The 356,261-nt window shown below is 44.8% G+C and carries 352 protein-coding genes, 2 tRNA genes, 1 rRNA gene, 4 pseudogenes, 1 riboswitch and 1 other annotated feature (1 of these 361 only partly in view); of the genes and pseudogenes, 123 read left to right on the plus strand and 236 right to left on the minus strand.

All coding sequences use genetic code 11. From position 1 onward, the window contains the following. The 10 genes from ACE1TF_RS05880 to ACE1TF_RS05925 form a co-directional block, all read right to left on the minus strand. Positions 1-1,073, minus strand: partial view of a CpaE/TadZ family protein gene (locus tag ACE1TF_RS05880; protein ID WP_375015113.1) — the 5' portion only. 184 nt of this gene lie to the left of the window's left edge; only the first 1,073 of its 1,257 coding nucleotides appear in the window; its start codon is at positions 1,071-1,073; its stop codon lies beyond the left edge, outside the window. A gap of 22 nt (positions 1,074-1,095) precedes the next feature. Further along, on the minus strand, positions 1,096-1,824 hold the full coding sequence (gene cpaB, locus ACE1TF_RS05885) for a Flp pilus assembly protein CpaB (protein ID WP_375015115.1): 729 nt from the start codon (positions 1,822-1,824) through the stop codon (positions 1,096-1,098). Between the two features lie 30 nt (positions 1,825-1,854). Beyond that, positions 1,855-2,622, minus strand: coding sequence for a hypothetical protein (locus ACE1TF_RS05890; RefSeq protein WP_375015117.1), 768 nt, complete (start codon positions 2,620-2,622; stop codon positions 1,855-1,857). Between the two features lie 370 nt (positions 2,623-2,992). Next, positions 2,993-3,481, minus strand: a complete 489-nt coding sequence (locus tag ACE1TF_RS05895) for a hypothetical protein (protein WP_375015119.1) — start codon at positions 3,479-3,481, stop codon at positions 2,993-2,995. Beyond that, a complete protein-coding gene (locus ACE1TF_RS05900; RefSeq protein WP_375015121.1) occupies positions 3,478-3,855 on the minus strand; it encodes a DUF192 domain-containing protein in 378 nt (125 codons plus the stop codon). The genes ACE1TF_RS05895 and ACE1TF_RS05900 overlap by 4 nt, the downstream gene beginning before the upstream one ends. A 387-nt stretch (positions 3,856-4,242) precedes the next feature. Then, complete coding sequence (locus ACE1TF_RS05905) at positions 4,243-5,649, minus strand: VWA domain-containing protein (protein ID WP_375015123.1); 1,407 nt, start codon at positions 5,647-5,649, stop codon at positions 4,243-4,245. 133 nt (positions 5,650-5,782) lie between these two features. Next, a complete protein-coding gene (locus tag ACE1TF_RS05910; protein ID WP_375015125.1) occupies positions 5,783-7,627 on the minus strand; it encodes a S9 family peptidase in 1,845 nt (614 codons plus the stop codon). 191 nt (positions 7,628-7,818) lie between these two features. Next, positions 7,819-9,432 (minus strand): glutathione ABC transporter substrate-binding protein, encoded by a 1,614-nt coding sequence (locus tag ACE1TF_RS05915; protein ID WP_375015127.1) that lies wholly within the window; start codon positions 9,430-9,432, stop codon positions 7,819-7,821. Positions 9,433-10,461: 1,029 nt separating this feature from the next. Further along, on the minus strand, positions 10,462-11,412 hold the full coding sequence (locus ACE1TF_RS05920) for a ribose-phosphate diphosphokinase (protein WP_375015129.1): 951 nt from the start codon (positions 11,410-11,412) through the stop codon (positions 10,462-10,464). Between the two features lie 21 nt (positions 11,413-11,433). Next, positions 11,434-12,396 (minus strand): 2-hydroxyacid dehydrogenase, encoded by a 963-nt coding sequence (locus ACE1TF_RS05925; RefSeq protein WP_375015131.1) that lies wholly within the window; start codon positions 12,394-12,396, stop codon positions 11,434-11,436. Between the two features lie 128 nt (positions 12,397-12,524). Between ACE1TF_RS05925 and ACE1TF_RS05930 the strand changes: the two genes are divergently transcribed. Together ACE1TF_RS05930 and ACE1TF_RS05935 are read left to right on the plus strand one after the other, a co-directional pair. Continuing rightward, positions 12,525-13,187 (plus strand): type 1 glutamine amidotransferase domain-containing protein, encoded by a 663-nt coding sequence (locus ACE1TF_RS05930; RefSeq protein WP_375015665.1) that lies wholly within the window; start codon positions 12,525-12,527, stop codon positions 13,185-13,187. A 581-nt stretch (positions 13,188-13,768) separates the two neighbouring features. After that, a complete protein-coding gene (locus ACE1TF_RS05935) occupies positions 13,769-14,350 on the plus strand; it encodes a hypothetical protein (RefSeq protein WP_375015133.1) in 582 nt (193 codons plus the stop codon). Here ACE1TF_RS05935 and ACE1TF_RS05940 read toward each other — a convergent pair. The 4 genes from ACE1TF_RS05940 to ACE1TF_RS05955 all read right to left on the minus strand — a co-directional run bounded on the left by ACE1TF_RS05940 (position 14,347) and on the right by ACE1TF_RS05955 (position 17,986). Beyond that, positions 14,347-14,928, minus strand: coding sequence for a hypothetical protein (locus tag ACE1TF_RS05940; protein ID WP_375015135.1), 582 nt, complete (start codon positions 14,926-14,928; stop codon positions 14,347-14,349). The genes ACE1TF_RS05935 and ACE1TF_RS05940 overlap by 4 nt on opposite strands. Before the next feature lie 86 nt (positions 14,929-15,014). Continuing rightward, positions 15,015-16,310 carry a CitMHS family transporter gene (locus ACE1TF_RS05945; protein ID WP_375015137.1) on the minus strand — a complete coding sequence of 432 codons (1,296 nt, stop codon included), beginning with the start codon at positions 16,308-16,310 and terminating at the stop codon, positions 15,015-15,017. 27 nt (positions 16,311-16,337) lie between these two features. Continuing rightward, positions 16,338-16,652, minus strand: coding sequence for an AtuA-related protein (locus tag ACE1TF_RS05950; RefSeq protein ID WP_042404385.1), 315 nt, complete (start codon positions 16,650-16,652; stop codon positions 16,338-16,340). After that, the gene (locus ACE1TF_RS05955) at positions 16,649-17,986 is read right to left on the minus strand and encodes an acyclic terpene utilization AtuA family protein (RefSeq protein WP_375015139.1); all 1,338 of its coding nucleotides are present in this window, start codon (positions 17,984-17,986) and stop codon (positions 16,649-16,651) included. Before ACE1TF_RS05955 ends, ACE1TF_RS05950 begins: the two co-directional genes overlap by 4 nt. Before the next feature lie 197 nt (positions 17,987-18,183). Between ACE1TF_RS05955 and ACE1TF_RS05960 the strand changes: the two genes are divergently transcribed. Both ACE1TF_RS05960 and ACE1TF_RS05965 read left to right on the plus strand, forming a co-directional pair. Continuing rightward, on the plus strand, positions 18,184-19,527 hold the full coding sequence (locus tag ACE1TF_RS05960) for a sigma-54 interaction domain-containing protein (RefSeq protein ID WP_042404386.1): 1,344 nt from the start codon (positions 18,184-18,186) through the stop codon (positions 19,525-19,527). Positions 19,528-19,545: 18 nt separating this feature from the next. Then, the gene (locus tag ACE1TF_RS05965) at positions 19,546-20,427 is read left to right on the plus strand and encodes a LysR family transcriptional regulator (RefSeq protein ID WP_375015142.1); all 882 of its coding nucleotides are present in this window, start codon (positions 19,546-19,548) and stop codon (positions 20,425-20,427) included. Here the strand turns inward: ACE1TF_RS05965 and ACE1TF_RS05970 are convergent. Next, a complete protein-coding gene (locus ACE1TF_RS05970) occupies positions 20,424-21,266 on the minus strand; it encodes an HAD family hydrolase (protein ID WP_375015144.1) in 843 nt (280 codons plus the stop codon). The two genes, ACE1TF_RS05965 and ACE1TF_RS05970, sit on opposite strands and share 4 nt — an antisense overlap. A gap of 199 nt (positions 21,267-21,465) precedes the next feature. On the opposite strand from ACE1TF_RS05970, the gene ACE1TF_RS05975 reads away from it, so the two are divergent. The 4 genes from ACE1TF_RS05975 (at position 21,466) to phnE (ACE1TF_RS05990) (ending at position 25,161) form a co-directional block, all read left to right on the plus strand. Continuing rightward, entirely contained in the window at positions 21,466-22,356 is an 891-nt protein-coding gene (locus ACE1TF_RS05975; RefSeq protein ID WP_042404387.1) for a phosphate/phosphite/phosphonate ABC transporter substrate-binding protein, read from the plus strand. Positions 22,357-22,712: 356 nt separating this feature from the next. Next, complete coding sequence (gene phnC / locus ACE1TF_RS05980; RefSeq protein WP_081829494.1) at positions 22,713-23,564, plus strand: phosphonate ABC transporter ATP-binding protein; 852 nt, start codon at positions 22,713-22,715, stop codon at positions 23,562-23,564. Continuing rightward, positions 23,561-24,364, plus strand: coding sequence for a phosphonate ABC transporter, permease protein PhnE (phnE, locus tag ACE1TF_RS05985; protein ID WP_052398882.1), 804 nt, complete (start codon positions 23,561-23,563; stop codon positions 24,362-24,364). Before phnC ends, phnE (ACE1TF_RS05985) begins: the two co-directional genes overlap by 4 nt. Then, the gene (phnE, locus tag ACE1TF_RS05990) at positions 24,364-25,161 is read left to right on the plus strand and encodes a phosphonate ABC transporter, permease protein PhnE (RefSeq protein WP_052398883.1); all 798 of its coding nucleotides are present in this window, start codon (positions 24,364-24,366) and stop codon (positions 25,159-25,161) included. Before phnE (ACE1TF_RS05985) ends, phnE (ACE1TF_RS05990) begins: the two co-directional genes overlap by 1 nt. A gap of 1,446 nt (positions 25,162-26,607) precedes the next feature. Here the strand turns inward: phnE (ACE1TF_RS05990) and ACE1TF_RS05995 are convergent. The 6 genes from ACE1TF_RS05995 to ACE1TF_RS06020 form a co-directional block, all read right to left on the minus strand. Next, a complete protein-coding gene (locus tag ACE1TF_RS05995) occupies positions 26,608-27,513 on the minus strand; it encodes a nuclease-related domain-containing protein (protein ID WP_375015148.1) in 906 nt (301 codons plus the stop codon). A 69-nt stretch (positions 27,514-27,582) separates the two neighbouring features. After that, entirely contained in the window at positions 27,583-28,113 is a 531-nt protein-coding gene (locus ACE1TF_RS06000; RefSeq protein ID WP_375015150.1) for a hypothetical protein, read from the minus strand. A gap of 15 nt (positions 28,114-28,128) precedes the next feature. Further along, entirely contained in the window at positions 28,129-29,778 is a 1,650-nt protein-coding gene (locus ACE1TF_RS06005; protein WP_375015152.1) for a sodium:solute symporter family transporter, read from the minus strand. A 1-nt stretch (position 29,779) separates the two neighbouring features. Continuing rightward, positions 29,780-30,046: a hypothetical protein gene (locus ACE1TF_RS06010; RefSeq protein ID WP_375015154.1), complete on the minus strand. Its 267-nt coding sequence runs from the start codon at positions 30,044-30,046 to the stop codon at positions 29,780-29,782. Between the two features lie 118 nt (positions 30,047-30,164). After that, positions 30,165-30,638 (minus strand): GNAT family N-acetyltransferase, encoded by a 474-nt coding sequence (locus ACE1TF_RS06015; RefSeq protein ID WP_375015156.1) that lies wholly within the window; start codon positions 30,636-30,638, stop codon positions 30,165-30,167. Between the two features lie 53 nt (positions 30,639-30,691). Next, a complete protein-coding gene (locus ACE1TF_RS06020; protein ID WP_375015158.1) occupies positions 30,692-31,786 on the minus strand; it encodes a CaiB/BaiF CoA transferase family protein in 1,095 nt (364 codons plus the stop codon). A gap of 248 nt (positions 31,787-32,034) precedes the next feature. Here ACE1TF_RS06020 and ACE1TF_RS06025 point away from each other — a divergent pair, with 248 nt between their 5' ends. Continuing rightward, positions 32,035-32,955 (plus strand): peptidoglycan-binding protein, encoded by a 921-nt coding sequence (locus tag ACE1TF_RS06025; protein WP_375015160.1) that lies wholly within the window; start codon positions 32,035-32,037, stop codon positions 32,953-32,955. A 35-nt stretch (positions 32,956-32,990) separates the two neighbouring features. Here the strand turns inward: ACE1TF_RS06025 and ACE1TF_RS06030 are convergent, their stop codons facing one another. From ACE1TF_RS06030 to modA, 6 genes are all read right to left on the minus strand, one after another. After that, on the minus strand, positions 32,991-33,227 hold the full coding sequence (locus ACE1TF_RS06030; RefSeq protein WP_375015162.1) for a hypothetical protein: 237 nt from the start codon (positions 33,225-33,227) through the stop codon (positions 32,991-32,993). A gap of 20 nt (positions 33,228-33,247) precedes the next feature. Further along, positions 33,248-33,802: a small multi-drug export protein gene (locus tag ACE1TF_RS06035; protein WP_375015164.1), complete on the minus strand. Its 555-nt coding sequence runs from the start codon at positions 33,800-33,802 to the stop codon at positions 33,248-33,250. A 115-nt stretch (positions 33,803-33,917) separates the two neighbouring features. After that, positions 33,918-34,586, minus strand: a complete 669-nt coding sequence (locus ACE1TF_RS06040) for a hypothetical protein (protein ID WP_375015166.1) — start codon at positions 34,584-34,586, stop codon at positions 33,918-33,920. A gap of 13 nt (positions 34,587-34,599) precedes the next feature. Next, on the minus strand, positions 34,600-35,532 hold the full coding sequence (locus ACE1TF_RS06045) for a LytTR family transcriptional regulator DNA-binding domain-containing protein (RefSeq protein ID WP_375015168.1): 933 nt from the start codon (positions 35,530-35,532) through the stop codon (positions 34,600-34,602). Next, complete coding sequence (gene modB, locus ACE1TF_RS06050) at positions 35,529-36,203, minus strand: molybdate ABC transporter permease subunit (RefSeq protein WP_375015170.1); 675 nt, start codon at positions 36,201-36,203, stop codon at positions 35,529-35,531. The genes ACE1TF_RS06045 and modB overlap by 4 nt, the downstream gene beginning before the upstream one ends. Further along, positions 36,196-36,942 carry a molybdate ABC transporter substrate-binding protein gene (gene modA, locus ACE1TF_RS06055; RefSeq protein WP_375015172.1) on the minus strand — a complete coding sequence of 249 codons (747 nt, stop codon included), beginning with the start codon at positions 36,940-36,942 and terminating at the stop codon, positions 36,196-36,198. The genes modB and modA overlap by 8 nt, the downstream gene beginning before the upstream one ends. Before the next feature lie 156 nt (positions 36,943-37,098). Between modA and ACE1TF_RS06060 the strand changes: the two genes are divergently transcribed. The 4 genes from ACE1TF_RS06060 to ACE1TF_RS06075 all read left to right on the plus strand — a co-directional run bounded on the left by ACE1TF_RS06060 (position 37,099) and on the right by ACE1TF_RS06075 (position 40,328). Next, the gene (locus ACE1TF_RS06060; RefSeq protein WP_375015174.1) at positions 37,099-37,593 is read left to right on the plus strand and encodes an Lrp/AsnC family transcriptional regulator; all 495 of its coding nucleotides are present in this window, start codon (positions 37,099-37,101) and stop codon (positions 37,591-37,593) included. After that, positions 37,593-38,951: an aminotransferase class I/II-fold pyridoxal phosphate-dependent enzyme gene (locus ACE1TF_RS06065; RefSeq protein WP_375015176.1), complete on the plus strand. Its 1,359-nt coding sequence runs from the start codon at positions 37,593-37,595 to the stop codon at positions 38,949-38,951. The genes ACE1TF_RS06060 and ACE1TF_RS06065 overlap by 1 nt, the downstream gene beginning before the upstream one ends. A 288-nt stretch (positions 38,952-39,239) precedes the next feature. After that, entirely contained in the window at positions 39,240-40,142 is a 903-nt protein-coding gene (locus tag ACE1TF_RS06070; RefSeq protein ID WP_375015178.1) for a TraB/GumN family protein, read from the plus strand. Positions 40,143-40,178: 36 nt separating this feature from the next. Then, positions 40,179-40,328 (plus strand): PLP-dependent transferase, encoded by a 150-nt coding sequence (locus ACE1TF_RS06075; protein ID WP_152550297.1) that lies wholly within the window; start codon positions 40,179-40,181, stop codon positions 40,326-40,328. Positions 40,329-40,524: 196 nt separating this feature from the next. On the opposite strand, the gene ACE1TF_RS06080 is transcribed toward ACE1TF_RS06075, so the two are convergent. Beyond that, entirely contained in the window at positions 40,525-40,905 is a 381-nt protein-coding gene (locus tag ACE1TF_RS06080) for a hypothetical protein (RefSeq protein WP_042430691.1), read from the minus strand. A 967-nt stretch (positions 40,906-41,872) separates the two neighbouring features. Here ACE1TF_RS06080 and ACE1TF_RS06085 point away from each other — a divergent pair. The 4 genes from ACE1TF_RS06085 (at position 41,873) to ACE1TF_RS06100 (ending at position 46,895) form a co-directional block, all read left to right on the plus strand. After that, the gene (locus tag ACE1TF_RS06085) at positions 41,873-43,459 is read left to right on the plus strand and encodes an ATP-binding protein (RefSeq protein WP_375015181.1); all 1,587 of its coding nucleotides are present in this window, start codon (positions 41,873-41,875) and stop codon (positions 43,457-43,459) included. After that, positions 43,456-44,145 carry a response regulator gene (locus ACE1TF_RS06090; protein WP_042397322.1) on the plus strand — a complete coding sequence of 230 codons (690 nt, stop codon included), beginning with the start codon at positions 43,456-43,458 and terminating at the stop codon, positions 44,143-44,145. Before ACE1TF_RS06085 ends, ACE1TF_RS06090 begins: the two co-directional genes overlap by 4 nt. Before the next feature lie 113 nt (positions 44,146-44,258). Continuing rightward, positions 44,259-45,950, plus strand: a complete 1,692-nt coding sequence (locus ACE1TF_RS06095) for an SLC13 family permease (RefSeq protein WP_042397319.1) — start codon at positions 44,259-44,261, stop codon at positions 45,948-45,950. Between the two features lie 99 nt (positions 45,951-46,049). Continuing rightward, complete coding sequence (locus ACE1TF_RS06100; RefSeq protein WP_375015184.1) at positions 46,050-46,895, plus strand: GNAT family N-acetyltransferase; 846 nt, start codon at positions 46,050-46,052, stop codon at positions 46,893-46,895. A 42-nt stretch (positions 46,896-46,937) separates the two neighbouring features. Here the strand turns inward: ACE1TF_RS06100 and ACE1TF_RS06105 are convergent, their stop codons facing one another. Further along, positions 46,938-47,147 carry a hypothetical protein gene (locus ACE1TF_RS06105; protein WP_042397316.1) on the minus strand — a complete coding sequence of 70 codons (210 nt, stop codon included), beginning with the start codon at positions 47,145-47,147 and terminating at the stop codon, positions 46,938-46,940. A 206-nt stretch (positions 47,148-47,353) separates the two neighbouring features. Here ACE1TF_RS06105 and ACE1TF_RS06110 point away from each other — a divergent pair, with 206 nt between their 5' ends. Then, positions 47,354-48,859 (plus strand): AbgT family transporter, encoded by a 1,506-nt coding sequence (locus tag ACE1TF_RS06110; protein ID WP_375015186.1) that lies wholly within the window; start codon positions 47,354-47,356, stop codon positions 48,857-48,859. A gap of 213 nt (positions 48,860-49,072) precedes the next feature. Here the strand turns inward: ACE1TF_RS06110 and ACE1TF_RS06115 are convergent, their stop codons facing one another. Continuing rightward, positions 49,073-49,957, minus strand: coding sequence for a GNAT family N-acetyltransferase (locus ACE1TF_RS06115; RefSeq protein WP_375015189.1), 885 nt, complete (start codon positions 49,955-49,957; stop codon positions 49,073-49,075). A 185-nt stretch (positions 49,958-50,142) separates the two neighbouring features. Between ACE1TF_RS06115 and ACE1TF_RS06120 the strand changes: the two genes are divergently transcribed. From ACE1TF_RS06120 to ACE1TF_RS06150, 7 genes are all read left to right on the plus strand, one after another. Next, the gene (locus tag ACE1TF_RS06120; RefSeq protein WP_375015191.1) at positions 50,143-51,336 is read left to right on the plus strand and encodes an ABC transporter permease; all 1,194 of its coding nucleotides are present in this window, start codon (positions 50,143-50,145) and stop codon (positions 51,334-51,336) included. Between the two features lie 29 nt (positions 51,337-51,365). Next, a complete protein-coding gene (locus ACE1TF_RS06125; protein WP_375015193.1) occupies positions 51,366-52,058 on the plus strand; it encodes a metallophosphoesterase family protein in 693 nt (230 codons plus the stop codon). Positions 52,059-52,656: 598 nt separating this feature from the next. Further along, the gene (locus tag ACE1TF_RS06130; protein WP_375015195.1) at positions 52,657-53,211 is read left to right on the plus strand and encodes an RNA polymerase sigma factor; all 555 of its coding nucleotides are present in this window, start codon (positions 52,657-52,659) and stop codon (positions 53,209-53,211) included. Beyond that, positions 53,201-53,947, plus strand: a complete 747-nt coding sequence (locus ACE1TF_RS06135; RefSeq protein WP_375015197.1) for a hypothetical protein — start codon at positions 53,201-53,203, stop codon at positions 53,945-53,947. Before ACE1TF_RS06130 ends, ACE1TF_RS06135 begins: the two co-directional genes overlap by 11 nt. Continuing rightward, positions 53,948-54,814, plus strand: coding sequence for an ABC transporter ATP-binding protein (locus tag ACE1TF_RS06140; protein WP_375015199.1), 867 nt, complete (start codon positions 53,948-53,950; stop codon positions 54,812-54,814). Continuing rightward, positions 54,811-56,046, plus strand: coding sequence for an ABC-2 family transporter permease (locus tag ACE1TF_RS06145; RefSeq protein WP_375015201.1), 1,236 nt, complete (start codon positions 54,811-54,813; stop codon positions 56,044-56,046). The genes ACE1TF_RS06140 and ACE1TF_RS06145 overlap by 4 nt, the downstream gene beginning before the upstream one ends. Before the next feature lie 17 nt (positions 56,047-56,063). Further along, the gene (locus ACE1TF_RS06150; protein ID WP_375015203.1) at positions 56,064-57,182 is read left to right on the plus strand and encodes a hypothetical protein; all 1,119 of its coding nucleotides are present in this window, start codon (positions 56,064-56,066) and stop codon (positions 57,180-57,182) included. A 533-nt stretch (positions 57,183-57,715) separates the two neighbouring features. Here ACE1TF_RS06150 and ACE1TF_RS06155 read toward each other — a convergent pair. After that, entirely contained in the window at positions 57,716-58,945 is a 1,230-nt protein-coding gene (locus ACE1TF_RS06155; RefSeq protein ID WP_375015205.1) for an MFS transporter, read from the minus strand. A 246-nt stretch (positions 58,946-59,191) separates the two neighbouring features. After that, positions 59,192-59,956 carry a metallophosphoesterase family protein gene (locus ACE1TF_RS06160; protein WP_375015207.1) on the minus strand — a complete coding sequence of 255 codons (765 nt, stop codon included), beginning with the start codon at positions 59,954-59,956 and terminating at the stop codon, positions 59,192-59,194. A gap of 78 nt (positions 59,957-60,034) precedes the next feature. Here ACE1TF_RS06160 and ACE1TF_RS06165 point away from each other — a divergent pair, with 78 nt between their 5' ends. Continuing rightward, the gene (locus ACE1TF_RS06165; RefSeq protein WP_375015667.1) at positions 60,035-61,387 is read left to right on the plus strand and encodes a catalase; all 1,353 of its coding nucleotides are present in this window, start codon (positions 60,035-60,037) and stop codon (positions 61,385-61,387) included. 74 nt (positions 61,388-61,461) lie between these two features. After that, a complete protein-coding gene (locus tag ACE1TF_RS06170; protein ID WP_375015209.1) occupies positions 61,462-62,415 on the plus strand; it encodes an MsnO8 family LLM class oxidoreductase in 954 nt (317 codons plus the stop codon). Here the strand turns inward: ACE1TF_RS06170 and ACE1TF_RS06175 are convergent. Beyond that, on the minus strand, positions 62,407-63,108 hold the full coding sequence (locus ACE1TF_RS06175; protein ID WP_375015212.1) for a response regulator aspartate phosphatase: 702 nt from the start codon (positions 63,106-63,108) through the stop codon (positions 62,407-62,409). The two genes, ACE1TF_RS06170 and ACE1TF_RS06175, sit on opposite strands and share 9 nt — an antisense overlap. A gap of 243 nt (positions 63,109-63,351) precedes the next feature. Between ACE1TF_RS06175 and cls the strand changes: the two genes are divergently transcribed. Continuing rightward, a complete protein-coding gene (gene cls / locus ACE1TF_RS06180; RefSeq protein ID WP_375015214.1) occupies positions 63,352-64,809 on the plus strand; it encodes a cardiolipin synthase in 1,458 nt (485 codons plus the stop codon). An 848-nt stretch (positions 64,810-65,657) separates the two neighbouring features. Here the strand turns inward: cls and ACE1TF_RS06185 are convergent. Next, on the minus strand, positions 65,658-66,257 hold the full coding sequence (locus ACE1TF_RS06185; RefSeq protein ID WP_375015216.1) for a YitT family protein: 600 nt from the start codon (positions 66,255-66,257) through the stop codon (positions 65,658-65,660). A gap of 173 nt (positions 66,258-66,430) precedes the next feature. On the opposite strand from ACE1TF_RS06185, the gene ACE1TF_RS06190 reads away from it, so the two are divergent. Together ACE1TF_RS06190 and ACE1TF_RS06195 are read left to right on the plus strand one after the other, a co-directional pair. Then, positions 66,431-67,804 (plus strand): FAD-binding oxidoreductase, encoded by a 1,374-nt coding sequence (locus ACE1TF_RS06190; protein ID WP_375015218.1) that lies wholly within the window; start codon positions 66,431-66,433, stop codon positions 67,802-67,804. Between the two features lie 7 nt (positions 67,805-67,811). Next, positions 67,812-68,789 (plus strand): bile acid:sodium symporter family protein, encoded by a 978-nt coding sequence (locus ACE1TF_RS06195; RefSeq protein WP_375015669.1) that lies wholly within the window; start codon positions 67,812-67,814, stop codon positions 68,787-68,789. A gap of 541 nt (positions 68,790-69,330) precedes the next feature. Here the strand turns inward: ACE1TF_RS06195 and ACE1TF_RS06200 are convergent. Beyond that, on the minus strand, positions 69,331-70,455 hold the full coding sequence (locus ACE1TF_RS06200) for a S8 family peptidase (protein ID WP_375015220.1): 1,125 nt from the start codon (positions 70,453-70,455) through the stop codon (positions 69,331-69,333). Between the two features lie 208 nt (positions 70,456-70,663). After that, entirely contained in the window at positions 70,664-71,767 is a 1,104-nt protein-coding gene (locus ACE1TF_RS06205) for a S8 family peptidase (RefSeq protein ID WP_375015222.1), read from the minus strand. Positions 71,768-71,969: 202 nt separating this feature from the next. Here ACE1TF_RS06205 and ACE1TF_RS06210 point away from each other — a divergent pair, with 202 nt between their 5' ends. Genes ACE1TF_RS06210 through ACE1TF_RS06220 form a run of 3 tightly spaced genes read left to right on the plus strand, consistent with a single transcriptional unit; the run spans position 71,970 to position 75,631 of the window. Next, positions 71,970-73,043 (plus strand): endospore germination permease, encoded by a 1,074-nt coding sequence (locus tag ACE1TF_RS06210; protein WP_375015224.1) that lies wholly within the window; start codon positions 71,970-71,972, stop codon positions 73,041-73,043. Next, positions 73,040-74,494 (plus strand): spore germination protein, encoded by a 1,455-nt coding sequence (locus ACE1TF_RS06215; protein ID WP_375015226.1) that lies wholly within the window; start codon positions 73,040-73,042, stop codon positions 74,492-74,494. Before ACE1TF_RS06210 ends, ACE1TF_RS06215 begins: the two co-directional genes overlap by 4 nt. A 15-nt stretch (positions 74,495-74,509) precedes the next feature. Continuing rightward, on the plus strand, positions 74,510-75,631 hold the full coding sequence (locus ACE1TF_RS06220) for a Ger(x)C family spore germination protein (RefSeq protein WP_375015228.1): 1,122 nt from the start codon (positions 74,510-74,512) through the stop codon (positions 75,629-75,631). Between the two features lie 306 nt (positions 75,632-75,937). Here the strand turns inward: ACE1TF_RS06220 and ACE1TF_RS06225 are convergent, their stop codons facing one another. From ACE1TF_RS06225 to ACE1TF_RS06235, 3 genes are read right to left on the minus strand one after another with little or no spacing between them, the layout of a single operon-like run. After that, entirely contained in the window at positions 75,938-76,789 is an 852-nt protein-coding gene (locus ACE1TF_RS06225; protein ID WP_375015230.1) for a transglutaminase family protein, read from the minus strand. A gap of 30 nt (positions 76,790-76,819) precedes the next feature. Beyond that, positions 76,820-77,743, minus strand: coding sequence for an alpha-E domain-containing protein (locus ACE1TF_RS06230; RefSeq protein ID WP_042397258.1), 924 nt, complete (start codon positions 77,741-77,743; stop codon positions 76,820-76,822). Beyond that, positions 77,744-79,138 carry a circularly permuted type 2 ATP-grasp protein gene (locus tag ACE1TF_RS06235; RefSeq protein ID WP_375015671.1) on the minus strand — a complete coding sequence of 465 codons (1,395 nt, stop codon included), beginning with the start codon at positions 79,136-79,138 and terminating at the stop codon, positions 77,744-77,746. It abuts the gene before it with no gap. A gap of 255 nt (positions 79,139-79,393) precedes the next feature. Here ACE1TF_RS06235 and ACE1TF_RS06240 point away from each other — a divergent pair, with 255 nt between their 5' ends. The 4 genes from ACE1TF_RS06240 to ACE1TF_RS06255 all read left to right on the plus strand — a co-directional run bounded on the left by ACE1TF_RS06240 (position 79,394) and on the right by ACE1TF_RS06255 (position 82,787). Further along, positions 79,394-79,666 (plus strand): hypothetical protein, encoded by a 273-nt coding sequence (locus ACE1TF_RS06240; RefSeq protein ID WP_375015233.1) that lies wholly within the window; start codon positions 79,394-79,396, stop codon positions 79,664-79,666. Between the two features lie 44 nt (positions 79,667-79,710). Then, on the plus strand, positions 79,711-79,869 hold the full coding sequence (locus ACE1TF_RS06245; protein ID WP_193744632.1) for a hypothetical protein: 159 nt from the start codon (positions 79,711-79,713) through the stop codon (positions 79,867-79,869). A 410-nt stretch (positions 79,870-80,279) separates the two neighbouring features. Beyond that, positions 80,280-81,122 carry an STAS domain-containing protein gene (locus tag ACE1TF_RS06250; protein WP_375015235.1) on the plus strand — a complete coding sequence of 281 codons (843 nt, stop codon included), beginning with the start codon at positions 80,280-80,282 and terminating at the stop codon, positions 81,120-81,122. A 504-nt stretch (positions 81,123-81,626) separates the two neighbouring features. Beyond that, a complete protein-coding gene (locus tag ACE1TF_RS06255) occupies positions 81,627-82,787 on the plus strand; it encodes a M20 metallopeptidase family protein (RefSeq protein WP_375015237.1) in 1,161 nt (386 codons plus the stop codon). A gap of 964 nt (positions 82,788-83,751) precedes the next feature. Here the strand turns inward: ACE1TF_RS06255 and ACE1TF_RS06260 are convergent. The 4 genes from ACE1TF_RS06260 to ACE1TF_RS06275 are packed head-to-tail and all read right to left on the minus strand — an operon-like array spanning position 83,752 to position 89,108. Further along, positions 83,752-84,891 carry a mannitol-1-phosphate 5-dehydrogenase gene (locus tag ACE1TF_RS06260; protein ID WP_375015239.1) on the minus strand — a complete coding sequence of 380 codons (1,140 nt, stop codon included), beginning with the start codon at positions 84,889-84,891 and terminating at the stop codon, positions 83,752-83,754. Continuing rightward, positions 84,892-85,320, minus strand: a complete 429-nt coding sequence (locus ACE1TF_RS06265) for a PTS mannitol transporter subunit IIA (protein ID WP_042397249.1) — start codon at positions 85,318-85,320, stop codon at positions 84,892-84,894. After that, entirely contained in the window at positions 85,317-87,371 is a 2,055-nt protein-coding gene (locus ACE1TF_RS06270; protein WP_375015242.1) for a BglG family transcription antiterminator, read from the minus strand. The genes ACE1TF_RS06265 and ACE1TF_RS06270 overlap by 4 nt, the downstream gene beginning before the upstream one ends. A gap of 18 nt (positions 87,372-87,389) precedes the next feature. Then, positions 87,390-89,108, minus strand: coding sequence for a PTS mannitol transporter subunit IIBC (locus ACE1TF_RS06275; RefSeq protein ID WP_375015244.1), 1,719 nt, complete (start codon positions 89,106-89,108; stop codon positions 87,390-87,392). 195 nt (positions 89,109-89,303) lie between these two features. Between ACE1TF_RS06275 and ACE1TF_RS06280 the strand changes: the two genes are divergently transcribed. Genes ACE1TF_RS06280 through ACE1TF_RS06295 form a run of 4 tightly spaced genes read left to right on the plus strand, consistent with a single transcriptional unit; the run spans position 89,304 to position 91,452 of the window. After that, entirely contained in the window at positions 89,304-89,684 is a 381-nt protein-coding gene (locus ACE1TF_RS06280; protein WP_375015246.1) for a GntR family transcriptional regulator, read from the plus strand. Next, entirely contained in the window at positions 89,681-90,559 is an 879-nt protein-coding gene (locus ACE1TF_RS06285) for an ATP-binding cassette domain-containing protein (protein ID WP_375015248.1), read from the plus strand. Before ACE1TF_RS06280 ends, ACE1TF_RS06285 begins: the two co-directional genes overlap by 4 nt. Next, positions 90,552-91,223, plus strand: a complete 672-nt coding sequence (locus ACE1TF_RS06290) for a hypothetical protein (protein WP_375015250.1) — start codon at positions 90,552-90,554, stop codon at positions 91,221-91,223. Before ACE1TF_RS06285 ends, ACE1TF_RS06290 begins: the two co-directional genes overlap by 8 nt. A gap of 58 nt (positions 91,224-91,281) precedes the next feature. After that, positions 91,282-91,452: a hypothetical protein gene (locus ACE1TF_RS06295; RefSeq protein ID WP_375015252.1), complete on the plus strand. Its 171-nt coding sequence runs from the start codon at positions 91,282-91,284 to the stop codon at positions 91,450-91,452. An 850-nt stretch (positions 91,453-92,302) separates the two neighbouring features. On the opposite strand, the gene ACE1TF_RS06300 is transcribed toward ACE1TF_RS06295, so the two are convergent. From ACE1TF_RS06300 to ACE1TF_RS06355, 12 genes are all read right to left on the minus strand, one after another. Next, a complete protein-coding gene (locus tag ACE1TF_RS06300; protein ID WP_375015254.1) occupies positions 92,303-93,217 on the minus strand; it encodes a ketopantoate reductase family protein in 915 nt (304 codons plus the stop codon). Further along, on the minus strand, positions 93,214-94,605 hold the full coding sequence (locus ACE1TF_RS06305; protein ID WP_375015256.1) for an MDR family MFS transporter: 1,392 nt from the start codon (positions 94,603-94,605) through the stop codon (positions 93,214-93,216). The genes ACE1TF_RS06300 and ACE1TF_RS06305 overlap by 4 nt, the downstream gene beginning before the upstream one ends. A 22-nt stretch (positions 94,606-94,627) precedes the next feature. Further along, positions 94,628-95,014, minus strand: coding sequence for a VOC family protein (locus ACE1TF_RS06310; protein WP_375015258.1), 387 nt, complete (start codon positions 95,012-95,014; stop codon positions 94,628-94,630). Beyond that, positions 95,011-96,213: a Bcr/CflA family efflux MFS transporter gene (locus tag ACE1TF_RS06315; protein WP_375015260.1), complete on the minus strand. Its 1,203-nt coding sequence runs from the start codon at positions 96,211-96,213 to the stop codon at positions 95,011-95,013. The genes ACE1TF_RS06310 and ACE1TF_RS06315 overlap by 4 nt, the downstream gene beginning before the upstream one ends. Before the next feature lie 79 nt (positions 96,214-96,292). Next, positions 96,293-97,243 carry a nucleoside recognition domain-containing protein gene (locus tag ACE1TF_RS06320; RefSeq protein WP_375015262.1) on the minus strand — a complete coding sequence of 317 codons (951 nt, stop codon included), beginning with the start codon at positions 97,241-97,243 and terminating at the stop codon, positions 96,293-96,295. Next, positions 97,230-98,240, minus strand: coding sequence for a TauD/TfdA family dioxygenase (locus ACE1TF_RS06325; protein WP_375015264.1), 1,011 nt, complete (start codon positions 98,238-98,240; stop codon positions 97,230-97,232). The genes ACE1TF_RS06320 and ACE1TF_RS06325 overlap by 14 nt, the downstream gene beginning before the upstream one ends. A gap of 131 nt (positions 98,241-98,371) precedes the next feature. Further along, the gene (locus tag ACE1TF_RS06330; RefSeq protein WP_042397228.1) at positions 98,372-98,845 is read right to left on the minus strand and encodes a GNAT family N-acetyltransferase; all 474 of its coding nucleotides are present in this window, start codon (positions 98,843-98,845) and stop codon (positions 98,372-98,374) included. A 194-nt stretch (positions 98,846-99,039) separates the two neighbouring features. Next, entirely contained in the window at positions 99,040-99,840 is an 801-nt protein-coding gene (locus tag ACE1TF_RS06335; protein WP_042397227.1) for an ABC transporter ATP-binding protein, read from the minus strand. Next, on the minus strand, positions 99,840-100,871 hold the full coding sequence (locus tag ACE1TF_RS06340) for a FecCD family ABC transporter permease (RefSeq protein ID WP_042397224.1): 1,032 nt from the start codon (positions 100,869-100,871) through the stop codon (positions 99,840-99,842). The genes ACE1TF_RS06335 and ACE1TF_RS06340 overlap by 1 nt, the downstream gene beginning before the upstream one ends. Beyond that, positions 100,868-101,902 (minus strand): FecCD family ABC transporter permease, encoded by a 1,035-nt coding sequence (locus ACE1TF_RS06345; protein WP_375015267.1) that lies wholly within the window; start codon positions 101,900-101,902, stop codon positions 100,868-100,870. Before ACE1TF_RS06345 ends, ACE1TF_RS06340 begins: the two co-directional genes overlap by 4 nt. Beyond that, positions 101,877-102,926 (minus strand): ABC transporter substrate-binding protein, encoded by a 1,050-nt coding sequence (locus ACE1TF_RS06350; protein WP_042397220.1) that lies wholly within the window; start codon positions 102,924-102,926, stop codon positions 101,877-101,879. The genes ACE1TF_RS06345 and ACE1TF_RS06350 overlap by 26 nt, the downstream gene beginning before the upstream one ends. A gap of 205 nt (positions 102,927-103,131) precedes the next feature. After that, positions 103,132-104,391: an MFS transporter gene (locus tag ACE1TF_RS06355; protein WP_375015269.1), complete on the minus strand. Its 1,260-nt coding sequence runs from the start codon at positions 104,389-104,391 to the stop codon at positions 103,132-103,134. 49 nt (positions 104,392-104,440) lie between these two features. Here ACE1TF_RS06355 and ACE1TF_RS06360 point away from each other — a divergent pair, with 49 nt between their 5' ends. Further along, positions 104,441-104,608 carry a hypothetical protein gene (locus ACE1TF_RS06360; protein WP_375015271.1) on the plus strand — a complete coding sequence of 56 codons (168 nt, stop codon included), beginning with the start codon at positions 104,441-104,443 and terminating at the stop codon, positions 104,606-104,608. A 174-nt stretch (positions 104,609-104,782) separates the two neighbouring features. Here ACE1TF_RS06360 and ACE1TF_RS06365 read toward each other — a convergent pair whose 3' ends face one another. Then, positions 104,783-105,121, minus strand: a complete 339-nt coding sequence (locus tag ACE1TF_RS06365) for a GNAT family N-acetyltransferase (protein WP_375015273.1) — start codon at positions 105,119-105,121, stop codon at positions 104,783-104,785. 217 nt (positions 105,122-105,338) lie between these two features. Then, positions 105,339-105,605 (plus strand) — a binding site (T-box leader). Between the two features lie 17 nt (positions 105,606-105,622). Here ACE1TF_RS06365 and ACE1TF_RS06370 point away from each other — a divergent pair. The 3 genes from ACE1TF_RS06370 to ACE1TF_RS06380 are packed head-to-tail and all read left to right on the plus strand — an operon-like array spanning position 105,623 to position 108,546. Continuing rightward, positions 105,623-106,834, plus strand: a complete 1,212-nt coding sequence (locus ACE1TF_RS06370) for an MFS transporter (protein WP_375015673.1) — start codon at positions 105,623-105,625, stop codon at positions 106,832-106,834. Positions 106,835-106,850: 16 nt separating this feature from the next. Beyond that, entirely contained in the window at positions 106,851-108,137 is a 1,287-nt protein-coding gene (locus ACE1TF_RS06375) for a phosphotransferase (protein ID WP_375015275.1), read from the plus strand. A gap of 4 nt (positions 108,138-108,141) precedes the next feature. Beyond that, the gene (locus ACE1TF_RS06380) at positions 108,142-108,546 is read left to right on the plus strand and encodes a hypothetical protein (protein WP_375015277.1); all 405 of its coding nucleotides are present in this window, start codon (positions 108,142-108,144) and stop codon (positions 108,544-108,546) included. A 1,042-nt stretch (positions 108,547-109,588) separates the two neighbouring features. On the opposite strand, the gene ACE1TF_RS06385 is transcribed toward ACE1TF_RS06380, so the two are convergent. The 4 genes from ACE1TF_RS06385 to ACE1TF_RS06400 form a co-directional block, all read right to left on the minus strand. After that, complete coding sequence (locus ACE1TF_RS06385) at positions 109,589-110,734, minus strand: serine hydrolase (RefSeq protein WP_375015279.1); 1,146 nt, start codon at positions 110,732-110,734, stop codon at positions 109,589-109,591. Between the two features lie 49 nt (positions 110,735-110,783). Continuing rightward, positions 110,784-111,845: a serine hydrolase domain-containing protein gene (locus ACE1TF_RS06390; protein WP_375015281.1), complete on the minus strand. Its 1,062-nt coding sequence runs from the start codon at positions 111,843-111,845 to the stop codon at positions 110,784-110,786. After that, entirely contained in the window at positions 111,845-112,423 is a 579-nt protein-coding gene (locus ACE1TF_RS06395) for a TetR/AcrR family transcriptional regulator (RefSeq protein ID WP_375015283.1), read from the minus strand. Before ACE1TF_RS06395 ends, ACE1TF_RS06390 begins: the two co-directional genes overlap by 1 nt. Positions 112,424-114,150: 1,727 nt before the next feature. Further along, positions 114,151-114,918 carry a hypothetical protein gene (locus ACE1TF_RS06400; RefSeq protein WP_375015285.1) on the minus strand — a complete coding sequence of 256 codons (768 nt, stop codon included), beginning with the start codon at positions 114,916-114,918 and terminating at the stop codon, positions 114,151-114,153. 639 nt (positions 114,919-115,557) lie between these two features. Here ACE1TF_RS06400 and ACE1TF_RS06405 point away from each other — a divergent pair. From ACE1TF_RS06405 to ACE1TF_RS06420, 4 genes are all read left to right on the plus strand, one after another. After that, positions 115,558-116,097, plus strand: coding sequence for an RNA polymerase sigma factor (locus tag ACE1TF_RS06405; RefSeq protein WP_375015287.1), 540 nt, complete (start codon positions 115,558-115,560; stop codon positions 116,095-116,097). Further along, positions 116,081-116,812, plus strand: coding sequence for a hypothetical protein (locus ACE1TF_RS06410; RefSeq protein ID WP_375015289.1), 732 nt, complete (start codon positions 116,081-116,083; stop codon positions 116,810-116,812). Before ACE1TF_RS06405 ends, ACE1TF_RS06410 begins: the two co-directional genes overlap by 17 nt. A gap of 62 nt (positions 116,813-116,874) precedes the next feature. After that, positions 116,875-117,423, plus strand: a complete 549-nt coding sequence (locus ACE1TF_RS06415; protein WP_375015291.1) for a hypothetical protein — start codon at positions 116,875-116,877, stop codon at positions 117,421-117,423. An 86-nt stretch (positions 117,424-117,509) separates the two neighbouring features. Continuing rightward, entirely contained in the window at positions 117,510-117,890 is a 381-nt protein-coding gene (locus tag ACE1TF_RS06420) for a DUF4440 domain-containing protein (RefSeq protein WP_375015293.1), read from the plus strand. A gap of 305 nt (positions 117,891-118,195) precedes the next feature. Here ACE1TF_RS06420 and ACE1TF_RS06425 read toward each other — a convergent pair whose 3' ends face one another. The 3 genes from ACE1TF_RS06425 to ACE1TF_RS06435 are packed head-to-tail and all read right to left on the minus strand — an operon-like array spanning position 118,196 to position 119,519. Continuing rightward, complete coding sequence (locus ACE1TF_RS06425) at positions 118,196-118,498, minus strand: YolC/YozM family protein (protein WP_152548895.1); 303 nt, start codon at positions 118,496-118,498, stop codon at positions 118,196-118,198. Positions 118,499-118,511: 13 nt separating this feature from the next. Then, positions 118,512-118,868, minus strand: a complete 357-nt coding sequence (locus ACE1TF_RS06430) for a DUF4260 domain-containing protein (RefSeq protein ID WP_307189701.1) — start codon at positions 118,866-118,868, stop codon at positions 118,512-118,514. A gap of 9 nt (positions 118,869-118,877) precedes the next feature. Beyond that, positions 118,878-119,519, minus strand: coding sequence for a LysR family transcriptional regulator (locus ACE1TF_RS06435; RefSeq protein ID WP_375015296.1), 642 nt, complete (start codon positions 119,517-119,519; stop codon positions 118,878-118,880). Positions 119,520-119,748: 229 nt separating this feature from the next. On the opposite strand from ACE1TF_RS06435, the gene ACE1TF_RS06440 reads away from it, so the two are divergent. Beyond that, complete coding sequence (locus ACE1TF_RS06440; protein ID WP_375015298.1) at positions 119,749-120,075, plus strand: DMT family transporter; 327 nt, start codon at positions 119,749-119,751, stop codon at positions 120,073-120,075. Then, positions 120,075-120,383, plus strand: a complete 309-nt coding sequence (locus tag ACE1TF_RS06445) for a DMT family transporter (protein WP_375015300.1) — start codon at positions 120,075-120,077, stop codon at positions 120,381-120,383. Before ACE1TF_RS06440 ends, ACE1TF_RS06445 begins: the two co-directional genes overlap by 1 nt. Here ACE1TF_RS06445 and ACE1TF_RS06450 read toward each other — a convergent pair. The 7 genes from ACE1TF_RS06450 to ACE1TF_RS06480 all read right to left on the minus strand — a co-directional run bounded on the left by ACE1TF_RS06450 (position 120,348) and on the right by ACE1TF_RS06480 (position 126,627). After that, positions 120,348-120,860: a phosphoribosylanthranilate isomerase gene (locus tag ACE1TF_RS06450; RefSeq protein WP_375015302.1), complete on the minus strand. Its 513-nt coding sequence runs from the start codon at positions 120,858-120,860 to the stop codon at positions 120,348-120,350. The two genes, ACE1TF_RS06445 and ACE1TF_RS06450, sit on opposite strands and share 36 nt — an antisense overlap. 17 nt (positions 120,861-120,877) lie before the next feature. Then, positions 120,878-121,276 carry a VOC family protein gene (locus ACE1TF_RS06455; protein WP_375015304.1) on the minus strand — a complete coding sequence of 133 codons (399 nt, stop codon included), beginning with the start codon at positions 121,274-121,276 and terminating at the stop codon, positions 120,878-120,880. 109 nt (positions 121,277-121,385) lie between these two features. Beyond that, positions 121,386-122,237 (minus strand): AraC family transcriptional regulator, encoded by an 852-nt coding sequence (locus tag ACE1TF_RS06460; RefSeq protein ID WP_375015306.1) that lies wholly within the window; start codon positions 122,235-122,237, stop codon positions 121,386-121,388. Positions 122,238-122,829: 592 nt separating this feature from the next. Next, entirely contained in the window at positions 122,830-123,774 is a 945-nt protein-coding gene (locus tag ACE1TF_RS06465; protein ID WP_375015308.1) for a class F sortase, read from the minus strand. 22 nt (positions 123,775-123,796) lie between these two features. Beyond that, positions 123,797-125,143 (minus strand): Rossmann-fold NAD(P)-binding domain-containing protein, encoded by a 1,347-nt coding sequence (locus tag ACE1TF_RS06470; protein WP_375015310.1) that lies wholly within the window; start codon positions 125,141-125,143, stop codon positions 123,797-123,799. A 190-nt stretch (positions 125,144-125,333) separates the two neighbouring features. Then, positions 125,334-126,068, minus strand: a complete 735-nt coding sequence (locus ACE1TF_RS06475; protein WP_042397180.1) for an anti-sigma factor — start codon at positions 126,066-126,068, stop codon at positions 125,334-125,336. Then, positions 126,061-126,627, minus strand: coding sequence for an RNA polymerase sigma factor (locus ACE1TF_RS06480; protein WP_375015313.1), 567 nt, complete (start codon positions 126,625-126,627; stop codon positions 126,061-126,063). Before ACE1TF_RS06480 ends, ACE1TF_RS06475 begins: the two co-directional genes overlap by 8 nt. A gap of 220 nt (positions 126,628-126,847) precedes the next feature. On the opposite strand from ACE1TF_RS06480, the gene ACE1TF_RS06485 reads away from it, so the two are divergent. Then, complete coding sequence (locus ACE1TF_RS06485) at positions 126,848-127,714, plus strand: LolA-like protein (RefSeq protein WP_375015315.1); 867 nt, start codon at positions 126,848-126,850, stop codon at positions 127,712-127,714. A 511-nt stretch (positions 127,715-128,225) separates the two neighbouring features. Here the strand turns inward: ACE1TF_RS06485 and ACE1TF_RS06490 are convergent. From ACE1TF_RS06490 to ACE1TF_RS06535, 10 genes are all read right to left on the minus strand, one after another. Then, positions 128,226-128,426 (minus strand): hypothetical protein, encoded by a 201-nt coding sequence (locus tag ACE1TF_RS06490; RefSeq protein ID WP_375015317.1) that lies wholly within the window; start codon positions 128,424-128,426, stop codon positions 128,226-128,228. A 317-nt stretch (positions 128,427-128,743) separates the two neighbouring features. Then, positions 128,744-129,115: a hypothetical protein gene (locus ACE1TF_RS06495; RefSeq protein ID WP_375015319.1), complete on the minus strand. Its 372-nt coding sequence runs from the start codon at positions 129,113-129,115 to the stop codon at positions 128,744-128,746. Between the two features lie 6 nt (positions 129,116-129,121). After that, a complete protein-coding gene (locus tag ACE1TF_RS06500) occupies positions 129,122-129,715 on the minus strand; it encodes an alpha/beta fold hydrolase (RefSeq protein ID WP_375015321.1) in 594 nt (197 codons plus the stop codon). A 15-nt stretch (positions 129,716-129,730) separates the two neighbouring features. Continuing rightward, a complete protein-coding gene (locus ACE1TF_RS06505; RefSeq protein ID WP_375015323.1) occupies positions 129,731-130,252 on the minus strand; it encodes a DinB family protein in 522 nt (173 codons plus the stop codon). Positions 130,253-130,332: 80 nt separating this feature from the next. Next, positions 130,333-130,569 carry a hypothetical protein gene (locus tag ACE1TF_RS06510; RefSeq protein ID WP_375015325.1) on the minus strand — a complete coding sequence of 79 codons (237 nt, stop codon included), beginning with the start codon at positions 130,567-130,569 and terminating at the stop codon, positions 130,333-130,335. A 114-nt stretch (positions 130,570-130,683) separates the two neighbouring features. Continuing rightward, a complete protein-coding gene (locus ACE1TF_RS06515) occupies positions 130,684-131,079 on the minus strand; it encodes a DUF4430 domain-containing protein (RefSeq protein ID WP_375015327.1) in 396 nt (131 codons plus the stop codon). Positions 131,080-131,146: 67 nt separating this feature from the next. Next, entirely contained in the window at positions 131,147-131,401 is a 255-nt protein-coding gene (locus ACE1TF_RS06520) for a hypothetical protein (RefSeq protein ID WP_375015329.1), read from the minus strand. Continuing rightward, positions 131,391-131,834 (minus strand): hypothetical protein, encoded by a 444-nt coding sequence (locus ACE1TF_RS06525; protein WP_375015331.1) that lies wholly within the window; start codon positions 131,832-131,834, stop codon positions 131,391-131,393. Before ACE1TF_RS06525 ends, ACE1TF_RS06520 begins: the two co-directional genes overlap by 11 nt. 38 nt (positions 131,835-131,872) lie before the next feature. Continuing rightward, entirely contained in the window at positions 131,873-132,712 is an 840-nt protein-coding gene (locus ACE1TF_RS06530) for a class I SAM-dependent methyltransferase (RefSeq protein WP_375015333.1), read from the minus strand. A gap of 31 nt (positions 132,713-132,743) precedes the next feature. After that, the gene (locus tag ACE1TF_RS06535) at positions 132,744-133,295 is read right to left on the minus strand and encodes a Rossmann-fold NAD(P)-binding domain-containing protein (protein ID WP_375015335.1); all 552 of its coding nucleotides are present in this window, start codon (positions 133,293-133,295) and stop codon (positions 132,744-132,746) included. 416 nt (positions 133,296-133,711) lie between these two features. Between ACE1TF_RS06535 and ACE1TF_RS06540 the strand changes: the two genes are divergently transcribed. Next, positions 133,712-135,115, plus strand: a complete 1,404-nt coding sequence (locus ACE1TF_RS06540) for a M1 family metallopeptidase (RefSeq protein ID WP_375015337.1) — start codon at positions 133,712-133,714, stop codon at positions 135,113-135,115. A gap of 428 nt (positions 135,116-135,543) precedes the next feature. Here ACE1TF_RS06540 and ACE1TF_RS06545 read toward each other — a convergent pair whose 3' ends face one another. Beyond that, positions 135,544-136,050: a D-glycero-alpha-D-manno-heptose-1,7-bisphosphate 7-phosphatase gene (locus ACE1TF_RS06545; protein WP_375015339.1), complete on the minus strand. Its 507-nt coding sequence runs from the start codon at positions 136,048-136,050 to the stop codon at positions 135,544-135,546. Between the two features lie 54 nt (positions 136,051-136,104). Here ACE1TF_RS06545 and ACE1TF_RS06550 point away from each other — a divergent pair, with 54 nt between their 5' ends. Then, positions 136,105-136,827 (plus strand): class I SAM-dependent methyltransferase, encoded by a 723-nt coding sequence (locus ACE1TF_RS06550; RefSeq protein ID WP_375015675.1) that lies wholly within the window; start codon positions 136,105-136,107, stop codon positions 136,825-136,827. Between the two features lie 28 nt (positions 136,828-136,855). Here ACE1TF_RS06550 and ACE1TF_RS06555 read toward each other — a convergent pair whose 3' ends face one another. The 10 genes from ACE1TF_RS06555 to ACE1TF_RS06600 form a co-directional block, all read right to left on the minus strand. Next, positions 136,856-137,590 carry an SDR family NAD(P)-dependent oxidoreductase gene (locus ACE1TF_RS06555; RefSeq protein ID WP_375015341.1) on the minus strand — a complete coding sequence of 245 codons (735 nt, stop codon included), beginning with the start codon at positions 137,588-137,590 and terminating at the stop codon, positions 136,856-136,858. Between the two features lie 11 nt (positions 137,591-137,601). After that, on the minus strand, positions 137,602-138,336 hold the full coding sequence (locus tag ACE1TF_RS06560) for an SDR family NAD(P)-dependent oxidoreductase (protein WP_042397163.1): 735 nt from the start codon (positions 138,334-138,336) through the stop codon (positions 137,602-137,604). Positions 138,337-138,357: 21 nt separating this feature from the next. Then, positions 138,358-139,977, minus strand: coding sequence for an AMP-binding protein (locus ACE1TF_RS06565; protein WP_375015343.1), 1,620 nt, complete (start codon positions 139,975-139,977; stop codon positions 138,358-138,360). Between the two features lie 12 nt (positions 139,978-139,989). Further along, positions 139,990-140,790, minus strand: coding sequence for a 1,4-dihydroxy-2-naphthoyl-CoA synthase (gene menB, locus ACE1TF_RS06570; RefSeq protein WP_375015345.1), 801 nt, complete (start codon positions 140,788-140,790; stop codon positions 139,990-139,992). Positions 140,791-140,805: 15 nt separating this feature from the next. Beyond that, complete coding sequence (locus tag ACE1TF_RS06575) at positions 140,806-141,981, minus strand: acyl-CoA dehydrogenase family protein (protein ID WP_375015347.1); 1,176 nt, start codon at positions 141,979-141,981, stop codon at positions 140,806-140,808. Between the two features lie 187 nt (positions 141,982-142,168). Then, entirely contained in the window at positions 142,169-143,467 is a 1,299-nt protein-coding gene (locus ACE1TF_RS06580; protein ID WP_375015349.1) for a sigma-54 interaction domain-containing protein, read from the minus strand. Continuing rightward, positions 143,467-143,880 (minus strand): hotdog family protein, encoded by a 414-nt coding sequence (locus ACE1TF_RS06585; RefSeq protein WP_375015351.1) that lies wholly within the window; start codon positions 143,878-143,880, stop codon positions 143,467-143,469. The genes ACE1TF_RS06580 and ACE1TF_RS06585 overlap by 1 nt, the downstream gene beginning before the upstream one ends. Positions 143,881-144,006: 126 nt before the next feature. After that, the gene (locus ACE1TF_RS06590; protein WP_042397152.1) at positions 144,007-144,351 is read right to left on the minus strand and encodes a cytochrome C oxidase subunit IV family protein; all 345 of its coding nucleotides are present in this window, start codon (positions 144,349-144,351) and stop codon (positions 144,007-144,009) included. 5 nt (positions 144,352-144,356) lie between these two features. After that, entirely contained in the window at positions 144,357-144,974 is a 618-nt protein-coding gene (locus ACE1TF_RS06595; RefSeq protein ID WP_042397149.1) for a cytochrome (ubi)quinol oxidase subunit III, read from the minus strand. Then, positions 144,958-146,847, minus strand: a complete 1,890-nt coding sequence (locus ACE1TF_RS06600; protein ID WP_375015354.1) for a cbb3-type cytochrome c oxidase subunit I — start codon at positions 146,845-146,847, stop codon at positions 144,958-144,960. The genes ACE1TF_RS06595 and ACE1TF_RS06600 overlap by 17 nt, the downstream gene beginning before the upstream one ends. A 273-nt stretch (positions 146,848-147,120) precedes the next feature. Here ACE1TF_RS06600 and ACE1TF_RS06605 point away from each other — a divergent pair, with 273 nt between their 5' ends. Together ACE1TF_RS06605 and ACE1TF_RS06610 are read left to right on the plus strand one after the other, a co-directional pair. Continuing rightward, positions 147,121-148,293 carry a pyridoxal phosphate-dependent aminotransferase gene (locus tag ACE1TF_RS06605; RefSeq protein ID WP_375015356.1) on the plus strand — a complete coding sequence of 391 codons (1,173 nt, stop codon included), beginning with the start codon at positions 147,121-147,123 and terminating at the stop codon, positions 148,291-148,293. 19 nt (positions 148,294-148,312) lie between these two features. Continuing rightward, on the plus strand, positions 148,313-148,486 hold the full coding sequence (locus ACE1TF_RS06610; protein WP_193744625.1) for a hypothetical protein: 174 nt from the start codon (positions 148,313-148,315) through the stop codon (positions 148,484-148,486). A gap of 321 nt (positions 148,487-148,807) precedes the next feature. Here the strand turns inward: ACE1TF_RS06610 and ACE1TF_RS06615 are convergent, their stop codons facing one another. The 3 genes from ACE1TF_RS06615 to ACE1TF_RS06625 form a co-directional block, all read right to left on the minus strand. Beyond that, positions 148,808-149,482, minus strand: a complete 675-nt coding sequence (locus tag ACE1TF_RS06615) for a Na-translocating system protein MpsC family protein (protein WP_375015359.1) — start codon at positions 149,480-149,482, stop codon at positions 148,808-148,810. A gap of 1,135 nt (positions 149,483-150,617) precedes the next feature. Then, complete coding sequence (locus ACE1TF_RS06620; RefSeq protein ID WP_375015361.1) at positions 150,618-151,373, minus strand: hypothetical protein; 756 nt, start codon at positions 151,371-151,373, stop codon at positions 150,618-150,620. Beyond that, positions 151,315-152,865 (minus strand): amidase family protein, encoded by a 1,551-nt coding sequence (locus ACE1TF_RS06625; RefSeq protein ID WP_375015363.1) that lies wholly within the window; start codon positions 152,863-152,865, stop codon positions 151,315-151,317. Before ACE1TF_RS06625 ends, ACE1TF_RS06620 begins: the two co-directional genes overlap by 59 nt. Positions 152,866-153,255: 390 nt before the next feature. Here ACE1TF_RS06625 and pgsB point away from each other — a divergent pair, with 390 nt between their 5' ends. The 4 genes from pgsB to ggt are packed head-to-tail and all read left to right on the plus strand — an operon-like array spanning position 153,256 to position 156,762. Beyond that, positions 153,256-154,458, plus strand: coding sequence for a poly-gamma-glutamate synthase PgsB (gene pgsB / locus ACE1TF_RS06630; RefSeq protein WP_375015365.1), 1,203 nt, complete (start codon positions 153,256-153,258; stop codon positions 154,456-154,458). Positions 154,459-154,485: 27 nt separating this feature from the next. Then, a complete protein-coding gene (gene pgsC / locus ACE1TF_RS06635; RefSeq protein WP_375015367.1) occupies positions 154,486-154,941 on the plus strand; it encodes a poly-gamma-glutamate biosynthesis protein PgsC in 456 nt (151 codons plus the stop codon). An 18-nt stretch (positions 154,942-154,959) separates the two neighbouring features. Then, positions 154,960-155,085 (plus strand): hypothetical protein, encoded by a 126-nt coding sequence (locus tag ACE1TF_RS06640; protein WP_255357825.1) that lies wholly within the window; start codon positions 154,960-154,962, stop codon positions 155,083-155,085. A gap of 18 nt (positions 155,086-155,103) precedes the next feature. Continuing rightward, positions 155,104-156,762 carry a gamma-glutamyltransferase gene (gene ggt, locus ACE1TF_RS06645; RefSeq protein ID WP_375015369.1) on the plus strand — a complete coding sequence of 553 codons (1,659 nt, stop codon included), beginning with the start codon at positions 155,104-155,106 and terminating at the stop codon, positions 156,760-156,762. 477 nt (positions 156,763-157,239) lie between these two features. Here the strand turns inward: ggt and ACE1TF_RS06650 are convergent. Together ACE1TF_RS06650 and ACE1TF_RS06655 are read right to left on the minus strand one after the other, a co-directional pair. Continuing rightward, positions 157,240-157,437 (minus strand): annotated as a pseudogene (locus ACE1TF_RS06650) (GNAT family N-acetyltransferase); the annotation flags it as partial. A gap of 12 nt (positions 157,438-157,449) precedes the next feature. Then, positions 157,450-157,743 carry a hypothetical protein gene (locus ACE1TF_RS06655; protein ID WP_375015371.1) on the minus strand — a complete coding sequence of 98 codons (294 nt, stop codon included), beginning with the start codon at positions 157,741-157,743 and terminating at the stop codon, positions 157,450-157,452. 1,037 nt (positions 157,744-158,780) lie between these two features. Between ACE1TF_RS06655 and ACE1TF_RS06660 the strand changes: the two genes are divergently transcribed. Then, positions 158,781-159,965 (plus strand): MFS transporter, encoded by a 1,185-nt coding sequence (locus ACE1TF_RS06660; protein WP_375015373.1) that lies wholly within the window; start codon positions 158,781-158,783, stop codon positions 159,963-159,965. Between the two features lie 196 nt (positions 159,966-160,161). Beyond that, positions 160,162-160,842: a hypothetical protein gene (locus ACE1TF_RS06665; protein WP_375015375.1), complete on the plus strand. Its 681-nt coding sequence runs from the start codon at positions 160,162-160,164 to the stop codon at positions 160,840-160,842. A 60-nt stretch (positions 160,843-160,902) separates the two neighbouring features. Here ACE1TF_RS06665 and ACE1TF_RS06670 read toward each other — a convergent pair whose 3' ends face one another. Together ACE1TF_RS06670 and ACE1TF_RS06675 are read right to left on the minus strand one after the other, a co-directional pair. Further along, on the minus strand, positions 160,903-161,964 hold the full coding sequence (locus tag ACE1TF_RS06670; RefSeq protein WP_375015377.1) for a response regulator aspartate phosphatase: 1,062 nt from the start codon (positions 161,962-161,964) through the stop codon (positions 160,903-160,905). A 62-nt stretch (positions 161,965-162,026) separates the two neighbouring features. Continuing rightward, positions 162,027-163,328 (minus strand): Zn-dependent hydrolase, encoded by a 1,302-nt coding sequence (locus tag ACE1TF_RS06675; RefSeq protein ID WP_375015379.1) that lies wholly within the window; start codon positions 163,326-163,328, stop codon positions 162,027-162,029. Between the two features lie 202 nt (positions 163,329-163,530). Between ACE1TF_RS06675 and ACE1TF_RS06680 the strand changes: the two genes are divergently transcribed. Beyond that, the gene (locus ACE1TF_RS06680; protein WP_375015381.1) at positions 163,531-165,132 is read left to right on the plus strand and encodes a glutathione ABC transporter substrate-binding protein; all 1,602 of its coding nucleotides are present in this window, start codon (positions 163,531-163,533) and stop codon (positions 165,130-165,132) included. A gap of 59 nt (positions 165,133-165,191) precedes the next feature. On the opposite strand, the gene ACE1TF_RS06685 is transcribed toward ACE1TF_RS06680, so the two are convergent. From ACE1TF_RS06685 to ACE1TF_RS06735, 11 genes are all read right to left on the minus strand, one after another. Beyond that, positions 165,192-165,998, minus strand: a complete 807-nt coding sequence (locus tag ACE1TF_RS06685) for a sugar phosphate isomerase/epimerase family protein (RefSeq protein ID WP_375015383.1) — start codon at positions 165,996-165,998, stop codon at positions 165,192-165,194. Between the two features lie 13 nt (positions 165,999-166,011). Beyond that, positions 166,012-167,178, minus strand: a complete 1,167-nt coding sequence (locus tag ACE1TF_RS06690) for a dihydrodipicolinate synthase family protein (RefSeq protein ID WP_375015385.1) — start codon at positions 167,176-167,178, stop codon at positions 166,012-166,014. A 1-nt stretch (position 167,179) separates the two neighbouring features. Then, on the minus strand, positions 167,180-168,346 hold the full coding sequence (locus tag ACE1TF_RS06695; RefSeq protein WP_042397116.1) for a Gfo/Idh/MocA family protein: 1,167 nt from the start codon (positions 168,344-168,346) through the stop codon (positions 167,180-167,182). A 155-nt stretch (positions 168,347-168,501) separates the two neighbouring features. Continuing rightward, positions 168,502-169,563: an ROK family transcriptional regulator gene (locus ACE1TF_RS06700; RefSeq protein WP_042397113.1), complete on the minus strand. Its 1,062-nt coding sequence runs from the start codon at positions 169,561-169,563 to the stop codon at positions 168,502-168,504. Between the two features lie 67 nt (positions 169,564-169,630). Further along, positions 169,631-170,383, minus strand: a complete 753-nt coding sequence (locus ACE1TF_RS06705) for a sugar isomerase domain-containing protein (RefSeq protein WP_375015389.1) — start codon at positions 170,381-170,383, stop codon at positions 169,631-169,633. A 2-nt stretch (positions 170,384-170,385) separates the two neighbouring features. Further along, a complete protein-coding gene (locus tag ACE1TF_RS06710) occupies positions 170,386-171,549 on the minus strand; it encodes an N-acetylglucosamine-6-phosphate deacetylase (protein ID WP_375015391.1) in 1,164 nt (387 codons plus the stop codon). Positions 171,550-171,555: 6 nt separating this feature from the next. Then, positions 171,556-172,320 carry a glucosamine-6-phosphate deaminase gene (locus tag ACE1TF_RS06715; RefSeq protein ID WP_042397105.1) on the minus strand — a complete coding sequence of 255 codons (765 nt, stop codon included), beginning with the start codon at positions 172,318-172,320 and terminating at the stop codon, positions 171,556-171,558. Continuing rightward, a complete protein-coding gene (locus ACE1TF_RS06720) occupies positions 172,314-173,555 on the minus strand; it encodes a neutral/alkaline non-lysosomal ceramidase N-terminal domain-containing protein (RefSeq protein WP_375015394.1) in 1,242 nt (413 codons plus the stop codon). The genes ACE1TF_RS06715 and ACE1TF_RS06720 overlap by 7 nt, the downstream gene beginning before the upstream one ends. Then, the gene (locus ACE1TF_RS06725; protein WP_375015396.1) at positions 173,536-174,789 is read right to left on the minus strand and encodes an AGE family epimerase/isomerase; all 1,254 of its coding nucleotides are present in this window, start codon (positions 174,787-174,789) and stop codon (positions 173,536-173,538) included. The genes ACE1TF_RS06720 and ACE1TF_RS06725 overlap by 20 nt, the downstream gene beginning before the upstream one ends. A 17-nt stretch (positions 174,790-174,806) precedes the next feature. Beyond that, complete coding sequence (locus ACE1TF_RS06730) at positions 174,807-176,300, minus strand: sodium:solute symporter family protein (RefSeq protein WP_375015398.1); 1,494 nt, start codon at positions 176,298-176,300, stop codon at positions 174,807-174,809. A 151-nt stretch (positions 176,301-176,451) separates the two neighbouring features. After that, positions 176,452-176,775, minus strand: coding sequence for a 2Fe-2S iron-sulfur cluster-binding protein (locus ACE1TF_RS06735; protein WP_375015400.1), 324 nt, complete (start codon positions 176,773-176,775; stop codon positions 176,452-176,454). A gap of 135 nt (positions 176,776-176,910) precedes the next feature. Between ACE1TF_RS06735 and fmdA the strand changes: the two genes are divergently transcribed. The 3 genes from fmdA to ACE1TF_RS06750 all read left to right on the plus strand — a co-directional run bounded on the left by fmdA (position 176,911) and on the right by ACE1TF_RS06750 (position 179,357). After that, entirely contained in the window at positions 176,911-178,095 is a 1,185-nt protein-coding gene (gene fmdA, locus ACE1TF_RS06740) for a formamidase (RefSeq protein WP_375015402.1), read from the plus strand. Next, positions 178,092-178,364: an FmdB family zinc ribbon protein gene (locus tag ACE1TF_RS06745; protein WP_375015404.1), complete on the plus strand. Its 273-nt coding sequence runs from the start codon at positions 178,092-178,094 to the stop codon at positions 178,362-178,364. Before fmdA ends, ACE1TF_RS06745 begins: the two co-directional genes overlap by 4 nt. Positions 178,365-178,472: 108 nt before the next feature. Then, positions 178,473-179,357: a nuclease-related domain-containing protein gene (locus ACE1TF_RS06750; protein ID WP_375015406.1), complete on the plus strand. Its 885-nt coding sequence runs from the start codon at positions 178,473-178,475 to the stop codon at positions 179,355-179,357. Positions 179,358-180,184: 827 nt separating this feature from the next. Here the strand turns inward: ACE1TF_RS06750 and ACE1TF_RS06755 are convergent. After that, positions 180,185-181,195, minus strand: coding sequence for a PTS sugar transporter subunit IIC (locus ACE1TF_RS06755; RefSeq protein ID WP_375015408.1), 1,011 nt, complete (start codon positions 181,193-181,195; stop codon positions 180,185-180,187). Between the two features lie 280 nt (positions 181,196-181,475). Here ACE1TF_RS06755 and ACE1TF_RS06760 point away from each other — a divergent pair, with 280 nt between their 5' ends. Beyond that, positions 181,476-182,366 carry a glycine betaine ABC transporter substrate-binding protein gene (locus tag ACE1TF_RS06760; protein ID WP_375015410.1) on the plus strand — a complete coding sequence of 297 codons (891 nt, stop codon included), beginning with the start codon at positions 181,476-181,478 and terminating at the stop codon, positions 182,364-182,366. A gap of 366 nt (positions 182,367-182,732) precedes the next feature. Here the strand turns inward: ACE1TF_RS06760 and ACE1TF_RS06765 are convergent, their stop codons facing one another. From ACE1TF_RS06765 to ACE1TF_RS06775, 3 genes are read right to left on the minus strand one after another with little or no spacing between them, the layout of a single operon-like run. Further along, positions 182,733-182,903: a hypothetical protein gene (locus ACE1TF_RS06765; RefSeq protein ID WP_193744284.1), complete on the minus strand. Its 171-nt coding sequence runs from the start codon at positions 182,901-182,903 to the stop codon at positions 182,733-182,735. Between the two features lie 2 nt (positions 182,904-182,905). Further along, entirely contained in the window at positions 182,906-183,715 is an 810-nt protein-coding gene (locus ACE1TF_RS06770) for a class I SAM-dependent methyltransferase (RefSeq protein ID WP_375015413.1), read from the minus strand. Further along, entirely contained in the window at positions 183,715-184,248 is a 534-nt protein-coding gene (locus tag ACE1TF_RS06775) for a GNAT family N-acetyltransferase (RefSeq protein WP_042397088.1), read from the minus strand. The genes ACE1TF_RS06770 and ACE1TF_RS06775 overlap by 1 nt, the downstream gene beginning before the upstream one ends. Positions 184,249-184,333: 85 nt before the next feature. Here ACE1TF_RS06775 and ACE1TF_RS06780 point away from each other — a divergent pair, with 85 nt between their 5' ends. Then, entirely contained in the window at positions 184,334-184,603 is a 270-nt protein-coding gene (locus tag ACE1TF_RS06780) for a hypothetical protein (protein ID WP_375015415.1), read from the plus strand. Positions 184,604-184,627: 24 nt separating this feature from the next. After that, entirely contained in the window at positions 184,628-185,353 is a 726-nt protein-coding gene (locus ACE1TF_RS06785; RefSeq protein WP_042397082.1) for a sulfite exporter TauE/SafE family protein, read from the plus strand. Between the two features lie 7 nt (positions 185,354-185,360). Here the strand turns inward: ACE1TF_RS06785 and ACE1TF_RS06790 are convergent, their stop codons facing one another. The 14 genes from ACE1TF_RS06790 to ACE1TF_RS06855 all read right to left on the minus strand — a co-directional run bounded on the left by ACE1TF_RS06790 (position 185,361) and on the right by ACE1TF_RS06855 (position 198,483). Then, entirely contained in the window at positions 185,361-185,657 is a 297-nt protein-coding gene (locus ACE1TF_RS06790) for an NUDIX domain-containing protein (RefSeq protein WP_375015678.1), read from the minus strand. A gap of 398 nt (positions 185,658-186,055) precedes the next feature. Beyond that, entirely contained in the window at positions 186,056-186,571 is a 516-nt protein-coding gene (locus tag ACE1TF_RS06795; RefSeq protein WP_375015418.1) for a ribonuclease FAU-1 family protein, read from the minus strand. Beyond that, a complete protein-coding gene (locus ACE1TF_RS06800; protein WP_042397078.1) occupies positions 186,568-187,059 on the minus strand; it encodes a GyrI-like domain-containing protein in 492 nt (163 codons plus the stop codon). The genes ACE1TF_RS06795 and ACE1TF_RS06800 overlap by 4 nt, the downstream gene beginning before the upstream one ends. 332 nt (positions 187,060-187,391) lie before the next feature. Beyond that, positions 187,392-188,333, minus strand: a complete 942-nt coding sequence (locus tag ACE1TF_RS06805) for a hypothetical protein (protein WP_375015420.1) — start codon at positions 188,331-188,333, stop codon at positions 187,392-187,394. Between the two features lie 60 nt (positions 188,334-188,393). Beyond that, positions 188,394-188,534 carry a lmo0937 family membrane protein gene (locus ACE1TF_RS06810; protein WP_152548890.1) on the minus strand — a complete coding sequence of 47 codons (141 nt, stop codon included), beginning with the start codon at positions 188,532-188,534 and terminating at the stop codon, positions 188,394-188,396. A gap of 144 nt (positions 188,535-188,678) precedes the next feature. Then, complete coding sequence (locus tag ACE1TF_RS06815) at positions 188,679-189,401, minus strand: IucA/IucC family C-terminal-domain containing protein (RefSeq protein ID WP_042397073.1); 723 nt, start codon at positions 189,399-189,401, stop codon at positions 188,679-188,681. Between the two features lie 20 nt (positions 189,402-189,421). After that, complete coding sequence (locus tag ACE1TF_RS06820; protein ID WP_375015423.1) at positions 189,422-190,234, minus strand: ABC transporter ATP-binding protein; 813 nt, start codon at positions 190,232-190,234, stop codon at positions 189,422-189,424. A 12-nt stretch (positions 190,235-190,246) separates the two neighbouring features. Beyond that, positions 190,247-191,287 (minus strand): FecCD family ABC transporter permease, encoded by a 1,041-nt coding sequence (locus ACE1TF_RS06825; protein ID WP_375015425.1) that lies wholly within the window; start codon positions 191,285-191,287, stop codon positions 190,247-190,249. Next, a complete protein-coding gene (locus ACE1TF_RS06830; protein WP_375015427.1) occupies positions 191,284-192,243 on the minus strand; it encodes a FecCD family ABC transporter permease in 960 nt (319 codons plus the stop codon). Before ACE1TF_RS06830 ends, ACE1TF_RS06825 begins: the two co-directional genes overlap by 4 nt. Positions 192,244-192,302: 59 nt before the next feature. After that, positions 192,303-193,277 (minus strand): ABC transporter substrate-binding protein, encoded by a 975-nt coding sequence (locus ACE1TF_RS06835; protein WP_375015429.1) that lies wholly within the window; start codon positions 193,275-193,277, stop codon positions 192,303-192,305. Between the two features lie 103 nt (positions 193,278-193,380). Next, positions 193,381-194,904, minus strand: a complete 1,524-nt coding sequence (locus ACE1TF_RS06840) for an AraC family transcriptional regulator (protein ID WP_042397065.1) — start codon at positions 194,902-194,904, stop codon at positions 193,381-193,383. A gap of 148 nt (positions 194,905-195,052) precedes the next feature. After that, complete coding sequence (locus ACE1TF_RS06845; protein ID WP_375015431.1) at positions 195,053-196,063, minus strand: YncE family protein; 1,011 nt, start codon at positions 196,061-196,063, stop codon at positions 195,053-195,055. A 91-nt stretch (positions 196,064-196,154) separates the two neighbouring features. Continuing rightward, positions 196,155-197,666: a class I adenylate-forming enzyme family protein gene (locus ACE1TF_RS06850; RefSeq protein ID WP_052363419.1), complete on the minus strand. Its 1,512-nt coding sequence runs from the start codon at positions 197,664-197,666 to the stop codon at positions 196,155-196,157. Continuing rightward, a complete protein-coding gene (locus ACE1TF_RS06855; protein ID WP_375015434.1) occupies positions 197,653-198,483 on the minus strand; it encodes an SDR family NAD(P)-dependent oxidoreductase in 831 nt (276 codons plus the stop codon). Before ACE1TF_RS06855 ends, ACE1TF_RS06850 begins: the two co-directional genes overlap by 14 nt. A gap of 105 nt (positions 198,484-198,588) precedes the next feature. On the opposite strand from ACE1TF_RS06855, the pseudogene ACE1TF_RS06860 reads away from it, so the two are divergent. Next, positions 198,589-199,508, plus strand: a pseudogene (locus ACE1TF_RS06860) (macrolide 2'-phosphotransferase). Positions 199,509-199,594: 86 nt separating this feature from the next. Here ACE1TF_RS06860 and ACE1TF_RS06865 read toward each other — a convergent pair. The 8 genes and pseudogenes from ACE1TF_RS06865 to ACE1TF_RS06900 form a co-directional block, all read right to left on the minus strand. Then, positions 199,595-200,005, minus strand: coding sequence for a GNAT family N-acetyltransferase (locus tag ACE1TF_RS06865; protein ID WP_375015436.1), 411 nt, complete (start codon positions 200,003-200,005; stop codon positions 199,595-199,597). 7 nt (positions 200,006-200,012) lie between these two features. Next, entirely contained in the window at positions 200,013-200,705 is a 693-nt protein-coding gene (locus ACE1TF_RS06870) for a Type 1 glutamine amidotransferase-like domain-containing protein (protein WP_375015438.1), read from the minus strand. Positions 200,706-200,719: 14 nt separating this feature from the next. Next, a pseudogene (locus ACE1TF_RS06875) lies at positions 200,720-201,079 on the minus strand (GNAT family N-acetyltransferase); the annotation flags it as partial. A 12-nt stretch (positions 201,080-201,091) separates the two neighbouring features. Continuing rightward, a complete protein-coding gene (locus ACE1TF_RS06880; RefSeq protein WP_375015440.1) occupies positions 201,092-201,580 on the minus strand; it encodes a GNAT family N-acetyltransferase in 489 nt (162 codons plus the stop codon). Next, on the minus strand, positions 201,577-201,957 hold the full coding sequence (locus tag ACE1TF_RS06885; RefSeq protein WP_375015442.1) for a DUF4440 domain-containing protein: 381 nt from the start codon (positions 201,955-201,957) through the stop codon (positions 201,577-201,579). The genes ACE1TF_RS06880 and ACE1TF_RS06885 overlap by 4 nt, the downstream gene beginning before the upstream one ends. Positions 201,958-202,833: 876 nt before the next feature. Further along, complete coding sequence (locus tag ACE1TF_RS06890) at positions 202,834-202,968, minus strand: hypothetical protein (protein WP_255343751.1); 135 nt, start codon at positions 202,966-202,968, stop codon at positions 202,834-202,836. Then, the gene (locus ACE1TF_RS06895; protein ID WP_042397048.1) at positions 202,968-204,071 is read right to left on the minus strand and encodes a response regulator aspartate phosphatase; all 1,104 of its coding nucleotides are present in this window, start codon (positions 204,069-204,071) and stop codon (positions 202,968-202,970) included. The genes ACE1TF_RS06890 and ACE1TF_RS06895 overlap by 1 nt, the downstream gene beginning before the upstream one ends. A 39-nt stretch (positions 204,072-204,110) precedes the next feature. Then, entirely contained in the window at positions 204,111-204,374 is a 264-nt protein-coding gene (locus ACE1TF_RS06900; RefSeq protein WP_042397046.1) for a helix-turn-helix transcriptional regulator, read from the minus strand. 219 nt (positions 204,375-204,593) lie between these two features. On the opposite strand from ACE1TF_RS06900, the gene ACE1TF_RS06905 reads away from it, so the two are divergent. Further along, on the plus strand, positions 204,594-205,289 hold the full coding sequence (locus tag ACE1TF_RS06905) for a helix-turn-helix domain-containing protein (RefSeq protein WP_375015446.1): 696 nt from the start codon (positions 204,594-204,596) through the stop codon (positions 205,287-205,289). Positions 205,290-205,329: 40 nt separating this feature from the next. Here ACE1TF_RS06905 and ACE1TF_RS06910 read toward each other — a convergent pair whose 3' ends face one another. After that, complete coding sequence (locus ACE1TF_RS06910) at positions 205,330-205,644, minus strand: DNA-binding protein (protein WP_373900166.1); 315 nt, start codon at positions 205,642-205,644, stop codon at positions 205,330-205,332. A gap of 1,309 nt (positions 205,645-206,953) precedes the next feature. On the opposite strand from ACE1TF_RS06910, the gene ACE1TF_RS06915 reads away from it, so the two are divergent. After that, positions 206,954-207,211 carry a hypothetical protein gene (locus ACE1TF_RS06915; RefSeq protein WP_375015448.1) on the plus strand — a complete coding sequence of 86 codons (258 nt, stop codon included), beginning with the start codon at positions 206,954-206,956 and terminating at the stop codon, positions 207,209-207,211. Positions 207,212-207,229: 18 nt separating this feature from the next. Here the strand turns inward: ACE1TF_RS06915 and ACE1TF_RS06920 are convergent, their stop codons facing one another. The 4 genes from ACE1TF_RS06920 to ACE1TF_RS06935 form a co-directional block, all read right to left on the minus strand. Beyond that, positions 207,230-208,237, minus strand: coding sequence for a hypothetical protein (locus ACE1TF_RS06920; RefSeq protein WP_042397040.1), 1,008 nt, complete (start codon positions 208,235-208,237; stop codon positions 207,230-207,232). Further along, positions 208,227-209,105 carry an ABC transporter ATP-binding protein gene (locus tag ACE1TF_RS06925; RefSeq protein WP_042397035.1) on the minus strand — a complete coding sequence of 293 codons (879 nt, stop codon included), beginning with the start codon at positions 209,103-209,105 and terminating at the stop codon, positions 208,227-208,229. Before ACE1TF_RS06925 ends, ACE1TF_RS06920 begins: the two co-directional genes overlap by 11 nt. Further along, complete coding sequence (locus tag ACE1TF_RS06930; RefSeq protein WP_042397033.1) at positions 209,102-209,485, minus strand: GntR family transcriptional regulator; 384 nt, start codon at positions 209,483-209,485, stop codon at positions 209,102-209,104. Before ACE1TF_RS06930 ends, ACE1TF_RS06925 begins: the two co-directional genes overlap by 4 nt. Before the next feature lie 117 nt (positions 209,486-209,602). Beyond that, on the minus strand, positions 209,603-209,905 hold the full coding sequence (locus ACE1TF_RS06935) for a hypothetical protein (protein ID WP_375015451.1): 303 nt from the start codon (positions 209,903-209,905) through the stop codon (positions 209,603-209,605). 247 nt (positions 209,906-210,152) lie between these two features. Between ACE1TF_RS06935 and deoD the strand changes: the two genes are divergently transcribed. Beyond that, the gene (gene deoD, locus ACE1TF_RS06940) at positions 210,153-210,866 is read left to right on the plus strand and encodes a purine-nucleoside phosphorylase (RefSeq protein ID WP_042397030.1); all 714 of its coding nucleotides are present in this window, start codon (positions 210,153-210,155) and stop codon (positions 210,864-210,866) included. A 1,199-nt stretch (positions 210,867-212,065) separates the two neighbouring features. On the opposite strand, the gene ACE1TF_RS06945 is transcribed toward deoD, so the two are convergent. From ACE1TF_RS06945 to ACE1TF_RS06960, 4 genes and pseudogenes are all read right to left on the minus strand, one after another. Beyond that, positions 212,066-212,446 (minus strand): FAS1-like dehydratase domain-containing protein, encoded by a 381-nt coding sequence (locus ACE1TF_RS06945; RefSeq protein WP_375015454.1) that lies wholly within the window; start codon positions 212,444-212,446, stop codon positions 212,066-212,068. Continuing rightward, complete coding sequence (locus ACE1TF_RS06950; protein WP_375015680.1) at positions 212,443-212,946, minus strand: GNAT family N-acetyltransferase; 504 nt, start codon at positions 212,944-212,946, stop codon at positions 212,443-212,445. Before ACE1TF_RS06950 ends, ACE1TF_RS06945 begins: the two co-directional genes overlap by 4 nt. A 51-nt stretch (positions 212,947-212,997) precedes the next feature. After that, positions 212,998-213,474, minus strand: a pseudogene (locus tag ACE1TF_RS06955) (hypothetical protein); the annotation flags it as partial. Further along, positions 213,471-214,028: a hypothetical protein gene (locus ACE1TF_RS06960; RefSeq protein WP_375015456.1), complete on the minus strand. Its 558-nt coding sequence runs from the start codon at positions 214,026-214,028 to the stop codon at positions 213,471-213,473. The pseudogene ACE1TF_RS06955 and the gene ACE1TF_RS06960, both read right to left, overlap by 4 nt. 173 nt (positions 214,029-214,201) lie before the next feature. Here ACE1TF_RS06960 and ACE1TF_RS06965 point away from each other — a divergent pair, with 173 nt between their 5' ends. After that, on the plus strand, positions 214,202-214,618 hold the full coding sequence (locus tag ACE1TF_RS06965) for a hypothetical protein (protein ID WP_042397019.1): 417 nt from the start codon (positions 214,202-214,204) through the stop codon (positions 214,616-214,618). On the opposite strand, the gene ACE1TF_RS06970 is transcribed toward ACE1TF_RS06965, so the two are convergent. Then, on the minus strand, positions 214,613-215,233 hold the full coding sequence (locus ACE1TF_RS06970; RefSeq protein WP_375015458.1) for a hypothetical protein: 621 nt from the start codon (positions 215,231-215,233) through the stop codon (positions 214,613-214,615). The two genes, ACE1TF_RS06965 and ACE1TF_RS06970, sit on opposite strands and share 6 nt — an antisense overlap. A 31-nt stretch (positions 215,234-215,264) precedes the next feature. Then, positions 215,265-215,813, minus strand: a complete 549-nt coding sequence (locus ACE1TF_RS06975) for a TetR/AcrR family transcriptional regulator (RefSeq protein ID WP_375015460.1) — start codon at positions 215,811-215,813, stop codon at positions 215,265-215,267. 261 nt (positions 215,814-216,074) lie between these two features. On the opposite strand from ACE1TF_RS06975, the gene ACE1TF_RS06980 reads away from it, so the two are divergent. Both ACE1TF_RS06980 and ACE1TF_RS06985 read left to right on the plus strand, forming a co-directional pair. Continuing rightward, entirely contained in the window at positions 216,075-218,030 is a 1,956-nt protein-coding gene (locus tag ACE1TF_RS06980; protein WP_375015682.1) for an efflux RND transporter permease subunit, read from the plus strand. Further along, positions 218,023-219,846 (plus strand): YhgE/Pip domain-containing protein, encoded by a 1,824-nt coding sequence (locus tag ACE1TF_RS06985; protein WP_375015462.1) that lies wholly within the window; start codon positions 218,023-218,025, stop codon positions 219,844-219,846. Before ACE1TF_RS06980 ends, ACE1TF_RS06985 begins: the two co-directional genes overlap by 8 nt. 268 nt (positions 219,847-220,114) lie before the next feature. Here ACE1TF_RS06985 and ACE1TF_RS06990 read toward each other — a convergent pair whose 3' ends face one another. The 3 genes from ACE1TF_RS06990 to ACE1TF_RS07000 form a co-directional block, all read right to left on the minus strand. After that, on the minus strand, positions 220,115-220,528 hold the full coding sequence (locus ACE1TF_RS06990) for a type II toxin-antitoxin system death-on-curing family toxin (RefSeq protein ID WP_052363417.1): 414 nt from the start codon (positions 220,526-220,528) through the stop codon (positions 220,115-220,117). Further along, positions 220,528-220,818: an AbrB/MazE/SpoVT family DNA-binding domain-containing protein gene (locus tag ACE1TF_RS06995; protein WP_042397009.1), complete on the minus strand. Its 291-nt coding sequence runs from the start codon at positions 220,816-220,818 to the stop codon at positions 220,528-220,530. Before ACE1TF_RS06995 ends, ACE1TF_RS06990 begins: the two co-directional genes overlap by 1 nt. Before the next feature lie 643 nt (positions 220,819-221,461). Then, positions 221,462-222,703 carry a serine hydrolase domain-containing protein gene (locus ACE1TF_RS07000; RefSeq protein WP_375015465.1) on the minus strand — a complete coding sequence of 414 codons (1,242 nt, stop codon included), beginning with the start codon at positions 222,701-222,703 and terminating at the stop codon, positions 221,462-221,464. 55 nt (positions 222,704-222,758) lie between these two features. Between ACE1TF_RS07000 and ACE1TF_RS07005 the strand changes: the two genes are divergently transcribed. From ACE1TF_RS07005 to ACE1TF_RS07020, 4 genes are all read left to right on the plus strand, one after another. Continuing rightward, positions 222,759-223,052: a DUF3219 family protein gene (locus ACE1TF_RS07005; protein WP_375015467.1), complete on the plus strand. Its 294-nt coding sequence runs from the start codon at positions 222,759-222,761 to the stop codon at positions 223,050-223,052. Beyond that, on the plus strand, positions 223,042-224,019 hold the full coding sequence (locus tag ACE1TF_RS07010; protein WP_375015469.1) for an LLM class flavin-dependent oxidoreductase: 978 nt from the start codon (positions 223,042-223,044) through the stop codon (positions 224,017-224,019). Before ACE1TF_RS07005 ends, ACE1TF_RS07010 begins: the two co-directional genes overlap by 11 nt. A 56-nt stretch (positions 224,020-224,075) precedes the next feature. Beyond that, the gene (locus ACE1TF_RS07015; RefSeq protein ID WP_375015471.1) at positions 224,076-224,978 is read left to right on the plus strand and encodes an LCP family glycopolymer transferase; all 903 of its coding nucleotides are present in this window, start codon (positions 224,076-224,078) and stop codon (positions 224,976-224,978) included. 270 nt (positions 224,979-225,248) lie between these two features. Beyond that, positions 225,249-226,559, plus strand: a complete 1,311-nt coding sequence (locus ACE1TF_RS07020) for a hemolysin family protein (RefSeq protein ID WP_375015474.1) — start codon at positions 225,249-225,251, stop codon at positions 226,557-226,559. 664 nt (positions 226,560-227,223) lie between these two features. On the opposite strand, the gene ACE1TF_RS07025 is transcribed toward ACE1TF_RS07020, so the two are convergent. Further along, a complete protein-coding gene (locus tag ACE1TF_RS07025; protein ID WP_375015476.1) occupies positions 227,224-227,673 on the minus strand; it encodes a PH domain-containing protein in 450 nt (149 codons plus the stop codon). Positions 227,674-227,806: 133 nt separating this feature from the next. Between ACE1TF_RS07025 and ACE1TF_RS07030 the strand changes: the two genes are divergently transcribed. After that, positions 227,807-227,983 carry a hypothetical protein gene (locus ACE1TF_RS07030; protein WP_193744621.1) on the plus strand — a complete coding sequence of 59 codons (177 nt, stop codon included), beginning with the start codon at positions 227,807-227,809 and terminating at the stop codon, positions 227,981-227,983. A 739-nt stretch (positions 227,984-228,722) separates the two neighbouring features. Here the strand turns inward: ACE1TF_RS07030 and ACE1TF_RS07035 are convergent. Beyond that, a complete protein-coding gene (locus tag ACE1TF_RS07035) occupies positions 228,723-229,349 on the minus strand; it encodes a hypothetical protein (protein WP_238544827.1) in 627 nt (208 codons plus the stop codon). Between the two features lie 262 nt (positions 229,350-229,611). Beyond that, positions 229,612-230,022 (minus strand): HXXEE domain-containing protein, encoded by a 411-nt coding sequence (locus tag ACE1TF_RS07040; RefSeq protein ID WP_042404005.1) that lies wholly within the window; start codon positions 230,020-230,022, stop codon positions 229,612-229,614. A 157-nt stretch (positions 230,023-230,179) separates the two neighbouring features. Between ACE1TF_RS07040 and ACE1TF_RS07045 the strand changes: the two genes are divergently transcribed. Next, positions 230,180-231,172, plus strand: coding sequence for an alpha/beta fold hydrolase (locus ACE1TF_RS07045; protein WP_375015479.1), 993 nt, complete (start codon positions 230,180-230,182; stop codon positions 231,170-231,172). On the opposite strand, the gene ACE1TF_RS07050 is transcribed toward ACE1TF_RS07045, so the two are convergent. Beyond that, positions 231,126-231,587, minus strand: a complete 462-nt coding sequence (locus tag ACE1TF_RS07050; RefSeq protein ID WP_375015481.1) for a hypothetical protein — start codon at positions 231,585-231,587, stop codon at positions 231,126-231,128. The genes ACE1TF_RS07045 and ACE1TF_RS07050 overlap by 47 nt on opposite strands. Positions 231,588-231,745: 158 nt before the next feature. Between ACE1TF_RS07050 and ACE1TF_RS07055 the strand changes: the two genes are divergently transcribed. Next, the gene (locus tag ACE1TF_RS07055) at positions 231,746-231,973 is read left to right on the plus strand and encodes a hypothetical protein (protein ID WP_375015483.1); all 228 of its coding nucleotides are present in this window, start codon (positions 231,746-231,748) and stop codon (positions 231,971-231,973) included. Positions 231,974-232,011: 38 nt separating this feature from the next. On the opposite strand, the gene ACE1TF_RS07060 is transcribed toward ACE1TF_RS07055, so the two are convergent. The 5 genes from ACE1TF_RS07060 to ACE1TF_RS07080 all read right to left on the minus strand — a co-directional run bounded on the left by ACE1TF_RS07060 (position 232,012) and on the right by ACE1TF_RS07080 (position 234,167). Continuing rightward, on the minus strand, positions 232,012-233,001 hold the full coding sequence (locus ACE1TF_RS07060; protein WP_375015485.1) for a phosphotransferase: 990 nt from the start codon (positions 232,999-233,001) through the stop codon (positions 232,012-232,014). Between the two features lie 14 nt (positions 233,002-233,015). After that, positions 233,016-233,291: a hypothetical protein gene (locus ACE1TF_RS07065; protein ID WP_042403994.1), complete on the minus strand. Its 276-nt coding sequence runs from the start codon at positions 233,289-233,291 to the stop codon at positions 233,016-233,018. A 135-nt stretch (positions 233,292-233,426) separates the two neighbouring features. Beyond that, positions 233,427-233,549, minus strand: a complete 123-nt coding sequence (locus ACE1TF_RS07070) for a hypothetical protein (protein WP_375015488.1) — start codon at positions 233,547-233,549, stop codon at positions 233,427-233,429. A gap of 16 nt (positions 233,550-233,565) precedes the next feature. Beyond that, positions 233,566-233,949, minus strand: coding sequence for a DUF2178 domain-containing protein (locus ACE1TF_RS07075; RefSeq protein WP_193744822.1), 384 nt, complete (start codon positions 233,947-233,949; stop codon positions 233,566-233,568). A gap of 8 nt (positions 233,950-233,957) precedes the next feature. Further along, on the minus strand, positions 233,958-234,167 hold the full coding sequence (locus ACE1TF_RS07080) for a helix-turn-helix transcriptional regulator (protein ID WP_042403989.1): 210 nt from the start codon (positions 234,165-234,167) through the stop codon (positions 233,958-233,960). Between the two features lie 155 nt (positions 234,168-234,322). On the opposite strand from ACE1TF_RS07080, the gene ACE1TF_RS07085 reads away from it, so the two are divergent. Next, positions 234,323-234,850 (plus strand): TetR/AcrR family transcriptional regulator, encoded by a 528-nt coding sequence (locus tag ACE1TF_RS07085; protein ID WP_042403985.1) that lies wholly within the window; start codon positions 234,323-234,325, stop codon positions 234,848-234,850. A 64-nt stretch (positions 234,851-234,914) separates the two neighbouring features. Continuing rightward, the gene (locus ACE1TF_RS07090) at positions 234,915-236,036 is read left to right on the plus strand and encodes an MFS transporter (RefSeq protein ID WP_375015491.1); all 1,122 of its coding nucleotides are present in this window, start codon (positions 234,915-234,917) and stop codon (positions 236,034-236,036) included. Positions 236,037-236,821: 785 nt separating this feature from the next. Here ACE1TF_RS07090 and asnB read toward each other — a convergent pair. From asnB to ACE1TF_RS07105, 3 genes are read right to left on the minus strand one after another with little or no spacing between them, the layout of a single operon-like run. Continuing rightward, positions 236,822-238,690 (minus strand): asparagine synthase (glutamine-hydrolyzing), encoded by a 1,869-nt coding sequence (asnB, locus tag ACE1TF_RS07095; protein ID WP_375015493.1) that lies wholly within the window; start codon positions 238,688-238,690, stop codon positions 236,822-236,824. 19 nt (positions 238,691-238,709) lie between these two features. Further along, complete coding sequence (locus ACE1TF_RS07100; protein WP_375015495.1) at positions 238,710-239,459, minus strand: hypothetical protein; 750 nt, start codon at positions 239,457-239,459, stop codon at positions 238,710-238,712. Then, positions 239,452-239,997 carry an RNA polymerase sigma factor gene (locus tag ACE1TF_RS07105; protein WP_042403979.1) on the minus strand — a complete coding sequence of 182 codons (546 nt, stop codon included), beginning with the start codon at positions 239,995-239,997 and terminating at the stop codon, positions 239,452-239,454. Before ACE1TF_RS07105 ends, ACE1TF_RS07100 begins: the two co-directional genes overlap by 8 nt. 169 nt (positions 239,998-240,166) lie before the next feature. Between ACE1TF_RS07105 and ACE1TF_RS07110 the strand changes: the two genes are divergently transcribed. The 4 genes from ACE1TF_RS07110 (at position 240,167) to tenA (ending at position 243,983) form a co-directional block, all read left to right on the plus strand. Beyond that, entirely contained in the window at positions 240,167-241,774 is a 1,608-nt protein-coding gene (locus ACE1TF_RS07110; protein WP_375015498.1) for a gamma-glutamyltransferase family protein, read from the plus strand. Between the two features lie 84 nt (positions 241,775-241,858). Then, positions 241,859-242,428: a chromate transporter gene (locus ACE1TF_RS07115; protein ID WP_375015500.1), complete on the plus strand. Its 570-nt coding sequence runs from the start codon at positions 241,859-241,861 to the stop codon at positions 242,426-242,428. 3 nt (positions 242,429-242,431) lie between these two features. Continuing rightward, positions 242,432-242,968, plus strand: coding sequence for a chromate transporter (locus tag ACE1TF_RS07120; RefSeq protein ID WP_042403976.1), 537 nt, complete (start codon positions 242,432-242,434; stop codon positions 242,966-242,968). Positions 242,969-243,107: 139 nt separating this feature from the next. Then, positions 243,108-243,209, plus strand: a riboswitch (TPP riboswitch). 102 nt (positions 243,210-243,311) lie between these two features. After that, complete coding sequence (tenA, locus tag ACE1TF_RS07125) at positions 243,312-243,983, plus strand: thiaminase II (RefSeq protein WP_375015502.1); 672 nt, start codon at positions 243,312-243,314, stop codon at positions 243,981-243,983. A 231-nt stretch (positions 243,984-244,214) separates the two neighbouring features. On the opposite strand, the gene ACE1TF_RS07130 is transcribed toward tenA, so the two are convergent. From ACE1TF_RS07130 to exaC, 5 genes are all read right to left on the minus strand, one after another. Continuing rightward, on the minus strand, positions 244,215-245,123 hold the full coding sequence (locus tag ACE1TF_RS07130; protein WP_375015504.1) for a DUF4349 domain-containing protein: 909 nt from the start codon (positions 245,121-245,123) through the stop codon (positions 244,215-244,217). Positions 245,124-245,238: 115 nt separating this feature from the next. Then, the gene (locus ACE1TF_RS07135; protein ID WP_375015506.1) at positions 245,239-246,393 is read right to left on the minus strand and encodes a PQQ-dependent sugar dehydrogenase; all 1,155 of its coding nucleotides are present in this window, start codon (positions 246,391-246,393) and stop codon (positions 245,239-245,241) included. An 86-nt stretch (positions 246,394-246,479) separates the two neighbouring features. Continuing rightward, positions 246,480-247,421: an MBL fold metallo-hydrolase gene (locus ACE1TF_RS07140; RefSeq protein WP_042403971.1), complete on the minus strand. Its 942-nt coding sequence runs from the start codon at positions 247,419-247,421 to the stop codon at positions 246,480-246,482. A gap of 93 nt (positions 247,422-247,514) precedes the next feature. After that, complete coding sequence (locus ACE1TF_RS07145) at positions 247,515-247,877, minus strand: DUF779 domain-containing protein (protein ID WP_042403969.1); 363 nt, start codon at positions 247,875-247,877, stop codon at positions 247,515-247,517. A 15-nt stretch (positions 247,878-247,892) separates the two neighbouring features. Next, positions 247,893-249,413 (minus strand): acetaldehyde dehydrogenase ExaC, encoded by a 1,521-nt coding sequence (gene exaC, locus ACE1TF_RS07150; RefSeq protein ID WP_042403967.1) that lies wholly within the window; start codon positions 249,411-249,413, stop codon positions 247,893-247,895. 172 nt (positions 249,414-249,585) lie between these two features. On the opposite strand from exaC, the gene ACE1TF_RS07155 reads away from it, so the two are divergent. Beyond that, a complete protein-coding gene (locus ACE1TF_RS07155; protein WP_042403966.1) occupies positions 249,586-250,527 on the plus strand; it encodes an AEC family transporter in 942 nt (313 codons plus the stop codon). A 24-nt stretch (positions 250,528-250,551) separates the two neighbouring features. Beyond that, positions 250,552-251,004, plus strand: a complete 453-nt coding sequence (locus tag ACE1TF_RS07160; protein WP_042403964.1) for a prepilin peptidase — start codon at positions 250,552-250,554, stop codon at positions 251,002-251,004. Between the two features lie 92 nt (positions 251,005-251,096). On the opposite strand, the gene ACE1TF_RS07165 is transcribed toward ACE1TF_RS07160, so the two are convergent. From ACE1TF_RS07165 to ACE1TF_RS07255, 19 genes are all read right to left on the minus strand, one after another. Next, complete coding sequence (locus ACE1TF_RS07165; RefSeq protein WP_375015510.1) at positions 251,097-252,614, minus strand: response regulator transcription factor; 1,518 nt, start codon at positions 252,612-252,614, stop codon at positions 251,097-251,099. A 7-nt stretch (positions 252,615-252,621) separates the two neighbouring features. Next, on the minus strand, positions 252,622-254,394 hold the full coding sequence (locus tag ACE1TF_RS07170) for a sensor histidine kinase (protein ID WP_375015512.1): 1,773 nt from the start codon (positions 254,392-254,394) through the stop codon (positions 252,622-252,624). A gap of 28 nt (positions 254,395-254,422) precedes the next feature. Continuing rightward, positions 254,423-255,400 carry a bile acid:sodium symporter family protein gene (locus ACE1TF_RS07175; RefSeq protein ID WP_375015515.1) on the minus strand — a complete coding sequence of 326 codons (978 nt, stop codon included), beginning with the start codon at positions 255,398-255,400 and terminating at the stop codon, positions 254,423-254,425. A gap of 22 nt (positions 255,401-255,422) precedes the next feature. After that, positions 255,423-256,085, minus strand: coding sequence for a YesL family protein (locus ACE1TF_RS07180; protein ID WP_042403956.1), 663 nt, complete (start codon positions 256,083-256,085; stop codon positions 255,423-255,425). A gap of 11 nt (positions 256,086-256,096) precedes the next feature. Next, positions 256,097-257,398 (minus strand): Gfo/Idh/MocA family protein, encoded by a 1,302-nt coding sequence (locus ACE1TF_RS07185; protein WP_375015516.1) that lies wholly within the window; start codon positions 257,396-257,398, stop codon positions 256,097-256,099. Between the two features lie 26 nt (positions 257,399-257,424). After that, positions 257,425-258,273, minus strand: coding sequence for a carbohydrate ABC transporter permease (locus tag ACE1TF_RS07190; protein ID WP_042403954.1), 849 nt, complete (start codon positions 258,271-258,273; stop codon positions 257,425-257,427). A 17-nt stretch (positions 258,274-258,290) separates the two neighbouring features. Next, a complete protein-coding gene (locus ACE1TF_RS07195; protein WP_375015684.1) occupies positions 258,291-259,259 on the minus strand; it encodes a carbohydrate ABC transporter permease in 969 nt (322 codons plus the stop codon). A 118-nt stretch (positions 259,260-259,377) separates the two neighbouring features. Next, a complete protein-coding gene (locus ACE1TF_RS07200) occupies positions 259,378-260,682 on the minus strand; it encodes an ABC transporter substrate-binding protein (protein ID WP_052364109.1) in 1,305 nt (434 codons plus the stop codon). A 252-nt stretch (positions 260,683-260,934) separates the two neighbouring features. Next, positions 260,935-264,753: a bacterial Ig-like domain-containing protein gene (locus tag ACE1TF_RS07205; protein WP_375015519.1), complete on the minus strand. Its 3,819-nt coding sequence runs from the start codon at positions 264,751-264,753 to the stop codon at positions 260,935-260,937. Between the two features lie 30 nt (positions 264,754-264,783). After that, positions 264,784-266,202 carry a glucuronate isomerase gene (gene uxaC / locus ACE1TF_RS07210; RefSeq protein WP_375015521.1) on the minus strand — a complete coding sequence of 473 codons (1,419 nt, stop codon included), beginning with the start codon at positions 266,200-266,202 and terminating at the stop codon, positions 264,784-264,786. 13 nt (positions 266,203-266,215) lie between these two features. Then, positions 266,216-267,733: a tagaturonate reductase gene (locus tag ACE1TF_RS07215; protein ID WP_375015522.1), complete on the minus strand. Its 1,518-nt coding sequence runs from the start codon at positions 267,731-267,733 to the stop codon at positions 266,216-266,218. 19 nt (positions 267,734-267,752) lie between these two features. Next, positions 267,753-269,252: a UxaA family hydrolase gene (locus ACE1TF_RS07220; protein WP_375015524.1), complete on the minus strand. Its 1,500-nt coding sequence runs from the start codon at positions 269,250-269,252 to the stop codon at positions 267,753-267,755. Between the two features lie 11 nt (positions 269,253-269,263). Continuing rightward, positions 269,264-270,445 carry a Gfo/Idh/MocA family protein gene (locus ACE1TF_RS07225; protein WP_052363995.1) on the minus strand — a complete coding sequence of 394 codons (1,182 nt, stop codon included), beginning with the start codon at positions 270,443-270,445 and terminating at the stop codon, positions 269,264-269,266. Next, positions 270,438-271,502: a Gfo/Idh/MocA family protein gene (locus tag ACE1TF_RS07230; protein ID WP_042403290.1), complete on the minus strand. Its 1,065-nt coding sequence runs from the start codon at positions 271,500-271,502 to the stop codon at positions 270,438-270,440. Before ACE1TF_RS07230 ends, ACE1TF_RS07225 begins: the two co-directional genes overlap by 8 nt. Positions 271,503-271,518: 16 nt before the next feature. Further along, positions 271,519-272,337, minus strand: a complete 819-nt coding sequence (locus tag ACE1TF_RS07235) for a sugar phosphate isomerase/epimerase family protein (protein WP_042426292.1) — start codon at positions 272,335-272,337, stop codon at positions 271,519-271,521. Further along, positions 272,310-273,515: a dihydrodipicolinate synthase family protein gene (locus ACE1TF_RS07240; protein ID WP_052363994.1), complete on the minus strand. Its 1,206-nt coding sequence runs from the start codon at positions 273,513-273,515 to the stop codon at positions 272,310-272,312. The genes ACE1TF_RS07235 and ACE1TF_RS07240 overlap by 28 nt, the downstream gene beginning before the upstream one ends. Then, positions 273,512-274,681 (minus strand): Gfo/Idh/MocA family protein, encoded by a 1,170-nt coding sequence (locus ACE1TF_RS07245; protein ID WP_042403288.1) that lies wholly within the window; start codon positions 274,679-274,681, stop codon positions 273,512-273,514. Before ACE1TF_RS07245 ends, ACE1TF_RS07240 begins: the two co-directional genes overlap by 4 nt. Before the next feature lie 145 nt (positions 274,682-274,826). Next, positions 274,827-275,636, minus strand: a complete 810-nt coding sequence (locus ACE1TF_RS07250; RefSeq protein WP_042403286.1) for a helix-turn-helix transcriptional regulator — start codon at positions 275,634-275,636, stop codon at positions 274,827-274,829. 61 nt (positions 275,637-275,697) lie between these two features. Continuing rightward, positions 275,698-276,102 carry an HIT family protein gene (locus ACE1TF_RS07255; RefSeq protein ID WP_081829394.1) on the minus strand — a complete coding sequence of 135 codons (405 nt, stop codon included), beginning with the start codon at positions 276,100-276,102 and terminating at the stop codon, positions 275,698-275,700. 150 nt (positions 276,103-276,252) lie between these two features. On the opposite strand from ACE1TF_RS07255, the gene ACE1TF_RS07260 reads away from it, so the two are divergent. Beyond that, positions 276,253-277,143 (plus strand): sulfurtransferase, encoded by an 891-nt coding sequence (locus ACE1TF_RS07260; RefSeq protein ID WP_375015527.1) that lies wholly within the window; start codon positions 276,253-276,255, stop codon positions 277,141-277,143. A 557-nt stretch (positions 277,144-277,700) separates the two neighbouring features. Here ACE1TF_RS07260 and ACE1TF_RS07265 read toward each other — a convergent pair. Genes ACE1TF_RS07265 through ACE1TF_RS07295 form a run of 7 tightly spaced genes read right to left on the minus strand, consistent with a single transcriptional unit; the run spans position 277,701 to position 284,257 of the window. Beyond that, the gene (locus tag ACE1TF_RS07265) at positions 277,701-278,867 is read right to left on the minus strand and encodes a UxaA family hydrolase (RefSeq protein ID WP_042403280.1); all 1,167 of its coding nucleotides are present in this window, start codon (positions 278,865-278,867) and stop codon (positions 277,701-277,703) included. Further along, positions 278,833-279,150, minus strand: coding sequence for a UxaA family hydrolase (locus tag ACE1TF_RS07270; RefSeq protein ID WP_307189861.1), 318 nt, complete (start codon positions 279,148-279,150; stop codon positions 278,833-278,835). Before ACE1TF_RS07270 ends, ACE1TF_RS07265 begins: the two co-directional genes overlap by 35 nt. A gap of 5 nt (positions 279,151-279,155) precedes the next feature. Next, positions 279,156-280,562: an alpha-ketoglutaric semialdehyde dehydrogenase GucD gene (gene gucD / locus ACE1TF_RS07275; protein WP_042403277.1), complete on the minus strand. Its 1,407-nt coding sequence runs from the start codon at positions 280,560-280,562 to the stop codon at positions 279,156-279,158. A gap of 1 nt (position 280,563) precedes the next feature. Further along, positions 280,564-281,448 carry a fumarylacetoacetate hydrolase family protein gene (locus ACE1TF_RS07280; RefSeq protein ID WP_042403275.1) on the minus strand — a complete coding sequence of 295 codons (885 nt, stop codon included), beginning with the start codon at positions 281,446-281,448 and terminating at the stop codon, positions 280,564-280,566. Between the two features lie 22 nt (positions 281,449-281,470). Beyond that, positions 281,471-282,754, minus strand: coding sequence for a TRAP transporter large permease (locus ACE1TF_RS07285; RefSeq protein ID WP_375015531.1), 1,284 nt, complete (start codon positions 282,752-282,754; stop codon positions 281,471-281,473). Further along, a complete protein-coding gene (locus ACE1TF_RS07290) occupies positions 282,732-283,244 on the minus strand; it encodes a TRAP transporter small permease (protein ID WP_375015533.1) in 513 nt (170 codons plus the stop codon). Before ACE1TF_RS07290 ends, ACE1TF_RS07285 begins: the two co-directional genes overlap by 23 nt. A gap of 2 nt (positions 283,245-283,246) precedes the next feature. Beyond that, positions 283,247-284,257: a C4-dicarboxylate TRAP transporter substrate-binding protein gene (locus ACE1TF_RS07295; protein WP_375015534.1), complete on the minus strand. Its 1,011-nt coding sequence runs from the start codon at positions 284,255-284,257 to the stop codon at positions 283,247-283,249. 133 nt (positions 284,258-284,390) lie between these two features. Between ACE1TF_RS07295 and ACE1TF_RS07300 the strand changes: the two genes are divergently transcribed. The 3 genes from ACE1TF_RS07300 to ACE1TF_RS07310 all read left to right on the plus strand — a co-directional run bounded on the left by ACE1TF_RS07300 (position 284,391) and on the right by ACE1TF_RS07310 (position 287,015). Next, positions 284,391-285,233 (plus strand): AraC family transcriptional regulator, encoded by an 843-nt coding sequence (locus ACE1TF_RS07300; protein ID WP_375015536.1) that lies wholly within the window; start codon positions 284,391-284,393, stop codon positions 285,231-285,233. Positions 285,234-285,319: 86 nt separating this feature from the next. Continuing rightward, positions 285,320-286,081: an SDR family NAD(P)-dependent oxidoreductase gene (locus ACE1TF_RS07305; RefSeq protein ID WP_375015538.1), complete on the plus strand. Its 762-nt coding sequence runs from the start codon at positions 285,320-285,322 to the stop codon at positions 286,079-286,081. A 28-nt stretch (positions 286,082-286,109) separates the two neighbouring features. Continuing rightward, complete coding sequence (locus ACE1TF_RS07310) at positions 286,110-287,015, plus strand: fumarylacetoacetate hydrolase family protein (protein ID WP_375015540.1); 906 nt, start codon at positions 286,110-286,112, stop codon at positions 287,013-287,015. A gap of 236 nt (positions 287,016-287,251) precedes the next feature. Here ACE1TF_RS07310 and ACE1TF_RS07315 read toward each other — a convergent pair whose 3' ends face one another. After that, on the minus strand, positions 287,252-288,025 hold the full coding sequence (locus ACE1TF_RS07315) for a class I SAM-dependent methyltransferase (RefSeq protein WP_375015542.1): 774 nt from the start codon (positions 288,023-288,025) through the stop codon (positions 287,252-287,254). Between the two features lie 32 nt (positions 288,026-288,057). Between ACE1TF_RS07315 and ACE1TF_RS07320 the strand changes: the two genes are divergently transcribed. After that, positions 288,058-288,534, plus strand: a complete 477-nt coding sequence (locus tag ACE1TF_RS07320) for a hypothetical protein (RefSeq protein WP_375015544.1) — start codon at positions 288,058-288,060, stop codon at positions 288,532-288,534. 247 nt (positions 288,535-288,781) lie between these two features. Here the strand turns inward: ACE1TF_RS07320 and ACE1TF_RS07325 are convergent, their stop codons facing one another. Beyond that, a complete protein-coding gene (locus ACE1TF_RS07325) occupies positions 288,782-289,666 on the minus strand; it encodes an alpha/beta fold hydrolase (RefSeq protein ID WP_375015546.1) in 885 nt (294 codons plus the stop codon). Positions 289,667-289,741: 75 nt separating this feature from the next. Here ACE1TF_RS07325 and ACE1TF_RS07330 point away from each other — a divergent pair, with 75 nt between their 5' ends. From ACE1TF_RS07330 to ACE1TF_RS07340, 3 genes are all read left to right on the plus strand, one after another. Further along, entirely contained in the window at positions 289,742-290,638 is an 897-nt protein-coding gene (locus tag ACE1TF_RS07330) for a serine hydrolase (protein WP_375015548.1), read from the plus strand. Positions 290,639-290,659: 21 nt separating this feature from the next. Then, positions 290,660-292,015 (plus strand): serine hydrolase domain-containing protein, encoded by a 1,356-nt coding sequence (locus ACE1TF_RS07335; protein WP_375015550.1) that lies wholly within the window; start codon positions 290,660-290,662, stop codon positions 292,013-292,015. A 76-nt stretch (positions 292,016-292,091) separates the two neighbouring features. Next, positions 292,092-293,015, plus strand: a complete 924-nt coding sequence (locus ACE1TF_RS07340) for an AEC family transporter (RefSeq protein ID WP_375015552.1) — start codon at positions 292,092-292,094, stop codon at positions 293,013-293,015. 17 nt (positions 293,016-293,032) lie between these two features. Here ACE1TF_RS07340 and ACE1TF_RS07345 read toward each other — a convergent pair whose 3' ends face one another. From ACE1TF_RS07345 to ACE1TF_RS07355, 3 genes are read right to left on the minus strand one after another with little or no spacing between them, the layout of a single operon-like run. Continuing rightward, positions 293,033-293,503 (minus strand): GNAT family N-acetyltransferase, encoded by a 471-nt coding sequence (locus tag ACE1TF_RS07345; protein ID WP_375015554.1) that lies wholly within the window; start codon positions 293,501-293,503, stop codon positions 293,033-293,035. Between the two features lie 10 nt (positions 293,504-293,513). Then, entirely contained in the window at positions 293,514-294,254 is a 741-nt protein-coding gene (locus tag ACE1TF_RS07350) for an MBL fold metallo-hydrolase (protein WP_375015556.1), read from the minus strand. Positions 294,255-294,259: 5 nt separating this feature from the next. Continuing rightward, positions 294,260-294,739, minus strand: a complete 480-nt coding sequence (locus ACE1TF_RS07355) for a GNAT family N-acetyltransferase (RefSeq protein WP_042403250.1) — start codon at positions 294,737-294,739, stop codon at positions 294,260-294,262. A gap of 454 nt (positions 294,740-295,193) precedes the next feature. On the opposite strand from ACE1TF_RS07355, the gene ACE1TF_RS07360 reads away from it, so the two are divergent. The 4 genes from ACE1TF_RS07360 to ACE1TF_RS07375 all read left to right on the plus strand — a co-directional run bounded on the left by ACE1TF_RS07360 (position 295,194) and on the right by ACE1TF_RS07375 (position 297,051). Then, positions 295,194-295,268, plus strand: a tRNA-Asn gene (locus ACE1TF_RS07360). Positions 295,269-295,275: 7 nt separating this feature from the next. After that, positions 295,276-295,351: transfer RNA gene (locus tag ACE1TF_RS07365), tRNA-Thr, on the plus strand. 307 nt (positions 295,352-295,658) lie between these two features. Then, positions 295,659-295,757 carry a YolD-like family protein gene (locus ACE1TF_RS07370; protein ID WP_193744793.1) on the plus strand — a complete coding sequence of 33 codons (99 nt, stop codon included), beginning with the start codon at positions 295,659-295,661 and terminating at the stop codon, positions 295,755-295,757. A 379-nt stretch (positions 295,758-296,136) separates the two neighbouring features. After that, the gene (locus tag ACE1TF_RS07375; RefSeq protein WP_042403248.1) at positions 296,137-297,051 is read left to right on the plus strand and encodes a methyl-accepting chemotaxis protein; all 915 of its coding nucleotides are present in this window, start codon (positions 296,137-296,139) and stop codon (positions 297,049-297,051) included. Between the two features lie 1,139 nt (positions 297,052-298,190). Here ACE1TF_RS07375 and ACE1TF_RS07380 read toward each other — a convergent pair. Then, positions 298,191-298,508 (minus strand): hypothetical protein, encoded by a 318-nt coding sequence (locus ACE1TF_RS07380; protein ID WP_042403243.1) that lies wholly within the window; start codon positions 298,506-298,508, stop codon positions 298,191-298,193. A gap of 189 nt (positions 298,509-298,697) precedes the next feature. Here ACE1TF_RS07380 and ACE1TF_RS07385 point away from each other — a divergent pair, with 189 nt between their 5' ends. From ACE1TF_RS07385 to ACE1TF_RS07395, 3 genes are all read left to right on the plus strand, one after another. Further along, a complete protein-coding gene (locus ACE1TF_RS07385; RefSeq protein WP_375015560.1) occupies positions 298,698-299,732 on the plus strand; it encodes an ABC transporter ATP-binding protein in 1,035 nt (344 codons plus the stop codon). 65 nt (positions 299,733-299,797) lie between these two features. After that, the gene (locus ACE1TF_RS07390; RefSeq protein WP_375015562.1) at positions 299,798-301,357 is read left to right on the plus strand and encodes an ABC transporter permease/substrate-binding protein; all 1,560 of its coding nucleotides are present in this window, start codon (positions 299,798-299,800) and stop codon (positions 301,355-301,357) included. Between the two features lie 155 nt (positions 301,358-301,512). Beyond that, positions 301,513-302,214 (plus strand): hypothetical protein, encoded by a 702-nt coding sequence (locus tag ACE1TF_RS07395; protein WP_375015564.1) that lies wholly within the window; start codon positions 301,513-301,515, stop codon positions 302,212-302,214. A 249-nt stretch (positions 302,215-302,463) separates the two neighbouring features. Here ACE1TF_RS07395 and ACE1TF_RS07400 read toward each other — a convergent pair whose 3' ends face one another. The 6 genes from ACE1TF_RS07400 to ACE1TF_RS07425 form a co-directional block, all read right to left on the minus strand. Further along, positions 302,464-303,360, minus strand: coding sequence for a DUF5996 family protein (locus ACE1TF_RS07400; protein WP_375015566.1), 897 nt, complete (start codon positions 303,358-303,360; stop codon positions 302,464-302,466). A 179-nt stretch (positions 303,361-303,539) separates the two neighbouring features. After that, positions 303,540-305,417 (minus strand): TRAP transporter permease, encoded by a 1,878-nt coding sequence (locus tag ACE1TF_RS07405; protein ID WP_375015568.1) that lies wholly within the window; start codon positions 305,415-305,417, stop codon positions 303,540-303,542. A 37-nt stretch (positions 305,418-305,454) separates the two neighbouring features. Further along, positions 305,455-306,462: a TAXI family TRAP transporter solute-binding subunit gene (locus ACE1TF_RS07410; protein ID WP_375015570.1), complete on the minus strand. Its 1,008-nt coding sequence runs from the start codon at positions 306,460-306,462 to the stop codon at positions 305,455-305,457. An 18-nt stretch (positions 306,463-306,480) separates the two neighbouring features. Further along, a complete protein-coding gene (locus ACE1TF_RS07415; protein WP_375015572.1) occupies positions 306,481-308,082 on the minus strand; it encodes an FAD-binding protein in 1,602 nt (533 codons plus the stop codon). A 145-nt stretch (positions 308,083-308,227) separates the two neighbouring features. Next, entirely contained in the window at positions 308,228-308,974 is a 747-nt protein-coding gene (locus ACE1TF_RS07420) for an IclR family transcriptional regulator (protein ID WP_375015574.1), read from the minus strand. A gap of 92 nt (positions 308,975-309,066) precedes the next feature. Beyond that, a complete protein-coding gene (locus ACE1TF_RS07425) occupies positions 309,067-309,840 on the minus strand; it encodes an IclR family transcriptional regulator (RefSeq protein ID WP_375015577.1) in 774 nt (257 codons plus the stop codon). A 164-nt stretch (positions 309,841-310,004) separates the two neighbouring features. Between ACE1TF_RS07425 and ACE1TF_RS07430 the strand changes: the two genes are divergently transcribed. Genes ACE1TF_RS07430 through ACE1TF_RS07440 form a run of 3 tightly spaced genes read left to right on the plus strand, consistent with a single transcriptional unit; the run spans position 310,005 to position 312,818 of the window. Then, the gene (locus ACE1TF_RS07430) at positions 310,005-311,021 is read left to right on the plus strand and encodes a TRAP transporter substrate-binding protein (protein WP_375015579.1); all 1,017 of its coding nucleotides are present in this window, start codon (positions 310,005-310,007) and stop codon (positions 311,019-311,021) included. A gap of 16 nt (positions 311,022-311,037) precedes the next feature. Beyond that, positions 311,038-311,547: a TRAP transporter small permease gene (locus ACE1TF_RS07435; RefSeq protein ID WP_375015582.1), complete on the plus strand. Its 510-nt coding sequence runs from the start codon at positions 311,038-311,040 to the stop codon at positions 311,545-311,547. Then, positions 311,544-312,818 (plus strand): TRAP transporter large permease, encoded by a 1,275-nt coding sequence (locus ACE1TF_RS07440; RefSeq protein WP_375015584.1) that lies wholly within the window; start codon positions 311,544-311,546, stop codon positions 312,816-312,818. The genes ACE1TF_RS07435 and ACE1TF_RS07440 overlap by 4 nt, the downstream gene beginning before the upstream one ends. A gap of 78 nt (positions 312,819-312,896) precedes the next feature. On the opposite strand, the gene ACE1TF_RS07445 is transcribed toward ACE1TF_RS07440, so the two are convergent. Then, positions 312,897-313,283, minus strand: a complete 387-nt coding sequence (locus ACE1TF_RS07445) for a hypothetical protein (protein ID WP_375015586.1) — start codon at positions 313,281-313,283, stop codon at positions 312,897-312,899. 222 nt (positions 313,284-313,505) lie between these two features. Between ACE1TF_RS07445 and ACE1TF_RS07450 the strand changes: the two genes are divergently transcribed. From ACE1TF_RS07450 to ACE1TF_RS07470, 5 genes are all read left to right on the plus strand, one after another. Next, entirely contained in the window at positions 313,506-313,766 is a 261-nt protein-coding gene (locus tag ACE1TF_RS07450; protein WP_375015588.1) for a YciI family protein, read from the plus strand. 29 nt (positions 313,767-313,795) lie between these two features. Further along, positions 313,796-314,764 (plus strand): fumarylacetoacetate hydrolase family protein, encoded by a 969-nt coding sequence (locus tag ACE1TF_RS07455; protein WP_375015590.1) that lies wholly within the window; start codon positions 313,796-313,798, stop codon positions 314,762-314,764. Further along, positions 314,742-315,230 carry a DinB family protein gene (locus tag ACE1TF_RS07460; RefSeq protein WP_375015592.1) on the plus strand — a complete coding sequence of 163 codons (489 nt, stop codon included), beginning with the start codon at positions 314,742-314,744 and terminating at the stop codon, positions 315,228-315,230. Before ACE1TF_RS07455 ends, ACE1TF_RS07460 begins: the two co-directional genes overlap by 23 nt. A 32-nt stretch (positions 315,231-315,262) precedes the next feature. After that, positions 315,263-316,372 (plus strand): cupin domain-containing protein, encoded by a 1,110-nt coding sequence (locus ACE1TF_RS07465; protein ID WP_375015594.1) that lies wholly within the window; start codon positions 315,263-315,265, stop codon positions 316,370-316,372. A gap of 85 nt (positions 316,373-316,457) precedes the next feature. After that, complete coding sequence (locus tag ACE1TF_RS07470; protein WP_375015596.1) at positions 316,458-317,657, plus strand: FAD-dependent monooxygenase; 1,200 nt, start codon at positions 316,458-316,460, stop codon at positions 317,655-317,657. 311 nt (positions 317,658-317,968) lie between these two features. On the opposite strand, the gene ACE1TF_RS07475 is transcribed toward ACE1TF_RS07470, so the two are convergent. The 11 genes from ACE1TF_RS07475 to ACE1TF_RS07525 form a co-directional block, all read right to left on the minus strand. After that, positions 317,969-320,110 carry a M14 family zinc carboxypeptidase gene (locus tag ACE1TF_RS07475; RefSeq protein WP_375015598.1) on the minus strand — a complete coding sequence of 714 codons (2,142 nt, stop codon included), beginning with the start codon at positions 320,108-320,110 and terminating at the stop codon, positions 317,969-317,971. A 223-nt stretch (positions 320,111-320,333) separates the two neighbouring features. Further along, the gene (locus ACE1TF_RS07480) at positions 320,334-321,656 is read right to left on the minus strand and encodes a hypothetical protein (protein WP_375015600.1); all 1,323 of its coding nucleotides are present in this window, start codon (positions 321,654-321,656) and stop codon (positions 320,334-320,336) included. 181 nt (positions 321,657-321,837) lie between these two features. Further along, on the minus strand, positions 321,838-322,674 hold the full coding sequence (locus tag ACE1TF_RS07485; protein WP_375015602.1) for an alpha/beta fold hydrolase: 837 nt from the start codon (positions 322,672-322,674) through the stop codon (positions 321,838-321,840). Positions 322,675-322,687: 13 nt separating this feature from the next. Beyond that, complete coding sequence (locus tag ACE1TF_RS07490; RefSeq protein ID WP_375015604.1) at positions 322,688-323,572, minus strand: ABC transporter permease; 885 nt, start codon at positions 323,570-323,572, stop codon at positions 322,688-322,690. A 19-nt stretch (positions 323,573-323,591) separates the two neighbouring features. Next, complete coding sequence (locus tag ACE1TF_RS07495; RefSeq protein WP_375015606.1) at positions 323,592-324,542, minus strand: ABC transporter permease; 951 nt, start codon at positions 324,540-324,542, stop codon at positions 323,592-323,594. A 64-nt stretch (positions 324,543-324,606) separates the two neighbouring features. After that, positions 324,607-326,265 (minus strand): ABC transporter substrate-binding protein, encoded by a 1,659-nt coding sequence (locus ACE1TF_RS07500; protein ID WP_375015608.1) that lies wholly within the window; start codon positions 326,263-326,265, stop codon positions 324,607-324,609. Between the two features lie 21 nt (positions 326,266-326,286). Further along, complete coding sequence (locus ACE1TF_RS07505; protein ID WP_375015610.1) at positions 326,287-327,507, minus strand: dipeptidase; 1,221 nt, start codon at positions 327,505-327,507, stop codon at positions 326,287-326,289. A gap of 3 nt (positions 327,508-327,510) precedes the next feature. After that, positions 327,511-328,536, minus strand: a complete 1,026-nt coding sequence (locus tag ACE1TF_RS07510) for an ABC transporter ATP-binding protein (protein ID WP_375015612.1) — start codon at positions 328,534-328,536, stop codon at positions 327,511-327,513. Then, positions 328,533-329,465, minus strand: a complete 933-nt coding sequence (locus tag ACE1TF_RS07515; RefSeq protein ID WP_375015614.1) for an ABC transporter ATP-binding protein — start codon at positions 329,463-329,465, stop codon at positions 328,533-328,535. Before ACE1TF_RS07515 ends, ACE1TF_RS07510 begins: the two co-directional genes overlap by 4 nt. Positions 329,466-329,540: 75 nt before the next feature. Then, the gene (locus ACE1TF_RS07520) at positions 329,541-330,311 is read right to left on the minus strand and encodes an IclR family transcriptional regulator (RefSeq protein ID WP_052364162.1); all 771 of its coding nucleotides are present in this window, start codon (positions 330,309-330,311) and stop codon (positions 329,541-329,543) included. A gap of 558 nt (positions 330,312-330,869) precedes the next feature. Continuing rightward, on the minus strand, positions 330,870-331,082 hold the full coding sequence (locus ACE1TF_RS07525) for a WYL domain-containing protein (RefSeq protein ID WP_042404332.1): 213 nt from the start codon (positions 331,080-331,082) through the stop codon (positions 330,870-330,872). 115 nt (positions 331,083-331,197) lie between these two features. Here ACE1TF_RS07525 and ACE1TF_RS07530 point away from each other — a divergent pair, with 115 nt between their 5' ends. Next, positions 331,198-331,434, plus strand: a complete 237-nt coding sequence (locus ACE1TF_RS07530) for a hypothetical protein (protein WP_042404330.1) — start codon at positions 331,198-331,200, stop codon at positions 331,432-331,434. Here the strand turns inward: ACE1TF_RS07530 and ACE1TF_RS07535 are convergent. The 3 genes from ACE1TF_RS07535 to dacB all read right to left on the minus strand — a co-directional run bounded on the left by ACE1TF_RS07535 (position 331,431) and on the right by dacB (position 334,545). Then, positions 331,431-332,192, minus strand: coding sequence for a class I SAM-dependent methyltransferase (locus ACE1TF_RS07535; RefSeq protein ID WP_375015617.1), 762 nt, complete (start codon positions 332,190-332,192; stop codon positions 331,431-331,433). The two genes, ACE1TF_RS07530 and ACE1TF_RS07535, sit on opposite strands and share 4 nt — an antisense overlap. Positions 332,193-332,209: 17 nt before the next feature. Then, positions 332,210-332,608 carry a GNAT family N-acetyltransferase gene (locus ACE1TF_RS07540; protein ID WP_375015619.1) on the minus strand — a complete coding sequence of 133 codons (399 nt, stop codon included), beginning with the start codon at positions 332,606-332,608 and terminating at the stop codon, positions 332,210-332,212. Positions 332,609-332,694: 86 nt separating this feature from the next. Further along, positions 332,695-334,545, minus strand: coding sequence for a D-alanyl-D-alanine carboxypeptidase/D-alanyl-D-alanine endopeptidase (gene dacB, locus ACE1TF_RS07545; RefSeq protein WP_375015621.1), 1,851 nt, complete (start codon positions 334,543-334,545; stop codon positions 332,695-332,697). A gap of 242 nt (positions 334,546-334,787) precedes the next feature. Between dacB and ACE1TF_RS07550 the strand changes: the two genes are divergently transcribed. Then, the gene (locus ACE1TF_RS07550; protein ID WP_052364156.1) at positions 334,788-336,836 is read left to right on the plus strand and encodes a glycoside hydrolase family 3 protein; all 2,049 of its coding nucleotides are present in this window, start codon (positions 334,788-334,790) and stop codon (positions 336,834-336,836) included. Between the two features lie 86 nt (positions 336,837-336,922). Here ACE1TF_RS07550 and ACE1TF_RS07555 read toward each other — a convergent pair whose 3' ends face one another. The 9 genes from ACE1TF_RS07555 to ACE1TF_RS07595 all read right to left on the minus strand — a co-directional run bounded on the left by ACE1TF_RS07555 (position 336,923) and on the right by ACE1TF_RS07595 (position 344,302). After that, positions 336,923-337,327 carry a DUF4181 domain-containing protein gene (locus ACE1TF_RS07555; protein WP_375015624.1) on the minus strand — a complete coding sequence of 135 codons (405 nt, stop codon included), beginning with the start codon at positions 337,325-337,327 and terminating at the stop codon, positions 336,923-336,925. A gap of 21 nt (positions 337,328-337,348) precedes the next feature. Continuing rightward, positions 337,349-337,873 (minus strand): GNAT family N-acetyltransferase, encoded by a 525-nt coding sequence (locus ACE1TF_RS07560; RefSeq protein WP_375015626.1) that lies wholly within the window; start codon positions 337,871-337,873, stop codon positions 337,349-337,351. Next, entirely contained in the window at positions 337,857-338,318 is a 462-nt protein-coding gene (locus tag ACE1TF_RS07565) for a PH domain-containing protein (protein ID WP_375015628.1), read from the minus strand. The genes ACE1TF_RS07560 and ACE1TF_RS07565 overlap by 17 nt, the downstream gene beginning before the upstream one ends. A 36-nt stretch (positions 338,319-338,354) precedes the next feature. Continuing rightward, complete coding sequence (locus tag ACE1TF_RS07570; RefSeq protein ID WP_375015630.1) at positions 338,355-338,918, minus strand: hypothetical protein; 564 nt, start codon at positions 338,916-338,918, stop codon at positions 338,355-338,357. A gap of 19 nt (positions 338,919-338,937) precedes the next feature. Beyond that, positions 338,938-339,471, minus strand: a complete 534-nt coding sequence (locus ACE1TF_RS07575) for a hypothetical protein (protein WP_375015632.1) — start codon at positions 339,469-339,471, stop codon at positions 338,938-338,940. 674 nt (positions 339,472-340,145) lie between these two features. Beyond that, positions 340,146-341,432, minus strand: coding sequence for an ArgE/DapE family deacylase (locus ACE1TF_RS07580; protein WP_375015634.1), 1,287 nt, complete (start codon positions 341,430-341,432; stop codon positions 340,146-340,148). 650 nt (positions 341,433-342,082) lie between these two features. Continuing rightward, a complete protein-coding gene (locus ACE1TF_RS07585) occupies positions 342,083-343,084 on the minus strand; it encodes a peptidoglycan recognition protein family protein (RefSeq protein WP_052364176.1) in 1,002 nt (333 codons plus the stop codon). Positions 343,085-343,087: 3 nt separating this feature from the next. Next, on the minus strand, positions 343,088-343,459 hold the full coding sequence (locus ACE1TF_RS07590; RefSeq protein ID WP_375015636.1) for a phage holin: 372 nt from the start codon (positions 343,457-343,459) through the stop codon (positions 343,088-343,090). 399 nt (positions 343,460-343,858) lie between these two features. Beyond that, on the minus strand, positions 343,859-344,302 hold the full coding sequence (locus ACE1TF_RS07595; RefSeq protein WP_375015638.1) for an NUDIX hydrolase: 444 nt from the start codon (positions 344,300-344,302) through the stop codon (positions 343,859-343,861). A gap of 102 nt (positions 344,303-344,404) precedes the next feature. Between ACE1TF_RS07595 and ACE1TF_RS07600 the strand changes: the two genes are divergently transcribed. Then, positions 344,405-344,563, plus strand: a complete 159-nt coding sequence (locus ACE1TF_RS07600) for a hypothetical protein (RefSeq protein WP_193744182.1) — start codon at positions 344,405-344,407, stop codon at positions 344,561-344,563. A 256-nt stretch (positions 344,564-344,819) separates the two neighbouring features. Here ACE1TF_RS07600 and ACE1TF_RS07605 read toward each other — a convergent pair whose 3' ends face one another. The 4 genes from ACE1TF_RS07605 to ACE1TF_RS07620 all read right to left on the minus strand — a co-directional run bounded on the left by ACE1TF_RS07605 (position 344,820) and on the right by ACE1TF_RS07620 (position 346,568). Beyond that, entirely contained in the window at positions 344,820-345,380 is a 561-nt protein-coding gene (locus tag ACE1TF_RS07605) for an NADPH-dependent FMN reductase (RefSeq protein ID WP_375015641.1), read from the minus strand. A 103-nt stretch (positions 345,381-345,483) separates the two neighbouring features. Further along, entirely contained in the window at positions 345,484-345,693 is a 210-nt protein-coding gene (locus tag ACE1TF_RS07610; protein WP_375015643.1) for a hypothetical protein, read from the minus strand. Between the two features lie 13 nt (positions 345,694-345,706). Then, positions 345,707-345,925: a hypothetical protein gene (locus tag ACE1TF_RS07615; protein ID WP_042404409.1), complete on the minus strand. Its 219-nt coding sequence runs from the start codon at positions 345,923-345,925 to the stop codon at positions 345,707-345,709. A gap of 163 nt (positions 345,926-346,088) precedes the next feature. Then, the gene (locus ACE1TF_RS07620; RefSeq protein WP_152549174.1) at positions 346,089-346,568 is read right to left on the minus strand and encodes a YusW family protein; all 480 of its coding nucleotides are present in this window, start codon (positions 346,566-346,568) and stop codon (positions 346,089-346,091) included. 332 nt (positions 346,569-346,900) lie between these two features. Between ACE1TF_RS07620 and ACE1TF_RS07625 the strand changes: the two genes are divergently transcribed. Beyond that, the gene (locus ACE1TF_RS07625; protein ID WP_375015646.1) at positions 346,901-348,634 is read left to right on the plus strand and encodes an ABC transporter ATP-binding protein; all 1,734 of its coding nucleotides are present in this window, start codon (positions 346,901-346,903) and stop codon (positions 348,632-348,634) included. An 11-nt stretch (positions 348,635-348,645) separates the two neighbouring features. Then, positions 348,646-350,637: an ABC transporter ATP-binding protein gene (locus tag ACE1TF_RS07630; protein WP_375015648.1), complete on the plus strand. Its 1,992-nt coding sequence runs from the start codon at positions 348,646-348,648 to the stop codon at positions 350,635-350,637. Between the two features lie 43 nt (positions 350,638-350,680). Here the strand turns inward: ACE1TF_RS07630 and ACE1TF_RS07635 are convergent, their stop codons facing one another. Then, positions 350,681-351,670, minus strand: a complete 990-nt coding sequence (locus ACE1TF_RS07635; RefSeq protein WP_042404401.1) for a homoserine dehydrogenase — start codon at positions 351,668-351,670, stop codon at positions 350,681-350,683. Positions 351,671-351,766: 96 nt separating this feature from the next. Here ACE1TF_RS07635 and ACE1TF_RS07640 point away from each other — a divergent pair, with 96 nt between their 5' ends. Further along, a complete protein-coding gene (locus ACE1TF_RS07640) occupies positions 351,767-351,925 on the plus strand; it encodes a hypothetical protein (protein ID WP_375015651.1) in 159 nt (52 codons plus the stop codon). A gap of 69 nt (positions 351,926-351,994) precedes the next feature. On the opposite strand, the gene ACE1TF_RS07645 is transcribed toward ACE1TF_RS07640, so the two are convergent. Both ACE1TF_RS07645 and ACE1TF_RS07650 read right to left on the minus strand, forming a co-directional pair. Further along, entirely contained in the window at positions 351,995-352,360 is a 366-nt protein-coding gene (locus tag ACE1TF_RS07645) for a hypothetical protein (protein WP_238544855.1), read from the minus strand. A gap of 125 nt (positions 352,361-352,485) precedes the next feature. Then, on the minus strand, positions 352,486-353,415 hold the full coding sequence (locus ACE1TF_RS07650; protein WP_375015653.1) for a manganese-dependent inorganic pyrophosphatase: 930 nt from the start codon (positions 353,413-353,415) through the stop codon (positions 352,486-352,488). Positions 353,416-353,587: 172 nt separating this feature from the next. Between ACE1TF_RS07650 and amaP the strand changes: the two genes are divergently transcribed. Genes amaP through ACE1TF_RS07665 form a run of 3 tightly spaced genes read left to right on the plus strand, consistent with a single transcriptional unit; the run spans position 353,588 to position 354,902 of the window. Next, on the plus strand, positions 353,588-354,151 hold the full coding sequence (gene amaP / locus ACE1TF_RS07655; RefSeq protein ID WP_042404398.1) for an alkaline shock response membrane anchor protein AmaP: 564 nt from the start codon (positions 353,588-353,590) through the stop codon (positions 354,149-354,151). 13 nt (positions 354,152-354,164) lie between these two features. Next, positions 354,165-354,377, plus strand: coding sequence for a DUF2273 domain-containing protein (locus ACE1TF_RS07660; RefSeq protein WP_042404396.1), 213 nt, complete (start codon positions 354,165-354,167; stop codon positions 354,375-354,377). 33 nt (positions 354,378-354,410) lie between these two features. Continuing rightward, the gene (locus ACE1TF_RS07665; RefSeq protein WP_375015656.1) at positions 354,411-354,902 is read left to right on the plus strand and encodes an Asp23/Gls24 family envelope stress response protein; all 492 of its coding nucleotides are present in this window, start codon (positions 354,411-354,413) and stop codon (positions 354,900-354,902) included. 957 nt (positions 354,903-355,859) lie between these two features. Here the strand turns inward: ACE1TF_RS07665 and rrf are convergent. Beyond that, positions 355,860-355,976, minus strand: a 5S ribosomal RNA gene (rrf, locus tag ACE1TF_RS07670). Between the last annotated feature and the right edge of the window lie 285 nt (positions 355,977-356,261).

Genomic DNA, 356,261 nt, shown 5'->3' on the forward strand with positions numbered 1-356,261 from the left:
GATACTTTCATCGATAGCATTGATTCTAATTCCGAAATCGGAAAACCGATTGAATCGTGATATGCGTTTATAACCAGGTGACGATTTTGCATTGGTCGGTTTAGTTTCCTAATAATGTCAACTGTCGATAGCATTGACCAATTTGCCGACACGTCAGTTGTTGATACAAAAAACAATTCAGTTGCTACACTCATCAGAGATATATTTCGTTCTGACAAGTCTGTTGAAGTATCAATCACAATCGTATCGTAGTCTAAACTTTGCAGTGTTTTCAGTACTTTATCCGTTTGTTCTAATGTTAAAGACGTCATCTTTAGAGGTGATCCTGCATTCAAGATATCAAGTTTCTTCCCTTGAATTGACACGGTTTCTATTGATTGTTTTACAACCCCTTGAAGTTCATCTTGGTTTTGCCGGCCTTGTTCCAGATAACTGATTACTTCAGACAATCCCTTTGCGCGCTGGGGCAGATTAAAAGATACAGAAACATGTCCAAACAATGCAAAATCAACTAGTAATACCTTCTTTTCTTTTAATGCCAATTGAGCCGCTGTGTTAACCGCAATCGTTGTCGTTCCAACCCCACCTTTAGGAGAATAAAATAATGCAATTGTTTGCTCATTTTGTTCTTTAACCGCAGGGTTTACATTTGTAAAGATATCCTTATCTTTACCTTTAGGAATAAAAGATAGAATCTTCTGTGTATACGTACCGACCGGTGTATACTTATAGACGATATCAACATTTTCTTGAATTAATTCTGTCTCTTTTAATAAACTCAAGTTCTCCGTAATAATAATTACTTTGTTTAAATCGAGGTTTAGCACACGACTGTACCAAGCTTCATCATCATGTGTTTGCTTCTCTTCGAGTAATAGAACATCGATAGTATTGTGACCATACTGCTCAAACAATTCTTGGAGATTACCACCTGTATAAGCAACCTTAATGACATCATCGCTTGATTTATAGTATTCTATAAGATCTTCACGGTAGCTTCGATCCCCATGAATAATTGCAACATTCAGCTGCTGGCTGCTATTTTTTCTGCCCGGTATGAAATCTGTATCCATGCTCTTGACTCCTTACTCCGTGCTAGTTTTCCATCGTTGACTCATAGATGATATCCACGTCCTCTTGCTCCCCCTGTGATGAGTTAAGAACAAGGGATAACTCTCCGGCTGACTTAGCATTTGCTAAAGCGACAGATTCCTGTGGCGAAACCATTAATGTGATATGTTGTACCATACTGTCTTTTGCCAGGTTCCCTAATGCACTCTCGTCGAAAGATTCAACTTCATAGACTTCTGCATATTGAATGATCATCCTGGAATATGATTGGCCCGTTTCTTGCTCTTCACCCGTAAAAAGTACATCTACATAGTCACCGCTCTCCAAACTATTATCAACGGAAGCATGCGGTTCAAGAGCTAGCGTATATAAACGTATTTCATCAGGGATGAAACTGGAGCGATCAATTCGACCATCATCTGTCATAAACTCAGCTCTTTGTTCCTGAAATACAATCATCTCAGGGTCCATCTGCATCGGCTGTCCCTCGCTAATATCCTCACGAGTAATGGCTCCCACAATTTGATCAATTTCTACTACTCGATCTGAGATTAGAAGATCAGCAGATTGTGCCTCAACTGTAATCGTCGTTAACATTTCTTCAGTAATTTCGGTTTGTTCTGGAATATCTCCTTCTGCAACAATAATGGTTTCCGTTTGTTGTAATGAATCCAAGTATTGGTAGGTAAAGAATGCTATGGCACCACCGCTTAACAAGATAAGAATGAAGCGCCAACTAATTTTCGCAAGCATATTCACGTCCTCCTGATGTACAATATGCGACTATGCAAAGATTTTCTTACGTTCAATATTAAACGTTTTGTAATCAAACGCTTCTTGTCTGGATCGAAGATCAAAATAAAGAAGTGCATAAAATCCTGCTACAAACGGCATGATGACCAGGAAGGATAATATATATACGATAATATCTAGCCAAAGCGGATAAGTCGCAGTTAACATTCGTGCAACCAGTTCAAAAACCAATGTTATGAAATTTGATAATAGTAATACACTTAGCAAAAGACCTGTTACTTTCCAAAATGAGCCCTTTACTAAATCTCGGCTTCGTATAAGTGAAGATAATGCACCCTTTCCCTCAAAGGCAATCACTTGTGCATAAATACCTAAATATGCATATAGCAGTATCCCCGGTATTATTAAAAGTGCTAGACCAGCTGAAGTAAAGACGGCATAAACTATTGTTGCAGCAATAATAACAGGTATAACTTTTAGCGTTTTTAATAATCCGATGCGTACTTGCTGCCAATACGTAGCACTTTCCTGATTATAAATAAACAGATAGAAGACATGCACACTTATAATCGCAACAAGTATCGTGTTATTGACCAGTCGCAACGTATTCAATGTTACGCTATCAAAACCATTTACATAGGCGAGTTCAAAACCAATAAACAATAAGGTCACGAATATAGTTAATAAAATTATATTTCCTGGAAGTGATATAAGGAATATATCCTTTCCTCTATTCATCATCCCGCCGACCAGTCCTTTTACCTGTTGCGGCTGAACATGGGAACGACTTACCCTCATTTCAACCCACCTTCCTTATTTATTCTATAGTTGTTAAGAGCACCGACCTAAAGTTTCATGATCATCCTATAAAAAATAAATAATATTCCATCTATACCCATTTTTCTTGAAACATATTGCTAATTATAATACACATTTCATAGATTAGCTGAGTGCTTCGAATTTTTATACGTCAATATAGCATATATGCTATATTGACCCTTCTTTCTTAGTAGCTTACATTTGCTTAAATAGTGAGTTTCGTCATATTAATTAGTGCTTTTTTTATTGATATAGCAATAATCACCAATGAACATCGCTCTTTTTACTCATTTTAGAGGTTTCACTTTTCATTTTTATTAAGATAAAAAAAGGTACCCGATTGGGATAATCATTCATCACCAAGTTCTACATTGTGCTGATCAGCAACATCTTCCAACATTGCGTTAAATTCCAACTTCAAATTGTCTGATGCTTCCAACAGCTCCCCGCTTTCTGTCAGCAAATCTTGATCTCCCTGCTCTAACCCCTCAATTTCTATTTGCATTGCATCGTATTTATGTTCTACCGCGTCAATCAAAAGCGCATTCAATTGTTGAACATCTTCATATTCAAGCTCAATAGACTGCACAAACTCCCTTTTCTCTTCAAGTGCAGGTAAAGCTTCTTCATTTAGCGCTTGAATAATCTCATCCTCTGTTGCACTATTCATCGATGTGCCAAAGTTATTAATCATCGTTCCAAACTCTTCCTCTAATTGAGCGAATGCTTGTAAGTCTTCATTTACATAATCAACGAGTTCATCTGCGGTCCCAGATGCACCACATCCTGCCAGTACCAATGTAAAGCCAAGTATAGCTGCAGTAATTGTTTTGTTCATTCCACATCTACCTTCCTTTTCAATCCTTTAATTTGGATGTAATCATTAATATTTGTGTCTGTTTTTGCAAGCATTCCCTCCGGCAATTCAATAACAGCATTTGCACCATTAACTTTCCGAATCATCTTCCAAGGCTTAAGATTGTGAATACAATAGACGACTTCAAAGCGGTCACTTGAATCTAAAGCCACAAACAAACAATCAATTGTAAAACGCATGAAGTATGTGTGGATTTGATTGCATGGATAGAGCACTAATGCCGAATCATCGGTTAAAACCTTTTGACCTAATAACCCCCTAGTTCTGCTCCAACTTTTATCCGCAATATGAACTTTGGAAGCCAACCGATTCTGATTTCGAAGGTTAATAATCATTCCTTCACCAACTATTCCTTAACTTCTTCTCTTACATTTAGGCAAATCAAAGTCACCAATTGATTTATGCACTCAGCACCTTTAGAAAAAAGCCTTACAGTATAGTAAAGTACCATATCCGACATAAAATTCAAATGAACCTACGATATTATATAGATCTCAAGACATTACACTATTACAAATATCACAGACAAAGACTGAACAAACTCTCACACCTTCAATATTGAAGGACTTAGAACTAATGAAAATGTACCTGCACTGTAGCACACAATTTTTAGTGAATGGTTGGATAAGATTCTAAAGTCTCATTTTCCATTTATGCGATTACATTTTTATAAAGAAAAAATCATAGCGCTTAAAACGCCATGACTTTTCCTTTACTTTACATTATAAATCATCAACGTTCTCGTTCCGGATTGTTCGTAAAATGTCCGAAATCTCGTTCCTAGTCTCTGTTATGTTTGTTCGTTTTTCAGAATAAGATTCGTCAATGGCTTCATTGACAATTGATAACCGGTCTTGTATTAAACGGCGCAACTCATTGGATGTATCCGCTTCTAACCTTTCGTCATTGAGCATTTGTACAGCTTCATCGATCCTGCCTCTTTCTTGATTCCGAACTTCATTGGCATCATCACGCAACTCTCTAACCTCATCAGTCATATCCATTGAATCAGCTATTGATTCGTTGATGCCATCTCTTGCCCAGATAATCCAAGCAAAGTCACTGAGATTATCCAGCCAAGAATTTGTGATCTCTTCATCAAGTTCTTGTCCGGTATAGACCGAGGAGTATTCACCATCACTTACATTTGCAATCTCTTGTAATTGCTCATGTTCGTCGTCGGCAATATCAAACCCTAAGATATTCACTTCAAAGTCAATACCTGCATCTGGTAATGTCTCTGCAACCGCTACTGGGTCGCCGTCACACGTTTCAATGCCATCACTGATTACGTAAATAAAGTTAATCGAATTTTCATCCGCTTCATCAATTAAATCTTCTTTTGCCGCTTCAATTGCATCCGCCAACGGCGTCCAGCCTGTCGGCTCAATTGGATCAACTGCTTCATAAAATTCAGTCGGCTCTATTGGCGAAAGAGGATAAACATTCTCAATACCTTCACATGATTCTTGTTTCCCATCATTTGTATTATCACCCAAATGTCCGTACGCCTGCACCATTACGTTGACTTCTTCAGGGATATGCTGCACGAAATATGCAATCGCATCTTTCGCTAAATCCATTTTTTGACCGCCTTCAACTTCAGCAGCCATACTGCCGCTTGAATCAAGAAGGATGGCTACATTCACTTCTTTCTCCATTTCTTCTTGGATTTCTTCATCCTCTAAATCTTGAATCGGCCTCCCGTCTGGCAAGGTCAGCTCTTCGAAAATGAACTCATAATCATCAATCCTCGAAATCGGCTCTTCATAATCTGCCCCAAGAGTATGGACGATAAAATCAAGCCATTCCTGAGCACTTAAATCATCAGACTGCTCTTCCATCAAAGAACGAAATTCTTGTAAAATTTCTTGCTCAGTTTGTTCATAATTATCAACTTCATATTCTTTAGGAGATAAGTACTCTACTGTTAGAAAACCAGGATCCAATTGAATGATTGAATCTTTCTCCATTTCAAAAGATGGAATCTGCTCGTTGCTAGCATCGTCACTAGCTGATGTATCTGGCTGCAAATTTTCTTCGACTTCTTCCGTACTGTCACCGGTACATGCAGTCAACATCATTGCAGAAAACACCATAATGGAAAATTGCTTCATTCTGTTACTCATACTTTAGATCTCCTTTCCTAGGATTACAGGCAGTAGAGTACCATGATGTTTGTCATTATGTCAGCAAATTATCAAAACTTTTACTTTTTGATCCATTATAACCATGATAAAAGTTCTTTCTATTATAGATGCGTTATTTACCCATCTTCTCCCGAAACCACTCGATATTCTGTTCCATAATGGCGAGGCTTTGTCCGGGTTTGGTTGCTCCGTGGGGCATCTGTTTGAAGATCACCATTTTTACTTCTTGGCCGGTGTCTTTTAAGCCACGATACAGTTCGTAAGCGTTGGCAACGGGTACGCGCACGTCGGCTTCTCCGTGTTGGATGAGCGTTGGTGGAGCTCCGTTTCGGACGTAGGTCATGGGCGAGGTCCGGGCATAGATGTCAGGATCAATCCACGGATCGTTCGCTAAGTATTGCGGCGTGAATGACGTGATGTCGGTATTCGTATAGTACGTGTACCAATTTGTTACTCCTGCCCCAACGGATGCGGCTTTGAATCGGTCGCTATACGTCGCACAGAATGCGGCAATGTATCCGCCTTGACTCCACCCGATAATGCCGACGTTTTCGGGATCAATCATTCCTTGTTCGCCGAGCAGATCGATTCCCGATATCACGTCTTCGTAGTCCCCAATTCCGAGGTTTTTAACGTTGGCTCCTCGGAAAGATTCTCCGTATCCGGCACTGCCACGATAATTGGGTTCAAGTACGAGAAAGCCTTCTTCAATAAAGGATTCGATTGGTTGGTAACGGTTGACTCCTTGTAACGCGAAGGAGGTCCCGGCTGGGCCACCGTGTACGGCGACGATGAGCGGGTAGGTTTTGCTGTGATCCCAATCGGCGGGCTTAGAAAGTATGCCTTCAATTTCTTCGCCACCGGCGGTCGTCCACGTGATGATTTCTTTTTGGACGAGCTGTTTGTCGGTAAAGTGCGTGCTGTTATTCGTCACCCGCTGGTCGTCTATGTAGATGTCATACGGTTCGGTCGACGTTGCCCGTGTATAGGCGATTGACTCACCATTTGTCGAAGCGAGCATAACGACGCCATCGCTGCCGGCGTGCATCGGTTCAACACGTCCTGCCTCATCAACAAACCCGATGCACAGCTTCGTTCGCTCCGCCCACTGGATGAACATGCCGCGTGATGTCCAATTAACTGGCGTGACGTGCTCATCGATCGGTACATCGAGGGTTTTTGACGTTTTCGAACTCATATCATAAACCGCGAGCTGATTGTTGCTCGTATGCCGATTCGTGTCCCGAAAGTGTGTATAACATACTTTGCTCCCGTCCGGTGACAGGCGCGCGTTGCCCGTGCAATCCTCGACGAGCGTCTCCCAGCGTTCGGTTCCAAAGTCATACATCCGCACAGCCTGGTGAACCCCGTCCACAACCCGAGGCGTCGGAGCCGCACTGATTACAAGCCGCGCGCCCGACACCGCGAAGGAGTGGATGTGAACGTTCAACCCTTGCAGCAGCGGAACCGCATCGCCATCAAGCGATTGATAATAGAGTTCATGATAGCGAAAGTCCTCATCTTGATAGGTGTAAACGCCATATGTATCGTTGCGCTCTTTCTCGGTTTTGGATAACGGGCGTTTGCTAACGTAATAGATCCCGTTTCCGTCTGTTGCCCATTCATATTGCTCTACACCCTCATCTGCGGACGTGTGCTGAACCGTTCCCGTTGATGAAAGTTTCTGGATAAATATTTGGTCTTTCCCATCTATAGGCGATAAATACGCCACCGCAGCATCGTCAGGAGACCAACGCGGTGCTCGGCTATCGGTGTTGCCAATCGTCATCGGCGTGCTCAGATTCGTTTCACGGTTATATACACGCACGTGACGCCGGTATTCATTCTTTTTCCAGTCGGTCGTCCGCTCTTCAAATGCCACGTTTCTCCCATCCCCACTTAACGCTACATTCGGGTACTGCGGGATCTCGATGAGCTCTTTCGGTGATAAATACATGTCCTCAATCCTTTCAATCCGTTATTCTTCAGTTTCGCCGTAGGTTGTGGATAATCCTGCAAGAGGTTGTAAGAATTATTCACATATTCACGGAATTATCCACATTTTCAACAAAAAAGAGAGAAGATCCGCTCTTCCCCCTCAGGTTGTGCAAAATGAGAGCGCGCCACCATCACACTCTCGACTCATCTTTAGTATCCGCCAGACGCCTCGCCGGAAATCGTCGTTTCACGAAGGTCATACACCCCGTGCGGCAATTGAATAAACCCTTCTACATCATGGGAAATACCGATGCGGAACTCATCGTGCACAATCGGCAACATCGGCGCATCATCGTTCACGTGTTGGGCGACTTCGCGGTACATGTCAATTCGCGCATCATCATCCGTTTCCCGTCTTGCATCATCAAGCAATTGATCGACCTCTTCATTCGTATAGAACGTATTGTTGCCCGGAGGTCCGTGACTGTCCGTGTGGAAGAGCGCATACGTACCGTAATCCGCATCACCCGTCACTGTCGTCCAACCAAGAAGCACCATTTCATAGTTCGCCTCATCTGTTGCATCCAATAGCGCTGCCCACTCAATGAGCTGAATTGACACCGACACACCAATCTCAGAGAGCTGATCTTGAATGACTTCTGCCATTTGCATATTAATTGAATTGCCTGACTCAACGAGCAGTTCCGCTTCAAAGCCATCTTCGTAGCCGGCATCCGCGAGCAGCTCCTCCGCCGCGTCCACATCATACTCTATCGGATCAATGTCATCACTAAACCCAAACACTTGATAGTTCACGGGGCCGATCGCTTCCAACCCGAATCCTTCAAAAATTCCTTCTACGATCTCCGCCTTGTTCACCGCCATCGACAGCGCGCGCCTCACGTCAGGATCATCAAACGGTTCCGCCGTGTTGTTAAAACCGAGATAGTCCATCCGCAAACTTTCCACAGACGCAATGTCTCCATTTTCACTATTTTCTACCTGGCTCGTATTCGCCGGTTCGATGCTGTTCACTACATGGGCTTCCCCTTGATCTAGCATCGCAATCCGCGTTGATTGCTCTTCAACAATGCGGTACGTCGCTGAATCCAACGCGACCGGGCCGCGCCAGTAATCTTCATTTCGTGTTAGCACAACTTCATTTCCTTGCGACCAATTGTCCAACTCAAACGGCCCTGTACCCACCGGATCAATATCCAAGTTATGGTCTCCCGCCGCTTCTGCCTCAATCGCCGTTGGACTAATCATCCCACCTCCATCATGAGCAAGGTGCGCAAGCAATGGCGCAAACGGATATTCCGTCACAATCTCCACTGTATAATCATCGAGCGCGTTAACTTCTTCAATCATGTCATACATAAACGCACGCGGTGACGCCTCTTCTGGATCCGTCACCCGCTCGAGCGTCGCGATGACCGCATCCGCATTAAATGGCGTCCCATCCGTAAATTCCACATCCTCTGTTAAGTAGAACTCCCACGTATACTCGTCAATCTGTTCCCAATCTTCTGCCAGCGCCGGTTGCAACTCCATATCGGCATCGTGCTCAACCAAGCCTTCATAAATGTTCGTTCTCACATGCGTAGACGACGTATCATTCGACCCGTGAGGATCCAAGTCGACCACGTCCGAATCTACTGCGATGACAATATTGCCGCCATCTGCCGCGGCCTCTTCCCCTTCATCATCGCCTGCCGGCACATCTTCCGGCTCAACGTCACTGTCATCCGTACAAGCAGCCAGTGCGCCCGCGAGCGAAAGAACGACCGCTCCACCGACGATACGTTGCGTAAATTTTCTCATAATTACCCCTCCAAATATGTACTCCTACCATTCTACTACTGGGTAAAAGGGGACACAAGCGAAACGGCTGAGTCGACAGGTTTGTGCTGCGGGGGCGGGGGCAAAACCTGCCTCTCTCCCCATACGTGCAAAGGAACCGCTGTGCGTGCGCACGCTTTCGAGAAACTGAGCGGGGACAAACCCGACTCCTACCACCAACCCCGTACGTGCAACAAACCGCTGTGCATGCGCACGCTTTCGACATGAGAGTGCACGTGCACGGCTACGTGCGCTGCACGGACTAAATCGCTCGCGTCGCCTTGATTTTGTCCGGCTAGATGCGTTCTCCAGTCACAATTGCTCGCATCGCCGTGTTTTTGTCCGGCTAGGGGCGCTCTTCGGACACAAATGAACGCATCGCCCGGTTTCTGTCCGGCTAGGGACGCTGTGCGGACACAATTGCTCGCACCACCCAGTTTCTGTCCGGCTAACCCTAAGCAGTTCCGCATAGACGCAACAGACGCTATGAAAATCCGAAAGACTAGCAACATGTCGGCGCCTACGGCGCCGAAGCCAACCCCAGGAGCCTCAATTCGCTCGCTTTTTCTTCGGCACCACCGGTGCCGACAGCAAAATAGCACTTCCAGCTTCTCATCTTGCGAATCCAAAGCCATGCTCTATCCGGAGTGGCTCCTTGCTCTACGTAGCCTGCACAAACCACCTGGTACAGATGCAAGTGCTCGTTTTCGAAATGGGGCACACGGTCTTGGCTCGGGGTGCGCACGATCTCTACGTATAAATGCATGTGCACGTTTTCGACACGAGAGTGCACATATTTGACACCGATGTGCACGTTTTCGACACCTGAGTGCACACTTTCGACACAGAAGTGCACACTTTCGACACGAGAGTGCACATATTCGACACGAGAGTGCACGCTTTCGACACGAAAGTGCACATAACCGACACCCGAGTACACACTTTCGACAAACCGAGCCCACCCCGCACGCCAAAAAAACCCGCTGTGCACATGCACAGCGGGTTCCCCGATCAATCGAACAGCGTACTGACAGACACTTCATTGTGCACTCGGTTGATGGCATCAGCGACGAGTGGGGCAATGGACAGGCTGGTGATTTTGTCGCTCTGTTTGTCTTCGTCTAGTTCGATTGTATTTGTAATGACAAGTTCTTTGATTGGCGATCCTTCGATACGGCTGATTGCCGGACCGGAAAGGACGGGGTGTGTACAGCATGCATACACGCTCGTCGCGCCGTTTTCGATGAGCGCATTGGCAGCGAGTGTGATCGTCCCTGCTGTATCGATCAGGTCGTCAATGATGATAGCGGTTCGGCCTTTGAACTCACCGACGATGTTCATCACTTCTGCTACGTTTGGCTTTGGACGGCGTTTATCAATGAAGGCGATTGGCGCATCGAGGGCTTCTGCCATCTTGCGCGCCCGCACGACGCCTCCGTTGTCCGGAGCGACGACGACGATATCTTGTAGCCCCTTGTTGGCAAAATAATCGGAGAGAATCGGAACGCCTTGCAATTGATCGACGGGCATGTCAAAAAATCCTTGAATCTGCGGGGCGTGCAAGTCCATCGTAATGACACGTGTGACACCTGCAGTCTCTAACAAGTTTGCAATCAGTTTGGCTGTGATTGGCTCACGTGAACGGGCTTTGCGGTCTTGTCGGGCATAGCCGTAATACGGCATCACGACGTTGATGCGTTTTGCTGACGCACGTTTTAAGGCGTCAACCATGATAAGCAGTTCCATGATGTTCTCGTTGCCTGGATACGAGGTGGACTGTACGACGTATACTTCACAACCGCGTACGCTCTCTTCAATGGAGATTTGGATTTCACCGTCGCTGAATCGTTTGACCGAGCTGCGGCCAAGTTCACAACCTAAATGTTTGACGATCTCTTCAGTAAGTGCTTGATTCGAGTTTAAGCTGAAAATCTTGAACTTGTCATTTAAATGGTAATCCATTTCTACTTTTCTACCTTCCTGTTATGTCACGGGTGTGAGTGGCTCGTCTCCACTCAACACGTGAATTAGATTGTCGCAAACGAGATGGCACATTTGAAGACGTGTTGCGATGCTGGCGCTGCCGATATGCGGGGATACGGTCACGTACTTGGACGTGAGCAATCGATCGTCTTTAGGCAATGGTTCTTGTTCGAACACATCGAGACCTGCTCCCCAAATCTTTCGTTGCTCGAGCGCTTCATACAACGCATCTTCATCGACTAGTCCGCCGCGAGAAGTATTAATAACAATTGCATCTTCTTTCATTAAATCAATTTCTCGTTTTCCAATCAAGTGATGATTACTAGTACTATATGGCAAAAGAAGAACAATGTAGTCCGCTCGTTGGAGCAGATCGTCCATCTCGCTATATTTCGCGCCGATTCGGGCCTCGGCTTGTTCATTTCTGGAACGATTGTGGTAAAGAATGTTCATATCAAAACCGATCGCCCGCTTTGCGACCGCCTCGCCAATGCGCCCAAGACCAACAATACCAAGCGTTTTGCCATGAATGTCTTGACCAGTGAAGTGCATCGGTGCCCACGCCCCCCACTCGCCGTTCCGCACGATTTCTGACGTTTCCACAAGCCGACGAGCAGTAGCCATGAGCAAGGCAAACGTCAAATCAGCCGTCGTTTCCGTTAACACACCTGGCGTGTTCGTGACAGTAATGTTGCGGTTTTTCGCTGCGTCAATATCAATGTTATTGTAGCCGACCGCCAAATTTGCGACGATCTTCAATTGCGGTGCATGCTGGAAGACTTCTTCATCAATCGTCTCACTAAGCATGCAAAACAGTCCGTCCACATCGGCAACTTCTTCAAGCAGCACGTTGCGAGGTACGGGTTCGTCCGGGTCGTTCCACACTTTCACTTCAAATTGTTCGTGCAGTCGCTCCATCACTTCATCTGGAAGCTGGCGCGTTACGTAGATTTTCTTCTTCACAAACCGCACCTCCTCTCCTTCTATTTTCACTAGGAAAAACTTGGCTGTCAATTTATGTTTAACCTGCCTGTTCACGTGGAATAAGCCGACTAACAAGGCAAACGCCTTTTAGTGATATATTCGGAGGGATACAATTGACACAAATACTCATGGTTGTAACAAATGGACACACAATGGATAACGGACATCACGCAGGCATTTGGCTGTCCGAATTTGCGGAGCCTTATGAAGCGTTAAAAGCAAACGGATATGAAATTACAGTGGCGAGCCCGAATGGGACAGACTCTCCAATCGACAAGAATAGTCTTGGAGAAGAAGGCATTCCTTCAAGTTGGAAAGAGATTGCGGACCAGCTAACGAAGACCGTCCCGCTCGCCGACGTTAATAGCAACAACTATTCTGGAATCTTTTTGCCTGGCGGACATGGAACAATGTTCGACTTCCCAGATGATGAGAACTTGAAGCGGTTGCTGCAAGAATTTGCGGAAGCAGATAAAGTCATCGGCGCCGTCTGTCACGGACCTGCGGGGCTCGTGAATGCGGAGCTAAAAGACGGAACACCCCTCGTACAAGGGAAAACCGTTACGAGCTTCACAGACTCAGAAGAGCGCGGCGTTGAGCTAGAAGATCAAGTTCCATTCATGCTCGAGACGAAGCTGAAAGAGCGCGGTGCCTCGTTCGTAGTCGCTGACGATTGGGCTGAGCACGTGCAAACGGACGGCAAACTCGTCACCGGGCAAAACCCACAGTCCTCCATTCGCGTTGCCGAAGAATTCATGAAAGCACTCTAAATCGAATCAAGCTGGGACCGGAAATCTTTCCGGTCCCAGCTTTTTGTTTTGGCTAAGGAAGCCGCCGGTACCGACAGATCGGCGGTTTCCAGTACAGCCCTCCACCTTGCCCGGTTTTGTCAGGTTAAGAGGGCTAGGCGGTCCAAATCCCACGCATCCCCCAGAGTTTTGTCCGGTTAAGCCTGGGCAGTTCCGTATAGACCCAACAGACACTAGGAAAACCAGAGAGACTAGCAACCTGTCGGCGCCTGCGGCGCCGAATCCCAACCCCCTAGTTCCACGACTAGCTCGCTTTTTCTTCGGCACCATCGGTGCCGACAGCAAGAAGGCACTTCAAGCCTCTCGTCTTGCGCACTCAAACTTACGCGCTATCCGGAACAAACCGCCTGCTTCGCCCGCTTTTGTTCCGGCTAGGAGCGCTGGACGCACAACATTGCTCACGCCTCCTCGCTCCTGTCCCGGCCAGGAGCACTGGACGATACAGAACAACCGCCACGCTGCTATTTCGCGTTTCAACTTGTGCGATAACGGGGATACTAGTAGCGTTTGACTTCTATAGAGAATACGGCGGTGCGCAAACAATGTTTGATTTCCTGGATTTGTTACGATTATTGATTTCTGCTTTTGTGATTTTGCCTCTTGTTTCGCTCATTCGCGAGAGTGGCTATTATTTGGTGGCGACGCTGCTCGGCGCGAAGAATAAAAAGATTATTATCGGCTGTGGGCCGAAGTTGTTTAGTCTTCCTTCAATTGAAGTGAGGCGTTATTTCTTCATGTTCAGCTGGTGCCATTATGATGATATTCGCCCAGACCATAAGTTCTGGCACGCCCTCATTTATGCGTCTCCGATGCTGAGCAATATTCTCGCTGCGGTGATGGTGAACATCATGCTCGGGTTTGGGCTACTCCCAGGGGAAACGCTTTGGAATACATTTTTGTTCTATACATTTTATTTTGTGTTGTTTGACGCGTTGCCAGTGTATATGCCAGATGGCCAACCGACGAACGGCCGGGCGATTTGGGACCTCTTCCGCCACGATCGTTGGTACACGTCTGATAACCGAGACCGTGATGAACAACGGTCGACTGAAGAGCAAAAGAAAACGATGGAAAACCGCAAACGCGATGAAGCCGAGCGCGGGGACGTTGAAGCGGCACGCTAAAGGCGGTGCCATTCTTCCCCTGCCCACCGGGCGGCGAGCTGTTCTTCCCCAACACCTGTCATGCCATTGATGATAACCGAGACGTGCTCGGTCTGAAAGCGGAGGGAGATCATCCACATCGGCATGTAAGCGAGCTCTAATGAGAGGTGCTCATACTTCGGTCGTTCCCCGACATAGCTACGACTCCAACGGTTTTGCAGATCGATGAAATACGGCCGAGCAGCCTCTTTCGTTTCGATCACTCGGTCGACGACAGGCACATTGCCGAATGTGTCTTCTGAAACGGGCCACGCTTTGGGCAGACGGTCGCGATAGCCTGACACGGCATCAACGAATGCGTACACCGTTTCAATTTTAAATGGAAGCAATAATCCGCGATCGTACGTCACCTGCATGGTCGAAATCCAAAACGGGTGATAAAACTTCATTTTTTCGAAGATATAGTCGTCCATCTTACTTATACTGACGGTTCGTTGTAACCGGCGGTCAAGGTTTTTGTAGATGGCTGTATGCAAGTGTCCATCCGGGATTTCTTTAAAGTGACCGATGATGTTGGCATGCATCACGTGAGAACTCATGCACACGCCCCCTTTCTGTCACTCCCTTACTTCGATTAGAATCGCGGAATTCCTTTGATGAAAAATGACGGCTTTTGTAGAACGGTTTACCAAGCTGAAATTACACCGGTTAACAGTGCAAAAATTGCCATTACGAGCGTCGTTAAAAACGCCCATTTGAACATGAATTTCTGATGGTCACCTAAATCGACGCGGGCCAAACCGATTAATAGAAATGTGCTTGCCGTGAGTGGGCTGAGTGGAAACCCGACGGTCATTTGCCCGAGTACGGACGCTTGGGCGATTTCAATCGCAGGTACACCGTACATTTCTGCCGATGTAGCTAGGATTGGCATGACGCCAAAATAGTAAGCATCCGGATTGAACACGAGGCTGAGCGGCATGCTCATGAGTGCGACGAGTGCTGGCATGGAACCACCGATATCTTCTGGCACGATGTTAACGAGCGCGATTGCCATCTCTTCGATCATCCCTGTACCTGTCAGAATGCCTGTGAACACCCCAGCGGCAAAAATGATCGACAACACGGAAATCATGCCTGTTGCTTGCAATTGAATCTGGTCCATCTGATCTTTCGGGTTCGGGTAGTTGATCACAAGGGCAATGACAAAGGCGACGATAAACACAATTGGAAGCGGTAGCCATTGAAGCACGAGTGCGGCTAGCGCGAGAACGGTGAGCAATACGTTCGGAATGAGTATTTTCGGGCGCTTCATCTGCTTTTGCTCATCGGTCATTTCAAGCTCAAGGGAAAATTCGATGTCTTGAATGCCAACGCGATTTCGCTCTTTCTTCCCGATCCAATAGGCGACGAGTAGCAGCCACAGAAAACCGACAACCATCGTCGGTAATAGCGGAATGAAGATCTCCCCCGGATCCATTCCGATTGCGGTGCCTGCCCGGGCAGTCGGGCCGCCCCACGGCATGATGTTCATAAGTCCTGCGCCAAGCCCGACGACACCAGCAAGAACGATCCGACTCATGCCGAGTCGCTCGTAAAGCGGCAAGAGCGCCGGGATGACGATTAAAAACGTGGAAGCCCCTGAGCCGTCCAACTGGGCAATCATCGCAAACAATAACGTTCCGATGACGACCTTTAACGGATCCCCTTTGACGAGCCTAAGGATGCGCGAAAGGATTGGATCAAACATTCCCGCATTGTTCATCACCCCGAAGTAAAGGATGGCAAAGCCGAGCATCACACCAGTAGGCGCTACGAGTTGCACCCCTTCGAGCATGTATTCTCCGAGTTCGAGACCAAATCCCCCGATGAGTCCAAAAATGATGGGTACGAGTACGAGCGCAACGATAACAGATAAGCGCTTTGATAAGATGGAATATAAAAATACAGCAATTGTTAGAAACCCTAATAGTGCGATCATTTTAACCCCTCCTCATTGGTGAAGCGCTTACAATTTCACGTGCATTTGTAACAAGTGCCATCCGAGCGACTTCCCGTGAGCATCGAGCTCAAGTGCTGCGGCTACGCCACCTTTTCGCGTCCCGCGAATGACATAATGCACGGCAGCGAGCTGCGGTAGCAAGAAACATTCCACAACACCCGAGGCGATGCCTGTAAAATGTGCACGAACTTGTTCTGCACCAATTTGCTCGACAATCTGGTCATAGTACGTATCGTCATACAAAAACACGCTAATCGTCGTATCTTCCCCTTTATCTCCAGCACGTGCGTGCGCCACTTCATGTAACCGGATCGTTTTCATCGTTCGTCCACCTCCACTATGTTTACGTTGCTCTTGACAGCCGAGCGGCGTATCGTCGTTGAATACGCGGCAATCACCGGTCTCGTATACTTGCGAACCCCACCTGGACCTCCGGGTCCATTTAGCCAAAGGGATTCAACTTCCTCTCCAACTCGGTCTGCCATCGATCGACCTTCGGCACGGGCAGCAATGCGAAACATCACTTCATATGGCTCAGGTCGTCCAGCCGCGTCACCGTGCAGCGCGTTCATGCCAACCAAGTCGCTTTTCATATCTTGAGAAGCAATGCCCGCGTCCTTTAACCGCTGCTCAACGATTGCTTGCGCCATCTGCACCCGCTCAATTGCACCGTGACCGGCATAAGCGATAAACCCTTCACCTATGAACCCTTGATTGACGCCAAGTGTCACTTTGAAACTGTCCGTCCGGGCGTTGCCACTCCCCCCTGTTACGTGCACGCAATTCTGCTCTACTTCTTGAAATTGCACGTTCGAAAAATCGGCAACAACGTCTGGAGTAATGTACGTTGATGGGTCCATCACTTCATATAGCAACTGCTCTTTGCACGTTTGTACAGACACCACACCCCCGCTGCCTGGCGTTTTCGAAATGATGCCTTCGCCGTTTTTGAACACTTCGACGATGGGCATGCCGACATGCAACAAGTCATCCACTCGCTTTTTTTGCCCGTCTGCAAAGTAACCGCCGGTCACTTGTGCCCCGCATTCGAGCAAATGAGCCAACACCGTGCCTTTTCCGAGCCGATCCCAGTCGGTCAAGGACCAACCCCATTCATATACCATCGGCGCCAAAAATAACGACGGGTCCGCCACACGGCCGGTAATGATCACGTCCACGCCAGCTGCTAGGGCAGGAAGCATCTCTTCGACACCTAAATAAGCATCGGCAGAAATCCAGTCACTATGGCTAACCGGCTCTCCGGTTTCCCAAATGTGGGGGTCTTCTTTGGCAATGCTCGACGCGACATCGGCGCCAAGCACTGTCGCTACCCGCAACCCGTTCATGTTTAGATCACGGGCAACACGGACGACGACCCGAGCAGCGGCCTGAGGGTTCGCGGCGCCTAAGTTCGTGACGATGCGTACGTTCTTTCGCTTGCATAAGGCGAGCAACGCGTACATTCTCGCTTCAAAAAACTGGCCGTATCCTTTTTCGGGATCCTCCCGCTTTTCAAGGTGTGCTAACGCCGTCGTGCGCTCGGCCAAACCTTCCAAAACGAGATAATCCAAGTTTCCTCGCTCCACGAGTTTGACCGCCGCATCAATCCGATCTCCTGAATAACCCGCACCGGTGCCAATTCTAATTGACCTCATACATTACCCAACTTTCTACTCATTTTCTGTCCACTCATCTATTAAGCAAAAGTCGTGCCAACAGCGAAAGCCCAGTCGTATGCAAACGGTTCATCTTATTTCTAAAAACATCTATATAATTTCTAATAATTTAGAAATAAATAGAACATTCACTACAATCTTGATAAGATAGACAAAACGATGAAAGTTGGACCGTCATGAATCTACATAGCATCGTACATGCCATACAAGATGGGATACTCATCATTAACCGCGAAGGCATCGTCGAAAGAATCAATGAAGAATACACGAAAATCACGGGTGTAGAGGAAAGAGACATCGTCGGCAAACCGCTCCTCGATGTCCGCCCTGAAGCTCAACTTGTCCGAACATTACATGATGAAAACGTTCGCGTGGGTGTCCACCGTAACGTGAACGGCCGAGAATACGTCGTCGATATGGCTCCCATTTATGAAAACGGAGTCGTCGTCGGCGCAGTATCGGTATGTAAAGGGAAAGAAGAAGTGTTCAACCTTATGAATGACCTAAAGAAAAAGCAAGATACGATTGATCAGCTCGAGAAGAAAGTACAGGCCAGTTATCAAGCCACGTATACGTTTGAATCAATTGTCGGTCATGACCTTGGCTTGAAAGACTTCGTTCAGACCGCGAGAAAAGCAGCAGCGGTTCCATTCCCTGTGCTTCTCACCGGCGAAAGTGGGACAGGCAAAGAATTGTTTGCCCAAGCGATCCATCGTGCAAGTGACCGCGCCGATAAGCCATTTGTTCCGATTAATTGCGCCACCATTCCGGCTGATTTGATGGAGAGTGAATTGTTCGGCTATACGAGCGGGGCGTTTACGAGTGCGAAACATGCGGGCAAGATCGGACTGTTTGAACTCGCCACAGACGGAACGTTATTCCTTGATGAAATTGGTGAATTGCCGGTAACTCTGCAAAGCAAGTTGCTCCGTGTGCTACAAGAAGGGACGATTCGCAAGATCGGCGCGTTGAAGGAACAGCACGTGAATACGCGCATTATTGCTGCGACGAACCGCAATGTCGGGGAACTCGTTGCTCGTGGGGGATTTCGCGAAGACCTCTATTACCGCTTGGGTGTATTAAACCTGCATATCCCGCCGCTTCGCGAGCGCAAGCAAGACTTGGAGCCGCTCGTTCGCGGCTTTTTGCAAAAACATGCAACCTACCACCCCATTCACATTGAACCCCGGGCTTTTGACCAGCTCGCCGCTTACGATTGGCCGGGGAACGTTCGGGAGTTGCACAATGTGTTGCAGTTTAGTTTAAGCATGATGGACCGACGGGACACGGGATTGCATACGGTTCATTTGCCCGCACCGCTCGGCAATCACCGCGAACATTCCCGTTCGAAAGTAGGGTCCCTTCGTTCTGAGCTAAACCGAGCGGAATACGAGGTGTTGTCCGTCGCTTTGAAAAACTATGAAAGCACTATTGAAGGCAAACGAGCGGCTGCGCAGCAGTTGAACATTTCGCTAGCAACGCTCTATAACAAGCTGAAAAAACACGGGATGAATCCGTAATCTAAACCGGGGGCTTCTATGGACATTCGACATTTAACCTACTTTACCGAAGTCGCAAAGCACGCAAGCTTTACGAAAGCAGCAAGCACGTTGCACGTCTCCCAACCTTCGTTAAGCAAAACGATCAAACAGTTGGAGCGGGAATTAGGGGTGCCGTTATTCTATCGTTCTTCGAAAGAACTGCGCTTGACCGATGCGGGGGAAGCGGTACTCAAAAATGCGCAAAATGTGCTGGATGCGTTTCATAACTTGAAAGGGACGTTAAGCGATGTAGTTGAACTAAAAAAGGGAGAGATATCCGTTGGAATCCCTCCCATCATTGGGGCTGCATTTGTTTCCCCGCTCATTAGCCATTTCATTGAACATCATCCACTCGTCGACTTACGCCTCACAGAAGTTGGCAGTCTTGCGATTAAGAAGGGGATTAACGAAGGCTCTTTAGACGTCGGCTTTATATGTAACGTGCCGCTCCAAAATGAAGACTTTGAATGTCGCCCAATCCTCCACGATCCGCTCGTCGCTGTCATGCACCATGATCACCGATTCGCCTCCGTTGACGAGATTGCCATGAATGACTTGGAGAGCGAGCCGATCATTCTATATCGGAATGACTTTTCCTTGCACAAAGCGATCGTCGAGGAATGTTTGCGGAGTGGGTTTTACCCGAATGCCGTTTGCGAAAGTTCACAGAAAGATTTCATGATGCAAATGGTCGAGGCGAAGCTAGGCATCGCCTTGCTGCCTTTGCATATCGCCAAATCGATGAACCCAAGCGCATTAACGTACGTACCGCTAAGTGAAGATCCGCTTCATCTGGAACTCGTGATGATTTGGCGAAAAGATACGTACTTGCCATTCGCCGCCCGGGCGTTTTTAGAGGAAGCGAACCGTCACTTTTAATGCGTGTCGTGCATCTCTTGAATGAGTTCAGAAATGCTGCGAATTTTGCGGTCGCCGTATTGCACCGCGCCTTCTTCCAAATCAATATAGATGGCTTTCATCCCGATCGCTCCAGCGGGGATAATTTCGTTTAAGTAGTTGTCTCCAATGGAAAGCGTTCGTTCAGCTGACGCATCGTAGCGCTCCATAATTGTCTTAAACTGCGCTTTCGTATGTTGGGGTTTGCCAGCAGAAGTGACGACATCGGTGAACACGTCGGTCAAGTCGAGCATACTGAGCAGACGCTCCACGTCATCTGGCGTACTGTTTGTGAGCAACACGATCTGCTTCTTTTGACCGAGTGCTTGAAGTCCTGTACGTAGCCCTTCTATCACTGTCAATTCAAACTGATCGGTCGCCATATATTCTTTCGTCTGATGGTAGGCTGGTTGAGGGTCGCTCACTCCGTAGTGTCGTGCCGCTGCATTCGGAAGCCACCATCCATCACCAATGGCAATGAGTGTATCAAAGTCGAAGCTTACCGCACCCGGGTACACGGCTTTCCATTGTGCGGTTGGCACAAGGCCGCCGTCCCAGTCGGTCACCCCGCTGACTTGGCCTGTAAAGGGATCGGTTTCAACGACCCAGTCTCGCACAACGTCGTACGCTTTGCCGATGGAAACCGCATGGTTTCCTTTTTTCATATCGTCATAGTCTTGAAAAAAGTTGGCTCGTTTTTGTTCGGACAGTTCTTCTGACAGGCGTTTGGCGTAATGGTCGAAGTGGTCGGTATCTTCATAGAGGGTGCCGTCCAAGTCGAAGATGACGAGATCAATGTGTTTGAATGCGTTGTCGTGCATGGTTGCGCCTCCTTGGTCTTTTGTTTTAACGTAATCGATTTTGCGATTCTCGTCAATTTCTCCTATAATGATTGTTAATTTTGCGCATGTTTTTGTAAATTGTGTATAAAAAGTGAAGAAAGTTGTGGTAGAATTGTGTGGATTCATGTCGCACTAGCGACGCAAAATACATATCTTTCGGGAGGGGGAAATCGTACCAATGAGAAAGTATACGATTGCTGGTTCAGCAGTTCTCATGACGACGATTTTAGCAGCGTGCGGAACAGGGGCAGATGAAGTGCCTGACACGCTATCTATGGGGTTTGTTCCATCGCAAGATGCTAGCGAGTTGGCGGATACCGTTCAACCGGTAGCAGACAGATTAGCTGAGGAGCTTGGCATGGATGTCGAGGCTGAAGTTGTAACGAGTTATGTCGGTCTCGTTGAAGCGATGGGCAATGGCACGGTTGACATCGGATTCTTACCACCGCTTGGCTTTGTCCAAGCTGAAGAAGCACACGATGTTGAGGTGATGCTCAAGTCCGAGCGTTTCGGGGATTACGAGTACCTTGCACAGTTTAATGTAAGCGCTGATCGTGACGATTTGAACAGCATGGAAGACTTGGTGAACACAGAAGGCCTAACGTGGGCGTATGGGGATACGTCTTCAGCAGCAGGTTATTTGTTCCCGGCAAATGACTTGATGGATGCGGGCATTGACGACTTGAACAACCACTTCCAACACTTGCAACTTGGCGGTCATGATACAGCTTTAATGGCTGTTCTTGACGGAGAAGCAGACTTCTCGACGTCATTTGATGATGCGCGCGAGAACTTAGAAGAAGACTATCCAGACATTATGGAAGACATTAAGATTATTGAGTACACTCAACCGATTCCAAACGACACAATCTCTGCTCGTGCTGGATTGGATGAAGACTTGAAAGACGAAATCATTGCTGCATTTCTTAGCTTTAATGATGACGAAGAAATGCTAGAAGTTCTTGATAGCATTTACAACTGGACAGGCATTGCAGAAGCAGAATCAAGCGACTATGAAGTCGTACGCGACACGTATGAGCGCTTCCAAGAAGAAATTACACTAGACTAGTTGGAGGGGAGGTTCTCTCCCCCAGATTGGCTAGAAGCTATACTTTTTATAAAAAGCACTTATTTCGCAGTGCTACTCAATCAATATTTTGCCCATTACTTTTGAGCTAAAAAACAAAATATAGTATTCATATTGTGCAAAATAAAAAGGGGTGTAATGGTGGAGACGCCTACGGGATTAGCGTTAGCCGAAGATCATCGTGCGAAGCGCGATAGCTGAGGCAACGCCCGTGGCAAGCGTAGCCAGTACACCCCTACACTTCTATAAAAACAACATCTAGGGTTTTTAACAGCCTGTGGGGAGGTTCTCTCCCCTTTTTTTTAGAAATTTTTAACAGAAAGTAGGAAGAACGCTTTATGATTGAATTCAAAAACGTTTCTCTCACCTATCCAAATGGCCATCAAGGACTTAAGAATGTGAATTTGGAAATTAACCAAGGCGAAATGATCGTCGTTGTTGGTCTGTCCGGCGCCGGTAAATCAACGCTGATCCGCAGCATGAACCAACTCGTTAAACCGACTGAAGGAGAGCTGTTAATCGACGGGAAAAACTCCCTCAAGTTTAACGAACGCGAGCTGCGTGAAATGCGCACCGACATCGGAATGATCTTCCAAAGTTACAATCTTGTCCGCAGAATGAGCGTCCTTCGCAACGTCTTAAGTGGTGCACTCGGTCGTACAAACACGTTGCGCAGCATTCTAGGACTATTTAAGAAAGAAGACAAACAACTCGCGCTTGCCAGTCTTGACCGCGTTGGCATTGCCGAGAAAGCGTATTCACGTGCCGATCAACTTTCCGGAGGACAGCAACAGCGTGTCAGTATTGCCCGTGCCCTCACCCAGAAGACGAAAGTCTTCCTCGCAGATGAGCCGGTCGCAAGCTTGGATCCACCGACGTCACACATCGTAATGAAAGATTTACGCCGCATTAACCGCGAAGATAACATTACGATGATCGTCAACTTGCACTTTATCGATATGGCTATGGAATATGCGGATCGCATTATCGGCATGCGCAGTGGCGAAGTCGTCTTTGATGGTCCTGCATCCGAGGTGACTGAGAAGACGTTTGAAGACATTTATGGTCGTCCAATCAAAGAAGACGACATGCTTAGTGAAGATGCCGGAGCTGCAGAAAACGATATGCCGGGCGAAGATTTGGACGCCAAAGGAGAAACTGCAAGTAGCGAGGAGGCTGATTCGAAGTGAATCCAGCTTCCAAGCCGGGCAACTTCCCACTCATTCCCCGGCGGTCGAAGATCAATATTTTATCGGTACTCGCCGTCGTCGCACTTTTATACATAATCGCAGCTTACGTGACAAACGCTGCACCTGACCGCGTCATCAATGGATTGCCACAAATCTTCAACTTTGTTTTCGGCAACCTGATTCCTCCAAACTGGAGTTACTATGATACAGTCGCCGGCAGTTTGTTAGAAACGTGGAACATCGCACTACTCGCAACTACACTATCTGTATTTTTCTGTTTGCCGATCGCTTTTTTATCCGCGTCAAATATTAACACAAGCTCCATTTTGTATAATATCGTTCGCTTTGCAATGAACGTATTGCGTACGATCCCTGACCTCGTGCTCGCCGTAATCTTTGTCGGGCTTGTCGGAATTGGGGCCATGGCCGGAATCTATGCCCTATTCTTCTTCTCGGTCGGAATTTTAGCGAAGTTAATTAGTGAAACGATTGAATCGATTGATCCAGATCCACTTGAAGCCATACGTTCCACTGGCGGCAACACGCTACAAGTCATCTGGTATGGGGTCATGCCTCAAATTCTCCCGCATTACATTTCGTACAGTCTGTACGTGCTCGAGATAAACGTCCGTGCTTCCGTCGTCCTCGGTTTCGTCGGCGCAGGCGGGGTCGGCCTCATCCTCAATCAGCAACTCAACTTCTTTAATTACGGGAATGTCTCCATGATCATCCTCATGACCTTCGTCGTCGTTACCTTGATCGATGTTGTGAGCATTCGCTTAAGAGAGAGGATCGTCTAATGAGAGAACTCCAAATTACCAAACCAAAAAAGCCGCCAATGTATTGGGTGAAACTCGGAAGCATCGTTGCCTTTATCGTCCTAGCCTACTCGGTCGCATTCACGAGCATGGACCTCACATCCACGTTCCGCTTCGACCAAGCCGTGAACATGTTGCAACGCCTCGTGCTCGGCCCGTTCACGCACGACGTGGCTATCTCACGTATACCTGAACTGTTTATGATGATGATGGAGACCGTTGCCATCGCCTATGCCGGGGTACTCGCAGGTTCAATCCTCGCGATCCCATTCGCCTTCTTTGCCGCACGCAACATCGCAAAGAAAGGCTCGATCGGCGGAAAAGGCATCCTAAACGGCATCCGCTCATTCCCTGAGCTTTTGTTCGCCATCATCTTCGTATCCGCAGTCGGAATCGGCCCGCTCGCCGGTGTACTCGCCATCACGATCAACTCCGTCGGCATGCTCGGTAAACTCTATTCCGAAGTCATCGAGTCGATCGACCAGAATCCGATCGAAGCACTACGCGCCAGCGGCGCCGGCAAACTACAAATCATGTGGTACGGCGTGTTGCCGCAAGTCTTGCCTGAATTCATGAGCTACGCGCTTTATCGTTACGAAATCGACCTCCGTTCCGCCACCGTACTCGGTATGGTTGGTGCCGGCGGTCTCGGCGCCCCGCTCATCATCGCTTCCCGTTCCCGCGAATGGGAGCAAGTCGGAATGATGCTCATCATCATCATCGTCGTCGTCACCGTCGTCGACATTTTGAGCCGCAACATCCGAAAGCGCATCGTGTGATGTGGTTATGCTAGACGTGTGATGAGTCCCGAGGTAGTACGCTTTGTTAAACCCCCTCCCCGCCCGCAAATCTGCGTGCGAGGCGGGGGTTTTTGTGTTTTTTAGGGGGAGGAATAGGGCGCTTGGAGCTGGAGCTATACCCGATAGGGCTAGGCTTTAGGATGGGTGCGCGAGGGGAAAAGGCGAAAAGCCTATTTGCTGTCGGCACCGGGGGTGCCGAGGAAAAAGCAGTGTCGTTGTGGAACCATGGGGTTGGCTTCGGCACCGGAGGTGCCGACGTGTCGATAGGGGTTAGGATGGCTCGGGTTTCGGGGGTGCAGCCAGTTTGGCCGACGCGACCCTCCTAGCCGGAACAAAAACCGGCGACTCACGCGTTCTTGTCCGGACAACCCCCCTAGCCGGAACAAAAACCGGCGACAAACGCGTTCTTGTCCGGAGAGACCCCCCTAGCCGGAACAAAAACCAGCGACAAACGCGTTCTTGTCCGGAGAGACCTCCTAGCCGGAACAAAATCTGGCGACATCCGCGTTCTTGTCCGCACAGACCTCCTAGCCGGAACAAAAACCGGCGACTCACGCGTTCTTGTCCGGAGAGACCCCCCTAGCCGGAACAAAAACCAGCGACAAACGCGTTCTTGTCCGGAGAGACCCCCCTAGCCGGAACAAAAACCAGCGACTCACACGTTCTTGTCCGGACAACCCTCCTAGCCGGAACAAAAACCGGCGACTCACGCGTTCTTGTCCGGACAACCCTCCTAGCCGGAACAAAAACCGGCGACTCACGCGTTCTTGTCCAGACAACCCTCCTAGCCGGAACAAAAACCGGCGACTCACGCGTTCTTGTCCGGACAACCCTCCTAGCCGGAACAAAACTGCGTGATACGGGCTGGCTTACCTTAACATACCGGCTTGCTGTCGGCACGAGTCGTGCCGAGGAAAAGGCGGTATCGGTTAGACCTGGGGCCTCATGCACAGGGGTTGGCTTCGGCACCAGAGGTGCCGACGTGTCGATAGCTATTGGAATGTGCTTCACTAACGCTGATAGGCTCCAGTTCGGCTCTTCGCTCCCAGGTTCTGGTAGACTACTACCGATAACTGCCCGGTTCGGCTCTCCGCTCCCAGGTTCTGGTAGACTACTACCGATAACTGCCCGGTTCGGCTCTTCACTCCCAGGTTTTGGTAGGCTACTGCCGATAACTGCCACAGTTCGGCTCTTCGTTCCCAGATTCCGGTAAGACACTGCCGATAACGGCTCCATTTCGGCTCTCCGCTCCCAGATTTTGGAATCCCACTACCGATTACGGCCCTGGTTCGGCCTTGCTATTCCACATTTTGGTAATCCACTACCGATACGGGCTCCATTTCGGCACGATCTTCCCAGATTCTGCTAGGCTACTGCCGATATCCTACCCATTTCGGCACCGCAGACGAAATAGAGTCATTATTTTCATTGCTTGTGTCTGGCTATAAAGTAAGTTCCTCTATTGCTTCCTTTTTTTGTGCATGTTTTGATAAGCAAATTTCTAATAAACCTTCTTTCTCCCTCTCCACCGCACCAATCGAATATGGCACTCGTAGTTAGTTTTCGCTCGGGGAAAAGTTGCACAAATTCATGAATACTTCGACTGATGGCTACATGGACACTCTCTTGTGCTTCACATTTCATGCACTGAAAATATCGTCTTCGACGCTCCATCATCCCGGGACATCGCAAGCACACAACTCCTTTGCGTAGCTGATCATAAGAATACGATTGCTGTAGCGCAAAGGGATTGGTTGTGAGTTGCTTGAATGTTAATTTCGCGGCGAGTGCATGATGGCTTTTTGACAAAGGGGCAGTTGAGGCGTTGAGGGTACACAAAAATCGGTCAAGTTGAGATGTGAAAACGGCAGGTAGTTGCGGTGGGGCTTGATACAGCATGAATTCTGGGTTCATAAACATGAGGCGGTATTCAATAGGAAGTGTGTAGCCAAAGCTTTGGAGCAGCTGGCGCAGGAGGGTAACGCATCGTTGCAATTGGTGAAGCGGGTTTTTGATTTCATGGCCGCGGAGCGTGGACCAATAATCTCCATCCACTTTGTAATCTCCGCTATAATTTTTGGCATCAAGGATGAAGATCTTTTCGGGGAAAATAATTAAAGTATCTACTTGAAACAATGACTGTTTGTACTGGAGCCATAAATCATTGAGAATAATGCAGTCGCTCGTTACGGAATTGAGCCACTTGTCGAGCTGGCATTCGCCAACAAATCCTTTTTCCAAGCTATGCAAGTGCTCGGGTGCGTCAAGACGCATTCGTTTGTTCAACAGCCTTAACAACGTCAGTTCTGCTGATTTTTCTCGCTCGTCCACGTGTCACTTCCTTTCATGAAAAGTTACTCTCATTCTACTATAAAAAGGAGCTAGAGGGGTTCCCTCTAGCTACACTAACAAATAATAAATGCTAACAAAAAATAGAAACGACATAGCGACAGACAAGTACGCTCTCGTGCGTCGGAACTGCTGCGTCACTTCCATTACACGCACACACATGAGATACATCCACACCATTCCAACCAAGAAGGCTACGATTAGAAAACTGTTGGCGTACTCGATGAGTAGCGGGACGCCGAGAACACCTGGTATGAGTACGACGGGCATACTACGGTTCACTTCCCGCATTTTTCCCGGACCGCCGAAGCCACGTGCACCGGCCCAAAGAATTAACGTTAAGCCAAATTTTGTCACGATCACCATAAGGATCCCTAAACAAACGAGAAGTGTTGGGACAATGGCCATACCGATGAGTAACGAATCAAAGCTTGTGATGACCGAGCGATTGAGTAAGATCGCAATGAGCCCAAAGGCTACGCCAATCAGAATTAAAATGATACGGCTATAGTAGGTTCGTTTGTCTGATTGCAAGTACATCTCAAACGCACCACGGTCAAGGGCAATCATACGTAATACCATTTATCATCTCCTCCTTTACATATTCCATGGAATTAACGCCCACACCGCAACGACAAAACAAACAACAACAGCGACAGCGGGGCCAATCTTGCTGTTGTATCGATATGACTGAACATCTTTCCAACCGTGAATTCGTTCAACAAGCGCATGATCTCTATCTGTCGTTAAGCGAGACTTGAACTTAGGCATTCTATTTGTGACGTACGATACGACGATCATAATGATAAAGCTTAATGGCACAGCGAACATCGCACCAGAAATGCCCATTTCATTTGTTACATGGTGGTCTGTGAGGACAAGGCTCGGCACTACGAACGGAGACAAGAGAATATATACAATGCCTCCGATCACCGATGCTGCGATCGCTCCATAGCGATTGGCTTCTTTCCACCAGACGCCCAAAATGACGAGCGGCGCGATGGTCACACCGGCAAGCCCGAATGCCCAGAATATACTGACAACGAGAAATGAAGGTGGATTGACGGCTAGCAGTATGCTGGCGATTCCTCCAAGGAAAATTGCCACATAGCCTAAACGTACTTTTCCTTTTTGGGTTAACGTCGGTCGCAACGTCGTAATAATGTCTTCAGATAACAGTGCACCGATGGCTAGCAAGTTGCCGCTTAGTGTGGATACACCCGCTGCGATTGCCCCAGCGATAACGAGTGCAGCTACCCACTCAGGATTATAAACAATATTCAGAATCATCGTCAGCTTGTCGGCATCTCCTGCAGAAACGACAAGCCCTTGTGTTTCCGTCGCGTATACGCCAACAAATCCCATGGCGTACGTAGCTGAGAAAACGAGACCGGTGATAAATGCGTACCAAACCATTGCTGACCTCGCACTTTTCAAACTTGATGCTGTGTATACCCGCATCGCCAAGTGCGGCAAACCGAGTGCACCGATTGTGAGTGCAGGAATGAGGGCAAAGAACCATTTGGATGGATACTGATAATCAAAAAACGTCGGAAATGACTCAAGCATGGCTGGAACCATGTCTGAATAGAAAAGTGGTGGGAAAAACCAGCCTGCGCCTCCTAATGCCTTCATAATTGCCCCGAGTGGCACGATAAACATAAGGGCGATGATGACCATTTGGATAGCTGCATTATTCGTTGCGCCTGTCATACCGCCAATCGTAATGTAGCCAACGATGATGATCCCCCCAACGAACAGTCCCCATATATACGGTACACCGAGAAGTGTTTCAAACGCGACCGCTACACCGATCATTTGACCGAGGGCATACATAATGGAAATAATGATCATGAAAACGGCTGCGATGATACACGCCCGCACACCGTAACGCTCACGAATGAAATGAGTTGGAGAAATGACCCCCATCCGCCGTAAACTCGTTCCGTAAATAATTGTAATTAGCGGAATCGCCAAAATGAGCTGAATCCATAAGATAATGAGCGGCATTTGTAGATTAAGAATAAGCGCTGTAATTCCTAAAAATGTTGCCAAACTCATATACGTCGATGACATCGCCAACCCATTCGTTAATGCCCCGACTTGACCTCCGGCGACGTACAAATCTCGTACCGACGATTGTTTACGGTTGGACAGATAGCCAACAACATAAAACAATAGAAATGTCGCAGCAACTACGACAAGCCCAATGACGGGGTTGGATATTTGCCAAATCTCTTCATTCATGTCAGCTCACTTCCTTTCTCGCTTCGTCTTCTGTAACCTCATTCTCAATGTCATCGTCCAATCGATTCCCCATACGCCCTGCAACGATCGTCAACCCCCAAACGCCGAACCAGCCGAAAAGAATTGGAATGATGTAACTGACCGGAAACCCGAACAACAGCACCCCTTCAAACGGAAATACAGAAAAAAACAACCCAACATTCCCAACAACGATAAATGCTAACGCCATGAACAATGTGAACTTGACTTCTTTTTTGTACGTACGCAACGGCTCATCCTCCTTTTTTGTAAGCGGTTACAATTATACAATGCAAGTTTTGTACCAGCTTTTGTCGTTGAGTTATTGCTATTTGCATAAAGAAAAGATGTAAAGTGTATAGACACCTTTACATCTCTTCCATTAACAAAAATTCTGCTTTAGGGGGTCCCGGATTATTGAAGCGATCAACCGTAACAAAATTACACTTTCGGTATAAATTAATGGCTCGTTGATTGCTCCGGTTCACACTTAAACGAAAGCGATTCGGTTCAAAAGTTTCTCTACCATAGTGCAGTCCAACTTGGAAAAAGGATTGTCCGTACCCTTGCCCAGTGAAGATGGGATTCATGCCGAGGCCGATGTCAAGGGCGTCGCTTTTGTATACGCTATCCTTCTGGCCGCCGGGTACTTGTGCGTCATGACCGTAGCAAAAAAATCCGTACACCGTCCCGTCGGGGCAATGGTATACGTAATAGTTTCCATTTAACAATTCTTCAATTTGTTCGGGTACGTTTTCTAAGTTGTACATTGAATACGGCGGTTCATACGTCCAACTAATAATTTCTAGAGCCGCAGCTTTTGACATCGACGCGATCGTCATCGGGCATGTTCCTTCTATTTTTCCTTTAACATAGCTTAATTTTAGGCGATTGTCTACAGGTCTGAGGCATGATGTCGAAATTGTCCAGCATCTCCGGAGAATTTGATGGGAAAACCGGTTTGGAGCAGTTTGCCGAGTGCTGGGTGCTCGGTTTCGATGATCATTTGCCGTGCTTGGACTTGCGGGTTATTGATGGATTCGGCAACGCTAAGCACCGGGCTGACACACGTTTCTTCTATTGTGAGTTGTTCTATCCACTCGTCTCGTGTTTTGGTCTTGAATAGGTGTGCGAGTTCTTGTTTCATGGATTGTTGAACGTCCGCATTCCCGTTTAGTTGATCAATCCAATCTTCTTTTCCGATGCGTGAGCAGAAGTTCTTCCAAAATTTCGGTTCGAGAGCGGCGACGGCAATGTAACGCTCATCTTTCGTTTGATAAATCCCGTAGCACGCTTTCTGACCGGTAAGGCGGGTGTTGCCTCGCTCGGGTTCTGCACCACCGGCAAGGTATCCGTGTGTGACCGATCCGAGTAACGACATGACTCCGTCCATCATTGATACATCAACGTAGCGACCCGTACCGTCCTGACTGCGACTGACGAGCGCCATGAGTATGCCACTGAGCGCCATCAGCGCCCCTCCTGCGATGTCGGCAATTTGTACACCAGGCACGGCAGGTGGGGCGTCTGTATTTCCAGTAATGTCTACTAGACCAGAGGTTGCAATGTAGTTGAGGTCATGACCGGCCATGTTTTGGTACGGACCCGTTTGTCCGTATCCGGTGAGCGAACAGTAGATGATTTGCGGGTTGATCTCTTTCACGGTTTCATAATCGAGGCCGAGTCGTTTCATTACCCCTGGGCGAAAACTTTCCATAATCACATCTGCTTGTTTGCACATGTCGAGCAGTGTGTTTCTTCCTTCTATTGTTTTGAGATTCAGTTGAATGCTGTTTTTGTTTCGGTTTAGCGTTAAGAACCGGGTGCTCTGTCCGTTGATGATCGGTTCAGTCTCCCGGCCGTAGTCACCAGTCGTAGGCGCTTCGATTTTTGTCACTTCTGCACCGTAATCAGCCATCATCATCGTGCAATATGGACCGGGCAATAGGCGCGTGAGGTCGAGCACACGAATGCCATGAAGTACTTGCATTGACGTTTCTCCTTTTTTATTTCAGCTTATCCAAACAGGGAATTTCTTACACTTTGGAAAACTGTTAAACCAAAAATCAGCAAATCTATGTAAATATGTAACGAAAGTCAAACAATATCGCCATTCCATTACAACTCGATTTCAATCAGGTTAAATTAGAAGAATTTGCTTGTCTTTGGTTGCGATTGGTTGTTACGATTCACGTTGTGGAATGCGGTAACTGATTAAGACCACTAAGGAGGGTTACGATGTTTAAAGCTAGGAAAACTAAAGGAAACATTGCATATAGCCTAGGCTTTACAGCACTTGCTGCTGGTTTCGCGCTCATGACAGCGCCGATGACAGCAGATGCAAGTGAAGTACTCGAAAACAACGAAGATGTAGAACAACTCCAAGAGAAATTGAATGATAGAGGACTTCTCGACGACGTCGATGTCACAGGCGAGTATAACGCTGCGACGACAGACGCTGTTACAACTTACCAAGAAGAGCATAACTTGCTCACAGATGGGCTTGCTGGTGTACAAACACTTGGCGCGCTATCAAACCTAACACTTGAAGATGAGGGAGACCTCGTTGAAGAGCTTCAATCTGAACTTCAAGCAAATGGATACGACCCAACGTATGTTGATGGCAAATTCGGTCCATTAACCGAAGATGCATTGGTTGAATTCCAATCAGACGCTGGCATTGCCGCTGACGGTATTGCTGGACCAGACACGTTTAGCAACCTCATGTACAATGGGGCGCCAACAAAAGAAACGGAACCTGTAACTGAAACGGAAGAAACCGCATCCGCAGAAACAGAGTCCACGTCTGAAGAATCAACAACGAACAACACTGAAAATGAAACGAGTGGCGGCACAGAAGCACCAGAAGGCGCCACAATGACAATGGAAGCTACAGCGTACACGGCTGAGTGCGAAGGATGTTCTGGAATTACTGCAACAGGCATCAACTTATTGAACGACCGCAATGCCAATGTTGTTGCTGTTGATCCAAACGTTATTCCACTTGGTTCTACGGTTTACGTAGAAGGATATGGCGAAGCAATTGCTGGTGACACTGGCGGTGCGATCAACGGAAATAAGATTGACTTGCACATGGCTACGACAGAAGAAGCATTAAACTTCGGTCGCCAATCTGTAGAAGTAACTGTACTTGACTAATGGTTAAAGAGCGAAGGATCAAAAAATCCTTCGCTCTATTTTTTTGCCTTCGTGACAAGCGTCACGATGAGTACGACCGGGCTAATGATAAGTGTTAAGCTCCCAAATATATTGTATAGATTAACATTGTACATATTTAAGAAATTCACACCCCAGTCATCAAGTGTGCCTAAAAAGTTGTTCGTTCCTTGTGTAGGAAAGTTAATCCAATCCATGATTGCCATAATGACAAATATGGCGATCACTCCACTAATGGTATGCACCCACGTCACTCTCATCCACTCCTTATATTTTAAGGGTCAACGATATGGTCGAAGCCAACGAAAGCGCCAAATAGCGCACCAAGTACCCCCCATAAAACGATACTCACGACGTGCCAAAAAATAACGGTTTGTTTCTTTGCGCCTGCCGCTAAAGACGCGAAAGCAGCGATGTGTCCAGATGCATACAACGGCGTGAGAATGGCTAAGCCAGCCACTCCGTATTGCCGATACATCTTCCCTGCTTTCTCAAACCTTGAACGAATGAATCCCCCTTTTTTCTTTGTTTTCCGATTCCTCATTCTCTGAAATAACGCATCAAATGGGAGGATGATGAGCAATACGGAAATTACATTTCCAATGATTGCACCGATGGCTGCCACGACGACGGGCACACCGGTGAAGCTCGCGACGCCTCCAGCAAAGAATGCTTCTAAAAAAGGAACAAATGCGATCGCAACAACCGCAAGTGGTACGAGCCATCCGTTCACTTCTGAAAGTTGAATAACGAAGTCTTGAACAGAAATGAACACGCGTTGCATCGTGTCTAAAACGAAATTCATGTAATCTTCGATCACGACAGCCACCCTTCCTATCCTTTTTCTACTTCTAGTGTAGGTGGACGGGAAGGGTGCGTCAGCAAATTCGGGATACGAGGAGGGAATTGGGTAATGAACGGGGCGAAGCGAATAGTGGGAGGGACTAGAAACTGTGCTTCTTTTTGTTCAATAAATGCAGCGCAACGGGCACGCAAATGAAGGTGAATAACCAAAGAGTCAGGAATTCTCCGACAACTGAAAAGGGACTTGCAATAATGCTCTGGATTGCTTTGTCGAAATGAGCCATTGGCAATATTCCCGGTTCTGACAAGTTTTGATAAATTATTGCCTGGGAAATAAAAAGTAAAAAGACCGGTCCTTCCCAAAAACCAACTTCAAGTCGATTGTTGGAGAACGCTGCCGCCACAGCGCCAACTGCTGCGAAGAATACGGCAATGGGAAAGATAAAAACGACGATGCCAATGGCATGAATGATTGCAACTTCACTCACCCAAATGGCGAGCGTAATAAACACTACGGTAATGAATAAGGAAATCATCGCCTTCCCAGCTAAAAGCAAAAGAAAAGAGACCCCGCTTTGGTCAAATACGCGCCAGGCATGGAGCTCTTTCTCTTCGACAAGCAAGCTCGCCATGATCTGCATCGGCATTAAGACGAGTGCCAGCGCGATTATAAATGGCAAATCGGGTCTGTTATCAATCATAAAAATCATTAAAAACGTAGCGTACGGAACGAGCGTAATCCAATAGATGGCCCCATTTGTTAGGAGCTGATGGACTTCTTTGTAAAAAATCATTCTCCATAACCTCATCGTGCTCGTCTCCTTACATCTTTAACATGTCTCGTAACGTCGAATAGTTTCCTTTGGATAGCGGAACTTCGCTCTTCTTGCGGTCACCGAGCCGCAGACTATAACTATTTTTGCTCCATACAATGACTTCTCTTACCCGCTGCAAGTTAACGACAAATGCGCGGTGAGATCGATAAAAGCCATACGGAACAAGTCTGGATTCCAACTCCTTTAAAGGCAATGCAGACACGAACACTTCTTGGTTTACATGAATGAACGTATGCCCATCTTTACTTTCAACATAGTCAATTTCCAACGGATCAAATAAAATGAACTTGTCATCAACCTTCGCCGATATTTTCTCTAACTTCAACGGTGAGCCTGTTGTCACTTCTTCGGTTTGACTTGATAAACCACGCTCATGAAGTCGGTACGGCTTGCCATATTGCACCGCCTCTTCCAAAGACGTGCTCGTAAGCACAACATACCTTTTCTGAAGACGTTCGAGCACTCCTTGAAAAACTTGTTTCGTTTCACGGTCGACACCTATGATTGGCTGATCAAACAAATAAACATCGGCAGGCATAATTAACGCACGTGCATAATGCAAGCGGCGCTTTTGCATCGCTGTTAATCGTTTGATGCGACGGTCGGCGACATCTGTAAGCCCACACGCACGTAAAATGTCGGCCTCTTCTCGCTTGCGCCCGTACATGCTCGCCCACAGATGCAAATGCTTACGTGGTGTAAGGCGAGTGTATAATCCGTCAGACTGAAAGAATATGAACCGGTTCGGCACGGGTACATCAACGAATGACGGGTCTACATAACATTCATGAAAGGGCTCTAACCACTCCGTATCGCCGTGAAGCGCTACCGCTTCTCCGCGAACAACCGTAAAGTCTGCCTCAGGTAGGCGAACCGTATTCCCTTGAAGTTTCTCGTTGAAATGAAAGAATAAACTCAAAACGACCCTCCTGTTCCTCGCTTTAATCGCTGAACGACAGCAAGAAGAACGAATGCAAAGATGACGATTGAGCCGACCCAATATGCGGCAAGGGCGGTATTTCCCGACTCCACGGCAATATAGATGCTCGTCGGAACCGTCTGTGTCACCCCGTAAATGCTCCCTGCAAACATCATCGTCGCGCCGAACTCACCCATTGCCCTGGCAAACCCTAGCATATATCCCGAGATGAGTGTCTTCCACGTCATCGGTAGCGTTACATAAACAAACACTTGCCACTCTTTTGCCCCCATTTGGCGCGCGGCGGCTTCAAGTTCATCATCAATCGTTTCAAAGCCGTTGATTAAAAGCTGATAGATGAGCGGGAAAGCGACAACGGTCGCTGCAATGACCGCTGCGAGATATGTAAACACAATCGGTTGATTAAAAAGCAGCTCAAACCATTCACCGATCACACTTCTCCGACCAAAAATGACCAGTAACCCAAAGCCAATAACAGTCGGAGGCAAAACGAGGGGAAGCATGAGCGCTGTCTCAACAAATACTTTTCCACGAAAGTTTCTTTTCTTCATCCACCAAGCAAAAATGATCGCAAGGACGAAGGAGAGAATGCTTGCCAAAGCAACAACACGTATTGAAGCGAGGATGGGCGTCCAAAACGCTTCAATCATGTTGAACGCCGATCTCAAACCCATAAGATTCGAAAATATGTAACGGCTCGTCCGTCTGTACCCAGTCATAAAAGTGTTCCGCTCGTTCGCTAACATCCCCGATTAGACCGATCGGATAGACGATCGGTTCGTGGAAATCTTCCGGTGCGAGTGCAACCGATTGGACGTCCTCTGTACTTAGCGCATCCGTTTGATACACAATGCCAACATCTGCATTGCCTGTTTCCACATAAGTAAGTACTTGCCGAACATCTTGGCCGTACACAAACTGATCCTCAAGTTCAGTATGTAGATTCATATTTTCTAATACTTGAGCTGCATATTTCCCGGCCGGAACAGATTCAGGATGACCGACTGCAAGACCTTGGAAGTCTACTGTCATGAGGTCAGACCAGTCGGCAATCTCCATCTCTAGTGTTGATATGAGCTGCAACCGGTTACGCAGTAAAGAGGTGGTTTCACTAACTTCTCCTCGATCAACGAGCATTTCCATGTCAGATTCGGCTGCAGAAATAAACACATCCACAGGCGCTCCTTGCACAATTTGTTGCCTAAGTTGTCCAGAAGAGCCATAGTTCATGATCAGTTCCACGTGTTCTTCCTCTTCATAGATCTCTTCTATATCACCGAGTGCGTCGGATAAGCTTGCCGCTGCCATCACATGAACTTGCTCTGTCTCCTCACCACTCGCACACGCCTTAAGCATACTCGCCGCTATTATGATCCACACCTTTTTCATCCATCAACACCTCTTTATACTTTCATTCTAATGATTCTGACGAATAAATGAAAGCAAAGCAAAAAATGAATCTATTTACATATAAACGTAGTTAGACCTTCATTTATTTTGATTATTTGTTAATATTAAGAATAATTAATACTAGGAGGCGTCTTCATGGTAAAATTATTAGTAGATTATAAGCTCGACGATACCGACAGGGGGCTACTCGAACTGCTTCAACAAGAGTCACAGTTGTCGAACGTCGACTTGGCTCGCCGCATTAATCTCTCTCCTCCAGCGACACATGCCCGGGTCAAACGTTTAGAGGAAGCAGGCATCATTGAACGCTATGTCACGATCTTAAATAAAGACCGACTCGGCTTTGATCTGCTCTGCTTTATTTATGTAGGCATGAATGCGCATCAAAGAAAGCATATCGATTTCTTTCAAGATAAGGTTGTGCGTATGCCTGAAGTGTTGGAGTGTCATCACGTAACGGGCGAGTATGATTATATTCTAAAAGTATTATTGAAAAACAGTCATGACTTGAAGACGTTTATTGTTGAGAACTTGAGTGCATTGCCGAGTGTGACGCGAATTCAGACTAGTGTGTCGTATGGCGAAGTAAAATCGTCGACGGCGTTGCCTATCCAAAAGGAGGATTCATAATGACGGGTGTTCAAAAGTACATTGACCGAGGGATGGAAAAATTGCAGTCGGAAATGGCCCGCAAGCAGATGATGAAAACGAAGCGATTTGACACGATCGCCGCGCACGGTTTGTATGGGATGGAAGATGCGATGGCAAATCAGGGAAGCATTATGGAACCGCTTACCGTTTCACCAGCACAGCATTTCGAGAATTCCGATCATCTGGAAGCTGCGCTTTCTTATCAAACACCTGCGTGGGGGTATACGCGCATTCATAACCCGACGCTTCACTACCTTGAAGGCACACTTGCCCTACTTGAAGGCTATGGCTCAGACGTCGAGACGTCTGCGGTTATGACGAGTTCTGGAATGAGTGCGATCTTCATGGCAACGAATCCGTTTTTACAAGCGGAGACGGACGGTATGAACTTCGTTGCCGATGCGAAATGTTACGGAGGTACGTTCATGTTGTTCGATGAACGCTATCAAAATGAACGGGGCATTGACGTGCGTTGGGTGCAAGACACCGCCAATATTGATGCATGGGCGACGCGCATTGATGACGAGACACGCTTTCTCTATGTTGAGATGCCGTCCAATCCGTCTTTGACGGTGGCCGACCTTGAACCATTGGCGAATCTCGCCCATGATCATGGCATTCCACTCATCGTTGATTCGACACTTACAACCCCTGCCCTCATGCGTCCGATCTGCCATGGTGCGGACATTGTCGTGCATTCCATTAGTAAAGCAATCGGCGGGAGCGGATCGGCAATTGCGGGTGCCATCGTTGCCAAACACCATATCCCGAGCCGTGTCGGTACCGATGAAATGCGGGAAAACTTTACGGGCTACGTGAAGCTCTGGCCGATGCGCGACCACGGCACGTCACTGTCTCCACTAAGTGCTCACTTTATTCTAAACGATTTGCGTACGCTACGTACGCGCGTAGACGTAATGAGCAAAAGTGCGATGCGCGTTGCTCAGTTTCTTGAAGCACACGACAGGGTGGAAGCGGTTCATTACCCAGGTCTTCGCTCCAATGCTGGACATGCAACTGCCTCCAAGTATATGTGGCTCGCAGATGGCGACGAGTCTGGAAGCGCCGTCAATCGGTACGGTCATTTGATGAGCTTTATGGTAAAAGGTGGCGCTGAAGCCGCTCGGAATACACTTGATCGCCTCCAAATCATTTGGCGAGCGACAGATCTTGGCCGCCATAAAAGTGTTGCGGTTATCCCAGCCATTTCCACACACCAGCAACAAGGCGAGGAAGGCCGAGAACTTGCCGGCATTCCAGCTAACCTCATTCGCCTGTCCATCGGCGTAGAACACCCTGCTGACTTAATGGATGAGCTAGATCAAGCGTTAAGATAACGGCTCGGAGGATAGAATCCCCCTCGGAAGCATACGTGCGACCGGGTGGGATTTTTTCGGTTGCTTAGCAATATGTGGATCTGTGCGCTAGTTGGGGTAATCTGCGCGCTAGTTTGCTAAAAAGTCCACCTTTTTGCCGATTTTTTGCCAACTAGAGCGCAAAATCTACAAACTCGCGCGCAGTTTCTGGATCTTACGCTCTGTACAATTATTTTTATAAGATTATTCCGAAAATTGAAATCTTTTCATTCGTACATATACAAATCACTATGCTAGGAGTGTTCCTATATGTTTAAAAAAGCGACTTCGTTTATTATTGCACCCTCTCTGCTCATCGTGGCGTGTGATAGCCAAAGCTCAATTGGCTCAGAAGAGGATGATGGCGGTTTTTTGTGGAAAGTCGAGAGCGGGGATACGACCGTATACTTGCAAGGAACGGTTCATATTGGGCATGAAGATGGCTACCCGTTAAATGCAGCGATTGAAGATGCTTTTGAGCAGTCCGACGTCGTCCTGCCTGAAATTGACATAAACAACATTGACCAGCGGGAAGTCAATGAACTTCAATCGGATCAAACTTACCCTGAAGGCACAACGTTAGAAGATGATTTATCCGCAGAGCATTATGAAAAACTCGAAGAAATCCTGGACGGTACTGGTGCTGATCTTCACGTTAGACAACACGACCTGCCGTTTGTGATGACCTCTCTTCTCCACGGACTTCAGCGCCAAGATGGGGAGTACACGCACGAACATGGTGTTGATCAATACTTTCTAAATAGAGCAGAAGAAAAAGACAAAGAAATCCGTGCGTTAGAATCATATGAAGTTTATTATGAGGCAGACCAATTAGTCCCACACGAAACACACGTAACCCTTCTGGAGGAGGAGATTGACAACTTTGATGAGTCAGAGGAGGGAAGCAATGCCTCTGTTGAATTGTGGTGGGCAGGAGACCCAGACGCCTTAGCGGATGCATTCGAATACACTCCTGCTGAAGAAGAGTATTATGCGATTACCGGGGAGTATCGAGACGGTTTGATGGCAGACCAGCTCGTAGATATACTCGAGAAAGACAGTGGCCAAACGTATTTTGTGATCGTTGGGGGAAGCCACTTTGTTAATACACTGAACCCAACGATTATCGATTTCTTGGAAGAGGCTGAGTATACTGTTGAGCATGTGTATTAGGGAAGACTTCTCTTTCAAAATGCATCATGTTGCGAATTGAGTGGTTTTCAAACCATTTCCACACACCAGCAACAAGGCGAGGAAGACCTGGAGCTAGCCGGCATTCCTGCTAACCTCATTCGCTTGTCGATCGGCGTTAAGCATCCGACTGATATTATGGATGAGCTCGATCAAGCGTTAAGGTAACGGCTTGGAGGATAGAATCTCCCTAGGAAGCACTCGTGCGATCAGGTGGGATTTTTTTCGGTCGCTTAGCAATATGTAAATATGTGCTCCAGATGAGGCAATCTGCGCGCTAGTTTGCTTAAAAAGTCCATCTTTTTGCCGATTTTTCGCCAACTAGAGCACAACATCTACTAACTCGCGCGCAGTTTCTAACCCCCTACTCCAGCTCCAGCACTTCTTCAAATTGTTCGCCTTCTTCCATCGTCCAAATCATCGTCACTTCAATGGTGCGATCTTCATCTGTTAATGCACAGCCAGTACAACCGGCTTCGGTTGTAATCGCTGAGCTTCCAGAATCGAAAGTGGTTCCGAGTATTTCAAAACTGTAGTCTGTAAGAATATCAATACTTTCTACTTCATCGTAATTATCGGGCAAGTAGTGAAATGTGTAAAAGGCGGTTTCTTGGCTTTCATGTGCTTGAACGGCTTCGAATTCGATTTCCCACGTATCGCTTTCGGCATGTTTGAAAATCGATTGCTGGCAGCCGGCCAAGATGAGTATCAGGCCAATCCATAACCATGTGCATTTTTTTGTCATTGACACCACCCCTAAATTCGTACGATTTATTACTTATATTTTATATTATCATATAATTCTAACTAAAACATACTAAACTCTTTCTATGCACCGAGAAGAGGCTAATGAAAATCGCAACATAGAAACTAGAAACCTTACTATAGAATGACCAATGGTGCGATATCAGTCAAATATGCTATTAAACCTTAAAGAATCTTAGCATTGCGGTTAACATGGCTATCGAAAATTTCACATGCATCGGTACCGCTCGTTTGCGTTAACGAGTAACTGAGGCCTTATTCATTTCTATGGTAAAAGAGCAATTCGCTTTTTTTTAGTGACTTCTGAAACGGTTGTGTGCAATTGAACCTACCCGTAAAGTTGGAGTTAGCGACCCTGCAATTGCTGGCGGGCAGGTCAGGGTCGTTCTCGTTACGGCGAGGCGCTCGCTGGCGCACCGAAACAGCTCTACGGTTTACAGATTCTGTTCCAAGCTAGCAATTACGCCCCCTAAGATCGGTATATGCCGACGAACTTGGGCACAGTCCCCCTACCCGTCGCCACAACTCCTTATATACACCGGTTAGCCCGCCAGCCGCGCATTCCCAGATCAATAAAAAAAGGGGAAAAATAGAAAATCCCACATAGACCACTTTATGAGGGGATTTTCTTCAATCAGGCACCATTTTTTACAGGAATCCCCACATTGAAAGGTTAAATCCCCTCATAGAAGGTTATATGAGGGGATTCTTACCGATTGCAGCACGCCATGTTGTTCGAATCCCCACATAGGTCGGAGCCGATGTATCGCATTAACATGAAACTAGAGATTGGGATGCTGCTTTTTCAGTGACTTCGCGCATGAAAGCATTATTCACACCCTTCAAGAAACATCCACAGCTCCTGCATTTTCCAATTCCAAGATGGCACACGCCGCTTAATTTCCCTATAATAGACGTTATGAAGTTGTGCAGGGAGGGGGCAACGTATGAATCCAACGAAATGGCGTTTTCAGTATCGAATGATGCTGATTACTTCGTTGTTGCTGCTCGTAACTTTGCTGTTGGCGGGATTATTGATTGCCCAGTCGCAAGCGAATCAGACGCGGGAGTCGCTCGAGCAACAAGCGATGCTCAGCGCGACGCACCTTGCCGTGAATCCGCTCGTCATTTCTGCCCTCGTCTCTGACGAGCCAAATGCCGAGTTAAGTGAAATTGCAGCACGTTTACGCGAGGACAATGATTTGCTTTATATCGTTATTATGGATATGGACGGAATTCGGCTGACTCACCCAACGGCTGAACAAGTCGGGGAACGATTTGTCGGCGATGATGTTCACGCAGTACTTGCGAATGGCGATCGGTATACATCAGAAGAAGTCGGCACACTCGGCCCGTCGATGCGTGCGTTTCACCCGGTGATGAATGAGGAGAATCAGATCGGTGCGATTTCTGTTGGCATCTCCACTCAGCGTATTGAAGATTCGATTTTCCAAAGTCAACAGATCGTGTTTATTGCGACAGGGGTGAGCATGCTCATTGGTGCTGCTGGCGCATACCTTCTTGCTTTGCGTCTCAAACGCACGTTACATAACCTCGAGCCCGAAGCCATCGCTCAACGCCTGAAAGAGCGTGAAGCAATGCTTGAAAGTGTGCAAGAAGGGGTGATCGCAACCGATAATGAAGGAACGATCATCGTGATGAACGAGGCGGCAATACATGCACTTGAAAAAGATCACGTCGGTAAGCCGTTGAACGACGTGTGGCCGAAGTTCCCGATTTCAGAACCACTTTGGCACGACCGGAAAGTGCTCGATGACTTGCAAGTGTTCCAAGATACGCAAATGATTACGAACAGAATTCCGGTAAAGGTCGGTAACGATACGGTTGGTGCGCTCGTGACGTTTCGAAATCGGAATGAATTGGACAAGGCGCTAGAACGGTTGTCAGGGGTCGAGCATTATGCACAAGCTTTACGTTTCCAAACGCATGAATTTATGAACAAACTTCATGTAATCGGAGCGATGGTGCATACGAAGTCTTTTGAAGAGCTACGGGAATATGTTGATTACTTATCTGACCAATACAACGCTGGTATCAACGAAATTGCAACGTATGTTAAAGACATCACGCTTGCCGGATATGTTGCAAATCAGATCGACCGCTTAGAAAAAGCGGATGTGAACGTGACGCTCTCTGGCAATGGCGGCTGGCCAATTTTGACAGAGCCGAGGCATATTGATCGGTGGATTACGATCATTGGCAACGCGTTAAACAATGCGTATGAAGCGATGATTGGTCAAGAACAAAAACGGATGACGCTCTCTTTTGCCGCCAGTAACGATCAACTTGTTTTCGAGGTACAAGATAATGGAAAAGGCTTTGACACTTCCCAACTACCGGACTTGCTTAAGTCTGGGGTTTCAACGAACGGCGCTCATCGTGGGTTTGGTCTTACGATCATGACCAGAGCTGTGGAACAAGCAGGCGGAACGTATGCGTTTACCTCCTCAAAGGGAGAAGGAACGACATTAACGATCACAATGCCCGCTGAAGTAAAGGAGGACCACCGATGATTATTGTCGGGACGGTGGAAGATGAACCACTCGTCACTAAGTTTCACCAAAAATATGTAGAGATGCTCGAAGGCTTTCAATGGGCGGGGTCGGCAACGACACTTTCCGAAGGAAAATCACTCGTCACAAACACGGAGATGGATGTGTTGCTTTTGGATGTGTACTTGGAAAAAGAGAACGGTTTGGAATTGCTGCGCCACATCCGCAACCTTGACATTGACGTAGATGTGATTCTCGTCACATCAGCGAACGATCATGAAACCGTCCGTATCGGGGAACGTCTTGGGGTCGTTGATTACCTAGTCAAACCGTTCACCTTTCAACGGTTTCATGAAGCGATGTTTCGCTATCAACGTCTCGTGAGCGACCAACCGACGCTCTACAGCCAACATGAACTGGACCGCCGACTTCACAACTCAGATTATGATTTGGACGGCGACTTGCCAAAAGGGATTACGAAAGAAACAGCGCTTCGCATTTTGCACGCCTTTCATCACAATAACGAATGGTACACTGCCGCAGAACTGAGTACGATGACGAACATTTCTCACGTATCATTGCGCAAGTACTTGCGCTTTTTCGTTGAAAAAAAGTGGCTGGAAAAAGACCTCACCTATCAGCCGTCCGGTCGTCCGGTGCAACATTATTTATTGTCTTCACAAGGAAAACAACTACTGCAAACGTAACAGCCTTCTTTCAGGCTGTTTTTTCTTTTGCTTTCGTTTAATTAAAAAAGGTAGAAATTTGTCAAGAAATTGTGGAAAATGTGCGTAAGCGTTTTCAAGGGAGGTAATATTCAATGAAAGCTACATTTCAGACAACTTGGCAAAACTTATGGAAGCAACACCACCGAACAAAAGATCTTCTAAATATTTTTTCTTATAAAAAAGATGTCGATAAGGCGGCGAAGAAACGAGAACAGGATTCGCCCGACAACACCGCGAATGCACCTGGGAATGACGATAACGGGGACGACCAAAAGCCGAACAAACCGTACTCTCGTGCACAGCTTATTGGGTTATTGCTCGGTCCGACACTCTTTCTACTCATTTATTTATTCTTCGATCCTCCAGGGCTTGGACCAGACGGCGTTGCTGTACTTGCGGTTACGCTTTGGATTGCGACATGGTGGGTCACTGAAGCCTTACCGATTCCGGCAACATCTCTACTTCCCTTAATTTTGCTACCTACTACAGGGGCAATGGAAGGCGGGGACGTCGCTTCTGCTTATGGCGATGATATTATTTTCTTATTTCTAGGCGGTTTCTTCATTGCGACTGCAATGGAAAAGTGGAACTTGCATAAGCGGATGGCTTTATTTATCATCTCAGTCATCGGCACGAGTACCCAGCGTATATTGCTCGGGTTTATGTTAGCTACTGGTTTTATCTCGATGTGGGTATCCAACACGGCAGCGGTTATGATGATGATCCCTATGGGGCTTGCGATTACAGCCCAAGTCGCTTCTGCACTGAAAGGCAAACCTGAAGAAAAAGATTTTCCAAAGTTCGAGAAATCCCTTATCTTTGCTATCGGTTATGCCGGTACGATCGGCGGGGTCGGTACGTTAATTGGTACGCCTCCTAACATTATTCTTGCCGGTCAAATGCAGGAAATCTTCGGAATTGAAATCTCATTCGCTACGTGGATGCTGTTCGGGGTGCCGCTCGTTATTATTATGTTAGCGGTTGCTTGGCTGTACCTCGGTCGTATGGCCTTTAGAACGAGCATTAAGCACTTACCTGGCGGTAGAGAAGTGATACAAGAAGAGCGTCATAAACTCGGGAAAACGACCTATGAAGAGTGGATGGTCGGAATGGTGTTTTTACTCGCCGCCTTCCTCTGGATTACCCGTGGATTCTTCTGGTCAGGCGATGATGCACTCATCGTCGAAATTCCTGGCATCTCGGATGGACTGATCGCTGTTCTTGCCGCTGTACTTCTTTTCTCCATCCCAGCCGTTCGTGCTCAAGGAGGAAGAATTCTAACTTGGGCCGATTCTCGCGATATTCCTTGGGGAGTCCTCCTCCTGTTCGGTGGTGGTCTTGCCATCGCACAAGGGTTTACCTCATCTGGATTGTCCGATTGGTTAGGGGAGCAATTAACTGTTCTTGACGGATTCCACTTGTTTATTATTATTGCATCTGCAACACTACTCATCATGATGATGACAGAGATTACGTCAAACACTGCAACTGCAACGATGATTTTGCCAGTAGTAGCAGCACTTGCTGTTGCCCTCGACGTTCACCCATTTGCGCTCATGATTCCTTGTGCAATGGCTGCCAACATGGCGTTCATGTTACCAGTCGGTACACCGCCAAACGCCATTATGTTCGGTACTGGGAAACTTCGAATCATTGAAATGGTGAAAACCGGTTTTGCATTAAATATCGTAGCTACAATTGTCATCGTTCTTGGTGTCTACTTCCTCGTTCCACTCGTGTGGGGCATCGATTTATCCGTATTCCCAGAGACGTTACTTGATTAATGTATAATTTCCATCCGCTCATCACTCTTGTGAGCGGATTTTCTTATGCGTGCATGCTACAATGGCACTAAAACGCGTTTTAGAAAGTGGAGGCTTGAGATGATTCGACAGTTACACGCAGAAGATCGCTCAGTATTTGCGCGAATGCATACAGGCATCGAAGACGATTACATCTTACATATTTTTGACCGGCTCGTAACAGGAAATAGCTATTTATACGGATTGTTTATCGAAGAACAACTCGTCACCATCGGTGGCTTCACCATTTTCCAGAACACGTATGCCATGCTCGGACGCTTGCGAACCGACACCCGCTACCGCGGGCAGAACCTGTCCACAAAGCTGATGGAAACCGTCATTGACAAAGCCTTTTCCATTCCAGAAATACAATGGGTTGGGGCAAACACCCAAGAACACAATACGTCCGCCCGGCGAGTGTTAACGAAGCTAGGCCTCACACCGACAGCCACACTGCACGGAGCGACGACGCAACATCCTGAGCGCCTAACAAACGGAAGTGAGCGGTGGTCAGAAATCACCGACAAAACTGAAAAACTCCGATGGTTAGAGAAAGCGTACACGTCTTCAGGCAACGTCTTCCCGTATGAATGCTACTATCCGTTTCCGGCAACCCCATCATTATTTTCAGAAGACGACGTAGCAAACTGGCGCTTTTTTCAGAACGCAACTGAAGATCGCTTTTTCGTTGCGAAGAAAGATCAAAAGAAATACCATTATGTGCATCTTGCGTATCCGTGGCCAGATGCCGCCGATCAGCCCGGGTTGTGGGAAACCGTCACCACACTATTTGAGGAACAGACGAAAGAAACGGGTGACTTGACGTATGTTTGGTTGGACCTCACAAAAGAGATGGCCCGCACACTGCCTAGTGATCATCCGTTTGACCTCCCTTCTCCGTGGATCCTTCACGGCACGTATCGATAACAAAGACCGATCGAGCCTACGTGTGTAGGCTCGATCGGTCTTCTATTGTTGTTTATCATTGGCTTGCTGCTTCGCCCGATCTCTTCTTACCATATTCACAAAAATATCAATCGCAAATGAGAGAACGACAAACATAATAATGAGCGCATACCACGGCAGATCGTACCCAAGTACTCTCAGTACAACGATGAGCACAGCAGCGACGAGTAGATAGATCCACATGACTGTCCAATCAAACGCACGCTTTTTCATTGTTCAATCCCCTTGATTCAACATTCTCTAACTAGGATAAAAGAATTCAGCAACTTGTGCAACGAAATCGACCAGTCTACCGATCATTTCCATCAAAATAATTACCTATGACCGGTTGCATTCTAAATCAGAAGCAGATATAATTTTCGACATTATGTTCTGAATTTATCGAGATTTACCATTCACCAAGGATTGCGAGGCACCTCATGACGTCTGAAAAAAGTAAAAAATCACTCAAGTTTCTAAACACCATTGAACGCATCGGCAACAAATTGCCAGAACCGCTAATGATTTTTGTCATACTTATCGCAGCAGTTATCGGACTTTCTACCACCCTCGACTGGGCAGGGATGAGCGTTCTTCATCCTCAAGATGGCGAATTATTAGAAATCCGCAGCCTGCTCTCTGGAGAAGGCATTGAGTATATGGTCACGTCGCTCGTCGACAATTTCGTTGGCTTCGCGCCACTCGGGGTCGTCTTAACACTTATGATTGGCATCGGGCTTGCTGAACGTGTCGGATTGTTAGAATCCTTAATCAAAACACTCATGTTATCCGTTCCTGCATGGCTCGTGCCGTACATGGTCTTTTTTACAGGAAACTTTGCAACCGTTGCATCGGATGCCGCGTTTCTCATCGTTCCCCCACTCGCCGGAATGATTTATTACACACTCGGCAGACACCCTGTAGCTGGTATTATTACCGGTTTCGTCGGCGCATCCAGCGGTTACGGAACCGGTATACTGATTACATCAAACGAGCCGATGCTTGCCGGAATTACGAATGAAGCGGTCGCCATTCTCGGTGATGGCCGGATGGTTACCGCGGTCGACAACTACTTTTTTATGGTCGTTGGTGTACTCATCGTCACCCTCATCGCCGGTACGATTACGAGAAAAGTAACCGAGCCACGCCTCGGTACATTTGAAGGCACCACAACGAAAGAAATCAAACCCGTTTCAAGCGAAGAGAAACGGGCGCTAAAAATTACCGGCGTCGTGGCGCTGCTATACGTTGTGATAATCACTACACTCGCTCTTTTTCCAGGGTCACCGTTACAAAATGAAGACGGCGGGCTCGTCCCTTCTCCTTTTCTCGATGGAATTGTATCCTTCTTACTCGTCTTCTTTATCATCGTCGGTCTCACTTACGGATTTTCCATGAAGAAAATCTCAGGAACAGCCGATGTGATGCGATACTCAGGAGAAGCGATTGCGAGCGTTCGAAACTTTGTTGTCATCATCTTCTTTATCGCGCAGTTCACGGCGTTTTTTGATTGGACAAACATCGGTCTTTGGATGGCCGTCAACGGTGCTGAATTTCTCATATCCGTAAATCTTACCGGCATGGTCACGATTGTCGGCGTCATCTTGCTGTCCGCGATGATGACGCTCCTTATTACGAGTGGTTCAGGGTTGTGGGCCATATTAGCCCCTATCTTCGTACCGATGTTCATGCAGCTCGGCTACGACCCTGCCGTCGTTCAGATGGCTTATCGAATTGGGGACTCGGCAACAGGCATGATCACACCGCTCACACCATACATGATCGTCATACTCGGCTTCATCCGTGAGTGGGACAAACGAATTGGAATCGGGTCTCTCATCTCGTACACCTTACCGTACTCCATCCTCATACTCATTAGCTCAACCCTTCTTTTGCTCGGGTTCGCATGGCTCGGCATCCCGATTGGGCCAGGTGTTCATTTCTAGACGTTGCCCGGGGTTTTGCAAGCAAGGCAGCGAGTACCCGCAACGTTCTATGGTGTGATTTTCTACAATTGGACCCTTATCGTAGCTGAAATCTTACCATAGATGGATCAATGGTAAGATCTCTAGTTTCTATGGTGTGATTTCCAGCAAATCAGCAAGAAAAACAGCAAAAATCATCCTATAGAATGATCTATAGGATGATTTTTGTAAGGATTAAACTTGGGGCTTATACCAGTAAAACGAAAAATGGGAGTGTTCTTCAAAGCCGATATTCTTATAAAAAGAGTCGTCTGAAATGACGTATGCTTTTTTAGCGCCCATCAACCCGCACCGATGTAACGTTTCAAGAACCAATGCTTTCCCTAACCCTAACTTACGGTACGCTGGCTTTGTACATAATGGTTCAATATAAGCGTAGTCCGTTGTTTTGTCATACCAGCCCCCGCAATAAGCAGCAAAACCTGCTTGATTCTTCGCTACGATGTGAAGAGAAGAATCTAAATGTGGTGCCGTTAGCATTCTTTTCTGCACGTTGAGCGTTTTCTCGTCAAGAGGTAGAGGGCCTTCGTTTTCAAACCCTTCCCATAATACTTCATGGTGTTCATATAAGTCATTCTCTGGCTGCAAGTTGTGCAGTTGAAAGTCTGGATGTAATTCATAGTGTAAGTCAGCATTCTCTAAATCACATGCTAATACTTGTTCGGACTGTTGTGCAATTTCGAAGTTGTATTTTTCCAATAAAGCAATGCCAGCTTCATTTGCATCATTTACAGCAATTCCTAGACCTGTCTTGTCTTGAAAATTAGCAATCACATACTCCAGTAGTTGTTCTTCCAACGATTTGTACGCTGTTAGTGTCGCAAAGAAGGCTTCGCCATTATAATGATCGTACGTCGCTAACCCTACAACTTCATCATCGTCAAACCATAAACCAATCGTATCCAATGATTCAATATCAAGTTCTGGATGGAAAAACATCCACTCCCAGCGTGCCCAATTCCAATTAATGTTCTGGCGACTCTCATCATTCAGCTTGATAAGAAATTGACAGACCGATTGGTAATCATCGTGAGCGAAATTTCTGAATTCCGTTTTCATATATTGCACTCCAGTCTACCCTATTATTTTTCAATACGCGTGAAGCACTGTCCTCATTACATCATAAGATGCGCCTCTTACGAGTACAACAAGTTTTCTAGCTTGAAGACACGAATACGCAAACCGGAAGTTTATGGTATCTTTATGTAAACTACGTAAATTTAACTAAAGGTACAGGTGTATGAATGAGTGTAAAAACATTATGGGGTTCAAGAGTTCAGGAATATTATCGAAAGATGTTTCGGTACTATGCCATCATTGGAGCAAATGTTTTTTATTTCTTTCTGATCATTGGTAGTGTTCTCATTTATTTCTTTCATTTATTTGTGCAGTGGCTTCCTCCTGAACTAGCTGTTGAAGTCATTTTGTCACTCATTGTCACTTACATTTTAACCCAGACAAAAGTACGGACATTTGTTGAGAAGGCAGATATCCCCTTTTTGTTGCCATTAGAATCGCGATTAACACCGTATTTTATTCGATCACTCCTTTATAGTTGGGTAATTGATGTTAGTAAATTGGTGATTTTCTTAACGATTTTTATATCCTTATTTTTGGATACAACTTCTTTACATCTTCTCTTTCTTCTATTTATCGTGGCCATTGCTGGCTTTAACATCGTAATGAAGTGGATTGAACAATGGCTAGAGAACCGCATACAACTTTTGTTGCATCGGTTGAATCGTTTTCTTCTCCTTTATTTCATGGTTTATTTTCTGCTTAAAGATGACTGGATGTATGTACTGATATTCATGAGTGTACATGTCGTCTACATCCTTTATTTTATGAGAAAAAGAAGAACGTTGAATTGGCTGTGGCAAATTGATGAAGAAGAACGTGGCCGATTAAAAAACCTTAGATTTATTAACTTTTTCATTGATGTACCTAGTCTAAAACATTCTTTCCGGCGTAGACGATTGCTCACAATGATTGTGCAAAAGTGTATTCCCACCCGTCAGAGTCGTACATTCATCTATTTGTACGCACAGTTGTTTGTTAGACATAACGATTACTTTTACCTTTATTTGCGACTAACCCTCATTAGCATCGTTGTAAACTTTGCACTGCCAACAAGTGGTTGGGTTTTTCATCTGCTCATTGTATATATGACAGCTTCTCAAATCATCCCTTTACAACATCAACTAAAACAAACTGCCATGCTTTATCCAATCTCAAAAGCTCAAATAAAAGCCTCTTTCTTGAAGTTTGTTTTGATCATCTTATACGTACAATTATTTATCGTATCGGTCCCACTGTTTATTCATCTTTCTATAGCTAGCGTATTCGGTCTAGTCATCGGGAGTCTATTCGTTTACGTATTTGTGAATCACTTTCTCTCGAAGAGAGTCAATGTTTTAGAGAGTACTTTTAAAGAATAGGGAGTATAAAAGTATGGAAGGTGATCAAGATGAAGATTGCTGCAATATACGACATTCATGGTAACGATCGAGCGTTAGAAGCTGTTTTGGTCGACATCGAAAGTGAAAAAGTAGATAAAGTAATTGTTGGCGGTGACTTGGCTTGGGGGCCTCAGCCCAAAAAAGTGATGGATAAACTATTTTCATATAAAGACGAGTTTACTTTTATCATGGGGAATAGTGACAGAGAGATATTTGAATACTACCAGAAGCCGAAAAAAGCAGAAACTATGGTCGATGAGCTAAATCAATGGTGCGTTGAGCAACTATCCTCTGAACAACTTGACTGGTTAGGGTCGTTCACATTTTCACACATAGAAAAAGATCATCTTTTTGTCCACGGCTCCCCTAGAAGTGATACAGAAGCAATAAGGGCTGATACTCCAGAAAACGAAGTCTATGAGATGATAAAAGATGAAAGACAGCAAGTCATCATTTGCGGTCATACCCACATTCAATTTGAAAGAGACATCTTATCTAAGAAGGTTATTAATGCAGGTAGTGTTGGCTTACAGAGTCGAGCCAAAGGAGCTTGTTGGCTATTCATCGATTCAGACAAATATGAGCTTAGAGTATCCGAATATGATTACGAAAGTACAGCGCAAGAAATATTACTAGGCAATTGCCCATACAAAGAGGATTTTGCCGACCATATTAAAAACCCTCCAAATGAAGGTCCTTAATAATAAGTATCCTATTACAATGCACAGCCCCCCTAGCAACCACTTATCATGACCAATACGTAAAGGTTACAATTCCAAGTCTTGACTAAATTAGTTGTCTGCTACCTCTATTCGCTGGCACAACTCGGGCGGATATCTGTAGCCCAAACACTCTCCTGTCTACCGTTATGTGCAAACTATTGGAATCTTTATATGAGCGAAATACTTCAATCGTCACATATTTGCGTTTTTGAGTCATTTCACTTCGTAAAACGGTCCATTATTCACCTGGATTGTCACACAAGATCCGCCAACTGTCACACATAGCAATTTATGAGGCATTTGGCGTCATTAAATGACCGGTTTGTAAGGTGAATGGTCACATAAAAAGGGATAGGACGCCCCTTTTTTATGCCCAGCTTCAGAAAACATCGTCAACTCGAAACTCCAACCTAATCGCTGTGGGAACTTGTTGTAACAAGTTGTAGGTTTTCACCATTTCATAGACCGATCCCGCCCCCTTACCCCCAACCTATTAAATTTTTTTAAAATAACGCAAACAATTTGTCGCTAGATTACGAATATAAGATTAGGAGAAGTAAAAGGTAGGGTGAGAAGTTTGTCGCGTGAAAGAAAGCTCATTAAGAGAATACGAAAAAAAGGGCATCATGACGCGGCGAATGAGCTCGTCTCGATGTATTATACGGATCTACTCGGGTATGTGAAATCGAAGGTTTCCGATGAGGAGCTTGCTCGAGACCTTACGCAAGAGATTTTTATCCATATGCTAGAATCGATCCGCTCATTTGATGAAAGAAAGGCAAGCTTTCGTACGTGGCTTTATACGATTGCTTCCCATCGGGTGATTGATTATTTTCGCTCGAAAGCGTATCAACAAACGAAGAAAACACGATCAATAGACGTCGACGATCGCCAAAGTGAGGATTTCACAGAGCAGTTGTTTCGTTCATTTGAGGTGAATCGGGTTCTTGAACTTTTGCAAACATTCCAAGAGTCTGAGCAGCAGATCGTGCGAGGCAAATTACTGCAAGGTGAACGTTTTATCGACTTGGCAAAGAAAATGAACATGCCAGAATCAACGGTTAAAACGAAATATTATACAACCGTTAAGCGAATTCGGAACGCTTGGGAGGTAGATGGTCATGACGAGTGAGCACAGAAATGAAGAGGAGATTCAAACCATTGTCAGAAAAGGCATGAGTGACAATGACCGCTTTTACCGGCGATTGTTCAAGCTGTATCAAATGATTGGGTTTCGCCATCTTTTCTATGATCGACGCGAAGCGCTGTTTCTCGTCTTATCTCTCCTATTGTTCATGCCGCTCGTCGCTGTATTGTTTGCTTTTCTGAAAGAAGCGAGCGCAACGCACACCCTTCCTACCCTTAGTTTGCTGTTTATGGGAACGCCCTTTTACTTTTATGCCCACATGCTTCTGTTCGTCGCTTTAAAGATGGAGCAACCTGGCGTTGAAGTTGAACAAGCGACGCGTTTTAGTCTCGTGCAACTCATTGCTTTGCGTACACTCGTCATTGCGGTTTTCTCTCTCATCGGCATTATTTTGTTCGTTGTGTTCGCTAATGAACTTGGTGTACACATCCCCGTACTACAAGGGTTAGCTGTCGCCTCCAGCGGCTTGTTTCTATTTGCCTCGATCTATTTGACGTTAATGACGGCGAATCAGAAAAAATGGCTTTGGCATTGGGGGTTTCCTACTTTATGGATCGCCATGACTGTTGGCTTGTACTTGCTGCCAGGCGTGCCGCTCGAAGGCATCATTCAAATGGTTCCTACAGGTGTGTATACCGTTCTTGCCGTCGCTAGCTTTTATTATTTTTATTCACAAATTCAGGATCTTTTTGACGATACAAAACAAAAGGGTGAGGTCTAATTGTTAACGATTGAGAATGTGACGAAGAAGTACGGTTCCTTTACTGCACTAAAAGAGCTTTCACTGGAATTTGATACGGGTGTGTATGGACTGCTTGCGCCAAATGGTGCAGGCAAAACGACGCTCATAAAAATGATGGCCACATTATTGTTCCCAACGAGTGGTAGCATCCGTTTTGACGGTAAAGACATTTATCGGATGGGCGCGGCGTATCGCGATGTGATCGGTTATTTGCCCCAGCAGTTTGGCTACTACAAAAACGATACACCGACGCGTTACTTGCACTATATTGCCGCATTAAAAGGGCTGGACCGAAAAAAAACGAATCTCAAAGTTGAGGAACTGTTAGAGACGGTTGCACTCACGGAAGTGGCTCAGAAAAAAATGAAGAAATTTTCGGGGGGCATGATTCAACGGGTCGGCATTGCCCAAGCGCTATTGAATGACCCACAATTGCTCATTCTTGATGAACCGACCGCCGGCCTGGACCCGAAAGAGCGTGCTCGGTTTCGCAACTTGTTGTCCCGACTCGCCAAAGAGCGCACGATTATTTTAAGTACACACATCGTCGCTGACGTGGAATCGATCGCTAATGAAATTGTGATGATTAAAGATCAGGAACTCCTTTATAAAGAGTCCATCCATACGCTTTGCGGTCGCATTCATGGACAAGTATATGAAACAATGGTCGCCCATGAAGAGATGGACCGGTTTCGGGAGACGTATGCAGTCCTAGGTGAACGGCAGGAACAAGGGCATGTGCTCACCCGTTTTCACACAACTTCTCGTGCCGAACCGGGCTGGGAAATGGTAACCCCACGTCTTGAGGATGTGTTCTTAACAGTGTATCAGGATGAACGGCAATGAGTGTATTCGGTTATGAACTGAGGAAATTGTTGCGCTCACCCATTCTTCTATCGCTTGCCGGTCTGCTCATCCTACTCAATGTTCTCATCATTTCTTCCGCCTGGTACGACACGTCTGCCGCCGAAAGAAACGCCACAACATCGCTTGTGCAGACCCACGGGAATGCCCTCGATGAGAATTGGATGTTTGACGTTGCCGCTGACAATGAAGAGCGGTTAACAGCTTTTAATGAAACGCACAACACATCAATTGCTTCGGCGAACGATCAGTTGGCTCAAGGCATCGACATCACCGAGCCGTACGCTTTGGAACTCATTGAGCTTGCCGTTCGCGATGCCTATGTCGAAGAAGCACCACTCATCGATGAAGAGTATGAACAAATAACGATGACCGGGCTCGCTGAAGAAGCGATTGATCAATACGCACTCGAAGGAAACCAAGCCGAGTGGATGCACAATAAGTACGCCGCATACAGCGAGCGTTACGAAGCACTGCTTCATCAAGAAGAACATAAAACCGTGTTTTATCTCGGGCAGCAAACGCATGCCAGCCTTTATGAACACGTCTTTCGTTACTCGCTAATTGGGCTTTCAATCATCCTCACGTTGCTCACCGCTCATAGTGTGAATTATGAGCACGCGTACGGTACTGCACAGCATGTATACAGCACTGCGCGGGGTCGCCGTTTGCTGTTCACGAAATGGTTAGCGGTGAACGCCAGCAGTTTTCTCATTATTACAACGGTGTTGGCCATTTCTTTAACGGTCTTCTTTCTCACCTATTCCTTCTCTGGAATGTGGAATACGTATGTGAGCTCGTATTTCAATATCGATGGACCTCTTCCGTATTTGACGTGGTGGCCGCTTACGATGTTGACGTTTCTGATCGGGGCATTAATCGTCACGTACACGGTGCTCTTTATCATCGTGCAAATGGTCTTTTTTACGAGTGTGTTCATTCGTAACAGTTATGCCGTCTTTTTTGTTGTCTTGGTCGTCGCTGGTGGCTTCTTGTTACTCCCGTTGCTCGCCCCAGCCGGTTCCAATTTCCTGTTTTACGGGATGTATACGCCTGTGACGCTAATCATGAATCCGCACATGTGGTTCACTGCGACTGCACCACACACTGCAGCAAAAACGTATGAGGTCGTTACACTGCTCGTTTGGGGTGCGATTGCTTCGATTATGGTCACTGTCGCGTTTCGATGCTTCTCTAAACAATCGATTCATTAACAGAAAGGAAGAACACGATGCGTTTATTCATAAAAGAAGTTCGCCGCCTGCTGCAATGGCGGATGTGGCTTCTCTTTCTCCCAATCGCTGCCATTCTTTATATCATGAGTATTGAGTTTCATTTTCAGCACTTCCCTAACGGAAGTAATGCGTATTCTTACGAAACGGCTGAGAATCTCGTTCACGAATACGGGCTCGAGGTGACCGATGAGAACATGGCTGAATTTGCCGTACATCACGAACAGCAACTCGCAGCGGCAGACGCGGTCATCTCAAATCATCCCGAGGCAAACGACCTGAACGTCAGCACATACGACCGGGTGTTTGCGAATGACATCGACGAACGAGAGATGTCAGAGCTCCGGAACACGCTCATGGACAGTGCGGACGGGCTGTTTTGGTACATCCAGATGGAACGGAGCATTCTGGATCAATACCATTCTGACAGCGGACATCCTTCCTACACAGCAGCGGCTAATGAGCGAATTGCTGAAGGTGATGCACGAGGTGAACACCGGGCAATATTACCCGCACAAGTGATGGATAATTTTCATTCGCTGCTCTTTAACGGGAGCATACTCGCGTTGGTTGCGATTGTCGTGTTCATTAGCCCAGCTTTTTACCGAGACCATCATGTGCGGCCGCTTCAGTACGTCACAAAAAAAGGAAGACGCATATTCAGCTTGAAACTGTGGGCGGCTCTATTTGTCGGCCTACTGCTCACGACACTCATTCTCGGAAGTTTATTTGCCGGGTATGTGGTGCTAAACGACACGACCTTGTTCTGGGAAGCGAGCATCAACTCTTTCATGTCGCCAACATTTTTCTGGTATGACCTTTCCTTTCAAGCGTACATGCTCGTCTCCGTTGCCATCGTCTATAGCATCGTCGTGCTTATGGTCATCGTTACAAGTATCGTCTCCCGGCTTGCGGGCAGCTACTTGTCATTGCTCGGCCTGCTTGTGCCAAGTACGTTGCTGTTTATTATCTTCGCCTTACAAGACATCACAAGCTTCCTGTTCATCGTAACCGATCCCGCGACACTTCCATTTTTCGTGAGCGGAGGCGCTTTACTACTCGCAGCAATTCTATTCGTGTACCGCACACGCCGTGAGGCTCGGATGGAGATTGTATAGAAGCTTGATGTCGCCCGTGGATGTTAGATGTACGGATGGTTAGGGATTGGGAGTTTCTAGGAGTCCAGGGATCTAGGTCGCAGCCTTAACGATCTAGATCGAATGAACTTAACATTTTCCTCTTTGCGCAGTTTGTTCCAACTTGCGCGCAGATTCAATGCCCATAAGCGAGCAACCTGTTGGCCCCAGCGGGGCCGAAGCCAAATCGAACTCGGTTCGGCGCGACTCGCGCCGACAGCTTGTTGGTTCTTTGGGGCGAGGATCATAGGTGATCCAGTAATTTGTTCGCTAGTTCATAAGATTAGACCGCTTTTTCTGCGATTTCGCCAAACTTGAGAACCGTTCAGTCGCAACTCCAGCACAATTTCCACTTTACCAAGCTTGCCATTGATTCTTGATGAAATTCTTAAGTTCAACTTATATAGATCGTTTTTCATTCGTTTCGGCACCGTAGGTGGCGATGGTCGCCTGGGTTTTGGGGGTTTTTAGGAGATACGCGATCTAGATCGCTTTAATGAATCATTGAAAACCCTTTACCGCTCATATTTCTTTTTCATCAAGTACACCCCTAACGCTCCGACTAGAATGAGAATCGCTCCCCCTATATAGAACATCGTGCTTGGCGAGATCAATTCTAACCAAATACCGATGAGAAGTGTTCCTAAAGATGAGCCTACAGCGCCCATCGTATTCCAGTAACTAAATACTTTAGATATGTGATCTTCTTTGATGTTTTTCTGGATAGAAGACAATATGGGGATATCGGTGACTGGCGATGTGACTCCGCCGATGAAGAGGACAACAGCAATAAAAAAGGGATCTCCAGCTAAAGCCACACTAACCATCGCAACGCCGAATAATATTTCCCCTATAAATGCGACCGACATCGGCCGCTTCACCTTTAATTTCCCCATGATTAGACTGCCGACCATTTCACCAACACCATTAACAGCCATAAAAACACCAAACATCCCTGGCCCTCCACCTAAAGTGACGGTTACATATAGTGGAAGTGCAACTTGCAAAAGCCCCCTCCAAAAAAAGGTATACACGCCAAATGTCATCACAGTAAAATGAAGTGCCTTCTCTGTTCGTAAAGCGATGTAGCCTTCTTTTAAGCTAGAGAATAATTTCACATCTTTCTTTACACCGGACGAATGATCTTCATTTTTGTTCGATTTAATGAACATAATTAAAAATCCTGCGATTGCAAAAGATAACGCATTGATGACGAGAACGAAAGGCAAGTTGATCAGTGCATTGATGGGTCCAACTAATCCAGCACCGATAAAAAAGGATGGCCATAAAGTCGTTTGCAAAAGACCATTCGCTAGATTAATATTCTTTTTTCCAACCATTTTCGGTATGTACGCCTTACTTGCCGGAACAAAAAAAGGAGAACAACTCGTTAAAACAAAGGAAATTAACGCGATCATTGCGATTGATAGCGCATCAGCAATGTAGAGAACTGGTATAAGCAACACAAGAAAAAAACGAACAAAGTCTGTAATAACCATCGTTTTCTTCTTATCCCATTTATCTGCATAAACGCCACCGATAGGGCCAAACAAAATTCTAGGAAACGTACTACAAAAAGCGACTACACCGACTTCAAAAGGCGAAGCCCCTAAGTAAATCGCCAGAAATGTTACGGCAGTCATATGAATGCCGTCCCCAAGATTCGTCGTAACTTGGGCAATCGCAAACAGAAGGAAATTTCGCCTTTTTAATAAATTTAAGTAGCCGTCTGTCTTCTCATTCATTACTGTTCACCGAAGTTGCCATTTTTTGCAGAAATACTTTGCACCTCATCGATCGAGCCATCTCCTTTCCCATTTAGCACTCTAGCTTGTTGTGATACGTTGTCAGGGTCATTCGCGCAATATTTACTTTTTATTTAAAATTTTCAGCATATAATTCTAATACAACTTCCTCTGCTACATTCGCTATATATCGCTCACATCCTTCAATTTTCGGCTATCAGTGGTGAGGGAAACTCCCCCACCCCTTCACGATATCGATTCGACTTTCACCCAGTCTGTGCGCCCGTCTGCAGCTACTTTGAGGCCGTTTAGTTGCCCGCCGAATACGAGACCGCCGTCGATGCCGATTTTGGTTCCGCATTCGGAAAACCACGGATTGAAGCTTTTGTCCCGGTTTAAAATCTTTACCGGGGTATGGCCAAAGACAATCTTCTTTCCTGTTTGATTCGAACCTGTATGAAAGGGTTCACGAATCCACAAGAAATCTTCGTCTGTCCCGTCTCGCCAGTTCTCTTTCGACAAGTCGACGCCAGCGTGTACGAACAAAAATTGGTTCCATTCATAATAGAGGGGGCGTTCACTAAGAAACGTAACTTCCTCAGAGAATTCGGTTAAGAGCACTGAGCGAAATTCCGCAAAACTCAAGTCATTTGCTCCACTACTAGCTGTCATAAAAGATTGCAGCGTCTCTTCTCCTCCATTTCTTAAGTATCTTGCTTCATGTTCACCCCTCGTCCATTCCATCATCATTTCTTCGTGATTTCCTTTTAAGGCGATGGCTCCTTCTTCGACAAGTTGCATGACGTGCCGGACGACTTGTAAGGAGTCGGGACCACGGTCGATGTAGTCGCCAAGAAAGATCAGTGTCTCGGTTGCGGGGTCCCAATGTGTTAACAGTTGCAAAAGCTCGTCATAATTTCCATGGATGTCTCCAATGATGAATGCCCGGTCCATCTGATCAGCTCGCTTTTTCTTTTTAGTATAGCAAAAAGGGGAAGGTTCATAAATCAAGCCTCCTGCATCATAAGAATAACCATCAATTGTTATAGGAGTGATGGTGTGAAATATTCTAGATCAGACGGCATTCACGTGCGTGGGCTCAAGCAAAAGCGAGAGGCTCCTGTTTCTTATCCTAGCGACTTGCCTGCGGAGTTTCATTCGCAAACGATCGGCAACGACGGACCGGTACTCGAACAAGATAGCATTCTTCACGAAACGATGGAAACGTTTGTTCACGAAAAGATCATTGATCGTCCCGTGCATGTGAAAGGGTTTGGCGCTTTTGGATACTTTGAAACGTTTTACGCTCAATCTGATGATACAACGTTATGCTTTCTGCAAGAGCCTGGCCAACAAGTGCCCGTCAGCGTGCGCTTTTCTCTTGCAGTCAGCAATCAAGGAACACCGGACACGTCGCGAAATGTACGCGGGTTTTCGACGAAATTCTATACGGATGAAGGCATCTTTGATCTCATATGCAACCACCTCCCCATCTTCTCGGTTCGCGACCCGATTCGCTTTCCAGAAGCCATCCGCGCGTTTTTGCCTTCACCTACGAATAATTTGATGGACCCCAATCGTTTTTGGGAATTTGTTGCAAGAGCTCCGGAGTCGCTTCATTTTGTCGTACAACTCTACTCCGATCGTGGGACAGTGAAGAGTTTGCGTCATATTCCTGGTCATAGTGTGAATACGTACGTATGGAAAAATCGGGCGGGAAAACGGAAGTATGTAAAGTACCAGTGGATTCCGTTTGCTGGAGAGCAATACATTGATGCGAAAGAAGCGGCTGAACTCAGTGCACAAAACCCCGATTATGCAGGAAAAGACTTGTACGATACGATCGCTTCAGGTGAGCCGGTAGAGTACGGGCTTTACGTACAACTAATTGATCCAGACGACGTTCATCAATTATCGTTCGACCCACTTGATGATACGAAAGTGTGGGATGAAAATGTATTCCCGCTTATCCCCGTTGGAAAAATGGTGCTGGACACGAATCCGGATTCTTTTAAAGAAGAAGTAGAAAAAATTGCATTTTCTCCTTCAAACCTTATCGATGGGGCTGAACTGTCTGATGATAAAATGTTGCAAGGACGCGCGAATATTTATTCAGATTCACAGCGCAGACGTATCGGCCCTGACTTCCGAAGTGTACGTGTGAATGATCAAGCAAACTGGACACCAGATGAACTCGTGACGAGTGGAAACGGCCGTTATGTTGAAGGGGAGCTTCAACGTTCAAAGATCGCAGATCCGGATAACTTCTCTCAAGCGGGGACGTATTACGATTATCTATCACCAACAGGCAAACAACACTTGGTTGAAAATTTAGCCGCTGATTTGAAAACCATTCACTCGAACACTGCCCGTAGTGTGATTGACCTTTTTGAAGAAGCGTCACCTGAACTTGCCGAGTCAATACGCGCAAAGCTTCGCTAATCGTTTTTCTGAGCGACGTTTCATAAACCCTCTCTTTCGGGAACAAAATAGTTGTGAAAGAGGGGGTCATAACGATGCACTTAGGAATTCTAGATCAAATTCCCGCTCCTAAAGGGATGAGCGCCGAAGAGACGGTTGCGAAAACATTAGAACTCGTCGCCCATGCGGAACAGTTAGGGTATGAGCGCTATTGGTTTGCGGAGCACCACGCCACCCGAGGCATGACCTCAAGTTCACCGGAAATTATGATGAGTGCCACAGCTGCGCGTACCGAGCGAATACACGTCGGAAGTGGCGGCATTCTTCTCCCCCAATACAGTCCATACAAAGTCGCGGCACAACTTCTGCAACTAGAGGCACTGTTTCCAGGCCGAGTCGAAGGTGGGGTTGGTCGCTCACCTGGAGGCGGGGAATCCATTCGTCAACTGCTCGCCGATGGCAAAGACAATCAGTTGGACGAGTATCCCGACAAGCTTCGATTGTTACGGAATTTCTTGAGAGGAGAGGAACGAATTCGGGCTACACCACGAACTCGTGAAGCACCTGCCTTATATTCATTGGGACTTGGGGAGAACAGCGCAAAGCTCGCAGCTGAACTAGGTGTCGGCTATGTGTACGGGCACTTTATTCAACCTGGCAGAGGACGAGCATCCCACAGTATTTACCGAGCAAACAACAGTTCCAACACGCCCGCCCTCACTGCCATTTTTGTTATATGTGGAAAGGACAGAGACCATGCTGAAGAGCTCGCTTTAAGCCAAGACTTGTGGTTGTTAAATGTCGAGCGTGGTTTAGACAGTCGCATCCCTTCTGTCGAAGAAACAAAAAATACACCGTTATCCTCAAAATCAAAACAGCGCATCGCCGAAAATCGTCATCGGATGATTATTGGTGGTCCAAAAGAAGTGAAAGAACAGCTAGAACGACTGACCGAGGAATACGAGAGCGACCATTGGCTACTTTTAACCAACGTCCATTCATTTAAAGAAAAGACCCGCTCTTTTGAACGGATCTCTGCGTTATTTTAGAGGTGAGTACTGGTAACCGTTTCGAAATGCGAAAGGTTGCTTGTTCGTCTGTGTCGATCTTGCTCTTTTCAAAGAACGACTAAGCAACGATTCATAAACAGGCGGGCTACTTTTCGGCTCTTGTATACTAGCAAGCATGTTTTGGCTGCGTTTATACTCATTTTGTTGATCATAAGCGCCAAATGAAATATGTAAAGCTTCATTAAACTGAGTTTTGGCCAGGTTAACTTGTCCAAGCTTCAACAAATTTTCTCCCAATTGTAGAAAGAGAGCCGCTCTCTTCTTTCCACGAATGTTCTTCATATATAACTTTGCCGTTTGATAATGCAGGAGGGAAGCATGATAGTTTCTCTCCTCATAATTCAAGTTGCCTTCCATATAATGATACAAAAAATCAAGCGCTTCACTCGTCTCTTCCATTGCGTCTCTTTGTGGTTTTTCTTTCAAAAGCGTGTTCTGGAGTAGATCGTTTTTTATCATGTCATGTTTAAAGCGAATGATTTCGTAGTATTGTTTCGCTTCGTCAGTCAACTTGCAATGTCGGAGCATATGTTCCACATCACGTTGTTCACCGTCTGCTCGTTCGACATCTTCGTTCTGCACACTTTGACACCATTTTCCTAATTTCCTTATAATTTTCCTATCAAAAGCCACTCGCTCGGCACCTCCCAGTGATAATGAATGGCTCATCATTCAAACACGCCCGATTCATCACGCTATTCATAAACGAATCCAGGGCAGAAACCCTGGATTTTTTGCTTATAAATCATATATCTCCTCTTCAATATAATATATCTCTTACATTTTCTCTATAACAGACGATAAATAAGAGATTATTTATTGTTTTTCGACAACATCCGCTTCCTCCCGTTGGCAAATCGAGCAAGAATTCATTACAATGAAAGGAGGCTCCGGCTTGGAAAGGGATTTTGCCAAGTGTTTAATGAATTTTTTTCGCAACTGATTTCGATTGTACTTATTATTAATATTTTATTGGCGTTTTTCGTCGTGTTTGTGGAGCGTCGTGACGTTGGCGCAACATGGGCATGGCTTATGATTTTATTTTTTATTCCTATCGGTGGGTTTATCCTCTATTTACTATTTGGTCGGCATTTAAAACATCGAAATTTTTATAATTTATCAGCGGAAGAGCGCAACTACTTGAGAAATGCCGTAGACGAGCAAGTTGAGCAACTAAAAGACCATCAGGAGTTTTTGTTAGACCGAGACATTCACCATAAGTACGAACAGCTTATGCTCATTAATTTGCAATCTTCTACGTCAATTATTACGTCGGATAACAACGTCGAATTGTTTCACGAAGGGACCGATAAGTTCCGCACCTTGTTTGATGACATTCGAGAAGCAAAAAGAGAAATCAACCTCCAATACTACATTATTCAACGTGATGATCTTGGTCGTAAACTCCGCGACGTGCTCGTTGAAAAGGCAAAAGAAGGCGTCAAAGTGCGGCTACTTTATGATGCCATCGGTTCCCGGACGATGAGTAAATCTTTCTTTAAAGAACTGCTCGAACATGGCGGCGAGGCCGAAGCTTTCTTCCCTTCATTTTTAAAGATTATTAATCCACGGATTAACAACCGAAACCACCGTAAACTTTGCATTATTGACGGTAAAATCGGCTACATCGGTGGATTCAATATCGGCAATGAATATTTGGGCAAAAAAAAGAAATTCGGTTACTGGCGAGATACTCATTTTAAGATCACCGGTTCTGCAGTTGATCATATTCAAGGTCGTTTTATTTTGGATTGGAAACAAGCAACCAAACAAGATGAGATTGACATTACCGACATTGTGTTTGGGGATTATGAACATACCGGAACGAGCGCCGTGCAAATTGTTGATAGCGGACCAAACTCTGAAACCGAGCACATTAAAAATATGTACATCAAACTTATTATGAGCGCTCGAAACACCATTAAGATCCAAACACCTTATTTCATACCCGATGCAAGTTTCATGGACGCCCTAAAGATTGCCCTTCTTAGCAATATCGACGTCCACATTATGATCCCGAACAAACCTGATCACCCGTTCGTCTATTGGGCAACACTCGCTCATGCAGGAGAGCTGTTAAAATACGGCGCCAACATCTGGATATATGAAAAAGGATTTATGCATGCGAAAACGATTGTTGTGGATGAAGAAGTTTCCTCTGTCGGTACGACGAACATCGACCCAAGGAGCTTTAAATTAAACTTTGAAGTGAACGCGGTTGTTTATGATACAAAAGTCGCCAAAGAACTGCACGAACTTTTCCTACTTGATATGAAAGACAGCAGCCTGCTCACCGAAGAACGCTATGCAGAGCGCTCCTTATGGATCAAAACGAAAGAATCCGTATCACGGCTATTATCTCCGATCCTTTAAAACGAGGCACACCGACCGCAAGACCATTGAAAAGTCGCATAACCTTCTAAAACCCTCATCCCCAAAACAGCTTCATGTTTTAGGGATGAGCGTGTAGTGAATGATTGTGCAGCGATTGGAATATCATCGGGTTTCGTGATCTATATCGGATGAACTTAAGATTTTCTTGATTTGCACTGTTGGGTGTTGGGTTGGAAGGGGAGCTCGGTGCTATTTTACGCAGGTTGTTCCAACTCGGGCACAGATTCAATGCCCAAAAACGAGCAACCTGTCGGCCTGAGAGCGGATGAAGCCAAATCGAACTCGGTTCGGCGCGGCTCGCGCCGACGTCTTGCTAGGTTTTTGGCTTGGAAATGCAAGGGATGGTTCTCTGAACCCATTGCCGCAGGAGAAAGCGGCACATACAGGCAAGACGAACGGCCGTTCTGCGCGCAAGTTTGCGCTTTTCTCTGATTTCAGCGCCCATTTCTCCAAACTTGCGCGCAGTTTGTCCCAACTGGCGCGCAGATTCCAGGCTGAAGTGCCAACGACACGTCGGCCCCGTGGGGGCCGAAACGAAACCGCACTCGGTTCGGCGCGGCTCGCGCCGACAGGATGCGGGTGCTTCAGGGAAAAAATGTACATTTGACGCGGTAATCTGTTTCCGGTTTCACTCACTTTGCTACCTAGTTTATGAGGGTACACCGCTTTTCCTGCGATTTTCTCCTACTTGACATCCCAACTCGACCAAGGATTCTTGAAAGATATATTTCGTTCACCTTATGTAGATTAAGTTCGGACAGATTTGCTTTCACTAAAAAATTCGTTAGCCCCGCCGAACATCGGCGGGGGTTTTTATGACCCCCAAGCTACGCTCTAACCGCTTGTCGAGTACTCGTGTGAATGGCTTTTTTCGATAGACTAATCACGAGAGAGCATACAAATATGTTCACGATCGTTAAAAATCCGTTTTGAACGCCTAAGAGGAGAAATGATATGCTCGCGACCATCAGATCAAAGCCAAAAATGACTTTGCCTGGATCAATGGCATTCTTTTGCTGTAAGTATACGGCAAGTAACGTCGCCCCACCCATCGATGATTGGCTTAGGAAAATGACAACTGCCCCAGCACCGACGAGAAATCCTCCGAGTAAGGATCCGCTATACACTGATATGTCTTGAATAGGGATGGTTTGCAACCCTGCACTGATCCCCGTAACGAGCGTGACAGAGAGCAGCGAATGAAGCGTGTAAGAGACTCCTAATTTCCAAAGAGCTAAGATGAAAAACGGTAAATTAATTATGAAAAACATGACTGGAAAAGGTAGATCAATGAGCTCGATTAGCGTCAATGACAAGCCTGCAGCTCCAGATGTTGCCAGGTCTGCTAGGTTCGTAAGCTGGATGCCTACGGCAAGAACGAAGCACCCGATCAGGTTTAGTCCGAATCTTTTCATAGATGTTCCCACGGTACTCCCCCCTCCATAACATCTTATCAAAAGAACGGAAAAGAGGGATGGCCGTTATTGGATTACCTATCAAAAAGACAATGTTATAAAATCTTTCAAAAATTCATACCGTCATGAATATATTTCGTGTATAATGCTTTATAAACCTATACTTGTACAGGAGGGAAGGACAAATGTCCACTCTAGTCGGAGATTTTCAAGCGTTCTTAGATTCGTCACAAGTAACGACAAATGAAACAGTGCTTGAGTTACATAGCAAAGATGAATCCTATCATACACCGGTCAACCCAGAAATTGTCGTGTTTCCCCGCAATGCTGACGAGATTTCAAAGATTATGCAAGTCGCCAAAAAACATGATCGACCTGTCTACCCATTTGGTTTAGGTTCAAGTCTAGAAGGTTTGGTCATTCCAACTAGCGACGGCATTTGCATTGATTTTTCAGAAATGAATGCCATCTTAGATGTGAGAGAAGACGATATGCTCGTCACCGTACAACCTGGTGTCACACGAACACAACTGAATAAGGAACTGAAAAAGTACGGTTTATTTTTTTCGGTAGACCCTGGGGCTGATGCAACGATTGGCGGTATGGCTGCAACGAACGCGAGCGGCACAAGTTCGGTCCGGTACGGCATTATGCGTGACAAAGTTCGTGATCTAGAGGTCGTTCTCGCCGATGGCTCCATCATTCATACTGGAAATCGAGCAGCGAAATCCTCCTCTGGGTACCATTTGAATGGCCTATTTGTCGGTTCTGAAGGAACTCTCGGCTGCTTTTCTGAAATTACACTCGAAGTGAATGGCATTCCTGAACAAATCGTCGCGGGAAGAGCGGAATTCTCAACGATTGATGACGCTGTTAACGCCGTCGTCTCCATTCTTCACGCTGGCATCCCAATTGCTAGATGTGAACTCGTTGATGAGCCTTCTATTGAAAAAGTAAATCAGTTCAGTGATACAAACTATGCGCTCACACCGACTCTTTTTCTTGAACTTCATGGAAATGAAGCGGGACTCGAACAGGACCTCACATTCACGAAAGAGATTGTACGGGATTTCGGGTGTGAAGAAATTGAATTCGAGCTAGACACCGCCGCCCGCAACAAGCTCTGGGAAGCACGACATACGCTTGCTTATGCGTTCACACATAGCACACCGGGCAAGAAAATGATGGTCACAGATGTATGCGTCCCAATCTCAAGCCTCGCGAGTGCGATTAAACACGCACGGCAGCTTGTGGACGACTCCGGGTTCGAAGGCGGCATTGCCGGTCATGTTGGCGATGGCAATTATCATATCCTTCTCATGATTAATCCCGAAGATCCTGAAGATATTAGAAAAGCACAAGCATTAAACGAAGAAATCGTGGAGTTTGCATTAGAAGCCGGCGGGACGTGCACAGGGGAGCATGGCGTAGGGATCGGCAAACAGAAATATCAAAAGAAAGAGCACGGAGAAGCGTTCTTCGTTATGGAAAAGATCAAACAAGCACTTGATCCAGATAGCCGGTTGAACCCGATGAAGCTGATTCAAGTAAAGGAGTAAATAGATGATGAGGGTACTTAGTGGGGTCAGTTCATTCGCAGGAAGATTTTTTGCACTTTTCGTTATTGCTGCAGCAATCATTGCATTTCTTATTCCCGAACCTTTCATGCCGATCAATAGTTATGTTCCAATTTTATTAGGAATCGTCATGTTTGGCATGGGGATGACGATGAAGCCAGTGGACTTTAAGCGAGTAGCCAAACAGCCGATACCTGTCGCGCTCGGACTCGTTTTCCAATATACAATTATGCCGTTAACGGCACTTGCGATTGCCTACCTACTGAACTTACCTCCAGAGCTAGCCATCGGTCTCGTACTGCTCGGCTCAGTACCAGGGGGAACATCCTCAAATGTAATGGTCTACCTTGCAAAAGGGGATTTACCTTTATCAATCTCCATGACATCGCTGTCCACCCTCGTTGCGCCCATCGCAACGCCAGCTATCCTTTATCTTTTAGCGAGTCAATGGATGCCTGTCGAATTCTGGGCGATGTTTACGATGATTGTCCAAGTAATTATTATTCCGGTAACACTCGGTCTCCTCCTTCGCCGCTTCTTGCCGGTGATTGTTGAGAAAACGGTGACGGTAATGCCGCTCGTCAGTGTACTAGCCATCCTTGCCATCATTACTGGTGCTGTAAGCTCGAATGCAGAAACACTCGCAACTGCAGGATTTATTTCTTTTGTCGCAGTGATGTTGCATAACGGCGCGGGCTTGGCTTTAGGTTATACCGCTGCTTATCTCGTCCGATTGACACCAAGTCAACGAAGAGCGGTTTCCATCGAGATCGGCATGCAAAATACAGGACTCGGTGTGACACTAGCGACCGCGCACTTGTCTCCACTTTCAGTCATTCCAAGTGTCATTGGTACCGCTTGGCATAACATCACGGGTCCGATTATGGCAACATACTGGGCAAAGCGTCCGCTAAAAGAAGGAGACGCACCACCGCAACAGGGCGCAGACATTAACGTGAGTAAATAGCTGCTCGGCAAGCAAGTTAAGAACCTTGTTGAGCCCCTTGCAATAACAGACGGCTCAGGCTAGTTCCCCTGAGCCGTCTGTTTTATTGAGAAGTAGCCTGAGAATATGTTTACGCGCCGCCGAAAGGGGCACTGCTTTGTTACTCCAATTCTATTTTTTGAAAGAGCGATGCCGATAACGCTCGGTTTCGGTACTTCAATTCTAGTTTCTGGATGACTAATGCCGATACCCTCACTTATTCGGTATTTAAAACCCAGTTTATGGAAGTGTAGTGCCGATATCCTCACTTTTCCGGTACTTCAATCCCAGTTTCTGGATGACTAATGCCGATACCCTCACTTATTCGGTATTTAAAACCCAGTTTATGGAAGTAAAATGCCGATACCCTCTCTTTTCCGGTACTTCAATCCCAGTTCCCGGAAAACGAATGCCGATACCCGATCACCGAAAGTACTTCACTCTTTTATTCAGGGATGCTCCGACCGAACGCAATACAGCGCCCATTCGCTAGTCGCGAATGGGCGCTGCTCGCACGGCGTGTCTATTCGCCGAGTGCAGCTTCTGGATCAATAATGCCGGCACCGTACTCAAACGGATCACCTATTGAGTTGGCTGTATCAACAATGGTAGATTTTATTTCCTCAGGGGACGCTGTTGGATTTTGGGCAACTAATAACGCTGCAAGACCGGCAACGTGCGGCGCGGCCATTGACGTTCCATCTAAAGAATCATACGAGTTTGTTGGATACGTACTATATATATTCGCTCCTGGAGCCATGACGTCCAGCTCATTTCCTACGCTTGAGAAGCTTGCTCTTTGATCATTTGCGTCGGTTGCACCGACTGCGAGTACAGAGTCAAAAGCTGCTGGAAAACCGACGGTGCTTCCTCCGCCCCAGCCTGTTCCTTCATTTCCCGCCGCTGCAACGACAACGACGCCAGAACGTTCGGCATGGTCTACGGCCAATTCCATCGCTTCAGATCCTTGCGGTGAACCTAAACTCATATTGATGACATCCATGTTGTTATCAACAGACCAATCGATGCCGTCGATAATTCCACTCAAACTACCACTTCCGTTCGCGGCTAGTACTTTCACAGCATGCAAGTTCACATCCGGAGAAACACCTAATACACCTTCATCGTTATCAAGTGCTGCAATCGTACCTGCCACGTGAGTACCGTGTCCATTCGTATCCACGAGTGGGTCCTCATTGACGAAGCTCTCTCCTCCGACAACTTCCAAATCAGGATGGGCTTCATGAATCCCCGTGTCTAACACGGCGACGTCAACCCCTGCACCAGTATGACCATTCGCATGTACTGCTGGGGCTGAAATCCGGTCAATACCCCAAGGAACTTCTTGTTGATAGTGAGTGACTGTATGGTCCCTTTCCACAAAGGCAATGTTCTCTTCGTCTAGCAATGCTTCATATTCTTCTTCGGTTAGTTCGGCATGAAGCACATGAATGTGTTCAAATTCTTGAAGGATCTCAATGTCATAATTGTCTTCTAGATTATTTGCATCCATCGTTGAAAACTCTTCTAACCCGATTAGAAATTCCCCTGCTTCTTCACTGTTCGCTTGTACCCCACCAGCGGCACCAACAGCGAGAGCAACTGTCATAAAAGATGCTGTACCTATTCGACTTTTACTGTAACCCATTAGAATCCCTCCTATTGATTTGAACGTGCCTCTCGAGTATATGTACAAATTAGAAATTTTTCAATATTACATATATAGTCATTTTGTAGTGGGATACCACTAGATTTTGCATATTTAGTGGCTTGTCCATCCATTTCACCAAGACTTATAGATGAAAAACGGGCACCAAAATAAAAACGGGAGCATCGGCTCCCGTTCGTAATGATCTTTATTGCTGAAACGAAGATGACGGATTAATCATACCGTTTCCAAATTCAAACGAATCTCCTAAAGGATTGGCCGTATCTTTAATAATTGCGCGTATTTCTTCAGGGCTTCTTTCTGGGTTTTGTTGGAGCAAAAGCGCAGCAAATCCAGCAACTTGGGGTGACGCCATCGACGTTCCGCTCAACGTTTGGTAACCGCCATTCAAGTCGGTGCTATAAATCCCATCACCAGGCGCCATGACATCAAGTTCATAACCTACGCTAGAAAAATGGGCTCGTGCATCTTGTTGGTCAGTTGCGCCTACCGCAAGGACGCTATCATAAGCGGCCGGATAGCCAACCGTACTCTCGTTTCCATACGATGCTCCCGCATTTCCAGCAGCCGCTACCACAACCACACCTGCAGTTTCAGCGCTCGTGATCGCTTGTTCCAATACAAGGGATCCCATGGATGAACCGAGGCTTAAATTAATCACATCCATGCCTTGTTCTACAGACCAATCGATGCCTTGCACGATGCTATGCATGCTTCCTCCACCATTTGATGTGAGTACTTTGACGCCGTAAAGGTTAACGTCTGGTGCAATACCAACAACCCCATAATCGTTATCTAATGCAGCAATTGTACCGGCGACATGCGTGCCGTGTCCGTTATAATCGGTATGCGAATCTTCATGCACAAAGCTCGCACCATCAATGACATTTAAGTCGGGATGATTCACCTCTACACCTGTGTCTAACACTGCAACATCCACCCCTGCACCTGTAAAACCGGTCTGATGAATGGTCGGTGCCCCAACGTGCTCAATGCTCCACGGTACCGTTTGTTGTTCCACCGTCACTTCTTGGTCTGCTTCAACATACTCGATTGCAGACTCAGTTGTTAACGTTTGTACTTCTTCTTCACTAAGCGTTGCATACAGCACATTCATAGATTCATACTCATGAGAAATCTCGATGTTGAATGTCTCTTCAACCCATTCCTCTGAATGCTCCGTCCCGATAAAATAGTCGGCACGCTGTTCACTTGCTTTTGTATCATTTATGCATACGAGTGATCCAGCAATCGTAACACCAATCATTACCCCAGTATGTAAAATTTTCATGTTAACCTTCTCCTCCTTGTGTAGCCCATTACACAAAGATTGTAAAACGCTAACCCTCCAATATCTATATATAATATTTAGCAATCTTGTAGACTTTTTCTAATTATCCATTCACTTTGGCAATGTCATGCTTTTTGTACATAAATCTGGGATCAATGGTAAAGATAAATCCACCGAAGAATGCAAAGGTGGCTTCATTTTTATGGAAAGCAAATTTTTACAGCCGATCCATTTGTACATACTTATGATCATTTCGACAGGATTTATGGTCCACGTCCTCATCATCCCTAGCCTTTTATCGGTTGCAGGTCGTGATGCTTGGCTCAGTGTAATTGCCAGCTCAGCCTTGATTGCCATTACAGTTATTCTTGTGTCATCAATGAACAAAACATTAGATGGACGCAGTTTATTTACATTTTTAAACGACCACTACCCCCGTTTTCTCGTACAAATGCTGGCGCTCATTTTTGCATTCGTATTTATTGTTGAGGCATTTATTTCCCTGAAATTCTCCATCGGATGGACGTCGTCTAACTATGCATACGAAACACCGAACCTCATCATTTTAATTGGCTACATTCTCGTTTTCATTTATGCGGCAAGCAGGGGTTGGTTTGTGCTCGGTATCATTGCCCTTTTGCTTTTTCCAATCGTGTCGTCATTTGGGCTTCTCGTTGGTATCGGTAACATCCCAAATAAAGAATACTCCTTGATGTTCCCCGTGCTCCAAGAAGGCTTTGGGCCGATGTTGCAAGGGTTAGTGTACACACAAGCGGGGTTTCTCGAGATCTTCTACATTTTATTTATTGTGCAATTCACGAAAAAACGGATCTCCACAAAAGGTCTCTTCATCTCTGGAGCCATTCTTCTCATCTTATTGCTCGGACCACTCACAGGAGCCATTTCAGAATTTGGTTATGTTGAAGCGACGAATTTAAGCAATCCAGCTTATGAACAATGGCGTCTACTCACGCTTGGTCGCTACATTACCCGACTTGATTTCTTATCCATGTTCCAGTGGAATAGCGGGGCGCTCGTTCGTGTCGTCTTATTTACGATCGTAGCGAGTATGCTGCTCCCGCTTCGTAATCGCCGCATCTCGCTTTTACTCATTTACGCAATTCTATTTTTGGCGAATCTCCTCCCCATTCCGATCCATCAATTTCGAGTCTGGTTAACGGACTATTACTTTCCGTCTATTTTTTTGTTCCTATCTGCTTCATTGCTCGTATTCTTTATTCTAATTAAAAGTAAAAAGGAGGGAACGAAAGCATGAGCCGCCGCTCTTCTACGAAAGATTTGAAAGAGAATTTGCTCGAACATTTCCAAGATGTCGAAGATGTTCAGATTGTTGAACAGCGTTTTTTATCTGGTCGACAGCATTACAATTGCACATTCGTCTATTGCAAAGGATTGATCAACCATGACTTTATGGTGGATACCGTTCTTCCAAACTTGCAAAAAATGGTAGAGGACGAGACACGAATTGACGAGATGACTCTTAAAAGCATGTTTGACGTCACTGTTATGGAGCCGACAACATCACTTCTGGATGACATTGAAAAACAAATCTTTACAGGCAGTTTGATTCTTATTGACCATGCTTACAAACGTGTCTATTCCATTTCAATCGCAAAATCTCCACAACGAAATGTTGAAGATTCCAATATGGAAGTCTCGATTCGCGGACCACGGGATGGGTTTATTGAAGACGTTACGACGAATGTTGCTCTTATTCGCAAACGGCTAAGAACAAGCTCCTTAAAGGTAAAATCTTATACGGTCGGGACGCGCAGTCAAACAGAAATCAAACTCGTTTATTTAGGCGATGTCTTAAATCCTAAGATTCTCAAACAAGTCGAACATCGACTGGAGAACATTGATACGAGCGTTGTGACGAGTAGCTATCATATTGAGGAACAATTGTATGATCAGACGCACTCGCTCATCCCACTCGTTGAATATAGCGGTCGACCTGATTTTGTCGTTGAAGCGATCAATGAAGGGCGTTTTGCCATTGTCGTGGACGGCAATCCGAGTGTCCTGCTCGCTCCAACAAACTTCTCTCTGCTCATGCGCGCAGCCGAAGATAATCAATCAAGTTACATGTATGTAAATACGGAACGGTTAATTAGAATGGGTGCGCTTTTAACGAGTATTTTGTTGCCAGGCTTTTGGTTAGCGATTACCTCTTTTCAAATTGAACAGATTCCATTTCCACTTGTGGCGACCATTGCGGAGTCACGTTTAGGGTTGCCGATGTCTTCGGCGTTAGAAATGTTTCTCATTTTATTGTTTTTCGAGTTGTTCAAGGAGGCTGGCATCCGACTGCCGAGTGCGGTTGGACAAACCATCGCCGTACTCGGTGGGCTCATCGTCGGGGACGCCGCCATTCGAGCCGGGCTCACGTCTCCAGCGACGCTCGTCATCGGAGCCGTCTCCATTATCTCAAGTTATACATTGACAGACCAAAGCCTTGCCGGCAACTTGCTAATCATTCGCTTTTTTGTATTAGCGATGTCGGCTTATTTAGGGCTATTCGGCTTCTTCTGCAGCTTGTTCATCCTTCTTACCTACTTCGCATCTGTCACAAGCTTTGGTCATCATTTTATTACACCAATTGATCGGGGCAAAATCGAGGATACGATGAAAGGGTTGTTTCGCTTTTCCGTTCGTAAAGACAAGAAGCGCACCCTTGCATACCGACCGACCGATTCCGATAAATAAAAGGGGCGGTGATCTATGAAGTTCTTCACAAAACTAACCATTTGCTTACTCGCCTGTCTTTTACTTACGAGCTGTTGGGGGGCAAAAGAAATTCAACACCAATCGTATGTCACAGCGATTGGCATTGATTATGAGGACGATGAATACGTTCTCTATTATGAGTTTCTCAACTATAGTACTGTAGCCAAATCGGAAGCCCCTGGCCTTGGTGAAGGAAAGTCTGAAATTGCGATCGCCCAAGCAAGCGGCTATACACTAGAATGGATCGTCGGAGAAATTGAACGCGCCGCCGCCACTCCAATTAGTTATAGTCATATCAACACCGTTTACCTATCACCGAACGCGCTTGAGAAAGAACACTTAAATGTCGTGATTGATTTTCTCGGTCGTTGGCCATCGGTTCGGTACAATACGTGGCTATTCGCTTCCAACGCTTCGGTTGAGGATACAATGGCGAACAATAGTTTTTTTGATCGTGCACCGATCTACACATTCACATTCGACCCTGAAGAAATGCTGAACAACAACTCGTTTATCTCGGTAACGACATTGCAAGAGCTCGTGCAATATTATTATGAGCCGACGAGTACCGTGCTCATTCCGTCCATTAATATAGATAGCGAGACATGGCGAGATGAAAATCAACCCAATGACGCACTCGCCGTTGACGGTGGCTATTTCATTGCCGGTCAAGAGTGCAAAGGTTTTTTAAGTTGGGAGCAATTAAAAGGGATAGACTGGTTCGAGGCAGAGACGCGGTTATTGCACGTCGTGTTGCCGGATGATCGTATTTCTGCCGCCATCCAAGACCCGACAAGCAAGGTGGAGATCTTAGCAAATGAAGACACTCCAGCATTTGCCGTTACTATTACAGCAAATGCTGACGTATTTGCGAACCCGGATGAAAAACCACTTCGAGACATTCAAAAAATGCTAGAAGATACCATTGAAGAAGATATAAGAAGAACGTTTACTTACGGTGTAGAAATGGGGGCAGACATCTTGCACCTAACCGAAAAACCATTTCGCTTTCACCCAGGCTTGTGGAGCGTCGAGCAGTTGCAAAACCTTGAAGAGGACGCCCTGCAAAATGTAAACATTGACGTGCGCATTCAAACCGAAGGAGACTATCAATAGGGGTAATTACTTGTTATTTCATTACAGCAAAGGTGCGTGGTTGTGTCGTTTGGGTGCATTTCTTTGTCGGAAATGTGCGCTCTCATGTCGAAAGTGTGCGGTTCTTTGTCGAATCTGTGCACTTTCTTGTCGAAACCGTGCACTCCCGTGTCGAAAGCGTGCACTTCCATGTCGAAACAATGCACTCCCCAACAACGAACGTATTTAACAGCGCTTTAGGCAGATTTCCATCATCGAAATTCCAGCCACACCAAAAAAGACGGAAGTAAAGGCGCGTGCCTTTACTTCCGCCTTTTTGACATGACATTAAGATTCTAACAATGTGACAGACACGCTCACATCAAGGTTCTGATTTCCACCTCGATACACGCCTTGGACTGGACTCACGTCTGCGTAGTCGCGTCCAACCCCGACACGGATATGATTTTCTAGTGCTTCTACGTTATTCGTCGGATCGAGACCAACCCATCCGATGCCTGGTGCCATAAATTCGATCCATGCGTGACTGGCTGCATCCCCGACGAGTGCTGAATCTTCTCCGACGTAGAGATAGCCACTTAAATACCGTGCCGGAATGCCTTGTGCTCGAAGTACGCCAATCATGACGTGGGCAATGTCTTGACACACCCCAGATTTCAGTTCGATGGCATCTTTGGCGACAGTGTTCACATCTGTCGTTGTCGGGTCATACGTGAACTGGTTGTATAGGTATTCCATAAGTGATTTCGCAAATTGAACCGGATTCGGGATGTTTCCAATCTCGTTCCATACCTGTTGTACTTGCTCCATCGTCACATACGTATAGTTTGTTTGGCTGAGGAACGGCAAATATTGCGCTCGAAAGAGCTGAGAATTAAAAATATTTTGCATTGCTCCTGAATACGTCAACTGGTCGACAAAAGGGCTTCTTTGGATGCTTACTGTAGATGTTGTTTTCACTTCTAAATGCGTATGTGTTTCCGCAATATAAAACGTCTCGACCAAGTTCCCCCATAAATCTGTATGCTGTGCGGTAAGCGAGTGCGGTGTGATTTCTGTATGATACGCAAGCAGCCGCTGACACTCGTCCGTTTTCGGCATCAATCGGATCGTGTTCATACTTTGGTCTACCTGCGTATCATAATCAAAGCGGTTTAGGTGCACAATTTCGTATTTCACAACAAGCACTCCTCATCCCGTAATCGATTGTTACCTATTGTATTCACCCACTTGAAGAGGGGTGTAATAGGTTTTCAATTGGTCAATCTCTTCGGTTAGATCAATATCCTCAAACGCTAACTGCTCTACACGTTCTATAATGACATTAATCTCTTGAAAAAGAAACTGAGTATAGTTGGATCCTTGCGGCCCCTGCATTTTTTCAATCGCTTTGTTCGCACGTCTCACACAGTAATGAATGGAACCTGGGAAATCTGAATGCCCGATAATAAATGAAAGAATCGGTTTAGGATCCATTGTCGGATTCTTTTGCGTCATAAAAGCTTCGGTCCCGTTTACGAGTTGCAATGCTTGCCGCATATAATAACGGATTGAGCTAGGATCGCCTTCCAGTCGCTCGCTTATCGCTTGCAACGTCCGCTGCGTATACTCCGCTCGCTCCATCCACTTGCCCACCTTCATCATCTGATAAGGCATGCCCCGCATCGTCGTCGATTCAATGACCCCTTGTACCGATAAAGAAGTCATTTTTACACGTCGAAGCAAATTCTGCATCTGGTAATCGGTAAAGTCTTCGAACTTGGCAAACTTCACATCCAAATAGAAAACATTAATCACTTGCCACAAATCGTGGTTAATGTGGTCCCTTACACTTCGTGCATTCTCTCTGGCGGTACGCACACAATTAAGGACGGCATTCGGATTGTCTTGTTCAAATAGTAGATACTCCAACACTTGGTACATGGCAATGTTTCCGTTTTTTCTAATCTTCTCAGCTTCACCAGAAGAGGCTGCAATATTCAACGCAGTATCAAATTCTTGTTGGACGAGTAGATCATCTTCAGATGTTTCGAGAACTTGCACGAGTTGCACCGACAAGAGCCCAGCTGTTTTCTCAGCCCGCTCTATATTTCTTGACATCCAGTACAACGCATCCGCAACGCGTATGAGCATCTATACTTCCTCCTTTAGCACCCAAGTGTCCTTGCCTCCACCGCCTTGAGAGGAATTCACAACGAGTGAACCTTTTTTCAATGCCACTCGTGACAATCCTCCAGGTATGACTTGAATGTCTTTTCCACTCATCGCATACACCCGTAAATCAACGTGGCATGGGTAGAACTCATTGCCTTGAAAAGCTGGCGCACGACTTAGTTTTATCGTCGGTTGAGCGATATATTGGTGCGGCTCAGAAATGATTTTCTCTCGGAACTTATTGATCTTCTCGTTTGTAGAATGAGGTCCAATTAACATGTCGTAGCCTCCAGAAGCACCTACATTTTTGACGACGAGCTCATCTAACCGTTCCAGCACCCAATCTCGATGTTCTGGCTTTCGTAACGAGTACGTGTCCACATTTCGCAAGATTGGCTCTTCATTTAAATAGTATTGAATCATATCCGGAACGTATGCATACATTGCCTTGTCATCCGCGACACCGTTTCCTAATGCATTTACAATCGCAACGTTCCCTTGTGAAAATGCGCGATATAATCCTTCAACCCCGAGTAATGAATCAGGTCTAAAATGGGCGGGGTCCAAATATTCATCATCAATGCGGCGATAAATAACATCCACTTGCTTAAGGCCATAAATCGTTCGCATGAACACATGGTCATCTTTCACGACCAAATCTGGACTTTCTACTAATTGTATGCCCATTTGTTGAGCCAAAAAGACATGATCATAATACGCAGAGTTAAATACCCCCGGTGTAAGCAGAACAGCCGTTGACGCTGAACCGTTCGTACTATACTCCATTAAAGCTTTGCGCATATCATCCATTTGTTCTTCTAATGTGTATAACGCGTGTTGCTTAAAGAACTCTGGATACACTTGTCTCATTACATATCGGTTTTGAAACATGTAACTTAACCCACTCGGATTTCGTAAATTATCTTCAAGAACACGATATTCCCCGTGCTCATCACGAATGAGATCAATGCCTGATAAAAATAAATGGTTCCCTAGTGGGAATGACGTTTCTTTCAACTCTTTCAAATAGTATGGATTGTCATACACCAAATTCTTCGGAATCACTTCGTCATGAAGAATCTTTTGCTCGCTGTATATGTCATCAAGAAAAGCATTTAGCGCCTTTAACCGTTGCTTTACGCCCCGCTCGATCTCTTGCCATTCCTCACTGGAAATGATTATCGGAATAAAATCAAACGGCATCGTTCGTTCTGTGCCTGCGTTATCTTTATAAACTGTAAATGTGATACCTTGTCGCAAGAAAGAGGCTTGTGCTTGCTCGTGTTTGAGTTGAAGCTCTGCTGATTCAAACGAATCAATTGTTCGATGCAACAAACGGTAGTGGGACTTCACTTCACCTTGTGACGTGAACATTTCATCAAAATATGCATCTGTGTTATACGGCAGTAATTTCTTCACGCTCAATCATTCACCCCTTATTTTTATTTCCTCTTTCGTCATTTCCCTGATTTTTGACAATTGAAACAATTACAAACTGAATTATGAATAAACCCTGCACATCTGTGTAATAATATGGGTACCTTTGAATCAATTACATTCGAAAATGTTTTTGATTACGGTGGTGAGGGTAACGCTTAGTAAAACGTTTACAGAACGGGTGGTGTACCGATGGATCTGTTACTTGTGTCGCTAATTTTTATTGCGTATATGTGCATGATCTTTCCAATGACCCATATGCTTATTTCGAGAAACACTGATCCGCATGTTTATTATGTGTTACTTCCTACGCTCGTTGGTTTGCCGGTATTCTTTATGAGCCAACCTTTCGTACATGAAGCGTCGACACCTATCGTCTTTGCCGCATCAATGTTGCCATTTACAGCGATTGCTTCATCAGCAATGATCGGTATTTATTATTTGAAACTTCGGAGAGCTGCATAGCCCTCTTTTTTTTATGCATAATAAAGACATAAGGAGTTGAACTTATGTCTAAAAATAATAAAGAACAAAAGCACGACCATCAGTTCAGAGAAACGAAAAACCACGGGGAGCATCGTAACGGAAGACTAAGCCAGTTTAAAAATCATACGTCCGGTGATGGGGAAGAGCATAACGAATATTTAAGCAAAGAAGACGGCGAATAGAGGCAAGCCGATAGAACAAGAGACCCGTACTCTTGTTCTTTTTTGATGAGATGACCTACAATAGGTTTAGCGTTGCCGATTATCAAAGTCATCATTCACGACGTAGAATTGGTAAGCATTTAAACACGAATGCTTGATTTATGATATAGCACAAAATGAAGGCACCTTTTTGTCGCACCTAGAGGAGTGATTATGGTGGTAGCTGGGATCTACTTCGGATCTGCCATAAATGGAGCTCTCTCGAGACAAATTTCCACCATTAGGCCTAAACCGGTTTCATAACCTACTTTCTTTATTTTTTCGATCTTGATATGATCAAACTATCAACCTATTATGAGCTAAACGACGCAGTCTTTTTAATAGCCGTATTGGAATTCTTTTATTAATTATTTATCGATAAGGAGAAAGCTATGACTAAACACCAATCTCTTCTCGACACTTCCAACAAACTTTTTGCGATTCTTACAAAAGAGTTATATGTCAACACTGTATATATTGCTCGACGAGACGAGAAGGTGATGACTGTCATTAATGCCCGCAATGAAGACCGGACCATTGTGACACCATCCATGCAGGTGAGTTACGATGATTCCAATTGCCGATATGTACACGAGAGCTCGTCAGGCACACAATCATTTAAAAATCTGATGACCGATCCTGAAACGAAAAATCGTCCCATCACCGAACAGCTACAAGTGAAAACATTTTTGGGCGTCACGATCCAACGCATGAACGGGGTGCCGTTTGGAACGCTTTGCATTATGGATCCTGAAGAGAAGACGTTTACTGATGATCAGGTCGCCTTCGTCGAATCGTTTGCTTACGTATTGTCTTACATGATAGAACTTGATGAGACAATCCACGACTTAGAGCTCATTAGCGTTCCCATTATGCCACTCACACCGGAGTTAGCCATTCTTGCTCTCCAAGGAAACATTAATGATCGACGTGCGAACAAGATTATGGAAGATACGCTACACTATGCATCTGAAAAGCGGATTCACCATTTCGTCATTGACCTCTCAGAAATGCTTCACACGGAGCAAAGTTCAGTAGACTTGTTGAAACGGCTCGTATCAGCGTTGCGGTTAATGGGCGTCCGGGTCATTTTGTCTGGCATTCCTGTGTCTCTAGCCAAAGACAGCACGACGATTGAACTTTTAAACAAACTTGATGTTGACTATGTGAGTCGACTAGAGAGTGCCCTTCCTCGCTTAGGTTTCGAGATTACGAAAGTTGGCCCACAATCGTAAGCATGAGTCGCTGAAAAAAGGTCTCTCTTTACTTTCTCGGATTTAGAATTGCCATCTTACTTTAGTAAGAACGGGCCCTCCCTGAAAGCCTTGATGTAAAATCCCGCTCATCTGCTTCCATATTCTCTGGTTTGGAAGCAGACACTCATAGATTGGAACCAGAACTACACCGACTGCTCATTTTTAGTAGATCTGATTCCAATCGACTGTCTTTGGAAACAGATCATTCATTTAATGGCTCTACAATATTACAGCGCCTCATTATATATCCATTCACTCGTATTTAAATTTCTCCAAGTATAATGTAGAATATACTTCGGCCATATTGATCCCCCTGTTCATAATTTTCTTGGCGAAAACCGTGTAACAAGGGATCAATATCGCCCTTTTCCTTTTTCAGATGCCTCATTAAACTAAGAAGAAGTTACCCCAACCCCCCCTCTTTTATTCGAACTATTCCTTCAATTATAGTAGACTAGTATAAAAAGAAAGGTGGATTCCCTTATGACTACTCTCCAGTCGTTGTACCCGACCATTGTCGATTGGCGCAGACACTTACATATGCACCCTGAACTTAGTTTTGAGGAAGTGAATACACCCGCATGGATTGCTGACAAATTAGAAGAGCTCGGCTTAGAAGTAACCCGAAACGTCGGTGGCCGCGGCGTCGTTGCCAAGCTCTACGGCGCATCTGCCGGTCCGACACTCGCACTTCGTGCAGACTTTGATGCATTGCCCATTGACGAAGAGAACGCCACAACGTATCGCTCCAAAACCCCTGGGGTGATGCATGCGTGCGGGCATGATGGTCATACCGCCGCACTGCTTGGCGTAGCGACAGTGCTTGCTGACCAAAAAGAAGAACTATCCGGCACACTCGTGTTCATTTTCCAACATGCCGAAGAATTACCTCCTGGCGGTGCTATTGAAATGATTCAAGACGGATGTCTCGAAGACGTAGATGTTATATATGGCGCCCACATCGCATCTGAAATGCCACTTGGCACCGTTAATGTACGCTCGGGACCAGTGATGGCTGCGGTGGACCGTTTCAAGATTCATCTCCAAGGTCGAGGCGGGCACGGCGCGAAGCCACAGACAACTGTCGATTCCATCGTTGCAGGCTCCAAACTTGTAACCGACCTGCAACAAATTGTCGCAAGACGCGTGGACCCAATGGATAACGCGGTCGTCACTGTCGGTGTATTCCAAGCAGGAAAAGCCTTTAACGTAATAGCTGACTCCGCTGTCATTGAAGGGACAGTCCGTACATTCAAACCAGAAACACGAACTGCGATCGAAGAAGAAATTCGCGCAATCATTCAAGGCACAGAGGCGAGTACACACGTTTCTTGCACGGTTGATTACATTAACGGCTACCCGACTCTCGTTAACCATGAGTCAGAAACAGCCCTCGTCGGAAGCATCGCAAAAGAGTTGTTCGGTGAAACGTCTGTCATTAGCGGGCCCCCAATTCTCGGTGGCGAAGACTTCGCCTATTATCTAGAGCACAAACCTGGAAACTTCTTCCACGTCGGTAGTCGCACGGACGAAGAATACACACAGTATCCACATCACCACCCCCGATTCGATTTTGATGAACGCGTATTAGAGAGCATTGGTGAGATGTTCTTGCAACTTGTCAGTCACTATTTGCGGAAATAAATCCGCAACACCGCGTATACTAAAGGTGGCGATTCTTTCAATAAAATTGCCACCTTTTCTCTCGATTTCTACTTACATATTTCCACATGGTGACCGCTAGTTACCCAAGTAAAATTTCCGTAACGATAATTGGCATAAAGATAGAAGGAATCGTTGAATTCGCAGTATTGCTATATACACAATATGGGGAGACGTCGGCATGAAATGTTCAGACGACCGTTCGGTCTATCTCCGGTGCCGATGGTTGCTAGCTCTTTCTGGCGCGATCTATATAAGTTGAAGGAAAGAAGTTCTTCAAGAACCAATGGGAAGCTTCATAAAGTGGCAACTGTGCTCTAGTTGGGGAAATCCGTAGGAAAAGCGATATATTCTCATAAACTATGGAACAGATCCCCGGATCATGTGTACACCCGCCGACCCAAAGTACCCAGCATCCTGTCGGCGCGAGCCGCGCCGAACCGCGTACGGTTTCGCTGGGGCCGATGTGTCGTTGGCACTTCAGCCTGGAATCTGCGCTCCGGTTGTAACAAACTGCGCAGGAGCTTAGCGGCAGGAACGCCCAAGATTGTTAAACTAGGCAAACTTGCGCGTAGAAAGTGTAAACTAGCGCGCAAAATGACATCCAGCACCGCGCTACCCCTTGCACCCAACAGTACAAATCAAGAAAATATTAAGTTGATCCTATATAGATCGTTTCGGGGGTTATATAGATCAATAACCTCCTAATTATTCCCAAATACTATAGAGCCAGACGTTTATGTGAGCAAAATCTCACTTCTCCCCATACTTGGATGTCGGAAGTTTCCGCTAGCATAGCTCTCTCAGCTCAATGCAATAGCGAACGTACCGGGTTGTGTAATTTTGATTTCTTGGATATAGAGATTATCATCATTCGAACGAAGAACACAGCATATTAGCTAGAAAGAAAAAAGACCCACTCTGTTTCAGAATGGGCCTTTATCATCTACTTTTCTTGTTCTAAACGCTCTCTCACCAAGGCAGCTAGTGGGTGTTCACCGTCTAAGCCTGATACTTGAAGAAAAGCCTCATACGCACCGTATTGTTGCACGAGCTGCTCGAGTTCTTCACTTTCCGCATCGCCCTCAGCTCTGAAGAAAAGTGCCTGACAAATCGAGGCAATTAATTGATGTGGCACTTCGCCTTTCTCAGCTAATACACGGGCAGGTTTTACAAGTCGATCATCGCTACCTAATTTACGGATCGGCCCTCTGCCGACACGAGCTACTGTGTCTTCCAAAAATGGATTTTTGAATCTTTCAATGATCCGCTCGACGTACTGCATATGGGCTTCTTTCTCGAACCCATAGTCTTTAACGAGAACTTGGGCGGTCTCATGCAAAGCTGCTCGCACGTTCGCTTCAATCGCTTCGACTTGAAGCGCATCGAGAATCCGTTCTTTGCCAGCGTGAAATCCTGCATACGCGGCAACCGCATGCCCCGTATTAACGGTGAAAAGTTTTCGGTCAATGTATGAGTCGAGATCTGGGACGAGTATTGCTTCACCGAGTTCAACGTCATCTCCAACGAGCGCGCGGTCTTCAACGACCCATTCAAAAAACGGTTCAACCGTGACAGCCAGCGCATCTTTTTGTTGTACATTAGGAACAATCCGGTCAACGGCAGCATCTAGAAATCCGACAGTGCCTTCAAGTGTACGCCGCTCCCCTTCGGACAAATACTCAACCACATGCCCTTTTAACGTCGATGTCGCGCGGATCGCATTTTCACAGGCGATGATGTTCACTGGCGTGTGTCCGTCTCTTTGACCAAGCCCTTTAGCAATTAAAGGCGCGATGTGAGGGAGAATGTTTGGCCCAACAGCTGTCGTAATGATTTGTGCATTAGCGATCGCTCGAATCACTTGCTCTTGCTCATCACGGCTATTCAGCCCTGTTACACCTTGAACGTCAAAAGATTCATCAACGGCAGATGCAATTCGGACGGTGTACCTGCCCCGCTCTTTTAAAGCAGAGATCACTTCATCATTCACATCAACAAACGTCACCTGATATCCTGCATCACTGAGTACGGCTCCGATAAACCCTCTTCCTATATTCCCTGCACCAAAATGAACGGCTTGCATTTACTCATTCACCTGCGAAAAGAACTCGAGTACATCTTCGGCTGTTTCGGATTGCAACAATCGATGTACATTCTCTTCTTCAGAACATGCAATGGCAATCTTAGAGAGAATATCCAAATGTTCTCCGTCCTTACCGGCAATGCCAATCACGAGTTGCGCGGTGTTACCGTCCCAATCAATTGGGTCATTCAAGAGCAATACGGAAAGCCCAGACTGTTGGACTTCATCGCGAGAATCTTCCGTGCCGTGAGGAATGGCAAGCAAATTCCCCATATACGTTGATGTAATCTCCTCACGGGCATGCATCTTCTCAATATAACTTTCGGTTACATAACCTTCACGTACAAGAACGTCTCCTGCTCCAGTGATCGCTTCTTCGCGTGTTGCAGCTGTTGCGTTTAGTTGAATGTTTTCTTTTTTTAAGATCATGGTGATTCGTCTCCTTTTGCAATGGCGTCGGCTAAATACTCTCGACATGCCTCTTCTAGCCATTTTTTTAATTCGAATTGTGAGCCGATTCTTAGGTGTTCGGTTTGTTCTGGTGAGTCGATGAACAGTGTACTCAAGAAACTCATAAACCGAAGGTCGGACTGTGACATGTGTAACGGGGCGGCCATGATGTACACACGGTTGACCCGCTCTTCTTCCTCCCCCATCGATCGTAGCGACGCCTCCCGTTCCAAGTCAAACGCTTGAAGGAAGGGACGAAGCACCGTCTCGTCTCTTGCATGGTAGAGAGCAAGGCCCGTGCCAGGGATCGCCAATCCGCCTTTCGACTCTCGAGCATTGAGCGCTTCCACCCAACGTACGGCATTAGCGATACTTCCTTCATGCTCCAATTGTTCCGCGCTTTGCCGAAGCCCCGTCTCTACGTCTATTGCCTGAAAAATTGTAAACGACCCGGTCACATGAAACATCGCTGTCGCCAAATCTGCATACCGGGCGAATGGAACATTCCCCTTTGGTTGCGGTTTGCGCACATCACGACCGACCGTTAACAACGTATCGTCAATGTAGTGACGAATGGTTTGCACTTCATTTTCTGTAAGCACAGGACTTACATGAAACACTTGCTCATTATTCATTTCCATATTGACAGTGGAAATGATCAAGTCATACACCTTTCCCGTCCCTTCGTTCAAATCAAACATCGAAGCATTTTCGATCTTTGTGATTTCCGGGAACTCCTGTTGCAAACGGCTAGCGAGCATCTTCGCCGACCCGATGCCACTCGGACATATGACGAGCGCTGACAACTCTTGCCACCGTTTTCTACGCTCTAATACCGAGCCAAAATGCAACACAAGAAACCCAATTTCCTCATCTGGAATGCGAAGAGGGGCAAATACACGGTTCGCTTCCTGATCAACAGCCTGAAATAAATCGGTATAATCCCCTCGAAGTCGTTCGAGCAACGGATTCGTAATCTTCATATGTTGGCGGATCCGATACAGTGCAGGCTTCAAGTGCGCCAACAAATCTTGCAGGAGGACATGTTCATGGAACTGCACGCCAAGCGCATCTTCCACTCCGGAGATGAGCCGTTTAATCCGGGAAATAAGCTCACCGTTCGACTCCTCAAACGGTTGATCCGGCATGCCCCCTACCCTTGCTCCTCGTAAATGCATGACGAGGTAGCCAAACTCTTCTCGAGGAAGGGATATATCAAACTCATCTTGGAGAGCTAAACCGAGCTCATATGCATGGACGTACTCGTCGGTTTGCTCGAGCGCTTCCAATTGGTCGGTATCCATTTGAATCGCTTCTCCCATGCCGAGCCGTTCGATTGCAAGCGTCGTATGGACGACGAGGGCAATGAGTGACTGGTCAACCATATGCGGGAAGTGCTCAGCTTTGACACTTCTTACCGCCCCTAGCACTCGCTTTACCCGGCCTATATCGACCACATGAAGCAGTCGTTCCGTCACCTTTTCTTCCATCTGTTCATCGTGAACCGCCGCAAACAACGTCTCTTCCGTCAAGCGGCTCGATAAAATGCCACTCAGTGCCCGCCGCTTGTTCGTTTCCGACCCTTCCACCTCAATGCCATATCCACGGCGACGAATGAGCGACAATCCGTACCCGTTCAACCATTCCGCAGTTTTATCCAAGTCACTGCTCACCGTCGACGCCGTCACCCCAAGATGGTGCGATAGCGTGAACAACTTCACCGGTTCCCCGGCGGCAAGCAACTGAACGAGCAACACCCCTTGCCGCTCTTGTGACGTAAATTCTGCCGAAGACACCGACTCAAGGTAAGTGCGTAAAGCTTCCAAATCTCCTTGTAAGAAAACCGTGCGGTTCCGATTGCGAATCAACGTCAAGCCAAAAGGTTGGACGGTCCGCTCCAACGCCTTCAAATCCCTCTGAATCGTTCGAAGGCTAACCGAGGCATCTTCAGCCAATCGTGACAAACCGACCGGTTCTCCTGCAGTCACAAGTGTCGTGAGCAGAATACGTTCTCGTGCCGTCATGTGCATGAAGATCACCTCCGAATACTAGGATTGGTTTTTCAAACGCTCCACAAGGTCATTGTATTTTGGGCTATTTAAGAAATTATCAACGGAAATGTGCTCAGCGTCCGGCTGCTTCTCTTTCGCCCGAGCAGTCAAATCTTTATGCGTGATCACAAGGTCTACATCATCAGGAATTGCACTCACCGCCGTATTCGAGACGTCAACGCCTTCAATTCCTGCCTTTTTGAACTTGTCTTTGAGCATTGATGCACCCATCGCACTCGAGCCCATCCCCGCGTCACAAGCAAAAATAACTTTTTCGATCTTTGCGGTAACGTGTTGTTCGTCATTAGTTTTACCCGTTTGCAAGCCATCAATAACTTCTTGATAACGTGGGCTGTTCATAAAGTTATCGACCGATACGTGAATCGCATCTGGATGTTGCTCCTTCGCACGAGTCGTTAAATCTTTGTGCGTGATCACAAGATCTGCTTCGGTCGGAATGTTGCTAATCGACGTATTCGTCACATCCACCCCTTCGATGCCTGCCTTTTTCACACGATCTTTCATGACCGATGCACCCATTGCACTCGACCCCATACCTGCGTCGCAAGCAAAGATAATCGTTGAAACATCCGCATAACTTTTGCTCGTTCCATCAGACGATGCCTTCGCATTTCCCTTCATCGCAGCCATTTTTTCTTTCGCCTCGTCAAGGTTCTCTTCTTCACCTTTTCGGTCGAACTTAAGAATCGGTGCAGCAATCGCGAATGTGACACCGGCGGCGACGAGTACAGCAAGCAATGCGCCTAATGTGCTGCCACTTGCAGCAAACCCGAGGATCATAAAGATGCTTCCCGGTGCGGGTACACCTGTAAGCCCGACTTCAAGCAACTGGACAATAAACACACCGCTCATCCCCCCTGCAATGAGGGCAATGATGAGTTGTGGCTTCATCAACACGTACGGGAAGTAAATTTCGTGAATCCCCCCGAAGAAGTGAATAATCCCTGCACCGTAAGAAGATGCCCGGGCCGCGCCTTTACCGAAGATCATGAACGCAAGGAGAATTCCAATACCTGGACCTGGGTTCGCTTCGAGCATGAGGAGCATCGATTCGCCGAACTCTGAAATTTGACTAGAAGCGATCGGCGTAATGATGCCGTGGTTAATCGCGTTATTCAAAAAGAGGATTTTAGCAGGCTCGATGAAGACGGAGACGAGCGGCAACGCTCCAATTCCAATCATCGCATCAACACCGGCACCAAGCGCTGCGGTAAACCCTACGACGAGAGGGCTAATCGCTAGAGAACCAAGAATCGCAAAGACAGCGCCGATAATTCCGGCAGAGAAGTTATTAATGAGCATCTCAAAACCTGACGGGATTTTTCCATCCATCCATTGGTCAAATTTCTTAATCGCATAACCACCGAGAGGTCCCATAATCATTGCACCGATAAACATCGGGATGTCTGCAGCGACAATGACACCCATCGCTGCGGTGGCGCCAACGACACCTCCACGAAAATCATGTAACATCCGACCACCGGCAAATGCGATGAGCAGTGGCAATAAGTAGATGACCATCGGGTCAACGAAAGCTTCCAAAAACAGGTGAACATCCGATGTTTCGGGTAAGCTCATCGCGATGGCGGTAATAATCCCCCACGCAATGAATGCGCCGATGTTCGGCATGATCATGCTGCTTAGGTTACTACCAAATCGCTGAATTCGCGCGCGTACACTCTTCTTTTCAGCCATATAAAATACCCCCTTAATCTTTTTTGTTATGTATAGTGTAAGACGCCAAAACCGTTGCTACAACAAAAGGAAAACGCAATTCTGTCGTTTCTGTCGCGACAAAATTGAAGATCGGCGTTGACAAATACCTCGGCGTGCTATATGGTTAGTTACATAACCAACTAACCATTTAACCATAAAGGTGGTGAACTTCATTTGCGCCCAACATTGGATGACAAACGTCCGATTTTCCAACAGATCCGAGAAATGATTGAAGATGAAATCGTTGATGGCCGCTTGCTAGAAGAATCGCAAGCCCCTTCTACAAATCAATTGGTTGCCTACTACAAAATTAACCCGGCTACGGTTCTAAAAGGATTAAACGAGCTTGTAGACGCGAGAATCTTATACAAAAAGCGAGGGGTCGGTATGTTCGTTGCAAAAGGAGCAAAAGCAACACTGCTCAATGAACGAAAACAAGTATTTCAAGAAGACTACGTGGCACGCATGCTACAGGAAGCCAACCGCCTTGGCCTTTCTGTTGATGACGTGCAGCAGATGATCGACAGCATGAAAAAGAGAGGAGACGCAAAATGACCATTCAAGTAAAAGCCGAAGCCATTTCGCTTCGAAAGAAAAATAAGCAGATTGTGCAAAATATTAACTTTACGTTAGAAGGTAATAAGATCGTCGGCTTGCTTGGTCGAAACGGCGCAGGAAAAACGAGCCTTTTATCCATTCTTGCCGCTTTCCGCCCAGCAACAAACGGTCAGTTTCTTTTAAATGGGGAAGATGTGTTTGAAAACCCGAAAGCAATGGAACAAATCATTTTCGTCCGCGAGCGGAATGTCGAGTATGAAACCGAGAAAGTGAGCCGCTGGATTGATACCGCTCAACAGTTGCGCCCGAACTTTGACCGGGCGTACGCCGATGAACTCGCGAAGCGGTTCAAGCTGCCCCAAGATTCAAAGGTCTCTAAGTTGTCTCGGGGTATGCAATCCGCCCTGCACGTCATTATCGGCCTGGCGAGCCGCGCACCTGTGACGCTCTTCGATGAAGCCTATTTAGGGATGGACGCACCAGCCAGAGAGATCTTCTACGAAGAAGTGCTCCGAGACTTCGTTGAGCACCCGCGCCTCATCATCTTAAGCACCCACCTGATTTCTGAAATGGATGGGTTGTTTGAAGAAGTGGCCATCATTCATGAAGGCGAACTGCTCCTCCACGAAGGAAAGGAAGAAGTATTGGAGCGTGGCTACCGATTAACAGGTGATGCCGAGGTGGTGGATCAATTGGCTGAAAACAAACGCGTCCTCAAAACCGAATCACTCGGTGGCACGAAAAGTGTGATGGTTTATGGGGAGCTCGTGGAAAAGGATGAGCGGTTAGCGCGCTCGCACGGCCTGGAGATCGGCACGTTATCGTTGCAGGAACTGTTTATTCATTTAACGGAGGTGGACCATCATGAGTAATCATAGCAAGCTCGGTCTCGTATACCGAAACAGTCTTCGTGATTATGTGACGTGGAGTGCGTGGTTTGTCGGGATATTGATGTTCTTGTTCATCATTTCTAACACGTTCATGATTGCATTAAACGACGAAATGACGTGGACGTTTCTGGAAGGTGGATTATCGTCGGCGACAATTTTCATGCTCGTTCTCGGTACTCTTTCCATGGGCGGCTACGTCACTCAATACGTCTCCAACGGCATTACCCGTCGTGACTACTTCTATGGCAAGGTATTCACTGGAATGAGTGTAGCGGTTTTGATGACAGCCGTCGTTTTGTTATTCTCCCTCTTGTCTAATGGCTTCATTTCTTGGTTCAATCTCGAGGAAAACTTATCCGTACGTATCATTGACGGAGGGGTGGCTGCGGACTACGGAAACTTGGCGTGGCTCCGCCTGCTTCTCTTGCTCAACCTGTTCTTCTTCCTCGGCTGGTTCATTAGCGCTGGCTTTTATCGACATTGGCTGTTTGGTTCAATTAACATCATCATTGCTGTTTACATTGGAATTGTCGGAGATCATCTGATGAGTACCCTACTGGCCACAGCGATCTATTGCATCATTGCTATAGCTATCGTCATCTTTATCCTTAAAAAGATGACAATGCGGATAGAAGTGAAACCATAGAGGCCGCTTGCATGTTACACTAGTGGACGGAAATCATTCGTACAGATAGGTGAAGAACATGCTAGCACTACTCTTATTAATCGTGATTGTCTGTCAATTGGCAGTTGTAATCGGACAAAACAACAAGCTCATCGCACAGAACACTCACATTATGCAAAAACAAAATACGGACATTATCGATCAAAACGTAGAAATCCTCTCTCGACTCGATTCAGAGAAGCGCGACTAAACCCCCTGCCGTCATGCGGCAGGGGGTTTAGCTTCGGCCCATACGGGGTCCAATCTGTCCCCGAGTTAAGGTGTAACTGTTACCTATTTCGCTAAAATACCGTTTAAATTCTCGTTTTCACTGAAACTAGGGTACAGATTCATTCAACTTGAGAACAGATTACTCTCTCGCACAAAACCGAAAATAAACCGATCGATGTTTAGTTAGGGCGCTGGAAAAAGAATTTTCAGAGGACTCTCCGGAACAAAACAGAGTACCCCCGGAATTTTGTTCCGGCTAGAGGGGCTCTCCGGAACGAAAAGGAGAGCCGACGTTATTATGTTCCGGAGGGCGCTGGAAAAATAGTGAATCACTCATAAACTTACTCGTTAACACAATCCATCTGTTGAAATCCGTGTGGGGATTTCAACAGATGGAGCGTTGCAATCGTAAATTATCCCCACATAGAACCGTGATATGTGGGGATATAGCCTTTCTATGTGGGGATTCACGCTAAAAAGGGTTCCTCTATTTAAGAAAATCCCATCAAAGACAGAGTCTACGTGGGATTTTCTATTGATAACAAACGACACACCGTTATGCGTTCTTCAATTTCTATTTTTCAGCGCCTCCCCATTACTCAGGACTGGGCACTGACCAGGGCGCAGGGTGAAAATTCTACCATAGGCTAAGCAACGGTGCGATTTTAGCTGAATGTGCTCCCAAATTGAAGAAAATTCTACCATAGCCGGGTAATATTCATAGGAGTATCTAAGTAAAAGCTTCTCTCCGCCTACACCACTCGTTAACACGAATCATCTGATCCAACCCATTTAACGTTTACAATTCCCCTTTTTCAATGGCCTCATGTTTAATCGGTCGGGTGTTCCATCGCCCTCACTAAATGATAGAGCATGTCATTTACCGGCGTAGCAACGTTGTATTTCTTGCCGAGCTCGGCGGCACGCTTTCCGAAGTACTCATTTTCGGTCGTGCGCCCGGCTTCGATGTCTTGGAGCATAGATGTCTTCCCGTCGGCGCCGACTTGCGTCCACACATCCGTGAAGAACGTATCAATTTCTTCCACCGCTAGGGGAATGCCCGCTGCTTGCGCGACGAGGACGATTTCTCGCATGGCGCTTTTTGTGACGTGCAACAAGTCCATCGAATCACGAAGTGCCCCGTGCGATGCTCCCATAATCGCCGTGACCGGGTTCACTCCCGCATTTACCATAAACTTATGCCACAACTGATATTCCATATTTTCAGGGACAGCATGCGGGATGTTTGACTCGGAAAAGACGTGTGCCAGTCGCTCGACACGGGTGCTCAGTGCACGATTATCACGCTCACCGAAATAAAGGATGCCCGGATGGGTGTACGATATTTTGTTCTCCTTTTTCAACGCATCGATTCCGTTGGCGAGACCGTACAACACGCGGGACTCTTCGTATTGGGCGGCAATGACCGCTTCGCTATCAATGCCATTGAGTAGCGATAATAACGCGGTGTCCTCACCTACAAGTGGCTCAACAAACGTCACTGCTGCCTGCATTTGCGGGTTCTTCACTGTGAATATAATTACATCGATAGGCACGTCCACCTCTTTTGGTGTCGCAAACGTGAGCGGCACGCGCTCGCCGTTTACATAGATGCCTTCTTCTTCTGCTCGGGTTTTGCGCACAGCATCCATCACGCAATACAACTGAACATCGGGATTGTCGTGCAAAAGACGTGCATACACGGCGCCAACGGCACCAACCCCGACGAGTGCAATATTCATCATGCAGTCCCCCCTTTTCTTTCTTTGATTTTAAACAAGCCGAGCGTAAGCACGAGACCTACAGCAGCAAACAGAAACGATGCGAAAAACGCCGACTGCACACCTTCTAAAAACGTTAACGGGTTCTCGCCACCGGCTTCTGGTGCGGCTCTCGTAATGAACGAAATGATAAACACGAGCCCAATCGAACCGCCGAATTGCCGGGCAGTGTTCGTGATCGCCGTCCCGTGAGAGATGAGTTCATTCGGCAACGCGTTGAGGGCCGCGGTCGTGAGCGGCATGTTAATCATCGCAATGCCTGCCATAAAGAACATGAAAAGCACGGCGGTGATTGGGATTCCCGTGTCGGTTGACAACACGACGTAATACGTGAGCGTCGTTGAGCTGAGCAAAATAAAGCCGATGAGCGCGAGCCATAAACCGCCGTACCGATCAAACCATTTGCCGGCCACGAGGCTCATCACCGCGAGCGTCATCGCCCCTGGAAAGATAATGAGGCCAGAGTCAAACGCCGAGTACAACTGTACATTTTGCACAAACATCGGCAAAATCGTCTCGACGGCAATAAGCAAACTAAATGACAGGGCCGTAATGACGATGACAAGTGCAAACAACGGACGTTTGAACGTGCGCAACTCCAACATCGGCTTTTCCAAACGTAACTGTCTGAAAATAAAGAGGAGAAGTGCGACACTACCGATGCCGATCATGAGCATGGCGGTCGTACTTGACCCTGTACTGTTAAACCCGTACAAAATCCCGCCAAACGCGACGCTGGAAAGGAGCACGGATAGCACATCGATTTTCGCTGGGCGCTGTTCGGTAACGTTCTCCATGTATCGATAGATGAAACCCATTAATAATAAGACCGCCGGAAGCGTCACGTAAAACACCGCGCGCCAACTAAAGCTGTCGACTAAGAGACCGGAGATGACCGGACCGATCGCAGGCGCCACGTTGATGACAAGACCTACAAGACCCATCGCAAACCCCCGTTGTTCTCGGGGATACACGAGCAATAGCACGGTTTGCATAAGCGGCATCATCATGCCTGAACCGGCGCCTTGAAGAATCCTTCCGACGAGAAGCGTACCAAAGTTTGGCGCGAGCGCGGCAACAAGTGTGCCGATGAAAAAACTAAAGACCGCTGCCAGAAGCAGCGCTCGTGAAGTGAAACGGTCAATGAGGTACGCGGTAATTGGCACGAGGATCGCAATGGCGAGCATAAACACGGTCGTTAGCCATTGCACTTCTGTTGCGTTAATCTCAAAGTCACTCATGATTTGCGGAAAAGCGGTGATGAGTAAAAATTGATTAAGTACGGAAATAAATGATGCGGATAGTAAGATGCCGACGAGCAATCGTCGTTTTCCTTTTGTGTACGTCGTCATCGGCACCTCACCCTTTCAACTCCTACTTCCCACGTTCGACAAGCTGTAACATTTCACCACTCGGTCCTTTAAACAAAATCATCTTTCCACCGTCTAACGTCGGTTTCGTTTCTTCACTCAAGAAAGCGATGCCTTTATCTTGAAAGGCGGTGATCGTTTCTTCGATGTTGTCGACAGTGAAGGCTAAGTGATTGACGACACTCACCTCGGCATACGTCTCAGTCGGGTTTAAGTCACGAATGAGTTCAATTTCTACATCAGGTGTGTCTGGCAAGTAAAGAAATGCCATTTCTCGAATGTCGTTCGACCCTCGAAGGCGGAGCACAAAACCAAAGAGGTCTTCATAATAGCCGATTGACGTGTCCATATCGTTGACGATTATTGCTACATGTTCCATTTTACGAATCATCGTTGATCGCTCCTTTGAATGAGTACTACGTATGATAAAAATGCCAATGCGGATGTGGCAAACAGTATAAAGCCCATCGGGATGGCAGACGTTTCACTCATCCCAACAAGCGGGGCAACCGCGGCACCAATGAGGAGTGGAAATACGCCAAGCAGCGCACTCGCACTGCCTGCCCGGTGCCCTTCTTTTTCAATGGCAAGTGTGAATGAGCTCGTTAAAATCATCCCCATGCCGGTCATGTAAATAAAGATCGGTACGACAATCATAAACAGCGGCCCTTCAATGATCGTCATGACGAGCAGTACACTCGTAGCAGCAACGCCGATGATAAGCGCCGTATAAAGCAACGTCTGTTCGCGCACAACGCCGCTATAGCGCCCGATCACATGAGAACCAATCACCATTGCGAGGCCGTTAATGCCAAAGAGTACACTAAACATTTGCGGACTCACTTCATAAATGCTTTGGTAAACGAATGGCGTGCCTGCCACATACGCAAAACTGCCTCCGTGAGCAAAACCAAGGGCGAGGGCAAACCCCATAAACGTTCGCGTCCGCATTAAGTCATAAAACGTGGCGAGCGTATGCTTTAACGATCCTGGAGACCGACGCTCCGCAGGCAACGTCTCTTTTAAGCGGAAGAACACGATGAGCACGACGAGTAGACCCATCGCGGCAAGTGTATAGAATATCCCATCCCATTCCATGCCAGGAATGATCAGAATAGCACCACCAGCAAGCGGGGCAACGATTGGCGCAACGGCATTAATGACCATTAACAGTGCAAAAAATTTCGTTAACTCTTTTCCATCAAACACATCCCGGACGACGGCACGGGAAACGACGAGTCCTGCAGCTGCGGTAAACCCTTGCAAGAACCTGCCGATAATGAGCGTTGTAATGTTTGGTGCAAGCGCACAAACAACTGAAGCGAGCACGAATAGTGAAACTGAAATCATGAGCGGGCCGCGGCGCCCTCTCGCATCACTAATCGGTCCAATGACGAGTTGTCCTGCGGCAAGACCTAATAAACAAGCGGTTAAACTAGCTTGCACGAGTGATTGTGAGGTTGACAAATCACTTGCAATCTCGGGAAATGCAGGTAAATACATATCAATGTTGAGCGGCCCGAGCACGGTCAACATGCTAAGCATCATGGCGAGAGCAAATCGCTCTCTGCCTGTAGGGGAAGCTGTCATAAATCGTGGAACCTTTCAAAGTATTCTATTGTTATAGTTTAGCAATGTATAGCGCAAAGGGGAAGTAGGTTTCTTCGTTTCATGATACCGTTTGTTGCTCCGTATTTAAGCTTTTCTTCATCGGCCTCTTCCACAACCAGGCGACAACGAGCAGCAATACAACTGCACCGACAAACCGAAACAGTAGCAACCATAGTACGTTTACCCCGAGTGGCAAAAAGATTATCGTATCTTCAATGACCGCATGACAAATTGCAAGATACAATATAAGTAAAGTGAGCTCTCGTTTGCTGAAATTCTGTTCCTTTGCTTCCTGAATGATCACACTTGCCCCGTAGATCAACCCAAAGATCATGCCACTTCCTATGACGATCGCACCTCTTTGTGAAATGCCTAACGGTTGAAGAAGAGGCTTCATCCATCTCGTAAAGAAATCGAGCAACGATAGATCATAGATAGCTTGAATGACGACCATAAGCGGGATGACAATCATCGCCAATTGCAACACGGCGCCTAGACCCGCTCCAACCGCTTCTAAAACAATGCTTCCCCAAGCATCTTGATTCATCGCAGGCTCTACAACCGTGTAAGCTGCCTCTTCTCCCCCGTCTGGATACAGAAGATTCACAAGCATGCCAAAGAGCATCGCCATGCCGAGACGAACTGTCACGACAAGCCAGATGCTCACTCGAATCTCTTTTAGAAACGCCGATTCTAATATGAGGTTGTGGGAGAAACTAAGCATCACTGCGAGGATGAACACTTCTTTCATCGTCAAGTCCATCGCTAAAATGGAACCGATGCCTGCGTACAACTGCAAGTTGCCGAGCACAAAGGCAATGGCCGCTTCACCTGGCAGGCCAAACAACCTCGTAAACGGGGCTAACAGTTGCGACAGCTGGTCGATGACGGGTGTATGCCGCAAAATGACGATGAGCGTCGTAATCGGAAAAATAATCCTTCCGAGTTTCCACGTAGAATGAAGACCTTTGCCGAGTCCTTTTTTAACATCGATCTTAGCGCGGCTCAATCCAGTCCCCTAATGGCGCGCACGTATATGTAAAATCGACGAGTAGATGTTGAATCGGTTTGATGTTCTCAATAACAAACATCCGTTGTAGCCAACGGTCTTTCCCATCAAACCGCGGATGAAATGTGGACCGTCCATGAACCGTGACACGGTTATCCATAATCACAAGCTCCCCTGGTTGAATGACTTGAGACACAACCACTTTCTTGAGCGCATTTTTCAAGCATTCGAGCGCCCACTCCGCATCTTCACTCACCCCTTTCATTAATGAAAAATGGATCGTCATGGCGGGCTCCTCTCGACTCCCGCGTAAAACAGGGAGTGTGCGGGCTTTTATGTGTTGCTGCTCAAACATCTTTGTTGGCTGAATGCGAAATAACGGCGCTTCTAAAATAGCGATTGCCGTTTCTGGAACATGCTGAATCGCTTCTATTATTGAAGCTACCGGTGTTTCTGCCAACCCGTCATGATCGCTACGCAACCCGACTAATCCTAAATAATCCGGACGAAACGGATGGTAGGCATTCTCTGTATGAAAATCAAAGAACTTTTTAGAGCCTGTGTGTTCCGTCGTGTCGCCATCGGTTTCAATTGGACAGATGTTGTTGATGAGAATGCCGTCTTTTTCTTCTGTATAAATAATCGGATCTCCGAGCAGCATGAGCGTCATGAGCAATGTGTATTCGCTTCGGTATGTATGCTTATCTGTTGTTGGTTTGGCATCTTTTGGTGTGGGCGGTAAACTCGAGTCCACAGGGACATTCGTTAGCTTAATAAACCCTTTTCGATTCGGATTTCTCTGGAATTGTTGAATTCGCTCGCGAATAGAAGCAGGGAATTGATCGTTTGCTACTTTTATTACGTGTCGTAGATGGTCGGCCGGAATACGGTGGACATCGATTGGCGGGAGTTGATCAATGAGCTGTTCCATCCCGCGCCTTTCTGTTTCTGTTAACTGAATTATTGTCTCGTTCATCTTCATGTTTGAAGTTGTCATTGATGCAAGCACACTCCTTATTGTATCTTTTATACTAAATAATACTAACTTTCAGATTAATTTTACATAAAAAACTACTTTTTGTAAATGAATTCCAGTCCACAAAAAAGCCATGCCGTTTGGCATGACCTTTACTGAGCGTGGCGGTGCTCCGCTCTTTTTTCCATAAACACAAATTGTGTATCTTCAACATCTAATTTGCCTGTTTTGTAAATGGTGTACCCGAGTTTCTCGTACACAGCGATGTTCTTCTCTGACTGAGCACCTGTAAACAGACGGAACGTCACGTCGGTGAAGTGACTCTCAATCTCTGTCATGAGAATTTGTCCGATGCCTCGGTTTCGGCAGGCGGGGTGAACCATTAGCTTATTAATATAGCAAATGCCATTCTCTTCATAACCCCGGACTGAGCCGATAATCATGCGGTCTTCAACGTATTTGAGAACGATGTTTTTTTGAAATGAAGCTTTGGCTGATTCTAAATCTTCTTGCAAGGGCATGATTGTGTAGTCATTATAGATCTCCGCTTCGGATACGTACGCAAGCTTCTGTAAATTCAAGATCTCACATGCGTCTTCAATCGTCGCTCTTGAAATTAACTCCATCTGATCATCACCCGCTTTCAATTCCGAGTATTATAATGTGTTTAATATATTATATCGCACATTCATATAAATAGGAAGGGCTTTTGTCTTGTGACTCTTTACCCGTTTTTAGCGTATGTTATGCGCTTACATTTCATCTTAATCGAACTTGGTCTGAGAAACAAGAAGGGCGCGACCGAAATTCATCGCGCCGTTCATCGGATGTGATGCCTACCTTTCGGTATTATTAACGGTGACTTTGACACCGGATCTTGAATCACTTCACAGTCTAAATCAAAAATGTTCTTGATTTGTTCACTCGTAATGACGTCTTGCGGCGTCCCTTCGGTGACGAGTTCGCCTTGTTTCAAGGCGAACATGTAATCTGCGTAACGCGCGGACAAATTGATGTCATGAAGAACCATAAGAATTGTCGTTCCTTGTTTACGGTTTAAGTCGGTGAGCATATCGAGAATTTCCACTTGATACGTAATATCAAGAAACGTCGTTGGCTCATCCAGAAACAAAATGTCGGTTTCTTGCGTAAGTGCCATCGCAATCCATACCCGTTGCCGCTGCCCGCCAGACAATTCGTCAATGTTTCGTTCAGCCAAATCAGCGATGTTCATCATTTCCATCGCCTCTGCGACAGCGTGATCATCTGCTTTCGTTCGACTCCTCATGAATGATTGGTGGGGAAAGCGTCCACGTCCTACCAGATCCGCAACTGTAATTCCTTCAGGTACGATGGGTGATTGCGGAAGCAGGCCAAGCGTTCTAGCGAGCTTCTTTGGAGGAATCGTATGAATCGCTTTGCCATCCAGCGTCGTCACCCCTCCGACTGGCTTTAGTAACCTACTCATCGCTTTTAGCAAGGTTGACTTCCCACAAGCATTCGCGCCAATAATGACATTAATCCGCCCGTCAGGCACTTTCAGTTGGATGTCTTTAAGGATGGTTTTATTTTCGTAAGCCGCTTCAAGCCCTTCAACGTGAAGCCGATCTTTCGTCTTCATTACAGATTTCCCCTCCGATTCATGCGAATCAATAGATAAAGCAGAAACGGTGCACCCATCATCCCGGTAATGACGCCAACAGGGTAACGTACATCAAAGGCAAATTGCCCTAAAAGATCCGCACCGAGAACGAGGGTTGCCCCGACGAGACCCGAACCGATGATGCTCGGCGAACCTTCACCGGTTAGTCTTTTTGCAATCGGTCCTGACAAGAAAGCGACAAAAGCGATTGGACCGGTCACAGCTGTAGCGAGTGCGAGCATAATGACAGAGGCCACGATTAATACAATTCTCGTACGATCGGTTTGTACACCGAGGGAGAGAGCTGCGCTTTCACCGAGTTCTAGCATTAACAGGTGACGGCCGGTAAACACGAGCAACGGAATACAGACGATCATCGAAATCGCTAGCGGCACGAGCTGATGCATCTGCACACCATTTAAGCTGCCACTCATCCAACGCATTGCGTTTGGCAAGTCTTCCTGCGCACCGATCATGAGCAAATACAAGATGGTAGCACTTAATATTGCCTGGATACCGATGCCTACGAGCACAAGTCTTCCGATGGAAAACCCGTTTCCTCTCGATAAGAAATAGATTACGACAACCGTCACTAAACCAGCGATAATTGCTGAAACCGATACGGTTGCTCGGCTCGTTTGCAATAGGAGGATGCACACAAGAGCGGCGACGGTAGACCCGGCAGTAATTCCCAAAATATCAGGATTCGCAAGGGGGTTGCGAAGCATCGTCTGAAATGTGTTGCCTGCAATACCAAAGGCGATTCCTGCAAGTAATCCGGCAAGCATTCTCGGCAAGCGAATCGTTTCAATCGCAAACATCATCCCTGCAATTTCTTCCCCGAGCAACACCCTTACGACATCTTGAACCGGGTAGATAGTGTTACCGAGCATGAGCATCGCCGTGCATAACATGAGTACGAGAAGAAACAGCGCACTTGTCACGACTGCTCTTCGAGTAAATCTTCTTCTTCTCTCATTTCGTATACGGCCAATTGTCGAATTCATCATAATGAACGCACCTTCATCCGAACCGCAAGCATGATGAGAATCGGTGCACCGACAAACGCGGTGACAACCCCTACCTCTAGTTCCCCTGGACTGCCGAGCAGACGACCACTCACATCAGAAACCGTCAAAATGATTGCACCTGTCATTGCAGAAAAAGGAATGATTAAGCGTAAATCAGGACCAAGCAAGAGACGCACGAGATGCGTGGACAATAAGCCGATGAACCCAATCGGTCCAGCGAGCGCTGTCGCTGCCCCGCAAAGGATCACACCGGCAAATGCGGCAATCAGACGAAGGACGCCAATTCGCACACCTTGTCCCTTGGCGACCTCATCTCCTAAAGCGAGTGCATTCAAAGAAGACGCCGACATGATTGCAATTACAATGCCGACAATCAAAAACGGCAAGAAAATCATGATCGATTGCCAACTACCTGACCCGACACTGCCCACTTGCCAAAAACGAAACTGGTCCATCACATTCGTTCTTGGCAATATAATTGCGCTTACGATGGATGACAGCGCCGCACTCGTCGCCGCCCCAGCAAGCACGAGCTTGAGAGGTGTTGCTCCTGCCCTACCAAGTGAGCCTATGCCATATACGAACAATGCGGTTAGCATCGCGCCAACGAGGGCTAACCATATGTATTGAGATTGAGAGTTAATGCCGAGAAACGCCATGCCAAAAACGACAAACAATGCCGCTCCTGTATTCACACCAAGGATGCTAGGATCGGCTAGTGGATTCCTCGTTACGGCTTGCATAAGTGCGCCCGATATGCCGAGCGCCGCCCCGCAACATAAGCTAAAGACCGTTCTCGGTATTCTTTCTCGGACAACGCTTGCTGCATAGGAATCTGCTTCAGACAGAGACAAGCCACTCATCAATTCTTCCCAAGTTACCGCGCGTGAGCCAAAGGCAAGAGATAGCAGCGTAGATACGACCAAGAGCCCAAGCGTACAGATGAGCACGACGGGCACTTTGTTTCTACGCTGCTTCCCTTCCTTATTCTTCCAAGTTGTCGACAGCATCAGAGATGAGTTCCACATAGTCATCAATTGTATATTCAATCGAGAGTGGTGTCGGCGTTCCTGAAGCAGCAATTGCCGAGTTTCCACCAATCATAACGACTGAGTCTCGTTCAATGGCAGGAATTTGCCCGAGTCTAGAATCGGATTTTACGGATTCAAACAGCTCTTCATCTCCATAACCGATAATCAAGTCGGCACTGTTTAGCACGTCGGCATTTTCAGCACTCAAACTCAATGAGAAATCATCGGTATCCTCAATCAATTCGACAACTTCATCTGGGTATTCTAAGCCAAGTTCTTCAAGAAAAGCGACGCGTGTGTCTGCTGGCGTATACAAATGCATTCCAGAAAAATCATCTGCGGAGAAGTTCACCCACACGATGGATTTTCCTTCAATTTCAGGATGATCGTTCACTCGCTCCTCAATAAGCGCCTCCGTATCTTCAATGAGTTGTTCACCTTCTGCTTCCATTCCCATTCCTTGTGCGTTCATCGTCACTTGTTCACGCCAGGAAGTGGTCCACGGAGAAGTTGGATACGGAACGACAGGGGCGATCTCGCTTAGCAACTGATAATCCTCCTCTGTAATCCCTGAGTATGCGGCAAGAATTACATCTGGATTGCTGTCAGAAATCGCTTCGAAATCAAGTCCATCAGTATCTTGGTAAATATATGGGTCATCTTCGCCTAACTCCTCAAGCTTCTGAGCTGTCCACGGAAGTAGCCCACTTTCGTCCTCTACACCGAAGTTCGCTGCAGAAAACCCAACAGGAACTACATCTAACGCTAATGCAACATCTTGGTTCCCCCACTGCACCGTGGCGACGCGCTCAGGTGTTGACGGAATGGTCGTCTCTCCGAATGCATGCTCGATGACGATCTCTTCGCTTTGTTCTTCGGAACCGTTGTCTTCGCCCCCGCTGTCAAGTTCCGCTTCTGTTGCATTCTCTGATTCCCCTGAACAAGCAGACACAACGAGCATAGCCGCTAGCAATGTATGTACGTGCAAAATTGATTTTTTCATGATTACCTCCCAGTTAATTGAAAACGATTATCATTCTCGATAATCGTAGGGTCTTTTTTCACTATTGTCAATCTTTTTTTGAGAATCGTTTCTAAAGTAACCTTCCTTTCATGATGTTCTATGGATATAAAAAACGAGAACCCGCATGGGTAAATAGATGACATAAAACAAAACGTCCTCGGAATATTTTCCGAGGACGTTTTGTTTAACTTTTTTTTCGATACCAATACACAATCGGAATGAGCACGAGTGATAATACGCCACCAAACAGGGATAAGGCTGTGTAACTAGCCCCTGCAACGACCATCCCACTCATTGCGCCTCCAGTCGCACCGGCGAGCGCAATGAACACGTCAACCGAACCTTGCGTTTTTGCACGATTGGCAGTGGTTGTGTTGTCCACAATAAGTGACGTACCACTAATTAACCCTAAGTTCCAGCCGATGCCAAGTAAGGCAAGGCTCACAATTAATACGGTCAGATCATCTCCGGAGCCAAATCCGCCAATCAAACCCGCACCGAGCAAGGTTACTCCGGCAGCAACCGCCATTGAAATTCTCCCGTAACGGTCAACGAGATACCCTGTGAACAACGAAGGTAAGTACATCGCTCCAACGTGAATCCCAATAACGAGCCCGATCGCCCCCATATGGTGACCGTGATGTTCCATATGAACAGGGGTCATCGTCATAATGGCAACCATGACGAGTTGGGTGAGAATCATGATGAGTGCACCGGTAATAATGCCACGGTGTAACGTTTTCGGGGCTCTCTGCTCACTTTCTGTTTCGGCAACAGAGGTTTCAGCGGCTAACGCTTGAGCGATCAAAAACGGGTCTGGGCGAAGCAAGATGAACAGCACGAGACCGGCGAGTAAGAACGCAACGCCTGCAAGGATGAACGGTCCAGCTAGCGCAGGAACACCGATGGATAGGGCAAAATCCCCGAGCACATCGACGAGGTTCGGACCTGCCACGGCGCCAAACGTCGTCGAGACCATCGCGATACTAACTGCTTTCCCGCGTTGTTTCTCGCTCGCTAAATCGGTTCCGGCATACCTCGCTTGCAAGTTCGTTGACGTGCCCGCCCCATAGACGAACAGGGACAAAAACAGCAAAAAGACACTGCCTAAAACGGCAGCAAGTACGACGCCAAACGCACCAACAGCCCCTGCAAAGAAACCGAGAAATAGCCCGGTCCGACGGCCAAATCGTTGCGAGAGTCTACCGACAAGAAAGGCCGCCAAAGCCGAACCTAAGGTGAAGAGCGCTGCCGGAAGTCCGGCTAATGCTTCTGTCTGAAGCATTTCCTGAGCAAGCAAGGCACCGACTGTGATTCCCGCCGCAAGTCCAGCACCACCGAATACTTGAGAGAAACTAACGATAAAAAGTGTTCTCTTGTAAAGTTGTCTTTGTTTTTCCTTTGATTGAATGTATGATTGGATGACGGGGTCATTTTGTTTCATGATTTCCCTCGTTTTCGTAGATTCGAATATCTTTGAAGAGGTGCTCTAGTTGAAGACACTCTACTACATATCATCGGTCATATTTTTCGGTTTTGCAATGGTTTTATTCGGCCTCGGAACAGGGGTTTTAGGGTACGGTAGCTTCATCGGTCTCGCCATCATTTACTTGATTGTTGCGACGACGATGCATCGAGCTACCCCTGCATCGAGCTCCTAATGGTTACGATAGTTTTCGTCTGTACTGCCAAACGATGTTATTCGGTTCGTCGTGGAGGTTCTTTCCGCGAAAATCTTCTTCATAGTGAAACTGGCGTGCTTCGTAAAACGGGATGCCTTTTTGGTTATCTCGCTGTACGGTCACGACTTGATCTTTGGCTCCGAACTGTTGTTGTTACAGCGTTACGGCGTCAAGTAATTTCGAGCCAATGCCTTCATTTCGACGACTTGGATCTAAATAGATGACATACAATCGGCTCGTTTTGTCATCGATCATCCCGCCACCGGCAGCTCCTACGACCGCCTCACCGTCCAATGCCACAAAGTAACCGCCCCAGCGGGACGTCGGTGCGTTCACTTCAGTCGTAATACGCACGCGGTTGTAATACGCTTCGCAGTTCTTTTTGATCGTCTCTTCCGATAAGATTCCTTCAGACACATCTCGATACCCGGCGCGACATACGCGGATAATCCCTTCCACATGCTCATCACCCGCCAATTGGACATGTACCATTCCATCACCTCAATTTATTTTTGTAAATCGAAAAAGATGTTATCATTTCAGTAATCGCTTAAAAATTACAGGAGGAAATTAATGAACAAGGTGATACGTATAATAATTTTTCTATGTGTGCTTGCACTTATGGCATACGCAATCTTTTCACTTTTAGCATAGCACGCAATTTTTTGTTTACATACCCGCGATTGAACGATATGATATGGAGTAATTTATAAAGGCGATGAAAAGAAGAGTACATCCACACGCTGTCTACAGAGACCTCAAGTTGCTGAGAATGAGGGATGAGTTTGTGGGTCGAAGCAAATCTTGGAGCTGTGCAGAGGATTTATGAAATTTTTCGTAATGATGATGCAACGACTTCTCCCGTTATCGAGATAGAGTATCGCGGACGATTCTTCGCCCTGCCGTACTTGATAAGACTCCTTTAGCAATAGAGGAGTGAATTGAGGTGGCACCGCGATGACCGCTCGCCCTCAAAACCTATCGGTTTTGGGGGTGAGTTTTTTGATTGATTTTCACAAATGGAAATCTCCTTTGCTACTTTTAGCAGGAATTGGCATTTCCAATATTGGCGCTTGGGTGTACTTAATTTCTTTAAACTTAATGATCTTTGCTGAGACCGGCTCTGCATTAGCGATGGCGATCCTTTACACATTGGCTCCTGTTGCCGCCATTTGTACAAATGGATGGGCAGGCAGTTTTATTGATCGCACGAATACGCGTCGACTTATGATTGGACTGGATCTGTTTCGAGCGATGATTATCGCTTTGATTCCACTCGTTTCCTCAATCCCAATCATTTATTTGCTCGTTTTCATCGTCAATATGGGGAGTGCCGTTTTTCAACCAGCCGCAATGGTGTACATGACGAAACTAATTCCAAAAGAACAACGGCAACGGTTTAATGCACTACGAGGTTTCATTGATTCAGCAGGGATCTTAATCGGACCTGCAATTGCAGGTGTACTGTTTCTCGTCACGACTACAGAAATGACCCTATTCATCAATGCGGTTGCACTCGGATTGTCTGCCATTTTTCTTCTATTCTTGCCCAACGTTGATACAATGGATGATGAGGACCGAGTAAAAAATGTCACCTGGAAAGTGATCCTAGACGATGCGAAGGCCGTCGCAACGTTTAGCCGCTCACACATGTATATCTCGTACGTGTACGTTTTATTCTGTACGGTCACGATCTTCATGACGGCCATCGACTCCCTTGAAGCGGCGTTTGCCAAAGACGTTCTGATGATGACAGACACGTCGTATGGCTTGTTTCTCGTCATGTTTGGCATCGGTATCGTTTTCGGATCCACATTGAACGCGGCATTCACTAAATACTTGTCCTTACGCATACTCATTGGTGTAGGCACGCCGCTTGTAGGGATTAGCTATATGCTGCTATTCAGTGCTTCTAGTTTCATAATCGCCGTTATCGGCGGGCTTTTCATCGGCTTCTTTTTAACATTTGCGAACACCGGATTTTTAACTTTCTATCAGAACCACGTTCCTGCATCATTGATGGGCAGGTTTGACAGCTTATTCGGAATTTTTGAAGCGGTAATGATTATTTTCCTCACGCTCATCGTCGGGATCACCGCTGAAATGTACTCGATTCGGGCTGCCGGTCTGCTTACGAGCGCTCTGTTTTTACTATTCGGTCTGATCGTGCTGTTCTCGGTTATCGGGAGGGGGCGACAAATATAGTTCCAAGGGTTTTTTTATGCTTTATCAATTTCTCGTATATCATCAACCATCGAAAACGATGCTGTTTGACATTTCTGGTGAGTCATTGACGTTACCTTCTTTTACTCGAAAAGAATTTCATGCGGCAGAAACGACACCAATTCATACATTCTTTTACGACGAGTACGGCTTGAACACGAATGTGTTACAACGTATAAAAACGGAGGACAGTCGGATTGTTTACGAGGTGGAAGTGCTTGACCGCGAACCACTTCACCATCATGCAGAAACGTCTTGGACGAGTCCCTTTAGCAAAAATGCGCTTTTGCAATTAGAAAAAAGCGAGGCAGAAGTGCTTAAAAAATGGAAAGCTGAGTTAAAAAAGAAAACTTTTCCTTGGTCTGAGTATGGCTTTCGAAGTGAAATTGAGTCTTGGGCGAAAACTGTGCTCAATGATCCCGATGCTTTCTTTCAGCAAATAAGAAGTTGGAAAAAAGGGGTTTTATTAAAGGTTACTAGCTCTCAACAGAATGCCTATATGAAAGTTGTTCCTCCGGTATTCAAACATGAGCCGCTTGTACAAAAATATATGGACCGGTACGGGCCAGAGGTACTTGCGGTTGATTCGTCGAAACATGCGTATGTGATGCGTGAAATGCGAGGTGAACTGCTCGGCAACTCGCAGGCCGTTGAGTTTTGGGAAGAAGCTGCTCGCAGGTTGGCACAGTTGCAAAGGGCTTTCAGTGAAGACGAGGGACGTCACCGGCCGTCCATTCCTGACCGCAGTCTTGATGAAGTGATTTCTGCACCAATGCTCATTACTACTGTGCAAGCAGTGCAGAACTGGATTGCGCCTAAGGAAGTCATAAAGCTCCTTGCAAACGTACCCGCTGTTGTGTCTTTACTTTCGTTACTGAAAACGAAACAGCTACAGTCCATTGACCATGGTGATTTTTTTGGTGGAAATGTGATCATTGAAAACGACGAGCCTTTCCTTTACGACTGGTCGAACAGTTGTCTGACTCACCCTTTTTTGAGCCTCGTTCACTTTCTTGAAGAAGTGGAGGCCGAGTTCTTAAAAAGTGACAGCGAAGACGTGTTGCACGAGTATTTACAACATTGGACACACGTTGAGGGGTTTGAAGTGCTACAAGACGATTTTGCCATCATGAAGTTATTGCAGCCCATTTTCTATCTCGTCGTTCATGTGCAGTTCATCATGCCCGAACTCGGTCAAACTGCCGAAGACGAAGACATTATTGATCACTATTTAACTGAATGGTCTAGCAATGTATACGAGATCGATCAACGTTTGAAAGGATGATTCCATGTACGGCATCTCGCCACTCGTCGTTGTCGCTCTAGTCATTTGCTTTCTTCTGTATGTAGGTTTAAGTGTTGTATTCGGCAAAGTGTTTAGTGAGCAGGCTCGGAATAAGAAGCGAGTGTACACATGGACGTGGATCCTTTCTACACTCAGCTTTCTACTCGTTTCCTATTTGTTTTTGCAAAATACGATCCAAGACCATGTTGATATTTATGCGCATACCGATCAAGTCGATCACTATTTGCGCACACATTACCTAGATGAGGCGTACAGCCTCCAACCTGAATATCATTCTTCGTCCCGAGTTGGTGACGACCTCTCTGTGCATGTCGAATTCACAGATTCTGATCGTGAAACGATGATTGTTGAATCGAATTTAAGTGACGGCGTTGTGCAAGAGCCTTAAAAGGTTCATCTGCGTTTGGCATTACGTAAGTTCACCCCTATATCTATGGGTATGGGAGTGCTGAAAATCGAAGAATTTTTTAGGGACATCTGATTTAACAAGACGATGGAATGTTTAAGAATGCGTATGAAGTGAATCATCGTTTGAGTCTTGCGGCGGACTCGCTTGGAAATTATTGGAATACAATGATTTTTTTCGAGTTATATTAAAGAGATTCATTCGACTGCAAGATCGAGATTTTCACTAGAAATTCACAGCGACTCGCGAAGCGATATGGAATGAACGAAACACTTTCTTGATTCGCACTGTTGGGTGTTGGGTTGGAGGGGGAGCGCGGTGCTATTTTGCTCAGTTTGTTCCAACTGGAGCGCAGATTTCAGGCTAAATGCCAACGACACGTCGGCCCCAGCGGGGCCGAAGCCAATTCGAACTCGGTTCGGCGCGGCTCGCGCCGACAGGATGCTAAGTTTTTGGCTTGGAAATGCAAAGGATGGTTCTCTGAACCCGTTGCCGCAGGGGATGTCGGCACATGCGGGCAAGACGAACGACCGTTCTGCGCGCGAGTTTCCCCCATCTGCGCGCAAGTTTGCGCTTTTGAACGATTTTAGCGCCGATCTCGCCAAACTCGCGCGAAGTTTGTTCCAACTTGCGCGCAGATTCCAGGCTGAAGTGCCAACGACACGTCGGCCCCGCCGGGGCCGAAGCCAAATCGAACTCGGTTCGGCGCGGCTCGCGCCGACGTCTTGTTGGTACTTTGGGGCGAGGATGCATAGGTGATCCGGCAATCTGTTACCAAGTTTGTTCATTCTGTTCCCTAGTTTATGAGATTAGACCGCTTTTTCTGCGATTTTCCCAAACTTGAGAACAGTTCGGTCGCAACTCGAGCACAGTTTCCACTTTACCAAGCTTATTATTGGTTCTTGATGTAATTCTTTCGTTCAATTTATATTGTTCGATAACATCCGCGGGATGAGAATCTGACCATAGATGGTTCTACGGTAAGATTTAAGCCTAAAAAACTAGCAAATTTGAGAAAATCCCATCATAGTGAATCCCCACCAAACTGCCGAACAAGCTCTGCCCGCCTGGCATCGTTACCGACGACATCTAGCTGAAAAGCGAGGATGCTGTTTTCGAGCTTGATCGTTTCATATCCGAGCACGTCGTTAAAGAACGCCGCAATTTCGGTGCGATTTCCTTGTTTGTCTTCTGCGTACAGAGCGAAGGTGACGATGTAAGAGGTGGAACCACCTTTTCCACCAAGACGAGTGAATGTCGACCGTTTCTTCGAGTTGTTCAAAAGCCACTCTTCCAAGACCGGCTGCAAGTGGTCTTGAACCTCTTTTGCAAAATAACCATCTGAATTTATTTTCTGCATGATACTCGCGTATTCCCGCACCGTTGAACGTGTATCGCGCTTGGACACGATCTGGTCCAGTTTCTGATTATGCCATGCGTGCAACTTCACGTTGTCTTTGTACGAACCATCCTGATCATTTTTTAACTTTTCATGGATGGTTAACGCTTGTTGTTCATAGGCCTCGCTCGACATGGCATCCATAAGTGCTGGAATTCTCTTGGCGTCTTCCTTATCAAAAATCTTCAGATCGTTGGCCTTTGCCACTTCGTACGGAATGATCATACTAGAGACGAATGGAACGATCCGGTCATGGTTGGACAATCCGAGTCGTTCGCGATGGCGATTCACGCGTTCAATTCCTAACCGCATGAGTAAGTATTCGGTATTGGCGTTGGAGCTGTGAGAAATCATCCCTTTGGCAACGTCCTCCAATGAGACAGCCCCTTCTTGCAAACGGTCGTTTGCTTCCACATCTGTAAGCCAACTCGGATGAGCACCGCCATCTGTCTGAGGAATATGAAACCGGGCTAAGTCTGCGATGGGGATGCGCTCCGACGGATCAACATCTCCGTTTGCCGCCTGCTCTGCATATTCGATGGCGACGATGATTTTCACTGTACTCGCCAAGTGTCTCGGCTCATCAGCCTGCTCCTCAACGAGCGTTTCCCCGTTTCTCGTCACGAGCAGTGAAGAACGAGCTGGATGTTTACGAATGAACGTTTCGACGTAGTTTGCATCTGGCTTTTGCTGCCAACTGAGTAACCGCCATAACCCTATAACCGCGAGCAGAATGACGAGAATGACAGCGGCTAAGACCCAATAGATCAAATTTATATCCCCCTGAAGCAAGTCTTTTCCTTTATTGTAGCAGAATTCATCAAGTGGCTTGAATAATCCGAATCATCGCCTTGACCGCCGCACTATGCCCCCACCCGCTGCTTTGGTTCACAGTACCCGTAAAGAACAAATCCCTCTCTGGATTATAAAAGGCAAACGCGCCCGTTTGTCCCCAGAAACCGATCATTTCGTGAATCCGTTTGAATGGCGAGTAAATGCGCGGCACCCATAACTTCTCCAAACCAATACCATAATTAAAAGAACCTGGAAAAAAGATCAAACGCCATTCTTTTAACGATTCTAGCTGCTCTTTCGGGAAGAAATACCCGTTTGCGAATGCGCGCAAAAACTGCATCGTTTCTTCTGCATCTGACACGATGCCTCCTTCGGCACCAACCGAAGAAAAGTAAAGCGGCAGGCGAACCGTACTGGCTTTGTAATGGAGGGCGACTGGTTTCTCATCATATATATCGGTGTATACGTAAGTTTTCGTAAACCCTAACCGGTCAAAAATATAACGCTTGAACACTTCGGCAATGTTCATGTCTGTCTGATTCTCTATGATTCTGCCTAACAGTTGATAGTTCGTATCTGAATAGTTCACTTTCCCTTTTTCGCCGGGTTTGAATTTCGGTTTCATTTGTTTCGTTAACCTCACCACTTGCTCCAACGGCCAGCGTTGATCTTTGCCCGCGAACAAATCGTCGGCAACAGCCGTGCCGTCCGCACGTTTGTATGCAAAGTAATCTGGAATGCCTGACGTATTCGAGATAAGATGTTGAATGGTTATATCCTTTGAATAATCAACACCATCTACAACATGAAGGTCGGTCATCAAATCATCTGATAAGTACGTATCGATCGGATCACTCAGTTGCAACCTACCTTCTGCCCTTAACATGAGAACAACTGCTGTCACATATAACTTCGTGACACTTGCGATAAAATATTGATCTTGCGCTTTCAGATTCCCAGCTGCTCCCGTCCACGAAAAGTCGCCATCGCCTTGTTCTACACACAAAATGGCTCCCCAGTTATTTTTCTTATTTGCCATTTGCTCCACGGTAATCTGAAGAAAAGATCCATCCAAAACTCGGCCCATCATGCGTCCCTCCCTTTTCGAAGTCGGGCAGCGCGCACCACGTCTTCAGCGGTACTGTCCATCATCTCGATCATTTTATCCATATCGAATTCTTTCAGAAATAACTCATTTGCAACCATGACTGAGAACCCTGTCTGAAACGTTCTCATTTTGAACAAAATATCTTGAAGCTCTTCGTTAGTAAACTCTTGTAGCTCAGGATCGTCTCTCATCTGATCAATCAGAACATCCCCCATCCCCTCATCATAGTCTTGCAAATAATCATTTTGATTCATGACAAAGTCTTTAAAAAGGACTGGATACTCTTTAGCAAATCTGAGACTCGCAACCCCAATATTCGCAAACGGCGAGCGACTTGTTTCTTCTGCCAACAAGCGGTGACTCACGTTCACAACCTGCCCGATCACCGCTTGTTTTAACGCGTCTACATCAGTGAAATTCACATAAATCGGGGCAATGGAACTACCTAACTGATCCGCCACTTTGCGAATCGTTATCCCATCAATTCCTTCTGTTTCAGCAATTGCAAAAGCCGCTTCAACAATTTGATCCTTAGAAAACTTATTTTTCGGTGGCATAGAGACCTCTCTTTCGAATTTCACACGATAAATAACACATGATGTATATCATACATTATACATAATATGTATCGGATGTGTTCGTTTTTTTGCGCTTTTAGTTTTAGAAATTCAAAGGGGGTTGGGCTCTATGAAACCGTCTGCTTTATTTTTATAAATTGGGTAAACATTGATGTGAATATAAGCATAATTAACTGAGGGGTGCTTTGTAACTTTTTTATTTCTCATCCGTCATAAGGGTAACTATTGTATTTTATACGCGAATACTGAGTTCTCTTTTTTCCAGGAGAAGGTTATGACAATCAAACTGATAGCCGAACAAAAAAGACCATTCAATAAGCAAAACATTGGTACCAACAGATTAAGAACGGTGCTCCATTAGTCAGATCGCGCTGAAAGTACTAAGTGGTGAGAGGATTTCCTATGGACAGTTTGGCCAACCTGTTTACATTTTGCCCCAAGATCATCAGCGTTTGCGAGATGGCTCACTATATCCTTACTCAGACCAAGTTATTCTTTGGTCTAATCAATTGCGTAAGCAAATTAGTGACAAGGTGTTTTGTAACAAGAATAATTGGTCCTCCACACTTCCGCATACCCAACTGGTGCTCATCAATGGCCAATCAGGTTACATGCGTAAGTTAGAAAATACCACCGGTTGTATCAGTACGTTTGACTTCGAAATGGATTTCCTACCTGGAAAAGTCTTTAGAAATGTACAGGCAGCAATGAAAGACTTTACAGAATCGAAATACCTGGAATTCAAATTAGAAATGAATTTCAATATGGATATACGCTAATTGATATGAAAGACTAATGGTTAGAATGGCAAAACGTTTGCTTTCATCACACACCAATAGGAACGTGTTAAACACAGAAACGAAAAGTCTATATCCCGGAATTACAAGGGCAACTCAAACATTAATTGTTTTATATTACAGTATATTAGCTCTCGGGTGAGGAGATTTACTAGGTGCACAGCCTAATAAATCTTAGATTGTACGAGTTTAGAGTGTAGGTAGATCGTAGTAGAAAGATACAGGAGAGACTGAATAAATTTGATGTAAAAAAGAGGCTTCCAATGGGTCACATCCAGACGAGAAACTTACAATCTAGTTGGAATTTTACTTCGTGAGTCAAACAGCGATCCAAAATTTTGATCGTCTGAATCTAAGAAATCGAACGAGGACTACATGAACCATAGCCGGTAGTATGGTTTTGTGGGTGTCTTTCTTCAGTCTTAAGAGTTTGTGTGCAATTTGCTCATTCGACTGTGGGAGCACTCTTTTTTGTGTTGTGAAGACCTTTGGGGGCTAAGTCTGGTAGTTATGAAATCCGCTCATTTTTAACGATTTGTCGATATTTTGTTTATCTTTCTATAAAAAAGTGCTGTACCCAAAGTCTAATTTAAGACTTTATAGGACAGCACCCAACTATTTAAATAACAACCCACTTTCCAAGTTGATTTATAAGAATTGAAATTAATTCTATTATCATTCAATAACTTACAAATTCAATCTCTATTTTCATTGATGTATTTTGATATATTGATTAATTCTACATTAATTAGAATTAACCAACCTGCTAAAATGCCTATTAACAAAGTCTGTGCGCTTGCCAAATTCATATTGGAGGTGATTAAGTTTAGTAATCCTAATAGCGTTAGTGTCAATACTAATCCACCAAAAGCACTTAATATTAATTTAACTATTATATACACTCTAAATTCACCATTCAATTATCACTTCAGTTGTAGGCATTGAACTTGAATCACCAAATCCTGAAACGCTAATTGCTCCTGCAGAAATACCAACATTATTAAACCAGTTTGGTGTATTTGAATGCAAATAATGCCCATAAACTGCTGCGCGTGTACTACCATTGTCCAGTAACTCTATAGACATATTACCACTTTGGCTTGTACCACGTTCAAGGTCAAAAGGCCAAGCGTGTCCAGAATTATGAATTTCTGGGTCTCTAGGTGATCCTGTTGCTACACTTGTTGTATAATTAAACGTTGCTGTACTGGAATCAGATACGACGCCTGTATCATGGGTGATAGCCATCACGTCTCGGAAATGAGCAATAGGTGAATCACCCATAAAACTCCAACTGTTGACTGCTTCGTATGTTTCACTGTCTAATTGTGTAACTATCAATGCCATTTCCATCCAGTCTGTTGTAGAATAATCATCTCCTCCTTGAAGAGATTGTGAGCTTCGAGTGTGAGCTTGTGTTTCTGTAATTTCTCTGGCTTCTAACATATTACCTTGTTGGTCATACTCCATTTCCATATACGTAGTATCTATCCCAACTATTGCACTTTCATCTAGGTCAATAAATTTCTCATAAGTCTCCTTTGTGACGGTTGGTTCTGAAAAGCCAAACATTTGGAAGTGTTGTTGCTCAAGCTCTGTTAGGTTAACCTTTTCTTCTTCTCCAAACCAGCCAACAGTTCCAAAAGCAATGATTCCAGCCATGATAATTTGCTTCAAAATAAAACACTCCTCTAAGTTATAAGATATTTTTACCAATAATTATTGGTATATAGACCAATACCCTAAATAAACAGAAAATAAACTATTTATAAAATATTTTTGCGGATAAGTTTCATAAGCCAATGATTTCAACAACCTACTAAAAGCTAGCAGGAAACTGAATGTCTACAACAAGCAGATAAAAGTCATACTATCACTCTAAAACATAAAATTTTAATAACAGCTGGACGCTCCTTTAAACTTTTATTGCCAACGCATTAATTAATTGACAATGAGACGTTATGAAAAAATATCATATAACATAATAATTGGTTGGGCTTAACATACATCTCTGTGTCTGAGCCCAAACCTGGTACAACATACTTCAATAACTGTTCTTCTCTAGGAATTTGAATGATAGAAACGCTTCGATTGCCTTCTTGAGTAGCGTAGCCTGACAATCTACAGGCGCAATGTATTATACTACCCTAGGATTCTTCGGCCTTTAAGAAAAATATATCAAAACTACTGCCACTTGTTTATAATGCCCGTTTATGAAATCAATGGACCAGTTAATAAACCCAAACAACTCATTGTAACTTTTTCATTTCTCATCCGTCATAAGGATAACGATTTTCATTCAAGGAGGTGCATGGTTTGATAACTCCGGAAACTGACGAAGAGTTGCTGATTGTTGAGCTCTATGATATTCATTCTTACGAACTTATCCGCTATATTTATATGCTCGTGAATGATGAACTACAAAGTGAAGATCTATTGCAGGAGACGTTTATTCGCGCATGGAAAAATGTGCATCGATTGAACGAGATAGAAAATCCAAGGGCCTGGCTATTTAAGATTGCGCATAACGCTAGTATGGATTATTTACGAAAGAAAAAGCCTATTCACCTTATTGAAAAGTTTATCAAAAGTGTTCCTGACCCATCTCTTCAGCCTGAAAAATATATTCAAACGAAGGAAGAATCACGAGAACTCGTAGATCGAATAAATAATCTAAAAGATCGGTATAGAAAAATAATCTTATTACGGAAAGTTCATGAGTTTTCAATAAGAGAGACAGCCGATATTTTAAAGTGGTCAGAAAGCAAAGTAAAGACGACGTTACATCGTGCGATGAAATCTCTAGAAGATAGCTATATTCAGGCCGAGGAGGTGTACTATGAAAAGAAAAGTTAGAGATTCTAATGTTTTTTCTAAGATAAATAAGAATATGAACTGGGATGAAAAACGAAACGTTACTGTTAGAAATAGAATTATTCACTCTATAAGAAACAATAGACGCAGAAATTTCACTGTGAATCGCTCTTTTAAATATGCAGGCTCCATCGCGATATTTGCCTTTCTATTCATCGGAACGTTTGTCTATTTTACCAACATCGTTTCATATGAATATTCGGACACATTTCATGAGGTTGAACGTTCTGTAACTACGGATGATCGGAACGATTCGATCAGTTTCTCCGACACTGCTTTGGATCAATTGGAAGAGATTAATGATATGCCATTCGCAGTACTAAAAGATCTCCCTGAAAATAAGCAAATATTGCTAGACGTTTCCATTTTCGAGAGTGAGCATCGTGTGATCTATTCCACATACGGTTCTGTTGAACAGAAAGGGAGTGGGGAATGGGCCGTTGCCGTTATGCAAGAAGAAATGCCAGCATCATTTACAATTCAAGATCAACAAATTTATATAGAAGAGGAAATTGGAAATTCAAGAAATATTGAAAAACAGATAATAGGTGACCAAATCTTATATACCGACATAAGGGATGGGCAGCGAGACCAAGTATGGATTCCTAGCGAAGATTATTTGTTTAATATTAGTAATGAACGACTAACAGAGGAAGAACTTTATTCAGCACTAGCATCTTTAGAATTTATTCAATAAAATATCTTAACAACACCCCCACCTCCTGCTGTTGCGATATACTATCCTCAGGGGGTGTTTGTTTGCAATTCTTATTGTGGATGATTAGCGGATACGTGTTGCTATTTGTTCACGTTTGGGTGCACGAGCTTGGGCACTATCTTGTTGGCCGTTATGTCGTAAAAATTCCAAAAGAGAATATTCGCATCAAACTTACAGAGTACCCGCCCCATGTGGCACTTAAAGATGAGCACGGACAGTGGTTAAAGCCTGGTGATGAGCACGGCAACTATGTACATACCTATTTTAAATACGACACAGCCGGGAAGCACTCACTCATTTATGTGATGGGCGGCTTTATTTTTCAGAGTGTTTCGTTTCTTATCGTCGCTTTTTTCATCGTCTACTTGTTCTTCAATGAGCCCGGTATCTCAAACTTCATTGTTGGTGGCTCTTTTCTTTTCAATCTCGTTTACGTTGTAGGCGATTTAATTGGGTCTCGTGTGAAGCGAATGCCTATAGGAGACACGAGTGCGGCCTTGCAATTTGCACCTACTAAAACGGTAATGATCCTCAGTCTGCTACTCGCCAGTTATGCAATCGTCTATATTTATGTTGGGTTTTTCGGGTAGGTAGCTGCATTCAAGTTTCAACATTTAAGTACACACATTTGTCTGTTGAGAGTGCTGGTAAAAAACATATTACGAGGAGGACGACGATGAATTTCGAACGCACGCACGACGCTTTTATTCAGGATTGGCATGAAGCTATGCATTCGGGGGACACGACGAAGCTAGAAAACATGACAGACGATTACACCGTCGTATTTTACGATGAAAATGTTCTAGAACCTGCAACGTTCACGAAAGCAGAAGCGATTGCAGGCATGCGATCTTCTGCTGCTGATCTGAAAGGGATGGAAAAACGATTTGACGATCGCGTCATCTCCATGAAAACAGAAACACGTGCGGTTGTGTTTTATCGAATGCACATTATTCATGAAGGTCGTTCTTTAGCTGAGCTGTTTACGATTGAACATTGGACTGAAGAAGAGGGTCGATGGTTGCTCGCCGCTGAAATTCAGCAGAGAGTGAGGTAGTATAGGTTTCCTCATTTATTCACATGTAGGGCACAAATAATATTCTACAACGTGAAGCGGTCCGCTCGTAGACGGGAATCACCGGAGATCCAATCTACGTGGGGTTTTCAACATAAAGGAGCGTTGCAATCGTAATTTATTCCATCATAGAGCCATCTATGTGGGGATATAGCTTTTCTATGTGGGAATTTAAACAAAAAATGATTCCTCGTTAAAGGAAATTCCAACATAGACGTGTCTATGTTGGAATTTCCCTTTTTCAACGAACGAAAGCAACGCTTTCGATTGATCTATTGATGAATGTGCTATTGAAGTGACACCTCCTCGGCGACACTTACTCGGTAGTTACCTAGATCCCTATCGTTTAAGTTTGTGATAATTTCCTTCTTAACCCGGTCCGCGTCCTCATTAGCATCCACGTACACGTTAATCCGCTCCTCTTCCCCATCGATTTGATAGGCAGTTATTGCATTATCTTCCCACGCCCGGTCAAGAATCCGTTCAATTTCTTCGGCTTCCTGTTCGCTCGTATAATGAATGGTCGACATGTTAAGTTCTATGACGAAAAATACGACCATAGCCGTGATGACGACGAGATACCTCTTCATAACTTCCCCCACTTCACACCCGTTGCAGATGAGTATGCTTAAAGTCAGACGGGTACTTCAATCCATAACCTAGTGCCCGGTCCATGCCGATATGTGCGAGCCATATGACCGCTACCGCAAACACGACATTCCACCCGGTCATCGTGCTAACGAGCATAAGAAGGAGCGGAAAACTATACGTATGAAATACGTTATAGACGACCGCCCCGACTCGACGGTCTTTCAAATACCCGAGCGCAGATAAATCTGGGGCGAGCAAGAGCAGGAAGAACCACCACCAACTAAATCCTGTTGTCGCGTACAAATAAAGTGACACAACAAAAACAGCTCCCCCTTCGATATGTAACATTCGTCGATTCAAGACGTTCACCTTCCCAAATTAATTCAGTATATGTACTTCTTTTAAAAAAGCGTTCATGCTCGCCGACACCCACTTTTTCTCGTGATGCACGGTGAAGATGCCTACTTGATCACGGGGATGGGCCTCGTGCAATTCCTGCAGACTACCCGCTTGCAGCTCATTTTGCACAACGAACGACGGCAATAGAGAAACGCCTAATCCGCTCAGCACACATTGTTTTACTGCTTCGATGCTCGGGAGTTCAATCACTTTCCTCATTGATGACCTGACCCGTTGTTGCCAGCTACGTGTGCGTTCTGCAACAAACATCGTCTGCTCGGTAAGCGGGGTAGTGCTCAGGGCGCCAACGAACTTTAATTCTTCTACCCGGACGGTGCTCAACGTGACCTCACTAGGCTCCCAGTCAGCCATCTCTACTAAAAGGGCAACGTCATAATCACCATACTTTAGCTGAGTGATCAGATCGGCATAATCAACAGATTTCACTTCCAATCTGACATGCGGGTACTTCTCCGAAAAAGCCGGGATGAGTCGGGGCAAATAATAAATCATCAGTGATTCCGAGACGCCAATCGTTAGCTTTCCCGCCGGCTCATCCCCGTCACGTATTGCATCGATTGATTGCTCATACAGCTGGAGCATCTGTGTTACGTACGGCAAAAAACGCTCACCTGCATCCGTCAGCACCACTCGGTTGCCGAGTCGTTCAAACAGCGGCGTGATGAAAGCTACCTACCTCTACAATCGTTTTAAACGTAACCCATTGCCGAAACTCCATCCACCCCAACTCCAATTCAATAAAATTGAACAGATAATTCATTTATATCTATTTTACTGAATTTACTGATCGGCGTATAGTAGGTGTTAAAAGAACTAAAGGTGATGTTCGATGTTCTCGGTTTTATTATTGCTCGCTATTGGTTTTGAAGTGGTGGGTGCCACACTTATGCCTGCTGCAACAACGAACGGGTGGATCTTCTTTATTTTGCTCGGTTTCTGGTACGCGGCACTTGTTATCTATATTTTGCTCACGTTTCACTCAGAAGTCGGTATCACAAGCGCTTTGTTTACCGGGGGCAGCACCGTCCTCGTCGCCATATCTGGAATTATGTTTTACGAAGAAGTGTTGTCATTGAGCAAAGTGATTGGCATTGCCGCTATTATTGCTGGTGTGATTGGTATTCAGACCACGTTCGGTAAGGAGTTGAAAACATAATGGGGTACGTATGGTTAGCGTTCAGTTTGATGACCGCCATTTTGGCTAATGTCTTTGTAAAGACTGCCTATGGATTCACAAATCGAGCATCAACTGCACTCGCTTTTCTTTGTTACGGGTGGTGTGCTTACTTTCTAGTTTTGACCGTTTCTTATATGGAACTCGGTGCTTTATATGGCATTTGGGCAGGACTGACCGTCTCAGGAACCGCGCTCATCGGTATGAATTTTCTTAATGAGCGACGCTCAAAAAGAAAAGTTTTATCGATCGCTCTAATTATTTTCGGGGTTGTTCTGTTGCAACTCTAGTAAATACGTGATCTTCTCTTGATCTTTATCGTTGTTCTTAGTTGACCGATAACTGTCTTTGGAAGAAGCTTCATAGATGCGTAAGTATTGTTCGGCTGTTGGCAAATAGAAACACGCACCGGCTCGTTCTTGTAGCTTCAACTGCTCGATAGGAATTCCTGCAAACGCAGGAAGCGTATCAATAATCCCAAATTCAACTTCTTCTCCGTCTTTTAGAAACTGATGTTCATGTAAGTCGACGAGTCGATAGCCGAGCCCTTCCATCCGTTTCATAATCTCTGACCACTCATCAATGGATTTCTCTGCTGGAACTTCCCACCCCCTGGCATCTCCAGGCACATGAATATCCAAATCTCGTGCCTGCCAACTCCGCTCGGTGAGCACTTCCAAGCCAACACTGCCCATGAGTAGCGGGGTAATCCCCTGCTCATTTAACGCCTTGCAAATGATTGTAAACTGTTCAAACTTCTCATTCATCGGCTTCTCTCCATTCTTTACGGTGCAACGAGTTCAACTTTCATGCGATCAGGCCCTTCAAAGTAAACCGCATAATAATCGGGCCCTCCCGCGTACGGATGCTTGTCCTCATACAAAACGTTAAACCCCCGAGCTTTTAACTCCTCAGTCATTTCATCTACATGCCGACGAGAATCCGCGTGGAAAGCTAAATGATTCAATCCCGTCCGTTTACGGTGATATGGAACGCCCAAATATTTTTCTTCGGTTTGCACGAACACGATGTACGTGTCGCCCAACTTCCAACTTGCCCCTTCCGCCCATTGCTGAAATGGTTCATAGCCGAGCCCTTCGAGAAACCACCCCCAAAACTGTGACGCTGTATGTAAATCAGAGACGTACAATTCAATATGATGAAGCATTCCTCGTGTCAACATGTTCCCTCCTCCAATCTGTGAAACTTCCCAAGCCATACAATTCGACACATCATTGCAAATCCCTTTACAAAAAAGCAGCATCTGTGCGGACGACAGATGCTGCTCTTATCTATTTGACCGGAATCCAAATTTCAGAATATAAATCTTCACGATAGGGATCATCTTTTGAATACACTTCTAGCTCAGGGGTACCGGTGTGCTCATAACCGCTGGATGGTAGCCACTCGGAATAGATCTTTTTCCATACCGCTTGCATCGCACCAGGCATCGGGCCATGCACTTCAAAGACCGCCCATGTTGATGCTGGAATCTGGATGTGATTAAAGCTGTCAGAACGACCACCACCACTCGCCGTGCCAATCCAATACTCCACCGATTTTTCATTCTTCCCTACGCATAAACCGAGTAAACCGGATATCGGCCCGTCGTTCAGCGCAAACAGCTGATCGGTCGTACCTTCGCTAATTAATCGATCCCATCTTTTCGGAATCTCCTTGAAGTTCTCTCCGTTCTCTAATGAAAACGTCTCGTTCACGCCGACCACATCAAATGCTTCCTTCTCAACCATCTTCACATTCATTGGTTCTGCCCCTTTCAGGCTCACCTGGATGACCAGGCGGTTATAGGATGTTAACTTTCCCTTGTACGCGCGTGCTTTCGTAGGCGAAATTCCGTGATGCTTACGAAAAGCTTTAGAGAAAGCTTCGGGGGTTTCGTAGCCATATTTGTAGGCGATGTCGATCACTTTCGTGTTCTCCCTTGTCAACTCATGGGCAGCTAGCGTTAAGCGCCGCCGTCTGAGGTACTCGCCGACAGACATGTCCGTTAGTACCGAGAACACGCGCTGAAAATGAAAGGAAGAGAAGTTTGCTTCTTTCGCAATACTTTCCACCGATATCTCTTCCAGCAAATGATCTTCCATATAATCAATCGCAACTTGCAACGACTGGACCCACGTCATTGTACTCCCCCCTCTATAATCATCCTACCGCCCTTTTGTTGTACCATCTGGTCAAGATGTGCGCCCGTTGGACAGTATCATTATAGCGCAAAGCCGCGCCGAACCGAGTTCGGTTTCGTTTCGGCCCCGACGAGGCCGACGTGTCGTTGAGCACTTCAGCCTGGAATCTGCGCCCAAGTTGGAACAAACTGCGCCCAAGTTTGGCGAAATCGGCGCTAATTTCGTAAAAAAGAGCAAACTCGAGCGCAGATAGGGGAAACTAGCGCGCAGAACGGTCGTTCGTCTTGTCCGCATGTGCCGACATCATACAAATCTTTTGATGTTTTCACGCGGTTATAGATTGGTAGTCGCTTCTAACGAGACCGCTCAGCATGCGCGCAAACGGACCGTTCCACCACTCCTTTACAGCTAGCAACCATCGGCTCTTGCCTCCCCCCGCCCCATCAACCGCAACGACCTTCGCCGTGCGGTGCTTAGTGTCCGGGACATCTGCATGAATCATACCGCTTGCAATTACAATGCTTCAGCCATAACACACACCAAAAAACGTGCGGGTGCTTACAGCACCCGCACGTCATATCCACCCCAACACTTAAGCGTCCGCTTCTTCAGCTGGGTCAGATTCATTTCCAAAGTGATCGACGGCTTTTACGGTATAGTCCGTATCTTGATCGTTAACAAGAAATGATTTTCTCTCTAGCTGCGATACGCTTCCTACGTGAGTCTCTTCGCCATCTGCATCGATTTCATAGATTCGGTAACCGACAATCTCTTCATCTCTTACAGAGTGCCATGACAACAAATCGCCTTGAATCGTCAGTTCTGTAGGAACAGGTAATACCGGCTCCTCTTCTTCTTCTTCGACAAGCGATGTGTAGACGACAAGTCGTTCTTCATGTGTTCCGTTTTCTTGGTTGAATACCCCTGTACACGTAATCAGATTTAACTGTTTCTCATCCGAAGGTCCAAATATTTCTTCAACAGGAGAGTCATCAAATGGGTAGCGCTCCATCTCATCAACGATGAATTCGAGTTCTTCCCCATCTTCTCCCGTTACAAATACTTGGTCACCAGGTTCTAAGTCCCCCAAGTCGAAAAACACTGCCGGTCCCGTACGGTCATCAACGTGACCGGCCAATACCGCGTTGCCTGCACCACCTGGCTGTGTGCCTGGCTCATACCAGCCCACATCTTCTCCGTTATCGGGCACACCCATCTGCCCGTTTTCTAATTGTCCAACTTCAATGACTGGCGCATCAATATCGAGTGCAGGGATCGTCAAGCCTGTCGGGTACGTTTCCTGCGCTTGATTTGTATCCTCATACGCTTGATCGATGCGTGCTTCATCAATACCGAACTCTTCAGCAATCGTTTGATCTTCGTCGGGAGGCTCCATGGCTTCCGCCTGAGCTCTCACTTCTTCTTGTTCCTCTCGTTCTTCCTCCACGACACTACCCACATCCGCATCCTCAGTGAGGCTACAGCCGATGAGGACAAATGGACTGATGATGAAAAAGATAACCTGCCTTTTCCACATCGGCTCTCACTCTCCTATCTCGTTATGCTCGTGTGCGGTATCTGCGTACGCCAAAGTAACCAACTAGACCTGCCGTTGCACCAGCAAAGATCCAAGCCATCCACTGAAGGGAGATTCCATTCGCAGTGGCGCCACCCATACCTGTTTGTGGCATTTCTGGAACCATTTCGCCACCTTCAAACATATCAGGGTGCTGCGTAACAATCGCATCCGCTAGGCCTGCACCAATATCAAACGTAAATGCATAACCTTCTCTGAACGTATCAAATGAACTTGTGTAGTCACCTGCTGCATAGTAATCAAATGTCCCGAGTACTTGGCTCTCGTGCACATTCACAAGCTCAGTCGCATCCGCTGCTGGCAAGATACCTTCCGTTGCTGTATCTAAAAACATCCCAAATTCATCGGCAAACATGCTCAATTTATTTTCCGCTTCTTCTTTTGCCGCATCATCATTGTTTTTCGCTGCTACGACATATTCACTTTGAGCAAGAATGTGGTTTCCTTGCCAAATTTGCTCAAACTGCTCGCCGCCTTCTTCACCATAAACCGAAGCAATCGTTGCTTTTAAGTCAGCCGTGTTCTCATCTTCTGCCCAGCTTACAAAGTCCAAGTCTTCGCGTTCCTTAAATTCTTTAGACATGGATAACGTGGCAAGTGCAAAGTGTTCTGCGACGAGATTGCTCGCATCAGAGCGTAAGTTGCCCGCTTCGGTGTTTGGCACCGTACCGTCAAACATCTCTGGGTTTTGCTCGACAATTGCGCCTGATAGAGCTGCACTAATATCAAACATATGCGACAAGCCTTCACGGTACGTCATGTATGCTGTTTCGTAATCACCTTCTACATAGGCAGTAAACGCATCTTCCACTTGTTGCTCATGAATGTCTAACACTTCAATGGCTGCGTCACTTGGTAATTCGCCTTCTGTTGCTCCTTCAAGGAATTCACCGAACTCTACATAAAACGCATCCAGCATCGCCGATGCTTCTTCTTGGGCTGCCATGTCTTCATCTTTCACTGCTTGCACATAGTCTACAGTGTAATCATTATGTGCAGAGAAGATGCGGTCAAACTCTTCCGCGCCCTCATCACCGTAAAGTGTAGCGATTGCCGGTTTCATATCGGCTGCGTTTTGTTCAAGCGCCGCTTGTGCTGCTTCGGCACTTTCATCCCCATCGTATTGCTTTTGCATTGATAGTACTGCGAGTGCAAAGTGTTCCGATAAGAGATGATCCAATGTTCCTCTAAGTTCTACTGCGGGTGTCATTACTCCAGACATATTTTCTTCCGCATGAACCGTCTGCATAAACGTTGGTGTAAGCAATGAGACACTTAATGCTGGAATTAATACCTTTTTCAAATTCATAATCAAGCACTCCTCTGTATGTTTTGGTTTGCTAAGCTAACGCACAGAATGCTCAAATGGATCACTTTTTGGAAAAAAAGATTTTTATTGTTTTAGATTTTAGCTAAAAGGGGAAGTTCATTTATGTAGTTCGCAACGTCTAAAAACAAAAAAACCCGGCGGAGTGTTGCGCACTCTACCGGGAGCTACTTTATAATTCTTGCAGCAAGACGATTTCGCCTTCAGGTTGCTCACTCGTTTCATCGGGTTCGATCGTAATTGCGATCGTGTCAAAGCCCATCTCTGGGTCAATGTCGAAAGTGGACATGCCGCTGCCGTCTTCTCCTGGGGTAAATGTCCCCGCACGATACGGCTCTTCATCTTTGAGTAGCCACACTTGATACACTTCTGTATCTGCAGGCTGGCTCAGTTGATCAGCTTCAACGATCAACTGTTGGTGCTGGTCTTTGTCAACAAAAGACGCTCTCGCTTCAAACGGAATGTCTTCTGCGGATGGCTGTAAACTCAGTTGTTGCACGAGAGAGTCTATACTTACAGAAGGAATTTCTTCCCCTTCTTCTGGAGACGAAGCCAGTTCTGTAAACAGAAAGGCATTCCCTACGAGTGACAACATCAACGCCGCTGCCATCGTTGGCATAATCCATCTATTCTTTTTCTTCGGTTTGAATTCAACTGGTTCTGACACCTTTTCAGGTTCCGTTGGTGCTTTTTCCTCAAAGGCCGCAGATAGCACGCGCTCTTTCATTGACGGAGGAGGATCAATAGGTTCTGATAGAAATCCTAGATCACTCGTAAGCTCTTTGAGTTCATTTAATTCTTCTTGGCAGTCTGAACACGTTTCTAGATGCACTTCAAACGCTTGTTTCTCTTCTTCTGATAAATGCCCATTCATATAGTCGATTAAATGATCACAACGTTTACTCATGAGTAACCCCTCCTTTCTGTTCAATCTGCTCAATCGATTCTTTCAGATGCTTTAAGGCAAGCCTGAGACGCCCTTTTACCGTTCCTAACGGGATATCACACTGATCGGCGATTTTTTGTTGGGACAACCCTCGGTAATAAAATAAAACGATAACGTTTTGCTGCTCTGGCTTCAGTTGCTCGATCGCTTCTCGGACAACGCCTCGCTTCTCATTCCACTCGACTTGGTCCTCAACACTCGGATCAGGATCTTCCGCCATTTCTTTCGTGGCAATCTCCGATGCTGTTTCCCGCTTTTTACGAAGATGGTCAATTACCGTATTCCGGGTAATCGTCAACAGCCAACTCGAAAATTTACCTTTCGTCTCATCATATGAACTTTTCTGCGTCCAGATCTTTATAAATACTTCTTGAACAATTTCTTCCGAGAATTGCTGGTCTTCGGTCATCTTGTAACTAAAGGAATAAAGAAGTTTGCCGTAGCGATCATACATCAATTCCAAAGCATCTTTATCGCCCTGCCTTAGCCTGACATACACATCTACATCTTTTTTGGGCATCGGTATCTCCTTTTCGATCTGATCTCGATTTAGGGAGTAAAAATCGGAATATTGACTCTCTGCTGATTGTACATGGATTGTTGGAGAAATGCCAAATAAAGATGCTACATATTAAACGCAACACACACGCAAACGGATCACTTTTTCACAAAAACGTTACAAATGGCAAAATCCCGGGTATGAGACTTGTAGACTATAGAAAGAAAGAGGAGATTGACCTATGAAGAAGTTTTATTCACTACTTGGCGTTACTAGCTTAAGCCTCGTGCTGATCGCGTGCAACGGCGACGCCGACACATCTGAAGAAACCGACAACGAAACCGATGAAGAAACGACCGGACAATCGGATGAAGAAGACGACGTGGCAGAAGCCGATGACGACGGGGAAATGACTGTCGAAGAAATCATTGATGCCGCGATTGCTGCCGAAGACGATTTCCAGAGTATCTACTCGCATTCCGTGATGACGACAGGCGTTGATGGTGACACCGAAGCCGATGTACCAGAAGAGGAAACCGGCGTCGCCCAAGAAGAAGAGCTGATTGAATACATTTACCACCACGAAGACGGTTCCGTGAGCAATCGTATGGAGCGCATGATTGACGGGGAACCGACGGAGTATACCGCAGGTGACAGTGAATATACGCTCACCTATACCGAAGATGAGGACGTTGCCTACCGGGTTGAACAAGTAGATGTGGAGGGTGACCCCGCAGACGTCAATGTCCGGGAAAATCAATTTGATCAGATGATGGAAGATTATGAAGTTACTTTAGAAGGCGAAGAAGAAATCAACGACTACATGACGTATCATTTAACATTCAGTGACGAAGAAGAAGTTCGACACTACTGGATCGATCAAGATACATTTGAAGTCATCCGTCTCGAAAACGAACACGCCGAAAACCCGTTCCGCATCACCTTTGAAGTGTTAGAATACGAACTAGACATTGACTACGATGAAGCCTTCTTCCAACTCGAAGATGTGATCGGTGACGACGTCGAAATTGAAGATCGCGATCAAGACGAGCACCTAGAAGCAGAAATCGAAGACATTGAAGAAGACATCGAAGACGAAGATGAATAATCAAGCGAGCAAAAACGGATGTCCCGAAAAGGGGACATCCGTTTTTTATAATTATAAAACCACGTTGAGTTGCCCGTTGGCACCTTCGGTGCCGAGCATAATTGAAAGGGTGTGCTTTGTGACAATCCAACCTACAAACGGGGGCACTACAGGGCAGCAAACGTCTCATATACTTCATTTAGTGACAGTTCGCGAAGCTTATGTGGCAATCGAGGTTAAGAATGATGACTTTCGCTTGGCCCATCGTCACATACATCCGTTTTTAAGGCGGTTTTCGTATTTCTTTCACGCCCTGCCTCGTCCTTTTATAGTTGCCATGAACAACACGAACGAACGGTATTGATCTAAGCGTTGTTATCCGCTATGGGATGATTTTCCGAGATTTGACTGCGTACTAGGTTAATATCTCACCATAGAATCATCTATGGTGAGATTCTCTTCACACCCCAATATTCGGTCCGTACAAATGAAACAAGGACGGTTGCCGCACCGTCCTCATTCTTTTTTCCATTCAGCCCTCTTTTGCTGTGCCTTTGAACCTCGTGAAAAATACGATCAGTCCGACAACAAATGCTAGCAGCAACATCCATGTAGCCCCTGTTGATAATGGTACGACGTCGAGAAACGACAACACGACGATTACAGGCAACACGAACATCGCACCCAGCAACCGTGTGTACCGGGCATGTCGCATTCGTTCTTTAAAAGACAACCCATCCACCTCCAATTAAGAAAAATAAGAAAACAAACGGTCATAAACAAAAGGCAGTAGTACGAATATGGCAACCCCTACAGATACTACACATACTATTCCCAATCTCCAATTGGAACGCGACACTTCACCTTTTGACTTGGCAATGTTGAGCACGTTTATAATTGCTCTGACTGTAATGATAATAATCAAACCGGAAAATACTGTTGCGAAAAAGGCCGGCATAAACTCTACTCCTTATGTACCACTTTTTAAATTTTACAAAACATTCATTATACGAATATACTAGTAAAACTAAACTCTAATCTGATCGCGTACTACATGTTCTTATACCCGAAATTCGTGCCTCTTTTGACAGAATCCAAAAACACATCGATCTCCTCCGCAATTTGTTTCGAGTTTGTATAATGAAGATTGTGAGCGGCGTCGATGTGAACGAGTGTCGCATCATTTTGATTTTGCTGGAACGTCTGTTGAAATCCAAGCCACGTCGCCTTGTCCCATCCAGTCCCCTCGCCATTGGAGACGAATTGCAGCGTGGGGACGGACCGGTTCTGACGTGATACAACAACTTGTGCATTTTCCTTTATTAACCCCACTTCATTGACCATGTTCGTCGTTGATGTACGGCGATGTTGGAGCGCTCGATACATCTTTTCTTCGTGCTCAGTAAACGTTCCATACTCCAACACTTCCTAGGATACAAGACTTGGCACCCATCTCGTTAATCCGAGATTGGCAGCCACATTGCCGGCGTGGACAAGGGGCATTGGAATCGCCATGTTCTCATAGGCTTCGGGGGTCGCCATATCCAAGCCAATCAGTGCGGTCACTTCTTCTGGATATTGCTCTGTCCAATAGATCGCTTCGATGCCTGACATAGAATGTGGCACTAACACGTATGGCCCATCGACACCCGCTTGTCGCAGCGCTTCTCTCGTCTCAGCTAGTATCGTGTCAATGTCTCGGGACTGGTCGGTCACTTCACTAAATCCGTACCCTGCCTTTTCAATAACGACAACCGTATGCCGGTCGGCAAGCTCTTTATACAATGGCAAAAAGTCAAACACTGGCGCACTTGTGCCTCCCCCTGCCATAAAAATGAGCGTATGCTCCCCTGCTCCCTTTTTGTACACGTGCATGGCGCTACCGTGACGATCCACCATCTCTCCCATTGGCTGAATCCATGCTTCTTCTCGAACCAACTGCACTTGGTGATAAATGAAACTTACAAACAGAATACTTATGAAAATACTTACTCCAACACTAACAAAAATAACAATCCTCACACGCCAACCCATCGTTTAGGCATTGGCTTCTAGATGTCGTTTTATCAATTTGATTTGCCCACGGTGGCTAATCTCATCTTCTAGAACATGAAACCATAGGAAATAGTTATTGTACGGCGTACCATCTGGAAACTGTTGTTCTTTGTATAACCACTCATCCTCTTGTTGTTTTAGGAAATTGTAAGTTTCTTCTCGAACGTGTTTTAATTTTTGCAAATAATCGTCTACGGTGAAGTTTTTAATCTCTTCTCGACCACGCTCGCCGAGTTGCATCGCTGCCATCCACTCTTTCTCTTCCTCTTCGTTCATCATCCGCTCTTCAAATGACATCACTTGGTGCAAAAACTCAATCGAGGCGATATGTTGGAGCAACATGCCAATTGAATTACTCGTCGGATCGAGCAAGTAGTCCAACTGTTTATCCGTCAGCTCAGCTACTTCAAACTCCGTCATCATTCGCGTATGTTGGAGCATATACACAAGCTCCCCAATTCCTTTGTCATACCCATCTTGCGATTCAAATTTAGCATTAAACATCTCATCACCCTTTATTTTAAAAATTATCTACATACATGTTACCTTTTTCCTAACTTCAATGAAAAGGTTTTTTCACACACTTAGTACCTTTCCTGTTTGGAAAACAATCCCCACACGACAGCGATGAGACCGATTACAAACAGCGCAATCGCAACAATCACTTCTACCGAGTACACAATCCATAGTTGATAATAAATGAGTTCCCGTCCGAACATACCACTTGCCACCGTTTGTGAGACGGATGCCGCATTCAACACAAAGCCGTATAATACAACACTAGCCAATACGAGCGTTGAGCCGACGATAATTCCTTTCATAAGACCCCCACTTAGTTTTTGTCGTATACGACTCTATAACCTTTATATATTCAAAATAAACTAACTTTTCAGATGAAAAAAGCAGCCCATGAAATGGACTGACCAGAGTCTTGCTTACCACTCGGAAAAGTCGAAGTGCACATCATCGCCATCTTCTAGTTCAACGTCTTCGGCACCTTCGAACACTTCTTCATCGTTGATCGTGTACGTCCAAAAGTAACCGTCTGTTTCGTTTGAATCATAACCATTAATGCCTTCAATAAAAGCACCGTCAGCGTCCGTCACAAGATCGAAATTCTCGTCCATAATGTCCATTAATGAATCGCCTTCCGTAAACATGACCTCTTCTTCCTCGATGACCTCACCGCCATCTTCTGTAAGAAGAATCGTCGCTTCGAGCATGTCGTCTTCAGACACATCCGTATCTTCACCGGACTGCTGCTCTTGTTCATCGGTAGCACAACCGATGAGGAATACGGCTGCTAGACCGATCAAAAATCCTTTCTTCAAAGACCCTCACTCCTTTATTCTACCTCTGTCATTGTAGCAGAAATTCGGAGGGATCACCTAAACACAATTAGTTCGTATCATCATGTTTTACCCCTTCATCAAGAAACGGAAAAGTCGAAGGGTTCTCAGGCAATGGATTGCCATTTGGATAACCTTCTGAGAAGTTGGCGTCAATGTCATGAATTGAAAAACTTTCTGATACAGGCGTGACTTCAGATTCTATCACTTCCTCGGTTTGTTCATCGCTGTCTAAGCACCCGACAGCACAAACAGCAAAAAGAAGCGATAGAGGAAGCCATGTGTACAACCGTTTATACTTCATATTCACCCGTCACCTCAATCCGTTCATCAGTAGGGTTACCGATCACAACGCTATACAGCGCTGTTTCTTCCGTGACAAGATGGCCATCGATATGGGAGGATTCACCGTACTGCCAAACGATCGACTCGGTATCGTGGTTGTATAGCCCGACCATCACTTCGTTGGTTGCTTCAATGGAGAACGGCATGACAAACTCTGGCCCTAACGTAAAGCGGTTACTTGAAAGCGCAACTTCTTCTGCCTCGACGCCCCAATGAATATCGCTCATATAGTGACCACCGACAGCAGGCTCGTCCGCCATGTCACTGCCGATCAAAAACGGAAATGCGAAAATAGGGAGAAGCTGAAAACCTTTCACCGTAATCTCTCCTTCATCATTAAAGTTGATGTTTCTACTGCTTTTTTTCCCTAACACACCGAAAATAAAACTCATAATTCTGACACCTTACATAATGTAGGTATTTTGCACACCTACTCAAGTTCACGCCTTGCAATGACAGCGATCGTCTTGCTATTAACTGACCGTTCACGACCCCTCACATCTTCATAACAATTCTCGATGGAAAAGCCTGCCTCTTCAAGCTCTTGAACCAGCTGTTCTTCAGTGAAATATTGGTGCCATATGTTGTACGTCTCTACATGGTCATCCGTAATAACCGTTGTTTGTTCCAGCGTAATCTTTCCACTGTATTTCACATTTTGTACGAGCTCCACATACGGTTCTGGCGACCAAAAGCCTCCGTTCTCATGAGTCCTCCAAGTACGTGTTTCCGCAAACGCGTGATACTGATGTTCTGTAAAAACATCCAACAAGAGACGACCGCCCGGCTTTAAGCTTTTGCGAATATTTGTGAGCAACGTTTGCCGGTCCGGTTGGCTGAGAGCGCCTAAGTCACAATAAATTAAAAGCGCTGCGTCATATCGGTCAACCTCGTCGGTCTCCAAGTAATTCTCAAACCGATACTCGATGGGCAACTGTTGATTTTCCGCTTGCCCCCGCGCGTAGTTAATGGAATTTAATGAGAAGTCGACGCCCGTTACGCGTAACCCTTTTTTCGCTAGTCGCTCACAATAAAGACCTGGCCCTGAGCCGTAGTCGATGATTTTTGCTGAATCATTATTCACCAATTTTCCGGTAATAAACTCGACGGATTCGTCTATAAACGCAAACGAGCGACTCGCCCCGTCATGGCTTGGCTCCAAATGAGCTTCCAGTAAAAACAGAGCAATGTGCGGATCTTGCCAAAACATCTTCTCTGATTTTTCGAATGGAGTGGGTAGTTGCAAGCCTCGTATTAATTTTTGTGTCATCTATTGACTATCCTCTCATCTAATTGGCTAGTTAAGGTCGCTCGTCCCAAGGTTCTAACGTACCGACGACCGATACAGCTTGTTGATCTTTGATTCCTCGGATGACCCCTGCAGAAATCTCATCGTGTGTGAGCCATCTGGAAACACGACCATCATAAATAAAGCCTAGTTGAATGTCAATGAAGCGACATTGTTCAGAAACGATGTTCTGCTCTTTCTTAATCTGCTGAACATCATGGCTACTGCCACGAACCGTCACAAGCTGCCAGACGTCCGCTTGCATCCGGTCAATCTGTTCAACAATAAGAGAACGAGCCCCGGGCGCTGTCCCATGAATCCAAGCGACTACCGTATGAATCGGTCCAAACGTATCGTATGCCCTCTGAACCTCCTGTTTCAGCTGTTCTGAATCAGTGTAGTCAAGTTGCCGAGTACCCAGTGCCGCGCTCGTCTGTTCCAACCTGTGCAACCGTTGTTCATTCCTCCCAAATGCGGTGGCATGTGTTGCGTGCTCCGCGACCCATTTCGTTGCGCCAGCTAGCATTCCCGTTCCTCCGAAGATTAGCGCATGACCTAAATTCATTGATCTGCCTCCTTTAAAAATATACACCTAAAGCATCGCAAACATTAAACAAAGGTACATCGATGAACTGACTGACTTTTGCATCCGACATCCGTCTGACGATGATTAAGACCTTTGGTCAGAGGAGGGGGGGTGTTGTTTGTTACTCACGCGTTTAGCTCTCTCGTTTGCCAAAATAGTTATAAGAAGACTGCATAAACATCTGTCCAACGTGCGCTCTTAGTATTGTTAATACACTATAAACAATGATAGATCAAAGTTGCAGGGAAGCATTGTTCTCTTCATATGATGCAAACAAACTGATGACGCCATTCACAATGTAATGTAAGTAGCACTCTCGTTCAACATACTTATTCATTTATTGATTAAAACTATCACAATCTCTCCTAAAATTTTTGAGAGGGGTACTCTAATCTGTGCAGAAAGACTATACTAGGGCGGTGATTTTATTGATTAAAAAGATCCTTGTTTTGTTATCGATACCTTTTCTCGTGAGTTGTTTAAATCAGCACAACATGTCTGATTTTACACCGTCTGGTGTAGAGGCTGGAAGCAACAGTTATTACAACTTAAATCTTTCGATGGATGAATCTGATACCTTCAGTGCAGATGTTGAAATTGAAATTACAAATACTTCGAGTAATCGCTGGGAAAATTTACGACTATATTTTATCCCTAATGTATTTACCGAGCCTTATTATGAAGGTCAAGGCAACGCAGCTACTATAGACATTAAAGGCACTTACATTAATGGTTCTCCGAGTGAATTTCAATTGCAATACGATGAACTCTCTATCCCTCTCACTAAACCTTTACACCCAAGTGAAACGATCAACTTCAAAATGGCATATGATTTTTTGTTACCTGATGAAGGGTACCGCTTTACAAGAAGCGGGGAAAACCATCACCTGGCACAATGGTACCCCATGGTCCCGACTTATCAAAATGGCCAATGGAATAAAGAGCCCTTTACCGATAAAGGGGAATCATACCATACACCATTTAGTAATTTTGACGTCACGATTAACGTGCCCGAAAGGTTTTCGATCGTCACAAGCAGTGATCAAGATGACTTCTCTAAAAACCGTGTTTCACACCGTATGGACAATATAAAAGAGTTTTTTATAGCTATTATGGACAGTCCTCGTAAGGTAAGTACAAATGTAAACGGAGTGACCATCAACCTCTTCGGATTAGATGACACTGCAGATCTGTTTTTGAAAGAGACGCTAGAAGTAGCTGCAGAATCATTTGAATACTTTTATAGCAATATTGGACCATACCCTCACCAAGAGCTAGATATTTTACTTGATGGTATTGCGATGGAATACCCAGGGGTTGTAACGGCTGGAAGCATAGGGGGAGTTAGCACTCAAAATATCAGCGTCGACCATTTAAAAAATGTAATTGTACATGAAATTGCTCATCAATGGTTTTACGGCGTTGTAAGTAACGACCCTTTTCATGAAGCCTGGCTAGATGAAGGGATAGCAGAATTAGCCACACACTTATTTTTTGAAAATAAAGATGACCGCAACCCATTGGATAAGGAGTCATTAGACGAATTCAGTGAAACACCTTCTAACATCTCTTTAGATGATAAACGTGCTTCCAGTAATTATATTTATGGTAAATCATCTTTAAGTTTATATCTCCTTCTAGCCGAGATGGGAGACAGAGAACTCAAAGAGGAATTCTTGTCAGATTATTACCACATGTATCAGTATGAAGAAGTGAATACAAGTGAGTTTGTCAGATTCACAAAAAGATACTTTGATCTAGAAGACGATCGGTTATTTAACGATTGGCTTGATCTTTAACTATATAATAACAACCTCATATCAAAGAAATGAGGTAATAATGAATCAACGTATGAACTCAAGCATTTCAATCAAGTTTCACGTGGTGTTCAACAAAGAAGTCGCTTCCTGTTTCACACAGACCCCCGCTCCGGACACAAATTCCCTTTACCCTCGCTTTTGTGTCCGGCCAGAACCCCCGCCACGGACACAAATCCCTATTACACTTGCTTTTGTGTCCGGATAGACTCCCTCAACGGACACAAATTCCTCTTTCCCCTGCTTTTGTGTCCGGCCAGAACCCCGCTCCGGACACAAACCCCTCTTACACTTGCTTTTGTGTCCGGCTGGACTCCCGCCCCGTACTGGAACTGAATCCTACGCTCCTTGCCTCCCCGTTCCGACCAGCGCCCCATTCCCACCAAAAAGGAATACTCATCATCAACTCACTATATATACTTCAATAAATCCGCCACTCGTTCGAGCGTTGTGACCGCTGGGTCGTCTGACTGCACCCCAATGCCGAATCCTCGAATGCCTGCGTTCGTTGCTAGTTGAACGTCGACATCTGAATCTCCGATCATAAAGGATTCGCCCAACTTGATCGCCGGATACCGCTCGATCGCTTGCTCAATCATTTCCGTGTTCGGCTTGATGCAACAACACCCCGCGTCTCGGGCGTGAGGACAATGAAACACGTCCAGAATCGGAATGCTACGCTCTCTGAGCGTTGCCAGCATTTGACGATTCATATGCTCGTATTGCTCGGCAGTAATGTACCCCTCGTTAATGATATATTGATTCGTGACGATGATGACCTCATACCCTTTCCCGCGCACAGCCTCGAGCGTATCCATCGCACCCCGGATCCACACTGGCGATTCAACCCGCCCCCACTCCTTATCGGGAACATCTTCAATGATCGTTCCGTCGCGATCAAAAAAAGCAACCCTCATTCGAAACACCTCCAAAATCTATAGTATACTAGACGTATGAAAGAGGCTGATACTATCAAACATAACCCTTATGACGAACAAGCTTTTTTTGAGAAATACGAACAGATGGACCGCTCGAAGTATGGACTCTCAGGCGCCGGAGAGTGGTCAACGCTGCAACAATTGTTACCTGACTTTCATCATAACCGTGTGCTTGATTTAGGTTGTGGCTACGGTTGGCACTGTGTATACGCGGTAGAACAAGGAGCAAAACAAGTCGTTGGCATCGATGTGTCAGAGAAAATGATCGGGGTCGCCAAAGAAAAAACGGCGGGGATGGACAATGTGTCGTACGTACAGACTGCGATTGAAGACGTTCGGTTTGACGATGAGAGCTTTGATGTTGTGATTAGTTCTCTCGCCTTTCATTATGTTGAATCGTTTGATCGAGTCGCAAAAAACGTACATCGCATGCTCGAAACTGGAGGACAATTCGTGTTTTCCGTTGAGCACCCTGTTTTCACTGCGGCGGGTAGTCAACAGTGGCACACCGATGAAAAAGGGAACATTCAACACTTTCCCGTTGACCGCTATTTCTATGAGGGGGAACGAGACACCACTTTCCTAGGCGAAACGGTCAAGAAGTATCACCGGACACTCACAACGTACGTAGATACACTGCTCACGAATGGATTTCGGTTAGATCGCCTCGTCGAGCCGATGCCCCCTGCTTCATCAGGAATGGAAGACGAGATGCGCCGGCCAATGATGCTCATTGTGCGGGCGACGAAACAATAAAAGAGAGGTCCAACGCGGACCTCTCCCTTCACCCAATCATCGTGTAGCCGCCATTGACCGCGATCACTTGTCCAGTCACCCAGTTCGTTTGTTCAGACAACAGAAACGTCGTCATGTTGGCGACATCAGTACGATCCCCGAGGGTACCGAGGGGATATTGTTTGACGAGTTTCGTTTTTAGTGACTCATCAAGCTCTCCTTGGTCGATCATTCCAAGCGATACGGTATTGCATTGCACCCCGCTTCGACCCGCTTCTTGCGCGAGCGATTTCACAAAGCTCGCCGCTCCGCTCCGAGCAGCGCCAGACACGCTCAAGTAGCGATCGCCCGTACGGGCGGAGTCTCCAATCAGATTAATGAACTTCCCGCTGCCCCGCTCCATCATGTCGGGCACGAAACGGTGCGCCAAATTCATGACCGCTTGTAAGCATATGTCGATCTCTTTTTGCCACTCTCCACGTTCATAAGAGAAAAATGGTTTTAGCTGTGTCCAGCCAGCATTATTCACGATCGCATCGACCGGTCCAGTTGTTTCATACAACGCATCGACGTTCGCATAATCCCCGAGATCTCCACTCACTAATTGTACGTCCACACCGAGTTCACGGATTTCCTCTGCGGTACGCTTTGCTTCCTCTTTGGATTGATGATAATGCAGGGCAATGTTCGCCCCCGCTCCCGCCACCTCAAGTGCAATCGCTTTTCCAATCCCTTTGGCTGCACCGGTGATGAGTACGGTTTTGCCGTTCAATTGTACGTGCATATAAACTCCTCCTAAGCCATCGTTAACCCGCCATTCACTGACAACGTTTGTCCGGTCACATAACCGGCTTCTTCTGATGCAAAGAAGGCAACAGCATTGGCGATGTCTTCAGCTTCTGCCAACCTGCGGAATGGGATCGCTTTTTCCAACGCTTTGACGATGCCATCGTTGTACTCACTAATCTCAGCAAGAAGGGGGGTGTTACTCGGTCCAGGCGCAATGCAATTCACATTGATCTTATGACGTGCCATTTCACGAGCGAGCGTTTTCGTAAAGGACACGACGCCCCCTTTTGCTGCGGAATACACCGCCTCCCCGCTTGAACCGACGCGCGCCGAATCTGACGCCAAGTTCACGACTTTGCCGTGCCCTTGGTCAATCATGACTGGCAAAACGGCTTTACACGTATGAATTTGGCCCATTAAATTGATGGAGATGACTTTTTGCCAAGTGTCCGGTTCGCTTTTTAGAAACGGCTCAATTTTATCCCATCCGGCATTGTTCACAAGAATGGAAATCTTGCCAAAGTGATCCGCTGCCTTCTTTACAGCTTCTTCTACATCTTCTAATGAAGTGACGTCGCATGCAAGGGGTAAGGCTTCGGTGTCTAACAGCTCGGCGGTTTCTTTTGCTGAATCGATGGAAATATCGGTCACGACGATCTTCATGCCTTTGTTTGCGAGTGTCTTGGCAATCTCGCGACCAATGCCTCGTCCTGCTCCGGTAATAAATGCTACTTCGCTCATGTTGGTACCCTCCACGTTTCTCTATTGTTTAATCATGTCTCGAAGGCGGAATTTCTGTATCTTTCCGCTCGGTGTTCTCGGAAATTGTTCAAGCACTTCGACGCGCTCGGGCCAATATTGTTTGGCCACACCTTTCTCTTCTAAAAAGTGCTTAATGTCTTCTAGCGTAAGGGGTGTCTCATTTGGTTTCATGCCGATCATCGCACAAGCTCTTTCTTGCAGACGTGCGTCAGGCATGGCGACAATTTGGGCAATCTGAATGCTCGAATGTTCATAGAGCATATTCTCAACGTAGGCGACCGGGATGTTCTCTCCACCGCGAATGATAATGTCTTTATTTCTACCGGTGATGCGAATGTAACCGTCCGCATCAATTGTTGCCCGGTCACCGGTAATAAACCAATCGTTAATATGCTCACTTTCTGTGACTTCCGGTTGCTTTAAATAGCCGACAAATTGGGCAGGTCCCTTAGCGAGCAATGCCCCTTCAACATCTGGCGGGCACGGGTTTTCATACTCATCAATCGTTTTCACTTCCATATGAGGAAATGTCGTTCCATCTGTGCCCGTCAGCTTCTCAATGGAATCATTGAGCAACGTGAGCGTGACAAGACCGTTCTCGGATTGCCCCCAACCAGAGAGAATGGAAAATGAAACTTTTTCATTTGCCTCTTTCACGATTGCCCGAGGAATCGGTGCACCTAACGCAATAAATGCTCTAAAGGTTCGCAAATCATAGTTCTCCAACCCTTCAAACTGAACCATATCTTGCAAAAACGGGGTTGCGCTCGCTGTAAACGTAATGCGCTCTGTACTAATTTGTTCGAGAAATTCTTCTGGATTCCAAACGTCTTGGAAGACCGCTGTTCCACCGTAATGAATCGGCAGGCGTAGCCCGTAGCCAAAACCGGTTTGGTGGCCGAACGTGGACGGCATAAACATCACATCGTCATCAGTCAGCTTCAGGCGCTCAATCCAATAGTCAGTCGATACACAGAGCGTATTGTGCGTATGCATAACACCTTTAGGAGAACCTGTCGTGCCAGACGTAAAGATAATTTCGGTCAGCTCATTCGGGTCGTGGGTCATTGCTTGGAGTTCTTTCACGTCACGTCGTTCTTCCCAAGCAATATTCGTGAGGTCGGTAAACGCTTTCATGTGTGACGGCACGTTCTCTCCCACAACATACGTGTGCTCCAGTTGAGGCCAGTCATCCTTTAGACGATCGATCATGGCCGGGTAATCAAAGCTCCGGAATTCATCAGGCACGACGATCATTTTCGTTTCCGCCATCTTCACCATATAACCGATTTCTCTGTCCCGGTAAATCGGAATGAGCGGATTCGTAATCGCCCCAATCTTTGTGGCAGCGAGATGCAAAATGACAAACTCATTCCAATTTGGCAGTTGGATTGAAATAACATCCCCTTTTTTTAAGCCCGCTTCAAGCAAACCGAGGGCAACACGGTTGACGCATTGGGCCAATTCCGCATACGTGAATCGGCTTCGTTTATCAATGATCGCTTCTTTGTTCGGATAACGTTCAACCGCTCGATCAAAATAATCGAGAATCGTTTTGTTCGGCCAAATGTTCTCATACTGGGCAATGTATGCATCAGTTAACCGTGTCTCAAATGCCATTCTCACGCCTCCTTATTGGCGAAATTTGTGAAAATCAACCGGACGTTTTTCCAAAAACGCATTCTTTCCTTCTTCAGACTCTTTGGAGTCATAGAACATCGCGAGACTTCCCATCGCAAGCTGCGAAATGCCAGCAATATTGGCTGAGTCGGCATTGAATGAGTATTTCAGCATCTTAATCGCTGTTGGGCTTTTTTCGAGAATTTTTTCGGCCCATTCCTGTGCGGCCCCTTGCAATTCTTCTGGTGCAACGACTCGGTTCACAAGCCCCATCTCTTTACACTCGTCTGCTGTATATTGCTCACACAAATACCAAATTTCCCGCGCCTTTTTCTCACCGACGATTCTTGCGAGATAAGCCGAGCCGTAACCGGCATCATAACTTCCCACTTTCGGTCCACTTTGACCAAATTTCGCCGTTGATGCTGCTATGGTGAGGTCGCAAATGACATGGAGCACGTGCCCTCCTCCAATCGCATAGCCGTTTACAGCAGCGATGACGGGTTTTGGGATGTTGCGAATCGTATTGTGAAGGTTCTCGACCTCTAGACCAATACCGTTTCCAAGCCCACCACCGTAGTCGTATCCACCTTCGTCTCCTTTTTCTTTTTGGTCCCCACCGACACAAAACGCCTTCTCGCCTTCAGCAGTAAAGATGACGGCGCCAATGCGGTTGTCATCCCACGCTTCCCGAAACGCAGCAATCAACTCGCGAATCGTTTGGCCTCGGAATGCATTGTATACGTGGGGACGATTGATTTTTATCGTTGCAATTCCGTTGTTCTTTTCAAATACAATGTCTTCATACGTCATTAGTATCTCTCCTTATTATGTGGATGCTCCTGCAGGTGTGTACGAGCGATATTCTTTGCCAATAATGTCTTTGGCGATGACCATTTGATTGGCTTGTGCTGTACCGTCGCCAATCTCTAGACCAATCACATCACGTAAACGTTGTTCAAGTGGCATCTCTTTCGTGTATGCGTAATGCCCATTTAAGAGTAAACATTCATGAATGGCCTCTTGGCTATACAAAGGTCCGAGCCACTTTACCGAAGCCGATTCTTTTGAATGTTTTTTATTGTTATCTCTTAGCCATAACCCGCGATACGCTTGCCATTTGAGCATTTCTAGCTTGGAATAATGCGTCACGATTGGAAACGATACGCCTTGATACGTCGCTAGTGCCTTACCAAACGTTTTTCTCGTCTTTACATGTTCAATCGTCTCATCAAGACTTTGGAAAGCGGCGCCCACACATTGGAGACCAATGAGCAATCGACTAAGGTCAAATCCATTCATCACTTGCGCAAACCCTTTGTTCTCTTCACCAATTAGATGATTCGCCGGTACGCGTACATCATTGAAGTACACGGAGCCACGCCCAATCGCTACGTTGCCCATATCTTCGTATCCTCTGCTATCCACACCTTCCAAGTTGGACGGCACGATAAACGCACTAATTCCTCGGTTCCCAAGAGACGGGTCGGTCTTCGCAAACACAATAAACGCATCCGCTTCCGTCGCAACGGAAATTCCTGATTTCTCGCCATTTAAAATATAATCATCACCGTCTCTAAGCGCCGTTGATTTAATGCCACCAGCATCCGTACCCGCATCCGGCTCCGTAATCGCAATGCCAAATATACTCGTCCCTTCAGCAAGCGGCGGCAAATACTGATCCTTTAGCTCTTCACTCGCATGAGACGCAATGATTTCCCCGATGAGCGCATTAAGCATCACCGCATACGTTAAGTTAAAATCTCCCCGGCCAATTTCTTCAGCGGCAATCCCTGTCGTCACACAGTCCGCCTCACTGCCACCATATTCCGCAGGAATACGCAAGCCTGTAATGCCAACATCGCCGAGGCGCTTCCATAGGTGTCGCGGTGTAATCCCTTCGCGATCCCATTTTGTATAATTGGGGAGGAGCTCATCTTTTGCTAAATCTTTGAGCATCCTTCTAAAATAATCTTGTTCTTCTGTAAACGAAAAATCGAGCATCGCCATTTCCTCCTTTTTATCGCTGCTCATAAAAACTGCAAAGTTCGTGCCAGTTTCTCAACCTTGGGAAACCGGGATTTCCTCGATTAGCCATTCGCATAGTTGCGAACTTTTTCGCGAATGTGAGAATCAGATGTGCAAAAGGCAAAAAAAAAGCATAAGGAATGATCCTTATGCTTGAACGTTTTTAATCTACATTGTACTTCGTCATCTTGCGATACAAGCTTGAGAGGTGGATTCCAAGCTGAATCGCTGCCTTTGATCGGTCTCCACCTGCACTTTTCAACGCTCGCTGTATCGCTTCTTTCTCGGCGCTTTGCACAATTTCATCGAGACGCTGGTGCGTGTTTGAACTCTCAACAACGCCAACAGCCGTCGGATGGTTAGCGGCAGTTGAGAACGATACATGTTCGTGCTCAAGCCAGCTTCCTTCTGTAATGTTCATCCCCCGCTCGATAAATGCACGTAATTCTCGGACGTTGCCTGGCCAATCATATGCGAGCATTTGTGATTGTAGTTTCGGGGCAATATCCTCAACGTCGCGTCCGAGCATATGATTGAAATGTTCAATGAACGTGCGGGCAAGCGTCATTAAATCCCCTTTTCGCTCACGCAACGAAGGAACGTGCAGATCAAATACGTACAGTCGATAAAACAAGTCTTCACGGAACTTTCCGGCTTGGACGAGTTGCTGCAAATTTTTGTTCGTAGCGGCGATCACGCGGATGTCCACATTCACACTGTGCGTACCGCCTAGTCGCTCAACTTCTCGCTCTTGTAACACGCGCATGAGCTTGCCTTGCGACAAATAACTTAGTTCTGAGATCTCATCTAAGAATAGTGTTCCATGCTGGGCGAGTTCGATCTTCCCTGGTTTTCCACCCTTTTTCGCTCCACTAAATGCCCCAGCCTCATACCCGAAAATTTCAGATTCGAACAACTCGTCAGGGATGGCCACACAGTTTACCGCAATAAAAGGGTGATTACTTCTCGAACTGCTCTCGTGAATCGCTTGAGCAAACAGTTCTTTCCCGGTTCCACTCTCTCCACTTAACAACACGGTTGAATCACTCGTCGCAATTTTGGCAGCCAATTCTTTAACGTTGACTAACGCTTCGCTTTCCCCAACGATTTCACTCATCGTCGAAGAGCTCTTCTCTCGCTTCGCCCGAAACGCTGCATAGTTTCTCGCTACCCAATCTTTAAAGTTGCGTCGGTCAACTTCGTCAATTCGAAGCAGCACGTAATAAACACGGCATTCTGACTGCTCCACCATTCGAAATAAGCAAGCAACGTCGCCAATTTGACCTGCTATGATTTCACGATCAGCTTCTTGCTCATGAATTAATTGGTGGATATATTTCCCTAAACAACTCTCTTTATTTTCTAAAAAATGATCGCAAAAAGATTGACTCACATCAATAATCTTCCCTTTTGCGTCTGTGTAAACAGCTCCTAACGTCCCGCCTTCATGAATAGCACTCATCACTGTTCCACTTTCTCTGGAAGCAAAAAGACGACGACTTGACCTTTAATAACTTCTTTCTTTTTGGAGTTCCAACACGTCACTTTTTGTGTAATCCATTTGCGTTCTTCATTAATGTCAATGACTATCAACTCTACAGTAATTGGATCATGAATATGTACAGGTGAATAATAGACTAAATCTTTTTGGACGAGAATACACGGAACGCCAGGTAGCTTCGTGCTAATCACTTGTGTAATTAAGCTTTCTGCCAACAAGGCAGGTAGTATCGGTTCTGGATAAACGTCGGTCCACTCATTGTGTTGCTCGGTGTACACAGGCGAATAGTCTTGTGTCAGTTCCATACTTCGAATCACATCTTCTTCGGTGAATACACGTGTCAGTTGCGCAGTTTGACCATGAGACAGCCTCATCGTTTCTCTCCTCTCGATTTTTCCTCCAGTATAGCATGGACAAATCGTAAGAGTGTCAAGTGGCGCAGATTAAAAAAGGGGCACATCCCAATGGTGATCCTTGGGACAGCCCCGATGCTACGATGTTTAGTACTTGACAACACCAATTAGTAACATGAGTGCAACGATGGTTGGGATGACGAGAAATAACCCTGTCACCATAAAGGTGTTTGGCCACCCGTGGTCTTTCTCTTTTAGGTGCATGAAGTAGTACAACTGCAAGAACATTTGAATGACAGCAAGCACGATGATAAAGCTAACCGCAAAAGCAGCAGGCAAGAGGTCAGCGCCAACAGCGACAAACGCGAGCAGTGTGAGAACAATCATAAACGCAAAAGCGATATACTGAATGCGCTGTTCTTCACGATTCTTTCTTTGGTCCTCTTGAGTCATGGCACTTTTCTCAAAGGGTTCCGATAAGTTGTCGGCCATAGTGATTAACCCCCCATTCCCATAAGATAGACGACTGTAAAAATAAACACCCAAACGACGTCAATGAAATGCCAGTAGAGACTAAACGTATAAAATTTCGGTGCGTTTGTCAGTGTGATCCCAGCGTTGTTGTAACGTATCAATAGTAGAATAATCCAGCCGAGACCAAATACGACGTGAGCACCGTGCAGCCCGACAAGAGAATAAAACGATGAGGCAAACGCACTCGTTGTAAACCCTAAGCCGTAGTGTACGTACTCAACAAACTCATAAATCTCGAAGCCAAGGAAGGCAAGACCTAACAGTGTAGTCATCCACAACCACAGCTTCATTTTCTTAAATTCGTTTTTTCTCATCGCAAACATGGCAATCACGCTCGTCAATGAACTCGTTAATAAAATCATCGTCATTATAAAAACGAGAGGCATGGAGAAGATGTCGGCGGCTTCAGGACCTGAAGCCGTACCGTTTCGAAGACCGAGATACGTCCCGAAGAACGTCGCAAACATCGTCACTTCCCCAGAAAGAAATACCCAAAACCCAACAAACTTGTTCTTTCCTTCGGTCGTTGCTCGTTCCGGGTGAGCGGGCAACCCTTTCGAAAAATCAGCGGTTTCGCTCATCTGCCAACGCCTCCTGTTCCATAGCTTCGATGTTTTCTTTCGTAATGTGATACCCGTGATCTTCTTTCCAAGAATGCATCGCCATGGAGCCAAACATTAAAACCGCACCGATACCGACGACGATATACGGGTTAATCCAGGCGTCCATATGCAACATAATTAAACCAAACCCAACGATGAATGAACCTAGCGCGATGAGAAACGGGAAAAACGAGCCGTTTGGCATATGCACGTCACCGATTGGCTCTGCAGGTTTCATCGTTCCATCCCCGTGCACTTTCTCATAAAACAACGGGTCTAGCGACCGAACTTGCGGCGTTTGCGCAAAGTTGTACTCTGGAACAGGTGTATGGGTCGCCCATTCTAAAGTTCGACCGTCCCACGGATCATCGACCGGCTTGTCTGGTGCTTTCATTGCCGAGTAAACGACGTTGATGAGCAAGATGATAATCGCGACCCCTTGCATGTATGATCCGATGGAAGAGATTAGGTTCATTCCGTCCCAACCTTGATCAGCAAGGTATACGTTCACCCGTCTTGGCATCCCAATGAGACCCAAAATGTGTTGTACAAAGAATGTCAGATGGAAACCGACATAAAAGATCCAAAACATTATTTTCCCGAGCGTTTCATTCAAACAGTGCCCGAACATTTTCGGATACCAATAAAACGTTGCGCCTAATAGACCGAGAACAATCCCACCGAGAATAATGTAGTGGAAGTGGGCAACGACGAAATACGTATCGTGGTATAGGTGGGTCACTGGCGCCATTGCTAACATCACCCCGGTGACCCCACCAAGAACAAAGGTCGGTACAAAGGAGGACGCACAGAGCATCGCGGTCGTAAACCAAAGTTTCCCGCCCCACATCGTGAACAACCAGTTAAAGATCTTGATCCCCGTCGGAATCCCGATAATCATTGTTGCCAATGCAAAGATTGAATTCGTGATTGGCCCTAAGTTCAACGTAAACATGTGGTGAACCCATACCATAAACCCGAGAAACCCGATAATGATCGTCGCAAAAACCATCGCGGTATACCCGAATAATCGCTTCTTTGAAAACACAGGAATGATTTCTGAAATCATGCCGAATGCAGGCAATACAAGAATGTATACTTCCGGGTGACCGAAAATCCAAAAGATGTGCGGCCAAATCACAACATTCCCGCCCTCACTCGGAATAAAGAATTGTCCACCAAACATACGGTCAAGCATTAATAACGCAAGACCGGCGGCAAGCGGAGTGAACGCGAACACAATGAGCATGCTCGTCACAAACGATGTCCAGCAAAACAATGGCATCCGAAGCATCGTCATCCCAGGTGCTCGCATCGTAATCATCGTTACGATAAAGTTAATTCCTGATATGAGCGTACCGAGCCCGGATATTTGTAAACCGAGCACATAAAAATCAAGTCCTATGCCTGCGTAGTCTCGACTCGACAAGGGGACGTAGGCCGTCCAACCGGCATCAGGACCGCCCCCAAAAAACCAGGAAAGACTCAATAATAATCCTCCAAAGAAGAAAAACCAAAACCCTAATGCGTTTAAAAATGGGAATGCCACATCACGGGCACCGATTTGCAGTGGAATCATGTAGTTCATAAATGCAAACAAAAGCGGTGTTGCTGCTAAAAACAGCATAATGGTTCCGTGCATCGTAATAAATTCGTTGTACGTTTGACCACTTAAAATTGTACTTTCTGGATACATGAGCTGAATGCGGAAGATAATCGCCATCAACCCAGCTTTACCAAAGAATAGCGTTCCTGCCAATAAGTATAAAACTGCTATTTTTTTGTGGTCTACTGTCGTCAGTAAATCCCATAAAACACTCTTTTTCAGCGTTTCTGCAGCCTCTCTAACCACTCGATTCGCTCCCTTCATGCAAGTCTTGAACAGTTTGCCCCTAGCGACAACCATTATGCATACGAGAATTGAACAAAAAATAACCTTCCTCAATGCGCGCAAACATTGAAGAAGGTCATCATTAGAGAAATTCATCCCATAAAGGGACCAATCCTTGTGGTCGCCTTGACGTTCTCACATCAAGACAGTAATAGTATGTAATGATTCCCAGATATTTATACGTGTACGTTGTCCACATGATATGATATAAGAAATGCAAAAAGAGGTGATCGGATGTTACCGACGATTGCAAAACGAATGAACGACGTTCAATTTTCTAAAATTCGGGAACTATCGGAAAAAGCAAGACAGTTAGACGCCTCCGGCGTGCCTGTGTACAGCTTGACGCTCGGTGAACCCGACTTTGACACCCCAGAACCGGCACAAAAAGCCGCCATCAACGCAATGCGTGATGGGGATACGCACTATACACCGAATCATGGCATTCCTGCACTTCGAGAAGCGCTCGCTCAAAAGTTACTTAACGATAATGGCATTCGTGCCGAAGCCGATGAAATTATTGTTACAGCTGGAGGAAGCGAAGCGGTGCTTAACACCCTACTTGCCATTTTAAACCCTGGCGATGAAGTATTAATTCCGAGCCCGGCTTGGCCGAACTACGAGTCTGCTGCGCACCTTGCTGGTGCGACTCCGGTGCACATCCCGCTCTCAAAAATCGACAAGCGGCTAAGTGTCGATTTCAAGACGATTGAGGCCCACATAACGCCAAAGACGAAAATGCTCATCGTAAATTCGCCGCATAACCCGACGGGACTCGTGATGACTAAAGAAGAAATCCACCAGCTTGCCAATATTGCCAAGAAACATAACTTGATTGTACTTTCTGATGAGATGTATGAGAAAATTATCTCTGACGGCACTGAGCACGTGAGCATCGCCAGCTTACCTGGCATGGCTGAGCGGACCGTTACAGTGAATGGATTTTCAAAAGCGTATGCGATGACCGGATGGCGCATCGGCTACTTGCATGCTCCAAGTCCTTTATACCAAGGCATTTTCCGGGTACATCAATTTAACACAGCCTGCGTACCTGCATTCACACAAAAAGCTGCGCTTGCAGCAATGGAACGTGCAGGAGATGTTCTTGAATACATGCGTCATTCATTCGCACTAAGGCGAACCTTGCTTGCCGATGCTCTTTCCGGTACTGAACAGCTACAAGTCATGGAAGCGACCGGCGCCTTTTATCTTTTCGTTCGCGTCCACCATCAAGAAGCGAACATTCGCGATTTTGCGTTGCGCTTACTTGAGGATACTGGGGTTGCGACGGTACCGGGCACTGCCTTTGGAGACGCTGGTGAAGGATACTTGAGACTTTCATATGCCGCCTCTGACGATGTATTATTAGAAGCAGCGAAACGTCTCGTCAACTACGTTTCCCACTAAAACCCGCACGGAGGCTCGTATGGATCCACAGTTACGAAATGGAATGCTTATGGTTTTTATCGGTATGGTTTTGTTATTCACGACATTAATTATTGAATATCCATTGTGGCTCTGGGCGATGGTGCTTGCCACAAGCTTTGTTGTGGCGTTCATCGGCGCACGAAACTTATGGTTATTTATTAAACGGTCCTAACAAAGCGGCGGTGGCGACGTGCCCCCGCCGCGTTTTTGTCATCGATTGCAGTATGTACAAAACGTATAGCCTTGCTGCACGTAAGACGCACACTCTTGGTCAATGGATGTGAACTGCTTATCTTCGTGTAGGATGTGTTTGTGGTTACATTGATCGGTAATAAAACGTGTTTTGTGTATAATTTTGTTGTGATGGTCGATAAGATACGGATTCACAATACTTCCCTCCAAATAAAAAACTTTGTACACTGCAAAAAAAAGCCGAAAAGGAGTCTTCTCCTTTTCGGCTTATGTCCGACGCTATCGTCCGGCGCATTCCCACCTATGGTTTCAATGTAAATATAATGTAGCTTTTATCTCGTTGAAAATCCCAATCCACAAAGATATCCTCAACACCTCGTTTTAGAATTTCTTCAAAACCAGCTGCATGTAGCAGTTTCTTTTCAAGGTGTCTCTTTGTAATCTTAAGATGTTCTTCAAAACCTGTCCGAATCAGTTCCTTTTCAATCGTCACAAGAATTCCTTCACGAAAGACGACAAGCGTGCGATCGTTGGCAAAAAACGACTGAACCGATCGCGGCTGCTTCTCCGCCTCTTCGGTCACTCTGCAAATGGCCTCATGGACATTATCTTTTTCAGGGTAGTCGTCTTCTTCTTTTAATTCATTGGCATTAATCCTTGCCAAAATAATTCCTGAACGATTTGAAAGAGACCAGTCATAATACAATTCGTCTATTTCAGTATCTAGCCGTACCCGAAGGGTCGCTTTAATATCTGGCAATAATTCTTCCATTAATAAGTCTCTCGTTTCCTCAACCATCACGTTCTGATGTTTCGAAACGAGCACCCGCTCCATCGGTGCTAGAAAGTCTCGTAAATGAATAACAACATAGTCGGCTTTTATTGAAACGTAAACCGAAGCCGGTCCTTTACCGAAATTATCACGAAATAACCTTCCAATGTAACTGGATAGTTCAGATTGTATCGATTTCTCCATCGTGCTCATCCTTATTAGCTGTAGACAAAAACATTATTTTTTTCGTCCACTTAGTATTGTACGTGCATTAGTCAGAGCTGTAAAGCTCTAGAACATCTTCATAACACGCCTATACTATTCCCCTAGGCCTAAAGAGATAAACCAATTGTTAGTGTGGGTAGATGATTGAATTTCATGACTTTATTTACTCACATAATAAACGCAGATTTAGTAATAGTATTATTTATTAAATTACACACTAGGACGATGTTGCACTTGTAGTCTGGACTGCATAGTAGACACGGTGGCAGGGGTTCGCCACAGATGTCGCCCTTGTGCTCTGGAGTAAAAGCATCGGCCTACAGCGGAAAAAAACAACCAACTGTGTAAATTAGGAAAATGTGCAGTTCATTTCAAATAGATCAATTTGGGCGTGATCTAGATCACCAATCTCCTAAAAATATCCATATAATCACTCAATAGAAGTGTTTATGAGGCAAACAGTTCTTCAACATTGTAGAATAGCGATGTAAATTCAAATTGGACTTCTTTGCCTATTTTCATATTAGCAATCCCCGCTAGCACGGTCGCTCAACTCGATGCGAAAGCACGTGTGATGTTCATCTTCTATAGGTTAAGAAAATCATTCGTCTACAAGATAAGGATTGATAATGGGATTTAGCAGCGGCTTTTGAATCTAATTCAATATCTTCCACGAACAAAGTATTGCCACAAGACCGCGGGATGAAAGTCTTACCATAGCTGGTTTCATGGTAAGATTCCCTTTATTTTACGAGGCGTTTTGCTAAAAATCCTCCCATAGAGACAAGAAATCTTACCATAGAATAACCCATGGTAAGATTTCATCAAAAAACGCTAGCAAATTCGAGAATATCCTCCCATAGCGAATCACTACCTCATACAAATCCTACAGCGTTTATGTTAACGAGCAGTTGAAGTAATGTTCACTTCAAATATAAGAATGGGGGCGATGTTTCACTGATCTGAAGGATCACTCGTTTCAGCTAAATAAAATTCATCCATAATCTTAACCTTTTAACTTATGCGCTTATTGACTAATGCTTCTCTTTTGCACACGTCGTACGAAAACGCAACTCTCTCTGGCAGTGAATCACAGTGAAAGCTTTGAAAAACCCTATTTGATCGCATTTAACAAAGGCGGCAAATAACGAATCAAGTCATCTGATTGGTCTGATACGAACGTGCGCAGACTTTTCCGGTCCGCCTTTACCGATATGATCTCCATCAGTTCGGGCTCATTACCAGCCCTTCGTAGTCTCGTTTGATGCGCTTCAAAAAAGGATACAAATTCGTCTTTTCGCATCGGTATGTTAATTTCATAGATCACCGCGACCCATACATATGCTTCTGGATACACGAGGCAAAGAGGTCCAATAGACGTCACGTGCTCCATCATTTTTGTGGAAAGTCCGACTTCTTCCAGAACTTCTCGTTGAATGTTCCCAACAAGATCGATTTCACCGTTCACGACATCCGCATCATCAATTCCACCGCCGACACATTGGATTATGCGTGGTTTTGCCGTATGTTCACCCATCCTCCCGAAAATTAAATAATTATCTTTCGTGCGAATGAGTGCTGCCGGCGCTAAGATCGTGCAAGCCTCTTGCGGGTGTAACGTGCTGGACTTTGCATACAGGTGATGGGCGTAATCACTCGCTTTCATTGCGATGACGAGTTCGTCATTTGTATGGTGAATCGAATCAATGATGAAAAGTTCACCGCGAAAGAACTTGCCATCAGCATTTACCCGCTGCCAATGGGCATCCACCTGCTCTTGTGTAGCTACACTTAATGGCTCAGCGTCTTCGTTAATCGGCACATGAAATTGTGTTGGAACCGGAACAATGTTTAGTGAATGATCCCTCATACCATTTACCCCCTTTCAAAAAAGTTTTTCCTCCTTCCCAAAGTGGCGACTGTTCGAGTTGCCATCCGAGTTGGAGTAGACGGTGTTCTTGTCCTGTTTGCGTCATTACTTGTACACCGAGAGGCATTCCTTCAGACGTCTTGTACACCGGCAATGAGATCGCTGGTAACCCCGTCATGTTCGCAAGTTGTGTAAACGGAGAATACGTTAGGCTCGGCAAAAACATTTCATAAACTGCTTCAAACAGTTGTTCCGTTGACTTCTCCACAGATTCATACAAACGTTCAACTTCATTGTGAGTGTACGTCAACTCCCCAACACGCGGTGCGGAAAACGCCGTTGTTGGTGTGATGTACAAATCAAATGTATCTTGAAACCTTACCATACGGGCTTTCGCTTGATCCCAAGCCGATAGGCTACTCGCATAGCGAGCTGCGGAAAGTCTGTCTCCTAAATGACGCAACAGCCACGTCTCTACTTCAACATCCTCTCGCGTTACTGATCGCCCTAAGTCACGTTCTATTGAAGATAGTAGGGCAGCCATCTCACCAGCGTTCATCGTATAGTATTGTTCCATAAGCGTTGTGCCTTCAATGTCCGGACCGCATTCTTCAATGTAATGACCTTCTGCTTCTAACCAACGTACAACTTGACGTACAGCCTGTTTCGCGGCTTCTGAGACTGGTGTCCCGACAGGGGAACGATCGCTCCAAGCGATCCGAAGGTTTCGCTTTTCGGTTTTTGCCATTTGCTTCTCAAAACTTCCTTCATATATGGGCGTATGAAATGCGGCTTCTTTTTGATATACCTGAAGCTCATCCAACACTCGTGCGCTATCTCTCATAGAACGAGATAAAACAAAATCTATGGCCGCCCCTTGCCATTGCCTTCCTACCCCTGGACCGACGGGTATCCTCCCTCTTGTCGGTTTCAAACCAACAAGGTTTGTAAACGATGCTGGGATTCGAATCGAACCTCCCCCATCGCTCGCTGCAGCAATCGGTACAATCCGTGCTGCAACAGCTGCTGCAGCACCCCCACTAGATCCCCCTGGTGAGAATGCCTCTCCCCACGGGTTGCGGCTCGGTCCATAAACCTTAGGCTCGGTAATATTTTTTAAGCCGAATTCTGGCGTGTTTGTAAAGCCTGTCATCATAAAACCTGCTCGCTTGAGTCGACTAACAAAGTGACTATCTCTTTGCGCGATCCGGTGTGAAAGCAACGCTGACCCAGCCGTTATCGGTTCTCCTTGTATCGTATGTGATAGATTTTTAAGTAGTAACGGCACTCCGGCAAACGCTTCATTTTGAAAGCGACGTTCCTTCGCTTCCTTCCGCGCCCGGTCGTATCGCTCCTTCACAATTGCATTCAGACCTGGGTTCACCTCTTCTGCACGTGCAATGCTCGCTTCTACTAACTCATTTGCCTCGACTTGCCCCGTTTGGACGAGAGACGTCAGCCCAACCGCATCGAAGTTTGTATATTCTTTCAATTCTCTTCACCTCACACCGAATACTCGATCTATTTGCGATTCTATTCCCTTCTTTCAAGAGAGAGAAACAACTTTAGGTCATAGCTCCTGAGTTATGTTACAGCCATATCACAGTCAGATGACACCGTGATTTTCTAGATGAATCCGGGACTATTCTTAATCCTCATGCTTGACGCCAAACAGTTATTGGTAGATATTTCTAGATTTATCATCCAGATAGAGTAGGATGAGCAACCTATTTTAGTCGGTTTTTCATTATACACCAATAATAAACATTTGAATGCTTAATCCAAACGTAATGGTTTTTAATGTTGTTGTGATGGCACGTTTATCTTTGGTAGGTATACTGACGAGTGATGTCAATTGTACAAAGAATAAAGGAGATCATCTATGCTACTCATCGTCGCAACTTGCTTATTATCATTACTGGTCTTTGGCATTATAGAAAGCCATAAACACAACAAAAACGTTTCTTCGATTCCGATACGCATCAATATAAATGGTGTACGCGGAAAGTCTACAGTCACCCGCCTCGTGACAGGTGTTCTTACAGAGGCAGGGCTTAAAACGGTAGGAAAAACGACAGGAACACAGGCAAGAATGCTTTATTGGTATAGTGGTCAAGAAGAACCAATTGTTCGCCGCCCAGAAGGCCCAAACATCGGAGAGCAAAAACATGTGATGAAACAAGTCGCCAACCAAGATGCAGAAGCCATAGTCAGTGAATGCATGGCTGTCACTCCTGATTATCAGGTCGTTTTTCAAGAGCGGATGCTCCAAGCGAACATCGGTGTCATCGTGAACGTACTTGAAGATCACATGGACCTCATGGGGCCAACTCTAGATGAAGTGGCCCACGCCTTTACCGCCACCATCCCTTACGATGGTCACCTCATCGTCAACGACAGCCCCTACGTTCCGATGTATAAAGAAATTGCCGAGAAAAGGAACACCCGAGTCATTGTGTGTGACACAACCAAAATTCCTGAAGCCTACTTGCTTCAGTTTGACTATATGGTCTTTCCAGAGAACGCGGCACTTGCTCTTGCCGTCGCAGAAGCGCTCGACATTGATCGCGAAACAGCGTTTCGAGGCATGCTCAATGCTTGGCCTGATCCAGGATCATTACAAATCATGCCGATTGACCTTGACGATTCAACCCCTTCTTACCTCGTAAACGGCTTTGCTGCCAATGATGCGGCGTCAACCATTAATATATGGGACCGGGTAAAATCACTCGGTTACCCAACCGATGATGCGGTCATTATTATGAATTGCCGAAGCGATCGTTACGAACGCACAGAACAATTCGCAAGCGACGTATTGCCGTATTTGCCGTGCAGAACACTCGTCACCATCGGGGAAACGACGAATCCAATCGCTGCTGCGTTCGATCGTGGAGAGATTCCTGCAGACCAGTTCCTGAACTTAGAAAGCTACGACACCGCCGACATTATTGAAGAAGTACGCCCTTATATGAAAGACACCGTCATTTATGGCGTCGGCAACATTCACGGAGCTGCCGAGCCGCTAACAGAAGAGCTTAGAAACATGCAGAAAACAAATGAAGAAAAAATCGCAGTCCTACAATAAACAAACGTTTGATTAAGGAGACTCACCATGGATATCGCAGAAGTAACCGTCGCCCTCGTTGCCGGTGTGACACTCAGCTTATTTTTCGCTGAGAAAACAGGCATTGTTCCTGCCGGACTCGTTGTCCCAGGGTACATTGCACTCGTCTTGACCTCACCGCTTTACGCAACGTCTATTTTATTTATTAGCTTTGCAACGTACCTCGTTGTCATGCACATTATTAATCGCTTCACGATTCTCTATGGTCGTAGAAAGTTCGCGGCCATGCTTCTAACCGGCATTATACTCAAGCTAGCATTTGACACCGTGTTTAATTTCACACCTGCAGATGTTGGGAATTTGCAAGCGATCGGCTTGATCGTCCCAGGCCTTGTCGCGAATACCATTCAGCGACAAGGATTTGTAGCAACGATGGCAAGTACAACGCTATTAAGCGTAGCTACATTCGCGATTCTGCTTGTGTATCAACTATTGTTTGTCTAAAAAACAGGAGGGAATACCATGCAACAATCATTACCACTTAAAGAACGGTGCGTGCGTGCAGTAAAATACCAGAAAAAAGATGCTTCCGTTCAGACGATGATTGCGTTTGTCGCCACTCTACTCGTTTTGCTCGTTTTCATGTAGGAAAAGGAAGGGATCGTAATGAATCGAAGCCGAACCGAAACGATCATCGTCATCGTTCTCCTCCTCGTTGCGGTCGTTCTTTTGAGTTTAAATTTCACGAGCGATGAGCGAGATCACGAAGAAGATCGGACCGAAGTACCCGAAATGGAAACAGACACCCCATCAAATTCACGAGTAGATGGCGTCGGGGTCGCTACCGACCACCCTGTAGCGACAGAGATTGGAATGGAAGTTCTTGATCAAGGGGGGAACGCAGCTGACGCCGCTGTCGCCATCTCTTATGCCATCAGTGTTCTTGAACCTCAAGCATCAGGCATCGGTGGTGGCGGTCTGATGCTTGTCCATGCACCTGAAGAACAGGAACCCGTCGCTTTTGATTACAGAGAGACCGCACCGAATCAAAACAATAAACCAGACCCGGGCATTGGTGTGCCCGGGTTCGTCCGTGGCATGGAAAAGGTAAACGCGAACTACGGATCACAACCGATCGAGGACCTCATGGAGCCTGCAATAGAACTCGCCATGGACGGAGTGGATGTTTCTTATACACTTCATACTCACCTACAAAATGCGTACTCCCATATTGAGCCACAGACCGCAGATGTTTTCTTTCCAGGAGGTCGAGCAATTGAGCCTGGTGACCCGCTCGTCCAAGAAGAGTTAGGGCGAACACTGAAAACCATTCAAGAGGAAGGACCTGGTGCGTTTTATCATGGGCCGATTGGGGACCGGATCATTACACGCATTGACGGGTTAGGTCGTGAAGATTTGGCAGGATATGACGTCCAAGTTCGCCACCCAGTGCGTGCGACTTTTGCTGGAATGGATGTATACGCGGCGCCACCCCCTGCAGGGGGGACGATGCTCGTGCACGCTTTGCAAATGGCGGAGCGTTTGTCGCTTGACGCCTGGGCGGATAACCCATCCGAATTTATAAAAAGAGTCGGAGGGATTGCCCGCACCGCTTACGAAGACCGGGTTCAAACGATCGGTGATCCTGCATTTGTAGACGTGCCGCTAACGAACATCTTGGATTCGGATTACGCGGATAACCTTGCAAAAGAATTCCTTGAAGATACCGGTAAAGACCCGCTTCCTGAAGATATGGAAGGCGGAGAAACGGATGGGAACACGACGCATTTTGTAATCGTTGATGAGGATGGGATGATGGTCTCAGCGACGAACACACTGAGTAGCTTTTTTGGGTCGGGAATATACATGGACGGATTTTTCTTAAATAACCAGTTGGACAACTTTTCAGCGAGCACAACGTCTCCGAATCGCTATGAACCTGGCAAACGACCGATTAGCTATATTACCCCGACGATTATAACAGCTGATGGACAACCAAAAATCGGCATTGGAAGCTCTGGTGGCCGCCGCATTACGTCGACACTTACGCAAGTGCTCGTCCGCCACTTGTTAATGGATGAACCGATTGAAGATGCCATCGAAGCGAATCGATCATTCTATGATTTTCACTCCCCAACGATATCTGTTGAAGGTCGCATCCCTCCAGACGTCACCGAATCACTTGAACAAGAAGGGTATACCGTTGATCACACGAAAAGCGCCATTTACTTTGGCAGCGTGCAAAGTATCGTTGTCGATGACGAAGCCGGGATTATTACTGGCGGAGCTGATTCAAGAAGAGGAGGAGAGTGGGATGCCCACTAACCTCCTCTTCTTATTCTCTCTACAAGCTAAAGCAGCTTGGGCAACCTGAATGGCCTTTTTTTCGCAAGAACAAGGTCCGGTTTGTTCGATTCATTCATTGATACCACCTTCGTTACCACTTCTACTGACAAACTGACAGCTTTAACACGCCCGCCGGGCCAAGAGTCTTGTCCTACCTTCTCGCTTATTGGTAATCAACGCTTCAACGGTCTTGAAATCCAGTCTGCTACTAATCGATCGTTTCTTCCATTTAAAAATATGGCTCCGTTAACGTTCAATGTTGATATTACTCCAAAACAGAAATTACCTAATTTATGGAAATTATGTTTTTGGAATGTTTGCTTCTTCAACTAACCGACATATTAGTTGAAGTATATTCTAGTTTTCAATACATTTAATCGAAAAATTCCCCCGATTGCGGAAAAGCCTTTATGTTTTCTTATTGAAGTATGGCACCCGTTTCAGCTAGCTCAATATTCAGATATATAGAACCATCAAATCCTCATCGAAATACTTCCCATTAAATTTCAGGGCATTTCGTTCTACACCATAGACCTCGAATCCTACGGACTTGTATAACTTCATTGCGGATTCATTTACAGATACAACTGTTAAGTTTATTTGTTCTAAGCCAATACAATTTTTTGCATTCCTTATAAGTTCAACCATAAGTAATTTCCCTAAACCCTAGCCTCGACCTTCCGGTGCTACATACATCCCGAAAACATTCCCTTTATGATTGGTTTTAAGGCTGTCTTCACGCATAAAAGTAACAATCCCAACTAGCGAATCACTTTTATTAAAAGCACCTAGAACAAATTTATCTTTCGTTTGCTTTAATCGCTCTACGACAGTTTCAATTGGGGAATTTACTTCTCTTTCATGTGTTGAACCAAATGCTTCTGGATCGACTTTTAATCCACTTAATCGCAATTCTTGGTACAGCTGGGAATCAGACTTATTTAAAATACGAATATCCATTAACTGTTCACCTTAGTCCCTTTCGTTCACTTTTATCATACAAGTTATTGAACTAAACTGCACCGTTAGGTGAACAAACAGTAATGGTTATATCGTAAAACTATATAAGTTGAACTAAAGAATTCCTTGGAGAACCAATGGCAAACCAACCGTTAACAGCAAAAGCTCAACGTCATTGGAAATCGATGTTATTCGTTCATAGTAGATGCAGCAATGGATGGTTTCTATGAACACCGTTTAGTGTCACAATTAAGGACCTCTAGTAAGACAACTCCCCCCCATACAATGCCATTGATTAGAACGAAAGGCGGTAACGCCTGCGGAACAAGGGTCGAGACGAGCCCCCGCAGGTTATCATATTTTCACTGAAAAAAGGAAATCGAAAATATATAACAATGTTTCGTTTGCTATAAATAGAAAATCCCACGTAGACCCTGTCTATGATGGAATTTGCTTCAATGAGGAACAATTTTTAGCCGGAATCCCCACATAGAAAGGCCATATTCCCACATAAACGTTTCTATGATGGGATAATTGATGATTGCAACGCTCGATGTAGTTAAAATCCCCACATAGGACGGACCCACTGGTTCGCGTTAACGAGCAGTTTAGAGAGTGAGACGCATCTTTTCAGTCACCTCGCCGTAAGACTTAAGAGTCTAGCTAGTCCTCCGCTGCATAAAAGAAAACACGGGGGGTGTCTCTTCGCCACCGATGTTGCACTTGTAGTCTGGACTGCAAGCATCCGCCTGTAGTGAAAAGCAACAACCAACAGCGCAAATCAGGAAAACTACAGCTCACGCTATGTAGATAACGTAAGCCAAGTAATCTTCTTTAATAATCATGCTCGAACGCCCCATGACGAAGACCGTTCACACCACGGATGTTCTTTACATTCAATGCCGACTGAGGTTGATCGACGTTTTATGACCATGATGGGGTGCGCACAAACGCTAAACATGTGTGCAAATTTTGCTTCCTTTTTTCAACATCTAAAGAATTCATACGTGCTAAACTGTGAGGAAGGAGTGTTCACCATGACCGTATACCGAAGAGATCATCTAATTTATCTTGCCTCTGTTTTTTGTTTCTGGTTGGCTACTTATATTTATGTACCTGTGTTTAGCTTATATTTAGAAAATATCCGTTTTTCATATGAAGCCATTGGCATCATTCTCGGCAGTTACGGTGTGCTCCAAGTGGCCTTACGCTTCCCTCTTGGGGTACTCGCAGATCGGCTGTTATTCTTACGCAAATGGTTGTATGTATCAAGCTTTGCGATTGCGATTATTAGCGGCTTGATCCTCGTATTCTTTGAATCGTTTACGATGGTACTCATCGGTCGACTTTTAGCAGGCATGACCGCAGCGATGTGGGTTATGGCGACGATCATGTATGCCCAATATGTGAAAAAAGAGAATGCAGGAAGAGCAATGGGTGCCATGCAACTGTTTACCGTCCTTCCCCAGTTTGCAAGCATTCTAACTGCCGGCTTTCTCGTTGAATCGCTCGGATGGCTTTCGCCGTTTTGGGTAGGCGTTGCCGCCTCTTTCATCGGGTTGCTTTTAGCCGTATCAATTAAAGTGATCCCCGCCTCTAATGAAGAAAACGTTCGGTATTCGATTGGAGAGTATGTCACTCGTACACTGAAAACGAAACAACTGCTCCCAATCAGCACGATCGCTCTCATTACACACGGGCTAATGTTTATTTCCATCTTTGGTTTTACACCGAACTATGCAGCAACCCTTGGCATTTCAGAACAAGCCATCGTCTTGTTAATGACGGCGTTCTTTCTGCCACATGCCGTTGCATCACTCATTGTGACTGCGTATCATTTGAACCCGCACACAGAGCGTATTGTCATTTTAACTTGTATGGTATTAGCTGCTGTCATGTTCTTCCTTGTGCCATTTACGAATAGCTTATGGACACTATCCGCAACCCATTTCTTGATTGGTCTAGCACTTGGGTTCGTTCTTCCGATTTGTCTTTCACAAGTTGCAAGACTTGCACCAGATTCTTTAAAAACATCGGTGATGGGGTTTTTCCAATCGTATTATGCCGCAGGCATCTTTTTAGGACCGTGGATTGCCGGAATGGTCGCAGAAGCGTTTCAACTACACGCGGTATTTGTCTTCGCAAGTATTGTTGCAGTAATAGGTAGTATGATTACCCTCTACCTTATCAACGATCAACGGCAACGTGTTGCAAGAGATTAGTCTTAAAGACTCTTTTACTGATGTGTACATTCAGATAAAGTTACTTATCCGTCAAACAATTACGACTCAAAAGAGAAAACCTGTCCCATATGTCATTTGAAATACAAGGTTTCTCCTTTTGAAGTTGAGCATGATCCACAATTTCATAACGATATCTTCATCTTCATTTGTTGAGAGCATTTGAGGAGAACGAATCATGTTTAGTGCAACAGATTGGATTCGCTTGTTTATGGCTGTGTTAATCATCCTACCACTTGCAACAACCATTCGAGAGATGGGCTACTATTTAGCGGCGACCCTTTTACGGAGTAAGAAAAAGAAGCTCATTATCGGAAGCGGGCCCATATTATTCACGATCCCAACCGTAGAAGTCCGGCGATACTTCTTCATGTATTCATGGATGGAATACGAAGAACTAACGCTGAAAAGCCGCTTTTGGCACGGCTTCATCTATGCCTCTCCTATTATTACGACAGGAGTTTGTGCCGTTGTTTTGAATGCACTCGTACTGGAAGGAGTACTTGAAGAAAACATCTTTTGGAGCACATTTATTTTCTACTGTTTCTATTATGTTTTCTTTGACATCGTGCCCGTCTATTTGCCCGACGGCCAGCCGACAAACGGCCGGGCAATCTATGATTTAATCCGGCACGGAGAACGGTCTGATTTCAAAAAACAAGACGCCGAACGTTCTTATACAGCGTCGCAAGAAGAAACGATGCAAAATCGTGATCGCGATGAGCAAATGCAAGGAGATCACACGAATCCACAACAAAGCGAAACGCATCACGCGCACCGATCACACACCGAAACACAAGAAAAAACGAAAATCAACCGCGACCGTGATGAAAGAAAGCGGTCCGATCATACGAATTGAAAACGATGAGAGGCACCATACAGCCTCTCATCGTTTTTCTTTTTTCCCAATATCACTTCTTTAACCTCTCACTTCAAGTACTTTCCGCATGTAAAACAAGGCACGTTCATGCGCTTGCTTTTTTTCATAATGATTAACGAGCATTTTCAGTGCATCGACATATACATTTGTATGTGACACATCTTTCAGTGCATTAATGCCGTCATCAACGAGCGGTTCACTAGCGGGCTCGTAAAGCCCACGAATAATCGAACAAACTGCTTTGGTTTCCGAACAACCGAGTTCGTCTGCTCTTGCTTCCGCCCCGAGCAAGCGCTCTTTAGCGACAATATGATCATCAACCATATAACAAACTTTTGCTAACATGGCTTCCGTATTCGCACCAGCTGCTGATTGACGATAGTGATCATCAACGAGGGCAAGTTCTAGGTGCGGTTTTGCTTTTGCGTAGTTTTGTACTCGAATCCAGTATAGAGCAATGGATCGTCTGACGATCGGTTTCGTATGAGGAAGCTTTTCAGCATCGATGAGCACTTCTTTTAAAACTTTACTTGCTTCTTCGTGCTCGTCCACATGTACGTGGCTATCCGCTAGACAAAGCTTTGACTCAATCGTCTTGCGTAAGTATGCTTTTTCTTGTTCAAAAGAGGCAACCGCGTGCTGAAAAGCCCGCTTGGCAAATCGATGCATTCCAAGAGCATCATACGATTTCCCTAACCGAAACTTAAATTCCGCCCGTTCAATCTTGTCTTCAACATACATGAGCATCCGTTCCGCATTGCGGTAACGGTCAAAAGCATCTTCAAATTGTTCTTTATAGTAGTAGAAGTCTGCCATCATAAATTCAGATAAGAATTTCAAAAAGTAATCCAGCTCTGAATGCTCAGCTATGGCGAAAGAATAGTATGGATTTTTTTCTTGAAATTGTTTCACGAGCATTTCGTGTTTGTACGACACTAATTGGTAAAATGTAATGACCTTATGGTCTTGTTCCATCTGCTTTAATAAAGGGGAAATCGTCGCTTTCCATTTAATTGATTTATTTAGCTGGTACGAAGAAACGGCTTGATACCATTTGTTGATCTTGCCACCTACTTCTTGTGGTGCATATGCCTCTGGCATGTTCAGCCCTCCGAGAAAACACTAAAAGTTTAGAATAGTATAACACAATGTTCTCTCTCGTCCTATAACGTTTTTTCCTCACTCATCACACTGTCTACATACCGCTTTAATACTCTAGCACCGATGACACAGTCTTCTAGTGACGTCCATTCCTCAGGATGGTGGCTAACCCCTTTTAAACTCCGCACGAAAATCATCCCAACGGGCATCTGTGTACCCATGACCATTGCATCGTGTCCAGCACCACTTGCGATTTCAATCGCTCGATACCCTTCCAATTCAATCGCCGAGCTAATGTTTTGTTTTATTTCCTCGGCAACAGGAACTGGCTCAATGTTCAACGTTTCTGTAAACGTGACACATACATCGAGCTCATCCCCTGCTTGTTGTGCAACCTCTTTTACAGCTTGAAACAGTTGGTCTCTAGGTTCACGGTGAATATCTCGAACATCAACAACAAGGGTAACTTCCCCAGGAATTACATTCGACCCATTCGGCGACACATCGAGCTTGCCGACAGTAGCCACAGCAGTATCACTTACTCTAGTAGGTAAATCATAAACCGCTCGTACAAATTGCGAAGCAGCAACTAAAGCATCTTGTCGATCAGTCATCGGTGTGTTGCCAGCATGTCCTGCTGTTCCTTGAAATGAAATGCGCCAATATCTCGGTCCGGCAATACCAGAAACGATACCGACGGGGAGGTCTTCTCGCTCTAACACTTTTCCTTGTTCAATGTGAAGTTCAATGTAAGTCGTTCCGTCTTTGAACTCTCTTTTCGCTTGCACAAATTGTTCGATTGAACTTCCTCGCTCGTGCAGCACGTCTTCAAATGATTGCCCCGCCCCGTCTTTCAGCTGTTTTTGCACATCAAGATCTGCACCACCAATCATTGCTTGGCTGCCGAGCAAACCGCTTTGAAATCGGCTTCCTTCCTCTTCTGTAAAGACGATAATTTCAAATGTGCGAAGAGGGGTAACCCCTGCCTCCACCCAAGACTCAGCGACTTCTAATGCCGATAAAACACCAAGTGGTCCATCAAAGTGTCCGCCATTCGGGACACTATCCAAATGAGCACCACTGATTACCGCTGGAAGTCCCGGGTTTTTCCCTACTACCTTCCCGATGACGTTTCCTGCTCCGTCAAAACGAACTTCCATACCAATAGCTTTCATCCATTCGGCAACTTGTTTCTTTGCTTCCCATTCCTCATCAGAAAATCCAGGCCGGTGACTACCCCCGTCGTCTGTCTCACCAATCTTAGATAACGTGTGCAGTCTCTCCGCCATTCTCATTCCTGATATACCATCACGATCATACTTTTTGTTATAGTCTGATAATAATATCTCCCGAAAGCTTTTCATAATCCCTCTCCTTCAGCGTTTATTGTAAGAATTTTCATACATTATATCTACCTGCACTCGTTTTTCTTTCTCTATTATCTATTTTCTCAATTTTTTTGATTCTATTCTAATATAATGCTATGATAACAAATATTATGAAAGATTTCACAGAAAGGAGCTTTACGAACATCTTAGAAGAATTTACTAGAGGGGATTGGATCCGATGAAAAAAACATACAAAACAATTGCTGGAGGGTTTCTAGCGGTAACGATGCTTGCGGCTTGTTCAAGCGACCCAGAAGAAACGAGTAGCGACTCAAGCGCAACAGAAGGTTCTGAATCATCAAGCGAAGGTGGAGACGCTGTGCTTGCCATGGGATCTGACGCTGTCGATCTTGACCCACACGGCTCTAACGATACGTCTTCCAGCCATATTCGCACAAACATATATGAACGATTAGTCATGCATGATGAGAATACAGAACTTCAGCCTCATTTGGCAGAAGAATTTGAACAAATTGACGATCTTACTTGGGAATTCAAACTCGTGGAAGGCGTTACCTTTCATAACGGGGAAGAGTTTACTGCAGATGACGTAAAAGCAACACTTGAGCGTGCGGTTGCACCAGAAACGGCGAACCCACGTGTGTTTCTTTATGAAATGATTGAAGACGTAGAAGTTGTTGATGACTATACCGTTCACATCACAACAGAATATCCATTTGCGCCATTACCTGCCCACCTTGCCCATGACGGTGGTGGAATGATGAGTGCCGTTGCCATTGAAGAAGAAGAGAACGGCGAGCGCAACTTAGATATCGACCCGATCGGTACTGGACCGTTTGAATTAGACAATTGGGATCAAGGAAATGAAGTTGTACTATCGAACTATGCAGATTATTGGGGCGGTTCTGTTCCACTGGATTCCGCAACCTATTCTGTCGTAAGTGAACAACTCACAAGAATCGGTATGCTAGAAACGAACGAGGCGCATATCGCTGACGATGTTGACCCTACAAACGCCGGCACACTAGAGACGATGGATGGAGTTTCACTCTCCACTGTGGAAAGCTTGCGGTTGGATTACTTGGGCATGAACAATGAGGTTGAGCCATTTGATAACGTGGACGTGCGTCGTGCCATTACGAAAGCAATTGATAAATCGACCATTATTGAAGGGATCTTCCAAGGATATGGTACAGAAGCGGTCGGCCCAGTAAACCCGCTCGTAAATGGGTATAGTGACGGCATTGAACCGTTAGAATATGACCTTGAAGAAGCACAATCGATTATGGACGAAGCAGGATACGAAGACGGATTCTCTGCGTCACTTTGGTATGAAGAAGGCGACCAAGTAAGCAACCAATTAGCGGTCGTTATTCAAGACCAACTGAGCGAAATTAATATCGATGTAGACCTTCAGACGGTAGAGTGGGGTTCCTTACTTGACGCTACAGCTAATGGCGAGCACGACATGGTGCTCCTCGGCTGGACAACCGTAACAGCCGATGCGGATTACGCGCTATATTCAGTCTTCCACTCTGACATGCACGGCGGTTCAGGAAACCGTACGTTCTATACGAACGAAGACGTGAATGAGCTGCTTGAAGAAGGCAGAAGATCGACAGATGAAGACGAGCGCATGGACATTTATAAAGAAGCACAACAAATCATTATTGACGAAGCCACAATGGTCCCTACCGTACACGACGATTTCCGCGTAGGAGTCTCGGATACGATTGAAGGGTTCATACACTATCCAAACGGCGTGTTCGACTTACGCGAAGCCCGTATTGTTGGCGACGGTGTCGAGAGCGGATACTAATGACAAACCATAGAAGAGTACGGGGTGCAGAGCGTCCTGTGCTCCTCTTTTTTATACTGTCACACATATTTTAGAAACCGATCTTTCATTACCTGAAGCGTCTCATCTTCACGTTGGTCCCATATGTGTTGGTTAATAATCTCCACCTCAATCGGGCCTCCATACCCGCTTTTTTCTACAGCCGCGCGAATGCGAGGAATATCAATAACCCCGTCCCCCATCATTGCCCGCGCTTTAAACACATCCGGCAGCGGGACTTTCCAATCTGACACGTGGAAGCCGAGAATTGAGCCATCGGCACGTTGAATTTCTTCATATAGATTCACATCCCACCATACGTGAAACACGTCCACGACGACACCGACTTGTTCGGAGCCAATACGTTGCTTTAATGCGTTTGCCTCGCCAAGTGTCGTAATGACCGAACGATCGGCCGCATACATCGGGTGGAGCGGCTCAATACCGAGCTTCACACCATGTTCCTCGGCGAAAGGTACAATTTGCTCCATCCCCTCTCGCACCCACTTCCGACTTTCACTAAGATTATGACTACTCATACCTCCACAGACGAGGACGAGTACATCTGTACCTAATTCTGCCGCTTCTTCAATCGCCCATTTGTTGTCTTCAATATTCGCCTTGCGCTCGCTAATCGTCTCCGCTGGGAACATCCCACCTCGGCAAAGACTGGACACGTTTACACCTGTATCTCGAAGCAAAGCCTTCGTTTCCGTAAGGCCAAACGCTTGCAGCTTGTGACGCCAAATCGAGATGTGTGAGATCTCATAGCGCTCACACCCTTTGATCGCTTCTTCAAGCCCCCAATTTTCCGTCGTAATTTGGTTTAAACTTAGCCTTTGAATCATGACGATCGCCCCCTCACGAAATGCCTGCCTGTTGCAACACCAACCTCATACGCCGAACAGCAAGCTCTGGATTTAACAGCACATCCCCTTCGTCTGCCAGTTCAAAGATCCTCGCCAAGTGCAACACCGAACGGTGACTCTCTGCGCCTGCAATCATTCGAAAATGAGGCTGAAAACCGTTCAAATATGCCAAAAACACGACGCCTGTTTTATAAGAAAACGTTGGCGATTTAAAAATATGACGGGCGAGCGGGACCGTTTTGTCCATCGTTTCACGGTACGCACTCGTATTTCCCGCATCCAAGTCAACAAGGGCTCGACTCGCAGCCGGTGCAATCGCATCAAAAATCCCAAGCAAGGCGTCACTATAATGCCTGCCGTCTCCTTCAATCAATTCTGGATAATGAAAATCATCACCGGTATACATCCGAACAGAGTCTGGCAAACGCCTGCGCATCTCCACTTCCTTCGAAGCATCTAAAAGCGACAGCTTAATCCCATCCACTTTGCTCTCATGTTGACGAATAATGTTCAAACAACTGTCCATCGCTTCATCAAGCTGGTCACTGCCCCAATAGCCTTCTAAATTCGGATCAAACATATCCCCTAACCAGTGGAGGATGACCGGCTGTTTCACTTGTTCGAGCACCCGTTCATACACTCGAGCATAATCGTCGGGAGACGATGCCACACGCGCAAGCGCGCGGCTCGCCATCACAATAATTCTCCCGCCTTCTCGCTCGACGTGGGCGCACTGCTCTTCATACGCATGCACCACATCGTCCAAGCCAATAACGGGCGCCGGTAGCAGTTGGTCAGTGCCCGCACCACAAGCAATCTCACCCCCGACCGCGCGCGCCTCCTTCACCGAACGCGTAATCAACTCCTTCGCATGCGACCACCCGAGCCCCATGCCTCGTTGCGCCGTATCCATCGCCTCAGCCACCGACAACCCTAACCCCCAAATATGATGGCGATACGCCAGCGTATGTTCCCAGTCAATGCCTACATCACGAAGCGGATCATCAACGGCCCACGGATCTGCCACAACATGAACCGCAGAAAACACCTTTCTTTTTTTGATAGAAATCGGAGCCGTCGGCGCTGCCCATCGTTGGCTATTCACGGTGTACGTCTTCAGATGGCGATCTGCCGTCGGAAGTTGAATCGTTAGACTCACGTTAACGCTCACCTCCATCACGTTCAATCGACGGTACCTCTATCCATCGTTGTTCTTTTGAAGATTGCAAACCTAAATCCGCTAGCTGCGTTCCTTTCGCCCCTTCATATAAATCCCAAGGAAAGTCAGCATCTTCATACACATGTTGCAAAAACAATTCCCATTGATGCTTAAACGCATTCTCAAACACCGTATTGCTCGGAACATCTTCCCATTGATCTTGGAACGTGAACGGATTTTCCAAATCCGGATTCCATACCGGCTTTGGTGTATTAACGCGATGTTGTGTCTTACACCCTCGTAACCCTGCAACCGCACTTCCGTGCGTACCGTCCACTTGAATCGTGAGTAGATCATCACGGTTCACGCGCACCGCCCATGAAGAATTCACTTGAGCAACTACGTTGTTCGCCAACTTAAACGTTGCATACGCCGCATCTTCGGCCGTTGCTTTGTACGAGTTCCCATGCTCATCCACGCGCGTCGGAATATGTGTAGCCGCATACGCATTCACCGCTTCCACCGACCCAAACAAATCATCGAGCACATAGCGCCAATGTGGGAACATATCGACGATAATACCGCCACCTTCTTCCTGCTTATAATTCCAGGAAGGACGCTGCGCCTCTTGCCAATCCCCTTCAAACACCCAATACCCAAACTCCATTCGCACCGATAGAATATCGCCAAAGTAGCCTGATGCAATCAAATGACGAAGCTTTTGTACACCTGGAAGAAACAGTTTGTCTTGGACAACCCCGTTCTTCACACCGTTTCGATCCGCCAGCTTCGCAAGCGCCAATGATTCCTCAAACGAAGTTGACGTCGGTTTCTCACAATAAATATGTTTGCCTGCATTTATCGCCTTTTTCAAAGCTTTTGCGCGAAGATTGGTCGTTTGCGCATCAAAGTAGATGGTGTTGTTCACATCTTTGAGTGCCACGTCCAAATTCGTCGTCCACTCCGTGAAGCTGTGCGACTTCGCCAGCGCCTCTAGCTTCTCTTCATTTCTTCCTACAAGCACAGGCTCTGGCATTACAACGCTTCCATCCTTTAACCGAACCCCACCTTGCTCACGGATCGCCTTGATTGATCGAATCAAATGCTGCCTCGTCCCCATCCTGCCTGTTACTCCGTTCATGATGATCTTGCACGTTTTTGTCGCCATTACGAAGCCTCCTCTCTACAGTACACCTACTGTATTCGATTCAGCCGCCTGTGTCTTACTAATAGAGGAAAGCAGTTCTCAAAAAAGGAACTAGAGTGCGTACTCGCAAAAAAAGAACTCCTATAATCTTGGAGGAGTTCTTTTTGAGCACGTCGTCACACATTGCTTTCATGCTGCAAAATACAATACAACCCAGCACCCGTAGATGTGCTGAACTTTTTCTCACTAAATAATACGTGAGCTTGATTGAATGGAATCGCTAACGCGTTCATCTCCATGTAACTCATACACCCACGAATAAATGGCTCGGTCATCGGATAACTGCTGTCAATTAGCAAATGGTCTGGATTAAACAGATGGATCACTTGAACAAGCGCTTTCCCTAGAAGTTGACCCGACCGGTGCATTCCTTTTTCTGAATGCTGATTTTTCATGGCTTCATGATTGATTAACACTTCAAGACAACCCGTCTGTCCACACCGACACAGCTCCCCATCTGGATCAACAGCGATATGGCCGATTTCCCCAGCTGTTCCACTTGCACCGTTAACAATGTAGTGATCAATCATCATTGTCCCGCCAACACCATCGCCAATACTGACGTAGAACGTATACGGCCCCATTTCTTGAGGCGCATTTTCCATCGCATTAAGCGCACCCATATTAACATTATTTTGAATGAAAATTGGGAATGTAAAGGTATGTAGATCTATAAATGAGACATCTTTCCATCCTAAATGCGTTGAGCTGTATAATATGCTCTTTTCGTCATTAACAACTCCAGGCATTCCAATGGCAGCCCCCAGTATATTGTTATACGAAACGGCAACATATTCTAAAATTTTCATGATTTCTGCTTTCGTATCGTCGGGGTTATGATTAACGAATGAGAATACTTGGCTCTCTAACACCTCACCATAGTAATTTACAACTGCATATTCAATCGTTCGTTTACTAATCCCAATTCCAATTGCCCGGTAGCCATCTTCATGCATTGCAATTGCAATCTTCGGTCTCCCTTTTGTTCCCGTTGGTTTTATTCCTTTTTCCTTAACTATCTTCTCTCGTAAGAATTCATCAACGATGAGAGAAATCGTATTCTTGCTTAGACCCGTTTGATCTGCTAAGTCCTGACGTGTCGTCTCTCTTTGTTTTCTAATGAGCGATAGGATGGCTCGTTTATTTCGCTCCCTTAACATACCTGTTCCTTTTGACATGTTGTACTCTCCCATCCGTCAAAAAAGCTTGCCTTATTGATCGAGGCAAGCATATCGTACCATATCCCTATAAATGATGGATCTCTTTTTTAAAGCGTTCGATAAATTGAGCGTTCCACTCATCTCCGCCTTCGGCATTTCCACTCTTCCAGATCGGCGGTTGTATCCCTTTGCTTGATAAGATTCCTGTTGCTTCAATCATCATTGCATTTAAAATAAACGCATTGGCAAAAGTTGACATTGCACCTACCTTCTGGTCTTGACCTGCAATACCAATTACGGCGTCTCCAACTTGCACTTTTGAGTCCACATGGTAATCCACGAGTTCATGCAGATTTCGCTCTGATGGATGTCTTGCTGGATGTGTAGCGGGTGTTCCTTTTTCATGGTCAATCGATGAAACACCGATCGTTTTAATGCCCTTTTCACGAGCGTATAATGCGGCATCGATCGTTGCCGCATTTATTCCATATGCATTGACAATGATGAGTAGATCTCCTGTCTGTAGGCGTTCATTCTCCATGACAATGCGACCGTAACCTGGTGTGCGTTCTATTGCCATAGAACGTAGAGCACCGCTACTAAGCAATGTGCCTTCATCTAATATTGCACTGGCATGCATCAACCCGCCAGCCCGAAAGAAAATTTCTTGAGCTGCCAAATTCGAATGACCCCCTGGCCCGTACACATAGAATACTTTATCTTCCGTTACTTGATCAGCCACAGCTTGTGCTGCCTCTCGTATCGCTGTTTCTTCTGTTTCCAGTATCAGTGTAAGTATTTCATTAACTTTTGTGTAATACTGCGATGTTAGCATCATTTTCACTCTCCTTTTTTAAACACTTCTTCTCCACCTTTGTAAGTTTGCTCGACTTCCCAGCCATTGGTTACGGTTCGAAGAACAACAAGGTCCGCTGGCGCGCCAATTTGAATCCCTTTTTCCTGCGTGACTCCCATGTATTTGGCCGGTTGAACAGACGCTCTACACCAAGCTTCTGGAAATTCCATAATTCCTTTCTGAACGCAATGTTTTACGCCGTCCAAAAGATGACTGGCAGAACCAGCTAGTAGTTCTTCATTTTCGCTAAGGTGTAATTTCCCATCGCTCGTCAACGTCACTTCCCCACCAACAGGTGTCTCGTATGTTCCAGGTTTCATACCTGCCAATGCAACACTGTCACTAATGAGAATCATCTTTCTCACCTTCATTCGGTGGACGGTTTTAACTACACTCTCAGGGAGGTGGTGACCATCTGCAATGACCGATGCCCATAGTTCATCTTCTGCCAGTTGGTCCCACAAATAATTTGGATGTCTTGGCAACTCTGGATGTGCACCGTTACCGAGATGAGTGGACAGCGTTGCTCCTGCATGAACCGCTTCTGCAATTTGCTCTGAGTTTGCTGCAGTATGACCGATGGCAATTTTCACTCCGCTTTGAACGGCTCTCTTAATAAAATCAGTCGCCTCTTGCCATTCTGGGGAGAGGGTGATCATTTTTATTTCACCCTCTGCGACTTCTTGCAACCGACAAAACTCATCCCAACTCGGTGGCCTGACGTGCTCCTTCGCATGCGCTCCCCGTGGTCCGTCTTGACAGCTGATGAACGGACCTTCCAAATGAAATCCCCCAACCACATGACGATGCTCTATACACTTCAGTTGTTGGATATTTCCAGAAAAAATCTCAGTTAAGGCTTCATTTGAATTTGTAATGATTGTCGGATAAAAGCAAGTTACCCCAACTTCTGCAAGAGATTTGATGACTTGTGACCATTGTGTTTGATCTAATGGTTTATGATTAAAGTCAACGCCTTGATACCCGTTAACTTGAAGGTCTACAAGACCCGGTGCAATGATGGACTCATTAGATAGTTCATCGGATACTTCTTTGATAGCTGTGATAACCCCCCCCTCGATTTCAACCTCAATCTGTACATTCGACTCAAAGTGCTTTCCCGTGATGACATGTTTATTGTGAGTCATTTTGACTTACCCTCCAAAAGCTTCACTATCTACAAACAACGTAGCATCGTCGTGAGTTCTTAAAATACTAGCTGGACACGATGCGTGTATTGGACCGTTTAACATCTTTTTTACAGCTTCCTTTTTGGGTGAACCTGGTACAGTACAAACAATTTTTGCACCGGAGAGTAGCGTTGGAATTGTAAGTGTCACAGCATGCGTCGGAACTGCCTGGATACGAGGAAAACATCCATCATTCACTTGCTGCTGTCTACTCACTGAATCCAACTCTACTTTTCTAACTGCCTCTGAGTCGTGGAAGTCTGCAATGGGTGGATCATTAAAAGCAATATGGCCGTTCTCACCTACGCCCATGCACACTAAGTCAATCGCTTCCTCGCCCAATAACGTTTGATACCGTTTTATTTCTGCCGAAGGATCGACCCCTCCATTAATAAAATGAAACTGTTTAAACTGTACTTGGGTTGTTAAGTGTGATTGTAGGTAGGATTTGAACCATTGATCTGAATCTGCAGGCAACCCGATGTATTCATCCATATGAAAACCTACAATTTTTGTCCAATCAATCGCTTCATCACGTGTTAGATAGGCAAGAAAAGTATCTTGTGATGGCGCAGATGCAAAAATGATTCGAATCTCTTTCTTTGTTTGCTGAAGTTGTTTAATATACTCGGCTGCATGAATGGCCGCCTGCTTTCCCATCGTGTCACGATCCGAACATACAGCAAATGCTAGTTTCTCAACTTTACCTTCCTTTAAAACCTCTACCATGATGACTCCTGCTCCTTTGTTTCATTTATTTTCACAATTAACGAGTGTAGCTTATCTTCAAAGCGGGATTGAATATCCGTCGTTAGGGGACCAGGATAGCCAAAGTAGTACACCGATTCGTCTGCTTCATACCCACCTGATCGAATTTGATTCGCTGTCGGAATGTACCCGACCATCCCATTCGCACAACCTAGCGGCAGAAGATTGGGCTTCAGTCGTTTTAAGAATAACCCATACTCGTGAACGACTTCTGCGTTGCAAGCTAGCCATTGAAACGAGCCGAAGTCTATATAATGTAATTCAATGTTATACGCTGATTGATCTTGAACAATGTCCGGCCAATCTGGTACCTCAACGTCTTCTCTTGGTTGTCCAAACGTCATTGGCAGTGTCTCGTGGGCGGTATGTACATCTTGAATGTCACACGCCATCCCTTCTGATTCACAAATATTGATGACTTCTTGAAAAAATTGCTTCCCAAGATCTTGCATTTCTACGATTGTTCCTTTGACAAACTCTCCTTCGTCAACGAGGTTCGGGCGAATATCTCCGCTAAACCCTTGCAATATTGCTACAACAGCGTTAGGGAATTGCTCCTCCAATTTCTCGCAACAAACACCTGTATACTCTCCTGAAACAACATTCGCATCCGTTGATGTCGGGTGACACGTATGATGAATCCAAATTGCTCGCGGTTTGCCATCCAACGTCTTGAATTGGGAAACGGTGAGGTCACGATCGATAGAGCCAGAATTGTTTGGCATCATACAAACTTCACCATCCACCGACCGTCGCCGATTCACACCAATATGCGACTCACCTGCATACGTATAAAGCTCTACTCGCTCACTGCAGAATTTCGCTTGTTGCACACATTGCATCGTCGTTCTCATGACTTGATTAATGTAGTCTAGAGATGCCCTTCCAAGGTCAATGCTGAACCGTTGACTTGTTTGAGGAGCTGAGTGATTATGTGTTGCAGAGAATACGATGGACGCTTGTGGAATGTTGTATTCTTCTGCAATTCTTCGCTTCAATGTTTTAACACCATTATCGTCCCACCATAAGAAATCTCCAACAATTAAAAGTACATCATTCGCTTTCGTCTCTAGCCAGAAAGCACGTATATAAATATCTTGGTAAACGTCATCATAATTCCCTAACCGATGAGCAAACCCAGCAAGTTCGACCGGTGTTTTTGGCGTAATGTTTTTTTTACTTACCCCTAAACGCATAAGGCATCTCACCTTCCAATAATTGAATCACCAAAATATAAGCGCGAATAATATGAAACGGATCCTTAACAGGTAGCGCAACAACTTGGTTTAACGGTTCCCCTTTGCGATCACGAATTTGGATCCATTCTCCAATTGACTGATCTGGATGCGGGAACGTTTTGAACACATATGATTCTAATTTTTCATACCAATCTTTCCAAATACAATCACCGGAAAGGTTGCGGAGCAAAAGGGTTGTATACAACGCTTCTGCATGAGGCCACCATAATTTTGTATCCCAAGTAGCCGCGACTAACCATTCATAATGTGTATCATATTGTTCACCCTCCGGCTCTAAACCGTCCACATCGACAAAACGGAGCAAGCCTCCAAACTCGGTATCCCAGCCTTTTTTAAGTGCATGAACGCAGAGAGTTTCCAATTGTTCCAACGTCTCTACTCGTACATCTTCTTTTACGTATCTTAAACCGTGGATGATAAACCAAGTGCTTTCAAGCGTATGGCCTGGGTTGACGTGACGACTTAGCAATGATTCAGGATTGGTTGAAGTCATCTCAACAATACGATTCTCTTCTACTAAAGAAAGAATCTCATCAATAAACCGTTGAATATGAGAAAGATAATGATCTTTTTTTGAAATCTTTAGAGAAGTGGCCGTCTCATAAATTTCCGTGACAACGTTCAACAGAATCATAGGAACAGAATGAGACCGACTGCCTTCAGGAATTGGATAAGGATCGGTTTGAAAATTTCCACTATCAATGCGAGATAACAGTTTGGTGTACATCACTTCTACATCTGAAAAAATGGATCTGTCTTGCTTTAACCTTGCATAGGCATTGCATCCGAGCAACAGAAAACAATCGGCGAAAATACTCGTATCCATAAGATCATCAATTTTTGTTCCATCCTGCTCCACCGCAAAAACAGCGTGGCCGTTGTCTAACAAAGCATGCTCCATGAGAAATGTGAAGGTTCTGTCTGCGTAGTCCTCCCACGCCTCAGATAACGAAATGGAACCTTCTCTTTTTAATTGTAGCAGCCAGCAGCTCAGCCATAGAAACCTGCCTTGAGACCAAATGTATTTCCTTTTACTCACTAGCTGTTCTTGATCGTTCACAAAACAAGTAAACACTCCGCCGTAGTCACGGTCTACAGCCCGCTCCCAAAAAGGAAGCATACGCTCAATCAGTTCTTCTTTATACTTTTTGATTAATTGCTCATCTTCCAATTTTCATTCACAACCTTTTACAACGATTTAGAATATGAATCGGAATGTTTCACAGATTTTGTATTCAAAAGCTCTGCCACTTCAGGCTTGATTGGCTGATTACGACTCAAAATCCCTAGACCAATAAATACGATTAGCGATGTAACAACCGGCGAGCCTACCGCTAATGATAGAGGAACGTCTACGATTTTTGTTACGACGAACATGCTCAATCCAGCAATAACAGAAGCAATCGCAGCTTTTGAGTTGCAATATCGAAATGCTGGAACCAAACCGAGAATCATCGGCACAGAAATCGGTCCAATTAGTGCACCGAACCATTCAATGATAAGTCCAAATACTCCACCGAATTGCTCATGTTGTATTCCTATAATTAATGTTGCAAATGTAAAGATAAATGTCGTAATTCGTGCTAAACGTAGAGATTTTTTTCGATCCATACCTCGAAATTTTTTTGAGACCACAGGTAAAATATCTCTCGTAATTACCGCTGAAACCGTGTTCGCATCTGCAGATGTCATTGACATTGTCGCTGCAAACAAGCCCGACAACACCAATCCAACCAAACCAACCGGAAGTAACTCCATTGTTAGAAGTGCGTATGACTGCTGAGGATCTTCTAAGTTCGGTAATATTAGTGGTGCGGCCCACATTGGGAAAAACAAGATAAGCGGAATGACTAAATAAAGTCCAGCTGATAGCAATGCACTTTTCTTCGCGTCTTTAGGTGAAGGCGACGAAATATAGCGAGTGGCTAAGTTCCAAGTTCCCCCGTTGTAGCTAAGGAAAACAACGAAGAAATACAAAAGAACATATAACAACGTATACGGCTCATTAAACGCCTGTGTGTGACCTTCTGGAAGTTCACTCCAAATACCAGTAATTGAACTCACGCCACCCATCATGCTCATGACAACGAAGAACATTGTAAGCGCTGCCACCATTTGAATGACCAATTGCGCAAGATCCGTCCACACATCTGCCCACAATCCTCCGATTGTGATGTAGATTAAAGAAACCACGCCCGAAATTAAGATGCCATACTCAATCGGAACCCCTGTAAATAAACTAAGTAAAATACCTATCGCTGCCCATTTGGCACCCACATCAAACAGCTTTAAGATAACCCCTGACCACGCCATCATTTGCTGAGAAGCAACATTATAGCGTAAAGCTAGATACTCGGTTGGTGACTCAATGTTGTAATTCACACGTAATCTTGCCCACAACGGAGCAATCGTAAATGCACCAATAAGAACAGCCGCAACGATGACAAGCGCCCACCAGACATAAATTGTAAATCCGTGAGTGTATGCAATCCCTGCGTAAGCAACAAACACTGCCCCACTATACCCAGAGACATGATGAGAGATGCCCGATAACCACCAAGGTAACTTTCCTCCTGCTACAAAAAAATCTTTTGAGCCTTGCACTTTCCGAAACGACCATCCCCCAATAACGACCATGAGTACGAAAAAGAACACTACCACAACCCAATCCAATACATGCATGACAAATCCTCCCCTCGAACGGATTCTTAATTAGTCCTAGTTTATGACTAATTAAGAATTATCTTATAGCAGAGCAGGTTAGTTTGCAAACTATTTGTTAAATTTAATCACATAAAAAGCTGCTCAGCTCGTATAGCTGAACAGCCAATAATTAATCTACCGGACGTGGGCCTGCATCCAAACCTTCCGCACTCGCTGTGCGTATCGGTTTCACCGTCAAGTCAGACTGGACGCGAATTTGACAAGATAAGCGAATGTGATCTTCTTCAATTCCTCTTCGCTCTCGCACCTCTTGCTCTGCTTCACCAATTGGGCCGGGTTCGCCTGCAAGCACCTCACATCGACACGTCGTGCATTTCGCATTTCCACCACAACGGTGCAAAATGTCTATGCCATTGTCTTCCAATGCTAAGACAAGCTTCTTTCCCTCTTCTACTTCAAACGTACCTTTTCCTTCGACTGTAATTTGTGGCACAACAACATCCCCTTTCTATCTATAGTTGAAAGTCTACCATTAGTTTCGGAAATTGTGTAGAATGCAAAGGATTGACAATTCAGAATAGTTAATATAAAAATATAGAATACTCACATTTAAAAAGGAGAGATTCGATTGCCAAAAACATTGTTTAGCGTTAACTTATCAAAAAAGATGGACAAGCAAGCCGTTCCAGGCCACAATCGTTGGCATCCAGACATTCCAGCCGCATTCAGTGTTAACCCAGGCGAATCATTCCGAATGGAGTGCTTAGACTGGACAGATGGACAAATTTCAAATAATGACGACCCTTCTGACATTCAACATGTAGACCTTGATCGCGTGCACGTATTAAGTGGCCCCGCCTACGTAAACGGCGTAGAACCAGGGGATTTACTCGTTGTCGACATTCTTAACGTAGGGGCATTTCAAGATCACGAATGGGGGTTCAATGGCATTTTCGCCAAGGAAAATGGCGGTAGCTTTCTCGTTGATCATTTTCCCGAAGCACAGAAGTCAATTTGGGATTTTGAGGGCATCTATGCGACAAGTCGGCACATTCCAGATGTGAAATTTGCAGGCATCATTCACCCCGGTCTCATTGGCGTAGCCCCTTCTCACGAACTACTTTCGGAATGGAACCGCAGAGAATCTGCACTCGTAGACGAAGATCCTAACCGCGTGCCACCGCTTGCGAACCTTCCAAACCCTGAAAGTGTCGTGCTCGGCACATTACAAGGGGAAGATTTTGACCGCGTTGCAAAAGAAGGAGCTCGAACAGTGCCACCGAGAGAGAACGGAGGAAACTGTGATATAAAAAATCTTTCTCGCGGTTCACGAATCTACTTCCCTGTATTTGTCGAAGGCGCCAAACTCTCCGTCGGAGACCTTCACTTTTCGCAAGGCGATGGCGAGATCACATTTTGTGGTGGTATTGAAATGCCTGGGTGGATTGAATTGCACGTCGATGTTATTAAAGGCGGAATGGATAAATATAGCATCCTAAAAAACCCCGTCTTCCAACCAGGGCCTATGGATCCAAACTATAGCGAGTTTTTAACATTTGAAGGTGTAAGTGTAGATGATTCTTCAGGTAAACAAAGCTACCTTGATGCCAATATCGCTTATAAAAACGCATGTCTCAACGCCATTGAATACCTAAAAACCGTCGGCTACACCGCAGAACAAGCCTACATGATTCTAGGCACTGCACCCGTTGAAGGGCGTGTCGCAGGTATTGTAGACATTCCAAACGCATGCTGCACAGTCTCAATTCCAACAGCGATTTTCAACAAGAACATCTTACCGCAAAAGGAATGATCCTATTGATTTACTCTTTTTCGTGCCCAACATGTGGGCAATTTGAAGAAAGACACACAACTTCTACAGGGGACAAAACGAAATCATCATGTCCACAATGCCAGCAAACCGCCAAGCGAGTGTTCACTAAACCAAATACCTTTTCAATGAACCCACTCATTAAAAATAAAATCGATCGCGGCACAACACCAACCGTCACGAACACATCACAGCTTAAAGGTAAAAAGATTTCATCTTCAAAGCACAACCCACGACCATGGCAAATTTAATAAATCTGCGTTTTTCACGCAGATTTATTTTCTTAGAAAGAAGGGATTGTCCTGATCTTAAAACCTCTCATTACACCGCCCACGATTCAAACCCTCACCGCTCTGGAAGTGCGTCTCAACTTCCACCACCCTGCCTATCCACTCATTGAACGAGACCTTTCTCATGAACAAGCCGGCTTTGCTGGCGAACAGCACATGCAGTACTACTTCAGGCAGCAAAATACTCCGTCCCACGGTTACATCCATCAGCTTCGCCTCAACTCGTCCACTGACTTCTTTCAAATTGATACACTTCTTATTCACCCTCACGCCATGATCATCTTCGAAATTAAGAACATTACAGGTCAGCTGTCGTTTGACTTTGATCGTCAACAGTTGATTCGCTCAAAAGATGGACATACGGATATTTTTGCAGACCCAGTCCGGCAAGCATTTCAGCAAAAATCACAGCTCAAACATTGGCTTGGAAAACATAACATCACTCATCCACCAATTGAAGCCTATACCGTTTTGACGAACAGAAATGCAATGCTTGATCCGCTACCGCCCCACCCTTTTGCCAAACATGTGCTCCGGCCGGTGACGGCACTTGATATTCTATTCAACCTTAAGCCTACTTCCGAACCCCTTTTCCCACACGCTGAGCAACTTGCTCACCTCTTAACATGTAGCCACCAACCTTATGTTCTGCAGCCATTTAAACGCTACGACATCCAGCCTTCCGACCTTCATGCCGGAGTGCTATGTCCCCATTGCCCATGCGTAGTGATGCACTACTTCTACGGGACGTGGCACTGTAAAACTTGCGGGAAGCTCGACGCAAGTGCCCCCGTTCGCGTTCTCGAAGATTATGCTCGGTTATTCGGGCCGTACATCCGTTTGAATGAACTCGTGGCATTTCTCAAGCTCCCTGACCGCTTTGCCGCAAGACGATTCGTAAAAAAATTCAACTTCGATACGGCCGGAAGGTGGGTGAAGCTGCCAGTAAACTAGCCGGTACATGGGGAAGGAGGTGCAGGTGAACGCTTTCGACATGGGCGTGCTCTCCGGACACAATTCCTCGCACCGCCCGGTTTCTGTCCGGCTAGGAGCGCTCTCCGGACACAATTCCTCGCACCGCCCGGTTTCTGTCCGGCTAGGAGCGCTCTCCGGACACAATTCCTCGCACCGCCCGGTTTCTGTCCGGCTAGGAGCGCTCTCCGGACACAATTCCTCGCACCGCCCGGTTTCTGTCCGGCTAGGAGCGCTCTCCGGACACAATTCCTCGCACCGCCCGGTTTCTGTCCGGCTAGGAGCGCTCTCCGGACACAATTCCTCGCACCGCCCGATTTCTGTCCGGCTAGGGGCGCTCTCCGGACACAATTCCTCGCACCGCCCGATTTCTGTCCGGCTAAGGGCGCTCTCCGGACACAGTTCCTCGCACCGCCCGATTTCTGTCCGGCTAGGGGCGCTCTCCGGACACAATTCCTCGCACCGCCCGATTTCTGTCCGGCTAAGGGCGCTCTCCGGACACAGTTCCTCGCACCGCCCGATTTCTGTCCGGCTAACCCTGAGCAGCTCCGTATAGACGCAACAGACGCTAAGAAAATCCGAAAGACTAGCAACATGTCGGCGCCTACGGCGCCGAAGCCAACCCCAGTCGCCTCAACTCGCTCGCTTTTTCTTCGGCACCACCGGTGCCGACAGCAAGATAGTACTTCCAGCTTCTCATCTTGCGAATGCAAAGCCATGCTCAATCCGGGGTGGATCCTTGCCCTACGTAGCATGCACATGCATCTGTACAGATGCATGTGCACATAATCGACACCAAAACGCCCACTCTACTCTTCTTCGAGCTTCATATCTCCTGGCTTGATGAGTTTCATTTTGCGCATTAACTCGGAAAGGAGCAGCGCCACGAGGGCAGGCAATGTGATGTGGAACAGTAAGATGAGCATGAGCACTTCGAAGGTGAACCCCATCGATGTGAAGGTCATAATTTGGCCGACAAACCCGCTCGTCCCCATACCTGCACCTTCGGCGTTATTGATCATGCCGAATTGAACGATGGCAACAGGGGCGATTAGGATCCCTGCTAACGTCGGCGGAATGAGGATCCACGGGTTTTTGACGATGTTCGGCACTTGCAGCATAGAAGTGCCGACACCCATGGATACGAGTCCGCTCAATTTGTTTTCACGATAGCTACTTACGGCAAATCCAATCATCTGTGCGCAACAGCCAATCGTTGCCGCCCCTGCGGCGAGGCCGTCCAAATCAATCATGATGGCGATGGCGGCACTGGAAATGGGGGCGGTGAGGGCGAGGCCCATAAGAGCAGCGATAATCATGCTCATAAATAACGGTTCTTGTTCTGTTGCCCAGTTTACAACCGCACCGAACTCACGCATGGCACTATCGATCGGGGGACCGATGAGGGCGGCAACGGTATAACCAATGGCAATCGTCACAAATGGGGTGAGCAGGATATCAAATTTCGTCTCTTTGGATACGAGCTTTCCGAACTCGATTGCGATGAGTGATGCGACAAATGCCCCGGCAGGTCCACCGAGCTCAACCCCTGCTGCCCCGCATACAACTGCCGAGAACATGACGAGCGGAGGGGCGCCGAGGCCGTAGGCAACGGCGGCACCGATGGCAGGTCCTAATAAACTCATGGCGAGCAGACCCATATCTTCGAGAAAACCGATCTCCAACTGTTCTCCGACGGTACTAATAATTAAACCGATAAGTAGCGTAGAAAACAGACCGAGCGTCATGTAACTGAAGGCGGTAATGATGTATGTACGCCACGATATTCGAATTCCTTTTCTCTTTAAAAACGCTCGCATGCTCTGCATCTACTCCTCAACCATTTGATGTATTACATATTAGGACGCGTGTAGACGTATTGCAACACGCGCAAAAAACCAATTACAGAAATTCCGACAAATTGTGCAAATCATCAGCTTCAATGAGCATGATTGCCAATACTCGTGTGTTTGTTCACTTATTTCTAGAAATCATCCGAATTCTCAACGAAATCGTCTCCGAGTCGATTTGTACAATCTAGTATAGCATGATAACTTTTATAAAGACTTTAGACGCAAAACAACAGGAGGATAACGACGGATGAAGAAATTCGCAATCATATGTGCAGCAGCAAGCACAGCGATGGTACTTACCGCTTGTGGAGACACCGATGAAGATAGTGAAGAATCGTCTGCAAGTATTGGCGAACAAGTCGAATACGAGATTATTGGCATAGACCCTGGTTCAGTGATGATGGACACAACCGAGGAAGCACTTGATCATTATGGGTTGGATGAGTGGACGTTAACGAGTAGTTCGGAAGGCGCAATGGTCGCTGCTCTGGATTCTGCATATCAAGACGAAGAGCCGATCATTATTACGGCTTGGCAACCACACTGGAAATTTAATGCTTACGACCTTAAGTTCCTTGAAGACCCAGAGGAAGTCGTAACAGTTGAAAACGATGTGCATACGCTTGTGCGTAACGGATTAGAGGAAGATCTTCCCGACGTTCATCAGTTTTTAGATCAATTCCAATTTGAATTGGACGAACAACAAGAAGTAATGGAAATGATGGACGTTGATGAGATGGCTGCGGAAGATGCGGCACGCACTTGGCTTGAAGACCACCCTGAACGTGTAGAAGAATGGACTGATGGTGTTGGCGAAGGTGACGGTGAAGAAGTTCGATTCGTACTTGAAGCTTGGTCAGACGCACAAGCAGCCACGAATATGGCCGCTGTCATGCTTGAAGACCTCGGCTATACGCCGCACTTGAACGAAGTTGCAGTCAACATGATGTACGGCGGTCTTGCCACTGACTCAGCGGACGCGCTCCTTGCCGCTTGGTACCCAAACCAAACACCGCTTTTCGAAGAATTTGACGGCGATTTTGAAGACCTCGGCCCGAACTCAGTCGGAGCTGTGACTGGTGTTGCAGTGCCAACGTATATGGATATTGACTCTTTTGAAGAACTGCAAGACGAATAACAGGCGAATCATTGAGCAGGAGGTGGTGAGTAACCGCCTCCTTTTTTGTATCTCAAGTTTTGCGTAGACTCTTGAAAGAGTGTGCCACTTTCCTTGATAAGCCAAGTTGGCTTGCCCGAAAACAGCGGAAATCTGCCCGTGGCATCGTCTATGGAATGATTTTCGCTGTTTCTTTAAATAAGTTGATGAAAATCACACTATAGAAACTGAAAATCTTACCATAGAACTTCTAATGGTAAGATTTTCGCTAAATAGAGGCTTAAATGAGGAGAAATCAGCTCATAGACGTTCTGCCAGCCCCAACGCCCCAAGAGAAACGTATACAGGCGCAAAGGTCACTTGACCCTTGCGCCTGTACGTGTGAGGCTACCCAAAAAAGCTGGTAATGAACATGCCGACGATCGGTCCGATGATCGTAAAGCCTAGAATCACTGCACCAATAGCCAAAACGGGGGACAACCCTTTTTTCTTACGTTCTTCGGCAAGGTCCTGTCGTAGCCCGCGAATTTCTTCGAGTATTTCTTCTTCTTTATCCAACGTTACACCCCCCCTTTTTGCCCGATATAGAGGAGATGAGACGAACTGCCGAGCATGTAAGGGTTCGTTGCTTCTTTAATGAGCCACTCTGTCACTTCTCGATCTTCTTTCCGTGTTCGCCAATACGCCCACTGTTCTTCGGTAATCATTGTACCTACATTCGAACCGATCAATTCTTTCGTTTCGAACCCGAAAGATTCCATAAACGGAACAATGTTTTCAATGTCATAATAGTACGCCCCTGTAAACCGCCCTCTTTCAGCATGGTTGAACATACCGGTTTCATTGAATGACTTGATGGCCTGGAATTCATCATGTGGTGGCCATTTATGCGGGTTCGTGAGTGCATTTAATACGTGCCGTGTTCTCGGCATAAATGCCACGAAAATCACGCCTCCCATACGAGTCACACGGGCTAATTCTTGAACCGCTAGCCGCCGATCGGCTTCTTCTTGCAAATGATAGAGAGGACCAAGCATGAGCGCGGCATCAAAGGTATCATCTCGAAAGCCGGACAAATCTCTTGCATCTTTCGTATAAAACCCGTCCATCGACGCATGTACGCCTGCATCTTTTGCGTGTTGCTCGGCTTGTACGACCAACCCGGGCGTCAAATCCGTCACCGTCACAGTGTAACCACTGCCCGCAAGTGCGATTGCATACTTCCCAGGACCAGCGCCATTATCCAAAATCGTTCCGGATTTCGGCAAGTGCTTTCTCATATAGTGAAGATTCACTTGAAACTCTACGGGTTCGCGGTCCAACCTGCCCCACTCGTCAAACTGTTCATAGTAAGACCGGACTTCCCTCATCAAAGCTGCTCCCATTCTTCTCGTAAAACCCCCATACGAATGGAGTCATAGTAGTGATTATTATAAAACCGAACGTTCCGAATTCGCGCCTCCATCTTCATGCCAAGCTTCTCGGCAACACGAACCATACGCTCATTCCCTGACCAAGTCGTCAGACCGACACGTACGAGCGGTAGCGTCGAAAAGAGGTGATCCATCCAGAGACGTAGCGCCTTTGAACCACTGCCCCCACCCCACCACTCTGGATCGTAAATGCCAATGCCCATTTCCAACCAATTCTTCATCTCGTCCTCATAATAGTACGTGACCGTGCCAATGACAATGCCATTTGCCTCAATGACCCAACCGTCATCGGAATTGACCCACTCGTCTCTCCTTTCCAAAAATCTATTAAGAGGCATTGTACGATGCGTGAAGTACGGTGCGTCCCACTTTTTCCATTCGGGGTTCTCCTCGCGATACAACAACTCCCATAACCGCTCCATATCTTCGTCTCGAACCGGCCGAATCGTAATCTCTCCATCGGTGTACATTGAAATACCACTCCTTTTTATAAAATGATATCATTAATCTTTGAAAAATTGGGGAATAGGGACGATAGATAGCGGGAGGTGGCGAGTGTTGAAACTTTTGAGTTACGGGTATTGGAGAAAGGGCCAAGTTCGGGCGATCTTTGATCGATTTCCTGACTCGACGGTGACGTTTCGACCGATTGCCTCATTTTATTTTGTGTATATGATTGATTGGTCTGAGCGCGACTTGTATGTGACACGTGAAGACCTCGCGCAAATGGAGACGCTTATGAATGATGAGTTAGGACTAGGTGATGCCTATCGAAAGCGTAAACGTTTCTATTCAAGTAGAAAAAGTCATGATAGGCTTATGTAGACTGAACGTTGGGAGGCCTTTTCAATGACGCTCCTCTTTTTTATCTGTTTAATCTTTGTGGCGTCGGTGTTGCAAACGAGCACAGGGTTTGGGTTTTCCATCATGGCTATGCCTCTACTTCTGCTCATCTTCCCCCCACAAGAAGCGATTCAAATTAATATCATCTTAACGATCTTCATTTCTCTATTCCTTATCGGCAAGATTCGCGGGTCGTTGCATGCGCCTTTGTTAAAACGAATTATAATCAGTAGCGTACTCGGCGCGCCGCTTGGTTTCCTCTTATTTGTCACCGTGAACATTGACCTGTTTAAACTCGGCATTAGTGTCGTGTTATTGTTGCTCACCGTCTTACTCATCACGCGTGTATCCATTCGTCCCACGAAGAATAGAGATTATATCGTTGGCGGATTTTCTGGATTGTTTACGACGAGCATCGGAATGTCGGGCCCTCCGATGTTGCTTTATTTCACTGGCGGTGACGCTGAGAAGAATCGGGTCCGGTCAACAACGATTGCGTTTTCGCTTTTCATCAATACGTTTAGCCTCATTGCCCACATGTCACTCTTAGGAACGAACCGTATCGTTTGGGAAACGATCCTCTATTCCATTCCAGTTGTACTGATCGGCATCTTTGCCGGACAGAAACTGTTTGATTGGCTTGATCAAAAAACGTTCAAACGAATCTTATACGTCATACTCGGCGGAACCGGCCTATACTTACTCATTGAAAGCATTGTCACGATGATTTGATGAAGCCTCATTCGCTCCTCGTAACAATATGCAGTTGTTCTCGAGGGGCCTGTTGGACAAAATGCTTTTCAATAAACTCGAGCACCTGATCATTGCCCGGCATCGTCGCCTGCTCTTTTGCCGCTTCAATCGTTATCCACCGGTATTGGCTATGTTCATCATTTAAGACAATCGGTGTTGAGTCTTTCACAAGCCCGACAAACACCGGGGCGAGATAAATTTGATTTCGGTCCGGTGAATAGAACTGATCAAATGTATTGGACGTGTACAGAGAAACGTCTGTAACCCCCGTTTCCTCTTCAATTTCACGAAGAGCCGCTTCCCTTCCTCTTTACCTCCACCAATGTAGCACCACGCGCCTTGAAGGGGTGCGTCGTTTCTTTTTAATAGCAATACGTGGTTGTTCTTTAGCAGCACAGCTGCGATTCCTGAACTGTTGATCGGCACATTCACGATGCTTTCAATCCTTTCTAGGGCTTTGTTCCATTCAGCATTTTTCCATCGGCCAATTACTCTGCTCATAATAAAAGTCTGCAAATAGCTGTAGTGCTTCTTCGTAAGAAATGCCGTCATTCACAAAGAGGCTTGTTCGAGTGGCATTGCCTCAAACCCGTACGCCCCCTCTTCTCCCGCTACTTGAACCGATATCCCCGAGTGATGCGAATAACGATTTATCAGGAGTCGCAGCCTCAACAGCTTTTTTCATTTCCCCTGTCGATTGTCTTCCCCCTTTACCATATTTTTTAGCATCTGTTCAGATGTTCGAATAACAGCAGGAACAAGTGTGGGCAGTTCGGTTAATACACGATTTAGCGCATGCTCGACACGCCCGCCCTCGAAAACATTCATTGCTACAGGAAGCTCCTCCTCATCAAGCACAGCCAACCTGCCAGCCGGACAAACCGCAACATCAATAATGCGATCTTCATACAAGACATAGGATTCAGTAATTTCAGTTTGACCGACAATGTTGATGTAGGTGCCAATAAGACGGTTTCTTGTATCTCGAAATACATATACGTTGTACGGACGGTCGGTCCAATAAAAAGCACACGTACACCCACCTTTAGGAACGGTAAGTGTGAACTGATTCGACTGTATACGAAAAGGCTTCTCGATGTGATGGTACAATACTGCTTCTCGTTCAGGTCGCACGAAAAGCGGCACACACATGTACTCTTCAATCACACCATCGTACCGCTCTTTCCTCTCAATCATCGAAGCACCTTCTTGTAATTCTTATTGATGATGGGAATGCGAATTTCAAACCGATCGGCATCTGTTTCATACTTCTCATGCTTGATCGGCAACGCATCATAATACGATTGATCATTGCTCGTATACGGCACATACTTACTAGATTCAAGCCATTCGTTCACCTGCATATACGTGGCTTCAATGGACCCACCTTCATGGGCGGTTACGAGATACGTCATTTCTGGAATAACGAGCTCTACAAATCCTGGAGGCACCTCTTGTTCTTCACTCACATGAAACGCTGAGTAGTATACGAATCCGTCCGGCCGCGTATGGTAAGAGAGCCCGTATCTGACGTGCGGCTCTTTAATATCCACAAGCTCCTTCTTTCTTTGTATGGACTGCTCGATGAGCATGGGAATTTCTTCAATGCTTGTGAACGAGACGTCCAGTTTAAGACCAATAACCCGATAGTCAGGTAACGTTTGAACGTAAAAAATAGATCTCACCTCTAATTATTTTACTATTCATTATAATGAGTGTAGTTCTAGATCTCAACTTTATCCTTGGGTCATTTGCCGGGGCACGGTTTAGGGATAAAATCTTACCGTAGATGATTCTAAGGTAAGATTTCCCTTGTTTTACGAGACGTTTTACTAAAAATCCTACCACAGGAACGAGAAAAATTACCATAGAATGACCAATGGTACGAATCTCAGCCGAAAACGCTAGCAAATTCGAGAAAATCTTACCATAGTGGATGACTCCCTCAGCGTAGAAAAATGCGGCGCCTTACAGCCCCGCCCCGATCATTCAAACGCTACCTATAATTGTGTTCACCCTACTGAATTGCTTCCGGCATGTCATATACGCCACGTTCTTCAATGTGTAATCCCATGTCGAACCCGTCGTCTTCAAGTTCGTTCTTACGTTCTTCAGCTTCCTCAAACGTCACATAGTACCCTTCTTCAACAAACACACTGCTGTCTTCAGCGTGCAAAATTCTCACTTGTTCTCCACCCATCTCCTGAAAGTCTGTTTCCGCTCTTTGAATGTCCTCGACGGTCTCACCTTCAGGTATGGAAGCGGTTCGGGGTGAGTAAACGGTCGTGTATTCTTCTTCTGTTTCCATCTGGCGCACATCGGTGACGATCTTCGCTGGATTGTGCATTTCAAATATTTCAAATTCAATTGCTTCTTGAACGTACACTGCATATTGAATCGAAGCATCATCAAAATAAGGTACGGTCTCCATCTGAGAAAATAAGTTCATGTTCGATAAATCAGGCACATCTGCTGGCTGACCACGAATGCCACTTAACGTGTACACGAGTCGTGAAGGGTACGTTTCTTTCGTTACTTCAAAATCATTTGGGATGTCTACGGGATCTTCGATCTCGTCATATACCCCTTCATATATATCAAATACAAGCCGTTCATACTCATCATGAGTTCCTTGATCGATGTTCCCTACGACTCTACCATCTGTCATTTCTCCACCAGTAAATGTTCCAGCCTGCACATACTGATCCTCTTTCGTCGTGGCAGACGCATACTCTTCTCCTACAAGTTCTTTTACTGCTAGATCTGTATCTTCTCCATTCTCTTCAAACTCATCGTTTTCTTCGTTTGGATTCTCTTCTTCCTCAATCGCTTCTTGCTCCACGCTCGGTTCCGTCGATTCATCAAGATCCCCATCATTGTCAGATGCTATTTCCTCTACATCATTTCCACAAGCGGTTAACAAAACAACACCTAAAACTAGTGCACCCCATCTTCTCATGTTGTTCCTCCCTAAGGTTGTTCGTAAACAAATAAAGAAGAAGGTCTCCCTTCTTCTTCGCTACCTTCGACCGGTAATCATTTGGAATATAAGCACAACGAGTGCAACGATCAGTAGTAAATGTATGAGACCTTCACCAAAGCCACTAATGAAACCAAGTAGCCAAAGTACAAGTATAACGATAAAAATCGTCCATAACATGGTAGATTCCCTCCCGTTATTTTGAGGCATATGAATAGATGCCCGTATTACAGGGGAGTTAAACCGATAACTGTTCCAACCATTAATAATTGGGTCTATTGAATGAGTCATACTATTACTACGAACTGATTGAAAAGCCTTCCTTTACCGTTCTAACGGACAAATTACACACCGTTCTAAATCTTCTTTTTTATTTTCGATGCGATGAAATAAGCAGCACGTCTTGCGCGTACACGACGTTCCGTAAATCGCTTCTTCTCGTAAGTAAGGGGACATTGGGTTATGTGCGAGCCCAAAGAGCGATCCTTCTGCTTCTTTTAGAAAAGTAAAGTCAGATTGAATCAGAATTTTCTCCTCTACTGTCAAAGGAAGTTGTAACAACTTCCTATACACTGAATGAATACGAATCGCTGTATTTTCCCAAAGGATCCTTGAAGAGATCCGGACTTTCGTTAACGCTTGAATGAGAGGGGTAAAATGCTCTGTAAAAAATTGCTGTAAAACGGTTCGTCTCCATGCTTCTCGGTTCTCTGAATGACACATCCGCCATACACATTCGTTTTCATGGACACACAGCTTTTTTCGGTCGCCATTAAACACACACCCTTTCAGAGGCATCGCAAGTGCACAATGGTAGTTACCTAAGCTATACAGCAACGAGCCGACGGAAACACGAGCATAATATTTAATAAAGAGTGAGGCGGCAACTTTGATGTTCGGTGCTTCAATCCTCTCCATATACTCTGTTAGAAAATCACGACAACGTTGAGGATCGAGCATTTCGTCCATACGAAAGCCAACCGTCGATTGGGTGGATCGTTCAATTCCGAATGAAGACAGGTTATCTATGGTTACGGTATGACTCATTTTGTCTCACCCTTTCGAATTCAGCGTGCAAGTGTACGTACATCATTACGTCTAATCGCCTTTTTCCCGTACGGAATTGTCATCGGCGTACCCGTAACTGGATCAGGAATCACCTCACACTCCAGGGAAAATACCGCTCTCATCATCTCTGGCGTCACAACTTGTTCTGGCTTACCTTCTGCATAAACGGTTTGATCTTTAAGTGCGATCATATGATCAGCGTATCTCGCTGCCAGATTCAAGTCATGCAACACGATGACGACCGTTTTCCCTTCCATTTCATTTAGCGTGTGGCAAAGATCAAGAATCTCTATCTGATGGGCAACATCGAGGAAAGTCGTCGGTTCATCAAGGAGGAGAATCTCCGTCCGTTGTGCGAGAGTCATCGCGATCCACGCTCGTTGCCGCTGTCCACCTGAGAGCGATGCAATCGTCCGATCTGCAAGGTGTTTGACACCTGTTGAGGCCATCGCCTCGTTGACGACCTGCTCATCTTCAACAGACCATTGCTGCAATAAGCTCTGGTGAGGATAACGACCTTGTTTCACAAGCTGTTGCACGGTAATTCCCTCCGGGCTACTTGCGCTTTGCGGTAGAACGGCCAATTTCTTGGCAATTGTTTTCGTCGACAATTGCTGAAGTTCATCTTCCGCTAATCGAACGGTTCCTGCCATCGGTTTTAAAAGTCTAGCTAACGAACGTAATAGTGTCGATTTACCACACCCATTTGCGCCCACAAATATTGTGATCTTACCCTTTGGAATTTCGATATTTAAGTGATTAATAATCACGTTGTCTCGATATCCGAGTGTCAGAGATTCTGTTTGAATCATGTTCTCACCTCATTATTGATGACGGTTCCGATAGAGCAAGTACAAGAAGAAAGGTGCACCAATCGCTGATACAAATACACCCACCGGTACATCCAGAGGCAAAAAGGCCGTTCTACCAATTACATCTGCACTAAAGACCATCATTCCTCCAATCAATGCAGCCGCGGGCACAAGAACGGCAAAGGACTTGCCAAACAACAACCTTGCAATATGGGGTGCCATCAGTCCAACGAAGCTAATGCCACCTGCAAATGCGACGGCAACACCTGCCAACAATACACTTATACTAATCATCACGAACCGTTGCACTTGCATTCGTGCGCCGAGACTTGTCGCCACCTCTTCACCGAGCTGGTGGACGTGCATCGCTCGGGTCAAAAGCAAAGCGAGTGGAATGCAGACGATAACCCAAGGAAACATATGCCCGACATCGGTCCACGAAGCCCCGTACACACTGCCTGTCATCCATACGTATGCCTGACTACTCGTGTTCAATGGACTGAATACAATCATGAGTGTCGTTAATGCACTCAATAGTGCATTAATTCCAATCCCGATTAAAATAAGACGAATGGGAGAAATGCCGTCTTTCCATGCGAGCAAGTAAATGAACAGTGAAACGACTGCAGAACCAACCATAGCGGCCAGCGGTAACCAACTAAGAGACACGATACCGCCTAACGTTGTGATAAAGAACACAGCCGCAAGTGCACCTCCGCCTGTAATCCCAATAATGTCAGGTGATGCGAGCGGATTTCTTACCATTTCTTGCAATATTAAGCCGGACACTCCTAAAGCCGCTCCGGCAAACAAGGCAACGAGCATTCGAGGCAAACGCAAACTTTCTATAATGAACGTTGCCGATCCTACATCCATTCCTAGTACATATTGAAAAATCGTAATCGGGGATATCCAAGTGCTACCGAGCATTAACCCAATAGTCATCAGGACAATCATCGAGCAAAACAACAACAGCATCATGAGCCACGGCTTCAATTGGAGTTGTAGAGAGAGTGCGCCTGACGATGAACGTATATTAACGACCTTTTTCATGACTGCTTAAATCCTTTTCTCGCAATATAGATAAAGAACGGTGTGCCGAGCAACGCCGTAACGACACCAATCGGAATTTCTCTAGGCTGAATGGCTACTCTCCCAATAACATCTGCACAAAGCATAAGAATTGCGCCAATTACCATGCAGTAGACGAGCAACCACTTGTGCCGATGACCTACTAGGAAACGAGCGATATGCGGGACGATTAATCCTATAAAACCAATCATGCCTCCAACAGCTACAGCACCACCAGCGAGTAACACAGCAACCCCAATAATCATCAGCTTCACAACCCATACTCGTTGTCCAAGCCCTCGTGCAATATCATCTCCGGTATGCAACAAGTCCATCGGCTTGGCGATTAAAAATGCGAGTATAATGGCAATAAAAGTAATCGGCATAATTGGAAGAAGCATGTCAATTGATCGATTGGAAACCGTTCCTGCCATCCAAAGAAGAACGCGATCAAGGTTCGCTTCATTGGTGACGAGCAACCCTTGGGTTAATGAAACGAATAATGCCGTGATCGCTGTCCCTGCAAGTACGATGCGAACTGGTGATACATCTGGGCTACCGACGGTTCCAAGAATATAAACCATAATGGCTGCAGCGAGGGCACCCGCAAAGGCAAACCAAAGAAGTGCCGGCAACGCTTGAATGGAGAAAAACGAAATGGCAGCCACAACAAAGAATAAAGCACCGGCATTAATGCCAAACACTCCAGGAGAGGCCAAAGGATTCCGTGTTAACGCTTGGAGAAGTGCGCCAGCAACCGCAAGACTCACCCCTATAAAAATAGCGGATGCTGCTCGAGAAAGCCGGTGGTACAAAATGACGTGATCCGCATTGGTAGCGTCGAAGCTACGAACAGCTTCAAGTATCGCTCCAGGAGCAACATATTGCTGACCGACTTGAATGCTTGCATACACGGAAAGAATGAAAAAAACGATCAAGACGAAAAGTCCTAGTATTTTCGCCTTCGACGTTCGTAGCAACTCACGCATGCCTTCCCTTATTCTCCGTCTTCAAGTTCAAAGATTTCATATAGGTCATCAAGCATTTCGTTTGCAGCTATAAAACCTGCACCCATGCTCCAAATCACTTCATCGACCATCTCTACTTGATCTTGATCCACGGCCTCGAGTTCACCCCAAAGTGGATGGTCTGTCCATAACTGCCAAGCTTCATCTAACTCGTCTGCTTCTTGGTTGCTTTGCATATAGACAAAGAACATGTCGCTTTCAAGCTCCGGTATGCTTTCCGTGTTCGTAAGCTCAATAAATGTTTCATCGGTTTCATACGCCTGTTGCTGATTGTCAGGCATTTCAAACCCCGCATCGCTTAATACACTTCCCGGAAACCCCTCAACAAACAATCGCAACGAATCTGACCTAAAGTTAATTACAGAGCGTGTCATCGGCCACTCGTCTTGCGTCGATTCCATTTGCGATTGAAAGTCTTCAATACGTTCATCCCAATGATCCAACAACTGTTTTGCTTGATCTTCTTCCCCGAGCGTCTCTCCCATAATTTCTAACGTCGCCTTAAAGTCATTCAACTCTTCTAGCACAACTGTAGGAGCAATATCTGAGAGTTGCTCGTATACCTCTTCATGGCGGGATTGGGTTGCGATAATTACATCAGGTTCAAGCGCCGCAATTTCTTCTAAGTTTGGTTGAATCTCATCACCAACAATCGTACTCTCGCTCAAGTCATCTCGTAAGTATTCGTATACAGGCTGCTCTAACCAAGATTCGACAATGCCTACAGGTTCATATCCAAGTGCAACCGCTGTATCGTTCGCACCTTGAAATAAGGTAACGACATTCTCTGGTGTTTCCTCAAACTCTGCAACGCCAAGATGATGTTCTACTTCATACGCAGACATACTTTCTGCATCTGTACTCACTGTAGAAGTGCCCTCATCATCCCCACACCCTGCAAGAAGTATGGTCCCACCGAAAATTATATATGATGTTTTTTTCATAGTTTCCTCCACTTTCGTTGATAATGATTCTCATTACTGATTATATGACTATACGAACGAGAGAAACATAGACGAAAGTGACTTAACCCTGCATTATTCTGATTTAAGTGACGAAAAACTCGACCAACTTGTTGAGAAAGAGGTTATGAGAATAGGCATTATAACTCGTGTATAAATGCTTCGTATCATAAAGCGCGAATATGCGATTGTTTTGAACAGCCTTCAACAATTGCCATTGCTTGGTTTCCTTGAGTGTATGCAATTGTCTTTCGATCGCATTCTGATCAGGTAATCGGTCATGGCTTCGATACAACGTAAGAATGATATAATCCGCATCCATTCGTAGCAAATCTTCTAACCCTATTGGCCGTAAGTGGGCAATTCTTTCGACTTCTTTCGGTGCTTGAATATGAAGGTCATCGTAGAGCACGGCTCCCATATTTCTCATCCCATAGATGCAGTAGCCTTGTTCACCGACCCCAATAACGACGACAGTACCCTCTCCGATTTGAAGTTTGATGCGATCTCGAATGGTTTTTGCCTTCTCGTCATATTGCTTTAACCATTGCTTTGCATGCTCTTGCCGATGAACGATATCAGCCACTTGTTGAAAGTGCTCTCTCCACGTCGATGTATACGGTAAGTTAACAACCGGAGCAATGTTGTTCATTACATCAAGCCGGTTGCCGCTCTCTTGCAAAATTGAAGCCTTTTGTATAATCACATCAGGTTGAGCATCCAAAATCTTATTCACATCCGCTCGCTCCCGACCGATATCTAGTACACCGGCTTCTTTGAGTGAAATCGGATAAGATTCGTTCATGATTGCCGCATATGGAAAACAGTCCAACGCTAAAAGGTGACCGGTAACGAGATGATGAAGCGAGGCTACTTTCGTTGTTCTATTCCTCGTTTTCATATAATGATTTGGAGAGTATCCTGTTTGTTGTTTAAACTGTCGACTGAAATAGAATTCATCGTTATAACCAACTTTAAGGGCCACTTCCCGAATCGTTGCTCGGTTTTGTACTAAGAGCTGTTTCGCATGTGTGAGACGAACATGATTTAAATATGAAATCGGACTCTGTGCATAACGTTCTTTGAATACTCTCGAAAAATAGTCTCGGTTTAGACCGGCTTTTTGCGCAAGTTGTGTTCGCGTCATGGAGGTTGAGAAATATTGGTCAATGTATTGTTTAACCACTTCGAGCCGTTTTGACAATGTGTCATCATTGCCATCATTTATTTCTCCATAAATAATATATAAAATTTCATAAAAAGTGTATGTGGGTCTGTATCCATGAACTTCTTTCATATGAGCCAATGCAATCAATTGCTGAACCTTATGGACAAACTGCTCATTCTTTTGAAATGTCAGGCTAATTTTTTCCAATGGAACCTTTGACATCGATGCATTATGTTTATCTTTATCATACGCTTCACAAACCAATACATAATGAGCAGAGCGACTGCCTAATTGATCTACAGTCGTTACGCTACACGTATCTCGGTCGATCGTTATGTAAAAACCATCCTCGTTACTGACTTGTCCATTTTTCAAATGGATGGCCGTTACAAAATGAAATGTATATGAGTTTACCATCTGTAGAAAAGTCGTTTTGCTCATAAGATTCTCCTTCCCATTGAAAATGAAAATCATTATCAACATAATACCATGAACAAATTCCGACCTCAAATGCTCATCTTCGTGGAGAACGACGCATCCACCTGGGCTGGTAGCACTTCGGCACATGCGACCAGCCACAGGCAAAACGTTAAGGCAGAGTGATGATCCTCAGTGAATGGGCTTCCAGGGGCATCACACGAATGACTTGTTGTTGATCCATGTCCATTACATCAACAAATTTACGGTTTTTGTAGGCCAGATACGCGCGTCTCGTATACGGATTGAGTGCAACACTTACGAGTGTACGTCTTGTCGTCACCGTGTTTGCAATTGTATTCGTCACTACGTCTAAAACGGTAATGTATCCATCACCATTAGTTACATACACTGCATTCCCCACAGGGTCCAATTCCATTTGTTTCGGGCTGCCTCCAACGAGTATTTCATCTAGAAACTCCAAAGAATCGCCATCATAGATCGAGACCGTTCCCCCGTCATAATTTGACACGTACACAAGATTCGTCCTTTCATCGACCAACACGTCACTCGGATTGGCGAGTCCTTCAGTAAAAGGGCCTAGCACTTCATTCGTCGAACCGTTTACGATATTCAGCTCATTAGAGAGCCCCCCTCCGCTAACGACATACACGACATTCGATTTTGCATTGACTGCTAATGCTGTTAATCGACACGGGAACTGCCCTTTCCCGATGAGCTTCTCTTGTGTAAACGTGTGACCGTTAATGACAAACAGTTGTCCCGTTAACGTTCCAATATAGACACGGTTTGTCTTGAGGTTAAGGGCAATTGCCTCAGGACTTGGGAAAAGCGATTTAACCGTGATGTGCTTGATCACCTTTTCCGTCTCAGCACTATATACAGAGATCATATTGGGCGCTTCTCCTGGGGCGACGTACACAACGTTTCGAACCGGATCTACGGCAATTGCACGTGATAAAAAGGTCGCGGGTAACGTTCCAACACGTGTTTCTGTATGCCCTGCAAATACTGAAGTATTTCCTGTGGTTGGCATAAGCGTATACACTTTATTTAAGCCTGTGGGAACAGTTGGAGTGGTTGGTAACAGCGGGGAAGTGGGACGAGACAGACCATTAATTACATTGTTGTAAAGGACAATCCAGCGCCGACCATCTTTCATCCTATTCCTCCTTACATTCAAACTCTTATATAATATGTCGAAACGCTGATCGCCCGTGTAGGTCACAACCCTACAAAAAGCTCCCGGTTTTTTATGAAAACCAGGAGCTTTTGTATTGGGAATCCAACGTTTTTTTATCGATTTTACCGACGTTTGTGTACGGAAGCGCGTCCATTGAAATGAGCTGCCTTGGGCGCTTCGATGTTTGTAATCGTTCTTCCAAAAACGTGTGCACGTCATCTACCGTGTTATTTGCGTGGGCACCGAGTTCCACAAATCCGATGAGGCGCTCTCCATACTCATCATCTGAAGCCCCAATGACAGCTGCAGCCTTTACCGCCTCATGTTGCAATAATACCTGTTCCAACTCAATGGGATACACGTTCACACCACCAACAATGACGAGGTCATCCTTTCGCCCTAAAAGATAAAAGCGACCGTGTTCGTCAAACCAACCGACATCTCCCGTGCCACTACTCGACGATTGACTAGACCATGTGTTTACAATATGGATCTCACCCGTACTTCCCACTGGTTGCTGCTTATCACCATCCATGACAACAGCACGCATACCGCGGATTGGTCGACCGATTGTACCCGGTGACTCCTGTAAATCCCTCGGCGTAGCAATGAAGTTTAGCCCCGTTTCTGACGTTCCATATAAATTGTAGAGAACCATACCGAGCGTTTTTTCTGTTCTTCTAACGAGTGAATCGTCTAGTCTTGCCCCACCAGAAGCCATGCAACGGAGCGTTGTTAACTGCTCTGGGGGACACGTATCAAGTAAACGCTGAACGATCATCGGGACGACTGTCATCACATCCACTCGGTGATCGGAAATGAGCTTCCCAGCTGTTGTTGCGTCAAATCGCTTCGTAAAATAAAGCGTTTTACCTGTGATTAGAAACAGGAACAACACAGCAATGCCGTACCCATGATAAAGTGGTGTGGCAACGTATGCCCGTTCTCTATTCATAATTTCTAGCTTGGATATGAAATCAAGAAACGGATCGAGAAAGCGAAAAAGCGACGGCGAATGAGCAGCTGACTTCGGCGTCCCCGTCGTCCCACCTGTAAATAACACTAACCGTCCACTTGATTTGCGGCCGACTGAAGGCCGACCTGGTGCGGTTTCATTCAGCTGTTGCTCACAATTCCAAACCGCAATGCCCTCCGTATTTGGCTCCGCAGTATTGTCATGGATAATAAGGGTAAAGCTTTGTTCGTCATACAAATCTTGTAACTCCGGCTCCCTTAAACGAGAGGGTAATAAATAGACGTCGGCACCTAGCCTGGACACTGCAAACACCGTTGCCACAAAATCGATATGATTGGCACACATAAACGCCACCCGGTCATTATCCCGCACACTTTCGGCTAATGCTCGTAACTTCCTTCTCGAAAGGTTGAGCAGTTGATTGTACGTGATCGTCCGCTCGTCATCGGTCATCGCCTCATGGTGTTTATACTTTGCTGCGGCGATCTCTAAAAGTGTCATGAGATTCGATCCTGAACGAAACATGGCGATGACTAAATGAACGATCGTTATTGGCGATAGCATCCCGAGGTGACGGAGTACATTTAACAATTTAACGATCTGCATCGTTTCCCCTCCGTCCCGCTGAGTAATCTCGTAAATTCCTGCGATGAAGCGTTATGTACTGCAGTGGGGATAACCACCACGGGCGCACAGACGTCTGGCGCTTGTAGATTGCCCGTCCAACCCGGACAGCGACTTGGTCGACACTCATCGCCGGTGCTTTACCGTACGCTTTTGTCGGTTCAATCATCGGGGTGCGAACGAGTGGCAAATACATCGTTGTCACAACAACGCCTACACGTTCCAATTCTTCAGCTGCACTTCTAAGCCAAGCATCAAACGCTGATTTTGACGCCTGATAAGCAGAGAAATGAGGCATCGGAGGCAAGCATGCATTGATGGTAGACATACTAATCACGTGCCCCCCACTCTCCTCAAGTTCAGGCAGAAATGATAGCGTCAGATGAACCGGCGCAAAGTAGTTGATCACCATCGTCCTCGTAAAGTCGTGCATGCGGGACGCGGATTCTCGAACTGGTCGCCGAATGGAGTGCCCCGCACAGTGCACCAACACGTCAATTTGTGGAGAAACGTCACGAGCAAAATCAACAAACCGCTCCCGTGACACCTCCTCGCGAAGGTCGATACCGTATACGTCAATGTGTGCTCGTTCTTTATGCAATGATTGTTGGAGCGACGCTAACCGTTCTAGTCTTCTTGCCGCAAGAATGAGGTGGCAATCTGATTTGGCGAGAACCTTGACGAGTTGTTCTCCAATTCCCGAACTCGCCCCTGTAATGACAATGGTTTTTCCCGTCACCTCGTCATCAAGTTTCTGTTCATTTAGCTCGAGTCGCGGATATAATAATCGTTCGATCAACCGCATAGTACCTCCTCCCCATCCAATATTCCCATTGTATAATAAGAAAACGGCTTTTGGATATTTTAAACAAATAAGAACGTCTATAAAAATGAGGGGTTAGCGATGGACAAAAACGAGATTTATACGTTAGCAAAAAACAAGGGGCTAGACATTGACTCGTCAACAATCACACTTAATCAATCCGGTGTCGATTTTCTGGTCGCCCATGCCAATGACAATCATGGGCGCCGTTGGATTCTAAGAATACCGAGAAAAATTGAATCGATGCGACACGCCGAGCAAGAGAAAATGGCGTTGGACGTTATTTCAGAACATGTTCCGTTTCAAGTTCCAGTTTGGTCAATATTCTCAGATGAACTCATTGCTTACGAGCAGTTAAGCGGCACCCCTGCAGGCACCATTGATATGGAAAAACAAGCGTATGTTTGGCAGATCGATACCTTACAAATCCCTCCCGCTTTACCGACTCATTAGGAAGATCACTCGCAGCATTACACGCCGTACCGACAGGATCACTAAATAACACTGGCGTAGCCATTGTTGAAACCGGACAACTGAGGTGCTCAATGAAAGAAAGAATGATGACGGTGAAAGAACATTTCTCCATTCATCCTGGACGGTGGGAGTATTGGCAAGCTTGGCTCGCCAATGATGCGATTTGGCCTGAACATACAGGCGTGAAACACGGGGATCTTCATCCAGGTCACCTTCTTATTAACTCGGATAAACAAGTGACAGGAATGATCGATTGGACAGAAACCGGTGTCGGTGATGTGAGCATTGACTTCGTTGGGCATTATAAACTCTTTGGTAACACCGCGCTTCAAGACGTACTGGCTGCTTACGATAACGCTGGTGGCAAAACTTGGACGCAGATGGACGAGCACATTCGCCAATTGCATCAAGCAGAAGCGATCGTCGTCGCTGAATACGCCCTCGCCTCTGAGAGTAAGGACATGCACGAGATGGCCGTCCAGTTACTTCAAGTAAACCCATATGAAAACCACGGAAACGAGTCATAATATGAGACTCGCGTGCATACACATGTATCACAAATCGACGCGAAACAGGCCATTTTACACTTGTTTCGTGTCGATCGCTTCGCCCCTTAATATTTTCGGTACATTCCTTGAGACCGGGGAGCCGTAAATTGAAACCCGTACTGCTCATACAAGTCACTCGCCCGCCCGTCTGCAATTAAACTCACATACGAGCCTGGATATGTATGAGCATCAAGATAATTCGTAATCTCCGACATGATCACTTTTGCTAGCCCTTGTCCTTGATGAGTCGGCTTCACAACAATGTCGACAACTTGGAAAAACGTCGCCCCGTCACCGATCACCCTGCCCATTCCGATAAACGCCTCGTGATCATACAGACAGACGACAAACTGTGAATTCTCCAGCCCAATTTCTGCCGCTTCAATTGACTTTCCGCTCAATCCCCCATCAAGACGCAACTCGTTGTATTGTTCTGGACGTGGTGCAGCGTAGCTCACTTCATATTTATTTTTCATTGTTCACTCATCCTTTCTCTCCTAAAAAAATTGGTGTTATGCTTTTCTCTGCATTTAAGGACACGTGATAAGCGGATGCATCGGGTCGAGAAGAAACAACTTTTGCTAGTGTAGTGTCTGTATAATGCAGGGCAACGCCGTCATCAGCGGCGACACCGGCGATGAGCTGATGGTCGTTGATGAACTTCTGATAACTCGGCCGACGCTTCTCTTCCCCATCGTAATGGGGGCAATGACTACCCGCTAACCAACCAAGCCCTTCAATAACCTCTAATCCATCCCCATAAGAATCGGTCACGCCTTGTTCAAACCAGCAGATTGACCCGGCACTAAGGCCTGCCATTACAATTCCTTGTTGCCATGCTTCATATAAAATCTTGTCAACGCCCCATTCTCTCCATAAAGCAAGTAAGTTTTTCGTATTTCCACCTCCGACATAGACAATGTCTTTGTCTAAAATCCACGCTCTTAAGTCTCTCTTCGGCGGTCGAAACAACGACAAATGCGACGGCTCACAGTGTAAACGTTCAAAGGCAGCATAAAACCGGGCAACATAACCTTCTGAGTCCCCACTTGCCGTCGGAACGAGACAAATTTTCGGCCTCTCTTTATCCGACTGGTTCAAGATGTACTCATCGAGCAACGGATTGTCAGGCTCCATAGAGAATCCCCCACCGCCAAGAGCAATAATTTGCTTCATGTTCAAAACCTTCTTTATCCAAAAATTTGCGCCGCAATGGCGTAACGCGTGCTCGGTTCTTCTTTATTACTTAGACCATTTCTCACCATCATTTGCGCAGTGGCGTACAATTTGAAATGATTGTTGTGTAGCCAGTAATCAAGTTCAGGTTCAAAATGCGGTGTATCCATTCGAAAAGAACCCGTTTCTCCATGAACGAGGGAACAAATCATATGTGTCACTTGGCGCACGTTTTGGCAAACAATCGGTCCAATCATGACATTTTTTCTCGCACTTACCGACAGTGTATACCCTACAACTTTGTCATCTTCGATCCACACGAACGCCCGCTTTGCTGCAGCGATCCTTCTCTTTAGAAATTCATGTCGTGAGTCCCCAAAGGCTCGTTAGTCAACACGGACTACCGCTTCGAAGTCATCGGAATCATACGCACGAATATTCGGATGATTGCGTTCGTCAACACGCCCCCACACACCAACGTCCTGGCATACGTAGCTCGACACTTCAGATACCGGAACAAATCCTAATTTTTCATAAAGCGGTTGCCCTTGCCCTGTCGCAATCAATATCGTAGACGCACTTTCTGGCACAGCGTCCACACAAGCGACAGTTAACTGTCGTCCCAGGCCTCTCCCTCGCTCCGTCGGGTCGACCATCACAAGACCGAGCGTCGCAATGTTTTCTTTTTCATATGTAATGAGTGCTGCACACCCTAACAGAACACCCTTATCGTCCTTACACCCAAACACATGACCCGTAGTGAGAATTTGCCGCACGTCATTTTCACTATAGTCCCAATCAAAATCACAGATAAACGCGTGAATCGCTTTCACATCGGTTTCAGTTAAACGCTCAACTTTGTATGAATCGTTCACGCAAAGTGCTCCATGTGTTGACGGTACAACATCCAACCTGCTTGCTCCTTTTTGAACACTTCGACAGCAAGCACTGTCGTTAACAACTGACGATCTAAATGAAAATCAATCGTTGCAGTTAAAATCAGCTCATCCGGCTTTCTTAGGCTACTTTTCATATCAGTATACCGAAATTCGACACGTTTCCCTTCATATGATTGAAAGGTCTGAATATTATCTTCCCGATATTCCTCACCGTTGTAAATGCGATAAGCCACATCATCGTAATACCCGAAATACCCAACAAAAGCTTCCGAAACCCAAGCATTGATCCGTTCAACATCACCACTATTCATATCTTTACGAAACGCCTCTACCGCTTGCCAAACCTCTTCCATCTGCTTTCCCCCTCTTGTCGTTATTATACCTCATCCACCAATTACAGAAAAACGATACAAAGAAGTAGTAACTGTCTATTCGGATGCTGGAACTTTGCAACATGATAAAGGACAGGGTGCGCTCCATCGTGCGTTGTTGCTTTGTCGGAAGTGAGCGCTCCGGTGTCGGAAACGTGCACTTCTCTGTCGAAAGTGTGCACATTTTTGTCGAATACGTGCACTCTGGTGTCAATTATGTGCACTTCCCTGTCGATTACGTGCACTCCTCTGTCAAAGTGTGCGCCCCGGTGTCGATTGTGTGCACTTCCTTGTCGAAAGCGTGCACTCCTTTGTCGAATACGTGCACTTCCTCGAAAAGGCCATGATCTAGATCGCCGAAACCCTAAAATCTTCCAAATATAATTATCCTGTCGGCGCGAGCCGCGCCGAACCGAGTGCGGTTTCGCTTCGGCCCCACAGGGGCCGACGTGTCGTTGGCACTTCAGCCTGGAATCTGCGCATGAGTTTGGTAAAATCGGTCAAAAGCGCAAACTTGCGCGCAGATGGGGGAAATTCGCGCGCAAAATGACATCCAGCACATCGCTCCCCTCCAACCCAACACCCAACAGTGCAAATTAAGAAAATGTTACGTTCATTCTATATAGATCACCAACCTTCTAGACATTTCCATTACCGGCGGCGTTCCATTATTTTTGTTCTCTTTAACCCCGTACGTGAAGACATGCAGTTGGCACTTGCAATGAGAATGGTTTGGTTTTTTGGATCAAGCCCCTAACTTAAAAACCCCTCACCATAAGCGGTGAGGGGCCAACTGTAATGCATTCACAATGTGTTAGGGGGTGAGGTGTAAATGCATCGCATCAACACTTCGCTCTGTCATGTGACTTCGTTTTTATCTTGTGGTTGCACATCTAGAGCGAGTGTATGAGCGTCGTTTGTTTGAACAGAACCGAATCCGATGACCATGGCGACAAGAACAGCAATTGTAGCAACTCTTTTTACATTTTTCATTATACTTTCCCTCCAATATTGATTTCGTTTACGTTCGTTTCAAATGACCATGACAAATAGTGGTGTGCGGTGACGTAATCTTTATGGTGAATGTAATAATCAGACAGCTCTTTCGTCACTTCTTTGAGTTCAAATCGCAAGTTTTTTCGCTGTAGCAGTTTGAGCGCTTTTTCAATAGCCTGATGACTTGGTTTATCCGACACATATAGTTCTCTCGCAATCAGGCTACGGGATACGTACTCTAGCAGTCCTTCGGGTTGATCGATAAGCGATTTCTCTACTTCATCTAACAGTTGTTTTCCTTTTTCATACTTCCCTAGCTTCAACAACGCGTATGCCAAGTTGAACGACGTCTTTACGCCGACCGTCCGCATCCGTTGATCACCTGTACGTAATGACCATTCATACAGCTCAGCTGCTTTCTCAAAATTCTTAAAGCGAAATTCATTGTTCGCCTTGCTTCGAATCGCCATTGCCTTTGTTAGTGGTTCGTGATTCGCATGAAGGATGCCTTGTTCCGCATAAGCGTTAGCGCTCGCATGGTCACCCGCTTCTGAATAAATCCCAGACTTTAAAATGTTCAGGTTCGCTTTTAATTTATCATGACAACCTGACACCTTTATCAGTTCGTACGATCGATCGACATTGTGCAACGCCGATATGTTCTGGTCTAATCGATAATAGACAAAGGCTTTTCGAAAAAAGAACTCTGCTCGTTCGTAGGCGTTTACATGTTTCATATAATTTTCTGCTTTTCTTAGCGACTGCAACGCTTCGAAATAATCTTCTGTGTTGGAAGCTACGATCGCTTGCATGAAATAATATAAATAGGTAAGCGTTTTGTCTGTCAGTTCCAACACATCTTGCTTCATCTCAATGGATCGTTGCAGATCAGGCCGAAAACTGATTTCTTCGTTAAGAATTTGGTGCTTAAAGTTTACTAGATCATAATAACATCGTACTTTTTTTGAGACAGTGCCTAAACACATATACTGATCGACTTGGCTTTTCGTTTTCCTTGCTTCTTTAAGCTCATAATGGGATAAGTTTATAAACCACTCGCCAATTTGGGTCAATACTTCAGTTTCAAAAGGGTTATTCATACCGGCATCACCACCACAAGTAAAAATGACAACTTTCCTTTACTTACAATCCGTTTGGTCCTCCTTTCCGTCTTGTGGTCGCTTCGCCTTCGTGCAGTCTCCATGCTCATCGGGATCGTAGAAAAGGATTTGATCAATGGGGAGCCTCACAAATACAGAAAACCGATACGCCACATCTGCTCTGAAAAACAACCGATATTTCTCATAATGAATGTACTGCTTTTCTGACATGCCAAGCTTTTTCGCCATTTCCTTTTGTGTAAGAGCATTTAATTTCCGAGCCTGAGCAAGTGTGAACTTCATGAGACTCCCCCCTTTCTATGACTATTTTATTACATTTAAAATGCACAAACAACAAATAAATCAGAAAAATGAAGCATTTATTGCCAATTAGTGCATTTATACTGCAAAATATGTACAATACTTCCGTTTCCTAGTACACAGCTTCTGAGGAAATCTGTACACGACCTAGCACACACGATATAATAAACACGAATAACGTGCGTTAAGGAGGGCTGATTGTTGATTAAAGATGTCGTGAAAAAGACACGAAAAGAGGCAAACATGACATTACGTGCATTCGCGAAAGTTCTGAACGTTGCGCCGACAACAGTAAGCGCATGGGAGCGAGGCGTGAATACACCACGAATGAACAAAATTAGCGAGATGAGCGAGAAATTTAATGTCAATATTCAGGATTTTTTTGCGGGTATGGCTGATCCAGACCTTGTGCACCGCGAAGGATTTGATCCACTACATACGAAACATCCCCACTTCATCGCTGAACATGAAGCCAGTTATTCTTACGTTCAGCTTCCTTATTTCCGAAACCTTGCTGCCGCAGCACTTTCGGTCATGACAGGAATTGTTGAGCAAGACCTGGAATTTGTTACATTACCAAAACAAATGATTGGCAATCATGTAGCGTCAGACGAATTGTTTGCACTCCATATTCAAAGCGAAAGCATGAACCAACTCATTCCGTATGGCTCCTTTATTATTTGCATTAAAACAGAGGACCAACATGTCGACGACGGCGATATCGTCATTATGAACAACGAAAAGCAAATGAAACTCATGCGGTACCGCTTAGTAAACGAACAAATCGTTTTTGAACCTGAAACGAATGATCCTAAATACAAAGAAGTACGCAAACAAGATTCAAGCGAAGCACGTATTATCGGCAAGGTTGTGTCGTATTCCGTAACGTTAACGTAAAAGGCACCGAAATCTCAACGGATTTCAGTGCCTTTTGTACTTATTTTTGTGTGCCATCCAACGATTCTATCCACGTTTCCAACTGTTTCCTTGGATAATATGTATTCCCGTTCACAACGACGTGGGGAACATCCGAATGGTCTTCAATGAGCTTCTTGGAGTCCTCTTTTGAAAGCCCAATGTAGTGATGAACATGACCTTGCTTAATGAGTTTTGGCTGAGGACTGTAATCTTCTTCTGACCCAAACATCTCCTTAAGCCCTTTCGCCTCTGGGTTTTTCCAGTTCTTTAATCCGTCTCCGATAAAGTACGCAGCCCCTATCATACCAATGCCAATCCAAAACAACCCATCCAAATCAACCACTCCTCTATGTATCTCATACAGTTTAAAGGTAACACAATATGAGTGCATATTGATTGAAAACAAAGAAATTTTTATAAAGGAAACGCGGTACATTGACAGCAAAAATTAAAGGGAATATTCTGTATATACAGACTCTAATTAGGAGGAATCATTGGAATGGATTTTTTGAATTCGATCGGTACAGCAAATCTCACGATGGCTGCCTTCCTCACGCTTGTTGCTCTAATCGTTTGGGCAACGGTACGAACGCTAAAAACGAAACGGTCCTAATATGATCCATCACTTCATATTTAACGGAATATTTAAACTAAATAGTGCAAACTTTAGATTTCCCTGATTTGCGCTATTGATTGTTGCTTTCCACTATAGGAGGATACTTGCAGTCCAGACTACAAGGGCAACATCGGTGGCGAAACATCTGCCACCGTGTTTTCTATGCACTCCGGAGTACAAGTGCAACATCGGAGGTCAAAAGGCGACCACCGTGTTTTCTAGGCAGTACAGACTATAAGTGCAACATCGGTGGTCAAAAGACGGCCACCGTGTTTTCTTCTATGTAGCGGAGGACCGGTCAAGACTCCTCGGTCTTACGGTAAGGTTACTGAAAAAAAGCGTCTCACTCTCTAAGTTACTCGTTAACGCGAACCAGCGTGTCCGACGTATGTGGGGATTTGAACAATATGGAGCGTTGCAATCGCAAATTATTCCCACATAGAACCATCTATGTGGGAATATAGCCTTTCTATGTGGGGATTCCTGCTAAAAATAGTTCCTAATTGAAGAAAATTCCAACATAGACAGGGTCTACGTGGGATTTTTATTTATAACAAAAGAAACACGGTTATACATTTTTCAAATTTCCCTTTTTCAGTAAATTTCTTACGACCTGCGGGGTCTCGTCTCGGCCCTTCTTCCGCAGGCGTCACCGCCTTCGGTTCCAATCAACGGTACTGAATAGGTGACGTTGTTGTACTAGAGGTTCTCCATTGTGACACTGAACGCGATTCATACACTTGGGATGTCAATAGCAGTCATAGAAGCCCTTCATTGCTACGTCTGCTGTGAACGATTAACATCGCTCTCCGATGACGTTGAACTTTAGAGCTCTAAAGGGTGGTTTACCATTGGTTCTTGAAAGAAATTCTTTAGTTCAACTTAAGTAAATTGCACTATCAGAAAGGAGCTGATTATTCATACGATCACTCATTATCTCTTTATTTAGCCTCGTTGCTCGGTTTATTCGCTTTGCCCTTTTTCTGTCCTTGGGCTCTAATTACTTAATGTAGTATCTGGATTTGCCATGATTTATTTTACCTTAACCATCCCGTTGATCGTCGTATTTGTACTACTCAGTGCGTTCGTGACGTTCCGCAACTTTTTTGTCGGCCTCATCGTATTTTTACTCGTTAGTGTGTTGATGTCTCTCATTCCTTCTCTATTATTATTAGGGTCGCTCTCCGGCGAAGCATTGCTCATCATGATCGTGTTTATGTTTTTAGGCGTCCTATATTATAGTTGCTACTCTGCACTTTCGAAAATAACCCCATCGATGCCTTAAGGCATCGATGGGGTTATTTTAATTTGTCTTTAACGTCACATTCATATCGAGCAAGCGCCTCGTAATCAAATAGGCGATGCCGCCAATGATGAATGCCCCTAACCAGTATGAAAGGACAGTTAAACCGGTCACACTCCCGACGAAGGTGAAAATCATACCCCCGAACATGGCGAAGCAGATGACAATCGCGACGAAGAAGACGGGCTTCAGTGCAGCGTACAAGATAAATTCCCCATTTCGTTCCGCCTTACTCCGTTCATACAACAAGCTGCCGATGCCGACGCTAATGACGAGCACGGTAACGGAAACGAACACATACACGAGCGGATGAATATCCATGTAATAGCCGATGCCCATAATTTGTGCAGGAAGCAACAAGTAGATCCATTCATCAGCAAACTGAACGTGACCGAGACCATGAACGTCTAAAAAGACGAGCAACAACATGGAAAACCCATACGGAAAAATGAGAAAGATAAAGGTGAGTACAATTTGCGACACCATTTCTCCAGAGATGCCTCCCATAAATAACGTGAACGCAAACGTCGCCATATAAGCAAGGACCGGGATTACATACATCTCTAATGCTTCAAACTGAACAAGTAAATCTCGGTAGTCAGAAAACCAAATGAGCAGGTATGATAGTAGCATATTAACTGTGAATATAATGAATATAGCACTCATACCGATCATCACTTTTGTAAGAAACAACTGCCGCCTTGAAAACGGGAGCGACAAACTAAAATCATGGCGTCTCGTATTACGCTCTAAGCCGATGAGCATACCGCCAAGGACGACGACGAGCAAAATCGGAAAGAACGACAGAATGTTCCCCGAAAAAATATCTCGCACAACATACTCCGTCATGTTGTTGAACACCATAGGGTCTTGTTGCTCCATTAATCGCAAATGCTGTAAATCCAGTATCGTACGTAATGGATAGATGAGAAACAATAACGTTGCAAACAGCGTCAAGATGAGCGAAGAGCTCCGCAAATCTTTCTTTAATAATCCTTTATTCAGCAATTTGTTCACCACCTAGTTTGGCCACAAACACATCTTCAAGCGTGAGCGGGAGCTCTTCATATAACAACGGGTCAGACTGTTTAATATCCGCTTCTAAGGTTTCAAGGTCCCCCTCCGCAAGACATGTATACACCCGTCCGGATTGCTGCAACATATATAACTTATCGAACAACGCTGTCGGCATCTCCTCTCGGTACACAATTTGCCACTTGCGATACGTTTCTCGCAGTTCATCAAGTTGGAATGTTTCGGCAATTTTTCCGTCTTTCATAACGAGTACTTGGTCTGCAAGCGTCTCCAGTTCATCAAGACGATGTGTCGCGATAAGAACGGAAACACCCTCTTTCGCCACTTCATCGAGTAAAAAACGGAGCAATTGTTTTTTGACAACTACATCGAGTCCGTCAGTTGGCTCATCGAGCAAAATATATTCTGGTCGGGCAGAAAAAGCAAGAATGAGTGCGAACAACGCCTTACGGCCTTTCGAATAATGCTTTACTTTTTTTGCAGCCGGCATGTTAAAGCGCGCCATCAATTCATGGAAATACTCTTGGTCGAAGTTTGGATAGATGTCTGCGTACAAAGAGACGATATGTTGAATTGAGTAGCTCTTGAGCACTTCGACCGAATCAGACACGTACAGCACCGTGCGCTTCGCTTCCGGATGCAAAAACAGACTCTGCCCGTTTAACTCCACTCCCCCTTTGTCAGGGTCAAGAATAGTAACCATCGTTTTTAGAAGCGTTGTTTTCCCAGCACCATTTCGCCCAACGATGCCCGTTACCGATCCTTTACCGACGGTAAAAGAAACATCTTGGAGCACTTGCTTCTTTCCGATCTTTTTAGACAGATGCTTCACTTCGATCATGACTTACCTCCAAACTGATTGTAATAACAGCTCACCCAATCGCGCATCACTTCTCGGTCAATCCCGGCGTAGTGGCCTTCGAGTACGACTTGCTTTACCTTTTTTCGAATGTTCTCAATATCTTTCGTCATAATCTCGCCTGGTGTTGGTTCTGCAATAAATGTGCCTCTTCCACGCACCGTCACAATGACACCTTCCCTCTCCAACTCTTGATACGCTTTACTTACTGTGTTCGGGTTCACAACAATTTCTGCAGACAGCTCGCGTACTGAAGGAATCTTCTCATCAACGGCCAAAACGCCTCTTGCCACTTGCTCCTTCACTTGATTAACGATCTGCCGGTAGATGGGCTCTCTTCCCTTCACATCAATGTTTATCATCGGCACTCCTCCATACTTCAAGGGGATTAATTGTATTAGTCGATATAGTACACTAGGTACAATGAACTGTCAACACATTAAAAAAGCGGCAGATCTCGTAAGATCCGCCGCATACTTCTACTGTTTGAGTACTTTCCAGCCGGTCATTTTTAATTGGTCAATGTAGTCTTTAGCAGGCATCTTTTCGCGATCAGTGACGAGCGGAGCCAATGAGACGAGGCATTCATCGTCCGAGTAGTTTAATGTAACTTTAGCTACTTCATAGCCATTGTGGAATCTCGAATCAAAGCCAGGGTCATCAATAATATCTCCTGCAACTGGGCGTACATTTGATTCATATGTTTTCATAAGTGTTTGGGTATTCTGCTCATTCGGCTCATCATAAACAGACGTGACAAAAACAATACAACGAATACGCATCGACATTTAGCCTCCCTTCATAAGTTTAGTATAACTATAATCAAAGGCTGAAGGGTGCACGCCTCTTTAAGAGACGTCCCCTCCCTTCCAACATCCGACCAACCACACCACTTAACCCTCCCCTTTTCGCAACAACTTATTGTCTTTTTTACCTTATAACTTAACATCCGGCTTCTCGTTCTGTAGGATAGAGGGTGAGCGTGGGAATTACGCTCACGAATCTATTCAATAAAGGAGTACGTAACGAATGTCTACACATAAGCAGACTGCTCATATTAATCCTGAAGGGCAAGAGATTGCTGAAACAATTCTTCTCCCTGGCGACCCACTTCGCGCGAAGTTTATCGCTGAGAATTATTTAGAAGATGTTGTTCAGTTCAATAGTGTGCGCAACATGTTCGGCTATACTGGCACATACAACGGTCAGCGTATTTCCGTCATGGGAACAGGCATGGGTGTGCCTAGTATCGGTATCTACTCATGGGAACTAATTAACATTTTTGGTGTCAAAAACTTAATCCGCGTCGGTTCTTGCGGCGCATTGCAAGATGACCTCGATCTTTATGATGTCATTTTTGCAATGGGTGCTTCGACAAATTCCAACTATGTAAGCCAATATCACCTTCCAGGCGACTACTCCCCAATTGCTTCTTTTGAGCTTCTCGAAAAAGCGAAGAAAATTGCGGACGAGCAAGGACAAAAAGTACATGTCGGAAACGTCCTTACGAGCGATACGTTCTACAACGCAGATGAAACTGCAGCGAAAAAATGGAAGGATATGGGTATCCTAGGCATTGAGATGGAAGCCGCCGCGCTCTATATGAACGCTGCTGCTGCCGGTGTCAACGCCTTAACGATCCTCACCGTTAGTGACCATATCTTCAAAAATGAAGAAACAACGTCCGAAGAACGCCAAAACTCGTTCACGAAAATGATGGACATCGCCTTGAACTTGGCGTAAAACTAGAAAAACGTAAAAGCGGATGCCCAGAAATTCAGGGCATCCGCTTTTTGCATGACAGGGTGCACTCTTGTACAGCCACGATCGGCACCGGAGGTGCCGATGCTATACCGAACGGTCTTCGGCATCGCTGTCGGTCGCAAGGGATTGAATATTCTAGGAGAATGATGATCTAGATCACAGATTAAATGATCTAGATCACACAAAAACCACGATTTTCTGCTCATAATTCGTGATCTATATAGAATGAACTTAACATTTTCCTAATTGCACAGTTTGTTGTTGCTTTCCACTGCAGGCGGATGCTTGCACTCCAGAGCATAAGTGCAACATCGGTGGCCAAAGTACGCCCACCGTGTTTTCTTGACCGCGGAGGACCGGCCGAGCCTCCTCGGTCTTGAGACCTGCGGGGTCTCGTCTCGGCCCTTCTTCCGCAGGCGTCACCGCCTTTCGTTCCAATCAACGGAACTGAATAGGCGACGTTGCTGAACTGGGGTTGCTCAATTTTGGCATTCAACTCGATCCGTACACTTTGGAGGTCAATAGCAGTAGATAACCATCATGGCTACGTCTATTGTAAATGATTAAGATCGATCCCAAAGTCGATGAACTTTAGGCTTTAACGGTTGGTCTACCATTCGTTCGTGAAGAAATTCTTTAGTTCAACTTATATAGACCATTTTCGGGGTGATCTAGATCATTTTTTACTGGTTTCGGCACCTCTGGTGCCGACGGGTCGCTCGGATTTGGGGATTACTAGGAGATCGGTGATCTAGATCGCGACATTAACGATCTATATGGAGTGAACTTAGCATTTTCTTGATTTGAACTCTTGGTTGGCAGGGGTAGCGCGGTGCTAGGAGAGTCAATTTGCGCGCGAGTTCCCCCCATCTGCGCAGGCGTTGGAACAAACTCCTGCGTAGATTCCAGGATGAAGTGCCAACGACACGTCGGCCCCTGCGGGGCCGAAACGAAACCGCACTCGGTTCGGCGCGGCTCGCGCCGACGTCTTGTGAGTACTTCGGGGCGGAGTTTGTACTGGTGCCCCGGTAATCTGTTCCCTAGTTTATGAGAACAGACCGCTTTTCCAGCGACTCTCCCCAACTCGAGCACAGTTTGCACTTACCAAGCTTACCTTTGCTTCTTGAAGAAAATCTTTCGTTCAACTTACATAGATCACGACTTAACAATCTAGATCACTACTTGATAATAACACCGTCAAAATTGCCTTCTAAAACGCTCTCTTCTTGTTCGTTCGTACATACGAATGATGCTAAAAGTGCAGTACGACCATTCTCTTTTACCGTTAGCTTATCTATTGTGACGTCACAGCGGATCTGCTCGTCGGCGTACACTGGTTTTTTAAAGTGGAATGTCATCGTGCGCGCGATGACGTTTTGATCTCCGCCAATCTTCGTTGGCATCGTTGCTGTGAGTAACCCTTGCAGCATGAGCCTTCCTTGTTCATCAGGATGTACATGATGGTTGCCTGTATCCATGGACAACTTAGTAAATTGTTCGACTTCTGCTCGCGTGAAGGTTCGCTCAAAGGTGATGACTTCTCCTTGTGTCATAGTCATGACTGGTCGGCCCCTTCTTTTCTTGTGTAGTTATGAAAAATCGGGATGCTTTCTCCTGACGTATTGTAAGCGACTCCGATGTTTTTCCAGCCGTACTTTTCGTAATATCCGTGCAAATCAGACGTGAGGTGCAGTGACCGGTAGCCTCTCTTCTCCGTTTCAACGAGAGCATGTCCGAGTAACTTCGCCCCGAGGGCGCCCCCTCTCATCTCCGGGTCCACGTACAAACAAGCAAGCCACGGCTGCAAATCTTGCCGGCTATTTAGGTCATTTCGTAAAAGGGCGTATGTACCGACAATCACATCGTCTTTTACGGCGATATAAAAGCTCGGAGTCCCTTCTACGTCTGTCAGAGCATGCGTCATCGCATCCTCATAAAACAGACGCCCCCCTTCTTCTCCCCACGTTTTCCAAAACAAATCAACCGCTCGTCCAAAGAGACGATCGTTTCGTACGAGCTGCTGAACACGGAGAGGCTGCCCGTCCTTAGCGTAGCGAATCGCCGCTTCTGTTGAGGCAATTAAAGATTCATCATCTTTTTCACGCCGGATTGAAAGAGCTGTCTCAAAACAAATAATGGCTTCTTCAATTCTGCCAAGCTCCAGTAAGCATTTGCCTTGATGCTGCAAAGCAAAGTCTTTGTATCGCTCATTATGACGAAGCGCCCACTCAAACTGTTCCAACGCACGCTTATGCTGTTCTGCATATTTGAACGCTTCCCCTAGCCGGATGCGGGCGACGGCCTCTCGGTGTTTATCATGATCGTGCATCGCTTCTGACACATTAAACATCAAATAATCAATCGCTTGTTCAGGCTCATTGGCAAAGCGATATAAGTTCCCTAACGCGCCCCGTAGTTGGTGTTTCTCAGAGGCTATCGTTTCGTCCGAATAAAGCAACGTTTCTAGTTCCGCAATGACGCGGTGAATTATCGCCAAGTCAGCTGTTTGTTCCCGCAAGCCAAGCGACTCGTCAAAGTAGACCGTCGCCATCGCTTTCTCCATTTGTCGCTCTACAAATTCTTTCATTCTTCATCATCCTTCGATGAGACTTGATCTGCAATGGTTGACTTTAACACGTCTCGTTCTACAACCGATTGTCCGCTCGGCTCTAAATCTTCCAAGTCCGTGTACGTATATGAACCTTGCTCATATACGCCATCTGTCGCGAAAAACGCACCCGAATCTAAGCTAATGATCCAATAGTCGTATGGCTCTCTCGATGCTTCCTTAAAAAAGAACACGTACACGTCGTCACGATTATAAACAGATTGACCGTTCACTTGTATCTCTTCTTGCGTTTCTTGTTTAAACTGAATCGTTCGCCGGGTCGGTTCTCCTTTTAACACATCCAGAATCTCTCCTTCTAAGATGGTGCTCGGAGTCCCAGTGTCTATTTCTTTAACAACCCGACCAACTTGAACTTCGGCAATCACATCCGCACGATCAATTAATTCCGGAAACGGATACACTTCGTAATCAACCGTTACCGACGTCACAACCTCATCATCTGTGTTGTTTTTATCTGAATTATCGCAACTAACGAGCAATACGACAACGAAAACGAGCAACCAACCCTTCATGAGCCTCACTCCTCACCTACTATGACGAGTTGCTGAGGAAAACGTTTCATTACGTTGATCATAATACATCCAATCGTCGGGTACAAGCGAGAACAATCAGGACTTTCGGTGTATGCAAAGGAATCTCAACACGATCAATCGAATACTTAGGAAAAGAACAAGGAGGCGTTATCGTGGACATTAAGCAAGAGGTCATCGAGCAGATCAAGCGGATGCAACATTTGCATAACCAATTCGCGCATGGAGAATACGCTGAGCTTAATCGCTATTACTCAAAGGCTTTCAACGGCTATCTATTTATGCCTACAACCGGTAAAGTCGAAACGTATGATTGGAATACGATCAAAGACGGAAACAAGCAAGCCGCCCAGCTTTACAACAGCCAACACATCTCTTTCACATACACGAACCTAGAAGTGATTGTCCAAGCACCCGAGCAAGCGGCTGTCAGTTATCGGGTTCATTTCCAAGGGGCAGATTATGAAGTGTTTGGTTTGTCACTTGAAGTATGGAAAAAAGAAGAAGACCACGTGTGGCGCATGGTCCGATGGTATGAAGAGAAAGGGGAAGCCGCCGCGCCCCTGTCATAGCATCTCAGGTTGATGGTTGGGCTTCACTCGTGAAACCCGTTCTCCTGCGCTTGAACATACCCACACCGTGTCCGGAGACCACGCCTCAGTATGCCGGTCAACGAGCCTTCGCTCTACTCGGTTCGTATACACGTTGTACCGACGAACAGAGACGCGCACTTGCTTCGTCCTCACTTTAGGCAATTGCATGGCACTCGTCACAGTGCGGACCGCAACTGATGACGGGCGCTGAATCATATAATGAAAGATTTGCCGTATCAGTAAAAATGAAGCCGCGGCAACTTGCTGAATATCAGTCACTGGCACGGAACCATTGTTCAAAATGCTAAACGTCCCGTCTTTATAATAGCTCGATCCCAACTGAGCTTGATATTGAACCGCTCCAGTGCTTAAATCATATTCAATCCATTGAATTCGTTCCTGTTTAAACATGAAATGAAGCCCAATCGCTTTCATAGGTTCGTCCTCATAAACGACAAATAAACAGTCGGTAAGGCAAAAACGAATCGTTCGTTCATCGAGCGCTACCCTTCGAACTTCTTCCACGTCACTTGGTTGAAGGATGACTCGGTCCGTATTGTCCAATTCTCGTAAACGGATAAAAACCCCCTCCATTCACTCATAGACTATGCCTCAACATGACGACTTATGAAAAGCTTCTAAGACCATAGTTTTTGAACTGGTGAAGCATCGCAGCCAGTTCCTTTGGAGACTCATGCCTCTCGTCTTTTAACCAATGTTCAATCACATCAATCGTTCCACTAATCATCAACCTTGGAATGTACTCAGGAATATTCGCCTGCCGTTCTACGTTCCACCTCCCAAGAACATAATCTTTAGCCACCTCCATGACCCGTCTTTTAAACGTCACATCTCCATGGCTACTAAGAAGCACGATACACAACTCACGCTGCTCTTCAATGTATTCGAAGATCTTCTCTGTCATGAGAAGCTCCTCCTCTTCTTCAGCAAAGTCATACTGATGAAGCGTTTCATAAAGGTCACTCTCAAATTTCTCACCAATCTGATTCAAAAGGTCATACGGATCATTAAAATGACTATAAAATGTGGAGCGATTCACATCTGCTGCTTCACAAAGCTCCTTTACCGTCACACTAGCCACTGGCTTATCTTTCAGTAAACCAATGAGAGATTCCGCGAGCACCCTACGCGTATACTTCTTTCTTCGGTCCATTACAATCCCCTCGTTTTCGTTGTTCTCCAACAGATTTATTCGACTGTGTTGGTTTCTTAACAAACATTACACAACTGTTTGTTGTTTAGACAACACTGTGTATATATAATATGAAATGTACATTTTAAACGTCAATATAGGTGGGGAACGCATTTGTTCATACAGTTCATACTTAAGTACAAAAAATCCGTTGTATTCTTTTTCACAATTTTAACGCTCATCTCCGCAGTGTCTACGTTGTTTGTGTCCACAAACTACAACATGGTCGACTATTTACCAGATGATGCGCCTTCAACTGAAGGCTTGGAAGTGATGGAGAATGAATTTGACGGGGCAATGCCGAATGCTGAGGTGCTTATTGAAGACGTCTCGATTCAAGAAGCCCTCGTTTATAAAGAACAGTTAGGAAACGTGCACGGCGTAACGGACGTCACCTGGCTCGATGACTTGGTTGATTTGCAAACACCATTGCAAATGCAAGATGAGAGTGTGATTGAATCGTACTACCAGGACGGGAATGCACTCTTTTCCATTACGATCGAAAGCGAAATGGAAGTGGATGCAACCGAAGACATCTATGCGCTCATCGGTGAGAATAATGCGATTACCGGAGAAGCGGTGAACACTGCGACCCAACAAACGATGGCAAGTGATGAAGCGCTGTTCGCAGCACTCCTGCTCGTGCCAACGATGATTGTCATTCTCGTCCTCTCGACGAAGTCGTGGATTGAACCGATCTTCTTTCTCACCGCCATCGGTGTGAGTGTGATCATTAACCTTGGAACGAATATCTTTCTCGGAGAAATCTCGTTTATCACCCAATCGGTTGCCCCTGTCCTCCAACTTGCCGTCTCATTAGACTATGCGATCTTTCTACTGCACGCATTTTCAGATGAACGAAAGAAAAACAACACACCTGAAGAGGCGATGGCAAAAGCGATGAAAGCGTCATTCCCCGTCATCTTAGTGAGTGCGCTAACGACGTTTTTCGGGTTTATGTCACTCATGTTAATGGACTTTGAGATTGGTGCTGACCTCGGTTTGAACCTTGTGAAAGGAATCGTGTTCAGTTTCATCTCTGTGACCGTGCTATTACCGGCTCTCACACTTACGTTCTATCGTTGGATGGAAAAAACCGAGCACCGAAGTTTAATTCCTGATTTTACTGGGGTCGGTGCAAAGATTGTTAAGTTTCGTATTCCGGCCATTATTCTCGTTGCCATCTTAATCGTGCCAAGTTTTCTCGCACAAAGCAGCACGAGCTTTATCTACGGCTTAGGGGAACTTCCGGAGGAAACACGGGCCGGTGCGGATGCGCGGCAAATTGATGAGACATTCGGGCAATCCACGCCGATGGTTTTACTCGTACCCAACGATGACATTGCAAGAGAAGCAGCGTTGGCGGAGGAAATCGAGGACTTGTCCTATGTGGATTCGGTCATGTCCTATGCGACGATGATCGGCACAGCGATTCCTTCTCAGTTTCTGGAAGATACGGTAACCGAAGAGTTTCTCTCAGAAAACTACAGTCGGATGATGATTTTTACGAGCATCGGCATTGAAGGAGATGAGCCGTTCGCGCTCGTGGAGCAAGTACGCTCTCTTTCATCCGAGTATTACGGCGACAAGACCCACCATTTAGGGGAAAGTGCCACGTTGTACGATATGAAAGAAACGGTGACGGTTGATAATCAAGTGGTGAACACGATGACGATCGTTTCAATCGCGATTGTGCTCATGATTACCTTCAAATCTTTATCGATCCCAATCATCCTGCTCGTGACCATTCAAGCTGCGGTGTGGATCAACTTGTCAATTCCGTACTTCACCGATGATTCCCTCGTTTTTGTCGGCTACCTCGTTGTAAGTACGGTTCAATTAGCCGCGACGATTGATTACGGGATATTGCTAAAGGAAACGTACAAAGAGTACCGAAAAGAAATGCCAGCGATGCCGGCGATGAAACGTGCGCTTGACGAAAAGCTGTTTTCCATTCTCGTTTCCGCAACCATCCTGTCTAGTGTTGGGTTTATTCTATGGTTCACATCAGACAACCCGACCGTGTCTTCGATTGGATTATTGCTTGGAAGAGGAGCATTGCTAGCGTTTGTACTCGTCATCTTCTTGCTACCGGCATTGTTGCTCGTAGGGGATCGCTTCATTAAGAAAACGACATATAAACCGAATTATTATGAGGAGGAGAAGACCGATGCTTAAACGATTCACGACCGCTACCGCTGCATTGTTGCTAAGTACAACACCGGTCACTGTACTTGCCGGTTCAAGCGAGACGCTCACCGCCAACACGGATACGCCGACGAGTGGGCAAGGGGAAATTGAAGGAAAAGATGAGATTGTGTACGCAAATTTGTTCGCCGACGGGTCAATGGAACAGATGTACGTCGTAAACAGTTTGGACATTAAACAACCTGGAACGGTGACTGATTACGGGTCTTATGAAGAAGTGATTAACTTGACCGACGTGTCGGACATTGAGCATTCAGGAGATGAGATTCACGTAGAAGCTTCAGATGATCCGTTTTTTTATCAAGGCAATTTACATCGGGATACACCATTGCCTTGGCAAATCGACATTCAGTATGAATTAGACGGCGAAGAAGTAGAACCTCACGACCTGATCGGGCAATCTGGACAATTCGGCATGTCGATTTCCGTATCAGAAAATGAAGATGTGGAAGGTGGTTTTTTTGAGAACTACATGGTTCAAATTTCAGTGCCATTCAAAAGTGAGCGGGTCGATCAAATTGATGCACCCGACGCTACCGTTGCCCATGCAGGTAAAGATAAGCAGTTAACCTACACCGTCATGCCTGAAGAAGAAGAGCAGTTTGAACTATCTGCACACATTTCAAATTTTGAGTTTGATGGGATCGAAATTGCCGCGTTACCTGCATCCATTTCCATAGACTCTCCGGATACAGACGAACTAACTGAAGGATTCGACTCCCTCACCGGAGCGATATCCGAATTGCGCTCTGGCTTATCTGACGTGCAAACAGGAACCGAAGATCTCACGTCTGGATTGGTTGAGTTAAGTGATGGTTCTTCTGATTATGCGAGTGGCATGCAAGTGACAGCCGATGCAGGTAGTGAATTAGCCGGCGGCTCACAAGACATTCAGCAAGGTTTACAAGAACTAAATTCAGCTTTAAGTGGCGCAGATTTGGATGTTGACTTTGGCGCCGGAGATGAACTGTTTGGCGCACTTGACGAGCTGTCTGGAGGCATGCGTTCATTGTCGAATGGGCTTGATGAGCTCGGCAGCGGCCATAGTCAAGCGTATGAGGCACTAGAGTCCGCCATTGGCGGCATTCCAGAAGCAAATATCTCTGAAGAAGAACTCCAAACATTATTCGCGGAAAACCCTGAATCTGAAACCGTCGGCAAACTCGTGGAGCAATACGAAGCCGCGCAAACCGTAAAAGCGACACACGCAGCTGTCAAAGAAGGGTTAAGCGCCATCCAACCGGCAGCCGAAGAGATGGGAGGCGCCGCTCGTGATATGGCAGGCGGCATTGATGAACTAAACGACCAACTCAAACAAGAACTTGGCAGTTTTGATGGCGCTGAGGGGCTCAATGAGCTAGCAATCGGTATTGATACACTCGCAAATGAGTACAGCACGTTCCATTCCGGTCTCGTTGAATATACCGATGGCGTTAGCGAGCTAAATTCCTCTTATAGTGGAATTAACGACGGCATTGCTGAGACAGCGGGAGAGGTGCCTGCTCTTAGCAACGGCATCGGAGAGATCCATGCCGGCATGGGTGAACTACAAGAAGCCACCGAAGAAATTCCTGATCAAATGCAAGAAGAAATCGACGAAATGATTTCCCAGTACGACAAATCCGATTACGATGCCGTCTCTTTCGTAGCACCAGAGAAAGGCAATGTAAACAGCGTGCAATTCGTCATCCAAACGGCGTCACTCACATTACCTGAAGAAGAAGACGAACCCGTTGAAGACGAAGACAACTCATTTTGGGATCGGCTGCTTCAGCTTTTCCAATAGATTAGTAAATCAGGCGCATCGGCCGGATACCGATGCGCCTGGTTTTTACGATCTATACTTTTGATTGTGAAGGAGAGGTACCCCTTCGTGACAAGCCCCCACCTGTAGTGGAAAGCAACAACTAATAGTGCAAATCAGAGGTGATCCTTTTCTCGTGGTGTGAAAACCTTGGCATACTAAGGTTGGCAGTTATTAAATTCGTTCAATTAGTGCAACGGTAGCGGAAAAAAGGGCATTACTTATTTAAGACAGTCTCTACTACACAGAATTAATCACCTTGTCTAGAATGTACCTCAATCCACTCCGCTATATACAGGATATGCTTTTCCATATCGACAGTTTTATCATCATTTTCTGCTATTTCTTCTATGAAGTTAACAACCTCTTCGTTAGAGGCTGTTAACGTTTGATTATTCAATTGCAGCATACGCAACAATGACCAAAAAGCTGTACGTTTATTCGCATTGTGAAATGCATGGTTTTTAATCAACGAATGAAAAAGTGCCGCACATTTAAGATATAATGTAGGATAAGCCTCATACCCAAAAACATCCGTTTTAGGACGGTTTAAAGCAGAATCGAGATTGCCGTATTCTTTAATTCCAATTTCTTCTCCAGGTGAGTACTTTGTTATGACGTATGCATTGATACGTTTCACTTCTGTTTCAGAGACATAATTCATTATCGGTCAACTAATCTCCTTGTAGCCTCACCATACGTATCATCCGATTGCTTTAGGAAATCTAAAAACTCTTGATCTACATTTGATTCTTGTTTCTTAATTGGTTTAACAAAAAAGCCTCCATCTTTTAATTCAATTTCCAATTCTGTACTCTCATCAATATTAAGCGCTTTTTTCACATAAGCGGGAACCGTGAGTGCATGACTTCCACCATACGGATGCATCTTTGTCGTCATCGATTTTTTCCTCCCTTGTACAGAGTCATCTCTTTCATTTCCTTGATTTTCCATGATTATATCACCTCATACGAAATTTGTATATTCAAAAGTATATACATCAATATGAATGGTATAACCGAAAAGATGGCAATTTAACCAAAAAACCTTTTTTCAGACGAAAGTATTTTGATACTTATTACTTACAACAGCTTAACAGCGTCTAATTCATTTTGTACCGAACACACTTCTTGTGGATTTGCTTGTACTCATACCTTAGAAAAGCCTGGAGGAACCGCAAAATAAAGTGAGCACTTTTTGCATAATAGTAGAGAGTTTTATGAAGCTGACAAACTTTTATTGTTTCAATACTTTCCTTTACGTGGCCGTTGAAGGCAAGAAGCGCCTGGATTGAGCGTTGAATGATCACTTAAAAGAGTGAGAGGTTGGATCACGCCTTGCTCCAGGTGTACCCCTTCGAACAAACTTTCCGCTTTACCCGTAACCCTTACAGTGATGAACAACGATCGGCCAAAAGCAATGTAGATCCTATTAGTGAACTTGTTTAGTTAAATTTCGTGAGCTTTACCCGCTAGGATCGGTTGCTTAAACTTTTTCAATAAATTATTAGCTGTGACGCATCGGTCGAATACCGATGCGCCTGGTTTTTTTACGATCTGAGTGACCTAACACCGTCGCTTTTTCGGCTCCTCTCCACTCACGCCCGCACGTACATTCTCATCCCGAGCCGCACCGCCCACGCCCGGTTCTCCGTTCGATGCACAAAGAAATTCAACGGTTTGCCGCTGCGCACGATGACAAGTGTCGTTTCTCCACTTGCGCGAAGCTCTTCTCGTTCGCCGTTCACCTGAGCAACAACCTGATTACCTTCTGTCCAAATATGAATCATACCCGCGCTTTCCTCTGTCCGATACGCGCCAACGAGCCGTTCCAATGTCGGTCTCGAAATCTCCATACGTGGCTCCTCATTTACCGGTTTGTCCAAAGGTAAACCGAACGCAGTATGCAATACCGGCGTTGCCAACCTCCCGACATCCACATCGGCAAGGTTCGTCAACACAACGAGAGAAAGCTTCTCCTCGGGCACGAACATAAACTGCGACGAAACCCCAGGCTGACTGCCACCATGACCGACGACCGTTCGCCCATCATAATCCGGGGTAACGACGAGTCCATACCCATACTGCGAATAGCGATCCAGTGGAAATCGCGGTGCCCACATCCCTCCGTAACGCTCCTCATTTCGCGCGAGCTCATTCACAAATTGAACGACGTCGTATGCCGTCGACCGAATGCCACCACCGACCGCATAATTGCCGAGCTCGGGCCAACCCGTTACAGCAACTTCCCCTGCATCCTGTACGTAAGGCGTTGACACATTTGTCATCTCTTTCAGCATTTCTACATGAAAGGTTGATCGATTCATTCCTAAAGGTTTAAAAAAGAATTCCTCAATACATCTAAAATACGACATATTGGTTGCTTTTTCGACAATCGCACCGAGAAGTAAAAACGTGTCATTGCAATAGCTCATATATTCCCCCGGCGCACCGAGACGCGAGAACGACCCGTCACGTAAATACTGTAAATGCTCATCAAACCCTTGCAAATCTACCCGACGTTCGAGAGGCGGAACCCCCGTACTGTGCGTAAGCAACTGTTCAATTGTCACCTCCCGATCAAAGAACTCGGGACAATAATCCTGAACCCGGTCATGCACACACAACCTCCCCTCTTCATGTAACCTAATTACAGCCGCTGCTACGAATGATTTTGTAATTGAGGCGGTACCGTAAAGGGTATGTTCATTCGGACACGCTTTGCCGAACCCGCCTGTATAGATGAGGTCTCCGTCTTTCATCACAGCAATCGAGGCCGAAGGAATCCGTTCTTCATGCACGAATCGATTCACATAAGTTTCTAAAGCATTCCAGTTCACTTTCCATCACTCCCTTTGATAAGGTTGGAGCATACTACTGTTAGGAGGCACAAACATGGCTACGCACATTTATTTGGATGATACGCCGATTCAGGTCGTTCAGTATAAGCAGGAATCTGTGGACGGCTTGCAGAAAGTTTCTATAGATTTTGAAGTGACGTCCGAGATGTACCACGATACGGCCGTTCTATTATATAAAGGAGCGTTTCACGTCCGAGTACCTGAGGATGATATTGCTTTTTATGGTACCATTGTCCGCTACTCAACTTCGTTAACGAACCTTTACGAGAAAAATCAAACGGCGCTCTACTCCCTAGAATTGAAAGAAGGCGACCCGAATGAAGCTTAGCATTCTTGATAGTTCACCGTTGGCGAGTGGGAAAACGTCGGCAGATGCTTTTTCAGATTCAAAAGACTTGGCCGTCGCCGGAGAGAAGCTTGGCTATACGCGTTATTGGGTGACCGAGCACCACGACCTTAATGGCCTTGCTGCATCTGCACCTGAAGTGTTGCTCGCCTATATTGGTGCCGCTACGTCTACGATTCGACTCGGAACAGGGGCAATCCTTCTCCCTCACTACAAGCCGTTTAAAGTTGCTGAACTTCACCATACGTTAGCGACATTGTTTCCCGGCCGCATTGACTTAGGCATCGGCCGTGCACCGGGTGGATCTGCCGAAGTGACGAATGCGCTAAATGACAACTTCTTACAACAAGTGTATCGCATGCCAGAACTCATTGATGAACTGTTATCCTTTATAGATCTAACCGATGAATCGGTCACCGCCTCGCCGATTCCACCTGTAAAGCCAGAAGCATGGATATTAGGTACGAGTGCAAAAAGTGCACAGATGGCAGCAACGAAAGGAACATCGTACGCGTTTGGCCAATGGATGAGTGATACCGATGGGTTGCCGGTCATCGAAGACTATTATCGTACGTATGCGCCTAGAAATCCGGAGGATTCTTCACAAGCTTTAATGACGGTTGGCGCCATTTGCGCACAAACGACTGAAGAAGCAGAACGACTCGCAAAAACATTGTTCGTTTGGCAGGAACAGTCGAATGTTGGCAACGGAAGCGACGGCATTCCTGCTCAGGTCGATCGGCAACTTACCGCCGATGAAAAAGCGAAGTTCGATACGTTTAAAAAGAAAACGATCGTCGGCAACCCTGAAGAAGTCGCTCGTCATATTCAACGGCTTGGCGTGAATGAAGTGATGATTCATACCCCACTTCATCATATCGCTGATCGCATTCGTTCCTACGAACTCATTGCTACGGAATTAGGTATTAGAAAACAGTCGTCGGTCTAAAATAATGATTGGACCATAAATATATGACATAGAAGTACTGTGAGGGGGGGACCCATTTGAAGAGAATTTGGTGGATCGTTAGTATAGCTCTGGCAATTCTACTTGTTGCAGGTGGTGCACTTTTCCTATATGTGTACTCATCCCTCTCGTCTACAGCAGACGACATCTATGAACCTGTAGAACGTGAATCGCAATCATTATACCGACCAAAGCCTGCAGACGTGGATGAGCGTGACCCGATATCGTTTCTTTTACTCGGATTGGATGCAGAAGAGGAAACGTCTGGGCGAACAGATACGATGATTGTCGCAACGGTGAATCAAACGAAGGACTCGATACAGATGGTGAGCATCCCCCGGGACACGCGAACGGAAATTATTGGTCGTAACGTTGAAGATAAAATCAATCATGCGTACGCCTTTGGCGGTGCAAAGATGGCGATGGATACGGTTGAGAACCTGCTGGACATCCCCATTGATTATGTCGTCACAATCAACATGGACGGATTTCAAGAAATGGTTGATGCCGTAGGTGGTGTGACCGTTAATAATGCGTTTAATTTTGAGTATGACGGATTTGATTTTATTGAGGGACCGGTTGAGCTTGACGGAGAAGCTGCGCTCGCATATGTCCGAATGCGGTATGAAGACCCCCAAGGCGATCACGGCCGAAACATTCGTCAACGACAAGTGATTGAAGGCGTTTTACAAGAAGGAGCCCGCATCTCTTCGGTCACGAGAATGGATCAAATTCTTTCAGCAATTGGCACAAACGTAGAAACGAACCTTACCTTCCAAGAAATGACCGATCTTTTTGCCTATCAATCAGCACGACATCAAATTGAACAACAAACCCTCACAGGCACAGCCACTTATATTGATTCCATTTACTATTTGCTCGTCAGCGATGAACAAATTGCTGACGTATCCGAGTCTCTTCAAGAGCACCTTGAGTTGTAACATTTTGGACTCTAGGTGCTTTTAGCGGAAGTCTGATTGTTCATTGAATTCATTCGATAACGAAAAACATATATCCCTCTTTCGATGGATTCATGCTATAATAATTCGTAATATTTCCTTTGAGGCAGGTGAGTGAAGATCTAGAATAATGAGTTGCACTCGATTACAGGGGTGATGTTCCTGTTTTCAGAGGCCTATAATCGTTCATCATATCGAGGTTCATTATTCAACATCTATAACAACATACTGTAAACAGAGGAGAATGTTTCATTGAGTACCGGTGTTAGTATGACACTGTTTTTCCTATTGCTTATTGCTACCGCATTTTTCGTAGCATCTGAGTTTTCCATCGTTAGGATCCGTAACAGTCGTCTGAATCAAATGATCGAAGAAGGTAATGTTCCAGCAACACTTATGAAAGATACGGTAGACAAGTTAGACGGGTATTTGGCGGCTTGTCAGTTAGGAATTACGATTACCGCGCTCGGTCTTGGGTGGCTCGGTGAACCGGTTGTCGAACGGTTTATGCACCCGATCTTTGAAGCCGTCGGCATTCCTGACACACTCATTACACCAACGTCCTTTATTTTTGCCTTTGCGATCGTCACATTCTTACACGTCGTTTTTGGTGAACTTGCACCTAAAACGGCCGCGATCCAGAAACCTGAAGCGATTGGATTTTTTATTTTACGACCGCTTCGATTGTTCTACAAACTGGCTTTCCCGATTATTTTCGTCCTTAACGGTGTTGCTAACCGATTCGTCCGCTTGTTCGGTATCCAGCCCGCAGCGGAGCGAGAGGAAGCCCATTCAGAGGAAGAACTGCAGATCATTCTCACAGAGAGTTTGAAGCACGGAGAGATCAATCAATCTGAGTTTGGTTATGTGAGTAACATCTTTGCCTTTGATGAGCGCAAAGCCCATGAGATTATGGTACCCAGAACAGATATGACGTGCCTTTCCCTTCATGATTCTTTCGCTGAATCGATGGCGGTAATACAAGAGAGTCGTTTCACACGATTCCCGATCATTCGTGAAAGCAAAGATGAAGTCATCGGATTTATAAATACGAAACAGTTCCTGCTCTTGAATGTTGAAGATGAGCAGGTCGATATAAATGAAATCGTTCGCCCAGTGCTCACCGTATCCGATCAAACACCGATCAAGCGACTGCTTAAGAAGATGCAGTCTGAAGGGGCGCATCTTGCCATACTCATTGACGAGTACGGCGGGACAGCGGGCATGATTACAATTGAAGACATTCTTGAAGAAATCGTTGGCGATATACGCGATGAGTTTGATGAAGAAGAAATTCCAGAAATCGAACAGATCGCCGACAACCATATGCTTGTCGACGGCATCGCCCTCATCGATGATGTAAATGAATTCATCCCGACGAAGATTGATGAAGATGAATTTGACACGATTGGTGGTTGGCTCTTTGCCAAAAACCCAAGCATTCAAGAAGGGGAACGTTGGCGAACCGACGACCTCGACATCCGCGTCATCAAACGCGACGAGTTTCGTTACCGCAAACTCGAGATCATCTTCACAGAAGAAGACACATCCGAAGACTCGTAGGAGGGGAATTATCCCCTCCTGTTTTTTTATGAGGGGGCTAAAAAAGGGAGATTAAAAACTTCTAATTGGCTAGATCAGATGATTGGTTTTACCGAGTAGCGCAAGAAAGTGAGGCACTTTTTTCAGTGAACTCGCACTTCAACTCCGAGACTCCTATGAATGGCTTCCTGTTATGGTAGGATTTTCAGTTTCTATGGTGGAATTTTCGCCCTACGCCTTGATCAGTACCCGATCCTAGGTGATGGGAAGGCACTGAGAAAGGGAAATTGAAAAACATAAACCTTTGTTTCGTTTGCTATCAATGGAAAATCCCACGTAGACCCTGTCTATGAGGGGATTTTCTTCATTGAGGAACGCTTTTTAGCAGGAATCCCCACTTAGAAAGGCCATATTCCCACATAGACGGTTCTATGATGGGATAATTTATGATTTCAACGCTCCATATTGTTGAAATCCCCACACGGATCGCACCCCCTGAAATGTGTTAACGAGTAACTTAGAAAGTGAGACAGCATTTTTCAGTGAACTCTTTATTTTTGAGGAGGACCAAGCTCTTCAGCGAAGTTCCTCTCGCATAAGACCGAAAAACGAGCGATCCTATCAACTCAGACATCACTGCCATTCTAAGCTCGAGCCGTACTTATCCCGCTACGCCGATCAAGTATTACAATTCCTCTATTTCAAAAGCTGCATGACGAGCTCGCTCACGTAGCTCACTGATAAAACTCTGTTCGTCTCGAGGGGAAACCCTAACATTTCCAAACGATCCATTCCTTATGAACATTTCAATGCCATCGCCAGCTAGATGTAACTTAAACTCGCCAGAAAACAATCCCAAACCATTGAACCGTTGAACCATATAAACATCATCGTATACAACCCTAATCTTAATTAAACCTGCTCGAATCTCTAAATATTGCTCATGAAAATCATAGCGCGTTGCCCAGATTAACATCACGATGAGCAGAACCGAGGAAAAAAGAAGAACAAATATAACCGTTCCCCAAACCGTAAAATTAGTATATAAATGAAGTGCAGCTCCGCCCAACAATAAAAAAAGCCCGAAGTGTACAGTAATAACATATGGGTAATTCACCCGTGATTTAAACGTCATCGGAACCTCCATTAATATGCATATAAACAGCACCGAGAAAGTTACTGGCGTGGGACACATCATCTCGTAGTAAACAGCCTAACGTTTAACCTCAGCTATATTGTGGAAATGTGCCTCTAAGAGGTGATTTCTCATGAAGAATCGCAAAGAAAACGATCCGATACAATTCCAGCGAAAACCTCCCCAAAAACGCAATAATGTGGAAGACAATAAATTCGAAGACCCCGTACCACTTGATGAAGTAAATCGTGAGGAGAAGGAACAGCGAAACAAACGAGCATCCAAATCTTCTTCGCGCACAGATGATTAAAAACTCGCAATTTCTATAGATGCTGAGTACGTGTAAGGCACGTGCTCAGCATCTTTCGCATTCTATATAGGATGAACTTAAGATTCTCCTATTTTGCGCGCTGGGCACAGATTCAACATCCATAAACGAGCAACCTGTCGGCCCCAGCGGGGCCGAAGCCAAATCGAACTCGGTTCGGCGCGTCTCGCGCCGACAATATGCTAGGTTTTTGGCTTGGAAATGCAAAAGATGGTTCTCTGAATCCGTTGCCGCAGGGGATGGCGTCATATGCGGGCAAGACGAACAACCGTTCTGCACGCTAGTTTCCCCTATCTGCGCGCAAGATTGCGCTTTTCTCTGATTTAAGCGCCGACTTCCTCAAACTTGCGCGCAGTTTGTCCCAACTGGAGCGGAGATTCCAGGCTGAAGTGCCAACGACACGTCGGCCCCGCCGGGGCCGAAACAAAACTGCACTCGGTTCGGCGCGGCTCGCGCCGATATAATGTGGGGACTTCAGGGCCGGGATGTACACATGACCTTGTAATCTGTTACCGAGTTTGCTCATTCTGTTCCCTAGTTTATGAGAATATACTGCTTTTGCTGCGATCTTCCCCAACTTGAGAACAGATCGGTCGCAACTCGAGCACAGTTTTCACTTCACCAAGCTTACCATTGGGTCTTAAAGAAATTCTTTTGTTCAACTTATATAGGTGGATCTTCACACATATGCTGCCAGTCTTTTGGTCATCCGAAAAGACCATCAATCACTCTCCCAACCACTTGTTTCCATATCAATGAGCCAGTGACTACGCAGCATAAGCGCTCGCTCAAATCCAGCCAGTGCACCTGCCCCAAAGATCACAGCATTCACTGGTATTGACAACGTGATTGGAGATGTGAAGGTGCCTACATTCTCTGTCACCCACGGGACATCACTTATCGTTTCAATTAACTGCGGGATGCTTAAGGCAAGTGAAACCAATAGAACAATTGCTGCAAGACCGCCAATCACTCTACTAAACAATGGGAATTGCTTGTGCACCCACATTCGTAAACCTCGAATGGAACGTCGGTCCGGATAAACCGAAAAGGATTCATCTTTCTCCGTTGCGTAATGTATCCGATTAATCCCGTAGCCCCCACTACTAATTTCCAAAACTCCATTTTCTATAGGAAAAACGGCTGGCAGTTTTGAATACGCTACATGTTTTCCTTCACGGTATAAATCAACTTTAGGCTCGTCAGCGAAGTAGCTTGATTTTATCGCATACATCGTTTTTCTATTCTCTTTGTTCTTAATAACGATATGAAACAAGGAATGTGTGAATACGTGCCAAAATTGATACTTCTTTAATGAATGACCGTCTCCCTTCTTCACTCTTTTCATCGTCCTCTGTCGCTTCCTTCTTCGCATAAATCGGAACACCGACGCTCACCCTCACTTTCTTCCTTTTGAATAAGTGAAGCAATCACCAAATCTCATTCTTACATAGAAGTTTGTACGTATATGCCTTTAATTTAGACACAAATACCCTTCGATTAACACCCAAATACGTGTCACTGTCATGAATAGAGAGAAACGGGTCGCGACGGGTCTATAGAATCCAACACTTGCGCGTAGTGATTGACATGCTCTTTACTCAAATTGCTCACGCAATATATATGAGCAAATAAAGCGTATAAGGGATCAAAAGCCCAATCGTCGTAAACAACCCAGGCGTGTACGCTCTCAAAATGATGGTTTGCACGACATGAACGACATGATGAAGGAGTGCGAGAATTAAGAAGCCAATATACAATCCATCAACCCATCCATTACCGGCAAAGAATACTTTAATTAGCGTGATCCCTGTTGTTGTTAACAAAATGAATACATCTCTTTTTGCAAAGTCGTGGGAATTGATGTTCCAAAACTTCCATATGTATTGTTTGAGACGTGTATTCGCCAAATGCTTCGTGTGTGCTCCCCATTTTTCAACCGTAATGATCTCTTCAAAATCATGGAACATGAACAAAATAACAAAAAGCCATACGAGCGTTACACCGAGCGTATCTTCCATGTGGACTTCTTCCCTTTCCCAACATACGTCTTTTACGCATCAGTTTGACATTTTGTTTCATCTACAACAAAAATATCATGTTGCACTTGAACATCACGTAACGTGATGTTCTACGCTGGATAAAGAATGTCACTAAACATGAGAAAGGTGCAAAATGATGAAACGTTTTTTAAAGGTTCTATCTGTGTTCACAATTTTACTAGTGGTTGCTGTGTTATCGATTTTTGGAATGCGTGTTTACAACCACGCTACGTATCAGTGGGAGGAAGATGAGGTTGTTCATCTTCATGATTACGAAGCCTATCCGGATACTTTCTCTAACGGACAGATTACTCACTTCGAAGAAGGTGTGGCAAATGGATTCCACCTTCAGCCAGACGAACCAATCGACGCTCCACCAGTTGTTCTATTTGGGGGCTCTGAAGGCAGCAGCAATTTCGAAGAAGCTGTTAGGCTTGCAAAAGAGGGCTACGAGACGTATGCGCTATTCTTTTTCGGAGCCTCTAATCAGCCGGAAACACTTAACCGGGTTCCGCTAGAATTTTTCTCAGATTTTCTCAAAACTTTTGATTTGGAGGAAACAGCTGTCACAGTCATTGGCTATTCAAAAGGAGCAGAGCTAGCACTGAACTTAACGAACTACTATCCAACAATTGAACAGCTCGTCTTATATACACCGAGTGAGTATACGTATATGGGGTTGGAATTTAGTGCCGACACTGGGTCTTCTTGGACGTGGGAAGGTGAAGAGTTACCGTATATCAACTTTGATGGTGTGGATGGATTTACGATGTTTACGACGATGTTTGATATGCTCATCGCCAGTCCGATTGCGTATCGTGACACTTATGAAAGTGCCGTAGAAAATGCGAATAACCGGGAAACCGCACGTATTAACACGTCAAACTTCGACGGTCGAGCACTTCTTTTTGCCGGTGAAAAAGATGAGATGTGGCAAGGCGACACAGCCGCTCGGCAGATTGGCGAGGCGCTTGGTAACCAAGCCGAGGTTGTTCTTTACCGAGAAGCCGGCCATTCATTTGGCATGTCCCCTTACTATGCGGGTATGGCACTCGGCGGAACCACCCAAGCAAACGTTGAAGCTAAACGAGATAGTGATGAACTGTTGTTCGATTTCCTCGCCGAGTAATCGCTCTCGATATTCGATCAATGATTTTTATAGAAAAATAAAAAGCTAATCCTGCCATACTTGCAAAGAAAACGTCTCCTAACCCTAAACCTAGCTCCAAATATCGATCACGGTTTATCGCAGAATTCACAACACCAATGAACACAAATGCGACGACACCCGCAGTCATGTAATACACCCATTGAAAGCCAAATCGGATACGCTCAATCAAAAAAGCTGCGGGAATGGCTAGGGAGATATACATCGGCCAAGCAAATATAAAATAAATAATAGCGTAGGCGTTGAAGATCGCTGAAAACGATAGTGACTGTACACCTTGATGAAAAAGATTGTACGCAAAAAGAACAAACATAAGTAAGAATGGAGAAAGTAACGCAGCAAGCAACTTCTTTCCGATGCTTTTTAATATAGTCATGTAGTATCCCCCCTCTGATCTCTCATTGTAACAAGGTGGAGGAAGGTTGCACGTCATTCCATGGTATAATTTTCTTTAATTGGAATTTTAAGCATCAGAGTGCGTTTTTCAAAAATTGGATGTAGCGTTATTTACAACATCTATATGAGGTGAATACGATGAGCTTCCTGCTCGACCGCTTCCTACCGATCGCTGCGTTCTCTTTATTCTTGGCCGCTATCTTTACCCGTTCGTCTCCACTATTTATTGTTGCGCTCTGCGGCATCGTGTTTGCGGTTACTCGGAGAGTTCTAATGTTGAGTCGTAACAACGAGCATAAGAAGATTCCCCTAGTCGTCGGTATCTCGATTCTCATCATTATGACGTTTGCACCGTTGTTTTGGTAGAACTCAAAATGAGGATGCTTCCCACTTCGGGACTTCCTCTACTTTTTTGTTAGCCTCGGCAAAAGCTTTTTTTCAAAATCGATCATTTCTCCACGCTTCACTTCAAATGGCAGCATACTTGTTTCATCAAGCATGTAGTTTAAGAAAAAGTAGCCAAAGTACGATGCCCGGAGTGTCGGATCATAGTTCAAGTTAAACACCCGAAACACCCTTGCAAAATAATCATCATACTCCCCATGCAAATAAGCAATCACACTAGAATCATCGTTATTCACATCAAATTCATTCCACATAAACTTAAAAAAATCATAGAAAAATACGTACTGCCCTGACGTATCATAGTCGATGTACCACACTTCTTTCTCCCCGGATTGGTCTTCGGTTATTAATAGATTATCCGTCCACAAATCCCCGTGCAACGGGATATACGAGAAGTTTACGTCAAACAATGACTCATCAATCAACGCAATAATATGCTGAAAGATCGGGCGGTGCACTCGATTCTCACTACGCTCAAGCAACTCATTCATCGTTTGTTTTGTTAAACGTGTATCACCTTTTATTGATGTAAAGTAATCTGCATAATCAGTAAAAATGGTGTTTAAAATGGCTTTTTTGTGTGACTGAGCACGTAAAGTCGGTTCAATGTACGGCTCAACGATCGTTTTTTCTTCTTCATTACGGGCGATGATCGGTGGTGTGCGAAAATACTGAGAAAAATGAGCCGTATTCGCTAATTTTCTATCGTACGTGTCCCGACTGCAACTCACAGTTAGCACCTCATCGGCAGAAAATAGCTTACAATCACCGTTGCTTGAGAACCAAAGGATCGAGCCTAGAAATTGCTTTTCGCCTTCACCCGTTATTTCTAACGATTCGTTCACCGTGGTCATTTTTGCTGAAACGACGGGATGATGACGTCGCTCATCCTTGTAAATCATTCTCTTTTCATCACCAAAGTAATAGCTGCCATCTTCTAAGTATTTATGGAGCGCAAATGCTCTCCTCTGTTTCCATTCCTCACTCACATTGCAACCCTCCTTTACATACCGTTACTCTTTATATCTATTGTATTCAAAAATAAAACCAATAACAGTACGATCGTTATAGGCCCTCGACTATGAATAAGCTTTTTCAGTTTAAAAATTTGGTCAAGATTTGTGATCAACAATACAACCGCAGAAACAGCCTTTAGAAATATCATGTATCCAGGGATGTGCAAGATATTCATTGCACCTAGCAAAGCCGTGACACCAAGAGCTAATCCTGTAAGGGCTGTAATGACAACGAGTAACAAATTATTCTGTTTATTTTTCATATCATTTCCTCTATAAAGACTAAATACCCTTTCCCCACCCTTTGAAACGCTAATTTTGTAACTTCATGAAACTAATTACCCGCCTGACAATGTATAATGAAACTAATATATCAATTGTTTTGAATGATCAGTTTTTTACTGTTGCACGAACTGCATAACAGCCATATACGCTATTCTCGCTAAGAGAAAGATGACTACCGCGACACTCGTTACAGCGATTTTTACTTTTTCAATAAGCCACAAACTTCGCCTATACATCATCGTCCTCCATCCATTAATACCTCTTTGACAAAACGACAAATGAAAGAAATACGACGCTAATCATGGTCGCTGTAATGATTCCGACGGTTTGCATGCCATTAAAATGAATAACGTCTGCCATGAATAGCGTCATTAATATGATAAAAACCCCCATCATAATAAGAAACGTAAAGAGCATGCCTCTTTCTCTTATTTTCTGTGTGCGTTCGTCGTTCACTTTAAATTGTGGGTACAAATACGCTAGTGAAAAACACATCGTCGCCACGCCAAATTGGATAAACTCAGTCCCTTGTAAACCTGTGCTACTTTGCGTTCCAGCATAGACGAGTAACAAGGCATATCCTAAAAATATGACACCCGAAACGATTAAAAGGATTCGAACTCCAACATTTCTCATGACTATCATCATTCCTCCTGATCTACTTCTTCAAAAATAAATACGTTTTCAATGGATGTATCAAATGAACGAGCGATATGAAACGCTAACGGTAACGAGGGGTTATATGTTCCCTTCTCGATTGATATAATCGTTTGGCGTGACACACTTAGCTGTTTGGCCATTGCTTCTTGCGACCACCCATATAGTTTCCTTAATTCTTTCATTCGATTTTTCATCTCAAATAACCCTTTCGTGTTCTATTCACACGATTAAGTAAAGCTCACTTTACCGTAAAGTGTGTTTTACAAAAATATCATTTATTGATTTTCTCCACCGTTTGTTTTATTATAAATAGAGTGATCGATATATATACATAAGGGGAGTGTATACAGTGAGCAAAAAACGTGAACAACTGCTTCAACAGTCTGAGCAGCTTTTTAGCAATCAAGGTTTTCATGCTGTTGGTTTAAAACAGCTCATTAAGGAAGCGGACGTTTCTTTAATGACGTTATATAATCATTTTGATTCGAAAGAAAGCCTGATTTTAGAAATTTTAAAACGGCGAGAAAAAAGGTATTTTGAGTCACTTAATACGGCAAGTCGGAGCGATGACTTGTCCATTCCGCATGCTTTCACAGAAGCTCATCTCAAGTGGACACGTGCAAATAAAGCGAATGGCTGCATGTTTCTAAGAGCAAAAGAGGAATACAACTCGATCAATGATGAGGTTGTTGCATTTGTAGAACAGCACAAAACTCACCTGTTTCAACTGTTTCATGAACACGGATTAACGAAACAAGAAGCGCTACGATTAGTGCTGTTATTTGAAGGAGCTACCAGCTCAGCAGAAGTGTTTGCGCTCAGCGAAGTTGCCGAAGAGTTGCGGTATTCGGTCCAAGCGTTGTTCCCAAATTCATAGGGAATACGCTTTTATTTTCACTTTAAATTATAGTGATCGATCTATATAATAAGGAGTCTTTTTCATGTGGAAAATTGTTGTGCCCGGTCTTGCCATGATTGCCGTTACTTATGCTTTTGCACGTCTTAGCTTCGGAATGTTTCTTCCGGACATCTCTAACACACTCGGTTTGGATGCGAGTGACGGCGGATTAGTCGGTTCGATTGGTTATATATCCTACTCAATCGCTTTATTCTTTTCATCGTTTGCGATCCATCGTTTTGGTTTTAAGCGAGTTAACCAGATTGCGGGGCTAACCGCCGTAGTTGGACTGGTCGGTATGGCCACAGCTACCTCACTGTTGCACCTTGGCGCAGGTGTATTTATTGCCGGTTTAGGTAGCGGTCTTGCATCACCGGCGCTTAGTCAAATGGCTTATCAAACATTCACCCGCACACGAGTGGACCAAGCAAATACGTGGATCAATAGTGGCACGAGTTTCGGTATTATCCTCACAGGCCCTGTTGTGCTGATGTTCACAGAACATTGGCGACTATCGTTTTTCATGTTTGCCATCGTCGCATTTGCCGTGACCTTATGGAACAAACGTATCATTCCTAATGCTTATGAGAATCGGCATGTTGACGAACCAAACATAGATTGGACGTCCACGCTGCGAAACGGTTGGTCACTGATCACTGCGTCGGTCATCGTCGGCTTCAGCTCATCCATCTATTGGACGTTTTCGCGAAGTTTTGTTACAGAGCAATACAACATGACCGCAAATGAAAGTGTTCTCTTTTGGATCGTCGTAGGCGCAGCGGGTGTACTCGGAGGGGTGGCTGGAGGTTTGATACAAAGAATCGGACTCGGTTTATCGTATCGGATGATTTTAGTGACGTTGTTAAGTTCCGTCGCAATGTTAACGGTTCACACTCCGTTCGCCATCTACACTTCACCAGCCCTTTTCGGTGGAGCATATATCTTCTTGACTGGCTTACTCATCGTTTGGGCAACGAGAACCTTTGTCCATTTGCCAGCGCTAGGTGTGAGCATGTCCTTTTTAGCTTTAGGAATCGGCCAATCTTTAGGATCTTTTATCGCCGGTATGGTCATAGACATCAGCTCCTATCCATTTGCCTTTATCTTGTTCGCATGTGTGGGCGTCATTGGTTTAATCATCCCGGTGAAGGACACGAACGACTAGAGATGACAGGGCAACATCGGTGGTCAAAAGACGCCCACCGTGTTTTCTATATACTCCAGAGCACAAGGGCGACACGGTTCACGTTTCTGCCTACGTGCCAAGCTGTATGGAAAGAAGTCCAAATGCCCCATATATTCATTTTTGTGACACTTGAGAAAGAAAAATCATCATTTTAAACGTGGATGCGCACATAAACGAAGTCAACGGTCACAAATCACGATATATGTGACCGTTGAGGACCGAAAGTGCACGGTTTAAAGGCTGGATTGTCACATACGTGTCAGGAGATCACACGCTTGCACGAGATGGTGACCATCGGTCACGTCTTTTTACCTTTCGGCATACGTTTTCCGTGTTGCCTGCAACCCTTGCAGTGACGAACAACGATCGACATCGAAGTGAGATGAACTTCACCAGTCGATCGGTAGACATTCACCTGCAAACAGCGATCTCGATCATCGGATCCAATGAATTTCTTTCGTTAAACTTATATAGATCGCTTTGAACACCGCAGTTTACCTGATCGTCGACACTTTTTGAACGTTCGCTTCTACACTGAACTTCAACTTTGTTTATTTATAACCAAACTCAAGAGCTGGCAACCAAAGGTGCCGATGGTAAACCGAACGACCCTGTGCTGACATGTTGTTGGCTTTTCTGATTGAAAGGAGCAGTACAACCTGAAGAACAAGTGGAACTCTTCATTTCGTCCTGTACAGATCATTGAAAAAAGCTATCCCTATTCGTCACGAACGAACGGGGATAGCTAACGGTTCTAAAAGGTTTTAAACGAACTGCTCCACAGATACATCAGACTGTCTGACGCCGATGTTCTGCTCATACCAAACGGCAAACACGTACAATACCCAGATTTTTCGGCTATGGTCGGCAAGGCTTGCTTGATGTTCCTCGACGAGCTGTTTGGCATAGGTGAGGTTCACGTAGTCGCCAACACCCGCTCGGTAAATTCTTTCAAGGCATTGCTCTCCACGCGACCTGCGTAACCAATCACGCAACGGGACGGGAAAGCCGAGTTTCGGGCGATGGAGTACATGGTCGGGCACAAGATCGGCAAACGCTTCTCGAAGTAATGCTTTCGTCGTCTGTTTTGTAACGAGCAACTCCGTCGGAATGGTTTTTGCCACATCGTACACCTCTTTATCCAAAAACGGCACCCGAAGTTCAAGGCTATGTGCCATTGACATCCGGTCTGCTTTCGCTAATATATCGCCAGGGAGCCAGAAGTTTTGATCGATATACTGCATTTGTCTAACAGGATTGAGATGCGTGACTTGTTCATAGTATGGAGCGAGTAAATCCTCGATCTTATGGTGAAACAAACGTTTGTTTAAGATGATTTCTTTATCATCGGTAAAAATTTTTGCATTTCCTACGAAGCGCTGTTCAATGGGTGTCATCGCCCGCGTAAGATAGTTTTTTCCATAGAATGCAGGTAAATGGCTTAACACCTTCTGAACGGATCGTTTCATTACTCCGGGTAACCAATCCACTTTGGAAAGTGCCGTCGGCTCTTGATAAATGCGGTAACCGGCAAACAGCTCGTCCGCTCCTTCACCAGACAGAACGACGGTTACTTCCCGACTCGCCATTTCACATAATGCATAAAGAGGTACAGCAGAAGGATCGGCAACAGGCTCGTCCAACTTTTGAATTACTTCTTCTGCTAACTGGAAAAATTCCTCTTCACCGATGATTCGCTCATGATGATGCGTGCCGAGCATTTTTGCCGTCTTTCTAGCAACTACACATTCATTCTGCTCACCTTCAAAGCCGACAGAAAACGTATGAAGAGGCCCTAATTCTCGCATAAGCGCCGTAATGATGGTGGAATCAATGCCACTGGATAAAAAGCTGCCAATCGGAACATCACTTTGCATGTGTAGACTGACGGATGACTCCATCACTGTCCGAATCCGTTCTTTCCATTGTTCAGAAGTGTATGAGGCCGTTTCCTTTTGTGTACACGGTTGCCAGTAACTCTCAATGCTCACTGATCCATCTCGTTGGACGTGCATTAAGTGCCCGGGTTTTAACGAATTGATACCCGTTGCCATCGTTTCAACTCCCGGAACATATTGAAGTGTAAGGTAGTGAGACAAACTTTTATGATTCACTTGGACGTCACTCTCCATAACTGTCGCTAAACTACTCGCTTCAGATGAAAATAACATCCGCTCCCCGTCACGTGTGTAGAGAAGAGGCTTGATGCCAAACGCGTCTCTTCCAGCGACAAGTACTTCGTTTTCGTCATCCCACAAAAGAAAAGCGAACATCCCCCGCAGTTCTTTAACGAAGTCACTTCCATACTCTTCATATAAATGTACGATCACTTCCGCATCACCATTCGTGGCGAACTGGTGACCTTTCGCTTCCAAGTCCAACCGTAACGATCGATAGTTGTATATTTCGCCGTTACAAACGAGGCGCAATGTGCCATCTTCATTTTTGAGTGGCTGTATCGCTCCTTCTGTATCAATAATGGCAAGACGGCGAAATCCAAACCCGACGGGTTGTTTTACCCACACCTGGTCATCATCCGGCCCCCGGTGATGCATCCTTTCATTCATCGCATAAAGATCTTTTACATTGATCGCCTCATTTTGAAAAGAGATCATCCCGTTAATTCCGCACACTTCGCTTGTCCCCTTTACACTAATTTGGCACGGTTGCTTCCTTCCATTCCCAACTATCGACCAGTTGTTCTTCGATGTGTAATCTTCCCTCTATTGCTTCGATCGTTTCTGCAATGGATGTGATCGCAATCGTATACTCGTCATAGTCAATCAAGTAAGCATACCCTCGCTCAAAATCTTGGTAATCAATCACAGTTCCTCCGAGATTTTCAAAAGGATTATCTGAATAGCTTTCTACAGGTGTATCAATTTCATTCGCATAAGCATCAAAATTATCGGTATCGTCTCCATCAAAAATTTGAATATGGATCGGGTCCGCACGAATTTCTTCGCCGTCCTGAACGTCAGTATCAATCGATTCAGGTAGATAAAACGAGAAAGGTAAGTCTTCATCATCAACAAGCTTTTGCCTTACATCTGATGGCATCCCTTCTTGTTCAATCGTAATTTCTCGTTCATCTGGGCGCTCAGAAAGACCGTAATTTGCAGGTATTTCCGCAGGGGGACGCTCGACTGGAAGTTGTGTTGATGAATACTCGGGACGAACAGACTCCGGAACAACAGTAACGAGCGTAAATACGAGTGCTCCAATAAGGACCGTTCCACCACCAAGACCAAAGATCATCTGCTTCCTTCGTCGTTTAGGCGCGTGGGATCGCTGTCTTTTGCGCGCATCGCTAATCCCTTCCAACGCACTTGCATACGTTTTTGTTTTCAACGATTCTGGCGCCCCAATCCGCTGCTTAATCGATACATCCCAATTACGCATTACGATCGCTCCCCCTTTCTGCCATCCGCTTTCGCAATGCTTTACGTGCTCGGTGCTGTAAAGCCTTCACAGATAAACTTGATTTGTTAATGACGGCTGCTGTTTCTTTAATAGTCAGTTCTTCAATATAACGACAGTGAATCACCGTCTGTTGATCGATCGAGAGCTCTCGCATACACATGACCAATTCATCGAATTCACTTTTTTCAACAATCGCTTTCTCAATGGAATACTCCTCTGTAGAGGCGACTTCCAATAAAGCTTCCGATTTATTGTTTTTATTTTTTTTGTAATAATCAATCACGCAATGACGACTAATCTTAAACAACCACGTCTTAAAGCTGCTATCGCCACGAAACGTATGCAAGGCACGAGCCATTTTCAAAAACACATCTTGTGTAATTTCCTCTGCATCATGATAATTGTTGGCACTCATGTACGCATACTGAAAGATATGATCAACATAACGATCATGCAATGTTTTTAGTGCGCCATCATCCCCATCAAGAGCCGCTTCAACGCAATGAAAATCATCCATAGCCTTCACCTCAAATTGCCTTCTCATAAGTAATAGACTGTTCATAACACTAAAGAGATACGGGTAAGATTAAATTTTTTTCAATCAGTCTGAGACCTTCTCTGAAGTACAAATGTGATAAAATACAGATTAGCATGTATATTGCTTCAATAATGGTGAGGTGGAACGTATGATGAAGTTTGATCCAATGTATTATCCATATCATTCCAGAAGAAGTTCTGTCTATAGTCAAAAAGGAATGGTCGGCACGTCGCAACCTTTAGCGGCTGAGGCTGGCATGGAGATGATTCGAAAAGGGGGAAATGCTGTTGATGCAGCGATTGCAACGGCAGCTTCACTCACGGTCGTTGAACCGACGTCCAACGGGATTGGCGGCGATTCTTTCGCCATAGTGTGGATGGATGGGAATATGTACGGAATGAATAGCAGCGGTCGAGCACCTGAAGCCATTTCCATTGAGCGCGTGAAAGATCGTGGACATACAGAGATGCCTCAAAAAGGGCTTATTCCCGTCACTGTTCCCGGTGCACCGAGCGGGTGGATTGCACTGTCCGAGCGGTTTGGGAAACTTTCTTTAGAAGAAGTCCTTGCCCCAGCCATTTCGTATGCTGAAGGTGGCTTTCCTGTTAGCCCGGTCGTTTCTCATCACTGGAAACGTGCGGTGCGTTCCTACCCCGCTGACAATCCAGTGTTTCAACCGTGGCATGATACATTCACAAAAGACGGGCGAGCACCAGAACCAGGTGAGGTGTGGACATTGCCAGGACACGCCGACACCCTTAGAAAGATTGCAAAAACAAATGGGAGAGCGTTTTACGAGGGTGAGCTTGCTGAAGCGATTGATGCGTTTTCTACGGCTCATGACGGGTTTATTCGTAAATCAGATTTGGAGAGTTTCCAAACGGACTGGGTAGATCCAATTTCTGTGAATTATAAAGGGTACGACGTTTGGGAGTTGCCGCCAAACGGGCAAGGCATCGTCCCACTCATTGCTATGAATATTCTAAATGGCTTTGACTTACCGGCAAAAGAAACCGCACAAACGTATCATACACACATTGAAGCACTCAAACTCGCTTTTGCTGATGGCTTTGAATATATTACTGACCCAGAACATATGAAAATCGACCCGTCGTTGTTGCTTACAGAGGAATATGCTGAAAAGAGACGGGCGTTGATCGGCCCAGAAGCGGCCGAACCCGCTGCAGGTGAACCCGCTCGTGGTGGCACGGTTTACATGACAGCGGCCGACGGCGATGGCAACATGGTTTCTATGATTCAAAGCAATTACGCAGGCTTTGGGTCAGGCGTTGTCATCCCAAATACAGGCATTAGCTTGCAAAACCGTGGATGGGAATTTAAGTTAGACCCAGACGCTGCCAACGCATTAAAAGGTGGGAAGCGGACGTACCACACGATCATTCCGGGATTCTTAACGAAAGGTCGCGTACCCGTTGGCCCATTTGGCGTTATGGGTGGGTATATGATGCCGCAAGGTCATTTGCAAATTCTAACGAACAGCATCGATTATGGATTTCATCCGCAAGCAGCTCTAGATGCCGCTCGCTGGAAGTGGACTGGTGGAAAAACCGTAGAAGTCGAAGCGAGCTTTCCTACAGAGATTGCAAGACAGCTAGAAAGAAAAGGACATATTATTAAACCGACACTTGAAGGGGGCAGTTTCGGACGTGGCCAGATCATTTGGCGCGACCCAGACACCGGCGTGCTCGTAGGCGGTACAGAACCCCGCGCAGATAGCCATATTGCCATATGGTAAGATAAGCTTCTGCTAGGCCATACTCAACAACGAAGGCAAGGGGACATCCCCTTGCTGTTCATCGTTAGAAAGGAAGCAATCCTCATGAATTTACAAATCCAATGGAAGATCTTCATCGCAATGGCACGGGCAAATGTCCTCGGATATGGTGGGGGACCCGCGACGATCCCACTCGTACATAAAGAAATCGTCGAAAAATATCGCTGGATGAACGATGAAGAATTTACAGAGGTGGTCGCGCTCGGAAACACACTACCAGGCCCAATCATTACTAAACTTTGTGGGTATGTCGGCTATAGAGTAGGCGGGATTGTCGGTATGATAAACGCCGTGTTAGCCACAGTCATGCCGACTGCCATCATTATGCTCATCCTTGTTGGTACACTGACAACATTTAGGGAAACACCGATCGTTCAAGGCATGACGAATGCAATTATGCCAATTGTAGGCGTGCTCTTGCTATCCCTAACATACAACTTTTTAAAACAATCCACACAGAAAGCCGGATTCTTCCTGACCATAGTTTTGACGGTCATCAGTCTATTATTATTTGAATGGCTAAATTTGCATCCCGCAATTCTTATCGTTTCATTGATTGCGATTGCCTTCGCACAGAAACCGAAACCACAACCTGCTAGAAAAGAGGAGGCGTAATCAATGCTCACGGACTTATGGAACTTATTTCTTGCCTTTTTCATACCGGGCATCGTTGGTTACGGTGGCGGTCCAGCATCCATTCCACTCATTGAACATGAAGTTGTACATCGTTACGGTTGGATGAGTACTCAAGAGTTTGGCGAAGTTCTCGCGCTCGGAAACGCCATTCCAGGACCGATTGCCACAAAAATGGCCGCTTTTGTCGGTTGGGAAGTCGCTGGTGTTCCCGGCGTTCTCGTTACCCTGCTCGCAACGGTCGGTCCGTCGCTTGCGCTCATGATGCTTTTAATGAGTATCCTACTGAAATTTAAAGACCACCCCCGAGTGAAAAACATGACGAACTATATCCGTGCACCGATTGCGGTTCTCCTCGGCGTACTTACGTATCAGTTTTTCTTCATGTCTTGGGAAGGGAATGGGATGTGGCAAACGGTGCTCTTGGTCGGCGCTGCACTATTACTCCTAGAGAAATTTAAGGTTCACCCTGCGATCGTCATCGTAAGTTCGCTTCTGTATGGTGCGATTTTCTTATCATAAATAAAAATGGGTAATATGAACTATAATAAAGGTTGGTTTAATTGGTATTTTATGGTAAATAATCCCTCCTCAATTCGTTTTGATTTTCAGACTATTGTATGGTTTAATAGAAAGTGAGTAAGCCATTCTTGAATATATTTTTATTCACTAGGGGAGCCGGCACCGGCTGAGAGAAGCAATGTTTCGACCCTTTGAACCTGATCTGGATTATACCAGCGTAGGGAAGTGGAGCTTGTTTTAACCATGCTCTGTTTTCTATGCAGAGCTTTTTTTATTGCTCTCATAGAGAACCGAACGCCGGTGCCCTCACTGTGAATCAAAACACTTATGGAGGGATTTTGTAATGTCATTTACTGAAGAATTACGTAAAGAATGTGCCCCTGTTTTTGAAGCGATCTTTGAGCATCCGTTCGTGCAAGGCATTGGAAACGGCAACCTTCAACCCGGTCAACTGACCCATTATGTAAAACAAGACTTTGAATATTTGAATACGTTTATGCAAATTTACGGACTGGCGATCAGCCGCTCAGAACGAAGAGAAGATATGCAATTATTAAATGAACAAATTTCTTTCGTACTCAATGATGAAGTCCATCCGCACAACAATTTCTGTCAAGTTGCTGGTGTAAACTACGAAGACTTGCAGTATGAGCCTCTCGCACCAACCGCTCATCACTATACTCGGCACATGTTGGATGTGGCTCACCGAGGGTCGTTTGGCGAAATGATTGCCGTCCTCCTTCCTTGTCCTTGGACGTATTACGAAATTGCGGTTCACTTGGACAAGACGAAACAGCCGGGTAAAAACCATCCTTTTTATGATTGGATCTCTTTTTATAAAGAAATGGGTGACAGCGTTACGATGGCCTTTCGTAATCGTCTTGATGAATACGCCAAGACCGCTACCGATGAAGAAAAAACAAGGATGCGTGATGCCTTTCTAAAGAGCTGTCAATTGGAATGGCAGTTCTGGCAAATGGCGTTTACCGAAGAAAAGTGGCCCGTACAAATATAATTGAGGAAAGCCAGAATGGGTAATGTACCCATTCTGGCTTTTTGCGAGCACTCAAATCCGACCGACTCATTCTACTCCGATTACGCAAGGGGGGAAGGGACGCTTCTACGCGAGATTCTTGCGTTTTTGCGGCCGTTTCGGTGATGTGCACGTTTTCGACGCCGGTGTGCACATTTTCGACACCGATGTGCACGCTTTCGACAATGCGCCCCGCCGCAAATGAACCGCCCTTTACTTTGCCCCGTTCGTCTTATTATTTTTTCTCCAGTAAATAAAAATAGCAAGCCCTAATAGAAGTAAGGGGATGAGCACTGGAGACAGACCAATGACGAATACCACCACGCCTGAGACGATTGCCATGAGCACGTTAATCGTGTCGGTAAACATATTCGACGCTTGCCCCCAGGTGTTTAAAGAGGTTTGATCGGTCAACATTGACCCTGCGGTCTCGCGCACGTTAATATTCACCAATGCGTACGTCACTTGATGGTCTAAATAATTCATGCGACCTTGAATTGTTTCAATTTGCTCTTGCGTGTCCGCCAGATCATCCGAGATAGAAAGCAAGTCTTCTGTCGTATCTGCATCTTCCATAAACACGAGCAGCCGTTCTTCAACAGCTTCGTGCGACCGAAGTCTTGACTCTAGATCGACGTACTCTTCTGTCACGTCTTCACCTGTCGTCATTCGGTCGACGACTTGTAAACTAAGGGACTCTATCTGATCCAAAAAGGGTGTAAAGTTCTCTTCAGGCACGCGCACAGCAAACGTCCCGCTCATTTCACCGTCTCCTGCATCTTGGACAGACGACTCCACAACAAAGCCATTCATTTCTTCAATGGATTGCTGAATCTGGTCTTGAGCTTCTTGAAACCTTTCAACATCAATTGTGAGGTGACCATTATATACGATCATTCGCTCTGCCGTATCAATCGCTTCCACTTCCGCTTCATTTGCAGCCGAGTCGTCTAACGTTTCCCCCTCGTCCAACTCCACCTCCGACTCAGCATGATCTTGAGCAACATCTGCCCCGCTATCATTTCCTTCTTGAGAAAGATCTGCCGCTTCGTCATTTTGGTTATCACTACACGCAACAACAAAGGCGAAAAATAGAAAAACGAGCATGATTTTATAATTCATCTTTTGACCCCCTTCTCTTTCCTTCTTTGTCGTTGCCCACCATTATTTGTTTCAATTATTTGAAAATATGTAAAAAAACCTAATAGGGGAAAGCTCCCCTACCAGGTCTTTACGTTTACGCTTCAGGTCCTTCAAAACTAAGCAATCGGTCATCTTCATCGATTGGGTCGCCTCGTCCATCCGTATTGTTCGTAATCACATAAAACATGTTCTCGTTTTCGTCATATACGACATCACGCCAGCGTCCTTCTCCTTCAAGGATTGTATCTGTTGTGTTGTCGTCCACATCAAAGCGAATCAACTGTTCACCGGCAAGCGCAGCTACATAAAATGATTGCTCACCAACCATCGCAGCTCCTGACGGAGCCCACGTCTCTTCACCAGAGTTCATGACTGCCGTTTCCATACCTTCTTCGGTTTCATCACCAACAATTTCTGGCCACCCATAGTTGTTTCCAGGTTCAATGTGATTGATTTCGTCGTTCGCCGTAGGACCATGCTCTGTACTAAACAGTCGGTCATCATCTGTCCAATCCAACCCTTGTGGATTTCGATGACCGTAAGAATAGACGTAAGAGTCATCAAATGGATTATCTTCGGCTACCGTGCCATCGAGGTTCATTCGCAAAATTTTACCCGCTAAGCTGTCCGTGTCCTGGGAAAGCTCTGGATCTTCCGCATCACCTGTCGTTGCATACAAATACCCATCTGGTCCGATCGCGAGTCTACCGCCGTTGTGCGTCGTCGCTCCTGGAATGTCTTCTATCAAGACATCCGTTTCTTGCCATTCATCACCGTCACGTTCAATCTCAACAATCCGATTATAAATGCCATCAGTGGCTACATACGTATGATAGATGATCGCTGTATCTTCATCTTCTGGATGCAACACCATGCCATGAAGACCACCTTCACCCTCTTGGTGGACTTCCTCGTCTAGCGCAAGACTCATTGGCGTCGTTTCTCCGTCAGTAATTTCAATAATCTGGCCTTCTCGCTCAGTAACATATACTGTGCCGTCATCAACGAGTGTAATACCCCACGGGGCAGCTAAGTTTTCTGCTAATGTCTCATAGTCTCCAGCCATTTCATCTTCGTCAATGTCTTCATCATCTGCAGGCTCAGGTTCACCTTCAGTCGGATCATCTTCACCGAGTTCATCGGAACCGCCGTCTGTCGTCTCTTCGCTTTCTTCCTCTTGCGGTTCTTCTGGTGAACACGCACCTAACATTAGTACACTTGCACCGAAGATCATCGTATATTTCTTCAAGTTATGACGCCCCTTTTTTCTAGAAATCTATTCTTCTGTACCCCGTACAAAAGAATTTCAATCTAAAGATCAGGGGCGATATTGGTTTACACTCGGTAATACTTCCAGCTGCCATTCTCTTCGTGACGAGCGATCTGCTGTTTGTCGCGCAAGTACTCAAGGTGGGCAAGTGTCTCACCGATAGCGAACCTTGTTTCGTGAACGGTGAGTACTTTAGGGAATAACTTCGCACAAACATCATGTACAACGACAGGCTCTTTCACATACTCATACACTCGTTCTAGCCGCTCATCATGATGAGCAGCAATTTCATCGATTCGCTCGTTGGCACCGTGAAACGGCTTCCCGTGTGATGGAACAACCAAATCTGCGTCTAGTTTCTTTATTTTTTCTAATGATGTGAGATAGTCTTTCAGCGGGTTATCTCGACCATGAAACCAATACGAAATATTCGGCGTAATTTTTGGTAGCAGATGATCAGTGGATAACAGCACATTTCGTTCACGATTGTACAAAACGATTAGGCCATCTGAATGACCCGGCGTAAAGATCGCCTCATACTCAAACCCACCGAGCACGAACCGCTGTCCTTCCACAATGTGATGATTGATCGTTGGCAAAGGGTTAATTCTTGGGATAAAAGAAGCGGTATTTTCTTTCATCTCTTGTGCATCGTGCTCTGGAATTCCTGCAAGCAAATAGTACGCATACATTTCATCAAGAAATTCCGGCGTCCATGCATTCAACCCAGCCTTAGCATCGGTCTCCGTCATCCACACTTGCGCCCCTGTTTTTTGTTGAAGCGCACCTGCGTATCCGAAGTGGTCGGGGTGATAGTGTGTAACAATGATATTGGTAATATCTTTCCCTTTCAGTAAAGGAGCCCAGGCGGCAACGGTTTCATCGTTATGAAGCCCTGCATCAATAATTGTCCACCCCTCTACTCCTTCTGCAAGAAATACATTCACATGGTTTAGTCGCAGCGGTAAATTCAATCGTAGCGATTGGATTCCTAATTCCTCCAACATCGGTTCTCTCTCCTCTCGTCTTTGGCAAGCGAGCGCTCGCTCACTATAGATTTATGATGGGAGGCACTCTCTTCTGAGAGCACCTCAGCTTAACTAATTGTTAGTTAAATGGGCTTGTTCTTCATCAGAAAACACCCGTGAACGGACGAGGAAGCGCTTTCCTTCAGGGTTTTCCAAAGAGAACATGCCACCTCTCCCTTTCACCACATCAATGATGAGCTGTGTATGTTTCCAGTATTCATATTGGTCTTTAGAAATATAAAACGGGGCATCTCCTAAATCCCCAAGGTAAATATCGTGTCTACCCGGATTAAATTCCTTTTGTGAGAAGCACATTGGAGAGCTGCCATCACAACAACCTCCCGATTGATGAAAAATGACAGGTCCGTGCTTGCTTTTCAAGTGGTTGATGAGGTCTAGCGTCACTTCTGTCGCTTTCACCTTCTCAACGTGCACGAAGAACCCCTCCTTTTAGAATAGACCTGCAGGTTGTTCACTGTAGCTTACGAGCAGGTTTTTCGTTTGTTGATAATGCTCTAACATCATTTGGTGGTTCTCTCGACCAATTCCCGATTTCTTATAACCACCAAACGCGGCATGAGCAGGATAGACGTGATAACAATTCGTCCACACCCGTCCCGCTTGAATTGCACGACCAAAGCGATACGCCGTATTCATATCTCTTGACCATACGCCTGCTCCAAGTCCGTAAAGCGTATCATTGGCAATTTCCAACGCTTCCTCTTTTGTTTTGAATGTGGTGACGGACACAACCGGACCAAAGATTTCTTCTTGGAAGATCCGCATTTTGTTATGACCTTTATAGATCGTCGGCTCAATGTAATAGCCGGTGCTTCGTTCCCCTTGTACTTCAATGCGGTTTCCGCCAGTAATGAGCTCTGCCCCTTCTTGCTTCGCAATATCAAAATACGACAAAATCTTCTCAAGCTGTTCTTCTGACGCCTGCGCTCCGATCATCGTTGATGTATCCAACGGGTCGCCGGCAATAATCTCTTTCACACGCTTGAGCGCTCGGTCCATAAACTCATCATAAATGGACTCTTGGATGAGCGCACGAGATGGGCACGTACACACTTCCCCTTGATTCAAAGCAAACATGACAAAACCTTCAACCGCTTTATCTAAAAACCCATCGTCTTTATCCATTACATCTTCAAAGAAGATATTCGGCGACTTCCCACCTAATTCCAACGTAACAGGAATAATGTTTTCTGATGCGTATTGCATGATCATCCGGCCGGTCGTCGTCTCGCCAGTAAACGCGACCTTATCAATCCGATCACTTTGCGCTAACGGTTTTCCTGCTTCTAAACCAAAGCCTTGTACGACATTAAACACACCTTTAGGTAGCAGATCTTCCATGATTTCCAGCCAGACACCAATGGAAGCAGGGGTCTGTTCTGCTGGCTTCAAGACAACACAGTTTCCAGCAGCTAGTGCAGGAGCGACCTTCCAGGTCATCATAAGAAGCGGGAAGTTCCAAGGGATGATTTGTCCGACAACACCTAACGGCTCATGGAAATGGTACGCAACGGTATCTTCATCAATTTGTGAAATGCCGCCTTCCTGAGCGCGAATCGCACTTGCAAAATACCGAAAATGGTCAACCGCGAGCGGGATATCTGCTGCGAGCGTCTCTCGAACTGGTTTCCCGTTATCCCACGTCTCAGCAACCGCCAACTTCTCTTTATTTTCTTCCATCCGATCAGCAATTCGATTTAAGAGTAAGGCTCGCTCTGTGACTGACGTAGCGCTCCAATCCGCTTTCGCCTCATGTGCAGCTTCAATGGCTCTTTCCACATCCACTTCCTTAGACCTGGCAATCTCCGTGAAAACTTCTCCTGTAACAGGACTAATATTCTCAAAGTATTCACCGTCGGCAGGCGCTGTCCATTCCCCGCCGATAAAATTCTCGTATCTCGACTTGAACTGGACAACTGCACCTTGAGTACCTGGTTGAGCGTATTTCATTATAATAACCTCCTAAATTGTAATCGCTTTCAAATACCTATACCTTATTTATTCTAGCTATCCAATCCATATCCTTTATTTCTGTAATAAAAAACCGTCACGAGCTTGGACCCGAAGATTACAAAACATGGTATGATGGCGATAATGCCCACTTGAAAGGAATCTGATCGCAATGGACGTCGCTACCATTACACTTACAATTGCGATGATGGGCCTGATCATTCTTTTTGGTACGCTCGTCGCCATTCGTATGACCGTGACAGAAGACACCAAAAAATTACTGATGGCTGTCATTATCAACATTGCCGTTCCGTTCATCATTTTGAATGGTGTATTCAACACTGAAATTACTGACGAAGTTTTGCAACAAGTAGTGATCGTTTTTATCGTTTCAATAATTTTTAATAGTTCCGCCATTCTCTTTAGCATTATCGTTTTGAGAATGTTTAGGTTCCAATGGTCTAAGGCAAAAAAGCTGTCGCTCCTTGCCGCAATTGGCAACACCGGATTCATTGCCATCCCGTTGTGCGCTGCCATATTCGGACCGATTGGCGGGCTACTTGCTGCTGTATTCGATGCCGGTTTAGATGTAATTTTATTCACTTTAGGTGTATTCATTCTCCAAAGCGATAACCAAAAGTTCTCACTTCGTCAGCTCAAAGAGCTGATTAATATGCCAGTCATTGCGATTGCCATTGGACTCACTTTCGCCGTTTCTGGGTTAGAGGCTCCTCGGCTTTTTCAAGATCTAGCCGGAATGTTATCTGGTTTGGCTGCACCCCTGGCCATGCTTTATATTGGGTTTTTATTACCGCCATTTTTTCGCCAAAATCAACGCATTCTTTACCGCGGCATTCAATATCCACTCTTTATCCGGTTGCTGTTCATTCCGAGCGTCATGATTTTACTCTTATCCTTGTTAGACATGGATCCGTTCTTACGGCAACTGTTTGTGATTCTCTCTGCAATGCCGACATTTATGCTTGCACCTGTCATTTATAGTCGCTATACGAATGAAGAGGACACAGCCGCAATGACAACCGTCGTTTCGACACTCTTGTCGCTCTTTACGATCCCACTCATCACTTGGGTCGCTACTTTACTCTTTTCGTAAACCATATAAGAGGAGGTACTAGGTTTGGACATCGCATTCATCTATCTACCATTATTCATTGTACTTATCGTATCTGTTTACACTGACCTGAAGTACCGCCTCATCTACGACAAATGGACGTTGCCAAGCATGGTGTATTTTCTAGTGGCGAATGCCATTCTTGATTTTTCAAACGTACATATGTATGTGCTAGGAGGGATCCTTCTCGGAGGCATTCACCTCCTGCTAGCCATTGTGAGCAGAGGTCAAGTTGGCGGTGGAGATATTAAGTTATTTACTGTCATCGGGTTAGCTTTAGGATTAAAGGCGGGAATGGGTGTTGTGTTTGCCACGTACCTGATCGCTGGTTTATGGGCGATTCCATACTTAATTTATCAGTCGTTTATCCTTAAAAACAAAGAAGTAACTATGATTCCTCTTGCACCGTTTATTGCCGCCGGGACAGCATGTTACCTCGCTATTTTACTTTGGGTATAGTGCAAAGAAACCGAAAATGGTATGCCTCTTTTCGGTTTCTTCATTTAGAATGTATGAATTTGTACTTTCATTTCAATACAAAACAGTTCGCATTACACCCGCTCTTCCTTTTTATATTCCGTAGGAGTGCTTCCTGTATACCTTTTAAAAATCTGACTAAAATATCTCGGATTATTTCCAAACCCAACTTCCTCTGCCACCTCAAACACTTTCCGATCTGTATTCATATATTCCATTGCCATCTCCATCCGCCGTTCCATGAGATAATTCGTATAGTTCATCCCCATTTCTCTTTTGAACACTTTCCCTAAATAATCTGGATTCATGAAGAACACTTCTTTAGCGACTCTAAGCAACGATAATGATTGATCCTGAAGGTGCTGCTCTGTATATGCAATGATTTCCCTCACTAGATGGTTTTTCGTCAAGCTGTTCTCACGAACAACCTTCATGACATGTTCCATCATGTACTCTTCTACTTTCATAACATCACGCTCAATTGCATCAATGCCATTAATCGTCGTCAACAATTCTTCTTTTTCATCATGGCTGGAACGAAATGATACTGACCATAGCAGGCTTTTGCATTTCATGAGAATGAACCGGTCGGAAAACTTAGACGTGCTAAGCACATGGAAAAATTTGTGCATCGCGCGTTTGACATTATTTATATCCATCGCCCGTACCACTTCTATCATATTTTCATACTCCCAAATGACTTGCTGCTGATCAAACTTCGTTACTGCTGCACTTGTTAACTCATGATAAAGAATCACTCTGCTTTTGCTGTTCATGTAAAACCGGTAAGAAAACGCTTCCAAAACCTTGTTATATTCGATTGCTAGCCTTTCTATACGACTCACTTGACTAATTACAGAAATTACAGCACTTTCAACCTGAACTTCCCACTCTTTATTAGAAGTTCGAATGACCCCCTGTAAATGCTGTTCAGGACAATCGCTAATCACAACAATTACTTTACCCGAAACAATTGCTGATGCATAAAAAGATGTGCTGTCTGCGAATTGCTTATCCATTAGTTGTTTTAATTTTCGGCGTTCAGTATGAGCATCTTTTGAAAGAATCTCACTGCATATGATTCTAAACTTCTCATTTCGGGAAGCAGTTTTTAATAAACCATGATCAAAAGAGGCGGAATTTAGTAAGAGTTCGCGCACTTGCTGCTCTTTTGCCTTCGGTGTGATTTGATCAATGTATTCTTGTACTTTTTCCTTCTCTTGAAGGTCCATGACGACTTGTCGAAGCGCCTCCTCAATCTTCTGTTCATTGCAAGGTTTTAATAGATAGTGTTTTACACCATACTTCATCGCTTGTTTGGCATAGGCAAAATCATCGTGGCCGGAAAGAACAATAAATTGAACCTCGGGAAAAAAATAATATGTTTTCTCTATCAATTCCAGACCATTCAACCCAGGCATCTTAATATCAGTAATTACGATGCGCGGACGCTCAGACTCAATCATCTCTAAAGCCATTTGCCCGTGATACGCTTGATCTTTGCACTTTGTTCCGCAGCGTTCCCAGTCCACCATCTTCGTAATTCCTTCTACAATATGAACCTCATCGTCAACGACAAGCACATCATACATGTACAATTCACTCCTCAATGAATGGAATAGTTACGAACAAGGTAGTCCCTTTGCTTTCTTTACTTGTGATAGTAATGCCGTAATCATCACCATACAAGAGTCGAATCCTTTCATGAATATTGTTTAGGCCAATGCCTGTCCCTTTTGATACTACCGTCCCATTCAGGATTTGTTCGATTTTCTTAGCAGATATTCCCAGTCCGTCGTCCCTCACATAAATCATTAAGTCGTTTCCATACCTCTCAATGTAAACCTGAATTTTACAAGGTTCAATCATCTCTTCCAACCCATGCTTAATGGCATTCTCAATGATTGGCTGAATGGTCAGTTTTGGAATGGAAGCTTTCTTCAACTGCTCTTCACAGTAAAGCCGAAAAACCAAGCGCTCATTGTATCTTGATTGCTGAATTGTAATATAGCTTTCGACAATGGCAAGCTCTTCACCAACTGTAATTAGAGGCCCCTTTTTGCTAACCATTCCTCTCATCATGCTGCCAAGCGCTTCTGCCATCTCAGCTATCTTCTTCTGGTCACTCACTTTCGCCATCCAATGAATGGAGTCTAACGTATTATAGAAGAAATGCGGATTAATTTGCGCCTGTAAAGCACGATATTCGGTCTCTTTAATAATTAGCTGCTTTTCATAATTTTCTTTAATTAATGAGTTAATTTTATCAACCATCACATAGAAATTCTCTTGAAGATCACCAATCTCATCTTTTAAAAATTCTTGGTTATGGTCAGGAACCACCTCGAAATTACCTTCTTGTACTTTTTTTACATTTTTTGTTAATCGTTCAATAGGTTTCGAAATGGCTTTCGCTGATTGCCGGCTAATAAAGATCGTGACAATTACCATAAAAAAGATGTATAGAAAAATCATCAATGATATGTACGCTTTTTGATCATTGATGTTATCCAATTCCACAATATTAAAATAACTCAAGTTAGAATGCTTTGAAGAGAGTTCAATAATAAAAAATGCCTCATTATTAATCGTCGCAATCTCGTAACTTTCAATTGGAGGCATTGCTAACAGCTCTTTTATTTCTCCTGATTCCATCGTGCTGGAATAGATAAGATCTTTATCATCTGCAATAACAAAGTTTTGCTCCGGCGCAAAGTTCAGCGCTGCTGAGATGAGGTCATCCACATCAATATATACATATAAAAACCCTAGATGGTTTAATGATAGATTCTCACGTTTTTTAATTTCCCTAGCGGAAATTAAAAAACCTTGATCATCTACACCTTGCCAAACATTTCTACCACCGACATTGCGGATTTCGTGATTTACCCATTGGTAATCAATATTCAGATTCGTCCACATCCCAGCTGAAATTAGACGGCCGTTTGAGTCCATAATCTGAGCAGAATTAAAATAATGTTCTTGATTAATAAAGAAGGTAAGCCTTTCAATGAGGTTCTCCCGGGTGCGGAAATAATTATAGTTACGGATAGGTATATCAATTCGATCCATGATGACTTGCATCGTCGGATCGGTAGCAACTTGAAATGTAAAATCTTCAATATAATTCAATTCTCTATCCAAAACATTCGCAGAGACTCTAAGATTATTTTCGGCTTCCTCATACACTTTATCATTATATAAACTTGATAAAAGATGAAAAATAACAAGTCCACACACACCAAAAATAATCATAAAAACAACACTAATGGAAAAGAGCTTATATCTTATTTGCGTAAACTGATTAAATAAGCTTGTTGGATGGAGCTTTTTAAGCAATTTTTTTAACCATCGCCACGTTTTCATTCCCATAAAGATCATCCTGTATAATTTAGTAACCTCACGAACGTACAAACCTACCCTTTGCTCTCAGCTTCCCCTCTTGATCATTTATATATCTTCGAATCACTTGTTGAATGATGGATGCCAAGAATTGCTGAAACACGATAGCTAAAACGATAGGGAGGGCAGTAGCCGGCGGAAAATAAACGACAGCTAATGCTGCACCAACCCCTGTGTTTCTTATCCCACAAGAGAACGTTACCGCAGCGAGCACGGATGAATGCCACTTAAAAAGGATGGATGCTAAGAATCCAATTGTATACCCAAGGCAAGCAATGCCGAGCACCGAAAGGAACAACTGAATGGTATTTAGATCAATCGTTGATAAATAGGGAGATACGACTGCACTGTTAATTAGAATTAACAATAGCATTGCCAGCTTGGATAGAGGTGAAGTGTAGACTGAAAGTTGCTTTGTAGCTGCAGGCAACCTTCTCGTTACCCACAAACCTAAAATGGACGGGAAGACAATCATTAAGAAGAGACTGCCGACCATGCCGACAACATCAATTGATACGCGAGCCCCTAACAATAAAAGTATAGTCACAGGCAGTAATATTGGAGAAAGAAGCGTATTAATGAGTACGATAGAAAGAGCTGTTCCGATATTACCTCCGCTCATTCGAACCCACATGATGGTCGCAACGCCCGTAGGAATCGTAAAGGCAATCACAATACCCGCAAGCAGATCAACAGAGTGACTGTAATAAAGCGTTCCTACTGAGAAGGCAATAAGCGGCATAATCACTTGAATAATGACAAGAGATATAATAATAGGTAAAGGATTTAATACAGATGATTTAATGTCTTGATATTGAATTCCTAAGCAACCCGAAAAACAAATAAATGCAAAAATAAACATAATTGCCACCGATAACGAAGCGGCTCCTTGCAATCCTGTCACGCCTAGAATGACAATCACCGGAATCATATAAGGCATAAATTTCATTAGCCAACGATCAAATGCAAAAACCATGGTGTATCGCTCTTCCTTGTTGTTAGATTTGCTGGCCGATTTTTACGTAATCCACTTCCTTTAGTTGCTCACCTTTGCTTTCAACTTTCTCTATCGTTCTGAATGCCAACCATACATTAAGGTGAATGATGAAACTGACCGCAAATAAAGGAATAAAACCCGGAAAGCTTATAAAAAAGTAGTATACAGACACAGCCGACAAAATCATGAGTGCTGTTTGACCGAGATGCAAGATACTCAGTGCCGAAGCATATTGTATATACTTCTTAAACTCTAAATCGTAGTGTACGTAAACCGGAAAGATGTATAAAGCAATAAAAATAAACATCAATGCAATGATCGTACTGAAAACTTGCATTCCCATATGGAACATATCATCAAATAACCTAAAATAGTTTATATTAAAGTAGACGACAAAACCAATCGCAAGAAGCATTAGAAACAGAGCATTAGCCTTAATAAACTCTGCTTTATACACGTTCCAAAAGGTTCGAAATAACGGAAAATCCTCTTCACCAAGCTTTGTTTTCCTTGCAATGGCATACACCGCAACCGTGCTTGGACCGATACCAAAAATTATACCTCCGAGTAGCGAACAAAACAACCACATGACGTTTAAATAGAAGAAATAACAAATCCATTGACAAAGTGTATAGATAAATACAAACAACCTGCCCCCCGTCATGGGACCACCTCCTATTTTTGATGCACGTCTCGCAAATTGATTGTCAGAATGTCATCGACGTTGATTGGTTGGTTCAATGTGGCTGATTTCCAGACCGCCTCTCCTGTCGCAACAGCATAAGCACCATCTTCACTGCCCGACAAGACATCATATGGTCTGTGTGGATCTTCCCCTAAGAATAAGTCCTCTTGAATGACAGGGTCACCACCTCCATGCCCACCTTCTCGTTCGACTACATGAATCGTCTCTTTTGCTCCAAATAGCGGGAAATAGTCGATCGTCTGCCTTGGCGTTGGAAAAGGGACACGGGACGGAGCGTGATACTCCATCGTTTCAATTCTGCCCTTTGTCCCATTAATTGCCAGTCGATAGCCTTCATATGGCAGCGAGAAATTAATGGAGTAGCTTAGTATTGCCCCACGATCATATTTCACTGTAGCTGTATATGCATCTTCAATGTTAATCTCAGAATCATAGATGCACTGGTCAGGTCGATAATTCGAATAGCCATCACGTGATCGTTTATTCATTGATATGTGGTCATCTTGAACTTCTTGAGAATTACTTCTTGAATTCCAGCGTGTATAGTACGTGCATCGTTGTCTTACCTGACACGTTCCACAAAACCTGCCATCTTCTTTCGCTGGATTGTATTCGCTATTGTCGCCATAATAGAAGCGATCTCCATAAGCAAACACTTGCAACGGGCGCTGGTCCAACCACCAGCTAACGAGATCAAAGTGATGAGAGCTTTTGTGAATCGATAAACCTCCTGAGCGTTCACGTAAGCGATTCCATCTTTGAAAGTAACTTGATCCATGAAACGTATCAATGTACCAGTTCAAGTCTACTGAAGTAATCTTTCCAATTTTTCCTTCAAGCAACAATTCCTTAATCTTTAAATGATAAGGGCTGTATCGATAATTAAACGTCACGATTACCTTACCCTTACTTTGTTGCTCTGCTTTGACAATTCGCTCACTATCTTCCGCCGTTGTGGCAAGCGGCTTTTCAACAATAACATCCAAATTTAGCGATAGAGCTTCTAAAATGTACTCCACATGTGTATCATCCCTGCCGGAAACGATAACGACATCAGGTTTTTCCTCCTGTACCATGAACTCAAACTGATGATTTTCATAGGTTGGTATCGCTTTCGTTTCAGGTATCCTCTCTGCACACACGTCAAATCTTTTTGCATCAATATCTAATAAACCCACCAACTGGCAGTGAACAGCAAACCGATAAATCATCGGAGCTATAAACATGGAAATTGCTCGATTGCTAACACCGCACACTACATATCTCTTCATTATTAGACACTCCTATTTCGCATCGTTTAACTTTTTAGACCGCTTGTACTAATTCCTTCCACAATGTAACGTTGGAATATGAAGAAAACGACAATGATAGGTAATAAACTGAGTGTTGTCATGGCAAACAACGCTCCCCAGTTCGTCACGGAGTCAGGATCGGCAAACAAGTTCAACGCAAGTGATACTGGATACTTTTGCGGTGTTTGCAAATAAATTAACGGAGACATAAAGTCATCCCAACGCCAGTAGAACGAGAAAATTGCCGCTGTCATCATTGCCGGCACAACCAGTGGCAAGATGATCCTAAAAAATATTGAAATACTGTTACACCCATCTATCATTGCAGCCTGATCCAATTCTTTCGGAATGGTACGAATAAATTGCATGATTAAAAAGATGAAAAACGGAACGCCGAAGAACGAGGGTAGAATGAGTGGTAAATAAGTGTCTATCCACCCAAACCAATTGAACATAATGTATTGCGGAATCATGACCATTTCGAAAGGCAGCATCATCGTCAGCATCATTACAACGAACCAAAACCTCTTGCCTTTGAAATTAATCCGTGTAAACCCGTAAGCGACAACTGCGGAGAATAACACACTTCCCACAGTTGCTACAGTTGCAATGAAAATCGAGTTCATAAAGAAGGTTGAAAACGTTATGCCGCCAAACCCTTCCCAACCAACGATATAGTTTTCAAAGTTCCACTCCGATGGAATGATGTGATGTGGATTGATAAACACTTGCGAACTCTCTTTAAATGAACTGCCGGCCATCCAGACAATTGGATAGAGCATAACCGCTGTAAAGGCAATTAACAGAGTGTGCTGAATGATCTTTTTTAAACGAACCTTTTTTTTATGCTCCATTCCTAAGCTCCACTCCTTTACTTATCTTCATAATGAACCCAGTATTGAGAACTTTTAAATATAATCGCTGTTAATATTGCAATAATGATAAGCATTACCCATGCAAGTGCTGCAGCATAACCCATGTTGAAATATTCGAACGCTTGGCGATACATATACAAGATGTATAAGAGTGTGCTGTTTATAGGGTCCCCTGCAGTTACTACGTAAGCCGGTGTAAATGCCATAAACCCTTGAATGGTCTGCATAATTACATTGAAGAGGATAACGGGTGTCAACATTGGTAAAGTAATTTTAAAGAACTGCTGAATGGGCCTTGCACCATCGACAGCAGAGGCTTCATAGAAACTCGTCGGAATATTGCGTAAACCTGCAAGAAAGATCAACATTGAAGACCCGAACTGCCAGCCATATAAAATCACGAGTGTCCAAATCGCTGTATTGGGATCACCTAGCCATGAATGTGTCGGCAAGCCGAGCATAGACAAAACTCCGTTAACTGCCCCTTCATTTCCAAACAGCTGACGCCACATAATGGCAACACCAACACTTCCGCCTACAACGGACGGAAGATACAATAAAGTCCGATAAACTCCTACCATTTCGATGACTTTATTAAGAATTATGGCCACAAACAAAGCGAATATAAGACGAAGTGGAACTGCAGTGCCTGCATAGAAAAACGTAACTTCCATTGACTGCCAAAACATCGCGTCGTTGTTGAACATATGGACGTAATTACCAAAACCGATCCATTCCGGAGTTCCGCCCATCGAATAATTTGTAAAGGAGAGATACAGTGAATACAATATTGGGAACATCGTAAGTAAGATGGTTCCAATGACAAACGGTGATAAGAATATGTATCCTACACCATTTTGCAAGTCTTTTCTAGGTCTCTTATTTTTCCTTAAACCGAACCGCCCTTTTAAATTCCGATTTGGAGGAAGGCCGGTATTCTCTTGTAATCTAGCTTGGTCGTCCATGTGAGATTGTGACACGTTGTTCACCTCTTAGCCTATTAAATTCATTGTCTAACTACCAAGCTCACGAGATTGATTGAATGCGATCCTGCTATAAAGAGCAGAACCGCACCTTTTTATATTAGTTCCCAAGAATTGCGTTCGCCTCTTGCCTAAATTGGGCAGCGCCTTCTTCCGGCGTCATTTGCCCATAAATTACTAGCTCATCAACATCCTCAAGAGCATTTAAGACTTGCGCGGCTTGTGGTGGATAATTTGAATCGACGGGTGTACTGTGGTCCGTCACGTAGGAAATAAAGTCAAATACTTTTTGGTCTGTCTCATTAAGATCGCTTCTCATCTCCTCTTGAATGTCTTCATTAATAGGCACACCGCGATCAGATCCTACCACATCGAAAACTTCAGTTTGGTTCGTGTAAAAATCAATAAATTTTGCCGCTTCCTCTTTATGCTGAGAATTCTCAGCGATTGACCAGAGCATGGAAGGCCTCAAATACATTGCCTCATCATTGTTATCACCGGGTAAAATCGCAAGTTCAATATTTCGATCATCCCCTGCAGCAGACGCAATGGTATTTAATTGGTTTGTCCACCGAAAGTTAATGGCTGCCGTACCGTGTACAAGTAGTTCGTCTTCCAGCCCTTGAATTTCTCCAATAACATCATAGCCGGGAGCCACTCCGTCATCCACCATTCGCTTATTCATCGTCAAATACTCCACAAAAAGTTGGTCATCTTCATACCCTAGGTCTGTCCCATCTTCATTGAACAGACGCTTACCGTTATCTCGAAGATAGTATTCAAACATATTTCCCGGCTCCATTAACCGCATCCCGTAATTCCCTGTAGACTCATGGACCGTCGTAGCCATGTCAATCATGTCTTCCCACGTCCAGTCCTCATTCGGAAGCTCTGCACCTGCAGATTCAATCATGTCCGGATCATATAGCCCCGCCAATGCGTTCATACCTGTCGGAAGCCCGACCAATTCCCCATCAAATTCACCAGATTCTAACACCGTTTCACTGACTGCACTGACATTAATCGTTCCGTCATCAATGAAAGGCTGCAAATCCGCTAACTGCCCTTGAGAAGCATATTGATTTACGAATTCCCCATGATTTTGCTGCATAATATCCGGCAGATTCCCACCAGCTGCTTGCGTTGCCATCTTCTCAAAGTACCCATCAAACCCTGCAAAGTCTGGCTGAATTGACACGTGAGGGTTCTCACTTTCATACATTTCAATGATTTCATTTGTCATATTATGCCTTTCTTGTGACCCCCACCACGACATGCGTAGCACTATTTCCTCTTCACCTGCAGTTGCTTCCGTCTCGCTTCCGTTATCAGTGTCCCCTCCACACGCGGCAAGCAGTGCAGCTGCCATAACCGAATATAATGGCACTTGATAGTTCCTTTTCACACCCTTCACACTCCCTTAAATGCAGTTTTGAAAGCGCTTTCCTTTATATCTTCATTCTAATTTTTATTCTGAAAATTTTAAATTTAAAAACCCGATCTTTTCATTCAAAAAACAGACATGTTTGAAACAAAACAAAAAAGCAACAGCGATCAAGCTGTGCTGCATGAGGAGTCGATTACGCCTCCAAAAGAGAGGAATACCGGCACGCACAGCACAACAAGACGCGATAGTCGCTTTTTTTACTAGGTGAGTTTATATTGCCGGCGGAATCCAATAGAGGAAATCTCCCCAAATAATATCTCCATTCTCATCTCGTTTATATGGAAGTTGAGGATGTAAACTCTTGAAATGCTGTTCATTAATTTGGATACTTTTTTTATTCTCTGATACGTCACCATCAAACAAATAGTTGCTGTTTGATTCCAACCTGTAAGGATAACGATCTCTTGGTGCAGGACGGGTGTGATAGGAAATAAAACGGTCTAATTCAAAATCCTCCTGTATGTTGGTATATGTGGACATATCCAAATTCCCGCCTTCATTATTGAATGCGATGTTGTTTTCAGCGATCAGACCCGGGTTGCTATTGCTCGTAAAACCTGTCGATCCGTTTTCAAAAGCTATGCTATTGCGAATGATGTGAGGAACGTAGATTCCTTCCCCCCCCAGTTTAAAGCCATTTTTATCCCCACCACCTGCACTACCATTAGTAAGTGTGCCGTTTCTATATGCAATACTGTCTTCAATGACAACAGCACCAATTGCACCGGTTCCTACCTTTGCATATAAATCAAAACCATCATCAATATTGTTATGAGCAATTGCTCCTCGAAACACATTGCCTTCCCCTGACGTTAGCTTTGCTGCAAATCCATCCGCGTTGTTCTCTGCAGGGTCTCGATTATCAAAAGATGTCGAGTTTAAGACAAGGTTGTGTGACGGCCACATAGATATATCGTCTTCAGAAGGGTCCGTACGACTGATCTGTAGTCCCGTATCGCCGTTTTCATAGAATCTGCTATTCTCTACAATATTATGACTGCCGCCGATGACGAAACCTTTCGTATTACCTGCGGAACGGGCAAAATCAATGCCCTCGATATGCCAATAATCTCCACTCAGCACCGCACCCTCTGATACAGAGTTAAAATCAATGACCGGGTGACTGCCTTTCTTTGCTTTCAACGTTTTCATTTCACCTTCTGCTCCATCATTATACTTACGAATGTTCAGCTTTTCATCCCGAATGTAGTGCCCATCATGGAGAAGGATTGTTTGTCCTCGGCTGACAAAATCTATGGCAGTATCAACATCAACTGGATCATTCCTTGTACCCTCTCCTGTATGATGGCCTTCAGGTGTCACATGAATTTCGTCTTGGAATGTTCGGTTTATAACCGTGAAATTTTTGATGATCGGCTGATCGTTTGATAAGTTTTTCGAGTCATCGGGTATAAACACAGCCGTAAATCGTGTTTGTTCATTATCATTAAGAGGTGCATGAATGGGCAGGACCACACCAGGGGACATTTTTCCTTCCTCTTCAATCACTTGTCCTTCTTGAATGAGCCGGAGAGTCCCCTCAGTATTGGATTCAGCTTTTACATGATACGTCTCTGTGTCTGATGTCCGTTCTAAGGATACGATGTTCAACGTCGGCTCAACTGGCTCAGATGGGGGGTCAACTTTTGGTGGGTCTACATTAGCATCGGTTACCGACAAATCAATATTATGAACATTTATTGTAGCTTCTCTTGCGACAAAGAAACCTACATACATTTTATCATCTTGTACGTTAAGAATATCTGGTTCAAAGATTATGGTCTCATTCTCGCCATTTAGTGAACCTTTAAACCCACTGTTGGTTTTTGTTAATTGTAATCTGTACTCCATTGCAGGAAAAGTGTTTGACGAACCGGGGCGCTCTTCCTGTATCATGTTTTTCTGAATACCTTCACTGCCTTCTCCATCAGGAGATATCACCCCGCTTCTTACATACAATTGCGTTCCATTGGCTTCGCTAGTTCCACCGCTAAAGCCTCCGACTGTAGCAACATTGGATGAAAATACGCTTGAATCCCACGCTGGACCGATCGCATCGCGTGCCATAATCCCAAATGACTCCTGACCATCGTGAGGTGCCTTCGCATACTCAATAACTTCAATATCTGCAGATAGGTCAAAATTGTCGCCTTCTGCATTTAATTCAGTATAGTAATAGGAAATGCCATCATGGTCTTGCGTCACCTTCCCGGCATTTCCATGGGCATACAACTCGATGTTGCCACCCTCATGTTCTTTAATACTGTTGGTGTCTTCACCAATTGATTGGCCAAATACAATCGATTCCCATAGATGTTCTCGCGGATTTTGGACGATAACAGGAAGTTTTATCGCTTCAAACGCCTTCCCGTTTGCCTCAATAACAATCTCGTACCTCCCCGGTTCCGATTCATCATATTCCGATATGTCCAACGACAATGTTTCTTCTTCCACCGTAGTTTGATCTCCATTATCATATGCGTATACAACTTCCAGACCGTTAGGATCGAATGGTTGGCCAATTTCATACGTCGTTTTTGGATATTCCACAATTTCTATATGTGTGACTTCAGGTTCTTTAACTTCGATATCGAAACTTGCTACTTCACCTTTGTAGCTAATTTCAACGGTTTTTCTCCCGATGTGATCGGTGTTCTCATCATCAATCTCTACCTCTTGAAGACCTATTCGAACTTCTTCTCCGTCCTCATAATGGGCATAAACCATCGTTCCTGCGGGCTCAAATTCTTCTCCAATAAAATACGACGTCTTAACAGGAGCTTGTCTAATCTCCAGTTCAGTGATCGCCTCGTCACGAATGTCGATCGTGAAAGAATCTAAAGCTCTGAAATAATCATCTGAAACTACCCAGACCGTTTTTTCTCCTGGACTCGTCAGTACTTCACCCGGGTGAACCGTTTTACCTTGAATTTGAAAGGATACCTCGGTATGCTCGAGCGGTCCATGTTTGTAACCGTCATTGTATTCTGCCTCGATCTCCAACCCGTCCGTGTTCAATATATCGCCGACATAATACGTTGACTTTGCGGGTGCATATTCCACGGTCAAATCGGTTACAGATAAAGGATGAACAGTCACTTCTATCTCTTCTGTCAATCCATTATAATGTATATTAATTTGCTGATCGCCGGTCTCTTGTGGGTCATAACCCGTAACGATCCACTCGTCTTCGTTGACCCTTCGCTCACTTCCATTGGCGCTTTCAACATGCACACGAAGCCCTTCTAAATTTAAATCTTCCCCTTTCAAATATTCTTTTTTCACCCGTTGATCATCAACAACAAGGGAAGCACCATCTGCTTCATCAGATAATACATCCACCTTATACTCACTAAAAGTCACCGCTGTATTACGTGCCGTAAAAAAACCTCCATAGGAAAGTGCTGCATCAAAATCTTCTACTATTTGATGCTCACCATTCACAGAAAGTTGATACACATCTCCGCTTTTGATGAGAGCGAGTGAGTATTCTTTATTCCCATGTGGGGGATCAGAATCATCAAAAGACCAATGATCCTTTTCGATACTGCTCCTGTCGTTCTTGTTGTAAAACCCTTTCATCTCTTGATCAAGTGCGCCAACAGCCAAGTAATCACCCGTAAAGTGTTCATCATTCTCATTTTTTAGAATCTCATCTCTTACCATGATTCCAAAGCTCACTTGATTGTTCGGTGTCCAATCCTCCACCGTCACAGTCGTGCTTAAATTAAAATTTGAACTTTCTGATATTTGTTTGTATGTGTAAGCGATGCCCTCACTGTTGCTCGCGATTTTCCCTTGGTTATTGGAGCTCCTCATGTATAGCGTGCCATCATCGTTCGTATCAATCTCAAAATTCTCAGCGGTTATACTGTTCTGTCCTCCAAGATCACCAAAAACACTCGCTTTATAATGATCAGGGGGATTAATAAACCCTTGATCTTGAACCGCCTTTGCAACAGAACCATAAGGTGATGCGACAAGTAAAAAAGCTAAGGCGGCTGGAAGCCACCTCTTGAACATGATCATTTCGTTCCCTCCTTTCATTTAATACTCCTTTCACATAGGGAATTTGAAATAATGTTTTGCATTCCAATATGATATGTTTTGGACAAGATCACCTAAATATTTGTAATCCTTTGGTGCCTCCCCATTCTCCACCCACTCACCAATCAATCTGCAGAGAACGCGCCTAAAGTATTCGTGCCTTGTGTATGACAAGAAGCTCCTTGAGTCCGTCAGCATACCGACAAAAGTACTTAACAGGCCAATATTTGCAAGGTCACTCATGTGCTTTGTCATACCTTCCTTGTGATCATTAAACCACCAGGCTGAACCGAATTGAATCTTACCTACTTGCCCATTCGCAGAAAAGGCACCTAACGCGGAAGCAATCACCTCATTAAACTGAGGATTCACACTGTATAAAATTGTTTTTGGGAGCGCATTATCTTTTTCCAACTCATTTAAGAAACCATTGAGCTTGGCAGCAATCGGCTGGTCACCAATTGTGTCAAAGCCTGTATCAGCCCCCAGCACTTCAAACCACTTGGAATTGTTGTTGCGCATCGCACTTATATGCAGTTGCATCGTCCAGTTATGATCGTGATACATTTGACCGAGCACTCGCAATACGAACGTTTGGTATTTTTCCTCATCAACCATTGACACTTGTTCACCATTCAAAGCCTTCAGAAAAATGCGGGTTGCTTCTTCTTTTGAACACGGAGAAAACGGAATCCCATAAATTCCATGGTCAGATATACGACATCCATGTTCGTGGAAATACGTCATTCGTTTTTCTAAGCTCATTATAAGATCGTCCAAATGTTCAATCCTTGCGTTTGATGCTTCGCTTAATAATTGAACATATTCTTGAAATGCAGGTGAAGAAATCTGCAGAACTTTGTCAGGTCTGAACGCTGGCAGCACTGCGACTTCGAACTCTTTATCATGAGATAAGCGCTTGTGACTTGCTAAGCTGTCGATAGGATCATCTGTCGTACAAATAAGCTCGACATTCGATTTTTCAATAATTTTTCTCGTGGTTAGGTCGGCTCCTTGCAAGTCAGCATTCACCTTGTCCCAAATCTTCTCAGCATTCATTTCTGACAACATGTCATTCACATCAAAGTATCTCTTTAATTCTAAGTGAGTCCAGTGAAACAATGGGTTTCCAATTGTTTTCGGAACACACGCTGCCCACTTCATGAATTTCTCTTTATCACTTTTATCTCCGGTAATGTAGGATTCATCTACCCCGAGCATTCGCATCGCTCGCCATTTGTAGTGATCTCCATGTAGCCATATTTCCGAGATGTTTTCAAATTTACGATTCTGTTCAATCTCATTGGGAGGAACGTGACAATGATAATCAATAATCGGCATCTCTTTCGCATAATCATGGTAAAGTTGTTTTGCGGCGTCTGAGTTTAATAAGAAATGATCATCTATAAACGTGTCTTTAGAAATTAGCATTCAACCTCTCCTTTTACTTGTTTGTATGCTTCATTAGCGTTTCAATGGCTGCACTGCCGCCTTCTTTACATAGAATCGTTAAATACGAAGCAACAACTGCAGGATTCACACATTCCATACTCTCTTTCCAAATCTGTTCATTGTTCATCACATTCAGTACGAGCTCTTGCATGGTTTGTTTTCGCTGTGAAACGTTGTTCCATTCGGCGTACATAAAATTCATGGTGGAAAGTTCCTCTCGCAAAGGCACTGCGATACCGTTAATGACCGTTGTCCCACTCTCTTGATCGGGCTCTGTCGGTCGGAAATAATAAATCAACGCCGCAAGTGACAAGCTAAGATAATGTTCAGCTGCAGTTTCCTCACCTTTCCACTTGCGCCAAATGGGCACTACCCGAGAGCGGAATTTCTGCATTCCATTCAGGCCTAAATCCGAAAGTTGATGATGCTGATAAGGGTTGTCAAAGCGTTCAATGACCCCCTCAATATACGCCTCTTTCTCTTCGTCAGTTTGAGGAAGTACCGGGCGAATGACCGAGTGCATGACTTCCTTGATAAATTGCCTGAGTTGGTCATTACTCATCGCTTGTTTGACAGTCGTTGTACCGACAAACTGTGCCAATGCAAACATCATCGTATGCGGCGCATTAAGAAGTCTCACTTTGAGTTCTGAATACGCTTTCACTTCCCCGTACTGCACATTCAATCCACTAACCTTGTGCAAAGGCAGAATATCCTTAATGGTATCGTTCCCTTCAATAACAAGCAGATGATACGGTTCAGCAACTGTGAGAAGATAATCCTCATACCCTAACCGATGAAAATAGTGTTCGTCGTTCTCTTTTGGATAGCCGGTTACAATTCGATCAACGAGTGTATTATAAAAAAATTGATGGTTCAACACCCAATTTTTGAAATTTCCACCTAATTCCCAGTCATGGATTTTCCGTAAAATAATCTCTTTTAGCAGACTCCCATTATTGTCGATCAACTCTAAGGGAAGAATATGTAATCCACCCTCCTTTGATCCTTTAAAAGCTTGATACCTTGCATACAATAGTTGTGTTACTTTGCCCGGGAAAGATAAACAGGCACGATCCTTTTCCAAACGTTCGTAAGTGTATGAGAGCCCTGCTTCTGTCGTGTTTGACGTAATGACTTGCAACTCTTCAGATGCGGCAAACGTCAAAAATCGCTCCCAATCTTCATACGGATTGATCCCTTCGCCAATGGATGTAATTACCTCCGATTCATCGATGACCTTTTCGTTCATATATCCTTTTAACATGACAGTAAATGATCCGTCTTGCCTATCAAATATTGACATCTTCTTTCCGTGAGGAGTCGGCTGAACAGCAACCGCACGTCCTCGATACTCTCCGGTTGTATTGAGCTGATGAATCATCCAATTAAAGTATGCACGTATAAAATTGCCTTCTCCAAACTGCATAATTCGAAACGGATGAGGTTCGTACGCTTCTTTTGGTGCTAGTTCTTTTGCGCGGATAAGCGAATGATCTAATATAGCCATAAACATTGCACCCTTTCACTTACAAAATCACGCCATCTTTGAAAATGGCTATCTCTTTAAATTCATACTTCTCGTTTTGCGTTTGAACTTCGCCGGAGGCAAGTTTAATAATGTATTCAAGCAGCTCTTCTGCAACGCCTTCGATATTCGCTCCTTCAACAATTTGACCGGCATTAAAATCAATCCACCGTTTTTTCTTACGGGCAAGCGTTGTATTTGTCGAGATTTTCACGGTTGGCACGGGACCGCCATACGGCGTTCCTCTACCTGTCGTAAACAAGACAATATGTGCACCAGCCGCTGCAAGATTGGATACAGACACAAGGTCGTTCCCTGGGCCTTGAAGAAGGTTTAGACCATTTCTTTCCGCTCGGCTCGCATAACTTAATACATCCACAATCGGAGCAGATCCACCCTTTTGCACACACCCTAAAGATTTCTCTTCCAGCGTTGTAATACCACCCTCTTTATTACCTGGGGAAGGGTTTTCATAGACGACTTGATTGTGCCGGATAAAATAATCCTTAAAATCATTAACGAGATGAACGGTTTTATGAAATACGTCTTCACTTTCTGCACGATTCATGAGCAGTGTCTCCGCGCCAAACATCTCTGGAACTTCAGTCATAATTGCAGTCCCGCCCATTTCAATTAATCGATCAGAAAACCGCCCAACCAGTGGATTGCCCGTAATTCCTGAGAACCCATCGGACCCACCGCACTTTAAACCAATTTTCAATTCAGAAATAGGGATGTCTTCTTTCTGAAAAGTATTCGCATATTCCACCAATTCAGAGATGCACTGAAGTCCTTCTTCAAGCTCGTCATCCACTTCCTGCGCACTAAAAAACATGACTTTCTTATCTTTTACTTCTCCTACCATAGATTGAAATGATTGGATTGTATTATTTTCACACCCTAGCCCCATAACAAGTACACCAGCTGCATTTGGATGTTGTACGAGACTGCTTAAAAATTGCTGCGTATACTTCAAGTCGTCACCAAGCTGTGAACATCCAAACGGGTGAGGGAAGCTGCGAATCTCATCTACTTCATCAGCAGTAGTTAGTTCTTTCGTTGCCAGTTTGGCTAAGAGCTCTGCAGATTTGTTTATGCAGCCTACCGTGTTAATAATCCATATCTCATTTCGAATGGCCACATCTTGATTGCCTCGTCGATACCCTTTGAACGTTACAGAGCTCTTTTGTTTATTCTCACGATCTGTTTGCAGAGGATTGTATGAATACGTTAATTTTCCATCTAAATTTGTTTTTAAGTTGTGTGAGTGCACCCAGCTGCCTGCCATAATATTCTCTGTAATTGACCCGATCGCATTGCCGTACTTTATAATTTCCGTACCTGTCGCCATTTCTTGGAGAGCTACTTTATGACCTGCTGCAATATCTTCCTTCAATACAATCGTTTCGTTTCCGACTTTCAGCCATTGCCCAGATTTTCCATCGCCGAGCATGACCGCGACATTGTCTTTATCGTGTATTTTGATATTTTGAACACTCATTGCGTCCTCCTTTAGTGTGAGAATATTGATGTATAACCTCGCACTGCCCAATCAGCTTCTTCTAACTCGCTTGGAAGCTTCCACAATTCAAATGATTTTTTCATGATCTCGTCTAAACCTTTGACTGACCTCCGTTTGTCTTCACGAATTACGGATTGATCTGGAAACACAATGGTGTCATTCATCGCTGTATGCAAGGCATCAATGCACATTGCGTGAGGGATTACCGATTCGGGACCGCATAAAACATGTGTATAGTCTTTAGTTTTCACCGCTTCAATGCATGAAAATAGCTTTTGACTTCTTTCCTCTTCAGGATCCGAGTACCTTCGTATCGTCCCGTCCCGCATCGTAACGATGATTGAACCATACCGCTCATACTGAATCACAGCGTCTTCAAAAACATACTCATAGATCGGGCCTTTTTGTTCGGCTCCCGCGTGCGTCGCTAAATAAAGAAGCTCAGTTCCTCCTTCTACTTTGACTCTCAATGCACATGTATCAAACGTTTCAATTGGGTTAACTCGGTATAATTCCGACTCTAGCTTTAGCGGATGTGCACTTTCAAAAGGGGTGCTGCCCAGCAAGTAGAACATGTTATGAAGAAAATGAGCCGCTGCATTATTGGCTACGCTGTCATAAATCGGTATGCCGTCATCAGTTTTGCATTTCCCCGCCCATACGGCTCGCTGAAAATAATTGTCATCCCTTGGCCATAGCACTAACGTTTTAAATTGAATGGGCCGACCAAAGGTTCCGCTTATGACCTCGGTCTTTAATTTTTGTATCGAACGCGAGTAAGACCAATCGAAGCCAACAGCAACAAATCGTTTTTTCTCATTCTTAAGCGCAATGATGTCGTAAATCTGTTCAATGTCCGTTGTCAATGGTTTCTCACATAAAACATGGCTGTCGTGTTTTAGAGCGGCAAGAGTTTGTTCATTATGGTAAGGTATAGGACTCGAAATAATTGTTAAATCAGCCGAGTGATTTGCAAAGAATTCATCAACCGTTTCAAAGACTGGAATGGACCCCTTTTTTACTTCAGCGTAGAATGGACTCCTCTCTGGGTTAGGATCTACAACGCCTTTCACCAATGAGAATTGATCCATTGAAAGAAGTTCACGCACATACGTGCTTCCGTAACCGCCGATACCGACGAGCAAGATAGATACTTCTTTTATCTCAACCACCCCTCTCTCGCTCAGCCATATTCTGTGCTTTCAGACTTAACTCAGATGCTAGAAAAGCATGTTCCTGAGTCATTGCCTTCTCAGTTCCATGCAAACAGTCTCCAATAAGATGGTGATAAAACGGGAGTCCTACTTTACCTTTTAATGAAAAGTATTGTTCTCCTTCATGATTAACAAGAAATAGGTGATCACTTTCTCGACTACGCATGAGGTCAAGATTCTTGCGCAATTCAATATACCCGTCTGTTCCTAAAATAAATGTCCGGCCATCGCCCCAAGAATGAAGCCCATCTGGTGTCAGCCAATCGACACGGAAATAATTCGATGCTCCGTTATCTGCCTTTAGGGACACTTCCCCAAAATCTTCAAGTTCCGGATAATCTGGATGTGCATAATTCTCCGTACGACTAAACACCACTTCAGCACGTTTAGCTCCTGAGAAGGTTAGAAATTGTTCTACTTGATGACTGCCAATATCACAAAGGATTCCGCCGTATTTCTCCTTTTCAAAAAACCAAGAAGAACGCTCTCCCTCTTTCAGCTTGTGAGGGCCTGTGCCAATGACTTGTACCACTCTGCCAATGGCCCCTTCTTCAATAAGTTGTCCGGCAAAAACGGCACTTTCAACGGCAATGCGTTCACTGTAATTCACCGCCCAAACCTTGCCTGTTTGCCTAACCATCTCTTTTGCCTTCTCTAACTGTTGGATGCACGTGAACGGTGTTTTTGCGGTGAAATAATGCTTGCCGTGCCGATGGACTTTTAGACCTAACTCTCCTCTTTCAGAAGGAATCGGCGCAGCCGCAACCATGTGAACTTCTTGATCTTCTAAAATTGTTTGCGCTGAAGGAGCCACCTCCACTTCAGGAAACTTCTCTTTAAACCATTGCGTTTTATGAGGATCTGGGTCATACACCCACTTCACAGATGCTCCAGCATCTGCAAGTCTTTTGCACATTCCATAAATATGATTGTGATCCAAACCGATTGCTGCAATGTTGAACTCTCCCTGTTGCACCGCTCTGCCAAGTTTAAGGTTCGGGGTGTATGTCTTCATGTGCTCACCTCATTTCTTATACATGCTCAATGAATCGTTCTTTCATCTGAACGAGAACATCATCTCCTGGTTGATTCCAAAGATCTTGATTAATAATCTCTACTTCAACCGGTCCGCAATATCCATTCTTTTCTACTGATTCTCTTAATTTTTTAATGTTAATCACCCCATCACCCATCATGGCTCTGCCTTTAAACATGTCTTTCATCGGTACTTTCCAATCCGACACATGAAAACCAAGGATTTTTCCATGTGCACGATCAATTTCCTTCATAATGTTTGGGTCCCACCAAATATGAAACACATCAAGAACAATACCGAGGTGGGCTGAATTGAAATGTTCTATTAACGTATTCGCTTCACCAGCAGTAACGATCACAGAACGATCTGCTGCATACATTGGATGTAACGGTTCAATACCTAATTGAACCCCTCGTGAGGCTGCATATGGCAAGATTGCTTCGATACCTTCAAGCACCCACTGTCGACTCACTTCAAGATCATCGTCACCAGAAGCACCACACACAAGCACTAAGACTTTTGCACCCAATTCTGCTGCTTCGTCAATGGCTCGTTTATTGTCTTCAATTCGTTTTATTCTCTCGTTTTTGGTACGTGCAGGGAACATTCCGCCGCGGCACAAACTAGAGACTTGCAACCCATGAGCCTGAAGCATTCGCTTCGTTTCTTGAATTCCTACTTCTTGGATTTTGTGGCGCCATAATGAAATCCATGACACGCCATGCCGATCACAACCTTCAATGGCCTGTCGTACATCCCACTGTTCAGTTGTAATTTGATTTAAACTTACACGTTCAACTTGTACTTGCTGCATGTTTCGCCTCCTTGTTGAATACCAGACAACTTTAACCACTGCTGCATTCGCTCGGTAGCCAATTGAGGTGCTGTCAGGACTCCTGCTTGGTCTGCCAACGTAAACAATTGAGAAAGGTGTAAAAGAGAACGTGCACTCTCTGCACCACCGACCATGCGAAAATGGGATTGATGCCCATTCAAGTAGGCTAAAAATACAATGCCCGTTTTATAAGAGAACGTTGGCTTTTGGAAAATATGTCGTGCCAATGGCAATGTCTTTTCCATTTTTCTGCGATATCCCGCCACATCTCCTGCATCCAAATCATTCAATGCATCTGCCGCTGTTGGGGCAATGGCGTCAAAGATTCCGAGCAGTGCATGGCTATAGCCAACTTCATCCCCTTCGATTAACTCCGGATAATTAAAGTCATCGCCCGTGTACATCTTTACACTTTCCGGTAATTGGCGACGCATGACGATTTCTTTCTGTTTGTCTAGCAAAGAGATTTTAATTCCATCTACTCGTTGTTGATGCTCCCTAATCACATCCAAACAATGACTCATCGCTTCATTGAGGTTCGCACTGCCCCAATAACCGGAAAGAGAAGGATCAAACATTTCTCCCAACCAATGAAGGATGACAGGACTCGATACTTGACTTAGTACACGCCCGTATACATACGCGTAATCTTCCGGAGATCTGGCTGTGCGCGCCAATGCACGACTGGCCATTAGTATAACTTGACCTCCAGCTTGCTCAATATGTTCGCACTGTTCTTCGTAAGCAATTGCGATTTCATCGAGTGTGGCAGGCTTATTCGGATCAAGCTGGTCGGTGCCTGCACCGCAAGCTATTTTCCCATTCACTGCTTGAGCTTCTTTTACTGAACGAGTAATCAGTGTTTTCGCTTGACTCCATTCTAGGCCCATCCCACGTTGTGCAGTATCCATCGCCTCTGCCACAGCAAACCCTTGATTCCATAAAAAATGTCGATAGTTAAGCGTTGCTTCCCAATCAATACCTGTATCTTTCAATGGGTCACCAGTCGAGAATGGATCTGCCACGACGTGAGCCGCAGAAAACGCAATTCGCTTATGAAACGTCACTTTTTCCGCTTGCTTTATCTCTTTAGTTTGCAACACGTATTCGACCACTTGTCGATCACTTGTTGGTAAAAAAATTGATGTTCGTGTCATGAAGTGACCTCTTGTTTTTCAAGTGAGGGAACTTTCATCCATCGCTTTTCATCTGAAGATTGCACCGCGAGGTCTGCCAATTGTGTTCCCCTTGCACCTTCTAAGAAGTCCCAAGGAAATGGCGTATCGCTATGCACATGTTCTAAGAACATCTCCCACTGAAGCTTAAATGCGTTCTCATAGATTTCATTACTCGGAACGTCTTCCCACTGGTTTGTAAACGCTATCGTATTCTCAAGATCAGGGTTCCAAACTGGTTTCGGTGTGTTAACACGATGTTGTGTCTTGCATTCCCTAAGTCCTGCCACTGCACTTCCAAACTCCCCGTCAACTTGAATTGTAAGCAGGTCATCACGATTGACCCGTACTGCCCAAGAGGAATTAATTTGAGCGATTACATCATCTTTCAGTTTGATCGTTGCATAAGCTGCATCATCCGCGGTTGCCTCATATGCATTGCCATGTTCATCAACCCGTTTTTCGATGTGCGTTGTATACGTACAGCTAACTTCCTCCACAGATCCAAACAGATGATCGAGGACATACCGCCAATGTGGGAACATGTCGCTAATGATTCCTCCACCTTCTTCTTTTTTATAATTCCATGAAGGACGCTGACACTCTTGCCAGTCTCCTTCAAACACCCAGTACCCAAATTCCATCCGGACCGATAAAATTCTACCGAAAAATTTTGAATCAATGAGTTTCTTTAATTTGATAATTCCTGGAAGGAATAATTTATCTTGAACTACACCATTTTTAACACCCGAATCTTTCGCAAGCCGAGCAAGCTTCAAAGAGTCTTGTAACGATGTTGCGGTCGGCTTTTCACAATAAATATGTTTGCCCGCAGCGATTGCTTTTTCAATGCTCTCTTTGCGTCTCGTCGTTGTTTGAGAGTCGAAATAGATTGGATAGTTGCCGTCGTAAAGCACTTCATTAAGATTTGTGGTCCACTTCTCAATGCCATGCGCTTCGCATAATGCTTGTAATTTATGTTCGTTTCTTCCGACCAAAATCGGTTCTGGATAGACAATATCTCCATTCTCTAATGTAACTCCTCCTTGTTCCCTTATCGCTTTAATGGAACGAATAAGATGTTGCCTTGTCCCCATTCTCCCAGTTACCCCGTTCATAATGATTCCATATTTATACACGTTCGTCATATGAAGCCCTCCTTTTCGCCTATGCATATAACGTAATACAGATTGGAGAAGCTTTCTTATTAAATCGCACCCATTCATTCTGAATTTCTCAAAAAAAGAACTGATTTTTCAAATAAAAAACATAAGCCTGCGCAAAGGCGTTGACTTATGTTTTATTGTATGTCGAACGATATGTGTTTGGCGGGATTCCCACATGCTTTTTAAAAATACGATAAAACGTCGCCAATGATGAGAAGCCAACTTCAAAACATATGGATGAAATTTCTTGATCCGATTCAGTAAGTAACTGCTTTGCACGGCCAATCCTTACTTCAGACAGATAATGCATAGGGGTCCGGGAATACTGATCTTTAAAAATTCTTTGTATATAACTCTTACTCACGTTGACTTTTTTTGATAAATCTTCGAGACTTTGTAGTTCATAATAACGGCGGTCAATGGTTTCTTTAATGCTCTCTGGCCGAACCACACTTTGATATTGATTCGTGGATTTTGATCGTTTAGAGCGGATAAGAATACACAATATCTCAATTAAGTGAGATTTAAGGATATGGTCCTGCAAATCATCCTGCAGTGATATTTCGTACAGCATTTTACGCAGTAGTTGCCTAAACTCACTGCTTTCGAATGGATACAATGTCCTTCGCTCAGGTTGTATAAATGCCCGCTCCAGCAGGTCATCTTCGATATGGGTATTTAAATATTTTTGGTCAAATTCTAGCACCAATATGGTAAGTTTTGTATTTGCACTTATGGAATGGGAAGTGAACGGAGGAATGATGAGTACATCATCTTTGGTGATGATATAGTCATCATTGCCGAGCTGACAGTTTCCGTGCCCTTCAAGTGCATATAAAATCTGAAATGTCTCATGAAAATGCTTGTGTACTTCTTGAAAGTTTTTGTGTTTGCTTTCAAAAATACGCACCTTATCATTATGCAGTATAGAAGACATTCGGTCCCACCTCACTTTCCTTTAAACGTTTCGACGCATCGCTTTCCTTTCCTTCAACGATTTAATCTCTCGATCGTTTCTCGCAACGACTTCTCAAGAGCCTCCCCCACCCCGGCAGTGTCTGACTGCCTTTCGTTGTGTAGAGCTGATCGTTCTTGTACCTTGGATATACGTGCAAATGATAATGCCATACGTCTTGGTTGCTGGCGGGTTCGTTGTGTTGACGAGTAGAGATGCCATCGCATCCATATGCTTCTTTCATGGCATGGGCGACGAGCTGGGTAACGTAATGAATTGGTCCCGCAAGGTGAACGGGGAGCTCATACAGGTTTTCATAATGTTCGTTAGGAACAACGAGCACGTGCCCGTGATTGTTCGGCCACCATTTACTTGCAACGAAGACCGTCACATTCGAATCTTGGTAAACAATGTACTTTTGCTTCGTCCCGTTATTTGGTCGTGCTATTCCTTTGACGACTCGGTAAAATGGACATTCATAGTTTTTAGGGACATGGGAATACTTTTTTCATAATCACTTCTCCAATCCATTGAAAAGTCAAATTCCTTGTAAGTCGCTAGGAATAGTGATATTTTTTTAAAAAAAGGAGGATTTACGATGACAACCATCGGACCACTCGTTTCTACTGATTGGCTAGCAGAACATTTACATGACGACAACCTTGTGATCCTAGATGCAACAACATTTCTCAAGTTACCAGAAGGAGACGGTTTGTACTCGATTAATAGCGGGATCGACGCCTATAAAGAAGCGCACATTCCTGGCGCTGTACACGCAGATGTATTGCACGAACTTGCTGACCCTGATGACGAGAAAGCATTCACACTCCCTTCAAGAGAACGATTCGTTGATAAGATCGAAGCACTAGGTGTTGGTGAAGGCAAACACGTTGTCATTTATGACCGCGTCGCGGAAGTGGGATCAAGCAATGCGGCTTCAGACTGGGCTACTCGAGTGTGGTGGATGCTGCGTTTTGAAGGATTCGACGACATTTCCATACTCGAAGGTGGGATCCGTAAATGGGAACGTGAAAACCGCGAGATGCGCTCCGGGGTAGAAACGAACCCTCGGGCGAACTTTACTTTCGAACGCAGGCCAGAACTTCTCGCAACGAAAGAAGACGTGAAGAATGCAATGACCGATTCATCCACGGTGTTAATGAATTGCCTGTCTCCGGATACATTTTCCGGAACGGTGAACACGTACGGCAGGCCCGGACACATTCCAAGCAGCGTAAACGTGTACTTCCGAAGCTTGTCTGACGAAGAGTCATTACTCGTAAAAAAAGAAAAAGAACTACGCGAGATTTTTGAACCGATGGGTGTATTTGATGAGAATAAAAAAGTAATCACCTATTGCGGTGGTGGCATTGCCGCTACGTGGAATGCCTTCATTATGTATATGCTCGGCAGAGAAGACGTTGCTGTTTATGACGGCTCCATGACCGAATGGGTGAAAGATGAATCGTTACCGCTCACTACAGCATAAAGATGTTTACCCGAACACGGGCATTTCATATTTACTAGCATGGTGAGATTACCACATGTAGCCTTTAGGCTCTTGTGTATAACTTCACTTTCAAATTAATTGAGGTTACCCACATATGTTCAGATATGTGGGTAACTGTACACAGGCGTGTGCTTTTCCACATATTTATCCACTTTATCCCTACTTTTGTGGACAGAATGGACGGTTTGACTCCTCCTTTGGTAGTCCATGATCCTGCACTTGAATATATGTTGCCTTCATGGTTGCTGTATCGTTAACGCTTAAACAAGCGCTTAAGCTTGAATCTTTGCCCCCGTTCTTTACAGCTACTGATGTGATCGGATAGCACAACCCACGTTCGAGTTGAACCTTTAAACCTTTCCGTATTCTATGAACGCAATCTTTGATGCTATGTACACGCGATTCGACAGACTGATGTTCAGAGGCCACCCTTTATCTTGACGTGAAAACCTCGGAGATTTCGCTGGAATTTATGAATCCGGCTTTATTCAAAAATGAGCATTCCTTATTAAAGGGAATGCTCATCTAATATACGATCAGAACGTTGGGCCAATACGCCAAATTCCAAAATCATGTTGCTTAAAGATTTCTGCCTTCGTACGTTTCCCCGATGCAACCGTTGCAATTTCTTGCATCAGTCGCTCACCTGCATCTTCAATTGTTTCTTTCCCTTCGATAATCGTTCCTGTGTTCACGTCCATATTATCGTTCATTGTTTCAAACATTTGTGAGTTCGTAGATATCTTTATTACCGGTGCAATTGGTGATCCTGTTGGTGTCCCTCTACCGCTTGTAAATAATACGAGTTGTGCTCCCCCTGCTGTCATGCCTGTAAGCTGCTCAATATCATGACCTGGGGTATCCATCCAGACTAACCCTTTTTCAGTTGGACGTTCTGCATAACTAACGAGCTCATTAAGACGAGAAGACCCTGCTTTTGCAGCTGCCCCAAGTGATTTTTCTTCAAGGGTTGTAAGACCTCCTTCCCGATTACCAGGACTCGGATTACCTGTACGAATATCAACACCCATACTGAATGCGCGATTTTCCATTGCTTCAATCACTTCATACACTCGTTTTGCGACATGATCATCTTTTGCACGTTCAGCAAGTAAATGCTCGGCACCAATTAATTCAGTCGTTTCTGCTAAAATTGACGTTCCCCCGCTTTGAGCAATTCGATCACTCACATATCCGACAGCAGGATTTGCAGATAGTCCAGAACATGCATCAGAACCTCCGCACTCTGTTCCGACAATTAAATCCGAAAAATGAATCGGCTCTCGTTCAACCATTGACGCATCTTGAACCATTCGCGTAGCAATTTTTGCCGCTTCAGCAGTCGCTTGTAACGTTCCACTATGATCTTGAATTGAGACGAGTTCCACAGGTTTGTCTGTTCGTTTCGCGATCTCATCAGCCACACTTCGCCCTTGATGTGTTTCGCAACCGAGCCCCATCACTACAACGCCGTAAACGTTTGGGTTTAGACCCATTCCTACATACGTGCGGAAGGTTTGCTCATAATCGACGCCGACTTGTGCACAACCATGTTGATGGACTACGGATACCGTACCGTCGACGAGTTTTGTTACATTCATTGCCGCTTGTGTGGCGCATACAATCGTAGGCAAAATCAATACGTGGTTGCGTATCCCAACGGTACCATCAGTTCTTCTGTATCCGCTTAGTTTGTAATTCATCGTTCACATCTCCCCTTCCTCGTTTTCCATCGACGTTATGAACGTGTACATGCTCACCTGCTTGAATAGCACATGATGCAATTCCGATGACTTCCCCGTATTTGATTATATCTGCACCTTGGTTAATGTTTACGATCGCAAATTTATGGCCAAAATCAATGCCTTCATTCGTAAGAATCGTAACTTCATCAAACCCATCAATTGTCACTATATCCGATGCGTTCAAGGTTGTAATCGCTGTAGCGACGTTGTCGGTTGGTCTCATTATGACGTGTGTTCGCATCGCCATCACCCTTTCACGAAAACCGTTTTCACAGATGTAAAAAACTCAATCGCTGCACGACCTTGCTCTCTTGAATGGGAGCTGGAACTTTTCATACCTCCAAATGGCGCTTGCAATTCAACACCTGCACTTTCTGCGTTGACACGAACTAACCCTGCTTGCATATCGGTTGTAAACGCAAGCATTTCTTGAATGTTTGTCGTAAAAATCGAAGCACTCAATCCATAATTGGAATCATTCGCAAGTTCTACCGCTTCTTTTAAGCTGGATACACGAAAGAGAGCTAAAACAGGCCCGAAAATCTCTTCTTGAGCAAGGGACATTGAATGATCGACATGTTCAAAAACGGTCGGCTCAACAAAATACCCCTCTAAGGAAGAAACACGATTTCCACCGGCAAGTAATGTGGCACCTTCTTTTTTTCCATTTTCAATGGCTTGTAACACTCGATCAAATTGCGTTTTCGTCGCGAGCGGCCCCATCCACGTACTTTCGTGCATGCCATCTCCCACCGTGATTTCCCCGATGGCATGAAGAAGTTTATCTTTAAACGAATCATACACATCATCTTCCACAATAACGCGACTTGTCGCTGTACACTTTTGTCCCGTTGATTTGAGACCACCACTAATTGTTGCTTCTACAGCGACTTCCAAATCGGCATCTTTTGTTACAATTACAGGATTTTTACCCCCCATTTCTAGCTGGTACTTCGCACCACGCTCAAGTGCTGATTGACCAATTTGTTTCCCTACTGTATTAGAGCCTGTAAAAGTTATTGCAGACACATAAGCATGATCGACGAGTGCTTTACCGATTTCTGCTCCTTTTCCCGTTGCTATGTTGACAACACCTTCAGGAAATTGCGCAGCTTCAAAACAAGCGATTACCTTTTGGGCCGTAACAGAGGCTTCTTCTGCTGGTTTTAATATCACTGTATTGCCATAGGCGAGTGCCGGAGCAATCTTCCATAGTGGGATCGCCACCGGGAAGTTCCATGGGGTTATGACGCCAACGACGCCAAGTGGACAACGGGTCGTATACATTAACGCATCCGCATCGGTTGACGGAATAACCTGACCGATTTCTCTCATGCCTTCACCGGCAAAGTAGCGTAAAATTGCAATACCGCGTGCCGTTTCCCCTTTTGCTTCTGCTAATGTTTTGCCCATCTCTTTTGTCATCGTCGTAGCAATTTCTTCTAATTGAATTTGCAGTTCGTCAGCCGCTCGATGTAGATACATTCCTCGCTCTGGTGCAGGAAGCTTCGCCCATCCAGGTTGTGCTCGCTTTGAACGTGCAATGATGTTCTCAAGCATTTCGATGGATACATCTTCGACATGCCCAACGATCTCAGTTGGTCTAGCAGGGTTTATACTTTGGAATGTTGTTTTTGTTTTCATTTGTGTCATCTTAAACCAGCTCCTTGTTTGTTCTTTGATGGCTATTTACCTTATTTGATAACGTTCCAATCTTTGTAATATCAATGTCAATTTGATCCTCTTCTTGAAGAGTAAAATCGTTATCAGGAACGACACATGTCCCCGTTAAGAGAACGGTAAAATCTTCAATTTCATTGTCTTGTAGTAGATAAGAAATCAGTTCTTCAGGTGTTCGTTTTAATTGCTTAAGACTTGCAGAATCATTAAATAGCACGACGCCATTGCGGGTTATTTTGCAATGAATCGTAAAGTCGCTAATATCCGTAACGCTATCTGCTAGAAGTAACGTTGGTCCAATGGCACAAGAACGCTTCCACACTTTTGCTTGAGGAAGATACAAAGGATTTTCTCCTTCAATATCTCGACAACTCATATCGTTTCCAATCGTATAGCCAATCAGTAAGCCTTCACGATTCATAACAAGTCCGAGCTCAGGTTCTGGAATTTGCCACGTACTATCTGTACGCAATGCAACTGCTTTACCAGGTCCAACAGTTCTTCCAGGAGTCGCTTTAAAGAATATTTCTGGGCGCTTCGCATCGTATACTTTATCGTAAAATGTTGCCTGATTCCCCATGCCACCCGTCGCTTCATAGTTACGAGCTTCACGACTACGTTGATACGTGACACCAGCTGCCCACACCTCTGAAAGCTCAAATGGTATGAGTAAATCTAGTTGCTCAAGTTCATCTTGAATTTCTTCCCAACTCGCCATCTTTTCACGAATCCAAATAGATGAACCCCCGCTTATGTCTAACAGCTGGCGCACCGTATCATATGGCGCGAGTTTTATCGTTTCACCATCTACAACAGCTACATGAACGGTCTGTTTCTCCAAAAAGCGTATAATTCTCATTTTCTTCACTCCTTTTTTTAGTTTAAGAAAGTAGTGCCGGCAACCACAGTGAAATGGCTGGAATAAAAATAATCACAAGCGCTAAAACGATGAGCAGTAGCCAAAACGGGATTACTTCTTTGATAAACACTTCAATTTTTACTTTTGTAATCGCAGCTGTAGTAAACATGATGGTTCCAATTGGAGGCGTAATGGTACCAATACTCAAACATAGAATGAAGAATATTCCGAAATGAACAGGGTCAATTCCATACATATCAAGCATCGGTATAAAAATTGGTGTTAAAATAATGAGCATCACATTTCCTTCAATAAACATGCCTACAATAAATAAAAAGACAAAGATAATAAGTAAAAACAAAATCGGGTGCTCAATTAAGCTTGTTATACTTGATGTTAACGCTTGAGGAACTTGTTCCAACGTCAAAATCCAACCGAAAGCGGTTCCTGCAGCAATAATAATCATGACTGTAGCAATAATTTGGATTGATTCTTTTAAAGCGAGCCATAAATCTCTAAATGTCATCTCTCGGTAAACAAAGAAGCCGATTAGTAATGCGTAAACGACAGCAATTGCGCCCGCCTCGGTTGGGCTAAAAGCGCCTAATCGAATGCCGCCAACAATAATAATTGGCAAAAGCAACGCGAGCAGTGCGTCCTTAGAAGCGAGCAGTACATCGATGAAATTTGGTCGTTCTTCCTTGACTTGCTCAAACCCACGTTTTCTCGCAGCAAAATGTACATAAATTAATAGTAATACGGCGAGCAATAACCCTGGAATGATTCCCGCAATAAATAAATCACCAATCGAGACATTTCCGACATATCCATATAAGATTAAGGCAATTCCTGGTGGCAATATCGGTGTAATTAATGAGCTCGTCGCTGTTAGTGCTGCAGAAAACCCTGGTGCATACCCTTTCTTCACCATCTCAGGTACGAGAATTTTCGACTGCATGGCAGCGTCAGCAACATTAGATCCAGATAAACCGCCCATTAACACGCTCATCATGACATTTACTTTTGCAAGTCCACCAGTAAGATGACCCGTGACTAGTTTGGCAAAGGTTAACATCCGGCGAGTGATGCCTGTATAATTCATCAACACACCTGCTGTAATAAAAAACACAATGCCTAGCAATGGAAATGATTCAACCCCACTAATCATTCGTTGCGTTAATGTCTCATTCATAAAACTATCGTTCGTTAAGAAGTAAACGAGTGAACCTCCGAGCATCGCATATGCTACTGGAACATTTAATACAATTAACAAAAGGATAAGACTAACGATGAGAAGAATCGTCATCTTGAACAGCCCCTTCCTCTTGCATAAACCAAGATTTGTCACGTTTTATAGCAACCGTAAGTAAGTGGTAAAGTGCAAGCACACCCCCTAAAGGTATCGCTACATAAATCAATTTGAAGTCAATGCCAAGTACAGGCGTTACTTTCCAATGCGTATTAATCATGAGGAGAAATCCCCAATAGATAAACACCACTGATGTTACTAGCGTAAGAACACCCCATCGTACCCACTGAATGAATTGAAACAATTCTTTAGGAAGCTTTCTAATAAAATAATCAATACCTACATGTTCATTACGCTTCATTACTGCACTTACGCCGATAAACGTGAGCCATACGAACAACGCAAGTGAAACCTCTTCGCTCCATGTTAATGGTTGAGACAATACAAAACGAAAGAAGACATTGGAAGCAATAATAACGATGATTAAATTTAGAGCAGCGGTTGCGATAACATCATCTATCTTTTCAAACATGCTTCTTATCTTCATTTTCACTCCTCCTTTGGCCGCTCTTCCATTAGTTCCAATACATGTTCATATAAACCAGGTGACCAGGCAGGCATTGAATCATAAAAAGGTTCAACCGTTTCTCGGAACAACTCTTGGTCAACCTCATGAACGGTCATGCCTTCATTTTTAAATGTTTCGAGCGCTTCTTGCTCTTCTTGTTCTGTAATAGCATGCGTATACCTTGCCGCCTCTTCACTCGTTTCCGAAAGAATTTGTTCTAAATCTTCAGGCAACTCATCCATCATGCCGGTACCTGTTACCCAAATGCTCATCACCTTCATATGTCCCGTTAATGTTAGATGATTCGTCACTTCATTGGTTCTTGTCCCTTGCAAAACAGGCAATGGATTCTCTGCACCATCGATTACACCTTGCTGAAGGGATGCATACAAATCACCCAAGGGTAAAGGAGTTGGTGAGGCTCCAAGTGCCTGAAATGCACGAATATAAAGATTGTTGTTCGGCACTCGTATTTTCATACCTTGCAAGTCTTCTGGTGTCGTGACGGGTGTTTTCGTCATCAGATGGCGCTCACCATAGATCGTTTCTTTTCCTAACAGTGCGAGTCCCATGTCATTCATGTCATTCTCTAAATCTTTGTACCAATCCGTCGTTGTTAAATAAAGAAGATCTTCAAACTCTTCGGCCAAATAAGGGGCTGCTAGAATTCCTAGATCAGGTACATAATCCATAAGAAAATCGTAAGCCGTAAACACAATCACATTGTTGCCTCTCATAGCAAGTTCAATCATGTCGCTCTCACCTCCAAGTTGAGAACTTGGATAGACATTCAAAATCAAACGACCGTCACTCTCTTCTTCAGCAAGCTCTGCCCATTTTCGTGCTTGCTGATCTAGCGGTTCACCTGGTTGATTTCCGTAAGCGATGTTAATCGTATGAACATCTTGCTCGATTGCTGCGGATGTACTTAAGGAACAACCTGAACTGACAAGGAGTATAGCACCTAAGACACTGACGATCCCTCTTCTCATTTCAATTAATCCCCCTTCATAAGAAAACGCTTTCAACATGTTTTATTTATGCTATCATGAAATCATTACGCAATGATATTGCGATTTGTGGTGAAAAACTTGCGTATTTTAATCTATGAAGGGAGGGGCTTTTATGGATGCGATTGTGAAAGAATTTGATGAATTCAATGTTGTTCCATTTCACATGGCTTTCCACCATACAAAAACAAAGTATGAGGAACTTCCACATCACTTACATGAATGGCATGAAGTATTTTTCGTCCATAAAGGAAAGAGCCGCTTTTTTATTGATGATTTATTTTATGACTTAGAACCTGGAGACATTGTGATTATCCCGAGTAATGTAATTCACTGTACTCAACCAGCTGATGGCTCTCTTTTTACGAGTTCTGCCTTGTTCTTTTGTCCATCAATTCTTAGTGGAAACAGTGATGTGCTCGCTGATTTATTTTCATCTTCAAAGTTACAAAGAAAACATCGCTACCATCTGAGCGAAGAAAAGCAGAATGAATTTCTAGAACTTTTAAATAAGCTCAAGTACGAGACTTCCAAATCGGATCGTTTCACTGGCGAAATGTCTCTCATACTCATCCAATCGCTAGTGATTTTTCTAACCCGCCATTGTCATACGACATCAAATGAGACCACAGGTATGCCAGACTGGATTCATCACAGCCTTCACTACATTAACAATCATCTAAATGAAGAGATTGAACTTACACAGCTCGCATCAGCTGCATGTGTGCATCCAGCTTATTTTAGCAAGCGATTTAAGACAACCATCGGATTAACATTTAGCGATTTTGTTAAATCAAAACGAATGATAAAAGCGAAAGAATTACTTCGAAATACGTCTTGCAGCGTACAAGACATTGCTGAGCAGTGTGGCTATAAGAGCATGCCCCATTTCTTTCGAACATTTCGAGCCACGACCGGAAAGACTCCTTCCGCCTACCGCAAAATGAGCTTAAATTAAGGTATCTTTTCGTTAGATTACGCAATTCTATTCTCTATTTTGATGTGCTAAAGTAGGCACATCATGAACAATGAGGAGGAATTTGTATGCGTTTACGTCAGAAGATTGCCATTATTACTGGCGGCGGTTCAGGTATTGGTCAACGGACCGCTGAACGCTTTGCAAATGAAGGTGCAACTGTCGTGATCGCAGACATTGACTGCGAGAAAGGCAAACAAACTGCAGATGCCCTCAAAGGAGATCACCTGTTTATCGAGACCGACACGACTGAAGCAAGCTCTGTACACGACATGGTCGAACAGGTCATTCAAAAATACGGACGGATCGATGTTTTGTTTAACAATGCTGGAGTTAGCGGCGTTGGTCGGTTGCATGAAGTTGATGAATTTGACTGGGACCGTGTGATGAACATCAATGTCAAAGGTGTATTCTTACCTTCAAAATCAGTCATTCCATACATGATGAACGCACAGTCAGGCGTAGTGATTAATATGTCTTCTTGCATCGCAGAAATTGGCCTTGGAGAACGAGCATCTTACGCGACATCAAAAGGTGCTGTTCTATCTTTAACGAAACAAATGCAAGTGGACTACGCCAAATACAACATTCGTGTCAATGCAATTCTACCCGGCACGATTATGACACCCTTTGTGGAGGATTACTTATCACGAGCCGTTGATCCAGACAAAGCGATTGCTAAGATCAAAACTCGGCAATTGTCAGGTGATTTAGGAAAACCTGAAGATGTCGCAGATGCTGCACTTTTTCTTGCATCAGATGACGCAAGATTTATGATGGGCTCGCCACTTTATGTAGATGGCGGCGTCGTCTTTGGTAAGGATGCGTAAACATTACTAGTATAGGAGATGAAGATATATGAAACTCGCCAACTTACAAACAAACGGAGTACCGCATCTTGGCGTTTGTATCAATGAATCCGTATTCGACGTAACTCAAACGTTAGCAAACGAACAACGCACAGATTTGCCAAAGTCAATGATGGACTATATTGAAGCAGACGACGATACGAAACATGCGTTTCAAGATTTTGTAACGACGCTTTCAAAGACAAGCTCATCTAATATAGCTGAATCGGATGTTACATTTGGTCCAGTTATACCTCAACCTGAAAAGATTATTTGCGTCGGATTAAATTACCGCAAACATGCAGATGAGACAAGTTCTCCATATCCTGAAGTACCGATTCTATTTAATAAATTTAATAATACCCTCACGGGCCATAACCATGACGTTGTCGTTCCCAATGTGACGAATGAGTTGGATTACGAAGTGGAGCTTGGGATTGTCATCGGCAAAACGGCGAGTGACGTGTCTGAAGACGACGCACTTGATTACGTGCTCGGGTATGCGACTGCAAATGACCTGTCAGCAAGAGACTTGCAACTACGCACACCACAATGGTTGCTCGGTAAGACACTTGACGATTTTAATCCAATCGGCCCGTACTTAGTTACAAAAGATGAAGTACCCGACCCACAACAGTTGGCACTAACAACTACAGTGAACGGTGAGACTCGCCAAAACTCCAACACATCAGATATGATTTTTACATGTAAAGAAATCATTAGTTACATCTCAAAGCATTTCACCTTAAAACCAGGTGACATCATCTTAACTGGAACTCCCGAAGGTGTGGCGATGGGACTGCCGGAATCACAACGAGAATACTTGAAACCAGGTGATACCGTCACCGTAAGCATAGAGAAGCTTGGTTCCTGCACAACGCGCTTCATCTCGTGGGACAGTACCACCGCTCTATAGCATAAAATTTCAATTCATGGAATAAGAGCGGAAGATGATCTCCCCTCCTCCCACATCACAACTCGATGATACAATCGTTGACGTTGTGTAAACCGATTTTTTTGTTAAACAATTAATTCACATAAATAATTACGAGCCCCCGAACGTAGTCAGGAGCTCGTAATTATTTATGGTGCTTTTTACTTGCTATCGCATCCATTTTAAACATCCTTCCCACTCACTCGTGTATAATTCCCTTATACACCATTTTTTACCGCCCGGGTCGCTGCAAAGCTCTTAATATGTTGATCAATGAGCCGAGTGCCACCAAAATCATCCTCATAGAAACCAATAATGGAGAAGCCGGCATCAATCTGCCCTTGCAGTTGATCTTCAAGTGTATGTGCGTATTCAACCGTGTTATTTTGTTCTAACCAGCGGTTCTTCTCGACTTCTGAAAGGTGCGCAATGGAATTTGTCGGGACCGAATGCCGTACCTTGAGCCTTCCCCGCTCTTCTTCCTCATCATCAAACACATTTAAAAACGGGTGTGTAAATCCAGCGATCAGCGTCCCTCCTTTTTTCAGCACACGGGCACACTCCTGCCAAACAGGTTGTATGTCTTCGACAAACACGTTCGATACTGGATGAACGATAATGTCAAAACTCTCATTCGTAAAAGAAGACAGATTGCTCATCTCACCTTGAATCGTTTTGAGCATTAGACCATCGCGCTCCGCGACGTAACGATCTTGTGCTAACTGATTGTCGGAAAGATCAAAAACAGTGACGTCTGCGCCTGCTGCGGCAAGGATTGGCCCTTGTTGCCCACCACCTGAGGCGAGACAGAGGATTTTGACGTTGTACAGTGAGGAAGGGAACCACTGCTTTGGAACTGGTCGGTCAACGGTAATGTGAATGTTCCAATCTCCCTCTTTCGCTTTCTGAATCGCTTCACTTGAAACTGGATGTGTATACGCGGCACCCGTTTTAACTTTTTGATCCCACGCTTTTTGATTTTGTTCGATCATGATTTACCCCCCTACGGAGAGGATGAAAAACGATGGTTAAACGGCTCGTCATCATCATCTTTATTGTACTGCTTGCGATCGTCTCTATCTCTTTACATGGATTATGGGACCGATCAAATCAATACGCCGACGTGCTTTATCAACACAACACGACGCCGTCACAAATGCCTGCACAACCGTTAGACACGAATGGTTACACACCGATTTCCACTGATTATGAAGTTCGGTACGAACAAGACGGGGGAGCCACACCTCTCATCACAATTGCAGAAGCTTATAAATCGAACGACGGTACGGAATCTTTGTACCAGTTGCAATTTCAATTACACTTTCATGACCTTGAAAACACCCGACTAACGAACAGACGAGCAACCTTGAAGGTTTATACCCAAAATTTCTGGGAATATGAAGACGGGTTCGTTTATGGAACGTATACAACCCCTTCAGGCAATCAACAGCATGTCCCATTGCATACAGATGCTCACTTACAAACAAAGACTATACCATAAATGCAAATTATTATAAAAATATTGACGGCGATTCATATTTTCTAACCAGCATTGAAGGGGCTCTCGGGGTCACTCTTATGCAACGAGAAACTGAAAGTTTTCAGCTCGTCTTTTATTCAGATGATAGGGCGGACCTACTCACTTCTGAACAGCATATCTCTTGGCGTAAGTAAAAGAAGGAGGCGACGAGCCTCCCTCAAAGAACGTAACTTATGAGAGTACTACCTGTTGGTGAAAATGCCCACCGTCATCGTTCTTCAGCAACCGACGACTGAGCGGCCCGCACTTGCCCATGTCGCTCCAAAAAGCTAACCATTTCATAATGAAAGCGCTCTGGCTCATCAACCATCACTTTATGACTGCTGTTTTCAAACAGCCGATACTCACCATTTGGCATGGCCTTTGCAATTTCTTCGTTGGCTGCCGGAGGTGTAATCCAGTCATGCTGACCCGCAATGATGAGCGCTGGCACCCGAACGTCCTTTAACGCCTCGATATAGTCCATATCCCGCAAAAATCCACCAAATCCACGGTTCAACGCTTCTTTAGAACGATACGTTACGGGCCTTTTTTCAGCAGACTTCATTGAATACCACGGCCCCATCAATTCATAAAAACGTTGCAAGTCCTCATCGGTATTCAGCTCCCCTGCCCACAACTTGTTGCAATACGCGGTGTGCTCTTTACTTCCACGATCGTCAACAATTTCCTTTGCCATTTGCATAAAATTACCGTGACCCGCAGTCGTAATAAGGAATAACCCGTCCAAATGCTGTTCATATTGCGTAGAATATCCTTGCGCAACCATCCCACCATACGAATGCCCAAAAATCCACACTTTCCCAAGCCCTAGATACTGACGTAGCGATTCAAGGTCCTCCACGTTTTGCTCCATCGTATACGTAGCAGGATCACTCGAATCTGAAAACCCCGATCCTCGCTGATCAATATAAATCAGTTGCATGTAAGGCTTCAACGAATCCAAGTACGGTTTAAATGCCACATGATTCCCACCAGGACCGCCATGCACTACAAAACAAACCGGTTTCTCCACTAATTCCCCATCAACCACATCAAACTGCGCCCCATCCACATCAAAAAATAAGCGCGTGCCATTCAATTCTGCGTACACACAATCCCCTCACTTTATTGATTGTAGAAAATTTTGAATATATAATGAGTGTACCAAGCTTCGGGAGTGAAGTATATGTGGCAAACGATGCAATCCTTTATTGAAGAAAAGAATGCTGTGTTCGGGGTGAGCGTTACACACGTGGAAAGCGGGGAACACTTCTCTGCGCGTGGTGACGATCCTTTCCAACAAGCGAGCGTGTTTAAAGTCCCAATTTTACTTTCGTTATTAAAGAAAGTCGATCGGGGAGAGATTGACCTCACGGCACGTGTCACACTCACACAAGAAGACGAAGTGTATGGTTCAGGGATCCTTAAAGAACTCTCACCTGGACTAGCCCCGACGTTCAAAGACCTTGCTGTGCTCATGATTATTGTTAGTGACAATCTTGCCACCGATAAGATCCTGAAAATCATCGGTCTTGAAACTGTGCAAAAAGACTTAAAAGATTGGGGGTTTACCCGCACGACGATGGACGTGACAACCTCTGACCTGCTCGCCCATTCTGTCGGCCTTACACCAAAGCCTTATTCTCAGTCATACGCAACTGAGCTTCACAAACGCCTTTCCTCGGAACAATTTGATCCGAATAATCGCGTGTTTCAAACACATACAGAAACGAACACGACGACACCAAATGAAATGAACCAAATCTATGAACGTCTTCTCGCTGAAGAGTTGCTTAGTCCATCATCTACATCAATCGCACTGGACATTTTACGTCGGCAACATTTGAATCGACGAATCCCTAGATACTTACCTAAAAGCGTTCAAGTGCTTCATAAAACCGGCTCATTAGCCGATCATCTTAACGACGCAGGCATTATTCGAATAGATGACCATAACACACTCATCATTTCCATATTTTCCAGAGGCCACGCCTCAACAGAAGCCGGAGAAGACGACATCGCACACATCGCCAACCGCGCGGTGCAAATTATTCTGAACCGATCGTCCGATACAATCGTATAACAACAAAGGAGGCAACAACCCATGGATGCATCTGCATACGAATCATTTGCAAACACAATCATTGATACACACAAAACTCCAGGTGTAATAGTTGCAATAAAAGACCGCTATGAGAAAGGGTTTGGCTACCGAGATGTTGCCAACAAATTACCCGTGACCATAGAGACCGTCTTTGGCATTGGCAGCATTACAAAGTCCATGACGTGTATCGCCATTTTACAGCTTGAAGAACGAGGAAAACTCGACGTCCAAGATAAAGTGACAACCCACATTCCAGAGCTCTCTTTCCCCGGGGCAGAACAGATCACCATTCACCATTTAATGACGCACACATCAGGCATCCCCCCAATGAACACACTTTTTTATGCGAACAAGACGTCGATGGAAGCCGATGGAAGTTTTGATTTGCAAATGAAATTGGGCGTTCCACTTGATGCCAACCAAAAAAGCATCGAGACGTATGATGACCTCATTGACTACTTGAACACGACATCATTCACGATGCTCGGAGCACCTGGAACGGTATTCAGTTATTCAAACGATGGTTACGCACTGTTAGGCATCATCATTGAGCGGGTGTCAGGTCAAGTTTATGCCGATTATATGGAGGAGTACCTTTTCTCTCCACTAGAAATGAACGCTACATTCTTTGACCCGAAATACCTGAATGAGCACACAGCGACGCTCCTGTACTCTGCCGATCCTACTGCTGACAATCCTGAGATTGAAGCGTCTCCAGGCTGGTGGGATGCTTATTCCATGTGGTCAGCTGGGTATGTAAAGTCCACTGCTCGAGATATGATTCGCTACGGCGAGTTTTTCTTAGACCCACATCAAGGACTACTCTCCCCTGAACGAATCCAGGCGATGTGCACCCCTCATATTCAAATCGAACCTGGCATCTATTACGGATACGGCGTGGTGATCACTCCTGACTTTTTCGGGACGACTCGCATTGATCACGGCGGTGGAATTAAAGGCGTTTCCGCTCATTTTGCTGTCCTTCCAGATAAAGCCATGAGCGCTGTCTGTTTAACGAACATCGCAGGTGCCCCTGCAGAAGTTCTGTTAAACGGCGCCGTACAAAGTGAGCTCGGCATCGAACCAGAAGCCCAGGCCATTCAATATCCCGATATTGCGCTTACGCACGCGGACCGGCAAGCGATCGTCGGTACGTACGAGTCGAACGAAGGTCAAGTCGTCCACGCCTACGAGAAAGACGACAACCTGTATATTGAGATTCAAGACCATGAATTTGAAACCCGTTCCGTTAGCCCACGAGCATTAACGATCCAGCTTCAAGGAGATGAACACCTGCTGCAATTCAACGACGGTCGACTCCAATTTGGGTTTCGCCAACTGTTGAGAAAAGCGTAACCCTTGTCAAACCTTGTCCCTATTTGACACATATTCCCCACCCGAACCGAATAGTAATAAGGAGGCGGTGGGGTTTATGAATGCATTTATTGTGTTGCTTGAAGAGATGTTGGTGCTTTATTGCATTCTCATCTTTGGATGGCTTGCTCAGCGGTTTAAGCTGTTGCCACCCATGAGTAAGCTCGTATTTACGAGACTGCTCCTCTATGTCACCCTTCCATGTCTTATCGTTTCCTCCATGCACTTATCTTTTGAATATGAACGTGTGTATGCCGTTATCACGTTAATCGTCATGTCATTCCTGTTTCTCAGCATTACCCTTTTGTATGGACGGTGGCTCTCTAAAGCCTTGCAACTCCCTGACTACCGATCCGGTGTTTTCAAAAACTTATTGCTTTTTGGCAACCAAGGCTTCATCGGCGTCGCTGTCGTTTTTCAACTGTTTGGTCACGAAGGAATGTTTCTCGCCGCAGTCTTTAACCTTGTTTATTTTATCCTCATCTGGACATATGGCATCGCTGTTATGAACGCACCTACCCCACCAGTATGGAAGAATCCAGGACTTATCGCTACAGTCATCGGATTAGTCTTTTTCTTTCTCCCGATCTCTTTACCCGTTGCACTGCTCGCATCTATTGATGCAATCGGCCAGATGACCATTCCTCTGTCCATGATTGTGATCGGTGTCATACTCTCAGATCAACGTTGGCGCTCACTTGCGAGCCTCTTGAAAGATCGCTTATTATGGTTCGCCGTCTCCCACCGACTTCTCATCCTGCCACTACTCATCTTCTTACCTCTCGTCTTGCTCGACATCCCGTTTCAATGGCTCGCCGTCGGTGTACTCTTATCAGCAACACCTTGTGCACCAACCATTAGTTTGTATAGCGAGCTGTACGGCGGTGACACACCTTTCGCCTCGGTCGCTGTTGTGCTCACCACACTACTCGCCGCCTTCACACTCCCCTTACTCTACCTTATCTTTTTAGCCCTCACGTAAAAAAAGAAAGCGGACTGTTATCCGCTTTCTTGCAATGATTGAACGAGCACGACTTGATCACGCAGTTGGATGCCGTTTTCAAAGATCGGTTGTTCATATTCGTTTATAAAGTGATCAGGTACGATGTGAGCCATCCGAAATCCGCATTTCTGATATACGTACAGTTGCGTCACTCCGGTACTACCCGTTTTTATCATAATCTGAGCAAATTTCATACGCCTCGCTTCTGCAATTGCGTGTTTAACAAGCTGAGTTCCAAGTCCTTGACCTTGGAACCGCTCATCGACGGCGACATTCATGACCTCCACCTGATTGTCAGCCTGCGCCATTAACACGTAAACACCGACAATGGCACCGCCACGTTCCAACACATATACATACCCTGACGCTCCGTACGTTTGAATCTTCCCTTGATCAGGGTCTGCGAGTAAGAGCAGCACCACGGGTAGTCGCTCATCGTCTCTTAGCTGTCTTATGATGTGGTTCATCGTCAATTTGCTACCCTTCTATCGTTATCTCGGAGAACGCTCTCGCTAGCCTCACTTGGCCGCGAAAGGCGAGCGCCGCCTCTTTCTTTAAATCTGCCACGTCGCCATATTGAGGAAGGTGAGTAAGTACCAATTGGTTCACACCTGCCGCTTCAGCAAGTTCACCTGCTTGTTTACCGCTTAAATGACCTGGAATTTTCTCGATCATATGATCGTACGTGGAAGCTTCACTCACGAGCGTATCAGAACCTTGGGCAAGACGTACGACATCCTCACTCCACGCCGTATCCGCAGTAAAAGTTATTGAATACTTCTCTGAGTCGAAGCGAACCGCAAGGCAATCGACCGGGTGAACGGTGTTCGTTGTCTTCACTATCCACGGCCCAACCGTTAATGACTGCTCTGCCTCTAATGGAAATCCCTTTGACACCTTTTGATAATCCAGCCTTGAAAATTGCTCCTTGTCATACGGATGCGCATAAATCGGCAATGTAGCCGTTCGCTTCCCTAAATGTGAATCAATGAATAGCGCATGCTGTAAGCATCCAATATCCGCTACATGATCTGGATGGTAATGACTGACCACAACCGCATCAAGCTCGTGTAGTGATATTTTAAGTTGGAGCGCTGACAAAACGCCACTCCCACAATCAAACAAACAGCGAAACCCTTTTTCTTCCAATAAAAAAGCAGAGGTGGCCTCCCCTCGCTTCGGGTACGCACCCCAAACACCGATCGGTGTGACGTTCATATGAATCAATCCTCATTTGAATGGTCGTCTATATGCGTTAAAAACGCGCTACTGTAAGTAAATCCAGCCTTCTCAAAAAACGCAGACTCACAACAAATCTCTGAAGAAACATACAAGAGCGTGATGGCTTCTTCAACCTTAAACTGCTTCACCGCATCCATTATACTCTCAAGAATCTTACGCTCTCGATATTGCGGCGTCGTGTACGCACTAGTTATAACAGCATAAACATTTTGTTCTTGATCTGGGTAAGGAAAACCTCGAGAAACTTTCAATGACATCTGCCCTGTCAAACTTCCATCGTCTTCTGCTACCCAAACATAATGCTCATCACTCAAAATAATTTCAAACAAGTAATTATTATACTCCTCATGGAAAACAGTATAACTACTCTCATCCAAACTACTGTCTTGTTCTTTTGCATCCGTCCAACGCATTACGATTAATTGCTCAACATCATCGAGCGTGGCAAAGCGGATTTCCATAGTTTCACCCCGTAATCATAATAGTATTGCTCAGCTGAGGTGTTCGCTTTCTACCTTACAAACCCATGGCAACAACGTGAAAGAATACCCTATCATTATAACAAAATTCTACACATAAAGATGATATTTTGTCGAAAAAGATCAATATTTCTTTCTATTCCTAATCTTTTTATGTTCTTTTCATAATATACGAATTTCTTTTGAGCCAATACTTTACAATGCATCTCAATCATACTTTCCATTGATACATAAGTCTAGCGTCCTTTGGTTATATTTTCTAGATTATAGGATGATTTTAATAGATAAAAGCCAATTTTACTACACTCTATACCCGAAAATCACAAATACAAGTCATCTTTGAAATAAATTTTCACTCCAAACAAAAAACGATGCCACGCATTGCCAAACTCTTCCGACTGTGCTAAGATATGAACGTGACGTCAAGCATACATATTCCGCAGTAGCTCAGTGGTAGAGCAACCGGCTGTTAACCGGTAGGTCGCTGGTTCGAATCCTGCCTGCGGAGCCATTTTATCGCTTCCTTAGCTCAGCTGGTAGAGCGCATCCATGGTAAGGATGAGGTCACCGGTTCAAGCCCGGTAGGAAGCTCCATCTAAACACTAATAACGACGCGGGTTTCAGCATTTGCTGGAACTCGCTTTTGTTTTGATATGAGGTCGTTTGGTACCAAAGCGGTGACCTTTCGTGAAGTGCAGTGGTAAAACGCTGCTATTTTTTAACATTTGATAAAGAACATTTGTTCGAATATATAATAAGATCATAAATTCCCGATTGAGGGGGTACATCGTGAAAGACAACAAACTAACGCCCGGCTCAAACATGCGCTGGGAATCAAGTCCAATGATCTTACCTGAATGGCGCGAGGCGTGGCTGGATCATCAGAAAGATCATCCAAAAGGTGGATAAACCAGAAATTGATGAGCAGCAGTGGGAGGAGTTTGCTCTCGTTTTGGATGACTGCATGGAACACAACCAGTTGATCCAGTTTACATTTTGACGAGATGGGCTGTTTTACGAGGTCTTGGACCATTGTCATTATGTCAATCACGACCAACGGCAGTTTCATGTGCTTGCGGAGGGTGTGATGCATTACTTGAAGTTTGATGTGGTGACGGATGTAAGGCGATATAGATGCGGGCCCGCACCCGTGTTTTTGTCATTCAATAATGAATAAAAGTCAAACACATAGATCAATCTAGTAACATCCGCTCCAATTCCTGTAATTGACACGCTCTCAATGAGCGTGCTTTTTTACGTTTAATTGACTAATTTAATAGTCGATTCGAACTATTTTATTTACATTTAATTAGGCGCTTGTGATCACCACAATGCTCTTTTTTGTTATAATTATTTGAATTTAAATTTAGGAGGTAGTAATGCACACGTCTCTATCCAGTAGACAAAACCACGACCAACGACACTTATTACATGCTGTAGAAAACTCATTAGCAATGATTGAATTTAAGCCTGATGGAATAATCAAATGGGCAAATACAATCTTTTCTAAAACAGTTGGATACTCATTAAATGAATTAATTGATACTCATCATCGCCAACTATGTCTAGATAATTTCTCTCAGAGTGAAGAATATGAGCAGTTCTGGGAAAAGCTCCGCTTAGGGGAGCAATTTCAAGATAAGATCAAAAGAGTAAAGAAGGATGGAAGTATCCTTATTCTGGAAGCTACCTATATGCCAGTAAAAGACGATAATGGGAACGTTATATCTATTATAAAGATAGCCACCGACATAACGAAAAGAGATACTGCCATAAATGAAATTACATCAAATATTTTGGACGCATCTAACGCGGTGCTAACAACAGCAAAACGTGGGCTTCTAAAGGGATTTGATATTAAGGAGCAAACCGAGGAATTAATAAACCAATCTCAATCAAATACTATAATTTTTAACAACTTAAAAGAAAGTTCAAAAAAAATTGAAGGCATAGCAAAAACCATTAGTGAGATTGCAATCACCACAGATATTTTGGCACTGAACGCTGCTATTGAAGCAGCAAGAGCAGGAGATGGCGGTAAAGGGTTTGCGGTTATTGCTGATGAGGTTCGTAGCCTTGCCAACAACTCCAAAAAATCGATTGAATATGTAAATGAGCTCGTTGATGCAATCGGTGTAGATGTTGATGGAGTTATTGTATCTGCGGGCATTTCTGAGGAACAATTTCAGTTAACTCTTCAGCACATATCCCAAGCAATGAAGGAATTCCAGAATGTAAGCGACACAGCAGAAGACTTGCGAGAAAAATCATCTGAATTTAGGAAAGTGCTTTAATGTATAATTCTAGAAGTATGTAACATAATAAAGTTTAGGCGGCCCCGCTAAAGCCTGCCCATCTGTTTAGACCTCAAATGTCATCTTTACACTTGGACGCGCCTTGCGGTGCGTCTTTTTGTGCATAAAAAAATCCTGCTATGGGCTACAGGGATAAAAGCCCGATAAACGAGCAAAAGATGGATTTCCATTATAACACAAATTAACAGACATTTTGATTCTTTTTACTAGTAATATATTCCAACCCGCTCATTTAAAGATCCGTCTCAAGCCTCGACCCGTGACCTTACCCGCCGCCCTTCTAGCGATGCGTTTGCCTATGGTCCCTTTCTTAACTGCATTAATGTCTCCCAAGATACGGGCTAGCTTGTACAAGTTACTCCTGAACTTGTTCATGCGATCCACTCCCTTATGTAGCCCGCAATCTATGCGGGCTTATAGGTCGTACGGTCTGTACTTCCCTCTCAGCGCTTCCTGCTCTTTCGCTCGCTCTAAAACTTCGTTCTTTAAAAACAGCCTTGGTTTTTCTTTTATCGGCTTTAATATCCCTTGGTTTACCAATGCACCTATTCGTGCTTATGTTACATCTAATAGCTCTGCCGCTTCGTTGGTTGAGAGTACGTTGTCTTTGAGGTAGTCGACAAATTGGTCTGTGCTGTCAAAGTTGTATTGCATTTTACCGCCCCATCTTAATAACTTTAATAAGGTGCAAAAAGTAAATGATCATTGTAAGGGTAAAGATAAATATATTAATATAATCAATCATGGCCGGCTTATGCCAATCGACTAGGAAATACATCATCGCTATGACCATAATGATTGTATACCCAAACGCTTTTATCATAGATATAGTGGATGTGTTATAATTGTGGAGTGGGGAGGTTTCCCTCCCCTTTCTTACTTGCGGCGGCGCTTACTCTTTGCGGGAGAGCGTCGCTATTTGCGTTCTGTATGGATATCGTGCAAGTCTTTTAAGCCCGATGTTACTGGTTTAAAGCCTGCGGCGATGAGTCCAAGTAACGCTATCCACTGTTTCACTTGCCTTTATAGAGATTATAATATTTCTATTTACTTAAATAAATAGAAAAGCAAAAAAAGCAACCTCTCTATGAATTAGGAGAAGTTGCTTTTTTTGTCGACTAGCGTTCCAACACGTCCTCGAAGAGGAGTCCCCGGTCTTCACCATCGTCCGTTGTGGCAATGATTTTCAGTCGTTGATCGTTTTTGATGAACACTGATTTGTATTGTGGTACACCGTCATTTTTATATAGAATAACTCGACTGCCGCCTTGATTGTTTTCTATAGTTACCTCATTAAAATCCGAGCCAATCTCTTCTTCAACAACGTCTAGCTCGATCATTTCATCACGATTGGTTTCGAAGAAATCTTCATTTCCTTGAACTGCCCCGCACCCCATTAACAAGGCGATACTTACGAATATTATCCACACTCTCATATAAACGATCTCCTCAACAAATGGTCTCTACCTTCCGTATCATATCAAAAACGACAGCAACTTTCCTTCAACTACAATCTTTTATTGACGAATGTGGTCTGATATAGTAATATTCCGCTGACTAATCGGGTATAAGAGAAGAGCATTGCCACTACTGTCAAAATCTAAATATTGAGGTGTTTGATCTCGTTGATCACATTTAACGGAGTAGACAAGTCGTTTACAGAGAATAGAAAAGCAGTAAAGGGATTATCTTTTACGATTGAACGCGGCGAGTTTTTCGTACTTATTGGCCCGAGTGGGTGCGGGAAAACGACGACCCTTAAGATGATTAATCGGCTCATTGATGCGTCGAGTGGCACCATCACGATAAATGGTTCACCACATACAGACGTTGATATCCATGAGCTACGTTGGAACATTGGGTACGTGTTACAGCAAATTGCACTATTTCCGCACTTGACTGTTGCTGAAAACATTTCCGTTGTGCCAGAGATGAAGAAATGGAAGCAAAAAGACATTGAACGTCGCGTTGATGAATTACTCGATCTTGTTGGGTTAGACCCGGCTACGTACAGAGATCGTCTGCCTGAGGATTTGTCCGGCGGGCAACAGCAACGCATCGGTGTCGCAAGGGCTCTTGCTGGAGACCCCGACATCATTCTCATGGATGAACCGTTCAGCGCACTCGACCCTCTCGTTCGGGAGCAATTGCAAACCGACATTAAAGCATTACAACAACGAATCAAAAAAACGATCGTGTTCGTAACGCATGACATGCGCGAGGCGACAATACTCGGTGATCGGATTGCGATGATGGAAGAGGGCGAACTTCAACAAGTCGGTACAGCAGAAGAGTTACAACAAAACCCGGCAACACCAGCTGTGTCAGCCTTCATGGGGCGTTATTCTAGTCAAAGAAATCTCACATTAAAAGAGGTGTTCACTCCTACTGAAAAAAGTGAATACATTCAACCGAAATTCGATACACACTTACAACATGTACAATTTATCGTTGATGAGCACGGCAAGTCGTTTACGACGATTAACGATGGGGCAAAACAACAAACCGTTGACGCGATTGATCATTCCAGCTCAATAAAAGCAGCCTTTCGTTTTCTAGAGTCGAACGAACTCGCAGCGGTACCCATTCAAGAAAACGGCAAAATTATCGGAACTGTTTCCTACAAAGATTTAGCGAGAGTCTCAATAGATAATCAATGATTATGCACCCTCCTAGTGCAAGAATAGAGGAATGCGCATTCAATTAGGAATGGAAACATCATTGAATGTCGCAAAACGATATGGAAAACTTTATGGAGTCTTACGTTTCACTGTTTCAAGAGCGATCTGATCTACTCCTAAATTCTTTTTGGGAGCACGTCCAACTTTCACTCGTATCGTTACTTATTGCTGTCGCCATTGCATTGCCTCTTGGCATTTTGCTCACGCGTTACACACGCTACTCAGAATGGGTCATCGGCGTAGCCGCTGTTTTACAAACCATCCCGTCACTCGCTTTGCTCGGTTTTCTCGTTCTATTCGTAGGAATTGGCCCAACACCTGCAATTATTGCTTTGACAGCCTATGCGCTGCTGCCAATCTTAAGAAATACGTACACCGGCATTCAAGAAGTGAATCCGGCCATCGTTGAAGCAGCAAGAGGGATGGGAATGAACTCCTTTCGAAGCTTAAGAAAGATTGAATTGCCGTTAGCGATGCCAACCATTATGGCAGGAATTCGGACGTCAATGGTGTTGATTGTCGGTACAGCAACACTCGCGGCACTCGTTGGTGGCGGCGGGCTCGGTCAGATCATTATGACCGGTATTCAGCGAACGAATAACGAATACATTTTATTTGGCGCACTGCCTGCAGCCTTACTTGCCATTGTGCTAGACCTCGTTTTACGTCTAACCGAGCGAAATGCAAAGAAACGTCGAGGTGGATCTTTAAAGCCGATCATAAGTATTGTTACGATCGCCCTTTTCATCGTACTCATTCAACCGGTCATCTCGCTATTCCAAGATGAACCTGATGTCGTTATAGGCGGGAAATTAGGACCAGAACCTCCAATCTTAGCGAACATGTATAAGATACTCATTGAAGAAGAAACCGATTTAACCGTTGATGTTGTGGCACCACTCGGGGCAACGAACGTGAACTTCAACGCGTTAATCTCTGGGGATGTTGATATATATCCTGAGTTTAGCGGTACAGTACTAGCAGATTTATTAAACGAAGAAGATTTCAGCTATGATGAAGAAGAATCCTACGAACAAGCAAGAGAAGGAATATATGAAGAATTTGGTTTCCATTTCCTAGCTCCAATGGGCTTTCAGAATACGTATGCCCTCGCGATGCCAAGAGATCTCGCTGAAGAACTAGGCGTCGAGGCGATCTCCGATTTAGTGCCTCACTCTAGTGATTTAAGTGTTGGTTTTACATTTGAATTTATGGACCGTGAAGATGGATACGCAGGATTTGAAGACGTGTATGGGTTTGAATTCACAGATGTAACATCCATCGATGTGTCCACCCGTTACCAAGCGATTAGTAACGGCAGCATCCAAGTGAGTGATGTGTTCTCTACCGACCCACAACTCGTAGAGTTCGACATGGTTGCACTAGAGGATGATATGGATTTATTTCCTCCTTATCAAGCCGCACCGCTCGTCACAAACTTCTTACTAGAACAACACCCAGAAATTGAACCGATCTTAAATCAACTCGAAGGTTACGGAACAGTAGAAGAAATATCTGAACTTAACTACCGCGTTGATATCGAGGATGAAGATCCGTATGATGTTGCCTTGGACTTTTTAATTGAGCAAGGTCTTATCGACTAAATACGAGGGGAAAGAGCCGTTAAAAACGGCTCTTTCTTCAGTTACGCGTATTAGGCCTTTTGATTGATTTTTTTGTTTGGAAAGTTTAAAATAAATGAAATATATATTTTTCTGGAGGGTTTGCGCTTATCTTAAAATTACGCTTCGGTTTGTTAATGAGCAGTAGTCTACTCCTCATTGGATGTACGGATGTTGCAGAGAATTCGGAGGAACAAGAAAGTCCAGACATTGAGCTTGGGGATGCATTGTCTGAAGCTTCTTCCACGTCACTGAATATTGATTCGTATCGTTTACACTATGAAATCACTCTTTCAACGTCCGAAACTGAGTATGGTGAAGAATTTTTACAACGAGACGATCATGGCGTGTTACTCAACCGCAAAGAATACCAAACGGGCGAGAGTAATGTGACCGAATATTCTGCATATGATGGCGAACAAGCGTTTTATTATGAAGAAGGCAGTGACGTCGCTTATACGAACACAATCGTTGAACCCGATTCCCTTCGAGGCGAGATCCCTTACATTGGTCATACACTCAGCGGCGTGACCGAAGATGAGGTATCCGTTTTCCAGACAGATGAGTACGACGAGAAAGAAGTTTATTATTTGCTTATCGAAGGTCCCAGATCTTCTGAGACTGAATTATGGCTGGATGTCGACCATTTGCTACCCGTCAAAATGGTTCAAGACTCAGACCATTACACATTCACTATACATGTCGTACAGCTCGATACACATGTTGATTTTGACGACCCGAGTTTCTTCTCGCTAGAAGATGTATTGCCAAGTGACGTCACCTTGGAAGAGCAAGATGGCGATGACATACTCGAGGAAGTCTCAGAAGATGACGCATAAGGGAACCGCCTTTGTTCACTCGATTCTAGGCTTGGGATGTTGTACTACACGACCTTGTTCTTTTCAAAGCGTGTGACTCAATCTTGAAAAAATGAAAACAGTTTTGGAAGGAGACGGTCGTTTATTTTCTGTAAAATGCTGGCCCTGCTTCCATAAACGTCTGTTTGGAAGCAACAAACGTTTTCAGCTACGTCCAATGCCTATGGAGAACTTCGACCGGTTCACCGGCCTAGGAAAGACATCAAAATATTAATCTTGATGATTGTCTTTCATCTTGAGTGGAAGGTGATAATGCTCACAACCCTCCCATTCTAAATAGTCCTTCAGCCTGTGATAAGATTGCTCAAAAAATTGGACGACTTTTGCGTTCACATCGCCATCCACGTCTCCCAGTTCCAAAATAAATTCCATCAACGTTTCATCAAAGTAGCTGCCGTCTGGGAATGGCGGTGCGCATTCAAATGTAATCGACGGAAAAGGGTACGCTAATACAAAAAATGTAGGCCCACTAAAGTTCTTGTCCCCAAACCAGAAACCAAACTCAATCATCGGCTCATCAAAAGCCGCACGTTCGATGACCTTCGTATCATCCGGAAACGGCTCATGCGCGTTGTATACAAGAGCCGAAGACACATCAAATGTACCCCAAAATAACCCCGGCTTAATTTTTCTCGTTCTTAATGGACTCAAAAACTCAGTCTCTACCGTGTGCGCCAACTTAAAATAATCTAATACCTTTTGAGAGACTTCGCCATTATAATGATGATGGGTGGTATCTTCTTCAAAAGGCGTTGTCGTATCCATTTCTTGCGGCCTCGTATGAATCACTACGTCAATCCCCAATTCCTTCAGATTCTGCTGAAGCAATTCATAGTACTTTTTAATCGTTACGCCATCTTGGAGTGGGATCGTCACAAACTTCTCTGTTGTAACAATTTCAATCTCATCGTTCACGAGATTGATTGACAGAGAAAATGATTGGCCTTTATCATGCAACATTCCCGTCGACACACCTTGAACCGTTATATCAAGAATAATATGCTCCCATTGAGGTTCTTTGTGCGCCAACGCAACTTTATACTTCCCTAACATTTGCGTAAGCAAGTGCAATGTTTTCTGTTCTTGTTCCCATTCTTTAAATTTCATAATAACCCCCTATTTTTTTGAATACTTACCCTTTTCCTCGAAGTAAGGATTCTGACACTTATCCTGCACACGGTTATACTATGTTGTTACACCCGATAACTCCCATTCTCCGTTTACAACATAGACATGATAAAAAGCATGACCCTAAGAGTCATGCTACAACAAATGATTAACCTACACTATGAACTAACTTGAGACGAGCTACCCAGCACGACATTTCTTTTTCTTAACTGATACAAAATGATTGCCAGCAATAACACAGCTGCTACGGCTGTCATTGCCAAATTAGGAACTAAAAAGAGGATCGCTATACCAAACATGACCACTCTTTCCAAACCGTTCATACGTTCCAAAAACCAACCTGTTGTAGAAATCGATAAACTTACAACCCCGATTGTTGCCGGAATTAGTGCTGTCGTAATTTCTAATAAACTTCCCTCTCCAAGTAAACTTGGATTAAACACAAACATAAAAGGGATGATATACCCGGATAACCCCAATCGCCACGCACTTACACTTGTCCTTAAGGCATCACCATTTGCGATTCCTGCAGCAGCAAATGCTGATAGAGCTACTGGAGGTGTAATAAAGGACATAATCGCAAAATATAAAATAAACATATGTGCAGCAAGTAAAGGAACCCCTAATGAGACTAATGCTTGCGCACCGAGTACAGCTGTAATAATATATGCCGCAGTTGTAGGAAGACCCATTCCCAAAATGATACAAGCGAGCATCATCAGTAACAAAGCAGGCACTAGCATTCCACCAGAAAGATCTATAAGACCCTGTGAGAATCGAATACCTAAACCTGTAGCTCCAAAAATCCCAATAAGAACCCCTGCTGTCGCACATGCGACACTTACTGGTACGAGTATCTCTGCCCCTTTCTTTAACACATTATATGTTGATTTAATTGGAAGCGCCCTCTCTTTAAGTACATTTTGCACAATTAAAATAAGGAATGTTGCAACAATTGTAATTAATGCCGAAAATGATGGACTCAACTCTAGAATGACTAGACAATAGATCAAGACAATAAGAGGTGCAAATAAATAAAAACCATTTTTTAGCGTTGCAGAGATGTTAGGCAGCTCAGATTTATGTTTTTTTTCCAGACCAGCCTTTTTCGCTTCAAAATAAACCGCTGACGATAAAGCGATATAGAATAAGAAAGCGGGGATAACAGCAGCGAGAACAATGGCCGCGTACCCTAAACCTGTCATATCAGCCATTACGAAGGCTACAGCCCCCATGACAGGGGGAACAATCTGCCCACCTGTAGAGGCTACTGCTTCAATTCCACCCGCTACTTCCTTTGAATAACCCGTTTTTTTCATTAAAGGAATGGTGAAATTACCTGTCGACACGACATTACTTACTGAACTTCCTTGTATTGATCCCATTAATGCACTAGAAACAACCGCTGTTTGTGCTGGTCCTCCCCGAAAGCGTCCTGCTACAGCGTAAGACAAATCAATGAAGAACTCCCCAGCTCCGGTCTCCTCTAATAGCACCCCGAACAATATGAACAACGCTACAAATGTCGCAGCGACGCCTAACGGCGTACCAAACACACCTTCAGTCGTCCATATGAGATTACTTGACAGTGAGGCAGGCGAAACACCTGTATGATATAAAATCCCAGGTAAGTATGGGCCAATGAACGCATACACTATGAAAATACTCGCAATAATTGTCATGGCCCACCCTAAAACAAATTTCGTAGCGATAAGGATTAAAACGAGTAACACCCACCCCTGAACAATCTCCATTTGAGAAGGACCAATGACGCCACGATCAAACTGCGCCTCTGGTGAAAATAACGGAAGGGTAGCTAATGCTAAAATAAGTGTAACTGATAGTAATACTATATTGTACCAACGTATTTGCTTCCCCTTAAAAGAATATAGCGAAAATGCTAAAAATAAAATGATGAAAATGTGAATACCACGCTGCAACATTGGTGTGAAATTCCCCATAATACCGGTATATATATGAAACAACGATAATCCAATAGCAGCAATCGCACAAGCCCAGCCTACTACTTTAACCATAAGAACACCCCCGTACTTATCTAGTAAGATTAAAGAATTATTGATTGTGTTCTGGTGGAATTAACTCTTCAGGAACATCTACTCCCATAGATTCATAATAGTCAACAGCACCACTATGCAAAGGAATCGTTAATCCATCTAATGCATTTTCAAAACTTGTGTCTGCCTTTACAGCCGCGTGGGAATCAATCCACGCGCTTTCATTTTCCCAAAGAACTTCCAAAATTTCGTATACTTGATCATGACTTAACGTACCGTCGTTCATTGTCACTAGCATAATTCTATTGGTCGGTGTTGAAATCGATTCAACTTGTCCAGGGTACGTATCTGCTGGAACATCCATTATTTCAAAATACGAATAATCGTCATAAAAAGCAGGTAAGTCGACAGGTAGCAACTGAATATCTTCTGTATTACTCAAATCCATTAGAGTAGCTGAGTTAAGAGGGTTTGTTAATAAGAAAGCATCAATCATGCCATCGCTTAACCCCTCTGCCATTTCGCTATCTGATAAGTACTCTTCAGAGATATCCTCGTACGTAATTCCATATGAACCTAAAATTTTTCTCGCAGTATTTTCTCCACCACTGCCTGGCGCACCAACACCAATTCTTCCACCTGCCATATCTTCTATAGAGTTAATTTGGCTTTCTTGAGTGGTTATAACCAGAGCCCATTGATTAATACTCCCGAATAAAGAACGGAGATCATCCACTTGATTTCCTTCATACTGATCAATGCCCTCATAAGCAAAGTAAGCGATTTCAGAACTGGCAATCGCCATACCTTGCTCACCGTCTACCATCTGACGTATATTCTCAATTGAACCTCCTGAAGTAATGGCTGACGAAGACAATGAATCTGAATGGCTCGTAATCGTCTGTGCCATCGCTGTACCCATTGGGTACAAGGCTCCTCCTGAACCTGCTGTTCCAATATCAAATTCTCCCGACGCTTGAGAACTGTCAGAAGAGTCGTCTCCACCGTTGCAACCTGCAACAACAATTGATAGGCCTAAACCTAAACTAAGCAGCATTTTTTTCATTACCTAAACCCCTTTTCTTTATATATTTACTTCAAAAACATCTTGGTTAACAAGTCGGACGAATGACGGATTGTTTTCAGTAGCCTTCTGTTGAAAATCAGTCCGTATAAAGCTGCCTCTCGTTTCCTCTCTTCTCATGGATACATCAATGTAAGCTAATGACAACACTGTTATATTCATACACTCACTTAACATTAATCTTTGAGCCACAGGTAAAGAAAGAATCTCGATATTTGCTAGTTTTGCATATATATTATGAACTTCCTTGCGTGTACTTTGGAGTCGTGTATTATCTTTAGTAATTAAGATATGGTCCATCTTCTTTTGGATTTCTTGCTTCATACTTTGTATATCCATATCTAATGAACCCTCGAAATTTTCCGGTTTTTCTCTTTCAATTTCGGGTGTGAACTTGGTGTTCATGGCGTTTTTCGCTGCAGACGATCCAGACCTTGCACCAAAAACAAGCCCATCCATAACTCCTGTTCCCATAAGCCGCTCCGCGCCATGAAACCCTCCAGCAACCTCTCCTGCTGCAAAAAGCCATGGCACATTTGTGCTACCAGCGCTATCAATCTCAACCCCGCCCAATAATTGATGGCAACCTGTACTCACTTCAACGATATCTTCTAATAAGTCTAAACCACGCTCCTTTAACTTTTCATAACTATTCGGAATTCTCTCCTTTATATCTTCCTTTAAATGTCTGCCGTCCCAATAGACACCATTATTTTCCGTGACCCGTTTCTCAAGAATTTGCTTTTGGATCCACATGCAAGCATCTAGTAAAAGGTATCCTTGTAATTCAGCATCCTCCATAGATTGATAACCTGGTGGATAATTAGGAATATACTTCTCACCTTCTGTATTTTTCATGTACCCTTTTGTGAATATTGCACTTGTTAAGTAGTAGCCTTTAATGGGTTTCACTAAAAGTGGAAGAAAGTGCAAGAATTCAAGGTTAGTAATATTCGCACCTAATTTCAAGGCTATTGCAACACCATCACCTGTTGATCCTCCAGGGTTTGTACTAATTGAAAAGATTCTCCCACCGCCCCCTGTAGCGAGAATGAGGCTTGAGAACTGCATGCGTAAATCCGTAACAATCCCTTTCGCTTTGAGTCCAACATAAGCAGTCCTAAATGAAGTTTCTTCTTTTACATCGTACAATGTAGCATTTTCAATAATATTAACTCCTTTACTTATTGCTTCGTTCTTTAATCTGCTTAATAAGTTTTGACCGAAATGACCAATCCCTTTGATTAACCTGGGTGCACGATGACTTGGATACGTATGATCGATCTTCTCCATCGGAACACCTAATGAGGAAATATACTCGTATTCTGCCAATGAGTTAGTCACAAATGTGTTAACGAGATCCTCATCATTGATATGTCTCCCAAAATCTATTAAATCTTTCGCATACAGTGTCTTATCTTCTTCGTTTTCACTTACACCAACAACAGTTAGCTCAATTAAATGATCTAAATATGCTGTTTCACTTCCAGTTCCAATTGATCCTTTATTAATTAATGTAACTTTTGCTCCTTCTACACTCGCTTGTATGGCAGCTCTCAACCCACTAACTCCACCACCAACAACTAAAACATCGGTTTGCACAAAATCCCTCCGTTTGTTCACTCAGTGAACTAAAAGATTACTTAATGAACTATTTTTTTAATCGTAGTAAATAAATGACGATAAGTCAACAAATAATGTTATCGCTTTCAAAAATAAAAACCACTCTTTATAGAGTGGTTGCAGTTTATTCATTTAGTATTTTAGTAATATCTTTCGCTATTTGAAGCATCTTTTCAATAATTACTCGCTGACGTTCTTCGTCAATTTGGAAGGATGGGAATAGAACTCCTATACTCATTGTAAATTGGGCTCGAATAGGTACGGCAATCCCTGCAACCCCTTTTGTCGTCTCATTGATCATATACAAATAATCCTGTTCTTTCACTTGCTGAATCTTCGTAATTAGATCCTCGATTTCCTCATTATTTCTTACAAGTCGAAGTTGATCAACGATTGTCACTTGTTCATCCTCTGGCAATGCACCAATTATGGTTTTTCCCAACAAGCCGTAATCCGGCTCTCTAATCTTGCCCACTGTTGAGCTGATTTTCAGCCCTTCTTCGCTTTCTCTTTTATCTAAGTAAATTAAATGTTTGTCCCTTAGCGTTGCCAGTAGAATTGTATTGTTTGTCACCTCATAAAGCTCGTCCATGAAAGGAGCCACTTGTTTTTGTATAGCAATATCAGAAGATGCGATCACACCAAGCTGATAAAATTTAATTGATAATCTATATTTATCCGTACTTGAATCATATTGAATGTAGCCAATTTCTTGCATCGTTTTTATAATTCTATACAACGTAGCTCTAGAAAGGTCTGTTTTCGCTACAAATTCTTTAATTGATAGCTCACTTTCTTCTATTGAGAAGCAATTAAGCACTTGAAAGGCCCGTTCAATGCTGCGATTGGCTTTTACGTTTAACTCTTTCATAATACCCCTTTTAATCAAATATTTTCAGAGACAACCTCAATGATTATGAGCTCCTTTTTATTCTAAAGGAACCGTACAATATGCTTCCAAGCTTAATCCGTATCTCCACCTAAAATCTCAGACATTTCACGTCCTTTTCTCTGCAAATACTCTGCTAAATGATCATCTAGCGACGATGGAATTCGATCCTTAAACCCTACCATGATTACTGTACCAAGAAGCTGTGTTCGAAAGTCTAAAATCGGTACAGCAAGTGATGAAACGCCTGGAGCAATCGGTTCATTTGCAAATGTTATTCTTTGTTGGATAACCTGGAGCTTTTGTTCTTCTAGCATATTTTGATCTTCTTTTGAAAGTTGTTTAAACTCGTTGTCGACCCATTCTTCCGCTTGTTCATTTTCGTACGCATAATATAACTTTCCACATGCTGACTTAAGTGGCAATAACGTACCGATTTGTGCACCAATATTTAGCGTATGAGAACCACTTAAGAGCTTCACAACAATGGGGCCACGTTCAGTAGCGACTGTATACAATAACGTCTCATTAGCATAATCATTAATTTCTCGCAAATGGGGCGCAATATGCTCTAATATATTCTCTTGATTCATCGTCTGATAACCATACTCCGCTAATTTTGGACCTAAAAAATACTTCAATGAATATTCATCCCGATACAGAATTCCGAGCATCGTTAACGTGTTTAAATACTTATATAAATTGTTTTTAGACAATGCTGTTTCATTTAAAATCTCATTATATTTTAGCGGACGATTTTTTTTTGAAATTACATCAACAATGGATAAACCTACTTTAAGAGATTGAATTGTCTCAGCTTTGCTCAACTCTTTTTTCTTTCTTTCCATGATATAACAGCCCCTTAGCTAATACCTGTTCCTATTAATTTACCATATCTCACACTCATGAGCATCGCACCGATCGGCTGAACATTCTATATTGACAAAAAAATATCATATCGATTATATTTTATAGTGAACTTATTACACTATAAAAGAGAGAGGGTATACCTATGAGAAAGGCAGCACTTATTCTCTTGCCGCTCTATATACTATTTATGGGCTGTTCTACCAATGTTAATACAGCCCAAACCAATCACTCAGAAATTCAAGAACGAAACTTTGTAAGTGCGCATGTAGTTCCAGAAGGCCATGTTTGGCATCAATCTCTTTTGAAGCTGGAGGAAGAGGTGCAAGAGCGCACTGATGGAAAATGGACATTTGATTTCTATCCGCAAGGATCTCTAGGTCCGCAAAATGACATGTACCAACAGCTTCAAGTAGGTTCCATTGACCTTGCTGTACTTGTTGGCCCAGAGTTAAATAGCCATTCTGAGGCTTTTGCAGCATGGGCAATGCCTTTTATTTTGCGCGATCATGAAGACGCTTTCAAAATGGGTGCCACTGAGGAAGCACACCAACTCTTCGATACGTTAGATGGTGTCGTTGGTCAAGGTTATTTTTTTGCTGGAATGCGTCATGTTCTTTCTAGCGATCACCCACTTACAACCATTCAAGATTTTAATGGCCTCTCATTACGAATTAGCCCTAGTCCTGCCATCACCGACTTCTGGCAGCAATCAGGATCAGGACCAACGCCTGTACCAGCAGCTGATTTGTATAGTTCATTTCAGACAGGTGTCGTAGACGCTATTGATATCGACCTTGATTTAATGATGAATAACGGCTACTACGATATTGGCGATTATTTCACTCCTTTAAATCACATGAGTTGGGCAGCACCAGTTTTATTAAATGAACAATTATATGACAGCTTTTCGGAAAAAGAAAAGCAAATCTTCTCAGACTCATTGGATGTAGCTATTCAACATAATAAAAAGATAGCAATTGAAAGGGAAGTTCAACAAATGAAAGACTTCGAGGAACAAGGAGGGACTATTGTAGAAATCGAAGACTTTTCCGATTTTTACAATGTAGCTGAGAATATTCATGATGAGTACGCTGAAGCTAATGATTACATTGGCAATTTTATAAATAAGGCTAAAGAGATCTCAGAATATGACAACTAGGAGGACTAACTAAGACATGAACATACTTTTTAAAGTTAATCAGGGCATTACAAAAATTGTTGAACTTGTATGTATGCTAAGCGTGGTCGCCATCGGAATTATCACATTCTCAGCCTTCTTTTCCCGTTATGTGATTCAGCAGCCGATGGTTGGTACTGATGAACTCGCATTGTTTTTGCTCGTTTGGATCACATTTCTCGGTGCCACATTGAGTATTCGAAACCAAGACATGATTTCTCTCACTTTTGTGATTGAGCGCTTAAGCAAACGAAAATACTTAATTATCCAAACTTGCACACAAGTAATCATTTTAGGGTTTTCTATCATGGGGTTCATTTTTGGATGGAGATGGTTAATGTCATCTAGCATCCGTGAGGCTACTTCAGTTTCATTAGAAATGCCACTATGGATTCCGATGTTGATTTTCCCAATGACAATGTTGATTATGTCTTTATTCAGTATCGAAGGGATCATTAACACAATCAAAAAGCTGAATAGACATGGGGAAGCAGGGGGGCTATCATGATTATTTTTTTGGTTGTTTTCACGGCATTATTAATTATTGGTCTACCTGTTGCTTACGTATTAGGTGTTTCAACAGTATCTTACATACTAGCAACCAACAACCTCCTGCTACTGGAGTCCATCCCACAACGAATGACAGGGGGGATTCAAAACTATGGTTTGCTTGCCATTCCACTTTTCGTTTTAGCTGGTGAATTAATGAATAAAGGCGGGATAACGACAAGATTGCTACAGTTTGCTAAAGATTTAGTTGGGCATTTTAGAGGAGGTCTTGCGTATGTAAACGTAATGACTAATATGTTTCTTGCATCCATTATCGGTTCTGCAAATGCTCAAACAGCAATGATGAGTCGCATTATGGTACCTGAAATGGAAAAAGAAGGATATAAGAAAGAATTTAGTGCAGCACTAACTTCTGCATCATCCCTGCTAAGTCCAATTGTGCCTCCAAGCTTGTTGTTCATTATTTACGGGGTAACTGCAGAAGTATCGATAGGAAATATGTTTATCGGCGGTGTAATACCAGGGATTTTGCTCGCTATAGGCTTTGTGCTGCTTATTTCTTTTATTTCAATCAAACAAAATTTCCCAAAACACGATCGCGTAAAAGCGATGAAAGTAGTCAAAGCATTTTTCATTGCTTTACCCTCTCTCTGTATTCCACTACTTATCATTATTGGTATTCTTTCAGGACTAGTGACACCAACAGAGTCAGCTGCAGCTGCAAGCTTTTTGGCATTAATTGTTGGCATGGTTCTTTATAGAGAGATTAAACCTTCTGACTTCCCACAAATACTATTGAATACTGCAAAGTTCACATCCATTGTTACGTTTATTATTGCAATGGCTACAATTTTTGGATGGGTTCTTTCTTTCGAGCAAGTGCCGCAGCAGCTTTCATCTATGATGGTTTCCTTAACAGATAATGTTTATGTTTTCTTACTTCTGTGTATCATCCTGTTATTACTTGTGGGCATGGTAATTGAAGGGATTGCTGCAATTATCATACTCGTGCCAATCCTTTTACCAGTTGCCACGAGCTATGGTATTGACCCGATTCAGTTTGGTATTATCATCTGCTTAACGATGGCTGTCGGTCTTATCACACCACCTGTAGGTACAGCCCTGTTTATAACCTCTTCAATTACAGGCGTTCGATTTGAAGTATTAACAAAGTATGTACTTCCATTTATCGCAGTAGCCTTGATTGTTTTGATACTCGTCGCTTACGTTCCTTCAATTACGCTATGGCTTCCGAGTATTTGGTTTTGATCGAAGAGAAATATGACAAGACAAATAGCGACCCCCGTATCAGTCGGGGGTCACTTCTTACAGAATCACTCATATCATTTAAGCGAGAGCGAATTTTTCCTTTGATTTAATTACTGTTACCCAATACTCAATTGGTTCAATGAATGTTTGAATATGCTCATACTCAGTTTCCATTTTTAATGATTCAACTAGGAGAAAAACAGAGTCGTAATTTAAATCATTAACGAACATATCTAGTAAGGTTGCTTTCATATTCATATAATCTTCATAATCATTTGTCATAGATAACTTCTCATCTAATGGCGCCATATATTTTTGAAAGGATTTCACTGCGCTTTGAAGATCTACCATCGCCTCGCACTTTTTGGCTGCTAAATTTAATTCATTAATAAAGTCATTATACTCTTTATGCTCATCTCGCTTTAATTGTTCGATTAAAATTCTTGTAAACGTTGTAGTATCCAAGTTTAAGGAACCCCTTTCATTCATGCTTTTCACTCTTTCTATGAGATATTCAATCCTTCATGCCCCCCTTTCTATCATGTTGTTACCTACTTTGCTCAAAAGTGGTTTCAAACATCAAGCTTCATAACTCTAAGAAAAAATTTGACGTGACCTCTTTTAGCCTTTATATTGTTTATAAATAGTGAACAAAGTTATCTATATATGAATTATAACTAAGGAGTGATGGATCTGTCTACGTTTATTGTATGGATTGAAAGAAAACCCTCCTTCTCCGGTGATACCATTGCCGGACACCGTGATTTCATATCACAGCTCAAAGAAAACGGCTTATTAGTTTTTGCGGGACCTTTTTCTGATCAAACTGGCGGCGCTTATGTGATTAAAGCAACATCTCTTGAGTCCGTGAAATCGCTAATCGGAAATGATCCGATGAACAATGAGGATTGCATTTATGAAGTCAAAGAGTGGAACTACTCATCATGAACTTAATTTTGAAAGGGGTATCATAAACCATGAAACTCGTTACATTTATTTATAACAATGAATCAAGAATCGGAGCACTTACAGAAGACAAAAGAGTCGTCGATCTGAATTACGCCTACAAAGCGCTGTTGGAAAGCGAAGGCAAAGTGCGTTCAGAATTAATAGCTGAAGCCTACATTCCAGCCGATATGGAAGGATTTATTGAAGGTTCTGATGACAGCCTCTCGAAAGCTAAAGAATCTATCACGTATGCATTGTCTAAAGATGCGGCGTATAAACATCCTCTTATCCATGCGTTCGACAGTGTAAAGATTGACGCACCGGTACGAAAGCCCGGAAAAATCATCTGTGTTGGGCACAACTATCGCGAACATATTAAAGAAATGGGTCGTGAACTTCCAGAAAACCCCGTCGTGTTCGCAAAGTTCGCAAACACAATTACAGGACCTCAAGACGACATTCCTCACTACCCGATTTCAGATCAACTCGATTACGAAGCAGAATTCGCGTTCGTTGTCGGCAAGAAAACTAGAAATGTATCGAGGGAAGATGCACTCGAACACGTAGCTGGATACACCATTGCCAATGATGTGACGTATCGTGACATTCAACGTCGCACCCTTGAGTGGCTTCAAGGTAAAACGGTTGAAGGAAGCCTACCACTTGGTCCTTGGCTCGTCACTTCAGACGAACTGGATAACCCATCAGGATTGGACGTTCGTCTAACCGTAAACGGAGAAGAACGACAAAAAACAAATACGTCGAACTTCGTGTTTGATGTTCAAGAACTCATTGAGTTCCTTTCTAACTTAATGACGCTAGAACCAGGCGATGTCGTACTAACTGGAACTCCTGGAGGTGTAGGCGTTGCACGCGATCCACAAACCTTCTTGACTGACGGAGACGTCGTTAGAATTGAAATTGATAAAGTCGGGGTTCTCGAGAATAAAGTCGCAAAAACGGAGTTGGCAAACCATGACAACAAAGTCCATTCATAATCAAGTGATGAACATCCAAGATGTGATTGATCAAATCGTCAACATTTCTGGCGAACTTGATGAAAAGACGATCCGCTGGAACCCAAGCGAAGAAGAATGGTCCATTATGCAAGTCTTGTCACATTTAGCCGAGGCAATCCCCTATTGGGTCAATGAAGTTGATCGTGTCGTCGAGAAACCAGGTAGCGAATGGGGCCGAGGTTTACAAGACCCCGCGCGCTTAAAAGCTGTCGAAAATACCGGTCAATTATCTGTACAAAAAACACTTGGTGAAGTCGAAGCGTTGAAGGCAATGGTAGAAAAGCTATCCACCATAAGTGAAAAACAGCTTCACGCAGAAAATCCACACCGAAACTTTCAGAAGTTCTGCAACAAACCTGTATCTTTTATCATCGGTCACTTCATTGAAGAACATGTTGAAAAGCACCTTAGTCAGATCAAGCGCAACCTCAGTAAATTAGACTAATTATACTTTTATAATGAGAGGCGGATGTTGAAATGGCAGAAAAGGCAGCATATTTAGAAGACCAAGATGTGAAAGACTTCACGAAAGAAATTCAAGAGCACAGCCTGGGACCCCTTTGGGAAGCGATTCCCGCTTTAATGAACAAAACACCGAAACCACATGCAGTTCCTTACCTTTGGTCGGATGAGCTCATGAAACAAAAGCTGCATGAAGCATCGCAAATATTCACCCCTGATCGCGGTGGTGAACGACGGGCCATTTACTTCCAAAACCCTGGCTTAACCTACCGTAAGCCGTGGGGTTGGGCATCGACTACGCAAACGTTGTATGCCGCAGTTCAACTGCTTTTGCCAGGGGAAGTTGCACCGTCACATCGGCATTCACAAAGTGCATTGCGGTTCATCACAGACGGCGAAGGCGCGTATACAATTGTAGAAGGTGAGCGAATTTTCATGCAAGAAGGAGATTTCCTCATTACGCCAAAGAACCTTTGGCACGGTCACGGGCATGTTGGTGATGAGCCGATGATCTGGATGGATGCACTCGACATACCAACGATCTACTCAATGGGAGGGACGTTCTTCGAACCTTACCCGGACCAAATTGAAACACCAACGAAACCAGATAACTTCTCTGAGCAACGGTACAGCGGCGGCATGGTCCGCCCAATTCACGATCGGCATTCAACAGTAGCACCACTCGCAAATTATAAATGGAGTGGCACTGAACAAGCCATTAAAGGTTTGCAGCGATTTGAACCGGACCCGTTTGAAGGATATGCCGTGGAATACATTAATCCTTCAAATGGCAAGACTGCAAACCCAACGATGGGATCTTGGATGCAACTACTGCCAAAAGGATTTCATACTAAAGCACATCGCCACACGCACTCAGTCATCTATCAAGTTCATAAAGGCTCAGGGTATACAGTCATTGATGGCGTTCGTTTTGATTGGAAAAAAGGCGATTACTTCGCCATCCCAAACTGGGCTTGGCACGAACATGTCGCAAGTGAAGAATCTTACTTGTTCACAGTGAACGACATCCCTATCATGGATCGCTTCGATTTAGAACAATCCCAGGCTCTTGACGTAAATAACGGACACCAAAAAGTAATTAATGAGTTTATAGCATATCGTTAAGGACTCGTGCCCCCTTAATCGTAAGGGGGCTAACAAATTGATTACCATTTTATGAAAGCGTTTATCTATACGAGGAGGGGCTACTATGGCTCAAACAACAGAGACTCCATTGCTAGTTATTGGCGGAGGAATTGGTGGGTTAGCGACGGCACTTGGTATCGCTCAGTCTGGACGAAAGCTAAAAGTATTGGAACAAGCACCCGAATTTGGGGAAGTTGGAGCAGGCATACAGCTAGCAGCAAATGCAACAAACGTACTTCAGCGGTTAGGTGTCATGGAGGAAATCAAGAAAGTCTCTGTATTCCCTAAGAGACTCGTAATGATGGATGCCTTTAGTGGTGAAGAGCTGTCTGCACTAAACCTTGGTAAAACCTATGAAGAGCGTTACGGGGCTCCTTATATCGTCTTGCATCGCTCAGACTTACACCGTGTACTTTTAGACGCCTGTATCGAACACCCAAATGTAGCGTTAGAAACCAATCAGAAAGTAACAAATGTGGAAGATTACAATGATGGAGTAACGGTTACAACTGCAAGTGGCAGCAAACATCACGGAGAAGCCTTAGTAGGTGCTGATGGTATTTGGTCCGAAGTTCGTCGTTTGTTTAGCGATGATCAGCCGGTTTGCTCTGCCTATGTAGCATACCGCGGAGCCATCCCTGTTGATGAAGTCAAAAAATCGGTTGCAAACATGGACGATGTATTCATGTGGATTGGTCCAAATCTTCACCTAGTACAGTATCCTGTACGAAAAGGTGAGCTTTATAATCAAGTTGTTGTATTTAAAAGTGAAAGTTATCGACCTGAAATTGAACACACGAATAACTGGGGCACCCCCGAAGAGATGGACAAAGTTTTTGAAGGGGCATGTGAAAAAGTCAAAAAAGCGATTTCCTTTATTTCTCGTCAGCGACGGTGGCCCATGTACGATCGAGAGCCGATAACAAATTGGACAAAAGGGAATGTTACTCTCTTAGGAGATTCTGCTCACGCAATGCTACAGTACTTAGCCCAAGGTGCTTGTCAGGCTTTAGAAGACGCTGATTGCTTAAAGGATATGTTTGAAGAACATGATGACGTAAATATAGCTTTTATTGAATACGAGAAAGAGCGCATTCCTCGTACAACTTACGTGCAACAATCCGCAAGAACATGGGGAGAAATTATTCATAGTACACATCCAGAAAGCATTCTGTTAAGAGATATAATTATGAAAAAAAGATCAGCTACTGACTTTGAATATATTGACCAATACCATGGGCATAACCGATTTGTTAAAGTTTAAGATATCGTGTATGCCGATGGTGTGGCTAACTCTTTTGCCTAGAGTGAAATACTGCACTAAGAACGTTTCTAGATAAACTGTCCAATCTACAATTAGACGCTCAGACCTCTCATATAATAGGAGCACGGTATAATCGTTAAAAGCGCGTCAATATTAAAAGTGTTCTACTAATTACAATCCCTTCCGTACAGAGGTTTGTTTTCTATCACATGTAGATTCTAAGTATGATATGTAGGGATAGCACTCACTAACTGCTCCCCCATCCCCAGCAAATAAAAAGGATTGCCCAAAAATTGGGCAATCCTCACACGTTAGTTAATATTTAGACGTCCTTCTGCAGTCTCTCTCGTTTCATTTCCGTCAGCATCTGTCACTTTCACTTCGATTTCAGCGCCTTGAACTGAAAGGTTTCTTATGGCGGTCCAATAGCCGACATATTGTCCAGGTGAGCTCTCCCACATCGGCAATTCAGTAGGCGGTTGTGACTGACTCGTGAGCGGCAGGCGGATGGAGAACACCGCATTCAAGCCGGGGTCACTATCAAACGCAATTCTTACGGATTCACCTGCTGCAAGCGTCCTATTTTCAGCTGGTTGCAAGTTGCGTATGAGCCCTTCTTCTGGTGGATCAACAGGTTCTCCTAGATGGTCGTCGTCAGCATGCGGGGCACGTTTTCCCCCAACGCCTACACCGATGTAAGCAAGGTCATTCACTGCACCTGGCGTGCTGTGTGAAAATCCAACTTGGCCTCCGTACATGTTGTCTTCGGTTGTGACGATTTGCCAACTGTCTGGCTCGTCTTCACCATCTGGCCAAACTTTGAGTTGCAAGGCAGCTGCATCTCTTTGAAGTAATACACGGTACCATTCATCTTCAGATACTTCAAAACCTGGCTCGGCGATGCCGAGGGTTGTACTTGAGCCCCCGCTTCGTTGCATAATTCGGACGGTTCCGTTCTCGTACTCATCGTCTGGGAGCCGTGCATCTGCATAAATGCCATTCTCACTTCCTGGCGACCCAGACATATGGAATCCAAGTTCAAATACGTGGTTTTGAATGTTCGAGCCTTGAACGAGTGCGAAGATTTCTGTACTTCCATAAAGTTCTCCTACCGCATCCGCTGTAAAGCCTCTCACACCTGAACGAGCGGTATGCTCCAAGCGCAGTGGTTCATCAGCAATGGTAAGCTGCTCGTCTTCACCTTGCCAAATCGGTGACCACTCGTCAGGCTGTTCACCAACGACTTCATCGGTGAAATCAAACACATGTTGCTCAGGATCGCTCACTGGAGGCGTATCCGGCCAGTACTTCGGAATATCATAAAATGCATCGCCATCAAGCTCGTGCACTGAGCCATCCGTCATCGACTCCGCAATTCCCCAAAGACCTGCTGTAACCTTATCAATGAGTTCTTGATCATAAGGAACTTGAGGTTGTTGTCCTGCCATTTCAAATAATACCGCTCCGCTTCCGTTCAAACCGAATGCACCTAACGCAATGCCAGAAAGGTCAAAGGTTGACGGGTACGTGTACCGAGCCAGCCCCGCTTCATGGCCATCTTCTGCATGAGCATGAATGCCTTCTGCCGCTGCTAAATTATAACGCCGGGATTTGTCTTGGTCCCATTCTGGGTAGTCTTCCGCGTATTTAGGGTTGTTATCTGGTCCTAGCGGCGGGTGGCTAAGCGCAATCGACACATCCTGATCCGTGCCTTCAAGTTGCGGCGTGCCCATATGGTGCAAATTCACATACGATTCCACAATGCCAAACTCTTCTTGTAGTTCTTGATATAAATTAGCAAGAGCGCGAGCTTCATTCGTTAAGTAGAATCCGTAATGAGCACTCGTTCCAGGCAAATCATCTGCCTCTGCTTCAAAGTCCAAGTCCGGATGGAAATCACGATTAATATCAAAACCGTTACGGCTTTCATTATGATACCAAGCAGGTTCAGCGCCCTCTAAGTGAGGATGATATTCAAGTACTTCTTCCCAAGAGATATCATTTTGACGTTTTACGAGTTCAGAGCCATCAGGGTTAAGCTTAGGAACGGTGACAATCGTTACTTCCTCTAGTATATGATCTCTTTCACCCGCTGCAAGTTCGTCCAACATGTCGATAATGGCTTCTGTGCCTGATTTTTCGTTGCCATGAATCTCACTATCAATGAGTAACACTTGATCGCCATCGCCCATTCTCGTCGCATAAATGTCGCGACCTTGATGGGATTCGCCTATCACATCTAATTCCAGAAGACCTTCACTCATCTCTTCGATACGGAAAAGCTCTTCAACCATTTCTTCGTAATTCGTCCAACGTTCATCTAACGCTTCAATTGATTGGGCACTCGGTTCTTCATACTCTTCCTCTTCAAGTAGAGCAAAAGATTCCGTTGGTTGCCACAGTGAAAGAAGTAGTACGAATGACAGTGAATATTTCCAAGCTGATGTTTTCAAATAAAAGCCCTCCTCAATTATTTAGTCACCCTAAGTAATTTGAATACTAGCACAAAAATTCACTAAATTTAATTAACTAATTCGAATAAACTAAAAATAAACATTTATACTTATCTCCTCTACACAATTGATGCAGGTCGATGTTATCGAGTTTAGGACATTACACATGTAGCACCGCCCAATCCATCAACGAACTGGGCGGTTTAATTACAATTTTCATGCGTTAACGAAATGTCAATCTTCTCATCATTCCGTGAGCAAGCGCCAAACACGCACGCAGGAAATTCGGCTCGGTAATGTCATGTGTTCGTTTGTCGCGATCATCACCTTGCACTTCAGCTCTCCAATCAGAGTCGATCGCGTGTTCAATAGATGTATTGAAGCCGTCCACATCTGGATAATAATCTTTAATAAACCTGTCCCACCAATCTTGAAATGGCTGGTCACCTTTCACATCTCCCGTATTCATCACAGGAATTTGACGACTGTAGTCAACGATTTGTTCCCCGTCATCAGCGATGTGCGTCGGCAGAGAAGAAAAGTCTTCCTCTCTTCTCACTGTCGTGTCTGGACTCAGCTGGTTTGGAACCACCCCATGAACGTCAACAAGAACACGGAACCCTTCAGCAAGCTCACGCGCACCCGCTTGAAATCCACCTTCAACTTCCTCATAAAATTTTCTTTCATGGTTGGCTTTTAAGCCATATTCCAGCATCCCTAAATGCATGCCCGTCCAAGACGTATACCCTGCGATAAGCACTGGCCGCCCTGCTCCTGTAAGATGCTGTTTCCCTGCAGTGAGATTCTTCGAAAATTGACTCACATCATAATTGATTTCCTGAATGTATATGCCCATATTCTTGAATCTTCGGGCTGTTCTTCCATAAGGTTGGTCATACACTTGACCATTGTGATTAAGGTAGCTGTCCATCGCCATTGCATAGGCATACCACATTACCCCATTCATCGGATAACGCGCATTCGGAAAGGATTGCTCATCATCAACAATCAAATGATCGACCATATACTCAATGGTATGATCGTCCATAAAAGACCACGTATGTTCACGGTAATGGCGATCACTCCAATCCCAACACTGGTCAAGCATATCCTCCACCCGCTCTTTAACGTTATCGCAAAGATTCCCATTCAGTCCTTTAATAAAGACGAGGCTCGCCGTTAGTGCACTAATGCCAGGTGTACCACCATCCATCGGACCGTCTCTTAAATACCCTTCCATCTCGCCACCTTCACTTGTTTCATCGAAGATCGCATTGATTGCTTTCGATAGCTCGTCACTTACTTCAACAGCCAAGCTGTCTTCTTTATGAACTTCTCTAGCCTCATATTCGAGTTGCGAGAGAAAAATCATAAACGAAGCCATCCGGTAATAACGCCCTCCCATATAAATCGGAGCATATTCTGGGTTTGACACAGACCCCCGGTTGTATTCCTTAACTCCTGGTGTAACCGCTGTTTGAACGTGATTACGCTTTAAGAAGTACTCCTCAAATACTCGTTTACTCACTTCATATGCATTTGACATGCAATCACCTCTGTAGGATTCTGTATATTCTGCCATGCTACTACATAAAGAGAGGTTCTTCTTTGCAAATCAACGTGAAAACCAAGATATTTTTTTTCCTTATAATAAACTGACCCTCTCATTAATAGAAAAAGCTAAATAACAGCAAAAAACCACCAAACCATAAGGATTGGCGGAACAATTATAATTCGTACTTGTTAAAAAAAGCGCGAAGTCGAGCGAGGTATAATTCGTTCTCTTCATGATGAGGTGAATGTCCACTCTGTTCAAAAATGTGATATTCATGGTTCGGAATATGACTCGCTATCTCATCCGAGCATTCCACTGGTGTAATCCAATCGTGTCTGCCAACAGTAATAAATACAGGGACATTAATGCTCGGCAACTGATCAACAATATTATAATTAGGTTTGTTGTATTTGAATGCTGCGTTATGTGTTTCATATCGATAATAGATACTGTCCATCTTCTTTTTAACGGCGACTTCATCGTATTCAACGGTGTAAAGAGGCTGAATAGCGGAAAACACTCGTTTAAATTCCTCGTTTGATGCGACCTCTCCAGCGAAGAGACGAATGAGTTCGTCTTCGCTCACATCGGTAAGGTTCGCATCTTTTGCCGCTTGAACAGAATCTTGATCAAAGCGTTTACTCGCCGCAGTATCACGAAGTAGTACTGCTCGTACAGATTCTGGATAGCGAAGTACATATTCTAGTGCAAGAAACCCGCCGTAAGATCCACCTAATATGATAATCGGTTCATCGACGAGTTCTTTTCTCACTGACTCAATATCTTCAGTCCATTGTTCATGTGTGAAAGGCGGTTTTCCTTCAGAACGACCCGAACCCCTCATATCCATGAAGATTAACCGATAATCGGTACCGAGATCTGAAAATGCTTTAATGTCACTTCGACAGTCTCCAAGACCAGGTGCCCCGTGAATGAAAAAGATGGCTTTTCCATTTGGATTTCCGTGTTCTTCAATGTATAGTTCATTCCCATTAATCATTCGTTTCATGCTAATCTCCTTCCTACTTTGTGTTTTTTGGATCTAGTGCGTCCCGTAAGCCATCACCAAGAAAATTGTAGGCAAGAACAATGAGCGTAATTGCGATTCCCGGTAAAAAACCGAGCATTGGGGCTGTCCAAATGTACTGCTGGGCATTTTGCAACATATTCCCCCATGTTGGTGTTGGTGGTTGAATCCCAAGGCCAAGATAACTAATGGCACTTTCGGTGAGAATGGCTCCCGCTATACAGAGCGTTGCTGCAACAATTATTGAAGGTGTAACTTGTGGCAGTACGTACCTTAGCAGCACCCTCATTTTTGTTGCCCCAGACGCAATCGCAGCCTCGACAAACTCATACTCTTTCCATTTAAGGGTTTCACCGTACACCACTCTAGCAATCTCCATCCACGTCGTGAAGGCAATAACAAGAATGACCATTGCTGGCGATGTACCGAGAACAGTTAGGGCAACAAGAACGAAAAAGTAGTTCGGTATCGCCATCATCGCTTCCGTAAATCTCATGAGCACAGCTTCTATACTCTTTCCAAAAAAACCAGCGACTGCCCCGACAAATACACCAATGATAATGGAACAAATCATTGCGGCTAGCCCGACGAGCAATGTCACCTGGCCCCCGTGTAGGAGGCGGGCAAATACATCACGACCCAGTTCATCTGTTCCAAATGGATGGGTGAGTGACCAACTAGCATGAACACCTATCTCAGCAATTCGATCTGGATGATGTGGCCAAACTAGAGGAACTAAAAAGACAACAAGATGAAGCAATACAATAAAGCAAAGGGAAAAGAAAGCGAGTTTATTTTGATATAGGCGCTGCATCAAACTCAACTTGGCTGGAGCGCTAACAGCAATCGGCTGGCCGTTCAGCCCAGTTACGTTCTCCATCGTTATTCATCTCCTAAATCTATGAAATATTCTTAACGCGTGGGTCTATTTTTGAGTAAACAAGATCAACGATTAAATTGGATAAAATTACGACAGAAGTAATAATAACTGTGACACCCATGACCAAAGGATAATCACGGCTTTGAGCCGCTTCCAAAATCAAGGTGCCGATTCCCGGCCAGCCGAAAATTGCCTCGGTGATTACGGCCCCGCTCAACAATCTAGGCATGAGCACTCCGATCATCGTAATCACCGGAATTAACGCATTTCTTAGCGCATGAACATAAATTACAGTACGCTCTCCTGCCCCTTTTGCACGTACAGTTCGAATATATTGCTGAGAGATCACTTCTAGCATTGAAGAGCGTGTGAACCTTACAATGTTCGGTAAGATCGTTGTCGACAAAATCAATACAGGCAACAACAAATGTGAAAGCCAGTTTAATAGATCAAAGTTTTCTCCACGTGCACCAACACCTGAGGATGGGAGCCAACCAAGCTGAATAGAAAACCATTGAATAAGCATCAGCGCCAACCAAAATGCAGGTACAGATAACCCGATAACACTAATAAAGTTAATCGAATAATCTGCAATAGTTCCACGCTTGATTGCTGAAATAACACCGAGGACGATTCCAATGGAAATCGCGAGTGCAAGCGTGAATAAACTTAGCTCAATTGTATAAGGAATTCTTTCTAACACACGTTCAATCACGGGCTGATTACTCGAGAAAGACGTCCCAAAATCCCCTTGAACAGCATTGAAGATCCAATCCCCATAACGAACAACCACAGGATCATCAAGCCCGTAACGCTCAATCATCGCTTGCCTCTCTGCTTCAGATGCATCCATTCTCATTACACCTGAAGGTCCACCTGGTGCAAGATTGATGAGAAAGAACGTGATGACGGTAACAATAAATAACAAAATAACACTTTGACCAGCTCGGTTAAGTAAGAAACGTAACATCGGAATAGCCCCCCCTCTAATCAGGGTTAGTTTTTTTAAGCCCGCCCTTTACGGGCGGGATGTATCACTGTTCTAAATACCATTCATTAATGTAATGCAATGAATCTCCGAATGCGAGATCTGGTACACCTTGCAAAGCGTCTACCTTCACTTGCGCTTCCTGCGGATACCATAGGAAGTTGTAAGGCTGTTCTGTTGCCATTAATTCTTGTGCTTGATTGTAGATTTCTTGCCTTTCAGACATATCACTTGTTTGCGCGCCTGCTTCAAGCAGTTGGTCCATTTCCTCGTTCTGGTAGCCAGGAATGTTATTGCCACTTCCAGCATTTTCAGAATGGATATATGGCTGTAAATCAGGATCGCTTGCATAACGCCACCAGTTTAGCGTTACATCATAATCACGGTTAATAACAACTTGATCAATCATCGTGTTCCATTCCATCGTCTGAAGTTCAACATTAAAGCCGACCTCAATTAAATATTGTTGAATTAATTGAGCAATCTGCTCCAAATCCCCTTGAATTCCGATTTCAAAATTGATGTCGAACGTTTCTCCATCTTTTTCGAATACGCCATTGTCATTTTGTTCCCAGCCTGCTTCGCTCATAAGAGAGACGGCTTCGTCTGGATCATACGCCAATGTTTCTACATCATCACGGTAATACTCCTCAAGTGCCGGGGATATCCCGTGATCTGCAATGGTTCCGTATCCTTGTAGGACAGTATCAATGATGTTTTCGCGGTTAATCGCGTGTGTCATGGCTTGGCGAACGAGCGGCTCTTGGTATTTTTCATGTTCTTGATTGAGTGATAACCAATAAAACTGTGTCGTTTCACGAGGGTACACATCAACCCCATCTTGCTGCTCAATCCGCTCAATGGATGCAGTATCCTCTAATGAAAAGATTGATAACTCGCCACTTAAAATTTGCGCAACGTGTGTATTGCTATCTGCCAACACTTTATATTCAACTTCGTCTAATAGTGCGGTCTCCCCAAAGTAGTCATCATTTCTTTCAAGCACTACGGATTGACCGGAAGTGTACGTCGACATTTTGAACGGTCCAGTTCCGACAGCATTGTCCTTATTAAAGGAACTCAAGTCCCATGGGTCTTCCCCGTTAAAGATATGTTCTGGAAGAATCTCTGAGTTGAATCCAAGGTAGGCCGGTAATGCTGCTACAGGATTCGACAGCTTAAACGTCACTGTAAACTCATCATCTACGACAACTTCTTCTACATCACCGAAAAATGACGCGCCGTTTGCCCCTAATTCCTCATTGAGTACGATTTCGTTAAATGTATACGAGACATCCTCAGAATCAAAAGTTTCTCCATCATGCCAAAGTACATCTTCTCGAAGTTGGAATGTCCACTCCAATTCATCTTCCGAAGTCTCCCACGACTCCGCCAAGCTTGGTGACGGAACTAAGTCTTCACCTGGTTTTGTTAACCCTGAAAATAGGACGCGGTTCACGACATTGGATTCAGCATACGCGTTCGGGTGCCACGGGTTAAATGTAGGGTCAGCAACGATAGGAATGGAAACTTTCCCTCCTGATTGCCCACCACTTCCTTCTTCAGCTTCTTCTCCGGAATCTTCAACTGTCTCCCCACTTGAATTACCATCATCACCGGACGAATCTTCTGAACCATACGCACACGCCGATAAAACACCAAGACTAGCTACGATAAGTAAGCCTGATCTCGCTAACTTCTTCATGCCCCTACCCCCTCCTGCTTATTATTTTGCCCACGTTTCTTCAAGCACTCTGAATATGTTCAGTCCAATAACTTTGCGAATATCTTCACGTGAATACCCACGTTTGACGAGCCAGCGCACGATGTTCGGGAAGCATTCTGCTGGGTTCTCCAACCCTTTTACATAGTCAACCTTTACCATGTCAGATTTTTGCGCGGATTTAATCGATAATCTTGAAGCTAACAATTCATGTAACTTCACATGATCACCAAACAATGTATCTGGTCCAAAAGCAACGTGGTCAATTCCGACTAGGTTTGCTGTGTACTCAAAGTGCTCCATAAATGATTCAATGTTATGTTCTGGATGGTTGCTCGTAATCGTAGAGTGCGGTGCTGCCTCAATTGCGATAACGCCTCCACGCGCCGCACAAGCTTTAATCACTTCGTCTGGTTTCATACGCTTTGAATCCCATAACGTTCTTGCACCCGCGTGGTTTATCGTGACCGGCTTCTCACTCGTTTCAATCGTATCCAGTGATGTTTGGTCGCCTGCATGGGAGATGTCTACGGTAATCCCTAATTTGTTCATTCTACGTACAGCTTGCTTCCCAAAAACACTCAGCCCGCTATCGTTTGGCTCACGAAGTCCAGATCCTAATGCGTTTGCTTCAGAATATACGACACCCATCGTTCGAATACCGAGTCCGTGCAATACGTCTAGGCGATCTAGCTCGTTCTCAATCATTGAGCAAGACTCTAAAGCACCTACAAATGCAATTTTCCCTTCCTTTTTTGCACGGTATAAATCTTCTGTTCGCTCTGCTTTTATGACCATATCTTGATGAGCAATGTCGCTATACCGAATTCCGATATCGTGAATGACATCTGACCACTTCCAGCCAGCTTGGGATGTGATCATCGCTGTGCCATCCATAAAGTTCTCAAAAATTACATCGAGGCCAGAACGACTTAACGCTTCAAAACCTGTCCAATCTCTGCCCTGATGACGGAACTCATAAAATTGCGATAAGTCTTTAGGGGCGACAAACGTATGCTCATGCATCGAGACGATATGATCTTCGTTTAAAATTTGTGTCGCTAGCTCTTCTTCCTCACTACTTACTGGGTATTCGTACTTCTCTACGCGAGTATCTTCCTCAGAAAGCTCATATTCCTTATAATCTTCGCCTGCGTCAAGATACTGAAATGATTTGTACCCGTCATAGTGTTTAGGATTTGCGATTTCTTTTTTTGTTTGCATACATCATGCTCCTTCTTGATTTTGTTTTTTTATGGCGTCTTGCAGTGTTTCATATGGTTGTAGTGGATAATGACAGGCAACAAAATGACCTGGTGTCATTTCTGTTAGTTCTGGTATCTCCTGTTTGCATAAGTTTGTTGCTAAAGGACAACGAGTTTGGAAGCGACAGCCACTAGGAGGGTTTGCAGGTGAAGGAACCTCTCCTCTTAAAATAATTCTTTCTTTTTTTACGTGGTTCGCTTCTGGGACAGTGGAGAGTAATGCCGCTGTATACGGGTGCGCAGGTGAATCAAACACTTCATCCGTATGTGCCAACTCCACAAGTTTTCCAAGATACATAACACCGACTCGATCAGAGATATGCCGGACAACATTTAATCCGTGTGCAATAAACAGTAACGTTAACCCTAGTTCCTTTTTTAATCGCATGAGTAGATTAATAATTTGTGATTGTACAGATACATCTAATGCTGATACAGGTTCGTCAGCAACAATAAACTTAGGGTTCAATGCTAACGCCCTTGCAATACCTACCCTCTGTCTTTGCCCCCCAGAAAACTCATGTGGGTAATGATTCATTCTAGTAGGGTCTAAACCGACATACTCGAGTAGCTCTTGGATTTTTTGTTCCTTTTCTTTCCCTTTATACAATTGATGAATATCATACATTTCGCCGATGGATTGACCAATGCTAAACCTTGGATTAAGTGAGCCAAATGGATCTTGGTAGATCATTTGCATATCTTTTCTTAGATTTCTTAAATCTCGATTGGATAACGACAGGACATCTTGATCCTCAAAAGTTACGGTTCCTTCCGTCGGCTCCTGCAGTCGCAAGATGTTTCTTCCAAGCGTCGACTTTCCACAACCTGATTCACCAACAAGCCCTAGTGTTTCACCTTCATAAATATCAAAGCTAACACCATCAACCGCACGTAATATTTTTGGTTTTGCAAACCCCTCTTTAATCCGAAAGTGTTTTTTTAGATGGGAAACTTTCACAAGGGGTTTTGCGTCTGTTGCACTCATACCGTCACCTCACTCTTTGCCACTTTTTCTGAGTGCCAACATGCTACACTGCCAACTGCTGTCTCTTCCATCGATGGCTCAGTCTGTATACACTTTTCAGTGACGAAATCACAGCGAGAGGCAAAGCGACAACCGACAGGCATATCATGTAGACTCGGGATACTACCAGGGATTGAATATAGAGGCACGCCTCGCTCCCCGTCCATTGAAGGTACCGAGCGAAGTAACGCTTTCGTGTACGGGTGATGAGGGGTGTCAAAAATGTCTGATGTCTTCCCCTCTTCTACAATTTTCCCAGCGTACATAATGATCAGCCTGTCCGACATTTCATAAGCGACACCAATATCATGAGTAATGAGCATAAGAGACATCTTTCGCTCTTCTCTAAGACTACGAAGAAGTTCAAGAATTTGCGCTTCTATCGTTACATCCAACGCCGTTGTTGGCTCATCGGCGATGAGTAATTTCGGCTCACAGGCGAGTGCGATTGCAATCATTACCCGCTGCCTCATCCCACCAGATAGCTCATGTGGATACTGCTTGAGTCTTGTTTTAGTATCAGACAAACCGACTTGAGCGAGCAGCTTTTCTGCTCTCGTCAATGCCTCTGATTTTGTTACTTTTTCATGAAAGTGAATGGCCTCTGTAATTTGTTTGCCTATTGTAAATACCGGATTCAAAGCGGTCAGTGGTTCTTGAAAGATCATCGACATTTCTTTGCCCCGGATTTTCCTCATTTCACTTCCTTTTTTCTTAGCCAAATCTTCACCTAAGAAACGAACATCGCCATCAATCTGACCATTCTCAAATTCAACAAGTCGCATCACGCTTAATGAAGTGACACTCTTTCCGCTACCGGACTCACCAACGATGCAAATCGCTTCTCCTTCATCAACATGAAATGAGACGCCATCCACAACTTTTGTCACACGATCTTTGCTTTTATACGATGTTCTCAGGTTTTCAACTTCCAATATCTTTGTAATTGTTCCCCCTCCTCACCTTCAATTGACATAAAGTTCCGATAATTCATTAGGGCTCACTTTAATGATGGGTTGAATTTCCTTTTGGTATCGGAACAAGATGTGCGCATTTTTCATCGCATATTCTTCTGAGATTCGATACGGTGGCCCAGCAATTCCTAATGAACCAATCACTCTTGCATCTCGATTAAATATTGGGACAGCCATTGCTGCGACATCTTCAAATGTTTCACTCGCACTATACGCATAGCCTTGTTCACGGATAACCTTCAACGTCTCATGGAGTTGACTTGGAGACTGTATAAACTTCTCTTCAACAGCTCGTTCACCTACCCGAGCAATGGCGTCTTCTGGTAGGTACGCCAATATTGACTTGTGTGTAGCTCCTAAATACAACGGTGAACGTCTACCGATTGAATCAGCAAACCGGACAATATTACTACCTTCTGCAATGTTGATAAACACACCGTAGTCATGATCCCTTAACGTAAAAACACTACTTTCACCTGTCTCCATGGCTAGTTTCTGCATTGTGGCTTGTATTTGTTCCGATAACTTAAACTTTTCCTGCGCTACATGACTTAGCTCCAACAATTTAAAACCGACTTCATATTTTCCAGAGTCTTCATTTTTCGTTAAATACCCTCGGTCTTCAAAAGTCGATAAAAAACGATGAACGACTGTATGGTTCATATCAAGTTCTCTAGCCAATTCACGCAAACCCCAAGCTGGTTGTTCGACCGTGAATTTCTCTAAAACGGTTAACGATTTATGTACTGTTTTGGAAGTCAACAGCATCCCCCTTAGTAAATACGTTCATAGATTGGTTCTATATATGAACCAGTGTTTCTATTTTTAATTTTCGTACAAATAGCATAATCACGAATTACAATAACGTCAATAGAACATTCGTCATGCATACAAGCTTATTAAATGAATTGTTCAGAATTAAAAAACTATAACGTGTACATTTGAACATACAAAAAAAACCGCAGTCGCGGCATGAATGTTCGTTTTTTCTCTTTTCTCTACCTCGGCTTCTAGCACATGTTTCTTCGGTATATTCGTAGATCTCACCATAAAGCAGCAAATATACTCCCTCAAATTTCCGGTCGGTATTCTTCCTAGTTGCCGCACTATACAATGTTAAGTCTGAGCGGACTTAGCGTCGGCGTGGTGTGTGGGGGCGAAAACCTTATCTTAAAACGATCTATGGTGAGATTCTCGTTATTTTTATGAAGTGTATTTTTGAAAATCAGTGATTTCACCATAAGAAGAAAGCGTCTCAGCTGGTGAAGCTATAGTTGACCTCAACATTATGAGCGTAAAAAAGAGTTTACGCGTGGTCATTTACGATGTTGAAGAGCTTGCGTCCTCCACAGCAAGGATGTTCGCCTGCTTCAATGTCCGAACCGCACCTTTCATGTGGCACCACACAATCACATCTACGTCATTCAAACGATAAACAGTAACTTCCCGTTGTGTTAGCTTTCCGCTCTTCGCTTGATAGATAATTTGAACTCGTCTTCTTTTCTCTAGAGATTGCCTCAATGCATACAGCATGAACTCACCTCGTTCGCATTTTTATATATTATATACGAACGTATGTTTCTTTTCAACAGTTGATTCGAACTTATGTTCGTGTATAATGAAATTAAGAACTCACTGGAGGTGCGATGTGGAAGATCTTGAACAGATGAAACGAGTGTTAGTGGAGTCGATTGCACAAGGGCCCAATATCGTCACACTCACGTATCGAAATGGGCGGAATACGACACAAGTAACCGGTAGGTTATATAAGCTTAGCGACGGGGACGAAGAGGTCATCGTTCAGGAAGAGGGGCACTTTTACGTCGTTCGTTACAATGACCTTGTAGATGCGTCCATCACGACAATTAAAAAGAAAACGGTTTAATTTACCGCTTTCTTCTTCATTTTTTGCATACCGTAGAACACGTAGCTGTAATCGTTTGGATGATCATGAAATAGTTCGATCTCCATCTGTATCATTCCAATGACTTCTAGCGCTTCAGGGACGTCGATGTACAACTCGGTCATTTCGTCGAGCTTACGTGCAAGCGGTTCGTAATAGTGCTCGGTCCAGTCTTCATAGGGCAATACGTACGAGAAACAATACTCATAACCATTTTCAGTAATTTGACTTACCTTATTTGCTACAGTATTAATTTCTGGATACCCTTCTTCCCAGAAAGAGCGACTCGCTGAAGAAGGAGATGAATGAAGCCAAGAAATTTCACTGCACACAAGCTGTCCGCCTGGTTTTAACAATGCTTTCCACTCGCTCAATCCTTGTTGAAAGCCAATAATGTAGATCGACCCTTCCGCCCAGATGAGATCAAAATATTCATGTGGAAAATCCAACGCCAACATCGATTGATTATGTACTTGAATTCTTTCTTCCAGTCCGAGTCTTTCAACACGGCAAAGTAACTCATCGATATAAGGCTGATGTGTATCTACTGCAATGATTCGGGCGTTCGGATAGAGGTCTGCAAGAAGAAGTGTGTGTACTCCATTTCCGCAACCGATGTCTAAGATTTTCATGTTGTTCGTTGATTTCTTAACGAGCGTTGCCACCTTGCTCGTTGATGAATCACTGCCTGGTGCCAGTCGACTTAAATCTTCAAATGCTTCATAGAAATAGCTTTCCAATGCTTTATCACTCCTGCTTATGATAAGGATGGGGTTACTTCAAAAACCGTTCCTTCTTTTCGATACCCTAGCTTCTCATAATACTCATCCACGTCTGACATGACAAACACGGTATGATTTGGATACTTTTCATAAATGGCGGCCATAAGTTTTTCGCCATACCCGTTCCCACGCTTTTCTTGATGTACAAGCAAGTCGCATACGTATACATGAAACTCACCGTCAACAATTGACCTAGAGTATCCACAAAGCTCTTCGCCCTCATAAGCGAGAAGCGTTAATGAGCCTGCTAACGTCTTTTTATAGTTCTCGCGCCCTTCTTCAGTAAGATAGTCGTTCCACTCCTCACCTTCTGATTCAATCAATTGGAATAAGTCATTTTCGTCCTGTTTTCCATACCGCCTAAGGTTCAACATGCTCATCCTTCACTTTTTACATTATGCTACTACGCCACATCAACTCATGGCAATAAAAAAGCCACGACCAAGGGCCGTGACTCGATTTAGCGCTGGATTGTTATTCTTCCTTCTGCAACGTCACGAAACTCTACTCCCTCATCATTCACTGCAAGAATTTCAATCTGCGCGCCGTCAACGCTTAAGTTATTTGTCGCTGTCCAATACCCCTCATACACGCCTTCTTCAGCTTCTCTCATCATCACTTCTGTTGGCGGTGCACTTCTTGTAAATAACGGAACTCGAATTGAAAATGCTGCCTCTAGCCCAGGCTCCCCTTCAAAGGACACTTTCACGGATTCACCCGCTCGAAGTGTAACGTCTTCAGCCGGTTTCACATTGCGTATCGGAGAGGAATCGTCGTCACCACCGTCACCTTCCGCACTATATTCTGCCAGCCTTACCGCGATTTCGTTCTCAACGCTCGTTGGGGAACTGCCCTTATAGTTGTTGAACAGCATGGCAAAGATCAGCTCATGGCCATCTGCATCTGTCACATAACCAGATAGAGAGGACTTAGATGTGAGGCTTCCCGTCTTTGCAGTAACGTTGCCCTCCGCCGCTGTATCTACCATTCTTGTGCGTAGCGTCCCACCAACATAGTGGTCTGGTTCACCTGCGACAGGCAAAGAGTCATAGAAAACCTCGTACCAATCTTCTGTCTGCACATGACTGAGCAGCTGTGTCATCTGTTCTGCCGGAATGGCATTCAGATGAGACATTCCAGAGCCGTCTCTTAGCTGGACAACGTCCATGTCCACGCCCGCTGAATCAAGATAATCTTCAACAACAGACAATCCAGCATCCCAGCTACCTTCGTCTTCAACGACTTTTCCTAACGTTTTCGTCAAGTGTTCTGAATGATTATTTTGACTGAACTTCATAAAAGGAATCATTAATTGTTCCAAAGTCATTGACTGTCTACTCGCCAGTTGTTCGGCGTCTTCAGGGGTCTCTCCGAGTACGAGTTCTCCGTGCACCTCAATGTTTTCAGCGCCTAAACCGTCGTAGAATAGGTTGAGTACAAGCTCCGTCGGTTCCCAAATTGAGACGTATTGTGTGAATGGGTTGGCTCCAACAGGAATGGTCCCTTCAAAATGAATGTCATTCGTTCCGTGCGCTCGGTCCCAGCTCGTTAACGCTCGGTCTCCACCTTCTTCAACCGTTGTCATCTGATTATCAATCGTAAAATAATCGGACTCAGGTGTGACACGAATATCTGCCGCGTCACCCACTTCCTCTCCTGGATGAACTTCAACATAAATGGAACCGGTGTTGTAGCGATCAAGAGCAAGATCTGAGATGAGGGTAGCCTCGGGGGCAACGCTAAGCGCTGATACTTGTGCACCGACATGACCACGTTGATTTGCCCACGATAAATCCAAAGATAATCGCCGATCATCAAAGTAAGAATCATCCGCGATAATATCGCCGTGAATCTGTTCAATTCCAGCCTCACGTAACGTTTGTGCAAATTGTTCATAATCATCAGGAAGCATCGTCGGATCACCGCCCCCTTTTACGTACACATTGCCGTGCAATTCATTTCCTTCTAAATCACCGTCTGTGTATACACCTGTTTCAAATGTGAAGTCAGGACCGAGAACGTCTAGCGCCGTTGCCCCTACAAGTAGCTTTTGTCCAGACGCTGGTGCCAAGCTCGTATGGCTTTGATGGGAAAACAACTCCTCTCCCGTTTCAGCATATTGAACATGAACCCCCGCTAACGCACTATGTAACTGTTCTTCATCAAGTATATCTAAGAGGTCATTCCGCAGTTCAATTTCTGGGCTCACCTCATCCTGACCGTGTAAATCCGTACCTGAACCCGCCGCTACCGTACCGACAATCATGACGCCGACAAGGGACCATTTGAACGTTTGATTCACGTTTGCCATACACATTCCCCCTTCAAATTTTCACCATCGTAGCACTAATTGACTGAGTATTCTATATTTTAAAGCTGATATAGGCTCTTCCTCTATGTAATAAGGAATGATGGCCTTATTCTTAATCGAGATGAACGAGACCTTATTCCTGAAATTTACAGATTTAAGGGATTAGGCAGATTTTTGCAGAATGGTTTTATATAAGCGCCAATCTCACATTGGTGAAATTTAAGAAATAAGGAGCGAGTATCATGAAAAAAGGACGATCTTTGTTCACGTACGGCGTTATAGGAATTGCCGCAATTTCAATGCCTGCATCCGCTCTTGGCGGAGAACACGGTACACCGGATGTCCAACAACTCATCGATCAGATGTCTCCACAAGAAAAAATCGGACAACTCGTTATGCCTTCTACACATGACAACGATGCACAGATGCCAAATGAAGACACAGAAATGTTAATTCGAGATTATAAAGCTGGATCTGTCATTATTTATGGAGACCGGGACGCAGAAACAACCGCAGCATACAATAACCAACTGCAAGAATGGGCATTAGAGACTGAGCAGCAAATTCCTTTGTTCTCCACAGCCGATTTGGAATACGGCACAAACCAGCATGTGACGGACGGAACAGCTTTTCCTAGGCAAATGGGAATCGGGGCGACGAGAGACCTTCAGGCAACTGAAGACATGGCAAGAGTTACCGCCGATGAAATGATTGCCACCGGTTTCAACTGGAACTATTCCCCTTTGGCAGATGTGAATACAAATCCAAATAATCCAGTTATCGGTGTACGCGCCTTTGGAGAAGATACCGAACTCGTTTCAGATATGACCGTTGCCCAAGTGATGGGCTACCAAGACAACGGTGTACTCTCAACACCGAAACACTTTCCCGGTCACGGAGATACGAGCGAAGACTCTCACTATGACCTGCCCGTTGTCACATATGATAGAGAGACGTTAGATAACGTTCATCTACCACCATTTGTTGCTGCCATCGATGCCGGTGCAGACTCCATTATGACCTCACATGTCATCATTGAAGCGATCGATCCGGATCTGCCCGCAACCTTGTCGGAAGACGTCTTAACCGGACTGCTTCGTGAAGAGATGGGATTTGACGGACTGATAGTGACCGATGCCATGTCGATGGATGCTATTGATGATCGTTGGGGCGCAGGAGAGGCCGGAGTCATGACCATTAATGCCGGTGCCGACATCGTCATGGCAACAGGTTCGCTCGACCAGCAAATCGAGACATTCGAAACGATGGTTGAAGCTTTAGAATCTGGAGATTTAACAGAAGAACGCGTCGATGAATCTCTAGAGCGCATTCTACAAACGAAAGAAAACTACAACTTAGATGAGCGCCGCTTCGTTGACCCAGAAACCGCAACGGATGTCGTTAACGATGAAGCACATCAACAGCTAGCCAAACGTATGGCTCAAGATTCCATTACGCTTGTGAAAAACGAAGACGTGCTGCCGTTTGATGCCGATGAAGAAGCACATACACTCGTCGTCGGACCGGAAATTTACAATCAATCGTACTACATTGAAGACATCGCCGCAGCTGTAGACGCAAAAAGCAGCGGTAACGTAGAATATATCGTTACGTCAAATGATCCAAATGCTGATGAAATTGAAGAAGCAGTCACTTCTACGTCCGAAGCCGATCGCGTAATCGTACCGACGTTCTCTGCCGATGTATTGCCTGAAGGACAGCAAGATTTAGTACTCGCCCTTTCCTCCACAGATGTTCCCGTCGCAACAGTCTCATTAGGGCTGCCCTATGACATCGGGAACTACCCAGATGTGGATGCCCATTTGTCCTCTTACGCCATCGAGCGCTGGGGGTCGCCTGTCCCGGTTTCTTGGGAAGCTGCGGTTCATGTGATCTTCGGTGCTGAACCTGGCGGGAAGTTGCCAGTAACGATTGGCGATGACTATCAATTCGGTCACGGCTTAAGTTATGAATCCGATGATTCTCGAGCCATCGAAAACTTACAACCAGCAGAAGACCTCAGCCTTCAAGCAGGTGAGTCAGTGAAGATTTCTTTCGATAGTGAACCTGGAATGGCTGCGTCATTCGCTTTGCGCGCACCGCTCTTTAACCCACTTAGTGCACCTACAGAAATGCCGATGACCGAGGTTGAAGACGGCCATTACGTCGGGTATTGGACGGCAACCAACAACTTATCTGTTGCTGGAGCAGAAATTGAGGTCATCGCTATCGATGAATACGGAAACGAAGAAAGAGACATTGCAAAGGGACGCTTGTTTATTAATCAATAATAGCAAAGGAATACGGGCGCTCTCGGCGCCTGTGTTCCTTCCCCATATAAGCTGGCTGTTTTACGAAGGTGAGCCAAAAAAATGTTTTACCCTAAAACACCAAACATGTTTGTCGAGTACAACACAATTACAACAACGAGCAGAAAAGCAACTTGCGAGAGCGTATGCAAATAACGGTTTTTCTCCGGATCATGTTTCCATTCAAAATAGGCACGAACAACCTCAAGTAAGAGAAACGATATAAGAAAAATATACATCCAGTTATGGACGAACCAAGGAAGGGGTTCAGGGTTTTCATAAGCATACGCGAGCCCAATAAATATTAAGACGATGAACGTAATCCGTATTCCCCAATCAATGATACTGTGTGTCCGATTGACAGACTTCGTGAGAAAATGGCTTCTTTTTTCCACATCCAGCACTTTACGCATGATTAGATTAAAAATGAATAGCGACACTAAAACTCCACTGAGAATTAAAAGTAAGTTCATGTCAATCCCCTTCCTGAATGATTAGAATGGCAACTCATCAACCGGTAGCGGCGTAGGCGTATCCTTTCCCCAATCTCTTCGTATAAAGGCGTAGCAAAGGCAATCCTCCAAGGAACCATCACTGTTTTCCCACGCATCTCGAAAATACCCTTCCTTCACATAGCCACACGCATGAAACGTTTTTCTCATGGCAATGTTCGCCACTTTCGTGTGCCCTTCAATACGGTATTTCTTTTGCGGCAACTGGAAAACATAATCGGTTGCCCATTGAAGACACTGTTTACCGAGTCCTTGACCACGGACACGTTCAGCTAACCTCATATCGATAAATGGAATATCATCGTTAATGTCTTCAATGACGAAAAGTCCGACCTTTTTGCCATCATTCTCTATCCAAAAAGCCTGATTGTTTCTGTTCATATAAAACGAATGAAACACTTTTCGATACTCCTCGTCTGAGGAAGATACCGAACGATGAAACGGCCAGGTGCTCGCTAAAAGAAATGTGATCACCTCGTTTTCATCATCGTTATGTATCAGTGTCATCTCCACTTGCCTCATCTCCTTTAACTTCAGTAGATAACTGCGGGTCAACATCCACACTTGGATGGATGCGCTCGATATGCGCAATAAATCCACTCTGATCTTTCGGTGAAACGATGATCGGCATTTGCCATCCCGACCGTTCCAGTTCCAGGCGATCTTTTATACTCGCCGCCGGTGCACTAATTAGACTCCGCGTCGGTCGAATCGCTTGAATATCCTGAAGGGGAATGGATTTTGCTCGTATAAAGAAACAAAAATAAATGTGTAGCTGCTCATCTGTCACTTTGTAATGAATAATGAAAAAGCCTACAATCAAAAGAATAGTCAACCCAATAATTGCAAACCCAACTGGGTGAGGACTGACGAATAACGGGATGATCGCAGGAATGAGCACGATTATAATAAAGGTATTCATCCCTATCGAATAACTCGTTCGTGTTTTCATGAATTCGATTACCTCCCTAATGAGTGAATACACCCCCTACGACGTCTCTCGAACCGAAGCAATTACTCGTGCCAACACTTCATCGTACTTTAGAAGAAGCTCCTTAACAGAAACGACACAAAAGCCAGGCGCCCTAACGACCGTAGACAGCTCCACATCATCATAAATGATGCTCAAGCTTACTGCTCGATCTCCGACCTTTTGTTGATTCACGTCGTAATATAACGTATGGATTGCATCTGAAAGTGACCTCTCAAGCGAAAAGCCTCCTGCAAAACTTTTCCACCAATGTTGAAAGCCTCGTTCGGTTAATCGGTAATGCTCCCCTCCTTTTGCTGAAGGACAGAACAGGTGGTGCCGAACTCGGTCATTCATCGTTTCATATAACAACGAATCACTGTTCAAATCTTTGGCAAGCTGAACAACTGTAGACTTCCAAAGATTCGCAAAAGCTTCTTCAAACGGTTCTAGAAAATACGCTTTTGGCTGTTCAACGTATGGAAATCTTCCCTCGCGATTTCCGTATGTATGATGTAAATACGTGTTTTTTAAATAAACGTAATAATTTAATATTTTAGATGCGTGGCTAACTAGCATCATAATTCCCCACTCCTCATGTCTACGATTCAAAAAGAGTCATATTCAAAACCACGACGAAAAAAGCAAGCTCCCCTGCACTGAACATCTTGTCTTCATGAACGTACACCGTCTTCTTAAATCTCGGTTTCTTTGTGTACGATGTGACTACGCTAGCTATACGTTGTTGATGACCATCGTAAAGGTAAGATTCGTGTTTACCGAGTTGCATATACGGTTTTGTTATTTCAAAACATAGATTCTGAAAGGTCGCTGTATAAAAAGTCGCATTAGCGGATAGTGTTTCTTTCGTATTTGAAACCATGATGATTTCCCCTGCTCGTTCCAGCTTTGAATGCTTATCTTGAACAAAAACCTTCCAATTTCTTCTTTTATTTTCTTTCTTTTGCTCGATAACACACACCACACACTTATCAACCTTGGCTTTAAACGAATTTCTCCCTAGCAAAAAACCAAATGGCTTCGCTATGGATAAATTCCCTAACACATTTTTATTACTTCTAATTTTTTGCTTGAAAAGTGTCGGTTGCAACGGACTGTTGATGACCAATTCCATAATAACCCCCAAAAACTGAATCATTATAATTTTACCGCAACAAACTTCTTACGTCGAATGCATCTGTATACGTTGAATGAAAGAAATTCACTGAATCGGATGTCAGAGATAGGTCTTTCTGGGTGAGTGCTTGCGTATTGCGTGTTGAAATTCATCTCGTTGCCGATCGTTGTTCGTCACTGCAAAGGTTGGGGGCAACACGAAAAACGTTTTCCGAAGGGTAGAAAGTTGTAACCGAGGCTCACCACCTGGCACAAGCATGTGATGGCCGGTCACGTATGTGACAATCCAGCCCTCAAACCGGGCACTTCCGGCACGCAACTGTCACAAATCGCAATATTTGTGACAGTTGACACCATTTATGTGCACATTCACGTTTTAAATCATGATTTTTCTTTCTCAACTGTCACAAATATGAATATATGGGGCATTTGGACTTCTTTCCACACACCGTAGCCAGGAGGCATAAACGAACCGATGTCGCTCTTATACTATGGACTGTAAAGAAAACACGGTGGGCGCCTTTTGGCCACCGATGTCACCCTTATGCTATGGAGTGCATGCATCCGCCTGCAGTAGAAAGCAACAACAAACTGCGCAATTAGGAAAATGTTAAGTTCATTGCATCTAAACACCAAAAAGCATGCACTTCACCGAGTACATGCCAACGTTTATTATTTGATGCGCTTCAGTCCACTCCAAGAAGCGAGCATATACGCATATACTTTTGTCACTTTCTTCACGCTTTCAAGATCAACCCATTCGTCAATTTCGTGAAAGTTCCCGCCGTCTGGTCCGTAGCAGATGGCATCCATATCATAATACAGATGGAAAAAGCGGGCATCCGTCGTTGAAGGTAGAGACCGGCGCTCTGGATACGTACCTGTGACGGCTTCATGAGAAGCGTCTAGCACTTTGAATAGCGGCGTTTGATCATCACTCACCGTAGCCTCAGCGTGAAACCCGTAAAACTCAACTTCGGGAGGTTGGTCATTGAACCAGTCATCTTTGGCAAATGTTTGTTGGATATATTCACGAAGCTGGTCTTTTCGCTCATTTACCGTCTCATTAGGCAATAATGCTATTCGGCCTTCAATCTTACCTGTCACCGGTTCATTCGATTCAAAATCCCCAACTTCCAGTACGCCGAGATTCATATCAAGAGGGTTATCCTGGTCAGCGAACGCTGGGTGTGTAACCGATTCACTTAATTGTTTTTCAAAGTTTTTTAAAGCAGCAATGACCTGCTGGCTTTTCTCAATTGCGTTGGCTTGTACGTTGCCATGCTCCGTCTTTTTCACCGTCCGAAACTTCACCCGAAACCACAGACTACCTACTTGCGCAACCGCCGCTTTCATTCCGAACGGTTCTGGAATGAGTGCCCCTTTCGCAGTATAACCTTCATGTAACGCTGCCAACGCCCCATTCCCTGTCCGTTCTTCATCCGGTACAAACTGCAACATCACATTTGATTTCGGCTCAAATCCTGCACGGACGATCGCTCGGTACGCAAAGATCATGGCAGCCAGTCCACCCTTCATGTCAGCCGCTCCTCGACCATACAGCTTCCCATCAGTGACTACAGGTTCATACGGCGGGCTTGACCATAAACCGACAGGCTCCGGACTCACAACGTCGGTATGCCCTTGTAAAATTAGACTGTTCTTCTCTTGTTCCTCTCCAAAATGTTGACCGATAACGATGTCACTATTTTCATAATCCCATTCAACTGGAGAAAACCCTGGATGGTTTTTGATTTTTTCAATGTTTGGTTGGAAACGATCGACCTTCATGTCGAGTTCTTTCTCGAGATAATTTGCGATCATTTTTTGAGCAGGTTTCTCTTCACCACTGATCGATGGGTAACGGACGAGATCCTTTAAAAATGCAACTTCGTCTTCCCAGGACGCGTCGATCTCTTTCTCAATGTGTGTCATTACTTCGTCTGCGATGGTTGCCACAACTGTTCCTCCTTCACACGTATCCATAACTCATTTCCTATAATAAATTCCCGCCCAGTTCATCTAAATAAACTTCCTTTTAAAGGGAAAACTACGTCAGCTTCGGATTACCTATGTACGGAACGTAGAATTCAACTATAAAAGTCAGTTGTTAGACGAAGCGCGGGGGACATACGGGAGCATTTCGGTATTTCTTCGCCACCGAAGGTGCCGATGGACGCTCGCCCTTGAGGATTATGTGGGTAAACAGACGTGAACTGTATACTCTGTAGTCATCCTTATTCCCCCTCTATATGTGGCAATCGGCCGCTCAAAAGGGACCATCTAAAGGGCCAACTGCCTCAACTATTTTTATTTGTGACAGTTGGCGAAGTTTGTGTGACAATCCATACGAAGAAAGAACGGTTTCGCTTAATCAAATGCCTCAAAAACTCATATATGTGGCAATTTGACCCTCATCTGTTTCGTTCGAAACGGTATGAGCCGCTGTCTCCCTTGTCATCCGAACGGCGTAATAGCACCGTGGCTGGCATTTGGCCACCGATGTAGCACTTATAGTTTGGACGAAAAGCATTTGCCAACAGGACAATCAGGAACATCTATAGTCCAACGTATATTGATCATAAAAATGCGGTACCCTTTACTGCCGCCTAGTCTAAGTTGCCGGTTCGGTCTAATACCGATGCCAGCTGTTCACGTGTGACGAAGTGTTTCGGTCGTTCACCGTTTAACACTTGTTTGTTTTCTGCTTTTTTCCACGCGGCTTGGTGTGCGGATGAGACGGTCGTTGGTGGCTCTTGTTGCATCGCTTTGAAGAGTGTTCCGATTAAGTCCTCATACGGAAGCGTGCCCTCTTCCAACCGCTTCTCCATATCACTCACACCGTGACGACGTACAAGGTCTCGTATCGCGCGGTTGTTACTTTCAAACAATGTTTTTTGCAAGTCCACGAATCTCCCTCCTATTCTTTTTAATCGATTCATCGTTTCAGGTCCGGGAACACCGTAAAAGGAACTGCCGGGGCTACTAATTCCATGTTTTCGTTGAAATGACTGAACCGCCCGTAACGTCTCATCTCCAAACTGACCATCTGCTCCGCCTGGGAGTGACTCTCCAGCTTTTAACAACAATTCTTGCAACTCGCGAACGTCCGCACCAGACCTCCCATACCAACTATTTCCACTATTAGATGTGCTACTGCCAATTCCGCGGACAAACGTTTGAAAACCTTCTCGCAATAAGCGAGCCGGACAATTTTTCCCAGTCTCTTGTTGATGTGTCGTAATGTTTGTGATGCCTAATGTCCGTAAGTGGGCAATAAGCGCTCCGGCATTCGCTTTCGTCCTTTGCCAGTTCCCATCGGCGTTTACACATAGTTCAATGCCAACACTGTTCACATTGCCGCTGCCAGCATGCCAACCCCGCTCGTTAATCGGTAAATGCTGCAGAATTTCAGTATCGTCTACCGTAAAGTGCCAAGACACTGACCTGGTGCGAGCATCTTGCCCGCGAATGTAACGGCTATGCATCGCAGCATTCGCTCCGTTTGCGGTATTCGCGGTTTCATGAACGACTATTTTGGTTGGATTTTGACGAGTTCCCGGGCGATTGGAAGCCGACCTTGGAATTAAATCACTTCTAATGGTCACCATCCACTACACCTCCACACCTTCCAAGTCTCCCTTTTCATGCACGCGATGTTTTTGTTGCATTTGTTGCCAGCCGTGTTGAATTTGCACGCGAATTAACTCATCAGAAACTGGGATTTTGTATTGTTCAATTAACTTTGCAGCATAAGACGTTGCCTCTTCAAACTTCCTCGCCCCCGTCTCACCTGAATATTCCTCTTCCACCCATTCCACCGCACAATGGCTTAATGAAGAGATGATGCTGAGGTTGTCTCGATCCGCGATAATTTTGAGCATTCGTTTCACACGAGGTGTAAAATAGGCCAATACACTGGTCACGAAAACCCCAAGAATGGTTAACACCCAATCTAAAATTGACGCTTGAAGTAGTTCAAGCACACAATCACCTCTTTTGTAAATATGACTCCTTTACACTGTATTTCTTACGTCTTGACTACATACCACCATAACTTATATTAGAAATAACTTTTGGCACACAAAAAGTGGAGGGACAAGGACTATTGAATGCTTGTTAATTGAAAATAATGGCATGTTTAAGGTAAAATTGTCTATATTGAGGTGTTTTATGAGTGTATATACGATTGATCATCATAACAAATTAATACACAAGTCTGTCTCTATGAATGATCTTTGCAGACACAAAATGATGCTGGAACAAAACCAGAAATATTCACTCTCTCCGGCACACATTACAGGGCTTGCCCACGTCAAATACATCTTATGTCCGTATTGCAATCGTTAAAAAACACAGCTCCCAACGACGAGGAGCTGTGTTTTTTAAGTGTGCACATTTTTTAGGATTTTCGCTGCTCGCCCTTCTAACGGTGAAGGCAGTTGATCGAGTGAAAAATAACCAAGCTCTAGGCTTTCATCATCATTTATAGCCAAAGTGCCTGACGTATTGTCTGTGAGATACAATGCAATTACGTTATACACCTCATCACCGTTAGGATACTTATAGTAATAGTCTCTTCCTGATTTCACAGCGACGAGTTGCAACGTCTCTGCGCGCAACCCTGTTTCTTCATACAATTCTCTTTTAGCCGTTTCTTCTAGACTCTCCCCCATTTCCATTGCACCGCCAGGCAAACCCCAATCATTCGTATCAGATCTTTTTTGCATGAGAATTTCCCCTTTATGGTTTTTAACAATGACCGTTGCTCCAGTTACAATGAGTGGTTGCTGCCCTACTTTTTCACGCAACCGTTTCAAGTAGTTCATAAGCATTATCCCCTCCATCAATGAGTTTTACGTTTGCCGATTCGGCATAACGGATATATACGATATTATAGGTGTCAACCTTTACACTTGAGGTGAGTATCTATGTCAGATTCAGAACGGGCCATGTTCCAACGGGATCTCTACTTCCTTAAAGATGTGAAGAAGAAGATTTATCAACCTGAGTGTCAATTCCGAGACGTTGTCGATGATCAAATCGAACATTTGGAATGGATACTCAAGGAACAAACGCCAAAAGATTAGCGTTGTGGGGTGGTTCATTCATGTGCGTTCCACCCTACATACCCGCCTTTGTTCTGGGTCATGGAGCATACATAATGTGTGCTCTTTTTTTTGTGGATTTAAAAGCGATCAAAAAGGGTAAAGCTTAAGTGGAGGGTAGTTGTTTAATACCTGAATGGGATATAGACGAGTGCTGCCTTCCACTAACGGACTTTAATCATAAGAGACACCCCCTCATACACGGATGAGGGGGTTGATATTGCCACGATTATCACTTTTAGAATTTGCTCATCCACGCTTCAAACGAGTCTAAAAACCGTTTTGCATGTTTTCTTGTTCGCTCATCATCCATTTGCTCCGTTTGTTCGTTCACTTTTTCATGGGCACGGCTGACGAGAATTTTTGGCCCAGGCATGACGACAGCATTCATCGTCAGTAATGTTTGACGAACTTGACCTTGAGATTGCGCCGTCCCACCACCGCCAGGGGATGCGCCAGCGACGGCAAATGGCTTATCAATAAGTACCGACGTTTTCGTCGGGCGTGAAGCCCAGTCCAATGCATTCTTAAGTACGGCCGGTGTGCCGCTGTTATATTCAGGGGTGATGAGAATCACACCATCGGCACCTTGAATGGCTTGTTTCATGTGGGTTACGACCTCTGGATCTCCATCTTGCTCAATGTCTTGATTGTAAAAAGGCAACTCACCAATAGCAACCTCCTCAACCGACCAATGACTTGGTATTTCCTCTTGTAAAAGCTTCATGAGCTTACGATTGAGAGAATCTTTTCGTAGACTTCCAACAATCATCGTTACTTTTCGACTTGCTTGACTCATCCGAGCAACCCCTTCCATTATCCTTTCATCTTATTTTACCGAACACCGATCAGAATGGTCAAAAAATACAAAAAACGTCCCTCGCGTGGAGAGACGTTTGGACTTAACTTACAGCTGGATCCCATACGTTGTTAATTTCACGAATTACGATGTATAGTAGATTTCCATCGCTATAACTATCATCGATTTCAATGACGATATATTCCTTTGCAACTTCAACGAGTAACCCATCGACCATATTGTTATCAGTCGTCACCTCGATGCGGTTTCCTACCCGCTCTCGCAACTCTTTTCGTAACCAAAATCGGAACATTCTCATACCCCCTTTAGATTTCGTTAATCATTTCGATCTTCCATAGATTCGTAAGCACTTCCCGGTCATCAGCATCGATTTGAACGACATAATCTCCTTTAACAGCCACAACCGTGCCGCTTACGACGCCAAACGGTGTAAATATCTGAACTTGTTTCCCTACTTTTTTATACAGCAATCCTTTAAGTGTTTGTGGTCGAAAGCAAAAACATTTCAATAACCAGCGGATCAATTGAATACCCCCTTTAATCAACTTCTCTTACAGTTAATTCAAAGAATGATATTCTGATTGTAGTACAACCTAATTCTTTGCCCTTTTTTGTAAGAATCAATCATTGCCTATGAAAAAACGCCATGATCGAGGGATCTGTTCCCCGATCATGGCGCTCACATGTTTATATATTTATTTTCGTTCCATCATGGAATAGAATTTCGATTTCGATATATTGCTCGTTAGGATCCAACTGAAATACACGTTCAACTTCGGCTTGAATCTGCTCTGGTGTGCTTGCTTGTTCAATCGCCAGTTCAGGTAGCAAGGACGCTAGCTGATCAAGGGCAGCTTGTCCTCCAAGCTCAATTTGCGGGGTTTGCCTTTCATCTTCAATATCAGCTTCAGGTACACCATCATCATAATCAAAATCGACCTCATACTTGCCAGAAGCTCCACCCGCATCAAGCTCAAAATCTTGAAATGATAATTGGTCATACCACGCTGTACCCTCACTTTGCTCGGTCGGTTGTTGTACCGGAGACGCATTCTCTTGTGTAGAAGGTTCAGAATTCATCGAGACGTTCGCTTCTCCTGAATCTTGACAGCCGGCTACACCCATCAGACAGATCACACCTATCGACAGCAACCCGCTACGTTTCACGCCATTCACCTCGTTGGGATATTTTGTAATGTTCTCTTTGATTCTAGCACAATCGATGAAAGAAAATTATTTATTTTCGTGGAAAGATTCTGTATAATAGTTACATAGTTTTTCTTTATTCAGAATACTCAAGGGGAGGCGCACAATCATGCGATTCATTCAAATAAACATTCGCACACAATTTCATCGATTTGCGCCCATTAACAGTGATTGTTGTTCTTCTCCTTTCATTTTCGGCGCTTACAATCAGCGCCTTGTATACGTACGTGAAAGCTTTAACGTTGCAGCTATGCTGCAGCGTTTTTTATTTGGACAGAAAGATGTGATGTGTGATGTTAAAAATTCTTGTTCGACTCGCTTGGTTTTTCAACGTTCATAAGTGGCGGTATTTGTTTGCGATTCTTATCCTCATTATTGCAAGCATCTTAGAACTTGTTCCTGCCTTTTTAATCGGTTCAGCCATTGATTTGTTTCAGCGGGGCTCACTTGGGATTGATGAAGCAATTCAACTCTCGACTGTACTTATCACCGTTATCGTTCTCGGATATGCACTCAATTACATCTGGATGCGCAGTCTGTTAGGAGGCGCGTATTTGTTAGAACGCACGTTACGTTCACGATTTATGCGCCACCTGTATCTAATGGACCCACCATTTTTTGAAAAAAGATCGACCGGGGACTTGCTCGCACGAGGAACAAACGACATGAAAGCCATCTCCATGACTGCTGGTATTGGCATTTTGACACTTGTGGATGCTGTTATTTTTATGGGGTTAATTCTAGGTGCCATGGTGATCGTCATTGATTGGCGACTCACGCTGGCAGCCGCACTCCCTTTGCCGATCATTGCCATTACCGTAACGATTCTCGGCAAAATGATTCATACGCGCTTCTCAAGTGCCCAAGCTGCTTTTGGAAAACTGAACGACCGGGTCTTGCAGTCGGTAGCAGGTATGCGCGTCATCCGAGCCTTTCGCAAAGAAAAAGCAGACGAGCAACAATTTGAAGCACAAAGTAAAGGCGTTTTTGATCGCTTTGTGCGCGTCGCACGTGTAGAGTCTTTTTTTGATCCGATCGTCAATATCGTCGTTGGGCTCAGTTATGTGATTGGTCTTGGTTATGGTGCGTACCTTGTGTTCCAGCAACAGCTCACACTCGGCCAACTCATCACATTTAATCTGTATTTGGGCATGCTCATTTGGCCGATGTTCGCAATTGGTGAACTCGTAAACATTATGCAACAAGGTAGCGCTTCATATGAACGGGTACACGATACGATGCGCACGAAGAAAAGCGTGCCCGAGCCTCATGCTCCTGGACCTTTGAAGAGCCATGCACCGATCGTATTTCAAGATGTCTGTTTCTCCTATCCGTCTACTTCACAAAACCAGCTTGACCGGATTTCCTTTACCGTGAATCGAGGAGAAACGGTCGGAGTCGTTGGTCGAACAGGCAGTGGGAAGTCAACACTTGTTAAACAACTGTTAAAGTACTATCCGAGCGGGAGTGGCGAGATGACCATCGGTGGAATACCGATAAGAGACCTATCACAACAAGACATGCGGTCGTTAATCGGCTACGTCCCACAAGACCATCTGCTATTCTCACTCACTGTACGAGAGAATCTGCTTTTTTCAACTCCCAATGCGACAGATGCCCAAATAAACGACGCCATCCAGTCTGCAGCATTTACGGAAGATGTACGTTTCCTACCAGATGGGCTGGAAACTCGTGTCGGCGAAAATGGCGTGAGCTTATCTGGAGGGCAAAAGCAACGGATTTCAATCGCCCGAGCACTGCTCACCGATCCTGAAATTCTTATCCTTGATGACTCCTTGTCTGCTGTAGATGCCAAAACTGAAGCACAGATCGTCCGAAACATCGGGAAAGAGAGAAAGCATAAAACGACTTTCATTACCGCACACCGCCTGAGTGCTGTAGAACAGGCTGACCTCATCCTTGTGCTAGATGAAGGAAAGATTACAGAACATGGCACACACGAACAATTGATCCAACAAAACGGCTGGTACAAAGCGCAAGCGACAAAACAATCATTGCGAAATTAGGGGTGATGAAAATGACAACAGGCAAGCGGCTCATACGATATGCTTTGAATCAAAAACGAATGATTATTTGGGCGCTCCTCATGTTGACCATTGCCGTCGCTGCGGAATTAGCGGGCCCTTTCATTGCCAAACACGTCATTGACCGTCATCTTACAGGCATTGAAGATCCGTGGTACGAGTCTGTTGAATTCGATCATTCTGTAGCATTTGGCGATTCGTATTATACGAGAGAAGTTTATTTGCCTAACGGGGCTCCTAGAGATGAAGAAGTACAAATTTTGCAAATCGGCACTCGCTTCTTCTTTACTGAAGACCCGCTGCCAACGACAGGGGAAAGAAATTACAATGATGGTACACTGTCGGTTGAGTATAATTATACGACGTATACGAGTGAAGCGATCGAGTTAGGGGCGAGTGATGTACTCGCCTTTTATTCCCCAGAAGTTACTCATATCGTCCGCTGGTTGCTTTTGTATTTAGGGCTTATTGTGTTTGCCTCGTTTTTTCAGTACGGGCAAAGCTTTTACTTAAAGAAATCAGCGCACCTCATTGTGAGACAAATGCGAAATGATGTGTTCCAACATCTATCAAAGCTGCCGGTCCGATTTTTTGATCATCATCCTGCTGGGAAAATTGTCGCACGGGTGACGAATGACACCGAAGCTGTACGTGAGTTGTACATGACTGTTCTGGCTACATTCTTTTCTGGCATCGTTTATCTAACGGGAATTTACATCGCTTTATTCATTCTTGATGTGCGACTCGCACTGCTCACGCTCGTGCTTATTCCGTTATTTTATGCTTGGATTCAGTTATACCACCGCTTTGCTGCTGGATTAAATCGGAGAATTCGTGATAAAAACGCGGATATTAATGCGGCCATGAACGAAAATATTCATGGCATGTCGATTATCCAAGCGTTTAATCAAGAATCGAGCTCACAAAAGCAGTTTGAACAGTTCAATAATGAGCATTATCGAGCGCAGACGAAATTATTAAATTTGAATTCACTCACGTCTCATAATCTCACATTCGTTCTGAAGAACATCTTATTTACGGGCTTGATATGGACGATTAGTGGTGGAGGTGGAGGGATTTTCTCAATTGGGGTTTTGTATGCATTTGTCGATTTGGTCAATCGTCTCTTTGAACCGTTATCACAAATGGTGAGTCAACTTGCCAAACTGGAACAAGCACGCGCCGCTGGGCAACGAGTCTTTGAGCTAATGGATGAACAGGGAGAGGCGCTAAGCGATGACACGATCATCCGACCTAAAGGCGACGTGCAGTTTGATCATGTTCATTTTTCATATGAGAAGGAAAAACGAGTACTGAAAGACCTCACCTTTCAAGCGAAGGCCGGCCAAACGATTGCGCTTGTCGGACATACAGGCTCTGGGAAAAGTTCAATTATGAATCTATTGTTCCGCTTCTATGACCCAGACGACGGGACGATCACGATCGACGGCTTGAATACGAAGGATATGAGCTCAGGAGCGTTGCGAGAGCATATGGGAATTGTCCTTCAAGAACCTTACTTGTTTACCGGTACGGTTGCAGAAAATATCTCGTATGGTCGACCGGAAGCTTCTAGAGATGAGGTGAAACGCGTCGTGCGTTTTGTCGGTGGCGAAACGATCATTGGGCCGATTCTTGACGAACCTGTCACCGAACGTGGAGCCACGCTGTCGAGTGGCGAGCGGCAACTCATCAGCTTTGCTCGTGCGCTTCTCGTTGACCCTGCTATTCTCGTTCTTGATGAAGCTACTTCCAATGTTGATACAGAAACAGAAGCTCATATTCAACAAGGGATGAACGCCTTAAAAAATGGACGCACGACGTTTGTAATCGCCCATCGTCTATCAACGATCATTGATGCAGACCAAATTCTCGTCCTTGACCGAGGTCAGATCGTGGAGCGTGGCACTCATGACGTTCTTCTAAAAAGAAACGGCACGTATCGACGGATGTATGAATTGCAACAAGGGACAGACGCCAGTTGAAACGCCCGCTTTGAGCGGGCGTTTCATGTAATCAAATGTTTGTTTAACACCTATTTAAGTTGATCAAATCTTTTAACGCTGCACTTGCTGCGCCTAGCGGACTGGACGCCCCGCCAGATACTGTAATCACACCCATTTCAACTGTGTGAAACGTAATCGCTTTGTTCGTCCCTCGGATCGCTGCAAGTGGATGATCCGGTGAAAGTGCTTTTGGCTTCACTGCTAATTGCACAGTGTTGTCCTCACGTTTATACGCAGAAGCTACTAAGCGAACGACGCGGTCTTTATCCGAAGAGCCGGGGAATTGTTCAATGCCTTCCAAGTCTACATCTTGTTTTCTTGCCTTCGTCCCTAATAGCGCATTCGATAGTAGGACAACCTTTGCAGCACTATCCGCACCGGATACGTCAAGCGTAGGATCTGGCTCAGCAACCCCTTGTTCTTTTGCTGCTGCAATCGCTTGTTCATAAGAAATGCCTCGCTCTTGCATCTCGGTGAGTACATAATTGCTCGTTCCATTCAACACCCCTTCAAATCCGAGCAATTCTGCCCCAACAATGCTGTGCTCGCCGATATCAAGCGCTGGCAGCGCGGCCGCTGTTGCACCGCTATATTTAATCTTCAGTCCTTTTTCTGCAGCACTACCCATCAACTCATCGTAATGATGGAGAAGGGCGCCTTTCGAAATGCTCACAACGTGCATTCCCATCTGCAAAGCTTTCTTTATGTACGTGTACCCTGGTTCTCCGTGGGATTCATACGTTGGGGTGCTGTCCACTAATACATCTCCATGTACATGCCACTCTTTCGTCCACTCAAGATTTTCACCTTTCGCTAGTTGTTCAAGTGTTTCATATCGCAAAACGGTCCGCATATCAAAACCCTCTTCACATACTAGCGCACCGTTTCGCCCGATCAGACCGACGATCTTAACTCGTAACCCGTAATGTACGTTTAGTAATTCACGTTTTTGATCGAGCAATTCAATCCACTGACGCCCAATACGTCCAAACCCAGAAAGGTAAATATTCATAAAAGTGAGCTCCTTTCATACAATCCATGTTTTTAAATTGCGAAGCTAGGGTACACTATAGAGGAACGATTCAGATGATACAAAGGGGAGCAAATGATGCTAAATGCCACCGAGAAGCTGTTGTTTAGCCGTGAGTTAGAGCGCTTACGCATTGAAGCCGATGGAGCCCCTAAAGAATATAGTACGTATCGCCATTATTTAATTAAACAAATTACACTATTAGAAACCGTACTAAACAATGAAAACAAAGGCTAAAAAAAGCATCAGGATTAACACCCTGTTGCTTTTTTTGCTCATAATAAAGTCCCGATTAAACAGGAAATTTTATTTTTGTTTGAGCACAATGATTAAGAACAAAGCGTAGCTTGCCATTAAGATCATACCGCCTGCAATGAATGCGATGAGCGTAACCACAGAACCGATGCTATTATTCAACCACATCCCAAATACGAGACCGATCGTACCAATAATGGCTGTCCACGTGTGAGCCGTTCCAAGCCAGCCTTTGACGGTGAACAGTTGATAGTATACACCCCAACTAAACAGAGATAGCCAACCAACAACGAGCATGTGCGCATGAATGGCGCTCAGCGCATAACTTCCAGCACCTGCTAAATGACCACCCATAAACACACCGAACAACCCAAAAAAAGCAGACGCAAGCATTAGTGGCTTTACATGTTGTTTCAAAATCGTACCTCCTATTCTTTCCTTAGTGTAGCATGATGACGAACAACAATGCATGTAAGGAGCTCCTACTCGTGTTTTCAAAAAAAGTTCTGCAAATCGAAAGGATTTGCAGAACCGAAGAGCCATTATGAGAATTGCCTCATGAGTACAGGTGCAATTTGTTTTTTACGAGATACAACTCCTTTTAACAGAGCGGTATGGTTCTCGATCTTAACGTCAAATGCACGTTCAACCTTTTCGTCCTCACCACCAGCAACCAAAATGGTCGAGTCGTTATTTAAGATATCAGTAATCACAAACAAGAAGAGTTTAAGCCCTTTATCCTTGACGATCACGTCCAACCTTTCTTCAATCGCTTGTTTCTGCTCGAGCAATCCGTCCACATCAACCGTGTTCACCTGCGCAATTTCAAGCTTGTGCTCGCCAACCTCGAACTCTTTTGCATCCATCGTAACAAGTTCGTTTATGCTCTTGTCCGTTAAATCTGCACCTGCTTTAAGCATGTCCAATCCATAAACGTTAGCGTCGACACCAGCAATCTTACTTAGTTCTTCTGCAGCTTGAATATCTTCGTCAGTGCATGTAGGCGATTTAAACAATAAAGAGTCGGATATAATCGCACTAAGCATAAGCCCAGCCATTTGTTTTGGCACTTCTACATTGTACTCTTTGAAAAGTTTCAAAAGAATCGTCGCTGTACAACCGACAGGCTCAGCTCGATAATACAACGGGTCTATCGTTTCGAAGTTTGCAATTCGGTGATGATCGATCACTTCAGTAATCTTAAACTTCTCTATGTGTTCGATGCTTTGCTGACGCTCGTTATGGTCAACTAAAATCAGCTCTTCGGCTTTTTCTACAATATTATCATCAACAAGTACCGGTGCATCCACATTAAAATAGGAAAGTGCATGTTCCGTTTCTTTATTCATTTCTCCCAATCGTATCGGAAGAACATCTATGCCACGCTGCTTTTTAAAGTAGGAATAAACAATGGCAGAAGTAATCGAATCAGTATCTGGATTACGGTGACCGGTCACTATGATTTTTGACATTTGACATGCCCTCCTAAAATATCGCTTCTCACAAGTAAAAGAGTAACATTTTTCTCTTACAAACTACAAATTTAATTCGCCATCTCCTCAACTCGACATGAAACAAAAGTCACACTTTTGATGTTTCAATCAAAATAAAGCTGGGTATATAACTAACAACGGAGGTGAGGCCATGAATCGTTTCACCCAATTCATTATTGGGCTAAACAGCTTTCTTACACTGTTATTGATTACAGCATTTGTCTTGCTCGCTTTTAATGTGTACGATATCTTTTTACAAATTGAAATGTGGCCTAACTCAGAGCAATGGTTTTGGGTTCTCATCGGAATCCTGGCGTTTATGGCTCTAGTGAGCTTCATCCTGTTTGTAGCAAGCTTTCGAACCGGTGAGTCTTCTTCTCCTCGATCTCGAGGCAATCTTGATGTACGAACACCGACGGGTACTTTATCGATCTCAAAACAAACGATTGATTCAACGATTTATAGAATCGTCAAGAGTTTTGAAGGCATCCGAACCGTGCAAGTGAAGTCGTTCATTGATAGTGAAGAAGAAAAGATTGATATAGAAATTAGCTATGCCGTCTTCGGTAAAGAACCGGTCCAACAGATGGCGGACCGCATTCAAAGAACCGTAAAAGAAGACGTAGAGCAATTTCTTGAAGTTGCTGTTGACAATATTAAAGTAAATGTTAAAGAGCCCGATTCTGATCAAACACAACGGGAACGCGTAGTATAAGGAGGGAGGGAATATGGAGAATACAGAAGTATTTGCTCGTTATCGTGGAAGAATTATTGGTATTCTAGCGGCGATATTGTTCAGTGTCCTCTTTTTCTATGCTAGCGTATCTGTCGCAATTACAGTGTTTATCTTCCTATTTGTCGGCTACATACTCGGAAAGTGGGTCGATGGTGACCTTAATGTTGCCGGGTATATTAATGCGCTTTTCCAAAGAAGGCGTTAATAATTTTCATTCTATATAAAGGAGAGGTTAAACATGGCACAATCACAAGCAGCTAAAGCAGAAAGAACTGAACCTAAGAAAGAAAGCGTAAAAGCAGAAGAAGAACGTCAAGAGGAGATTGAGCAAGTAGATCGCTTCAAATTGACATTTGACGACGAAGTCGTAAAGAAAGTGACGGCCATCGCAACGAGACAAACAGAAGGTATTCTCGGCATGAGCGGGAGTATTTTCCAAGGTCTCACAGAGCGCTTTGGCGGCACTGAAAATATCTCTAAAGGCATCTCTGCAGAAGTTGGAGAAAAGCAAGTCGCACTTGATATTGAAGTCATCATCGAGTACGGCAAAAGCATTCCAAATATCTACGATACCGTCAAGACAAACGTAAGTGACGCCATCCATGAAATGACAGGTCTTGAAGTAGTTGAGTTCAACATGCACGTAGAAGACGTTTTAACACGAAAAGAATATGAAGAGAAAGAAAGCCGTGGAACTTCACAATCACCAAGTACTGATCGCGTAGAGTAGTACCGTTCCTATAAAGGGGCATACCCCCCCTTTACTTAAATCATCTAGCCCTAGACCGTTAATTAACGGTCTAGGGCTAGATTTTTGTATATCACACACTTGCCCCTATTAATCACTCTTCCAACACCATTGAAGACCAGCTGAAGCCATATACAACCGGCAATAAGTTTCTTTTAGTCATTCGGCACTAACTTCTTATTATCTTGGGAAGAACCCCTCATGCTCCCTCTATTTGCTTTTTGCACGGCAAGAAACTGTCGTCATGCACTGTTCTTATTTAAGTACATCTTTGTGGTAAGTCGGTAATCTTGCCAATCGAACCTATCGTGCTTTTATGAGGGAGCTCAAACAGGTGGTTAATGCATTGGGCAGGTTTTGAATTGATGTGGCTAAAATCACACCATAGATTCATCAATGGGAGCATTCCCGGTTTCTATGGGCTGATTTTCACCAACGAAACGGGGCACAGAAGATAAATCAGCCCATAGGAGGGGGTATGGGGCTAATTTCGCACCTCGCCCGGCCTCGGTGCGTGGGCAATGGGGGGATTTTGACGATCTACCCCCACGATTCAATGCCAAATCCCATCGTAAGCGTGGTCATGGGGGAATTTCGCTTTCTTATGGGGGGATTTGGGCACAGATCAGCCCGCGTTCTCCTCAATATCCCCACATAGACGCTTTTACGAGGGGATTCGCATGGGATGAACATTCAATTTCCCTGTGATCGCGTGTTTTGCTTCCAAAGCGCTTGGATTGGAAACAGAATCCCCCATCGATGCCCTTTTGCCTTCATTCTGCTTCCAATCCATGGACGTCTGCTTCCAAACAGGCGTTTATGGAACTAGATCGAGCGCTTTATAGAGATTGCACGACCGTTTACGTCCAAAGATTTCTTCCGTCTCTCAATCACAAAAAACCACCCTGCTTCCAAAGAGGAAACAGGGTGGTTTCGGTTGCCAGGCGACGTCCTACGCTCACAGGGGGCTGCCCCCCAATTACCATCGGCGCTGAAGAGCTTAACTTCCGTGTTCGGCATGGGAACGGGTGGGACCTCTTCGCCATCATCACCTGACTATGGATATGAATGTTAAATCTTCCGGGGAAAATCTCTGTCGAATCTCTTCGTCCACTTGTTCCTCTGCTTCTCACGTATTCGATACGCTCCGATGCTCGAAACTGCGTGTCCTCGATCTTCTCGGACCTTTTCTTCCTCAGATTTAACCGTGTGTTGAGAGATCGTTCTCTCAAAACTGAATAACGGAGAAGCATGCGGACGTGACCCATCCTAACGCCATATGCGTGGATAAATCCTCGACCGATTAGTATCTGTCAGCTCCATGTGTCGCCACACTTCCAC

This window comes from Geomicrobium sp. JSM 1781026 (assembly GCF_041949955.1).
GTDB lineage: Bacteria > Bacillota > Bacilli > Bacillales > Marinococcaceae > Geomicrobium_A.

Coding starts and splice junctions, on each gene's coding strand:
- cpaB (WP_375015115.1), bottom strand. CDS start 1,824: ATGCTTGCGAAAATTAGTTGGCGCTTCATTCTTATCTTGTTAAGCGGT.
- ACE1TF_RS05890 (WP_375015117.1), bottom strand. CDS start 2,622: ATGAGGGTAAGTCGTTCCCATGTTCAGCCGCAACAGGTAAAAGGACTG.
- ACE1TF_RS05895 (WP_375015119.1), bottom strand. CDS start 3,481: ATGAACAAAACAATTACTGCAGCTATACTTGGCTTTACATTGGTACTG.
- ACE1TF_RS05900 (WP_375015121.1), bottom strand. CDS start 3,855: ATGATTATTAACCTTCGAAATCAGAATCGGTTGGCTTCCAAAGTTCAT.
- ACE1TF_RS05905 (WP_375015123.1), bottom strand. CDS start 5,649: ATGAGTAACAGAATGAAGCAATTTTCCATTATGGTGTTTTCTGCAATG.
- ACE1TF_RS05910 (WP_375015125.1), bottom strand. CDS start 7,627: ATGTATTTATCACCGAAAGAGCTCATCGAGATCCCGCAGTACCCGAAT.
- ACE1TF_RS05915 (WP_375015127.1), bottom strand. CDS start 9,432: ATGAGAAAATTTACGCAACGTATCGTCGGTGGAGCGGTCGTTCTTTCG.
- ACE1TF_RS05920 (WP_375015129.1), bottom strand. CDS start 11,412: ATGGATTACCATTTAAATGACAAGTTCAAGATTTTCAGCTTAAACTCG.
- ACE1TF_RS05935 (WP_375015133.1), top strand. CDS start 13,769: ATGTTTGATTTCCTGGATTTGTTACGATTATTGATTTCTGCTTTTGTG.
- ACE1TF_RS05940 (WP_375015135.1), bottom strand. CDS start 14,928: ATGAGTTCTCACGTGATGCATGCCAACATCATCGGTCACTTTAAAGAA.
- ACE1TF_RS05945 (WP_375015137.1), bottom strand. CDS start 16,310: ATGATCGCACTATTAGGGTTTCTAACAATTGCTGTATTTTTATATTCC.
- ACE1TF_RS05950 (WP_042404385.1), bottom strand. CDS start 16,652: ATGAAAACGATCCGGTTACATGAAGTGGCGCACGCACGTGCTGGAGAT.
- ACE1TF_RS05955 (WP_375015139.1), bottom strand. CDS start 17,986: ATGAGGTCAATTAGAATTGGCACCGGTGCGGGTTATTCAGGAGATCGG.
- ACE1TF_RS05960 (WP_042404386.1), top strand. CDS start 18,184: ATGAATCTACATAGCATCGTACATGCCATACAAGATGGGATACTCATC.
- ACE1TF_RS05965 (WP_375015142.1), top strand. CDS start 19,546: ATGGACATTCGACATTTAACCTACTTTACCGAAGTCGCAAAGCACGCA.
- ACE1TF_RS05970 (WP_375015144.1), bottom strand. CDS start 21,266: ATGCACGACAACGCATTCAAACACATTGATCTCGTCATCTTCGACTTG.
- ACE1TF_RS05975 (WP_042404387.1), top strand. CDS start 21,466: ATGAGAAAGTATACGATTGCTGGTTCAGCAGTTCTCATGACGACGATT.
- phnC (WP_081829494.1), top strand. CDS start 22,713: ATGATTGAATTCAAAAACGTTTCTCTCACCTATCCAAATGGCCATCAA.
- phnE (WP_052398883.1), top strand. CDS start 24,364: ATGAGAGAACTCCAAATTACCAAACCAAAAAAGCCGCCAATGTATTGG.
- ACE1TF_RS06000 (WP_375015150.1), bottom strand. CDS start 28,113: ATGGTATTACGTATGATTGCCCTTGACCGTGGTGCGTTTGAGATGTAC.
- ACE1TF_RS06005 (WP_375015152.1), bottom strand. CDS start 29,778: ATGAATGAAGAGATTTGGCAAATATCCAACCCCGTCATTGGGCTTGTC.
- ACE1TF_RS06015 (WP_375015156.1), bottom strand. CDS start 30,638: ATGACGATCGCGTCGATGTCAAAAGCTGCGGCTCTAGAAATTATTAGT.
- ACE1TF_RS06020 (WP_375015158.1), bottom strand. CDS start 31,786: ATGCAAGTACTTCATGGCATTCGTGTGCTCGACCTCACGCGCCTATTG.
- ACE1TF_RS06025 (WP_375015160.1), top strand. CDS start 32,035: ATGTTTAAAGCTAGGAAAACTAAAGGAAACATTGCATATAGCCTAGGC.
- ACE1TF_RS06040 (WP_375015166.1), bottom strand. CDS start 34,586: ATGAGGTTATGGAGAATGATTTTTTACAAAGAAGTCCATCAGCTCCTA.
- modB (WP_375015170.1), bottom strand. CDS start 36,203: ATGATTGAAGCGTTTTGGACGCCCATCCTCGCTTCAATACGTGTTGTT.
- modA (WP_375015172.1), bottom strand. CDS start 36,942: ATGAAAAAGGTGTGGATCATAATAGCGGCGAGTATGCTTAAGGCGTGT.
- ACE1TF_RS06060 (WP_375015174.1), top strand. CDS start 37,099: ATGGTAAAATTATTAGTAGATTATAAGCTCGACGATACCGACAGGGGG.
- ACE1TF_RS06065 (WP_375015176.1), top strand. CDS start 37,593: ATGACGGGTGTTCAAAAGTACATTGACCGAGGGATGGAAAAATTGCAG.
- ACE1TF_RS06070 (WP_375015178.1), top strand. CDS start 39,240: ATGTTTAAAAAAGCGACTTCGTTTATTATTGCACCCTCTCTGCTCATC.
- ACE1TF_RS06080 (WP_042430691.1), bottom strand. CDS start 40,905: ATGACAAAAAAATGCACATGGTTATGGATTGGCCTGATACTCATCTTG.
- ACE1TF_RS06085 (WP_375015181.1), top strand. CDS start 41,873: ATGAATCCAACGAAATGGCGTTTTCAGTATCGAATGATGCTGATTACT.
- ACE1TF_RS06090 (WP_042397322.1), top strand. CDS start 43,456: ATGATTATTGTCGGGACGGTGGAAGATGAACCACTCGTCACTAAGTTT.
- ACE1TF_RS06095 (WP_042397319.1), top strand. CDS start 44,259: ATGAAAGCTACATTTCAGACAACTTGGCAAAACTTATGGAAGCAACAC.
- ACE1TF_RS06100 (WP_375015184.1), top strand. CDS start 46,050: ATGATTCGACAGTTACACGCAGAAGATCGCTCAGTATTTGCGCGAATG.
- ACE1TF_RS06105 (WP_042397316.1), bottom strand. CDS start 47,147: ATGAAAAAGCGTGCGTTTGATTGGACAGTCATGTGGATCTATCTACTC.
- ACE1TF_RS06110 (WP_375015186.1), top strand. CDS start 47,354: ATGACGTCTGAAAAAAGTAAAAAATCACTCAAGTTTCTAAACACCATT.
- ACE1TF_RS06115 (WP_375015189.1), bottom strand. CDS start 49,957: ATGAAAACGGAATTCAGAAATTTCGCTCACGATGATTACCAATCGGTC.
- ACE1TF_RS06120 (WP_375015191.1), top strand. CDS start 50,143: ATGAGTGTAAAAACATTATGGGGTTCAAGAGTTCAGGAATATTATCGA.
- ACE1TF_RS06125 (WP_375015193.1), top strand. CDS start 51,366: ATGAAGATTGCTGCAATATACGACATTCATGGTAACGATCGAGCGTTA.
- ACE1TF_RS06135 (WP_375015197.1), top strand. CDS start 53,201: ATGACGAGTGAGCACAGAAATGAAGAGGAGATTCAAACCATTGTCAGA.
- ACE1TF_RS06145 (WP_375015201.1), top strand. CDS start 54,811: ATGAGTGTATTCGGTTATGAACTGAGGAAATTGTTGCGCTCACCCATT.
- ACE1TF_RS06150 (WP_375015203.1), top strand. CDS start 56,064: ATGCGTTTATTCATAAAAGAAGTTCGCCGCCTGCTGCAATGGCGGATG.
- ACE1TF_RS06155 (WP_375015205.1), bottom strand. CDS start 58,945: ATGAATGAGAAGACAGACGGCTACTTAAATTTATTAAAAAGGCGAAAT.
- ACE1TF_RS06170 (WP_375015209.1), top strand. CDS start 61,462: ATGCACTTAGGAATTCTAGATCAAATTCCCGCTCCTAAAGGGATGAGC.
- ACE1TF_RS06175 (WP_375015212.1), bottom strand. CDS start 63,108: ATGATGAGCCATTCATTATCACTGGGAGGTGCCGAGCGAGTGGCTTTT.
- ACE1TF_RS06190 (WP_375015218.1), top strand. CDS start 66,431: ATGTCCACTCTAGTCGGAGATTTTCAAGCGTTCTTAGATTCGTCACAA.
- ACE1TF_RS06195 (WP_375015669.1), top strand. CDS start 67,812: ATGAGGGTACTTAGTGGGGTCAGTTCATTCGCAGGAAGATTTTTTGCA.
- ACE1TF_RS06200 (WP_375015220.1), bottom strand. CDS start 70,455: ATGGGTTACAGTAAAAGTCGAATAGGTACAGCATCTTTTATGACAGTT.
- ACE1TF_RS06205 (WP_375015222.1), bottom strand. CDS start 71,767: ATGAAAATTTTACATACTGGGGTAATGATTGGTGTTACGATTGCTGGA.
- ACE1TF_RS06210 (WP_375015224.1), top strand. CDS start 71,970: ATGGAAAGCAAATTTTTACAGCCGATCCATTTGTACATACTTATGATC.
- ACE1TF_RS06215 (WP_375015226.1), top strand. CDS start 73,040: ATGAGCCGCCGCTCTTCTACGAAAGATTTGAAAGAGAATTTGCTCGAA.
- ACE1TF_RS06220 (WP_375015228.1), top strand. CDS start 74,510: ATGAAGTTCTTCACAAAACTAACCATTTGCTTACTCGCCTGTCTTTTA.
- ACE1TF_RS06230 (WP_042397258.1), bottom strand. CDS start 77,743: ATGCTCATACGCGTTGCGGATGCGTTGTACTGGATGTCAAGAAATATA.
- ACE1TF_RS06235 (WP_375015671.1), bottom strand. CDS start 79,138: ATGTTCACGTCACAAGGTGAAGTGAAGTCCCACTACCGTTTGTTGCAT.
- ACE1TF_RS06240 (WP_375015233.1), top strand. CDS start 79,394: ATGGATCTGTTACTTGTGTCGCTAATTTTTATTGCGTATATGTGCATG.
- ACE1TF_RS06245 (WP_193744632.1), top strand. CDS start 79,711: ATGTCTAAAAATAATAAAGAACAAAAGCACGACCATCAGTTCAGAGAA.
- ACE1TF_RS06250 (WP_375015235.1), top strand. CDS start 80,280: ATGACTAAACACCAATCTCTTCTCGACACTTCCAACAAACTTTTTGCG.
- ACE1TF_RS06255 (WP_375015237.1), top strand. CDS start 81,627: ATGACTACTCTCCAGTCGTTGTACCCGACCATTGTCGATTGGCGCAGA.
- ACE1TF_RS06260 (WP_375015239.1), bottom strand. CDS start 84,891: ATGCAAGCCGTTCATTTTGGTGCAGGGAATATAGGAAGAGGGTTTATC.
- ACE1TF_RS06265 (WP_042397249.1), bottom strand. CDS start 85,320: ATGATCTTAAAAAAAGAAAACATTCAACTAAACGCAACAGCTGCAACA.
- ACE1TF_RS06270 (WP_375015242.1), bottom strand. CDS start 87,371: ATGCACATGACGGCACGAGAACGTATTCTGCTCACGACACTTGTGACT.
- ACE1TF_RS06275 (WP_375015244.1), bottom strand. CDS start 89,108: ATGGCTGAAAAGAAGAGTGTACGCGCGCGAATTCAGCGATTTGGTAGT.
- ACE1TF_RS06285 (WP_375015248.1), top strand. CDS start 89,681: ATGACCATTCAAGTAAAAGCCGAAGCCATTTCGCTTCGAAAGAAAAAT.
- ACE1TF_RS06290 (WP_375015250.1), top strand. CDS start 90,552: ATGAGTAATCATAGCAAGCTCGGTCTCGTATACCGAAACAGTCTTCGT.
- ACE1TF_RS06295 (WP_375015252.1), top strand. CDS start 91,282: ATGCTAGCACTACTCTTATTAATCGTGATTGTCTGTCAATTGGCAGTT.
- ACE1TF_RS06300 (WP_375015254.1), bottom strand. CDS start 93,217: ATGATGAATATTGCACTCGTCGGGGTTGGTGCCGTTGGCGCCGTGTAT.
- ACE1TF_RS06305 (WP_375015256.1), bottom strand. CDS start 94,605: ATGACGACGTACACAAAAGGAAAACGACGATTGCTCGTCGGCATCTTA.
- ACE1TF_RS06310 (WP_375015258.1), bottom strand. CDS start 95,014: ATGATTCGTAAAATGGAACATGTAGCAATAATCGTCAACGATATGGAC.
- ACE1TF_RS06315 (WP_375015260.1), bottom strand. CDS start 96,213: ATGACAGCTTCCCCTACAGGCAGAGAGCGATTTGCTCTCGCCATGATG.
- ACE1TF_RS06325 (WP_375015264.1), bottom strand. CDS start 98,240: ATGACAACTTCAAACATGAAGATGAACGAGACAATAATTCAGTTAACA.
- ACE1TF_RS06330 (WP_042397228.1), bottom strand. CDS start 98,845: ATGGAGTTAATTTCAAGAGCGACGATTGAAGACGCATGTGAGATCTTG.
- ACE1TF_RS06335 (WP_042397227.1), bottom strand. CDS start 99,840: ATGAAGACGAAAGATCGGCTTCACGTTGAAGGGCTTGAAGCGGCTTAC.
- ACE1TF_RS06340 (WP_042397224.1), bottom strand. CDS start 100,871: ATGATGAATTCGACAATTGGCCGTATACGAAATGAGAGAAGAAGAAGA.
- ACE1TF_RS06345 (WP_375015267.1), bottom strand. CDS start 101,902: ATGCTGTCGACAACTTGGAAGAATAAGGAAGGGAAGCAGCGTAGAAAC.
- ACE1TF_RS06350 (WP_042397220.1), bottom strand. CDS start 102,926: ATGAAAAAATCAATTTTGCACGTACATACATTGCTAGCGGCTATGCTC.
- ACE1TF_RS06355 (WP_375015269.1), bottom strand. CDS start 104,391: ATGAAACAAAATGACCCCGTCATCCAATCATACATTCAATCAAAGGAA.
- ACE1TF_RS06365 (WP_375015273.1), bottom strand. CDS start 105,121: ATGGTACATGTCCAATTGGCGGGTGATGAGCATGTGGAAGGGATTATC.
- ACE1TF_RS06375 (WP_375015275.1), top strand. CDS start 106,851: ATGCTTTATCAATTTCTCGTATATCATCAACCATCGAAAACGATGCTG.
- ACE1TF_RS06380 (WP_375015277.1), top strand. CDS start 108,142: ATGTACGGCATCTCGCCACTCGTCGTTGTCGCTCTAGTCATTTGCTTT.
- ACE1TF_RS06390 (WP_375015281.1), bottom strand. CDS start 111,845: ATGGGCCGAGTTTTGGATGGATCTTTTCTTCAGATTACCGTGGAGCAA.
- ACE1TF_RS06395 (WP_375015283.1), bottom strand. CDS start 112,423: ATGCCACCGAAAAATAAGTTTTCTAAGGATCAAATTGTTGAAGCGGCT.
- ACE1TF_RS06410 (WP_375015289.1), top strand. CDS start 116,081: ATGAAAAGAAAAGTTAGAGATTCTAATGTTTTTTCTAAGATAAATAAG.
- ACE1TF_RS06420 (WP_375015293.1), top strand. CDS start 117,510: ATGAATTTCGAACGCACGCACGACGCTTTTATTCAGGATTGGCATGAA.
- ACE1TF_RS06425 (WP_152548895.1), bottom strand. CDS start 118,498: ATGAAGAGGTATCTCGTCGTCATCACGGCTATGGTCGTATTTTTCGTC.
- ACE1TF_RS06440 (WP_375015298.1), top strand. CDS start 119,749: ATGTTCTCGGTTTTATTATTGCTCGCTATTGGTTTTGAAGTGGTGGGT.
- ACE1TF_RS06445 (WP_375015300.1), top strand. CDS start 120,075: ATGGGGTACGTATGGTTAGCGTTCAGTTTGATGACCGCCATTTTGGCT.
- ACE1TF_RS06450 (WP_375015302.1), bottom strand. CDS start 120,860: ATGAATGAGAAGTTTGAACAGTTTACAATCATTTGCAAGGCGTTAAAT.
- ACE1TF_RS06455 (WP_375015304.1), bottom strand. CDS start 121,276: ATGTTGACACGAGGAATGCTTCATCATATTGAATTGTACGTCTCTGAT.
- ACE1TF_RS06460 (WP_375015306.1), bottom strand. CDS start 122,237: ATGACGTGGGTCCAGTCGTTGCAAGTTGCGATTGATTATATGGAAGAT.
- ACE1TF_RS06465 (WP_375015308.1), bottom strand. CDS start 123,774: ATGTGGAAAAGGCAGGTTATCTTTTTCATCATCAGTCCATTTGTCCTC.
- ACE1TF_RS06470 (WP_375015310.1), bottom strand. CDS start 125,143: ATGAATTTGAAAAAGGTATTAATTCCAGCATTAAGTGTCTCATTGCTT.
- ACE1TF_RS06475 (WP_042397180.1), bottom strand. CDS start 126,068: ATGAGTAAACGTTGTGATCATTTAATCGACTATATGAATGGGCATTTA.
- ACE1TF_RS06480 (WP_375015313.1), bottom strand. CDS start 126,627: ATGCCCAAAAAAGATGTAGATGTGTATGTCAGGCTAAGGCAGGGCGAT.
- ACE1TF_RS06485 (WP_375015315.1), top strand. CDS start 126,848: ATGAAGAAGTTTTATTCACTACTTGGCGTTACTAGCTTAAGCCTCGTG.
- ACE1TF_RS06505 (WP_375015323.1), bottom strand. CDS start 130,252: ATGTTTAATGCTAAATTTGAATCGCAAGATGGGTATGACAAAGGAATT.
- ACE1TF_RS06510 (WP_375015325.1), bottom strand. CDS start 130,569: ATGAAAGGAATTATCGTCGGCTCAACGCTCGTATTGGCTAGTGTTGTA.
- ACE1TF_RS06520 (WP_375015329.1), bottom strand. CDS start 131,401: ATGAAGTATAAACGGTTGTACACATGGCTTCCTCTATCGCTTCTTTTT.
- ACE1TF_RS06525 (WP_375015331.1), bottom strand. CDS start 131,834: ATGAGTTTTATTTTCGGTGTGTTAGGGAAAAAAAGCAGTAGAAACATC.
- ACE1TF_RS06530 (WP_375015333.1), bottom strand. CDS start 132,712: ATGACACAAAAATTAATACGAGGCTTGCAACTACCCACTCCATTCGAA.
- ACE1TF_RS06535 (WP_375015335.1), bottom strand. CDS start 133,295: ATGAATTTAGGTCATGCGCTAATCTTCGGAGGAACGGGAATGCTAGCT.
- ACE1TF_RS06545 (WP_375015339.1), bottom strand. CDS start 136,050: ATGAGGGTTGCTTTTTTTGATCGCGACGGAACGATCATTGAAGATGTT.
- ACE1TF_RS06555 (WP_375015341.1), bottom strand. CDS start 137,590: ATGCACGTACAATTGAACGGCAAAACCGTACTCATCACCGGTGCAGCC.
- ACE1TF_RS06560 (WP_042397163.1), bottom strand. CDS start 138,336: ATGAGCGAAGTAGCATTTATTACCGGAGCAGGACGAGGCATTGGTCGC.
- ACE1TF_RS06565 (WP_375015343.1), bottom strand. CDS start 139,977: ATGGCATTTGAGACACGGTTAACTGATGCATACATTGCCCAGTATGAG.
- menB (WP_375015345.1), bottom strand. CDS start 140,790: ATGACGTATGAAGACATTGTATTTGAAAAGAACAACGGAATTGCAACG.
- ACE1TF_RS06575 (WP_375015347.1), bottom strand. CDS start 141,981: ATGCTCGATTTTTCGTTTACAGAAGAACAAGATTATTTTAGAAGGATG.
- ACE1TF_RS06580 (WP_375015349.1), bottom strand. CDS start 143,467: ATGAGTGCTATTCATGAAGGCGGGACGTTAGGAGCTGTTTACACAGAC.
- ACE1TF_RS06585 (WP_375015351.1), bottom strand. CDS start 143,880: ATGAGGCTGTCTCATGGTCAAACTGCGCAACTGACACGTGTATTCACC.
- ACE1TF_RS06590 (WP_042397152.1), bottom strand. CDS start 144,351: ATGGCCGACAACTTATCGGAACCCTTTGAGAAAAGTGCCATGACTCAA.
- ACE1TF_RS06595 (WP_042397149.1), bottom strand. CDS start 144,974: ATGAGCGAAACCGCTGATTTTTCGAAAGGGTTGCCCGCTCACCCGGAA.
- ACE1TF_RS06605 (WP_375015356.1), top strand. CDS start 147,121: ATGTTACCGACGATTGCAAAACGAATGAACGACGTTCAATTTTCTAAA.
- ACE1TF_RS06610 (WP_193744625.1), top strand. CDS start 148,313: ATGGATCCACAGTTACGAAATGGAATGCTTATGGTTTTTATCGGTATG.
- ACE1TF_RS06615 (WP_375015359.1), bottom strand. CDS start 149,482: ATGGAGAAATCGATACAATCTGAACTATCCAGTTACATTGGAAGGTTA.
- ACE1TF_RS06620 (WP_375015361.1), bottom strand. CDS start 151,373: ATGAGGGATCATTCACTAAACATTGTTCCGGTTCCAACACAATTTCAT.
- pgsB (WP_375015365.1), top strand. CDS start 153,256: ATGCTACTCATCGTCGCAACTTGCTTATTATCATTACTGGTCTTTGGC.
- pgsC (WP_375015367.1), top strand. CDS start 154,486: ATGGATATCGCAGAAGTAACCGTCGCCCTCGTTGCCGGTGTGACACTC.
- ACE1TF_RS06640 (WP_255357825.1), top strand. CDS start 154,960: ATGCAACAATCATTACCACTTAAAGAACGGTGCGTGCGTGCAGTAAAA.
- ggt (WP_375015369.1), top strand. CDS start 155,104: ATGAATCGAAGCCGAACCGAAACGATCATCGTCATCGTTCTCCTCCTC.
- ACE1TF_RS06655 (WP_375015371.1), bottom strand. CDS start 157,743: ATGGATATTCGTATTTTAAATAAGTCTGATTCCCAGCTGTACCAAGAA.
- ACE1TF_RS06660 (WP_375015373.1), top strand. CDS start 158,781: ATGACCGTATACCGAAGAGATCATCTAATTTATCTTGCCTCTGTTTTT.
- ACE1TF_RS06665 (WP_375015375.1), top strand. CDS start 160,162: ATGTTTAGTGCAACAGATTGGATTCGCTTGTTTATGGCTGTGTTAATC.
- ACE1TF_RS06670 (WP_375015377.1), bottom strand. CDS start 161,964: ATGCCAGAGGCATATGCACCACAAGAAGTAGGTGGCAAGATCAACAAA.
- ACE1TF_RS06675 (WP_375015379.1), bottom strand. CDS start 163,328: ATGAAAAGCTTTCGGGAGATATTATTATCAGACTATAACAAAAAGTAT.
- ACE1TF_RS06680 (WP_375015381.1), top strand. CDS start 163,531: ATGAAAAAAACATACAAAACAATTGCTGGAGGGTTTCTAGCGGTAACG.
- ACE1TF_RS06685 (WP_375015383.1), bottom strand. CDS start 165,998: ATGATTCAAAGGCTAAGTTTAAACCAAATTACGACGGAAAATTGGGGG.
- ACE1TF_RS06695 (WP_042397116.1), bottom strand. CDS start 168,346: ATGGCGACAAAAACGTGCAAGATCATCATGAACGGAGTAACAGGCAGG.
- ACE1TF_RS06700 (WP_042397113.1), bottom strand. CDS start 169,563: ATGTCAAAAGGAACAGGTATGTTAAGGGAGCGAAATAAACGAGCCATC.
- ACE1TF_RS06705 (WP_375015389.1), bottom strand. CDS start 170,383: ATGATGCTAACATCGCAGTATTACACAAAAGTTAATGAAATACTTACA.
- ACE1TF_RS06710 (WP_375015391.1), bottom strand. CDS start 171,549: ATGACTCACAATAAACATGTCATCACGGGAAAGCACTTTGAGTCGAAT.
- ACE1TF_RS06715 (WP_042397105.1), bottom strand. CDS start 172,320: ATGGTAGAGGTTTTAAAGGAAGGTAAAGTTGAGAAACTAGCATTTGCT.
- ACE1TF_RS06720 (WP_375015394.1), bottom strand. CDS start 173,555: ATGCGTTTAGGGGTAAGTAAAAAAAACATTACGCCAAAAACACCGGTC.
- ACE1TF_RS06730 (WP_375015398.1), bottom strand. CDS start 176,300: ATGCATGTATTGGATTGGGTTGTGGTAGTGTTCTTTTTCGTACTCATG.
- ACE1TF_RS06745 (WP_375015404.1), top strand. CDS start 178,092: ATGATCCTATTGATTTACTCTTTTTCGTGCCCAACATGTGGGCAATTT.
- ACE1TF_RS06755 (WP_375015408.1), bottom strand. CDS start 181,195: ATGCGAGCGTTTTTAAAGAGAAAAGGAATTCGAATATCGTGGCGTACA.
- ACE1TF_RS06760 (WP_375015410.1), top strand. CDS start 181,476: ATGAAGAAATTCGCAATCATATGTGCAGCAGCAAGCACAGCGATGGTA.
- ACE1TF_RS06770 (WP_375015413.1), bottom strand. CDS start 183,715: ATGAGGGAAGTCCGGTCTTACTATGAACAGTTTGACGAGTGGGGCAGG.
- ACE1TF_RS06775 (WP_042397088.1), bottom strand. CDS start 184,248: ATGTACACCGATGGAGAGATTACGATTCGGCCGGTTCGAGACGAAGAT.
- ACE1TF_RS06785 (WP_042397082.1), top strand. CDS start 184,628: ATGACGCTCCTCTTTTTTATCTGTTTAATCTTTGTGGCGTCGGTGTTG.
- ACE1TF_RS06795 (WP_375015418.1), bottom strand. CDS start 186,571: ATGATTGAGAGGAAAGAGCGGTACGATGGTGTGATTGAAGAGTACATG.
- ACE1TF_RS06805 (WP_375015420.1), bottom strand. CDS start 188,333: ATGAGAAGATGGGGTGCACTAGTTTTAGGTGTTGTTTTGTTAACCGCT.
- ACE1TF_RS06810 (WP_152548890.1), bottom strand. CDS start 188,534: ATGTTATGGACGATTTTTATCGTTATACTTGTACTTTGGCTACTTGGT.
- ACE1TF_RS06815 (WP_042397073.1), bottom strand. CDS start 189,401: ATGAGTCATACCGTAACCATAGATAACCTGTCTTCATTCGGAATTGAA.
- ACE1TF_RS06820 (WP_375015423.1), bottom strand. CDS start 190,234: ATGATTCAAACAGAATCTCTGACACTCGGATATCGAGACAACGTGATT.
- ACE1TF_RS06825 (WP_375015425.1), bottom strand. CDS start 191,287: ATGAAAAAGGTCGTTAATATACGTTCATCGTCAGGCGCACTCTCTCTA.
- ACE1TF_RS06835 (WP_375015429.1), bottom strand. CDS start 193,277: ATGAAAAAAACATCATATATAATTTTCGGTGGGACCATACTTCTTGCA.
- ACE1TF_RS06840 (WP_042397065.1), bottom strand. CDS start 194,904: ATGAGCAAAACGACTTTTCTACAGATGGTAAACTCATATACATTTCAT.
- ACE1TF_RS06845 (WP_375015431.1), bottom strand. CDS start 196,063: ATGAAAGATGGTCGGCGCTGGATTGTCCTTTACAACAATGTAATTAAT.
- ACE1TF_RS06850 (WP_052363419.1), bottom strand. CDS start 197,666: ATGCAGATCGTTAAATTGTTAAATGTACTCCGTCACCTCGGGATGCTA.
- ACE1TF_RS06865 (WP_375015436.1), bottom strand. CDS start 200,005: ATGAAAAATAAATATGAAGTGAGCTACGCTGCACCACGTCCAGAACAA.
- ACE1TF_RS06870 (WP_375015438.1), bottom strand. CDS start 200,705: ATGAAGCAAATTATTGCTCTTGGCGGTGGGGGATTCTCTATGGAGCCT.
- ACE1TF_RS06885 (WP_375015442.1), bottom strand. CDS start 201,957: ATGGAAGAGGTTTGGCAAGCGGTAGAGGCGTTTCGTAAAGATATGAAT.
- ACE1TF_RS06890 (WP_255343751.1), bottom strand. CDS start 202,968: ATGAAAAATGTAAAAAGAGTTGCTACAATTGCTGTTCTTGTCGCCATG.
- ACE1TF_RS06895 (WP_042397048.1), bottom strand. CDS start 204,071: ATGAATAACCCTTTTGAAACTGAAGTATTGACCCAAATTGGCGAGTGG.
- ACE1TF_RS06900 (WP_042397046.1), bottom strand. CDS start 204,374: ATGAAGTTCACACTTGCTCAGGCTCGGAAATTAAATGCTCTTACACAA.
- ACE1TF_RS06915 (WP_375015448.1), top strand. CDS start 206,954: ATGATTTATTTTACCTTAACCATCCCGTTGATCGTCGTATTTGTACTA.
- ACE1TF_RS06925 (WP_042397035.1), bottom strand. CDS start 209,105: ATGATCGAAGTGAAGCATCTGTCTAAAAAGATCGGAAAGAAGCAAGTG.
- ACE1TF_RS06930 (WP_042397033.1), bottom strand. CDS start 209,485: ATGATAAACATTGATGTGAAGGGAAGAGAGCCCATCTACCGGCAGATC.
- ACE1TF_RS06935 (WP_375015451.1), bottom strand. CDS start 209,905: ATGCGTATTCGTTGTATTGTTTTTGTCACGTCTGTTTATGATGAGCCG.
- deoD (WP_042397030.1), top strand. CDS start 210,153: ATGTCTACACATAAGCAGACTGCTCATATTAATCCTGAAGGGCAAGAG.
- ACE1TF_RS06945 (WP_375015454.1), bottom strand. CDS start 212,446: ATGACTATGACACAAGGAGAAGTCATCACCTTTGAGCGAACCTTCACG.
- ACE1TF_RS06960 (WP_375015456.1), bottom strand. CDS start 214,028: ATGAAGGGTTGGTTGCTCGTTTTCGTTGTCGTATTGCTCGTTAGTTGC.
- ACE1TF_RS06970 (WP_375015458.1), bottom strand. CDS start 215,233: ATGGAGGGGGTTTTTATCCGTTTACGAGAATTGGACAATACGGACCGA.
- ACE1TF_RS06975 (WP_375015460.1), bottom strand. CDS start 215,813: ATGGACCGAAGAAAGAAGTATACGCGTAGGGTGCTCGCGGAATCTCTC.
- ACE1TF_RS06980 (WP_375015682.1), top strand. CDS start 216,075: ATGGTCGACTATTTACCAGATGATGCGCCTTCAACTGAAGGCTTGGAA.
- ACE1TF_RS06985 (WP_375015462.1), top strand. CDS start 218,023: ATGCTTAAACGATTCACGACCGCTACCGCTGCATTGTTGCTAAGTACA.
- ACE1TF_RS06990 (WP_052363417.1), bottom strand. CDS start 220,528: ATGAATTATGTCTCTGAAACAGAAGTGAAACGTATCAATGCATACGTC.
- ACE1TF_RS06995 (WP_042397009.1), bottom strand. CDS start 220,818: ATGGAAAATCAAGGAAATGAAAGAGATGACTCTGTACAAGGGAGGAAA.
- ACE1TF_RS07005 (WP_375015467.1), top strand. CDS start 222,759: ATGGCTACGCACATTTATTTGGATGATACGCCGATTCAGGTCGTTCAG.
- ACE1TF_RS07010 (WP_375015469.1), top strand. CDS start 223,042: ATGAAGCTTAGCATTCTTGATAGTTCACCGTTGGCGAGTGGGAAAACG.
- ACE1TF_RS07025 (WP_375015476.1), bottom strand. CDS start 227,673: ATGACGTTTAAATCACGGGTGAATTACCCATATGTTATTACTGTACAC.
- ACE1TF_RS07030 (WP_193744621.1), top strand. CDS start 227,807: ATGAAGAATCGCAAAGAAAACGATCCGATACAATTCCAGCGAAAACCT.
- ACE1TF_RS07035 (WP_238544827.1), bottom strand. CDS start 229,349: ATGAAAAGAGTGAAGAAGGGAGACGGTCATTCATTAAAGAAGTATCAA.
- ACE1TF_RS07040 (WP_042404005.1), bottom strand. CDS start 230,022: ATGGAAGATACGCTCGGTGTAACGCTCGTATGGCTTTTTGTTATTTTG.
- ACE1TF_RS07045 (WP_375015479.1), top strand. CDS start 230,180: ATGAAACGTTTTTTAAAGGTTCTATCTGTGTTCACAATTTTACTAGTG.
- ACE1TF_RS07050 (WP_375015481.1), bottom strand. CDS start 231,587: ATGACTATATTAAAAAGCATCGGAAAGAAGTTGCTTGCTGCGTTACTT.
- ACE1TF_RS07055 (WP_375015483.1), top strand. CDS start 231,746: ATGAGCTTCCTGCTCGACCGCTTCCTACCGATCGCTGCGTTCTCTTTA.
- ACE1TF_RS07065 (WP_042403994.1), bottom strand. CDS start 233,291: ATGAAAAATAAACAGAATAATTTGTTACTCGTTGTCATTACAGCCCTT.
- ACE1TF_RS07070 (WP_375015488.1), bottom strand. CDS start 233,549: ATGTATAGGCGAAGTTTGTGGCTTATTGAAAAAGTAAAAATCGCTGTA.
- ACE1TF_RS07075 (WP_193744822.1), bottom strand. CDS start 233,949: ATGAGAAATGTTGGAGTTCGAATCCTTTTAATCGTTTCGGGTGTCATA.
- ACE1TF_RS07080 (WP_042403989.1), bottom strand. CDS start 234,167: ATGAAAAATCGAATGAAAGAATTAAGGAAACTATATGGGTGGTCGCAA.
- ACE1TF_RS07090 (WP_375015491.1), top strand. CDS start 234,915: ATGTGGAAAATTGTTGTGCCCGGTCTTGCCATGATTGCCGTTACTTAT.
- ACE1TF_RS07100 (WP_375015495.1), bottom strand. CDS start 239,459: ATGCGTAATTGGGATGTATCGATTAAGCAGCGGATTGGGGCGCCAGAA.
- ACE1TF_RS07105 (WP_042403979.1), bottom strand. CDS start 239,997: ATGGATGATTTTCATTGCGTTGAAGCGGCTCTTGATGGGGATGATGGC.
- ACE1TF_RS07110 (WP_375015498.1), top strand. CDS start 240,167: ATGATGAAGTTTGATCCAATGTATTATCCATATCATTCCAGAAGAAGT.
- ACE1TF_RS07115 (WP_375015500.1), top strand. CDS start 241,859: ATGAATTTACAAATCCAATGGAAGATCTTCATCGCAATGGCACGGGCA.
- ACE1TF_RS07120 (WP_042403976.1), top strand. CDS start 242,432: ATGCTCACGGACTTATGGAACTTATTTCTTGCCTTTTTCATACCGGGC.
- tenA (WP_375015502.1), top strand. CDS start 243,312: ATGTCATTTACTGAAGAATTACGTAAAGAATGTGCCCCTGTTTTTGAA.
- ACE1TF_RS07130 (WP_375015504.1), bottom strand. CDS start 245,123: ATGAATTATAAAATCATGCTCGTTTTTCTATTTTTCGCCTTTGTTGTT.
- ACE1TF_RS07140 (WP_042403971.1), bottom strand. CDS start 247,421: ATGTTGGAGGAATTAGGAATCCAATCGCTACGATTGAATTTACCGCTG.
- exaC (WP_042403967.1), bottom strand. CDS start 249,413: ATGAAATACGCTCAACCAGGTACTCAAGGTGCAGTTGTCCAGTTCAAG.
- ACE1TF_RS07155 (WP_042403966.1), top strand. CDS start 249,586: ATGGACGTCGCTACCATTACACTTACAATTGCGATGATGGGCCTGATC.
- ACE1TF_RS07165 (WP_375015510.1), bottom strand. CDS start 252,614: ATGTATGATGTGCTTGTCGTTGACGATGAGGTTCATATTGTAGAAGGA.
- ACE1TF_RS07170 (WP_375015512.1), bottom strand. CDS start 254,394: ATGGGAATGAAAACGTGGCGATGGTTAAAAAAATTGCTTAAAAAGCTC.
- ACE1TF_RS07175 (WP_375015515.1), bottom strand. CDS start 255,400: ATGGTTTTTGCATTTGATCGTTGGCTAATGAAATTTATGCCTTATATG.
- ACE1TF_RS07180 (WP_042403956.1), bottom strand. CDS start 256,085: ATGACGGGGGGCAGGTTGTTTGTATTTATCTATACACTTTGTCAATGG.
- ACE1TF_RS07185 (WP_375015516.1), bottom strand. CDS start 257,398: ATGAAGAGATATGTAGTGTGCGGTGTTAGCAATCGAGCAATTTCCATG.
- ACE1TF_RS07190 (WP_042403954.1), bottom strand. CDS start 258,273: ATGGAGCATAAAAAAAAGGTTCGTTTAAAAAAGATCATTCAGCACACT.
- ACE1TF_RS07195 (WP_375015684.1), bottom strand. CDS start 259,259: ATGGACGACCAAGCTAGATTACAAGAGAATACCGGCCTTCCTCCAAAT.
- ACE1TF_RS07205 (WP_375015519.1), bottom strand. CDS start 264,753: ATGATCATGTTCAAGAGGTGGCTTCCAGCCGCCTTAGCTTTTTTACTT.
- uxaC (WP_375015521.1), bottom strand. CDS start 266,202: ATGCTAATTTCTAAAGACACGTTTATAGATGATCATTTCTTATTAAAC.
- ACE1TF_RS07215 (WP_375015522.1), bottom strand. CDS start 267,733: ATGGCTATATTAGATCATTCGCTTATCCGCGCAAAAGAACTAGCACCA.
- ACE1TF_RS07220 (WP_375015524.1), bottom strand. CDS start 269,252: ATGAGTGTTCAAAATATCAAAATACACGATAAAGACAATGTCGCGGTC.
- ACE1TF_RS07230 (WP_042403290.1), bottom strand. CDS start 271,502: ATGAAGACATACACCCCGAACCTTAAACTTGGCAGAGCGGTGCAACAG.
- ACE1TF_RS07235 (WP_042426292.1), bottom strand. CDS start 272,337: ATGCAGCAAGTACAAGTTGAACGTGTAAGTTTAAATCAAATTACAACT.
- ACE1TF_RS07240 (WP_052363994.1), bottom strand. CDS start 273,515: ATGACACGAACATCAATTTTTTTACCAACAAGTGATCGACAAGTGGTC.
- ACE1TF_RS07245 (WP_042403288.1), bottom strand. CDS start 274,681: ATGACGAACGTGTATAAATATGGAATCATTATGAACGGGGTAACTGGG.
- ACE1TF_RS07250 (WP_042403286.1), bottom strand. CDS start 275,636: ATGTCTTCTATACTGCATAATGATAAGGTGCGTATTTTTGAAAGCAAA.
- ACE1TF_RS07260 (WP_375015527.1), top strand. CDS start 276,253: ATGACAACCATCGGACCACTCGTTTCTACTGATTGGCTAGCAGAACAT.
- ACE1TF_RS07265 (WP_042403280.1), bottom strand. CDS start 278,867: ATGAATTACAAACTAAGCGGATACAGAAGAACTGATGGTACCGTTGGG.
- ACE1TF_RS07270 (WP_307189861.1), bottom strand. CDS start 279,150: ATGCGAACACACGTCATAATGAGACCAACCGACAACGTCGCTACAGCG.
- gucD (WP_042403277.1), bottom strand. CDS start 280,562: ATGACACAAATGAAAACAAAAACAACATTCCAAAGTATAAACCCTGCT.
- ACE1TF_RS07280 (WP_042403275.1), bottom strand. CDS start 281,448: ATGAGAATTATACGCTTTTTGGAGAAACAGACCGTTCATGTAGCTGTT.
- ACE1TF_RS07285 (WP_375015531.1), bottom strand. CDS start 282,754: ATGACGATTCTTCTCATCGTTAGTCTTATCCTTTTGTTAATTGTATTA.
- ACE1TF_RS07290 (WP_375015533.1), bottom strand. CDS start 283,244: ATGAAGATAAGAAGCATGTTTGAAAAGATAGATGATGTTATCGCAACC.
- ACE1TF_RS07295 (WP_375015534.1), bottom strand. CDS start 284,257: ATGAGAAGAGGGATCGTCAGTGTCTTAGGTGCTATACTCCTTGTCAGT.
- ACE1TF_RS07300 (WP_375015536.1), top strand. CDS start 284,391: ATGGATGCGATTGTGAAAGAATTTGATGAATTCAATGTTGTTCCATTT.
- ACE1TF_RS07305 (WP_375015538.1), top strand. CDS start 285,320: ATGCGTTTACGTCAGAAGATTGCCATTATTACTGGCGGCGGTTCAGGT.
- ACE1TF_RS07310 (WP_375015540.1), top strand. CDS start 286,110: ATGAAACTCGCCAACTTACAAACAAACGGAGTACCGCATCTTGGCGTT.
- ACE1TF_RS07315 (WP_375015542.1), bottom strand. CDS start 288,025: ATGATCGAACAAAATCAAAAAGCGTGGGATCAAAAAGTTAAAACGGGT.
- ACE1TF_RS07320 (WP_375015544.1), top strand. CDS start 288,058: ATGGTTAAACGGCTCGTCATCATCATCTTTATTGTACTGCTTGCGATC.
- ACE1TF_RS07330 (WP_375015548.1), top strand. CDS start 289,742: ATGTGGCAAACGATGCAATCCTTTATTGAAGAAAAGAATGCTGTGTTC.
- ACE1TF_RS07335 (WP_375015550.1), top strand. CDS start 290,660: ATGGATGCATCTGCATACGAATCATTTGCAAACACAATCATTGATACA.
- ACE1TF_RS07340 (WP_375015552.1), top strand. CDS start 292,092: ATGAATGCATTTATTGTGTTGCTTGAAGAGATGTTGGTGCTTTATTGC.
- ACE1TF_RS07345 (WP_375015554.1), bottom strand. CDS start 293,503: ATGAACCACATCATAAGACAGCTAAGAGACGATGAGCGACTACCCGTG.
- ACE1TF_RS07350 (WP_375015556.1), bottom strand. CDS start 294,254: ATGAACGTCACACCGATCGGTGTTTGGGGTGCGTACCCGAAGCGAGGG.
- ACE1TF_RS07355 (WP_042403250.1), bottom strand. CDS start 294,739: ATGGAAATCCGCTTTGCCACGCTCGATGATGTTGAGCAATTAATCGTA.
- ACE1TF_RS07375 (WP_042403248.1), top strand. CDS start 296,137: ATGCACACGTCTCTATCCAGTAGACAAAACCACGACCAACGACACTTA.
- ACE1TF_RS07380 (WP_042403243.1), bottom strand. CDS start 298,508: ATGAGAGTGTGGATAATATTCGTAAGTATCGCCTTGTTAATGGGGTGC.
- ACE1TF_RS07390 (WP_375015562.1), top strand. CDS start 299,798: ATGTCGCAAAACGATATGGAAAACTTTATGGAGTCTTACGTTTCACTG.
- ACE1TF_RS07395 (WP_375015564.1), top strand. CDS start 301,513: ATGAGCAGTAGTCTACTCCTCATTGGATGTACGGATGTTGCAGAGAAT.
- ACE1TF_RS07400 (WP_375015566.1), bottom strand. CDS start 303,360: ATGAAATTTAAAGAATGGGAACAAGAACAGAAAACATTGCACTTGCTT.
- ACE1TF_RS07405 (WP_375015568.1), bottom strand. CDS start 305,417: ATGGTTAAAGTAGTAGGCTGGGCTTGTGCGATTGCTGCTATTGGATTA.
- ACE1TF_RS07410 (WP_375015570.1), bottom strand. CDS start 306,462: ATGAAAAAAATGCTGCTTAGTTTAGGTTTAGGCCTATCAATTGTTGTT.
- ACE1TF_RS07420 (WP_375015574.1), bottom strand. CDS start 308,974: ATGAAAGAGTTAAACGTAAAAGCCAATCGCAGCATTGAACGGGCCTTT.
- ACE1TF_RS07425 (WP_375015577.1), bottom strand. CDS start 309,840: ATGGAAAGAAAGAAAAAAGAGTTGAGCAAAGCTGAGACAATTCAATCT.
- ACE1TF_RS07430 (WP_375015579.1), top strand. CDS start 310,005: ATGAGAAAGGCAGCACTTATTCTCTTGCCGCTCTATATACTATTTATG.
- ACE1TF_RS07435 (WP_375015582.1), top strand. CDS start 311,038: ATGAACATACTTTTTAAAGTTAATCAGGGCATTACAAAAATTGTTGAA.
- ACE1TF_RS07440 (WP_375015584.1), top strand. CDS start 311,544: ATGATTATTTTTTTGGTTGTTTTCACGGCATTATTAATTATTGGTCTA.
- ACE1TF_RS07450 (WP_375015588.1), top strand. CDS start 313,506: ATGGATCTGTCTACGTTTATTGTATGGATTGAAAGAAAACCCTCCTTC.
- ACE1TF_RS07455 (WP_375015590.1), top strand. CDS start 313,796: ATGAAACTCGTTACATTTATTTATAACAATGAATCAAGAATCGGAGCA.
- ACE1TF_RS07460 (WP_375015592.1), top strand. CDS start 314,742: ATGACAACAAAGTCCATTCATAATCAAGTGATGAACATCCAAGATGTG.
- ACE1TF_RS07465 (WP_375015594.1), top strand. CDS start 315,263: ATGGCAGAAAAGGCAGCATATTTAGAAGACCAAGATGTGAAAGACTTC.
- ACE1TF_RS07470 (WP_375015596.1), top strand. CDS start 316,458: ATGGCTCAAACAACAGAGACTCCATTGCTAGTTATTGGCGGAGGAATT.
- ACE1TF_RS07480 (WP_375015600.1), bottom strand. CDS start 321,656: ATGTCAAATGCATATGAAGTGAGTAAACGAGTATTTGAGGAGTACTTC.
- ACE1TF_RS07485 (WP_375015602.1), bottom strand. CDS start 322,674: ATGAAACGAATGATTAATGGGAATGAACTATACATTGAAGAACACGGA.
- ACE1TF_RS07490 (WP_375015604.1), bottom strand. CDS start 323,572: ATGGAGAACGTAACTGGGCTGAACGGCCAGCCGATTGCTGTTAGCGCT.
- ACE1TF_RS07495 (WP_375015606.1), bottom strand. CDS start 324,542: ATGTTACGTTTCTTACTTAACCGAGCTGGTCAAAGTGTTATTTTGTTA.
- ACE1TF_RS07500 (WP_375015608.1), bottom strand. CDS start 326,265: ATGAAGAAGTTAGCGAGATCAGGCTTACTTATCGTAGCTAGTCTTGGT.
- ACE1TF_RS07505 (WP_375015610.1), bottom strand. CDS start 327,507: ATGCAAACAAAAAAAGAAATCGCAAATCCTAAACACTATGACGGGTAC.
- ACE1TF_RS07510 (WP_375015612.1), bottom strand. CDS start 328,536: ATGAGTGCAACAGACGCAAAACCCCTTGTGAAAGTTTCCCATCTAAAA.
- ACE1TF_RS07525 (WP_042404332.1), bottom strand. CDS start 331,082: ATGCTGTATGCATTGAGGCAATCTCTAGAGAAAAGAAGACGAGTTCAA.
- ACE1TF_RS07540 (WP_375015619.1), bottom strand. CDS start 332,608: ATGTTGAACCTTAGGCGGTATGGAAAACAGGACGAAAATGACTTATTC.
- dacB (WP_375015621.1), bottom strand. CDS start 334,545: ATGGCAAACGTGAATCAAACGTTCAAATGGTCCCTTGTCGGCGTCATG.
- ACE1TF_RS07550 (WP_052364156.1), top strand. CDS start 334,788: ATGAAAAAAGGACGATCTTTGTTCACGTACGGCGTTATAGGAATTGCC.
- ACE1TF_RS07555 (WP_375015624.1), bottom strand. CDS start 337,327: ATGAACTTACTTTTAATTCTCAGTGGAGTTTTAGTGTCGCTATTCATT.
- ACE1TF_RS07560 (WP_375015626.1), bottom strand. CDS start 337,873: ATGACACTGATACATAACGATGATGAAAACGAGGTGATCACATTTCTT.
- ACE1TF_RS07565 (WP_375015628.1), bottom strand. CDS start 338,318: ATGAAAACACGAACGAGTTATTCGATAGGGATGAATACCTTTATTATA.
- ACE1TF_RS07570 (WP_375015630.1), bottom strand. CDS start 338,918: ATGATGCTAGTTAGCCACGCATCTAAAATATTAAATTATTACGTTTAT.
- ACE1TF_RS07575 (WP_375015632.1), bottom strand. CDS start 339,471: ATGGAATTGGTCATCAACAGTCCGTTGCAACCGACACTTTTCAAGCAA.
- ACE1TF_RS07585 (WP_052364176.1), bottom strand. CDS start 343,084: ATGGTGACCATTAGAAGTGATTTAATTCCAAGGTCGGCTTCCAATCGC.
- ACE1TF_RS07595 (WP_375015638.1), bottom strand. CDS start 344,302: ATGAACTACTTGAAACGGTTGCGTGAAAAAGTAGGGCAGCAACCACTC.
- ACE1TF_RS07600 (WP_193744182.1), top strand. CDS start 344,405: ATGTCAGATTCAGAACGGGCCATGTTCCAACGGGATCTCTACTTCCTT.
- ACE1TF_RS07605 (WP_375015641.1), bottom strand. CDS start 345,380: ATGAGTCAAGCAAGTCGAAAAGTAACGATGATTGTTGGAAGTCTACGA.
- ACE1TF_RS07610 (WP_375015643.1), bottom strand. CDS start 345,693: ATGTTCCGATTTTGGTTACGAAAAGAGTTGCGAGAGCGGGTAGGAAAC.
- ACE1TF_RS07625 (WP_375015646.1), top strand. CDS start 346,901: ATGTTAAAAATTCTTGTTCGACTCGCTTGGTTTTTCAACGTTCATAAG.
- ACE1TF_RS07630 (WP_375015648.1), top strand. CDS start 348,646: ATGACAACAGGCAAGCGGCTCATACGATATGCTTTGAATCAAAAACGA.
- ACE1TF_RS07635 (WP_042404401.1), bottom strand. CDS start 351,670: ATGAATATTTACCTTTCTGGGTTTGGACGTATTGGGCGTCAGTGGATT.
- ACE1TF_RS07640 (WP_375015651.1), top strand. CDS start 351,767: ATGCTAAATGCCACCGAGAAGCTGTTGTTTAGCCGTGAGTTAGAGCGC.
- ACE1TF_RS07650 (WP_375015653.1), bottom strand. CDS start 353,415: ATGTCAAAAATCATAGTGACCGGTCACCGTAATCCAGATACTGATTCG.
- amaP (WP_042404398.1), top strand. CDS start 353,588: ATGAATCGTTTCACCCAATTCATTATTGGGCTAAACAGCTTTCTTACA.
- ACE1TF_RS07660 (WP_042404396.1), top strand. CDS start 354,165: ATGGAGAATACAGAAGTATTTGCTCGTTATCGTGGAAGAATTATTGGT.
- ACE1TF_RS07665 (WP_375015656.1), top strand. CDS start 354,411: ATGGCACAATCACAAGCAGCTAAAGCAGAAAGAACTGAACCTAAGAAA.